We start from the raw sequence: 447526 nt of genomic DNA on the forward strand, positions 1-447526 counted from the left end.
GATCGCTGCGGGCGGCCCGGCCGGAAAGCGGGCCGCCCACGACCCGACAGAAGCGCCCGCGCCCCCGGCCCGGGCTGCGCATTCGGCGCTCGCCCCGCCCGCCAGCCCCGCCGGGCGGGCATCACCGCCAGGGAGACGACACCATGGCCCGAGGCCGCAGCCGCCCGCCCCAGAAGCCCCGCCGCCAGCCCGGCCCCGCCGCCACCGCCCGGCTGGCCCCCGCCGCGTCCCGCCCCGCCCCCGCCGAGACCGCCTCCGAGGCCGGCGTCTCCGCCCTGCGGGTCGAGCTGGACCGGCTGAAGCGCGAGCGCGACGAGGCGCGCGCCCTGCTGGCCGAGCTGCTGGCGAAGCAGGGCGGCGAGGGCGGCGCTGTGGTCGCCCGCCGCCTGGCCAGCCTGGAGGAGGAGCGCCAGGTGGCGCGCGGCCAGGCGGTGGAGGCGGCGCTGGCCCGCTCCCGCGCCGAGGCGGCGCTGAAGGCGCTGAACGACGCGCTGGACAAGGCGCCCGGGCTGCAGGGCTGGCTGCTGCGCCGCGCCCGCCGCCGCATCCTGCCGGGCTGACCCCGGGCGCGCCGCCGCGTGCAGCTATTGCGATGCATTCTCATTTGAGGTAGCTCCGCCAGACCACCGGCGGAGCCCCTGCCCCCATGTCCATGGCCGCGTCCTATCGCAGCGCCGCCGCCGCCCGGGCCGGCCGAGGCGCGGCCGCGCGGCCGGCAGCGCCGGGTCTTCGCCCGCCTTCCCGTGCTGCGCCTGCCGCCGGTGCCCTTCGACTTCCTGCAGGGCAGGCTGGCCAGCGCCGGCACCGGGCTGGTGCCCGCCGGCACGCGCGGCCCCAGCCTGGCCCTCTCCGACCTGCTGGCGCCCGGCGCCGTGGACCGCATCCTGGCGCCGCTGCTGCGCGAGAAGCCGGACCAGGACCGCCGCGCCCTGCTCTCGCTGTGGAGCCGCTACTACTTCTTCACCCTTATCCCGCCGGTGGCGCTGACGCTGATGCTGGCGCATCGCCGCCTGCCGCTGGCGCCGGCCGGCGCCTCGGTGCTGCTGAAGCCGGACGGGCTGCCCGCCGCCATCGCCCTGCCGCATGCGGGCGAGGAATGCGCCGCGCCGCAGGATCCCTTCGAGCGCTTCGCCCCGCTGCTGCAGGGCCATCTGGCGCCGCTGATCGCCCATTGGGCGGCCGAGGCGAAGCTGGCGCAACGCGTGCTCTGGGCCAATGCCGCAAGCTACTTCGCCTGGATCGTGCGCGAGACGGCCGCCGCCCCCGACGCCCCGCCCGGCGCGGCGGAATGCGGCCAGGCCATCGTCGCCGCCACCCACCTGCCCGATGGCAGCGCCAACCCGATGCATGAGCCGATGAAGCCGCTGGAGGGCAGCACCGACGGCAAGCGCTGGCGCAAGGTGTGCTGCCTGCTCTACCGCCTGCCGGACCGCTCGGAATGCTCCTACTGCCCGCTGCTGCTGGGCAAGGACCGCAAGGGCTGCGCCCACTGAGCCTGGCGGCCGGCCGCGCCGCCGCTTTCCGGCTTGGCAACATCCCGGCGCCGGGCTACCGGCTGAGCCCATGGAAACCTACCTGCCTGCCCTGATCCTGCTCTCCGGCGGCGCCTTCATCCATAGCCGCTCCAACGTGCCGGAGCTGCGCCCGGCCTCGGAAGCCTCCGACACCGCCTGGAAGCTGCTGGCCAAGCTGGCCTTCTATCTGTGGATCGGCCTGCTGGTCTGGGGCCTCTACAATTTGCCGCTGCTCAATCTCGGCATCGCCTTCGTGCTGTCGCTGGCCTTCAACGTGCTGCTGGCCATGCGCGGGCCGAAATCCATCTGGCCCGGCCTGTCCATGGTGATGTGCGCGGCGGGGGTGGCGCTCGGCGTCTATACCGTGCTGGTCTGACGCCTCCGAACGGAGGAAACGACAGCATGGTGTTCGAAGGATTCACGCTGGAGGAACGCAGCGTGGACGGCCAGAGCCTGCGCCTGCGCCGCGGCGGCGAGGGCCCGCCCCTGCTGCTGCTGCACGGCAACCCGCAGACGCATCTGATGTGGCACCGTGTCGCCCCGGTGCTGGCGCGGCGCTACAGCGTGGTCTGCCCCGACCTGCGCGGCTATGGCTTCTCCGGCAAGCCCGGCGTCAGCGAGCGCAGCGCCGCGCATTCCAAGCGCGCCATGGCGGCCGATCTGGCCGGGCTGATGCGCCAGCTCGGGCATGAGCGCTTCCAGCTGGTGGCGCATGACCGCGGCGCCCGCGTGGCGCACCGCCTGGCGCTGGATTTCCCGCAGGCGGTGCAGAAGCTCGCCGTGCTCGACATCGTGCCGACCATCGAGCATTTCGAGCGCACCGATATGAGCTTCGCGCTCGGCTACTACCACTGGTTCTTCCTGGCCCAGAAGCACGATCTGCCCGAGCGCATGATCCTGCGCGACGTCGAGGACTGGTTCGACCTGCAGACCTCGCGCGAGCCCAAGGATCGCGGCTTCTTCCACCCCGAGGCGCGGGCGGACTACCTGGCGGCGCTGAAGCTGCCGGGCACCGTGACCTCGATCTGCGAGGATTACCGCGCCGCCACAGGCATCGACCTGGAGCATGACCGCGCCAGCCGCGCGGCGGGCGAGAAGATCCGCTGCCCGCTGCTGGCGCTGTGGGGCGCCAGGGGCAGCATCGGCAAATGGTATGATCCGCTGGCGATCTGGTCGGCCTATGCCGAGCAGCCGGCCAAGGGCCATGCGGTGAACAGCGGCCATTACCTGGCCGAGGAAGCGCCCGAGGAGGTGCTGGCAGCCCTGGACGACTTCCTCGACTCTTAGAAACCGGAAGGACGCGGCCGTATCGCGACCCCGCCCCAGCCAGGCAGCGGCAGCCCGAAAAAAGAATCCGGGGGAATGAATTCCCCCGGACCCCCTTCTTCTTTCTGTCGGGGCCCGGCGCCGCTGGCGCCGGGCATCAGGCGGCGCGGCGGGCGCCGTGCGAGCCTTCCTTCACCTCCTCAACGATCTTGGCGACGAAGGCCTTCAGGTCGTCCGGCGAGCGGCTGGTGACGATGCCCTGGTCGGTCACCACCTCCTGGTCCAGCCAGGTGGCGCCGGCATTCTGCACATCGGTGCGGATCGAGTTGTAGGAGGTCATCTTGCGGCCCTTGGCGAGGCCGGCCTCCACCAGCAGCCAGGGCCCGTGGCAGATCGCCGCCACCACCTTGCCCTTGGCGGCGAAGTCGCGCACCAGCGCGATCGCCTGCGGCTCGACGCGCAGATTGTCCGGGTTGATGACTCCGCCCGGCAGCACCAGCGCGTCGTAATCCTCCGCCTTCACCTCGGCCAGCTTGCGGTCCACCGGCACGGCCTGGCCCCAATCGGTCTTGTCCCAGCCGGTGATCTGGCCGGGCTGGCGCGTCTTCTCGGGCGCCGCCACCTCGACCCTGGCGCCGGCCTGGCGCAGATCCTGCAGCGGCACCACCAGCTCCGACTGCTCGAAACCATCGGTCGCCAGGATCAGGATGCGGGCCTTCGTGATCTCGGTCATGCTTGTTCTCCCTGCGTTGTCTCGTCAGGAACAACGCGGGGCGGCAGGGGCGGTTCCCCGCGCGCCCTGCCCGGCTTTCGCGGGTCAGGCCAGCACGAGAGGCAGGTCGGTATCCCCGGTGCTGGCGCCGGCGGCGGTCAGCAGCGCATGCGCCTGGCCGCGATGATGCGTCTGGTGGTTGAAGAAATGCGTCACCACCAGGGCCATGGGGCGGTGGATGCTGCGGCCGGCCGCCTGGCTGTGCCAAGTGAGGTCGCTCTGCAGAGCCGCCTCGTCCAGCCCCTCCGCCCAGGCCTCGATCCGCGCATCCAGCGCGGCGCGCGCCGCCGGCATGGGGGCGAAATCGGCATGCAGAAGCGGGCTGTCGGCCAGGCTCGCGGCGGGCGGCGCGCCGCCATCCAGCCGTGCCATCCAGGTCGCATCCGCCCAGAGCAGGTGGCACAGCGTGCCATGCAGGGAGCCGAAGAAGGCGCCGCGCGGCTGCTGCCGCGCCGCCTCGTCCAGCGTCGCGGCCGCGGCGTAGAAGCGGCGGTTCATCTCGCTGTTATAGGCCGCCATCATGCGGCACCAGGCCGGGCTGATCATGCGCCCAGCCTAGCGCGGGCGCGGCGGCGGGCAAGCGCCGCCGCCACCCCTCTCACAGGCTGCGATACAGCAGCAGCTGGTCGGTGAGCTTGCCCGGCGGCGTCGCGGGAGAAGCCGGGGATGCGCCCCGCCTCCACCCAGCCCTGGCTGCGGCACAGCGCCTCGGCCGCGGCGCCGGCGCGGATGTCGAGCGTCAGCAGCGAACGGCCGATGCCGCGCGCCGCCTGCTCCGCCCGCTGCATCAGCGCGCGGCCGATGCCCTGGCGTCGGAAGCCCGGATGCACCAGCAGCTGCTCCAGCACGGCGCGGTGCGGCTGGTCCTGCGGCATGGCGAGGTTCAGCTGCACCGTGCCGGCGACCCGCCCCTCCTGCCAGGCGACCAGCAGCAGCCGGTGGCCCAGCGCCACATCGCCCGACACCCGGCGCCAGAACTGGCGCGAGGTCTCGAGCGGGAGCGGCGGCAGATGGCCGGTCGCCGCGCCATCGGCGACGCAGGCCACCAGCATCTCGGCCAGGCTGCGCTCGGCGCTGGCCGCCGCGGCGGCGTCCAGCGCCTCCACCGCCAGGCCGAGCAGCGGCTTGGCGTAGCGGAACTCCAGCGATTTCGAGATGTCGTCGAGGATGCGGATCGAGCCCGAGCGGACATAGCCGCGCTTCTCGTAGAAACGGTGCGCCGCCTCGAAGCGCGTGTCGGTCCACAGCACGATGCGCTGCGCGCCGGCCTCGCGCGCATGCGCCTCGGCGCCGCCGAGCAGGGCGTGGGCGAGGCCGCTGCCGCGCTGCGCCTTCTCGACATACATCTTGCAGATTTCCCACGCCCGGTCGGAGCCGAGCGGGCGCGTCGCCACCATGCCGACGACGCGGCCATCCGGCGCCTCGGCCGCCCAGAGCGCGCCGCCGGCCTCGGCGAAATAGCTCTGCAGGGCGCGCAGCTCCGGCACCTCGCCATCGACGTCGAGCACGCAGTTCGGATACTCGCCCCAGGCGTCACCGATGAGGCGGATGAAATCCGCCGCATCGGTGTCGCGCCCCTCGCGGATGGCGAAGGGCGGGGGGGAGTGGCTCGCCGCGCTCACGCCAGCTCCCGGCAGAACTCCTGGATGCGGGCGCAGGCCTCGCGCAGGCTTTCCGTGTCGGTGGCGTAGGAGATGCGGATATAGGGGCTCATGCCATAGGCCGTGCCCTGCACCGTCGCCACCAGCTTCTCCTCCAGCAGGGCGAGCGCGAAATCGGTGTCGTTCTCGATCCGCTTGCCGCCCTTGCTGGTCTTGCCGATGCAGCCGGCGATATTCGGATAGACGTAGAAGGCGCCTTCCGGCTTGTGGCAGCTGACGCCCGGCGCCTCGGCCAGCATGGCCACCACCATGTCGCGCCGCTCGCGATAGATCGCGGCGCGCTCGGCGATCAGCTCCTGCGGGCCTTCCAGGGCGGCGACGGCGGCGGCCTGGCTGATCGTGCTGATGCCGCTGGTCAGCTGGCCCTGCATGTTGGTCATCGCCTTGATCAGCGATTTCGGGCCGCCGGCGAAGCCGACGCGCCAGCCGGTCATGGCATAGGTCTTGGAGGCGCCATTGACCGTCAGCACCCGGTCCTTCAGCCGCGGCTCCACCTCGGCGATGGTGCAGAATTCGCCGTCATAGACCAGGTGCTCATACATGTCGTCCGTCAGGATCCAGACATGCGGATGCTTCAGCATCACCGTGGCGATGGCCTGCATCTCGGCGCGCGAGCAGGCGGCGCCGGTCGGGTTGTTCGGGAAGTTCAGGAACAGCCACTTGGTCTTCGGCGTGATGGCGGCGTCCAGATCCTCGGGCCGCAGCTTGAAGCCGTTGTTCTGCGGGCAGTTCACATAGGTGGGCGTCGCGGTGGCGAGCTTCGCCATGTCGGCGTAGCTGACCCAGAAGGGGGCGGGGATCAGCACCTCGTCGCCCGGGTCGCAGCTGGCCAGCAGCGCGTCCATGATGATCTGCTTGCCGCCATTGGCCACCAGGATCTCGTCCAGCGCGTAGTCGAGATTGTTGTCGCGCTTGAACTTCTTCTGCACGGCGAGCTTCAGCGCGCGGGTGCCGTCGGTCGGCGGATATTTGGTGTCGCCCGACAGCGCCGCCTGGTGCGCCGCCTCGATCGCGTGGGAAGGCGTGGCGAAATCCGGCTCGCCGGAGGCGAGGCTGATGACCTTCTTGCCCTCGGCGGCCAGCTCACGGGCGCGGGTGCCCATGATGACGGAAGCGGAAACGGCGATGTCTTTCAGGCGACCGGCAAGGGCGGGCATGAGCGGGGTCTTCTCCGGGAGAAACAGGCAAGGCAGCCTAGAAGCCTGTGCCGGCCGCGCCAAGGCCGCCAGGCCCACACAAGGCGCAGAACCGCCCCGCTTGCGCCGAGAGACGGCATGCACACGCGCTTGTTCCGCAAGCTTCGCCGCGGCCGCCCTTCCCTGCGCCGCGCCGACTGTCAGGATGCGGCGCATGAGCACCGCCCCCCTCTTCCAGGCCACCATCCCCGTGCTGCGCAGCTTCGACGCCGCGAAGGCACGCGAATTCTATCTGGATTTCCTGGGCTTCGCCCTGGATTGGGAACACCGCTTCGAGCCCGATCTGCCGCTCTACTGCCAGATCAGCCGCGGCGCGCTGCTGCTGCACCTGTCGGAGCATCATGGCGATGCCTGCCCCGGCGCCACGGTGTTCATCCGCATGCAGGGCATCGAGGCCTTCCACCAGGAGCTGATCGGCAAGCGATACCGTTTCGCCCGGCCCGGGCTGGAAAGCCTGCCCTGGGGCCGCATGGTCACGGTGGGGGATCCCTTCGGCAACCATCTGCGCTTCTGCGAGCCGCCCGCCGGCGGCTGAGGCGCGGCCGCCTCAACCCATCGTCATGCCCCCTGCCCGGCCCTGCTCCGCTACCAGAAGGGCAGGCAACAGGAGGCAGGCGGATGGTGGAGCGGAACTGGCGCGGGCTGCGGCGGCCCCTGGTGGCGATCGCCCTGGGGCTGCTGCCCTTCTGGCTGTTCCTCGGCGCCAGCAACGAGGTGCGGGTGAATGGCGAGCTGGTCGGCGGCAGCCGCTTCAATTTCGGCGGGCTGGTGCTGGCCGCGATCGGCCTGCCCATCGCCATCGGCGTGCTGCGGGAGACGCCGCGCTGGGCGCCGCGCCTGGCGCTGGCCGCGCTGGCGGTGCCGCTCTGCCTGCTGCAGCTGGCCGTCTCGGCCGAGCTGCTCTCGGTCGATCAGCTGCGGCGCGGCTGGGCCGGCGCGGCGCAGCCCGCCCCGGCCACGGCGCCGCCGCCGGGGGGCGCCGCCGCCAGCTGACCCGCGGCGCCAGGCCAGCGCGGGCGGAGGTCCGGCAGGCGCGCAGGCGCCAGGCCCGCCGGCCCGCGCTGCGCGACAATGAAAAAGCCGCGCCGCTCAGCGCCGTGGCGGCAGCTCCAGCAGCCAGTCGAAGGACTGCTCCGCCAGCACCACGAAGCCGAGGCGGCGGTAGAATTCCAGGGCGCGGCTGCCCTTCAGCACCTCGACCCGCACGGGCAGGTCGGGGCGTTCGTCCAGGATCGCCCGCATCACGGCGCGGCCAAGGCCGGCGCCCTGGCAATCCGGCTCCAGGTAGAAGCCGCTGATCTCGAGAACATCCCCGCCCGCGAAGACCGAGACGCAGCCGAGCAGCGTCCCGTCCGGCGCCTCGATGCGGCGGGTGGAGACGGGATCGAAGCCCTCGCGCATGCGGGCGCGGCGGCGCGCCGGGTCCCAGCGGCCCAGCGCCTCGAGCTGCGGGCGCATGGTGCGGATGGAGAGGTCCAGCAGCGTCTCGAAATCCGCCTCCGAGGCCGGCCGGAAGCGGAAGGGCGGGAACTCCCGCCCCTCCGGGCCCGTCACTTACTTCAGGCCGGCGCAGAAGCGCTGGATGCGCGTGCAGGCCTCGGTCAGCGAGGCGTCGTCGGTCGCGTAGCTGATGCGGAAATGGCCCGGGAACATGAAGGCCGAGCCATGCACGGCGGCGACCCCCTCATCCTCCAGCAGCGCGGTGACGAAATCCTCGTCGGTCGCGATCGTCTTGCCCGAGGCGGTGGTCTTGCCGAGGCAGCCATGCACCGAGGGGAAGACGTAGAAGGCACCATCCGGCGTCAGGCAGTGGATGCCGGGCGCCTTGTTCAGCAGGCCCACCACCAGGTCGCGGCGGCGCTCATAGACCACGCGCATCGCCTCGACCGAATCCTGCGGGCCGGTCAGCGCCTCGATGGCGGCGGCCTGGGAGATCGAGGAGGTGTTGGAGGTGGACTGGCCCTGCAGCTTGTCCATCGCCTTGATCAGCTTCTGCGGCGCGCCGGCGAAGCCGATGCGCCAGCCGGTCATGGCATAGGCCTTGGAGCAGCCATTCATCGTGACCGTGCGGTCCTTCAGGCGCGGCTCGACGGCGACCAGGGTGCGGGCCTTGAAGCCGCCATAGGTCAGCTTCTCGTAGATGTCGTCGGTGAACACCCAGACATCCGGGTGGCGCAGCAGCACCTCGGCCAGCGCCTTCAGCTCCTCCGCCGAATAGGCGGCGCCGGTCGGGTTGGAGGGGTTGTTCAGGATCAGCCACTTGGTCTTCGGCGTGATCGCCGCTTCCAGCTGCTCCGGCGTGATCTTGAAGCCCTGGTTCTGCCCGGCCGGCACGATCACCGGCGTGCCGTCGGCCAGCGCCACGATGTCGGGGTAGGAGACCCAGCAGGGCGCCGGGATGATCGCCTCGTCGCCCGCATTGATGGTGGCCAGCAGGGCGTTGAAGATCACCTGCTTGCCGCCGGTGGAGACGACGATCTCCTCCGGCTTGTACTCCACCCCGTGCTCGCGGCGGAAATAGGTGGCGCAGGCCTCGCGCAGTGCCTTGGTGCCGGCGACGTCGGTGTAGCGGGTCTCGCCGCGCTCGATCGCCGCGATGGCCGCGTCCTTGATGTTGCGCGGGGTGTCGAAATCCGGCTCGCCGGCGGAGAGGCCGATGACGTTCTTCCCCTCGGCCTTCAGCGCGCGCGCCTTGGCGGTGATGGCGATGGTCTGCGAGGGGGCGATGCGGTCCAGCCGCTCGGCGGTCAGGGTCATGGGAGTCCGGTCCAGCTCAGAAGAGGGCGGGACCCTAGCCCCCTCCCGCCCGCCCCGACAAGGCGGCACGGGCGCCCTGACCGCCGATTCGCACCCCGGCAGGGGCGGGAGCCGCGTTTCAGCCCCGCCGCAGCCCGCGCAGCGCCAGCGCCGCCAGCGCCCCGCCGAGCCCGGCCAGCGCCAGGATGATGACCGCCAGCGCGTTCACCTCCGGCGTCAGCCCCAGCCGCAGCATGGAGAAGACCACCATCGGCAGGGTGGTGCCGGCGGGGCCGGAGACGAAGCTCGCCACCACCACATCATCCAGCGACAGGGTGAAGGCCAGCAGCCAGCCCGCCACCAGCCCCGGCGCCAGCAGCGGCAGGGTGACGGTGAGGAAGGCGGTGGCGGGCCCGGCGCCGAGGTCGCGCGCCGCCTCCTCCAGCTCCGGCGCCAGCCCGGCCAGCCGCGCCTGCACCAGCACCGCCACATAGGCCGCGCCGATGGTGGCGTGGGCCAGCAGGATGGTCATGGCGCCGCGCTCGGCCGGCCAGCCGGTGATGCGCTGCAGGGTGACGAAGAACAGCAGCAGGGCCAGGCCCATCACCACATCCGGCAGCACCAGCGGCGCGCCGGAGAGCGCGCCGAAGATCGCCCGGCCGCGGAACGGCCCGTGCCGCGCCAGCACCCAGCCGATGGCACCCCCCAGCAGCACGGCGAGGCTGGCGGCACCGAGCGCCACGCGCAGCGACAGCAGCGCCGCCTCCACCAGCCGGTCATTCCCGGCGAGGGCCGCGAACCAGCGCAGCGAGAAACCGCCCCACTGGAAGGGGATGCGCGCATCGCTGAAGGCATAGCCCGCCAGCAGCAGCACCGGCAGCCAGAGGAACAGCAGACCCGCGCCGAGGCCGAGCAGCGCCAGCCGCCCGCGGCTCACTTCTGCTGCTCCAGCCGCTGGAACAGCCGGATCGGCACCAGCAGCACCAGCAGCAGCAGCACCGCCAGCGATGCCGCCACCGGCCAGTCGCGGTTCTGGAAGAATTCCTGGAACAGGACGCGGCCGGCCAGCTGCGCCTCCGGCGGGCCCAGCAGCTCGGGGATGACGTATTCGCCGGCCGCCGGGATGAAGACCAGCAGGAAGGCCGCCGCCAGGCCGGGGGCGGCCAGCGGCAGGGTGATGCTGCGGAAGGCGACCCAGGGCGTGGCGCCGAGATCCGCCGCCGCCTCCTGCACCGCGGGGTCGAGGCGCGAGAGGGTGACGTAGAGCGGCAGCACGGCGAAGGGCAGATAGGCATGCACCATGCCGAGGAACAGCGCCGGCCAGGAGTAGAGCAGCGGCAGCGGCGCCTCGATCACCCCCGCCGATTGCAGCAGGGTGTTGATCCAGCCCTCGTCGCGCAGCAGGCCGATCCAGGCGCCGATGCGCGGCAGGAAGCCGGTCCAGAAGGGCAGCAGCAGCAGCGCCAGCAGCGGCATGCGCCAGCGCGGCGGCGCCCGCACCAGGCCGAGCGCCATGGGCAGCGCCAGCGCCAGGCAGAGCCCCGCCGTGCCGCAGGCCACCAGCAGCGCATCCAGGAAGGCGCCGCGGTAATAGGGGTCGCCCAGGGCCAGGGCGTAGGTCTCGGTGTTCAGCCCCTCGCCCTCGCTCCAGGGCAGGGCGAAGGGCGGCACGCCCTCGGCCGGCCAGGAGAGGGAGAGCGCCAGCACCACCAGCAGCGGCGCCGCCACGAACAGCGCCAGCCAGAGGCCGGGCAGCGCGGGGACCAGGATTTGCAGCAAAGGACGGGGCATCAGCCGGCCAGCGGCACGAGGGACGCCGCCTCCCAGCCCAGGCGCAGCCTGGTGCCGCGCGGCGGCGGCGGGCCGTCCTCCTCGGCATGGCTGACGCGCAGTTGCGCGCCGCCCGGGGCGCGCACCAGCAGCAGGCTGTCATCGCCGCGGAAGGCCACTTCCTCGACCACGCCTTCCACCCCGTCCGGGGGTGCCGCGGCGCCGCTCAGGATGCGCTCCGGCCGCAGCGCCAGGGCGGTGCAGCCGGCCGGCAGCGCCACGGGGCGCAGCGTGGCGCCGAGGCCCGGGCAGGCGAAGCCGCCCTGCCCGTCCGCCGCGCCTTCCAGCACATTGGCCGCACCCAGGAAGGCGGCGACGAAACGCGTCGCCGGCCGGTCATAGACCTGGCGCGGCGGCCCGAGCTGCACCAGCCGCCCATGCTCCAGCACCGCGACGCGGTCGGACAGCGCCAGCGCCTCGTTCTGGTCATGCGTGACCATGATGAAGGCGGCCCCCGTCTCGCGCTGCAGGGCGCGCAGCTCGAGCCCCGTGCGCTCGCGCAGATTGGCGTCCAGCGCGCCCAGCGGCTCGTCCAGCAGCAGCAGGCGCGGGCGCTTGACCAGGGCACGCGCCAGCGCGACCCGCTGCCGCTGCCCGCCGGAGAGGCGGTGCACCGCCCGCGTCTCGAAGCCGGCCAGCCCCACCATGGCGAGCGCGGCGGCGACGCGCGTCTCGCGCTCCGCCGCCGGCACCCCATCGCGCTTCAGCCCATAGGCGACATTGCCCGCCACCGAGAGATGCGGGAACAGCGCATAGGATTGGAACATCATGTTCAGCGGCCGGCGATGCGGCGGCAGGCCGGCGAGATCCTGCCCATCCAGCCGCAGCGCGCCGGCATCCGCCGCCTCGAAGCCGGCGATGACGCGCAGCAGGGTGGATTTGCCGGAGCCCGAGCCGCCGAGCAGCGTCAGGAACTCGCCGGCCTCGATGTCGAGATCGAGCCCGTCCAGCGCCACGGTGGCACCGAAGCGCTTGGACAGGCCGCGCAGGGACAGCAGCGACAAGACGGCGCCCCGCTCAGCGGCCGGCCTTGAAGCGGCTCCAGCCGCGGCTGCGGGCGCGCTCGGCGGTGGGCGTCAGCCCGGTGACGGTGAAGGTGCGCGAGAGCGTCTCCGCCGTCGGGTAGACATTCGGATCGTCGCGCACCGCCGCATCGACCAGCGGGCGGGAGGCGGGGATGCCGTTCGGGTAGCGCACCTGGTTGGTGATGCCGGCCATGACGTCGGGCTGCAGCAGGAAGTTGATGAAGCGCTGCGCGGCCTCGGGGTTCGGCGCGTCGGCCGGGATGGCCAGCATGTCGAGCCAGAGCTGCGCGCCTTCCTTCGGCGCCACATAGCCGATCTGCACGCCGCGCCCGGCCTCCCGCGCGCGGGCCTGGGCCTGGATGACGTCGCCGGAATAGGTCAGCACGACGCAGTATTCGCCATTGGCCAGCGCGTCCATCAGATTGCCGCTGGCGGTGATGGCGCGCACCTGCGGGCGGATCGCCATCAGCGCGTCCTCGGCGGCGCGCAGCTCGCGCGGCTCGGTGGTGTTGGGGTCGCGCCCCAGCCAGCGCAGCACGGTGGGCAGCACGTCGGTCGCCGAATCCATGATGGCGATGCCGCAGCGCGCCAGCCGCCGCGCATGCTCGGGCTTCATCAGCAGGTCGAGGCTGTCGAGCGGCGCGTCGGGCGCCAGCTCGCGCACCCGGTCGGTGCGGATGCCGAGGCCGATCGTGCCGTAGAGATAGATGGCGCCGAAGCGGTTGCCGGGGTCGCTGCTCTCCACCTGGCGCAGCAGCGCCGGGTCCTGGTTGCCCCAGTTCGGGATCTGCGCGCGGTCCAGCGGCCGCAGCGCGCCGGCGCGCACCAGGCGGGAGAAGGTGGGCTCGTTGGTCGGCACGATGATGTCGTAGCCCGAGCGCCCGGCGGAGAGCTTGCCCTCCAGCGTCTCCAGGCTGTCGAAGACGTCGTAGCGGATGCGGATGCCCGTCTCGCGCTGGAAGCGGTCCACCGCATAGGGGTCGATATAGTCCGACCAGTTGTAGACGTTCAGCACCTGGCCGGCCGCGCCGGGCGGCTGCGGCGCCTGCGCCGGCGACTGGGCCTGGGCCTGGGCCTGGGCCGGGCCGGGCCGCGGCGCGGCGCCCGGCAATCCGGTGCCGAGCAGGGCGGTGGCGAGGAACGAGGTGGCGAGCAGGCGTCGAAGCATGCGGCGGATCCTGCGGCGGAGGGAGGGCGGGAAGCCGCCAGCGTAATGGCGCGCGCCGCCAGGGTCCATGCCATGTGCCGCGGGGCCAGGGTGGCGGCGTGGAGCGGCGCGCCGTTGACGGGGCCGTTACTAGGACTTTTTTCTTGACTTTATTCCTATAGGCCGGTATCTCCACTCCCGTCACCGGGCGAAGTGCGTCCGGTCCTCCCCGCCTCCCCTTTCCGACCCGCCCGGCCCTGCCCCGCAGCGCCGGGCGCTGCCGCATGGGCGCGCCCCGGCGGCGCCAGCCAGGAGACGCGCATGCCCTTCGATCCCCGCGGGCTGAGCTCGCTCGCCAGCACGGACAGCTTCACCCTCTGGCTCTACGTCACCACCGACACCCGCGCCGCGGTGCTGGCGCCGGGCTATTTCGCCGCCGCCGCCGGGCGGCTGCAGCCGGGCCATCTGATCGTGCTGCAATCGGCGGATTCGCTGACCTTCATGCCGGTGCTCAGCAACAATGGGGTGGGCAATGGCGTGGTGCTCAGCGCCAGCGCGCCGCCGCTGCGCCTGAACGCCTTCGCCGACCTGGCCTTCGACATGACGATCGCCCCGGTCACGGCGGTGACGCGCAGCGTGGCGCTCGATCCGGTGCCCTCCGGCCTCTACACCGGGCGCAACTTCACGGTGGCGGCGCGCACCAGCGGGCCGGTGGCGACGCTGGTCTTCTCCATGCTGAACGCCGCCGGGGCGGTGGTGGCCGGGCCGGTCTCGGTCCCCGTCGCTTCCGGCAGCGCCTCGACCAATTTCACCGCGCCCGATCCGGGCAGCGGCTACCGCATCCGCGTGGTCGACGCGGCCGAGCCGCTGGCGCTTCAGACCTCGCCCTCCTTCGTCGTCACCGAGCCCTACGCGCTGCTGACCGAGACCGGGAGCAGCCTGCTGGCCGCGGATGGGGGCGAATTGCTGCTCTGACCCGCCCGCGCCCCGCGCCCGCCTCCTCCCCCGGCTCTCCCTTCGGCACCAAGGATCTCCGCGCCGATGTCCGACAAGAAGATTTCCGAGCTGCCCAGCGCGACGACGCTCACCGACAGCGATCTGTCGCCGATGGTGCAGGGCGTCAGCAGCATCGCCGAGACGCGCAGCGTCAGCCTGGCCCAGCTGCGCACCGGGCTGCTGATCGAGCGCCCCATGCATGTGCGCGATTTCGGCGCCGTGGGCGATGGCACCACCGACGACACCCCCGCCATCCAGGCGGCGATCGACGCCGCCTCGGCCCAGGGCGGCGGCACGGTGCTGCTCGGCCCGCGGCGCTATGTCATCGCCTCGGCCGAGCTGCTGCTGCGCGAGAATGTCCAACTGGTCGGCCAGCAGCATCAGGGCGGCTGGCGCACCAATGGCAATTTCGCCACCGTGCGTTACGCGCTGCTGGTCGACGCGGCGCGCACCATCCGGCTGCAGCGCAATGCCGGGCTGCACGGCATCGCCGTGCTGCGCCGGGGCATGACCGCGCCCACCACGCTGCGCCAGGGGCTGGACGCGGCCAATGCCTTCGCCGGCACCGCCATCACCATCGGCAATGGCTCGGGCGGCAACAGCGCCGGCAATGGCGCCGACACCAGCCTGACGCGGCTGCTGATCCTCGGCTTCAACTGGGGCATCTACAGCGACGCCAATGCGCGGGTGCGCATCTGCGACATCCTGGGCGACTGCACCAACGGCCTCTATCTCGGCCGTTCCTTCGACGTCTCGCGCGTCAGCGAGGTGAACTGGCACCCGCTGGTCACCACCGCGCGCAGCTGGTCGAACACGCGGCTGCTGATCGCCGCGGTGGACAACAACGGCACCGGCCAGTTCCGCATCACCACGGCCACCGCCCATGGCCTGGCCACCGGCGACATCGTCAACATCGCCGAGGTGCGCCTGAGCGGCGCGCCCACGCTCTATGGCCGCTGGACGGTGACGGCGGTGGATGCGACGCGGCTCGACCTGCAGGGCAGCAGCTTCGCCGCCGGCTGGAGCTCCGGCGGCGCGGTCTATGTCAACGCCAATCGCCGCCTCGGCAGCGCCTTCGTGGTCAACAACTCCGACATGGCGAGCTTCGACAACTGCTTCGAATACGGCCATGAGATCGGCTTCGACGTGCAGGACGAGGCGCATTCCTGCCATTTCTCCAACATCGGCACCGATGGCTGGAACGACATGGCGGATCCGCAGACCATCGGCATCCGCATCGGCGGCACCTCGCTGCGCACCAAGGTGGTGGGCGGCTTCCTCTCCTCCAAGGGCTGCAGCGTGCAGGTCAGCACGACGGGGGCGGAGCAGCATGAGCTGATCGGCGTCAACGTCACCGGCGGCGCGCGCCGCATCGCCGAGGTGCTGAGCGGCCAGATCACCTTCTCCGGCTGCGACTTCACCGGCGCCACCGGCACCGGCAATGCGACGGTCAGCGCCATCCATCTGGGCAGCGGCGCCGGCAGCGTCGTCGTCACCGGCTGCGACACCAGCGCGGTCACCTTCACCGCCGACAGCGCGGCGGCGATGCAGCGGCTGCAGCTGGCGGCCAACCGGCCGGTGCCGGGCAGCGCCACCACGCAGCGCATCGCCGCCGGCCGGGTCGAGCTCGCCACCATCTCCTCGGCCGCGGCGCTGGAGACGCGGCTGTCGAGCGACACCGACGGCGCCGTCAACATCCACCGCCGCAGCACCACCGAGGGCGGGCAGCTGCGCTTCCACGGCCTCGGCACCACGCCGGTGGCCAGCCTGACCGCCAGCAACACCGAGCTGGTCTTCCAGGGCGAGGGCAGCAACACCAATGCCGCCCTGGTGCTGGGCGGCTCCGGCATGACCCAGCCGCAGACGCTGCGGCTGCGCCGCCTCTCCGCCACCCCGGCGGTGAATGACCGGCTGCTGGCGCTGGAGGCCAGCGGCAACAGCAGCACCGGCACCGAGCGGGTCTATGCCCGCATCGCCGCGCTGGCCGAGGCGGTGACCAACGCCGCCGAATCGGGCGCCGTCATCATCGAGACGCGCTCGGCCGGCGCGCTGGCGGAGCGTTTCCGCCTGGCCGCCAATGGCACGGTGACGCTGACCGGCCCGCTGGTGCTGCCGGCCGACCCGACGGCGGCGCTGCAGGCGGCGACGCGGCAATATGTCGACAACCAGTTCACCGAGCGGCGCTTCACCAGCGTGCTGCTCTCGGCCAGCACGGCGCTCAGCCATGCCAGCCACAATGCGCGCATGCTGGTGGCCAATCCCGGCACCACCGGCCTGTCGCTGAACTGGGCCAGCACCGGCGACGGCTTCTCCTGCAGCGTCATCAACCGCAGCGGCGCCGACCTGCCGCTGACGCTGGTGGGCTTCACCGCGACGACGCCGGCCAACAGCGACGGCTTCACCAAGATCCGCTCGGGCGGCGTCGCCACCCTGCTGGCCTATTCGCCGGATGGCGGCACCACCCGCATCTGCCATCTGACGGGGGCGGGGGCACCCTGATGTCGATCCCCGCCCTCATGCCGGGGGCGCTGACCCCCGACCGGCCGCTGCGGCTGGTCGGGCCGGACCACGCGCCCCGGCTGGCCACCACCCGCGCCGGTCCGGCCATGGCGCAGAGCGCCGCCGGGGCCTGGCAGGCCGTGGCGGCCAACACGCCCCGCTTTCACGGCAGCGCGCGGCGGCTGCTGGTGGAGGCGGCGCGCAGCAACCTGCTGCGCAACCCGCGCGGCGAGGGCGGCGCGGCCGGCACGCCCGGCACGCTCCCGACCTATTACGGCGTGGTTGGCACCTCGGTCGGGCTGAACCGCAGCATCCTCGGCACCGGCAGCGAGGATGGCGTGCCCTATGTCGAGATCCGCCTGTCCGGCACGCCCAGCAGCACCACCAGCTACCGCCTGGGCTTCGAGACCGGCACCGGTGGCGCGCCGGCCGCCCAGGGCCAGGCCTGGCTGCTCTCCGTCTTCCTGCGTCTCACGGGCGGGACCGTCCCGGCGGCCGGCGGCCCGCTGCTGGGGCTGCAGGAACGCGACGCCGGCGGCGGCTCGCTCGGCTCGCCGATCCTCTCCGCCTCCCTGCCGGTCGGGAGCGGGCCGCTGGCGTCGCAGCGCTTCGCGCTCGCGGCCTCGCTGACCCAGGCCAGCACCACCGCGCTCACGGCGGAGCTGCGCTTCCCGCTGCAGAGCGGGGTACCGGTGGATTTCACCTACCGCATCGGTGCGCCGCAGCTGGAGCTCGGGCGCAACGCCAGCAGCCTGATCCTGCCGGCCGCCGGCACGCCTGCCACTTCCAGCCGCGCGGCCGACCAGCTGGTCTGGGCGCCGCCCGGCGGCTTCGGCCCGCAGGGCACGCTGGTGGTGCAGGCGATGCTGCCGCAGACCGCGCTGTTCGGCGAGCATCAGGGGCTGTTCCAGCTGGATGACGGCAGCGACACCAACCGCATCCTGCTGCGCAACACCTCGGGCGGCGCCACGCTGTTCGGCGTGGTCGACAGCGGCGGCGCCACGCTGGCCGCGATCTCCGGCGGCAATGTCACCGCCGGCACCAGCTTCCGCGCCGCCCTGGCCTGGGCGCCCGGCGACCAGGCGCTGTGCCTGAATGGCGGCACGGTGCAGACCGCGGCGGTGGCGCTGCCCACGGGGCTGACGCGGCTGCTGGTGGGGCAGGGCTCCACCCTGCTGAACCGCGCCGCCAATGGCGAGATCGCGGTGCTCGACTACCGCCCGACGCGCCTCTCCAACGCCATGCTGCAGGCGCTGACGGTCTGACCGGGCGCGGCGCCCCCGCCCCGGCGGGCGCCGCCCCGCCCCCTTCCCCTCGGCCCAAGGAACCGACCGCATGCCGATCCTGACCGATTACTCCCGCAACATGCTGGCGCGCGCGCTCTGCGCCCGCGCCCCGGCGCTGCCCAGCAGCGTGTTCGTCGCCCTCGGCACCGGCGGCGGCAATGCGGGGCTGACCGGCGAGCCGGCGGGCAATGGCTATGCCCGCCAGCGCGTCACCTTCACCGGCACCGGGCAGCAGCGCAATGTCGAGGTGCTGCGCTTCGTCTTCAGCGCCGCCGCCGGCGCCTTCACCCATCTCGGCCTGTATGATTCGGCCACCGGCGGCAACCCGCTGGCCTATGGGCTGCTGGCGCAGACCGCCAATGTGAACGGCCCCGGCACGGTGACCATCGCCGCCGAGGCGCTGACCATCACCGGCAGCTGAAGGAGGCCCGGCCATGAACTGGATGCAGGACCAGCTGCGCCAGCCCAGCACCTGGCGCGGGGTGTTCCTTCTCATCGCCTCCGGCCTCGGCATCACCCTGTCGGAGGAGCTGCAGGGCGCGCTGCTGAACCTGGCGGTCGCCGGGCTCGGCCTGTGGGAGGCGCTGCGCAAGGGCGGGCAGTTCGGCAGCAAGGCCGATTGACCGCCGCCGCCGCGCGGCCGCCCTGCCCTGGCCCTCCCTGGCGGCCTCGCCAGGGGGGCCTCCCCGGCGCCGCGCGGCGCGGCCCCTGATTCCCGGCCTCGCGCCGAAAAACGCAGAAAAGGGGTTGCGCCCGCCCCGCCGCCCCCTTAGAGAGCGCCTCGCTTTCACGGCGGCACGCTGCTGTAGCTCAGTGGTAGAGCACTCCCTTGGTAAGGGAGAGGTCGACAGTTCAATCCTGTCCAGCAGCACCATCCTCGCCGCCCTGCCAGGGCATCCCGACATGACCGAGACCCCGCCGCCGGACCGCCCCGACCAGGACGCGCCCGCCCCCGGCCTGTCGCCCGCCCGCCCCGCCCTCTCCGAGCGCGATGCCCGCCGCGCCGCCGCGCTGCGCGAGAATCTGCGCCGCCGCAAGGCGCAGAGCCGCGGCCGCGCCGAGCCCCCCTCCCCCGCCGAGAACGCTCCGCCCCCGCCTGCCTTGCAGGACTGACCCCGCGCCGCCCTCGGTTGCCGCCGCGGCAGCGCTGGGCTATCCCCGCCGGCCAAACCCTGCCGCCCGAGGGATTCCCGAATGCCCATCATGCCCGACCACTGGATCCGCCGCATGGCGACGGAGCACGGCATGATCGACCCCTTCGTCGAGAGCCAGCGGCGCGAGGGGGTGATCTCCTTCGGCCTCTCCTCCTATGGCTACGACGCCCGGGTGGCGGATGAGTTCAAGGTCTTCACCAATGTCGACAACGCGCTGGTGGACCCGAAGAAATTCGCCGAGGACAGCTTCGTCACCCGGCGCGGCCCGACCTGCATCATCCCGCCCAATTCCTTCGCCCTCGCCCATACGGTCGAGTATTTCCGCATCCCGCGCGACGTGCTGGTGATCTGCCTCGGCAAGAGCACCTATGCCCGCTGCGGGCTGATCGTGAATGTCACGCCGCTCGAGCCCGAATGGGAGGGGCAGGTGACGATCGAGATCTCCAACACCACCCCGCTGCCGGCGCGCATCTACGCCAATGAGGGGATCTGCCAGTTCCTGTTCCTGCAGGGCGCCGGCGAGCCCGAAGTGTCCTATGCCGACCGCAAGGGCAAGTATATGGGCCAGCGCGGCGTCGCGCTGCCGCGTCTGTAAGGGGAGAGGCGTCATGGACCGCATCCGCATCCGCGGCGGCCGCCGGCTGGAAGGGCGCATCGCCATCGGCGGCGCCAAGAACGCGGCCCTGCCGCTGATGGCCACCGGCCTGCTCACCCATGAGGCGGTGGTGCTGACCAACGCCCCGGCGCTGGCCGATGTCGCCACCATGGGCCATCTGATCGCCCAGCACGGGCTGACGGTCGAGCATGACCAGTCGAGCCGCCGCATCCTGCTGGATGGCGCCGCCAGCCAGTTCGAGGCGCCCTACGACCTGGTGCGCAAGATGCGCGCCTCGATCCTGGTGCTCGGGCCGCTGCTGGCGCGCTTCGGCCAGGCCCGCGTCTCGCTGCCCGGCGGCTGCGCCATCGGCACCCGCCCCGTCGACCTCCACCTGAAGGGGCTGGAGCAGATGGGCGCGGTGATCGACCTCGATTCCGGCTACATCAACGCCAAGGTGGACGGCCGGCTGAAGGGCGCGCGCATCCTCTTCCCGCAGGTCTCGGTGGGCGCCACCGAGAACCTGCTGATGGCGGCGACGCTGGCCGAGGGCACCACCCAGCTGGTCAATGCGGCGCGCGAGCCGGAGATCACCGACCTCGCCAATTGCCTGATCTCGATGGGCGCGCGGATCGAGGGGGTGGGCAGCGATCGGCTGACGGTGCAGGGCGTCGACAGCCTGCACGGCACGACGCATGCCATCCTGCCCGACCGTATCGAGGCCGGCACCTTCGCCTGCGCCGGCGCCATCACCGGCGGCGAGCTGCTGCTGGAGGGCATGACGCTGGAGCTGTTCGGCGCCTGCACCCGCTCGCTGCGCGAGGCCGGGGTGGAGATGCTGCAGGAGGAGGGCGGCGTGCGCTGCCGCCGCCTGAACGGGCTGCATGGCGTCGATGTGATGACCGAGCCCTTCCCCGGCTTCGCCACCGACATGCAGGCCCAGTTCATGGCGCTGATGGCGGTGGCCGAGGGCGCCTCGATGATCACCGAGACGATCTTCGAGAACCGCTTCATGCATGTGCCGGAGCTGGCCCGCATGGGCGCGCGGATCAACGCGCATGGCTCCTCCGCCATCGTCCGCGGCGTGGGCAAGCTGTCCGGCGCGCCGGTGATGGCGACCGATCTGCGCGCCTCCGTCTCCCTCATCATCGCCGGGCTGGCGGCGGAGGGCGACACCATCGTCAACCGCGTCTACCACCTCGACCGTGGCTATGAGCGGATCGAGGAGAAGCTGGCGGGCGTCGGCGCCGACATCGAACGTATGCCAGGCTGACATGGCATTGCCGCTTTCCCGGTGATACAACCCGCCATGGACCAGCCCATCACAAGGCCCGAAACGGGCATCGTTCCCGCGGCCGAGGCCGGCCAGAGCCTCGTCCTGGCGCTCCCCAAGGGGCGCATCCTGAAGGAGCTGGGGCCGCTGCTGGCCCGCACCGGCATCGTCCCGGCCGCCGATTTCCACGCCGAATCCAGCCGCCGCCTGCGCTTCGAGACCAATCATCCCGGCCTCGACGTGATCCGCGTGCGCAGCTTCGACGTGGCCACCTTCGTCGCCTTCGGCGCCGCGCAGATCGGCATCTGCGGCGCCGATGTGCTGATGGAATTCGACTACCCCGAGATCTACGCCCCGCTCGATCTCGGCATCGGCCGCTGCCGCGTCTCGGTGGCCGAGCCCGAGGGCAGCGCCGGGCAGCAGGAGATGGTGCGCCGCTCCCGCCTCGCGGTCGCCACCAAATACCCCAACCTCGCCCGCCGGCACTTCGCCACCAAGGGCATCCAGGCCGAGGTGGTGCATCTGAACGGCGCCATGGAGCTGGCCCCCTCGCTCGGCCTCTCCCGCCTGATCGTCGACCTGGTGCAGACCGGCTCCACCCTGAAGGCCAATGGGCTGGTGGAGACCGAGGTGATCGCCCAGGTGACCTCCCGCCTGATCGTCAACCGCACCGCGCTGAAGACCAGGCCCGAGGCGATCGGCGAATGGCTCTCCCGCTTCCGCGCCGCACTCGCCGAGGTCGCCGCATGATCCGCCTCTCCACCGCCGATGCCGGTTTCGAGGCCGGCTTCCGCGCGCTGCTCGACACCGCGCGGGAGACCACCGCCAAGGTGGATGCCGCCGTCGCCGGCATCATCGCCGAGGTGCGGGAACAGGGCGATGCCGCGCTGCTGGCGATGACCGCGCGCTACGACCGCTGGCAGCCGGCCACCGCCGCCGCGCTGCGGGTGACCGAGGCCGAGATCGACGCCGCCCGCGCCGCCTGCGCGCCGGAGCTGCTGGACGCGCTGGACCTCGCCGCCACCCGCATCGAGCGCTTCCACGCCGCCCAGCTGCCGCGCGATGTCGAGCTGGACGACCCGCTCGGCCTGACGCTCGGCCTGCGCTGGGGGCCGGTGGACGCGGTCGGGCTCTATGTGCCGGGCGGCAAGGCGGCCTACCCCTCCTCCGTGCTGATGAACGCCATCCCGGCCCGCGTCGCCGGGGTGCCGCGCATCGCCATCTGCGTGCCCACCCCGGACGGGGCGCTGAACAATCTGGTGCTGGCCGCCGCGCACCGCGCCGGCGTCACCGAGATCTTCCGGGTGGGCGGCGCCCAGGCGATCGCCGCCCTGGCCTGGGGCACCGAGAGCATCGCCCCGGTGGACCGCGTCGCCGGCCCCGGCAATGCCTATGTGGCCGAGGCCAAGCGCCAGGTCTTCGGCCGCGTCGGCATCGATTCCATCGCCGGCCCCTCCGAGGTGGTGGTGCTGGCCGATGCCAGCCAGAACCCCCGGCTGATCGCCATGGACCTGCTGGCCCAGGCCGAGCATGACGAGAGCGCGCAATCCATCCTGATCACCACCAGCGCGCAGATGGCCAATGCCGTCGAGCATGCGGTGGAGGAGGCGCTGCTCACCCTGCCGCGCGCCGCCATCGCCGGCGAGAGCTGGCGCCGCCATGGCGCGGTGATCGTGGTGCGCGACTGGGAGGAGGGTGCGGCGCTGACCGACCGGCTGGCGCCCGAGCATCTGCAGGTGATGGTCTCCGACCCCGCCGCGCTGTTCGCCCGCATCCGCCATGCCGGCGCCGCCTTCCTGGGCGGCCATTGCCCGGAGGCCTTGGGCGACTACATCGCCGGGCCGAACCATGTGCTGCCCACCGGCCGCACGGCGCGCTTCGCCTCCGGCCTGTCGGTGTTCGACTTCCTGAAGCGCACCAGCTGGGTGGCGGCCGAGCCGCGCGGCCTGGACGCCATCGGCCCCGCCGCCGTGGCCCTGGCCGAGGCCGAGGGGCTCACCGCCCATGCCCGCAGCATCGCCATGCGGCTGGGCCAGAACGCCGCCCCGGCCGCGACCCCGGCGCCGCTGCCCGGCGCCGAGTAAGCGGGCGGGGGGACGGATGCGCCGCGCCGGCCCGGCCCTTCCCGGCTGGCCCGCGCCGCGCTCGGCCCTGCGCCTGGCCCCCTGGCCCGGCCTGTTCGCCGCGCTGGCCGCCTGGGCGGCGCTGGATGCGGTCCGGCTGCTGGCCTGGCCCGCCGGCCTTCTTCCCGAATTCGCGCCCCTGCTGCCGCTCGCCCCCGCCGCGCTGGCGGGGCTGGCCACGGCGCGGCGCTGGGGCCGCGCGGCGGCGGCGCCCTGGCCAGGGCGCCGGGCGGCCGGGCGGCGTGGCCCGCTGCTCGCCCTGCTGCTGTGGCTGGGGCTGCTGGCGCGGCTCCTGGTCGCGCTGTGGCAGGGCCACTTCGCCAGCCCGGCGCAGCAGCCGCTGGCCCAGACCGCGCTGGTGCTGCTTGTCCTGGCCCTGGTCATCTCGCTGCAACGGCTCCGGGCACGCGGCGCCGGCCATGGCCGCGGCAGCGGGTCCGATGGCGCCGAGAGCGGCGTGCCCCATGCCACAACCGGCCATGGCATGGCCGATTGCGGCGATGGCTGGGGCTCGGCGGCCTGCGACAGCGGCGGCAGCAGCGAGGGGGGCGTCAGCGATGGGGGTGGCGGCGGCGATGGCGGCGGCTCGGGCGGGGAGTGACGGCACGCTGACCGCCCCGTGGATCACGGCCTCGCCCGCGCCGCGGGCAGGGCTGCCCTGCCCCGGCGCCCGGCCCGGCCGCGTCGCCATCCTTGACCCTGAGCGGCGGCGCCATCATGTTCTGGCCGCGAATGCTCCGCCGCAGTCCTCTGCGGCGGCGTTTCTACGTATCCCAAGCCAAGCGGAGATGCCCGGCGCACCGCGCGTCGCCTGCCGCGATGAAGAGGTCTGATGTCGAAAGAAGATATGATCGAGTTCAGCGGCCAGGTCGTTGAACTGCTGCCCAACGCGATGTTCCGCGTGAAGCTCGACAACGAGCACATGGTCCTCGCCCACACCAGCGGCAAGATGCGCAAGAACCGCATCCGCGTGCTGGCCGGCGACCGGGTGAATGTCGAAATGACCCCCTACGACCTGACCAAGGGCCGCATCACCTTCCGGTTCAAGTAATGTCCGAGGCGGGCCCGATGGCCCCCGACAGCCTGGCCGATGCAGCGGCGCCGCCCCTGGGGCGCCAGACGCCCTCCCGCCCGCCGCTGGTGCTGGCCAGCGGCAGCCCGCGGCGCCTCGACCTGCTGAAGCGGATCGGCGTGGCGCCCGCCCGTGTGCTGCCGCCCGATATCGACGAAACGCCCCTGAAGCAGGAATTGCCGCGCCAGCTGGCCGGCCGCCTGTCCCAGGCCAAGGCGCGCGCCGTCATGCAGGCCGAGCCGGCGGCGCTGGTGCTGGCCGCCGACACGGTGGTGGGCGTCGGCCGCCGCATCCTGCCCAAGGCGGAGACCGAGGCCCAGGCGCGCGACTGCCTCGGCCTGATCTCCGGCCGCCGCCACCGCGTCTATACCGGCGTGGCGCTGGGCCTGCCGGATGGGCGGCTGCTGACCCGGGTGGTCGAGACCATCGTCACCTTCCAGCGGCTGACCGCGGCGCAGATCGAGGCCTACATCGCCTCCGACGAATGGCGCGGCAAGGCGGGCGGCTACACCATCCAGGACTCGGCGGAGGCCTTTGTGCGCTTCCTCTCCGGCAGCCATTCCAACGTGGTCGGCCTGCCGCTGCACGAGACCGCCCAGCTGCTGCGCGGCATCGGATGGCTGCGTCCCTGATCCATGTCTCCGTCTCGCCCGGCGAGCAGCGCACGGCGCTGACCCGGGACGGGGTGCTGGAGGCCGCCTTCATCGAGCGCCCGGCGCGGCCCGAGGGGGTGGGGGATGTCCATGTCGCCCGCCTCTCCGCCCGCGCCCCGGCCATGGGCGGCGCCTTCCTGGCCATGGCGGGCGGCGAGACCGGTTTTTTGCCGGATAGCGAGGGCGCCAAGGGACGGCATGAGGGGGAATGGCTGCGCGTGGCCGTCTCCCGCGCCGCCCAGGGCGGCAAGGGGCCGCGCCTCGCCCTGGCGCCCGCCACCCCGCAGGAACCGCTCCAGGGCCCTGTGCGGCTGCTGGCGCGGGGCCCCGACGCGCCGCTGCGCCTGGCGGGCCGGCACCCCGACGCCCGGCTGCTGACCGACCACGCCGCCACCGCCGCCCGGCTGCGCGGCGCGCTGGGTCCGGAGCGCGTTGCCCTGACCACCCGCCCGGCCTTCTCCGAGGAACTCGAAGAAGAATTCGAGCGGCTGTCCGGCATGGCGGTGCCGCTGCCGGGCGGCGGGCGGCTGACCCTGCACCCGACCCCGGCGCTGCTCGCCATCGACATCGATGCCGGCTCCCAGGCCGGTGGCCGCGACGCCGCCGCGCATCACGCGCTGAACGCCGCCGCCCTGGCCGAGGCGCTGCGCCAGATCCGCCTGCGCCACCTGGCCGGCGCCATCCTGGTCGACATGGCCGGCATGAAGGTGTCCGCGCGCCAGGCGCTGCTGCCGGGGCTGAAGCCGCTGCTGGCCGCCGACCCGCTGCTGCGGCTGATCGGGCTGACCGGACTCGGCCTGCTGGAGCTGCAGCGCCGCCGGGTCCACACCCCGCTGCATGAGGTGCTGGGCCACCCGCCCTCCCCCCTCACCCGCGGCCTGGCGGCGCTGCGGCGCGGGCTGCGCGACGCCGCCGCCCGGCCCGGCGCCGCCTGGGCGCTGACCGCCCACCCCGCCGTGCTGGCCGCGCTGCGCGACTGGCCCGGCGCGCTCGACGAATTCGCGGCCCGGGCGGGCCCCCTGGCGCTGCGCGCCGACCCGCTCTGCGCCGCCGGACAGGAGCACATCCATGCCGCCTGAGACCCCGCCCCGTCCCGCCCGCAAGCCGCCCGCCTGCCCGGTCTGCGGCAAGCCCGCCGAGGCGGCGCACCGCCCCTTCTGCTCCGATCGCTGCCGGCAGGTGGATCTCGGCCGCTGGCTGACCGGCGCCTATGCCATCCCGGCCGGCCCGGCCGAGCCGGAGGAGGAGGAGGGTGGCGACCCGCCCGGCCGCTTCTGAGACGGGCGCGGGGCGCGGCTTCGGCACAGCCACAAAACAATTCGCCGACCCCGCTGGACAGCCTCGCTGTCATCCAGTATTCACCCCGCCACCAACCGGTGGCGCCCCGCAAGGGTCGCCCAGAATGGGCCCAGATAGCTCAGTTGGTAGAGCATGCGACTGAAAATCGCAGTGTCGCTGGTTCGATTCCGGCTCTGGGCACCATCCTCCCTCCCTCGACCATCCAGCCGGCAAGGCCTCAGTGCGAGAGCAGCACGGGCACCGTCATCTCGCGCAGCAGGCGGCGGGTGACACCGCCCAGCACCAGCTCGCGCAGCCGGCTATGGCCATAGCCGCCCAGCACCAGCAGATCGGCGCCGAGTTCCGCGGCGCGGTTCAGCAGCGTGTCGGCCTCGGCGATCTCCGGCGTGACCAGCTGCTCGGCCGTCACGCTCAGCCCGTGCCGCGCCAAATGGCGGGCGATGTCGGCCCCCGGCTCCGCCCCATGCGCGTCCGGCCCGCGCTCCGGATTGACCGAGAGGATGCTGATCCGGGCCGCCGCCTGCAGCAGCGGCAGCGCGTCATGCAGCGCGCGGCTGGCCTGGGCGCTGGCATTCCAGCCCACCAGCACCTCGCGTCCGAGCGCCTCGAAGCGCCCGGCATAGGGCACCACCAGCAGCGGCCGGCCGGAGCCGAACAGCGCCTCGCCCAGCACCAGCCCGGCCATCGGCGCGGCGCCACCGGGCTGCGGCTGGCCCAGCACGACCAGATCGGCATAGCGCGCATGCAGCGCCACCACCGCGGCGGTGTCGCCCTCCGGCCGGCGCCATTCGCCCTGCAGCCCCTCGCGCCGCAGCGTCTCGCGGAAAGCGGCCTCGGCCTGCGCCGCCTGGACCTCGGCCGTCTCCCGCGCCCGGCGCATGGCGGCGGAGAGCGCGGCGGTGGCGGCGCCGTCGCCGGCGAAGACCGGCCAGGGCAAATCGATGACGAACAGGCCGGTCAGATGCGCCTCATGCCGGCGCGCCAGCATCGCCGCCAACCGCAGCCGCTCGGCCGAGGCCTCCGACGAATCCAGATGCAGCAGGATGTCCTTCAGCCCGGCCATGGTTCCATCTCCCCCGTCATGGGCGGAGAGCAGACTGCGCGCGGGGCGGCGGGGATACCTTGATCTGCCGCAACCGGAATGAACAGTCCTTGATCCGCGCCGCGCACCGGGACGCATGAAAAAGCCCCGGCCCTTGCGGGCCGGGGCGGGCAACCTCCGGTCAGGCGGTCGCCTGGTGCGGGATCAGGCGATCACCGGGTCGTAGGCGCCTTCGCGGCCCTCGGCATAGCCGAACTGGATCCAGTGCAGCGCCAGCGCGTCGGCGCTGGTGATGCCGGCGGCGCCGAGATCGGCATTGGCCGCAGCGTAGCTCTCCTCGTTGAAGAGATCCGCGGCGCGGTCCTCGCCGAAGCCGTCCTGGATGTAGTGCAGCGCACCACGATCGGCATAGGCGTCGTTGCTGCCCTGCTCACCGAAGGCGTCGATCAGGTCGGTGTAGCTGGCCAGGTACTGGATGCCGTCGAAGCTGGTCTGGCGACCTTCCTCGCGGCCGAACTCGATATAGTGGCCTGCGCCGGCCGCCTCGAGGTCGTAGGTGCTCTCGATATTGCCGAAGGCGCCCAGCAGATCCTCATTGGACGCGATGTATTCGAGCCCGTTGAAGGTGATGCCGCGGCCCTCGTTGAAGCCCTCCTGCACGAAGTGGTAGGTCGCCGCCTCCTTGTTCGTGCCGAAGCTGTCGATCAGGTCGTCATAGCTCGCCGTGTAGGACAGCGCGTCGAACTGCGTGCTGCGGCCTTCGGCGCGGCCATACTCCAGATAGTGCTTGGCGCCGGATTCATTGGCATTGGCGCCGAGCCCGGCCAGCACATCGACATTGGCGGCCAGATAGGCATTGCCGTCGAAGGTGATGTCACGGCCTTCCTTGGCGCCGAAATCGCGGAAATGCGCCCAGGCCGCGCCGGGATTCGCACCGATCGACTGCGTCAGGTCGTCATAGGACGCGACATAGGCGTAGGTGAAGAACTCGTTGACGTCGCTCATGTCGAGCGTGCCGCCGACGCCGGTGAACTGCACCGCCTCGACATCCAGCGTGGTGTCCACGCCATCGGGGCCGCGGATCACGCCCTCATCATCATAGCGGAAAACCTGGTACTGGGACTGGTCGCCCATCACGCGCACGGTGTCGCGCCCGTCGCCGCCCTCGACACGATCATTGCCGGTGCCGGGATCGATCAGGTCGTTGCCACCGCGCGCCTCGATGAAATCGTCGCCGGCCGCACCTGCGATGGTGTCGTCCTCACGCGAATCGGGCGCGATCAGACGGTCATTCCCAGAGGTGCCAATCAGTGTTGCCATTGGCGCTTTCTCCTTGCTTGCGGCAGGAAAAACCGGAAGCAACCGCGCCGGTTGCGTACACGGATTTTGGAGGGATTCGCATGCAGAACGAGGTCGTCACGCTGAGCAGCCGCGTGGCCTATGAAAACCGCTGGCTGCGCGTGCGTGAGGACCGCATCCGCCGCGCCGATGGCTCGGACGGGCTCTATGGCGTGGTGGAGCGCAGCGATTTCGTCGTGCTGCTGCCCTGGCAGGATGGTTGCCTCACCCTGGTCGAGCAGTACCGCTACCCGATCCGCGCCCGGCAATGGGAGCTGCCGATGGGCACCTGGGAACAGGCCCCCGGCACCGACCCCGCCTTGCTGGCCGCGGCCGAGCTGCGCGAGGAGACCGGTCTCATCGCCGCCCGGCTGCAGCCGATCGGCAGCATCCTGCAGGGGCCCGGCTATTGCAGCCAGCGCGGCCATGTCTTCCTGGCCACCGGCCTGACCCAGGGCCCGACCGAACGCGAGGCCAGCGAGCAGGACATGATCTGCCGCGCCCTGCCGCTCGCCGAGGTGGAGGCGATGGCGCGCGATGGCGTGCTGCAGGATGCCTGCAGCCTGGCGGCGCTGGCGCTGGCCCGGCTGAAGGGGGTGTTCGGGCCTTGAGGGGGCCCTGCCCCGTCAAACTCCCCCATTCCTTCCCTTGGGCAGGGGACGGGGTCCCCTGCACCCGCCTTCGGTTCAGGGCGCGCGACCGGATCGGGGGCGCAATGGCGGCATTGGGAGGGTTGCGAAAAGCCCTGCTGCGAGCGGCCGGAAACCGGCGCCGCCCCCAGCCTGTCCCCAAGCCCTCCCGATGCTTATCCCCAGCCTCATCCACCGGAACTGGGGATAAGCCCCGCGCTGGCCCTGGCAGGGCTTTCCGGCTAAGCCCCGCCCATGCAGCAGCAGGCATATGATGCGGTGGTGCTCGGCGCGGGCGCGGCCGGGCTGATGTTCGCCCTCCAGGCGGGGCAGCGCGGCCTGAAGGTGCTGGTGCTGGACCATGCGCCGCAGGCGGGCTCCAAGATCCTGATCTCCGGCGGCGGGCGCTGCAACTTCACCAATCGCGACACGGTGCCGGAACGCTTCTTCTCGGCCAATCCGCATTTCGCCAAATCCGCCCTCTCCCGCTACCGCCCGGCCGAATTCCTGGCGCTGGTCGAGAAGCACCGCATCGCCTGGCATGAGAAGACGCTGGGCCAGCTCTTCTGCGACGGCTCGGCACGGCAGATCGTCGCCATGCTGCTGGCCGAATGCGCCGCCGCCAGCGTCGACCTCCGCCTGTCGCACCGCATCACCGGGGTCTCCCGCGCGGAGGAATTCCGGGTGGAGACGGACAAGGGCGCCTTCACCGCGCCGCGCCTGGTACTGGCCACCGGCGGGCTGTCCATCCCGAAGATGGGGGCCACCGGCCTGTCCCTCGACCTCGCCCGCCGCTTCGGCCTGGCGCTGACCGAGACGCGCCCGGCCCTCGTGCCGCTGACCTTCGCCGGCGCCGAGCTGGAGCTGATGCGCGGCCTGTCCGGCGTGGCCCTGCCGGCGGTGGCGCGGCTCGGCCGCCACCGCTTCGAGGAGGCGGTACTGTTCACCCATCGCGGCCTGTCGGGCCCGGCCATCCTGCAGATCTCCTCCGCCTGGCGGGAGGGGCAGGCGCTGAGCCTGGACCTGCTGCCCGGCCAGGATGCCGCGGCGCTGCTGCTGGCCGCCAAGCAGGCGCGGCCGCGCGCCGCCGCCCGCACCGTGCTGGCCGAGCTGCTGCCGCAGCGCCTGGCCCATTCCCTGGCCGAGGCCTGGCTGCCCGACCGCATCATGGCCGAGCAGCCGGACAAGGCGCTGCGCCAGGCCGCCGCGCGCCTGTCGCAATGGAGCCTGACGCCAGCCGGCAGCGAGGGCTATGCCAAGGCCGAGGTGATGCTGGGCGGCGTCGACACCGCCCAGCTCTCCTCCCGCAGCCTGGAGGCGAAATCCGTGCCCGGCCTTTACGTGATCGGCGAGGCGGTGGACGTCACCGGCTGGCTCGGCGGCTACAATTTCCAATGGGCCTGGGCCAGCGGCACGGCGGCGGCGCTGGCCGCGGCGGAGCAGCGGGCCGGCCTGGGGGCCGGCTAGAACTCCACCTCCAGCTCCTCGATCGCCTCCGGCTCGGCCTCGGCCGCCTGCATCCATTCGGCGACCTCAGGCCAGGCCAGCAGCCGGTCCTGATAGACCCCGGCGAGGCCCGGCAGCCGCACATCATAGGTCAGGAAGCGGCTGGCCACGGGCGCGAACATGGCATCCGCCACGCTGGCCCGCTCGCCGAACAGCCACGGCCCGCCCCAGGCTTCCAGGCAATCCACCCAGATCGATTCGAGATGCTCGATATCGGCGCGCGGTCCCGACCACAGGCGGAAGCCCGGGCGGCGGGCGCGGATGTTCAGCGGCAGCGAGGCGCGCAGGGCGGCGAAGCCCGCATGCATCTCGCCCGAGACCGAGCGGCAGCGGGCGCGGGCCAGCGGCTCGGCCGGCAGCAGGCGGGCCTCGGGGTGCTGCTCGTTCAGGTGCTCGGCGATGGCCAGCGTGTCCCAGACCCGGACCTCGCCCTGCACCAGGCAGGGCAGGCGGATGGTGGCGCTGCGCGACAGCAGCTCGGCCCGCACCTGCGGGTCGTCGGGCGAGGCGGTCTCCACCCGCACCCGCAACCCGGCCATGCGGCAGAGCAGGAAGCCCCGCATCGACCAGGAGGAGTAGTTGTAGCTGCTGATGAGGAGGCGGGCTTCACTCATGGCGAACACTCCGGCGCGATCCGGATGAAACCATATTCCCGTCACCGGCTTGACGAAATGGTCATTTATGGCAGGCCAAGATGCCGCCTCGCAGCGAAGGAACGAATGCGTTACCGTTCGCTGGGGCGGCGGCAATAGGCTGGCCAAACTAAGCCACGACATTGCGCGGAGAGGCTCCAGCGGAATGATGTATCAGCTCTATCAGGCCCAGCAGGACCTGCTCACCCCGTTCCGGCAGATGGCCAAGGGAACGGGCGCTTGGCTGCGCCTGTTCGATACCGGCCGGCCCGAGACCTTCGGCCTTCGCCAGGTCACCGCGGCGCTGGAATTGTTCGGCAGCAGCGGCATCACCCATGAACGCCCCTCCTTCGGCTTCACCAGCGTGCGCGTGGGCAATGAGGAGGTCGCGGTCGAGGAGACCCCGATCCTCTCCACCCCCTTCGGCACGCTGCTGCATTTCCGCAAGGCGATCGACACGCCGCAGCCGCGCATCCTGGTGGTGGCGCCGATGTCGGGCCATTTCGCCACCCTGCTGCGCGGCACGGTGCAGGTGCTGCTGCCCGACAATGACGTCTACATCACCGACTGGACCAATGCGCGCGACGTGCCGCTCTCGGCCGGGCGCTTCGGCTTCGACGAATTCGTCGACCATGTGATCCGCTTCCAGGAGGAGATCGGCCCCGGCGGCCATGTGCTGGCCGTCTGCCAGCCCGCCGTGCCGGTGCTGGCCGCCGTCGCCCTGATGTCGGAGGACCGCAACCCGGCCACCCCGCGCAGCATGGTGCTGATGGCCGGCCCGATCGACACCCGCATCAGCCCGACCAAGGTGAACGCGCTGGCGCAGGAGCACCCGATCTCCTGGTTCGAGCAGCACCTGATCGACACCGTGCCCTGGCGGCTGAAGGGCGGCGGGCGGCGGGTCTATCCGGGCGCGCTGCAGCTGACCGCCTTCATGTCGATGAACCTGAACCGCCATGTGAACGCCCATCTGGAGCAGTTCCGCAACCTGGTGGGCGGGGATTCCGAGCTGGCCGACGCGCATCGCCGCTTCTACGACGAATATCTGGCGGTGATGGACCTGCCCGCCGAATTCTACCTGGAGACGGTGCAGAAGGTGTTCCAGGAGCACCACCTGCCGCTCGGCAAGCTGATGCATCGCGACCGGCTGGTGAAGCCGGAGGCGATCCGCCGCACCCATCTGCTGACCGTGGAAGGCGAGCGCGACGATATCTGCGCCGTCGGCCAGACCGCCGCCGCGCTGGATCTGTGCAGCAACCTGCCGCACACCATGAAGCGCAACCATCTGCAGATCGGCGCCGGGCATTACGGCGTGTTCAGCGGCCGCCGCTGGACCAATGAGGTCTATCCGCTGGTGCGCCAGCTGATCGCCGAGGCCGGCTGAGGGCCGCGACCGCCGGCCCGCCGCGGGGTGGGCCGGCCGCCGGCTGAAGCCGGCGCTCCCGGAAGGCCGGTTGCCGGCCGGCGCATCCATGGGGCGGCCTGCAGACCGGCTCCGTCCCGCAGACCGGGGCCGGGCCGGCACCATCGTCAGGCCGGCATTGAGGCCGGATACCTCGTCAGACCGGCTCTAGGCCGGCAGGGCCAGATGGTGGTAGTCGCGCTGCCACCAGATCAGCGCCGGGCCGGGCTCGCCCAGGCGGATGGCGCGGATGGCGGCGAAGAAGACGCTGTGCGTGCCCTTCTCCAGCACTTCCTCCACCACGCAATCCAGCGACACGGCGGCGCCATCCAGCGCCGGCGCGCCGGTCTCCAGCCTGCTCCAGGTGCCGCTGCGGAAGCGCTCCTCCCCCGTCGTGGCGCCGGTCAGGCCGGCGAAGACGTTGGAGATCTCGGTCTGCCCGGCCGAGAGCACATTGACGCAGAGCACGCCATTGGCCTTGAAGGCGGCGTTCTGGGTGCTGGAGCGGTTGATGCAGACCAGCAGCGTCGCCGGCTCGTCGGTGACGGAGCAGACGGCGCTGGCGGTCAGCCCCGCCAGCCCCGCCGGGCCGTCGCTGGTGACCACATTCACCGCCGCCCCCAGGCGCGCCATGGCTTCGCGGAAATCGGGGCGGGAGACGGGCATGGTCATCCTCTGCGGCAGGCTGTCCCGCAGATAGTGCCACGCGGCCCCGGCACAAGCCAGGGAGGAGGCCGGTGCCGCCGGATCAGCCCGGCGCGGCCAGGCGGAAGCCGCTGGCCTCCAGCGCGGCGGACCAGGCCTCCGGATCGCCACGCCAGCCGAAGCCGGGCTTCTCCTGCACCCGGATGGCGGGGATGCCCTCCGGCACCGTGCCGTCGTGATAGTTCACCGCCAGCAGGTGGAAGCCGCCCGGCTGCAGCGCCGCCAGCCTCTCGCGCAGCGCCAGCAGCTGCTCCGGCTTGTCGGCGCCATGCCGCTCCCGCACGAAGAGCGGCGGCGGCCCCGGGCGCTGCTCGCGCAGGCGCCCCGCCAGGCTGGCGAAGCGCGCGGCGGCGCGCGGGATCTGCTCGCGCCAATGCGGCACCACCACATCCTCGGCCTTGTCGAAATCATGCTCGTGGATGATGCCGTAGCGGCGGTGGCGGATATGGCGGACACGCCCCGCCTCGTCGCGCTGCTCCTCCAGCATGTCCTCGCGGTAGATGCAGGCGGGGTCGAGATCCTGGCGCAGGATCTCGAGCAGCCCCTTCAGCGGCAGGATGTACCAGTCGAAGGGATAGCCCGTGGTGAAGCCGTAATGGCGGCGCAGATTGTGCGTCAGCCGGCAGCGCTGGCCGAGCGGGACGATGCGGGACACGTCAACCATGGCGGCACGCTCTAGCATGGCGGGCGGGGTCGTGGCAGCGCCCCCCGCGCAAGGGTGATGGCGGGCGGCTTCCGCTGACCGCGCATCCGGCTATCCTGCCCGCCCTCCACTCCCGCATCCGAGGACACGCAATGCCCGAAATCACGATCCAGGCCAGCGACGGCACCGGCAGCTTCGCCGCCTATCTGGCGATGCCGAAGCAGGTGCCGGCCGGCGCCGTGGTGATGATCCAGGAGATCTTCGGCGTGAACCACGCCATGCGCGCGCTCTCCGACTGGGTGGCCGATATGGGCTTCATCGCCATCTGCCCGGACCTGTTCTGGCGGCAGGAGCCGGGGGTGCAGCTGACCGATGGCAGCAAGGAGGAATGGGACCGCGCCTTCGCCCTGATGAACGGTTTCGACCAGCAGAAGGGCGTCGAGGACCTGAAGGCGACGCTGGCCGCGGTGCGGGTGATGCCCGGCTGCAATGGCCGCGCCGGCACCATGGGCTTCTGCCTGGGCGGGCGGCTGGCCTTCATGATGGCCACCGAGTCGGATGCCGATTGCAACATCTCCTATTACGGCGTCGGCATCGATGGGCTGCTGGACGGGGTGCCGCGGGTCGGCAAGCCGCTGCTGATGCACATCGCCGAGCTGGACCGCTTCGTGCCGGAGCAGGCGCGCCAGGCGATCCTCTCCGGGGTGGAGGGCAACGGCCAGATCGCCGCCCATGTCTATCCGGGTGTCGACCATGCCTTCGCCCGCATGGGCGGGCATAGCTGGGATGGCCGCGCCGCCACCATCGCCAATGGCCGCACCGCCGAGCTGCTGGCGCGCTGCCTGGGCTGAGACGGATCCCGGCCGGCGGCGGCGCCCCGGCGCCCGCCCCCGGCTTTTTTTCGCCAGCACCGCACCGGACGGAGTGCGCGGCGCCGCGCGGCGCGGCACAAGCGGGCCATGAACCAGGCGCTGACACCCCGGCAATGGGGCCTGATGCTGCTGCTCTCCCTGGCCTGGGGCTGCAGCTTCTTCTTCATGGCCGTGGCGGTGGCGGCGCTGCCGCCGCTGACCATCGTGCTCTGCCGCGTGGCGCTGGCCGCCCTGATGCTGTGGCCGCTGCTGGCGCTGCGCGGCGCGATGCCGCGCTGGACGGGGCCGGTGCTGCTCGCCTGCCTCGGCATGGCGCTGCTCAACAACCTGATCCCCTTCAGCCTGATCGTCTGGGCGCAGCGGAGCATCCCGAGCGGCCTGGCCTCGGTGGTCAATGCCGCGACGCCGGTCTTCACCCTGCTGGTGGCGCATGCGCTGACGGCGGATGAGAGGCTGAGCGGCCACCGGCTGGCGGGGGTGCTGGCGGGGCTGGCGGGGGTCGCGGTGCTGGCCGGGCCGGCCGCCCTCGGCCTCGGCGCGCCCGGCGGCGCCGGCGCCAGCCGGGCGGAGCTGCCCGGGCTGCTGGCCGGGCTCGGCGCCTGCCTCTCCTATGCCCTGGCCGGCATCTGGGGCCGCCGCTTCGCCCGGCTGGGCGTGCCGCCGCTGGCCGCCGCCGCCGGCCAGACCAGCGCCAGCACCCTGCTGGCCCTGCCCCTGGTGCTGCTGCTGGACCGGCCCTGGACCCTGCCGCCGCCCGGGCCGGAGGTGCTGCTGGCCCTGCTGGCGCTGGGCCTTGTCTCCACCGGCCTCGCCTATGTGCTGTTCTTCCGCCTGCTGCAGGAGGTGGGCGCCACCAACACCGCCCTGGTGACGCAGCTGGTGCCGGTGACGGCCATCCTGCTGGGCGCCCTGCTGCTGGGGGAGAGCCTGCAGCCGCGCCATTTCGCCGGCATGGCGCTGATCGGCTGCGGCTTCCTGCTGATCGACGGCCGCCTCCTGCCCTGGCGCGGCCGCCGCTGACCCCCGGGGCGGCCGGCCTCAGGCCGCCTGGATGCCCTTCAGGAAGCGCTCCAGCTGCTGGCGCAGCCCATCGCTGGTGCCGCTGATCTCGCCGGAGACGGTGCGCACCTGCTCGGCGGCGCGGCCGCCGATCTCGGCCGCCTGCTTCACCACCCCGGTCTCGCGCGAGAGCGAGGCGGCGGCCTCCGCCGTGCCGGCGATGTTGCGGGCGATCTCCTGCGTCGCCGCCCCCTGCTCCTCCACCGCGGCGGCGATGGCGGCGGCGGTCTGGTCGATCTCGGCGACCACGGCGGCGATGCTGCGGATCGCCTCCACCGCCTGGCCGGTCACGCCCTGGATGGCGCCCACCTGCTGGCTGATCTCCTCCGTCGCCTTGGCGGTCTGGCTGGCCAGGTTCTTCACCTCGGAGGCCACCACGGCGAAGCCCTTGCCGGCCTCGCCGGCGCGCGCCGCCTCGATGGTGGCGTTCAGCGCCAGCAGATTGGTCTGGCCGGCGATGTCGGCGATCAGCCGCACCACATCGCCGATGCGGTTGGCGGTGTCGGCCAGCTCGCGCACCGTGCGGTCGGTGCGCTCGGTCTCGGCCACCGCGCGGCGCGACACCTCGGCCGAGCGGCCGACCTGGCGGGTGATCTCGCCGATCGAGGCGGTCAGCTCCTCGGTCGCCGCCGCCGCGGTCTGCGCATTGCTCGAGGCGCTGTCCGAGGCGCGCGACAGGGTGGTGGTCAGGCGCGAGGATTCCTCGGCCGCGCGGGTCATCTCGACCGAGGTACCGCCCAGCCGCTGCGCCGCGCTGCGCAGGATTTCCAGCGCCTGGTGCGATTCGGCGCCGAAGCTCTTCACCAGCGTCTCGACCCGCTGGCCGCGCTCCTGCGCCTTGCGGTCGGCGGCCGCCTGCTCGGCGGCCAGGCGCTCGCCCTCCCGCGTCTTGTCGCGGAACACCTCCAGCGCGCGGGCCATGGCGCCGATCTCGTCGGTGCGCTCCTTGTCGGCCACGGTGGCGGCCAGGTCGCCGCCGGTCATGCGCTGCATGGTTCCGGTCAGGCGCTGCACCGGCAGGCTGATGCGCGCCACCAGGCTGTAGCCCAGCAGCATCAGCAGCACGGCACCAAGGCCGAGCGACACCACCACCGCCAGGAAGGAGCTTTCATAGGCCGCCTCGGCCTCCTGCGCCACCTTGTTGGCGCCGTCGATGTTGAAGCGCTTCAGCGCCTCCATCGCCCCCGCATAGGCCTCGAAGGCCTGGAGGTTGACCGTCTCGACGCGCCGCACCGCCGCCTGCTGCTCGCCCCGGCGGCTGAGCTGCAGCGTCGGCGTCATCTCGCGCTGATAGGCGGCGAAGGCGCTGGCCACCGCCTCATACAGGCCGCGCTCGGTCGGGCCGGTGATCAGCGGCTGGTAGTCGCGCAGCCCGGTCTCGACGCGCTGCACCTCGCGCGCGATCGCCTCCTCGGTCCGCTGCATCGCCGCATCCTCGGTCTGCATCACATGCCGGACCACCATCTGGCGGAGGTGCAGCCCGCCATCCGACACCGTGCTGATGACGTTGAGGCTCGGGATCCAGTTGGAGATCAGATCCTGCGTCACCGCCTGCACGGCCCCCATGCGCTGCAGCGCGAAGCCACCCAGCGCGACGAAGCTGATCAGGATGACGGCGAAGGAAGCCAGCAGACGGGTTTTGATCGACATGGGCATGGACCAGGGCTTTGGAGAGCCTGATCCTGATGCGCCGGCCGTGAAGAAAGCGTTCCCGCGCCACCGGTCCCGCGGCGCGGCCCCATGCCTCAGCCGCGCCGCAGCCGCCGCAGCAGCGCATCCAGCTCGGCCTCGCTCTGATACAGGCCGAAGCCCAGCCGCAGCCGCTGGCCGCGATGGTCGGTGACGATGCCGAGCGCCGCCAGCCGCGCCTGCCAAGCCCCCGCCTCGGCCAGCTCGAAGGCCAGGAAATTGCCGCGCACCGGGCCCGGCACGGCGAGCTGCGCGCCGGCCAGCAGCGTCTCCTCCTGCCGCTCCAGGAAGCGCGCCTGCAGGGCGCGGGCATGGGCGTGGATGGTCTGCGGGTCCAGCCCCTGCGCCTGCGCCCAGCCCAGCGAGGCCTCCAGCCGGAACAGGCCGGACGGGTCGAAGGTCGCGCCCATGAAGCGCTGCCCGTCCCTGGCATAGGGGGTGCCGCCACCGGGGGCGGCAAGCGCCGCGAAGGCGGCGTACCACCCCGTCAGCCGCGGCCGGGGCAGCCAGCCGGGCGGGCAGTGCAGGAAGCAGCAGCCCTCACCCCCCATGGCGTATTTGTAGCCGCCGGCCAGGTAGAAGGCACGCCCGGCCAGGGCGGAAAGGTCCACCGGCCGGGCCATGAAGGCGTGGTAGCCATCGATCACCAGCGCCGCCTCGCCGGCGGCCCCGGCCAGCGCCTCCAGCCCCTCCAGCACGGCGCCGGTCTGGTACATCACCTGGCTGACCCAGATCAGGTCGTAGCCGCCGCCGCGCGCCGCCTCGACCAGCCGCGGCAGGCATTCCGCCGCGGGCTCGGCCGGGATGCGGGTGACCGCCAGCAGCCCCTCCTCCTCCAGCCGCGCCGCCTGGCGGGCGAAGGAATGGAACTCGCCATCCGTGGTCAGCACCCGCGGCACCCGCCCCGCCGGCAGGGCAGAGAGGATGCGGCCGACGAATTCATGCGTGTTGGGGGCGAAGACCAGCGTCGCCGGGTCGGGCAGGTTCAGCAGAACAGCGATGCGCCCCTGCAGACGCTGCCAGAGCGGGCCCAGCACCTCCGCCCATTTGCCGTCGATGCGGCTGGCGGCGAGGTCCCAGGCCGCCAGCTGGGCATCCCGCGTCACATCCGGCCAGGGATGGTGGCTGTGGGCGGCGAAATGCAGCCGATCCTTGTCGCTGCCGAGGAAACGAGAAAAATGCGGGCGCAGATCGAGCATGCCGCCATCCTGCGCCAGGGCCCGGCCCCGGTCCAGGCCCGGCACCGGTGCCATGGGGGGCTGGGGCGGGCCCGTCCGCCATGCCAGACTGCGACACGCTTGAGGAGGAGCCCCGCATGGCCAGCGACAGCCGAGACGGCATCGAGACGGATTTCCGCCGCCGCATGTCCTATGGCGACTATCTGGGGCTGGAGCGGCTGCTGGCCGCGCAATCGCCGCTCTCCGGCCAGCATGACGAGATGCTGTTCATCATCATCCACCAGGTGCAGGAGCTGTGGATGAAGCTGATGAACCACGAGCTGGACCTGGCGGTGGCCCGGCTGCGCGCCGATGATCCCGGCCCCGCCTTCAAGGCCATGGCCCGCGTCTCGCGCATCCAGCGCCAGATGGTCGAGGCCTGGGACGTGCTGACCACCATGACCCCGGCCGACTACCTGGCCTTCCGCGACAGCCTGGGCGCCGCCTCGGGCTTCCAGTCCTGGCAGTACCGGCTGCTGGAATTCCGCCTGGGCGCCAAGGACCCCTTCATGCTGCGCCCGCACGCCCACCGCCCCGAGGTGATGGCCATCCTGCAGCCCGCCTTCGACGCCCCCAGCCTGTATGACGAGGCGCTGCGCCTGCTCGCCCGGCGCGGCCTGCCGGTGCCGCGCGCCGTGCTGGAGCGCGACGTGACCCAGCCGCATGAGGAAAACGAGGGCGTCATCGCCGCCTGGCGGCAAATCTATCGCGACAGCGCCGGGCTGTTCGACCTCTACGAGCTGGCCGAGGAGCTGGTGGACCTCGAGGACGCCTTCCGCACCTGGCGCTTCAAGCACATGTCGACGGTGGAGCGCATCATCGGCCACCGCCCCGGCACCGGCGGCTCCGCCGGCGTCGGCTATCTGAAGGCGGCGCTGGAGCGGAAATTCTTCCCCGAACTCTGGTCCGTCCGCACTTCTCTTTAAGCTGCCGGTCAGGGCCTGGACGGCGGGCGCTGCACTTGGCCGGGCGTGCTTCGGCCCAGGGTGGCGGGCAGCGCGCATGAAAAAGGGAGGCGCGAAACCCGCGCCTCCCTTCCCGTGCAGCGCCCCGCCTCGGAACGAGGCGGCGGCAGCCCGAAAGAAAAACTATCTCTTCTTTTCGACCAGGATGCCGTCGGTCTTGAGCGCGGCGATCTCCTCGGCGGAGAAGCCGTGCTGCTGCAGCACCTCGTCGCCATGCTGGTTGAAGGCGGGCGGGCGGGCGCGGGTGCCGCCCGGGGTGCGGGACAGCTTGATCGGCGTGCCCAGCGCCCGGAACCCATCCAGCTCGGTGACCATCTCGCGATGCGCGGTGTGCGGCTGGGACAGCGCCTCGTCCACATTCAGCACCGGGCCGGCGGGCAGGCCGGCGGCCAGCAGCCGGTCGGACAGGTCGTGGCCATCCTCCTGCGCCAGGCGCTGCTCCAGGATGGCGGCCAGCGCGTCGCGGTTGGTGACGCGGTCGCCATTGGTCCGGAAGCGCGCATCGTCCGGCAGCCCCTCCAGCCCGAGGAAGGCGCAGAACTTCCGGAAGGCCGGGTCGTTGCCGCAGGCGACGAAGATCTCGCAGGTGGCGGTCCTGAACGCCGAATAGGGCGCGATGTTCGGATGCGGGTTGCCGGTCGCCTTCGGCCGCTTGTCATTGAGCAGGAAATTGGCGGCCTGCGGGTGCAGCAGCGCCATGCCGCAATCATGCAGCGTCATGTCGACATACTGGCCGCGGCCGGACTTTGCCCGCTCCTGCAGCGCCATCAGAATGCCGATGGTGGAGTAGAGGCCGGTCGCCAGGTCGACGATCGGCGTGCCCATGCGCACCGGCGCCGTCTCCGGCGTGCCGTTGATCGACATCAGCCCGACCATCGCCTGGATGATGGCGTCATAGCCCGGCAGCCCGCCGCGCGGCCCGGTGGCGCCGAAGCCGGAGACGCGGCAATGCACCAGCTTCGGGAAGCGCTGGCTGAGCACCTCCTCGTAGCCCAGGCCCCATTTCTCCATCGAGCCGGGCTTGAAGTTCTCGACCAGCACATCGGCGTCTTCCAGCAGGCGCAGCAGCACCTCCCGCCCCGCCGGCTTGCCGAGGTCGAGCGCGATCGACTTCTTGTTGCGGTTGACGCCGATGAAGTAGCTGGCGGCATCGCCCTGGAAGGGCGGGCCCCATTCGCGCACCTCGTCACCCTGCGGCGGCTCGATCTTGATGACCTCGGCGCCATGGTCGGAGAGGATCATGGTGCAGTAGGGGCCGCCCAGCACGCGGGTCAGGTCGATCACCTTCAGCCCGGCCAGCGCGCCGGCGGTGCGGGCCAGGCCCTTCCCCCCGGCGGTTTCCTCCATCTGCGGCAGGGCATCGGTCATGCGGCATCATCCTTGGTCACAGTCACGGGGGTGCGCCGCGCGAAGACGCGGGCGCAGAAATCCGGATAGGTCTCGAGCATCTCGTCGCAGACGGGCCCGCGCAGCAAGGCGAGCTCCTCCGGCGTCGGATCTTGGGTCACCGGCAGGGTGGCCGGTTCGTCATAGTCGAAGCCGGTGGCGGCGCGGACCGAGGCGGCATCCTCCCCCGGATGCGCGCTGGCGAGGCTGAAGCGGCCGCGCGCCGGGTCGAACAGGAACAGCGCCTTGCCGGTCAGCAGCGCCTGCGCCGTGCCGCGGCGGAACACGCCGGGCGCGGAGAGGCCGGGGGCGGAGATATGCTCCACCTTCTCCACCAGCACGCGGGGCGAATGCTCCTCGCGGAACAGGATGGTGCGCGGCGTCATGAAATACATGAAGGCGCTGCCGAAGCTGCCCGGGAAGCGCACCCCCTGCCCCGGCCAGTCGCCCGTGCCGATCAGATTGATATTGGCCTGGCCGTCGATCTGCCCGCCGCCCAGGAAGAACAAATCGATGCGGCCCTGGCCGGTCAGGTCGAACAGCTCGCGCGAGCCCTCGGTGAAGGGGTTGCCGCTGCGCTTGTGCAACAGCGACAGGCGCACCGGATGGCCCTGCTTCCTCACCAGCCAGCAGGCGGCGGCCGGGATGGGCGAGGCCGCGCCCACCGCGATATGCCGCGCCGGCGGGGCGGCGGGGTCCAGGATCAGCCGCGCCAGGGCGGCGGCCAGGCGTTCCTCGGGCTGGACGCTCATGCCGCTGCCTCCGCGCGCGTGCCAAACACATGCTGCTCCACCCAGGCATCGAAGCCCGCCTGGGTCTTGGCCGCGCGGGCATAGGCCGCGACATAGTCGGCATCGAAGCCGTATTCATCGAGCAGCGCCACCGGATGCGCGCCGCGCGCGGCCAGCGCCACCGCCTCGATATAGGTGCCGCTGATGGTGCCGGGGGCGGTGCGCTCATCCTCCAGCAGATTGCCATCGAAGAGCCGTTCCACCGTCACCACGGCGCGCTTCGCCGCATGCGCCAGCGTCGCGCATTCGCGCCGCCGCCCGACCCAGACATTGCCTTCGCGATCCGCCATGACCCCGTGGAACACCGCGACATCCGGCGACAGCGCGGGCAGCAGCACGATCGGGTCGCCGCCTTCGGCGAAGGGGTTGTCGATGACGCGCCAGTCGGGGCGGTTGGCCAGGATGTCGCTGCCGATCAGCCCGCGCAGCGGCATGAAGGGCACGCCCTTCTCCGCCGCCTGCAGCATGGTGTGGATGGCCGGGCAGGTGGCGTCGCGCAAGCTGATGCGGCCTTCCTTCAGCGCCGCGCTGAAGCGCGGGGCGAAGCCGGCCTCGCCCAGGCTGACGGCGCTGGTCTGGATCTCGGCGACGCAGCCGGCGCCGACCAGCAGATCCGTGGCGAAGCCCGAGACCGGGACGCCCAGCAGCCGCAGCCCGCGCGCGCCACGGCGGATCAGCGCCTTCGCGATGGCCAGGGATGGCAGCGAATTGTCCGGCGGCAGCGCCACCAGCGCCCCGTCGGGAATGCTGGCGGCCAGCGCCTCCACGGTCTGTGGGGTCATCTTTGGGTTCCTCCGTTGCGTCCACCATACCCCCTTCGGCGCGGGGGGGAAGTCGGGTTAGGCTGGCCGCGCCATGCCAGACCCCGTGACGCTGAACGGCCCCCGCCTGACGCTGCGCCCCTATACCGAGGCCGACCGCGACGATTTCGCCGCGATGAACGCCGATCCGCGCGTCATGCGATACTTCCCCGCCGCGTTGGACCGCGCGGAGTCGGATGCCTTCATGGACCGGATCACCGCGCATCTGGCGCAGCATGGCTATGGCTTCTGGGCGCTGCAGCGGCATGGGCAGCAGGGGCTGGTGGGCATGTGCGGCCTGGCCCGCATCCCCTGGGACATCCCCTGGGAGGCGCCCTCCGACCCGCCGGTCGAGATCGGCTGGCGGCTGCGCCCGGAATTCCAGGGCCAGGGCTATGCCGAGGAGGCGGCGCGCATCGCCCTCGCCCATGGTTTCGGCCCGCTGGAACTGCCCGAAATCGTCGCCTTCACCCTGCCGGACAATCTGCGCTCCTGGGGGCTGATGGAGCGCCTCGGCATGCGCCGCGCCGGCGGCTTCGCGCATCCGCGGCTGCCGCAGGGCCATCCGATGCGCCGCCAGCTGCTCTACCGGCTGACCCGGCGCGACTGGATCGACAGCCGCTTCGGCGAGTAGCGGCGCCGGGATCGCGGGGGCAGCCCCGGCGTCGCGCCCGGCACGCCGGGTCGCGCTCGGCGCGATGCGGCGCTTGATCTCGCGCAAGGCGGCGGCGCCGGCGCGGCGCTAGCATGCGGCCCATGCTCGCCAATTGCCTGCACGATCTCGCCGCCCTCGGCCCTGGCGGCCTCGCCACGCTGATGGGCGGGCTGTTCCTGGCCGGGCTGGCGGGGGGCGCCACGCATTGCGCCGCCATGTGCGCGCCCTTCGTGCTGGCCCAGGCCGCGGCCGGGGCCGAGCGCAGCGCCGGCGGGCCCTTCCTCACCCGCCTCGCCGGCGCGGCGCTGCTGCCCTACCACACCGGGCGGGTGCTGGGTTACGCGGCGCTCGGGGGCCTGGCCGGCGGCGCCGCCGGGCTGGTGGAGGGCGCGCTGGGCTGGCCGCGCCTGCTGCTGGCCGGGCTGCTGCTGCTGGCGGCGCTGCTGATGCTGGGCCAGGCGGCGGCGCGCTTCGGCGCCCTGCTGCCGGCGCGCTGGCAGCCCGCCCATTGGCGGCCCCGGCCCGGCCCGGCGCGGCGGCCGCTGCTGCCGGCGCGCTGGCTGGGCGCGCTGCTGGCCGCGCCCCAGGGCTGGCGCGGCCTGGGCCTCGGGCTGCTGCTCTCCGCCCTGCCCTGCGGCCTGCTCTATGGCGCGCTGGCCGGCGCCGCCGCCTCGGGCAGCGTGCTGGCGGGGGCGCTCGCCATGGCCGCCTTCTGCCTCGGCACCGTGCCGGCGCTGGTCGGCGTCGCGCTGCTCGGCCGCTTCTTCGGCCGCCGCGCCGGGCCGCAGCTGCGGCTGGCCGGCGCCGCCCTCTTCGCGCTGAACGCCGTCCTGCTCGGCGCCCTGGCCTGGCGGCTGCTCGCCCCCACCGCTTAGACCTTCCTTCACCAACCCGCCGCATCCTCCCCCGGCCGAAATGCCGACGGGAAGGAGGGGTGAGGCGTGCCGCTGCTGGTGACGGGCGAGGTCCCGTCGACGATCATCGAGAACAACCGCCCCGGCGACTGGGAGGCGGTGCTGAACGTCTCCGGCCTCAGCGGCATCCAGGATGTGCGGCTGACCGGCAATGCCGGCGCGATGTTCGATGCCAGCTACGACGCCGCCACCGGCACGGTGCGCGTCGTGCCCAGCATGCGCTTCGACCGCGAGGCCTACACCACCAGCAGCGTCACCCTGAATTTCGGCCTGCAGGCAAAGGTGAACGGCAATTGGGTCGATAGCGGCCGCAACTTCGCCACCTCCCTGCTCGGCGTCGACGACACCCCGCCGCACGACCTGATCTTCGCCACCGGCGGCTTCGTGCTGGAAAGCGATCTGGGCGGCGTCATCGGCACGCTGCAGGGCTATGACCGCGACACCTCCAAATCCGCCCTGACCTATCGCGTGCTCTGGCCGGACGAGGCCTATTTCGAGGTCGTCGACGGCAATGTCCTGAAGCTGCGCGACGGCGTCGACCTGCTGCGCGAGGGCGGCACGCTGCGCCCGGTGATGATCGAGGTGTCCGACGGCAAGCAGGAGGCGAATTTCCTGCTCAATGTGCAGGTGCTGAACACCACCGATATCGACAGCATCCCCGCCCCCCCGGCGATCGAGCTGCCCCCCGCGCCGCCCCCGCCCAGCCCGCCACCGCCCAGCCCGCCACCGCCCAGCCCGCCACCGCCGAGCCCGCCACCGCCGAGCCCGCCGCCTCCCAGCCCGCCACCGCCGAGCCCGCCGCCGCCCAGCCCGCCGCCGCCCAGCCCGCCACCGCCCAGCCCGCCACCGCCGAGCCCGCCGCCGCCGAGCCCGCCGCCGCCCAGCCCGCCGCCACCCGGCCCGCCACCGCCGGGTGCCGGCGGCGATCCGCCATCGCCCACCCATCCGCCGCCGCCCCCGCCGGCCGATGACGCGCATCTGGTGGCCGAGGCCGGCCCGGCCCTGACCAGCAGCCTCTCCCTGCACTGGCAGGCGGAGCGCCACGCGCTGGGCCTCGGCGGCGAGATCCATCTCTCGCTCAGCAGCGGCACCCTGCTCTGGCTGTCCGAGACCGACCAGCAGGGCCTGGCCAGCGGCAGGCTGACCCTGCCCGGCATGGCCGATGCGCAGGAGGTGCTGCGCCTCGACACCGCTCCCTCCGGCCATGCCGGCGGCCCGATGCTGCTGGCCTGGTCCGCCGGGGCGGAGGATGCGGTGGACCTCGCCGGCGCGCTGCGCGGCCTGCTCGGCGACGGCGCGGTGCAGACCGCGCTCGCCGGGCGCGATGGCGGGCTGCTGCTGGCCACCCTGCAGCATCTGGTCGGCAAGCCCCAGCCCGACGCCATGCCGGTGGAATTCCACATCGCCGGCAGCCTGGAGACCCCGGACCCGCTGCCCAAACTGCCCGGCGGCGAGGGCGACGGCATGGGCAAGCTGCTGGCGCTGGCCTGCGACACCCTGCTCGGCCGCGCCCCCGATGCCGGCGACATCGCCCGCTGGGGCAACGCCCTGGCCGAGGGCAGCCTGGATGCGCGCGGCCTGGTCCAGGCCATCATGGCCAGCCCGGAATTCCAGGTGCTGCATGCCGGCGAGTCCGACCACGACTTCGTCGCCAATCTCTACCGCCACGTCCATGCCGAGGAGATGGACGCCACCGCCCTCGGCCATTGGGTGGAGATGCTGGCCAGCCACGCCGTCGACCGCGCCGATGCCGTGCTGGCCATCGGCCTGGCCCCGCAGCACCATGACGAGGCCCTGCCCGGCCGCTGAACCGGCCGGTTGCCCGCCAGGCTGCACGGTATTACTTGCGAATGATTATCACATGCGTCAGCCTGGGCGACCCCACAGGGAGATATGCCCCATGGCAACGCATGGCCTGCCCGCCTGGCCCTGGACCGATTCCTGCCCCGATTCCCTGGCAGCCCCCGAGGCGCTGCTGCTCGAAGCCATGCGCCGCTGGGCCTGCGCCAGCCGTAGCGGCCGCCCCGCCCTGCCCGCCGCCCGCCTGCCCCTGATCGCCGAAAACGTGGGCGAGGCCGCGGCCGCTCTCGACGCCGTGCTGCGCGGCGGCGATTTCGCCATCGCCTGCCCGCTCGCCCCGCATTTCACCGCGGATGAGCCCGCCCTGCTGCTGGCCTTCGCCCTGGCCCAGCGCGGGCCGCGCCGCGAGGCGCTGGCCGCCTTCCTGCGCCTGCTGCCGCCGGCCGGCGCTTACGCCGCCATGGGGCCGGCGCTGGGGCTGGGGCTGGCCTTCCGGCGGGCCGGGCTGCTGTTTGGGAATCCGTTGAAGGTGGGCTGAGAAACAAAAAAGGCCGGGGGAAGGAATTCCCCCGGGCCCCCATCTTTTGTCTGTCAGGGCCGGGCGCCGCTGGCGCCCGGCGGCTTAGCCCCAGCTGATGCGGCCGGAAGTGCCGCAAGCGTCGCAGACCGGGTGCCAGCGCGCATGCGCCTTGCCGCATTGGGCACAGCGCCAGCGCGGCTCCGGCCGGGCCGAGGTCGCGGCGCGCAGCCATTTGGCCTCCGCCGCGCGCGCCAGGGCGGTGTCGCCCTGCTCGGCCTGCTCCAGCTCCACCAGCAGCAGATAGGCGCGCGCATCCGCCTCGCCCGAGGCCACCAGCGCCTCCAGCTCGCTGCGCGCCCGGCCGGTCAGCCCGGCCTCCAGCGCGCAGCGCGCCAGCAGCAGCCGGCTCTCGGCATGGGTCCGGTTGCGGTGCACCAGCGTCTCCGCCGCCTTCACCCGCGCCAGCTTCTCCACCTCATCGGCCAGATAGGCGGTGGCGATGTCCGGATGCGGCGCCGCCGCCCAGCCCTGCTCCAGCACCGATTTGGCGCGGCGGCCATTGCCGGAGGCGTTCAGCCGCGCCGCATGCGCCAGCACCGCCGGCGCGAAGCCCGGATCGGCCTGGAAGGCCTCGCGCTCCAGCTCGGCGGCGCGCGCCGCATCCGGCTCCTGCCCGGCCGCCGCCAGCGCCAGCGGCGCGCGCGGGGTCTGCGGCGCGGCCAGCGCCAGCGCCTCGCGCCAATCCTCGGTGCGCAGCGCCAGCACGGCGCGCTCCTCGCGCAGCCAGGCGGCGCCGGGATGCGCGGCCTCGGCCTCGCGCGCCAGCGCCTTCGCGGCCTCCCAGTCGCGCCGCTGGATCGCCTGGCGCAGCAGCCCGCGCAGCCCGATGAAACGGGCATCCTCGCGCTTGGCCAGCGCCTGGAACGCCTCGGCGGCCGCATCCTCGCGCCCGGCCATGCGCTCCGCCTCCGCGGTCAGCAGCAGCAGCTGCGGCGTGTCGCCCAGCAGGGCGCGCGCCCGCTTCACCTCGCTGCGCGCCGCGTCGGCCGAGCCGGCGGCCAGCGAGACCAGCGCGCGGGTCAGCACCGCCTCGCCCTGCACCCGGCGCTTCTCGGCGCGGCGGGCGCGGATGCGGGCGGGCCAGTGGATCAGGCTGCGCGTGCCCACGATCAGCAGGTGCAGCACCAGGAACAGCACCACCAGCGCGATCAGCAGCACCGGCAGCGAGACGCCGATGAACATGTCGCCGACGCGCAGCTCCACCACCCCGCCCAGCCGCATCAGCCCCCAGGCGATGCCGACGGTGAGGGCGCAGACCAGCAGCAGCCAAAGCGCGCGGCGCATCAGCCCTGGCCCCCGGCGCGCAGTTCCTCCAGCGCGGCGCGGGCGGCGAGCAGCCCGCGCGCCTGGTCCAGCCAGCCTTCCATGGCGCCGCGCGGCCCCTCGGGCAGCGCCTCGATGCGCCGCACCGCGGCGGCGAGATCCCCCGCCTCCAGCGAGCGGCGGGCATTCTCCACCTCGCCGCTGATGGCATCGCCCCAGACCACCTGCTCGCCGCGCCGCACCGTCACCAGGTTGGACAGGCGGGTGGCGGCCGATTCCCAGATGCCCTGGCCCTCGGTCGCCGGCTCGGCGCGGGCGCGGGCGGCGCGTGCCGCCTCGTCGAAGGACAGGCGCAGCGACGCCTCGGTGGGCGGCGCGGCCTCGGCATAGCGGCGCAGCGGCGCCGGCGCCTCGCCCGGCAGGCCGGCCAGCGCGCGGCCGAGCGGCCGCCCGGCCTCCAGCGCCGTGGTGGTGGCGGTGGTGGCGATCAGCTGCGCCAGCCGGCGCTCGGCGCTGGCCAGCCGGGTCTCGCGCTGCTCCAGCGCGGCGAAGCGCTGGTCCAGCGCCCGGTCGCGCTCGGCCATGCGCTGGCGCGCCGCCTCCTCGGTGGCGGCGATGCGCTGCTGCATCGTGGTCTCGACGGCGGCGAAGCGCGGGCCCAGCGCCGCCTCGGCGGCGGCGACGCGCTGCGCCAGCTGCGCCTCGGCGCCGGTGATGCGCTGGCTCATCGCCCGCTCGGCCTCCTCGATGCGGGCCTCGGCGGCGCGGCTCAGCGCCTCGCGGTCGCTGCGCTGCGATTCGACCTGGCCGCGCAGCCCCTGCACCGCCTGCTGCGCCTGCGCCAGCGCGGCGCGGTTGGCCTCGCCGGCCTGGGCCGCCTCGCCGGCGCGGGCGGCGGCCTGCTGCGCCGCCTCCTGCGCCGCGCGCGTGGCGCCGCCCTGCTCGCGCAGCGCCGTCTCCAGCGCGCCGAGCCGGCCATCCAGCGGCTGCAGCGCCGCCAGGCGCTGCTCCAGCGCCTCGATCCGGCCGGTGGGCAGGGCGGGCGGCTGGCGCGAGACGACAACGCCAAGCGCGATCAGCGAGAGCAGCGCGGCACCCCCGGCCAGCGGCAGGGCCAGATGGGCGTAGCGCTGTGCCCCGGCGGCAGGCGCGGTGGCGGCGGGCGGCGTCGGGCGCGCAGGCGGCGGCGGCGTGCCGGGCTTGCTGTCGGGCTTGGCGAGATCGGGCGAGACGGGTTTCGGCATCGGCGGAGGCGGCGTCCTGGTCGCGTCGGTGGGCGCGGCGGGGCGGGCCGCAGGCGGGGCGGCCGAGGCCGCCGGAGAGGGTGTGGGCGCACCGGCGACGCCCGGCCCCGGCTGCGCCGGCGGCGCGGCGGGGCTGGGGGCGGCCGGGCTGGGGGCGGCGGCGCCAGCCCCCGTGCCGGGGCTGGCCGGTGGCGTGCCGGCGGCGGGCGTGGCTGCGGCGGGCGCGGCGGGCGTGGCGACCCCGGGCCGCGAGGCCGGGGTGGCGCCGCCGGCCGGGCCGGGCGCCGCGCTGCCGGGCGGGGTGGTGCCGGGCGGGGTGGTGCCGGGCGCCGTGCCGCCGGAGGCCGTGGCGCCGGGCGCGCTGCCGGCGGGCGTCGCGGCGCCGGGCGGCGGCGTGGCCGGCTGGCCGGCGGCAGAGCCGGCGGACACCGACCCGGCGGCAGGGCCCGCGGCCCCCGGCGCGGCCGGCGCCTTGCCCTGCTGCGGCACGCCGGATTTCGGCCCCTCGGGCAGGGCGGCGCTCAGCGCGCGGGGCACCACGGGCGGGATCTCGCGGCCGCCCTTGCGGCCCGTCCCGGCCTGGCGGCCGCCCTGCGCCGGCTCACGCGCCGACCCACCCTGGGGGCTGTCCTTCGGCGTATCGCTCATGCTCTCTCCTGCCCCTCGCTCTGCGGTTCGGACCCGTCCCCCTCCGGAGCCGGGCGCGGCGCCGGGCCCAGCAGGGCCAGCAACGCCGCGAGATCGGGCACCGGGGTAGCACGGATCACCTGCCAAGGCATTCCCGCCAGCGCCCCGGCAATCCGGGACGACAGCGCCAATGCCGTGACCTGCCGCACGGTTTCGGCCAGACCGGAACCGCGCAGCAGGCGCTGCGTCACATGGGCCGAGCGGGGCGACAGGAACAGGGCCGCGCGGATCTCTCCCTGTTTCAGCGCCGCGATCGCCGCCTCCGGCAGGGCGGTGGCCGGGTGGGCGGCATAGACCACGCGCCGCCGCACCGCGAAGCCATGTCCGCGCAGCGCGCTGGCCAGCGCCATGCTGTAGCCCTGCCCGGCGGCCAGGCAGAGCGGCGCGCCCTTCGGATCCAGCCGCGCCGCGGCCAGCGCCGCCAGCGAGACGGCATCGCCCTCGGCCATCAGCACATCGGTGAAGCCGGCGCGGCGCGTCTCCTCCGCCGTGCCGGGGCCGACCGCCAGCACCGGCAGGGCGGCGGGCAGCAGGCCGCGCGCCAGCAGCGGCGCCAAAGCGCGGGCCGAGGCGCGGCTGGGCAGCAGCAGCGCCTGGGTCGGGCGGTCCCAGCCGGTCGCGGGAGCGCAAGGGCGCAGCACCAGCGCCGGCGCGGCCACCGGCCGCCAGCCCAGCGCGGCCACGGCCTGCATCGTCTCGGCGCAGCCCGGCTCCGGCCGGGTGACCAGGATGGCGGGCGGCTGCGACACGGCGCCGCCTTTAGCTGATAAAAATGTCGGCGGGGCTGTCGGCGCGCAGGCTCTCGCCCAGCTCGCGGCCGATCCGCTCGGCATCGCCGGCCGCGCCATGCAGGCTGCGCTTCAGCAGGAAGCTGCCATCGGGGCGCGCCACCAGCCCGGTCAGATGCAGCTCGCCGCCCGGCAGCAGCCGCGCATGGCCGCCGATCGGGGTGCGGCAGGAGCCGTCGAGCGCCGCCAGCAGCGCCCGCTCGGCGCGGGAGACGGCGCGCGCCGTGCGGTCCTCGATGCCGGAGAGCAGCTCATGCAGTTCGGTATCCGCCGCGCGCACGGTGACGCCGACAATGCCCTGGCCGGCCGCCGGCACCATCGCCTCGGCATCCAGCACCACCGAGGCATGGCTCTCCAGGCCCAGCCGCTTCAGCCCGGCCAGCGCCAGCAGCGTGCCGTCGCATTCGCCGCCCGCCAGCTTGGCCAGGCGGGAGCCGACATTGCCGCGGATCATCTCCACCTTCAGGTCGGGGCGGGCATGCAGCAGCTGCGCCTGGCGGCGCAGGCTGGCGGTGCCGATGCGCGCCCCGGCCGGGATGGCGGAGAAGGGGTCGGCCGGGTCGGCGCCGGCGGCACCCGGGCCCAGCACCAGCGTGTCGCGCGCATCCTCGCGCTTCAGCGTGCAGGCCAGCACGATGCCGGGCGGCAGCTCGGTTTCCAGATCCTTCAGGCTGTGGACCGCGAAATCGATGCGGCCATCCAGCAGCGCCTCATGGATCTCCTTGGCAAACAGCCCCTTGCCGCCGATATCCGCCAGCCGCTTGTCCTGGATGCGGTCGCCCGAGGTGGCGATGACATGCTCCTCGAAGGCCTTGGCATTGCGCAGGACGGGACAGAAATGCAGCACCAGCTCCAGGAAGGTGCGGGTCTGCCACAGCGCCAGCGGCGAGCCGCGGGTGCCGACGCGCAGCGGCAGGGAGCGCCGCGCATGCGGCTTCACCGGCCCGCCGGGCGTGGGCTTCGTCACCGCTGCGGGGTGTCCGCCCACACCGCCCCGCTGATCCGCAGGGGCCATGACACGGCCGGAAACGAGGTTTCCCGCCGGGGCAAGCGGCGGGACAGGGTGGGCAAACGACATGCCGCCGTCATAGAACCACGGCCCGGCATGGGGAAGGCAGGAACGGATGCGATCGGCGCCTATCGAGGGACCAGTTCTGGGTTTGGAGGCCAGCTGCGATGAGACCGCGGCGGCCCTGCTGGCGCCCGATGGCACCATCCTGGCCGAGGCGGTGCGCAGCCAGCTCGCCGAGCACACGCCCTTCGGCGGCGTGGTGCCGGAGATCGCGGCGCGCGCGCATCTGGCGCATCTGCCCTCCCTCGCCGCCCAGGTGATGGCGGAAGCCGGGGTGCGGCCGGCCGAGCTGGGCGGCATCGCGGCGACGGCCGGGCCGGGGCTGATCGGCGGGCTGATCGTCGGCGCCAGCTTCGGCAAGGGCATGGCCATCGCGCATGGCCTGCCCTTCGTCGCGGTGAACCATCTGGAAGGCCATGCGCTGACCGCCCGCCTGCCGCTGCTGCTGCAGAGCGGCGTGGTCGACCGGCCGGTGGAATTTCCCTACCTGTTGCTGCTGCTCTCCGGCGGGCATTGCCAATGCGTCGCCGTCGAGGGGCTGGGACGCTACCGGCGCCTGGGCTCCACCCTGGATGACGCGGTGGGCGAGGCCTTCGACAAATCCGCCAAGCTGATGGGCCTGCCCTGGCCCGGCGGCCCGGCGCTGGAGACGCTGGCGCGGAGCGGCGACCCGAAGCGCTTCCCCCTGCCCCGCCCGATGCTCGGCCGCCCCGGCTGCGATTTTTCGTTCAGTGGGCTGAAGACGGCGGTGGCGCAGAGCATCCCGAAGCTCGTCACGGAGCAGGACCGCGCCGACCTCGCCGCCGCCTTCCAATATGTGGTGGCCGCCGTGCTGGCCGACCGGGCGCGCAACGCGCTGGCCATGCTGCCCGGGGCGACGGCCATGGTGGTGGCGGGCGGGGTCGCCGCCAACCAGGCGGTGCGCGCATCCCTCTCGGCCGAAGCGGCGAAGGCCGGGCTGCCGCTGGTGGCCCCGCCGATCCGCCTCTGCACCGACAATGCGGTGATGATCGCCTGGGCGGGGATCGAGCGGCTGCGCGCGGGGCTGACCGACGGCCTCGACCACGCGCCGCGCCCGCGCTGGCCGCTGGACGAGCTGCGCGCGGGGGATGCCGCATGAACTACCGCCACGCCTTCCATGCCGGCAATTTCGCCGATTGCATGAAGCACGCGCTGGTGGTCGCGCTGGTGCGGCGGCTGGCGGTGAAGGACACGCCCTTCCGCGTGCTCGACACCCATGCCGGCATCGGCGCCTATGACCTGACCGGCTCGGAAGCCGAGCGCACCGGCGAGTGGAAACGCGGCGTCGGCCGGCTGCTGGCGATCGAGGACGGCCCGCTGGCCGAGTGGCTGGAGCTGGTGCGCCGCGCCGGCTTCCCGCCGCGCTACCCGGGCAGCCCGGCGCTGATCCGCGCATGCTGCTGCGCCCGCGCGACCGGCTGGTGCTGTGCGAGCTGCATGAGGAGGACAGCGCCACGCTGCGCACCCTGTTCCGCGGCGACCCGCAGACCGCCGTGCACAAGCGCGACGCCTGGGAGGCGCTCTCCGCCCTCACCCCCTTCGCCGAGAAGCGCGGCCTGGTGCTGGTCGACCCGCCCTTCGAGCAGGAGGGCGAGTTCGAGCGCATGGCCGAGGCGCTGGCCACCGTCGCGCACCGCTTCCGCGCCGGCGTGCAGGCGCATTGGTACCCGATCAAGCACCGTGCCCCGGTGCGCGCCTTCCACACCGCCATCGCCGAGAGCGGGGTGCGCGACATCCTGGCCTGCGAGCTGTGGCTGCGCGAGCCCACCGACCCGCAGCGGCTGAATGGCTGCGGCCTGGTGGTGGTGAACCCGCCCTGGAAGTTCGAGGAGGAGGCGCGCGCCATCCTGGCCGCGCTGCTGGAGCATCTGGGCGATGGCGAGCCCGGCCAGGGCTTCGCCGTCAGCCGCCTGGCCGAGGAATAGGGCGATGCAGCGGATCGCGGTGATCGGCGCCGGAGCCTGGGGCACGGCGCTGGCGCTCCAGGCCGCGCGGGCCGGGGGCGAGGTGATGCTCTGGGCGCGCGACCCCGCCCGCGCCGCCGAGATGCAGGCCAGCCGGGAGAATGCGGCGCATCTGCCCGGCCACCGGCTGCACCCGGCCATCCGCGTCACCGCCGACCCGGCCGAGGCGCTGGCGGGCGCGGGGCTGGCCCTGCTGGTGGTGCCGGCGCAGCATCTGGAAAGCGTGCTGGCGGGTTTTCCGGCCCTGCCGCCCTCCCTGGTCGCCGCCAAGGGGGTGACGGTGCGCGGCCACCGCCTGCCGCTTGAGACGCTGGCCCTGCTGAGGCCCGGCCTCTCCACCGGCGTGCTGTCCGGCCCGAATTTCGCCGCCGAGGTCGCCGCCGGTCTGCCCGCCGCCGCCGTGGTGGCGAGTGTGGATTCTGGCCTGCGCGAGGCCGCGGCGGCGCGGCTGGCCACCCCCGGCTTCCGCCTCTACGGCCAGGACGACCCGGTGGGCGTGCAGGTGGGGGGTGCGGCCAAGAACGTGGTCGCCATCGCCGCCGGGGCGGTGATGGGGGCCGGACTCGGCGAGAATGCCCGCGCCGCGCTGGTGACGCGGGGGCTGTCGGAGATCTCCCGCCTCGCCGTGGCGCTGGGCGGGCGGGCGGAGACGGTGGCGGGGCTGTCGGGCCTGGGCGATCTGCTGCTGACCTGCACCGGCCCCGGCAGCCGCAATTTTTCGCTCGGTTTCGCCCTCGGCCAGGGCCGCAGCCTGGAAGACATCCTGGCCGGGCGGAGCAGCGTGACCGAGGGGGTGGCGACCGCGCCCGCCCTGCTGGCCCGCGCCGCCGAGGCCGGGGTGGAGATGCCGATCACGGCGGCGGTGGCGGCGGTGCTGTCCGGCGCGCTGGACGTGCCGCGCGCCATGGAAGCGCTGTTGGCAAGGCCGCGCCGGCAGGAGGGGCTGCAGCCGGAGGGGCCGGGCGGTTCTTGAGAGGGGCTTTGCCCCTCTCACTCCCCACCAAAGGCCTGAGGCCTTTGGAAACCCATCTGTTTAGACTCTAAAAAACTGAAGGCGGGTGCAGGGGACCCTGTCCCCTGCTGGGGGAGTTTGAGGGGGCAAAGCCCCCTCAATCCTACTCCGCCCGCAGCGCCGCCCCGGCCGCCAGTGGCGCCAGCGGGAGCGCGGCGGCGACCAGCGCCCCCAGCAGCAGCAGGAAGGGCCGCACCGGGATGCCGCTGGCCGCGGCCTCGATCCCGGCGGCGCCGAAGATCATGGCGGGGATGGCGAGTGGCAGCACCAGCAGCGGCAGCAGCACGCCGCCGCGCCGCGCCCCCAGCGTCAGCGCGGCGCCGGCGGTGCCGAGCAGCGACAGGAACAGGGTGGCCAGCGCCAGCACCAGCAGGGTGACGCCCCAGGCGCGTTCCGGCAGGTTCAGCATGGCGGCGGCGACCGGGGTGGCCAGCAGCACCGGCAGGCCGGTGGTCAGCCAATGCGCCAGCGCCTTGGCCGCCGCGATCTGCGCGCCGGAGAGGCCGGAGAGCAGCAGCTGGTCGAGCGAGCCATCCTCCGCCTCCGCCCCGAACAGGCGGTCGAGCGGCAGCAGCGCCGCCAGCAAAGCGGCGGCCAGCAGGGCACCGGGGGCGAGTCGCGCCAGGATCTCCGGCGAAGGCCCGACGCCAAAGGGGAAGAGCGCGGTCACCAGCAGGAAGAACAGGCAGGCGGCGAGGGTGTCGGCCGGGTGGCGGGCGGCCAGCAGCAGCTCCCGTCGCAGCAGGGCGATCATGCCGGCTCCTCCTCCCAGGACTCGTCCGGCGGCAGGGGCGCGGCCAGGCGCAGCTCCCGCGCGCCGGGCAGCGGCAGCGGCACATGGGTGGCGGCCACAACCGCGCCGCCCTGCGCCCGGTGCGCCGCCAGCAGGGCGCCGAAGCGCTCGATCGAGGCGGCATCCAGCCCGACCGAGGGCTCGTCCAGCAGCCAGAGCGGCACCGGGGCGAGCGCCAGCCGGGCCAGCGCCAGGCGCCGCTTCTGCCCGGCTGAGAGCAGCCGCGCCGGCAGCTCGGCCAGCGGCGCCAGATCCAGCGCGGCCAGGGCCTGCCGCACATCGCCGCCCCAGAGCCGGGCCCAGAAACCCAGATTCTCGGCGGCGCTCAGCCCGGGCTTCAGCGCGTCGGCATGCGCCAGGTAGCGCAGCCTGGCGGCATGGGCGGCGCGGTCGGCCAGGGCGGGCTCGCCCTGCCAGAGCAGCGCGCCCTCGGCCAGCGGCACCAGCCCGGCCAGCACCCGGAGCAGGGTCGACTTGCCCGCGCCATTGGCGCCGGTCAGCAGCACGGCCTCGCCCGGCGCCACCCGGCAGGACAGGCCGGCGAAGACCAGCCGGTCCCCCCGCAACACCCCGATCTCTTTTGCTTCCAGCACGGCACCCCGGTCCCACGCCCGCCGATGGACCGTGGCATCGCTCCGTGTAATAAGCGGCAGCGTTCGCAGCAAATAGTGAGGGGACCCCGGACCATGCGGATGATCGGGCAGGACAGCCTGAAAGCGCGCCAGGCGCTGACGGTGGACGGCAAGGTTTACCATTATTTCAGCCTGCCCGAGGCGGCGAAGAGCATCGGCGACATCAGCCGCCTGCCCTTCAGCCTGAAGGTGCTGCTGGAAAACATCCTGCGCTTCGAGGATGGGCGCTCCTACACCACCAACGACGCCCGCGCCGTCGCCGAGTGGGTCAAGGAAGGCAAGTCCGACAAGGAGGTGCCGTTCCGCCCGGCGCGCATCCTCATGCAGGACTTCACCGGCGTTCCCGCCGTGGTCGACCTGGCCGCCATGCGTGACGGCATCACCAAGCTGGGCGGCGACCCGCGCCGGGTGAACCCGCTGGTGCCGGTGGACCTCGTCATCGACCACTCTGTCATGGTCGATGTCTCGGCCAGCCCGACCGCGCTCCAGAAGAACGTGGATATCGAGTTCGAGCGCAATGGCGAGCGCTATGAGTTCCTCCGCTGGGGCCAGGAGGCGTTCAACAATTTCCGCGTCGTGCCGCCCGGCACCGGCATCTGCCACCAGGTGAACCTGGAATACCTGGCGCAGGGCGTGTGGACCGCAACCGATGCGGGCGACACCTTCGCCTATCCGGACAGCTGCTACGGCACCGACAGCCACACCACCATGGTGAACGGCCTGGGCGTGCTGGGCTGGGGCGTCGGCGGCATCGAGGCCGAGGCGGCCATGCTGGGCCAGCCCATCGCCATGCTGATCCCCGACGTCATCGGCTTCAAGCTGCATGGCAAGCTGCGTGAGGGCGTGACCGCCACCGACCTGGTGCTGACGGTCACCCAGATGCTGCGCAAGAAGGGCGTGGTCGGCAAGTTCGTCGAGTTCTACGGCCCCGGCCTGGCCGATATGGCGCTGGCCGACCGCGCCACCATCGGCAACATGGCCCCGGAATATGGCGCGACCTGCGGCATCTTCCCGGTGGACGAGGTGACGCTGGACTATCTGCGCCTGTCCGGCCGCGACGAGCACCGCATCAAGCTGGTGCGCGAATACTACAAGGCCCAGGGCATGTTCCGCGAGGAAGGCCAGCCCGACCCGGTGTTCACCGACACGCTCGAGCTCGACATGTCGACGGTGGTGCCGTCCATGGCCGGCCCGAAGCGCCCGCAGGACCGCGTCGAGCTGACCAACGCCGCCCCGGCCTTCGCCAAGGAGCTGGCCTCGGGCAATCTGGGCGTGCCGGGCGACAAGGCCGATCTGCGCGTCCCCGTCGCCGGGTCCAATTTCGACCTCGGCCATGGCGATGTGGTGATCGCCGCCATCACCTCCTGCACCAACACCTCCAACCCCTATGTGCTGGTGGCCGCCGGCCTGGTGGCGAAGAAGGCCAATGAGCTGGGCCTGAAGCCGAAGCCCTGGGTGAAGACCTCGCTGGCCCCCGGGTCGCAGGTTGTGACCGACTATCTGGACAAGGCCGATCTGTCGAAGCACCTGGACGCGCTCGGCTTCCAGACGGTGGGCTATGGCTGCACCACCTGCATCGGCAATTCCGGCCCGCTGCCCGACCCGATCGTCGACGCGATCGAGGAGAACAAGCTGGTCGCCGTCTCGGTCCTCTCGGGCAACCGCAATTTCGAGGGCCGCGTCCACCAGAATGTCCGCGCCAATTACCTGGCCTCGCCGCCGCTGGTGGTGCTCTACGCCCTGGCCGGCTCGATCTCGATCGACGTCACCAAGGAGCCGATCGGCACCGGCAAGGACGGAAAGCCGGTCTATCTGAAGGATATCTGGCCGAGCACGAAGGAGGTGAACGACACCGTCGCCGCCGTCGTGACCCGCGAGATGTTCCAGGAGCGCTATTCGGACGTCTTCAAGGGCCCCGAGCAGTGGCAGGCGATCCGCGTCGATGCGGGCTCGGACACCTATCGCTGGAACTCCGGCTCCACCTATGTCCGAGAACCCGCCCTATTTCGAGGGCATGGACGCCGAGCCGAAGCCGATCGCCTCGGTCCAGGGCGCGCGGGTGCTGGCCAAGCTGGGTGACAGCATCACCACCGACCACATCAGCCCGGCCGGCAACATCAAGAAGACCTCGCCCGCCGGCGAGTACCTGCTGGAGCACCAGGTGCGGCAGGCCGACTTCAACAGCTACGGCGCCCGCCGCGGCAACCACGAAGTCATGATGCGCGGCACCTTCGCCAATATCCGCATCAAGAACGAGATGGTGCCGGGCATCGAGGGCGGCATCACCAAGCACCAGCCCTCGGGCGAGGTGATGCCGATCTACGACGCCGCCATGAAGTACAAGGCCGAGGGCACGCCCCTGGTCATCTTCGGCGGCAAGGAATACGGCACCGGCTCGTCCCGCGACTGGGCGGCCAAGGGCACCTTCCTGCTCGGCGTCAAGGCGGTGATCTGCGAGAGCTTCGAGCGCATCCACCGCTCCAACCTGGTCGGCATGGGCGTGCTGCCGCTGGTCTTCCAGCCGGGCGAGAACCGCGAATCGCTGAAGCTGACCGGCGAGGAGATCATCGACATCCAGGGGCTGGAGGAGCTGAAGCCCCGCATGCTGCTGGATCTCGTCATCCACCGCCCGGATGGCAGCACCACGACCACCAAGGTGCTGTGCCGCGTCGATACCGCCGACGAGGTCGAGTACTACAAGAATGGCGGCATCCTGCACTACGTGCTGCGCAACATGGCCAAGGCCGCCTGATCCGGGCGGCCCCGCCACCGCGCGGAGCCGAAAAACAGGGCCGGGGCAGCGATGCCCCGGCCCTTTCTGTTGGGGGTCCCGCGGGTGCGCCCCTGGGAACGCGGCGGCGGCCTGCGCCAGGCGGGCCGGGCAGCCATGGCCCCCTCAACCGCCACGCCCGGCGGCAAGCCCGCCCCGGCCGGATGGTCCGGCCGGGACGGGCCGCGCCGGATGGCCGGGGTGTGGACCTCCCCCGGCGTCCGGGCTTCAGCCGCCGCGGCGCGGCAGGCTGAACAGGGTGGCGCCCCAGGGCAGGTCGATCAGGCCCTGCAGGGTGGTGCTGGCGCTCAGGCGGGGGGCGGGCTGCGTCCGGGTGATCATCGGGAGATCCTCCTGTGCCGCGGCTGCATAAGCCGGGGCGAATGGAACACCCTGCATCTGGGCAGTGGCCGGGCCGGATACCTGAAGCCGGGGCGTCCGCCGGGTGAAAAGGAGGACAGGCGGCGCGGCCTGCCCTTCCCCCGCCCGGCCCCCATCCTCAGACGGCGCGCACCGCCGAGAGGAAACCATCCACCTGACGCTGCAGCCGGCCGCCGACGCCGCGCAGCTCCTCCACCGCGCCGAAGACGGTGGCGGCCGAGCTGCCGGTGGAGGCGCTGTCCTCCGCCACCCCGGCGATGGTCTGCGTCACCTCCTGTGTGCCATGCGCCGCCAGCTGCACGCTGCGGGCGATCTCCTGCGTCGCGACACTCTGCTCCTCCACCGCCGCGGCGATGGCGCTGGCCGAATGGTCGATGCCGGCCACACCATCGGCGATGGCGCGCATCGCCTCCACCGCCGCGCCGGTGGCGCCCTGGATCTCGGTCACCAGCTGGGCGATGCCATCGGTCGCCTTGGCCGTCTCATTGGCCAGATTCTTCACCTCGGAGGCGACGACGGCGAAGCCCTTGCCGGCCTCCCCGGCGCGGGCCGCCTCGATCGTCGCATTCAGCGCCAGCAGATTGGTCTGGCCGGCGATGCGGCGGATCAGCTCCACCACCTCGCCGATGCGCTCGGCGGCGCTCTTCAGCTCCAGCACCACGGCGCCGGTGCGCTCGGTCTGGGCCGAGACCTCGCGCGTCGCGGTGGCGGAGCTCTGCACCCGCTGGGCGATCTCGCGGATCGAGGCGCCGAGCTCCTCGGTCGCCGCCGCCACGGTGTTCACATTGCCCAGCGCCCCATCGGCGGATTGCGCCGCGGCGCGGGCCTGCTCCCCGGTGCGCCCGGCCTGCTCGCGCATGCCGCCGGCGATGCCGTGCAGGCCCTCCCCGGCGGCGCTCAGCTCGCCCAGCGCGGCGCGCACGCTGCCCTCGAAATCGGCGCAGAGGCCGGAGACCATCTCGGCCCGCTCCAGCTCGGCGCGCTGCTGCTCCATCTGCTTCGCGCGCAGCGCCTCGGCCTCCTGCGCGCCCAGGCGCAGCGCCTCCAGCGCCTCGGCCATGCGGCGGAACTCATCCTCGGCGCGGGGCCGCGGCACGGGGGTGGCGTAGTCCTGGCGGGCCAGGCGGCCCACCGCCTCGCGCAGCGCCAGCACCGGCCGCGCCAGGCGGCGCAGCAGCAGCAGCATGGCGACCGCGCCGACCGCCAGCGCGCCGCAGAGCAGCGCTGCCGCGATGGCCATGCGGCGCCAGCCTGCCTGCTCCAGCGCCTCGGCATGCGCCACGGCGGCGTCCAGCGCGGCATTGCCGATGCCGACGATCTGCGCGAAGGGCGCGTTGCAGCGCTGGGTCCATTCCTGCGCCGGCACCACGGCGCGGCCGCCATCATCCAGCCGGGCCAGGGCGCCATCCATCCAGCGCGTCGCCTGCTCCACCTCCGCCTTGGCCGCGGCGGTCGCGCGCTGCAGGGCGGGATCGGCGCCGGGCCGGCCCAGCAGATCCTCCAGCCCATCCAGCCCGACCGCGGCGCGGCTGCGCAGCCCCATCAGCTCGCCCTGCAGGGCCGGGGTCAGCCGCTGGCCGCTGGCGATGTTGGGCCGCAGCAGCGAGCATTGCCGCCCGAAGGCGGAACGCGCCGCCCAGGCCTGCTGGCGGATGCCCACCAGCTCGGCGAAGGTGCCGTCGACCAGCCGCATCCGCGTGCTGACGACGAAGGAAAGGTCGGAGAGCTTCTCCCCCGCATCGGCGACGGCGGCGGTCAGCGGCTGCATGGTCGCCAGGTTGCGCGCGGCGCGCGGCTGCGCCGCCAGCTGCTCGGCCAGGCCCAGATGGCGCTTCACCGTGTCGCCCGCGGCGCGCAGCGCGGCCAGCGGCTCGGCCAGCTCGGCCCAGCCGAGCGAGCCGGCGGCCTGCTGCGCGGCGCCCAGCCAGCGCTCCGCCTCCGCCCGGCTGTCGCGCACGGCGGGGGTGGCATCCTCCTGCGACAGCAGCGCGGTGCCGAGCGGCCCGGTCAGCAGCCGCACCTGCTGGCTGGCGCGGAACAGCACCCGGTCGACCTCGGACACCGCCACGGCGGTCTGTGCCTCTCCCAGCCGGGTGAAGGAATCCTGCAGCAGAACCCCGGCCAGGGCCAGGCATCCGATCAGCGGCACGGCGAAGACCGCCGCCAGCAGCGACACCACCGAACCACGCCAACGCGTCATGGGAACCTTCCGGGCCTACCTCACGCCAGTGTCATCCCGCCCCGGTAAACGGAGGCTGAAGCGTCGCAACCCCGCCCCGCCCGGGGCATTGGCCCGGCACAGAACGAGACCCTCCATGCGCGCCACCCTGCTGCTCAATCCCCGTTCCGGCACGCTGCTCGGCCGCCCGGAGCTGGCGGCGCGGATCGAGGCCGCGCTGCGCCAGGCCGGCTTCGCCCTGGAGGTGGTGGCCGAGGATGCGGCGCCCGACCTGCCCGGCCGCATCGAGCGGGCGCTGGGCAGCGGCGCGCCGGTGCTGATCGTGGGTGGCGGCGACGGCACGCTGCGCAGCGTGGCGGCGCGACTGGCCGGCACGGGCGTCGCGCTCGGCGTGCTGCCGCTCGGCACCATGAACCTGCTGGCGCGCGATCTCGGCCTGCCGCTGGAGCCGGAGGCGGCGGCCCTCGCCCTCGGCCAGGCGGAGATCCGCGCCATCGACCTGGCCGAGGTGAATGGCGAGCCCTTCCTCTGCCAATCGGTGATCGGCCTGCCCAACCGCATCGGCCAGCATCGCGAGCGGCTGCGCGGCGATCTGCGCCTGGCGGCGCGCTGGCGGCTCGGCATCGCGGCGCTGCGGCTGTTCTGGCGCCACCCGCCGCTGCGCCTGGCGCTGCGGCTGGAGGAGGGCCCGCGCCTGCACCGGGTCTGGACCCGGGCGCTGTCGGTGGTGAACAACGCCTATGAGGAGGCGCCGGGCCGGCTGTTCCACCGCCCCGTGCTGGATGCCGGCACGCTGACCCTGCATGTGGCGCGCGGCTTCAGCCTGGGCTGGATCCTGCGCATGCTGCTGGCCATGGCCGCCGGCCAGTGGCGGCGCAGCGAGGCGCTGCTCTCCTGGCGCGCCGCCACCCTTTCCATCCACAGCCGGCGTCGCCACCTGCGGGTGATGAATGATGGCGAGGCGCTGCTGCTGGCCACGCCCCTGCAATACCGCATCCATCCCGGCGCGCTGCGCGTGCTGGCGCCGCGCCGCGAGGCCGCGCCGGACATCGCCCGCCCGCCCGTCCCGGAGGAGCTCCCGGCATGAGTCTGCGTCGCATCGACCATATCTCCGACCTGCATTTCGGCCGGGTGGACGAGCGCGTCGCGGCGGCGCTGATCGACACGCTGAATGCCGAGCCGGCCGATCTCATCGTCATCAGCGGCGACCTGACGATGCGCGCCCGCTCGCGCGAATACCGCGCCGCCTGCGCCTTCATGTCGGCGCTGAAGGCGCCGCAGATCGTCGTGCCCGGCAATCACGACATCACCAATTACTGGCCCTGGGAGCGTTTCCTGGACCCGTTTGGCCGCTGGCACCGCTTCGTCGGCGGCGAGACCGAGCCCTTCTGGCGCGACGACCATCTGGCGGTGATCGGGCTGAACACGGTGGTGCGCGCCGCGCCCCATCTGGCCTGGGAGGAGGGCCGGGTGAAGCGCCACCGGCTGCAGCGCCTGCTGCGCCGGCTGGAGGAGCTGCCGCCCGGGCTGTTCCGCATCGTCGTCGCCCACCACCCCTTCCTGGCGCCGGAGGACGCGCCCGACACGCCGCTGGCGCACCGCGCCGCGCCGGCGCTGGAGGTGCTGCAGCGCGCGGGCGTGCGGCTGATCCTGTCGGGCCATCTGCACCGGGGCTATGTCCGGCTGCATCGCGGCACCGGCACGGCCGAGACCGCCTCCGGCCACACCCGGCCGGAGCTGCTGGTGGTGCAGGCGGGCTCGGCCATCTCGACCCGGCTGCGCGGCGAGCCCAACGCCTATAACCGCATCACCATCCAGAATGGGCAGGCGCGCATCGAGCCGCGCCGCTGGGACGGGAATGCCTGGGTCAGCGCCCCCGCCCCCGCCTGGCCGACCGAGGTGCTGGCGCCGCCCGCCCCCAGCCTGGCCTAGGCTCTCGGCCGCCCTCCCGCCCCGCCGCCGCTGGCCCGGGCATGCCGGCCGATGCCGTGGACCCGCCCCCCCCCCGGCCGGCGCCTCAGCCCGGCTGGCGGCGGAAGGACAGCGCCAGCGGCAGGGCCAGCGCGCAGAGCAGCGCCATGGCCAGGAACACGCCGCCGCCGAACCAGGCATAGAGCGGGCCCGAGGCCAGCGTCATCACCCCGGTCAGCAGCCCGACGCCGAGCGCCGCGTGCAGGGTCTGCGCGGTGCCGGCCTGGGCCGCGGGGACGAGCGCCAGCAGCAGATGCATCGCCGCCAGGTGCTGGGCGCCGAAGCTGAAGGCGTGCAGCCATTGGGTGGCGACCAGCGCCGGCAGCCAGCTGGTGGCGGCCAGCACCAGCCAGCGCAGCAGCCCGGCGCCGGCCGCCAGCAGCGCCAGCCCGCCCGGGCCGAGCCGCCCCAGCAGCCGCCGCCCCAGCAGGAACAGCGCGATCTCGCCCACCACCCCCTCGGCCCAGAGCAGGCCGATGGTCATGGCGGAATGCCCCGCCGCGCCCCAATGGATGGCGGCGAAGCCGTAATAGGCGGCGTGGCTGGCCTGGATCAGGCCGGAGAGCAGCAGCAGCCGCAACAGGCCCGGGCGGCGCAGCGTGGCGGCGAAACCGGCCGCGAAGCCCTCGGCCCGGCGCGGCGGCGGCGCCGCGCCGCGCGGCAGGGTCAGCGACGCCACCACCACCGCCAGCATGGCCAGGGCCAGCAGCAGCGGCACCACCCCGACCCCGGCTTGGCCGACCAGCAGCCCGGCCAGGGCGGCGGCGGCCATGAAGGCCATGGAGCCGCCGGCCCGCACCAGCCCGTAATCGAAGCGGCCCTGGCGCGAGGCCGCCAGGCTCAGCGTGTCGGAGAGCGGGATCAGCGGCGCGCTGGCGGCGCTGAAGGCGGCCTGCACCAGCAGCAAGGCCGCCAGCCCCGAGGCCAGCCCGTAGCCGAGGGCCGCCAGCGCGCCGCAGAAGGCGGCGATGGCCAGCAGCCGGCGCGGATCGGGCATGCCATCGGCCCAGCGCCCGGCCACCGGCCCGGCGACCAGCCGCACCGCCGAGCCGAGGGCGAGGGCCAGGGCGATCTCCCCCGGGCTCAGCCCGCGCGCCGCCAGGAAGGCCGGCAGGAAGGGCTGGCCGATGCCGATGGCGGCGAACAGGGCGCAGGACAGGGCCAGGTAAGGCAGGGCGGCGATGGCGGCACCGGTGCGGGCGGGACGGGGCGGGGTGGCCATCCTCCCCCCGCCGGCCGGGCCCGGCAAGCGGGCGCCTGGCCCGCCCGCCTCAGGCGATGCGCTTCAGGAAGCGCTCCACCCCCTCATGCAGCGTGGCATTGCGCGCCTGCAGCGTCTCGGCCGCGCCGGAGAGCAGGGCGACCTGCTGGCGCGCCTCGCCGGCCGCGCCGCGCACCTCCTCCGAGCGGCGGGCCACCTCATGGGTGCCGCGCGCGGCGGCGGCGGCGGCGCGGGCGATCTCGCGCGTCGCCGCCCCCTGCTGCTCGACCGAGGCGGCGATGCCGGCGCTGATGCGGTCCATCTCCGCGATGGTGCCGGCGATGCGGCTGATCGCCTCCACCGCCGCCCCCGTGGCCTGGCGCATGGCGGTGATCTGGCTGCCGATCTCCTCGGTCGCCTTGGCGGTCTGGTTGGCCAGGGTCTTCACCTCGCCCGCCACCACGGCGAAGCCCTTGCCGGCCTCGCCGGCGCGCGCCGCCTCGATCGTGGCGTTCAGCGCCAGCAGATTGGTCTGGCCGGCGATGGCGCCGATCAGCTGCACCACATCGCCGATGCGCGCGGCGGCGGCGGTCAGATCCTGCATGGTGCGGTCGCTGCGCTGCGCCGCATCCGCGGCGGCGGCGGCGATCTGCGTCGCCTGCCCGGTCTGGCGGGCGATCTCCTGCACGGCGGAGGCCATCTCCTCGGCCGCCGCGGCCACGGTGCGCACCTCGGCCGCGGTGCTGTCCGCCGCCTGGGAGGCGGCGCCGCCCGCAACCTCGGTCCGCTCGGTCACCTGGCGCAGCGCGCCGGCGCCGCCGCCCACCGCCTGCGCCGCCTGGGACAGGCCGGCCATGGCGGCCGCCACCTCCTCGCGGAAGCCGGCCATGGCGCCGGCCAGCGCCTCGGCCCGCTGCAGCCGCTCGGCATTCTGCGTCCGCGCCTGGCGCTCCAGCGCCTCGGCCCGGCGCAGATTCTCGCGCAGATCCTCCGCCGCCGCGGCCAGGGTGCCGATCTCGTCGCGCCGGCGGGCGCCGGGCACCGCCTGCTCCAGCCGCCCCGCCGCCATGCCGGCGATGCCCTGGGTCGCCGCCGCCAGCGGCCGCAGGATGCTGCGCCGCACGGTCAGCGCCAGCACCAGGCCGAGCAGCAGCAGCGACGCCGCCACCAGCCCGGCCAGCAGGCGGGAGAGCTGCCCGGCATAGGCGATGGCGCCCTCCGCCGCGGCGGCGCTGTCGCGCTCGGCGCTGCGCGCGGCGCGGTCCAGCGCGGCGTTCAGGGCGCGGCGATTGGCCCGGTTGGCCTCGTTGTTGCCCATGCGGTTGGCGGCGGGCGGCCCTTCCTCCACCCCGACCCGCGCGGTCTCCCGCCGGAAGCGCAGGAATTCGCCCACCACCCGCGACAGCTCGGCGAATGCGGCCTGCTCATCCGCCGGCACCAGGCCGCGCCAGGCGGCCATTTCCTGCTCCAGCCCGTCCAGCGCCGCGCGCAGCGAGGTGGCGGCGCGCAGGGCCGGCTCCCCGGGCTCGGAGAAATACAGCAGCCGGCTGTCGGAGACCGCCTCCATCACCCGCCCATTCACCCGCTCCGCCCGCCAGGCGGCGGCGCCGGCCCGCTGCGTCTCGCGCACCTCGGCCTGGTAGCTGGACAGCGCCCAGAGGGCGAAGCCGGCGGTGGCCAGCGCCACCAGCCCCGACAGCCCCAGCAGCAGGTAGAGCCGTGTCGCCAGAGAGCGCGACAGCCAAGCGATCATGCCATCCTCCGAGCCTGGACGCGGCCATTGCAGGCGCCCTGTCGCATTCTCCGAGAAGCCATGCTGCCGGCTGGTTAACCGGCCACGGTTGCAACGCCCCCCGCTTGGCGTCACACAGGGCGCGATGGCCCTTCGCCTCCCCCCCTCCGCCGCCCGCGCCGCCCCCCGGGACGCCGGCGGCATGTTCCCGGCGCGGGTCAAGGCCGTGCTCGGCCCGACCAACACCGGCAAGACGCATCTGGCGATCACCCGGATGCTGGCGCATGCCTCCGGCATCATCGGCTTCCCGCTGCGGCTGCTGGCGCGGGAGAATTACGACCGCATGGTCGCGGTGAAGGGCGCGGACCGGGTGGCGCTGATCACCGGCGAGGAGAAGATCCTGCCGCCCGGCGCCAAATGGTTCGCCTGCACGGTGGAGGCGATGCCGCTCGACCGCCGGGTGGAGTTCGTCGCGGTGGACGAGATCCAGCTCTGCGCCGACCCGGATCGCGGCCATGTCTTCACCGACCGGCTGCTGCATGCCCGCGGCCTGGTCGAGACCATGTTCCTCGGCGCCGAGACCATCCGCCCGCTGCTGCAGCGCCTGGTGCCGCAGGCCGAGGTGGAGACGCGGCCGCGCCTGTCGGAGCTGCGCTACACCGGCCCGGCCAAGCTGACGCGGCTGCCGGCGCGCTCGGCCGTGGTCGCCTTCTCGGCCGCCGAGGTCTATGCCATCGCCGAGGCCATCCGCCGCCGCCCGCGGCGGCTGCGCCGTGGTGATGGGCCGGCTCTCCCCCCGCACCCGCAACGCCCAGGTGGCGCTGTACCAGAATCGCGAGGTGGATTTCCTGGTGGCGACGGACGCCATCGGCATGGGGCTGAACATGGATGTCGACCATGTCGCCTTCGCCAGCCTGCAGAAATTCGACGGCCACCGGCCGCGCCCGCTGACCGCGCAGGAGGCGGCGCAGATCGCCGGCCGCGCCGGGCGCGGCATGCGCGATGGCAGCTTCGGCGTGACCGCGGAATGCCCGCCGCTGTCGGACGAGATGGTGGCCAAGATCGAGGGCCACCAGTTCGAATCCCTGCAGACCCTCGCCTGGCGCAACGCCGCGCTGGATTTCGACAGCATCGACGGGCTGCTCGACAGCCTGGCCGCGCCGCCGCCGGTGCCGGGCCTGGCCAAGGGCAATGACGCGACCGACCACATCACGCTGGAGGCGCTGTCGCGCGACCCGGAGATCCGCCGCCTGGCGCGCGGCCGCCGCCGCGTGGCCCTGCTGTGGGAGGCCTGCCAGATCCCGGATTTCCGCAAGCTGGCGGATGACAGCCACACCAAGCTCTGCGCCCGGGTGTTCGGCCATCTGGTCAATGACGGCCACCTGCCCGCCGACTGGGTGGCGGCGCAGATCGCCCAGCTCGGCGCCACCGAGGGCGATCTCGACACGCTGATGGCGCGGCTGTCGGCGATTCGCGTCTGGACCTATATCGCGGCGCGATCCGACTGGATGCGCGACGCGCAGCGCCACCAGGACGCCGCCCGCGCCGCCGAGGACGCGGTGAGCGACGCGCTGCATGAGCGCCTGACCGCCCGCTTTGTCGATCGCCGCGCCGCGCACCTGATCCGCCGGCTGGACGAATCGGCCGATGAGCTGCTCTCCGCCGTCACCCGACAGGGTGAGGTGGTGGTGGAAGGCCACCCGGTTGGCCAAGTGAAGGGTTTCGTGTTTGAACCCGATGCCGCTGCGGGTAATGGGGAGGAGCGCAAGCTTGTCCTGCGTGCCGCCCGCCGAGCCCTGCAGAGTGAGATGCCGAAGCGCGTGACTGAGATCGAAACCGCGTCCGACGACGCTTTCGCCCTGACCCCGTCCCACCGCATCACCTGGAATGGTGACGAGGTCGCCCGCCTGCGGCCCGGCCCCACCCCGGACAAGCCGCTGGTCGAACCGCTGCCCTCCGACCTGCTGGATGGCGCCCAGCGCGAGCGTATCCGCGCCCGCCTCGCCACCTGGATCGAGGCGCAGATCAAGAAGGAATTCGCCCCCCTCGACGCGGTCGAGGCCAAGGCGGCGGAGGATGGCGCGCTGCGCGGCCCGGCCTTCCGGCTGCGCGAATATCTCGGCCTGGTGCCCGGCGGCACCGAGGCGGAGATCAATCCCGAGCTGCGCCAGAAGCTGAAGGGCATCGGCATCCGCGCCGGCCGCTTCGCGCTCTACCTGCCCGAGATGCTGAAGCCGCGGCCGATGGCGCTGCGCGCGCAGCTCTGGGCGCTGAAGGCGGATTGCGACGTCCCCGCCGTGCCCGGCGGCGGGCTGGTCTCCGTGCCGCCGCCCGAGGGCTGGCCCGAGGGCTTCGCCGAGACCATGGGCTGGGTGAAGGCCGGCCCCGTGCTGCTGCGACTCGATGTCGCCGAGCGGGTGGCGGGCGAGCTCGGCCATCTGACGCGCCGGGCGCCGGCCATGCTGCCGCCGGATGTGGCCAGCCGGCTGGGCGTGAAGGCCGACATCCTGGCCGCCGTGCTGCAGACGCTGGGCTTCCGCCTGATCACCGCCGAGCCGCTGGCCGAGGAGGCCTTCGGCCCGCCCAGCCCGGCCATGGTCAGCGCCCGGCGCGAGGAGCACCGGCACGGCCCGCGCCGCCACGGCCCGGGCCATGGCCCGCGCCGCGAGGGCGGCAACCGCGGCGAAGGCAATCGGGGCGAGCGCGGCCCGCGCCCGCCGCGCCGTGACGCCGGCGCCCCGGCCGCTGCCGGCGAGACGGCGGAGGGCGCCGCCCCCGCCGGCGAGGCGCCGCGCCCGCCGCGCGAGGGCGGCCGCCCCGAGCGCGGACCGCGCCGCGACGGCAGGCCGCAAGGTGAGCGCCAGGGTGGCGATCGGGGTGGCGAGCGCCAGGGCGACCGCGGCGGCGATCGCGGTGGCGACCGGGGCCCGCGCGGCCCGCGCCCGGACCGCGGCGGCGAGCGGGGCGACCGGCGCGACCGCCGGCCCCCGCGCGACGACCGGCAGGAGCCGCGCTCCTTCTCCTTCGATGGCGGCGCGGCCAAGGGCAAGGGTCCGGATCCGGACAGCCCCTTCGCCGTGCTGGCCCGGCTGAAGCTGGGCAAGGAGTAAGGGGGCGCCGCCTTGCCGGAGACCGAGGACCGGGACTGGCAGCGACTCGACAAATGGCTGTGGTGCGCGCGCGTCGCCAAGACGCGGGGCGAATGCGCCAGGCTGGTCGAGCGCGGCCGCTTCCGCCTCAACCGGCAGCCGGTGGAGAAGCCGCATGCGAAGCTGCGGCCGGGCGATGTGCTGACCCTGGCGCTGGGCAGCGCCGAGCATGGCCGCATCCGCATCTGGCGCATCCTGGCCCTGGCCGGGCGGCGCGGCCCGGCGCCCGAGGCGCGCGCCCTGTATGAGGACCTGACCGAGGGCGCCGCCCCGGGGAGGCCCGAGGAGATGCCGGGGGCCGCGGAGCGGGACGAGGACTGAGCGGCGCCCTGCCGACCGCCCGGGCCGGCCGGCGCCGCGCCCGGGCTGGCCCGCCCGCCACGGTTCATCCCCGGGTCGCGCGGGCGGATCCGGCACAGGGGTCTCCCCTGCAACAAAGGCGGTTGCGCGGATCTGCCGCAGGCGCCATGTCTCGCGCGCGCGATCGACCGGCGCAGAGAGACCGGCGCAGAGAGACCGCCGCGCAGGGCGCCCCTCCCGGCGGCGCGGACACAGAGGAATCCGGACAGTGGCTTACGTCGTCACCGAGAACTGCATCCGCTGCAAATACATGGACTGCGTCGAGGTCTGTCCGGTCGACTGCTTCTATGTCGGCGAGAACATGCTGGTCATCCATCCGGATGAATGCATCGATTGCGGCGTCTGCGAGCCGGAATGCCCGGCCGAGGCGATCTTCCCGGACAGCGACGACAAATCCGCCGACTGGGCCGAGCTGAACCGCACCTATTCCCAGCAATGGCCGAACATCACCCGCAAGGGCGAGGCGCCGGAGGATGCCGAGGAATGGAACGGCAAGCCCGGCAAGAAGGAGATGTTCGACCCGAAGCCGGGCACGCCCTGAGCAAGACCGCGGCGCCGGCCTGACAGGGCCGGCGCCGCCCCCGCGGGCCCCCTCCGCAGGCCCCCGCAAGCCTGGGCCTTGCCGCCTGCCCATGGCCGCCCCCCGTCCCGCGCGGGGTGACGGCCGCACGTTTTTGTGCTATGCATGACCGATCGGCAGGGCTGCCCGCCACGCTTCGGTGTGAGGCCCCGCCCCCGGCCGCATGACGCGCCGCCACCGGCCCCCGACCCGCCAGCGACCCTGGCCGTGCAACGGCCCGCCGCGTGACGGGTTGTGATGCCGGCCCCCTCGGTCTGCAGGAGTTGAGAGCGGATGAAGCCACCCGCCGGCGCGAAATCCACCACGACGCAACCCGAGCCGGCCGCGGCCGAATCCAGGCCCTCCCCCCGCACCCTTCCCGGACGCCGCCCCGGCATGGCCGAGACCCAGGCCCCCTCCCCCACCGAGGGCGTCGCCGCCGGCCCCGCCCGGCCGGCCCCGCCGCCCAAGCCGCTCGGCAACCAGGGCAGCGAGTTCAAGGCCGGGGACCATGTGGTCTATCCGACCCATGGCGTCGGCCAGGTGCAGGGCATCGAGAGCATGTCGGTGGCCGGCACCGAGCTGAAGGTGATCATCGTCACCTTCGAGGAAAACCGCATGACGCTGCGGGTGCCGCTGAACAAGGCGGCCTCCTCCGGCCTTCGCAAGCTCGCCGGCGGCGACCGCATGGGCGAGGCGATGGAGACGCTGAAGGGCCGCGCCCGCATCAAGCGCACCATGTGGTCGCGCCGCGCCCAGGAATACGAGCAGAAGATCAACAGCGGCGACCCGGTGCAGATCGCCGAGGTGGTGCGCGACCTGCACCGCAATGCCGGCCAGCCGGACCAGTCCTTCTCCGAGCGGCAGATCTATGAGCTGGCCATGGACCGCCTCGCGGCCGAGGTCGCGGCGATCGACGGCACCGACAAGAATGGCGCCATGACCAAGCTGCTCGAGCATCTGAAGCAGGGCTGAGCGGCCAGCCGTAACGGCGAAGGGCCCGGGGAGCGATCCCCGGGCCTTTTTCTGTCCGGCCGGTTTCCTGCCGGCCGGCGCCGGGGTGCCGGCGGCGGCGCCTCAGCCAAGGCCGGCCGGCACCGCCACCCCGAGCTTCGCCGCCCAGTGGCGCAAAGCCGCGCCGGTCTTCTCCGGCAGGGCGAGCCCCTCCGCCTCCGCCCGGGCGATGCCGCGCGCCGCCTGGTCGCCGGGCAGGCGCACCGGGCGGTCGGGGTCGATCGGCGCATTGGCGCGGCAGGCCTCCGCCAGGAATTCCATCTGCGCGGCGAAGGCGTCGCGGCCGGCGAAGGCGTCCGGCTCGATCAGCTGCAGATAGACGCTCGCCCCCCAGCGGCCCGGCGCGTCGCGGCGGCCATGGCCGGACAGGCCCTGGGTCAGCGCCTCCACCATCAGCGCCAGGCCGAAGCCCTTATGGCCGGCCTCCGCCCCACCCAGCAGCATCAGGCTGCCGCGCTCGGTCGGGTGCTCCATCACCGCCGGGTCGGTGGTCGGGTGGCCGGCGGCATCCAGCAGCCAGGGATGCTCGAAACGCTCGCCCGCCGCCGCCTTCTGCCGCGTCATCGACACCGTGGTGATCGAGGCCGAGATGTCCACCAGAACCGGCGCCGCCCCGGCCGGGAAGCCGATGGCGAAGGGGTTCGGGCTGAACAGCGCCTGCCGCCCGCCAAAGGGCGCGACGATGCGGCTATGCGGGCCGGAGGAGGCCAGCATGACGAAGCAGCCGGCCTCGGTGGCCTGCCGGGCCAGCGCCGCCAGGCAGCCGATATGGTGGCTGCGGCGCAGTGCGACGGTGACGACGCCGTGCTGCTTCAGGCGGGCCAGCGCCTCGGTCATCGCCTGCTCGACCAGCCAGAGTCCGGGGCGGTAGCCGCCATCCCAGACCAGGGTGGCGCCGCTGTCGCGCAGCACCTCCGGCTCCCCCTCCCCCAGCATGCCGCCGGATTCGATCTCGGCCAGATAGGTGCCGGCCTGGGCCAGGCCATGGGTGTGGCGGCCCATCATGTCGGTCAGCACCAGCAGCCGGCCCATGCTCTCCGCCATGCCGGGCGCCAGGCCGGCGGCGGCGAAGAGCCGGGCGGCGAAGCCGGACAGGGCGGCGGGGGCCAGGCGGGGCGCGCCCGGCGCCGGGGCCGGGGCCGGGGCCGGGGCCGGGCGGGTGCCGGTCATGCTCATGCGGGCTTCCTCATGCAGCTTCTTCATTCGGGGCGGATATTGTGGGCACGCACGATGGCGCCGTAGCGGGCGCTGGCCTGGCTCAGCCAGTCGCGCATCGCCTCCGGCCCCTCGGCGCGGGCCTCGCCACCCAGCTCGGCCAGGCGGGCGGCGATGGCGGGCTGCGCCAGGGTCTCGCGGAACACTGCCTCCAGCCGCGCCACCAGCGGGCGCGGCGTGTTGCCCTGCACCAGCACGCCCTGCCAGGTGCCGGCCTCCGGCAGCGGCCAGCCCAGCTCGGCGAAGGTCGGCACCTGCGGCAGCGCGGCCATACGCTGCGCGCCGGAGACGGCGATGCCCCGCATCTGGCCATTGGCGACGAAAGGCAGGGTGGCGGTGGCGCCATTGACGATCAGATCGGCCTCGCCGGTGGTCACCGCCATCAGCGCGGGCGCGCCGCCGCGATAGGGCACATGGGTGGCCTCCCCGCCCAGCTTCGCGGTCAGCTCCACCGCGGTCAGGTGGGTCAGGCTGCCCACCCCGGCATTGGCGACGTTCAGCCCGCCGGCCGTGGCGCGGGCCCGGGCGGCCAGGGCCGCGGCGTCGCCGACGCCCAGGCTGTTGCGCACCGCCACCAGATAGGGCGCGTAGATCAGCATGGAGACCGGCGCCAGGTCGCGCTCCAGGTCGAAGGGCAGGCGCGGGAACAGCGCCGGGTTGATGGCCAGCGTCGCCACATCCATCAGCAGCAGGGTGTGGCCATCGGGCGGGCTCTTGGCCACCGCATCGGCGCCGATATTGCCGGCCGCACCCGCGCGGTTCTCCACCACCACGGGCTGGCCGATGCGCCGCGTCAGCTCCGGCGCCAGCAGCCGCGCGAGGATGTCGGAGGTGCCGCCCGGCGCGTTCGGCACGATGATGCGCAATGTGTGGTCGAAGGCCGGCTCGGCGGCCAGGGCCGCGCGCGGCATGGCGGGGATGGACAGCGTGGCCGCCAGCATGGCGGTGCAGGCGGCGCTGCGCAGCAGGGCACGGCGTTGCATCTCGGACTCTCCCTTGCACGGCCACGGCTTTCCCGCGCGGCCTTGCCCCCGCTGTACGCCGGTGCTGCGATACCCGTCCAAGGCCAAATCGGCATTGGCCGATACCGGAGCGGTATCCATGTTCGAGTTCAACCAGCTGCGCTGCTTCGTCGCCGTGGCCGAGGAGCGGCATTTCCACCGCGCCGCCGCCCGGCTGAACATGACCCAGCCGCCGCTGAGCCGGCAGATCCAGGCGCTGGAGCAGCGGCTGGGCGCCCGGCTGTTCTGGCGCGACAGCCGCGGCGTGCGGCCGACCCCGGCGGGCCTCGCCTTCCTCGATGAGGCGCGGCGCCTGCTGCGCCTGGCCGAGGGCGCCGCGCGCCGCACCCGCGCCCTGGCCGAGGGCCAGGCGGGGGAGCTGTCGATCGGCTTCACCGCGGCCTCCGGCTATGCGGTGCTGCCGCGGCTGGTGGCGCTGCTGCGCCAGCGCCTGCCGGGGATATCCTTGCGACTGCGCGAGGCGGTCTCGGCCGAGCAGCTGGCGGCGCTGCGGGCCGGGCAGCTCGATCTCGGCCTGGTGCGGCCGCTGCAGGCGCAGCCCGGACTGGCCTGGACAAGGCTGGAGCGCGAGGCGCTGCTGCTGGCCCTGCCGGCGGCGCATCCGCTCGCCGCCCTGCCGGCCATCCCGCCCGGGGCGCTGCAGGGCGAGCCGCTGGTCACCTACCCGCCGGTCGAGGGCCGCTATCTGCATGAGCTGGTCACCGGCTTCTACCGGCTTTCCGGCCTGGTGCCGGGGGCGGTGCAGCATGTCAGCCAGGCGCATTCCATCCTGGCGCTGGTCGGCGCCGGGCTGGGGCTGGCGCTGGTGCCGCGCGCGGTGGAGCGGCTGCGCCCCGAGGGCGTGGCGCTGCGCCCGCTGGCCATGCAGGCCCCCCCGGTGGCGGAGCTGATGCTGGCCTGGCCGGCGGAGACCGAGAACCCGGCCGGCGAGGCGGCGCTGGCGGCGCTGCGCGCGGCCTGGCCGCAGCTCGGCGACGGTCCGCCGCCGCCCGGACAACCGCCCGGCATGCCGGAGCCGGAGCGGGCATGAAAAAAGCCCCGGGGATCGCTCCCCGGGGCCGGTCCTCCGTCAGCCTTGCCGGATTCAGTCCTGCTGGCGGACGCCCATGAACTGCAGCATCAGCTGGAACAGGTTGATGAAGTTCAGGTACAGGCCCAGCGCGTCGAACACGCTGCGCTTGGCCGCCTCATCGGTGCCCTCGGCATAGGCGAACTCGACATAGTCGGCCTTGATGCGCTGGGTGTCGTAGGCGGTCAGGCCGACGAACACCACGACGCCGATCACGCTGATGATGAAGGCCAGCATGCCGGAGCCGACGAACATGTTCACCAGGCTGGCGATGATGATGCCGATCAGGCCCATCATCATGAAGGCGCCGAGCTTCGTCAGGTCACGCTTCGTCGTGTAGCCATAGAGGCTGATGGCCGCGAACATGCTGGCCGTCACGAAGAAGGTGCTGGCGACCGAGGCGCCGACATAGACCACGAAGATGTTCGCCATGCTGGCGCCCATCGCGGCACAGAACAGCCAGAACAGGCCCTGCGCCGTGGTCTTGCTCATCCGGTTGATGCCGAAGGACAGCACCAGCACGAAGGCCAGCGGCGCCAGCATCGCGGCGAAGCCCAGGATGGTCGGCTGCGTCACCACGAAGCCGCGCGGCGAGCGCCCCACGGTGAAGAACAGCTCGGACAGGCCGGTGTTGGCGATCACATAGGCGACGATCGCGGTCACCAGCAGGCCGGACGCCATCCAGTTGTAGACGCGCAGCATGTAGGACCGCAGCCCGGCATCGATGGCGGCTGCGTCGGCCGTCGCCACGCGGCCCCAGCCGGGCGCACCCGTCGTGAAACGATAGTCGGGACCAGAGGCCATAGGTGTCTCAACTCCTCCCAGCGCGGAGAATCCGCGGGTCACAAGATATATGGACTAACGGTAATCTCGTTCAACGGCAAAGCGCATAACGGACACGCCCAGGCCAGAAAGTGATCGCCACCGCCCTCCCTACTCGTTGCGCAGCATCGGCGCGGGCCTGGCCCGCAGCGCCAGCGCCGTGCCGGCATAGCCCAGCCCCAGCGTCAGCAGCATGCAGCCCAGGATGGTGGCGGTGAGCGTCATGGGCAGAAAAATCCACTCGGTGCGCATGACATAGCGCGCCACCGCCCAGGAGGCGGCGGTGCCGGCGCCGGCGGCCAGCAGCCCGGCGGTCAGCCCGACCAGGCCGAACTCCACCATCCAGGCGCGGCGGATCTGCGCCCTTGTGGCGCCGATCACCTTCAGCACCACCGCATCGCGCACCCGGCGCCGCTGCGTCGCCGCCATGGCGCCGGCCAGCACCAGGGCGCCGGCCAGCAGCGTCAGCCCGGCGACCGCCGAGAGCGCGACGCCGAGCCGCTCCAGGAGCCCCGCCACCGCCGCCAGCGCGTCGCGCACCCGGATGCCGGAGACATTGGGGAAGGCGTCAGTGATGGCGCGCAGCACCGCGGCGTCCTGCGCCGCGTCGCCGCGCACCGTCGCGATATGGGTGTGCGGCGCCGCCTCCAGCAGGCCGGGCGAGGCCACCAGCACGAAGTTCAGCCCCAGCCCCTGCCACTCGATCCGCCGCAGGCTGCTGATGCGGAAGGTCAGGTCGCGGCCGAGCACGTTCAGCGTGACCTCGTCGCCCAGGCCCACCCCCCAGCCCTCGGCGATGCGGGCATCGAGGGAGAGCAGCGGCGGGCCACGATAATCCTCGGGCCACCACTGCCCGGCCACCAGCCGCGTGCCCTCGGGCGGGCGGGCGGCATAGGTCAGGCCGCGATCGCCGCGCAGCGCCCATTCGCTGTCCTCGCCGACCCGCATCTGCTCGACCGGCACGCCCTTCACCGCGACCACGCGGGCGCGCAGCGAGGGCACGCGCGTCACCTCCACCACCCCCGGCTGGGCCAAAGCGGTGGCGTCGAAGCGCTGCGCCTGGTCGGACTGGATGTCGATGAAATAGAAATTCGGCGCCGCCCCCGGCAGCTGGTCGGAGAGCTGGCGGCGCAGATTGCCCTCGATCATGGCGACCGCCGAGAGGGTGGTCAGGCCGATGCCCAGCGCCACCAGCAGCAGCGGCGTCGGCGCCCCGGGGCGGTGGATATTGGCCAGGCCCAGCCGCAGCGCCGGGCGCCCGGCGCCGCGCAGGCGTTTGGCCAGCGCCATCAGCGCGGTGGCGCCCAGCCGGAACAGCAGCAGCGTGGCGCCGGCACCGACGCAGAAGCCCAGCGCGAAGATGGGCTGCGCCGCGGTCAGCACCACCAGCGCCACCAGCGCCGCCACCGCCAGGGCGTTCACCGCCAGCAGCCCCCAGGAGGCGCGGAAGCGCGTCTTCTGCACCGTGTCGCGGAACAGGGCGGCGCCCGGGATCTCCCGGGCGCGCGCCAGCGGCCAGAGCGCGAAGGCCAGCGCCGTCAGCGCGCCATAGGCGGCGGCGAGCAGCAGCGGCGTCGGGTAGAGGCCGAGCTGCGGCGGCACCGGCAGGGCGCCGGACAGCGCGCGGGCGGCCAGCAGCGTCAGCCCCTGCCCCGCCACCAGGCCGAGCAGGATGCCCAAACCGGCCAGCACGCCCACCTGGATCAGGTAGGTGACGAAGATCACCCGCGCCGGCGCGCCCAGGCAGCGCAAAGTGGCGATGGTGCGGGCGCGCTGGTCCAGCCAGGCGCGCACGCCGGTGGCGACCCCGATGCCGCCCACCAGCAGGGCGGTGAGCCCGGCCAGCGTCAGGAAGGAGGCGGCGCGGTCGAGGAAGCGGTTGACCCCCGGCGCAGCCTCGGCCGCCGAGCGGATGCGCCAGCTGCCATCATCCGGCCCCGCGCGCAGCGCGCGGATGAAGCCGCCGACATCGCTGCCCGGCGGCAGCGCCACGCGGTATTCGTAATGGATCAGGCTGCCGGGCTGGATCAGCGCGGTGCGCGGCAGGTCGGCCAGCGGGATCATGGCGCGCGGGCCGAGGATGGCGGGGCTCGCCACCTTGTCCGGCTCATTCGCCACCAGCCCCGCATAGCGGAAGCTGGCCTCGCCAAGGCGCAGCCGGTCGCCCACCGCAAGGCCGAGACGCTCGGCCACCAGCGGCTCCAGCGCCACCTCGCCCGGCTGCAGCCCGTCCGGCGCCGGCGGGTCCAGCACCAGCGCGCCCTGCAGCGGATAGGCGGCATCCACCGCCTTCAGCTCGACCAGCGTGCGCTCGCCATTGGGGGCGATCGCCATGGCGCGCATCTCGACCACTTCCGAGACCCGGCCGCCGCGCGCCTCGATCCATTCCCGCCCGCCCGGCGCCATGGGCTGGGTGGCGATGCGGATGGAGACGTCGCCGCCCAGGATGCGGCTTCCATCGCTGGCCAGCCCCGCCTCGGTGGCGGCGCGCAGCGTGCCGACGGCGGCGATGGCCGCGACGCCGAGCGCCAGGCAGGCCAGCACGATGCGCAAGCCCTTCAGCCCGCCACGCAGCTCGCGCCGGGCGAAGCGCAGGCCGAGCGCCAGCGTCGCCCAGGCGCCGGGCTCGCCACCGCGGGCCGCCGCCGTGGCGCGCGGCGCGGCGGCGGCCAGGCCGGCGGGAGCCGTCGTCGCGGCGCCACCGCCCTCGGGCGGGCTCATGCCGCCTCCAGCGCGGCCAGCTGGCCATCGGCCATGCGCAGGCGGCGGCCGCAGCGGGCCGCCAGCACCGGGTCATGGGTGATCAGCAGCAGGGTGGTGCCGAGCTCGTCGCGCAGGCCGAACAGCAGGTCCATCACCGCCTGGCCGGTGGCCTGGTCCAGATTGCCGGTCGGCTCATCGGCCAGCAGCAGGCTGGGCTCGCCCACCACGGCGCGGGCCAGCGCCACGCGCTGCTGCTCGCCGCCCGAGAGCTGGCCCGGATAATGGTCCAGCCGGTGGCCCAGCCCGACCCGGCCGAGGGCGGCGCGGGCGCGTTCGAAGGCGTCCGCCCGGCCGGCGAATTCCAGCGGCACGGCGACATTCTCCAGCGCCGTCATGGTCGGCACCAGGTGGAAGGCCTGGAAGACGATGCCTAAGTGCTCGCGCCGGAAGCGGGCGAGCCCGTCCTCGTCCAGCGTCGTCAGGTCCTGGCCGGCAACGCGCAGGCTGCCGCCCGAGGGGCGCTCCAGCCCCGCCAGCAGCATCAGCAGCGAGGTCTTGCCCGAGCCGGAGGGCCCGACCAGCCCCACCGCCTCCCCCCGTTGCAGCGTCAGATCGACGCCGCGGAGGATGTTGACCTGCCCCCCCGCCGCCTCCACCTTCAGGCTGAGACCACGGGCCTCGATCAGGCCCGGACCGCCTGGCGCCGCGTTCGGCGGCACCCCCGTCGGCGACGGGGTGGCGGGTGACAGGGCGGGAGAAGGGATGGCATTGGGTGCGTCCGGCATGACCCGCAGATATGGCCGCCATGCGGCACTGCGAAGAGCTTTCCTCGGTTTCGCAATGTTTCTTCCGGTGGCGATCGCCACATCGGGGGCGCAGGCGCAGGGCGCCCCCCCGCGCCAGGCGCCTTCGGCCGAGGCGGTGAAGATCGTCATGCTGGGGGATTCGATCACCGCCGGCTATGGCCTGGCCCAGGCGGAGGCGCTGCCGGCCCGGCTGCAGGCGCTGCTGCTGGCCGAGGGGCGCGATGTGCGCATCATCGCCGCCGGCGTCTCCGGCGACACCACGGCGGGCGGCAAGGCGCGGCTGGACTGGGTGCTGGCCGACCAGCCGCAGGCGGTGATCGTGGCGCTGGGCGGCAATGACGGGCTGCGCGGCATCCCGCCCAGCGACACACGGGCCAATCTGGACGACATCCTGACCCGGCTGAAGGCGCGCAATGTGCCGGCCCTGCTGGCCGGCATGCTGGCGCCGCCCAATCTGGGCGCGGATTACGGCCGCGACTTCGCCGGCACCTTCCGCGCGCTGGCCGAGGCGCATCCAGAGGTGGTGTTCTACCCCTTTCTGCTGGAGGGCGTGGCGGGCGAGGCGGCGCTGAACCAGCCCGACCGCATCCACCCCAATCCACGCGGAGCGGAGGAGGTGGCACGCCGCATGCTTCCCTCCGTGCGGGAGCTGCTGTCCAAGCTGCAGGGAGGTTGAGCCGCCATGCCACGCCTGTTCGTTGCCCTGCCGCTGCCGGACGGTTTGCGTGACCAGCTGGCCGATCTGGCCGGCGGCATCCCCGGCGCCCGCTGGGTGCCGCCCGAGAACTACCACCTGACGCTGCGCTTCATCGGTGAGATCGAGGGCTGGCAGGCCGATGAGGTGGATGAGGCGCTCGCCGGCATCCGCGCCCGGCCCTTCGAGCTGACGCTGTCCGGCCTCGACATCTTCGAGAAGGCCGGGCGCATCCATTCGCTGCATGTGAAGGCCGAGCGCGGCGAGCGGCTGCTGCACCTGCAATCCAAGGTGGAGACGGCGCTGCAGCGGGTCGGGCTGCCGGCCGAGCGGCGGCGCTTCGCCCCGCATGTGACGCTGGCGCGCACCGACCGCGCCGCGCCGGACAAGCTGATCAGCTTCGTCCAGGCGCACAACCTGTTCCGCCCGGCGCCGGTGGCGATCGGGCATTTCTGCCTGTTCTCCTCGCGCCTGGGCAAGGAACAGGCGCATTACGAGGCAGAGGTGGATTACGCCCTGACCGGCGGCACCACCGGCACGCCGGCGCCGATCCCGCGCGAGGCCGGGGTCTAGCCTCGGCCAGGGCCCAGGCTGGGGCGGGGGCGGCCCGCCGCCGCGCAGGCCCGCCATTGCACCGCGGCGCGGCACAGCCTAGGCAGTCGGCATGACGCGGCCCTGGCGGGCCCTGCTGCTGTGCCTGACCACCCTGCTGCTGCTCGGCCAGAGCGTGGCGGCGCCGGCGCATTGCCTGCGCCTGGCGCGGCCGGCGGCACAGGGCAGCGGCTTCGCCCTGCCGCTCTGCACCCCCGAGGGGCTGCGCTGGGTGGTGCATGCGGCGGACCGCCCGGAGGCCCCGTCCCCCGATGGCCTGACCGCGGATCTCCTGCCCGCCGATGCGCCGATCGCCGGCACGGCGCTGGCGGCCGCCGGCGGCGACGCCGCGCCCGACCATGCCGAGCCCGGCTTCTGCCCCGCCTGCCATGGCCTGCCGGATGGGCTGGCCCTGCCCGCCGGGCCGGCGCCGCCGGCCCCGCGCTGGGCGCTGCGGCAGGCCGCGCCGCCGCCCGCCCCGGCACCCTTCGCGCTGAGCCCGCCGCGCGGCCCGCCCGGCGGCCCGCGCGGCCCGCCCGCCCTGGCCTGACCGCACCGACCCTTGCCCTTCCCATCCTCCGCGGGCCGCGCCACGCGCCGGCCCCGACCCCGGATCGTCAGACCATGCTGAACCGTCGCTTCCTGCTTCATGCCCTGCCGGGCGCCCTGTCGCTGCTCGCCCTGCCGCCGCTGGCGCGCCGCGCCGCCGCGCACAGCTACAAGGCCGGCGATGTCGAGATCGGCCATCCCTGGAGCCGCGCCGCCCCGCCGCGCGGCACCGGCGCCGGCTTCATGACGCTGCGCAACACCGGCAGCCAGCCGGACCGCCTGGTCTCCGGCCGCGCCGCCATCGCCCGCAGCGTGGAGATCCACACCCATCTGCATGAGGGCGGCGTGATGCGCATGCGCCCGGTCGAGGGCGGGCTGGTGCTGCCCCCGGGCCAGGAGGTCGCCCTGGCCCCCGGCGGCTACCACCTGATGCTGATCGGCCTGTCCGAGGCGCTGGTGCAGGGCCAGCGCGTGCCCGTCACCCTGGTGTTCGAGCGCGGCGGCGAGGTCCAGGTGGAGCTGGTGGTGGAATCCGCCGGCTACCGCCCGGGCAACGCGCCGGCCGGCGGCCACCAGCACTGAGGCCATGGCGGCGGGGCCAGACCCCGCCGCCCGCCCTGCCCCGGCCGGATGCGCGAGCCGGGACTTTGCCATTCCGTTTTGTTTCGAATTCGATATAGTGCGGCTTTCAGCCCGGGGCACCCCCGATGAGCCACGCCGCCAGCGACGCCGCCGAGCCCGCCGACGCCGCGCCGCCCCCCGAACCTGCCCCGGCGCCCGAGCAGGCCCGGCCTGCCGTGCCGCAGGACCATGACCTGTTCTTCGCCCGGCTGCTGGATGAGATCTATCTGCTGCTGGATTTCATCGCCACCCGCAACGACCACGGGCTGGAATGCCTGGAGGCGAAGATCCCGATGGAGGGCGGCAGCGCGGCGGGCGGCACCGGCACGCGGCAGCAGGTGCTGCAGCGCATCGCCGAGCTGCAATTCCCGCCCCCCGCCCGGCCGGGCCGCGACGCCGCCGATGTCGCCTTCCTGATGCTGGTGAAGGACCGTCTGGCGCAGCAGGCCCGCCCGGCCAACGGCATGACCATCGCCTTCACCGAGATGGTGCTGATGGGCAGCCGCAGCAGCGTCATCGCCGGGCAGGCGCCGGGCCGGGCCGGGCTGCTGCCCTCCAGCCACCGCCCCGGCCTGGCCCGCAACGCCTATCCGGAGCTGCGCAGCTACGCCTGGTGGACCAAGTGGATCTGGCGCGTCTGCATCGGGCTGCTGATGGCGCTGGCGCTGTGGACCGCCTGGCTGACCATGCATGTCGAGGCCGGGCGGATCCTGCTCGACCGGCTGGCCACGGCGACCCGCAGCTACCAGACGGCGGCCCAGGCGGTGGCGGCGGCCGACCGCCCCGTCACCGCCACCATCGCCGGGGTGCCGCCCCCCGCCGTGCAACCGGTGGCGGACGGGCTGATCCAGCCGCTGCAGCCGCCCTATCACCTGGGCTTCTGCGACCGGGCGCTGCGGCTGCAGGCGCTGCCGCGCCAGGACGCGGCGTATTTCCCGAACTTGCCGGTGTTCGAGAACGCCATGCAGCGCAGCCTGTGCTCGCCGCTCTGGGATGCGGACAGGGAGATCAACTCGGCACGCGCGCGGCTGGTAACCTTCATCGCCCCCAGCCTGCCGCGCCTCGACTTCATCACCCTGCGGGACGAATCGAGCGCCAAGACCGACAGCCGCGAGCAGGAATGGCGCGCCGACGACATCGCCCGGCTGCTGAGCCGGCACATGCTGCCGCTGGCCTTCGCCGTGCTGGGCGCCGGCGTCTCGATCCTGCGCGACTTCACCCAGCGCATGCATGCCAGCGTGCTGGCGCCGCGCGACCTGCCCATGGCGTTCAGCCGGCTGGCGCTCGGCATCGCCGCCGGGCTGGCGATGGGGCTGTTCCAGTCCGATCTCGGCGTGGTGCCGGAGCTGGGCGGCATCACCGCCCCCGCCGCGGCGCGCGGCGGCTGGACGCAGCATGGCCTGGCCTTCCTGGCCGGCTACGGGCTGGATGCGGTGTTCAGCTTCCTCGACGACCAGCTGCGCCGGCTGCGCCGCAGCACCGACCCGGCCCAGGGCAGCGGGGTGGCGGCGGCCGGCGCGGGGCGGCCCGCCGGCGCCGCCTGAGGGAGCGTGGACCGGGCGACCCCCGCGGCCCCGCCCCCGCTTGACCTGGCCGTCCCGGCACGGGAAGGCTGGCGGCCATGTCCGCCCCCGCCCTGATCGTGCTGACCGGCGCCGGCATTTCCGCCGAATCCGGCCTGGCCACCTTTCGCGACCCGAACGGGCTCTGGGCCCGCCACCGCATCGAGGATGTGGCGACGCCCGAGGCCTTCGCCCGCGACCCGGCGCGGGTGCACGCCTTCTACAATGCCCGCCGCGCCCAGCTGCGCGACCCGGGCGTGCAGCCCAATGACGCGCATCGCGCGCTGGCCCGGCTGCTTGCCGAATGGCCCGGCGAGGCGCTGCTGGTGACGCAGAATGTCGACGACCTGCATGCCCGCGCCATGCCGGGCGAGGCCGCGGCCCGGCTGCTGCCGATGCATGGCGAGCTGCGCAAGGCGCGCTGCCTGCGCTGCGGCGCCGTGCTGCCCTGGGAGGCGGATCTCTCCACCGCCACCCCCTGCCCCGCCTGCGGCGCCACGGGCGGGCTGCGGCCGCATGTGGTCTGGTTCGGCGAGACGCCGCTCGGCCTCGACCGGATCGAGGCGGCGATGGCGCGCTGCGGGCTGTTCCTGTCGGTCGGCACCTCGGGCCAGGTCTATCCGGCGGCCGGTTTCGTCGCCGCGCTGCGCGGCCGGGCCGAGACGCTGGAGCTGAATCTGGAGCCGAGCCTCGGCAGCCACCTGTTCGACCATGCCGAGCACGGGCCGGCGACGGAGATCGTCCCGGCGGCGGTGGAGCGCCTGCTGGCGCGATGGCCTTGACGCGCCTTCCGGCCACGGTCTTGACGCGCCTGCCGGCCATGGTCTTGACGCGCCTGCCGGCGCGATGGCCTTGACGCGCCTGCCGGCGCGATGCCGCTGACACCCGATCTCGACGCGCTGGCGGCCGAGGCGCGGCGCTGCACGCTCTGCGCGCCGCATCTGCCGCTCGGGCCGAGGCCGATCTTCCGCGTCAGCCCGGCGGCGCGGCTGCTGATCATCAGCCAGGCGCCGGGCACCCAGGCCCACATCACCGGCATCCCTTGGAACGACAAGGCAGGGGACCGGCTGCGCGACTGGCTGGGGCTCGACCGCGCCGGCTTCTATGCCGGGGAAGTGGCGATCCTGCCGATGGGGCTGTGCTATCCGGGCCGGCTGCCGCGCGGCGGCGACGCGCCGCCACGGCCGGAATGCGCGCCGCTCTGGCAGCCGCGCCTGGGCCCGCCGATGACCGGCATTCGCCTCACCCTGCTGCTCGGCCGCTACGCCATCGCGGGCCGGCTGGGCGCGGCGGCGGCGCGCGATCTTGGCGCCACGGTGCAGGGCTTCCGGGCGCATCTGCCGGCAAAAATCTTCCCCCTGCCGCATCCCTCCTGGCGGACGAAGCTCTGGGCGGCGTCGCGCCCCTGGTTCGAGGCGGAGGTGCTGCCGGCGCTGCGGGCGGAGGTGGCGGTAGCGCTGCGCGGGGGCTAGCCCCGGCGGCGGGGTGGCGAGGCGGCGGAGGGCCTCAGCCCTCCCCCTCCAGCCGGGCGATGTCCTCGTCCGAGAAGCCGAAATGATGGCCGATCTCGTGGATCAGCACGTTGCGGACCAGGCGGAACAGATCCTCGCCGGTCTCGATCCACTCGACCAGGATCGGCTCGCGGTAGAGCAGGATCATGTCCGGCTCGGTCGGCACGCCGAGGCTGCTCTTCTCGGTCAGCGGCGTGCCGCGATACAGGCCGGTCAGCTCCCAGGGATGCTGCAGGTCGAGCGCCTCCAGCGTCTCCTCGTCCGGCACTTCCTCGACCAGGATGGCGGCGCCGCGCACGGCCTGGCGAAGCTCGGCCGGGATCGCCGCGAAGGCGGTCTCGGCCATGTCCTGCAGATCCTCGATCGAGGGGGGATGGTTGAAGCGCATGGGCACCCTTTAGCACCGGCCGGGGGCGGCGGCGACCGCCGAGGCTCCGCCGCCGCCCGCGGCTCAGCGCGGCGGCAGGGAGGGGCCGGGGCCGGGCCCCGGCTGCGGTCCGGCGGGCGGCACGACGGCGCCGGTCCCGGCGGCGGGGGTGGCGGTGGCCGGGCGCCCCTCGCGCAGCAGGTCGCGGATCTCGGCCAGCAGCTTCTCCTGCGGCGTCGGGCCGGCCGGCTTGGCCTCCTCCTTCTGGCGGATATGCAGCTTGGTCAGCACCCGCAGCAGCCAGAAGATCGCCATGGCGACGATCAGGAAGCGGATGATGGCGTTGATGAACTGGCCCAGCGCCAGCACCGCCGCGCCGGATTGCCGCGTCGCCTCCAGCGAGGGGCCGCGCTGGCCGCTCAGCACCACGAAGACGTTGGAGAAATCGACGCCGCCGATCAGCAGGCCGATGATCGGGTTGATCAGGTCCTGCACCAGCGAATTGACGATGCCGGTGAAGGCGGCGCCGATGACGATACCGACCGCCAGATCGACGACATTGCCGCGCATGATGAAGGATTTGAATTCCTTCACCCAGAGCGGCTGGCTGACGGGAAGGCGTGGCTTCATGCGGGGGCTCCTCGGGCTCGGCGGCGCTGGCCAGGCCCCGGGCGATGCGGCAGCATGGCGGCATGCCCGCACCCCTCCCCGGCCTCGGCCAGCAGATCACCTTCCTCTACGCCAGCGCGCCGGAGGCGAGTTGGCACTTCTACGAGACCGTGCTGGAGCTGCCCCTGGTGCAGGACCAGGGCAGCTGCCGCATCTATGACGTGGCCGGCGGCCGCGCCTTCCTGGGCGTCTGCCGCGCCCGCGCCGAACGCGCCACCGACAATCCGCGCGCCGAGGGCGGGGTGGTGGTCACCTTCGTCACCGAACAGGTCGCCGCCTGCCATGCCGCGCTGCGGGCGCGCGGCGTCGCGGTGGGCGAGGCGCCCGCCTGGTCGGAGGCCTATGGGGTGGAGCATTTCTTCTTCCGCGACCCGGCCGGCTACCTGCTGGAGGTGCAGCGCTTCGGCCGCGGCGACTGGCCCGCCCCGCCCGGCTGAGGTCCCGGCCGGGACAGCGGAGGGGATGGCAGCCAGGGCGCAGCCGCGGACAGCATGACGGGCCGGCCCCTGGGCCGGCCCTGTCCGCATTCCGGGCGGCGGCCCCGCCAGGCGGGTGCCGCCCGTGTCGCTCCGCCCGATCAGGGCGTGGTGCGCGGCGCCGGGTTGGTCGGCGTCGCCGGCACGCCGGTCGTGCTGCCGGTGCTGGTGTTGCCGACGCTGCCGGCGGGTGCCGGATTGGCCGGGGTGCCGCCCTGCTCGACCACCATGCCGCCGCCCATATAGGCGCCGTCGCTGTTGGCGCGGCTGGTGGTGGTGCGGCGGGTGCTGCTGCGGCGGTTGCGCTCATCCAGCGGCGTGCGGACCTCCGGGTCGCGCCACAGCGGGCGGCCCAGATTGACGTCCTGCGGCGAGGTGGTGGCGCCGGTCACCGCGCCGGCGCCGCCGCCGACCACCGCACCGACCGCCGCCCCCACCGGGCCGCCCAGGGCGCCGACACCGGCCCCCGTCGCGGCACCGGCGGCAGCGCCGCCCTGCACACGGTCACGCTCATTGGTTCCACAGGCCGCCAGGGCCAGAGCCAGGGTGGCGGCACCGATCACGTGCAGTTTCATGCTGCTCGCTCCTTGTCACTGCGGAACAGGGAACGCGGCATGCGGTGAAAGGTTGTGCTGGCGCTCAGCGCGCCAGCATGGTTTCCGGCAGCCAGGTGACGATGGCCGGGAAGGCCGTGACGATCACCACCGCCAGCAGCATCAACAGGAAGAAGGGCAGTGTTGCACGGGCGACGGAGAGGATGTTCTCCCCGGTCAGCCCCTGGATCACGAAAAGGTTGAAGCCGACCGGGGGCGTGATCTGCGCCATCTCGACCACCAGCACGATGAAGATGCCGAACCAGACCAGGTCGAAGCCGGCCGCCGCCACCACCGGCAGCACCACCGAGGCGGTCAGCACGATCATGCTGATGCCGTCGATGAAGCAGCCCAGCACCAGATAGATCAGCGTCAGCACCAGGATGATCATGGCCGGGCTGAAGCCCTGCTGGCCGACCCAGGCGGCCATCGCCGCCGGGATGCCGGAATAGGCCATGGCCTGGGTCAGGAAGGCGGCGCCGGCCAGGATCAGGTTGATCATGCAGGCCAGGCGCGTGGCGCCCATCAGGCTGTCGACGAAGGAGGACCAGGTGAGCGTCCGGCCCCAGGCCGACAGCGCCAGGGCGCCCACCACACCGAACACCGCCGCCTCGGTCGCCGTCGCCCAGCCGAAATAGATGCTGGCCATGACGAAGCCGATCAGCAGCATGACCGGGAAGAGCTGGGCGCCGGCGCGCAGCTTCTCGCGCAGCGGCATGGGCGGGTCGCGTGGCGGGGTCAGGCCGGGGTTCAGCATCGACCAGAGGGCGATATAGCCGCTGAACAGCGCCACCAGCATCAGCCCCGGCAGCACGCCGGCGATGAACAGCCGCACCACCGAGACCTCGGCGGCGACGCCATAGACGATCATGACGATGGAGGGCGGGATCAGCAGGCCGAGCGTGCCGGCCCCGGCCAGGCTGCCCATCGCCATCGGCCGGTGATAGCCGCGCTCCAGCAGCGCCGGCAGCGACATCTTGCCGATGGTGGCGGCCGTCGCGGCGGAGGAGCCGGAGACGGCGGCGAAGATGGCGCAGCCGATGACGTTCACATGCATCAGCCGCCCGGGCAGGCGCTGCACCCAGGGCGCCAGGCCGCGGAACATGTCCTCCGACAGCTTGGTGCGGAACAGGATCTCGCCCATCCAGATGAACAGCGGCAGGGCGGCCAGCGTCCAGGAGGCCATGGACTGCCAGATGGCGGTGCCCATCACCTTCTCGACCGGCATCGAGGCCATGGCCGGCATCAGCCAGGGCAGCACGACGATGCCGCAGAAGCCGACCGCGGCCAGCGCCAGGCCGATCCAGACGCCGAGGCCGAGGAACAGGAACAGCAGGGCCAGCAGCAGCATGCCGGCCTGGAAAAGCTGGGTCGGGTCCATCACAGCTCCTCCGCCGCGCGTTCCATGGCCGATTTCGCCTCGTGCCGGCGATAGGAGGGGGTGCCGCCCGAGAGATGCACCGCCAGGTCGTCGAGCAGCGCCAGGGTGAAGAGCGCGGCGCCGAAGCCGGCCATGGCCTGGGGCGGCCACAGCTTCCAGGCGATGCTGCCCTGCGCCACATCGTCGAAGGCGAAGGAATCCGCGGCGAGGTCGAGCAGCGACCAGGCGAAGCAGCCGGCGATGATGGCCGAGAGCACCAGGGCCATCGCCTCCATCACCAGGCGCGGCCGGCCGGAGAGGCGGCCGAGGATCAGGTCGACGCGGATATGCGCGCCATGCCGGAAGGCATAGGCCAGCGGCAGCAGGGCGGAGGCGGCGACGGCGAAGGCGGTCAGGTCATCCGCCCCCTCCACCGCGCGGCCGAGGAAGCGGCCACCCACCTGGGCGGCGATGACCAGGGCGATCAGGGCGAGCGCCAGCGCGCCCCCCACCCCACCCAGCAGATACAGAGCATCGAGCGCAGCCCGCAGCTTGCGCATGCGCGACACCTCCCGCAGCGATCAAAGGGAATGAGCGGGGGCGGCGGCGCCGCCCCCGGGGGCCGGGCAGCGCCTCAGGCGGCGCGATAGGCCTCGATCAGCTTGCGGCCATCCTCGCCCGCCTTGGCCAGCCATTCCTGCACCATGGTCTCGGAGACCTTGGCCATGCCCTCCTTCAGGGCCTCGCTGGGCTGGTTCACCGTCATGCCGCGATCGGCGAGGATCTTCTCGCGCGCCGCCTGCTCGGCCTCCGACATCTCCCAGCCGCGCGTCTCGGCGGTGCGGGCGGCGGCGAGGATGGATTCGCGCAGCTCGGCCGGCAGCGCCTCGAAGGCGCGGCTCTGCACGAAGACCGCGTTCTTGGTCCAGGTGAAGCCGATCGGCGTGAAGAACTTGGCGAAGTCCCAGGCCTGCACATCGACGCCGGTCGCCGCCGAGGTGACCATGGAATTGACCACGCCGGTGGCGAAGGCCTGCGCCACCTCGGCCGCCTGCACCAGGGTGGGCGTGGCGCCGACCAGCGTCGCGAAGCGGTTGGTGGCGGCGCTGAAGGTGCGCATCTTGTTGCCACGCAGCGCCTCGATCGTGTCGACCGGGAAGTTGGTGTAGAAGCCCGAGGGCGGCCAGGGCACCATGTAGAGCAGGGTGATGCCGGTGCGCTTCAGCCGCGCCTCGATATAGGGGCGCGACAGCTCGGCCAGCTTGCGCGCCTGGGCGTAGCTGGTGACCAGCTGCGGGATGCCGTCCAGCTCGAAGAACGGATCCTCATTGCCATAGGCGGAGATCAGGATCTCGCCCAGCTGCACCTGGCCGGTCTGCACGCCGCGCCGGATCTCCGGCATCTTCAGCAGGGCGGCATTGGTGTGCAGCTGGATCTGCAGCCGCCCGGCCGAGGCCTGCTGCGCCTCCTCGACGAATTGCCGGACATTGCGGGTGTGGAAATTGCCATCGGGATAGGGCGTGGCGAATTGCCAGCGGGTCTGCGCCTGGGCGGCGCGGCCATGGAGGCCGCTGGCCAGGGCGCCGGCGGCGCCGGCCGCCAGCAGGGTGCGGCGCGAGAGATGTTGCATGGAAGCCCCCGGATCTTGTGGCCCCGGGCCTTATGGCCCTGGTGACCCTGTCGCTGACGCATCATCGAACCGGGTCGGAAATGGGCGCAAGGGGGGTTCTGCCGGGGAAGCGGCCGGGGCGGCGCGGGAATGCCGCCAAAACAGGCAGGCCCGGCGCGGAACGCCGGATGCGGGGGCGGCCGGCCGCGCGACCGGGCCGCAACCGGTTCCGGCCGGGAGTCCGGCGCCGCCTGCCCTGCCCGCCCGCTCACCCGCCCCGCCCGCCGGGTGGCGGCGCGGCGGGTGCCCCCGGCCTCAGCCGGCCGAGGTGACGAATTCGCGCAGCTCCTGCGCCTCCTGCTCGGCCTCGGCGATGCGCTGCTTCACCAGATCGCCGATCGAGACCATGCCGGCCAGGCTGCCATCGCGCTCCAGCACCGGCAAATGGCGGACACGGCGATCGGTCATCAGCGCCAGCGCCTCGCAGACCGAGGTCTCGGGCGTCGCGGTGTGCAGCACGCGGGTCATCAGCTGCTCGGCGCGCAGCCGGGCGGTGGCCTCGTGATGCGCCGCCAGGGCGCGGGCGATGTCGCGCTCGGAGACGATGCCGAGCACGCTGCCGGTGGCGTCGCGCACCAGCACGGCGCCGATGCGGTGCTGCGCCAGGGTGCGGGCGATGGCGGTGGCGTCGTCCAGCGGCCCGACCGAGACGACCTGTCCGCCCTTGCCCTGCAGGATGCGCGCGATGGTCATGGCATTCCTCCTGTTCAGGCGGTCCGCCGGCCCGGCCCGCCACCCTGACGAGAAGGATGGCAGGGAGGGCATTCCCGCCCCGGTTGAATTGCCCCGAGCGTGCATGGCGGCGCTGTAATCTGTCCAGGAGAATCGGCCCCGGCCCAGGGCCTTCACGCGGCTGTGCGACCGAGCAGCCGCCCCGCCTCCGCCGCCGCGCGGTGGTAGGAGAGCACGAAGACCTGGCGGTCGCGCCGCAGCATGCCGTCCAGATCGGCGCCGGTCAGCAGCGCCAGGGCACCGGCCGCGCCGGAGGCCGGCAGCGCCGCGGTCAGCCCCAGCAGCCTTCCCTGGCCATCCACCACCGGCCCGCCGGAATAGCCCATCAGCGCCGGCATGCGGGCGGTGAAGCCGCGGCCGAAGCCCGGCATCTCGGCATCCGGGGCCTCGACATGGCCGCTGGCGATGGCGGCGCCGAGGCCGGGGGCGCCGGCGGCCCAGACCGCCTCGCCGCTCTGCGGCAGCCGCGCCAGCGCCGGCCGGGCGGGGTCGAGGAAGCCTTCCGGCGCGCGCAGCACGGCGAGGTCCATGCGCGGGCTGCGGCCGACCAGCTGGGCCGCCACCTCCACCCCGTCGGCGCGGCGCAGGGTGAGACCCTCGGCGCTGCCCAGCACATGGGCGCAGGTCAGCAGATGCGTGCCATCGAAGCCGATGGCCGAGCCGCGCGCCGCGCCCTGCAGCTGCACCGCGGCGAAGCCGGAGAGCGCGATGCGCTCGGCCGGCGTGCCCTGGGCCTGCCGTGCCGCCTCCCGCACCGTGCCGCAGGCGCCGAGCAGCCCGCCCGCCGCCATGACCAGAAAACCCCGCCTCGCCAGTTTGCTGCGCTGCATGCGCCACCCGTTCTCATCGCCGCATTCGGATCAACCTTTTGGTTAGAATCGATACGCAAAACGTTCGAATCCCTCGACTCACGACTGCGTGACCGGGACGATCTCAAGCTAGGGAAGAGGGGTGAAGAAAAGCTGAAGCGCGGGGCGCGGCCACATCCTGGCCGGCAGAGCCCGGCGACGCCGGGGGGCCTGGCCTCAGAAGCGCAGCCCGGCGGCCAGCAGCAGCAGCAGGATCAGCAGGAAGCCGAGCGCCCCGCGCAGCGCGCCGCGCACCGGGCGGAAGGGCGGGGGCAGGCCGCGATCATTGGCCGGGCGGGGCGGCGGCGACCAGCGGGGCCGCAGCCGGTGCATGCCCAGGGCCGGGGCCGGGCCGCGCAGCGGCCGCGTGGCGGGGGGCGCGGGACGCGGGCCGGCCGTCACGCCGAACCCTGTTGCTTGCTGTCCCCCCGCACGCCTGGCCCTGCCTCAGCCGGTGGTCGGGCCGGGGCCGTCGGAGGGCCCCTCGGCGGCGGCGGTCACCGGCTGGATCAGCTCCTCCGCCTCGCGCTTCAGCCGCAGATAGGAGCGGACGGAGAAGGGCAGCATGCCGACATAGATCAGCCCCGCCGCCGCCAGCGCCGCCCAGGGCTCGCTGACCAGCAGCGCGGCATAGGCGCCGATCGAGAGCAGCAGCGGCAGGATCGCCTGGCGCGGCACCTTGAAGTTCTTGAAGGACCAGGTCGGCAGGGTGGAGACCAGCATCAGCGCCGTCACGATCAGCACGCAGCCGACGAAGAGCGGGTGGCGCACCGCGGCGGCCAGCGTGTCCCAGCCCCAGCCGGCGAAGGCCAGCGAGGCGAAGACCGGGAACATGCCGAGCAGCGCGCCCGCCGGGGCCGGCACGCCGGTGAAGAAGCTCTGCGCATAGGCGGGCTTGGGCGGCGGGCCGGTCAGCGGCACCGGCCCGGCCTCCAGCGCCGCGTTGAAGCGGGCGAGCCGCAGCGACATGCAGACCGCGAACATCACGCAGGGCACGAAGCCCAGGCCGCGATAATCATGCATGGTCCACAGATAGAGGATCATCGCCGGGGCGACGCCGAAGGAGAGGAAATCGGCCAGGCTGTCGAATTCGGCGCCGAAGCGGCTGGTCGCCTTCAGCAGCCGGGCCAGCCTGCCATCCAGCCCGTCGATGGCGCCGGCCAGGATGATCAGCCCGGCGGCGGGTTCCCACCGCCCCTCCAGCGCGAACCGCATCGCCATCAGCCCCGAGCAGAGGCCGAGCAGCGTCAGGATGTTCGGGATCAGCCGGTTGAAGGACTGGCCCTGGAATCGCGGGCGCTGGCGCGGGGCGAAGCGGAAGCGCCGGGGGCGCGGCGGGCGGGGCGTCATGCGGGGGCGCCCGGAAGCGGGGCGACGGGCTCGGCGATGGCCGGGCCGGCCGGCGACAGATCGGCGATCACCGTCTCGCCGCCGATCATCAGCTGGCCTTCCTGCACCAGCGGCACCACGCCTTCCGGCAGGTACAGGTCGGTGCGGCTGCCGAAGCGGATGATGCCGAAGCGCTCGCCGGCGCGCAGCGCGTCGCCCTCGCGCACATCGCACAGGATGCGGCGGGCGATCAGCCCGGCGATCTGCACCACGGCGATGTCGCGGCCATCGGTCAGGCGGATGGCGAGCGCGTTGCGCTCATTGTCGTCGCTGGCCTTGTCGAGGTTGGCGCTGACGAACTTGCCGTGGCGATAGGCGATGCGGGTGACCGTGCCGGCGGCCGGGCTGCGGTTCACATGCACGTCCAGCACCGACAGGAAGATGGCGACGCGCCAGCGCGGCTGCGGGCCGAGGCCGAGCTCGGCCGGCGGCACCGCCTGGGCGACGCTGACCACCCGCCCATCGGCGGGGGCCACGAAGACCGGCCGGTCCGGCACCACCCGTTCCGGATCGCGGAAGAAGTAGAGGCAGAACAGGGTGAAGAGGAGGCCGGGCCAGAACAGCCAGGGGCCGGTGATCAACCCGCCGAGCACCGCCACGACGGCACCGCCGATGATGAAGGGCCGGCCCGCCGGATGCGGCGGGGCCAGGACCATGCGAAGGCTTTCCATGAGCGCCATGATGCCCCCGGTTATGGTCCGTCGCGGTCGCGCAAACAACCGCTGCTTCCTGGCAAAACCCTGTCGGCGCGCGGTTTTCCGCAGATTCGCCGGCCGCAAGCGGGCGCGCCGCCGCGCCGCGCGGCGCGGCTCAGCCCGGCGGCAGGGTGAAGATCTGCCCCGGATAGATGCGGTGCGGATCGCGGATCTGGTCGCGATTGGCGCGGTAGATCACGGTGTAGCGCGTGCCGCGGCCATAGGTGCCGCGGGCGATGCGCCACAGGCTGTGGCCGGGCTGCACCGTCATCTGCCCGGGCGCCGCGGCCTCCGGCGCCGCCTCGCGCTGGAAGGGCAGCTCCAGCCGGGCGGCGACCTGGCCGCGCGGCCCGATCTGCTCGACCCGCAGCGTGTGCAGGCCGGGGGCGGGCACCGCCTCGGGCGTCAGGGTCCAGCGGCCCTCGGCATCGGCGCGCGAATCGCCGGCATGGGCGCCGTCGACATAAAGCCGCACCGCCGCCCCGCCAGGGGCGCGGCCGGCGAAGCGCATGGCGCCGCCTTCCTCGTAATCCACCACGTCGAGGCCGAGCGCGCCGCTCGACACCCCGGCCGCCGGCGCGGCGGTGGCGCCCGATGTCGCCGCCGCCTGGCCCGGCGCGGCGCTGCCGGAGGGGGCGGCGGCCGGCGCGGCGGCGCCCGGCGCCGGCTCGCCCTGCAGCAGGCGCGGCGCGGCGTCGCTGCCCGGCGCCGGCAGCAGGATGGCGACCGGCCCCGGCGCGGCGGGCTGCGCCGCATCCGGCGCGGCGCTTCCGGCGGGGGCGGGATCGGCGGCGCGCGGGGCGGTGGCGCGGCTGTCGGCCAGGCGCGGGCGCGGCGCCTCGGGCTCGGGCACCAGCACCACCACCGTGTCGCGGCCCTGCTGGGTCACGCCCTCATTCTGCGCCTGCAGCGACAGCTCATGGCCGCCGGGGGCCAGCGGCTCGGCCGGCAGGATCACCCATTCGCCGCGCGCATCGGCGCGCGCCCGGCCCAGCTCGCGCCCATTGTCCTGCAGCGAGACCTCGGCCCCCGGCGCGGCGCGGCCGGCGACCACCGCATTGCCGCGGGCGCCGATGCGGGCGATGTCGAAGCTGGGGGCGGAGGGCGCGGCGGCGGCGGCCGGGGCGGCGGCGGCCGCGGGGGCCGTCGCGGCGGGGGCGGCCCCGGTGGCCGGCGCCGGCAGGGCGCGCGCCTCCCCGGCCGGGCGCGGCGCGCGGCCCAGCCACCAGGCGGTGCTGCCCAGCGCGGCGCAGCCCGCCACCGCCAGCAATGCCAGCAGACCGGCGCGTTTCTGATCCATCATGGTTCCGTAACTAGGCGCAGCCGGCCCCGCAGGACAAGGCGGTTTCGCAAGCCCGCGAAACCGCCTTGCGGGGCGTGGCGGCGCGGCCTCACATCGGGGCTCCCGCCGCCCCGCCAAGGAGACCGCCATGCCCGAGCCCGCGCCGATTCGCGTCAAGGTCTGGGATGGCTGGGTGCGGCTGGTGCACTGGGCGCTGATCGGGCTGATCGGCCTGTCCTGGTGGAGCGCCGAGACCGGCCGCATGGATCTGCACATGACCAGCGGCTACGCCATCCTGACGCTGCTGCTGTTCCGCCTGGCCTGGGGGGTGCTGGGCTCGGACACGGCGCGGTTCGGGCGCTTCCTGCGCTCGCCGCTGGCCGCCTTCGGCCATCTGCGCCACCTGTTCCGGCGCGAGCCGGACCGCGAGATCGGCCACAACGCCGCCGGCGGCTGGATGGTGCTGGCGCTGATCGCGGCGCTGCTGACCCAGGCGGTCAGCGGCCTCTTCGCCGACGACCAGATCTTCACCAGCGGTCCGCTGGCGCGCAGCGCGCCGCCTGCGGTCAGCGACTGGGCGACCTGGATCCATATCCGCGCCTTCAACCTGATCCTGGCGCTGGCGGCGCTGCATGTGCTGGCGGTCGGGCTCTATTTCCTGGCCAAGGGGCAGAATCTGGTGCGGCCGATGATCACCGGCTGGAAATGGCTGCCCGCCGGCAGCACGGCGCCAAGGCTGGCGCCCTTCTGGCTCGGCCTGCTGCTGCTGGTGCTGGCCGCCATTCCGGCGCTGCTGTTCCGCACCGGCCTGATCGGCGGCTGAGGCGTAGCGCAGCCGGGGCGCTCCCCCCTGCCCGCCTGGGCCGGAGCGGAGGGATGACCATGCCCTCCCTCCCGTCCCGGCCCTGACCGGCAGCAGACAGAAAACCGGCGGCTGACGGATCAGCGGGAGCGGTAGGCGCGGTGGCAGGCGCCGCAGGTGGCGCCGGCCTCGCGGAAGGCGGTGGCGGTGGCGCCGGCATCGCCGCTGGCCGCCGCCTGCTGCAGCCTGCCCAGCGCCGTGACCATGTTGGCGGCGGCGGTCTCGAAGCCGGCGCGCTCCGACCAGACGGTGGCGCGGGCGCGGGTGTCGCCCTGGTCGCTGCCGGGCGGGAAGAGGTTGGGCAGGGTCTGGAAGAAGGCGGCCATCGCCTCGGCGCGCGCCGCCACCGGCCCGACCGCCTCGCCGCGGTCGAGGATGCCCTTGATGGCCTCCATCTCGCCGCCCATGCGCTTCAGCCCTTCCTTGCGGGTGGCGATGACGTCGCCCTGGGCCCAGGCGGGCGGGGCGGCCGGCAGGGCAGCCAGCACGGGCAGGGACAGGGCGCAGGCGAACAGGAAACGCTTCATCCGCATTCTCCACGGGGCTTGGGCAGGGGCGGCCATCAGACCATGCCGGCCGGCCGCCGCGCAGCCGCTTTTCTTCCGGCAAACTGCAAAGGCACCCTTGCCGACCTCTCCGGGCGGGGTTATACGCCCCGCCCACCAGCCGATCGGGACACCGAGCGGCGCGCTGGCCGGGACGACGGAGCGTAGCTCAGCCTGGTAGAGCACTGTGTTCGGGACGCAGGGGCCGGAGGTTCGAATCCTCTCGCTCCGACCAACTGAACCGGCCAGCGGAAACCCCGCCTGCCCCTGGCAGGCGGGGTTTTTGTTTGTCCGGCCAGGACCGCGTCGGGCCCCGCCCCGGGCAGGCGAGGCGGGCCGCCGGCCGGCCGGGCCAACCCCCGAAGCGGCTTTTTTTCGTCGCCGCACCGATCCCCCCGAAAAGTTGCACAGATTTTGCTTCGGCATCGATACCACCGGCGGCACGAGGCCGCCGGCGGGAAGGAACCCTGCCGATGAAGCCGCATCTCGCGCTTGCCACTGCCTTGTCCTTGAGCATTCCGCTGCTGGCCTTGCCGGCCGCGGCGCAGACCGAGATCGAAAGCCTGGGGCTGACGGTCACCGCCACCCCCTCGGTGTCGAGCGACTATCTGTTCCGCGGCATCTCGCAGACGCGCAACCGCCCGGCCATCCAGCTGACCCTGGATGCGCAGCATGAGAGCGGGTTCTATGTCGGCGCCTTCGCCAGCAACGTCACCTTCCCCGGCAGCAATGCCCGGCAGGAGCTGGACGTGCTGGCCGGCTACCGCTTCGAGCTGGCGGGCGTCAGCCTCGACCTGGGCGGCGTCTACTACACCTATCCGGGCTATGACACGCCGACGGGCAGCTACGACTACAATTACTTCGAGGCGATCCTGAAGGGCAGCTACACGCTGGACCCGGTGAAGTTCGTCGGCACCGTCGCCTGGTCGCCCAATTTCTACTTCGAGACCGGCTCGGCCGTGTATGTCGAGGGCGGCGCCGATATCAGCCTGCCCTTCGACTTCACCCTGGCCGGCCGCGTCGGCTACCAGTGGATCGAGAAGAACACGCGCTATGGCGCGCCCGACTACACCAACTGGTCGATCGCGGTGACGCGCGAGATCGTCGGCGGCTTCATGCTGACCGTCGGCTATTACGACACCGACGTCTCGAAATCCGAGTGCTTCGCCGGCGCCAAGTTCTGCGACGCCCGCGCCATGGTGACGCTGAGCCGCGCCTTCTGACGCCACCCCCGCCCGGTGCCCCCGGCGGGGGCGCCGGCCGGCTGCCGGCCCCATGCCGCCGCATGGCCCGGGCGGCCCGGTGCCTGAGCGCCAAGGCCCGGCCCGGGCGGCTCAGCGCCGATACCCGCCCGGGCGGCTCAGCGCCGCCGGCGGCGCGGCGGCGGGGTGCGCCCGGCGCCCCAGTACATCAGCGCGCGCACCGGCCAGGCCCAGAGCGTGCCGGCCAGCACGAAGTACGGGATCTGCACGGCCCAGTGCTGGGCCAGCACCCAATCCCCCACCCGGAGCACCAGGGCGAGATAGGCGACGAGCCCGAGAATGCCGATGATCCAGGCGATGAGCGGACGTGACATGCCCCCGCTCCTGGCATGGCGGCGGCGCTTCGCCAAGCCCGCAGGGCCGAATCCGCCGCGCGGGACGCAGCCGCGCGCAGCCGCGCGTTGCAGCCGGCGCCCCGGGCGCCTAGTGTCCGCGCCGATCCCGGGGGTGCCTGCCGCCCCGCCTCCCTCCGCCTTCGCCTGACCGAAAGACCGCGATGACCGGCCTGTCCCCCGCCCCTGCCCCCGCCCCTGAAGCTGCCGGCGCCGATGCGTTGGACCTGAAGGCGCATATCCGCGGCATCCCGGATTTCCCGAAGCCCGGCATCCTGTTCTACGACATCTCCACCCTGCTGCGGCACGGGCCCGCCTGGAAGGCGGCGATGGGCCGGCTGGCCGCGATCGTGAAGCCGCACCGCCCGACCCTGCTGGCCGGCATCGAGAGCCGCGGCTTCCTGATCGCGGCGCCGCTGGCGCTCGAGCTCGGCCTCGGCTTCATCATGCTGCGCAAGCCGCGCAAGCTGCCGGGCGCCACCATCGGCTATGATTACGACCTCGAATACGGCAAGGACCGGATCGAGATCCAGGCGGATGCGGTGAAGCCGGGCGACCGCGTGGTGCTGCTGGACGATCTGCTGGCCACCGGCGGCACCATGGCCGCCGGCATCCACCTGCTGCGCAAGGCGGGCGCCGAGGTGCCGCTGGCCGCCGCCCTGATCGAGCTGACCTTCCTGAACGGCCGCGCGCGGCTCGACGTGCCGGTCGAGACGCTGGTCGCCTATGACGACTGAGAGCGGGCGGTGCGGCGTGCGGATTGCCATCTTCCCGCCGCGCCCGTCTGCGACAGCGGCGGCATGACCTCCTCCGGCCGCCGCGCCTGGCTGCGCCTCTCCGCCCTCGCCGCCCTGTCCGGGCTGGCGGGGCGCGCCCGGGCGCAGACCACCCCTCCCCCCGGCGCGCCGCTGCCGGACAGCGCCACCCTGCTGCTGCCCGGCCCCGAGGGGGGCGAGGCGGCGCAATGGGCGCGCAGCCTGGCCGCCGGCCTGGTGCGCGGCCTGCCCCAGGCCGTCGCGCTGCGCAGCACGGTGCTGGGCGGGCCGGACGGCGTCACCGCCGCCAACCGCTTCGCGACGCTGGAGGCCGGCGATGGCCGCACCCTGCTGGTGATGCCGGGGCTGGCCGCGCATGCCCGGCTGGTGGGCGAGAGCCGCGCGCAATACCAGCCGGATTCCTGGCTGCCGCTCTGCGTCTCCTGGCAGGGGGCGGTGCTGGCGGGGCGTGGCCCCGGCCTGCCGCCGCGCGGCGGCGCGCCGCTGCGCCTGGCCCTGCCCGGCCCCGAATCGCCCGAGGCCTCGGCGCTGATGGCGCTCGACCTGCTCGGCCATGCGGCGGTGCCGGTCTTCGGCCTGGCCGGCGCGGCGGCGGCGGCGGCGGTGCAGCGCGGCGAGGCCGATGCGATGCCGGTGGCCGACCCGCTGCCGCCGCTGCGGGCGCAGCAATGGGGGCTGACCCCCTGGCTGGAGCTGGACACCCCGGCGCGGCGCGACCATCCGGAACTGCCGGCCTTCGGCGCCGCGCCGGCGCGGCCCTCGCAGGTGGCGGCGGCGCAGGCCGGCTTCGCCGCGCTGCGGCTGCGCGCCGCGCTGATGCTGCCCGGGCTGACGGCGGCCGATGTCGTGGCGCTGTGGCGCCGCGCCGCGCTGCGCTGGCAGGAGGAGGAGGCGAAGCAGCCGCTGGAGATCACCGCGCCGGCGCTGGTGGGGGCCGAGGCGCGGGCGACCATGGCGGCGCTGACGCCGCCGCCCGATGCGGTGCTGGCCTATCGCGAATGGCTGCTGCGTCGGCTGGCCTGGCAGCCGGGCTGAGCCGCGCTGCGCGGCCCGTGCCGCCGCGCCGATCTGCAGGATGCCGCTGCTGCCGCGCCGCGGCGGAAGCCCGGCCCGGCGCCCTGGCGGGCCGGACCGCCCGCGCCGCTCAGTGCTGCGGGCCGAGGCCGGCGGCGATCTGCTCGTTGATGCCCAGGATGAAGTCGAGATCCGGCCGGTTGCGCCCCAGCTCGCGCAGCATGGCGGCGCCGAGGCTCAGCAGGCCCTGGCGCAGCGGCAGCGGCAGGGTGCTCTCCGGCGCGGCGATGGCGACCAGCACCGCCTGCCACAGCCGGCGCGCCTGAGCCTGCGCCGCCTCCCGCGCCAGCCGGTCCTCCCCCGCCGCGCGCAGCGCCGCGTTCACCTGGCGGAAGGCCGCCGCCTCCAGCGCGCGCGCGCCGCCGCTCTCCGGCGCGACGCAGCCGGTGGCGGGCATGGCGGGCTCGATCAGGGCCAGGGCGGAGGAATGGGACACGCGGGCATCCTTTCAGCGGCCGGCGGCGCCGGCGTGAAGCACGGGACGGTCCCGCCCGGCGGGCGGCACCCCGGAAGGCGGCGCCCCCCGGTTCGGGGCGGCGCTGCCTCTCGGCAACAGGACGGTGCTTCTGCGATGTCCGCCACGGCTTCGGCCCTGGCCCTCCGGCGGGGCGCCCGCCCCTGGGGGGCTTCGGCGTCCTGCTCGGTGTGACCTCACCATGCCGTGTGGAGTCCTAAGGTGCAGTTAAAATCCCGGGGATTTTTGCGCTTTTCCCGCTTTTTGTGGCGAGGGCGGCGCCCCGGCTCAGCCGCGCGCCGCCAGACCGGCCAGCACCTGGCCGTTCAGCAGCAGCAGCAGGTCGAGATCGGGGCGCGGCCCGGCGCATTCGCGCAGCACCGTGGCGGCCAGCCGGCCGAGGCCCTGGCGCAGCGCCTCGGGCAGGGTGTTGTCGGGGCGCGCCAGCGCCAGCAGCACGCCCTGCCACAGCCGGCGCAGCAGCAGCAGCGCCGCCCGCTGCCCCTCCGGCCCGGCGGCGCGGCTGTTGCGCAGCTGGCGCTGCACCAGGCGGAAGGCGGCCGCCTCCTGCGCCCGGCCGAGGCGCGGCGCGGGCGGCAGGGCGGGGGAAGCCGCGCTCATGCCGGGCCCGGCGCGACGCTGCCCGGGGCGAGGGTGGCGACGGGCACGGCGGCACCCGGCAGCGGCGCCGGCGCGGCGCCGGGCATGGCCGCCAGCACCGCATCCTCATGCTGCATGACCCGCCGCACCAGCTTCAGCGCCTGGTAGCATTCATCCTGCTCGGCCTGGGCCAGGGCGCTTTCCAGCAGCCCGCGCGCCAGGTTGGAGGTGGTGGCCTGCTGGAATTCGGCGATCAGGTCGCGCGCCAGCTCCAGCCCGCGCTCGCGCTCCTCCTCATTGCCGATATAGGCGGTCTGCAGCGCGAAATAGATGCGCCGCGCCGGGGTGGTGGCGGCGTCCGGGGTCATGATCTGCTTGCCGAAGAGGAAGCGCGCGCGGCTGGTCAGCTCGATCCGGGTGCGGTTGCGGAAACGCAGCGGGGCGCCGTTGACGACCAGCAGATCGCCCTGGCGCAGCTCGAGCACGAGAGTGGACATGGAGGGGCTATTTCCCTGGCAGGCGGAGGAGCGTGAGGGGGGGCGTGGCGCGGCGACGGGCCGCGTCCGGCGGCCAGGCCGGCCGCGCCGGGGGTCGGGACATGACCGCTCCTCGCACCGGGCCGCCGGCCATGCCGGCATGGCCCGCCATGCCCGGGGGGCGCCGGGCCGCCGCGCTGACGCGCCGCGCCGCCGGGCTGGCGGCGCGGTCTCACCCTGTGTTGAGAGAGGTGAAGCTGCGGTTAAACGAGGCGCCTCAGCAGCAGCAGGGCGCCGGCCACGTCCTGGCCGCGCTCCTGCCGCAGCACGCTCTCCTGCTCGGCCAGGATGCCGAGGCCGGCCCCTGCGCAGAGGCCGCGCAGATGCGGCAGGGCGTGGCGGTAGCGCAGCCCCTCCCCCAGCGCGTAGGGGCTGGCCGCGCCGGTCTCGACGCTGAAGAGGGCGAGGCCGCCCGGGCGCAGCGCGCCGGCGATGGCGGCGAGCGCGGGGGCCAGATCGCCCAGATAGTTCAGCACATCGGCGGCCGCGACCAGGTCATAGGCGGCGGGGCGCGTCGGCAGGAAATCCAGCAGATCGGCCTCGTGCAGCGCGGTGTAGCAGCCGGTGCGCGCCGCCTCCGCCAGCATGCGGGGCGCGAGGTCCAGCCCCTCCAGCCGCCGCGCGAAGGGCGCCAGCGCCAGGCCGGACAGCCCGGTGCCGCAGCCGAGGTCGAGGATGTCGAGCGTGCCCTCGGCCGGAACGCCCCCTTCGGCTCCACCATGGGCCGCCAGCAGCGCGGCCAGCGCCTGCGGCGTGCGATAGGCCAGGCGCTGGGTCAGCTCCTCGTCGAAGCGCGGCGCGTACTGGTCGAACAGGTCGCGCACATAGGCGGCCGGGGCGCGGTCCGGCGCCGCGGCGGCGCCGAGGGCGGCCAGCAGGAAACGCGCCTGCCCGGCCAGGCCGGCCGCCTCTCCGGCCAGGCGCAAAGCCGCCTCGGCCTCGCGCCGCGCCTCGGCCCCTGCCCCGGCCTCGCGCGCCGCATGGGCCAGCGCCAGCCGCGCCTCGGCCGAGCGGGGCTCGAGCTTCACCGCCTGGCGCAGCGGCGGCAGCGCCTCCCGCGCCCGGCCCAGCGCCGCGAGCGCCTGGCCCAGATGCCGCAGGCTCAGCCCGTCCTGCGGGCGGCGCCGCAGCGCGGCGCGCAGCGCGGCCACCGCCTCCTCCAGCCGCCCGGCCTCGGCCAGGGCCGCGCCGAGCGAGGCCAGATAGACCGGCGCCTCGGGCTGCCTTGCCACGGCGCGGCGGATCAGCGCGATGGCGCCGGGGAGGTCGCCCTGCTGGCGCAGCACGGTGCCGAGCAGGTTCAGCGCGTCCGGCTGCTCCGGCGCCAGCGCCAGCACCTGGCGGTAGAGCGCGGCGGCCTCCGCCAGCGCGCCCTGCCGGTGCAGCGCCGCGCCCTGGCGCAGCAGCGCCGCCGGATCCGCGGCGCCGCTCAGAACAGCCCCTCGATGCGGCCCTCTTCATCCAGGCCGATGCCCTCGGCGGCGGGGCGGCGCGGCAGGCCGGGCATGGTCATGATCTCGCCGGCGATGGCGACGATGAAGCCGGCACCGGCCGAGAGCCGCACATCGCGCAGCGGCAGCACATGCCCCTCCGGCGCGCCCATCAGCGAGGGGTCGGCGCTGAAGGAATACTGCGTCTTGGCGATGCAGACGGGCACATGGCCGAAGCCCGCCTCCTCGAACTTCTTCAACTTGGCCGCCACCGGCGGGGGAATGGCGACGCTGGCGGCGTGGTAGATCTCGCGCGCCACCGTCTCAATCTTGCCGGAGAGCGACATGTGGTCGTTGTAGAGCGGCTCGAATTTGGCGGTGCCGCCGGCGATCAGCCCCTGCACGGCGCGGGCGAGATCGGCGGCGCCCGCCGCGCCATCCGCCCAATGGGTGCAGAGGATGGCCTCGGTGCCGAGCTTCGCCATCGCCGCCTTCACCGCCGCCACCTCGGCCTCGGTGTCGCTGGTGAATTTGTTCAGCGCCACCACCACGGGCAGGCCGAATTTCTGCATGTTCTGCACATGGCGGGCCAAATTGGCGATGCCGCGATTGACCGCCGCCACATCCTCGGTGCCCAGCGCCGATTTGGCGACGCCGCCATGCAGCTTCAGCGCCCGCACGGTCGCGACCACGACGCAGGCCGAGGGGGCGAGGCCCGCCTGGCGGCATTTGATGTCGAGGAATTTCTCGGCGCCCAGATCGGCGCCGAAGCCGGCCTCGGTGACGACGACATCGGCCAGCTGCAGGGCGAGCCGCGTGGCGATGACGCTGTTGCAGCCATGCGCGATATTGGCGAACGGCCCGCCATGCACCAGCGCCGGCGAGCCAGCGAGCGTCTGCACCAGGTTCGGCGCCAGCGCGTCGCGCAGCAGCGCCGCCATGGCGCCATCCGCCTTCAGGTCGCGCGCGGTGATGCTGCGCCCGTCCCGCGTCTGGCCGATGATGATGCGGCCCAGCCGGGCCTGCAGGTCGGCCAGGTCCTTCGAGAGGCAGAACACCGCCATCACCTCGGAAGCGACGGTGATGTCGAAACCATCCTCCCTCGGAAAACCGTTCGGCACGCCGCCCAGGGCCGCGGTGATGCCGCGCAGCGCCCGGTCGTTCATGTCGATGGCGCGGCGCCAGGAGATGCGGCGCGCATCGAGGCCGAGCTCATTGCCCCAGTAGAGATGGTTGTCGATCATCGCCGCCAGCAGGTTGTTGGCGGCGGTGATGGCGTGGAAATCGCCGGTGAAGTGGAGGTTGATCTCCTCCATCGGCACCACCTGGGCATGGCCGCCGCCGGTGGCGCCGCCCTTGACCCCGAAGCAGGGGCCGAGCGAGGGCTCGCGCAGCGCGATCATGGTGCGGGTGCCGAGGCTGTTCAGCGCATCGCCCAGGCCGATGGTGGTGGTGGTCTTGCCCTCCCCCGCCGCGGTCGGGTTGATGCCGGTGACCAGCACCAGCGCGCCCGGCCTGTTGGCTTCCTGGGCGCGCAGGAAATCCAGCCCGATCTTCGCCTTGTAGCGGCCATAGGGCTCCAGCGCCGTGTCGGGGATGCCGGCGCGGGCGGCCACCTCCTGGATCGGAAGCAGCGTCGCCGCGCGGGCAATGTCGAGATCGGTCGCCATGAAGGAGCCTTGCGCGAGAGGAGCAGAGCGACCGGCTTAAACAAGGCGTTACCCCACGGCAAGCGGGGGGCGGCCAATGGCGGACAAGCGCGGCCCCGGCGCCGCCTCGTTGCCGCCCCGCAAGAGTGACAACATTTACAAGAGTGTGGCCGCGCCGTATCGGGACCGCTCCCGCCGTATCGCAGGGCGCGCGCCCGCCGCCGCCCTGCGCCCCCGCCACCGGCCGCCGGCCACCCCCGCGAGGGAGCTGCATGCTGACATTTCTCGCCTATCTCATGGTCGTGGTGTTCATGACCCTGATCATGACAGGCCGCCTGCCCGCCCTGCTCAGCCTGATCCTGGTGCCCACCGCCTTCGCCCTGCTGGCCGGCTTCGGCGGCAGCATGGGCCCGATGATGCTGGAGGGCATCCGCAGCCTGGCGCCGACCGGCGTGATGCTGCTCTTCGCCATCCTGTATTTCGGCATCATGATCGATGCCGGGCTGTTCGACCCGGTGGCGCGCACCGTGCTGCGCTTCGTCAAGGGCGACCCGGTGCGCATCGTCATCGGCACCGCGGTGCTGGCGATGATCGTCTCGCTGGATGGCGACAGCGCCACCTCCTACCTGATCACCACCACCGCGATGCTGCCGCTCTACCGGCGGCTCGGCATGAACCCGCTGATCGCCGCCTGCGTCATCATGCTGGCCGCCGGCAACACCAACCTCACCCCCTGGGGCGGGCCGACGGCGCGCGCCGCCAGCGCCCTGCATCTCGACCCCAACGCGCTGTTCGTGCCGCTGGTGCCCTCGATGATCGCCTGCGCGCTGACCACGATCGGCATCGCCTGGCTGCTCGGCCGGCGCGAGCGGGCGCGCATCGGCATCGCCTCGCTGGACCGGCTGGACGATGTGCCCGCCCCCGCCGGCGGGCTGGTCGACACGCATGATCCCGCGCCGCCGGAGCGCCGGCCGCATCTGCTCTGGGTGAATCTGGCGCTGACGCTCGCGCTGATGGCCAGCCTGCTGCTGGGGCTGCTGCCGCTGCCGGCGCTGTTCATGATCGCCTTCGCCATCGCCATGGTCATCAACTACCCGAAGATGGAGGACCAGAAGGCGCGCATCGCGGCCCATGCGCCGAATGTGCTGGCGGTGGTGTCGCTGATCTTCGCCGCCGGCATCTTCACCGGCATCCTCTCCGGCACCGGCATGGTGGAGGCGATGGCGCAGAGCGTGCTGGCCATCATCCCCGAGGGCGCCGGGCGCTACATCCCGCTGATCACCGCCATCGTCAGCGTGCCCTTCACCTTCTTCATCTCCAACGACGCCTTCTATTTCGGCATCCTGCCGGTGCTGGCGCAGGCGGCGGCGGCGCATGGCATCCCGCTGGAGGCGATCGGCCGCGCCTCGCTGGTCGGGCAGCAGGTGCATCTGCTGAGCCCGCTGGTCGCCTCGACCTATCTGCTGGTCGGGCTGTGCAATGTCGATTTCGGCGCGCATCAGCGCTTCACCCTGCCCTGGTCGCTGCTGCTGGCGGTGGTGATGCTGGGCGTCTCGGCGCTGCTCGGGGTGATCCCGGTCTTCTGAGGACAGCGCGGCGGCGGCCGGCCGGCCGCCGCCGCGGCCACGTCCCGGGGGTCGCCATGGCCCTTGGCGGGCCGCGCATCGTCATGTCATCGTACCGGCAGAAGCAGAAAAGCCTGCCGGAGAAACGTCCATGCGCCGTCGTACCCTGTCCGCCCTGCTGGGCGGGCTGCCCCTGCTGCCTGCCCTGCCGCGCGCCGCCGGCGCGCAAGGCGCGCCCGCCGCCCCCGCCGGCGGCGCCTGGCCCAACCGCCCGGTCACCATGCTGGTGCCCTTCGTGGCCGGCGGCCCCTCCGACATCGTCGCCCGCGCCATCTCCAACCGGATGAGCCAGACCATCGGCCAGACCGTGGTGGTGGAGAACCGCCCCGGCGCCAATGGCGAGATCGCCGGCCGCGCGCTGGCCCGCGCCGAGCCGGATGGCTACACGCTGATGACCGGCTCGATCGGCGTCTTCGCCATCAACGCCGCGCTGCGCCCCGATCTGGGCTACGACCCGGTGAAGGAATTCGCCCCCGTCACCCTGGCCGTCACCACGCCCAATGTGCTGGTGGTCAATCCGGAGCGCGTGCCGGTGCGCGACGTCGCCGGGCTGATCGCCTGGCTGAAGAGCACAGGGCGCAATGCCAGCTACTCCACCAGCGGCGTCGGCTCCTCCGACCAGATGACGGCGGAGCTGTTCAAGCAGCGCACCGGCACCGATGTGGCGCATGTGCCCTATCGCGGCGGCGCCGCGGCGGCGACCGACCTGATCGCCGGCAATGTGCAGATGTCCTTCCAGAATCTCGGCACCGTCGCCGGCCATATCCAGTCCGGCCGGCTGCGCGCGCTGATGGTGACCGATTCGCGGCGCCACCCGGTGCTGCCCGACGTGCCGACCTCGGCCGAGGCGGGCATCGAGGATTTTGTCGTCACCTCCTGGCAGGCGGTGATGGCGCCCTCCGGCATGCCGGCGGCGCTGCGCGGGCGGGTGCATGCGGCGGTGGCCGAGGCGCTGCGCCACCCGGAGGTGCAGCCGCGGCTGGAGCAGATCGGCCTGAGCGTGGTGGCCAACACGCCCGAGGATTACAGCCGCTTCCAGCAGGCCGAGATCGCGCGCTGGCGCGAGGTGATCCAGCGCGCCGGCATCAAGCCGGAATGAGACGACCCGCCGCGCCCGCCGCATGATCCGGATCCGGCGACTGATCCAGATCAAGGACGGCGCGGCGCGGCGCGCCTAATCCCTCCTGCATGGCGGCAATGGCCGCCTGCAGTTCCGGCGGCGACGCCGGTCCCATGGTGGCCCCGCCGCCTGGATGGAGAGGTTGGTCGTGATCAAGACAATGGGCGGCACCCTGGCCGCCGCCGCGATGGGTGTGGCGCTGCTGGCCGCCCCCGCACAGGCGCAATCCCCGGAGCCCGCCTTCCGCGGCAAGCAGGCCGGCGACCTGGTGCTCGGCTTCGGCCTGATCGGCGTGCTGCCGCAGAGCGGCGGCCGGGTGGATGCGATCGGCGGCAAGCCGGACGCTTCCGACACCCTGACCCCGCAGCTCGACCTGACCTACTTCCTGACGCCGCAGATCTCGCTGAACCTGATCGCCGCCACCACGCGGCATGATGTGAAGGTGCGCGGCTCGGCGCTGGGCGATGTCGATCTCGGCCGCGTCTGGGCGCTGCCGCCGACCCTGACGCTGCAGTTCCACCCGCTGCCGCAGGCGCGCTTCAGCCCCTATCTCGGCGCCGGCATCAACTACACCGTCTTCTATGGCGAGGGCGGCAGCCGCACCGCGCCGGTCAGCAAGGTCGATATCGAGAACAGCTGGGGCTGGGCGCTGAATGCCGGCTTCGACTACGCGCTGAACGACCATTGGGGCGTCAATTTCGACGTGAAGAAGCTGTTCCTGCGGCCGGATGTCTCGGTCAATGGCGGCGCCATCGGCGCGCGGGCGGATCTCGACCCGTGGATCGTCGGCGCCTCGCTGCGCTACCGCTTCTGAGCGACGGGCCGGCCGCAGGAGGCGGCCCGGCCGCGCATCGCGGCCGCGCGGGGAAAAGCCCCGCCGCCGGCCGCCGAGTTTCCCGGGGGGCGCCCTTGCGGCGCCCTCCGGCGTGCCGGCCCCCGGCCCGCTGCCGGCGGCTCAGCCCTGGCGCCCGGACGCCGCGCCGCTGCGGGCCAGCTGCGTGCCGGCGCTGCGCGCCGGGTGGCCCGGCGTGGCGGCGGCCAGGCCCAGCGAGACGGTGGTGACGCGCCAAGCGCCGTCCTGCCAGGCCAGCTCCAGGCCCAGCCCGGCCCCGGCCGGCTGCCCCGCCATGGCGGGCTGCGGCGCCAGCGCCAGGCGCAGGCTGGACCAGCCGGTCATCTGCCAGCCCTCCCAGCGCGCCACCGGGCGCAGCACCGCGTCGCTCAGGCCCGGCGCCGCCTGGCGGCGCACCGCCACCGCCTGGCGCAGCGCCGCCGCATCCTGCCAGCCGCGCTGCATCTCGCCCGAGAGCATCGCCAGATAGGCATCCGCCGTGCCGCCCAGGGCCGGCAGGGCCGGCGCCGCCTGCGGCGCGCGCGGCGCCGCCTGGTCCAGCTGCGCCAGCAGCGGCGCCACATCCTGCCGCAGCAGCATGCCGGCCAGCTGCACCGCCGCCGTCACCGGCGTCAGCGCGGCGGCGCAGAGCCCGGCGCCGGCCAGCACCGCCAGCAGGGCCAGCGCCAGCCGGGCGCGGCGCGGGCGGCGGGCGGTGGCGGGCGCCGCGGGGCGCGGCGCGGCCGGCGCCTGGCCCGCATCATAGTCTGCCCAGACCTGGTCCCAGCTGGCCTGATCCGGATCGGCCTGGTTCCGGCCGGGGCGGGCGATGTCGCGGGGCTGTTCCGCCGGGGCCGGCCGGGCCGGCGCGGGGCGCGGCAGCACGGCGTGGAGCGGCAGGAGAGCAGTGTCAGGGAGTCCCGCGTGTCGCATGAGAGTAGCAAAACCTCGTCCTTGTCTCGGTTTTGAGATTAGTGGGACGAGGGTAAGAGGAGGGTTAACGGCGCTCACTTTTGTGCGATAGGCCAGATCTCCGCGACGGAGGCGAAGCGGGCGCGCCAGGGCCGCCCCTCCCCCGGGCCTCAGGCCTGGGCGGCGATGCCACGCTCCAGCGCGCCCAGCGCGGCGGCGAAGGCCTCGGTCATGGCCGCCGCCAGCGCCTCGGGGCGCAGCGGCCGCCCGGGCGGCAATGGCGCCGTGCCGGTCACCGCCAGCTGGCTGACCACGCGCGTGCCCTCGCCGCCCTCGCGCAGCAGCACGGCGGACAGGCCGGCGCGCGCCTCGCCCCGGCCGAGATCGGCCAGCAGCGCGGTCAGCTCGGTCTCCAGCGTCAGGTCGGCGCTGGCCCGGCTGCCCGGCGCCACCACGGCGGAGAACAGGCCGGAGCCGGCGAGCCAGCGACGCAGCGCCTCCTCGGCCAGTTCGGAGGGCGGCGCGCTCCATTCGGCGTAGAAATCCACCTGCTCGGTGCCGTCCTCGCGCAGGCTGCGCAGGCCGCGCGCCTCCAGCCCCGGCGCCGCGCGCATCAGCCGCACCAGCAGCACCCGGCGCGCCCGCCCGCCCGGCACCGGGCCGGGATGCTGCGGCGTCAGCGGGAAGCGGCGCACCTCGACATAGGGCCGGTCCGGCAGCACCGAGCAGGCGGCGAGGCCGAGCGGCGCGAGGGCCAGCAGCGAACGGCGAGGCAGGCGGGACATGGGCACGGGCTCCTGGCGGGGTGCGGCGGGGGCGTCAGCGGTAGTTCGGCGCCGGCGGCGGCGCGCCGAAGATCGCCTGGCCGGGGGCGCGGCGCAGCGCCTCGGTGGTGTCGCGCAGATTGCCGGCTACCGCCCGCAGGTCGCGCAGCAAGGGGCCGAGATCGGCATTGGCGTCCTGCGTCGTGGTGCGGGCGCTGCGCGCCACCTGCTCCAGCGCGGCGATGGCCGCCGGCAGCCGGGCCAGCGCCTGGCGCAGCTCGGCCGCGGCGGCCGAGGCATTGGCCAGCGTCGCCCGCGCCTCCGGCCCGCCCACCAGCCCGCGCAGCTCGGCCACCGTCTGGCGCAGCTCGCGCACCAGCCCGGGCAGGTCGGTCTCGCTGGCCATGCCGCGCAGCGCCGTCATGGTCTGCGCCGCCTCGGCCAGGGTGCGCGACAGGTCGCCCTCCTGCAGCTGCTGCTTCACCAGCCCGACCACGGCGCTGACATCGCCCAGCAGCTGCTCGATCGGCGCCTGCTGGATGCGGGAGAGCAGCGCCTCGGCCGCGTTCTGCACCTGCGCGACGGTCGACGGCATAGCCGGGATCACCGGATAGGCCGGCTCCCAGGGCAGGTCCTCGCGCGCCGGGAAGCGCGCCGGGTTGACGAAGTCGAGCTCGATATAGGCCAGCCCCGTGATGCCCTGGCTGGACAGCCGCGCGCGCAGCCCGCGGCCCACCGCGCGCTCGGCATCCTCGGCGCTGTCGATGGTCGCCTTGGCGGGGTCGAGGGCGAGGCGCACCAGCACCAGCTGGAAGGCCTCCAGCGCCTGGTTGCGGCTGGAGGGCGGGTATTCGGCATTGACCAGGCCGATGGCGCTGACCTGCCCCACCTGCACGCCGCGATAGCGCACCGCCGCGCCGACCTCGAGGCCGGTGACGCTCTCCCCCACATAGGTCTCGAAGATCATCGCCTGGCGGCCGATGCCGCCGCCGGTGAGGAACAGCACGAAGCCGAGGCCGAGGGCCAGCCCGGCCAGGATCAGCGCGCCGACACGGACATAGAGGCGCGAGGTCTGGGGCATGTCAGGCCGCCTCCCGGCGGAAGAAGGCGCGCACCGTGGGGTGCGTCGCATGGTCGCGCAATTCGCGCGGGTCGCCCTCGGCGATCATGCCCTGGGCCTGCTTGTCCAGCATGATGCAGCGATCGCCGATGGCCAGGATGCTCTGCAGCTCATGCGTCACCACCACGAAGGTGGTGCCGAGGTCGCGCGCCAGGTCGCGGATCAGCTGGTCCAGCCCGGCGGAGGTGATGGGGTCGAGACCCGCCGAGGGCTCGTCGAGGAAGAGCAGCGGCGGGTCGAGCGCCATGGCCCGCGCAATGCCGGCGCGCTTGGCCATGCCGCCGGAGATCTCGGCCGGCAGCCGGTGCGCCGCGTCGCCGAGGCCCACCAGGCCGAGCTTGATGCGCGCCACCTCCTCGCGCGCCGCGCGCGGCAGGGCGGTGTGCGCCTCGAGCGGCAGCATGACATTCTCGAGCAGCGTCATCGAGCCGAACAGCGCGCCCGACTGCCACATGACGCCGAGCCGGGCCAGCAAAGCGCGCCTTGTGGCGCCGCCGGTCCTGGCCAGTTCCTGGCCGAGGATGCCGATGCGCCCGGCACTCGGGCGGTAGAGCCCGATCAGCAGCTTCAGCAGGGTCGATTTGCCGCAGCCCGAGCCGCCCAGGATGACAAAGACCTCGCCGCGCTCGACGCTGAAGGTGACGTCGCGGAACAGGGTGTTGGCGCCGAAGGCCATGGCGACGCCCTCGGCCGTCACCACCGGGTCGCGCGCGACATGGCGGTGGAGATCGGGGCTCTCCCCGGCGGGGCGGGGCTGGCCGGCGGGCGGGCGGGGGGCGCTGCCCATGCTCACCAGCCCAGCCGGTAGAACAGCACGGCGAACAGCCCGTCCAGCACCACGGTGGAGACGATGCCGCCCACCACCGCCGCCGTCGCCGCATCGCCCACCGCGCGCGGGCCGCGCCCGGCGGAGAGGCCGGCGCGGCAGCCGATGCCGGCCACCACCAGGCCGAAGATCACCGATTTGCCGAGCCCGCCCAGCAGCGTGCCCAGCGTCAGCCAGTAGCTGAGCTGGTTGATCACCAGCGCCGCGGGGAAACCCAGCGCGCCCATCACCGCCCCCATGCCGACCAGGCCGGAGAGGTTCATCAGCAGGGTCAGCACCGGCATCACCAGCATCGCCGCGATCAGCCGCGGCAGCACCAGCATCACCATGGGGTCGATGCCCATGATGCGCAGCGCATCCACCTCCTCATTCACCGTCATGGTGCCGAGCTCGGCGGCGAAGGCGGAGCCGGTGCGGCCGGCCAGGATGATGGCGGCGATCAGCGGCCCCAGCTCGCGCAGCAGGGAGATGCCGACCAGGGAGGGGATGTAGATCTCCGCCCCGTATTGCCGCATCGGGATGGAGGATTGGAAGGCCAGGATGACGCCGATCAGCAGGCCGAGCAGCAGGGTCAGCGGGAAGGCGCGCAGCCCGGCCTCGTCCAGGTGCCGCAGCAGGTCGCCGACGCGCAGCCGGCGCGGCCGCGGCAGCAGCGAGAGGGTCATCACCACCGTCTCGCCCAGGAAGCCGGTGGCGGCGCGCAGATCCTTCAGCCCACCCACCGCCCAGGCGCCGATGCCGGCGACGAAGGGCAGGCTGCGCGGCCGCGGCGCGGGGCGGGCGGCGGCCAGGGCCTGGCGGGCGCGCTCCAGCACCGCGGCGATGCGCGGCCCGGCGCCCTGCGGCGCGGCGCCGCCGGCGGCCTCCGCCCCCTGCAGCACCAGGGCGGCGCCGGTGGTGTCGAGCGCGGTGACGCCGGAGAGGTCGAGCCGCGCGGCGCCGCGCGCGGCGCGCAGCAGCCCCTGCCACACCGGCCCGACGCTTTGCGTCGTGTAGGCGCCGCGCAGCAGCAGCACCTCGCCCTGACGGTCGAAGCCCGCCTGTTCTGCCTGATCCGTCATGCCGTGCCGCAGATAAGCGAGGGCTGACGGAAGTTTAACCCCTTTTTCAAGCGGCCCTGCCGCGCCGCAGCTGCGCGCGTGCCGTCGCGGCGGCCGCTTCGCCGCTCTGCCAGGCGCCGCCCAGCGTCGCGGCCAGGCGCGGATGGCAGGCCTCGCCGGCGAAGCAGAGGCGCCCCTCCTGCAGCGGCGTGGCCAGGATGCGGCGCGCCTCCGCCCGGCCGGGCCTTGCATGCGAATAGGCACCCAGCGAGAAGGGGTCGCGCCCCCAATCGCTGGCGAGGTAGCCCTCGGCGCGGATCGCCCGGGCCGCGCGGGCGCCATAGGCGCGGGCCAGCTCGGACAGCGCATGGTCGCGCAGCGCCTCGGGCCCCTCGGCCGAGAGCGCCCAGGCCGCCTCGCCACCCAAAAACCCCATCAGATGGTCATGGCCGAAGGGCCAGGCGATGAAGCTCATCGCCGGCTCCGCCTCGTCCTCCACCCGGCGCTCCAGCCCGGTGAAGGGGGCGAGGTCCAGCCGGTCCGCCCCCGAGGCGCGCAGCCCGATCTTGGCCAGCAGGCCGAGCGGCAGGTCATGCGCGGCCTGCATCACCTCCGGCGGCAGCGGCGGGTCGAAGCGCACGCCGCCCGCCGCCAGCACGGCGGTGGGCAGGGTCAGGATGGCGGCCTCCGCCGCGATGCGGCCGAAATTTCCCTCGGCGACGATGCGGCGGCCGCCCCAGGAGAGGCGCTCCACCACCGCGCCATAGGCGATGGGCAGGCCGGCGGCGAGGCCTTCCAGCAGCGTGCCGATGCCCTGCGGCAGCAGCAGATTGGGCGGGTCGAGCTGGGTGTCGAGGAAATCGGCGAGATCCATGGCGGCGAGCGGGGCAGCGCAGATCACCGGCCCTTCCCAATGCGCCACCGTCGCATCCCAGGGCCCGCCGCGCGGCGCGGCCTCGCCGGCCGAGAGCGGGCGGCCGCCCGCCGCCGCGCGCGCCGCCTGCAGCGCCGGGTGGAAGCGGGCATAGGCGGCGTCATACTCCGCCTCCTCCGCCGCCGTGGCGGGCCGGTTGCCGATGAAGCAGCGATGCCGCCGCACGCTGTCATGGTCGAAGGGCGCGGCGCCCGCCGCCAGCGGCGTCAGCGGGTTCTCCCGCGCCTGGTGCAGCCAGGTGGCGCCGAGGTCGAAGGGCGCGCCCAGCGTCGCCCGGTCGGTCCAGGCGCGGCCGCCGGGGCGGTGGCGGGCCTCCAGCAGCTGGAAATCCTGCCCCGCCTCGCGCAGCGCCCGCGCCGCCGCCAGCCCCGCCGCGCCGGCGCCGATGACGAGGATGCCGGTCTCGGCCATGGCTCAGCGGCGATAGCGGCCGAGCGCGGCCTCGCCACGGCGCAGCGCCATGGCGTCGGCCAGCTCGGCGGGCACGATGCGCTTGCCCACGGGGAAGAGCGCCGCCGCCGCCAGCTTCAGATGCGCCCAGGCGAAGGGCAGGCCGATGATGGTGACCGCCGCGGCGGCGGCCAGCGTCAGATGCGACAGGCAGAGCCAGATGCCGGCCAGCAGGAACCAGAGCAGGTTGGCGATGGCGCCCAGCGGGCCGCTGCCCAGCGTCGGCCGGCCATGCAGATCCTCGGCCGAGACGATGGTGCGGCCGAAGGGGGCGAAGCTGTAGCTGGCGATCATCAGGCAGGCGCGCGCCCAGGGCAGGCCGATGATGGTCAGCGCCATCACCACCGCGGCCAGCAGCCAGAACAGCGCCGGGATGAAGCCGAGGCCGGGGACGTTCCAGAGGATGTTCAGCAGCAGGGCCAAGCGAGGATCTCCGAAGGGCGGCCGGACCGATCCGGCGCCCCCGCTTCAGATGGGGATGCGGCAGGCGGATTTCTTCCCGCTGCCGCGCGCTTGTCCAGAGGCCGCGCGATCCCGCCGGCCTGGCGCCCGGCGCCGGGGCGGCCGGCCCCGCTCAGCCGCGCCGCGCCCCGCCTTGCCGGCCCTCAGACCTTGTGGATGTCATGCACCTGGATGCCGCTGCCCGGCGGCGGCATGGCCAGCCACTGGCCGTGCTGCAGCGTGGCGCGGGTGTCGGCGAGGCCCGCCTGCCAGTGCTCGCGCATGGTCTGGGCGCTGAACTCGTAATCCTTGGCCTGGCCCTCATAGACCTGGTGGCGGTAGATCAGGTGCAGGATCACCACCTCCGGCAGCCGCTCCAGCCGGTGCTTCAGCGCCTTCTGCCGCTCGTCCAGCCGGTCCGCCGGGATCAGCTCCAGCGCCTGCTTCAGCGCCATCTCCAGGTCGCGGATGCGGCGATGGTAGTCGGTGACGGCGCGGGTGCGGCTGCTGTAGCGGATGTCCTTCTCGCGCGCCATGACGCCGGGCATGGAGCGCGGCACCGGCCCGCGCGCGCTGAACAGGTCGACCTGGAAGGCGAGCGTGTTGCGCCCCTCCAGATTGTCCAGCAACTGGCCGAGCGGGGTGTTGGAGACCAGCCCGCCATCCCAGTAATCGTCGGTGCCGACCCGCACCATGGGCAGGGCCGGCGGCAGCGCGCCGGAGGCCATGATATGCGCCGCGGTCAGGCGCATGGTGGCGGTGTCGAAATAGGCGAAATTGCCGCTGCTGACCTTCACCGCGCCGACCGAGAAGCGGATGCGGCCATCATTCAGCCGGTCGAAATCGATCAGCGCCTCCAGCGTCGCCTTCAGCGGCGAGGAATCGTAGAAGGCGGTCGCGGTGCGCGCCCCGGGGGCGGAGAGCCAGGGATTCGGCAGGTTCGGCGTGAAGAAGCCGGGCTGGCCCTGCAGCATGGTCAGCGCCGCCGAGGCCTCGTGCCGCCATTGCCGGAACACATCGCCATCCGGCAGCGGCGCCCAGATGCGGTTGTCGGTCACCTTCTCCCAGAAGGCGCGCAGCGCGGCGACGCGGCGCTCCGGCGGGTTGCCGGCGATCAGCGCGCCATTCACCGCGCCGATCGAGACGCCGGCGATCCAGTCCAGCGCCACCCCGGCCTCGTGCAGCGCCTCATACACCCCGGCCTGGTAGGCGCCGAGCGCGCCGCCGCCCTGCAGCACCAGGGCCACGCGGCGGCAGCCCTCGGGCCGCCAGGATTCCCGGTCGGGGCGCGGGTCTGCGGGGTGGATGTCCATCGCCTCACTCCTGGCCGGTGATACCGGTCAAGATGAGGCGCCGCCGGCCCCGCGCCAAGGCGGTCGGGCCCGGGGCGGCGGTTTTGCGCGCGCGGGCCGCATGCGGGCGCCCGCATGCGGCAGGCTGCCGCCGCGCCGGGGGCGCGGCCCGGCGCGGCGGCGGCGCGGCCTAGAGCTTCAGGCCGAGCCGCTGGATCATCGCCTTCTCCTCCGCATTGGTGCGGCGGGCGAAGGCGGCATACTCCTCGGGGCCGAGATACTGCACCGGCATGTCGTAGCGATCGAGCACGGCGACATGCTGCGGGTCGTTCACCGCCTCGCGGAAGGCGGCATCCAGCGCCCGCACCACCGCCGGGTCCATGCCCTTGGGTCCGGCCACGCCATAGGGCGAGGTGGAGACGATATCGATGCCGAGTTCCTTCAGCGTCGGCGTGTCCTGGAAGCGCTTGGCGCGCTCCGGCCCCCAGGTGACCAGCAGCTTCATCCGCCCGTCGCGCACCATCTCGGCCCAGCCGGAGCTGTCGGCCAGCGCGTCGATCTGGCCGCCGAGCAGGGCGGTGGCGTTCTCGGCATAGCCGCGGAAGGGCACATGCACCCATTCGATGCCCTGGCGACCGGCGATCTGCTCCATGGTGAGGTGCAGCGAGGTGCCGACCCCCGGCGTGCCATAGGTGATCTTGCTGGGCGTCGCCTTGGCCGCCGCCAGGAACTCGGTGAAGCTGTTCCAGGGCGCGTCGGCCCGCACCACCACGCCGAACAGGTAGCCGGTCAGGTGGCTGATCCAGGTGAAGTCGCGATCCGGGTCGAAGGGCGGGCGCTGCGCCATATGCGGGTAGCGGAACACGCTGATCGGCATCTGCGAGACGGTGTAGCCATCCGGCTTCTCGTTCAGCAGCGCCTGCGGGCCCAGGATGCCGCCCGCCCCGGCGCGGTTCTCCACCACCACCGGCTGGCCCAGCTTGCGCGAGGCGATCTCGGCGAAGGCGCGCATCTGCACATCGGTGGTGCCGCCGGCGCCCCAGGGGACCAGCATGCGGATCGGGCGCGAGGGGAAGGCCTGGGCCAGGGCCGGGCGGGCCAGGGGCGGCAGCAGCGGCGCGAGCAGCGCGCCGGCGCTGAGGGCAAGGGCGCCCCGGCGGGTGGTCTTGGTCGTCATGATTCCTCCGGCGGCCGGCCTTGGCGGCCGGCTTCGCCGGACAGCATAGCGTGAAAAGCCACGGCCGGCGCAACCACCCCCGCCACCGCGCCACGCGGCCGCGCCGCCGGCCCCAGGCTGGAACTTGGCCGCTGGCGACAGCGGCAAAGCGGGTTACGACTGCGAAATTAGAGCCGCCGGCGCGTCGCGGCCCTATCGTCTTTGCAGCCACGACCCTATATTGCGGACAATGACAGTCTCCGCCCGTGCGCCCCGCCCGGATGGCCTTCGCTGGCATTTGCGGGCGGCGACCGAGGCGCTGCACGCCGACGCCGACAGGCTGGCCGGGCGTTTCACCCTCACCAGGCGCCAGGACTACGCCGCCTTCCTGGCCTGGCACGCCCGCGCCATGCCCGGGCTGGAGCAGGGCTGCGCCGCCGCGCTGCAGACCGAATGGCCGGACTGGCCGGCGCGCAGCCGCGCCGCCGCCCTGGCCGCCGACCTGGCCGCGCTGGGCCTGGCCCCGCCGCCGCCCCTGCCCGCCCCCGCGCTGGACCGCGCCGCGGCGCTCGGCGCCGCCTATGTGCTGGAAGGCTCGCGCCTGGGCAATGCCATGCTGCTGCGCACGGTGCGCGACAGCGGCGACCCGGCGCTGGCGCGGGCCACCGCCTATCTCTCCCACCGCCCCGCCGGCGAGGAGGCGGGCTGGCCCGGCTTCGTCGCCCGGCTGGAGGCTGCCCTGCCCGATCCGGCCCTCTGGCCGGCGGCGGCGGGCGGCGCGTGCCTTGCCTTCAACCATGTCCTGGCCGCGCTGCGGCATGGGCAAGCCGCCGAGCCCGCCCATGTCTGATGCCTTCCGCCAGATCGCCCTGCCGACCGAGGTCGATCTGACCAATTAGCGACCGCGAGCCGATCCACATGCTGGGCAGCATCCAGCCGATCGGCTTCCTGCTGGCGCTCAGCTCGGAATGGACGGTGCGCCGGGCCTCGGCCAATGTGGCCGAGCATCTCGGCCAGCCGGTGGATGCGCTGCTCGGCGCCGCGCTGCGCGAGCTGTTCACCCGCGAGGCGATGCACCAGATCGGCGGCCGCATGCACATGCTGCGCGGCGCGACCGCGGTGGAGCGGCTGTTCGGCGTGGTGCTGCAGGAGGGCGGCCGGCCCTACGACCTGGCGCTGCATCTCTCGGGCGAGCAGATCGTGCTGGAGGGCGAGCCTTCCGACCTCGAGGATGCGCTGGAGGCCGGCACCACGGTGCGCGGCATGATCGCCCGGCTGCACCAGGCCGAGGGCTTCGAGGGCCTCTGCCGCGAGGCGGTGCGGCAGATCCGCGCGCTGACCGGCTTCGGCCGCGTCATGCTCTACCGCTTCGACCATGACGGGGCGGGCGAGGTGATCGCGGAATCGCTGGCCAGCTTCATGCCCTCCTTCATGGGGCTGCATTTCCCGGCCTCCGACATCCCGCGCCAGGCGCGGCTGCTGTACGAGAAGAACCTGCTGCGGCTGATCGCCGACACCGAGGTGCAGCCCTGCCCGGTGCTGCCGCTGCTCGACCAGCAGGGCCAGGCGCTGGACCTGTCGCTCAGCGTGCTGCGCTCGGTCTCGCCGATCCATATCGAGTATCTGCGCAACATGGGGGTGCGCGCCTCCATGTCGGTCTCGGTGCTGCGCAAGGGGCGGCTCTGGGGGCTGATCGCCTGCCACCATTCCGAGAGCCTGCGCGTGCCCTTCGAGCGGCGCACCGCGGCCGAGCTGTTCGGCCAGGTCTTCTCCCTGGTGCTGGAAAGCCGCGAGCGCGAGGCCGAGCTGGGCCGCGAGGCCGAGGCCAACCGCATGCATCACCGGCTGATGGCCTCGATCGGCGCGATGCAGCCGGGCAGCCATTCGCTGGCCGATTTCCTGGAGACGCTGGGCGAGGTCGTGGCCTGCGACGGCATCGGGCTGTGGAGCCGCGGCGCCACCTCGCTGCGCGGCCACACGCCGACGGCGGAGGAATTCGCCGGCATCGTGCGCTTCCTGCACCGCGCGGCCTCGGGCACCATCTACGCCACCCACCGGCTGGGCGAGATGCACGAGCCGGCCAATGACTATGCCGAGCGCGCCGCGGGGCTGCTGGCCATCCCGCTGTCGCGCGGCCCGCGCGACTATCTGGTGTTCTTCCGCCGCGCCATCACCCGCTCCGTCACCTGGGCGGGCGACCCGGCCAAGCCGGTGGCGGTCGGCCCGAACGGGCTGCGCCTGACCCCGCGCAAGAGCTTCGCCGCCTGGCAGGAGACGGTGGAGGGGCAGAGCCGCGCCTGGACCGAGGCCGATCTGATGATGGCCGAGCGGCTGCGGGTGACGCTGCTCGAGGTGGTGCTGCAGCTGACCGACATGGCCGAGCGCGAGCGCCGCGCCGCGGCCGAGCGGCAGGAGATCCTGATCGCCGAGCTGAACCACCGCGTGCGCAACATCCTGGGCCTGATCCGTGGCCTGGTGAACCAGAGCCGCGGCCAGGCGCAGACGGTCGAGGAATTCGCCGCCATGGTCGGCGGCCGGGTGCAGGCCCTGGCCCGCGCGCATGACCAGATCACCACCGATCGCTGGCAGCCGGCGCCGCTCGACGAGCTGATCGAGGCCGAGGCGGCCGCCTATGCCGAGGGCAGCGGCGCCGGCCAGGGCTGGCGCGAGCGGGTGCAGCTGTCGGGTCCGCCGGTGCTGCTGGAGCCCGGCGCCTACACCACCATGGCGCTGGTCATCCACGAGATGATGACCAACGCCGTCAAATATGGCGCGCTGTGCGACCGGCACGGCCATGTTAGCATCCGCTGGAGCATGACGCCGGAGGAGGCGCTGGAGATCCGCTGGCAGGAGGAGGGCGGCCCGCCGGTGCAGGCGCCGCAGCGCCAGGGCTTCGGCACCACCATCATCGAGCGCGCCCTGCCGCACGACCTGAAGGGCGAGGCCGAGCTGCATTACGAGCTGGGCGGCATCCGCGCCCGCTTCCTGCTGCCGGCCAGCTGCGTGAAGCGCGCCACCGCCGCCCGCCCCGGCATCGCCGCGCGGGCCGAGCCGCCGCCGCCGCCGGCGCCGGCGCCCGAGCTGACCCTCTCCGGCCGGGTGCTGCTGGTCGAGGACAATCTGCTGATCGCCATGGATGCCGAGGACCAGCTGCGCCGGCTGGGGGCGGAGGCGGTCGATGTTGCCTCCAGCGTGCAGGCGGCGCTGCGGCTGCTGGAGCAGGCGCGGCCCGACATTGCGCTGCTCGACGTCAATCTGGGCCGGGAGAACAGCTTCCCGGTGGCCGATGCGCTGCTGGCGCGCGGCGTGCCCTTCGTCTTCGCCACCGGCTATGGCGAGGCGAACATGTTCCCCGAGCGCTTCCGCCAGCTGCCGGTGCTGAGCAAGCCCTACGCCCCGGCGGAGATGCGCCTGGCCCTGCTGCGCCGGCTGGGCGAGAGCTGAGGCGCGGCGCCCCTGCCCCGCGGCGGCGGCGGCGGCCCGGCGACCCCGGACCGGCGCTGACGGCAAGGCACGCTGGCGGCAAGGCGCTGGCGCTCAGGCCATGACGCTCAGGCGACGGCGGCCTGCGGCGCCTGCGGACCCTGCGGGAACAGGCGCTGCGCCTGCTCGGCCGGCATGGCGGCGCCGAACAGATAGCCCTGGCCGTGCTGGCAGCCCAGGGCGCGCAGCGCCTCGGCCTGGGCCAGGTGCTCCACCCCCTCGGCGGTGATGTGGATGCCGAGGCCATGGCCGAGGCCGAGCACCGATTTGACGATCTTCATCTGCCGCTCATCGCCCAGGCAGTCGCGGATGAAGCTGCGGTCGATCTTGATGGCGTCGAAGCTGAAGCGGGCGAGCTGCGACAGGCTGGCATAGCCGGTGCCGAAATCATCCAGCGCGACGCGGATGCCCTGGGCGCGCAGCGTCTCCAGGATGCGCTGGGCCAACGCCGCCTCGCGGATCAGCGCGCTCTCGGTGATCTCGATCTCCAGGCGCTGCGGCGTCAGCCCGGCCAGCGCCACCGCCTCGGCGATGCGCTGCGGCAGGCGCGGATCGGTCAGCTGCAGGGCGGAGAGGTTGACCGCCAGCCGCACCGGCTCGGGCCAGGCGGCGGCGTCGCGGCAGGCGCGCTGCAGCAGCTGCTCGGTCAGCCGGTGGATCAGCCCGGTGCGCTCGGCGGCGGCGATGAAGATGTCGGGCGGCACCGAGGTGCCATCGGCCTGGCGCCAGCGCGCCAGCGCCTCGAAGCCGACGATGCGGCCGGTGGCGAGGTCGACCTGCGGCTGGTAATGCGGGCGGATCGCCCCCGCCTCCACTGCCTCGCGCAGCGCCTGCTCCAGCTGGGCGCGCGCCGTCTGCCGCTCGCGCATCGCGCTCTCATACAGGCGCAGCGCGTTGCGGCTCTCCTGCTTGGCCTCCTGCAGCGCGGTGCCGGCGCAGCCCAGCGCCTCGCGCAGCGTCGCGCCATGCTGCGGCAGGGCGGCCAGGCCGATGCTGACGCCGACCTCCACCCGCTGGCCCTGCAGCCGGGCCGGGCGGGTCAGCACCCGCATCGCCCGCGTCCCCTGCTGCTGCAGCACCGGCAGGCTGACCCCCTCGCTCAGCAGCACGAACTCGTCGGCGCCGGTACGGCCGATCCAGGCCTGCGGAAAGGCCTCGCGCAGCCGCGTCGCCAGCTCGGCCAGCAGCGCGTCGCCCACCTCATGCCCATACAGGTCGTTGACGCTGCGGAAGCCGTCCAGATCGACATGCAGCACCCCGGCGGTGATCGGGTCGGGCTGCGCCAGACGCTCCTCCAGCCCGGCGCGGTTGGGCAGGCGGGTCAGCGGGTCGTGGCGGCTCAGCCAGCTGGCGTCATCCTCGGCGCGCAGCCGCTTCTGCCGCTCGCGCAGCAGGTCCTGCAGCCGGCGCAGCGCGTAGAGGATGCCACACCAGCCGGTGATCATCAGCGCCACCAGCAGCTCGTCGAGCTGCCATGCCTCATGCTCGTCCATGAAGCGGTGCAGCGCCTCATGCGCATCCAGCCAGATGGCCAGGATGGTCGCCAGCAGGGCGAGGCCGGCCACCCAGATTGCGTCCCGCACCGCCCGATGGCGCGACCATTCCATCGGCATTGTCCCTCCCGCCGCTCTCCGCCGATCCAGGACGACCGGGCGGAGAGGCGCGGCCGATCATGTCATCCTGCGCACCGTTGGTGAAAGCATTGTTAAGGCCGTGCCGGGGATGATAAGGCCGGGCCAGCGGCGGGGCGACAGGAACGGGGTGCTGTCACACCGCCCGGCCCGCCGCGCCGGGGCGCGCCCGGCGGCCGGAGCGGCACCCGGCCCCGGGGGAGGTCAGCCCTGGCCGAGGGCGCGCCAGCCAATGTCGCGGCGGCAGAAGCCGCCTGGCCATTCCACCGCATCCACCGCCGCATAGGCCGCGTCGCGCGCCGCCTGCAGCGTGGCGCCGGTGGCCGCGACCCCCAGCACCCGGCCGCCGGTGGCGACCAGATGGCCATGCTCGTCCCGCGCCGTGCCGGCATGGAAGATCTGCGTGCCGGGGACCTGCGCCGCGCGCTCCAGCCCCTCGATCACGCTGCCCTTGGCATAGGCGCCGGGATAGCCCTTCGCCGCCATCACCACCACCATCGCGGCCTCCTTCGACCAGCGCAGCGTGAAGCGGTCCAGCTCCCCGTCGCAGGCGGCCAGCAGGGCCGCCAGCAGGTCGGATTGCAGGCGCAGCATCAGCACCTGGCATTCCGGGTCGCCGAAGCGGACATTGTACTCGATCAGCCGCGGGCCGCTTTCGGTCAGCATCAGCCCGGCGAAGAGCACGCCGCGGAAGGGCGTTCCTCTCCGTGCCATCTCCTTCAGCGTCGGGCGGATGATGCGGTCCATCACCTCGGCCTCCAGCGCCGGGGTGAAGGCGGGGGGCGGGGAATAGGCGCCCATGCCGCCGGTGTTGGGGCCGGTATCGCCATCGCCGACCCGCTTGTGGTCCTGGGCGGCGGCCATCGGCAGCGCCGTCTCCCCGTCGCACAGGGCGAAGAAGGAAATTTCCTGCCCGATCAGGCATTCCTCGATCAGGATGCTGGCGCCGGCAGCGCCATGCACGCGGTCCTCCATGATCTCGGTGATGGCCTGCTCGGCCTCCTCGACGGTGGCCGCGACGACCACGCCCTTGCCGGCGGCCAGCCCGTCGGCCTTGACCACGATCGGCGCGCCCTTCTGGCGCACATAGGCGCGGGCGGCGGCGGCCTCGGTGAACTGCGCCCATTCGGCGCCCGGCACGCCGGCGGCGGTGGTGACCTCGCGGGTGAAGGCCTTGCTGCCCTCGAGCTGCGCCGCGGCGGCGGAGGGGCCGAAGCAGCGCAGCCCGGCGGCCGCGCAGGCATCGGCCAGGCCCAGCGTCAGCGGCGCCTCGGGCCCCGCCACCACCAGGTCCACCGCCTGCTCCTTCGCGAAGGCGACGAGCGCAGAAACATCCTCGGCGCCGATGGCGACGCAATCGGCGATGTCGGAAATGCCGGCATTGCCCGGCGCGACCCAGAGCTTGCTCAGCAGGCCGGAGCCGGACAGCGCCCAGGCCAGGGCATGCTCGCGGCCGCCGCCGCCCACCAGAAGAACCTTCATCGCGCGATCCCCTCTCGGCGCCGGGGCAGCGCCCCCGGGGGCGGCCTCCTGGCGAATGCGGGGCGCGCTAGCATGGGAGGGGGGATGGCGGAAGGGCTCGAACCTCCGTCCAGCCGGTCCAAGAGCCGGCCGCTCTACCGCTGAGCTACGCCATCCATGGGAAAAGGCCCCGGGGGAAAAGGCTTTGGCTCCCGCCCGGAAAAGACGCCGCGCTTGCGCAGCAGCAGGGCCAGGCCCGGCGCGCCGACATCGATGCCATGCACCAGCTCCGGCGTGGGCGTGAAGGGCACCGGGCCCTGCGGCCGCCGGGCCGCCACCCAGCCCGAGGCCAGCGGGTCCAGCCCGGCCGCGCGGCAGGCCTGCTCCACCGCGGCGCGCGGGCAGGCGCGCTCGCCGCGCAGCACCGCCCAGGGCGGCGGCAGGGCGCGCCAGACCTCGCCATCGGCATGCAGCCCGCCGCCCTCGGCGCGGTGCCAGGCGGCGACATCGGCGGCCATCAGCTTCATCACCTTGCCGGGGCAACATTCCTCCAGCAGCCCCTGCTGGCCGGTCGCCTCCAGCAGCGCCATCCAGGCGGCGCGGGCGGTGTTCCAGGCCTGGGCCAGCAGGTTCCAGCTCGAGGAATCATCGCCGCGCTGCACCACCATGGCGTCGAGGTCGAAGCGGCTGACGCCCCAGCAGGCGCGCAGATCGGCCGACAGCCCGGCCAGCGCCGCGGTCCAGGCGCCCAGCAGCTCGCCGAGCTCCGCCGCGCCGAGCCGCGCCAGCACCTCCGGCGCCGGATGGATGCGCGCCACCAGCCCCCAATCGGTCGCCGGATGCAGCGAGACCTGCTCCAGCAGCGCCGCCGCCACATCGTCATAGGCGCGCGGCTGGGCGCCGCTGGTGAACAGGCTCCGCAGGGAGCGCCGCGCCGCGTAATAGGCGATGAAGGCGGCGGCCGGCGGGCTGGCCAGGAAACGCGCCGCCGGCATGTCGGCCACCAGCCCGGCGCGGCCGAGCAGCCGCCAGCCGGCCATGCGGCGGGCCCGCTCATACTGCGCCAGATGTGCCTCGAACCGGGCCAGGAAGCGGAAGCGCTTGGTGTAGGCATGGGCGCCGAGATCGAGCCCGCGGGCGCGGCGTGCCCCGCGATCCAGCCGGTCGGCGCGGAAATCCCCCTGCCCCGGCGCCTTGCCGATGCCGGCCGAGAGCCGCGCGATGAATTCGGCGATGCGCGCCGGGTCGCGCTCCTCCGGCGCCAGGCGCGCCTCCTCCGGCCAGTCGGCGATCCAGGCGGCGAACAGGTCATGGGCCTTGGCGATCTGCCGGGCGGGCGCCACCGGCTGGTCCCAGCGATCGGGCAGGAAGCTGTGGCGCGGCCGGCTGGCCGCCACCGCCTCCAGCTGCGCGCGGAGCGCCGGGTCGGCCTGCACGAAGCCGAGGCCGAGCAGCCGCCCCGCCACCGTCTCCGGCATCGGGCGTTCCAGCAATCCCTGGCGCAGGGCTTCGAGCCGCTCGGCATCCGACATGAGACAAAGCTAGAGGACAGTGCCCCGCCGCCCAACCCCGCCCGGGCTCACAGCCGCGCCAGACCGGGCCGCTGGCGATCACAGGAGGCGGCGCGGCGCCGGCGAGGGCCCGTCCCCGGCCTCGCCAGCCCCGCCGGGGCGGCGTAGGATGCGCCGCGATGGAATTCGACGCCGACGCCCCGCCGCGCAGCAACACGCCGGAATTCACCGTCTCCGAGATCAGCGGCGCCATCAAGCGCACGCTGGAGGGGGAGTTCGGCCGGGTCCGGGTGCGCGGCGAGATCACCGAGCTGAAGGCCTACCCCTCCGGCCATATCTACCTGGCGCTGAAGGATGAGGGCGCGAAGATCCGCGGCATCATCTGGCGCTTCGCCGTGCCGCGCCTGTCGCTGAAGCCCGAGAACGGCATGGAGGTGATCGCCACCGGCAAGGTCTCCTCCTATGGCGAGCGCTCCGACTACCAGCTGATCATCGACCGCATCGAATTCGCCGGCGAAGGCGCGCTGCTGGCCCGCATCGAGCAGCTGAGAAAGAAGCTCGGCGCCGAGGGGCTGTTCGACGAGGCGCGCAAGCGCCCGCTGCCGCTGCTGCCGCGCCTGGTCGGCGTGGTGACCAGCGAGAAGGGCGCGGTGATCCAGGATATCCGCACCACCATCGCCCGCCGCTTCCCGCGCCCCATCCTGCTCTGGCCGGTGCCGGTGCAGGGCCAGGGCGCGGCGCAGCAGATCGCCGCCGCCATCGAGGGCTTTTCCCGCCTGCCGCCGGGCATCGAACGGCCGGATGTGCTGATCGTGGCGCGCGGCGGCGGCAGCCTGGAAGACCTGATGGCCTTCAACGATGAGGCGGTGCTGCGCGCGGCGGCTTCCTGCCCGATCCCGCTGATCTCGGCGGTCGGGCATGAGACGGACACGACGCTGATCGATTTCGTCTCCGACCGCCGCGCGCCCACGCCGACCGCAGCGGCGGAACTCGCGGTGCCGGCGCGGGCCGAGCTGCTGGCGGGCCTGGCCCACAGCGCGGCGCGGCTGCTGCAATGCGGCCAGGGCGCGCTGGACCGGGCGCGCTTACGCCTGTCGCGGCTGGAGGCGCGCCTGCCCGATCTGCCCGGCCTGGTCGGCGCCGCCCGCCAGCGGCTGGACGACCGGGCGGAGCGGCTGGCCATGGCGCCGCGCGCCCTGCTGGCCGCCAAGCGGGCGGCGCTGGATGCCATTGCGCCGCGCCTGCCGCATCCGCGCGAGAGCCTGGCCGGCCACCGCCACAGCCTGGCCCTGCTGCAGCAGCGCGGGGCGGCGGCGCTGCAGCGCCAGCTGGACCGCAGCCAGACCGCCCTGCATCGCCTGCCCGACCCGCGCGGCCGCCTGGAATCCCGCCTGCGCGAGGCCCGCGCCCGGCTGGAGGGTCTTTCCGGCCGGCTGGAGGGCGCCTCCTACCAGGGGGTGCTGGCGCGCGGCTTTGCCCTGGTGCGCGCCGAATCGGGCGAGCCCGTCACCAGCGCCGCCGGCATCGCGGCCGGGGCGCGCCTTTCCCTCACCTTCCAGGATGGCGCCCGCATGGTCACCGCCGACGACACCGCGCCCGGCCCCGCCGCGCCCCCCGCTGCCCCCGCGGCGCCACGCCGTCCGCGCCGCGCGGCGAAGCCCGCCGCGCCGGAGGCCACGCCGCCCGCGCCCGAGCAGGGCTCGCTGCTGTGAGCGCCGCCCTCACCCGCCGGATCGCGCTGCTCGGCCTGGCCGGGCTGCTGCCGGCCTGCGCCAGCGCCGAGGCGCAGCGCGGCCCCGCCACCGCCGCCGGCGCGCCGCTGCTGGAGCTGCCGCCCACCCCGCCCGCCCAGGGCGGGCTGGTGCTGGGCCGCACCGCGCCGGGGGCGCGCGTCACGCTCGACGGACGCGCCGTCTCGGTGGCGCCCGATGGCCGCTTCGCCATCGGCTTCGGGCGCGAGGCGGGGCCGGGCGCCACCCTGAGCGCCACCGCCCCGGATGGGCGGCGGGAGAGCCGCGCGCTCAGCGTGACGAAGCGCGAATGGGACATCCAGCGCATCAACGGCCTGCCGCCGGCGATGGTCAGCCCGGACCAGCGGCAGCTCGCCCGCATCCAGGCCGAGCGCGCCCGCATCGCCGAGATCCGCAAGCTGGACAGCGACCTGACCTATTTCGCCGAGGGCTTCGACTGGCCGGCGCGCGGCCGCATCAGCGGCGTCTTCGGCAGCCAGCGCATCCTGAATGGCGAGGCGCGGGCGCCGCATCTCGGCCTCGACATCGCCGCCCCCACCGGCACGCCCTGCCACGCCATGGGCGGCGGGCGGGTGGTGCTGGCCGATGATCTCTATTTCACCGGCAACACCGTGCTGCTCGATCACGGGCATGGGGTGGTCAGCCTCTACGCGCATCTCTCGGCGATCGATGTGCGGCCGGGCGAGATGCTGGCAAAGGGCCAGCGCCTGGGGGCGATCGGCGCTACCGGGCGGGTGACGGGGCCGCATCTGCATCTGGGGCTGAACTGGCTGGCCACGGCGCTGGACCCGCAGCCCTTGCTGCCGGGTTGAGCGCGGCAAGTTTTCTTTCAACCTGACATCAAAAAAACGCGGCTCCTTCATCGTCGCGTAAGCATCGGGGCGGCATTGGGGCGCGCATGACGATGCTCCTTGCCCCCCGCCGCCGCCCCGCCCTGTCGCCCGAGACGCTGCGCGATGCGGGGGCCATCGAATCGCCGCTGGTCGCGCTGTTCGAAACCGCGCCCTCGGCCGAGGCGGCGCTGCGCAGCGCCGGCGCCGTGGCGCTGCGGCATGAGGGCGACGGGGTGGTGCTGCTGGCGCCGCTGCCCGGGCTGCGGGAGCGGCTCTACGCCGCCGGCGCCATGCTGGTGGTGGGCGGCTGAGGCCGGCCGCCGCCCGCGGGCGGCGGCATGCCGACGCGCCGCGCCGCGCTCAGCCGCCGCGCTGCGCCGCCGGGCCGCGCAGCAGCTCGCGCAGCGCCGGGATCACCAGGCCGAGCACCGAGACATGCTCGGTCTGCAGCTTCGCCTCCAGCAGCGTGCCGGCGGTGATCTGCGCATTGGGCCCGGCCGAGGTGGTCCAGCGGAAGCCCGAGGCGGTGGCCGCATCGCGCTCCAGCTCCACCATCATCAGGAAGGGCGGGCCCTCGGCGGTCAGCTTCCGCACCAGCTCGTCATTGCGCAGCATGTGGCGCAGCTGCTCCGGGCTCGCCGCCACGTCGGAGGTGCGCACCACCCGGCCGCGAATGGCGCCGAACACGTCGCGCCGTACCGAGCTGGGCTCGACCAGCGCCGTCATGCCGGGCTGGATCTTCTTGCCGTCGCGGGCGGGGACAAACACCGCCGCCACCAGCCGGGTGCCGCCGGGGCGGAACTCGGAAAAGCTCTCATCCACCGGCAGCAGGCTGACCAGCGGCGTGTCGAAGCGGATCAAATCGCCGGGGAAGACCTTCAGCTCGGAGACGATGCCGTGCTCGGTGCTGCGCACCCAGGTCTCGTTGGTGATGCGGTCGCGCAGCCGGTCGATCTGCCGCTCCGCCTGGGCCCTGCGGGTCTGCAGCGCCTGCAGCTCGCGCTCATGCTGGGCCTGCTTCTCATGGCTGTCGAAGGTGAAGCCGAGCAGCCGGCCCTGCTCGGTGGCGATGCGCTCCAGCACCTGGGCCAGCTCGGCGCGCACCTGCAGGTAGCGCTCGAAGGTGGTGTGGCCGCTGCGGCGCAGGCTCTCCATGCCGTCGGAGAGCTGGTTCAGCAGCGCGCGCCGGTCCTCCAGCAGGCGCAGGGTCTCGCGCGTCGTCGCCTCCTGCTGGCGGCGCAGGCTGTCGGACATCTCCAGCGTCTCGGCCTGCAGGGCGCGCACCCGCTCCTCCTCGCGGCGGATCAGCTCCAGCTCGCTCTCGGCCAGCTTCAGCTCGCTCTGCAGCGCCGGCTGCACCACGCGGGCCACCGGCTGGCCGGGCGCCACGCGCTGCCCGACATCGACCATCATCTCGACGATGCGGCCGTCATGATCGGCGGTGACGGTGAATTCCAGCACGCCCTTGGAGCTGAGCACGACGCCGGTGCCGCCCACCTGCAGCGGCACCTGCACGGCGATGGCGGCGACCACCGTCGCGGCCAGCGCCGCCAGCAGCAGCAGCAGCGCCGCCAGATGGCCGGGCCCCACCAGGCGCAGCCCGCTGGCCAGCTCCTCGGGCCGGCGCAGCCGGGCCTCGGCCTCGGGGCGGAACAGGGTCGGGCTGCTGCTGCTCATGGCGGGGCTGCCTGCGGCGGGGGGGAAAGGACATCGCGCGGCGGGCCATTGGCGACCAGCGCGCCGCCCTCCAGCATCAGCACACGATCGGTCTCGGCCCACAGGGCCGGGCGGTGGGCGACGATGATGCGGGTCAGCTTCAGCCCGTGCAGCGTCGCCATCACCCGCTTCTGCGCCGCGCCGTCCAGCGCGCTCATCGCCTCGTCCAGGATCAGCACGGCGGGCGATTGCGCCAGCGCGCGGGCGATCAGGATGCGCTGCACCTGGCTCTGCGAGAAGCCGGCCCCGGCCTCGGTCACGGGCGTGCGCAGCCCCATGGGCAGCGCCTTCAGCTCATCGGCGATGCCGGCCTGCGCGGCGACATGCCAGGCCTCCTCCTCGCCGATGGCGGCGGCGCCGCGGATATTCTCGAAAATGCTGCCCGGGAACAGCCGGCTGTTCTGCAGCACCAGGCCGAGCCGGCGGGTCAGCTGCCGCCGGCCGATGCCGGCCAGATCATGGCCATCCAGCAGCAGCCGCCCCGATTGCGGCGCCTGCAGCCCGGCCAGCAGGCTGAGCAGCGTCGACTTGCCGCTGCCCGAGGGGCCGGCCAGCGCCACGAACTCGCCATCGGCGATGGCGAAGCTGACCTGGTCCAGCGCGCGGCGGGTGCCGTAGAAGAAGCTGACGCCCGCGGCCTCGATGCGGCCCGAGAGCTTCGGCACCGGCGGGCCGGATTGCAGCGGCTCCACCGTGAAGTCGAGCAGCGGGCGGGCCAGCTTGGCCATGGGCAGCAGGCGGATCAGCCCGGCCGTCGCCTGGGCCAGGCCGCGCCCGGCGCGGATCAGCCGGCCCAGCGCCATGACGAAGGCCACCGCCGCGCCGGCGCTGAGGCCGGAGGCGGCGCCGGCATAGGCGAGGGCCGCGAAGCAGGCGGCCAGCAGCAGCGCCTCCCACAGCGGCTCCGCCACCGGCAGGGCGTTGCCGATGCGCGCCGAGCGCATCAGCCGCGACTGGAAGGCGAGGAAATTCTCGCTCCACTGGGTGAAGGCGCGCCGCTCCAGCCGGTTGCCGCGCAGCATCGGCATCAGCCGGATCAGGTCGTGCACGAAGGCGAGGACGATGACGTCCATCCGCTCGCCCTCATAGATCGCCTTGAACTGCAGCCAGCCGACCAAAGCGGTCAGCAGCACCAGCAGCGCCACCATGCCGATGGCGATCAGCCCGGCCTGGGGCGAGATGGCGGCGACCAGCGCGGCGGCGGCCAGACCCTGGAACAGCGCCAGCAGCCCGGCGCTGGCGCCGCTGATGACGGCGCGGCGCAGCTTCTCCACCGTCTCCATCTCGGTGGCCAGGATCAGGCTGGTGTTGCCGCGCAGATCGGCCGGCTGCAGCCGCAGCAGCCGGTCCACCATGGCGGCGTGCAGGGTGAGGCCGGCGCGGCCCTGGGCGCGCAGCTCGGCCAGCTTGCCGATGGCGTGGAAGCCGGTCTCGGCCAGCAGCGCCACCAGCAGCGCCACCAGCAGCTGCGCCAGGAAGGCGGTGTCGGCGGTGTGGACCGCGATATTGGTGATCTGCTGCGAGGCGAGCGGCGGCAGCATGGCCAGCAGCGCCGCCGCCAGGCCGCAGGCGGCGACCAGCAGCAGGTCGGCGGTGGCCGCCTGCAGCCCGAAGCCGAGCAGGTCGCGATAGCGCAGCCTGCCCTGCGGCAGGGTGCGGCAGAAGGCGAACAGCTCCGGCTGCAGCGCGCCCAGCAGGCCCGCATCCAGCCGGCGCGGGCGCTCCAGCCGGCTGCCCGGCACCACCAGATGCCCGCCGAGCGGGCGCGGCCGCAGCAGCAGCGGCGTGGCCTCCCCCTCCGCCGCGGCGGTGAAGGCCAGCAGCGGCCCCTCCCCGTCCAGCGTGGCGCCGGGCTCGCGCTGGAAGCGGCGCAGCCGCAGCCCATGCGCCGCGGCGAAGCGTTCCAGAAATTCGGCCACCGGCTCCTCCGGCAGGCGCGGCACCGGCACCGGCTTGGCGCCGGCCAGCCGGGCCAGCCCCGCCGCCGCCAGGGAGAGCGCATCGCCGGCCTCGGCGCCCGCGCGGTGGAAGCGCCCGCGCAGCAGCGCGCCATAGCCGGCCAGCGTGGCGCGGAAGCCCTCCTCCTGCGCCACCGGCGACGTGGCGGGCGGGGCGTCGAGCGCGCCGGCGATGGCGCGCAGCAGCTGGTCGCTGCGCTCGGCCATGCTGTCCTGGGGCGCGGCCGGCGGCAGGCCGAGGCCGGCGGCCAGCCGCGCCAGCCCCTCCAGCCAGGCCTGCGCCGCCGCGGGATCGAGCCCCGGCAGCAGGGTCAGGGCGCGGCGGGCGCGCAGATGCAGCTCGAGCCCGGGCGGCGCCGGCAGCAGCTGGCTGCCCGGCTCCAGCACCAGCACCAGGCGCAGCCTGCCATCCTCGCCGCGCAGCAGCAGATCGGCCGGGCCGCCCTGCAGACGCAGCGGGCCCAGCCCGGCCAGCGCCAGGCCCTGCCGCGCCGCCAGCGCCGGCGGGCCGGCGGGGCTCCCGGGCGGGGGGGCTATGCGCGCGCTCATGCCGGGGCGCGCGGCGGCGCGGCGGCCGCCTCCGCCGCCTGATAGGCGGCCTCGACATCGAAGGGCAGCAGCCCCTGCTTCTGCAGGAAGAACGCCCGGTCGAGATGGCGGATGGCGCTGGCCCGGTTGGTCAGCAGCACCAGGGTGATGCCGCGGCGGCGCAGATTCTGCAGCAGCCGCGCCTCCACCGCCTCGTCCAGCTGGCTGGTGGCATCGTCCAGCACCAGCAGGCGCGGCGCCTCGACCAGAGCGCGGGCGATGGCCAGGCGCTGCCGCTCGCCACCGCTGAGGCCGCTGCCACCCTCCCCCAGCAGCCCGTCCAGCCCGCCGGGCCGGCCCTCGACCACCGCGGCCAGCTCGGCATCGGCCAGCGCCCGGGCGATGGCGGCGGCGGGGGCGCCCGGATTCCAGCTGGTCAGCGCGTTGCGCAGCGAGCCGGCGGGGAAGAAGGGGCTCTGCTCGACATAGCCGATGCCATTCGCCCCGGCCTGCCAGGCCGGGCCGCCGGGGCCCGCCACCTCGAACAGCAGCCGGCCCTCGCGCGGCGGCAGCAGCCCGGCCAGCAGCGCGGCCAGGGTGGTCTTGCCGCTGGCGGCGCCGCCCATGATGCCGACCGCCTCGCCCGGCGCCAGCCGCAGCTGCAGCCCGGCGAAGAGCGGCGCGGCATTCGGATGCGCATAGCCCACCCCCTGCAGCCACAGCCCGCCGGTGGCGGGCGGCGGCTCGGCCTCGGGGGCCGGCGCGGCGGGCGCGTCCAGCACATCGCCCAGCCGGCCCAGCGCGGCATTGGCCTGGCCGAGCGCCGTGCCGATGCCGGTGAAGGCGCCGAGCGCCGCCGAGAACAGCCCGGCCAGCGCCAGGAACCCCACCAGCGTGCCCACCGTCAGCTCGGTCTCCATGACCAGCAGCGCGCCGGCGCCGAGCACCGCCAGCGTCATGACGCGGCTGCTGGCATAGGGCAGCATGGAGAGCAGCTGCAGCGTGCGGCCGCTGCGCTGCTCGGCATTCATCAGCCGGATCTCGGCCTCGACCATGCGGTTGAACAGCACCGTCTCGCCGCCGCCGGCGCGCGCCTGCTCCAGCAGCGCGGCCCCCTGCACCGCGGCCGCATGCGCCTGGCCGGAGATCATCTGCAGCTGCCCCGCCTCCTCCCGCACCCGGCGCGACAGGGCGCGCAGCAGCAGCAGCTCGGCCAGGGCCAGCGCCACCACCAGCGCGGTCAGCAGCGGCTCGTAGAGCAGCATGATGGCGGCATAGCCCAGCATGGCCAGGCCATTGACCAGCAGCTGCACCACCGGCCCCGACACCGCCTGGGCCAGCTGGGCTGCGAATTGCGTGCGGGTCGAGATCTCGACGGCGCTGCGGCGGGTGAAGAAATCCTGCGGCAGGGCGAAGAGCCGCCAGACGAAGCGGGCCGAGACCACGGCATTCACCTTGGTGCGCAGCAGCAGCAGGCTGCGCTGATAGGCGGCGCTCAGCAGCGCGTTGAAGGCGCCGAGCGCCACCAGCGCGCCGAGCAGCGGCAGCAGCCAATCGGCATGGCCCTGCACCAGGTAATCGTCGACGAAGATCTGGATCAGCCCGGGCAGCAGCGCGCCGAGGAAGACCAGCATCAGGCTGGTCAGCACGATGGCGGCGAAGGCGGCGGCGGACCCCTCCAGCTGCGGCAGCAGCCGGCGCAGCACCGGACGCGGCGCGGCGGTGCGGCGGAACCCGGGCCCGGGCGCGAAGCTCAGCGTGATGCCGGTGAAGGCGCTGCCGAATTCCTCCGCCCCCACCCGCCTGCGGCCATGCGCCGGGTCGTTGATGACGTAGCCGCCGCCGCGCACCGCCTCCAGCACGACGAAATGGTCGAAATTCCAGAACAGGATCTGCGGCAGGGGCAGGCTGGCCAGCGCCTCAGGGTCGCGGCGATAGGCCTCGGCGGTCAGGCCGCGGGCGCGGGCGGCGGCCAGCAGATCGGCGGCCGAGGTGCCATCGCGCGAGACGCCGCAGCTGTCGCGCAGGCTGTCCAGGCTCTCCCACCGGCCATGCGCGGCCAGCACCATGGCCAGGCAGGCGGCGCCGCATTCGGCGGCCTCCATCTGCAGGATGGTCGGCACGCGGCGGCGCCCGGCCAGGCGCCTCATCGGCGGGACCGGCCGGCCGGCCGCGCCGCCGCCTCAGCGTCGGTGGCCGCCATGGCCGTGGGCGAGGCCGGCGGCACGCGCCCTCAGTGCCGCGGCCCGGCGGGAGGCTCGGCGCCGCCGATGGCGAGCTGGCTGCGCAGCATGTCGAACCCCGCCGCCACCTGCTCCTCCGTGGCGCGGCCGGCCATCGCCGCCTGTTCCACCGCGCCGCAGGCGGCCATCAGCACCGTGTCCGGATAGGCGGGCGGCTTGTCGCCGCGGCGCTCGGCCAGCTGCTTCTCCAGGTCGATCACGGTGAGGAAGGCGGTGATGCGGTTCTTGCCCTCGTTCAGCGCATTCTCGAAATAGCTCACCGTCAGGCGGCGGCGCGCCTGCAGATAGGCGTCCTGGATGGCCTGCTCGGGCGGGGTGCCGTCCACCACGGCCTGCACCAGGGGCTCCTTGGCCAGCACGTTCAGCCAGCCGGCCTGGGATTCGGACCAGCCTTCCAGCCGGGCGCGCGCCAGGATCTGCTCGCGCGACAGCGCATCCAGCTTGCGCAGCGCCTCGGCCATGCGCGCTTCCTTCGCCGTGTCGCCCTGCGGTCCTTCGGTCGGGTCGGTCATCGCTCAGCTCTCTCGTTCTTGCGGCGGTGCGGGCGGATCAGCTGAAGAAGCCGGTGATGGCCGACCAGGCATAGATGCCGACGGCCGCGGGCAGCAGGACCGGGTTCTCCTCGAGAACGTGGTTCGCCTTCTCGATGTTCTGGGCGGCCTTCTCGTAGCTGCCCTTGATCTCGATGTCGTAGGTGCCGCCGATGCCGAGATAGCCGCCGATGCCGAGCTTGATGTCCACCTCGCCATCCTTGATCGTGACATCGGGCTCGAACTTCACGCCGATGGCGCCGGCCTTGAAATGCCCGGTGGCGCTGGCGCCGTGCCCGTCATCGGTGAAGCCGCCGGCCGAGACATCGGCGCCGACGCCGAGGCTGGCCTCCGCCCCGCCGCCGATCTTGGCCTTCACCACCCCCTTGGTCGGGTCGAAGGTGACCTCCGCCTCGGCATGGGCGGAGGCGCGGGCCTCGGCGAAGACGGTGGCGCTGACGGTGGTGGTGACATCGCCCACCTTCACATCCACCGCGCCGGTGGCCGAGACGCTGATCTCGGCCTTCGCCTCGACCTTGGCGACCAGCCCGTCATAGCCGAGATGGAAACCCGCCTCCGCCCCCACCGAGCCCTGCGCGGCGACGGTGACCGAGCCGGTCACCTCGGCATCGCCGATGCCGACCGAGGCGGAGGCCCCGGCCTCGGCATGCGCCTCCGCCTTGGCCGAGGCCTCGGCATAGATGCCGGCGGCATTGACGCTGAAGCTCGCCTCGCCGCCGGCGCTCGCCTCGGCATAGGTCTTGGTGGCGGTGCCGGAGATCAGCTTGCCATCGGCGTCGCGCGCCTCGGTGATGACGTGCTCGCCCGCCTCGGCCTTGACCGCGTGGATGATGCGGCCGCCGCTGCCGAGCTCCGAGCTCCAGCTCTCGCTGCCGCTGGTCTCGGTGGTCTGCGCCAGGCTGTGCTGGGTGCGCACCTTGCCATCCTCGAGCTTCACCGGGTCGGCATCGGTGACGCCGCCGGAGGTGACGCGCTCATGGATGGTGTTGCTGTAATTGTCATGCGCCTTGGCATCGGCGCGCGCCGCCTCGTTCAGCCCTTCCGAGACCGCCTTGTTCAGGAAGCTGGTGGTGCCGCGGCGCAGCTCATCCGCGCGTTCCTGGGCGTGCTCGGCCTCGGCCGCCTTCTGCGCGGCGGATTGCGCGGCGGCGTCGACCCGGTTGGCCAGCTCCGCCTCGGCATGCCCGAGCTTCTCCTGCGCGGCGTCGATGCGCTGCTGGCCCTGCTGCGCGACGCTGTCCTTGTGCTCGTCGACGCGGTCCTGGATCGCCTCCAGATGGCGGATGCTGGCGGCGTGGTTGGCCACCGCGTCGTCATGCGCCGCCTGGCGCGCCTTGATGGCGGCCTCGTCGCCCAGCCCCTTGGCCTGCTGCAGCAGCGCATGGGTGGTCGCCGCGGTCTCGGCGGTGGTGTTGTGCAGCGCCTGCGCCTCGCGCAGCAGATGGTCGGCCGGGGCGTTGGCCTCGGCGCGCTCCTTGATCACCGATTGCTGCACTTGGCCCAGATGCTCATGCGCGCCGCTGACCTCCTGGCCGGCGGCATGGATCCCCTGCACCGTGGCCGCGTCATGCGAGCCCTCGGGCCGGTATTCGCCGCCCTGGCCGAGCGCGGCGGGGTCGGGGCCGATGCGCGTGGCGCTCTCGGCCTTGCGCTCCCACTCCCAGAGATGGCGGCCGGCCTCCAGGCCATCGCCCTTGATGTCGCGGAATTCCTGGATGCGCGGATCGTCGCCGGGCTCGGGCTCCTTGGCGGCCGCGTCGGCGGCCGGGTGGCCGGCCGCGGCGTCATGCGCCGGCGCCTGCGGGATGGGCGCCTCGATCTTCACCACGCCATCGGCGGTGGAGCCGGCGGTGGGCACGGTGATGGCGATCTCGACCCGCGTCTCGGCGCCGGATTTGCCGAAGCCCTCCAGCGCCGGCTCGCGCGCCACCGGATGCTCGGTCGGCGTCGCGTCGATCTTCACCACGCCGGCGAGCGCCGCCGCGCGCAGCCCGGCGGCGTCGGGATCCTGCGCGGCCGGCAGCTTGCCCGGGTCCAGGGTGGCGGCGCTGCCCGCCTCGCCGCCCACGGTCAGGGCGATGGCGCGCTCGCCATCCAGCGGCGGCGCCTGCTCGGGGCGGGTGCCGCCGACGATGCGGCGCAGCACATCCTCGGGCAGCGGGGCATCCGGCTGGTCGTCGGTCCTGCTGGTCATCTGTCCGCCTCCCCCGCGGCCACCGAGCGCGGCCGGTCCCTTGCGAAGGGTCCGAATGTCACAGGCTTCTGGACAAATGGTTAACGCTACGGCGGGGGGCGGCGCTGCCCGGCCCGCTGCCCTGATCCGGCGCCCTGCCCGGCAGCCTGGGCGCCCTCCCCGCCTGGCGTCAAGGCGGGGTTGCAGGGCCGTGCCATGCCGCAGGGCCGCCGCACCGCCTGCCGCCCGTCTTGCGGGGCGCCATCTTCCTCCCGGAAATGCCGCGGCGCTTGCGGCCCGGTCCTGTGCCGCGCCTGCGGCAAGGCGGCGAAGGAGGACGCGTCGGACCTTCGAACCGAACAGGGGCGGCGCGCCGCGGCGATGGGCCAGGGTCACGCGGCCGGGCCGGGCAGCGCCGGCAGCACCTCCTGCGCGAACAGCGTCATGCCGGCCATCGTCTCGGCCGGGCCCAGCATCCCGTTGCCGTTGAAGACGCAGCGAAGCGCGCCGATGCCGCTGCGCGCCTCAAGCGCGAGAAGCGCGGCGTGGCATTGCTCCGGCGTGCCCGCGATGGCCTGTTCCGCCAGGAAACGGGCGCGGTCGGGCGGCGGCAGGCTGTCCGGATCGGCGCCGCGCCTTGCGGCGAAGTCGCACCGCCGCCGCTGCAGCGCTGCCAGCAGCCGCGTCACCTGCCGCTCCACATCCTCCGTGTCGCGGCCGATGCAGACATAGCGCGAGAGCGAGGAATGCCGCAGCCGGCAGGCGCCCCCTGTCGCCGCCAGGGCCTCGGCATAGGTGGCGAGCTGCCGGCCCTCCGGCGGCTCCAGGCTGAACAGCAGCGGCAGCCCCTCGCGCGCGGCGAAGCGCAGCGTCGCCGCGGAGGAGCCGGCGACATAGACCGGCGGATGCGGGCGCTGCGCGGGGGCGGGGTGGCAGGCGACGTCGTCGAACCGCCAGAGCGCGCTGCGCCAGGACAGGCGCGGCCCGGTCCAGAAGCCGCGCAGGATGGCGAAACCCTCCTCCAGCCGCGCCTGGCTCTCGGCCGGATCGATGCCGAGGGCGGCCAGGCTCTCCGGCTCCGTGCCGCGGCCGATGCCGAGATCGAGCCGCCCGCCGCTCTGCTGGTCCAGCTGCGCCACCTGCTCGGCCAGCAGCAGCGGATGGTGGAGCGGCAGCGGCAGGATCGAGGTGCCGATGCGCAGCCGCCCGGTGCGCGCGAACAGCCCCGCCGCCAGCAGCAGGATGGACGGGTAGGGCCAGGGCGCGAAATGGAACTCGTTGAACCAGACGCCGGCATAGCCCAGCCGGTCCGCCGCCTCGAAGAGGCGGCAGAATTCCTCATGCGGCCCGAGGGTCGCCTCGCGGCTCCAGCCCGCCAGGTCGATGCGCATCGCTTCTCCTTCTCCGCTGCGCGGGATCTGCGCCGCGGCGGGACAGGCGGCAAGCCGGCAGTTGACGTAACAGTATAACATCACATAGACCGGGCCCCATGGCCGGGACAAGCCCGGCCGCAGCAGCGTGCCGGGCTTGCCGGCGGCAGGAGGCGGCGGCATTGTGCGCGCGTATCGGTCCCGCGCGAGCGGGTGAGAAAGGGAACGCCGTGCGCCACGGCCATCGCTCGATGGCCCGGCAAGTCGGCGGCTGCCCCCGCAACTGTCAGCGGCGAGCCGAAACCCCAGGCCCTCGGCAGAGGGCGGCCACTGGATCGCGAGATCCGGGAAGGCGGGGCGGAGGCGGTGACCCGCGAGCCAGGAGACCTGCCGATGCGTCCGCAACGCAACGGGGCGGGATGGCCCCGAAGGAGTTCCGCCGCATGACCGCCGATCGCCTCCTCTGGCCCGCCGCGCCGCCCGTGATGGCCCGTCGCCGCACCGCCTAGCCCCGCGCCGTTCCGAGAGCGCCGCCGCCGCCCCGCCAGGCCCGACCGGCCTGGCGCCGGCCGCGCTGCGGCCCAGCCAGAGAGTTTGCCGATGTCCCGCCCCACGCCGCGCCCGCCGCGGCCCGCGCTGCTGCCTGCCCTGTTGCTGGCCGGCCTGGCCGCGCCCCTGCTCCCCGCCCCGCCCGCCCGGGCGCAACCCGCCGCCGGCGCCGATCCGGCGGCGGTCGCCCTGCCCGATCTGGTGGTCACCGCCACCGGCCGCGCCGAGCCGCGCAGCCGGCTCTCCGGCACCGTGCAGGTGATCGACGAGGCGACGATCGCCAACTCCACCGCGCGCAGCGTCACCGACCTGCTGGCCGAGAACGCTGTCGGCTTCTTCAGCGAATGGACGCCGGGGCAGACCAGCCTCAACCTGCGCGGCGGCGCCACCGACGGCCAGGGGCGCGATTTCCGCAGCCAGGTGCTGGTGCTGGTCAATGGGCGCCGCGCCGGCACCGCCAACCTCTCCAAGCTCTCGCCCGCCGATGTGGCGCGGATCGAGATCGTCCGCGGGCCGGCCAGCGTCATCTATGGCAGCCAGGCGATGGGCGGCGTGATCAACCTGATCCTGCGCGATGGCCGCAACTCGCCGGGCGGCTTCGCCGAGCTGGCCGGCGGCACCTGGGGGCTGGCGCGCGGCCATGCCCGCTACGGCGTCGATCTCGAAGGCTACAGCGCCTATCTCGGCCTCTCCGGCACGCGGCGCGACGATTACCGCGTCGGCGGCGGCGCGCGGGAGGCGAACACGGAGTACCGGCGCGGCGGCGTGACGGCGGCCTTCGGCCTGCCGGTCGGCGCGCTGGGCCGCGTCGACATCACCGCGCGCAGCGACGGCATCTATGATGCGGGCTTCCGCGGCTCGGCGGCGAACACCATCAGCGAGGATGACCGGGTCAATGAATCCCTCGACATCGCCCTGACCGGCGCGCGCGAGGATGGCCGCCTGTCCTGGAATCTGCAGGCCTATGCGGTGCGCGATGTCGACACCTTCCGCTGGGCCTCGCCGGTGATCCGCTCGGGCAACAGCCCGGCGCCGGGCACCGCGCTCGACTGGAACAAGCGGCGGCTGGAGATCATCGGCACGCGGCTGCAGCCGACGCTGCGGCTCTGGGCCGGCAATGACCTGCTGCTGGGCTTCGATGCCGAGCAATCGACGCTGCGCTCCGACCGCTTCCGGCTGGCCCTGCCCGGCGGCCCCGCGGGCCAGGTCGCGCCCTATGACAACAACGAGACCAACCACGCCTATGGCCTCTATGCCGAGGATGCGCAGCGCCTGTTCGACGACCGGCTGACGCTGCGCGCCGGGATCCGGCAGAGCTGGGGCACCACCCGCTTCGACCCGACGCCGAACCTTGCCGGCTATCGCGGGCGCGAGGCCGATTTCGACAGCACCACCTATTCGCTCGGCGCCAGCTTCCAGGCGCTGGAGCATGTGACGCTGCGCACCGGCTGGGCCACCGGCTTCCGCGCGCCGACCGCCACCGAGCTGGCGGCGGATTTCACCGCGGTGGGCGGCGGCCGCACCTTCGGCAACGCCAATCTGAAGCCGGAGAGCAATGACCAGGTGGAGATCGGCGCGACCTTCTCCGCCGGCGCCGCGCAGCTCGACCTGGCGCTGTTCCAGAACGCCATCCGCGACCGCATCACCACCCGCGCCCGCCCTGGCGTCCCCAACACCTCGGACTACGTCAACAATCCGGGCGAGATCATGCTGCGCGGGCTGGAGGCGCAGTTCAGCACCGATCTGGCGAATCTGCTGGCGCTGGCCCCGGGCTGGCGTTGGCGCGCCTTCGCCAACGGGTCGTGGAATTTCGACATGATCGACCGGGCGAAGACCGGCACCAACAGCCGCAATGCCGAGCGCGTCTATCGCTACCAGGCCAGCCTCGGCACGGTCTTCGGCGGGCGGGACTGGGATCTCGGCGCCACCGGCATCCTGCGCGGGCCGATGTATTACAACACCGAGGAGAATCTGCTGATCCCGCAGGCCGAACCGGGCCGCGAATACGTCCACCGCAAGGCGCCCTTCTGGGTGGTGAATCTGCGCGGCAATTACCGCATCCGCGACAACGTCACCCTGTTCGGCGCGGTCAACAACCTGTTCGACGTCAACCGCAGCCCGATCTTCATCGGCACCGATGCCGAGCCCTACCGGCTGGATCCGCGCTTCTCCAATGGCGGGCTCGGCACCTCCATGCCGGGGCGGGAGCTGGTCGCCGGGCTGCAGGTGACCTTCTGATGCGGCTTGCCCGCCGCGCTTTGCTGGCGCTGTCGCTGGCCGCCGCGGCGCGCCCCGCCGCGGCCGCTGGCTGGCCGCGCCGGCTGCGCGACGGGCTGGGGCGGGAGGTTCACCTCGCCGCGCCGCCGCAGCGCATCGTCGCCATCTTCGCCTCCAATGTGGAGCTGCTGGCGGCGCTCGGCCTGGTCTCCCGCATCGTCGGCATCGAGGCCTACACGCGCCACCCGCCCGAGGTGCTGGACCGGCCGCTGGTGGGCGGCCGGCTCGGCTTCTCGGCCGAGGCGATCGCGCGGCTCGGGGCCGACCTCGTGGTGATGACGCCGGCCCGGCAGGCCGCCGGCACGCTGATCGGCCCGCTGTCGCGCGCCGGCATCCCCTGCCTGGTGGTGGAGCATCGCGACATCGCCCAGCTCTTCGCCAATGTCGCGCTGCTCGGCGCGGCGACGGGGCGGGAGGATGCGGCGGCGTCCCTGCTCGGCGGGTTGCAGGGCCGGCTCGACGCGGTCACGGCGCGGCTGGCGGGCCGGCCCCGGCCGCGTGTCTATCTGGAGGTGTCCTCGACCGGGCGCGGCAGCTTCGGCACCGCCCGGCCGGAGAGCTACACGGCGGATGCCCTCCGCCAGGCCGGGGGCGCGCTGGCCTTCCCGCATCTGCCCGGCCCCGCGCAGATCTCGGGCGAGGCGGTGCTGCGCGCCGATCCCGACATCATCCTGCTGGCCGGCACGCCGGCCCAGGCCGCCGCCCTGCCCGCCCGGCCCGGCTGGGAGGGGCTGCGCGCCGTGCGCGCCGGCCGCGTCCATGCCGTGCCGCGCGCGCTGCTGCTGATCCCCGGGCCGCGCGTGGTGGACGGGGTGGAGCATCTCGCCCCCCTGCTGCATCCGGGCGCCTTCGCATGAGGGCCGCGCTGCTCACCGCCCTCGCCTTGCTGCTCTGCCTCGCCACCGGCCTGCTGCTGGGCGGCGAGATCCTGCGCCCGGCCGAGCTCTGGGCGCTGCTCACCGAGCCGGCGGCGCCGATGTCGCGCCTGATCCTCGGCTGGCGGCTGCCGCGGGTGCTGGCGGCGGGCTGCGTCGGCGCGCTGCTCGGCCTGGGCGGCGCGATCTTCCAGGGCGTGTTCCGCAACCCGCTGGCCGAGCCCTATCTGCTGGGCAGCGCCGGCGGTGCCGCGGTCGGCGCCACCATCGGGCTGCTGGCGCCGCTGCCGCTGCCCGCCCCCCTGGCCCTGCCGCTGCTGGCCTTCTGCGGCGCCTGGGGCGCCACCGCCCTGGTGCTGGGCGTGGCGCGCGCCGCCGGCCTGCTGGCCGTGCCCGGCCTGCTGCTGGCCGGCGTGGCGGTGGCCGCCATGCTGGGCGCGCTGCGCTCCTTCCTGATGCTGGCGCTGTCGGAGGAGACGGTCAGCCTGCAGGCGGTGCTGGCCTGGACGCTGGGCGGCATCCAGACCCCCTCCTGGCCCGAGCTGCTGCTGCTGGCCGGCCTGCTCGGCGCCGGGCTGGCGCTGGCCCTGCCGCTGGCGCGCGGGCTGGACCGGCTGGGGCTGGGCGAGGCCATGGCGGAGAGCCTCGGCCTGGCCGTGCAGCCCTTCATCCGCCGCGCCGTGCTGGTGGGCGCGCTGGTGGTGGCGGTGTCGGTGGTCTGGGGCGGGCTGGTGGGCTTTGTCGGGCTGATGGCGCCGCATCTGGCGCGCTGGTGGCAGGGCACGGCGCATCGCCGCCTGCTGCCGCTCTCCGCCGCCATCGGCGCCGGCATCGCCATGCTGGCGGACGGGCTGGCCCGCGCCGCCCTGCCGCCGGCGGAGATCCCGCTCGGCCTGGTGACCGCCCTGGTGGGCGGCCCCTTCTTCCTGCTGGTGCTGCTGCGCGAGGCACGGCGGTGAGCCCGCTGCTGCAGGCCCAGGGGCTGGGCTGGCACTGCCGCCGGCGGAGGCTGGTGCGGGATGTGTCCCTGGCGCTGCATCCGGGCGAGCTGGTGGGGCTGATCGGCCCGAACGGCGCCGGCAAGAGCAGCCTGGTGCGGCTGCTGGCCGGGCTGCAGGCGCCGAGCGAGGGCCGCGTGATGCTGCAGGGCCGGCCACTGGCGGCATGGCCGGCGGCGGCGCGGGCCCAGCGCATCGGCTACCTGCCGCAGAGCTTCGCGCCGCATTGGGACGTGACCCTGGCCGAGCTGCTGCGCCTGGGCGCCGGGCGCGGCGACGCCACGCCGCCGGCCGATCTGGAGGCGCTGGCGGCCGCTTTCGGCCTGGCGGGGCGGCTTGCGCAGCGCTGGTCCAGCCTGTCGGGCGGCGAGCGCGGCCGCGCCCTGCTGGCCGGCGTGCTGGCGGCCGAGCCGCCGGTCCTGCTGGCCGATGAGCCCGGCGCGGCGCTGGATGTGGCGCAGCAATGGCGGATGATGGCCCGGCTGCGCGCCCGCCCGCCCGGCTGCGCGGCGCTGGTGGTGCTGCACGACCTGAACCTGGCGGCGCGCTGGTGCGACCGGCTGCTGGTGATGCAGGAGGGCCGGCTGGCGCTGCAAGGCCAGGCCCTGGCGGTGCTGGCAGACCCCGCGCTGGACGCGCTCTATGGCATGGCGTTCGAGCGGCAGGCGGTGCCGGGCGGGCTGCGGCTGTGGCCGAGCGGAGCGTCAGGGGCGTAGCAGGCCAGGCACCGGCCCTTATCGCCCATGGCTGCGGGGGGATCGGCGTCACCGTAATGCGAGAACGCCCGCCGCGCCGGATCGGTCCGGAACCCGCAGAAAGGAAGGTGCGATGGCGGAGAGGGTGGGATTCGAACCCACGGTCCCCTTGCGAGGACTTCGGTTTTCGAGACCGACGCGATCGACCACTCTGCCACCTCTCCGCGGTGCGCTGGTCGTCAGGCGGGGCGGGGTATAAAGCGGCCGGGGCGGCAGCGCAACGGCGGGTTTCGCGGATTTTGCGCGCCGCCTGCGCCGCCGCAGCCCCGCCCGGCGCGGGGCGCAAGGGGCGAATCCGCCCTCCGACGTTGACTCTCCGGCCCCAGGGGGTCTATACGGCCGACCTCCCGGCGGGGTCTCGGTCCCGCCGATGGCCGTTCTCGGCCACATCCTTATCAGTCAGGCCAGTACGGCAGAGCTTTCAGGGCGTCCCATGACCTACGCAGTGATCCGCACGGGCGGCAAGCAGTACCGCGTCACCCCGAACGCCGTGCTCGTCGTCGAGAAGCTGGAGGCCGAACCCGGCCAGACCGTGACCTTCCAGGACGTCCTGGCCGTGGCCGGTGAGGCCGGGCTGACGATCGGCGCGCCCATCGTGGCCGGCGCCTCCGTCACCGCCACCGTGCTCGAGCACAAGAAGGGCGAGAAGGTCATCATCTTCAAGAAGCGCCGCCGGCAGAACAGCCGCCGCAAGAACGGCCATCGCCAGCCCCAGACGGTGCTGCGCATCTCCGGCATCGCCGCGGCCTGATCAGACAGTCTTAGGAGACACCAACCATGGCGCACAAAAAGGCCGGCGGCTCCTCCCGCAACGGGCGCGACTCCGCTGGCAAGCGGCTCGGTGTGAAGAAGTTCGGCGGTGAGCATGTGCTCGCCGGCAACATCATCGTCACCCAGCGCGGCACGAAGATGGTCCCGGGCCAGAACGTCCTGCTCGGCCGCACCCATTCGATCCACGCCGCGGTCGAGGGCAAGGTGAAGTTCACCCGCCGCGCCGAGGGCCGCGTCCACGTGTCGGTCGAGCCGCTGCCGCAGGCCGCCGAGTAAGACGCGCGCCTCCGCGAGCCGAAAATACCGCGAACGGGGGCCGCAAGGCCCCCGTTTTCGTTTGCCCGGCCCGTGCTGACAGGCCGCGCCCCTGCTGCCCCCGACCATCCCTCCCCTCCCCCCGGATTCCCGCCATGAAGTTCCTCGACGAAGCCAAGATCTGGGTGAAGGCCGGCGATGGCGGCGATGGCGTCATCGCCTTCCGCCGCGAGAAATACATCGAGTTCGGCGGCCCGGATGGCGGCAATGGCGGCAAGGGCGGCGACATCATCGTCACCGCCGTGCCTGGGCTGAACACGCTGATCGACTACCGCTACGCCCAGCATTTCAAGGCGCGCAAGGGCGGCAATGGCGCGGGCTCGGACCGCACCGGCGCGGGCTCGGAGGATGTCGTGCTGCAGGTGCCGGTGGGCACCGTCATCCTGGACGAGGACAAGGAGACGGTGCTGGCCGACCTGACCGAGGCCGGGCAGCGCGTCATCCTCTGCCATGGCGGCGATGGCGGGCATGGCAATGCGCATTTCAAGTCCAGCACCAACCGCGCCCCGCGCCGCGCCGACAAGGGCTATCCGGGCGAGGAACGCTGGATCTGGCTGCGGCTGAAGCTGATCGCCGATGCCGGGCTGGTCGGCCTGCCCAATGCCGGCAAGTCGACTTTTCTGTCCGTTGTCAGCGCGGCCAAGCCGAAGATCGCCGACTACCCCTTCACCACCCTGACGCCGCAGCTCGGCGTGGTGCGGCTGAACGCCACCGAGGAATTTGTCCTGGCCGACATCCCCGGGCTGATCGAGGGCGCGCATGAAGGTGCGGGCCTCGGCACCCGCTTCCTCGGCCATGTCGAGCGCTGCGCGGTGCTGCTGCACCTGATCGATGGCAGCCAGCCCGACCCGGTCGGCGCCTATGAGACGGTCCGCGCCGAGCTGGAAGGCTATGGCGGCGGCCTGTCCGACAAGCCCGAGATCGTCGCGCTGAACAAGCTCGACGCCATGACGCCGCAGGCCAGGGCCAGCCGCGTCAAGGCGCTGGAGCGGGCGCTGGGCCGCCCGGTGCACCTGATCAGCGGCGCCACCCAGGAGGGCGTGCCCACCGTGCTGCGGGCGCTCGCCGACACCATCCACCGCCACCGCGAAAGCGAATCCGCATGACCACCCCCTCCCTCGGCGCCGCGCGCCGGATCGTCGTCAAGATCGGCTCCGCCCTGGTCGTGGACGCCGAGACGGCCGCCCCGCGGGAGGGCTGGATCGCCTCGGTCGCCGCCGATGTCGCGGCGCTGCGGGCGCGCGGCATCGAGGTGGTGCTGGTCTCCTCCGGCGCCATCGCGCTGGCCCGCCGCGCTTTGGGCCTCACCCGCAAGAAGCTGCGGCTGGAGGAGAAGCAGGCCGCCGCCGCGGTCGGGCAGATCCGCCTGGCCGGCGCCTGGCAGGCGGCGCTGTCGCAGCACGGGCTGAACGCCGCCCAGCTGCTGCTGACGCTGGAGGACAGCGAGGACCGCCGCCGCTACCTCAATGCCCGCGCCACACTCGGCACGCTGCTCGACCTCGGCTGCATCCCGGTCATCAACGAGAACGACACGGTCGCCACCGCCGAGATCCGCTTCGGCGACAATGACCGCCTGGCCGCCCGCGTCGCCGAGATGATCCATGCCGATGCGCTGGTGCTGCTCTCCGACATCGATGGGCTCTACACCGCCGATCCGCGCAACGACCCGGAGGCGCGGCATTTGCCGGTGGTGGAGCGCGTCACCGACGAGATCATGGCCATGGGGGGCGAGCCGCCGCCGGGCTATTCCTCGGGCGGCATGCGCACCAAGCTGATCGCCGCCCGCATCGCCACCGGCGCCGGCTGCGCCATGGCCATCGCGCTGGGCCAGCGCGAGCACCCGCTGGCGGCGCTGGAGGAAGGCGCGCGCTGCTCCTGGTTCCTGGCCGCGCCGGAAGGGCGCCGCTCGCGCAAGCAGTGGATCGCCGGCAGCCTGGCGCCGCTCGGCGTGCTGCGGGTCGATGCCGGCGCGGCGCGGGCGCTGCGCGCCGGCTCCTCCCTGCTGCCGGCCGGGGTGCGCGGGGTGGAGGGCGAGTTCGGCCGCGGCGACCCGCTCTCGGTGCAGGACGAGGCGGGGGCCGAGCTGGCGCGCGGCCTCTCGGCCTATGATGCCGAAGCCGCGCGCGCCATCGCCGGCCGCCGCTCGGAGGAGATCGAGGCCATCCTGGGTTGGCGCGGGCGGGATGAGATCATCCACCGCGACGATCTGGTTCTGATTTAAGCAAGGCCGGGGGAAGGAATTCCCCCGGACCCCCATCTTTTTTCTGTCAGTTGGCGCAGCCTGGACGGGCGCCCCGAACTGACAGAAAAAAGAAGAGGGGGCGCGGGGGAGAATTCATTCTCCCCCGCTGTCCAACGCCAAAGGAAAAGCGCGCCATGGACGCCATGACGAACCCGATCCTCCCTGTTGCCCAGGCGGCCCGCGCGGCCTCTGCCCTGCTGGCGCGGGCGGACCGACCGTCGAAGGACGCGGCGCTGCGCGCGGCCGCCGCGGCGCTGCGCGCGCGCGAGGCCGAGATCCTGGCTGCCAATGCCGCCGATCTCGCCGCCGCCCCTGACCTGTCCGCCTCCTTCCGCGACCGGCTGACGCTGAATCCGGCCCGCATCGAGGCGATGGCGCGGGGCCTCGAGGAGATGGCCGAACTGCCCGACCCGGTCGGCCGGGTGCTGACCGAATGGACCCGGCCCAACGGGCTGCTGATCCGCCGCGTGGCGCAGCCGCTCGGCGTCATCGGCATGATCTTCGAGAGCCGGCCGAATGTCGCGGCCGATGCCGGCGGGCTCTGCCTGAAGGCGGGCTCGGCCGTCATCCTGCGCGGCGGCAGCGAGAGCGCGCGCTCGGTCGCCGCCATCCATGCCGCGCTGCTGGACGGGCTGCGCGCGGCCGGCCTGCCGGAGGCCGCGATCCAGATCGCCCCCACCCAGGACCGCGCCTTTGTCGGCGCCATGCTGGGGGCGGCGGGGCTGATCGACCTGATCATTCCGCGCGGCGGCAAGGGTCTGGTGAATCGGGTGATGCAGGAGGCGCGGGTGCCGGTGCTGGCCCATGCCGAGGGGCTCTGCCACACCTATATCCACGAAGCCGCCGAGCCGGAGATGGCGCGCGCCATCCTGGCCAATGCCAAGATGCGCCGCACCGGCATCTGCGGCGCGACCGAGACGCTGCTGATCGACGCGTCCATCGCCCCTTCCCTGCTGCCGCTGCTGGTGGAGGATCTGCGCGCGCTGGGCTGCGATTTCCGCGCCGATGCCCGCGCCCGGGCCCTGCTGCCCGAGTTGCCGGCGGCGAGCCCGGAGGATTTCTCCACCGAATGGCTGGATGCGGTGCTGTCCGTCGCGGTGGTGGATGGGGTGGCCTCGGCCCTCGAGCATATCCGCCGCCATGGCAGCGAGCACACCGAGGCGATCGTGACCCGGGATGAGGGCGCGGCGGCGGAATTCCTGGCCGGGCTGGATTCGGCGGTCGGGCTGTGGAACGCCTCCACCCAGTTCTGCGATGGCGGGGAGTTCGGCTTCGGCGCCGAGATCGGCATCGCCACGGGGCGGCTGCATGCGCGCGGCCCGGTCGGGCTGGAGCAGCTCTGCACCTATCGCTACCACATCCTCGGCAATGGGCAGACGCGGCCCTGACACGGACATCCGGATCGGGCCTGGCCGCGCCCAGATCAGGCCTGGCGGCGCCGGGGCCCTGGGGCGATGGCCGCAGGCGGCGCATCGGGCTGCTCGGCGGCAGCTTCAACCCGGCGCATGACGGGCATCTGCATGTCGCCCGCCAGGCGCGGCGGGCGCTGCGGCTGGACCAGGTCTGGCTGCTGGTCTCGCCCGGCAACCCGCTGAAGCCGGCCGCCGGCATGGCGCCGTTCCGGCAGCGCCTGGATTCGGCGCGCGGCATCGCCGATGGGGTGCACGTGCTGGCCAGCGGGCTGGAAGCGGCGATCGGCCAGCGCTACAGCGCGCGAACCCTGGCGCGGCTGCAGGCGTTGTTCCCGCGAATCCGCTTCGTGTGGATCATCGGGGCGGACAATCTGTGGCAGCTGCCACGCTGGCGCGACTGGCGCCGCCTGGCGGCCCGCACGCCGGTCGCCGTGCTGCCGCGGCCGGGCTGGACCCGCAGGGCGCTGCGCGGCGCCGCCGCCAGCCGGCTGCGCCACATGCGCCGCGCTCCGGCGGCGCTGCTGGCGGCACCGGGCCCGGGCTGGGCCCTGGTGCCGGCGCGAGAACACCCGGCCAGCGCCACGGCGCTGCGCCAGCGCGGCCAGGCCTGGCCGCACCCCCCTTCGCGGCGGCGCTGAGCCGTCGCGCGGTTTCGGCGCTGGTCCGCATCGCGCGGACCCGCCATGAGAGCACGAGAAGACCACAGGAGGCCGCCATAGCCCGCACCCCGAAGAGCCCGGACGAGACGCCCCGCCGCAAGCCTGCGGCCGCGCCCCGCGCCGGCAAGACCACCGCCCGCCCCGCCACCGGCCGGGCGACCGCCAAGCCCGCCGCCAAGGCGAGCCCTGCCAAGGCCCCCGCCGGCAAGGCTGCGTCCGGCAAGGCTGCGGCCAGCCGCGCGCCGGCCAGCAAGGCCGTGACCGGCAAGCCGGCGGCCAAGGCCAGCACGGCCCGCACCGGTACGACCAAGACCGGCACCACCAAGAGCGGCACGGCGAAGTCCGCCACCGGCCGCGCCACCGCCGCGAAGCCCGCCGTGCGGGCCAGCACGGCGCGCAGCGCCACGCCGAAGCCGGCCGCGCCGCGCGCCAGCGCCAAGCCGGCCACCGGCACCGCCCGCCCGGCCCGCGCCAGCGCCGGCACGGCGAAGCCGGCCACGCGCAGCAGCGCCGCCAAGCCGGCGGCGGCCAAGGCTCCGCGCGCCAGCGCCGCCCCGGCCGCGCGCAGCAGCGCCAAGGCCCCGGCCAAGACGGCCACGGCGCCGCGCGCCGCCAAGCCCGCCGCGCGCAAGCCGGCCGCCGCCAAGGCTGCCCCGCGCGCGGCGGCGAAGGCCGCGCCCGCCAAGCCGCGCGCCGTGCGCGGCGCCGCGGTGCCCAAGGCCGCCAGCCGCGTCGCCGCCGCCAAGAACAAGGCCAGCGTGACGCCGAAGCCCGCCGCGAAGCCCGCCGCGGCGCCGAAGCCCAAGAAGGAGGCGGCGCCGAAGCCGGCGGAGACCAGGAAGCTGAAGGCGCCGAAGCGCCAGAAGCTGACCCCGCCGCAGATCGACCAGATCGTCCAGGCCGCCGTGCGCAGCCTGGAGGATGACAAGGCCGAGGATGTGGTGGTGCTGGACGTCGCCAGCCGCGCCGCCTTCGCCGACCGCATGATCGTCGCCACGGGCCTGGCCGACCGGCAGATCCAGGCGATGGCCGGGCATCTGGAGAAGACGCTGGCCGAGCACGGCATCCGCCGCATCCGCACCGAGACCTCGCCCGACTGGGTGCTGCTCGATGCCGGCGACCTGATCGTGCATCTGTTCAAGCCGGAGGCGCGCGCCAATTACCGGCTGGAGAAGATGTGGGGCCCGGACAGCCCGCCCGCCGGCGACGAGGCGGCGCTGCCCCCCGGCCTCGACCGCGCCGAGGAGGAGCAGGACGAGGAGGAGGAGGATCTGGACGACGACCTGATCCTGTCCCCGGACGACATGGTCAATGGCGGCAGCCATGATTTCGACGAGGAGGACGAGGAGGAAGAGGACGAGGATACGGAGCGGCAGGGCTGAGCCGCGCGCCGCTCCTGGTCGCCATCGGCCGGCTGAAATCCGGGCCGGAGGCGGACCTCTTCGCCCAGCACAATGCCCGGCTGCGGCCGCCGCTCGCCCTGCGGGAACTCCCCGAGGCGCGCGGCTCCGCCGCCGAGGTGCGGCGGCGGGAGGGCGAGGCCATCCTCGCCGCCCTGCCGCCGGGCGCGCTGGTCATCGCCCTCGATCTCGGCGGCCATATGCCGGACAGCGAGGCGCTGGCCGGGCTGCTGGCGCGCTGGGAGGCGAGCGGCAAGACGCTGGCCTATGTCATCGGCGGCGCCGAGGGGCTGGACCCCGCGGTGCAGGCGCGCGCCGACCAGCGCCTGTCGCTGGGGCCGATGACCTGGCCGCATTTCCTGGTGCGCGGGCTGCTGGCGGAGCAGCTCTACCGCGCCCAGGCGATCCGCACCGGGCATCCCTATCACCGCGCCTGGCGGCCCTGAGGGGTGGGCCGGCAGGCGCCGCATTTCCGCTCCCGCCCCAGCCGTGCTAGGGCGCCTGCCGTGACCGTACCGATCGTTCCATGTTCCGCTCGCTGATCCGCCATCCCCGGACCCAGGCCGCGCTGGCCCGGCTGCTCAGCGCGTATCTGGGCTTCTGCTACCGGACCTCGCGCTGGTCGATGGTCGGCGCCGAGCACATCGAGACCCATGCCATGGCAGGCAGGCCGGTGATCATCACCTTCTGGCATGAGCGCCTGCCGATGATGCCGATGCTGTGGACCGCGACCCACAAGCTGTTCCCCGGCGCCGCGCATTGGCAGCCGCATGTGCTGGTCTCGCAGCATCGCGATGGCCGCTTCATCGGCGAGGTGGTCTCGCGCTTCCGGCTGGTGATGGTGCATGGCTCGACCTCGCGCGGCGGGGCGGCCGGCATGCGCAGCCTGCTCAAGGTGCTGAAGGGCGGCAGCCCGGTGGCCATCACCCCCGACGGGCCGCGCGGCCCGCGCCGCCAGGCGGCGGAGGGGGTCGCGGTGATCTCGGCGCTGGGCGACGCGCCGGTGCTGCCGACCGCGGCGGCGACCACCCGCCACAGGCTGCTGCCGAGCTGGGACCGCATGATGCTGCCGCTGCCCTTCGGCCGCGCCGTGCTGGTCTGCGGCCCCGCCATCACCGTGCCGCGCGACGACCCGGCCAGCGCCATCCCGGCCATCGAGGCCGCGCTGAACGCCGCCTGCGACACCGCCGATGCCTGGGCCGCCGGCCAGGAGATGGAGAGCCGCCGCCTGTGAGGGGGGCGCGATGAGCTTCGCCGCCGGCGCCGGGCGGGTCCTGGGCAGCGCGCTGGCGCCGCTGCTGCCGCTCTGGCTGCGCCGCCGCGCCCGGCGCGGCAAGGAAGTGCCCGAGCGCCTGGCCGAGCGCAGCGGCCATGGCGCCGAGCGGCCGGAGGGTCCGCTGCTCTGGCTGCATGGCGCCAGCGTGGGCGAGACGCTCTCCCTGCTGCCGCTGATGCAGACCCTGCTGGAGCGCTCCCCCCGCCTGACGCTGCTGGTCACCACCGGCACCGTCACCGCCGCCGGCATGCTGGCGCAGCGCCTGCCGCCCGCACTCGCCGGGCGGGTGATCCACCGCTTCGCCCCGCTCGACGTGCCGCGCTGGCTGGAGCGCTTCCTGCAGGGCTGGCGCCCGGATGGCGCGGTCTTCGTCGAGAGCGAGCTCTGGCCCAACCTCTCCGCAGCCCTCGCCCGGCACGGCATCCCGGCGGCGCTGGTCAATGCGCGGCTCTCCGCCCGCTCCGCCCGGATGTGGCGCTGGGCGCCGGGCCTGGCGCGGGAGATGCTCAGCCGCTTCCGCCTGGTGGTGGCGCAGAGCGAGGCGGATGCCGAGCGGCTGCGCGCCCTCGGCGCCACGGGGGCCGAGCATTGGGGCCACCTCAAGGCCGCGGCCGAGAAGCTGCCGGCCGACCCGGCCGAGCTCGACCGGCTGCGCCGCGCCATCGGCCGCCGCCCGGTGTTTCTCGCCGCCAGCACCCAGCCGGGCGAGGAGGCCTCGATCCTCGCCGCCCATGCCACGCTGCGCCGCCGCTTCCCCGAGCTGCTGACCATCCTGGCGCTGCGCCACCCGGTGCGGGCGGAGGAGGTGGCGGCGCTGGCCGCGCCCTTCGGCCGCACCGCCCGGCGCAGCCGGGGCCAGCTGCCGCAGCCGGGCTGCGACCTCTATCTGGTCGACACGCTGGGCGAGATGGGGCTGTTCTTCCGCCTGGCCGGGGTCTGCTTCATCGGCGCCTCGCTGGTGCCGAAAGGCGGGCACAACCCGCTGGAGCCGGCGCGCCTCGGCTGCCCGATCCTGTTCGGCCCCTATACCGACAATGTCCAGGCCGTGGCGGACCGGCTGGTGGCCACGGGCGGGGCCATCAGGGTGCGGGATTCCGCCACGCTGGCCGAGGCGGTGGCGGACGTGCTATCGGATGCGGGCCGCGCCCGGGCCATGGTCCGGGCGGCGGCGCTGATCGCCGATGACGCCGCCCTCCTGCCGGGGAAACTGGCTTCGGCGATCCTCGCCATCATGCCCCTCGGTGCCGGCGACCCGCCGGCGCAGGACGGGACCTAGGGCCGGCTTTGCGGCGACGCCGCGGTGCTGGCCCTGGAATTCGGTTCGGTCGCGTGAGCAGCGCTTTTCGGCGGTCCGCCACTAGCGAATCCACGCTCTAGGAGAGAGGACAGGTCTGAGCGGATGCGTGCCCCCGGCTTCTGGAGCGGGGGCAGCGGGGGAGTTGCGCCCCTGCTGCTATCCCCCATCGCCGCGATCTACGCGGCCGCCACCGCGCGCCGTGTGGCCCGACCGGGCTGGCAGGCGCCCGTGCCGGTCATCTGCTGCGGCAATGCCACGGCCGGCGGCGCCGGCAAGACCGTGGTCGCCCTCGATCTCGGCCAGCGCCTGTCCCATCGCGGCGTGGCCACGCATTTCCTGACGCGCGGCTATGGCGGCCGGCTGAAGGGCCCGGTCATGGTCGACCCGGCGCAGCATGACAGCCAGGCGGTGGGCGATGAATCGCTGCTGCTGGCGGCGCTGCGCCCCACCTGGGTGGCGGCTGACCGTGAGGCCGGTGGCCGCGCCGCCGTCGAATCCGGCGCCCAGGCCATCATCATGGATGACGGGCTGCAGAATCCGGGCCTCGCCAAGGATCTCTCCCTGCTGGTGGTGGATGGCAATTACGGCTTCGGCAATGGCCGCATCATCCCCTCCGGCCCCTTGCGGGAGCCGGTGGCCGCCGCCGCCGCGCGCTGCCGCGCCGCGGTGCTGATCGGCGAGGATGAGGCGGGCGCCGCCGCCATGCTGCCCCCCTCCCTGCCGGTGCTGCGCGCCCGCCAGGTGCCGGGGCCGGAGGCCGAGCTGCTGGCCGGCCAGCCGGTCTTCGCCTTCTGCGGCATCGCCAACCCGCAGAAATTCTTCAATTCGCTGACCCGCTGCGGCGCCGTGCTGGCCGGCCGCATGGCCTATGCCGACCACTACCCCTTCGATGCCGGCGATCTGCGCGAGCTGCTCGACCAGGCCGAGGCGCTGCGCGCCATCCCGGTGACCACCGCCAAGGATTATGTGCGCATCCCGCCGGCCTTCCGCAGCCGGGTCACCGTGCTCAGCGTCCGGCTGGAATGGGAGGACCCGACGGCGATCGAGGCGCTGCTGGACCCGCTGGCGCAGCGCGTGCCCGTGCCGGCCTGAGCCCGGGCCGGGGGGCCAGCCGCCCGGCCCGCCGCCTCAGCGGCGATAGACCGCGCGCGGGAAGCGCCGGTGCAGCCACAGCCATTCGCCGGGGCGGGCGCGGATCCAGGCGCTGATGCGGTCATTGATCGCCTGGGTCAGCGCCACCGCCGCGGCGGCGCGGCCGCCGGCCGGCTCGGTGCCCTCGGCCGCGGGCAGCGCCAGCGGCGGCTCGACCACGGCGCGGAAGCGGCAGGGCCCGATCCGCTCCACCCGCACCGGCACCAGCGGGCAGCCGAAGCGCAGCGCCAGCTCCGCCGCGCCGGTCGCGGTCATCGCCGGCTGGCCGAGGAAGGGCAGCTCCACCCCCTCATTCAGCTTCTGGTCGACCACCAGCCCGGCCGCCTTGCCCTCCGACAGGTGCTTCAGCAGCAGCCGCGCCCCGCGCGACCCCTTGGGGAACAGCGGCTGGTCGGCGCCGCCGCGCCGCATGCCGCGCAGCACCGCATCGACCAGCGGGTTGTCGGGGGCGCGGTAGAGGCTGGCCATCTGCAGCCCCATGGCCTGGGCCGCCAGCGGCAGCGTCTCCCAATTCGCCAGATGGGCGGAGACGAAGATCACCCTCCCCTCGCCCGCGGGCAGGTTCTCGGTGCCCTCCAGCTCCCAGCCGGGCCCGGCCTCGCCGGGCTGGCGGCGCGGCAGGCGCGGCAGATGCGGCAGCTCCATCACGGTGCGGCCCAGATTCTCCCAGGCATCGCGCAGCACCGCCTCGCGCCAGGAGGGATCGCTGTCCGGGAAGGCCAGTTCCAGATTGCGCCGGCCGATGCGCGAGACCGGCAGCCAGGGCCCCAGCGCGCGCAGCACATGCCCGCCCAGCGCCGAGGCGCCGAGCGGCCCGAGGCCGCGCGCCAGCGCCAGCGCCAGCCGCGCCCCCTGGGCCTCGACCCACCATCGCAGCCGCCGCCACCGCGACCGCCCCTTGCCCTCGGATTGCATGCCGCGCCTTCTGCGGCATCCGGCGGTGTTTGGCCAGGGAAGAAGCGCCACCGAAGAAGCGCCGCCGGAGATGCGCCCCCCTCCGGGAGGACGCCCCCGGACGGCGCGCCCCGGAGGAGGTGACGGGACGGGCGCGCCTCAGGCCGGCTGGGCGCCGGGCGGCAGGCGCGGGTCGGGCCGGGTCTCCGGCATGGCGATGGCGAAGATGGTGGCGCCGATGGCGGCGGCGGCGGCCAGCAGCAGGAAGGCGGCGTCGAAGCCGAAGCGCGCCGCCACCCAGCCGGCCAGCGCATTGGCCGCCGCCGCCCCCAGCCCCTGCACCACGGCGGTGATGCCGAGCGCCGCGCCGAAATGCCCGGTGCCGCGCGTCAGATCGGCCACCATCAGCGGCAGCAGCACGCCGAACATGCCGGCGCCGATGCCGTCCAGCAGCTGCACCGCCACCAGCCAGGCCGCGTTGTCGGAGAAGGTGTACAGCACGCCGCGCAGCGGCAGCACCAGGAAGCCGGCCAGGAACAGCGTCTTGCGCCCCCAGACCCCGGCCTTGCGCCCGGCCAGGATCGAGGTGCCGATCATCACAAGCTGCGCCGCCACGATGCAGGCGCTGACCAGCGCCGTGCCGCGCGCCGGGTCGGCCATGGCCAGCTTCTGCCCCACCAGCGGCAGCATCGGCGCATTGGCGAAATGGAACAGCGCGCAGCCCAGCGCCAGCACGCCCAGCCGCCGGTCGGCCAGCAGCGCGCGCCAATGCGCCGGCACCTGGCCCTCGGCCAGGCCGCGCGCCGCCTGGGGGTCCACCGCCGCGGCCGGCACCGCCAGGGCCGAGAGGATGGAGCCCAGCGCCATGCCGCCCAGCAGCCAGAACACCACCACGGGCCCGAAATATAGCGACAGCCCGCCCGCCGTGGCGGCGGCGAAGGCGTTGCCGGCATGGTTGAAGGCCTCGTTGCGGCCCATCCGCGCATCGAAGCCGGCCTGGCCGACCACGCCCAGCGTCAGCGCCGCCAGCGCCGGCAGGATCGCCGCCGCCGCCATGCCGGACAGCACCTGGGAGATCGCCACCGGCCAGAAGCCGGGCGCCACCAGGATGATCGCGCAGGCCAGGGTGACGGCGATCGCCGTGGCCACCACCAGCAGCCGCTTCTCCGGCAGCGCGTCCACCAGCACCCCGGCCGGGCCCTTGGCCAGCAGCCCGGCCAGACCGCCCAGCGCCAGCACCGCCCCGGCGCCGCCCTGGTCCCACCCCTGGACGCTGGTCAGCCAGATCGCCAGATAGGGGCCGAGGCCGTCGCGGACATCGGCCAGGAAGAAGTTCAGCGCGTCCAGCGCGCGGCGGGCGGTGCGGGTCTCGGCGGCCATGCGGCGGGGCATCCTGGCGGGGGCGTGTCGGGAAGCCGCCACGAAGCGGCACCTTGGCAACGCGGACCGGTCCCGGCCAGTTGTTTCACGCGGCTTGGGCATGGATTACAAAGCGTTCATGCCTATATGATGGTCCCCATGACGAATCAGCGGAGGAACTCCCCCATGCGCATCAAGGCCCGGCTGCTGGCCGGCTTCGCCGCGCTGGCCCTGGTGCTGGGCCCGGCGCTGGCGGAAGCCCGCCCGGGTGGCGGCTCCAGCTCCGGCAGCCGCGGCAGCCGCACCTTCTCGGCCCCGCCGGTGACGCGCACCGCGCCCGACGCGCCGCGCGCCTTCGACCGCACCGCGCCGCAGACCCAGGCGCCGCGCCCCGGCATGGCGACCCCCGCCCCCGCCGCCTCGCGCGGCGGCCTGTTCGGCGGCGGCTTCGGCGGCGCCCTGATGGGCGGCCTGATCGGCGTCGGCATTGGCGGGCTGCTGTTCGGCAACGGGCTGTTCGGCGGCATCAGCGGCCTGGGCGGGCTGCTCGGCCTGCTGATCCAGATCGCGCTGGTTGTGCTGCTGGTCCGCTTCGCGCTCCGCTTCTTCCGCAGCCGCCAGCCGGCCATGGCCGGCGGCCCGCGCGAGGGCCTCGGCATGGCGCGCGAGGCGCAGCCGGGCCCGCGCCCGATGATGGGCGGCGGCGCGGCCGCGACCCAGCCGATCCAGGTGACGCAGGCCGACTACCACGCCTTCGAGACGCTGCTGCGCGACATCAACGCCGCCTGGTCGCGCCGCGACGAGGCCGGCCTGACCCGCATGGCGACGCCGGAGATGGCCAGCTATTTCGCCCAGGATCTGCGCGATCTCGACGCCCGCGGCTGGCGCAACGAGACCAGCGATGTCCGGCTGGAGCAGGGCGACCTGTCCGAGGCCTGGCGCGAGGGCGATGTGGAATATGCGACGGTGGCCATGCGCTTCAGCCTGGTCGACGTCACCTATGACACCCAGGGCCGTGTGGTGGAGGGCGACCCCGCCACCCGCTCCACCGCCACCGAGCTGTGGACCTTCCGCCGCCGCCGGGGCGGGGCCTGGCAGCTCTCCGCCATCCAGCCGGCGGGCTGACCCCCGGGGCCACCGGCCCCGGCAACCGGAAGAAAGGGCGCGGCGCAGGCTGCGCCCCTTTTTCATGCCCGCCCTCCGGCGGGGCTGTCCGCGCGCGCCGCCGCGCTTTGCCCCTTCCCCGCCCGGCATGGCGGTTGCTACTCCCCGCCCGCCGGGAGGATCCGGCGCTCGACCGGGAGATTCCCCCATGCTCGCCACCCGCCGTGGCCTGATGCTCGGCACCGCCGGCACGCTGCTCGCCACCCCCCACCTCGCCCGTGGCCAGGCCGCGCTGACGCCGGTGAAATTCTGCCTGGACTGGGCCTTTCAGGGCCCGCAGGCGCCCTTCGTCCTGGCCGCCGAGCGCGGCTTCTTCCGCGACGAGGGCATCGCCATCACCATGGATCGCGGCTTCGGTTCGGGCGACACGCCGGTGAAGGTGGCCAGCGGTGCCTATGAGTTCGGCATCGCCGATTTGTCGCCGGCGATCCGGCTGCGCCTTTCCGGCCAGGCGCCGGACCTGGTGGCGCCGATGGTCATCCAGCAGGGCAGCCCGCTGGCGGTGATGACCCTGAAGAAGAGCGGCATCACCACCGCCAGGCAGCTCGAGGGCCGCAAGGTGGCGGCGCCGGAGACCGATTCGGCCCGCCAGCTCTTCCCCGCCTATGCCAGGGCCGCCGGCATCGACGCCTCGAAGATCAACTGGATGACCGTCACCCCGCAGCTGCGCGAGCCGATGCTGGTGCGCGGCGAGGTCGATGCCATCACCGGCTTCGAGGTCTCCGGCCTGTTCAGCCTGCGCAGCCTGAACGTGGCGGAGGGCGATGTGGTCTCGCTGCGCTACTCGGATGCCGGCGTCGCCCTGCTCTCCACCGCGCTCCTGGTGAAGCGCCCCTATGCCGAGGCCAATGCGCGCATCGTCACCGGCATGATCCGCGCCATCGCCCGCGGCCATGACGCCGCCTGGAAGGACCAGGACGCGGCCATCGAGGCGCTGGTGAAGCGCGACCCGACCGCGCCGCGGGCGCTGGAGAAGGCGCGCATGCTGGCCAATTTCGGCTTCATCCGCACGCCGGAGGCGCTCTCGGGCGGCTATGGCAATCTGCCCATGCCGCGCGTGCAGGCGGCGATCGAGACCATCCGCTCCTCCTTCGGCATCACCACCGAGCTGAAGGCGGAAGACATGTACCTGCCGCAATTCCTGCCGCCGGCCTCCGACCTCCAGCTGCCTGCGTAAAGCTCTCAGGTCTTTTTTTCTTTCGGGCTGCCGCCGTCCCGTTCAGAAGCGGGACGCGGCACTCCGGGGGCGCTCCGGTGGCGAGCATGACGCACGGGCCCGGCGACGGGCCCGTTTCGCGTTTCGCGGCCAGGCCCGCGCTGGTGCGCAACCCGCACCCCCCGATTCCCTTTGCAACCGGCGCGGTGGCTGACAGGACAGGCCCCAGGGTCTATCCCTGCCGCCGCGACGCAACCGACCGCCTGGGGGAGAGCCACGATGTCCCGTCCGAAGCCCGTGATGCTGGTGATCCTGGATGGCTGGGGCTGGCGCGAGGACCGGGCGGACAACGCCGTGCTGCAGGCCCGCACCCCCTGCTTCGACCGGCTCTGGGCCAGCTGCCCGCGCAACTTCCTGCACACCAGCGGCCATGATGTCGGCCTGCCGGACGGGCAGATGGGCAATTCCGAGGTCGGTCACCTCAATCTCGGCGCCGGGCGCGTCGTCATGCAGGACCTGCCGCGCATCGATGCCGCCGTGGCCGATGGCTCCATCGCCGGCCTGCCCGCCGTCACCGACCTCATCGCGAAGCTCAAGGCCAGCGGCGGCACGCTGCACCTGATGGGCCTGCTCTCCCCGGGCGGGGTGCACAGCCACCAGGACCATGCCCTGGCGCTCGCCCGCATCTTTGCCGGGGCCGGGATCCCGGTCGCCATCCATGCCTGGACCGACGGCCGCGACACGCCGCCTGAATCCAGCCCCGGTTTCCTGGCCCGCTTCGAGCCGAAGCTGCCGGCCGGCGCGCGCATCGCGACCGTCACCGGCCGCTATTTCGCGATGGACCGCGACAAGCGCTGGGAGCGGGTGCGCCAGGCCTATGACGCCATGGTCGAGGGCCAGGGTGCCCATGCTGCCAGCGCCGCCGAGGCCATCGCCGCCGCCCACAAGGCCGGCAAGACCGATGAGTTCATCCCCGCCAGCGTCATCGGCGACTATGCCGGCATGAAGGATGGCGACGGGCTGCTCTGCTTCAATTTCCGCGCCGACCGGGTGCGGCAGATCCTGGGCGCCCTGCTGCTGCCGGGCTTCGACGGCTTCCAGGCGCGCCGCCCCGCGCTTGCCGGCGCCGCCATGATGACCGAATACTCGACCGAGCTGGCGGCGCATCTCGCGACCCTCTTCGCCCCGCAATCCATGCAGGACATCCTGGGCGCCGTGGTCTCCAAGGCCGGGCTGGCCCAGCTGCGCATGGCCGAGACCGAGAAATACCCGCACGTCACCTACTTCCTGAATGGCGGCGAGGAGACCCCCTTCCCGGGCGAGGAGCGGATCATGGTTCCCTCCCCCAAGGTCGCGACCTACGACCTGCAGCCCGAGATGTCGGCCCCCGAGCTGGCGGAGAAGGCGGTGCAGGCGATCAACTCGAAGAAATTCGACCTGGTGGTGCTGAACTTCGCCAATGCCGACATGGTCGGCCACACCGGCAGCCTGGACGCCGCCATCCGCGCCTGCGAGGCCGTGGATGCGGGCCTGGCGCGCATCGAGGCGGCGGTCACCGCCCAGGGCGGCGCGCTGCTGGTCACCGCCGACCATGGCAATGCCGAGATGATGAAGGACCCGGTGACCGGCGGCCCCTACACCGCCCACACCACCAATGTCGTGCCCGTCCTGCTGGTGGGCGGCCCGGCCGGCGCCGCGCTGCATGAAGGCCGGCTGGCCGATGTGGCGCCGACCCTGCTGGCCCTGCTCGGCCTGCCTCAGCCGGCGGCGATGACCGGGCGGAGCCTGCTCGGCTGACCATGGCGCGTCCCGGGCGGCCGCGCCGCCCGCCCCGCGCCCCGGCGCCCGCCGCCGCCACCGGCGGGCCGGCCGCGCCCGCCCGGCGCCCTGCCCCGCCGGGACGGGCGGCGCTGGCGCTGCTGCTGGCGCTGGGCCTGGCCGGCGCCGCGGCGGCGCAGACCCGCAGCCCCACGCCCGAGGCGCTGCGCGACGCCGAGCGCACCGCGCAGGAGGCGCGCGACGCCGCCCGCGCCGCCACCGAGGCGGCACGCGCCGCCGCCGAGGCCGAGCAGGCCCTGGCCCGCCAGCGCGCCGAGGCCGGGCGCCGCGCCGTCGCCGCCGAACAGGCCGCCGACGCCGCCGAGGCCGAGGCGCGCGAGGCCGCCGCGGTGCGCGACGCCGCTTTGGTCGATCTGCGGCGCCGGGCCGAGGCCATCGCGCCGCTGCTGCCGTTGATGCGCCGGCTGACCCAATACCCCTCGGAGACGCTGCTGGCCGTGCCGGGCGACCCGGAGACGGCGCTGCGCGGCGCGCTGGTGCTGCGCAGCCTGACCCGCCATCTCTCGGCCGAGGCGGCGGCGCTGCGCCAGGCCCAGGCGGTCGCCGAGGAGGCCAGCCGCAAGGCCGAGGCCGAGGCCGCCCAGCTGGCCGAGGCACGGGCCGAGCGCCAGGCCGCGGCGGCGGCGGTGGAGGCGGCCCTGGCCCAGGCCCGCACCCATCGCAGCGCCCTGGCCGAGGAGGAGAAGCAGGCGGCGCGCGAGGCCGCGACCGCCGCCGCCCGCGCCGGCGATCTGCGCGAGATGCTGGAGCGGCTGGAGCGCGCCCGCGCCCGCGCCGAGGCCGAGGCCAGGGCGCGCGCCGAGCGGGAGCGCGAGGCGGCCGAGCGCGCCGCCAGGCTGCGCGCCGAGCGCGAGGCCGAGGCGCTGGCCGCCCGCCAGCGCGCCGCGCGCGACGCCGCCCAGCGCGAGGCCCTGGCACGCGAGCAGGCCGCCGCCGCTGAGCGCGAGCAGGAGCGGCGGCAGGAGGCCGCGCGCAGCCCCGCCACCCCGCCGCCCGCCGCCAGCGGCGGCCGCGCCGTGCCGGTGGCCGGCCGCGTCACCCGCGATTTCGGCGATAGCGGCGCCGGCGGCCCGGCCCGCGGCATGACCTACACCGCCCCCGGCCAGGCCCGCGTGGTCAGCCCCTGCGGCGGCAGCATCGCCTTTTCCGGGCCGTTCCGCTCCTATGGCCAGCTGTTGATCGTCGATTGCGGCGGGGGCTACCATTTTGTCCTGGCCGGGCTGGACCGGCTGGACGCCGACACCGGCGCCCGGGTGCTGGCCGGCGAGCCGGTCGGGCAGCTCGGCGCGGGGGAGGAGAATGGCCGGGCCACGCTGTATGTCGAGCTGCGCCGCAACGGCCAGCCGGTCGATCCCAAGGGCTGGTTCCGCAGCCGGAGCTAGGTGGCCCTCCCGCAAATTCCGCCACACGGCATTGTCGAAAAAGGTTTCAATTTGCCCCTTGCACAGGAAGCCGCTCTAAGGTGTCTCGCTAAGCCGTCGAATGCTCGCGGCAGAAGGATCGTTGACCGGCATGAGGGGTCACCGCATGAAGCCTAAGATGCGCATGGTCGGCGTGGTGGCGGCGGCCTTCGCCGCCGGTACCGTGCTGGGGCCGGTGGTGCTGCCGCCGGTCGTCTCCGCCTTCGCGCAGGAGACCGGCAACCGTGCCGAGACCTACCGGCTGCTCAACCTGTTCGGCGACATCTTCGAGCGCGTCCGGGCCGAGTATGTCGAGCCGGTCAATGACCGCGAGGTCATCGAATCCGCGATCAACGGCATGCTGCAGGGGCTCGACCCGCACAGCAGCTACATGAACGCCCGCTCCTTCCGCGACATGCAGGTGCAGACCCGCGGCGAGTTCGGCGGCCTCGGCATCGAGGTCAGCCAGGAGGGCGGCTACGTCAAGGTGATCTCGCCGATCGACGATACCCCGGCGGCCCGCGCCGGCGTCAAGCCGGGCGACCTGATCACCCATCTGAACGGCGCCTCGGTGCAGGGCCTGACCCTGCAGGAGGCGGTCGAGCAGATGCGCGGCGAGCGTGGCACGGCCATCAAGCTGACCATCCGCCGCCCGGGCACCGAGACGCCGATCGAGCTGTCGCTGACCCGCGACGTGATCCGGCCGCAGGTGGCGCGCTTCCGCATGGAGGGCAACGATGTCGGCTATGTCCGCCTCTCCTCCTTCAACGAGCAGACCGATGCGGCGCTGCGCCGCGCCGTCACCTCGCTGCGGCAGCAGGCCGGCGGCAACCTGAAGGGCCTGATCCTCGACCTGCGCAACAATCCGGGCGGGCTGCTGGACCAGGCGGTGCAGGTCTCGGACGATTTCCTGGAGCAGGGCGAGATCGTCTCCACCCGCGCCCGCCGCGCCGATGAGGGGCAGCGCTGGAACGCCAAGCCGGGCGACATCACCGACGGGCTGCGCGTGGTCGTGCTGGTCAATGGCGGCTCCGCCTCGGCCTCCGAGATCGTCGCCGGCGCGCTGCAGGACCATCGCCGCGCGATCGTGCTCGGCACGCGCTCCTTCGGCAAGGGCTCGGTGCAGACCGTCATGCCGATCCCGGGCAATGGCGCCATCCGGCTGACCACGGCGCGCTACTACACGCCGTCGGGGCGCTCCATCCAGGCCACCGGCATCAACCCGGATATCGAGGTGCTGGCGACGCGGGAGGAAGCGAACGCCCCGCTGCGCGACCGCGAGGCCGATCTGCGCCGCGCGCTGCGCAACGACAATGGCAGCGCCGAGGCGCCGCCGCTGCCGCCCACCAACCTGCCGGCCGGCGTGGCCGACAAGGTGAGCCGGATGCCGCCCGAGGGCGCCCCGGCCTTCGACCCGACCAAGCCGGAGACCGATTTCCAGGCCCAGCAGGCCGCTGCCCTGCTGCGCGCCTGGGCGGCCGCCGATCCGCAGCGCCGCGCCGGGCGCTGAACCGAGGGGACAGGCGCGCCATCATGAGCCGCTCGCCATGAGGCGTGCCTCCCCGGCCTGGAAGGCGCTCGGCGCCTTCTGGGTGCTGGTCCTGGCCGGTGCCGCCGGCACTGGCCTGGTGCTGCACCGCCTGGGCCCGCCCGAGGCGCCGGGCGCCGCCGCGCCGGACGGGCCTGGCGTGGCGCTGAGCTTCGGCGGCGCGACACCCCCCGCCAGCCCGACCGACCCCCGCCCCGAGCCGCCGCGCGCCGAGCCGCCCCGCCAGGCGGCCCGGCCGGCGGAGCGCGCGCCCGCGCCGCCTTCCGCTGCCCCTTCAGCGACGCTGGCCGGCCGCACGCCTGGGGCTGCGCCGGCACCGAACAGCGACACACCTCCGGCCGCCGAGGCGCCGCCCGCCGCCAGCGCGGCCCCTCCTCCTGCCCCGGCCACGCCGCCGGCGCCTCGCGCCCCTGCCCTCGCCGAGACGGCGCCGCGCGAGCCCACGGCCCCCCGCCCTGCCCCGCCGCTGGCGGAGCGCGCCGCGCCTTCCCCCGCTCTGCCCGCGCCGCCCGCCGCGCCGAAGCCGCCCGCCGGCGACAGCGCCACAGCGCCCGAGCCGCCCGAGCCCCCGGCCTCGGCCATCATCGCCGACGCCCTGCCCCCGGCCGCCGCGCCGGAGCCGCTGCTGGCCCCGCCCGAGGCCCCGGCCCCGCCGCCCCTGCCGCCCTCCGCCACGCCGCCCGCCGCCAGCGAGGTCACCATCCCGGCGCCCGACCCGGCGCTGCTGGAGACCTCCCCCTACGGCCCGCTGCCGCGCATCACCACCGATGGGCGGGAGGCGCGGCGCCTCTATGCCCGCCCCTTCCCGGCCGAGGAGGCGCGGCCGCGCATCGCCCTGGTGGTGGGCGGTTTCGGCCTCTCCCCCACCCGCTCGGAGGAGGCGCTGCGCCGCCTGCCCGCCGCCACCACCCTGGCCTTCACCCCGCAGGCGATGCGGCCGGATCTGCTGCTCTCCCAGGCGCGGGCGCGCGGCATGGAGGTGGCGCTAGGCCTGCCGCTGGAATCCGCTGGCGCCGAGCCGAATGAGCAGACGCTGCGCCCCGGGCTGATGCATTGGGAGAACCAGGACCGGCTGCACCGCGCGCTCGGCCGCATGGCCGGTTATGCCGGGGTGATCGGCGCCATCGGCGCGCAGCGCGGCGACCGCTTCGCCGCCGACCGCGCCCAGCTGGAAGCCGTGCAGGAGGAGGCGCAGGCGCGCGGCCTCTACTATCTGGAGCCGCGCCCCGGCGCGCCCGCCCCGGCCGAGGCCGCCGGTGCGGTGGCCGATCTGATCCTGGACGAGCCGCTGACCCGCGGCGAGGTGGAACGCCGCCTGGCCCGGCTGGAGGAGATCGCGCGGGAGCGCGGCTTCGCCCTCGGCCTCGCCGCCGAGCCGGCGCCGCTGCTGGTCGACCGCATCGCCGCCTGGGCCGCCGGGCTGGAGGCGCGCGGCCTGGTGCTGGCGCCCGCCAGCGCGCTGACACGGCCGCCCGGCCCCGCCCCTTCCGCCTCCCGCTGAGAGCCCGATGACCGCCGAGCTTCCCTATCGCCGCAATGTCGGCGCCGTGCTGTTCCACCGCGACGGGCGCGTGCTGATCGCCCGCCGCGCCGATGTGGCCGAGGCCGCCTGGCAATGGCCGCAGGGCGGGCTGGATGAGGGCGAGGACCCGGCCGAGGCCGTGCTGCGCGAGCTGCGCGAGGAAATCGGCACCGCCAGCGCCCGCATCCTGGGCGAGGTGCCCGAGTGGCTGAATTACGACCTGCCGCCGGAGCTGGTGGGCAAGGCGCTGCGCGGCCGCTATCGCGGGCAGAGCCAGAAATGGTTCGCCCTCGGCTTCACCGGGGATGAGTCGGAGATCCGGCTGGACCAGGACCCGCATCCGGAATTCAGCGCCTGGCGCTGGGCGGCGCTGGAAGAGGTGCCGGAGATCGTGGTGAGCTTCCGCCAGCCGATCTACCGGCGGGTGGCGGCGGCGTTCGCGCCCTTTAAAAATTGGGCAGCAGGGGGCTCCGCCCCCTGAACCCCCGCTGGGGGGACAGGGTCCCCCCAGACCCCGCCATCCGTTTGGCGCCAAACTGAAGGCGGGGTCCGGGGTGGCCCTGCCACCCCGGCGGGGTGCAGGGGCAGAGCCCCTGCTAGCTCCCCGCCACCGTCAGATCATCGATCCTGAGCGTCGGCGCATCCATGCCCCGGCGGAAGGTGAGATCCCCCGCCGCGCGCAGCCGCAGCAGCATGTCCTTCAGATTGCCGGCGATGGTGATGCCGGAGACCGGCTCGGCGATCTCGCCGCCCCGGATCATGAAGCCGGCGGCGCCGCGGCTGTAATCGCCGGTGACGCCATTCACCCCCATGCCGATCATCTCGGTGACATAGATGCCCTCGGCGATGTCGGCCATCAGCGCCTGGGGCGTGCCCTGGCCGCCCTCCAGCCACAGATTGGTGGTGGCCGGCGAGGGCGGGCCGGAGACGCCACGGCTGGCATGGCCGGTGGAGCGCAGGCCGAGCTGCCGGGCGCTGCGCGCATCCAGCACCCAGCTGGCCAGCACGCCATCCTCGACCAGCGCCAGCGGCGCGGTCGGCATGCCCTCCCCGTCGAAGGGGCGGGAGCGCAAGCCGCGACGGCGGCGCGGATCGTCGCGCACGGCCAGGCCCGGGGCCAGCACCGCCTGCCCCATGCGGTCGCGCAGGAAGGAGGTGCCGCGCGCCACGCTGGCGCCGTCCAGCGCGCCGACCAGATGGCCGAGCAGCGAGGCCGCCACACGCGGGTCATAGACCACGCTGCGCTTCGCGGTCGTGGGCCGGGCCGGGTTCAGCCGGCGCAGCGCGCGGCTGGCAGCGGCATGGCCAAGGCCGGCGGCCTCCTCCAGATCGGCCAGATGCACCGCGCTGCTGTAATCGTAGTCGCGCTCCATCCCCGTGCCCTGGCCGGCGACGGCGGTGACCGAGATGGAATGGCCGCTGCGGGCATATTCGCCGCGGAAGCCATGGCTGGTGGCCAGCGCGATCTCGCTGCGGGAGAAGCCGGCCTCGGCCTCCACGCTGGCGATGCCGGCATGGGAAAGCGCGGCCTCCTCGGCCAGCGCCGCACGGGCCAGCAGGGCGTCGGCATCCGGCTCGGCCAGGTCGTTCAGCTCGAGGTCGACCGGGGCATAGGCATGGTGCTCACCCAGGCCGCCGAACTCATCCTCCGGCACGGCGCGGGCCATGGCGACGGCGCGCTCGGCCAGCGCCTGGAAGCCGCGCGGATCGGCGTCGGTCGCCGAGACGATGGCCTGGCGGCGGCCCACGAAGACCCGCAGGCCGAGATCCAGCCCCTCGGAGCGTTCCAGATGCTCGACCTGGCCCAGCCGGCGCTGCACGGAGAGCGAGGCGCCGGTGGCCAGCAGCGCATCCGCCGCCTCCGCCCCCGCCGCGCGTGCGGCGGCGAGCAGGGCGTCGAGCCGGTCGAGCCGGTTCATGCGGCGAGCTTTTCCGCGATGCTGGGCAGGCCCGGCACCTTGCCGGCGGGGCCGAGCGCCGCCAGCGTCGGGCGGGAGCGGAAGATCTGCGCCGCCACCGCCTGCACCTGGTCGATCGTCACCGCGGCGATCTTCGCCTTGGTCTCCTCGACCGGGATGATGCGGCCATGCACCTGGATCTGCCGCGCCAGCTGCTCGCAGCGGCTGCCGGTGGATTCGAGGGACATCAGCACCGAGGCGCGCAGCTGCGCCTTGGCGCGGTCCAGCTCCTCCTGGGTGACGTCGTGCTGCACGCGGCGCAGCTCCTCCAGCGCCACCGGGACCAGCTCGGCCGCCTGCTCCTCGCCGGTGCCGGCGTAGAGGGCGAAGAGACCGCTGTCGCGGAACATCTGGGTGAAGGAATAGATCGAGTAGACGAGGCCGCGCTTCTCCCGGATCTCCTGGAACAGGCGGGAGGACATGCCGCCGCCGAGCAGGGTGGAGAGCAGCATGGCCGGGTAGTGGCCCGCCGTCGCGACCGCCGGCCCCTCGAAGCCCAGCACGACATGCACCTGGTCGAGGTCGCGCTCCTCGCGGAACTCGCCGCCGCCATAGCGGGCGGTCTCGGCCGGGCTCGGCGAGACCAGCGGCAGGTCGGCGAAATGCCGGCCGACCAGCTCGACCAGATTCTCATGCTCCAGCGCGCCGGCGGCGGCGACGACCATGCGGCTCGGCCCGTAATGCCGCCGCATATAGTCCATCAGCACCTCGCGCCCCATGCCGCCGACGGTGGCCTCGGTGCCCAGCGTCGGCCGGCCCATCGGCTGCTCGGGGAAGGCGGTGCCCTGGAAATGGTCGAAGACGATGTCGTCCGGCGTGTCGTTCGCCTGGCCGATCTCCTGCAGGATGACGCCGCGCTCGCGCTCCATCTCCTCGGGGATGAAGGTGGAATGCGTCAGGATGTCGCCGATGATGTCGGCGGCCAGCGGCATGTCCTCCTTCAGCACCTTGGCGTAGTAGGCGGTGTTCTCCCGCGCCGTGTAGGCGTTCAGGTGGCCGCCGACATTCTCGATCTCGCGGGCGATGGCGGCGGCGTCGCGCCGCGCCGTGCCCTTGAAGGCCATGTGCTCGAGGAAATGGGAGGCGCCGTTCTCGGCGGCGGATTCGTCGCGCGTGCCGGCATGGACATAGGCGCCGATCGACACCGTCTCGACCCGGGGCATGGTCTCGGAAACGATGGTCAGACCGTTCGGAAGGCGCGTCAGCCGCACCGCATCAGACATGTGTTCACTGTTCCCTGGTGGCCCGCCGGGCTGGCGCGCGGCGGACTCGCATGTGCCTTGAAGGTCCAATGTAGGCCGGAAACCCCGTCTCTGCGACCCTGCAGCCGGGGCAGGCCTGCTCCCCGAGTGTTGCACGCAAGTGCTGGTTTCCGATGAACACCAGCCTCCCCATTTAAAGGGGGCGTTTGTGTCATGGCCCGATGGGCCAAGGGGGATCGAAGGGGGGCCGGGGGCCATGCCGATGGGACGGGGAAGGCTGCTGCGCGCGGCCGGTCTGGCGCTGTTCTGCCTGGGGCTGGGGGGTGCCGCGCTGGCGCCGCCGGCCGAGGCCCGGCAGCCACGGCGCGAGGCGGAGGCGCGCGGCCAGCGTGGCACGGCCGCACCCGCCGCCGGGCCGCGCCGCCAGGCGGAGGCGCCGCGCGCCGGGCAGCGCCGGGTGATCCGCGGCCGCGCCTCCTACTACGCCAACCGCTTCCACGGGCGGCGCATGGCCAATGGCAGCCGCTTCAACCGCCACGCCCATACGGCGGCCAGCCGCACCCTGCCGCTGGGCAGCCGGGCGCGGGTGCGCAATCTGGAGAATGGCCGCAGCGCCACCGTGACCATCACCGATCGCGGGCCGCATCTGCGCAGCCGGGTGATCGACCTCAGCCCTGCGACCGCCGCCGAGCTCGGCATGCTGCGCCAGGGGCTGGCGCGGGTCGAGGTGACCCCGCTGCGCGGCGGCGAGGGCTGAGGCGGGGCAGTCCCCTGCCCCGCCCTCCCTGATCAGGCCGTGACGTTGCGCCGCACATGGGCGCGCACCGCCGCCTCGATCTCCTCCAGCCCGCCGGAGAGCACGCTGTAGCGCTCCTCCCGCTGGTAGAGATCGGCCAGCCGCGCCGGCAGCGGCGGGCGGAAGCCGGTCGCCTGCTCCACCGCATCCGGGAACTTGGCCGGATGCGCGGTGGCGGCGACGATCACCGGGATGCCGGCATCCTCCGGCGCATGGGCCCGGGCGGCGGCGGTGCCGATCGCCGTGTGCGGGTCGGCCAGATAGGCGCTCTCCCGGTACAGGCGGCGGATCTCCTCCAGGATGCCCGCATCCGACAGCGCGAAGCCGTGGAAGGTCTCGGTCGCCTTGCGCCAGGCGGCATCCGGCACCGGCATGCGGCCCTCGGCGCGGAAGCGCTGCATGATCTCGGCGGTGGCGCGGGCGTCGCGGCCCAGCAGCTCGAACAGCAGGCGCTCGAAATTGGAAGAGACCTGGATGTCCATGCTGGGGGAGAGCGAGGGCTCGACCTTCTGCATCGACATGTCGTTGCCGGAGAGGAAGCGGGCCAGGATGTCGTTGCGGTTGGCGCCGATGATCAGCCGCTCGATCGGCAGGCCCATGCGCCGCGCCACCCAGGCGGCCAGCACATTGCCGAAATTGCCGGTGGGCACGGAGACGGCCACCGGCCGGTCCGGCGCGCCCAGCGCCAGCGCGGCATAGACGTAATAGGGCACCTGCGCCGCGATGCGCGCCCAGTTGATGGAGTTGACGGCCGACAGCCGCATCTCCTGCCGGAAGGGCGCGTCGTTGAACATCGCCTTCACCAGGTCCTGGCAATCGTCGAAGCTGCCCTGGACGGCGATGTTGTGGATATTGGGCGACAGCACCGTGGTCATCTGCCGGCGCTGCACCTCGGAGGTGCGGCCCTCCGGGTGCAGGATCACCACATCGATGGCGGCGCGGTCGGCGCAGGCCTCGATGGCGGCCGAGCCGGTATCGCCCGAGGTGGCGCCGACGATCGTCACCCGCTCGCCGCGCCGGGTCAGCACATGGTCGAAGAGCTGGCCGAGCAGCTGCATCGCCATGTCCTTGAAGGCCAGGGTCGGCCCGTGGAACAGCTCCAGCGAGAAGGTCCGCGGGTCGAGCTGCACCAGCGGCGCCGTCGCCGCATGGCCGAAGCCGGCATAGGCGCGGGCCGTCAGCTGGCGCATCGTCTCGAGCGGGATGGTCTCTCCCGCGAACAGCGTCATCAGCCGTGCCGAGAGCTCGGCATAGGGCAGGCCGCGCAGGGCCCGCCATTCGGCGGCCGAGAGCAGCGGCCAGGTTTCGGGCAGGAAGAGGCCGCCATCCTCGGCCAGACCGGCCAGCAGGACGCCCTCGAAATCGCGTGCGGGGGCCTGGCCCCTGGTCGAGACATAGCGCATGGTGGCCGGAGATTAGGCGCAGCCGCGCCGCCGCGCCATGCCATGCGGCGCGGGGCAGCCCCTTCCTCCCCCTTGGCGGCCGCCGATTCCGGGTCCATCCCTTGCGCATGAGCCAGGACGACGCCGCCGCGCTGCTCGAGCGCCTGCTGACCACCCCCGCAACCTCCCTCCCCGCCTTTGCCGGGGATGGCAGGCTGTATGTGCTGCACGATGCCGGCGGCTCCGCCCAGGTCTGGGAGGTGCCGGCGGGCGGCGGGGCGCCGCGCCAGCGCACCCACCACGCCGATGCGGTGGCCTTCGTCGCCGGCCTGCCCGATGGCGGCGCCATTTTCGGCCGCGACGGCGCCGGCGATGAGCGCATCCAGCTCTACCACCTGCCGCCCGCGGGCGAGGCGCGGCCGCTGACCGAGGCGCCCCATGTCATCCATGGCTGGGGCGCGCTGTCGCCGGATGGCCGCCGCATCGCCTACACCGCCAATGCCCGCCACCCGGCGCACACCGATGCCTGGGTGATGGATCTCGCCACCGGCACTGCAAGCTGCGTGGCCGAGGTGGAAGGCCCGCATGAACTGCTGGCCTGGGCGCCGGATGGCGCTTCCCTGCTGCTGGCCACCGCGCCGCGCACCTTCGAATCGACCCTGCTGCGCGTGGCGCTCGACGGCGCCGCCCCGCCCGCCGATGTCACGCCGCATGACGGCGATGCCCGCCACCTGAACCCGCGCTGGAAGCGCGACGGCAGCGCCTTCTGGCTGCTGACCGACCGCGATGGCGATTTCCTGTCAGTGGCCATCCAGGCGCCGGGCGCGGCGCCGCGCCCGCTCTACGCGCCGCCCTTCGATGTCGAGAAGCTGGAACCCTCCCCCGACCACTCCCTGCTGGCCGTGGTGGTGAACGAGGGCGGCTATTCCCGCCTGCGCCTGCTGGATGCCGCGACCGGCGCCGTGCTGCAGGAGCCCATCCACCCCGAGGGTGTCATCACCAAGCTCAGCTGGTCGCCCGATGGCGCGACCCTGGCCTTCGACCTGATGGGCTTCCGCTTCCCCTCCTCCATCTGGCTGGCCCGGCCGGGTGTCGCCGCCGCCACGCCGCTGGACGCCGCGCCGCCGCCGCCCGGCCTGCACAGCTGGACCAGCATCGCCTTCCCCACCCATGACGGGCGGCAGATCCCGGGTTTCCTGGCCCTCCCCTCGGGCGAACAACCAGAGAAAGGCTGGCCCGTGCTGGTCTGGGTGCATGGCGGCCCGGCCATGCAGGCCCTGCCCAACTGGCGGCCCGACCTCCAGGCCTTCCTGGCCCTCGGCATCGCGGTCCTGGTGCCGAATGTGCGCGGCTCCACCGGCTATGGCCGCGCCTATGCCGCGCTGGACGACCGCGAGAAGCGCCTCGACAGCGTCGCCGACCTCGCCGCCGCCCATGCCTTTCTGGCCGCCCATCCATCACTGGATGGCAGCCGCATCGGCATCATGGGGCAGAGCTATGGCGGCTGGATGGTGCTGGCCGCCACCACCGAATACCCGGAGCTCTGGGCCTGCGGCGTCGATTTCTACGGCATCGCCAGCTGGAAGACCTTCTTCGAGAAGACCGGCCCCTGGCGCATCGGCCACCGCGCCGCCGAATATGGCGACCCGGTGCGCGATGCCGCGCTGCTCCAACGCCTCTCGCCGCTGAACCGGGCCGATCGCATCGCCTGCCCGCTGCTGGTGGCGCAAGGGCTGACCGACCCGCGCGTGCCGCCCTATGAGAGCGAGCAGATCGTCGACGCGCTCAAACAGCGGAGAATTCCGGTCGAGTACCTGACCTTCCCCGATGAAGGCCACGGCTTCACCAAGCGCGACAACCGGCGGCGCGTCTACAACGCGGTGCTGGGCTTCTTCAGCCGGCACCTCAAAAACTGACAAGAAAACCGGGAGGGCGCCGCCCTCCCGGACCCTCCCGCCGGGGTGGCAGGGCCACCCCGGACCCCGCCTTCAGTCCAGAATACGAATCACCGCCTCGATCTCGACCGGCACGTCGGACGGCAAGGACCCCATGCCGATGGCCGAGCGCGCATGCCGGCCGCGCTCGCCCAGCACCGCCACCAGCAGGTCGGAACAGGCATCGATCACCTTGGGCTGCTGGCCGAATTCCGGCACGGCATTGACCATGCCGAACAGCTTCAGGAACTCGACCTTCTCCAGCGAGCCCGCCGCCTCCCGCGCAATGGCCAGCAGATGCAGCCCGCACAGCTCGGCCGCCTTGCGGGCGTCCTCGACCGACAACGCGGCACCGACCTTGCCCACGGTCAGCGAGCCATCCGCATGCCGCGGCACCTGCCCGGACAGATAGGCGACATCGCCCGCGCGGCGGAACGGCACATAGTTGAACAGCGGCTTGCCCACCGCCGGCAGGCTCAGCCCCAGCGCCGCCAGGCGGCTCTCGGATTCGCTCATAGTCTCTCTCCCCTTACTGGCTGCGGCCGCGCGCGGCGACGTCCTGGAACCCCTGGAACCGCCCGCCCTTCACCAGGGCGACCCGGTCATGCAGATTGCTCACCGGGCAGACATGGTTCGGCACCACCCGCAGCACCTCGCCGATCTCGGGGCGGCGGGCGCAGGCGGAGAGATCCACCATGCCGTGCTCCTCGCTGAAGCGCTCCAGCTTCGCCTCGGGGTAGTCGGGGAAATAGCCATAGCCCTCCCCCATGCCGCCCGGCATGACATCGGCGGCGAAGGTCTTGGACCCGCCATCGATCACGGCGCGATGCGCCTCCGGCCGGCTGATCACCGTGACATGCAGATGCAGCGCGCAATCGGCCCAGGTCGCGTGGCCCGCGGCCACCGTCATGCGGTCATTGTAGATGTAGGTGCCGACGCGCAGCTCGGTGATCGGCGCCGCCGCATGCGCCTCGAAGGCCTTGGGCGTGCCGCCGCCGGAAATCACGGCGGGCTCCAGCCCCTCCGCCTTCAGCCGCGGCAGCGCCGCCTCGAGGAAGGCGCGCGCCTTGGGGCCCAGCGGATAGGTCATCACCCCATCGAAGCGCAGCCCGGGCGTGGCGCGGGCGGCGCGGGCCAGCTCCAGCAGCTCCTCGACGCTCATCACGCCGGTGCGGGCGGTGCCGCTGTCGAACTCCACCAGGATGCCGATCTCGGCGCCCGACAGCCGCGCGGCCTCGGCCACCGTCGCCAGCGATTGCGCGTTGTCGAGGCCGACGCGGAAGCGGGCGCGCGGCGCCAGCTTCGCCAGCCTTGCCGCCTTGGCCGCGCCCAGCAGCGGGTAGGACATCAGGATGTCGTCGATCCCGGCCTCGACCATCACCTCGGCCTCGCCCAGCTTCTGGCAGGTGATGCCGCGCGCGCCGAGCTCCACCTGCCGCCGGGCGAGCGCCGGCAGCTTGTGGGTCTTGATATGCGGCCGCAGCGCGATGCCATGGCTGTCGCAATAGGCCTGCATGCGCGCCAGATTGGCCTCGACCACGTCGAGATCGATCACCGGCACGGGGGTTTCGAGGGAGGCGAGGTCCATGGGGTCTCCGGCGCTGGACAGATGGCCGCCGAGCAAACACCCAAAGCCGCCCGGGCAAAAGCCCGGCCGCCCGAAAAACCTGAACCGAAAAACCCGGCTTAGCTGCCGCCGCGGAAGGCCCGGGCGAGGGCGTGCCACATCGGCTTGCGCTGCCAGTTCTCGTCCAGCGGCAGGCCGCGATGCGAACGGTCCGGCCCCAGCGCCACGGCGGGGTCGGAGACCAGCCAGGAATATTTGTCCGACAGCCCCCAGGTCAGGAAGCTGCGCACCCCGCCCTCCAGCGCCGTCGAGGTGAAGGCATAGGCGCGCTCGGCCACCAGCGCGTCGCGCGCGGCGGTCTCGGCCGGCGCGTCGCGTGTCTCGCGGATATCCATCTCGGTCACCAGCACGGCCAGGCCCATCTGCCGCAGCTCGGCCAGGAAGGCGGCGAAGGGGGCGGGGCTGAAGGGCCGGTGCAGCTGCAGATCGCGCCTGGATGCCCACCGCATCCAGCGGCGTGTTGCGCTCCAGCAGCCCGCGCAGCAAAGCGAGGAAGCGGCGCCGCTTCTCCGCGGCATCCGGCGTGTCCTCCTCGATGCCGTATTCATTGATGGTGAGCCGCAGCGTGCGGTCGCGCTGCCGCGCCAGGCGCAGCGCCATGTCGATATAGGAGGGGCCGAGGGCGCGCAGCCAGGGCGTGTCACGCAGCGCGCTGTCGCCGGCATGCGGCACGTCGCTGCCGGGCGGGTTGGCGATCACCTCGTTCACCACGTCCCAATCGCGGATCTGGCTGCGGGTGTGCGACAGGACGCGGTCGAAATGCGCCTCCATCAGCGCCTGGGCCCGGCCCGGCCCCTCGCCCAGGGCGGCGGTCAGCCAGTCCGGCATGGCGATGTGCCAGAGCAGCGCATGGCCGCGCACCACCCGGCCGCGCTGCCGCGCCCAGCCCAGGATGGCATCCAGCGGTTTGGTGTCGAACTTGCCTTCCTGGGGCTGCAGCGCCGCCCATTTGCCTTCCCATTCCGGCACCAGCAGCGCGGCCTCGGCATTGAAGGCGGCGCCATAGGCCGGGTCGGTGGCCAGCAGGTTGCTCTGCATGGCGGCGCCGAAGCTGATGCCGTGCTGCCGCGCCAGCTCGCCCAGGCCAGGGCCGGAGGGCGCCGCGCCCGCCGCCCCCTGGGCCACGCCGCGCTGCGGCCACAGCGCCGGCAGGGCGAGCCCGGCCCCGGCCAGGCCGATGCCCGCCGCGGCGCCGGCCAGCCAATGCCGGCGCGTCAGCGTTCCATCCCCGGGGAAGACCCGCCTGCCCATGCCCTGCCCTCTCTGCCCACCGCCTGGTAACCCGACAGCGTGGCCAGGGACGCGCGGTTGCATCGCAAATGGTCGATGTTGCGGTGCCGTAGCAGCCCGGGCAGCGGGACGCCACGAAAAACGCCGCCCGCGATCTCTCGCGGGCGGCGTCGTAACATGTGGCACCGCACCCGAAGGCGCGGCGGCCTTTTCAGGCGGCCTCGGCGGCCTGCGCCATCTCACGCGTGGCGAGCAGCCGGTCCATCGCCGCCTCGCGCTCTTCCGGCGTCGCATTGGTGGCCGCGTTGTAGGCGGCCTCGGCCTCCTGCACGCGGCTCGCCGCCTCGGCGCGGGACAGATCGGCGACCGGGGTCGCCTCATCCGCCAGCACGGTCACGCGGGTCGGCGTGATCTCCGCGAAGCCGCCCATGACGAACAGCTTCTCGGTGATCGCGCCCTTCTCCTGCACGCGGATGACGCCGCCCTTGAGGGCCACGATCATCGGCGCCATGCCGGGCAGCACGCCCATCTCGCCTTCCGCCGCCGGGATGATCGCCATCTCGACGGGGCGGGAGAGGAGCAGCTTCTCCGGGCTGACCAGTTCCAGATCGAAGGTCGCGCTCATGCTCCCCGGACTCCCTCTCTGCTGGTGATCAGGCCGCGGCCTTGAGGGTCTCGGCCTTCTTCACCGCGTCCTCGATGGTGCCGACCATGTAGAAGGCGGCCTCGGGCAGGTGGTCGTAATCGCCGCGGCAGATGGCGGCGAAGGAGCGCACCGTGTCCTCGATCTTCACGAACACGCCCGGCGTGCCAGTGAACACCTCGGCGACGTGGAAGGGCTGGGACAGGAAGCGCTGCAGCTTGCGCGCGCGCGCAACCACCAGCTTGTCCTCTTCCGACAGCTCGTCCATGCCCAGGATGGCGATGATGTCCTGCAGCGACTTGTAGGTCTGCAGGATGCGCTGCACCTCGCGGGCGGTCTTGTAGTGCTCCTCGCCGATGATCCGCGGGTCGAGCGCGCGGGAGGTCGAGTCCAGCGGGTCGACGGCCGGGAAGATCGCCTGCTCCGCGATGGAGCGCGACAGAACGGTCGTCGCGTCCAGGTGGGCGAAGGAGGTGGCGGGCGCCGGGTCGGTCAGATCGTCGGCGGGCACATAGATGGCCTGCACCGAGGTGATCGAACCCTTCTTGGTCGAGGTGATGCGCTCCTGAAGGGCGCCCATATCCGTCGCCAGCGTCGGCTGATAGCCCACCGCGGAGGGGATACGGCCCAGCAGCGCCGACACCTCGGCACCCGCCTGGGTGAAGCGGAAGATGTTGTCGATGAAGAACAGCACGTCCTGGCCCTGCTCATCGCGGAAGTACTCCGCCATGGACAGGCCCGAGAGGGCGACGCGGGCGCGGGCACCCGGCGGCTCGTTCATCTGGCCATAGACCAGCGCCACCTTGGAGCCCTCGGTGGAGCCGTTCTCGCCGAGCTTGATCACGCCGGCATCGACCATCTCGTGATAGAGGTCGTTGCCCTCGCGGGTGCGCTCGCCGACGCCGGCGAAGACGGACACGCCGCCATGGCCCTTGGCGATGTTGTTGATCAGCTCCTGGATGGTGACGGTCTTGCCGACGCCGGCGCCGCCGAACAGGCCGATCTTGCCGCCCTTCAGGTAGGGGGCCAGCAGGTCCACCACCTTGATGCCGGTGACCAGGATCTCGGCCGCGGTGGCCTGGTCCTCGAAGGCCGGCGCTTCGCGGTGGATGGTGTAGGTCTTGGCGTGCGGCACCGGGCCGCGCTCGTCGATCGGCTCGCCGATGACGTTCAGGATGCGGCCCAGCGTGCCCTCGCCCACCGGCACGGCGATGCCGGCGCCGGTGTCGACCACCTCGGCGCCGCGGACCAGACCATCGGTCGTGTCCATGGCGATGGTGCGGACGGTGCGCTCACCGAGGTGCTGCGCGACCTCGAGCACCAGGGTGCGCTCGCCGATCTTGACCTGCAGCGCGTTCTGGATGCCCGGCAGTTCGGAGGGGAACTGCACGTCCACGACGGCGCCCAGGACCTGGGTGACCTTGCCAACATTGTTCTTCATGGCGGTGCTCATTCCCCTCAGATGGCCTCGGCCCCGGAGATGATCTCGATCAGCTCCTTGGTGATGTTGGCCTGGCGGGTCCGGTTATAGGTCAGGGTCAGCTTGTTGATCATGTCGCCAGCGTTGCGCGTGGCGCTGTCCATCGCGTTCATCTGGCTGCCGAAGAAGCCGGCGGCGTTCTCCAGCAGGGCGCGATAGACCTGGATGGCGAGGTTCTTGGGCAGGATCTGGGCCAGGATGGTGGCCTCGTCCGGCTCATACTCGTACCAGGCCTGCGGCGCGCCGGACTCGGCCGGGGCCGTGGCGTCGACCGCCGGCAGCTCGGCCGGGATCAGCTGCTGCGCGCTCGGCACCTGGCTGATCACGCTGCGGAAGCGGTTGTAGATCAGCGTGCAGACGTCGAACTCGCCGGCTTCCAGCATGCCGGTGATGCGCGCGGCGATCTCGTTCGCATCCTCGAAGCCGATGCGCTTCTTGCCCTGGAAGCTGATCTCGCCGACGATCCGCGAGCCCAGCTCGCGCTTCAGATAGGTGGCGCCCTTGCGGCCGACGGTCAGGATCTTGACCGTCTTGCCCTGGGCCTCCAGCTCACGCACCCGGTTGCGGGCGAAGCGGCCCACATTGGTGTTGAACGGGCCGGCCAGGCCGCGGTCGCCGGTGACGACGACCAGCAGGTGCACCTGGTCCGCGCCGGTGCCGACCAGCAGCTTCGGCGCGTCCGGATTGCCGGCCACCGCCTGGCCGAGCGAGGCGAGCATCCGGGCCATGCGCTCCGCATAGGGGCGCGCGGCCTCGGCCTGCGACTGGGCGCGGCGGAGCTTCGCCGCCGCGACCATCTTCATCGCCTGGGTGATCTTCCGGGTGGATTTGACGCTGTTGATGCGCCCCCGGAGCTCCTTGAGGTTGGCCATGGGTGTCCGCCCCGGTCCCTACCTCAGGACGCGAAGGACTTGGCGAAGTTGTCCATGAAGGACACCAGCTTCGCCTCGTTCTCCTTGGTGATCTCCTTCTTGTCGCGGATGCTGTCCAGGATCTCCGGCGCATTGGCCTTGATCGAGGCGAGCAGCTGCGATTCGAAGGCGCCGACCTTGGAGACCTCGATCCGGTCCAGATAGCCGCGCACGCCGGCGAAGAGCGAGATCACCTGCTCCTCGACCGGAACCGGCTTGAACTGCGGCTGCTTCAGCAGCTCGGTCAGCCGGGCGCCACGGGCCAGCAGGGCCTGGGTGGAGGCGTCGAGGTCGGAGGCGAACTGGGCGAAGGCCGCCATCTCGCGGTACTGCGCCAGCTCCAGCTTGATCTTGCCGGCGACCTGCTTCATCGCCTTGATCTGGGCGGCGGAGCCGACGCGGGAGACCGAGAGGCCGACATTCACGGCGGGGCGGATGCCCTTGAAGAACAGCTCGGTCTCCAGGAAGATCTGGCCGTCCGTGATCGAGATGACGTTGGTCGGGATGTAGGCCGACACGTCGCCCGCCTGCGTCTCGATGACCGGCAGTGCGGTCAGCGAACCGGCGCCCTGCTCGTCATTCATCTTCGCCGCGCGCTCGAGCAGGCGGGAATGCAGGTAGAACACGTCGCCCGGATAGGCCTCGCGGCCCGGCGGACGGCGCAGCAGCAGCGACATCTGGCGGTAGGCGACGGCCTGCTTCGACAGGTCGTCATAGAAGATGACCGCGTGCTTGCCGCTGTCGCGGAAGTACTCGCCCATGGCGCAGCCGGTGTAGGGCGCCAGGTACTGCATCGGCGCCGGGTCGGACGCCGTGGCAGCCACGATGATCGAGTATTCCAGCGCGCCGTTCTCTTCCAGCGTGCGCACGAGCTGCGCGACGGTGGAGCGCTTCTGGCCGATGGCGACGTAGATGCAATAAAGCTTCTTGCTCTCGTCGGTGCCGGCGTTGATCGGCTTCTGGTTCAGGATGGTGTCGACGATGACAGCCGTCTTGCCCGTCTGGCGGTCGCCGATCACCAGCTCGCGCTGGCCGCGGCCGATCGGGATCAGGGCGTCGATCGCCTTGATGCCGGTCTGCATCGGCTCATGCACCGACTTGCGCGGGATGATGCCCGGGGCCTTCACCTCGACCAGCGCGGGCGAGACATTGACCAGCGGGCCCTTGCCGTCGATCGGGTTGCCGAGGCCGTCGACCACGCGGCCGAGCAGGCCGGGGCCAACCGGCACCGACACGATGTCGCCGGTGCGGGAGACGGTGTCACCCTCGCGGATGGACCGGTCATCACCGAAGATCACGACGCCGACATTGTCGGTCTCGAGGTTCAGCGCCATGCCCTTGAGGCCGGCGGAGGGGAACTCCACCAGCTCGCCGGCCATGACATTCTGCAGGCCGTAGACGCGGGCAATGCCGTCGCCCACGGTCAGCACGGTGCCGACCTCGGCAACATTCGCTTCGGCGTCAAAGCCGGCGATCTGCTGCTTCAGGATCTCCGAGATCTCGGCGGGACGGATCTCCATATCAGGCGGCCCCCTTCATGGCGTACTGCAGGCGCTGCAGCTTGGACTTGATCGAGCTGTCGTAGAGGCGGGACCCGAGGCGCACCACCAGGCCACCCAGCAGGGTGGGGTCGATGCGCTCGACCAGCTTCACGTTGGAATAACCGGCTTCCGTCAGCCGCGCGGCGAGCTGCGCGCGCTGCGTGTCGGAGAGCGGATGGGCGGACGCGACCTCGGCGGTCTGCTGGCCACGCTGCTCGGCGAGCAGCGCGCCGAAGGCGCCCACCACCTGCGGCAGCGCCGCCAGGCGGCGATTGGCGATCAGCACACCCACCAGGTTGCGCACATCGCCGGACACGCCGGCGCGCTCCAGCACGGCGAAGGCGCCGCGCTGCTGCGCGCTGCTGTCCAGCCGCGGGTCGTGGATGAAGGCGCGGAAGGCGGCGTCCTCGGCCAGCAGCGCGCCCAGCTTCTCCAGCTCGGCGGCAACGGCGTCGACCGTCTTCTTGTCCTTGGCCAGTTCCAGCAGCGCCAGCGCATAGCGCTGGGCCAGGCCGGAGGGGTGGGTCGCGTTCGGCGAGACGTTGGTCGCTTCGGAGGCCACGGAGGATCCCGTTCTCTTGCTATCCCGGCGTCCGGCCGCGCGGCCCGCGCCCCAGGGGCGGTTCCGGCGGTTGGACAGGTTTCGACGCGCGCGGAAAAGCCCCGCCGCGGCGGCCCGGCATTAACACAGTGTGTCGCAGCGCGGCAACGGGGGCTGCCACGGATTCCTTACCCCAACTTCATGGCGCGGGCATATTTCCCCGCGCCTCAGAGGAACCCGACCGGGTCCACATCCACCTGCACGCGCACCGCCGCCGGAATGGCGACCCGGGACAGCCATTCGCGCAGCAGCGGCTGCACGGCGATGTCGCGCCGCGCCTTCAGCAGCAGCCGCCGCCGGTGGCGCCCGCGCAGCAGCGCCAGCGGCGCCGGCGCCGGACCCAGCACCTCCACCCCATCGCCGCGCGGCGCGGCCAGGCCCAGGTCGCGGGCCACCCGCTCGGCCTCCCGCTCATCCTCGGCCGAGACGATCAGCGCGGCCAGCCGGCCGAAGGGCGGCCAATGGCCGGGGCGGCGGCCCTCGGCTTCCGCCTGCATGAAGGCATCCAGGTCGCCGGAAACAAGGGCCTCCAGCACCGGATGCTCCGGATTCCAGCTCTGCAGCAGCACCCGCCCCGGCGCCTCGGCGCGCCCGGCGCGGCCGGCCACCTGGTGCAGCAGCTGCACGGTGCGCTCCGCCGCCCGCAGATCGCCCCCCGCCAGGCCGAGATCGGCATCGACCACGCCGACCAGCGTCAGATGCGGGAAATGCCAGCCCTTGGCGACGATCTGGGTGCCGATGATCAGGTCGACCTCGCGCGCCGCGATGGCCCGCGCGGCCTCCGCCGCCGCCGCCGGGCCGGGGATGGTGTCGGAGGCCATGACCAGCCGCCTGGCCTCCGGAAACAGCTGCGCCGCCTCCTCCTGCACCCGCTCCACCCCGGGGCCGAGCGGCGTCAGGCTGCCCTCGGCGCCGCATTCGGGGCAATTCTCGGGAATCGCCTCGGTATGCCCGCAATGATGGCATTGCAGGGTGCGGCGCACCCGGTGCTCGACCAGCCAGGCGGTGCAGTTGGGGCAGCGCAGCCGGTGGCCGCAGCTGCGGCACAGCGTCAGCGGCGCATAGCCGCGGCGGTTGAGGAACAGCATCGCCTGCTGCCCGGCCGCCAGCGTCTCCTGCACCGCCGCGACCAGGGGAGGGCTGAGGAAGCGGCCGCGTTCGGGCGGGGTGCGGCGCTGGTCGATGATGGTGACGGAGGGCAGCGCCGCCCCGCCATGCCGCTCCGGCAGGTGCAGGCTGGCATAGCGGCCGGTCTCGGCATTGATCAGCGTCTCCAGGCTCGGCGTCGCCGAGACCAGCACGCAGGCCGCCTGGGACAGCCGCGCCCGCACCACCGCCATGTCGCGGGCGTGGTAGACGACGCCCTCCTCCTGCTTGAACGCCGTCTCATGCTCCTCATCGACGATGATCAGGCCGAGATCGGGATAGGGCAGGAACAGCGCCGAGCGGGCGCCGACGAGCGCCGCCACCCGCCCCTCCGCCACCGCGCGCCAGGTGTCGCGCCGGCGGCGGCTGCCGAGCTCGGAATGCCACAGCGCCGGCGGGCCGCCGAAGCGCCGCTCGAACCGCTCCAGCCATTGGGTCGACAGCGCGATCTCCGGCAGCAGCACCAGCGCCTGGCGGCCCTGCGCCACGCATTCCGCCACCGCCTCCAGATAGACCTCGGTCTTGCCCGAGCCGGTGACGCCGGTCAGCAGCGTCACGCCGAAGCTTTTGGCGGCCGTCGCCTGGCGCAGCGCCGTGGCCACCGCCTGCTGCTCCGCCCCCAGCACCGGGCCGGGGCGGCCGATATCGGGGCGGAAAAAACTCTCGCCGGCCGGCAGCAGGGCGGATTCCAGCAGCCCGGCCTCCGCCATGCCGCGCACCACGCCGGAAGACACCCCGGCCTCGGCGGCGATGGCGGCGGCGCTCTGCACATCGCCCGGCTCCAGCACGTCCAGCACCTGGCGGCGCGCGGGCGTCAGCTTGCCCTCGCCGCGCCTGGCGCGCTGCCCGGCGGCCGAGAGCCGCCAGCCCGCCTTGGCGCTGGGCGGCTCCAGCGCCGAGGGCGCGCTCATCGCCATGCGCAGCACCGCGCCCGGCGGGCTCAGCGTATAGGCCGCCACCCAGTCGACGAATTTGCGCAGGCTCGCCGTCATCGGCGGCACGTCGAACACGCCCAGCATGTCGCGCAGCCGCTTCTCCGGCAGGTTCGGGTCGGCCTCGCCATCCCAGACCACGCCGACCATGCTGCGCCCGGAGAGCGGCACCTCGACAAAGGCGCCCGCCGGCGGCGGCTCCGGCCAGGAGGCCGGCACCCGGTAGTCATAGGCCCCGGCCAGGGGCAAAGGCAGCAGCACGCGCAGACGAGCCATGCCCCCCTTCTCCGCCCGCGCGGCCTTTCGTTCAACACCCCCCTTCCGCTACAAGGCCGCAATCCCGGCGGGGGAACCGCCGCTTCCCCCCAACGCAGCAGGAAATGCCCGCATGAAGTTCTTCGTCGACACCGCCGAGGTGTCCGAGATCCGCGCCCTGGCCGAGCTCGGCATGGTCGATGGCGTCACCACCAACCCCTCGCTGATCGCCAAGTCCGGCCGCAACATGGCCGAGGTCATCGCCGAGATCTGCACCGTGACGCCCGGCCATGTCTCCGCCGAGGTCACCGCCACCGACTATGAGGGCATGCTGGCCGAGGGCCGCTTCCTGCGCGGCATCGCCGAGAATGTCTGCGTCAAGGTGCCGCTGACCGAGGCCGGGCTGCGCGTCTGCCGGACGCTGACCGATGAGGGCACGCCGGTGAACGTGACGCTCTGCTTCTCGCCGGTGCAGGCGCTGCTGGCCGCCAAGGCCGGCGCCACCTACATCTCGCCCTTCGTCGGCCGCCTCGACGATCTGGCGCAGGACGGCATGCAGCTGATCGCCGACATCGTGCAGATCTATGGCAACTACCCGAACCTGACGACCCAGGTGCTGGTCGCCTCCATCCGCCACCCGCTGCACATGGCCCAGGCGGCCAAGCTCGGCGCCGATGTGGCCACCCTGCCGCCGGCCGTCATCCGCCAGCTGATCAAGCATCCGCTGACCGATCGCGGCCTCGAGGCCTTCCTGGCGGATTGGAAGAAGACCGGGCAGTCCATTCTGTGATGCTATCCGAGGGGGGCGCCGCCCCCCTCGGGCTCCCCCCGCCAGGAACCTGAGGTTCCTGGACCTCCCATCTGGGGGAATTATGCAGCCGGAAGACGTTGCCAGCTGGCTCCGCCAGAACCCGGATTTCCTGGCCGAACGGCCGGAGCTCTACCGCAGCCTGACGCCGCCGCGCCGCATCCATGGCGAAGGCCTGGCCGACCACATGGCCGCCATGCTGGCCGCCGAACGCGCCGCCACCCGCGACGTGACCGAGGCCGCCCGCGAATCCGCCGGCTTCGCCGCCCGCACCCGCGCCGCCATCCTGGCCCTGATCCAGTCCCGCAACCCGGCCGAGACGGTGCACCAGGAATGGCCCGACCTGCTCGGCCTGGCGCATTGCGCCCTGGCCAGCGAAGGCCAGGCCGCGCCCCATCTGCTGCCGCTGCCCGCCGGCAGCGTCGCCCGCCTGCTGCCCGCCGGCCGCGACGCCCTGCTGCGCGAGACGCCGGACGAGCTGCCCCTGCTGCACGCCGAGGCCGCGCCGCTGATCTGCTGCGACGCCCTGGCCCGCCTGCCCCTGCCCGGCCCCCCCGCCCTGCTGGTGCTGGGCGCCCGCGCCCGCAGCGACCTGCCGCAACAGGGCGCCACCCCGCATCTGCTGTTCCTCGGCCGCGCCCTGGCCGCCGCCCTGCTGCGATGAGCGCCCCCCGCACCGCCCTCGAGGCCCGCGCCCTCTGGCTCGACTGGCTGGAGAAGGAGCGCCGCGCCAGCCGCCATACGCTCACCGCCTATGGCGCCGATCTGGCCGAGTTCCTGGGCTTCCTGACGCGCCACCTCGGCGCCGAGCCGGATTTCGCCGCGCTGCAGGCGCTGCGCCCGGCCGATCTGCGCGCCTTCCTGGCCGAGCGCGCCATGCGCGACGGCGTCGGCAACGCCACCCGCGCCCGGCAGCTGGCCGCCATCCGCGGTTTCCTGCGCTTCCTGGCCAAAAGGCACGGGCTGGTGCCGCAGGCCATCGCCGGGCTGCGCGGGCCGAAGGTGGTGCCCCCCGCCCCGCGCCCGCTGACCCCCGACCAGGCGCTGGACGTGACGCGGGACGCCGGCAGCGTCGAGAACTCCACTGTGCTGGCGCTGCGCGACAGTGCGCTGTTCACCCTGCTCTATGGCTGCGGCCTGCGCATCTCCGAGGCGCTGGCGCTGAATCTGGGCGACGCGCCGCGCGCCGGCGCCGGGCTGAAGGTGCGCGGCAAGGGCGACAAGGAGCGCGTGGTGCCGGTGTTGCCGGCGGTGGAACAGGCGATCGCCGCCTATCTGCGGCTGCGCGGCGGCGGGGAGCCGGATGCGCCGCTCTTCCTCGGCGCGCGCGGCGGGCGGCTGGATGCCGGCATGGCGCAGCGGGCGCTGCGCAACTACCGCCGCCTGGTGGGCCTGCCGGAATCGGCCACGCCGCACGCGCTGCGGCATTCCTTCGCCACCCATCTGCTGACGGCCGGGGCCGATCTGCGCTCGATCCAGGAGCTGCTGGGCCATGCCAGCCTCTCCACCACCCAGCGCTACACCAGCGTCGATTCGGCGCGGCTGCTGGAGACCTGGCAGAAGGCGCATCCGCGGGCGCGCTAGGCCCGCGGAAAGGGGAGGCCGCGGCCTCCCCTGCCCCGTTCAGCGAACCGGGATGGCCAGGCGCTTGGCTTCCAGCTCGGCCAGCTTGGTCTGCTGCACCGCCTGCGCCGCCTCACGCTGCTGGCGGCAGAGATCGGCCGAGGCCGCGCAGCTCTCGGCGATGCGCTTCTCGATCTCGGCCGCCTCGCGGTCCAGCTCGGCGCGGCGCCGGGCGAAGAAATCGTCGCGCGCCGCCTCGCTCGGGAAGCTGACGGGGAACAGCGCCAGGCGGATTTCCGACGGATACTTGTTCATGGCGCCCGAGGCGCTGTCGATGGCGACACCGATCAGCCCGCCGAACAGCACATTGCCGACGGCCATGCCGGCGAATTCGGAGACCAGCGTGCTGGCGCCGTCCTCATAGCCCTCATGCTTGCAGACCACGGCGATGTCCTGGCGGCTCTTGTCCAGGGTGACGCTCTGCGGCGTCCGGCTGATCGCGGCCACCGCCTGGGTGCCGCGCTGCAGGGTGCATTGCGCCCCGACAGGATCGGTGATCACCGTAACATTCTGCGTGCTGCCCTGCGTGATGCTGGCGCAGGCAGCCGTGGACAGCAGCCCTGCCAACGCGGCAAGGCGGAGAGCCAGATTCATCCGAACCTCTGTGTGTGAGCACCGCGCGGATCAGGCCGACCCGCGGCACCGGTACCCCCGGATTATGGTCCAGCTCCCGCTCAACCACCAGATGATTCGGTTACGGACCGAGATATGCCGTTACAAGAGGCCCTGCCGCTCAGGAGGCGCCGAAGCGCCGGCGCAGCCAGGCCGTGCCGTTGCGGCAGCGCTGGGCCAGGCGGTCCTCCAGCGCGCCCATGCGGTCCACCTGGGCGGGCCAGCGGGCATGGCACCAGGCCAGGCTGCGCTGGCTCCAGCCATGCTGCTCCCGCAGCACGAACAGGCCCAGCACCAGCGGGACGATGCCGTTCAGGAAGGGCAGGACCAGCCCGATCACGCCCAGCACCAGCAGCGACCAGCCGGCCAGCTTGCGTTTCCAGGAGGGACGATAGGTGAGCATGCCCGGCAGATGGCCCTGGCGGCGGGGCCCCTCAAGCCGGGCTTGCGCAGAGGTGAGGCCGGCGCCGCCCGGCATGGCGTCGGCCGCCGCGGGCCGCCAGGGGATACCGGCGCCTCGGGCGCGCGCCGCCGGCCCGAAACGGGGCGGCGCGCGACGACGCGGTGTTACTGGACGGGCACCGCCGCAACCTGGGCTTCGATCGCCGCCACGCGCGTCTGCTGCTCGGCCTCGGCCTTATCACGCTCCATGCGGCAGACATCCGAGGTCGGGCAGCTCTTGGCGATGCGGCGCTCCACCTCGGCGGCGCGGAGATCCAGCTCGGCCCGGCGGGCGGTCAGGTAGCTGTCGCGGGCAGCGGCATCGGGGAAGGCCATCGGCAGCAGGAAGACCGTGCTCTCATCCGGGTAGCGGTTGAAATTGCCGGCCGCGGTATGGGCGATGATGCCGGCCATGCCGAGGCCCAGCACATGCACCGGGGTGACCTCGATCGCGGTCGAGTCCACCGTGGCCGCAGTGTCCCGGTAGCCCGGATGGCGGCAGGTGACGGCGATGTCGCGGAGGCTCCGCGACACGGTCACCTGCTGCGGCGTGGTGACGGTGGCCAGCGTCTCGCCCCGGCGCTGCAGGCTGCATTCGGCCCCGGCCGGCTCGGATTTCAGGGCGAAGGTCTGCTGGTTGGGGTCGGCCCTGCCGGCGCAGGCGGACAGCAGGGTCAGCCCGGCCAGCAGGGCCAGGCGGGCGGCGGGGCGGGGAAGCATCGTCATGGGAACCTCGGTGGGACACACCGCCGCGCGCCTTGCCATTCTGGCCTTCTGGCGGAACGGTGCCTGTCCGGTATGACCGGGATTCACCTCACGCTAAAGAGAGAATCGTAACGCAGCGTGACAGGGCCTGTCTGGTGTCACCCGGCGATCACAACGGGCTTCGCCCCCAGCGCCGCCACCGCGGCGGCGGGGTTTTCCAGCCGCAGTTGCAGCCCGCGCTGGCCGCCATTGACGTAGAGATAGGGTTCGGCCAGCGCCGCCTGCTCGATGAAGAGCGGCACGCGCTTCTTCTGGCCGAAGGGGGAAATGCCGCCGACGCGGTAGCCGGTGATGCGCTCGGCATCCGGCACGCGCAGCATCTGGGCGGATTTGCCGCCGCCGGCCGCGGCCAGCTTCTTCATCGACACCTCCTTATCGGAGGGGAGGATGACGCAGACGGGCTTGCCGTCGATCTCGGCCATCAGGGTCTTGAGGACGCGTCCGGGCGGTTCGCCCAGCGCCGCGGCCGCCTGCAGCCCGATGCTGTCGGCATCCGGGTCGTAGGGATAGGTGACGGCCGTAAAGGCGACCCCCGCCTTCTGCGCCGCGAGGGTGGCCGGTGTCCCCTTGGACATGGGAGTTCCCCTGAAGGCGGGGTCCGGGGTGGCCCTGCCACCCCGGCGGAGGGGCCTGGGGAGGCGGAGCCTCCCCAGGGATCAGATGTGCAGCGCGCGCCCGTCCACCGCCAGCGCCGCTTCCTTGACGGCTTCCTGCAGCGTCGGGTGGGCGTGGCAGGTGCGGGCGATGTCCTCGGCCGAGGCGCCGAACTCCATGGCGATGGCGGCTTCGGCGATCAGCGTGCCGGCATCCGGGCCCAGGATGTGGACGCCGAGGACCTTGTCGGTCTCCTTGTCCGCCAGGATCTTCACGAAGCCGTCGGTGTCGCCCATGGCACGGGCGCGGCCATTGGCCATGAAGGGGAATTTGCCGGTCTTGTAGGCCTGGCCGCGCGCCTTCAGCTCCTCCTCGGTCTCGCCGACCGAGGCGATCTCCGGCCAGGTGTACACCACCGCCGGGATGACATTGTAGTTCACATGCCCCGCCTGGCCGGCCAGCATCTCGGCCAGGGCGACGCCTTCATCCTCGGCCTTGTGGGCCAGCATGGCGCCGGCGATGACGTCGCCGATGGCGTAGATGCCGGGCACATTGGTGGCGAAATGGCCATCGGTCTTGACCCGGCCGCGCTCATCCAGCTCGACGCCGATCTCGGCCAGGCCGAGGCCGTCCGTGTAGGCGCGGCGGCCGATGGCCAGCAGCACCACATCGGCCTTCAGCTCCTCGGCCGCGCCGCCGGCGGCGGGCTCGACCGTCAGGGTGACGCCCTCGGCCGATTTGGCGGCCGCGGTCACCTTGGACTTCAGCTTGAACTTGAAGCCCTGCTTGGTCAGCACGCGCTCGAACTGCTTGGCGGTCTCGGCGTCCATGCCGGGGGCCAGGCGGTCGAGATACTCGACCACCGTCACCTCGGCGCCCAGGCGGCGCCACACCGAGCCCAGCTCCAGCCCGATCACGCCGCCGCCGATGACGACCATGTGGCCGGGCACCTTCTCCAGCTCCAGCGCGCCGGTCGAGGTGACGATCTGCTTCTCATCCACCTCGACGCCGCGCAGCGGCGCGCTGTCGGAGCCGGTGGCGATGACGATGTGCTTGGCGTCGTAGCTCTGGCCGGCGACCTCGACCTTGCCCGGGGCGGTGATCTTCCCGGCGCCCTTCAGCCAGGTGATCTTGTTCTTCTTGAAGAGGAACTCGACGCCCTTGACGTTGGCCGAGACCACCTCGCCCTTGCGGGCCTGCATGCGGGCCAGGTCGAGCTTCACGCCGTCGACCAGGATGCCGTGGTCGGCGAATTTGTGCTTGGTCTCCTCGAAGGCTTCCGAGGATTGCAGCAGCGCCTTGGAGGGGATGCAGCCGATGTTCAGGCAGGTGCCGCCCAGCGTGTCGCGCTTCTCCACGCAGGCCACCTTCATGCCGAGCTGCGCGGCGCGGATGGCGCAGACATAGCCGCCGGGGCCGGCGCCGATGACAATGACGTCGAAGCTGTCGGACATGGTCGAAGGGTCCTGCCTGTCAATGGTGCCGGCAAACTGGCCCGTGGCGCGGCGCGGAGCAAGGGGTCAGCGGCGCCGCCCTGCCATTCGCAAGCGCGATCAATCGCATCCCGGGCAGGATGGCGGCGGATGGAGAGAGGGAGGATGCAGCGGATGCCCCGCAAGAGCCTGACGCTGCGCGACTATGCCCGGCGCATCGACCGCGTGGTGGCCTGGCTCGCCGCGCATCCGGGGCGCGAGCCGCGGCTGGAGGAGCTGGCGGCGATCGCCGCCTTCTCCCCCTGCCATTTCCACCGGATCTACCGGCTGCTGACCGGCGAGACCCCGGCGGAGACCATGGCGCGGCAGCGGCTGCAGCTGGCCGCGGCGTCGCTGCTGAAGACGCGGCAGGGCATCGCCGGCATCGCGGCGCAGGCCGGCTATGGCAGCGTCGCCGCCTTCACCCGCGCCTTCCGCGCCACCTACGGGCTGCCGCCGGCGGCCTACCGCCGGCGCGGCGGCCTGACCCCTTTCCTCCGCCCCATAACGACCCCCATGACGGAGACGATGATGTTCGAGGTGACCCAACGCGACCTGCCGCCCTTGCGCCTGGCCGCCCTGCCGCATCAGGGCCCCTATGACCGAATCGGCGAGCGCTTCGACGCGCTGACCGCCCTCGGCACCGGGCACGCGCTGCTGGGGCCGGAGACGGAGTGGTTCGGCCTGTATTACGACGACCCGCACAGCGTGAAGCCGGCCGAGCTGCGCAGCGCCGCCGGCTTCACCCTGCCGCCCGGGGCCGAGCCCCCTGCCCCCGCCACGCTGCTCACCCTGCCGGCGCAGCGCGTCGCCGTGCTGCGCTTCCAGGGCCCCTATGCCGAGCTGGAGGGCGCCTACACCTGGCTCTACCGCGACTGGCTGCCGCAGAGCGGCGAGGAGCCGGCCGATGCCCCCTGCCTGGAGCGGTATCTGAATGATTGCCGCAGCCTGCCGCCGGCCGAATGGCTGACGGAAATCCTGCTGCCGCTGCAGCGCTGACGGGCGGCCGGGCGGCGGCGGGACCGGCGCCACCGCCCGGCTTGTCAGCCGCCGCGCGCTTCTGTCACGCTCTCCGCAACGGGGCCGCAACAAGGCCCCGGCCAAACTGGGAGAAGCGACCATGACCGACGCCCGCGCGGTGCTGCCGCGCCGTGCTGCCCTGGCCCTTGCCACCGCCTTCGCCGCCCCTCTCCTCACCCCCCTGGCCCGGCCCGCCCTGGCGCAGAGCTTCCCCGCCCGCCCGATCCGCCTGCTGGTGCCCTGGCCGCCCGGCGGCTCGGCCGATGCGCAGCTGCGCTCGCTGGCCGACATCGCCACGCGCAGCCTGGGCCAGACCGTGCTGGTGGAGAACCGCTCCGGCGCGCGCGGCCTGCTGGCCGCCCAGGCGCTGCTGCAGGCCCAGCCGGATGGCTACACCCTGGCGCAGCACCATCTCTCGGTGCTGCGCCATCCCTTCATGACCAAGGCGCGCTCCTGGGATCCGGTGGAGGATTTCACCCCGATCATCGGCCTGACCGGCTGGCTGTTCGGCGTGGTGGTGCGCAGCGACAGCCCGATCCGCAGCTGGGCCGATTATGTCGAGGCGGCGAAGGCACGGCCCGGCATGCTGACCTATTCGACCAGCGGCATCGGCACCAGCAACCACATCGCCATGGAGGATCTGTGCGGCCGGCTTGGCATCCAGATGACCCATGTGCCCTTCCGCGGCACCACCGAGGGCGTCACCGCCCTGCTGGGCGGGCAGATCGACAGCATCGCCGACAGCTCCGCCTGGGTGCCGCAGGTTGAATCCGGGCAGTTCCGCCTGCTCAGCGTCTGGTCGCCGGAGCGCGCCAAGCGCTTTCCCGATGTGCCGACGCTGAAGGAGCTGGGCATCGATATGGCCGTCACCTCGCCCTATGGCATCGCCGGGCCCAGGGGCATGGACCCCGGCGTGGTGCGGGTGCTGCATGATTCGCTCAAGACGGCGCTGTTCAGCCCGGAGAACACGGCCATCCGCGAGAAATGGGACATGCCGCTGAACTATCTCGACACCGAATCCTACCGCACCTTCACGGTGCAGCGCGCGGCCTATGAGAAGGAGATGGTGGCGCGGCTCAATCTCAGCATCGACGGCTGAGCCGCTTCAGTGCCGGGAGGGCTCCGCCTTCCCGGGCTCTTCCTGCGGCAGGCGCCACAGCACCACGCCGCTGAGCAGGACCAGAAGCCAGCCGGCGCCCAGGACCAGCAGGACCGTTCCGGTGACGGAGATGGTGGTCTTCTCATCCACCCAGAACATCGGCGTATCACGCAGCGCGGCCAGCGCCAGCGCCTCGATACTGAACGCGGCCCAGAACGGCAGGCCCATCAGCAACGCCGACACGGATCGCCGCACAAAGGCCTGCCAGGCCAGGTAGAGCCCAAGCCCGGGAAAGGCAGCGACGGACAGCACCCCCATCAGCACCATGAAGACGTTCTGCCCGTGCCACAGCATGAACCCGCCAAAGAACAGGCACAGCGCCACCAAGCCGCCACCCACCAGGCCAAAATAAACCAGGGCCGCGCACAGCACGGCCCTGGTCCAGCTCATGGGGAGAAGCCCCTGCCCGTCAGATGTCGAGCATCAGGCGGCGCGGATCCTCCAGGCTCTCCTTCACGCGCACCAGGAAGGACACGGCCTCCTTCCCATCGACGATGCGGTGATCGTAGGAGAGCGCCAGATACATCATCGGGCGGATCTCGATCTTGCCGCCGACGACCATGGCCCGCTCCTTGATGGAGTGCATGCCCAGGATACCGGACTGCGGCGGGTTCAGGATCGGCGTCGACATCAACGAGCCATAGATGCCGCCATTGGTGATGGTGAAGCTGCCGCCCGCCATCTCCTCCAGCTTCAGCTGGCCGTCACGCACCCGCTTGCCGAAATCGGTGATCGACTTCTCGATCTGCGCGAAGGACATCTGGTCGGCATTCTTCAGCACCGGCACGACCAGGCCCGAGGGCCCGCCCACCGCGATGCCCATATGCACGAAGTTCTTGTAGACGATGTCGTCGCCGTCGATCTCGGCATTGACCGCCGGGAACTCCTTCAGCGCCGCGACGCAGGCCTTCACGAAGAAGGACATGAAGCCGAGCTTCACGCCCTGCTTCTTCTCGAACACGTCCTTGTACTCGTTCCGCAGCGCCATCACCGCGCCCATATCCACCTCGTTGAAGGTGGTCAGCATGGCGGCGGTGTTCTGCGCCTCCTTCAGCCGGGTCGCGATGGTCTTGCGCAGGCGGGTCATCTTCACCCGCTCCTCGCCGCCTTCCAGCGCGCGCGGCGCCTTGGGCGCGGCCTTGGCGGCCGGCGCGGCGGCCGCGGGGCTGGCCAGGAAGGACTGCACATCGCCCTTGCTGATGCGGCCATCCTTGGCGGTGCCGGCGCCGATCTGCGCGGCCGAGACATTGTTCTCGGCCATCATCTTGGCGGCGGCCGGCAGCGGCGCATGGCCGCTGCCCGGGCGCGACAGCGGGCCGGTCTCGGGCCGGTTCGGCTCGACCTTCGGCGCCGCCGGGGCACCGGCCGCGGGGGCCGGCTTCTCGGTGGCCTTGGGCGAGACCTTGCCCTCGCCGGCCGCGATCACGCCGAGCACAGCGCCCGGCTCGACCTCGGCCCCCTCATCGGCGGTGATGGATTCCAGCACGCCGGCCTGCGGCGCGTTGACCTCCACCGTCACCTTGTCGGTCTCCAGCTCCACCAGCGGCTCATCGGCGGCCACCGCGTCACCGGCCTTCTTCATCCACTTCGCCACGGTGGCGGTGGACACGCTCTCGCCCAGGGTGGGCACCACAATCTCGGTCATTCTGCCGTAGCCTCTTTGCCGGTGCGATGACTGCTCAGGATGGGATCAGGACAGGCCCAGCGCGTCGCGCACCAGGGCCTCCTGCTGCTGCTGGTGGATCTTGGCCAGGCCGGTGGCGGGGCTCGCCGCCTCCTCGCGGCCGACATAGGCCGGGCGCTTCGCCTTGACGTCCAGCTCGCCCAGCACCTTCTCGATGCGCCGGTCCACGAAGGTCCAGGCGCCCATATTCTCGGGCTCCTCCTGGCACCAGACCACCTCGGCGTTCTTGTACTCGGCCAGCACCTTGGCCAGGCTGATGCGCGGGAAGGGATAAATCTGCTCGACGCGCACGATGGCGACGTCCTGCACGCCCTTGTCGCGGCGCTCCTGCAGCAGGTCGTAATAGACCTTGCCGGTGCAGAGCACGACGCGCTTCACCTGCTCGGCCGGCACCAGCGCGTCGACCTCGGGCAGGACGGTGCGGAAGGTGCTGCCGGGGGCGAAATCGGCCAGGCTGCTGATCGCCAGCTTGTGGCGCAGCAGCGATTTCGGCGTCATCACCACCAGCGGCTTGCGGTAGTTGCGCTTCAGCTGGCGGCGCAGCGCGTGGAAGTAGTTGGCCGGGGTGGTGAAGTTGCACACCGCCATGTTGCGCTCGGCGCACATCTGCAGATAGCGCTCGAGGCGGGCCGAGGAATGCTCCGGCCCCTGGCCCTCATAGCCATGCGGCAGCAGCATCACCAGGCCGGACATGCGCAGCCACTTGGTCTCGGCCGAGGCGATGAACTGGTCGATCACCACCTGGGCGCCATTGGCGAAGTCGCCGAACTGCGCCTCCCACAGCACCAGGGTCTGCGGGTCGGCCAGGGTGTAGCCATAGTCGAAGCCCAGCACGCCCATCTCGGAGAGCAGCGAGTTGAACGCCTCCATCCGCGCCTGGCCCTCGCGGATGTTGTTCAGCGGCATGTACTCCGCCTGGTTCTGCTGGTCGATCAGCACGCAATGGCGGTGGGAGAAGGTGCCGCGCTGCACATCCTCGCCCGAGAGGCGGACGCGGTGCCCCTCCAGCAGCAGCGAGCCGAAGGCCAGCGCCTCGCCGGTCGCCCAGTCGATGCCCTCGCCGCTCTCGATCGCCTGCTTCTTGGCCTCGAGCTGGCGGATGATCTTGGAGTTGGCGGTGAAGCCCTCCGGCACCCGCGACAGGGCCGAGCCCACCTCGCGCAGCGTGTCGAGGCTGACCGCGGTGTTGTCGTCCTTCTCCTCATCGTCCGAGCCCGCGGCCTTCAGCCCGGCCCAGTGGCCCTCCAGCCAGTCGGCCTTGTTCGGCTTGAAGCTCTGCGCGGCCTGATAGGCCTCTTCGAGCTTGGCGTAGAAGGCGTCGAGCATCGCCTTGGACTCGTCGGCCGGCACGGCGCCGGCGGCCGCCAGGCGCTCCGCATATTTGGTGCGGGTGGTCTTCAGCTCCTTGATCACGCCATACATGATCGGCTGGGTGAAGGCCGGCTCGTCGGTCTCGTTATGGCCGTGGCGGCGATAGCAGACGATGTCGAGCACGATGTCGGCGCCGAACTGCATGCGGTACTCGGCCGCCATGCGGGCGCAGAACACCACCGCTTCCGGATCGTCGCCATTGACATGCAGGATCGGCGCCTGGACCGACTTCGCGACATCGGTGCAGTACAGGCCCGAATAGGCGTGCAGCGGCACGGTGGTGAAGCCGATCTGGTTGTTCACCACGACATGCACGGTGCCGCCGGTGCGGTAGCCGATGAGCTGGCTCATCGCCAGCGTCTCATACACCACGCCCTGGCCGGCGAAGGCGGCATCGCCATGCAGCAGGATGCCCATCACCGAGCGGCGGGTCTTGGTGTCGCCCGCCATGTCCTGGCGCGCGCGCACCTTGCCCACCACCACGGGGTCGACGACCTCGAGATGCGACGGGTTGGGCTGCAGCGACAGGTGGATGGTGCGGCCATTCACCTCGATATCGGTGGAGGTGCCGAGATGGTACTTCACATCGCCCGAGCCCTGGACGTCATCCGGCTTGGCGGCGACGCCCTTGAACTCGGCGAAGACCTGGGTGAAGGGCTTCTTCACCACATTGACCAGCGTGTTCAGCCGGCCGCGATGCGGCATGCCGATGGCGATCTCGCCCACGCCCTTGTCGGCCGCGGCCTCGATGATCGCCTGCAGCGCCGGGATGGTGACCTCGCCACCCTCCAGGCCGAAGCGCTTGGTGCCGACATATTTGCGGGCGCAGAAGGATTCGAAGCCCTCGGCCTCGGTCAGCTGCTGCAGGATGGTGCGGCGCGCGGCCGCGTCGAACTGGCGCGTCCAGGGCGCGCCCTCGACCTTCTGCTGGATCCAGGCCTTCTGCTCGGGGTCCTGGATATGCATGAACTCGACGCCGATCGGCCCGCAATAGGTGGCGCGCAGGATCGACAGGATCTCGCGCAGCGTCACCGTCTCCTTGCCGAGCACGCGGTCGATGAAGATCGGCCGGTCCAGATCGGCATCGGTGAAGCCGTAGGTCGCCGGGTCCAGCTCCGGATGCGGCTTGGCCTTCTGCAGGCCGAGCGGGTCGAGCTGCGCCTCCAGATGGCCGCGCACGCGATAGGCGCGGATCAGCATCAGGGCGCGGATCGAATCCAGCACCTGCTGGCGGGCGGCGGCCGGGTCGGCGGCAGCGGCGGCGGGCTTGCCGCCCTTCTTCGGATCGGCCTTCGGCGCCTCGGGCTCGGGGGCGAAGCCGCCCTTCGGCCGCGGCGCCCAGGAGGCACCGGCAGCGTCGTGCAGCACGGCCTTGGCATCGTCGTTCAGCGCCGCGAACAGCTCCTGGAAGGAGCCATCCACGCTGCCCGGATTTTGCACCCAGCGCGCATACATGTCGGCGAGGAAGGTGGCATTCGCCCCGTTCATCGCGCTTGCCAGGATGTCGATACCGGCCATCATCTCCTCCTCGCCCAGGCCCCTCGGGGCATGGCGGTCAGCTCGCTGCTCTTGGCGTCAGAAAGGCAACGCCGCCCCCGATATAGGGACGGCGCAGGGATAACACAGAAGTAACATCGCGACCTTGACCCAGAACAACCGGGGAATGGCGGGCCTGCATGGCAGACCCGCTTCCTTGGCCGTTCCCGTCTTGTCGCGACGCGCCCGGCATCAGCCGCGCAGCGCCTTCACCATGGTCGAACCCAGGGCGGCCGGGCTGTCGGCGACATGGATGCCGGCCTCGCGCATGGCAGCCATCTTCGCCTCGGCGGTGTCCTTGCCGCCGGAGATGACGGCGCCGGCATGGCCCATGCGGCGGCCCGGAGGGGCGGTCGCACCGGCGATGAAGCCGACCACCGGCTTGTAGTTCTTGGAGCCCGGCTTGTTCTCGCGGCCCAGGAACTCGGCGGCCTGGATCTCCGACTGGCCGCCGATCTCGCCGATCATGATGATCGACTGGGTCTCGGGGTCGGCCAGGAACATCTCCAGCACCTCGGTGAAGTCGGTGCCCTTGACCGGGTCGCCGCCGATGCCGACGCAGGTCGACTGGCCGAGGCCGGCCGCCGTCGTCTGGGCCACCGCCTCATAGGTCAGCGTGCCCGAGCGGGAGACGATGCCGACCGAGCCGCGCTTGTGGATATGGCCCGGCATGATGCCGATCTTGCAGGCATCCGGCGTGATCACGCCCGGGCAGTTCGGCCCGATCAGCCGCGACTTGGAGCCGGAGAGCGCGCGCTTGACCTTGATCATGTCGGTCACCGGGATGCCCTCGGTGATGCAGATGATCAGCGGGATCTCGGCGTCGATGGCCTCCAGGATGCTGTCACCGGCAAACGGCGGCGGCACATAGATGACCGAGGCGGTGGCGCCGGTGGCCTCGGCGCATTCGGCCACCGTGTTGAACACGGGCAGGCCGAGATGCGTCTGGCCGCCCTTGCCCGGGGTCACGCCGCCCACATACTTCGAGCCATAGGCGATGCCCTGCTCGGCGTGGAAGGTGCCCTGGCTCCCGGTGAAGCCCTGGGTCATCACCTTGGTGTTCGCGTCGACGAGGATGGCCATGTCAGTTGGCTCCCTTCACGGCGCGGACCACCTTCTCGGCGGCGTCGGCCAGGTTGTCGGCGGGGATGATCGCGAGGCCCGATTCGGCCAGGATCTTCTTGCCCAGATCGACGTTGGTGCCCTCCAGGCGCACGACCAGCGGCACCGACAGGGTCAGGTTCTTGGCGGCGACGACGATGCCGGTGGCGATCATGTCGCACTTGGCGATGCCGCCGAAGATGTTCACCAGGATCGCCTTGACGTTGCTGTCCGAGGTGATGATCCGGAAGGCTTCCGTCACACGCTCGGCGGTGGCGGTGCCACCCACATCCAGGAAGTTGGCCGGCGAGGAGCCGTACAGCTTGATGATGTCCATGGTGGCCATCGCCAGGCCCGCGCCGTTCACCATGCAGCCGATCTCGCCATCGAGCGCGACATAGTTCAGGTCGTGCTTGACCGCTTCCAGCTCCTTCGGGTCCATCTCCGAATCATCGCGGAGCGCCTCGAGGTCCTTGTGGCGGAACAGGGCGTTGTCGTCGAAGGACACCTTGGCATCCAGCGCCACGATCTCGCCCGCGCCGGTGACGACCAGCGGGTTGATCTCGACGATGGCGCAATCCAGCTCGACAAAGGCCTTGTACATGGCCGTGACGAACTTGGTGAAGGAGGCGACCTGCTTGCCCTCCAGGCCGAGCCCGAAGGCCAGCTTGCGGCAATGGAAGCCGGAGACGCCCGAGGCCGGGTCGACCACCGCCTTCAGGATCTTCTCCGGATTGTGCTCGGCGACCTCTTCGATCTCCATGCCGCCTTCGGTCGACGCCATGATGACGATGCGCGAGGTGTCGCGGTCGACCAGCAGCGAGAGATAGAGCTCGCGCTTGATGTCGCAGCCATCCTCGACATAGACGCGGCTGACGACCTTGCCGGCGGGGCCGGTCTGCTTGGTCACCAGGGTCTTGCCGATCATCGCCTCGGCGGCCGCCTTGACGTCCTCCACCGACTTGACGACGCGCACGCCGCCCTTGCCGTTGGGGTCTTCCTTGAAGCGGCCGGCGCCACGCCCACCGGCATGGATCTGGCTCTTCACCACATAGACGGGGCCGGGCAGCTTCTTGGCCGCCTCGGCCGCCTCCTCGGCGGTCCAGGCCACATGGCCGTCGAGCACCGCGACGCCGTAGCGACGCAGCAGCTCCTTGCCCTGATATTCGTGAATGTTCATCCGCTCACCCTTTTCATGGGCTGGATGGCCGGGGCTCGGCCAGGAGGCCGGGGCGGGCGCCCCGGCCGAAGGAGCTCAGACGGAAGCGGCCCGGTCTCAGACGCCGAGCTTCTTGAAATCCTCGATCAGCTTCTTGACCGCGTCGCAGGACTTGTCGAAGGCGGCCTTCTCGGCCTCGGTGAACTGCACCTCGACGATCTTCTCGACGCCCTTGTCGCCGATCACCACCGGCACGCCGACATAGAAGTCCTTCATGCCATACTCGCCATTCAGCAGCACGGCGCAGGGCAGGACGCGCTTCTTGTCCTTCAGGTAGCTCTCGGCCATGGCGATCGCCGAGGCGGCCGGGGCGTAGAAGGCGGAGCCCTTCTCCAGCAGCTTGACGATCTCGCCGCCGCCATTGGCGGTGCGCGCCACGATGGCGTCGATCTTCTCCTGCGTGGTCCAGCCCATCTTGATCAGGTCCGGCACCGGGATGCCGGCCACCGTCGAGTAGCGGGTCAGCGGCACCATGGTGTCGCCATGGCCGCCGAGCACGAAGGCGGTCACGTCCTCGACCGACACGCCGAACTCCTCGGCCAGGAACAGGCGGAAGCGCGAGCTGTCGAGCACGCCGGCCATGCCGACGACCTTCTCGGCCGGCAGGCCGGATTTCTGCTGCAGCACCCACACCATCACGTCGAGCGGGTTGGTGATGCAGATGACGAAGGCGTTCGGGGCGTAGGTCTTGATGCCCTCGGCGACCTTGGTGATGACCTCGGCATTCTTGGTCAGCAGGTCATCGCGGCTCATGCCCGGCAGGCGGGGGAAGCCGGCGGTGACGATCACCACATCGGCGCCCTCGATCGCGGCATAGTCGGCGGCGCCGACCATCTTGCTGTCGAAGCCGTCGACCGGGCCGGACTGCATGATGTCCAGCGCCTTGCCGGCGGCCACGCCGGCGAACACATCGAACAGGACGACGTCGCCCAGTTCCTTGAGGCCAATCAGGTGGGCAAGCGTGCCACCGATGTTGCCGGCGCCAACCAGCGCAATCTTTTTGCGGGCCATGAGGAGGATCCTTCCCGAAGGCTTCGAGCGAGGCCGAGTTCTGTATTGCGGTGCAGGCGCTACCTACTCCCGCGCCTCGGCCGCGACAAGGCGGCCGGGTGCCGGATTCGCCCGGCCCGGCCGCCAAACGTTACGCGAGCCGTCAGAGCGGCAGGCAGCGCACCACGTCGTCATGGCCGCGCGCCAGCGTCGACATGGTGCCGACCGGGCATTCCCGCTGCTCGCCGCTGGCCTGGGGCAGGCCGGACTGCCAGGAACGGGTCGGCGCGGCCCGGCGCTGCGGCGCGGCAACGCGGGCGGCGGCGCCGCGGCTCGCGGTGCGCTGCAGCACGGGAGCGTTGCGGCGCGCCTGCGGCACGGCGCGGCTGCTGGCCGGGCGGGTCGCCGGGGTGGCGCGACGCGCGGCGGCGCTGGCGCTGCGCTGGGCGGGGGCCGCCTGGCGCGCGGCGCTGCGCGGCGCGGCGGCGCCGGCCTTGCCCGTGTTGCCGGCCTTGGCCGAGGCCGCGACGCGTCCCTCCTGCCGGTTGGGCGCGGCCTCGGCGGCGGGAATCGTCGCGAAGGCCAGAAGGCCCAGCAGGCAGAGCGGGATCAGTCGCATGGCAGCTCCTTTCGGCCCGGTGCCGCCGCCCCTCAGGTGAGGTGCGGCAGGCCCAGATAGTCGTGGCTTTGCATTTCCATGAGGCGGGAGGCGGTGCGCTGGAACATCGCCGCATTCTCCCCCTGCTCGTAGAGTCGGTCGGGCTCCGCCGCGGCCGAGGCGACCAGCTTGCAGCGATGCTCGTAGAGGGTGTCGACCAGGGTGATGAAGCGGCGCGCCCGGTCGAAATTGTCGGGGCCGAGGCGCGGGATGCCGTCCAGCACCAGGGTGTGGAAATGGGTCGAGATGGCCAGGTAGTCGGCCGGTCCCAGCGGCAGGCCGCAGAGATCGTCGAAATCCGCCCGCGCCACGCCGCCCACCGCCTGCGGCACCCGCACCTTGCGGCCGAGCACCGAGATCTCCTCCGGCTCGCCATGCGGCTTGCCGGTCAGCTCCTTGAAGGCGGCGTTCAGCGCCCGCTCGGCGCGGCCATCGACCGGGCTGTGCCAGGTCGGCAGGCCCTGGATGCGGTCGCGCCGGTAATCCTGCTGCGACTTCAGGTGCAGCACCGAGACATGGCGGTTGATCAGCGCGATGAAGGGCAGGAAGGCGTCGCGCCCCGGCTTGCCCTTGAACAGATCGTCGGGCGCCGTGTTGGAGGTCGCCACGATCACCGTGCCGCGGGCGAAGAGCGCCTCGAACAGCCGGCCCAGGATCATCGCATCGGCGATGTCATGCACCTGGAACTCGTCGAAGCAGAGCAGCGAGGCCTCGGCGGTGATGGTGTCGGCCAGCGGCGGGATCGGGTCGCTGGTGTCGCCATGCTGCTTCTTCCAGGCATGGATGCGCTGGTGCGATTGCTGCATGAACTGGTGGAAATGGATGCGCTGCTTCCGCGGCACATCGGCGCAGAGGAAGAACAGGTCCATCAGCATGGACTTGCCGCGCCCGACCTCGCCGACCAGATACAGGCCCTGGGGGGCGTTGCCCGGCGCGTCCTCGACCGGCTTTTTGCGGAAGAAGCGGCTCATGAAGCCGCTGCCGGGCTCGGCGGTCGGGACCTCGCGCTTCGGCTCATAGCCGCGGGTGCGGCGCCAGAGATCCTGCAGGATCTCGGCGGCCTGGGCCTGGGCGGGATCGGAACGCAATTCGCCCGCCGCTACCTTGGCGCGGTAGGCGGGGAGCGGGCCTTCGGCGGTGGAAGGGGGGCGCGCGGCCTCCCCCGGCTTCAGGGTGCCATCCATCGCATTGCGGCATAGCCTGTCACGGCCAATGCGGCAACCGCGCCTTCACCGGAAACAACAACCCACGGAAAAGAAAATGGTTTCCGGCCAAGCTGAGGCCGGCGGCATCCTTCTACCGCGCGGGTGGTTAACAGATCATCCCACTCCCAGCGGAGACATCGCGATGATCGACAAGAGCCGCATCCAGCAGGGCGCCGAGCTGGCCTCGGCCGAGGGCAACCCGCTCGGCCGGGTGGAGGGGGTGGTCGAGGATTTCCTCAGCCTCACCCGCCCGGATGGCAGCCGCGCCTATCTGCCGCTCAGCGCCCTGGCCGAGAGCGAGGGCATGCGCCTGACGACGCTGATGCGCCAGGACGCCGCCGTCTCCCTGCTGCAGGACAGCCCGGAGCCGGGCGAGCCGGGCAGCAATGCGCTGACCTCCTCCTGAGGCCCGGCCGCAGCCCGGGGCCGTGAGCCCGGGGTGACGTGGCCAGCCTGTCCATCGCAATGCAGGGGCGGGCCGTGACAGCGGCCCGCCCCTTCTTGTTTGCCGGGATGTCTGGCCCCGCCGCTACCAAGGCGAGCGGCGCCGTGATGCGGGCGATGACCGCACAGCTCCAGCGGCCGCGGCCCGGCCGGCTGGCTGTCCCGCCTCCCCCTGCCCCGTCCGGCCTGGCTTCGCCGATTCGGCCCACCCGCCGCCATCGCGCTGCCGGCCGGGTTGAAGGGCGACCCTGATCCCGCCCCACAAATGCGAACGGGGCCGCCGAAGCGACCCCGTCCCCACCCGTCAGCGGCAGCCTGAAAGAAATCAGCCCTGACGCTCGACCATCATCTGCTTGATCTTGCCGATCGCCTGGGCCGGGTTCAGCCCCTTCGGGCAGGTCGCGGCGCAGTTCATGATGGTGTGGCAGCGATACAGGCGGAACGGGTCCTCGAGATTGTCGAGGCGGTCGCCGGTGTATTCATCGCGCGAATCGGCGATCCAGCGATAGGCCTGCAGCAGCACGGCCGGGCCCAGATAGCGGTCACCGTTCCACCAGTAGGAGGGGCAGGCGGTCGAGCAGCAGAAGCACAGGATGCACTCCCACAGGCCGTCGAGCTTGGCGCGCTCCTCCTTGGACTGGCGGCGCTCCTCATCCGGCGGCGGCGGGGTGTCCGACTTCAGCCAGGGCTCGATCGAACGCAGCTGGGCGTAGATGTGCGACAGGTCGGGCACCAGATCCTTCACCACCGGCATATGCGGCAGCGGGGTGATGCGGACGTCCTTCTTCACATCCTCGATCGGCTTGAGGCAGGCCAGCGTGTTCATGCCGTCGATGTTCATCGCGCAGGAACCGCAGATGCCCTCGCGGCAGGAGCGCCGGAAGGTCAGCGTCGTGTCCACCTCGTTCTTGATCTTGATCAGCGCGTCCAGGACCATGGGCCCGCACTTGTCGAGATCGATCTCATAGGTGTCGTAACGCGGGTTCTCCCCCGTATCGGGGTCGAACCGGTAGATCTTGAAGGTCTTGACGTTCTTCGCGCCGGGCTCGGCCTTGTGCGTCTGCCCGGTGCCGATCGTCGAGTTCTTCGGAAGCGTGAAGGTGGCCATCTGTACCCGCTCCTTCCTCAGTAGACGCGCGGCTTGGGCGGGAAGACCTGGACCTCGTTCGTCAGGGTCCGCATCTTCACGTCGCGATAGTCGAGCGTGACCTTGTAGTTCTCATCCACCCGGGCGAGGCTGTGCTTCATCCAGTTGACGTCGTCGCGCTCCGGATAATCCTCATGGGCATGCGCGCCGCGGCTCTCATGCCGGGCCTCGCCGCCGACCACCGTGGTCAGCGCGTTGCCGATCAGGTTGTCGAGCTCCATCGCCTCCATCAGGTCGCTGTTCCAGATCAGCGAGCGGTCGGCGATGCGGATGTCCTTATAGGAGGCGGCGACCTTCGCCATCTTCTCGCAGCCTTCCTTCAGCAACTCGGAGGTGCGGAAGACGGCGGCGTGGGTCTGCATGGTGCGCTGCATGTTCAGCCGCAGCTCGGAAACCGAGATGTCGCCCTTGGCGTGGCGGACGCGGTCGAGGCGGTCGAGCGCCATCTCGCCGGCCTTGGGCGGCAGCGGCGCCTGGGTGGCGCCCGGCTTGATGGTGGCGGCGGCGCGCAGCGCGGCGGCGCGGCCGAACACCACGAGGTCGAGCAGCGAGTTGGTGCCCAGGCGGTTGGCGCCATGCACCGAGACCGAGGCCGCCTCGCCCACCGCCATCAGGCCGGGGACCACGCGGTCCTGGTCGGTGCCGGTCGCGGCCAGCACCTCGCAATGAATGTTCGTGGGGATGCCGCCCATGTTGTAGTGGACGGTCGGCAGCATCGGGATCGGCTCCTTGGTCACGTCCACGCCCGCGAAGATCTTCGCGGTCTCGGAGATGCCGGGGAGGCGCTCATGCAGCAGCTCGGCGCCGAGATGCTCCAGATGCAGGTGGATGTGGTCCTTGTGCGGGCCGACGCCGCGGCCCTCGCGGATCTCCATCGACATGGCGCGGGAGACGACGTCGCGCGAGGCCAGGTCCTTCGCGGTCGGGGCATAGCGCTCCATGAAGCGCTCGCCCTCGGAATTGGTCAGGTAGCCGCCCTCGCCGCGCGCGCCCTCGGTCACCAGGCAGCCGGAGCCGTAGATGCCGGTCGGGTGGAACTGCACGAACTCATTGTCCTGCAGCGGCAGGCCAGCCCGGAGAACCATGCCGCCGCCATCGCCGGTGCAGGTATGGGCGGAGGTGCAGGAGAAATAGGCGCGGCCATAACCGCCAGTGGCCAGCACCACGGTCTGGGCGCGGAAGCGATGCATGGACCCGTCTTCCAGGTTCCAGGCCATCACGCCGCGGCAGGCGCCTTCCTCGTCCATGATCAGGTCGAGGGCGAAATACTCGACGAAGAACTCGCAATTATGCTTCAGCGACTGCTGGTACAGCGTGTGCAGGATGGCATGGCCCGTGCGGTCGGCCGCGGCGCAGGCGCGCATGGCCGGGGTCTTGCCGTAATTCTGCATGTGGCCGCCGAAGGGCCGCTGGTAGATCTTGCCATCCTCGGTGCGGCTGAACGGCACGCCGAAATGCTCGAGCTCGATGATCGCCGGCACGGCCTCGCGGCACATGTATTCGATGGCGTCCTGGTCGCCCAGCCAGTCCGACCCCTTGACGGTGTCGTACATGTGCCAGCGCCAGTCATCCTCGCCCATATTGCCCAGCGCGGCGCCGACGCCGCCCTGCGCCGCCACGGTGTGGCTGCGGGTCGGGAAGACCTTGGTGATGCAGGCGGTTTTGAGGCCGGCGGCACCCATGCCGAAGGTCGCGCGGAGGCCGGCGCCGCCGGCCCCCACCACGACGACGTCGTAGGTGTGGTCCACCACGCGGTAGGCGCCCGAGGAGGGCATGGTGATCGCGTTCATCGTCCCGATCTTCCGTCAGAGATGCGGCGGTCGCAGGGGGAAGCCGCCATTCCAGATACCGTTAAGCGTCAGATAGGCCGGCCCGGCATCTGGCAAGATGCGGAAGCCCGCACCCGCCGCATTCGGGCCGCCCGGATCAGAGCGCGATCTTCAGCACCGCGATGGCGGAGAGCAGACCGAACAGCCAGCAGGCGGCCTTGACCGCGAGGACCGAGAGCATGCGGGCGAACTCGCCCCGCACATAATCCTCGATCACCACCTGCAGGCCGGAGGCGGCGTGCTGGAAGGACAGGCCGATCGCGGCCAGCAGCAGCACGGCGTTCAGCGGATGGGCGATCCAGGCGATGGTCGCCTCGTAGCTCTTGCCGGCCAGGCCGGCCACCGAGATGACGAACCACAGGGTCAGCGGCAGCAGCGCCATGGAGCTGACGCGCTGCATCCACCAGTGATGCGTGCCCTGCTTGGCCGAGCCCAGGCCGCGCACGCGGCCCAGCGCCGATTCCATGCGCAGGGAGGTGGTCTGCTTCTCGCTCATATGCCGCTCCTCAGCCCCAGGCGATGATGACGATGAGCCAGGTCAGCACGGTCAGCACCGCGGTGCCGATCAGCACGGCGCGGCCGGTGCGGTAGGTGGTCGGCAGGTCGAAGCCGTAGCCGGCATCCCACATCAGGTGCCGCAGCCCGGCCAGCGTGTGGTACCAGGCCACCGCGGTCATGCCGAACAGCATCAGCATGCCGAGGAAGGAGGACAGGAACCACTGCACCGTGGCGAAGGGCCCGGGGCCGGCGGCGGCGGCCAGCAGCCACCAGGCCAGCACCAGCAGCCCGACCGACCAGGCGCAGCCGGTCACACGGTGGGCGATGGACAGGCCGCTGGTGATCTGCAGCATGTCATAGACCTGCAGATGCGGCGACAGAGGCCGGTTCACGCGCGTTCCGTCGGTGCGGCGACCCACCATGATCGCCTCGCGCGCGTCTTTCATACTCGACATGGACCGATCCCGCTCCGCCACGTTTTGAGACGCCCCGACGCCCCGGCCTGGGCAGAGACCGGACAGGAGCGATGCAGCCTTTTATGGTGCGGTGCCCTGTAGCGTCAACGCGCGGCCCCTGTCTTGGCCCCTTATGGCAAAGGCCAGGTTAAGCGGCACCGCCTCCGGGCCGGTCCCGGGCCGCCCCTCCGCCGCCCCTCATCCCGCCCGGATCGCCCCCGGATCGCCCCTTTGGCCGCCCCCTGGAGCGCCCGCCGCGGCCCGGCGACTCGCCCGGCGCGCCGCGGCGGCCCGGCAGCCCCGCGGCCGGCGCAGGGCAGGACATGCGAAAAAGCCGCGACGGCCCTGCGGCCATCGCGGCTGTTCCCGGGACGGGTCGCCCCTGCCCGAACCGGCCTGCCGCGCCGGGGGCGGGCGCATCCTGCCGGATCTCCTGGCCGGGCCCCGAAGGCCCCGGCCCTTCCCTCTCCGCCGGCCGGTCGGCCGGCGGCGCGGCTCAGTAGCCGCGGTAATAGCCCGGCGGCGGGCCGTAGGGCCGCTCCGGCGTCGTCGCCGCGCCACCCACGGCGCCCAGCGCGCCGCCGATCAGCGCGCCGGTGCCGGCATTGCCGCCGGTCAGGCCGGCGACACCGGCGCCGGCGCCGGCGCCCAGCAGGCCGCCGCCGATGGCGCGCTGGCCGGGATTGTAGGGGTCCGTGCAGGCGGCGAGGCCGAGGCCCATGCCGGCGACCAGACCCAGGCGAACGATGGTCTTGCGCATGTCAGCTCCTCCTTGCGTGCTTCAACGCCGTCAGGCTCGGCCGGATGCGGGACGAATTCAGGGCGGACAGATGGCCAAGCTGCCGCAATTCCACACAGTCGCGTGAGGCAGGCCGATTCCGCTGAAAAACCGCCCGGCCCGCGCGTCGGGCGCGCAAAAAAACGGGCGGCCCGCCGGCCGCCCGCTCGTCCTTCCAGGCCGGGCTGTCCGGCGTCAGGCCGACTGCTTCTCCAGCAGCCCCTGGCGCACCAGCTCCTCGGCGATCTGCACGGCGTTCAGCGCGGCGCCCTTGCGCAGATTGTCGGCCACGCACCAGAAGGCCAGGCCATGCGGCACGGTCGGGTCGGCGCGCAGGCGGGAGACGAAGACCGGGTCCTCGCCCGCCACATCCACCTGCGTCGCGTAGCCGCCATCCTCGCGCCGGTCGAGCACGGTGATGCCCGGCGCCTCGCGCAGCGCCGCCCAGGCCTGCTGCACGGTGATCGGCCCCTCGAACTCGACATGCACCGCCTCGCCATGACCGATGAAGGCCGGCACGCGCACGCAGGACGCCACCACCTGGATATCGGGGTCGAGGATCTTGCGGGTCTCGACCGCCATCTTCCACTCCTCCTTGGTGAAGCCGTCATCCAGGAACTTGTCGATATGCGGGATGCAGTTGAAGGCGATCGGCTTGGTGAACACCTCGGGCGTCGCCGCGTCGTTGACGTAGACGCCGCGGGTCTGGGTGAACAGCTCGTCCATCGCCTCCTTCCCCGCGCCGGAGACCGACTGATAGGTGGAGACCACCACCCGCCTGATGCGCGCCACCTCGTGCAGCGGCTTCAGCGCCACCACCATCTGGATGGTCGAGCAATTCGGGTTGGCGATGATGTTGCGCTTGCGGAAGCCGCGCAGCGCGCCCGGATTGACCTCCGGCACCACCAGCGGCACGTCATGGTCCATGCGGAACTGGCTGGTGTTGTCGATCACCACGCAGCCCGCCGCCGCCGCGCGCGGCGCATGCACCGCCGAGACCGAGGCGCCGGGCGAGAACAGGCCGATATCGACGCCCGTGAAATCATAGGTCTCGAGATTCTGCACCTTCAGCACGGCATCCTCGCCGAAGGACACCTCCCGCCCGGCCGAACGGCCGGAGGCCAGCGCGATCACCTCGCTGACCGGGAAGTTCCGCTCGGCCAGGGTCTTGAGCATCTCGCGCCCCACATTGCCGGTGGCGCCGACGACCGCGACACGATAGCCCATGATGGCAGCTTCCTTTCCAACTTGCCTGCTCCGCGCAGGCCCCGCGCGATACCCCCTCCCCCCGCCCCCCCGCAACTTTTCTTTCGGGCTGCCGCCGTCGGGTGGAAAAGCGGGACGTGGCACTCAGGGGATGCGGCGGTGGAGGGGGAGCGGCGCCGCGCTGTCCGCCCACGCCCGGCCAGGCCGGACCTCCTGCCCCCTCCCAACCCCGCGCCCCGTCCCCATGCCGCGTCCCACCTCCCCCCCGACGGCGGCAGCCCGAAAAAAAGACTTGGCGAGGGAGGGGGGTGGGGGCATCTCCCGGGGCGTGTTGCACATCCTGAAATTATGCGTGGGGCCGCGGGACGTGGCCTCGCTGCGGGCGGCGCAGGAGCGGCGCGTGGCGCTGGACCCGCCGCTGCGGCACCTGACGCGGCAGATGCCGAAGCGGGCCGAGGAGATCCTCGACGGCGGCTCGCTCTACTGGGTGGTGGCGGGGTTCTGCTGCGTGCGGCAGCGCATCCTCGACATCCGCGAGGAGGCGGGCCAGGACGGCACGCCGCATGCGGCGCTGGTGCTGGACCCGGCGCTGGTGGCGGTGGAGGCGCGGCCGGTGAAGCCCTTCCAGGGCTGGCGCTACCTGGCGGCCGAGGCCGCGCCGGCCGACATCGCCAGCGCGGCGGCGGATGCCAGCGGCGTCTCCGCCCTGCCCGAGGCGCTGCGGCGCGAATTGCAGCTGCTCTGCCTGCTCTGAGCCGGGCCGGCGGCGCTTCAGGCGGTCGCTGCAGAGCGGATCGCAAGCGCCTGAGCATAAACCCGTATCGTTACCGTTAATTCAGCGCCGGCCCATCCTGGCGAGAGGCCGGGCCCGCCATGCTTCCTGTCAGGGGCGAGGCCGCCCCGACACAGGAAATGCACCGATGCTTCGCCCGCTTCGCCTTCTGATCGCCGCCTTCGCCCTGGCCGCTCCGCTGGCCATGACCAGCTTCGCGGGCACCGCCGAGGCCCGCACCACCCGGGCCCAGGCCACGGAGCAGTCCGCCACGCAGCAGCAGCCGCGCCGCCACCACGCGCAGCGCAGCCAGCGGACCCGCCAGGCGCATGCGACCGCCGGCAAGCGGCATCGCCAGCACGCGGCCCGCACCCGCCGCGCCACCCAGCGCACCACGGGCTGACAGTTTCGAATCCGGCGGCGGATTTAATTCCCGGCAGTTCGCCGCCGATCGGCCGATCCTTCCCGGTGACGGCCGCTTGGGCCGGTCGGAGCAATCCGACCGGCCCTTTTTCTTTCAGGGCCGGCCGCCGCTGGCGGCCGGCGGCGTCGCGCCAACGGCGCGCGGCATCCCTTGCCAGCGGCGCGCGGCATCAGCGCCAGCGCGGCTCGGCGGTCAGCGGTGGCGGGGCCGCGTCCTCCGGCGCCTCCGGCCCGGCGACATCCGCCGGCGGCCCGGGCAGGGGCGGTTGCGGCGGCGCGGCGCCCGATTCGACCTCGACCAGCGTCAGCAGCCCTTCCAGCAGCAGCGCCGGGCTGGGCGGGCAGCCGGGGATGACCAGATCCACCGGCAGGGCGGCGCCGATGCCATCCTCCACCGCATAGGATCCGGCGAAGACCCCGCCGCCCAGGGCGCAATCGCCCACCGCCACCACCCAGGACGGATCGGCCATACAGGCATGGGCGCGCTGCGCCGCCTCGGTCATGGCCCGCGTCATCGGCCCGGTCACCAGCAGCACATCGGCATGCCGGGGGGAGGCGACGAAGCGCAGCCCGAAGCGCTCTAGGTCGTAGACCACGCCCTGCAGCGCGGCGATCTCCAGCTCGCAGCCATTGCAGGAGCCGGCATCGACGCTGCGGATCGCCAGGCTGCGGCCCAGCCGGCGGCGGGCCGCGCCCTGCAGCCGCTCGGCCAGCGCCGCCACCGTCTCGGGCTGCGGCGCGGGGGCGGGGCCGGTCAGCGGGCGGCGCAGCGCGCCGCGCAGCATGCGGGGCCAGAGCATCCTCGTCCCTCCTACAGATCCACGCCGGCGACGGAGGGGTTGAGGCTGGCCCGGCACAGCGCCGCATCGCCCACCTCCCTCCCCTCCATCGCCGCCTCCAGCAGCCGCCAATGCAGCCAGGACGGGTCGCGCGGGAAGGCCGCGCGGATCCGCCCCATGGCATCCAGCGACAGCCAGCACAGCACCTCGCCGCGGAACCCTTCGACCACGCCGAGCCCTTCCGCGCCGCCCTCCGCCGAGCCCTCCCCCAGGGGCGGCAGGGCCTGGCGCAGCGCGCCGGCGGGCAGCGCGCCCAGCAGCGCGGCGACCAGCGCCTGGCTCTGCGCGATCTCGTCGAAGCGCAGCGCCAGCCGCGCCGCCGCATCGCCCTCCGCCCGCAGCGCCGGCACCAGGCCAAGCTGGTCATAGGGCGCGTAAGGGTAGTCCGCCCGTGCATCCAGGGCGCGGCCGGCGGCGCGGCCGGGCAGGCCGGCGGCGCCCAGCGCGGCGGTCAGTTCCGGCCGCACCGTGCCGCAGCCCGACAGCCGCTCCTGCAGCCCGGCATGGCGCTCGACGATGCGGCGGATCGGCGGCAGCTCGCCGCGCAGCAGCGCCATGGCCTCGGCGATCCGCGCGGCGCCCTCGGGCGAGAGGTCGCGCGCCACGCCGCCCGGCACGATGCCATCCATCATCAGCCGGTGGCCGAAGCCGGCGCCGGCGGCGCGCAGCACCGCCTCGCGCAGCGCGCCGCAGCGCGATTGCGGCCAGGCGAAGCCGGCCTCGGCGCAGATCCCGCCAATGTCGTGCAGATGGTTGGCGATGCGCTCCAGCTCCGCCATCACGCCGCGCAGCGCGGCGGCGCGGGCGGGGGCGGCGATGCCGAGCGCCCGCTCCGCCGCCAGGGCGAAGGCCCAGGACTGGGCCACGGTGGAATCGCCGGCGAGGCGCGCCAGCAGCGGCGCCGCCTGCTCCAGCGCGCGGCCACGCAGCAGCGCCAGCACGCCGCGATGCGCATAGCCCAGCAGCGCCTCCATGCGCAGCACCGTCTCGCCGCGCACATGCAGGCGCAGATGCGCCGGCTCGCCGATGCCGCCCTGGATCGGGCCGAGCGGGATCTGGTGCACCCCCTCCCCGGCCACGACGCGGAATTCGGGCTGCGGCACCGCGCCGCTGCGCGGCGGCGGCGCGGCGGAGAGCGGCGCGCGCATCGCCCAGCGGCCATGGTCCAGGAAGGGCCGCGCATCGGTGGCGCCGAGCGCGCTCCAGCCGGTGAGGTCGGCGATCATGCGCTCGAACCACTCCGCCCCCGGCCGCGCCGGGGAGAGCGCGGCATAGGCGCCGCCCTCCACCGCCACGCCGGCCAGCAGCGGCGCGGCCGCGCCGGGGGCGCGGAAGGCGGCGTGGACCATGCCCTCCCCCGGCCAGAGGCCGAGCAGCTCCAGCTCCGGCTCCTGCCGCAGCGCCGCCGGCAGGGCGGCCCAGGCGGCGGCGTCCAGATGGTGGTGGAAGGCGGCGCGCGGGCGCCCGGCCAGGATCAGGCGGGTGGCGGGCCCGGTCATGGCAGCAGCCCCGCCGCCTCGGCCAGCAGCGCGCCGAGCGGCGCCGGCAGGGCGATGCCGAGCAGCAGCGCCGCCGCCAGCGCCAGGCCGAGCGGCAGCAGGGTCCGGCTCTCACCCCCTGCCCCCGGCGCCGCCGGGACCCGCAGCAGACGGTGCAGCGCCCGCAGCAGGGACAGGGCCAGCAGCAGCAGGCCGATCCCGAGCGGCAGGGAGAGCCAGGACAGCCGCGCCGCCATCTGCTGCACCAGCAGGAAATCGCTGGCGAACAGGGCAAAGGGCGGCAGCCCGGCCAGCCCCAGCAGCGCCAGCGCCAGGCCACGCCGCGCCCCGGGCCGCAGCGCCGGCCAGCCGGCCGCCCTGGCGGCGCCGAGGCCCGGCACCAGGAGCAGCCCGCCCAGCAGCAGCAGCGCGCCCATCAGATGCAGCAGCCCGGCGAGCGAGGCCGGCCCGCCCAGCCCGAAGCCGATGCCGGCCAGGCCGAGCTGCGCCACGCCGCACCAGCCCGGCAGGCGGCGCGGCCCGCCACGCCCGGCCAGCAGCGCCGCGGCCGCCAGCAGCAGCGCCAGCATCCCGGCGGCCAGCAGCAGCGCCCCGGGCGAGGGCAGGAAACCCGGCATCACCGCCAGCCCCGCCACCGCCCGGATGCGCGCCACGGCGTGCAGCGACGCGGCCCCCAGCAGCAGCGCCGCCAGCAGCGGCAGATGCGCCGGCCCGCCAGCCGGGCCCGGCCGGCCCACCCGGCCGGCCAGCGGCGGCAGCAGCAGCAGCATCAGGCTGGCCTGCGCCACCAGCAGGCAGGCGAAGCCGAGGCCGAGCAGCGCCGCATCGGCCTCCCGCGCCACCAGGCGCAGCGCGGTCCAGGACAGGGCGGCGTCGCCGGCATGCGGCGCGGCGGCGATGCCCAGCAGCAGCACGCCGAACAGCGCCAGGGCGACGGCGACGCCGCCGGCCAGCAGCACCCGCCCGGCCACGGCGCGGCCCAGCCTTCCGCCCTGCCCGGCCAGCAGCAGCGCCAGGGCCAGCACGCCAGCCTGCACCGCCAGCCCCATCAGGCCGAGATGGTCGGCCAGTAGCGCCAGGTGATGCGCGCCCAGCGCCAGCTGGTAGCCGGCCAGGCTGCCGCGGGACGGCCCGCCCCGCCCGGCCGGCGCCACCGCCCAGGCCAGGGCGCCGCACAGGCCGAGCAGCGCGCCCGGCAGCAGCAGCGCCAGGTTCAGCGCGTCCAGATGCAGCAGCCCCGCCGTCTCGCGCGGCAGGGCGAAAAGCGACAGCGCCAGGGCCAGCCCGCCGGCGCTGGCCAGCAGGTTCAGCCCCAGCAGCGGCAGCCGGGGCAGCGGCAGCAGCGCCAGCAGCAGCGCCGCGCCGGGCGGCAGCAGGATCAGGAGTTCCAGCATCAGCGGGGATCCCCGCCCGGAAAGCCACGGAACGCCGCGCCCGGATCGTCACGATGCGCCGCGCCGGGGCCATCGCGGCGCTCCGCGTTCAGGACTTCCTGGCGCTCCGCGCCAAATTCATCCCGGCGCTCCACGCCGGGAGGGTCGCCGGAGGCCGCCACCGGGCGGCGCCACAGCGCGGCGCGGCGGGCGGCACCGCCCGGCCCCAGAGCCAGCCAGAACGCGGCGGCGGCCAGCGCCAGCAGCAGCGCCGCCGCCGGCAGCCCCGCCGCCAGGCGCAGCCCGGGCAGGCCGGCGGCCAGCAGGGTCAGCCCGTTCTCCATGCCGAGCAGCCCCGCCACCAGCGAGGCCGGATGGCGGCGCAGCACCAGCAGCAGCAGGCCGAGCAGCAGCACCGACAGCGCGATGGCCAGATCCTCGCGCGAGGCGCGCGGCCAGGGCAGCGCCTCGCCCGCCGGCAGGACGGTGCCGACCGGCAGCACCGCCAGGCAGGCCAGCACCACCAGGGCCAGCCCGGCCAGCAGCGGCCAGGCGGCGCCGCGCGGCGCGGCCGGCATCGGCAGCGGCGGCGACAGGCGGCGCAGGGCGAAGGGCACCAGCAGCGCCTTGGCCAGCCCGGCCAGGGCGGCAAGGCCGAGCAGCCCGGCATCGCCCAGCAGCAGCGCCTGCCAGCCCAGCGCCAGCGAGGCCAGCCCGCCCTGCAGCGCGATCAGCCCGGCGAGCGCCGGCAGGCGGCGCGGCGGCAGCAGGGCGAAGCCGGCCAGCAGCACCAGCCCGCCCAGCAGATTGACCAGATCCTGCGACCAGGGGTTCATGGCAGGGGGCTCATCGGGCGCGCCTCACGCCAGCCCCGTGGCCAGCAGCAGGAAGACCAGGCCGAGCAGCGCCAGCAGCAGCGCCAGGCCCAGCAGCTCGGGCAGGCGGCGCGTCGGCAGCCTGGCCAGCAGCGCCTCGGCCAGCGCCAGGCCCAGCGCCAGCAGGCCGAGCTTGGCCAGCCAAGCCAGCAGGCCGAAGCCCCAGGCCAGCGGGCCGTCATCGGCCTCCACCGTGCCGAAGGGCAGGAACAGCGCGGCCAGCAGCGACAGCCAGAGCAGCAGGCGCAGCGCCGCCTGCATCTCCCACAGCGCCAGATGCCGGCCCGAGGCCTCCAGCCGCATGGCGCCCTGGCCGAGGGCGGGTTCCGACAGCCCGGCCGGGTCCTCGGCCGGCAGCCGGCCATTGGCGGCCAGCCCCACCGCCAGCAGCGCCGCCAGCGACAGGGCCAAAGGCAGCCGGGCGGCCCAGGCGCCCTCCTGCAGCGCGGCCCCGGCGGCGTCCAGATTGGTGCCGCCGGTCAGGATGGCGAAGGCCATGACGCAGAGCAGGAAGGCGGGCTCGGCGAAGCGGGCGAAGCCGGCCTCCCGCGCCGCGCCGAGGCCGCCCAGCGCGGTGCCCGAATCCATCGCCGCCAGCGCCAGGGCCAGCCGCGCGATCGCCAGCAGCCCGGCCAGCAGCACCAGATCGGCCATGCCGCCCAGCGCCATGCCGCGGGCGAAGCCGGGCACCAGGGCGGCGGCCAGCAGCGTCGCCGCCAGCGCCGCATGCGGGGCGACCGGCGTCACCGGCGAGGCGTGCTCGGCCAGCACCGGCTGCTTGCGCAGCAGCTTCATCAGGTCGCGCCAGGCCTGCCAGGGCGGCGGACCCTGCCGCCCTTCCAGCCGCGCGCGCAGCCAGCGCAGCAGCCCGACCAGCAGCGGCGCCAGCGCCAGCAGCAGCGCCAGGTGCAGCAGCTGCGCCAGCAGGCCGGCCAGCCCGTTCACCGCCCGCCCCCGAGGCCGAGCAGCGCCAGCAGGAGCAGCAGCAGGCCAAAGCCCGGCAGTAGCAGCCCGCCCAGCTTCAGGCGGCGCCAGGGCCGGCGCGGCCGGGACCGGCCACCCTGCCGGGCCAGGAGGGCCGACAGCATGGCGGGCCAGCCGGCATCCGGGGCGGCGGGCAGCAGCGCCTCCAGCCCGCGCCGCGCCGGCTGGGCGAAGCCCTCGGCGGTGGGCTGGGTGGTCGGGTCGCCGAAGGGCAGATGCGGCGGCGGCGCGACGAAGCCGCCATCCCAGACCGGGCCGCGCCGCGAGGGGCGCGGCGAGAGCAGCCGCAGCGCCGCCGCCAGCGCCAGGAAGACCAGGCCGAGCAGCAGGGCGAGCCCCAGCGGATGATAGGCCGAGGCGGCGTCCGAGGCGCGCACCGCCCAGATCGAGGCGGCCGACAGCCCGCCCGGATGGCCGGACAGCAGCGCCACCGCCGGCCCGCCCAGCGTCAGCAGCGGGCCCGGCAGCAGCCCGACCAGCAGCCCGGCCCCGGCCAGGGCGAAGAGCAGCGCCAGGGTGGCGGGCGGCGCCTCTTGCGCCCCCAGGGTGCGCGGCGCGCGCGGCCGGCCGAGAAAGGCCAGGCCCCAGAGCCGCAGCATGGCGAACCCGGCCAGCGCCGCCGCCATGCCGATCAGCCCGACCGAGGCCGCCAGCAGCAGCTGCAGCCCGAGCTCGCCCACCCGCCAGGCGGCCAGCAGCGCCTGCAGCAGCAGCCATTGCGCGGCGAAGCCGGCGAGCGGCGGCAGGGCGGCGGCGGTGGCGGCCCCGGCCAGCGCCGCCAGCGACAGGCGCGGCATCACATGGATCAGCCCGCCCAGCCGGTCCAGCCGCAGGCTGCCGGCGCCGTGGCGCACCTCGCCGGCGGCCAGCCAGAGCAGCACCTGGGCCAGGGTCAGGCCCAGCAGCTGCAGCAGCCCCGCCCCCGCCGCCAGCGCCGCCAGCGGCCCGAGATCGGCGGCGCGCAGGATGGCCGACAGGCCGAGGGCCAGCACCACCAGCCCGGCCTGGCCGAGCCCGCTCCAGGCCAGCACGGTGTTCAGCTCGGCCGCGCGGGCGGCGCGCAGCGCGCCGAACAGGGCGGCCACGGCGCCCAGCAGCAGCAGCGGCGCGCCCCAGGACAGGCCCTGCCCCAGCCCGCCGAGATCGAGCAGCAGCCGGGCCACCAGATAGAGCGGCAGCGGCCCCAGCGCCGCGGCCAGCAGCATGGCGAGCGGCGAGGGCGCGGTGACCGGCAGGGCCGGCAGCGCCGCCGGCAGGGTGGCGGCGCCCAGCAGCACCAGCGCCAGCACCGCCAGGGCCGTGCCGCCCTGCGGCGGCGCGGCGCGCAGCCCGGCGAAGGAGAGGTCGCCCGCCAGCCCGCCCATCAGCCCGATCGCCGGCGCCAGCGAGGCGGCCCCCAGCGCAGCGAGGCCGAGCGGCCAGCGCGGCGCGCCCTGGGCGGGGGGCGGCGGCGGCGGCGCCGAGGCCAGGGCGAAGCCCTGCACCAGCGGCGCGGCCCTGGCATGGCCGCCAGGCGCGACCCCGGCCAGCAGCGGCCAGGCGGCCAACGGCGCCGCCAGCGCGCCCAGCAGCAGGGTGAAGCCATCGCCGGCCAGCAGCGCCAGCGCGGCGGCGGCCAGCAGCAGCGGCCAGGCGCCGGGCGAGGTGCCGCCGAGCAGCGCCGGCCAGCCGATGGCGCCATCATGCCCCTGGCGCCCGGCCCCCTGCCCCAGCTGCAGCGCGGCCAGCGAGGCGGCCAGGCCGCACAGGCCGAAGGGCAGCAGGAACCAGGCGGAAAGCCCGTCGAGATCGAGCGCCAGCGGCGCCCAGGCGGGGCCCACCGGCAGCAGCAGCGGCGCCGCCGCAACCCCCAGCAGCGCGGCCAGGCCGGCCAGCGCCAGCCCGGCCGAGGCCAGGGCGCTGCCGGCCAGCACCAGCGGCGCCAGCCGCGCCATCGCGCCCCCCGCCAGGGCAAGCAGCAGCAGCAGGGCCAGCAGCAGCCCCGACATCTCGGTCAGCATGGAGGGTCGCGCCGGATCACCGCGGCAGGATAACCCCGGTCAGAGCATCGCCAAGGGCTGCTTGCGGCGTGGCGGCGGGAAGGCGGCGTCCAGCTCGGCCAGGTCCTCGGGCGTCAGCACGATCTTCCAGACCTCGGCATTCTCGCGCAGATGCGCCTCGGTCGAGGCCTTCGGGATGCTGATCACGCCCTCCTTGCGCAGCGTCCAGGCCAGCGCGATCTGCGCCGGGCTGGCGCCCTGGCGGGCGGCGATGCGGGCCAGCGTGCGGTGGCCGAGCAGCGCGCCGCCCTGGCCCACCGGGGAATAGGCCATCACCGGCATCTTCAGCCGCGCCGCATAGGGCAGCAGGTCGAACTCCACGCCGCGCGCCTCCAGATTGTACAGCACCTGGTCGGTGGCGCAGTCGGACAGGGCGGGGCCCAGCTCCTCCAGATCCTCGACATCGAGGTTGGAGACGCCCCAGCGGCGGATCTTGCCCTGCTCCACCGCGCGCTCCATCGCCTCCACCGTCTCGGCCAGCTTCACGCCGCCGCGCCAGTGCAGCAGGTAGAGGTCGAGCACATCGGTGCGCAGCCGCCGCAGGCTGGCCTCCAGCGCGCGCGGCAGCGCCTGGCGGGAGGCGTTGTGCGGATAGACCTTGCTGACCAGGAAGACCTCCTGGCGGCGGCCCTCGATGGCCTCGGCCACCACCTCCTCGGCGCCGCCCTCGGCATACATCTCGGCGGTGTCGATCAGCGTCAGGCCGAGATCGAGGCCGAGGCGCAGCACACGCGCCTCGGCGGCGCGGTCGGCGCCGCGCTCGCCCAGTTTCCAGCTGCCCTGGCCCAGGGCGGGAACGGTGCTGCCATCCGGCAGGGCGACTCTGTTCATGGCGGATTCCCCTCTGCGTTCCTATGTTGCGCGGCATGCGCGCTCTCGCCACCCTCGCCCTCGCTCTTGTCAGCTGCGGCGCCGTGCTGCCCGCCACGGCCCAGGCCCAGGACAGTTTCGGCCCCTGGATCCTGAGCTGCGCCGCCGACCCGATGACCGACCGGGCCAGCTGCCGGATGACCTACCAGACCCCGGTGGAGCCGGCCTCGGCCGGCAGCGGCGCGCTGGCGCTGGAGGTGGCGCCGCGGCGCGGCCGGCTGGTGCCGGTGGTGACGGCACGGGAGCTCGGCCTCGACAGCGCGGCGCGCGGGCTGCTGGCGCTGACCGGCACGGCGCAGCTGCGCTTCCCGCCCAACCGGATGTTCGAGATGCCCTGCAGCCTGGAGGGCCGCTCCGTCGTCTGCGCCCCGCGCCCCGAGGATGCGGCGCGCGCCGCCGAGGAGCTGCCGCGCGCCGAGCGGGTGCTGGTGCGGGTGATGGGCCTGGGCAGCGCCACCGCCGAGGCGCCGCCGCGCGAGCTGCCGCTGGCGCAGACCGAGGCGGCGCTGGCCGCCTTCCGCGCCCGGGCGCCTGCCGAGCAGGCGGCCGAGCCGCCGCCGCCCTTCGACCTGCGCGAGCTGGTGCAGCGGATGCAGCGTTTTTTCTTTCCCTCCAGCGAGCCGTGACGCGGCCACCACCCGGCTGAACACCGGGCGGCAGGCGCGGCTCAGCCCGCCTCGCCCAGGGTTGCGGCGCGGCGATAGCTCCAATCGATCTTCACCGGCTGGCCGGTCTGCGCCGCGCGGTACATCGCCAGGATCAGCCGCACATCCTGCAGGCCCTCCTCGCCCGGGCTGTGCACCGGGCGGCCCTCGCGGATCGCGCCCGCCATGTGGTCGAGCTGCCGGGCGAACTGGCTGGCCTCGGGGATCAGCAGCTGCTCGGTCGCCTGCTGGGTGCGGATCGACATGCCGTGGCGGTAGTAATGCGTCGCCGGCTCCATCAGCAGGCTGGCCTTGCTGCCCTGCACGGCGAAGCGGTTGGCCTGGTAGGAATAGCCGGTGGAGCCCAGCACGGTGATGCCGCCGGGGAAGCGCATGCGCCAGGTGGTGACATCCTCGACATCGCCGAAGCGCGGATCCTCCGGCGTGTGGCTCCAGGCCGAGATCTCCTCCGGCTCCGCCCCCAGCAGGTAGCGCGCGCCATTGACGCCATAGATGCCGACATCGAACAGCGCGCCACCACCGGCGAGAGCCTTGCGCACCCGCCACTGGTCGGCCGGCACGCTGTCCGGGTTCACGGGGCGGGCATTGTCGGTGTGGACCACGCGCACATCGCCAAGCTGGCCCTCGCGGATGCGGCGGATCGCCTCCAGGCTGTAGGGCTCGTAATGGCAGCGATAGCCGATCATCAGCTGGCGGTCGGCCTGCCTGGCCGCCTCGATCATGCGCTGGCAGGCCTCGACGCTCGGCGCCATCGGCTTCTCGCACAGCACATGCTTGCCGGCGCGCAAGGACCGCACGGTGAATTCCTCATGCAGCGAAGGCGGCGTGATGACATAGACCACGTCGATCTCGTCATTTTCGGCGATGCGCTCGAGATCGTCATAGCCATAGATCGCCTCGCGCCGGACGCCATAGCGGTCGGCGACGGTTTCGGCCTTCTGGCGGTTGCCGCTGATGAGGGCCACCAGCCGCGAATGCTGCGTCTCGCCGAAGGCCGGGATGATCTGGTTCAGCGCGTATTGCCCGAGGCCGAGCACGGCATAGCCCACGCGGCGGGCCGGCGCGTCGGGCTGCGCCACCTCCATCTTCGGCATCGGCCGGCCGGTGGCCTGGGTCGGCAGCGAACCGCCGCCGCCCTGGGCCAGGGCGGGAGAGGCCAGCGCCGAGGCCGCGACCACGCCGCCACCCGAATTGCGCAGGAAATGCCGGCGCGAGAGGAAACCGGGCAGGGATCGGGGGGCCATGGCGCAGTCCTTCCGAAGCGTCGCGTCGGCAGGATGAACAAATGGCCATGCGGACAGTTGCGTGGGCGGGGTGGCGGAGGGCCTGCCCCCCCGCCGGCCGCAGCTCAGCCGCGGCGCAGCCAGTCGCGCAGCCGGCCCGGCGCCTCGGCCATCGCCGCCTCCGCCCCGCAATAGGAAAAGCGGAGGAAGCGGTGGCCGCGCTCGCGGTCGAAATCGACGCCCGGGGTGGCGGCGATGCCGGCCTCGGCCAGCATGCGGGCGGCGAAGGCGACGCTGTCATTGCTGAGCGCGCCGATATCGGCCCAGAGGTAGAAGGCGCCATCCGCCTCGGCCAGCCGGTCGAAGCCCGCCGCCGGCAGCCCGGCCAGCAGCGCCGCGCGGTTGCGGCCATAGACCGCCTTGTTGGCCTCCAGCTCCGGGGTGCAGTCGAAGGCCGCCTCGGCGGCGACCTGCGCCACATGCGGCGCACTGATGAACATGTTCTGCGCCAGGCATTCGACCGGGCGCAGCAGATCCTCCGGCAGCACCATCCAGCCGATGCGCCAGCCGGTCATCGAGAAGTATTTGGAAAAACTGTTGATGACCACGGCGCTGTCGCTGAAGCCGGCGGCCGTGCTCTCTGCCATGCCATAGGACAGGCCGTGATAGATCTCGTCCGAGATCAGCCGCACGCCATTGGCGTGGCACCATTGCGCCACGTCCTGCAGCTCCTCCGGCGAGAGCATGGTGCCGGCCGGGTTGCAGGGGGAGGCGACGATCAGCCCGTCGGGCCGCGGGTCCAGCGCCTCCAGCATGGCGAGGCTGGGCTGGAAGCGGGTGCTGGCATCGCAGGGCAGCAGCACCGGCTGCATGCCGAGCGCGGTCAGGATGTTCGCATAGGGCGGGTAGAAGGGGGCGGCCATGGCGATGCGGTCGCCCGGATCGAAGGCCGCCAGGAAGGCCAGCGGAAAGGCGCCCGAAGCACCGACGGTGACCGCGATGCGCCCCGGCGCGATCGCCGCGCCATATTTGTCGGCATAGTGGCGGCTGATGCGCTCGCGCAGGCTCCGCAGGCCGAAGGCCTCCGTATAGCCCATCGGCGCGCCTTGCTGCAGGGCGCGGATGGCGGCCTCCGCCGCGCCGCGCGGCGCGCCGGTGGAGGGCTGGCCGACCTCCATGCGCAGGATGCCTGGCGCCCCGGGCGGCAGCGCGGCGGCGCGCGCATTGGCGGCGGCGATGACATCCATGACGAGGAAGGGCGGCGCTTCCGCCCCGCGGCCGGTCTTGAGCATGCGCGGTATCCGAGAGGGATCGGGCCCGGGGGGGCGGCAACGCCGCCCCCCCACCGAAAGAAATTACTGCTGGCCGGCGACGGCGAGGCCGGCGCCGCGCAGGTCGGTCGCGGCGGCGCAGGCGCGCGGGTCGCCCGGCATATAGGCCGCGCAGCCGATGGCGTTGGCGCGCCCCGGCTCAGGCGCCGCGGCGACGGCGCTTTCCACATCCGCCCGGCCCAGCAGATGCATCGCCGTCGGCACCGCCAGCGCCGCCGGGGCGCCGGCCTGGCCGGAGCTGGCGGCGGCGTAGCGGAAGGCCTTCATCGGCGCGTTGTGGGCGATGGCGGCGGCCAGCAGCGGCGGCTCCACCCTGCCCTGGCCCGGCGCGGCGGCGGCCAGGAAGCCCAGCTGCGGCAGCATCCGGCCGGTGCCGAACAGGTTGTTCATGGTGAAGGCGCAGCTCACCGCATTGCCGTCGCGGTCCAGCGTCACCAGGCTGGCGGAGGCCGGCAGCAGCGGCTCGGCCACCATGCCGGCCGGCGGGTTGGCCAGCAGCGCCTCCGGCGCCGCGCCGCCCTGGCGCCAGCGGGCGGAGACGGCGAGGCCCCGCTGCGCCGCCGCCTGCGGCGCCTGGCCGGCCTGCAGCGCCTGGTAGGCGGCGGCGGCGGCCAGGCCGCCATCGGCCGGCGGCGGCAGGAAGGAGAGCACGTCATTGCCGGCGCGCAGCTGCAGCGGCTTGGCCATCTGCGGCAGCGCCGCGCGCAGCGCCGCCACCGGCAGGGCGGCGCCGATGCGCGGCGCCGCGTCCTCGATGCGCCGCGCCATGGCGCCCTGGTGCATGTCGGCGACGCCGGCCGTGCGCAGCGCCGCCAGCGAGGTGGCGAGGTCCGGCTGGGTCAGCGTCTCGCCCTCGCGCAGCACGCCGCCCTGCGGGCCGGAGAAGACGGCGCGCGCCGCCGGGTCGGCCAGCAGCGGCCCGGCCACGGTGGCGAGGTCGGTGGCGAGCGCGCGCGAGGTGGAGGCGCCGAAGCGCGCCAGCTGCTCGGCCGGCGAGACCAGCTCCTCGAAGGGCCGGCCGGGGTTGCGGGTGTGCAGCGCGAACAGGCCGCGCGCCATCAGCGGCACCGCCGCCGGGCGCTCGCCGCCGCCGGCGGCCGGCTGCGGCAGGAACAGCACCGCCTCGGTCTCGTTGCGGCTATGGGTGTAGACCAGGCAGGCGCCGCCGCCGCCGAGCCCGGCGCGCGAGGGCAGCGTCACGCTCAGGGCGAAGCCGGCGGCGACGGCGGCGTCGGCCGCGGTGCCGCCGGCCGAGAGCACGTCGCGCGCCACCAGCGCGGCGCGCGGCTCATCGGCGACGGCCGCGCCCAGGAAGCCGCGCACATGGCCGGGCTGGCCGGCGGCCGGGCGGGAGGAGCCCGCCAGGCTGTCCAGCGCGCCGCCCAGCGTGCCGCAGCCGGTCAGGCCGAGCAGCGAGACCCCGGCCAGCGCCAGCAGGCGGCGCGAGGCCGGCCGGCGGCGCCGGAAGGGGGAGGAGGTCCCGGCCATGCCGGTGATGCTGGCCTCGTGGCGCGCGCTGCTGCTCATGCTGGCGATCTTCACTCCGCTGCTGCTCCCCGGTCGCTGGCGCGGGCCGGGCCGGGTGCGGTTCCGGGCCGCGCCGCGATACGGCCACGCAAAGCATGATCCGCGACCGGGCGCATCCCCTGTTCCGCGCCGCCGGGGTCAATCCGGCGCGGGCCGCCGGCGGGCGGCCCGGTTCCGGGCCTTAGACGCCTTCCGCACCCCCGGCAACCGCCTGTTGCCAGGCACCGGCTGATCGGCCCCGGCTGATCGGCGCCTGTTGATCGCCGCCCGGCGCCGGCGCGGCCGATCCGCCCTGGCGCGCGCGGCGCGGCTGCGCGATGACGGGGCGATGGCCGGCCGGCCGCCCGGGGACCGGGACCCCGCGCGGCGGGCCAGGATGAGGATCAGCGCGTGACGATGCTTTCGACGAGACTGGAACCGGGCGGCGCCGCCGCATACCGCCACCCTCTGGCACGGCGCGGGCAGCGCCGCCTGCGCCCCCTGGCCCTGGCGGCGCTGGCCGGGCTGCTGGCGCTCTCCCCCGCCGCCGCCCCGGCGCAGCCGGCCGGCCCCGCCAATGCCCCCGCCAATGCCGGTGCGCTGAGCCCGCAGCAGCGCGAGGAGGTGGTGCAGATCCTGCGCGATTCGCTCACCCGCGACCCCTCGATCCTGCGCGACGCCCTGGCGGCGCTGCAGCAGGCCGAGCAGCAGGGCCGGGCCGATGCGCAAACGGCCGCCATCCGCGCCAATCAGGCGGCGCTGCTGCGCGACGCCGCCGACCCGGCCAAGGGCAATCCGCGCGGCGAGCTGACCATCGTCGAATTCTTCGATCCGCGCTGCGGCTACTGCAAGGCGCTGCACCCGACCATGGCGGCGCTGCTGGCCGCCGACCGCAATCTGCGCGTGGTGCTGAAGGACCTGCCGATCCTGGGCCCGGCCAGCGTCACGGCGAGCCGCGCTTTGCTGGCGGCGCAGCGCCAGGGCAAATACGCCGAATACCAGGACGCGCTGATGCGGCTGCGCGGCGAGCCGACCGAGGCGGCGCTGCAGGCCGAGGCGCAGAAGCTCGGCCTCGACTGGGCGCGGCTGCGCCGCGACATGGAGGACCCGGCGATCACCGAGCGGCTGCAGCGCAACCTGGCGCTCGCCCGCGCCCTGTCGATCGAGGGCACGCCGGCGCTGGTGATCGGCGACACGCTGGTGCCCGGCGCGGTCGACCTGCCGACGCTGCAGCGCTTGGTGGCCGAGGCCCGGCAGCAGGCGCGCCAGGGCGGCTGAAGGCCAGGGGGCGGAGCCAGCGGGCGGGCGCCACCCCCGCCCGGAGAGACGGGGCCGCGACGGATCCCGCTTGCACCGCCCGCGCCGCGCCCCCAGGCTTGAGCCGAGCCGGGGCGGGCGGGAGGTGCGGGGATGCGACAGGCCTTGGATGCGGCGGCGCGGCGGCGCGAGCGCTCGATGCTGCTCTGCGCCCTGGCCGACATCGCCATCTTCCTCGTCTATGTCGCGGTCGGCCTCTCCTCCCAGTCGCTGACGGTGGTGGCCGAGGCGCTGCGCGGCGGGCTGATGATCGCGCTGGAGCTGCTGGTCTTCCTGTTGATGCGGCGCATCCATCGCGGCCGCATGGCGGCCTATGAATACGGCGCCGGCAAGCTGGAGCAATTCGCCAACCTGCTGATCGGCCTGGCCATGGCCGCCGGCGCCGTCTGGCTGGCGGCCGGGGCGCTGGGCAAGATCCACCTGCCGAGCAGCGCGCCGAACGAGGCGGTGCGGCTGGCCCTGCCGCTGTCGCTGGTCAATCTCGGCATGAACGCCGCCGCCTTCTGGGCGCTGTGGCGGGCCGGGCGCGACGGGCGCTCGGTGATCATGACCGGGCAGATCCGCACCCGCCTGTCCAAGCTGCTCTCCTCCGCCGTGGTGGTGCTGGCCATCGCCGCCGCCGCCTGGGCGCCGGGCAGCATGCTCAGCCTGGCGGCCGATGCCGGCGGCGCGCTGTTCGTCGCCGTGGTGATGCTGGGCGTCACCGCCCGGCTGTGGCGCGATTCGCTGCCCGACCTGCTGGACCGCAGCCTGGAGGAGGACCGCCAGGCGCTGATCAACCGCGCGCTCGCCGCCCGCTTCGAGGATTACGAGGCGCTGCTCGCCGTGCGCAGCCGCCGCTCCGGCACCCGGGTGCAGATCGAGATCGAGCTGGGCTTCGCGCCGGCCCAGAGCTTCGCCCAGGTCGCCGCGGTGATGCAGGCGGTGCAGGCCGAGCTGGAGGCGCTGATCCCCGGCGCCGAGGTGGTGGTGATCCCCCGCCCCTGCTGAGCCGCCCTCTCGCCCCCCGGTTGCCGCTGCCGCGCTGCCGTATAGAGTTGCGGGGCAGAGCATGGGGGAATGCGGATGGGGGCGCTGCCGATCGCGACATCCGGACGGGCCATCGGGACCGGCGGGGGGAACCGCGCCGCATGACCGGCACGGGGGCGCCCTCCCTGCTGCCGCATTTCCCGGTCGAGCTGCCGGTGCCCGATCTGCGCGACTTCCTGGCCGGCAACACCCTGCCGGGCGTGTGGAGCTTCGCCGCCGCCGAGCCCGGCCCGCATGTCGCGCTCAGCGCGCTGATCCATGGCAATGAGATCGCCGGCGCCCTGCTGCTGGCGCGCTGGCTGCGCGAGGGGCTGCGCCCGGCGCGCGGCCGGCTGAGCATCCTGTTCGGCAACCTGGCGGCCTTCGCCCGCTTCGACCCGGCCGACCCGACGCTCAGCCGCTTCGTCGACGAGGACCTGAACCGCGTCTGGTGCGACAAGCTGCTGGACGGGCCGCGCCGCAGCACCGAGCTGGACCGGGCGCGCGAGCTGCGGCCCTTCATCGCCGGCATCGACGTGCTGCTCGACCTGCATTCGATGCTCTGGCCCTCCGACCCGCTGATCCTGGCCGGCGCCGCCGCGCCGGCGCGCGCCCTGGCGCGGCGCCTGGGCCATCCGCCGCTGGTGGTGGCGGATGGCCAGGGCCATGCCTCCGGCCGCAGGCTGATCGACCATAGCAGCTTCACCGACCCCGCCCGGCCGCGCGCCGCCCTGCTGGTGGAAGCCGGGCAGCATTGGGAGCGGCGGACGCTGGAGGTGATGGAGGCCTCCGCCACCGCCCTGCTGGTGGAGACCGGGCTGCTGCCGCCGCCGCCCGGCTGGCGGCCCGCGCCGCCCGGCCGCCTGGCCGAGGTGACGCGCACCGTGGTCGCCGGCACGCATGGCTTCGCCTTCGTCCAGCCCTTTCGCGGCGGCGACATCATCCCCGCCCGCAACACCCTGCTGGCGCTGGATGGCGAGACGGAGATCCGCACCCCGCATGATGACTGCCTGCTGGTGATGCCGAGCCCGCGCACCCTGCGCGGCCACACCGCGGTGCGGCTGGCGCGGTTCCTCGACGGGCCGGAAGTGGCCCCGGGTGGCGCGGCGCAGCTGCCATCGGGCGCGGCCGCCGCGGCGTGCTGATCGGCGTCACCCCCGTCGAGCTCGTGCTGGTGACCATGGTCTTGAACTGGCCCTTGACCCTGTTGGTGGCGCTCGGCCTGGGCTGGGCGGCATGGCGGGAGCAGCGTCCGGCCTGGCGCTGGCGGCTGGGCCTGCTCGCCTTGGCGGTGGTCAGCCCGCTGCTATGGGTCCTCTGGGTCATCGCCATGGACTGAGCGCGCCAGGCCGGGGCAGCGCGCTTTGTGGATTGCATACAGTCGACAAATCGGGCCAGTCTGGCCGCAACAACCCGGAGGAAACCCCGCATGAGCATCGGCCTGCGCATCGCCGAACAGCAGCCCCGCATCGCGCCCGAGCTGGTGGCGCGCGCTGCCCGCCTGCCGGCGGCCAATATCGGCGATGTCATGCAGCGCCTGCAGGCCATGCGCGGCGGCTTCCTCGCCTATGGCGGGCGCCGCGCCGTCTGCGGCCCGGCGGTGACGGTGCGGGTGCGCCCCGGCGACAATCTCCTCCTCCATCGCGCCATCGACCTGGCGCAGCCCGGCGATGTCGTGGTCTGCGATGGCGGCGGCGACCTCTCCATCGCGCTCGCCGGCGACCTAATGTGCAGCCATGCCGAGCAGCGCCGCCTGGGCGCCCTGGTGATCGACGGGGCGGTGCGCGATGTGCGGGAGCTGGCGGCGCTCGACCTCGGCATCTGGGCGCGCGGCGCGACCCCGGCCGGCCCCTACAAGGAAGGCCCGGGCGAGATCGGCCAGCCGATCTCCTGCGGCGGCCAGGTGGTGTTCCCGGGCGACCTGATCGCCGCCGACGCCGATGGCATCGTGGTGGTCCCGCGCGAGGCGGCGGCCGCCGTGCTGGACGCGGCCGAGGCGCATGCCGCGAAGGAGGCCGCCACCACCGCCGCCATCCGCGGCGCCGGCTGGGAGCGCGGCTGGGTGGGCGAGAGCCTCGCCGCCAAGGGCTATGCCATCCAGCGCTGACACCGCCGCGCGACCCCGCCGGCAGAGCGGGGCGCGCCCTCCGGGAGGACACGCCGCCATGCTGATCCAGGCCGGGACCATCCGGCAGCAGATCGCCACCATCCTCGCCGCCTGGGGCATGCCCGGCGACCTGGTCGAGGTCACCGCCGAGGCGATGGTCGAGACCGACCTGATGGGCATCGATTCGCACGGCCTGTCGATGCTGATGATGTATGAGCAGATGCGCGCCGACGGGCAGGTCGACCTGGCCGCCCGCCCCCGCCTGCTGCGCCAGGGCCCGGCCACCGCGCTGGTCGATGGCGGCGCCGGCCTCGGCCACCCGGTCGCCGCCATGGCCATGGAGCTGGCCGCCGGGATGGCGCTGCGCAGCGGCATCGCCGCTGTCGGCGTGCGCAACTCGCACCATTTCGGCGCCGCCGGGCATTATGCGCGGCTCGCCGCCCGGCGCGGCCTGCTCGGCCTGGTGATGACCACGGCGCGCAGCGTGCTGGTGGTGCCGCCGCGCGGCGCCATGCCGCGCCTCGGCACCAATCCGCTGGCGCTGGCCACGCCCTCTCTGGCGGGCGAGCCGGGCTTCGTGCTCGACATGTCGAGCAGCACCGTCGCCGGCAACAAGGTCAAGGTCTACGAGCTGAACGGCAAGCCCATGCCGGAAGGCTGGGTGGTGGATGGCGCCGGCCGCCCCGTCACCGACGCCGCGGACGGCATGGAGTGGCTGTTCCGCCGCGCCGAGGGCGGGCTCACCGCGCTCGGCGGCGATGAGCTGGGCGGCGGGCACAAGGGCTATGGCCTGGGGCTGATGGTGCAGATCCTGGCCGGCACGCTGACCGGCGGCGCCCTCTCCGTGCTGCGCGACCGCAGGCAGCCTCCGGGCGCGCCGGACAATATCGGGCATTTCTTCCTGGCCATCGATCCCGCCGCCTTCCGCCCGCGCGAAGACTTCGACACCGATCTTGCCACCCTGCTCGACACCATGCGGGCCACACCGCCTAGCCATCCCGACCGGCCGGTGCTGGTGCCGGGAGACCCGGAAAGAACGGCACGGGCCGAAAGACTGGAACAGGGCATCCCGGTGCCGGACAGCCTGGCCGAGAAGATCGCCGCCATCTGCGCGCGCGCCAAGGTCGACTTCCTGCTGCGGCCGAGCACGCCCGGCCAAGACAGCAGCGAGAGGGGCGCCGCCCCTCTCGCGCTCTCCCGGCCAGGAAACTGAGTTTCCTGGACCTTCCATCCGAACAAAAAGACCCCGCGCAGCGGGGCCACAGGGAAGATCATCATGTCCAGGATGACGCGCCGCGCCGCGCTGGCCGGACTGCTCGCCACCCCCGCCCTCGCCCGCGCCAGCCCCGGCTGGGAACCCACCCGGCCGGTGCAGCTGATCGCCGGCTTCGCCCCCGGCGGCGGCAGCGACATCATCGCCCGCACCATCGCCGAGGCCTGCCAGCCCCTCTACCCCGTGCCGCTGGTCGTGGTGAACCGGCCCGGCGCCGGCGGCGCCCTGGCGGCCGAGGCCGTGGCCCGCGCCAGCCCCGACGGCCAGACCCTGCTGCTGGCCGGCGGCAGCGAAAGCACCTCCATCCCCGCCCATCGCGACGTGCCCTACGACCCCAAGAGCAGCTTCCGCTCGGTCATCCGCCTGACCCGGCACGGGCATTTCATCTGCGTGCGCGGCAAGACCGGCCGCTTCCGCGACATGCGCCAGGTGATGGCCGCCGCCCGCGAGGCACCGGGGCGCATCACCCATGGCTCGGCCGGGGCCGGCACCCTCTCCCACTCCCTGTTCCTGCTGCTAGAAAAGCGCGCCGGGGTGGAGTTCCTGCATGTGCCCTACACCGGCGGCGGGCCGGTGGCGCAGGCGCTGCTCAGCGGCGACATCGATCTCGGCGTGCAGGCCTCGGACGAGCTGGGCGGCCTCGCCGCCTCGGGCGACATCGTGCCGATCGCGCTCGCCTCGGCCGAGCGCGCCCCCGCCTGGCCCAACGTGCCGACCCTGCGCGAGCTGGGCTTCGAGGTGGTGGCCGACAACCAGAAGGGCTGGGTCGGCCCCGCCGGCATGACCGACGCCATGGTCGGCTACCACCATGACCGCTTCCGCCAGGGGCTGCAGAGTGCGACCTGGCGGCGCTTCCTGGAGCGCATCGGCGAGACCGATGGCTATGCCGATGGCCGCGCCTTCCAGGCCGCCATGGACCGGCTGCTGGACGATATCCGCGGCGCGCTGCGCAGCGCCTGACCCGCAAGGAGATTGCATGGACCCGATCCGCCCCCCTGCCCGCCTCGCCTTTCTCGGCCTCGGCGTGATGGGCGCCGCCATGGCGGCCAATCTGAACCGCGCCGGCTTCGCGCTCGCGGTCCACAGCCGCAGCCGCGGCAAGGCGGAGGCGCTGGAACAGGAAGGCGCCGCCTGGGCGGCGAGCCCCGCCGAGGCGGCGCGCGGTGCCGCCGCCATCGGCCTCTGCCTGCCCGACACGCCGGATGTGGAGGCGGTGCTGTTCGGCCCCGGCGGCGTGGCGGAAGGCGTCGCGCCCGGCGCGGTGGTGATCGATTTCTCGACCATCGCCGCCGGCGCCACCGCCGGCTTCGCCAAGCGCCTGCTGGCGGAGCGCGGCGCGCATCTGCTGGACAGCCCGGTCTCCGGCGGCCCGGCCGGCGCGCGCGACGCCACGCTGACCTGCATGGTGGGCGGCGACGCGGCGGCCTTCGCCGCGGCGGAGGCGGTGTTCGCCGCGGTGGGGCGCACGGTGACGCATCTCGGCCCCTCGGGCGCCGGGCAGGTCTGCAAATCGGCCAACCAGCTGATCATCACCGCCACCATGCAGGCGGTGTTCGAGGCGCTGTCGCTCGGCCGCAAGGCGGGGCTGGATCCGGAGGCGATGCGCCAGGCGCTGCTCGGCGGCTCGGCCCGCTCGGCGGTGCTGGAGGTGCATGCCAAGCGCTATCTGGACGGCGCCTTCGCCCCCGGCTTCCGCGCCGAGCTGATGCGCAAGGATATGCGCCTGGCGCAGCAGGCCGTGCGCGACCACGGCGTGCACGCCCCGGCCACGGCGCTCGCCGCCCAGATGATGGAGGCGGTCGTGAACACCGGCCGTGGCGGCCTGGATTCCACGGCTCTCGGCACGCTGGTCGCCGAGCTGTCCGGCCTTTCCTGACAGAAAGGAAGGGGGTCCAGGGGGAATACTTTTCCCCTGGCCTTGCTTTGCTTTGGTTAGCCGGGCTCCCCTGCCACCGGCGTGTATCCCAGTTCCCTGATCAGCGCCGTCATCTGTTCCAGCGCCGCGTCGAGCTGCGCCGGATCGGTGCCCTTGGCCACCAGCGAGACGCCGTTCCCGCTCGGCCGGTAATAGGGGTAGGAGCCGATATCGATTCCGGGGAAGCGCGCCTGGATCGCGCCCAGCCCCTCGGCCACGCGCCCTTCCAGCATGCCATTGGCGTGCACGGCGCGGGAGGCAACGGGGGTGCCGCCCTGCAGCGAGGGCGCGAGCCCGTCGAACATGGCCTGCATGATGCGCGGCACGCCGGCCATCACATGCACATTGCCGATGATGAAGCCGGGGGCGATGGAGACCGGGTTGTCGATCAGCGTCGCGCCGCGCGGCATGGTGGCCATGCGCTGGCGGGCGGGGTTGAACTCGGCCGGCGGGTCCTGGCGGGCGTAATGGGCCTCGAGCCGCGCCCAGGCCTCGGGGTGCGGTTCCCAGGGCACGCCGAAGGCGGCGGCGATGCATTCGGCGGTGATGTCGTCATGCGTCGGGCCGATGCCGCCGGTGGTGAAGACGTAGGTGAATTTCGCCCGCACCTCGTTGACGGTCGCGATGATGGTCTCCCGCACATCGGGGATCACCCGCACCTCGCGCAGCGGGATGCCGCGCTCGCCCAGCCGGGTCGCCAGGAATTTCAGGTTGGCGTCCTGGGTGCGGCCCGAAAGCACCTCATTGCCGATGATGAGGAGGCAGGCCGTTGGCTGGGTCATGGCGGGTTCCGCTGTGTGGGACGTCCGCCAATCTAGGCGCATCGCGGCAGGGCGGAAGGGGGGGCCGAGGCCCCCGCCGCCTAGAGAAAATCGCGCAGCAGGGCGACCAGCGGCTTGTCGGCCGGCGGCATGGCGTAATCGGCCAGCTTGTTCGGCCGCACCCAGGCCAGCGCCTGGCCTTCCTTCGCCACCACCGCGCCTTCCCAGCGGCGGCAGAGATAGAGCGGCATCAGCAGGTGGAAGCGCCCGGCATCGTGGCTGGCGAAGGTGAAGGGGGCGAGGCAGGCGGCCGAGACATCGATGCCCAGCTCCTCGCGCAGCTCGCGGATCAGCGCGTCCTCCGGCGTCTCGCCGGGCTCCAACTTGCCGCCGGGGAATTCCCACAGCCCGGCCATCGGCTTGCCCTCGGGCCGGCGGGCCAGCAGCACGCGGCCATCCGGGTCGACCAGGGCGCAGGCGGCGACCAGCAGCATCGGCTTGGCATCCGGCGCGGCGGCGGGGGGCTCGGCCAGCGCCGCGACCGGCTCGGGCGGGGCGGGGGCAACCAGATCCTCGCGCCCGCCCTCGAAGCAGACCACCGGCAGGCGGGTGTTGCGGGCCAGGAAATGCGCCTCGGTGCGGCCGGTCTCGGCCATGCCGATGCGCTTCAGCACGCCGGCGGAACGGCCATTCTCCTCCAGCACATGGGCGAAGATGCGGTCGAGGTCGAGATGGGCGAGACCCCAGCGCGCCAGCCGCCCGGCGGCCTCGGCGGCGACGCCATGGCCCCAGAAGCGGCGGCCGACCCAGTAGCCCAGCTCGGCGCGGCGGGTCCCGGCCTCCCGCGTCAGGCCGACGCAGCCGACCAGCACCTCATTGTCCCCATCCTGGCCGACGATGGCCAGGTGCCAGGCCGAGCCCTCTTCCAGCTGGCGATGGGTGGAGGCGATCCATTCATCCGCCAGTTCGCGCGGATAGGGGAAGGGCACGCGGGAGAGGAAGCGCACCACCTCCCAGTCATTGATCAGCCGGTGCAGCTCGGCCGCGTCCTCGGGGCGCAGCAGGCGCAGCGTCAGGCGCTCGGTGCGCAGCGGGGCGAAGGCGGGGGTGGCCCCGGTGTCGGCGGGCCGGTCCTGGGGGGTGGTGGTGCTCATGGGCGGGCCGAGGGGCCCCGCGGCGGTTCGCGCCGCGGGGCCATGCGGATCAGCGCTTCCACCAGCCGCGCTTCTTCGGCGCGTCCGGCGAGGCTTCGACGATCACCGGCTGCACCGGCGGCGCGGCCACCGGCTCGCCAGCGGCGGGCGCGGGGGCGGCGGGCTCGGGGGCAGCGGGCTCGGCAGCGGCCGGGGCGGCGGCCGCCACCGGAGCCGTCACCGGGGCTTCCACCACGGGGGCGGGCTGCTCGGCCGGCAGCTCGGCGGCGCTGGGGGCGGCCACCGGCTTGCGGCTGCGCGGCGCGCGGCGCGGCTTGGCCGGGGCCTCGGCCGCCGGCTCGGCGGCGGCTTCCGGCTGGGCCTCGGGCACGGCCTCGGCGGCCGGCTCGGCCACCGCCGCCTTGCGGCTGCGGCTGGCGCGGCGCGGCTTGGCCGGGGCTTCCGCCGCCGCCTCGGGCACCGCCTCGGGGGCGGCAACCGGCGCGGCCTCGGGCGCGGCCTCGGCGGCCGGCTCGGCCACCGCCGCCTTGCGGCTGCGGCTGGCGCGGCGCGGCTTGGCCGCGGGCGCCTCAGCCACCGGCTCCGGCGCCGGCTCGGCCTGCGCCGCCGCGGCGGGCTCCGGCGCGGCCGGGGGGGCCGCTTCCGGCACCGCGGCGGCCGGCTCGGGCGCGGCCGGGGCGGGCTCGACCACCACCGGGGCGGCGACCGGCTGCGGCGCCGGCCCCTGGGCCAGCGGCACCGGCTTCACCAGGCTGGCCTGCTGGGCCGCTTCCTCGGCCGCCGCCATGGCGTCGAAGATGTCGTCCAGCGTGCCGGCGAAGGGATCCGCCGGGGTCGGGCCGGCATAGCGCGCGGCGCGGTTCTCGCCCTGGCGCGGCTCCGGACGGCCCTCGGCGCGCGGCTCGTGGCGGGTCTCGGGGCGGCGGTCCTGGCGCGGCGGCTGGCCGGCCTCCGGACGCGGCGCCTCGCCCTCGCGGCGGCGGCCACCGCGGCGGCCGCGGCGGCGCGAGCGCGGCTCGGCCCCGTCGCGCGGCGAGAACTCGCCGCCGAAATCGGGCACCACATCCGGCTCTTCCTCGGCCAGCAGCGGCGCGGCCGGGATGGCCTCGGCCGTCGCCTCGGCGGCGTCGCCCTCTTCCTCCTCGCCCTCATCGGCCTCCGACTCGGATTCGGCGGCGCCGTTCAGGCTGGTGCCGTCCTCGCGGCGGCCCCCACGGCGGCGGCGGCGGCGACGGCGGCGGCGGCCATCGCCATTGCGGTCCTCCTCGCCATTGGCCGGGGCGGCCTCGCCGGCCACCTCCGGGCGGGCACCGGCAGCCGCCTCGGGCGTGGCCACGGCCTCGGCCCGGGCCGGCTCGGCGCGGCCATTCTCGGCACGGCCGGTCTCGGCGCGCTCCGGCTCCGCCTCGGGGGCGAAATCCATGCGCAGCGCGGCGGGGGCGCTCTGCGGCTCCGGCGCGGTCTGGGCGCGCAGCCGCTCGATGCGGATCTGCGGGCCGGACAGCTTCGCATCGCCCTCGAACAGCACCGCCATGTTGTAGCGGGCCTCGATCTCGCTCAGCCGGTCGCGGCGGCGGTTGAGGATGTGCAGCGCCAGATCCGGCGCGATCGACACCTGGATCTCGGCGGCGCGGCGCTTGGCGCCCTCCTCCTCGATCTGGCGCAGCACCTGCAGCGCGGCGCTTTCCGGGCTGCGGACGATGCCGAGGCCCTGGCAATGCGGGCAGGTGATGAAGGAATGCTCGGTCAGGCTGGGGCGCAGCCGCTGGCGGCTCATCTCCAGCAGGCCGAAATGGCTGATGCGGCCGACCTGGATGCGGGCGCGGTCGTTCTTCAGCGCCTCCTTCAGCCGGCGCTCCACCTGCGCGTCGTTGCGCGGCGACTCCATGTCGATGAAGTCGATGACGATGAGGCCGGCCAGGTCGCGCAGCCGCAGCTGGCGCGCGATCTCCTCGGCCGCCTCCATGTTGGTGCGCAGCGCCGTGTCCTCGATGTGCCGGTCGCGCGTGGCGCGGCCCGAATTCACGTCGATGGCGACCAGCGCCTCGGTCTGGTTGATGACGATGTAGCCGCCCGATTTCAGCTGCACCGTGGGCGACATCATCGCGTCGAGCTGCGCGTCGACGCCGTGGCGGGCGAAGAGCGGCACGGTGGCGTCGCGGTAGAGGCGGATCTTGCGCTCGTTCTGCGGCATCAGCATGCGCATGAAGTCGCGCGCCTGGCGGTAGGCGCCCTCGCCCTCCACCTGGATCTCCTCGATGTCGCGGCCGAACACGTCGCGGATCGAGCGCTTGATGAGGTCCGCCTCCTCATAGATCAGGGCGGGAGCGGTCGATTGCAGCGTGCGCTCGCGGATGTCGTCCCACAGCCGCAGCAGGTATTCGCAGTCGCGCCGGATCTCGGGCTTCGGCAGGCCGGCGCCGGCGGTGCGCACGATCATGCTCATGCCGCGGGGCATGTTCAGCTCGTCGATCGCCTCGCGCAGCCGCTTGCGGTCGGCGATCGAGGTGATCTTGCGCGAGATGCCGCCGCCCTTCGGCGAGTTCGGCATCAGCACGGAGAAGCGGCCGGCCAGGCTGATATAGGTGGTCAGCGCCGCGCCCTTGTTGCCGCGCTCCTCCTTGACGACCTGCACCAACATGATCTGCCGGCGGCGGATCACTTCCTGGATCTTGTAGTGGCGCAGGAAGCGCGGCGGGATGCGGCGCTCCTCCCGGCCATTCTCGTCGGATTCTTCCTTGCCGCGGCCGCCCAGCGTCTCGGGCGGGTTCTCCTCCGCCTCGGCGGTCTCGGCGGCGGACAGCTCGGCGGCGGGCAGTTCGGGGGCGGGGCCGTCGGCGGGCTCGCCGATCGCGACACCCTCATGCGGCACGGTGGCCTCGGCGGCGGCGGCCTCGGCGGCCAGCAGCGCCTCGGGGTCGGCGCTGCGGCTCTCGCCGCTCGACATCGCCTGGCTGCGGGGCTCGCCCGGCTCGGACGCCTCGCCCGCCTCATCGGCATCGGCCATGCGCTCGATGGCGGCGACCATCTCGTCGGCCTCGGCGTCCGAGACCTCGTCCTCCTCCTCGTCCTGCGCCTCTTCCGCCTGCAGGGCGAGGAGGCGCTCACGGTCGGCGACGGGGATCTGGTAGTAGTCGGGGTGGATTTCGCCGAAGGCCAGGAAGCCGTGGCGGTTGCCGCCATATTCGACGAAGGCGGCCTGCAGGCTGGGTTCGACGCGAACCACCTTGGCCAGGTAGATGTTGCCCTTCAGCGGGCGCTTGTTCTCGGTCTCGATGTCGAATTCTTCGAGCCGGTTGCCGTCCAGCACCACCACGCGTGTCTCTTCGGCGTGGGATGCATCGATCAGCATGCGCTTGGTCATGAACCGGGATGCTCCAGGCCGCCGGCGCGGTCGCGCTGCCGGCGGCGGCAATGGGTGGGCAGGCCCGAGGCAGCGGGATCGCACAGGCGGCGTGGCGAAGCGGTGGCCATGCGGCTCTGGTTCCGACCTCTCGTCTCGGCGGGCCGCGCCCCGGATGGGGGGGCCCTTGTGGAGCGCGCCGCGCGCAGGCCCCGGGACCGCGCCACGGCACCGCGCGAAGCGGCGCCATGCGGCGCGAACGGGCCAGCGGCAGGCACGTGGCAGGGGCTGGGCGATCGCCCTGGCCCCCTTCCGCGCCTTGCGCACACGCCGGCGAAGCGGGCCGCGGAACATCGGCACAACGGGGCAACCCTGCCCCCGCACATCATAGGGGCAACCCCTTGCCAGTTCCTGACGGCCGCACCGCATCCTGCCCGCCGCAACCGCGGCTGGACATCAGCCCGCCGCGAAGGCGGCTGGAGCCAGGATGGGACGGGCGGCCGGGCCCGGACCCTCCGCCGGCGGCGCGTGCCGCCGGGGCAAGGCACCATAGGCGGCGCCCTGCCCTTCCACAAGGCATTGCGATGCTGAGATGTTACATGAACTTTGCCCGTGATCCTGCGGCCCTGCCGTGATACAGCCAGCCCCAGCCATCCCGGAACCCGCAGGGGAACAGGGCCGTCGCGGCGTTTTTCCGCGGCAATACGGCCGGCGGGCCCGGCGATTCGCGGCCCGCGGGCGGGGCCTGGCCAGGCCATCCCGCCCGCCCGGGCCACCGCATGCGCGCGCCGGCCACCCGGCGCCGCCCTGGCCGATGGGAGGGGGACACCCGCCGGCCAGGCCACAGACCGAGAGGGGGAGAGCCGCGCGATGAGCGAGCAGCCCGGCATGGGCCATCCCGCAGAGCCAGGGGCGGAGGGGCGCCCGGACGATCCCGGCCAGCACCCCGCGCCCTCGCGACGCCATCTGCTGCTGGGCGGGCTCGGCCTGCTCGGCTTCGCCCTGCCCGCCGCCGCCGAGGCCGCCATCACCGCCGCCCGGCTGGACCGCCATGAGGGCGGCGCCCGCCTGTCGCTGGAGGCCGACAGCGCCACGCGCTGGCGCCTCTCCGCCACCACCCGCCCGGCCCGGCTGGTCCTGGCGCTGCCCGGCAGCGCCTGGCGCGGCCCGGCCCGGCTCGCTGGCGTCGGCCCGGTGCGCGCCGCGCGCTGGGACGCGCCGAATCGCCGCCTGCTGATCGACCTGGCCGGCCCCGTCTCGGTGCGCCGCGCGGCGGTGGAAGGCGGCCGGCTGCTGGTGGAGATCGGTCCCGGCACCCAGCCCGGCTTCGCCCGGCTGGCCCGCGGCGCCATCGGCGAGGGCCGCTTCGGCAGCGGCGCCGCCACCGCCGCCGCCCCCGCGCGCAACCTGCCGCTGATCGTCCTCGACCCCGGCCATGGCGGCAAGGATCCCGGCACCATCGGCGTCGCCGGCACCTATGAGAAGCGCATCACCCTGGCCGCGGCGCTGGAGCTGAAGCGCCAGCTGGAGGCCGGCGGCCGCTGCCGCGTGGCCCTCACCCGCTCGCGCGACGTCTTCATCCCGCTCGATGGCCGCGTCGACTTCGCCCGCCGGCGCGAGGCGGCGCTGTTCATCTCGCTGCACGCCGATTCCGCCCCCGGGGCGCGCGGCGCCAGCGTCTACACCCTGGGCGACCGCGCCTCCGACGCCCTGGCCGGCCGGCTGGCGCAGAGCCAGAACCGGGCGGATGCCGCCGGCGGCCTGCGCATCCCCGACGTCTCGCCCGAGGTGCAGCGCATCCTCTTCTCCCTGGTGCGGCAGGAAACCCGCGTCGGCTCGGCCCGCATGGCGCGCTTCGTGGTCGACTCCCTCGACCGCAACGTCACCCTGCTGCCCAACACCCACCGCCAGGCCTCCTTCGCCGTGCTGAAGGCGCCGGATGTGCCCAGCGTGCTGGTCGAGATGGGCTTCCTCTCCGACCGGCGCGACGAGGCGGCGCTGAACCGCCCCGCCCACCGCACGCTGATCGCCCGCTGCCTGACCCAGGCCATCCATGGCTGGGTGGCGCAGCACCACACCAGCGTGCTGGGACGGACCGGGTAAAGGCAAGGAAAGCAAGAAAGAGCCTGCGGCGCTTTTTTTCTGTCGGGCTGCCGCCGCCTGGTGGCCAGGCGGGGCGCGGCACTCGGCACGAAAGGCTCTGTCAGACGGGCATAAAAAAGGGCGCCGTCAGGCGCCCTTTTTCGTCGCGGGGCGCGGCGCCCTCAGGCGCTGCGGCCGTGGCAGTGCTTGTACTTCTTGCCCGAGCCGCAGGGGCAGGCCGCATTGCGCGGCGTGCGGTACCAGGTCGCCGGGTCCTGCGGGTCCACACCCTCGCTCTCGCGCGGCAGGGCGGGGGCGGCGAAGGCATCGCCCGCCGCATGCTCCCACGCCGCGGCCGCATCGGCCATCGCCGGGTCGGGGTGGCGCATATCGGTCACCATCACCGGCTCCGGCATCGGCGGCGGCGAGGCCGGGCTCAGCTCGATGCGCATCAGCAGCGAGGTCACCCGCTCGCGCAGATCCTCGAGCATCGCGGTGAACAGGTTGAAGGCTTCCGACTTGTACTCGTTCAGCGGGTCGCGCTGCGCATAGGCGCGCAGCCCGATGCCCTGGCGCAGATGGTCGAGCGCCAGCAGATGCTCCTTCCACGCCGCGTCGAACACCTGCAGCAGCACCGACTTCTCGACCTGGCGCATCAGCTCGGGGCCGATATTGGCGGCGCGGGTGGCGGCGGCCTGGTCGGCGGCGGCCTCGATGCGCTCGCGCACCGCCACCTCGTCGATCCCCTCCTCCTTGCCCCAGGCCTCCACCGGCAGGTCGAGGCCGAGCTGGTCGCGCACCTTCTCCTGCAGCCCGATCAGGTCCCACTGCTCGGGATAGGCATTCTCCGGGATGGCGCGGGCGACCATGGCGGCGATCGTCTCGTGCCGCATCTCCTCGACCGTCTCGGCCACATCGGCCGCCTGCATGAACGTCTTGCGCTGGGAATACACCTCCTTGCGCTGGTCGTTCATGACGTCGTCGTACTTCAGCAGGTTCTTGCGCGTGTCGAAATTGCGCGCCTCGACCTTCTTCTGCGCCTTCTCCAGCGCCCGGTTGATCCAAGGATGGACAATCGCCTCGCCCTCCTTGAGGCCGAGCTTCTGCAGCATCCCGCCCATGCGGTCGCTGCCGAAGATGCGCATCAGATCGTCTTCCAGCGACAGGAAGAAGCGGCTGGCGCCCGGATCGCCCTGGCGGCCCGAACGGCCGCGCAGCTGGTTGTCGATGCGGCGGCTCTCATGCCGCTCCGTGCCGATGACGAACAGGCCGCCGGCCTGCTTCACCACCGCCTCATCCGCCTTCACCTGCTCGCGGATGGCGGCGAGATGCGCCTCCCACTCGGGCCCCTCATGCGGGCCGTCGAAATTGGCCTCGGCCAGCATCTCGGCATTGCCGCCGAGTTTGATGTCGGTGCCGCGGCCGGCCATGTTGGTGGCGATCGTCACCGCGCCCGGCCGGCCGGCCTGGGCGATGATGCCGGCCTCCTGCTCATGGTAGCGGGCGTTCAGCACCTGGTGCGGCACGCCCTTGGCCTTCAGCAGCTCCGAGATCAGCTCCGACTTCTCGATGCTGGTGGTGCCGACCAGCACCGGCTGCTGGCGCGCCTGCGCCTCCTGCACCAGCACCGCCACCGCCTCGTATTTCTCCCGCGCCGAGCGGTAGACCTCGTCATCGCTGTCGATGCGCGAGACCGGGACGTTGGTCGGGATCTCGACCACTTCCAGCTTGTAGATCTCGGCGAACTCATCGGCCTCGGTCGACGCCGTGCCGGTCATGCCGGCCAGCTTCGGATAGAGGCGGAAATAGTTCTGGAAGGTGATCGAGGCGAGCGTCTGGTTCTCCGGCTGGACCTCGACGCCTTCCTTGGCCTCCAGCGCCTGGTGCAGGCCCTCCGAGTAGCGGCGGCCTTCCATCATGCGGCCGGTGAACTCGTCGATGATGACGAGCTTGCCCTCGCGGTTGACGATGTAGTCCACGTCGCGCGCGAAGAGCACATGGGCGCGCAGGCTCTGGTTGACGTGGTGCACCAGGGTGACGTTCTGGAAGTCGTAGAGATCGCCCTCGGTCAGCAGCCCGGCCTCGCGCAGCATGCCCTCGACGGTCGCCGTGCCATGCTCGGTCAGCGCCGCGGTGCGCAGCTTCTCGTCCTTCTCGAAGCTTTCCTTGTCCTGCACCAGCACGCGCACGACGGCGTCGACGGCGCGGTACAGCTCGGAGGAATCCTCGGCCGGGCCGGAGATGATCAGCGGCGTGCGCGCCTCATCCACCAGGATGCTGTCGACCTCGTCGACGATGGCGTAGTTGAAGTCGCGCTGGACCATCTCGTCCAGCCGGTACTTCATGTTGTCGCGCAGGTAGTCGAAGCCGAATTCGTTGTTGGTGCCGTAGGTGATGTCGCAGGCATAGGCCTCGCGCCGCTCGACATCGGTCAGCCCGTGCACGATCACGCCGCAGGACAGGCCCAGGAAATTGTACAGCCGGCCCATCTGCGCGCTGTCGCGGCTGGCGAGATAGTCGTTCACCGTGACGACATGCACGCCCTTGCCGGTCAGCCCGTTCAGATAGACCGGCAGGGTGGCGACCAGGGTCTTGCCCTCGCCGGTCTTCATCTCGGAGATGCGGCCCGAATGCAGCACCATGCCGCCGATCATCTGCACGTCGAAATGCCGCATGCCGAGCACGCGCTTCGACGCCTCGCGCACGGTGGCGAAGGCTTCCGGCAGGATGGCGTCCAGGCTCTCGCCCGCCGCCAGCCGGGCCTTCAGCTTCGGCGTCTGCGCCTGCAGCTCCTCATCCGACAGCGCGGCGAGCTTCGGCTCGAAGGCCGTGATGGCGGGCAGCCGGGCGCTGAACTGCTTCAGCACGCGGTCGTTCGAGGTGCCGAAGACGGCGCGGGCGAGGCGGGCGAACATGCTGTGTCGAAACTCTCCGAGGGCCGCCTGCGCCCTCCCCGTGCCCGGCCGGTGCGGTCGGGTCTCGGACCGGAAGGCGCCCTGCCCCTGGGGCCGGCCGGCCTCCGGGGCCGCCGGGGGCGGTCACAGGCTGCTTTGGTCGGAACAGATAGGCGCCACCCGTCCACGGGTCAACGAAAGGCGGAATGACAGCGTGGAAAGGCAGCGCTGCCGCTGGCGCGCATGACGCGCTGCAACCTTCAGCCGGGCCGCGCATCCCCCCACATTGTGAAGCGGATGGGCTTCCTTCATCTTGGCATGGTCCAGCCGCGAAGGCACATGCCCCGTATGCGTTTCCCGACCCTCACCCTCCCCGCCCTGCTCCTGGCCTCGGCCGCCACCCTGGCCCTGCCGGCGGCGGCCCAGGCGCCCGGCGCTGCCAACCCGGCCGCGCCCGCCTCCCCCGCCCCGGCCACGCCGCCGGCGGGCCAGGCGCCCGCCGGGCAGGCCCCCGCTGGCCAGGCCCCCGCTGGCCAGGCCCAGGGCGGCAATGCCCAGGGCGGCAATGCCCAGGGCAGCCAGGCCCAGCGCCCCAACCCGGTGGTCGCCCGCGTGGACGGGACCGAGCTGCGCCGCTCCGATATCGAGCAGGCGCTGTCCCAGCTGCCGGCCGAGCTGCGCGCCGCGCCGCAGCAGATGCTCTACCCGCTGGTGCTGGACCAGCTGATCGCCCAGCAGGCGCTGGTGAACGCCGCCCGCGCCCAGGGCCTCGACAAGGAGGCGGAGGTGCAGGCCGCCATCCGCCGCGCCGAGGAGGAGCAGCTGCAGCAGGCCCTGCTGCGCCGCGCCATCGCCCCGGCCCTGACGCCGGAGGCGCTGCGCGCCCGCTATGACCGCGAGATCGCCGGCAAGCCGGGCGAGGAGGAGGTGCATGCGCGCCACATCCTGACCGCCAGCGAGGCCGAGGCGCGCGCGGCGCTGGAGGAGGTGCGCCGCCCCGGCGCCGATTTCGCCGAGGTGGCGCGGCGCCGCTCCACCGGCCCCGGCACCCAGCAGGGCGGCGATCTGGGCTTCTTCAAGAAGAGCGACATGGTGCCGGAATTCGCCGAGGCCGCCTTCGCCCTGCAGCCGGGCCAGATCAGCCAGGCGCCGGTGCGCAGCCCCTTCGGCTGGCATGTCATCAAGGTGGAGGAGCGCCGCACCGCCCCGGTGCCGAGCTTCGAGGAAAGCGTCGAGGAGCTGCGCAAGGCCGCCTTCGAGGAGGCGGTGAACGCCGCCGTCGAGCGCACCGTGGCGGCCGCCAAGGTCGAGCGCTTCAACCTCGACGGCTCGCCCCAGGCGCCGGCGGCGCAGAATGGCGCGCCGGGCGGTGGCCAGGGCGGCAACCAGGCGCCCTCGCTGCTGGATGGCGCGGCGCCGCCGCGCCGCTGAGCCGGACACGATCGCGCGGCGCCCCACCGAATGCTCCCCCGGGGCGCTCCCTAGGGCGCCGCGCGGATGCTTGCGGGGCAGCGGCCCCGCCCGCGCGATTTGCGCATCTGGGCGATTTCGCCCTGTCCGATCCCGCTCTAGAAGAGGCGCAGCCCCGCGGCCGCCGGGCCGGCCTTGCGCCGGCACCGCCGCGGGGGCCGAGGGGGAGCGCTCCCCCGCTGTCTTGTGTCGACCCGTGAAGGACCCGCCCGCATGGCTGGCAAGCTCCCCGTCTCCCCTCTCGCGATGCCGCTTCCCGCGGTGCCGCCGATCGCCGGCGTCCGGCTCGGCGTCGCGGCGGCGGGCATCCGATACAAGGGCCGCAACGACCTCACCTTCATGGAATTCGCCCCCGGCACCACGGTGGCCGGCGTGTTCACCCGCAACAAATGCCCGGGCGCCCCGGTCGATTGGTGCCGCGCGGCGCTGAAGAGCGGCAAGGCCCGCGCCCTGGTGGTGAATGCCGGCAACGCCAATGTCTTCACCGGCAAGCCCGGCCGCGACGCGGTGCAGGCCACCGCCGATGCGGCGGCCGCCCTGGTCGGCTGCAAGCCGAAGGAGGTCTTCCTGGCCTCCACCGGCGTCATCGGCGAGACCCTGCCGCATGAGAAGCTGACCGCCGCCCTGCCCGCCCTGCATGGCCAGCTCTCCGAGGCCGGCTGGGAGGATGCCGCGCGCGGCATCATGACCACCGATACCTTCCCCAAGGCCTGTGTCCGCAAGGCGGAGATCGGCGGGGTCGAGGTGACCATCGCCGGCATCGCCAAGGGCTCGGGCATGGTGGCGCCGGACATGGCGACGATGCTCTGCTTCATCGCCACCGACGCCAAGATCCCGGCCGCGGCGCTGCAGGCGATGCTGAAGAAGGGCACGGATGCCAGCTTCAACCGCACCACGGTGGATAGCGACACCTCGACCAGCGACACGGTGCTGGTCTTCGCCACCGGCCAGGTGAAGCATCCGCGCGTACCCGCCGAGGGCGGCGCCATGCTGAAGGATTTCGCCCGCGCGCTGAACGAGCTGCTGCTCGACCTGGCGCTGCAGGTGGTGCGCGATGGCGAGGGCGCGCAGAAGCTGATCCGCATCGACGTGACCGGCGCCACCACCGGCCGCTCGGCGCAGAAGATCGCCATGGCGATCGCCAATTCCCCGCTGGTGAAGACCGCCATCGCCGGCGAGGACGCCAATTGGGGCCGCATCGTCATGGCCGTCGGCAAGGCGGGCGAGCCGGCCGATCGCGACCTGCTCTCGGTCGCCGTCGGCGGCACCTGGATGGCGAAGGAGGGCGGCGTCGTCCCCGGCTATGACGAGGCGCCGGTGGTGGCCCATATGAAGGGCCGCGAGATCGAGATCGCCGTCGATATCGGCCTGGGCAAGGGCAAGGCGACCGCCTGGACCTGCGACCTGACGCATGGCTATATCGACATCAATGGCAGCTACCGCAGCTGAGGGCTGAGCCGGCGGCCAGGTCCTTCCGCCTGGCCGCCCCTCCCGGCAGGGCGCGGCCGGCCGAGGCCGCTTGCGCCGCCCTCCCCCGCCTGCTTCATTCGGGCGTGCCCTTCCTGTCGTATCCGCCCCTTCGCCCTGTGCCGGCCGCCCGCCGGCCCGGCCCGCATCGCCGCCTGCCCCACCGCCCGGCCCCGACCCGGTGCTGAGCCTGCCGCAAAGGCTGCTCGAGCTCGGCATCCGCGACCGCTCGCCGCTCTGGCGCTGGGGCGTGGCCGGGCTGCTCTTCCTGGCGGCGCTGCTGGTGCGGCTGGTCTCCGACCCCTATCTGCCGCCGGGCTTTCCCTTCCTCACCTTCTTCCCCGCCGTCATCGTTACCGCCTTCCTCTGCGGCACGGTGCCGGGGCTGACGGTGGGCGCGGCCTCGGCCGTCGCCGCCTGGTATTTCTTCTTCGACCCGGCGCGGAGCTTCGTCTTCAACGTCCCGGTGGCGCTGGCGCTGGGCTTCTTCACCTCGGTCTTCTGCCTCGAGGTGCTGCTGATCCATGTGATGAACCGCTCGCTGCGCCAGCTGCGGGCGGAAAGCGCCCGGCAATCGCGCGAGGCGGAGCTGAGCCAGCAGCTGGCCCGCACGCGGGAGGTGATGTTCGAGGAGCTGCAGCACCGCGTCTCCAACAATCTGCAGGTGCTGGCGGCGCTGATGATGCTGCAGCGGAGCGAGGTGCGCGACCCCGCCGCCCGCCGCGTGCTGGACACCGCGGCGCAGCGGCTGGAGCTGATCGGCCGCATCCAGCGCAGCCTGCACCGGCCGGGCGAGGCCGGGCTGCCCTTCGACCGCTTCCTGCGCAGCCTGTGCCAGGACGTGCTGCAGGCCAGCGGCGCCCGGGCGGTGACGACGGAGATCGAGGCCGAGCCCGTGGCGCTGGCGCCGGAGCTGACCGTGCCGGTCGCGCTGATCACCGCCGAGCTGGTGGCCAATGCGGTGGAGCATGCCTTCCGCGACCGCCAGGGCCGGCTGCTGATCCGGCTGCGGCGCGGCGCGGATGGCGTGCTGGCGCTGTCGGTGCAGGATGATGGCGCGGGGCTGGCGCCGGGCTTCGTCGCCGCCGAGAGCGGCAGCCTCGGCCTGCGCATCGTGCACGCTCTGGCCGGGCAGATCGGCGGCCGTTTCGAGATGCTGCCCGCCCCCGGCGGCGGCACGCTGTGCCGCCTGGTCTTCGCCGCCGACTAGCATCCCGGCCGCCCCGCAACGCAAAACGCCGATGCCCTGGCCGGGCATCGGCGGCGCGTCTGGTCAGGCGGGTGCCGCGGCGCCCGGGCGGCGGGTCTCAGGCGACGCCGTGCCGGCCCATCTCCAGGAATTTCTCGCGGCGGCGGGCCTTCAGCGTGCCGGAATCCAGCGCCAGCAGCGGCTCCAGGCAGGCGGCAATCTGGTTGCCCACGGCCTGCACCGTCTTGACCGCGTCGCGATGCGCGCCGCCCAGCGGCTCCGGCACCACCTGGTCGATCAGCTGCAGGCGGCGCAGATCCTCGGCGGTCAGCTTCAGCGCGTCCGCCGCGGTGCTGGCCTGGGCGGCGTCGCGCCACAGGATGCTGGCGCAGCCCTCGGGGCTGATCACCGAATAGATCGAATGCTCCAGCATCAGCACGCGGTCGGCGGCAGCCAGCGCGATGGCGCCGCCCGAGCCGCCCTCGCCGATGATGGTGGAGATCACCGGCACCGGCGCGTCCAGGCAGGCCTCGATCGAGCGGGCGATGGCCTCGGCCTGGCCGCGCGCCTCGGCCTCGATGCCGGGGAAGGCGCCGGAGGTGTCGACGAAGGACAGGATGGGCAGGCCGAAGCGGCCGGCCAGTTCCATCAGCCGCCGCGCCTTGCGGTAGCCCTCGGGCTTGGCCATGCCGAAATTGTGCTTCACGCGGCTTTCGGTGTCGGTGCCCTTCTCGGTGCCCAGCACCATCACGGCGCGGCCGCGGAAGCGGCCCATGCCGCCGATCACCGCCGCGTCGTCGGCGAAGGCGCGGTCGCCGGCCAGCGGCGTGAAGCCCTCGATCAGCGTGCTGACATAGGCCAGGCATTTCGGCCGGTCCGGATGGCGGGCCACCTGGGTCTTCTGCCAGGGCGTCAGCTTGGCATAGGTCGCCTGCAGCAGCTTCTCCGCCTTGTCGGAGAGCCGGCCGACCTCCTCCGCCACGTCGATGCCGCCGGCATCGGTGGTGCGGCGCAGTTCCTCGATCTTGCCTTCGAGCTCGGCAAGCGGCTTCTCGAAATCCAGGAAGTGGCGCATCGCAATCCCGTTCCGTCACAGCGCCGCAATCAGGCGGCAGGCGCGGCGTCGCACTAGCGCAGAAGGCCCCGCAAGGCCAGTGGGCGTTGCAGCAAGGCAGGGAAAGCGTTCTTTTTTGGAAAAAAAGAACCAAAAAACTTTCATCAGTTTGGCGTCCCGCTTCAACGGGAGACGGCGGCAGCCTGACAGAAAGTCTTTTTGCTTCTTTTTCTTCAGAAAAAGAAGGTCTTATACTTCACTTCCTGCCAGCGGATGGTGCGTCTCGACAATCTGCCGCAGCCGCTCTTCCAGCACGCGCGTGTAGATCTGCGTGGTGGCGATGTCGGCATGCCCCAGCAGCATCTGCAGCGCGCGCAGATCGGCGCCGCCCTCCAGCAGATGGGTGGCGAAGGAATGCCGCAGCACATGCGGGCTGAGCTTCGCCGGGTCCAGCCCCGCCGCCAGCGCCGCCTGCTTGACCAGCAGCAGCAGGCTCTGCCGCGTCAGGTGGCCGGATGCCCCGCGCGAGGGGAACAGCCATTTGGAGGGCTTCTTCGGGTCCTGCAGCGACAGCGCCGCCAGCCGCGCGCGCTCCGAGATCGGCACCAGCCTTTCCTTGTTGCCCTTGCCGCGCACCAGCACCAGCGGGCTGTCCTGCGCGAGCGCCCGTGCGGGCAGCGAGACCAGCTCGCTGGCGCGCAGGCCGGAGCAGTAGAGCAGTTCCAGCAGCGCCGTCGCCAGCGGGCCGCGCTTGCCCGGCAGGCGCGTGGCAGCGTCCAGCAGCGCCTCCACCTCCTCCCGCCGCAGCGCCTTGGGCACGCGGGAGGGCTGGCGCGGGCTGTCCAGGATCTCGGTCGGGTCGTCGGCGCGCACGCCCTCCGCCGCCAGGAAGCGGTAGAATTGCCGCAGGGCGGAGAGCCGCCGCGCCGCGGTGCGCGGCGACAGCCCGGCATCGGTCAGCCCGGCGATGTAGCGGCGCAGCAGCTCGGTGTCGGCGCCGGCCAGCGTGCCGCCCTGGCGCCGCGCGAAACCCGCGACATCCTCCAGATCGGCCCGATAGGCGGCCAGCGTGTTGCGGGCGGCGCCACGCTCGGCCGCCAGCATTTCCAGGAAGGCCTCGCTGTGGCGGTCCATCCGCGGCCCGGCCTCAGCCCGGCTCAGCGCGTGCCGAAACGCTCATTGGGCAGCACACGCTCCACCGGCGCCTGATTGGCCGGCGGCGGGAAGGCGCCCAGCACCACCAGCCCGCCCAGGGCGGCCAGCAGCAGGATGACAAGAAGGAGCAGCAAAGGGCGGCGGAACATGGAGAAGCGGGTATCCTCGCGCGCAGGGAATGTTGTGCTACCTTCCGTCCCTGTGTCACGCAACCTCGGCCTTGCCATCGTTCCGCCCGCCGCACCGACGGCGCCCGACGCCGACCCCGCGCCCTTCGCCCCGGCGCCGGCGGCGAACCTGCTGCCGCGCGGCGGGATGACCCGCTCCATCGTGCTGATCGGCATGCCCGGCGCCGGCAAATCCTCGATCGGCAAGCGCCTGGCCCAGCGCCTCGGCCTGCCCTTCCGCGACGCGGACACCGAGATCGAGGCCGCAGCCGGCCAGCCCATCACCGAGATCTTCGCCCGCTATGGCGAGCCGCATTTCCGCGAGGGCGAGCGCCGCGTCATCGCCCGCCTGCTGGCCGGCCCGCCTTTGGTGCTGGCCACCGGCGGCGGCGCCTATGCCGATGCCGAGACGCGCCGCGCCATCCGCGACTCCGGCGCGCTGGCGGTCTGGCTGCGCTGCTCCATCCCGGTGCTGCTGCCGCGCGTCTCCGGCCGCGCCACGCGGCCGATGTTCCTGAACCAGGACCCGTCCGAGGTCCTGGCCCGCCTGATGGCCGCGCGCCATCCGCTCTATGCCGAGGCCGATATCATCGTGAACTGCCCCGACGAAAGCCCCGACGCCACCACCGACCGCGTGCAGGAGGCGATCGCCGGCCATGCCCCGCCGGCCCGCCTGCCGGTGCCGCTCTCCGGCGGCCGCGCCTATGACGTGCTGGTGGGCGAGGGCCTGCTGGACCGCGCCGGCGGGCTGATCGCCCCGGTGCTGCCGGCCCGCCGCGTCGCCATCGTCAGCGATGCCGCCGTCGCCGCCCTGCACCTGCCGCGGCTGCGCGCGGGGCTGCAGGAGGCGGGCTTCGAGATCCGCGCCAGCCTGACCGTGCCGCCCGGCGAGGCCTCCAAGAGTTTTTCGCAGTTTGCCGCGCTGATGGAGGACCTGCTGGCCGCCGGGGTCGACCGGCGCACCGCCATCGTGGCCCTCGGTGGCGGTGTGGTCGGCGATCTCGCCGGCTTCGCCGCTGCCGCCGCCCTGCGCGGCCTGCCCTTCGTGCAGATCCCGACCACCCTGCTGGCCCAGGTGGACAGCTCGGTCGGCGGCAAGACCGGCATCAACCTGCGCGCCGGCAAGAACCTGGCCGGCGCCTTCCACCAGCCGCGCATCGTGCTGGCCGATACCGGCGCCCTGGCCACCCTGCCCCCGCGCGAGCTGCGCGCCGGCTATGCCGAGGTCGCCAAGCACGGCCTGCTGCAGGGCCCGCTCTGGGAGTGGTGCGAGGCGAATGGCGCGAAGGCCGTCGCCGGCGACCCCGCTGCCCTGCGCCACGCCGTGCTGGAAAGCTGCCGCCTGAAGGGCGCCGTGGTCGCCGCCGACGAGCATGAGGAAAGCCCCGAAGGCGGCCGCGCCCTGCTCAACCTCGGCCACACCTTCGGCCACGCCATCGAGGCCGAATGCGGCTACGATGGCAGCCTGCTGCATGGCGAGGGCGTCGCCATCGGCCTCGGCCTCGCCGCCCGCCTCTCCGCCCTGCTCGGCCTCTGCGACGCCGGGCTGCCGGCGCGGGTGGAGGCGCATATCGCCTCGGTCGGCCTGCCCGCCCGCCTCTCGCATCTGCCGCGCCGCTTCACCCTGGCCGCGCTGATGAACCGCATGCGCAAGGACAAGAAGGTGCGCGACGGCGCCCTGCGCTTTGTCCTGCTGCGCGGGCCGGGCCAGGCCTTCACCAAGGATGATGTCGACCCGGCCATGGTCGAGGCGCTGCTGCGGGCCGAGGGCGCCGTCGGCTGACCCCTGGGGAGGCTCCGCCTCCCCAGACCCCTCCGCCGGGGGAACAGGGTTCCCCCGGACCCCGCCTTCAGTTGGGCCAGCTGAACAGGTGCAGCAACCCGCGCTGGACCGGAACCTCGTTGTCATCCGTCAGCATCGCCAGCCAGCGCTCGCCAGCATGGCGGAAGGCGGAGACGGCCTCCCAGTTCTCGCACGGCAAGGCCTCGGCCTCCAGCAGCGCCTCGCCCTGCAGCAGCGTGCCGGGGCCGGCCTCGGCCAGCATCTCGGGCGGCAGGCGCACCAGCCGGCCGCGGAACCATTGCCGGTAGCTGAAGGCCCGCTCCACCACCAGCGCCCCGCCATCCGGCAACCCGCAGGCATCCGACGGCACGAAGCCCGGCGCCGGGCGATAGCCCATCGCCACCCAGCGCCCCGGCCCGCCCAGCCAGGCGCGCAGCCAGCCATGCGGCCCGGTCCACAGCCCCTCGCTGATCGCCAGGCAGCGCCCGTCCGGCAGCACCGCCAGGCTCTCCAGCCCGGCATTCAGCGGCGCATCGGCCAGCTCCCGCGGCGTCGGCCAGATCTCGCCCGGGCCGTCCAGCCGGGCATGGCGGGTGACATGGTGCCAGCGCTCGAAGCCGATCAGCCAACTGCCATCCGGCAGCCGCGCCAGGCTCTCCGCATCGCTGGTCAGCCGCTCCGGCGGCTCCAGCCAGAAGCCGCTGTCGATCGGCCCGGTGCGCAGCCCCTCCAGCGACACAGGCGCCCCGGCGGCATCCAGCACCAGCCGCCCCTGCATCCAATAGCCCTGGTCGCTGACGGCGGAGAGGGTGAGGTCGTCGCCGACATGCAGCCCCGACCAGCCGCCATGGCCGATCGCGGCGCGGTCGAGCAGCAGCCCCCCGCGCGAGCGCAGCGCCGCGCCCGGTGGCAGGGGCAGCGGCGGCAGCTTCGCGATCTCGGCCAGCTGGCCGCGCAGCAGGCAGCCGCCGAGCCCGCCAAGGCCGAGCCCGGCCAGCAGCAGGCTGCGCCGGTTGCGGCGGATCACGCCAGCAGCGGCGCCCGCTCCGTCGCGGCGCGCTGGAAGGCGGCGGCCGCATCCTCGTCGAACAGCTCGGCCAGCTTCTTCATCATCGTGCCGCCCAGCTCCTCGGCATCGACGATGGTGACGGCGCGGCGGTAGTAGCGGGTGACGTCATGGCCGATGCCGATGGCGATCAGCTCCACCGCCTGCCGCCCCTCGATATCGCCGATCACCTTGCGCAGGTGGCGCTCCAGATAGTTGCCCGGGTTGACCGACAGCGTGCTGTCATCGACCGGCGCGCCATCCGAAATGACCATCAGGATGCGCCGCTTCTCGGGGCGGGTGAGCAGGCGGCGATACGCCCAGTCCAGCGCCTCGCCGTCGATATTCTCCTTCAGCAGCCCCTCGCGCAGCATCAGGCCGAGATTCTTGCGCGCGCGCCGCCAGGGCGCGTCCGCCGCCTTGTAGATGACGTGGCGCAGGTCGTTCAGCCGGCCCGGATTGCGCGGCTTGCCCTCCTGCACCCAGCGCTCGCGCGACTGCCCGCCCTTCCAGGCGCGCGTCGTGAAGCCCAGGATCTCCACCTTGACCGAGCAGCGCTCCAGCGTGCGGGCCAGGATGTCGCAGCACATGGCGGCGACCGAGATCGGCCGCCCGCGCATCGAGCCGGAATTGTCGATCAGCAGGGTGACGACGGTGTCGCGGAAATCCGCCTCGCGCTCGCGCTTGTAGGAGAGCGAGAGCAGCGGGTTCGCCACGATGCGCGCCAGGCGGGCCGCATCCAGCATGCCCTCCTCCAGGTCGAACTCCCAGGCGCGCTGCTGCTGCGCCAGCAGCCGCCGCTGCAGCCGGTTGGCAAGCTTGGAGACGACGCCCTGCAGATGGGAAAGCTGCTGGTCGAGCTGCTGGCGCAGCCGCGCCAGCTCCTCGGAATCGCAGAGATCCTCGGCCGAGACCTCCTCGTCGAACTTCTTGGTGAAGGCGCGGTAGACGCTGGAATCATCGGCCGGCGGCACCTCGCGGCGCTGCTGCGGGCCGCCAGGGCGGTCCTCGCCCTCGGCCGCGACGCCCTCTTCCTCCTGGGTCTCGCCCTCTTCCTCGGCGCCCTCGCCCTGCATGGATTCCGGCTGGGCGCCGAGTGTCGGGTCGCTCTCCTGGCTCTGCGCCTCGCCCTCGGAGGAATTGTCCTGCTGGCTGGTGGCCTCGGCGCCTTCCTCGGCCTGCTCGTCATCCTCGGCCTCGGCCTCCACCTCGGCCTCGGCGAGGTCGAGGGCGGAGAGCAGCTTGCGCGCGGCGCGGGCGAATTTGTCCTGGTCGTCGCTGGCGGCGGCCATCTCGTCGAGCGCCGTGTCGGCCTTCTCGCCCAGCGAATGGCGCCAGAGGTCCAGCACACGCTGCGCCGCCTCGGGCGCCGGCTGGCCGGAGAGGCGCTCGCGCGCCAGCAGGGACAGCGCCGCCGGCAGCGGCAGCTGGTCCTTGCGGGTCATCCGGTCATAGCCCTCGGCCTCGCAGGTCTCCGAGAGCCGGGCGGAGAGGTTGGCGGCAACGCCGGGCATCAGCCGGGAGCCCACCACCTCAACGCGCGCCTGTTCGAGGGCGTCGAAGACTTCCTTGGCCTCGCGGCGGGCCGGGGTGCGGGCGGCGTGCGCCGCCTCGTCATGGTGGCGCAGCCGCAGCGCGATGGCGTCCGCGGCGCCGCGCAGCCGCGCCATCTCGCCGGGCGGCAGGGCGCGGGTCGGCAGCGGCAGCCGGGCGCGCTTGCCGGCCAGGCCGGAGGGGCCGGGCTGGAAGGCCACCTGCACCTCGGCATTGCGCGCGATGGCGCGCAGCGTGCCGGCGGTCGCCCGCTTGAATTCTTCTTGCCGGGTCGGGTCCTTGCTGCCGCTCATCACTCGCCTCTGCTCGGAGGTCCAGGAGGCCACGCCTCCTGGCGGGGTGGTCCAGGAGGGGCGGCGCCCCTCCTGGCCATGACCATCAGTTCTTGCGGACCAGCAGCCCGGTCGGCACTTCCTCGTTGAAGCAGCGCTGATAGTACTCGGCGACGGTGGACCGCTCCGCCTCGTCGCACTTGTTCAGGAAGGACAGGCGGAAGGCGAAGCCGACATCGCCGAAGATGCGGGCATTCTCGGCCCAGGTGATGACGGTGCGCGGCGACATGACGGTGGAGATGTCGCCGGCGATGAAGCCGGCGCGCGTCAGGTCGGCCAGCGCCACCATGGCGTCGATCTGCTTCTTGGCGGCGGCGTCGTCGGCGCGGATGCCCATCTTGGCGGCGACGATCTGGCTCTCCTGCGCATGCGGCAGGTAGTTCAGCGTGGCCACGATGTTCCAGCGGTCCATCTGGCCCTGATTGATCTGCTGGGTGCCGTGATACAGGCCGGTGGTGTCGCCCAGGCCCACCGTGTTGGCGGTGGCGAAGATGCGGAAGGCGCCATGCGGGCGGATCACGCGGTTCTGGTCCAGCAGCGTCAGCTTGCCCTCGACCTCCAGCACGCGCTGGATGACGAACATCACGTCCGGGCGGCCGGCGTCATACTCGTCGAACACCATGGCGCAGGGGTGCTGCAGCGCCCAGGGCAGGATGCCCTCGCGGAATTCGGTGACCTGCTTGCCATCCTTCAGGACGATGGCGTCCTTGCCGATCAGGTCGATACGGCTGATATGGCTGTCGAGGTTGACGCGGATGCAGGGCCAGTTCAGCCGCGCCGCCACCTGCTCGATATGCGTCGACTTGCCGGTGCCGTGATAGCCCTGGACCATGACGCGCCGGTTGAAGGCGAAGCCGGCGAGGATGGCGAGCGTGGTGTCGCGGTCGAATTTGTAGGTGGGATCGACCTCCGGCACATGCTCGGTGCGGACCGAGAAGGCGGGCACCTCCAGGTCGCTGTCGATGCCGAACACCTCGCGCACCTTCACGGTCATGTCCGGAAGGTCGATGGCGGAGGTGGGGCGGACGTCGGAAAGGGTAGCGACCTTGGTCATCGGGCTCTCTTCGCTCTGCTCTCTTCGCTCTGGGCTTCGCCGCCGCGCGGCGCGCGGCCGGCCTGGTTCGTCTCGCCCGTGTCTCTCATGCGGCCCGGCTGGCGGCGGAGGGGTCGGGCTTGGCCGCGCCCTCCTGCGCCGCCGCCGCCAGCCGCTTGCGCAGCAGGCTGTAGGCGCGATTGATGTCCTTCAGACGATCCTCGGCGGTCTTGTCCCCGCCATTGGTGTCCGGATGGTAGCGCTTGGCCAGCTCCTTGTAGCGGGCGCGCAGCGTCTCCTCCTCGAGCGGCCAGCCAAGGCCCAGCATGTCGAGCGCGGCGCGCAGCTCCGGCGGCGCTTCCTTGGCGCTCTTGCGGGGCGTCGGCGGCGCCTCGCCGAACAGGCCCAGCGGATCGCGGAAGATCTCCGGGTTCAGCTTGCGCGTGCCGCCCAGCCGGCCGAGCGGCCAGGTCGGGCGCTGCCAGCCGCTGTCGTCGCGCAGCGCCGTCTCGATCTCATCCGGCGCCATGCCCTTGTAGTAGTCCCAGGCCTGGTTGTAGGCGCGGACATGCTCCAGGCAGAAATGGTAGTAGTCGCGCAGGCGTGACCGGTCACGCGGGGCACGGAACTCACCCGCAGCCTCGCAGCCCGGCGCGTCGCAGGGCCTGAAGGGGGTGGAGCTGTCGGATCGGGGACGTTCGCCGCGGCGGGCCATTTGGAGGTTTATGGTCCTGGATGAGTGGGGCCGCAAGGCGGCAGATTGCAAACCTTTCGCTTGGCAGAGCGGCCGGCGCGTGGAAAACCACCGGCCATGCTGACACGCGCCGAACGCATGCGGGAAGTCCTCCTGGAGGCCTTCGCCGCGGCCGAGATCCGGATCGAGGATGACAGCCACCGCCATGCCGGCCATGCCGGCGCCCGGCCGGGGGGCGAGACGCATTACAATCTGGTGGTGATCGCCCCGGATTTCCGGGGGATGAACCGCGTGGCACGGTCGCGCGCCGTGCATGCCGCGCTGGCCGCCGAATTCGGCAGCGGGCTGCATGCGCTGTCGCTGCGCCTGCTGACGCCCGAGGAAGCGGCGCCCGGCGGCCCCCGCTGAGCGCGGCCTTGGCCCGCCCAGCGATACCGCTTCGCGCCGTGAGGAGATGCGCATGACCGAGAGCAGCATCCTCTACGAGGACGAGCATCTGCTGGTGGTGCACCGCCCGGCCGCTGCGCCGGCGGCGGACGCGCCCACGCTGATCACCTTCGCCGACCTCACCTTCCGCCCGCGCGGCCACGCCATCTGGGGGCAGGAGCCGGCGGAGAAGCTCGGCATCGACGCCATCGGCTTCGTCGCCAAGGCGGAGAACTGGTACCCCGCCGCCTCGGTGGCCGCGGCCGCGCCGGCGGTGCAGGCGGCGCTGCGCGGCCCGGCCATCGCCTATGGCTACAGCATGGGCGGCCATGCCGCGCTGAAGCACGCGGCGCGGCTGGGGGCGGCGCATGCGCTGGCGGTCTGCCCGCAGGACAGCATCGACCCGGACGAGGTGCCCTGGGACAGCCGCTTCCACAATTTCCACCACCCCGCGCTGCACGCCCATATGGCGGTGCTGCCGGGCGAGGCCGGCGAGTTCGCGGTGATGCTGGCCGACCCCTACATGCCGGAGGATCGCGGCCAGGCGCTGCGCCTGGCGCGGCGCGGCGTGCACTGGCTGCGCACCCCCTTCATGGACCATGCCGCCATCTGGCTGCTGGTCGACAGCGCCTTCCTGGGCGAGGTGTTCCGGCTGATCCTGGCGCGCGACCTGGCGGGGCTGACGGCGGAGCTGCGCGCCCGCCGGCATGACAGCCCGCACTGGGCGCGGCATCTGGGCAATGCCGCTTTCCGCCGCGGCCATCTGCGGCTGGGCAACGCGCTGTGGCGGCGCGCCCGCAAGCAGGGACTGACGCGCAGCGTCATCAGCGGCGATGTGCAGCGCATGCTGGCGCTGCGGGTGCAGGAGCTGCGCGACCGCAAGCAGAACCGCCGCGCCCGCGACATCGCCATGCTGCAGCTGAAGGCCTGGCCGCAGGATGCCGCGCTGCATGCGCGGGTCGGCCACCTGATGCTCGGCATGAAGAATTTCGCCGAGGCCGAGCGCGCCTTCCGCTCCGCCCTGGCGCTGAACCCGCAGCAGGGCGGCGGCGCCTGGCAGGGGCTCAGCCTGTCGCTCGGCGCGCAGAAGCGGCTGGACGAGGCGGTGGAGCTCTGCCTCGGCGCGGTGGAGCAGGTGCCGAAGGATGTCGGGCTGCGCATGCATCTGGCGCAGATGCTGCTGAACACCGGCAAGGCGGATGGGGCGGAGCTGCAGTATCGCGCCGTGCTGGAGGTGGAGCCCACCCATCCCAAGGCGCTGCTCGGCCTCAGCCAGACGCTGGCGGCGCGCGGCGAGCGGGCCGAGGCGGTGCTGCTGGCGCGGCGCGTGATGGAGGCGCTGGGCAACGAGCCGGAGACCTGCCTCTGGCTCGGCCAGCTGCTGCTCTATATCGGCGAGCCGGCCGAGGCCGAGCCGGTCTACCGCAGCGCGGTGGAGCTGGATCCGGACAATGCGGCGGCGCAGATCGGGCTGGCGCGGGCGCTGGAGCGCAGCGGCAGGCTGAGCGCCGCGCAGCGCGTCGCCGCCCTGGCGGCCGAGCGGCTGCCGGAGGATACGCGGGTGAAGGCGCTGGCCCGCCGCCTCGGCCCGCCGGAGGAGGAGGTGGTGGAGGCCAGCGCCCCGTCGCCCTCACGCTTCCGCCGCTGGCTGAACGAGTTCTTCAGCGCCGACGCCTGAGAGGCCTGTCTCTGCCCGCCCGGCCTTGCCAGCGCGGCAGGGCCTGGCCGCGCGGCGGCGTGAAGACCCGCCCGAGGGCGGCCGCTGGCCGGGCGCCGCCGCGCTCGCCGGCGGCGCGGTATGGCTCATGCGGCGCCCCGCCTCCCCGCGCGACGGCGGCAGCCCGAAAAAGAGTCCCGCCTATGAGGAAGACGGCGGCAGCCTGGAAGAAAACTGGCGGGCGAGGACGGGGCTGTCCTCGGCATAGGCCAGGCAGGTGTTGATCAGCGCGGTCGGACGGGTGCTGCCGGAGTCGCGCTGGCGCCGGGCCAGGCGCACCGCATAGGTGGCCTGGAAGGCGACGGTGGCCAGCTGGGCCAGCATCTCGCGCAGATGTGTGCAGCCCACCACGCCGCCCACCCGCTCCTGCACCGCGCGGTTGAAGCCGCCGCCGATCTTCAGGCCCGCGAGCCGCGCGAAATTCGGCGCGGCGCCGGGGCAGATGGCGTAGGGGCTGTGGTCGGTCACCGCCTCGCAGGATTGGATGACCATCTCCTCATCGATGGTCAGGCGGATCCACATGCCGTGCAGCGGCTCGCCGGCGGGGACGCTGCGGTCCACCGTCTCGAAGCCCTCGGGCTTGGTGTCGATCAGATGGCCTTCGATGTCGAACAGGCCGTCCTCGCGCGCATAGCCCCGCATCTCCAGCTGGCGCCGGTGCAGGGGGGCGCGCGCGGCGGGCGGGGAGAGGGGCATGGCAGGCTCCCGGCATGATGCAGCGCAATAGCCTCCGGTATGGCATGGCCGCGATGGCGGCGGCAAACCGGCGCGGCGCGCGGCCGCCCCGCGCCGGGCGCGGGCCCCTCCCCCCCCCTGGGCACGGGCCGCTTCGCCCCCTAATCCGGTGCCATGCAGGATGATGCGGTGATCCGGGCCGAGGGCCTGACGAAGCGCTATGGCGGGGGCGCGGCGGCGGTGGAGGGGCTGAGCTTCGCCCTGCCGCGCGGCGCCACCTGGGGGCTGCTGGGCGGCAATGGCGCGGGCAAGAGCACCACCATCGCCATGCTGCTCGGCCTGCTGGTGCCGAGCGAGGGGCGCGCCTTGGTGCTGGGCCATGACATGGCGCGGGACCGTTTCGCGGCGCTGGCGCGGATGAACTTTTCTTCTCCCTATGTCGCCCTGCCGCACAAGCTGAGTGTGGCCGAGAATCTGCGCGTCTATGCGCATCTCTACGGCGTGCGCGGCGCCGACCGCCGCATCGCCGAGCTGGCCGCCGAGCTGCAACTGGAAGAGATCCTGGACCGGCCGGCGGGGCAGCTCTCGGCCGGGCAGAAGACGCGGGTGGCGCTGGCCAAGTCACTGATCAACCGGCCCGAGCTGCTGCTGCTGGACGAGCCGACGGCCAGCCTCGACCCCGACACCGCCGATTGGGTGCGCGGCTGGCTGGAGCGCTACCGGGCGGAGAGCGGCTGCGCCATCCTGCTGGCCAGCCACAACATGGCCGAGGTGGAGCGGCTCTGCGGCCATGTGCTGGTGATGAAGCGCGGCCGGCTGGTGGACCAGGGCGCGCCGGCCGCGCTGGTCGCCCGCTATGGCCGCGACAGCCTGGAGGATGTCTTCCTCGACATCGCGCGCGGCCAGGGTGCGGCCAGCGCGGCGGGGGCCGGCGCATGAGCGGCGGGGCGATGGGCGGCGCGGCGCAGCGCGTCTGGGGCCTGGTCTACCGGCATCTGGCGCTCTACCGGCGCTCCTGGCCGCGGCTGATCGAGCTGATGTACTGGCCGGTGCTGCAGATGCTGGTCTGGGGCTTCGTCACCGCCTATCTGGCCGGCGTGCAGCAGAACACCGGCAGCGTCGCCGCCGGCATCCTGCTGGGCGGTGTGCTGCTGTGGGAGGTGGCGCTGCGCAGCCAGATGGGCTTCGCGCTCTCCTTCCTGGAGGAGATCTGGAGCCGCAATCTCGGCCATCTCTTCGTCAGCCCGCTGCGCCCGCGTGAGCTGGTGGCGGGGCTGATCGTGATGAGCACGCTGCGCATGCTGGTGGGGGTGCTGCCGGCGGTGGGGCTGGCCTGGCTGCTCTACGGCTTCGGCCTGTTCGCGCTGGGGCCGGTGGTGGTGCTGTTCTTCGCCGCGCTGATGATGATGGGCTGGGCCGTGGCGCTCGGCGTCACCGCCATGATCCTGCGGCACGGGGCGGGGGCGGAGCCGCTGGCCTGGTCGGTGCTGTTCGGGCTGACGCCCTTTGCCTGCGTCTTCTACCCGATGGAGACGTTGCCGGTGGCGCTGCAATGGGTGGCCTCCGCCCTGCCGGCGGCGCATGTGTTCGAGGGCATGCGCGCGGCGCTGCTGCAGGGCGAGGTGGCGAGCGGCCATCTGCTAGCCGCCTTCGCGCTGGATGCGCTCTGGCTGCTGGTGCTGGGCCGGGTGTTCCTGGGCCAGTTCGAGGCGGCGCGGCGCAGCGGCGCGCTGAGCAATATTGGCGAGTAGCGCGCAGCCGCGCTGAACCGCCGGGCCATTCCGTGACCGAGGCGGGGCGTGCCCGGCGCCCCCTGCCCGCGGCCTTGCCTGGCGGCGCCCCAGGACCGGGCGCCCGGCCGGATGCGGCGGCTCAGCCGAACCAGAGGCGGTCGGCGGCCTCGGCCGGGCTGCGCAGCAGGCGGCCCAGCGCCTGGGCCAGCTCCTCCCGGCTCGGCTCCGGCGCATCCTCGGTGGGGTCCAGCACCGCGGCGGCGTCGAAGCCGATGCAGGCCTCGGGCTGCAGGCTCAGATGCAGGGCCAGGGCGGCGGCCAGCGAAGCCAGCTCGGCCTGGGGCGGGGTTTCGTCCCAGCCCGGCAGGGTGGCGTTGAAGGCCAGCTGCGCCGCCTGCTCGGCCAGGGCGGCCGGGGCGGCGGACCAGGCCGGCAGCGCGCCCTCGGCCAGGGAGGATGGCGCGGCGGGCGAGGCCGGCGCCGAGGCGGCAGCCGCGGCGGGGCCGGTCCAGGAAATGGCCATCGGCACGGTGGTGGGCCATTCGGCGGGCAGCGGCATGTCGTGCGGCGAAAGCGGCATCCTGCGCTCCTCCACCCCCCACGGGGGTGCGTCAGGCGGTGGCGGGACTGGCCCCACGGCACCGCGTCCTTCTGTCGGGGCGCAGCATCACTCCGTTTCGGTAAAGTTACGGTAAATCGAGGCGGACCCGCCGTGCCGCGCGGCGCGGCGGCGGGAGGGGCGGATTTCCTCGGCCGGGTTTCTGCTCTACAGCAGCCGCGTGACCCCGACCCGCTTCTTCCTGATCCGCCACGCCATCGTCGAACCCTCCGCCCGGGTGGTGATGTATGGCGACATGGACGTCTCCATCTGCGCCCTGGCCCTGGCGCAGGAGAGCGCCGCCTATCGCTGGCTGGCCCAGCGCCTGCCGGAAGGGGCGCGCTGGTTCCACACGCCGCTGTCGCGCACCCGCGCCACGGCCGAGGCGATCTTCGCCGCCGGCTACGCCGCGCCGGTGATGAGCGTCGAGCCGCGCTTCGCCGAGCAGCATCTCGGCCAGTGGCAGGGCATCACCCATGAGGCGCTGACCGAGCTGCTGAACGACCCGCCCCACCCCTTCTGGCCGCATGGCGCCTTCGAGCGCCCGCCCGGCGGCGAGAGCCTGCAGGACGTCATCGGCCGCGTCGGCCCCGCTTTGGAAGAGATGGCCGAGGCGCTCGAAGGGCAGGATGTGGTGATCGTGGCGCATGGCGGCTCGATCCGCGCCGCACTCGCCCATGCGCTGCGGCTCGACCCGCACCAGGCCTTCCAGCTCTCGGTGAAGAACCTGTCCCTGACCCGGCTGGAGAAGCATGGGGCGGATTGGCGCATCGTCTCGGTCAATGAGGAGCCGCCGGCCGGCGCCAGCGCCTGACACCGGCGGCCCGCCGCGCCCCCGGCCGCGCCAACGCCCGCAATTGTGTTGCCGCGCCCGGCCGCGCGCCACCGGCCGGCCGCAACTTGCCCTTGTCATGCCGCAGTCAGGAGTTCATGTCTCCCCAACAGCTTGGCGGAGGATGCTCATGCGGCGCTCGATCTGCGCATCGGTCTCGGCACGGTCGGTGATGGCCCCGCTCATGGCCCCCCTGGCCCTGGCGCTGGCCGGAATGCTCGCCCTCGCCCGCCCCGCCGCCGCCCAGGTGGAGGAGCAGGCGCTGGTCGACCGCTCGACGCTGGCCGTGCAGGAAATGCTCGGCGCCGGCGGCGGCGACAATGCGGCGCATTTCAACGACGCCATCGCCCTGCTGCGCCGGGCGCGCGCGGTGATGGTCTGCCCGCGCATCTTCCGCGCCGGCTTCATCCTGGGCGGCCAGGGCGGCTCCTGCGTGCTGCTGGCGCGCGACGGCGCCGGCTCCTGGTCCTCCCCCGCCTTCTACGGCATGGGCAGCGGCAGCATCGGCTTCCAGATCGGCGTGCAGGACGCCATGGTCATGATGATGGTGCTGACCGACAAGGGCCTCTCCGCCCTGATGGACAGCCAGTTCAAGATCGGCGCGGACGCCTCCATCGCGGTGGCGACGATCGGCGGCGGCATCGCCGGCTCCACCACCGCGGCCGTCGGCGCCGACATCGTCACCTTCGCCAAGAGCCGCGGCCTCTATGCCGGCATCGCGCTCGACGGCTCGCTGCTGTCGAGCCGCAGCGAGGCCAACCGCGCCTATTACGGCCAGGGCTACAGCGCGCGGCAGATCGTCATCGACATGGCGGCGCACAATCCGGGCGCCGACCCGCTGCGCGCCGTGCTGCTGCGCTTCGGCGGCCAGACCCCGCCCGCCGGCGCGGTGCCGCCCGCCCCGGCCGGCCAGGCGGCGATCCCGCCCACCACGCCCGGCTATGAGCCGCCGCCCTCCTACCAGCCGGGCGGCGGGGTGCAGTCCCAGCCGCTGCGCTGAGCGGAACCCGCCCGACACAAACCGGCCCGGGGGCCATCGCCCCCGGGCCTTTTTCATGCGCCCCTTCTCATTCGCCGGCGCGCAGGCCGAGCGCCAGGCTGCGCCCCTCGGCGCTGTCGGGATCGATCAGCCCCTCGCGCAGGAACAGGTCGATCAGCACCAGATTGACGTTGAACTTGAAGTCATCCGTGTCGCGCACCGCCTCCAGCACGCGGGTGGCCGGCCACAGCTCGAAATGCTCCACCTCGTCATCCTGCGGCACCGGCGTCACATCCTCGGGGATGTCGAGGTCATAGACATGCAGGATGTCGCGCCGCAGCCCCTCGCGCACCTGCATGATGTAGGAGAGGCGCGAGACCGGGCGCGCCCGCGCCACCAGCTCCGGCGCCAGGCCGGCCTCCTCGGCCGCCTCCTTCACCAGCGTCTCCTGCGGCGAGAGGCCGGCCGGCGTGCCGCCGGCGACGATATTGTCCCATTGCCCCGGCGCCACCGCCTTGTCGCGCGCCCGCTTGCCCAGCCACAGATGCAGCCCGTCCGGCCGGCGCACCAGCCCGTTCAGATGCACCCCCTGCGCCAGCACGCCGAAGGCCGGCACGGCGCCGCGGTCCAGCGTGGCCAGCACCGGCCCCTCGGGCTCGGCGCGCACGTCGAAACGCTCGCCGCGCAGCCGCAGATAGCCCGCCTTGGCCAGGCCCTGCGCCGCCTCGGCCAAAGCCTGGCCGCACGCCGCGGCGCCGCGCAGCCGCGCCGCCAGCGCCACGCCGCGCCCGTCGAAATGGAAATCGCGCGGGCGGAAGGCCAGCCAGCGCGCCAGGTCGGGGTCGAGCCAGCCCACCTGCTGCGGGCCGATATGGAAGGCCACCAGCCCGGCCGGCGAGGCCAGGTTGTTGCAGGCGGCGATGTGGCGGGCGAATCCGGTCGTCATGATGCGGGGGTTTTGCACCCGGAGCGCAGGCGGCAACAGGGCGGAAGGGGGTAGGCTTAACAGATTTTAAGGTATCTTCTTTTTCTGAAGAAAAAGAAGCAAAAAGACTTCTTTCCGTTTGATGTCCCGCCTCAGGCCTGAATCGGGACGCCAAACTGGTAAAAGTTTTTTGGTTCTTTTTTTCAAAAAAGAACATCTTTGTTGTCTTCTCCCGGCGTTGCCAGCCTCCCCCCGGCCGTCCATGTAACGGGCAACGTTCCGGAGACTTCCCCCCGTGATTGCCTCTTCCCGCCCACGCGGGCATTTCCACACCCTGCTGACCCTTGCCCCCTATCTCTGGCCGAAAGGCGAGACGGGGCTGCGCGCGCGGGTCGTCATCGCGCTGGTGCTGATGGTGCTGGCCAAGGGCGCCAATGTGCTGGTGCCGATCGTCTATGCCCGCGCGGTGGATGCGCTGGGCCCCAAGGGCGGCACCACCGCCGCCATCGCCACCGTGCCGGTGGCGCTGGTGCTGGGCTATGGCCTGCTGCGCATCACCTCCTCCTGGATGGCGGAGCTGCGCGACGCCGTCTTCACCCGGGTGCAGGCGCGCGCCGGGCGCGTCATCGCGCTGCAGGTGTTCCGCCACCTGCATGCGCTCTCCTTGCGCTTCCATCTGGACCGGCAGACCGGCGGCATGAGCCGGGTGATCGAGCGCGGCACGCGCGGCATCAACTTCGTGCTCGACTTCATGCTGTTCAACATCGTCCCCACTTTGATCGAGATCCTGCTGGTGGCGGCGATCCTGTGGGGCATGTTCGACGCGTCCTTCGCGCTGGTCACGCTGCTGACCATCGGGCTCTATATCGGCTTCACCCTGGTCTTCACCGATTGGCGCCTGCGCTTCCGCCGCGCCATGAACGAGATGGACCAGGAGGCCAACACCAAGGCCATCGACAGCCTGCTGAACTACGAGACGGTCAAGTATTTCGGCAATGAGAAGCATGAGGAGCGCCGCTACGACGCGACGCTGGCGCGCTACGAGCAGGCCTATACCCGCTCCGAGGTGACGCTGAACTACCTCAACATGGGCCAGGCGGCGATCATCGCCGTGGGGCTGACGGCGGTGATGCTGATGGCGGCGCAGGGCGTCGCCGCGGGCCGCATGTCGGTGGGCGATTTCGTGCTGGTGAACACCTACCTGATCCAGCTCTATCTGCCGCTGAACTTCCTGGGCTTCGTCTATCGCGAGCTGAAGCAGGGGCTCGTCGACATGGAAGCCATGTTCACCCTGATGCGGGAGAAGCAGGAGGTGGCGGATGCGCCCGGCGCGCAGCCTTTGGCCGCCGGCCCCGGCGAGCTGGTGTTCGAGGATGTGCGCTTCGGCTACCGCCCCGACCGTACCATCCTCAAGGGTGTCTCCTTCACCGTGCCGGCGGGGCGGACGCTGGCCATCGTCGGGCCGACGGGGGCGGGCAAATCCACCATCTCCCGCCTGCTGTTCCGCTTCTACGACCCGCAAGCGGGCCGCATCCTGCTGGATGGCCAGCCGATCGGCGCGGTGACGCAGGAGAGCCTGCGCCAGGCGATCGGCGTGGTGCCGCAGGACACGGTGCTGTTCAACGACACCATCCGCTACAACATCGCCTATGGCCGCCCCGATGCCGAGCCGGAGCTGATCGAGGCCGCCGCCCGGCTGGCCCAGGTGCATGATTTCGTCATGCGCCTGCCGGAGGGCTACGACACCCGGGTCGGCGAGCGCGGGCTGAAGCTCTCGGGCGGCGAGAAGCAGCGCGTCGCCATCGCGCGCACCATCCTGAAGGATCCGCGCGTGCTGATCCTGGACGAGGCGACCAGCGCCCTCGACACCCGCACCGAGCAGGAGATCCAGGCGGCGCTGAAGCGCGTCTCCACCGGCCGCACCACGCTGGTGATCGCGCACCGCCTCTCCACCGTGGTCGATGCGGATGAGATCATCGTGCTGCAGGACGGCCAGATCGCCGAGCGCGGCGGCCATGCCGAGCTGATGGCCCGGGACGGGCTCTACGCCCAGATGTGGCGCCGCCAATCCGAGGCGGTGGCCGCCGCCGAGGCCGCCGCGGCGGCGCAGGAGGCGGCGCGCGCCGCCGGCGTGGAACCGGGCGCCAAGCCCGCCAACCCGCCGAGCTGAGGCCAGGCGCCACCCGCACCGGCCCGGCGCCCTGGCGCGGCGGGACCGGTGCCATTTTACAACATGACAAAATGGAAAGTTTCCCGGGGGTTTTGCCGGACCCTCATCCTGACTATGTGACCGGACCGTATCAGGAGGGCACCAGATGCAACTCGATCCGCAGGGGGTGGCCCCGGAGGACCTCAGCCACGCCGGTTCCGTCGTGGACAAGGCCATCGAATACATGATCGAGCAGAAGATCGCGCCGATCTCCATCGCCTCCGCCCTGCTGGGCGGCGCGCTGGGGCTGATGGCGCGTTCGATGCGCGACGAGTCGATCGCCAATGTGCTGCGCAGCGCCCTCGCCTCGGTCGAGGCGGGCGAGCTGTCGGAGATGCGGCAATCCGCGCCGCAGCCGGGCTCCGGCAGCATGTGACGCGGCGGGCGGCCGCGCCCGGCCTGCCGGGCGGCCGCCCCAGGGGGGGGCAGCGCCCTGGGGGGCGGGTTTTGCGCCGCAGAATCCTTGACTCTCCCCCGGGGCCGCGCCATACGCCCCGTCTGTTTTTCATCTTGGGTGTGCGGTGCTTGCCGCGACCCTGATCGTCCTTTGAAGGGTAGCGCCATGGCTCGCCGTTGCGGCATCACCGGCAAGGGCGTGCTGACGGGCAACAACGTCAGCCACGCCAACAACAAGACGCGTCGCCGGTTCCTCCCGAACCTGCAGGAGACCTCGTTCTTCTCCGACGTGCTCGGCACCTCCGTGCAGATCCGCCTGTCGACCAACGGCATCCGCACCGTGGAGCACAATGGCGGGCTGGACTCGTTCCTGCTCGGCACCCCCGACCGCAAGCTGCCGGCCGAGGCGCTGGTGCTGAAGCGCCGCATCTCCAAGGCGCAGGAGAAGAAGGCCGCCGCCGCCGCGGCCGCCTGATCCTTCGGGACGCTGCCGGCGGCCCCGCCGCCGGATGAGACAACGCGCCATGCCCCGCATGGCGCGTTTTTTCATGCCCTGCCGCCAGCGCGGCCCGGGGCCCGCCACTCCGGCGGCGGTTTTTTCTCGATTTCGTGCGCTGGCTTTACCTTTGCTTAACCGGCATGGCCGAGCATCGGCACATGTCTCAATTTTTGTCCGTCTCCTTCGGCCTCCTGCCCTGCCTCGCCGGCGCTGCCTTCTGGCAGTGGCGCCGCCGCCGGCAGGCCGAGACGCGCGCCACCCGGGTGGAGGCGGCGCTGGCCGAGCGCGGCCGGCAGCTCGATCTCTTCGCGCAGGAGCTGCACGGGCTCGGCCTGACGCTGATGGGCGAGGCCGGGCGCGAGCAGCGGCTGGAGCGGCAGGCGCGGGCACTGCTCGGCCTCGCCGCCGATGTGCATGACACCGCCGGGGCCCAATCCGGCCCGCGCGTGCTGAAGGAGGAGCGCATCGCCCTCGGCCCGGTGCTGCAGGAGGCGATCGAGCAGGTCTCGCTGGCCCTCGCCCCCGGCCGGCGGCAATGGTGCGTGGCGCCGGAGCTGCGCCAGGCATCGCTGCTGGCCGATCCGCGGGCGCTGCGCGGCGCGCTGCGCCAGGTGCTGACCCGCGCCGTGCGCCACAGCCGCGATGGCGACCCGATCGCGCTGCAGCTGGTGCGCAGCGACGAGACCATCGCCATCGTGGTGGAGGATGAGGGCGCCGGCCTGCCGGCCGAGGATCTGTCGATGCTGGGCCGGCATTCCGGCACGCGCGGCCTCGGCCTCGGACTGCTGGTGGCGCGCCAGCTGCTGCACGCGCATGAGGGCGAGCTGACCATCGAGGCGGTGCAGGGCATCGGCGCGCGCACCTGGATGACCCTGCCGCGCCACCGGCTGCTGGCCGCCGAGCCGGCCTGAAGGCGGGTGCGGGGGACCCTGTCCCCTGCTGGGGGAGTCTGAGGGGGCAAAGCCCCCTCAGGTCACATGCCTAGTCGTCGAAGGGCAGCCCGACATAATTCTCCGCCAGCGCCGTGGCCGCGGCGCGGGAGGTGCGGACGAAGTCGAGATCGGCCAGGTGGATGCGCTGCTCGAAGGGCGTCTCCGCCGCGTTCCGGTGCAGCATGGTGGTCATGTACCAGGAGAAGCGCTCGCCCTTCCAGACGCGGCGCAGCGCGGTGGCGCTGTAGCGCGCCAGCGCCTCGCCATCATTGCGGCGATACTTCGCTTCCAGCGCGCGGGACAGCACCAGCACATCGGCCACCGCCAGGTTCAGCCCCTTGGCGCCGGTCGGCGGCACGATATGCGCGGCATCGCCCGCCAGGAACAGCCGGCCATGCTGCATCGGCTCGCAGACGAAGCTGCGCAGCGGGATGATGCCCTTCTGGAAGATCTCTCCCTGCCGCAGCTGCCAGCCATCCTCGGTGGCCAGCCGCGCCTGCAGCTGGTCCCAGATGCGGGCATCGGACCAGTTGGCGATGTCGTCCTGCGGGTCGCACTGGATGTACATGCGCTGGATCTCGGGCGAGCGCGTGGACAACAGGGCAAAACCCTCGCCCTGATTGGCGTAGATCAGCTCGTGCCAGGAGAGCGGCGCGCGCGCCAGGATGCCGAGCCAGCCGAAGGGGTAGACCTTCTGGTATTCGGTGCGGGCGGCGGCGGGAATGGCCTGCCGCCCCGGCCCGTGGAAGCCGTCGGCGCCGACGATGTAGTCGCAATCCAGCCGCTGCGCCTCGCCCCCTGGCCCGTCGCGCCAGGTCAGGTAGGGCCGGTCGGTGTCGACATCATGGATCGCGGTCCCGGCCACACCGAACAGGATCTCGCCGCCATCGGCCAGCCGCGCGGCGATCAGATCCTTCAGCACCTCGTGCTGGGCATAGACCGTCACCTTTTTGCCGCCGGTCAGCTCCTCCATGTCCAGATGCAGGCGCTGGCGGTTCCATTGCAGGGTGATGCCGGTGTGGAAATGCCCCTCGCGCCGCATCCGTTCGCCGAGCCCCATCTGGTGCATCAGCTCGGTCACCCAATGCTCCAGCACGCCGGCGCGGATGGTGCCCTCCACCTCCGCCCGGCTGCGGCTTTCCAGGATGACGCTGTCGATGCCGGCGCGGTGCAGCAGATGCGCCAGGAACAGCCCGGCCGGACCGCAGCCGACGATGCCCACCCGGGTGACGCGGCGCTGCGTGCTGCTCATGGACTTTTCCCTCCTCCAATCCGTCTTGGCCGCAGGATATCCAGGCGCCGCAACGCTCCGGAATGGACGGAAGGGCGGATTTCCGGCACTTTTCCGCCATGCAGCTGGTGCCCCGTTTCTTCCTGTATGGCGAGGCCGAGGATGCGGCGGAGAGCCGCTTCCTGCATATCGAGACCATTCCCGCGCGCAGCCGCCCGCATGGCTGGCGCATCGCGCCGCACCGGCATCCCGGCCTGCTGCAGCTGCTGCTGGCGACCCGCGGCGGCGGCCTGGTGCAGTTCGACGGCGCCGAGCATGGCTTCGCCGCCCCTGCCCTGCTGCTGCTGCCGCCCTCGGTGATCCATGGCTTCGCCTTCCGCCCCGGCACGGATGGCTGGGTGCTCAGCATCGCCCTGCCCTATGCGGCGGAGCTGCTGGCCGAGGACAGCCTGCCGGAGGAGGCGGCGCTGCTGCCGCTGGACCGCGCCGCGCTGCTGCGCCACCGCGTGCTGCGCCGCTTCGCCGAGCTGGCCGAGGAATTCCGCGGCAGCCGCCCCGGCCGCGCCGCGGCGCTGTCGGCGCAGCTGCGGCTGGTGCTGCTGGCCCTGGCCCGGCTGCGCGCCGAGCGGCCGGACGCCGCCATTCCCACCGCCCCGGATGTGCTGCTCTTCGCCCGCTTCCGCGCCCTGGTGGAGCAATGGTACCGCGAGGATCGCGCCCTGGCGGAGTATCGCCGCGCCCTCGGCCTGTCGGAGAAGAAGCTGGCGGCGCTGTGCCGCGAGCATGCCGGGCGCAGCCCGCTGCAGCTGATCCATGCGCGCAAGCTGGTGGAGGCGCGGCGCAGCCTGCGCTACGGCACCCAGTCGGTGGCGGAGATCGCCTATGGGCTGGGCTTCCGCGACCCGGCCTATTTTTCGCGGTTCTACCGCCGGCTGACCGGAGAGGCGCCGCGCCGGCCGCGCGGCGCCGCGCCCGGGACCGATTCCATGCGGGCCGCGCCGAGTCGCGCATAGTTCAACGGGCTGGCGCGCTGGTGAGACGACAGGGCGGGCCGGGCGCGAAACATTGGCCTCCCCCCGGGAGACGCCATCCATGACGCAGCCTGCCCCCCGCCCCCCTGCCCTCCGCCGGGCCCGCCTGGCCCTGCCAAGTCTGGTTCTGCCCGGCCTGGCCCTGCTCGGCCTGGCCTGCGGCAGCGCGCTGCCGGCGCAGGCGCAGCCAGGCATGGCGCCCGCCGAGGCGCCGGCCGGCCGGCCGGGCGAGGGCCTGGCGCCCAGCCCCTCCCAATCCCCCGCCCCGGGCGGCGGCACGCCGCTGCGCAAGGACGCGCCCGCGCCCAGCCCGGCGCCCGCCCCGGCGCCGCCGGCGCCGCCCTCCCCCGGCGGCCAGGCCGCGCGGCCGGCCCCGCCCGCCCTGCCGCCCAACGATGCCGATATCGACAAGGCCGCCGCCGTCGCCACCGCGGCGCAACGCGGCATCGAGGCGGCGCGCGCGCTGGAGCGGCTGCACCCCGAGGCGGGCAGCGCGCCGCCCAGCCTGGCGGACCCGCAGGCGGCGCCGCTGCTGCGCCGGCTCTTCGACAGCGAGGCGGTGGTGGCGCTGCGCCCGGTGGGCCAGGTCTCCGGCCCGGCGCTGGCCGCCTGGAGCGAGGCCGGGCAGAAGGTGCTGGCGCGCTACGCCGCGCAGCTGCGCGACCCGGCGACGCGCGGCGCCGCCGCCCTGGCGCTGCAGGAGGAGATCACCCTCGCCACCGTCTTCGTCTTCCGCATCAGCGCCACGCTCTTCGCCCCCGCCATGGCGCGCGCCGCCGCCAACCCGGCGCAGGGCGATGCGGTGCTGGCGCGGCTGTCACGCGCCTCGGCGCAGAGCATCGGCGGCATGCTGACCATCCTCAGCGATCGCGGGCTGGAGGTGGAGAATGCGCGGCCGATCGCCGCCGCCCTGGCCGCCGATGTCCCGCTGCTGCGCCCGGCCCTGTCGACCGAGGCGCGGCTGCCGCTGGTCGCCCGCACCGCCGCGCTGATGGTGCAGCTGCAGGACGAGGCTGTGCGGAGCGATCTGCGCAGGCTACAGGAGCAGCTGCGCGAAGGCGGGTGAGGCCGGACCCCGCCGACGCGCATCCGCTCTGCTGCTGACGAGGCCTTGCCGCATGCCGCTGTCCACCCGGCACCATGCTTCCCATGACATCTTCCTGCTGCGCGACGGGCTGTTCGAGGCTCCACCGGATGTAGTGCTGCACACGCGGGGCAGCGCCCCGGGCGGCGAGGAGAAGGCGGCGCCGGATGGGCTCGGCCGCACCGTGCTGCAGCTGCCGGTGAACTGCTTCCTGCTGCGCGGCCCGACCGGGCTGACCCTGGTCGATGCCGGCTGCGGCTCCGCCTGGGGCGAGGGCTTCGGCGGCGCCCGCACGGCGCTGGCGCGGCTCGGCGTGGCGCCGGAGGCGATCGAGCGGGTGCTGCTGACGCATCTGCACAGCGACCATGTGCTGGGGCTGTTCGAGGGCGAGGCGGCCTATTTCCCGCGCGCCGAGATCTGGCTGCCGCGCAGCGACCTGGCCTTCTTCACCGATGCGGCGGAGCGCGCCCGCCTGCCCAAGGCGCGCCAGGGCGGCTTCGAGCTGGCGGCGCGGCTGGAACGGCTCTGCCCCCGGAAGCTGCGCCCGGTCGGCCCCGGCCCCGTGCTGCCGGGGATCGAGGCGCTGCCGCTGCCCGGCCACACGCCCGGCCATACCGGCTATCTGCTGGGCGACCTGCTGCTCTGGGGCGATGCGCTGCACCTGGCCGAGCTGCAGCCGGCCGATCCGGATATCGGCATGGCCTTCGACCTCGACCCCCTGGGTGCGGCGGCGACGCGCCACGCCCTGCTGCGGCGCTGCGCGGCCGAGGGCTGGGTGGTGGCCGGGTCGCATATCGAGGGTTTCCGGCGCGTCGAGAGCGCCGGCTGCGCCTGGAAGCTCTGCCCGGCCTGAGCCGCCTCCCCGCCGCGGAGCGGTCGGCCGAAACCCCGCCGAGACGCTGCCGCGGGGCGGCCTCCCGAAAGCCCGGGCGCAGCGCGCCCGCCTGACAGAAAAACAGAAAAACGGCGGGGCCCGCACCCCGCCGCGCCGCGCCTCACATATCGAAAAAGACGGTCTCGCCCTCGCCCTGCAGGCGGATCTCGAAGCGGTAGGTGGGCAGGCCCTGCCCCTCGACCTTGCGGCCGATCAGCGTGGCGCGGCGCCCGACCTGCTCGACGCAGCGCAGCACCGGGTCCGCCTCCAGCGCCGCCGCATCCTCGGGGAAGTACATGCGGGTGTGCAGGTGGATGTTGATGCCGCGCGCGAAGACCAGCAGCGAGACATGCGGCGCCTGCTTGCGGCCGTCGCGCCAGGGCACGGCGCCGGGGCGGATGGTCTCGAAGAACCATTCTCCCGTGGCCGCATCGGCGGCCGCGCGGCCCCAGCCGGAGAAGCCCTGGGCGTTGTGGCGCCCCTCGGCATCGGCCTGCCACAGCTCCAGCAGCGCGTCGCGCACCATGTGGCCGGAGCCGTCGATCACCACCCCCTCGATGCGGATGCGCTCGCCCGGGCCGGTGATCAGATGCGGCTGTTCCTGGGTGCGGATCTCGAGCCCGGCGAAGGCCGGCAGCGTGCCGATATGCACATAGGGGCCGCCGGTCTGGCTCGGCGTTTCCTGCAGATGCTGCACGGGCATGGTCACATCCCCTCCGGCTGGGTCTCGAAGAAGGTCTGGCGGCGGCCGCGCAGCACGATGTCGAAGCGATAGGCCAGCGCGTCGAAGGGCACGCTGTGGTTCATGTCGAGCTTCGCCACCAGCCGCTCCCGCGCCGCTGCATCCGGCAGGGTGCCGAGGATCGGGCAGAGGCCGATCAGCGGGTCGCCCTCGAAATAGAGCTGGCTGACCAGGCGCTGGACGAAGGCATCGCCGAACAGCGAGAAATGGATATGCGCCGGCCGCCAGTCGCTGCCGTGGTTGCGCCAGGGATAGGGGCCGGGGCGCACGGTGCGGAAGAAGTAGTTGCCGTCGCCATCCGTCATGCAGCGCCCGGCGCCACCGAAATTCGGGTCGAGCGGCGCCAGATAGGCGTCGTTCTTGTGCCGGTAGCGGCCGCCGGCATTGGCCTGCCACACCTCGATCAGCGTGTTGCGCACGGGGCGCGCATTCTCGTCCAGCACCTTGCCGAAGACGATGATCCGCTCGCCGATCGCCTCGCCATCCTTGGCATAGTTGCGGATCAGGTCGTTCTCCAGCGGCGCCAGGATGTTCGCGCGGAACACCGGCCCGGTGTTCTCCCCCGGCCCCGGCTCGACCGAGACCAGGGCGCAGCGCGGGCTGCGCAGCACGCTGGTCTTGTATTGCGGCGTGTAGGCGGGCGGATGCAGGGCGCGGTTGCGCTTGATGATGTCACCCGGCTCGGGCATGGCGTTTCCTCCGCCGGGCGGCAGGGCCCGGTCCGCCGCAGCATGCCGTGCCCGCTTGCATGAAGGAACCGGGGAAGTAGCATGCGATGCATGAACGGCATCGATGCTTTGGCGCTGGATGGGCACGCGCTGCGCCTGTTCCTGGCGGTGCTGGAGGAAGGCTCGGTCACCGCGGCGGCCAGCCGGCTCGGCCTCAGCCAGTCGGCGGCCAGCCATGGGCTGATCCGGCTGCGCGCCCTGCTGGGCGACCCGCTTTTCGTCAAATCCGGCCGCGGCATCACCGCCACCCCGCAGGCCCGGGCGCTGGCCGGCCCGGCCCAGGCGCTGCTGGACGGGCTGCAGGCGCTGGCCCGGCCGCAGAGCTTCGCCCCCGCCACCGCCCGGCTGTCGCTGACCATCGCCGCCAATGACTTCCAGCGCGACCTGCTGCTGCCGCGTTTCCATGCGCGCATCGCGGCGCAGGTCGCCGATCTCAGCCTGAAGGTGGTGCCCTCCGGCGCGCCCGGCGCCGCTTTGCTGCGCGAGCGCGGCTGCGACCTGGTCATCACCCCGATCCCGCCCGCCGGCACCGACATCCTGCGGCGGCGGCTGCTCTCCGACCGCTTCGCCTGTTTCTACGACCCGGAATGCCGCGCCGCGCCGCGCACAGCGGAGGACTATCTCGCCGCTCGCCACATCACCGTGGTGCATCCCGAGGGCGAGGCGCTGGAATTCGACAAGCGGCTGGAGGCGGAGGGCATCCATCGCGACATCGCGCTGCGCCTGCCGGATTTCACCGGCATCGCCGCCTTCCTGCGCGGCAGCGCCATGCTCGCCACCCTGCCCGGGCTGCTGCGGCATGCGGCGCTGTCCGGCTTCGCCGGCGTGCCGGTGCCGCTGCCCCTGGCCGATGGGCGGCTGGACGCGCTGCCGCTGCACATGGCCTGGCACCGGCGCGACCAGCAGGATGCGCGCCATGCCTGGCTGCGCGCGCAGCTGCTGCAGGTGGCGGCCGAGACGCCGCGCGGGAGCGCAGCGTGAAGCGCGGCCCGGCGGCGCGCGACCTGCTGGGCGGCCTGTCGCGCGGCCTGGCGGTGATCGAGGCCTTCGACGCCACCCGGCCGCGCGCCAGCATCGCCGACATCGCCCGCGCCACCGGCCTGACCCGCGCCGCGGCGCGGCGCTGCCTGCTGACGCTGGCCGAGCTCGGCTATGCCGAGGGCGATGGCCGCCATTATTGGCTGACGCCGCGCGTGCTGCGGCTCGGCGGCGCCTGGCTGTCCAGCGCCACCCTGCCGGAGCTGCTGCAGCCGCAGCTGGACGCGGTGCGGGAGGCGACGGGGGAGAGCTGCTCCGCCGCCATCCTGGACGGGACGGAGGTGGTCTATGTGGCGCGCGCCGCGGCGCGGCGGATCATGTCGATCAGCCTCGGCGTCGGCAGCCGGCTGCCGGCGCATTGCACGGCGCTGGGGCGGGCCCTGCTCTCCGCCCTGCCGGAGGGGGCGCTGGAGCAGCATATCGCCGCCCTGACGCCGGAGGCGCTGACCAGCCACACCCGCACCAGCCGCGCCGGGATCCGCGCCGCCATCGCCGAGGCCCGCGCCCAGGGCTATGCGCTGGTGGATGAGGAGCTGGAGATCGGGCTGCGCTCGCTGGCCGTGCCGGTGCGCGACCAGCGCGGCCGCTGCGTCGCCGCCATCAATATCGGCGTGCAGACGGCCCGCGCGCCGGAGCCGGTGCTGCAGGAGCGGCTGCTGCCGGCGCTGCTGGCGGCGGCGGCCGAGCTGCGCCGGGTGATCCCGGGCTGAGCGATCGGCGCTTCTCCCCGGCTGCGGCGGGCCCTAAGCAGGCGGCATGACCGCGCCGCTGCAGATCCTCCTCGCCAGCTACAATGGCGCCGCCTGGCTGCCGGAGCAGCTGGCCAGCCTCGACGCGCAGGCGGCCGCGCCGGACTGGCGGCTGCTGTGGCGCGATGATGGCTCCAGCGATGCCAGCGCGGCGATCCTGGCCGCGCATCCGCGCGCGCGGCAGGTGCCGGGCGGGGCCCATGGGGAATCGGGGCGGCTCGGCCCCGGCCCGGGTTTCCTGGCGCTGCTGGCGGCGGCGCCGGAGGATGCGCCGGCCTATGCCTTCTGCGACCAGGACGATGTCTGGCTGCCGCACAAGCTGGCCAGCGCCTGGGGCTGGATCGCGGCGCAGCCGGCGGAGCGGCCGGCGCTGTACTGCGCCCGGCAGCAATTGGTGGATGCGGCGCTGAACCCGATCGGCCTGTCCCCCGACGCGCCGCGCCCGCCCGGCTTCGGCAATGCGCTGGTGCAGAACATCGCCACTGGCTGCACGGTGATGCTGAACCCGGCGGCGCGGCGGCTGATCCTGGCGGCGCCGCCGATGCCGGCGGCCTCGATGCATGATTGGTGGGCCTATCTGCTGGTCAGCGGCGCCGGCGGCGCGCTGCGCTTCGATCCGCGCCCGGCCCTGCTCTACCGCCAGCATGGGCGCAACAGCGTGGGCGCCAGCGGCGCCGACCTCGCCCGCGCGCGGGGCGCGCTGCGGCGCGGCGCCACGCGCTTCCTCGACACGCTGGAGGCGCATCGCGCGGCGCTGGCCGGGGCCGGGCCGCTGCTGGTGCCGCAGGCGCGCCAGGCGCTGGCGGCGCTGGCCCCGCTGCGCGGCGCCGGGCCGCTGCAGCGGCTGCGTCTCGCCCGCCGCGCCGGCCTCTACCGCCAGCGGGCGGTGGAGGATTGGGCGCTGCGGGGCATGCTGCTGCTGGGCTAGGGGGCGGCGCCGCGGCCCCCGGCGTGGCGCGCCTCGGCCGCCGCGTAGCAGTCGAGATAGGCGGCGGCGACCCGCTCCATGCCATAGGCCTCGCCCAGCGCCGCGGCGTCGCGGCCGAAGCCGGCGCGGGTGGGCTCGTCGGCCATGGCCAGCATCGCCTCGGCCAGCGCCTCGGCGAAGGCGCCATCCTCCGGCTCGGCCGGCAGCACCAGCCCGGCGCGGCGCCCCTCCTGCAGCAGCATGCCGCGGATCTCGCCGACATCGGTGGCGATCACCGGCCGGCCCACCTGCATCGCCTGGATCAGCCCCAGCGGATGCGATTCGCCGGCGAAGCGCGTCGGCAGGATGACGACATCGGCCAGCCGGTACAGGCCGTGGATGCGCTCCTGGAAGCCCAGCAGATGCACACCGGGCGGCAGCTCCGGCAAAGCGCGCAGCCGGTCGGCCTCCGGCCCCTCCCCCGCCAGCAGCAGCCGCAGCCGGCGCGGGCTGCGCGGCTGGGCGCGGCGCAGCGCCTCCACCGCGATGCCCCAGCCCTTGTCGGGAATGGCGCGCGAGGCGAGCGCGAAGACCAGCTCGTCCTCGCCGATGCCGAGCGCCGCGCGGTCCTGCGGGAAGGGCCGGTCGTCGAGGGCCATGCCGTTGGGGATGCGGCGCACCGGCACCTGCCGCTCCGCCCCCCCCAACTGCTGCAAATTGCGCGGCGTCAGATAGACGAAACAGTCGACACCGCGCGCCAGGCGCTGGCGGAAGCCCTCCTCCATCGCGGTGAATTCGTAGGAGCCGTGCAGGGTGACGACATAGGGCACCGGCGGCGGCGCCTCGCCGGCCAGGAACAGATGCTCGCCGCCGACGAAATGCGAATGGATCAGCGTCACCCCGGTCTCGGCCAGGAAACGCTCCGGCCCGGCCCGGCGGACATCCTCGGCGTGGTAGACGGCGACGCGGCGGTCGAGCTGGGCGCGCACCTGCGGGTTCCAGTCATGCGGCATCAGCGCCAGCATCGACACGACATGGCCCTGTTGCACCAGCGCATTGGCCAGGTGGATCGGCACCATCTCGCCGCCGCCGAGATAGAAGCCCAGCGTCACCATCAGCACATGCCGCGTCTCGCGCGGGGCGGCCAGCGCCGCATTGCTGTCGAACACGGCGGAGAGGCTGCCGAGCGCGGCGGCGGCGCCGGCATGGCCGAACTGCGCCTCCAGCTGGGTGTGGAACCGCTCCACCGTCGCCTCGGGGATGCCGAAGCGGCGGCGCAGCGCCAGCAGCAGCCTTGCATGCTCGCGGTAATAGCCCTCGGTGGTGAAGCTGCCGGCCGAGGTGTTCTGCCCGTGCTGGCGGAAATAGCTGACCGCCTGCGGCTCATAGGCGATGCGGCCGCCGCGCGAGAGGGTGGCGTAGAGGAACCAGTCGCCGAGGATGCGGTAGGTCGCGGCCTCCTGCCACACCGCCTCCTCCACCGGCTGGTTGCGGATCAGGCAGCCGCCGACATTGGCGATCAGGTTGGAGACGCCGAAGCCGCCATCGAACCAGGCCTTGGCCGGGCGGCTGACCGGGCGGCCGCACAGGCCGGGCTCGGCCCGCTCGCGATAGGCGTCGAGCCCGTCATAGGGCCGCCCTTCGGCATCGGCGAACTGGATGCGGCCGAAGCCCAGCAGCACGCTCTCATCGGTGAAGACCGGCACCAGCCGCTCGAGGAAGCGCGGATCGGCGAAATCATCGCTCTCGCAGATCCAGATCAGCTCGCCCTTCGCCTCGGCGACGCCGCGGCGCCACTGGCGGAAGACATTGCCGGAATTGGCCTCGTTCAGCACGGCGCGGATGCGGCCGGGATGCGCCTCCGCATAGCGCCGGATCACCGCGGCGCTGTCATCGGTCGAGGCGTCGTCGAGCAGGATCACCTCGATGTTGCGGTAGCGCTGGCCGAGGATGCTGTCGATGCGCTGCGGCAGGAAGCGCGCATGGTTGTAGTTGGGCACGATGACGCTTACCAGCGGCTGGTAGTCGCGGCTGAAGCGGCGGCGCGCCCGCAGATGCCGCAGCCGGTGGCTGGCATGGTAGAGGCTGCGCAGCATGGCGCGGCCCCGGCGGCGCAGCCCGGGGAAGCGCGACAGCGCCGCGCGCAGCGGCGCCGAGGCGCGCCAGAAGGTGCTGCTCTCGATCGCCAGGCCGCGCTGGCGCAGCTGCTCGGTGCGGCGGGTGGCGATCTCGGCCAAGCGGGTCTGCTCGGCCAGCTGCTGGCGCAGCTCGGCCTCGCGCCGCGGCCAGTCGGCCTCCTGCGATGGGGGCTGCCCCGCACCGGCCGGCCCTGGTGCCGGCTGGTTCTGGCTGGAAGGCGATGATGCCGGCTGGTTCTGGCTGGCCGGCGATGATGCCGGCTGGCACAGGCTGGCCGGCAGCGGCGGCAGCGGCGCGTCGGAGGCCAGCACCAGCCCCTGCCCGCGCTCCGGCGCCGCGGCGTCCGGCATGGCCTCCGCCGCCTGGCGCAGCCAGCGCAGCTCGGCGGGCGCCTCCGGCAGCAGCAGGCTGCCCGCCACCGCGTGCTGGCCGAGCACGGCGACCTGGGCGAAGAGCGGCCGCAGCGCCGCCTGCAGCGGCGCCACCGCGCCGCCCAGCAGCAGCAGCCCGCCCGGCGCCAAGGCGCGGCGCAGGGCGGCGAGCGCCTCGGCCCCCGCCGGCGCATCCTCCAGGCAGAGCAGCAGCTCGGCCTCGCCCTCGGGCAGGGCCTGGGCAGGAAGGGCGGCGCCGGCCGGCCAGGGCAGCGCGCGCAGGGCGGCGGCCTGGCCGTCCAGCAGCCGCGCCGCCGCCCCGGGGTCGGGGCCCAGCGCCAGCACGCGGCGGCCCGCCGCCAGCTCGCGCGCGAACCACCAGCGATGCAGCCGCTCCAGCGAAACCGTCCGTTCCCCCACCTCCGGCCCCGAAACCCCGCCGGAACTGCCTACCACCATGCACCACCTCAAATGCGCGGCGGCAGGGGCCGCCGCGCTGTCCGTCCTGAACCGGGTCCTGTAGCGCAGCCCGGCCATGCCGCCCATGGAGGGCGCCCTGCCTCTCCGCGAATGAGAGACACCGCGCAAGGAAACCGGAAATCGTGGCATAAACCGGGCCGGGCCGCGGAGTTGCACGGCCAAGCCCAGGTTTCTCGCCGCCCCGGGCCGGCGCGTTGTGCGCATAGCGCACGCGATTGCCGCCACCGCCCGGCGCGACCTAGTCTCGGCCACCGGCCGTCCAGGGCCGGGCGGGCCGCCCCGGGACCGCTCCGGCGACCGGCCCCAGGCAGCCCCAGGGCAGTGAGGAAGCGCATGATCAACAAGATCGTCCGAGACATGGCCGCGGCGATGGAGGGCGTCGCCGATGGCGCCACGGTGCTGGTGGGCGGCTTCGGCTCGGTCGGCCAGCCGGACGCGCTGATCGACGGGCTGATCGAGCACGGCGCCAAGGATCTGACCATCGTCGCCAACAATGCCGGCGCCGGGCGTGTCGGGCTGGCGCGGCTGATGGAGCTCGGGCGGGTGCGCAAGATCATCTGCTCCTTCCCGCGCAGCGCCGGCTCGGTGGTGTTCGAGGAGCTGTACAAGGCCGGGAAGATCGAGCTGGAGATCGTGCCGCAGGGCACGCTGGCCGAGCGCATGCGCGCCGCCGGCGCCGGGGTGCCGGCCTTCTACACGCCGACCGGCTACGGCACGCTGCTGACCGAGGGCAAGCCCTCGGCCGAGTTCGGCGGCACGATGTGCGTGCTGGAACACGCCCTGCCGGGCGATGTGGCGCTGGTGCAGGCCTACAAGGGCGATCGCTGGGGCAACCTCACCTATCGCCGCTCGGGCCGCAACTTCAACCCGGTGATGGCGATGGCGGCGAAGCTGACCATCGCCCAGGTCGACGAGATCGCGCCGCTCGGCACGCTGGATCCGGAGGAGGTGGTCACCCCCGGCATCTTCACCGACCGCGTCATCCACCTGCCGCACGCCGCCTGAGGAGGATCCGAGCATGAGCGAGACCGCTTTCACGCCGCTGGCCCGCAAGGACATGGCGCGCCGCGTGGCGCAGGACATTCCCGAGGGCTGGTATGTCAATCTCGGCATCGGCATCCCGACGCTGGTGGCCGATTTCGTGCCCGCCGGGCGCGAGGTGGTGTTCCATTCCGAGAATGGCGTGCTGGGCATGGGCCCGGCGCCGGCGCCGGAGGATGCCGATCCCTGGCTGATCAATGCCGGCAAGCAGCAGGTGACGCTGGTGCGCGGCGGCGCCTATGTGCACCACGCCGACAGCTTCGCGATGATCCGCGGCGGGCATCTCGATCTCTGCGTGCTCGGCGCCTTCGAGGTGGCGGAGAATGGCGATGTCGCCAATTGGGCGACCTCGGCCAATGACACCGCGCCGGCCGTGGGCGGCGCGATGGACCTCGCCGCCGGGGCCAAGCGGCTCTGGGTGGTGATGGAGCACACCACCAAGGAGGGCGCGCCGCGCCTGGTGCGCCGCTGCGGCTATCCGCTGACCGCCATGGGCGCGGTGCGGCGGGTCTACACCAACCTCGCCGTGCTCGATGTGACGCCCGAGGGCTTCGCGGTGGTCGAGATGGTGCCGGGGCTGACGCTGGAGGCGCTGCAGGCCCGCACCGACGCCCCGCTGCGCCTGGCCAAGCCTGGAGAGAGTGCCTGAGATGCGTGACGCTTTCATCTGCGACGCCGCCCGCACGCCGATCGGCCGCTATGCCGGGGCGCTGGCCCCGGTGCGGGCCGACGATCTCGGCGCCATTCCGATCAAGGCGCTGATGGCGCGCCATCCCGACCTGGACTGGGCGGCGCTGGACGATGTGGTGTTCGGCTGCGCCAACCAGGCGGGCGAGGACAATCGCAATGTCGCGCGCATGTCCAGCCTGCTGGCCGGGCTGCCGGACAGCGTGCCGGGCAGCACGGTGAACCGGCTCTGCGGCTCGGGCATGGACGCCACCGGCATCGCCGCGCGCGCCATCAAGTCGGGCGAGGCGGAGCTGATGCTGGCCGGCGGCGTCGAGAGCATGACGCGCGCGCCCTTCGTGCAGGGCAAGAGCGCCGAGGCCTTCGGCCGCGCCGCCGAGATCTACGACACCACCATCGGCTGGCGTTTCGTCAACCCGCTGATGAAGGCGCAGTATGGCGTCGATTCCATGCCGGAGACGGCGGAGAATGTCGCCGCCGACTTCCAGATCTCCCGCGCCGACCAGGATGCCTTCGCCTATCGCAGCCAGCAGCGGGCCAAGGCGGCGCAGGCGGCCGGGCGGTTCGCGCGCGAGATCGTCCCGGTCGAGATCAAGCGCCGCAAGGGCGAGCCCTTGATCGTGGCGCAGGACGAGCATCCGCGCCCGGAGACGACGCTGGAGGCGCTGGCGAAGCTGCCCACCCCGTTCCGCAAGGAAGGCGGCAGCGTGACGGCCGGCAATGCCTCGGGCGTCAATGACGGGGCCTGCGCCATCCTGCTGGCGAGCGCGGAGGCCGCGTCGCGGCATGGTCTGACGCCGCGCGCCCGGGTGGTGGCCAGCGCCACCGCCGGGGTGCCGCCGCGCATCATGGGCTTCGGCCCTGCGCCTGCGGTGCGCCGCGTGCTGGACAAGGCCGGGCTGTCGCTGTCGCAGATGGACGTCATCGAGCTGAACGAGGCGTTTGCCGCGCAGGCGCTGGCGGTGACGCGCGATCTCGGCCTGCCGGATGACGCAGAGCATGTGAACCCGAATGGCGGCGCGATCGCGCTCGGCCATCCGCTGGGCATGTCGGGGGCGCGGCTGGTGCAGACGGCGGTGGAGGAGCTGCATCTGCGCCAGGCGCGTTATGCGCTGGTGACGATGTGCATCGGCGTCGGCCAGGGCATCGCCATGATCCTCGAGCGCGCCTGATTTTTTTTCAGTTTGCGTCCCGCCTCAGGCCAGAGGCGGGACGCCAGACCGGAAGAAGTTTTTTGGTTCTTTTTTGCAAAAAAGAACGTCTGTGCTTTCGTCGAAAAAGGATGGCCGTTTCCGCCCCCCGATTGTACGAACCGGATAGTCCAAGGGGAGCGATCCGGCCGATGGGGGAGAGCAAGGCGCCGCGCGCGCGGGATGCCGAGCAGACGCGGCGCAACATCCTGGACGCCGCCATCGCCGAATTCGCCGCCAAGGGGCTGTCGGGCGCGCGGGTGGATGAGATCGCGGCGCGCACCCACACCACCAAGCGGATGATCTACTACTACTTCTCCAGCAAGGAGCAGCTTTTCGCCGCGGCGCTGGAGGAGATGTATGCCGGCATCCGCAGCGCCGAGCATGCGCTGCAGCTGGAGGGGCTGCCGGCCGAGGCGGCGATGCGCCGCCTGGTGGAGACGACCTTCGACTATCACGCCGACCATCCGGAATTCGTCCGGCTGGTCAGTGTCGAGAACATCCATGAGGCGGCGCATATCGGCCAGTCGGCGACGCTGCGCGGCCGCAATGACGCGGTGGTGGGGCTGATGCGCGGCCTGCTGTCGCGCGGCGAGGCGGAGGGGGTGTTCCGCGCCGGCGTCGATCCGCTCGACCTGCATATCCTGATCAACGGGCTGTGCTTCCACCGCGTCGCCAACCGGCACACGCTGGGGGCGATCTTCGGCGTGGACCTTTCGGCGCCGGAGCGGCGGGCGGCGCAGCGCGCCATGGTGGCCGAGGCGGTGCTGCGCTACCTGCGGCGGGAGGGCTGAGCCCTCCCCTCGCCCAGGATCAGGCGGCTGCCATCATGCGCTGGAAGTGGCGCAGCATGCGCTCCGCATCCGGCTCCGCCCCGGTGAACAGGCGGAAGGCGCCGACCGCCTGGAACACCGCCATGCCGCCGCCATCGACCACGCGGCAGCCACGGGCGCGGGCGGCGCGCAGCAGCGCGGTCTCCAGCGGCACATAGACCACTTCGGCCACCCAGAGGCCGGGATGCAGCAGCTCCTCCGGCAGCGGCAGGCCGGGATATTTCGCCATGCCGGTGGGGGTGGCGTGGATCAGCCCCTGGGCGTCCCGCATCGCCGCCGCGATGTCGGTGGCCGCCCGCGCCCGCCCGGCGCCGAAATGCGCGTTGAGCTGGGCGGCCAGCGCCTCGGCCCGCTCGGCATCGCGGTCCAGCAGCGTCAGCCGGCCGGTGCCGAGGCTCAGCGCGGCATGGGCCACCGCCGCCCCAGCCCCGCCGGCGCCGAGCTGCACCACCTCGCCCATCGCGGCATCCGGCAGGCCGCGGCGGAAGCCTTCGGCGAAGCCGGAATGGTCGGTGTTGTGGCCGATGCGGCGGCCGCCGCGCAGCACCACCGTGTTCACCGCGCCCAGCGCCCGGGCATCGGCCGAGACCTCATGCAGCAGCGGCAGCACCGCCTGCTTGCAGGGATGGGTGATGTTCAGCCCGGCGAAGCCCAGCGCCTCGGCCAGTTCCAGCAGGCGCGGCAGGGAATCGACGCCGCCGCCCAGCACATCCAGGTCGAACAGCCGGTAGAGGTAGCGGAAGCCCTGCGCCGCCCCTTCCGCCTCATGCAGCGCGGGGGAGCGCGAGGCCTGGATGCCGCTGCCGATCAGGCCGACCAGGAAGGCGGGCGGCAGCGTTTCGGCGGCGCTTTGGGGGCGGGGAAAGGCGGCGGTCATGGGCGGTCCTCAGGGGTCTTGGCCGGCCGGCGGCGGCGGCGATTCCGGCTTGTCGGCTTAATGTACTATCTGGTACGTACAGCACCAAGCAAGACAACGTCCAGCAGGGCCAGAGGCCCTCGGCCCCAGGAGGAAATCATGGAATTCACCCGCCGCCGCCTCACCGCCGGGCTCGGCCTGCTGGCCGCCGCCGGCGCGCTGCGCAGCGCCCCCGCCGGCGCCCAGTCGGGGGGGCAGGCCTTCCCCAGCCGCCCGATCACCCTGGTGGTCGCCTGGGCCCCCGGCGGCTCCACCGATTTCGTGGCGCGTGTCCTGGCGCAGCAGCTGACCAAGGAGCTCGGCCAGCAGGTGGTGGTGGAAAACCGCCCCGGCGCCAGCGGCACCATCGGCCATGCCTCGGTGGCCCGCGCCCGGCCGGATGGCTACACCCTGCTGCTCGGCGTCAACTCCACCTTCGCCATGGCGCGGCACCTGTTCCCGAACCGCGGCTATGATGATGAGCGCGGCTTCACCGGCATCGGCAAGGTGGCGACCACGCCGATCTTCCTCTGCGCCAACAACAATCTCGGCGTGCGCGATGTCGCGGGCTTCGTGGCGCTGGCCAAGCAGCGCCCGGGCAAGATGAGCTACGCCTCCTCCGGCGCCGGCTCCTCCGCCCATCTGGCGACCGAGCTGTTCCTGCGCGAGACCGGCATCGAGGTGCAGAATGTCAGCTACCGCGGCGGCGCCCCCGCCGTGCAGGCGCTGATCGCCGGCGAGGTCGAGATCGCCTTCGTCGACGCCGTCACCGCCCTGCCGCTGCTGGCGGCCAAGCAGGTGACGCCGCTCGGCGTCAGCAGCCGCGCCCGCAACCCGCTGGCGCCGGACGTGCCGACCATCGCCGAGGCCGGCCTGCCCGGCTATGAATGCGCCTCGGAATTCGCCATCCTGGCGCCGGCCGGCACGCCGGCGGATGTGGTCGCCCGCCTCTCCAGCGCCACCGCCGCCACCATGCAGGCGCAGGAAGTGCTCGACCGGCTGAAGCAGAATTCGATCTTCCCCGATTACGGCACCGCGGAGGCCTGGCCGGCCTACCTCACCGAGGAAAGCCGGAAATGGGGCGAGGTGATCCGCTCGCGCGGGATCACGCTCGAGTAAAAAAGAAAGCTGCGGGGGAAAAGTATTCCCCCGCGCCCCCTTCCTTTCTGTCAGGGCCAGCCTCCTCCGTCGGCTGGCGGCAGCACTGGCCCTGAGCGACCCCGTCACCACCAGACAGCGGCAGCCCGAAAAAAAGATGCGGACGATAGCGACGGTGTGCTTGAGCGGGGATCTGCCGGACAAGCTGGAGGCGGCGGCCTCGGTCGGCTTCGACGGCGTCGAGATCTTCGAGAACGACCTGCTCACCTTCAACGGCTCGCCCGCCGAGCTGCGCCGCATGGCCGCCGATCTCGGCCTGGCCATCCCGCTCTTCCAGCCCTTCCGCGATTTCGAGGCGATGCCGGAGCCGGCGCGCCGCCGCAACCTCGACCGCGCCGAACGCAAATTCGATGTCATGCAGGCGCTCGGCACCGATCTCGTGCTGGTCTGCAGCAACACCCAGCCCGCCTGCATCGACGACCCCGCCCGCGCCGCCGCCGATCTGCGCGAGATGGCGGAGCGCGCCGCCCGCCGGGGCCTGCGCGTCGGTTTCGAGGCGCTGGCCTGGGGGCGCAACACGAAGCTGTGGCGCCAGGCCTGGGACATCGTGAGCCGCGCCGACCACCCGGCGCTGGGGCTGATCGTCGATTCCTTCCACACCCTGTCGCTGAAGGATGATCCCGCCGGCATCGCCGGACTGCCCGGGGAAAAAATCTTCTTCGTGCAGCTGGCGGACGCGCCGCTCTACGACATGGATGTGCTGCAATGGAGCCGGCACTACCGCAACTTCCCCTTCCAGGGACAGCTGCCGGTCGCCGGCTTCCTGCGCGCCGTGCTGGAGTCCGGCTATGCCGGGCCGCTCTCGCTGGAGATCTTCAACGACGAGTTCCGCGCCGCCCCCGTGCGGCAGACGGCGCGCGACGGGCTGCGCTCGCTGATCCTGGTGGAGGATGCGGCGCGGCAGGACAGCGCCCCGCCGCCGGAGGCGCCGCGCAAGCTGGTGCCGGCCGCCGCCCTGCCCCCGGTGCCGCGCTGCCATGGCGTGGAGTTCCTGGAATTCGCGGTGGACGAGCCGACGCGGCAGGAGTTTGCCGGGTTCTTGGGAAGGCTGGGCTTCCGGCTGGCCGGGCGGCACCGCTCCAAGGCGGTGGAGCTGTACCGCCAGGGCGGTGTCAGCCTGGTGCTGAATGCCGAGCCGGACAGCGCCGCCTCCGGCCATTTCGAGATGCACGGCCCCTCGGTCTGCGCCATGGCGCTGGCGGTCGAGGATGCCGAGGCCGTGCTGGCCCGCGCCAATGCCCTGCTCTGCTCCAGCTGGCAGGAGCCGCGCGGCGAGGGCGAGCGCCCGCTGCCGCAGCTGCGCGCGCCCGATGGCTCGCTGCTCTGCCTGGTCGAGCACCGCCCGGGCGAGGCCGCCTCCTGGGAGGCGGATTTCCACCTGATCGAGGGGGTGGAGAGCGAATCCGGCCTGCTCTCGGTCGACCATGTGGCGCAGGCCCTGGCGCCGGGGCAGATGGACAGCTTCGTGCTGTTCTACCGCGCGCTCTTCGGCATGCAGCCCGAGGGGCTTTGGGAATTGCCGGACCCGCGCGGCCTGGTGCGCAGCCGCGCCATGGTGACGCCGGAGCGCGAGCTGCGCCTGGCGCTGAACGCCTCCGAGGCGCGGGAGACGGCGACCGGCCGCTTCGTCTCGGCGGTCGCCGGCGCCGGCGTGCACCATATCGCGCTGCTGACGCGCGACGCGGCGGCGACGGTGCGGAGCCTGCGCGCCCGCGGCGCGCCGCTGCTGCCGATCCCGGACAACTACTATGACGATCTGGAAGCGCGCTTCGGCCTGGAGCCTGCGCATCTGGAGAAGCTGCGCGAACTGCACCTGCTGCACGACCAGGATGCCGAGGGCGGCAGCTTCACCCATGCCTATACGGTGAGCTTCGCCGACCGCTTCTTCTTCGAGATCGTCGAGCGCCAGGGCGGCTACCGCCAGTTCGGCGCGCCCAATGCCGGGGTGCGCATGGCCGCCCAGGCGCGCCACGCCGCTGGGCTGCGGCGCGGCTAGACCCCGGCTAGACCGGATAGGGCGGCTGGCTGTGGCCGGCCGGGGAGAGGGTGAAGATCTCGCAGCCTTCCTCGGTCACGCCGATGCTGTGCTCGAACTGGGCGGAGAGGCTGCGGTCGCGCGTCACCGCCGTCCAGCCATCGGCCAGCACCTTCACCCCCGGCTTGCCGGCATTCAGCATCGGCTCGATGGTCAGGAACATGCCAGGGCGCAGCACCGCCCCCTCCCCCGGCCGGCCGTAATTCAGCACATCGGGCGGCGCGTGATAGCTCCGGCCGAGGCCATGGCCGCAGAAATCGCGCACCACGCTGAAGCGCTCGCCCTCGGCGTAGCTCTGCATGGCGTGGCCGATATCGCCCAGCGTCGCGCCGGGGCGCACCGCCGCGATGCCGCGCATCATCGCCTCATGCGTCGCCGCCACCAGCCGCGCCGCCAGCGTGCCGATGCGGCCCACCGCATACATGCGGCTGCTGTCGCCATGCCAGCCATCCAGGATCACCGCCAGGTCGATATTGACAATGTCGCCCTCGGCCAGGGCGCGCTCACCCGGGATGCCGTGGCAGACCACATGGTTGACCGAGATGCAGGTGGCATGGGTGTAGCCGCGATAGCCGAGCGAGGCCGGCACGCCGCCATGGTCGCGCATGAAATCATGGCAGAGCCGGTCCAGCGCCGCGCTGGTGATGCCGGGGCGCACCTCCGCCGCGATCATGTCGAGCGTCGCGGCGGCCAGCCTGCCGGCGGCGCGCATGCCGGCGAAGCCCTCCGGCCCGTGCAGCGGGATCTCGCGGGTCATGCGGTTCATCGGGACGCCCTCCTCAGGCGATTCGCAGGGTGGCGGCGCGTGGCGCCGCGGCCGGCACGGCGCCGGCCAGCAGGGCGACACCGCCATGCAGCTCATGGATCATGGCGCCGAGATGCGGCGGCAGCCCGCCGCCGGCCAGCAAGGCGGGGCGCAGCAGGGCGATCGGCCCGTCAAACACCAGGAAGCGGGCGCGGGCCAGGTCTTCCTCGGCCAGGCCTGCCTCAGCCAGGGCGTCCCCGCCGCGGCGCAGCGCCAGCCCCTGGCGGAAGGCGCCATCCAGCTCGGCCTCCAGCCGCTCCAGCGCCGCGCGCAGCGGCGCGGGGGGCGGCGTGTCCTCGAACAGCTCCACCGGCTCATGCAGCAGCAGGAAACGGGCGCGGCGCGGGTCCTCGGCGGCCCAGGGCAGGATGGCCAGCGCCGCCTCGCGCATCCGCCCCTGCCGCAGCAGCGGCGCGAGCCGCGCGACGAAGCCGCCATAGGCCTGGTTCCAGGCGGTGCCCAGGATCGCCGAGCGCGACTCGAAACGGTGATAGATGGAGCCGGTGGGCGCCCCCACCTTGCGGGCGATCGCCTGCAGCGAGGCGGCGGCGGGGCCGTGCTCGGCCACCAGGGTCATGGCGGCGTCGACGAACAGTTCGGCGGAGTAGCGGGCGGTGCGGACCATGCAATTGGAATAGTCGTTCTAGAACGCCCTGTCCAGAAACCGCCCCTCGCCTGCGGAAAATGGCCAACCCGCGGCGCATTGCGGCGTTGTCTCAGCCGGGAACGGCGCGCAGGATCGGGTGCGGGCCTGTCCCGCTTCCGGGGGCGTGTGTGCTGTGATGGCGAGAGAGGCGGAGAGGCCGGCGCCGGGCCGATTGCCGCAGGGCCTTCGGGTCTATGCGATCGGCGACGTGCATGGCTGCGCCGCCCGGCTGGCCACGCTGCACCGCCGCATCACCGAGGATTGGCAATCCCGCCCGGCCGAGCGCTGCGCCATCATCCATCTCGGCGATTATGTCGATCGCGGCCCGGACAGCGCCGCGGTGATCGAGGCGCTGCTGGGCCCCCTCCCGGTGGCGGGCGCCGAATCCGTGCTGCTGCGCGGCAATCACGAGGCGATGATGCTGGAGGGGCTGCAGGGCGGCCCCGGCTCGCTGGCCGAGGATCTCTGGCTGTGGAATGGCGGCGACGCGACGCTCGCCTCCTATGGGGCGCGCGATGCCGGCTTCGCCCCGCCAGCGGCGCATCTGGCGCTGCTGCAGGCCACCGCCCTGCAATGGCAGGCGGGCGATTATCTTTTTGTCCATGCCGGCATCGATCCGCGCCGCAGCCTGGAGGCGCAGCGCAGCCAGGACCTGCTCTGGATCCGCGAGCCCTTCCTGTCCTGGCCGCGGGCTTTTCCGATGGTTGTGGTGCATGGCCACACCCCCTGCCGGGCGCCGGAGCTGCGGCCGAACCGCATCGGCATCGACACCGGGGCGGTGGGCGGCGGCGCGCTGACCTGCCTGGTGCTGCAGGAGGCGGGGCTGCGCTTCCTCTCGGCGTGAGGGGGCGCCTTGCGCCCGCCCGCGCCACTGCGCTAGGCAGCGGGACGATGCAAGGCCACGAGCCCCCCTCCGCCACCCCTGCCGGCAGCGCCGCCGCGCCCGAGGGGGCACCGCCGGTTCCCGATCAGGCCGACCTCACCGAGGCGGTGCGCCAGCTCAAGCGCGCCTCCGTCCTGGTGGTGGGCGATGCCATGCTCGACCGCTACGTCTATGGCGCGGTGAAGCGCATCAGCCCCGAGGCGCCGGTGCCGGTGCTGGCGGTGGAGCGCGAGGTCGCCATGCCCGGCGGCGCCGGCAATGTGGTGCGCAACCTCACCGCCCTCGGCGCTGCCGTCGCCTTCCTGTCCGTGGTGGGCGATGACCAGGCGGGGTCGGACCTGACGGGCCTGGTCGGCGGCCAGCCGGGGGTCGAGCCCTGGCTGCTGGTGCAGGGCGGCCGCGCCACCACCACCAAGACCCGCTTCATCGCCAGCGGCCAGCAGATGCTGCGCGCCGACCATGAGATCGCCCGGCCGATCCATCAGCGCCTGGCCGACCGGCTGGTGCGCATCGCCACCGACACGGTCGCCGCCACCTCGGTGATGGTGCTGTCCGACTACTGCAAGGGCGTGCTCTCCGGCGACGTGCCGGCGCGGCTGATCGCCGCCGCCAAATCGGCCGGCCGCCGCGTCGTGGTCGACCCCAAGGGCGAGGATTTCTCCCGGTACGCCGGCGCCGACATCGTCACGCCGAACCGGGCGGAGCTGGCCCTGGCCAGCGGGCTGCCGATCGATTCGGAGGAGGACATCGTCGCTGCCGCCCGCGCCCTGCGGGACCGCCATGGCTTCGGCGCGGTGCTGGTCACCCGCTCCGAGGACGGCATGACGCTGCTCGAGGGCGACGAGGTCCATCATTTCCCGGCCGAGGCGCCGGAGGTGCATGATGTCTCCGGCGCCGGCGACACGGCCGTCGCCGTGCTGGCCGCCGGCATGGCGGCGGGGCTGGCCCTGCCGCTGGCCGCCCGCATCGCCAACATCGCGGGCGGGCTGGTGGTGGGCAAGGTCGGCACCGCGGTGGCCCGCGAATCCGACCTGCTGGAGGCGCTGACCCCCGAGCGCGGGGCACTGCGAAAGGTGCTGCGCCGGGCGGCGGCGGCGGAGCAGGTGGAGCGCTGGCGCCAGCGCGGCTGGCGCGTGGGCTTCACCAATGGCTGTTTCGACCTGCTGCATCCCGGCCATGTCCATCTGCTGGAGCAGGCGCGCAGCTGGTGCGACCGGCTGGTGGTCGGGCTGAACGCCGATAGCAGCGTCAAGCGCCTCAAGGGCCCGACCCGGCCGATCCAGCCCGAGGCGGCGCGCGCCGCCGTGCTGGCCTCGCTCGCCACCGTCGACCTGGTGACCATCTTCGAGGAGGACACGCCGGTCGAGCTGATCCACCTGCTGCGCCCCGATGTGCTGGTGAAGGGCGCCGACTACACGGTGGACCAGGTGGTGGGCGGCGAGCTGGTGCAGGAATGGGGCGGCGTGGTGAAGCTGGCCGAGCTGCTGCCGGGCAATTCCACCACCGCCACCGTCGCACGGATGCGGGGCTGAGCGCCGCGTGCGCTGGGAGAGGCTGTTCGAGAGCCGCCGCTTCCTGGACGCGGCCCGCAAGCCGGCGCTGAACCGCAACGCCTACCAGATCGACCAGGACCGCATCGTCTTCAGCCGCCCCTTCCGCCGGCTGCAGCAGAAGACCCAGGTCCACCCCCTGCCCTTCAACGCGCATGTGCGCAACCGCCTGCTGCACACGCTGGAGGTGGCGTCCGTCGGCCGCTCGCTGGGCTTCACCGTGGGCACCGAGCTGGCCGCCGAGCTGCGCGCGGCCGGCCACACGCCGGATGATCTCGGCTATCTGGTGCAGGCGGTGTGCCTGGCGCATGACATCGGCAACCCGCCCTTCGGCCATGCCGGGGAGGCGGTGATCGCCACCCATATGGCGCGCTGGCTGGACGGGCCGGGCGCCGCCAGCGGCCTGAAGCTCGACCACGACCTCCGCTTCTTCGACGGCAACGCCCAGGGCTTCCGCATCCTGACCCGCGCCGATGGCTATCGCGAGCGCGGCGGGCTGAAGCTGAGCCTGGCGAGCCTCGGCGCCTTCCTGAAATATCCCTGGGGGGGCGAGGATCCCCGCGCCGCCCGCGACGGCCGCCCCGGCGTGAAGTTCAACCATTTCGCCACCGAGGCCGCGGCCTTCCAGGCGGTGACCGAGGGCTGCGGCCTGTCGGGCCCGCATCCGCGCCACCCCGCCGTCTGGCTGATGGAGGCGGCGGACGACATCACCTATGGCCTGGCCGATCTCGAGGACGCGGTCGAGCTGGATATGGTGCCCTATCGCGACTACGAGGCGCTGGTGGCACCGCTGGGCGAGGTCAGCCAGGCGCGGCTGGCCGATGAGGATAGCCGCATCCAGAAGATCGCCCTGCTGCGCAGCAAGGCGATCGGCCGCATGATCAACGCCGTGGCGCGCGCCTATTGCGACCATGCGGCGGCGATCATGGCGGGCGAGCTGGAGGCCGGGCGCTCGCTGATCAAGCTCTGCGCCCCGGCGCTGCGCGAGCCCTTCCGCGCCATCGAGGCGAAGAACCGCGACACGCTGTATTTCCACCCGCGCAAGGCGGAGTTCGAGATCGGCGCCGGCGATGTGCTGGAGAAGACGCTCTCGGTCTTCCTGGAGGCCTCGCTCGCCTATGTGCGCGCCGGTGGCGAGGTGGAGAAGGTCGCCGCCCCCTCGCGCCAGGCGCTGTCGCTGATGCAGGACTACCATCCGCGCCCGGGTTTTTCGCCGTCGGAGACGATCCGCTGCGCGGTGGATTTCGTCGCCGGCATGACCGACAATTACGCCGCGCATCTGGCCGCCCGGCTGCGCGGCCTCTGAAGGCGGGTGCAGGGGACCCCGTCCCCTGCCCGAGGAAAAAGAAGGCGGGAGTTTGAGGGGGCAAAGCCCCCTCAATCGTCTTTCGGCGGCCGGCGGAAGGCCATCACCAGCGCCGCCACCGCCAGCAGCGTCAGCATCGCCCAGGGCATGCTGTCGAAGCCGTGGCTGTCATGCATGGCCAGCAGCGTCAGCGCCGCCAGCAGCACGCCCACCAGCGCCAGATAGCCGAGCACCGCCCCGCCCGCCGGCTCAGCCGCCGAGATGGCGGGCCAGGAAGCCCAGCGCCCGCTGCTCGGCCAGCACCGCATCGGCCGGGCTGTAGGCGCCGCGCTCCTCGCAGGCGAAGCCGTGCCCGGCGCCGGCATAGGTGAAGACCTCCACCCCCGGCTGGGCGTTCCGGATCGCCTCGACATCGGCCATGGGGATGCCGCTATCGGCCTCGCCGAAATGCAGCTGTACCGGGCAGCGCGGCGCTTCCTCCTTCGCCGCGGCGATGCCGCCGCCGTAATAGCCGACCGCGGCGGCGAAGGCCTCGCTGCGGGTCGCGCCGTGCCAGGCGACGGTGCCGCCCCAGCAATAGCCGATCAGGCCGATGCGGGCGCCGGAGGGCAGGGCGGCGGCCGCGGCCTCGACATCCAGCAGCGTGGCGGCGGGGTCGATGGCGCTGCGCAGCGCCAGGCCCTGCTTCACATCTTCCGGCGTATAGCCCAGCTCCACCCCCTTTTCCGCCCGGTCGAACAGGGCCGGGGCCAGCACGGCATAGCCCTGCTGGGCGAATCGGTCGCAGACGCGGCGCATATGCCGGTTCACGCCGAAGATCTCCTGCACCACCACCAGGGCCATCGGCGCCTGTTCCGGCCCGGCGCGCCAGGCGGAAAGCCTGTGGCCATCGGCGGCGACCAGTTCGACCTGCATGCCTCTCTCCTGCCCTGGGGCGCGGCGGGCCATTCCCGTCCCGGCCCTGCCCGCCTATCCTCGGAGCATGGCAGAGATCGTCAACCTCAACCGCCGGCGCAAACAGGCGGCGCGCGCGGCCGAGGCCCGCCAGGCCGCCGCCAACCGCGAGAAATTCGGTCGCAGCCGCGAGCAGCGGGCGCGCGATGCCGAGGCCGAGGCGCGCCGCAACGCGCTGCTGGACGGCGCCCGGCAGGAGGAAGGCGGGCCGGAGAAGGGCTGAACAGCCCCGCGGCGGGTCGCCGCCAGGGGGCCGAGCCGGCGCGCGGCCGGCCGCCGCTCAGGCGCCTGGCGCGGGCTGCTGCAGTTCCGGCCGCGGCGCGGCGGCGATCGCCGCCTGCAGCGCGGCGCGCTCCACCGGCTTGGCGACATGCCCATCCATACCGGCGGCCAGGCAGGCGCGGCGCTGCGCCTCGCCCACCTCGGCGGTCAGCGCCAGCACCGGCAGCCGCGCCGCGCCCGGGCGCAGCACCGGCTCCAGCGCCCGCAGGCGGCGGGCGGTCTCCAGCCCGTCCATGCCGGGCATCTGCACATCCAGCAGCATCAGGTCGATGCCGGCATCGGCCTCCAGCAGGGCCAGCGCCTCCTCGCCGCCGGCGGCCAGCAGCACGCTGTGGCCATCGGCCTGCAGCAGCGCCTCGGCCACCACGCGGTTCACCGCCACATCATCCACCACCAGCACGCGGCGCGGCGTGATGGCGGCGCCCGCGGCCGGGTGCGGCGCCGGCGGCAGAGCGGCGGGGGGCAGCGGCAGCTCCACCCAGAAGCGGCTGCCACGGCCATCCGGCCCGGCCTCGACGCCGATCCGGCCCTGCATGGCCAGCGCCAGTGCGGCGCAGATGGCGAGGCCGAGGCCGCTGCCCTCCTCCCGCGCCGCGCCATCGCCCAGGCGCTGGAAGTCGCGGAACAGCCGCGCCGCCTGGTCGGGGGCGATGCCGGGGCCGCTGTCCAGCACCTCCAGCCGCAGCCCCTGCCCCAGCAGCGGCGCCGCCGAGAGGGTGACCTGCCCGCCGGCGGGAGTGAACTTCACCGCATTGCCCAGCAGGTTCAGCAGGATCTGGCGCAGCCGCCTCGCATCGCCGCAGACCGCCGGCGGCAGGCCCGGCGCGGTGACCAGGCCGAGCGTCAGCCGCTTGCGCTCCGCCTCCGGCCGCACCAGCGCCAGCGCCTCCTCCAGCAGCGGCTGCAGCGCCAGCGGCGCGCGCTGCAGGCTGAGCCGCCCGGCCTCGACCTGCGCCAGATCCAGCACGTCATTGACGAGGGCCAGCAGATGCCGCCCGGCGCGCTCGATCACCGCCAGCTGCGCCTGCGCCGCCTCCGGCAGGTCGCGCCGCGCCGCCAGCAGCTGGGCCAGCCCCAGCACGCCGTTCAGCGGCGTGCGCAGCTCATGGCTCATCCGCGCCAGGAAGCGCGACTTCGCCTCGCTGGCCTGCTCGGCGCTGCGCGCGGCCGCGGCGGCGGCGGCGACCGCGCGGCGCTCGCCGCGCTCGCGGAACAGCGCCAGCAGCAGGAAGCTGACCCCCACCCCCTGCAGGATGGCCTGCAGCATCACCAGCTGGACCCAGAAATTGTCCGGCAGCGCCTCGCTGGGCTTCCAGCTGCCCATCCACACCACCACCGGGATGCGCAGCAGCATCATCACGCCCTGCAGGCCGAAGGTGGCGGCCAGGATGCCGCGCAGCATCGGGCTCTCCGCCCGGCCCTTGGCGAATTGCCAGGCGGTGCCGAGGATCAGCGGCGTGCTGAGCAGCGACATGATGATGACCCGCGTCTCCACCGCCGCGGTCAGCGCCGGCAGGGCGCGCAGGCCGAGCCAGATCAGCCCCGGCAGCAGCAGCGGCCAGAGCAGCGGGCGCTCCCCGTCGAAGCGGCGCGCGCCGTGCCAGGCCGAGGCCAGGGCCAGCAGCACCACGAGATTGGCGATGTCGATGGAGAGGAAGACCGGCGCCTTGCCGCGCAGCGCCAGCAGCAGCGAGGCGGTGCTGAGCCCGAGCAGCGACATGCCCCAGGCGCGGATGCCGGGCAGGCTGTGCCGACCGATCGACAGGCCGAGCCAGATGAGCCCCAGCAGCGCCCCGAGGGCGACGCTGACCGTGAGCAGGGTGTAGCTGTCGAGAGACACGAAAAAGGCCCGGTTCGCCGCGGGAAACGCCGGGGCGCGGCAGCGCCCCAGCCCTTCTTAGCGGTGGCGGCGCCCCGGCCCTAGACGGAAAACAACCCACAGCGGCGCGGCGCCGACGGAAAATGCCGCCAGGCGCCGGGCTGGCAGGCCTTTCATGGCGTGGGCAGGGCAGCGATGGCGGGCGGGCCGGCGGGCCCGCCCCCGCGGGTCAGACGTTGAAGCGGAACAGCATGATGTCGCCATCCTTGACGACGTATTCCTTGCCCTCGACGCGCATCTTGCCGGCTTCCTTGGCCGCCTGCTCGCCGCCCAGCGTGACATAGTCGTCATAGCCGATGGTCTCGGCGGCGATGAAGCCGCGCTCGAAATCGCCATGGATCACGCCGGCCGCCTGCGGCGCCTTCATCCCCTTCAGGATGGTCCAGGCGCGCGCCTCCTTCGGCCCCACGGTGAAATAGGTGATCAGGCCGAGCAGCCCGTAGCCGGCGGCGATGACGCGATCGAGCCCGGAATCCGACAGGCCGAGCCCTTCCAGGAACTCGCCCCGGTCGGCCGCGTCCATCTGGCTGATCTCCGCCTCGATGGCGGCGGAGACGACGACGGCCTTGGCGCCCTCGGCGGCGGCGCGCTCGAACACCCGTGCGCTCTGCGCATTGCCGGTGGCGGCCGCGCCCTCCTCGACATTGCAGACATAGAGCACGGGCTTGGAGGTCAGCAGCTGCAGGCGCTTCACCGCCTCCTCCTCCCCCTTGGGGATGGAGGCGCGGGCCGGCCTGCCGTCGCGCAGGCCCGCCAGGATCGGCTCGATCAGCGCCAGCTGGCCGGCGGCCTCCTTGTCGCCGCCGCGGGCGCGCTTCTGCAGCCCGGTGATGCGCTTCTCCAGGCTGTCCATGTCGGCCAGCATCAGCTCGGTCTCGATGGTGTCGGCGTCGCGGATCGGGTCGACGCTGCCCTCGACATGGGTGACGTCACCATCCTCGAAGCAGCGCAGGACGTGCACGATCGCATCCGTCTCACGGATGTTCGCCAGGAACTGGTTGCCCAGCCCCTCCCCGCGCGAGGCGCCGCGCACCAGCCCGGCGATGTCGACGAATTCCAGGCTGGTGGGCACGATCTTCTGGCTCTTGCCGATCTTGGCGATGGCGTCAAGGCGGCGGTCCGGCACGGCGACGCGGCCGACATTCGGCTCGATCGTGCAGAAGGGATAGTTGGCGGCCTGGGCCGCCGCGGTCTGCGTCAGCGCGTTGAACAGGGTGGACTTGCCGACATTCGGCAGCCCGACGATACCGCAATTGAAGCCCATGACCGGTCCTCGGAGGCAGAAGGCGCCACGCGGCGGAGGGCCGCGGCAGGCGGGGTCCGGGCCCGCGCCCTGTGGCAGGGGCGGCCCGGCGGGAAAAGGGCGGCGGGGCGCGCCCGCCGCGCGGGATCAGGCGGCGCCCGACAGGCTGCCGGCGATCTCGCTGCAGATCTGCGCCGCGGCGATGCGCGCCGCCGCGTCGTCGGTGGGCAGCGCCAGGGCGGCGGCGCGCAGCTGGATCACGGCGCCGCCCAGCGGCACCTCCAGCGAACGGGCGGCGGCGGCGATCATCTCGGCCCGCGCGGGGCCGGCGCATTCCGACACCACCTGCGCCATGGCCAGCGCCAGCGAGGCGCGCGCGGCGGCGGATTCGATGGCGGCCTTGTGCCCGGTGCGGCTGCGTTCCAGCGCGGCGGCGGTGCCCGCCAGGCTCTGCGCCTGGGCCAGCAGCCCGGCGGCCAGGGCGGCGGCGCCATTCGCCATGTCCTCGGGCCCGGGTCCGCCGAATTCGGCGGCGAGATCGGCCGCCGCGTCTTCCATCGCCATGTCTCAGCTCTCCTGGGTCAGCAGGGCCACGCGGGTCATGAACGCCTCGGTCTCGCCGCGGGCGAGCAGGGGCGCGGCCTCCGCCACCGCATCCAGCATGGGTTCGAGCCAGGTGTCCACCTTGGCAAAATTCCCCAGCACATGGCCGGTGACCTTCTCCTTCGACCCCGGATGGCCGATGCCGAGCCGCACCCGCCAGTAATCCGGCGCGCCCAGGCGGCGATCCATGTCGCGCAGCCCGTTATGGCCGGCCGCACCCCCGCCCTTCTTCACCCGGATCTTGCCGGGGGCGAGGTCGAGCTCGTCATGGAAGGCGGTGATGTCGGAAAGCGGGATCTTGTGGAAGGCCGCCGCCGGCTGCACCGATTCGCCGGAGAGGTTCATATAGGTCTGCGGCTTCAGCAGCAGGAGCTTGCGCCCGTCGATGCTGCCCTCGGCCACCAGGCCCTTGTAGCGTTGCCGCCACGGCGTGAAGCCGTGGCGGCGCGCGATGGCGTCGAGCGCCATGAAGCCGATATTGTGGCGGTGCCGCGCCTGACCCGGTTCGGGATTGCCGAGGCCGACCCAGAGCAGCACCGCGACGGCTCCGTCTTACTTCTTCTTGCCGGCGGCCTTGCCCTTGGCGGGCGCGGCGGCGGCGACCGGGGCCTGCACCACGACCTCTTCCTCGACCGTCGGCGGCGCGATGGTCGCCACCACGAAGTCGCGGCCGACGATCACCGGCTTGGTGCCCTTGTGGTCGAGCACGTTGGACCAGCGCAGGCTGTCGCCGATCGTGGCGTTGGCCAGGTCGACCTCGAACTGCTCCGGCACCTGGTCCGGGTCGGACAGCACCTCGAGCTCACGGCGGACGACGTTCAGCACGCCACCCTCCTTGACGCCCGGCGCGCTCTCCTCGTTCAGGAACACGACCGGCACCTTCACGCGGATCAGCTGACCCGGCGCCAGGCGCTGGAAGTCCACATGCAGCGGGCTGTCCTTGACGGGGTGGAACTGCACCTCGCGCATCAGGCAGCGCACCGGGGCCGCGCCCGCCACCGCCACCTCATACAGGTGCGACTGCCAGCCGCCCTTGTGCATCTCCTTCATCACGTCGCGCGGGTCGAGCGAGAGGAGCACCGCCTCCTGCTTCGCGCCGTAGATGACGGCGGGCACACGCCCGTCCTTCCGAGTCGCGCGCGCCGCCCCCTTACCGGCCCGCTCGCGCGCCTCGGCCTCGATCCGAATGGTCTGGACCATTGCTGAAAAGCTCCGCTTCTATGGGCGCCAATCCGGGGCGCCCGCCGCACGCCCAGGCCCATGCCCGAACGCGAGCACGCCGGCCTCCAGGGGTGCCGGCGTGCGGCGGGCGACATAGCCCATTCCAGGGGAGTCTTTCAAGCCAGGACTCATCCGGCAGAATCTTCTTTTTCTGAAGAAAAAGAAGTTTTCTTCCGGGCTGCCGCCGTCTCACGTCGAAGCGGGACTCTGAATTAACAGAAGTTTTTTGGTTCTTTTTTCCAAAAAAGAACGCTTCTTCTTATTCGTCAGGCTTACTCCGCCGGCGCCACCGCCCACATCTCCGGCTTCAGCTCCTCCTCCCGGTCCGGGAAGAACAGCGCGCAAAGCAGCGTCACCGAGCCGAAGCCCGCCAGCACCACGATGGTCGCACTCAGATTGCCGGTCGCCTGGTGCAGCAGCCCGATCAGCGGAGAGGCCGCGGCGGCGCCGAGGAAGCCCACGAAGAAGCGGATCGAATACAGCTTCACCCGCAGCGCCGGCGCGATGTAGCGCGCCGTCATCGTCTCGTTCACCGTCACCTGGCCGAAGATCGAGGCCGCCAGCAGCGCCGCCAGCGGCAGCACCATCCAGCCCTGCGCCCAGGCCAGCGCCAGCATCGCCGGCACCTGCACCAGCGCCATCGGCAGGAAGACGCGCTTCAGCGTCATGCGGTCGATCATCCGGCCGACGGTGAACTGCGTCAGCCCGCCGCACAGCGTCACCAGGAAGGCCAGCGTGCCGATCACCGGCAGCAAATCCGGGCTGCCGGCCAGCCGCTCTTCCATCAGCTTGGGCAGCAGCAGGGTGAAGGCGTTGAACACCAGCCCCGAGGCCGCGGCGATCGCCAGCAGCACGATCACCGCCCGCCGCACCACCGCGCGCGGGATCACCGGGAAGGGCCGCGCCCCCTTGGCCGCGGCGGCCAGGTCCACCGCCGGCTCCCGCGCATAGAGCAGGCCGAGCAGCACGCAGAGCACCCCCGGCACCAGGAAGGCCCAGCGCCAGCCCAGCGTGATCGCCAGGAAGGCCGTCGCCACCGGCGCCATCGCCACGCCGAGATTGCCGAACACCCCGTTGATGCCGACCGCGCGCCCGACCCGGTCGCCCGCCGCCTCCACCAGCATGGCGGTGCCGACCGGGTGGTAGATGGCGGCGAAGGCCCCCATGCCGGCCAGCGCCAGCGCCAGCGCCCAGGGCGAGGCCGTCAGCCCCGCCAGCGCCATGCAGCCGCCGGTGCCGAGGAAGAAGGCCAGCATCAAATTGCGCCGCCCATAGCGCGCGGCCAGCCAGCCCATCGGCAGCGCGCCCACGCCATAGACCACGAACATCGCGGTGCCGAGCGCCAGGATCGGCCCGTATTCCGTGCCGAACAGCGCCGCATCCTGCTGCACCATGCCGAGCACGGCGGTCGCCAGGATCAGCAGGCAGAAATGGGTGAAGCTGTGCGCCGCGTTGACGAAGGCGATCTGCCGTGTGGCCGGGGAGAAGGGCATGGCCGGTCTTTCGTGTTCTTGTCCTGTGTCCGGGCAGGATAGCCTGGCCAGGAACCGACATCCGGCCACATCATGTCGCCAATGCGCCAAAATCCCTTCGCCATCATCCCCGACAGCCAGCTGCCCCAGGATGCGGTGGACCGCCCGCTGGCCGGCTTCCGGCGCGACTATGCCGATCACAGCGCCACCCCCCGCCACGCGCATCGGCGGGTGCAGCTGATCTATGCCAGCCATGGGGTGATGCGCATCACCACCGACGCCGCCGCCTTCGTCGTGCCGCCGGGCCGCGCCCTCTGGGTGCCGGCCGGCCTGCCGCATGCGGTGGCGACCCAGGGCAGCGTCGCCATGCGCGCCCTGTTCCTGCGCGAGGATGCGGCGCGGCTGGGCCCGGGCGGCGTCGCGGTGCTGGCCGTCTCCCCCCTGCTGCGCGAGCTGATCCTGGCCGCCTGCGAGGAACCCCCGGAATGGGACCCGGAGGGCCGCGCCGGCCACCTGGCCGCGCTGATCCTGGACGAGATCGCCCGCGCCCCCACCCTGCCGCTCGGCGTGCCCTGGCCGCGCGACGCCCGGCTGCGGCGCCTGGCCGCCGCGCTGCAGGCCGACCCGGCCAGCCCGCTGACCCTCGAAGGCTGGGCCGAGGCGGTGGGCGCCAGCCCGCGCACCCTGGCCCGGCATTTCCGCGCCGAGACCGGCATGAGCTTCGGCACCTGGCGCCAGCATTGGCGCCTGGCCGAGGCCGCCGCCCTGCTGGCGCAAGGGCTGCCCCCGGCGCAGGTGGCGGCGCGCATCGGCTATGCCAGCGCCCCCGCCTTCGGCGCCGCCTATCGCGCCGCCTTCGGCGTGACGCCGGGGCAGGCGCGCGGGCCGCGCTGAGCCGCACCCCGCGCCCCCGCCGCCGATGCGGTGGCGGAAATTTCTGGCCCCGGCGGCTTTCGCCCCCCGCCTGCCCGGCCCATCTTGCCGCCATGCCGCTTCGCCCAGCCCTGCCCCCGCTGGCTTCCCTGCTGCTGGCCTCCCTGCTGCTGAGCTGGGCTGTCGCCGCCCCGGCCGCGGCGCAGACCCTGCCGCTGCACGGCGCCCCGGTGCGCGCCCTGGCCGTGGCGCCGGATGGCAGCGTCGCCTCGGGCGGCTTCGACCAGGCGGTGATCCTCTGGCCGCCCGACCTTTCCGCCCCGCGCGCGGTGACACGCTGGCACCAGGGCGCGGTGCAGGCGCTGGCCCCCCTGCCCGGCGGCGGCTTCGCCAGCGCCGGGGAGGATGGCCGCATCGCCCTCTGGCCCGCCCTGCCCGGCCCGGAGCCGGAGCGGGTGCTGGAGGGCCATGACGGCGCCATCGCCGCGCTGGCGGCACGGCCGGGCCTGCTGCTCTCCGCCGGCTGGGACGGCACGGCGCGGCTCTGGCCGCTCTCCGGCGATGCGGCGCCCCGCATCCTGGAGGGCCATCAGGGCCAGGTCACCGGCGCCGCCTTCCGCGCCGATGGGCTGCCCGTCACCGCCGGCGCCGATGGCACGCTGCGCGGCTGGCCGGCCGAGGGGCCGCCGCAGCTGCTCGGCCAGTTCGGCCTGCCGCAGACCGCCCTGCTGGCGTTGCCCGGCGGCACCCTGGCCAGCGCCGGGGTGGATGGCGTGGTGCGGCTGACCAGCTCCTCCGGCGCGCCGCGCCATCTGGAGGCCGGGCGCAGCCCGGTCACCGCGCTCGCCGCCAGCGCCGATGGCGCGCTGCTGGCCGCCACCGGCCCGGCGGGGGGCATCTTCCTCTGGTCGCTGCCCGAGGGGCGGCTGCGCCACAGCCTGGCCTCGGCCGGGCAGGCGCTCTGGGCGCTGGCCTTCAGCCCGGATGGCAGCCTGCTCTACGCCGCCGGCGCCGACCGCCGGCTGCGCGCCTATGACACGGCGCGCGGCATCGCCCTCGGCGCCGAGCCGCCGCCGCCCGCCACCCCGCGCCAGGCCGGGCTCGACATGGAAGGCGCTCGGGTGTTCCGCGCCTGCGGCGCCTGCCACAGCCTGACCGCGCCCCCCGCCGGCCAGCCGGACCTGAAGGCCGGGCCGCATCTGGGCAATCTGTTCGGCCGCCGCATGGGCGCGCTGCCCGGCTATGCCTATTCCGAGCGTCTGTCCCGCGGCGACATCGTCTGGACGAAGGAGAGCGTGGCCGATCTCTTCACCCGCGGCCCCGACATCGTCACCCCCGGCACCCGCATGCCGGTGCAGATCGTGGGCGACCCCGAGGACATGGCGGCGCTGCTGCGCTTCCTGGAACAGGCGACCCGGCAATGACCCGACCGCATGACGACATCACCGCCACGCTGCAGGCCGCGGGCTATCTGGCCCTGCCCGGCGCCGCGGCGCGCGCCCTGTTCGACACCACCGCCCCCGGCGCGGAGGGCGACACGCTCTCCGGCCAGCCTTGGGCGCATTTCGCCGCCAGCTGGGCCGCGCTGGAGCCGGATGCGCATATGGCCGATGGCGGCCGCTACCGGCTGCGCCGCCACGCCGCCTTCCGCGCCGCCCCCGGCCACGCCGCCACACGCCTGCCCGACCGCCCGCACTACCAGACCACCGAGCACAACCCGCTGAATGGCGGCATCCAGCGCTGGTTCGCCCCGGTGGCGGAAGACATCGCCACCAGCCCGGCCCTGGCCGCGCTGCTGGACGGCGCCCGCAGCGCCTTCGACTCGCTGCGCCCGGACACCACCTGGCTGGTCGAGATGCACCAGTTCCGCATCCAGGCCCGCGCCCAGGAGGCCGGCAAGCCCACCCCCGAGGGCATGCACCGCGACGGCGTGGATTTCGTGCTGGTCACGCTGATCGGCCGCCACAACGTCGCCGGCGGCACCACCGGCATCCGCGTCGACGGCCAGCCGGGCGAACAGAGCTTCACCCTGGAACAGCCCCTCGACAGCGTGCTGCTCGACGACCACCGCGTCTGGCACGGCGTGACGCCGATCGAACCGATCGACCCATCGCAGCCGGGCTATCGCGACGTGCTGGTGCTGACCTTCAAGGCGGAAGGCTGAAAGAAGATCGGGCGAAAGGCCGGGGGAATGAATTCCCCCGGACCCCCATCTTTTTTCTGTCAGGCTGCCGCCGTCCGGTGGAGAAGCGGGACGCTCCACTGGGCCGGAGCGACCCGGCGCAGTGCAGCGCCCGTCGTCTGAGCCATGACCGGCAGCGTCAAGAAAGTTCCTGTTCGACCAGGCGGGCGAAGTAGGCGGCGCCCACCGGCAGAAGGTCGTCGTTGAAGTCGTAGCCGGCATTGTGCACCGGCGTGCCGCCCTTGCCGTCGCGGCCGGCCTGGCCCACGAACAGGAAGGCACCGGGGCGCTGCTGCAGCATGAAGGCGAAATCCTCGCCGCCCATCACCGGCGGCGCGGCGCGCACCACCTTGTCCTCGCCCACCACGGCGCCGATGGCGCGGGCGGCGCGGTTCGTCTGCTCCTCGTGGTTCACGGCGGCGGGGTAGAGGCGGGTGTATTCCACCACCGCCTCGGCGCCATGCGCGCGGGCGGTCAGCGTGGCGATCTCCTCGATGGCCTTCTCCACCGCGTCGCGCGTCGCCGCGGTCAGGGTGCGCACCGTGCCGCGCAGCTCGGCCTCGCCGGGGATGACATTGTCGGCGCTGCCGGCATGGAACTGGGTGATGGAGACGACGGCGCTGTCCAGCGGATCGGTGCGGCGGCTGGCGATGGCCTGCAGCCCGGCCACCACCTGGGCGCCGACCAGCACCGGGTCCACCGTGCGGTGCGGCTGCGCGCCATGGCCGCCACGGCCCTTGATGCGGATCGCCAGGATGTCGGAATTGGCCATCACCACGCCGGCGACGGCGCGCGTGGTGCCGAGCGGCGCGGTCGGGTCGTTGTGGATGCCGTAGACGGCGTCGCAGGGGAAGCGCTCGAACAGCCCGTCCTTGATCATCTCGGCGGCGCCGGCATAGCCCTCCTCGCCGGGCTGGAAGATGAAGTTGACGGTGCCGGCGAAATTGCGCGTCTCGGCCAGGTACTTGGCCGCGCCCAGCAGCATCGCCGTGTGCCCGTCATGGCCGCAGGCATGCATCTTGCCGGGGATCTGGCTGCGATGCGCGAACTCGTTCACCTCGGTCATCGGCAGCGCGTCCATGTCGGCGCGCAGCCCGATGCTGCCCGAACCCTCGCGCGCGCCCTTCAGCACGCCCACCACGCCGGTTCGGCCGATGCCGCGATGCACCTCGATGCCCCAGCTCGCCAGCTTCTCGGCGACGATGGCGCTGGTGCGCACCTCCTCGAAGCCCAGCTCCGGATGGGTGTGGATGTCGCGGCGCCACTCCATCATCTCGGGCGCGAAATCGGCAATGCGGTTCGGAACAGGCATTTTCTTTCCTTTCTTTCGACTGCCGGCCATGGCCGAGACGACGGTCGCTGCACGGTGCCGGACTCACCTGAGCCCAGTGCAGCGCCCCGCTTCTCAACCCGACGGCGGCAGCCTGACAAAAAAAACAGTCATGGCTTTGACGGCGGTCGCTGCACTGCGCCGGGTCACGCCGGCCCAGTGAAGCGGCCCGCTTCCCCGTCAGGCAGCGGCAGCCCGAAAGAAAAGCGTCCCGCCTCTCCCCCAGACGGCGGCAGCCCGGAAAAACTAGCCGCCGCGGGCGGTGTCGGGGTCCACGGCGCGCAGGACGTATTCGTCCAGGTTCGGCTTGTAGGCGGCCCAGAGCCGGCGCAGCGCGGCGATCGGGGCGGGGTCGGAATCGATGCGCAGATCGGCGTAGGGGAAGCTCTCGCGGTGGACGATCAGCAGCACGGTGGAGACCAGGGGGCGGCCCTCGCCGCCGGCGGCTTCGCCGGCCTCGAGGGCGGCGAGCAGCCGGTCGCCGAGCTGTGCCTCGGGCTCGGCCAGGAAGGCGTCGACCATGGCCTGCGGCACCTGGTCGCTGGCCAGGATGTTGCCGATGGCGACGCAGTCGGTGCCGTGCGCGGCGTTGTGCGCGGGCTTCACCCGGGCGCCGTGGAAATGCGCGGTGCGGCCGGCGGCATCGATCGCCGCGTATTGCCGCCAGCCATGATGCGGGGTGCTGGCGGTCAGCGCCGCCACCGTCTCCTGCGCCGTGCAGCCGCTGCGCAGCAGGTCGAGGCCGCGCGGGCCGAGGCGGGGGTCGGTGCGGTGCTGCGTCAGCACGCCGCCCACCCCGGCCGCCAGGAAGGGCACGCGGGAGCCGATGCACAGGCCGGAGGTGGTGGCCACCGCGCCGAACTGGCCGGTGCGCGCGCAACGGCCGATCAGGGAAAAGGTCATGGCCCGGCATTCAAGGCGCGGTCGTGAGGCTTGTCCATTGGGCTTGTCCATCCGGCGGGGACGGTTTCCACTGGCCGTTGCGGGACCGACATGGCATGATTCTCACGGAACCGTGAGTTTAAGCGAAACCGGTCACGGATGGGTGGGGACGGCCTTCGGGCCTGGATGGGGCAGTGCCAGGCGGAATCGTGTCAGGCGGGGCGGTGTCGGCCGGGGGGAAGGCCGGGCGCCGGGGGGGACGCCGGGTGCGGCGCCTGCTGCTGGCGGGGCTGCTGCCGGCGGCTCTGCTGCTCGGCGGCACCCCCCTGGCGCGGGCGCAGGAGGTGCCGGCCACGGGGGGCGATTTCGGCGGTGTCGGGCTGATCGAAATGCGCAATGCGCGCTTCCGCCCGGATGGCACGCTGGAGGGCGGTACCGCTCTGCGCCACCAGCGCCGCTTCTGGTTCGTCAATTTCCAGGCCCTGCCCTTCCTGGAGACCACCTTCCGCCTGACCGAGCGGCTGGACGGCACCAGCGGCGCCGGCATGACCACCGACCGCGCCTTCGACCTGAAGCTGCGCCTGCTGCAGGAGAGCGAGTACCTGCCGGCCGTCGCCATCGGGCTGCAGGATTTCATCGGCACAGGGATCTATGCCGGGGAGTATGTCGTCGCCTCCAAGCGCTTCTGGGATTTCGATATCACCGCCGGGCTGGGCTGGGGGCGGCTGGCCTCGGGCGGGGATTGGACCAGCCCGCTGGCGCTGGGCTCCGACCGGTTCCGCGACCGGCCGCGCCGTGTCGGCCGCGGCGGCCAGGTGCAGAGCGGCTGGTTCCGCGGCGAGGACATGGCGCCCTTCGCCGGGGTGGAATGGTCGGCGCCGCCGCTGCCCACCCCCTGGGGCGCGGTGGAGGGGCTCCGGCTCAAGCTGGAATGGAGCGCCGACGCGCTGCGCGACGAGCGCGGCGGCTATCCCGCCCGCCGCACCGGGCTGCGGGGCGAGGCCGATTCGCGCGTCAATCTCGGCCTGCAATGGTCGAATGAGTGGCTGGATGCCGGGCTGCACTGGGTCCATGGCACCGATCTGCTGGTGCGGCTCTCGCTGCGGCTGAACCCGGACGATCCGCCGGCGCGCCCCCTGCCCCCTGCCCCGCCCTTGGCGCCGCGCCCGGACGCCGCCTGGCGCGGCGGCCCCTCCCTGCCGCCCCCGGAGGATCCCGAGCGCCAGGCGCTGACCGCCGAGACCCTGTTCGCCGCGCTGGAACAGGCCGGCTTCCGCCCGCTGGCCTATCGGCAGGACGGCGTGGTGGCGGAGATCGCCATCGCCGGCGGCCCCTACCGCACCCTGGCGCAGATCGCGGGCCGGGTGCTGCGGGCGGCGCAGCCGGTGCTGCCGGCGTCTGTCGCCATGCTGCGGCTGCGCTGGTGGCAGGCCGGGGCGGAGGTGGCGGTGCTGGAAATCCCCCGCGCCACCCTGGCCGCCGCCCTCACCGGCCGCGCCAGCCCCGAGGAGGCCTGGGCGGCCAGCGAATTGCTGCCGGCGACCGGCGCGCTGGCGCCCGGGGCGGTGCGCGGCCCGGGCCTGGCCTGGAGCTGGGAGCTGGGGCCACGCCTGGCGGTGGCGCTGGGCGACCCTTCGCGCACCCTGCGCTGGCAGGGCGGCGCCACGGCGGCGGCCCGGGTCGAGCTGGGCGGTGGCTGGGCGCTGGGGGGATCCGTCCAGCAGGCGCTGATCGGCAATCTCTCGGGCGGGCTGCCCTCGGACAGCGTGCTGCCGCATGTGCGCAGCGACTACGCCGAATACGCCCGGCAGGGGAAGACGGCGCTCGGCACCCTCTATGCCGAGCGGATCTGGAATGCCGGGCCGGATCTCTTCGCCCGCGCCAGCGCCGGCTATCTGGAGCCGATGTTCGGCGGCGTCTCCACCGAGCTGCTCTGGCGCCCGCGCCAGCGCGGCTTCGCCCTCGGCCTCGACCTGAACTGGGTGGCGCAGCGCGATTACGACCAGAAGCTGGGCTTCCTGGGCTATTCGGTGGCCACCGGCCATCTCTCCGCCTATGCCGATTTGCCGGTCTGGAACCTCTATGGCGTGCTGCGCGCCGGGCGGTATCTGGCGGGCGATTGGGGCACCACCATCGAGCTGGGGCGGCGCTTCGATTCCGGCATCGAGGTGGGCGGCTTCGCCACCTTCACCAATGTCTCCGCCGCCCGCTTCGGCGAGGGCTCCTTCGACAAGGGCATCTATGTGCGGGTGCCGCTGGAGCTGTTCGGGCTGCAGAGCCGCGGCCGCGGCACGGCGCTGATCCGTCCCGTCCAGCGCGATGGCGGGCAGATGCTGGCGGTCGACAACCCGCTCTGGGAGGTGACGCGCGACGGCCGGGCCGACGCGCTGCGGCGCGGCAGCACCGACTTCGCACGGTGACGGCCGGGCGGCGCGGGCGGGCCCCGGCGGCGAGTCGGGGCGGCGGTCCGGATCGCCCGGCCCCCCCGCCCCGGCGGGGTGGTCAGATCCGCCCCTCGGCCAGCAGCGCGCGGCTGCGCTGCAGCGTCGACAGCAGGGCGGCGCGGTAGCCGGTCTCGCCATCGAACTGCGCCTGCTCGGCCTGTTCCTCGGCCCCGCCCGGCGCCCGGTCCCGCAGGCCCAGATAGCAGTAGAAGCGGAGCTGCAGCGCCCCGGTGGCGTCCTCGAACAGCTCGTTGATGATGGCGCCCTCGCGCGGGCCGGTGGCCTGGAAGAAGGTGACCTTGCGGCCCGGCTCGAAGGTGATGATCTCGCGCAGCGCCTGGCCGCCGATCACCGCCTCGCGCACCAGATGCGTGGCACTCTCCTCCACCACCTCGCAGCCTGTGCACAGGCCGGGCGGCAGGAACAGCTGGGCGTCGCGGGCCTTCAGCACCAGCCCCTGCCAGATCTGGTCGCGGGTCAGCGGGGTCTCGCCCTCCGGGTTCACCGGAACGGTGGCGGTCGAATAGATCATGATGGAAATCCTTGTTGTCGGTTGCGGAGATGGGCGTCAGGCCGCGGCGGCGAGCTCGGCGGCGAAGCCGCGATAGGTGCGCAGCGGGCGGCCCAGCAGCGCGGTCAGGCGGTCCACATCGCCGGGCTCGGGCCGCATGCCGTCGGTGAGGAAGCGCTCGGCCATCAGGCGCATGTCGTAGGCCATCCAGCCCGGCATGGCCTGGCCGAGATTGCGCTCGAAGCCGGCGGTGTCGTCGCCGCCATAGGCGACCGGGCGGCCGAGCAGCGCCGACCAGATGGCCGCGACATCCGTGCCGGTCAGCGTCTCGGGGCCGACCAGGTTGATGCGCTCCGCCGGCAGCGGCGTGGCGGAGCGCTCGCGGCGGAGCAGCTCGAGCGCCGCGACCTCGGCGATGTCGCGCGCATCGACCATGGCGAGGCCCTTCTGGCCGATCGGCACCGGATAGACGCCATGGCCGAGCACCACGTCGCGGATCATGCCCTCGTTCTGCATGAAGTAGGCGGGGCGCAGGATGGTGGCGGACAGGCCCATGCGCTCGATCATCCGCTCGACCCCGAACTTGCCGGCGAAATGCGGCACATTGGCGTAGAGATCGCTGTGGAGGACGGAGAGATAGACGATCCGCCCGATGCCGGCCTCACGCGCCAGGTTGAGCGTGATCAGCGCCTGCGAGACTTCGTCGGGCACCACGGCGTTGAGCAGGAACAGGGAGGAGGCGCCCGACAGCGCGGCGCGCAGCGAGGCGATGTCGAGCAGGTCGCCCCGCGCCAGCTCGACGCCGGCGGGCAGCCGCGCCGCCGCGGGATCGCGCACCAGGGCGCGCACCGCCGCGCCGCGCTCGACAAGCTGCTGGACGAGGTGGCGGCCGACGGTGCCGGTGGCGCCGGTGACGAGGATGGTCATGGGGATCGCTCCTGAAGGGGTTCCGGTTGGCGTCCCGAAGATTGCCGATCCACCCATGGTCCAATAGACCATGGATCTGGACACACCGTCTCATGGGTGGAACAGATGGATCTGCTGGCCCTGGCCGATTTCACGCTTGTCGCCCGGCATGAGGGTTTCGGCCGCGCCGCCCGGGCGGCGGGCCGCCCGAAGGCGACCCTGTCCCGCCGGGTGGCGGAGCTGGAGGGGCGCCTCGAGCTGCGCCTGTTCGAGCGCGGCGGGCGCCGCCTGCGGCTGACCCAGGAGGGGCGCGCCCTCTATGAGCGCGCCGCGGCCCTGCTGGCCGAGCTGGACGAGGCGGCGGCTTCCATCGTGCCGGGCGCCGGCCGGCCGCGCGGCCGGCTGCGGATCAGCGCGCCGCTGCTCTTCTCGCAGACCGCGATGGGCAGGCTGGCGGCCGGCTTCGCCCTGAAGCACCCCGAGATCCGGCTGGAGGTGACGACGGAGGACCGGGCGGTGGACATGGTGGAGGAGGGCTATGACCTGGTCCTGCGCATCAACCCGCCCGCCACCCAGAGCCTGGTCGGCCGCATCATCCTGCGGGACCGGCTGCTGGTGGTGGCGAGCCCGGCGCTGGCCCTGCCGGTGGACGGCGCGCCCATCCCGGCGGTGGTGCGCGGCGCGGCCGAGCAGGATCTGTCCTGGCGGCTGGCGGCGCCGGAGGGGCCGGCCACCCTGGTGGCCCGGCCGGTGCTCGGCCTGTCCTCGCTGGCCATGGTGCGCGACGCGGTATGCGCCGGGGTGGGCGCCGCCCGCCTGCCGCTGTCGCTGGTGGGCCGCGACCTGGCCGCCGGCCGGCTGCGGCGCTGGGGCGAGCTGGAGGGGCCGGAGATCGCCCTCTGGGCGCTCTACCCCTCCCGCCGGCTGCTGAGCCCGCGGGTCTCCGCCTTCCTCGACCATCTGCGGGAGGCCTTCCCCGAGGGCCGGCCGGAGGAGCTGGCGGCCTATCTGCAGGCCTGAGCGGCCGAGTGCGGCGCCGCGGCCCGCCCGCGCCGGACGCGCCCCCGGCATGCTTCCGCTTGACCGCGCGGGCGCGGATCACGACCTTACGGCGGAACACGACACCCCGCCGCCCTTGGCGGGGACCAAGGAATCTGCCCCATGAGCGAATTCACCAAGGCCGTCAGCGACGACAGCTTCAAGGACGAGGTGCTGGGCGCCTCCGGCCCCGTCCTGGTCGATTTCTGGGCCGAGTGGTGCGGCCCCTGCCGCATGGTCGGGCCGATCCTGGACGAGATCGCCCAGGAATATGCCGGCCAGCTGACCGTGGCGAAGGTCAATATCGACGAGAATCCGATGACGCCGAACGACTACGCGGTGCGCGGCATCCCCACCATGATCCTGTTCAAGGATGGCAAGCCGGTGGAGACCAAGGTCGGCGCCATGCCGCGCAGCCAGATGAAGGAGTGGATCGCTGGCGCGCTCGCCCGCTGATCCGGTTCGGCGCGCCGGCCACCCCGGCGCGCCATGGCTGAAGGGCGCGCGCCGCCGCCTGCTGGGCGGCGCGCTGGCCTTCGCCCTCGGCGCCGCCGCCCTGCCGGCCCCGGCCATGGCCCAGGGCGGCCGGCTGTCGGAAAGCCAGGCGGCGCGCTTCCGCGTCACCACCTTCGCGCAAGGCCTCGAACATCCCTGGGGCGCCGCCTTCCTGCCGGATGGCCGGCTGCTGGTGACCGAGCGCCCCGGCCGGCTGCGGCTGGTGGAGCGCGATGGCCGCCTCTCCCCCCCGCTCTCCGGCGTGCCTTCGGTGGCGGCGGCCGGCCAGGGCGGGCTGCTGGACATCGAACTCGCCCCCGATTTCGCCGAGACGCGCGAGCTCTATCTCTGCCAGGCCGTCACCTTGCGCGGCGGCAATGCCACGCGGCTGCTGCGGGCGCGGCTGGCGGGCGATGCAGCCAGCCTGGACGCCGCCCAGCCCATCCTGGACGCGACGCCGGCGCAGCCCGGCAATGGCCATTATGGCTGCCGCATCGTCTTCGGCGGCGATGGCAAGCTGTATCTCTCCACCGGCGACCGGCAGAGCCGCCCCGAGCGCGCCCAGGCGCTGGACGATCTGGCCGGCAAGCTGCTGCGGCTGGAGCGCGACGGGCGCCCGGCCGCGGGCAACCCCTTCCTGGGGCGCGAGGGCGCGCGGCCGGAGATCTACGCCTATGGCCTGCGCAACCCGCAGGGCCTGGCGGTGCATCCCAGGACCGGCCGGGTCTTCGAGATCGAGATGGGCCCGCGCGGCGGCGACGAGGTGAACCTGCCCGAGCCCGGCGCCAATCTGGGCTGGCCGGTGGTGGGGCATGGCACCGCCTATAGCGGCGCGCAGATCCATGAGGCGCCCTCGCGCCCGGACATGCAGGACCCGCTGCGCTTTTGGACGCCCGCCATCAGCCCCTCCGGCGGCACCTTCTACACGGGCGACGCCTTCCCCGCCTGGCGCGGCAACCTGTTCCTGGCGACGCTGAGCAGCGCCGGCCTGCTGCGGCTGACCCTGGAGGGCGAGCGCATCACCGCCGAGGAGCAGTTGCTCTGGGGCCAGCAGCGGCTGCGCCAGGTGCTGCAGGGGCCGGAGGGTTTTCTCTACCTGCTGACCGACGAGGCGCGCGGCCGCATCCTGCGGATCGAGCCGGCGGAATAGCCGGCCGGCGCCTATTTCAGCTGGCTGTCCTTGCTGCCGCGCCGGTTGATGCCGAAGGCGGCGGGGCGCGCATCGCGCTCCGACTGGCAGGGCACGCAGGTGCGCGCATTCGGCAGCGCGCGGCGGCGGGCCTCGGGGATCTCCTCGCCGCATTCCTCGCAATGCAGGTTGCCACCACCCCCGGCCGAGAGCCGGGCGCGGGCGCGCAGCACCGCATCGGTCACCGTGTCGTCGATCTGGTCCTGCACCGCCCCGTCCGGGGCCCAGCCGCTGGCCATTTTTCCCGTTCTCCTCGGCCAGGGATATGGGGAGCGGCGCGGTGCGGACCAAGCATGGCCGCAGGTTGGCGGCGAGCGGAAAACATGGCAGAATCGCAATGATCAGCCCTGGCACCGCCCATCCCGGCGCAGCGCCGCAATCCTGCCGAAGGCCACGCCATGTCCTACGAGATCAGCCGCGAGAAGAATCTCGGCTATTTCTTCTACCATATCCAAAACGGGCAGTTCGTGGCGGATTCGGCGATCTCGGTCGGCTTCCACTATGGGGTGCTGACCTATTTCATCGGCCGCTCCGGCGTGCTGACCTTCGCGCCGGAGGCGGTCAGCATCGCCGGCCTGCCGGTCAACACCGGCACGCCGCTGATCCCCGAGCTGGCCTATTACCTGGCCAACACCGATGTGCTGGCCGCCGGCATGTCAGCCGAGACGCATTACGCGCAATTCGGCTGGAAGGAGGGTCGGACCACCGGCTCGCTCTTCGACGGCGCCTACTATCTGCGGGTGAACCAGGATGTGCGCGAGGCCGGCATCAACCCGGTCGAGCACTACCTGGCCTTCGGCTGGAAGGAGGGGCGCGATCCCAACCCGCTCTTCGACACCAGCTTCTACCTGGCGCAGAATGCCGATGTGGCGGAAGCCGGCATCAACCCGCTGGAGCACTATCTGCTCTGGGGCCGGCACGAGGCGCGCGACGCCAACGCCTTCTTCGATGCCGATTTCTACCTGCAGCAGCATCCGGCGCTGGTGGAGATCGGCGCCGACCCGCTGGCGCATTATTCGGAGCAGGGCTGGCGGGAGGGTGCGGCCGCCTCGCGCAGCTTCATCACCAAGGTCTATCTGGCGCAGAACCCGGATGTGGCGGCGGCCGGCATCGACCCGCTGCGCCACTACCTGGAATACGGCCAGGCCGAGGGCCGCGCGCTCAGCAGCGGCACCGCCGCCAGCATCTCCGGCCGCCTCACCGGCAGCACCGACGAGGACAGCGGCACCACGCTCATCGGCCGCATCACCGTGCAGGATGTGGATCCGCTGGAATCCGGCATGGATGCCACTTTCGGCGGCCGCACCGTCTATGTCCTGGCCGATGGGCGCGAGGCCTTGAACGCGCCGGTGATCGACACCGCCGGCGGCCCCTTCCGGCTGCGCCTGTCGCCGGATGGCAGCTGGAGCTACACCGTCGATCCCGAGCTGTACCAGTATCTGCGCGAGGGCGAGGTGGTGGAGGAGCGCTTCACCCTGCGCACGGTCGGCCAGGACGAGGTGGTGGTGAGCATCACCATCGAGGGCCGCAACGATCCGGCGGTGTTCACGGGCGAGACGCGCGGCGTGGTGGACGAGGCGGCGGGCCCCGGCGTGTCCGGCGAGGTCACCTATCATTACGACCCGGACCGCGGCGAGAGCACGCTGCAGGCCGGCCGCCATGACGGGCTCTATGGCTGGCTGGAGCTGACCGCGCAGGGCGATTGGGAGTACCGCTTCACCGGCAATGCCGAGCTCGGCGTCACCCCGGGCCAGGCGCATGACGACCTCACCGACGTCATCACCATCCGCAGCCTGGACGGCACGCCGCACATGGTCAGCATCGACATCCTGGCCTTCGCCGGCGCCGACGCGCTGTTCTGACAGCGGGCGGCGGGGTCGCGTCCCGCCGCCTTCCCTGCCTGCTCGCAGGCCTTGCAGCGTCTCTCGCCCCTGTTCCCGAACGGGCGGGCTCAGGGGCTGGCGAGGTCTTCCTGCCTCCGCGCCCCCAGCGCCGCCGGATCGACGCCCCGGGGCCAGCGGGTCACATCGTCATAGGTCGCGCCGTCGAACAGGCTGCGCTCGATCCGGGCCTCGGAGAGATCGGCGCCTTCGAGCCGGGCCTCGCGCAGATCGACATGCCGCAGCGATGCCTGGCCGAAGACCGCCCGGCGCAGATCGGCGCGGCGCAGATCGGCGTCCAGAAGCCGGGCGCCGGAGAGATCGACCTCGGTCATCACCGCGCCTTCCAGCCTGGCATCCTGGCCGCTGATGCCGCGCAGGCTGGCCCGGTGCAGCGTCACCCGGTTCAGCCGCACCCTGTCCAGCCGCGCATCGTCGAGCCGGGCGCGCAGCATGCTGCCGCGATTCACCGCCAATCCGGTCAGGTCGGCGCCACGCAGATCGACAATTCCGCCATGGAGCGGGCCCATCTCGAAGATGAGGTTGTCGATCTCGGCCTCCGCCAGCCTGGCCTGGCGCCAATCGCCGGAATACAGCATGAACTCGCCAAGCCGGGCCTGGCTGACATCGAGGCCGGGCAGGGCATGGTCCAGCCGGAGGCTGTCCACCGCCCAGCCGCGAAAATCGCGGCGCCCCCTCGCCACCCGGTACTCCCTGGCCACGAAACGGGCCCGCGCGATCTGCGACTCGACCGCGGCATCGCCGGGGGCCAGAGCCGCGATCCGCAACCGCAGCAGAGGGAACTCCTTGCTCGGGTTTTGCCACTGGGTCGCCGCCAGGGACTGCAGCAGCGCCAGCTGCGGGGCCAGGGCCCCGGGATCGCGCGCGATCAGCGCCCGGTACAGCACCGCGCCGGCCTCGGGGCCCTCCATACTCTCGACGATCCGCGCCCGCTCGAGCAGCAGCGCCGGTGAGTCCGGCGACTGACGGAGGGCCGCCTCGATCGCCCGCCGCCGGTCACGCCATTCCCGCAGCTGCCAGACGATGCCCGTCCTTGGGTAGGTCTGGGCCATCAAGCAGCCATTGGTGCTGAGCCTGTCCGGCGCAGGCAGCAGGCCGGCGCTCGCATCGTGTTCACCCGGCACCTCCGCATAGATCAGCCCTTGCCAGCCGATCTCGAAGGGAAAAGGAAAACCACATCCCACTCTGCGCCACACATCATGACTCGATTGCACCAGTTCGATGCTTGGCCCGATGTCACCCTTCAGGTCTTCCAGCACCCTGACCGTCGCGATGACGAAGGTCAGGGCGTCACGCCGCCCCTGTTGCAGCGCGACGATCTCACCCCTGAAGGCGAAGGGCGTCCGCGGGATCGATTCATGGGGGGGCCGGGGCGGAGCGCAGCTGCAGGCAGCCGCCATGCCCGGGGCAGCCAGCAGGCCGAGCAGCACCAGGGCCAGGCGGCGCAGCACCGGGCCGATCCAACGAAAAGCCTGGCGCACATCGCCTCCGCGCAACCTCGTCCGCCCCCAGCATGGCAGTGCGGCTATTTCCGCACCACCGCCATCACCGCCTCCAGCACCGCCCGCTGCGAGGCCTCCCGCGCCGCCGGATCGCCGCCGACCTGCGGGTTCAGCTGCACGCAGGCATCGGTGTAGGCGAAGGGCTGGCCGGTCGCGGTGTTGATCAGCTGGCCGGGGGCGCGCTCCTCGATGCTGCATTCCCGCACCGTCTGGGAATTGGTGGCCACCGCGGGGCTGTCGGAGAGCGGCGTGTCGAAGCCGTGATGCGCGCCGGGATAGGTGGTCAGCGTGACATCGGCGCCGGCCGCCTTCAGCCGCTCCACCTGCGCGGCGCAGCTGCGCAGCGGGTTATAGTCATCCGCCTCGCCATGGATCAGCCGCACCGGGCGGGCGACCAGCTTCGTGTCGTCGATGTAGCGGGTGGCGCAATCCGGGTAGAAGGGGATGTAGGCGGCGAAATCGGCGCCCGATCGGTTCCACAGCGTGTGGAAGCGCTGCATGGCGGCGTAGAAGGCCGCCTGCCCGCCGCGCGAGAAGCCGATCAGCACGATGCGCTGCGGATCGACGCGCGGATGCTTCGCCAGGATGCCGAGCGCGCCATAGATGTCGAGGATCAGGTTCAGCCGGCCGAGCCGCGCCTGGTCGGTGCTGGTGCTGACCAGGCCGCGCCCGGTGAAGCCGTCGATGGCGAAGGTCGAGATGCCCTGGGCGTTCAGCAGGCGCGACCACATCTCGATATTCGGCCCGATGCCGCCGGAGCCATGCATCAGCACCACGACCGGCAGCCGGCCCGTGCCCTGGGCGATGCGGAACTCGCCGGCGGTGGTGACGGGCTGCCCGGCCTCGGCGCGGCCGGCCAGGAAATCCGAATCGCTCATGGTGCGGGTCGGGATGGCGTGCAGCTCGACCCTCGCTGCGATGGCGCGGCGCTCGGCGGGGGCGGGCTGCGCCGGCTGGGCGGCAGCGGGGCCGGCGATGACCGCCAGGGTCAGGGCGAGCGGCGGCAGGAAGCGGGCGCGGCGGCGGGGATGCATGGGCGTCTCCTCGGGGCTTGCCGGGGTCTTGCGAACGCCCCGGTCAGGCTGCGAGCAAAGCGCTTTTTCCTCCGTCCTGCCAAGCAGGCCGGCCCGGTCAGGGCAGCAGGATGCCGCGCCCGGCGAAGAAGCGGCCGAACACCGCAGGCGGCAGTGCCACATCCGCCTGCGCGGCGGGCTCGTGGCCGGAGGGGTTGTGGAAGGTGATGGCCTCCGGCGTCGCCCGGGTGACCAGCACCAGATGCCCGCCGCGCTGCGGCGGCACGCGCTCCGGCCAGCGGATGTCCTTGTGCACCGAGGCCAGGAAGAAGCCGCCCGGCGGCAGCAGCGCCGGCAGATCCTCCGCCGCCAGATCCAGCCGGATTTCCGCCTGGAGCCGGAAGCGTTTTGCCACATAGGTGACGAAGGGCGCGTAGATCAGGCCGCGGATGTCGCCCTCCGGCGTCTCGACATAGCCCCCCTCGGCGGCGCAGCCGCGCGCCAGCTCCAGGATCGGATGCGCCACACCGCTGCGGGCTGCCAGCAGCATCTTCAGGCAGGCCATGCCGCAGAGATGCCCGGCCCAGCGCGCATATTCCTCGATGCTGGCGGCGCCGGAGCCGCGCCAGGCCGGGTCGCGCAGCAGCGCGCGCTCGGCGCCCTCGGCGAGCACGGCCAGCGTCATGCCGGGCGTTTCCCATTGGGAGAAGTAGGGGGTGGTCTGATCGGGCAAGGCGGGCCTGCGACGGGGCGGCTGAAGGCGGGTGCAGGGGACCCTGTCCCCTGCCGGGGGAGTTTGAGGGGGCAGAGCCCCCTCAATTCCTCAGGCCGCGGCGCGGCGCCGCGACAGCACCGCCCAGAGCCGCGGCCCGACCAGCGCCAGTATCGCCAGCAGCAGGATGGAGAGCGAGACGGGGCGGGTGACGAAGGTGGTCCAGTCGCCCTGGCTGATGGTCAGCGCCTGGCGCAGCGCCTGCTCGGCCATCGGCCCCAGGATCATGCCGATCACCACCGGCGCGGTCGGGAAGTCGAAGCGGCGCATGAACATGGCGATGATGCCGATGCCGTAGAGCAGCATCAGGTCGACCACCGAGTTGCTGATGCCATAGGTGCCGATGGTGGCGAAGACCAGGATGCCGGCATAGAGCTGCGGCACCGGGATCTTCAGGATGCGCGCCCAGAGGCCCACCAGCGGCAGGTTCAGCACCACCAGCATGATGTTGGCGATGTAGAGCGAGGCGATCAGCGTCCAGACCAGCTCGGCCTGGGTGGTGAACAGCATCGGCCCGGGCTGGATGCCGTAGGACTGGAAGGCCGAGAGCATGATGGCGGCGGTGGCCGAGGTCGGCAGGCCCAGGGTGAGCATCGGCACCAGCACGCCGGCGGCGGCGGCGTTGTTGGCCGCTTCCGGCCCGGCCACGCCCTCGATGGCGCCGGTCGTGCCGAATTCGTGCAGATGCTCCTTCCGCACCAGCTTCCGCTCGGCATAGTAGCTCAGCATGGTCGGCATCTCGGTGCCGCCGGCGGGCATGACGCCGAAGGGGAAGCCCAGCAGCGCGCCGCGCAGCCAGGGGCCGGTGGAGCGTTTCCAGTCCTCCTTCGTCATCATCAGCCGGCCGACCTCGCGCACCTCCTGCTTGCCCTCGACATGGCGCCAGGCGAGGTAGAGCGTCTCGCCCACCGCGAAGAGGGCGACGGCCACCAGCACCACATCGATGCCGTCGAGCAGCTCGGGGATGCCGAAGGTCAGGCGCGGCTGGCCGGTCTGCAGGTCGATGCCGACCAGGCCGATCAGCAGGCCGAGGCCGAGCGAGGTCAGCCCGCGCAGCGCCGAGCCGCCGAGCACCGCCGAGACGGTGACGAAGCACAGCACCATCAGCGCGAAATACTCGGCCGGGCCCAGCTTGAGGGCCAGCTCGACGACGATCGGGCCGAGGAAGGAAATCCCCAGCGTGCCGATGGTGCCGGCGACGAAGCTGCCGACGGCGGCGGTGACCAGCGCCGGGCCGGCGCGGCCGTTCCTGGCCATCTTCGCGCCTTCCAGCGCGGTGATGATCGAGCCCGATTCGCCCGGCGTGTTCAGCAGGATCGAGGTGGTCGAGCCGCCATACATGGCGCCGTAGAACACCCCGCAGAACAGGATGAAGGCGCCGGTGGCGGAGACCTGGAAGGTGATCGGCAGCAGGAGCGCGATGGTCAGCGCCGGGCCGATGCCCGGCAGCACGCCGATCGCCGTGCCGAGGAAGCAGCCGAGCAGCGCCCAGCCGAGATTGGTCAGCGTCAGCGCATTGCCGAAGCCGAAGGACAGGCCGGACCAGACATCCATGGTGTCAGAGGATCCCTTCCAGGATGCCGGCGCCGATATTCACGCCGAGCAGCTTGTCGAAGGCGAGATAGGCGCCGAGCGTCACCACCGCGCCGATCGCCAGGTCGCGCAAGGGGTGGCGGCTGCCGAAGGCGGCGGCGACCAGCACGAACTGCGCCGTGGCGGCGAAGACGAAGCCCAGGGAATCGATCAGCACCAGATTGGCCAGCAGCCCCGCGCCGAGCAGGCCGAGGGCGCGCCAATTGGTGGGCGGCGCCTCCTGCACCTCCTCGAGGTCGCGCGACCAGCCGCCGCGCAGGGCGGCGAGCGTCAGCCCGGCCCCCACCGCCAGCACCAGCGCCCCCACCAGGCTCGGCATGAATTTCGGCCCGACCTGGGCGTAGAGCGGGGTGACCGGGATCGCCCAGGCCTGCCACAGGCAGAGCAGGCCGAGGGCGAGGACGAACAGCCCGACCGCGAGATCCGGGCCGGCTCCGGGCAGGAGCCGGCCGCCGCCGCGCGGCGCCATCAGATGAGGCCGACCTCGCGCAGCACCTCGGCGGTGGCCGCCTCGTCGCGCTTGAGGAATTCGCCGAACTCGTCGCCGCCGAGGAACGCGTCCTCCCAGCCCTGGCGCTCCATCAGCTCCTTCCAGGCCGGCAGGGCGCGCAGATCGGTGACGAAGCGCAGCAGCTCGGCCCGCGTCTCCGGCCGGATGCCGGGCGGGCCGAACACGCCGCGCCAATTGCCCAGCGTGATGTCGATGCCGCTCTCCTTCAGCGTCGGCACATCGGGCAGGCTGCGCGTCTCGCCGGAAGTGGCGAGCGCCCGCATGCGGCCGGCCTTGATCTGCTCGGCGAATTCCGAGACGCCGGAGATGCCGGCCTTGACCTGGGCGCCAAGGATGGCGGCCTGGGCCGGCCCGCCGCCGGCGAAGGCGACATAGGAGGCGTCCTTGGCCGAGCGGCCCTGGCTCTTGAGCAGCAGGCCGAGCAGGATGTGGTCGATGCCGCCGGCGCTGCCGCCGGCGACCGAAGTGGCGCCCGGATTGGTCTTCAGCGCCTCCAGGAAGCCCTTCAGGTCGCGGATGTCGCTGCTGGCCGGCACCACGATGATGCCGGGTTCGGTGGTCATGCGCGCGATCGGCGTGACATCCTTCAGCCCGACCGGCGAGCGGTTGGCCAGCACCGAGCCCACCATGACGGCGCCGCCGATCATGATGCTGCCCTCGCGGCCGCGGCGCTGCTGGATGAAGCGCGGCAGGCCGACCGTGCCGCCGGCGCCGCCGACATTCTCGAACTGGAAATTGCCGACCATGCCGGCCTGGCGGCCGACCTGCTCGATGGCGCGGCCGAGCCCGTCCCAGCCGCCGCCGGGGCCGGCGGGGATGAAGACATGCAGGGTCGCGAAGCGCTGCTGCTGCTGCGCGCGGGCGGCGCCGGGCAGCCAGGGCAGGGCCAGGCCGGTGGCGGCGGCGCTCAGGAAGGTGCGGCGCAACATGGAAGTTCCTCCAGGCTTTCGTTAACTCTTTCTACGGTGTGCGATATCCGCGCCACGGCAAAGCGTAAAGTGAAGCCTCCGACATGCCGCGGCTTGCACCGCAGCATGGCCCCTCGCATGCTGCGCACGGCTTTGGGAGATGGGTCTGGATGCGGCTTCGCGTGGGGGTGATGCTGGCCCTGCTTCTGGCATCATTGCCGGTGACGCGGCCGCCCTCCGCCGGTCCCGGGATCGGGCCGGTGGCGGCGCCGGCCGTCCCGTTGGCGCTTCCCCTGGCCGAGGGCCTGGCGCGGCTGCTGCTGCCCGCCCCCGCCTGGGCGCAGCCGCGCAACCCGGCGCCGCAGCCGCCCCAGCAGCAGCGCCCGGCCGACCGCCCGCAGGAGCGCGAGGCGCTGGTGGTGAACGAGCTCGGCCTCGGCCTGCGCGAGCTCTACATCGCCCCCGCCGGCAGCGTGGAGCCGGGCCCCGACCGGCTGGGCCAGGACACGCTGCCCTCGGGTGCGACGCTGCGCGTGCCGCTCGGCCGCCAGCGGCTCTGCCTGTTCGATGTGCGCGCCGTGCTGTCGGATGGCAGCACGGAGGAGAAGCGCGGCCTCGATCTCTGCCGCACGCCGCGCGTCACCTTCGGCGACCCGACGGCGCCGCTGCGCGAGGCGGCGGTGGTCAACGACACCGACCTGATGCTGCGCGAGCTCTACGCCATGCCGAGCGGCGCCGGGCGCGGCCCGGACCGGCTGGGGGCGGAGATCGTGCCGCCCGAGGGCAGCTTCACCCTGCGGCTGGGGCGCACCCGCGAATGCGTCTTCGACCTGACCGCGGTGTTCGAGGATGACAGCACCGAGGAGCGCCGCCGCGTCGATCTCTGCCGCCGCAACCGCGTGGTGTTCGGCGACCCGGCGGTGCCCTGGCGCGAGGCCGAGGTGGTGAACGCCACCTCGCGCAGCCTGCGCAACCTGTTCGCCATGCCGGGCGGCGCCACCGGCAGCGGCGAGAATCGCTGGGGCCCGGACCGGCTGGGCGCCGTCATGGTCGATGGCGGCAACAGCTTCCGCCTGCGGCTGCGCAGCCGCGCCTGCCAGGTCGATCTGCGCGCCGTCTATGACGACGACACGGCGGAGGAGAAGCCGGGCGCCGATCTGTGCAGCGGCCAGCGCATCACCTTCGACGGCAGCGGCATCCCGCGCGCGCCGGAACGCGCCTTCACCCTGGTCAACCGGCATGGCGCGCCGGTGCAGGAGCTCTACGCCTCGGCCACCGACGATGCCGATTGGGGCGAGGACCGGCTGCCCTCCGGCCCGCTGGAGCGCGGCACCCGCGCCGAGCTGGTGCTGCGCGCCGGCTGCGAGATCGATCTGCGCATCGTCTTCGCCAATGGCGGGGCGGAGGAGCGGCGCGCCGTCAATATCTGCGACAGCGGGCTGATCGTGCTGCGCCCGGGCTGGACGCTGGCCGAGCGGCTGGACCAGGGCGCCGGCCCGATCGAGCAGGGCCCGCCGCGCGAGGGCAGCGTGCGCTTCCGCAACACCGGCCCGGCGCCGCTGGTCGAGCTCTATGTCGATGCCGCCGGCAGCCCGCGCGGGCCGGACCGGCTCGGCGCCACCGTGCTCGGCCGCGGCGAGACGCTGGATTTCCAGCCGCCCGAGGCGGTGGGCTGCCGCGGCCATCTGCGCGCCGTGTTCCGCAACGGGCTGGAGATCGACCGGCCGGATTTCGCGCTGTGCTCCGGCACCGAGGTGACCCTGCCATGATGCTGCCCGCCGCGCCGCGCCGCGCCTCCCGCTTCCGCCGCGCCCTGCTGGGCGGCCTGCTGGCGGCGCCGCTGCTGGCCCCACTGCTTCTGACAACGCCGGGCTGGGCCCAGGCGCCCGCCCCCACCCCGGCCCCGGCCCCGGCCGCATCGGCCGGCCCCGCGCTGCTGCCCCCCGCCCTGCTGCCGGTGCCGCCGGCGCTGCGCGGCGCCTGGTTCGCCGGCGAATGCGCCGCGCCGCGCGCCATGCTGCAGGTCACCGCCCGCGCCGTGGCGCGGCTGCCGGCCGACGGCCCGGCGCGGCTGATCCGCTTCGCCGAGACGCGGCGGCAGCAGGATTGGCATGTCGGCACCGGCCGTGGCGCCGAGGCGCCGCGCATCCTGCTGCGCGGCGATGCCAATGCGCTGGAGACGGCCGAGCCCGACGCCAAGCTGCGCGACGACCGGCTGCCGGGCGAGACGCCGCTGCAGGGCTGGCGCCGCTGCCCCAGCCCGCCGCTGCAATTCGCCGCCCTGCATGGCGAGGGGCTGGCCTTCCTCGGCGCGCTGGAGGGGCTGGAGGCCGCCTGCGGCGCGCCCGGCGCCGCCATCGGCCCCTGCGTCTCGGCCCTCGTCGCCGCCGGCGATGTCTCCGGCGACGGGCTGCTCTCGGTGGCCGAGATCGCCCGGCTGGTGCGCGGCCTGACCTGGGTGCTGGCGGCGGCCGAGGATGCGGCGCCGGAGAATGTGCTGGCCGCCGGCGGCGGCGGGCTGCTGGCCGGTGTCGCCATCGCCCGCTTCGCCCTGGAGAGCCTGGATTACGATGGCGACGGCAAGCTCTCCGCCGCCGAGCTGGGCCAGGACCGCGCCGGCTTCACCCGCGCGCTGGGCAGCGAGGCCGGCCGGCCGCTGCGGCTGGAAGGGGTGCAGGAGGGCGTGACGGTGCTGCGCAGCCTGCTGGACAATCTGCTGCTGGGCCAGTGAGGCCGGCTGGCTGAACCCGGCCGGGACCGCGGCACCGGCCCGCGGCGCCGCCGGCCCGGCGGCGCCACCGACTGAAAAAATCAGGCGCCGGGCAGCGCCGGGCCGCGATCCTGCATCAGGCTGCCGGTGACGGCGCCGAAGCCCATGGCGCGGCGGGCGAAGGCCGCCTTCAGCCGCGGCATGCGGTCCACCGCCGCCATGCCCAGCCGCCGCGCCAGGCGCAGCGGCGGCAGGCTGTTGCCAAACAGCCGCTCCAGCGCATGGGTGGCGCCCAGCATCAGCAGCGCATCCGGCCGCCGCGCCGCCTGGTAGCGCGCCAGCAGCGCCGCATCGCCCGGATCGCCGCCCTGCAGCAGCAGCTCGGCCAGCGCCGCGGCGTCGCGGAAGCCCAGATTCAGCCCCTGCCCGGCGATCGGGTGGATGCCATGCGCCGCATCCCCCACCAGGGCCAGGCGCGTATCGGTGTAGCGCAGCGCGTGCATCGCGCTCAGCGGATAGGACCAGCGGCGGCCGATCGGCGTCACCTTGCCCAGATGGTCGCCCATGCGGCGCTGGATCTCGCGCCCATATTCCGCGTCCGGCAGGGCCAGCACCCGCTCGCCGATCGCCCGCTTCTCCGACCAGACGATGGCCGAGGCATGGGGATGCTCCGGCGTCGGCGCCAGCGGCAGCTGGGCGAAGGGGCCATGCGGCAGGAACTGCTCCAGCGCCTCCTCGCCATGCGGGCGCTCATGCGCGATGGCGCCGACGATGCCGAGCTGGCGGTAATCATAGCCGGCAGTGCCGATGCCGGCCTGGCGGCGCAGCGGGCTGTGCCGCCCCTCGGCGGCGACCACCAGCCGGGCGCGGAGCGTCTCGCCGGTGGAAAGCCGCACCAGCGCGCCATCCGCCTGCCGCTCGACCCGCGCCTCGGCCGGGGCGCGCACCGTCAGATGCGCCAGCTCGCGCATGCGGGCATTCAGCGCCATGCGCAGCGCCCGCGCCTCGACCATCCAGCCAAAGGCCTCCGCGCCGCTGCCGGCGGCGTCGAAATGCAGCATCAGGGGGCTCGGCGCCTCGCCCGGCAGGCCGTCGGCGCAGCGGATGCGGTGGATCGGCCCCGGCGCCCAGGGCAGGTGCTGCCACACCCCCGCCGCCTCCAGCAGGTTGCGGCTGGTGCGGGCGATGGCATAGGCGCGGCCGTCGAATTCCGGCAGCTCCATGGGCGGCAGGGGCGCGCGGTCCACCACGGCGCAGGCCAGGCCCTGGCTGGCCAGGGCGGTGGCCAGCGTCGCCCCCACCGGGCCGGCACCGATGATGCACACCGCCACGTCGATCGTCTGGGTCATGCCGCCATTGTGGGGGCGCCCGCCGCGCGGCGGAAGGGGCGGCGCCGGCCGGCACCGCCTTTGCCCATTCCATAGGCAGATCTTCTGCGCAGACTCTGGGCAGACCGCTGTCCAATTTCCCGTCCGCAACGGTTTCCAGGCTTTTCGCGGATCGCACCCCGCTCTGGCACGCCGCTCGCATCAGGAAGCGACAGCTACGCGGAAGTACAGAGGGGACCGCAGCGCATGAAGCTGGTGATGGCCGTCATCAAGCCTTTCAAGCTGGACGAGGTGCGCGAGGCGCTCACCCCGCTCGGCGTGCAGGGGCTGACCGTGACCGAGGTGAAGGGGTTTGGCCGGCAGAAGGGCCAGACCGAGATCTACCGCGGCGCGGAATACCATGTCTCCTTCCTGCCCAAGCTGAAGATCGAGGTCGCGGTGCCCGCCGACCTGGTCGACGCGGTGGTGGAGGCGATCGCCTCGACCGCCCGCACCGGCAAGATCGGCGACGGCAAGATCTTCGTGCTGGATGTGGAGCGCGCCCTGCGCATCCGCACCGGCGAGACGGACGCCTCGGCGCTGTGACGCCGCTCCCCGCCACCCAGAAGACGATGGAACCGAGAATGCGAATCCTGGCGCGCGGCGCGGCTGCGCTGCTCCCCACCCTGCTGCTGGCGGCTCCCGCCCTTGCGCAGGAGGAAGCCACGGTCAATGCGGGCGATACCGCCTGGATGCTCACCAGCACCGCGCTGGTGCTGATGATGACCATCCCCGGCCTGGCGCTGTTCTATGCGGGCATGGTCCGCAAGAAGAACGTGCTGGCCACCATGATGCAGTCCTTCTTCCTGGCCGCGCTGTGCAGCGTGATCTGGATGGTGGCCGGCTACTCCCTGGCCTTTGGCGAGGGCGGCGCCTATATCGGCGACCTGTCGAAGCTGTTCCTCTCCGGCGTCGCCGAGAACTGGGACAAGCCCTTCACCCTTGGCAGCGGCGACGGCGCGGTGGCCTTCACCATCCCCGAGACCGTCTTCCTGATGTTCCAGATGACCTTCGCCATCATCACCCCGGCGCTGGCCACGGGTGCGGTGGCCGACCGCATGAAGTTCAGCGCCCTGGTGCTGTTCACCGTGCTGTGGTCGCTGCTGATCTACAGCCCGATCGCGCACTGGGTCTGGCATCCGAATGGCTGGATCTTCGCCCTCGGCGCGCTCGACTTCGCCGGCGGCACGGTGGTGCACATCAATGCCGGCGTGGCCGGCCTGGTCGCCGCCATCGTCATCGGCAAGCGCCACGGCCTCGGCACCGAGAACATGTCGCCCTTCAACCTGGCGCTCGCCGTGATCGGCGCCGCCCTGCTGTGGGTGGGCTGGTTCGGCTTCAATGCGGGCTCCGCCGGCGCCGCCGGCGGCCGTGCCGGCATGGCCATGCTGGTGACGCAGATCGCCGCCGGCGCCGGCGTGCTGGCCTGGGTGTTCGCCGAGTGGATCACCAAGGGCAAGCCCTCCGTGCTCGGCGCCATCTCCGGCGCGGTGGCGGGCCTGGTCGCCATCACCCCCGCCGCCGGCTTCGTGCTGCCGGTGCCGGCGCTGATCATCGGCATCGTGGCGGGCCTGGCCGGCTTCTGGGGCGCCACCGCCCTGAAGCACTGGTGCGGCTACGATGACAGCCTGGACGCCTTCGGCGTGCACGGCATCTGCGGCATCGTCGGCGCCCTGCTGACCGGCATCTTCGCCTATGGCCCGCTCTCGGCCACCCCGGCCCTGCCGGAGGGCATCGTCGGCTCCTTCGACCAGTTCCTGCTGCAGGTCTACGCCGTGGTCGCGACCTTCATCTTCACCGCCATCGGCAGCTGGATCCTGCTGAAGGTGGTGGACCTGACCGTCGGCCTGCGCGTGACCGAGGAAGAGGAGCGCGAAGGCCTCGACGTCTCGCTGCACGGCGAACGCCTGGGCTGACCGCCCATGCCTTCGGGACCGACAAGCCGGGGAGCCCTGCTCCCCGGTTTTTTTTCGGCTGCCGGTCAGGGCCGGGACGAGAGGGGCGGCACTCGGACGGGGCGCTCCGGCCCAGGGATGCGGCAGCCGGGACGACCGATCGGGCGGCGCCCGGCGGGGCCCGGATCGTCCCGCCGCCCCACCGGACGGCGGCAGCCTGACAGAAAACTGATCGGGCGGCGCCCGGCGGGGCCCGGATCGTCCCGCCGCCCCACCGGACGGCGGCAGCCTGACAGAAAACCGATCGGGCGGCGCCCGGCCGGGCCAGGATCGTCCCGCCGCCCCACCGGACGGCGGCAGCCCGACAAAAAAACGGCAGCCCGACAGAAAGAAACGAATGGTTGGGCTGGCGGTTCTGCGGACGGAAACGACCGGAACCGGGGGGCCGCATGGCCACGACACAACAACAGGACGCACCCAGCCTGCAGCGCGCCATCGGCCTGCCGCTGCTGATGCTCTATGGCCTCGGCAGCATGCTGGGCGCCGGCATCTACGGGCTGGTGGGGGAGGCGGCGCGGCTGATGGGCAGCGCCATCTGGATGGCCTTCCTGGTCAGCATGGTGGCGGCGCTGCTCACCGGCCTGTCCTATGCCAGCATCGCCAGCCGCTATCCGCGCGCCGGCGGCGCCGCCTATGTCACCCAGCGCGCCTATCGCAGCCCGATGATGGCCTATCTGGTGGGGCTGGCCGTCGCCTGCTCCGGCCTCACCTCGATCGCCACCCAGGCCAATGTGGTGGCGCGCAACCTGCAGGCCGCCTTCGGCTGGGAAGGGGTGCCGATCTCGCTGCTGGCGCTGGGCTTCCTGCTGATCCTGGCCGGCATCCTGCTGCGCGGCATCCGCGAATCGCTCTGGGCCAATGCCGCCTGCACGGTGGTCGAGGCCGGCGGCCTGCTGCTGGTGATCGCGGTGGGCATTCCCTATTGGGGCCAGGCCAGCCTGTTCGAACTGCCCGAGGGCGGCGGCGAGGCCAGCGCCACCGCGCTCCTGGTGTTCCAGGGCGCGGTGCTCACCTTCTTCTCCTTCATCGGCTTCGAGGACACGATGAACCTGGCCGAGGAGGTGAAGCAGCCCGAGCGCACCATGCCGATGGGGCTGATCCTGGCCATGCTGATCGCGACCGGCATCTACATGGCGATCTGCGTCACCGCCGTCTCCGTCCTGCCCTGGCGCGAGCTGGCCGAGGCGCGCGCGCCGCTGGCCGCGGTGGTGGAGCGCGCCGCGCCCTGGTTCCCGCCGGCCGGCTTCATCGGCATCACCATCTTCGCCGTCGCCAACACCGCGCTGGTGAACTACGTCATGGCGTCCCGCCTGCTCTACGGCATGGCGCGGCAGGGGCTGCTGCCGGCCTCGCTGGGCCGGGTGAACAGCGCCCGCCACACGCCGCATGTCGCCATCCTGGCGCTGCTCGGCGTCGTCATCCTGCTGGCGCTGGTGGGCGATGTGGCGGCGCTGGCGGCGTCGACCGTGCTGCTGCTGCTGTTCGTCTTCACCATCGTCAATGGCGCGCTGATCATCCTGATCCGCCGCAAGGACGAGAAGCGCGGCGGCTTCGAGGTGCCGGTCTTCGTGCCCGCCCTCGGCGCGCTGGTCTGCGTGGCGCTGATCGTGGTGCGGGTGGCCACCGGCGGCGGCACCGCGTCGCTGATCGCCATCGGCCTGCTCGCCGCCATCCTGGTGCTCTACCTGCTGACGGCGCGGCACCGGCAGGAGGAGGTGCGGAAATTCCTCGAAAGCGAGGAGCTGGGCTGAGCCTCAGCCCAGCCGCCGCCGGTTGCCCGCCAGCGTCCGGCTGACCGGGCGCAGGGCGGCGCCGGAGGCGGCGAGGCCGGCGCCGGCGCAGGCCTCGGCCAGCCGGGCGCCGCGCAGCGCCGCGCCCTGCCACCAGGACAGCCAGGCCAGCGCCGGGCCCGGCGGCACCGGCTGGCGTGCCGCCTGCAGCAGCAGCCGGTGCGCCGCCTCCAGCTCGGCCAGCCCATGCTCCAGCCCGACCCGGCCGAGCCGCGCCCAGCCCTCGGCCCAGGCGGCGCCGCCGGCGGCGAAGGCCAGCGCCTTCTCCGGCGCCATGCGGGCGAATTCGAGCCCGGTGGCATAGGCGCCGCGCCGCCGCGCCGCCTCCGGAGAGAGGCGGGCGGAGACCACCATCGGCGCCCCGGTCCAGGCGGCGCGCAGGGCGCGGGCCTGGCGGGCGGCACTCAGGACGTAGCGGCGTTGGCGCATGGCGGGGCTCCTCTGGATCGGCCGGCCATGCTGCAACGCGGCAAGGGTGGCAGCGGCTGCGCTATTCCGCGGCGCTGCCCGGCTGGGGGTCGAGCTGCGGATTGTCGAAGACCGGCTCGCGATAGGCGCGTAGCACCTCGCGCAGGGTCCGCGCCAGGTCCTGCTGCTCCTCCTCCGACAGGAAGCGCCCGATCGGCACGCGGCGGCGGCGCTGCACCAGGGCGAGGCCCGCGCGCTCCGACCATTCGACGCGGGTCCAGTAGGGGTCGAGGCTGGCCTCCTCGCGCCGGCCCAGCCCGTCGACGCGCCGCACCAGCAGCCGGTCGGGCCGCAGGGAGATCACCTCCCGCGCGCGGGAGGACCAGCGGTGATGCAGCAGCATCAGCGCCAGCGCGCCCAGGATCTCGACGCCGAGGAAGGGCAGGATCGGCCAGGCGCCGATCAGCGCGAAGAACAGCCCGCCCAGCACCGCCCAGCCGCCGGCCAGCGCCACCAGCACGAGATAGGGGCGCGGCCGTAGGCTGCGGTGGGGCGTGCTGACGGCCTCGAAGAGGATCGGTTCGGGGCTTGCTGACATCGCGCGCTAACATAGGCTCTGTCGCCGGGACGCGTAGAGCGGCTTCTGCGCCCCTGCCCTGCCCTTACCCGTCCGGCCGGCGGAACCCCGCCCCGCCGCCCGGACGGCCCAGCCTGACGAGTTCGCGATGAAGCGCCCCGCCCCCGACGCCGCGGCCGCCCCGGCCCCGAACCCCGCCGCCCGGCGCCGCAAGGCCGCGGCCATCGCGCCGGAGGCAGCCCCCGCCCCGCGCCAGGCCAGCCCGCGCCGCCCCGGCGCCCGGGCGGGCGCCGGCGCCGCGCCGCCCGGGGCGCCCCCCGCCCCGCCCCAGGCCGACCCGCTGGCGGCGCTGGAGGCGGCGGCGCAGCCCGCCCCGCCCGCCCGCGCCCGCCGGGCGAAGCGCCCGCTGCATGGCAGCGCCGAGGCGCCGCGCCGCGCCCGGCGCATGTCGGCGGCGCAGGCGGCCCTGTTCGTGCGCAGCCTGGCCCAGGCCAATCCGGCGCCGGAGACCGAGCTGCACTACACCTCCCCCTACACGCTGCTGGTGGCGGTGGCGCTGTCGGCCCAGGCCACCGATGTCTCGGTGAACAAGGCCACGGCCACGCTGTTTCCGCTGGCCGACACGCCGGAGAAGATGCTGGCCCTCGGCGAGGAAGGGGTGGGCGAGCAGATCCGCCGCATCGGGCTGTGGAAGTCGAAGGCGAAGAACGTCATCGCCCTGTCCCGCCTTTTGCTCGAGCGGCATGGCGGCGAGGTGCCGGCCGATCGGGCGGCGCTGGAGGCGCTGCCCGGCGTCGGCCGCAAGACCGCCAATGTCGTGCTGAACGTCGCCTTCGGCGAGGAGGCGATGGCGGTCGACACCCACATCTTCCGCCTGGGCAACCGCACCGGCCTGGCGCCGGGCAAGACGCCGCGCGCGGTGGAGGATGCGCTGATGCAGCGCGTGCCGCCCGAGCTGCTGCGCGACGCGCATCACTGGCTGATCCTGCACGGGCGATATGTCTGCAAGGCGCGCCTGCCGGAATGCTGGCATTGCGTGGCGCGCGAGCATTGCAACTACACCGACAAGGTGCTCTGGCCGCCCGCCTCGCGCCCGGGCTGAGGCCCGCGCCGCAGCGCGCCCTTCCCCGCCCCAACCCCTGGAGAAGGATCATGGCGGAGCTTTTCGCGGGGCCTGTCGCGGTGCAGTACGGGCAGGACTATCTGGCGCTGGAGGGCGGTTTCGACGGGGCGATGGAGGCCTGTTTCGCCGGCCAGAGCAACGGGCTGTGCGGCGCCCGCAACCCGGCGCTGCTGTTCCTGGTCACCGGCCTGCACACCGGGGTGGTCGGCCTCGGCATCCATCTCTTCGCCGCCGATCCCGGGCTGGATGAGAGCTGGGAGGAGATCGTCGAGCTGTCCTGCCGGGTGCCGCGGGGCGAGATCACGCTGATGGAATGGGCGGCCGATCGCGGCACCGGCATGGCGGTGCCGGCCGGGGCCTATCGGGTGCGCTACCAGGCGCGGGCGATGCAGGCGGCCAGCGAGCTGGACACGCTGGAGGGCGATACCCCCATCGACACCTACCGGCTGGATCTGTGGCCGGCCCCGCCTTCCCCGGACTGCATCATGAAGCAGAGCTCGGCCGTGGCCGCCTCTTGGCATGGCTGGGCGCAGCGGCTCGGCCCCGGCCGCTAGGCGAGCCTCGCCGCCTGCGGAACCGGTGCGCGATCGGCCCGCCTGCAGGAGAACCCTCCCTGCCCCACCCGCACCCCCCTGCCTGCCTCGCTGCCCGCTCCCCTGGGCCCCGGCGCCCCGCCGCCATGCAGCGCCCCCCGTCGCGGCCCTGACCGGCAGCTGCCAGAAAAACAGCCGACAGAAAAATGCAGGGCGGGTAAGGGGTTTGTGCGGTTGCGATGGGAAGGGCCAAGGCCTTATCTGACGGCCATGGCACGGCAACTCCCTCTCTTCCTGTCCCTCGCGGCGGCGCTCGGCCTTGTCTCGGGCGTGGCCATGGCGCAGCAGCAGCAGCGTCCGCAGGCGCTTGGCACCTTCCAGGACTGGACGGCGGCCACGCATATGGAGGGGGGGCGGAAGGTCTGCTACGCCTTCACCCGCGCCAGCCGCTCCGAGGGGGCGGGCAATCGGCAGAATGTCATCCTGACGGTGACGCACCGGCCGCAGGGGCGCGACCAGGTGGCGCTGCGCGCCGGCTACACCTATGCCCGCAATGCTGAGGTCAGCGTGACCGTGGGCGGCACGGAGCTGGATTTCTACACGGCGCAGGACAATGCCTTCGCCCGCGACGGGTCGCGCGCCGTCACCACCTTCCGCGGCGGCGCGCAGGCGGTGGCCAAGGGCCAGGGCCCGCAGGGCCGCGGCACGGCGACCGATACCTTCTCCCTGTCCGGCTTCACCGCGGCCTATGAGGCCATCAGCAAGGAGTGTCCGGCAGGCCGCCGGTAAACCGCATGACCGACACCGCCCCCCCGACTGCCGCGCCGGCCGCCGAGCTGCCCCCTGGGCTGAACGAGGCCGAGCGCGCCCGCATCCTGGCCAAGGCGGCGCTGTTCGCGCCGCCGCCGGCCACCCTGGCGGATGGAAGGCGCGACCTGGTCGGCCTGTCGCGGGAGGAGCTGGTGGCGGAGATGGTGGCGATCGGCGAGAAGCCGTTCCGCGCCAAGCAGCTCTGGCACTGGATCTACCACCAGGGCGTCACCGATTTCGCGCAGATGTCGACCATCGCCAAGGCGATGCAGGGCAAGCTGGCGGAGCGTTTCGTGGTCGGCCGCCCCGGCGTGACGACGGAGCAGACCAGCACCGACGGCACCCGCAAATGGCTGTTCGGCTTCCGCGACGGCCAGCAGGTGGAGACGGTCTACATCCCCGACCCGGAGGAGGATCGCGGCGCGGTCTGCGTCTCCACCCAGGTCGGCTGCACCCTGTCCTGCAAATTCTGCCACACCGGCACGCAGAAGCTGGTGCGCAACCTCGGCGCGGCCGAGATCGTCGGCCAGTTCATGGCGGCGCGCGATTCCTATGGCGAATGGCCGAGCCCGACAGATGGCACGCCGCGGCTGCTCTCCACCATCGTCATCATGGGCATGGGCGAGCCGCTCTATAACTACGAGAACGTCGCCAAGGCGATGCGCATCATCATGGATGGCGAGGGCATCGCGCTGTCGCGCCGGCGCATCACCCTCTCGACCAGCGGCGTGGTGCCGATGATGGATCGCTGCGGGGCGGAGCTCGGCGTCGGCCTCGCCGTCTCGCTGCATGCGGTGCGCAACGACATCCGCGACGAGATCGTGCCGCTGAACCGCAAATACCCGATCGAGGAGCTGATGGCCGCCTGCCGGCGCTATCCCGGCGCCTCCAACGCGCGGCGCATCACCTTCGAATACGTCATGCTGAAGGGCGTGAACGATTCCGAGGCCGATGCGCGCGAGCTGGTGCGGCTGCTCCAGGGCATCCCGGCCAAGGTCAACCTGATCCCGTTCAACCCCTGGCCGGGCAGCCCCTACGAGACCTCCTCCAACAACGCCATCCACCGCTTCGCGCGCATCGTGCAGGAGGCGGGCTATGCCTCGCCGATCCGCACGCCGCGCGGGCGCGACATCCTGGCCGCCTGCGGCCAGCTGAAGACCGAGAGCGAGCGGGCGAAGCGCCAGCGCCCCGCCGGCGCCGAAGCGGCCAAGGCCGACGCGGCGTGAGGGCCGCGTCCGGGGCGGCGGCGCGTCCCGAGGGGGGCGCCACCACCCCTGATGCCGCCCCCCCTGACGCCGCCCCCAGGGGGGGCCGGGAGGGCGGCCGCCCGCCGCTGGCCATGCTGCCGCTGCTGGCGGCGGCCGCCTTCGCCACCGGCTGCGGCATGCGGCTGCTGGACCCCGTCCTGCCGCTGATCGCCGCCGAGCTGCGCGTCACCGTGGCCGAGGTCGCGGTGCTGATCACCGCCTTCGCCCTGCCCTACGGCCTGTGCCAGGTGGTGCTGGGGCCGCTCGGCGACCGCTTCGGCAAGCTGCGGGTGCTGACGCTGGGGCTGGTGCTCTACGGCGTCATGATGGCCTGCTGCGCCCTGGCCGGCGCCCTGACGCCGCTGGTGGCGCTGCGCGCGGCCACCGGGGCGGCCGGCGGTGCCATCATTCCGCTGGCCATGGCCTGGATCGGCGACAATGTCCCCTATGCCGAGCGGCAGGCGACGCTCAGCCGCTTCATGACCGGCATGGTGATGGCGCAGCTGCTGACCGGCCCGGTCTCCGGCGCGGTCGGCCAGGCCTTTGGCTGGCGCGCCGTGTTCCTGCTGGTGGGCGGTGTCGCCATGGCCACGGCGCTCGCCATCATGCTGACGCTGGGGCGCGGGCTGTGGCGCAGCGGCGGCCCGGCCGGCCAGGGCTCGGGCTTCGCCAATTACGCCCTGCTGCTGCGCCGCCCGGCCGGGCGCAAGCTGCTGCTGGCCGCCTTCCTGGACGGGCTGCTGCTGTTCGGCGGCGCCTTCCCCTTCATCGGCTCCTACCTGATCCAGGGCTTCCATCTGGAGCCCTGGCATGCCGGGCTGGTGGTGGCGGGCTTCGGCCTCGGCTCGCTGCTCTACACCCGCATCGCCAAGCGGCTGGTCGGCAGGCTGGGCGAGGCGCGGCTGCTGCTCTCCGGCGGCATCCTGCTGGCCGGCGCGCTGGCGCTGCTGGCCATCGCCCCCTCCTGGCCGGTGGTGGCGGTGGCGCAGGCGCTGTGCGGGCTGTTCTTCTTCATGTTCCACGGCGTGTTGCAGGCCCGCAGCACCGAGGCCCTGCCGGAAGCCCGCGCCACCTCGGTCTCCGCCTTCGCCATGGCGCTGTTCCTGGGCCAGGGGCTGGGCTCGGTGGGCTTCGGCGCGCTGCTGGGCTTCGGCGGCTACAGCCTGGCCTTCCTGGCCGCCGCCACCGGCATGGTGGCGCTGAGCCTCTGGTGCCGCATCGCGGTGACCAACACCGCGCGCTGATCCTTTTTCGGTGCCGGGCCAGGGCCGCCCTGCCTCTGCGGGGCGGCCTTTTTCGTGCCCGCGGCACGGCCGGGGCTTTACAGCGGCGCAATTAAGGATATCGTTCATCCTTAAGGACAACAGATATCCTCAATAGGAATCCGCCATGACCCAGCGCCTGAACTACCCTCATCTCGCCCCCGCCCCCTTCCGCAGGATGAGCGAGCTTTCCGCCGCGGTGCGGGAGAGCAGCCTCGGCCACACGCTGATCGACCTGGTCGAGATCCGCGTCTCGCAGCTCAATGGCTGCGCCTTCTGCCTGGACATGCATGTGAAGCAGGCGAAGCTGCATGGGGAGCGCGAGCTGCGCCTGCACCATGTCGCCATCTGGCATGAATCGCCGCTCTTCTCGGCGCAGGAACGCGCCGCCCTGCTCTGGGCCGAGACGCTGACCCGCCTGCCCGCCGAAGGCGTCTCGGATGCCGTGTATGACAGCGTGCGCGCCGAATTCACCGAGACGGCGCTGGCCGAGCTGACCTTCGCGGTGATGGCCATCAATGCCTGGAACCGCGCCGGCATCGCCTTCCGCAGCGTGCCGGGCTCGGCCGACAAGCTCTACGGGCTGGACAAGGCGGGGCTGGCCTGAGAGCGAGATGAGGGGGCTTTGCCCCCTCAAACTCCCCCCCATTCTTTTCCCTGGGCAGGGGACAGGGTCCCCTGCACCGCCTTCAGTCGGCGAGTTGCCCCGCGCGGCCCAGCAGCCATTCCAGGCTGCGGCGGCGCTGCTCCTCCGGGATCTCGCTGCCCAGCATGGCCAGCAGGTCGGACAGCCGCACGCCGCGCAGATGCCGCCGCCAGGCCTCATCCGCCTCCCACATGATGCGGGCGATGGCGCAGGGCGCGGCATCGCAGAAACCCTGCGGCCGGCAGGGATTGTTGGCGCGGATATTCTGGCAGGCGAAGCTGCGTGCCTTGCCCTCCACCGCCTCGACAATGTCGAGGAAGCTCACCGCCTCGGGCGGCTGGCGCAGCCGGTAGCCGCCCGAAGGGCCCAGCGTGCCCTCCACCAGCCCCGCCTGCGACAGCGCCTGCAACGCCTTGGAGAGGTATTCCTTGGGCAGGCCATGGAACTCGGCCAGCGCCTTGGTGGACAGGGTGCGGCCCGGCGGCAGCCCGGCCAGCACGGCGCAGCAATGCAGCGCCCATTCGACCTGGCTCTTCAGGATCATCGGGCAGACCGCGCGCGCATCATGGACAGGAGATATCCATGATGCGCGGCGGATGCAAACCCCTCCGCCGAAACGCCTCAGGCGTAGCGGGAGAGGTCCGGCGCGGCCGGCTCGCGCGCGAAGAGCCGCACCGCCCGGTCGCGGATGGCGGGCCGGCTGGCGAGCGCCAGCGCGCCATGCAGCAGGCGGATGCCCAGGCGGCTCTGCGGATGCATCAGCCGCGGCGCCAGCTTCGGCACGCCCTGCCCCTCCCGCACCATCGGCCGCATGGCCGCCTCATAGGCGGCGAAGGCGGCGGCCGGATCCGCCTGGCGCCGCAACTCGCCGGCCAGCACATAGGCGCCGGTGATCGCCAGGGTGGTGCCGATGCCGGCCAGCGGCGTGGCGCACCAGGCGGCGTCGCCGGTCAGCACCACCCGGCCGGCCGACCAGCGCCGCAGGCGCACCTGGCGCAGCACGTCGAAATAGAAATCCTCGCTCCGCTCCATGCCGTCCAGGATGCGCGCCGCCTGCCAGCCGGCATCGGCGAAGCGTTCGCGCAGATAGGCCTTCTGGCGCACGCTGTCCCAATCCTGCTCGCCGCCCGGCTTCTGGTGCAGGGCGAGGTTGGCGCGGGTGGTGCCATGATTGTCGGGGCGCAGCGACAGGCTGCGGCCACCCGGCGCATTGTACCAGCGCCACAGCCGGTCATCATCCTGGCGGCGCGGGATGGTGAAATAGGCGATGGTCAGGCCCATCCAGCGCGGCTCGTTCCCGCCCGGAAACACCAGCTCGCGGGTGGAGGAGCCCACCCCCTCGGCGATGACCACCAGGTCATAGGTCGCACTCCCGCCGCCGGCGAACTGCACCCGGGCCCCTTCCGCGCCCTGGGCAATGCCGGTGATATGGTCGCCGAAGCGATAGGTCGCGGCTTCGCGGGCCGGCTCGTAGAGCAGCCGGGCCAGGTCGCCGCGCAGGATCTCCATCTCGGCGGTCGGGCCGTCCTGGGCCAGATCCCCGGCCAGGAAGCGCGCCACGGGGCGGCCCGCGGCATCGACCCAGGCCGTACCCTGCTCGCCGGTGCCGTGGTCGAGCGCCGCCTGCTCCAGCCCCATCCGGCGCAGCACCTCGCGCCCGACGCCGCGCACATCGACATTCTGGCCGCCATCGCGGAAGCCCGGCGCCCGCTCCACCACCGTGACGTCATGGCCCTGGCGGCCCAGCCACCAGGCGGCGGTGTTGCCGGCCACGCTGGCGCCGGAGATGAGGATGCGTCGCGGCAAGGCCGGGCTCCGTGCGGTGGGCGGATCACGCCCGATGTTGGGTGTCCCGGCGCGGCGTCCAGGGCGGCCCTCAGGCGGGCGCGCCCAGATGCCGCGCGTAGAACGGCACCAGCCGCTCCACCGCCTGATCGACGAATTCGGGCCTGTGATACAGGTCGTAATGCCCGGCGCCCTCGACCACGAAGAAATCCTTCTCCGCCGCCGGGGACAGGGCGAAGAGCTTTTCCCCGGCCTCGTATTGCCCGGTCGTGCCGCGCCGCCCGCCGACGATGATTTGCAGCGGCAGCGTCAGCAGCTCGGGCACCAGGCTGTAGGCGTCGAAGCCCAGGATGTGGCCATGGCTGCGGAAGGCCAGGCGGTTGGTCGAGTTCGGGTGCCGGTAGGGGGACTCCCGGTAGAAGGCGATGGCGTCCAGCAGGTCCCGGTCGGTCAGGCCCGCCGCCTGCGCCTCCGCCAGGCTGTCCGGGATCCAGGGCTCGCGCCGCGTCGCGGCGCCGCGCGCCTCGGCGGTGCGCTGCCGGCCGACCTCCTGCAGCATCTGGCGGAGATCCGGCAGCATGCGGCGGAAGGCCGCGCCGATATCGCTGGCCACCACGGTGCCGAGCGCCTTGGCCCGCGCCTCGGTCAGCGCCGCGTTCACGGCATAGCCGCCGCCGGCGCAGAGGCCGAGCAGCCCGACCCGCTCCTCATCCACCCAGGGCAGCGTCATCAGGTGGTCGACGGCGCAGCGTATGTCCTCGACCCGGAAGGCCGGGTCCTCGAGGTCGCGCGGCGCGCCGCCGCTCTCGCCCTGGAAGGCGGGGTCGAAGGTCAGCGCCACGAAGCCCCGCCGCGCCAGCCGCGCCGCATAGACCGCGCCGATCTGCTCCTTCACGCTGCTGCCGGGCGTCGACAGCACGATCGCCGCATGGCGCCGCGCCGGATCGAACCCCGCCGGCAGATGCAGCTGGCCGGCGATGTCGATGGTCTTGTTCCTGAAGGAGATCCGCTCCACGCCGCCTGTCCTCCTGCCGCCGCGCCCCCGCCCTAGCCGGGCGGCGGAGGGGTAACGCCGGACGCGGCGGATCGGACAGGCGCGGCGGCGAGCATCTGCCAGGCGGCCTCCCCGGCCATGGCGCAATGCCGCCCGGCCTGGTCGGGCTCGCGCAGCATGGCATCGATCGTCGCATCGGCGATGGCGCTGATCAGCCCGAGCACGAAGGGCAGCGGGGCGTCGCGCAGCGGCCCCTCGGTGCGGCTGCGCTCGACCAGCGCCTGCAGCCCGGCCATCGCCGCCAGCCCGGCCTCGCGGCTCTCCGGCGTGATGTCGCCGCAGACATTCAGATGCGCCAGCACCCGCCGCTTCTCCGGCCCCGACACCGCCCAGCCGATCCAGCGCGTCCACATCCGCAGCATCTGGTCGTGCAGCTCGCCCTCCTCGCCCAGCGCCTCGCGGATGACGCCGCCCATCTCCTGCTTCAGCGCGACATAGAGCTGGTTCAGCAGATCGGCCTTGGTCGGGAAATAGGTGAAGAGCGAGCCATTGGAGACGCCGGCCGCCCTGGCGATGGTCGCGGTGGGGGCACTCGGCCCCTCGGCGCCGATGACCTGCAGCGCCGCCGCCAGGATGGCCTGTCGCCGCGCATCGCTTCTCGGTCTGGCCACGCCCCGATCCTCACATTTGGTCACAGTTAAAAGAGTGTTCAGTCACTCAAAAATCCCTAGGTTTCTGCGGCCGGCTCCCCGCCGGACCTGGCCGGCCCGCCTCGCCCCTCGCCCCAGGACCGGGGGCGGGCCAAAGCGGTCCCAAGGCCCGGGGCAGGCTTCGCTTCCCATGGAGAAACCCTTGGATTTCCAGCGCATCATCACGGGCCAGGACAGCGCCGGCAAGGCGGTGTTCCTCGACCGGCTCGCCCGGCCGCAGCTCCTGGACTTCACCCATGTCCCGGGATTCGCCGTCTCGACCCTGTGGGCGACGGGCAGCCCGCCCCGCCTGCCCGAGGCGGTGACGGATCCGGTGCCGGCGGTCGCCTCCCTCGTCCCCGCGCCGGGCGAGACGCGCTGCGTCAAGGTCACCTTCCCCCCCGACAGCGTGCTGCAGGGCATCACCGACTGGGCGGCCGCCGGCGCCGAATACGCCGCCAAGCTGCCGGGCTTCGCCGAGACCTTCGAGGCCGACAGCCCCGGCATGCACACCACCCCCAGCATCGACTATGTCGTGCTGCTCTCCGGCGAGCTCTGGCTGGAGCTGGATGCGGGCGAAGAGCGCCGCCTGCGCGCCGGCGATGTGGTGGTGCAGAACGGCACGCGCCATGCCTGGCGCAACCGCAGCGACCAGCCGGCGACGATCCTCTCCGTCATGATCGGCGCCACCCGGTCCGGCGGCTGACGGCGCGCTTCCCGGACAGGCAGGAGGATGACCGATGCAGACCGTGCTGGTCACCGGCGGCAGCGGCTTCATCGCCGGCTGGACCATCGTCGCGCTGCTGCAGCGCGGCTACCGGGTGCGGACCACGCTGCGCGACCCGGGGCGGGAGGCCTGGCTGCGGGCGCGGATCGCGACGCAGGCCGATCCGGGCGGGCGGCTCGGCATCGCCATCGCCGATCTGGGCGCCGATGCGGGCTGGGATGCCGCCGTCGCGGGCTGCGACCATGTGCTGCATGTCGCGGCGCCGGTGGGGGTCGAGGCGCCGCGCGACCCGCAGCGCCTGATCGCGCCCAGCCGGGACGGCACGCTGCGCGTGCTGTCCGCCGCCTGCCGGGCGGGGGTGCGGCGGGTGGTGCTGACCTCCGCCATCGAGGCCTGCCGCCCGCCGCTGTCGAGCCCGGATGGCGTGTTCGACGAAACCGGCTGGACCGATGTCTCGGACCGGCGGCTCGGCCCCTACCGCCTGGCCAAGACCCTGGCGGAGCGCGCGGCCTGGGATTTCATGGCGCGCACGGCGGGGCCGACCAGCCTGACCACCATCCTGCCGGCCGCCGTGCTGGGGCCGGTGCTGGGCGAGGGCTATCCGCAGGCGCAGCGGCTGTCGCGGCGCCTGCTGGAGGGGCAGATGCCCGGGCTGCCGCGCATCGGCTTCTGCGTCGCCGATGTGCGCGACGTGGCCGATCTGCATCTGCGCGCCATGACGGCGCCCCAGGCGGCGGGGCAGCGCTACATCGCCGCCGGCGACTGGGTCTGGATGGCCGAGATCGCCGCCCTGCTGCGCGCCCATCTGGGCCCGCAGGCGGCGCGGGTGCCGACCCGCCGCCTGCCGGACTGGCTGGTGCGCATCGCCGCGCTGCGCGACCGCTCGGTGGGCTTCATCGTGCCGCTGCTCGGCCGCCAGCATGTGTTCAGCGCGGCCAAGGCGAGGCGGGATCTCGGATGGGTGCCGCGCCCGGCGGCGGAGACCATCCTCGACAGCGTGGCGGCGCCCGGGAGCGGGTGATCCGCCCGCCCCCGGCCCGCGCCAGGCCTCAGGGGATCAGCACCACCCGCCCCAAAAGGGAACCGCTTTCCGCATGGGCATGGGCCTCGGCCGCGGCGCTCAGCGGGAAGCGCCGGTCGATCACCACCTCGAGCTCGCCGGACGCCGCCCGCTGCAGCAGGCGCGACACGCTGCTGTAGACCTCGGGCTTCTCGAACTGCGTTCCCATGAAGACGCCATGCAGCGTCTGGTTCGCCTGCAGGGCGGGCCACAGGCTGACCTCCAGCCCGGCGCCGCCGGCATTGCCAACGAAGACGAGGCGCCCCTCCGGGCGGAGCGCGGCCAGCGAGGCCTGCAGGGTCGAGCCGACCGGGTCCAGGACCAGATCGACCCCGCGCCCGCCCGTGTGGCGCAGCACCGCCTCGACGGGATCCACGGCGCGGTGGTCGATGGCGTGGTCGAGGCCCAGCGCGGCCAGGCGCTCCGCCCGCGCGGCGCCGGAGACCGTGGCCAGCACGGTGGCGCCCGCCCGGTGCGCCAGCTGGATGGCGGCGAGCCCCACCCCGCCGGCGCCGGCCTGGACCAGCACGGTCTCGCCCGCGCCGAGCCCGGCGCGGGCGAACAGGCAGTGATCGGCGGTCCCGAAGGCGATCGGCAGCGCCGCGCCGGCGGCCATGTCGAGCCCCTCCGGCATCAGCCAGGTGCGGCTGGCGGCGACCGCGCGGAGCGCGGCATGGGAGCCCGCCATGTCGAAGCTGGTGACCTTCTGGCCGATGCGGCGGTCCCGCACCTGCGCGCCCACGGCCACGATCTCGCCGGCCGCCGCGAAGCCGGGGATGTGGTCGGGCCGCGGCGGCGGCGAGGCGGCGCGATGGATCAGGTCGCCGCCCTCGATGGCGATGGCCTCGACGCGGATGAGCACGCCATCCGGCGCGCAGACCGGGTCGGGCACCTCCTGGTAGCGCAGCACCTCCGGTGCGCCGGGTTGCGAGTACACAGCCGCCTTCATCACGTTCCTCCAGCCCTGTCCCACCCGCGCCGGCCCTGAGGCCCCGGCAGGGGCCGGCCCGGCCTGGCGTCCCTGAGGACCACCCGCCTGGCGCGCCTCCGCACCGGGGAAGCGGGCGGCGCAGGGTCACCGCAGCCGCCCGCTGCCTTGCCGCGGAAGATCCTGAAGATGGGGGCCGGGCCGGGGTTTGCCGTCGCGCGCGGCCGCTTCTCCCTCCCAGTTGATGAGGCGTGGACCGCCCTGGCGCGCGTGGCGGCGGGATCAGCCCCTTCCCGCGCTCTCGGCGGCCATGGCACGAAGGCCTCGGTATCCGGCGCCGATCCGCTCACCCTGAGCTCCTCGTGATCGAGGGGCGGGGCCGAAGCGGTTTCGATGGCCCCGCGCGGGGCAGCCGCCATGCTCAGGGCTGCGGGAGCCGCCCGGCGGCGAAATCGCGCGCGAGCGCGATGAAGGCCTGGAAGGCGGCGGAGGCGTTGCGCCGGTTGGAATAATAGAGGCACAGCGGCACAAGCGGCGGCGTCCAATCCTCCAGGATGCGCAGGAGCCGTCCCGCCGCGATGTCGTCGCGGATATCGGCTTCCATGAAATAGCCGATCCCCACGCCATTCGTGACCGCGATCCGGGCCAGGGAGGCTTCGTCGAGGGTGATCGGCCCCTCGACATCGAGCTGCAATTCTTCGCCGCCCTTCTCGAAGCGCCATCGGAACAAGGCGCCATTGGGCAGCCGCACGCGGATGCAGGGGTAAGCGAGCAGCTCCTGCGGCAGCCGCGGGACAGCCCGGCCCGCGAAGAAGGCGGGGGATGCGGCCACCGCCATGCGCCGCCCCTGGCCCAGCGGTATGGCGATCGCGTCGCTGGGCACCAGATCCGCGCTGCGCACGCCCAGATCGAAGCCCGCCGCAACGACGTCGACAAGCCGTCCCTCGGTGACGAGGTCGATATGGACCTGCGGATAGCGCTGCAGGTAGCGCAGCACCAGCGGCGCCATGATCTCGCGCGCCGCCGTCGCGAAGGCATTGATGCGCAGGGTGCCGGACGGCGTCTCCTGCTGGGAGCGCGCCGTGTTCATCGCCTTCTGGATGTCCTCGAGCGCCGGCTTGATCTGCGCGACGAAGATCCGCCCCGCATAGGTGAGCGAGACGCTGCGTGTGGTGCGATTGAACAGCCGCACGGCGAGCTCCCGCTCGAGCTTGCCCACCGCATTGCTGATGGCCGTGGTCGACAGGCCGAGATCGAGCGCCGCCGCCCGGAAGGAGCCGCAGCGGACGATGCTGAGAACCGCCTCGAGCTCGATCAGCGAGTGGCGGTTCATTGTCCCGATCTCCGTGACACCCTATGCCGATTTGTCTCGATTATCGGATGAAAAGTCCATCGCTAAACCGGCCTCGTCACCTTCGAGGAGATGGACATGTCCCTGCACCTGCCCAAGCCGATCGCCGATTTTGTCGAGGCCAATGCCCGGCTCGATCTCGACGGCATGCTGAAGCCCTTCCGGCGCGACGCCGTCTTCATCGACAACGGCAAGCCTTTCGAGGGACGGGCGGCGATCCGCCGGCTGTTCGAGGAGGAGGTGCTGCCGGTGAAGGCGATCTTCACGCCCGACACCCTCCGGGAGGAGGGCGGCGATGTCGTCGTCGAAGGCCCCGCCCATGGCGACTTCCCGGGCAGCCCGCTGCGCTTCACCTATCGCTTCACGCTGGTGCAGGGCGCCATCCGGACGCTGGAGGTCACGGTATGAGCATCCGGCCCGATCCCACCGAATTCGCCGGCCAGCGCGTGCTGGTCAGCGGTGGCACCAGGGGCCTGGGCCGCGCCACGGTGGAGCGCTTCCTGGCGGGCGGGGCCCGTGTCGTCACCGCCGCCCGCGCCCCGGTGGCGCCGGTCGCAGGCGTCGAATTCGTGCCGGCGGACCTGACGACGGCCGAGGGCGGCGAGGCGCTGGCCAGGGCGGCGCTCGAACGCCTGGGCGGGATCGACATCCTCGCCCATGTCATCGGCGGCTCCACGACGCCGGGCGGCGGCTTCGCCGCCCTGACGGATGAGCACTGGCTCTCCGAACTGAACCTCAACCTCCTGGCCACGGTCCGCCTCGACCGCCTGCTGGCGCCGCGGATGGCGGGCCAGGGCGGTGGCGCCATCGTGCATGTCACCTCCATCCAGTCGATCCTGCCGCTGCCGGACTCGACCACCGCCTATGCCGCCGCCAAGGCCGCGCTCAGGACCTACAGCAAGGCGCTCTCCAAGGAGCTGGGTCCAAAGGGCGTGCGGGTGAACTCGGTCTCCCCGGGCTGGATCAGGACCGAAGCCTCCGAGCATTTCCTGCAGCGCCTGCAGGCCGCCAATGGCGGGACCATCGAGCAGGCGCGGCAGGCGGTGCTGGACGGTCTCGGCGGGATCCCGATCGGGCGCGCGGCGGAGCCGCAGGAGGTCGCCGACCTGATCGCCTACCTGGCCTCGGCGCGCGCCGGCGCGATCCATGGCGCCGAATTCGTCATCGATGGCGGCACCGTCCGCACCGTCTGAGCCAACCGCCTGGCCGCCACATGCCATCGGCCAGGCAGGAAAGCGGCCCTGAAGGGCGGGGTGTCCGGCGGCCTTCCCGGCCGCCCGGCGGGGCGCCGGCCATAGCGGCTTTGCGGCCCGGGGCGGCCGCCATCCGGCGCGCCCCGGCCCGCTCCGTCAGCCCGCCGGCGGGCGGTACAAGGCGCAGAGCTTGTTGCCGTCCGGGTCGCGCACATAGGCCAGGTGGATCGCGCCCATGGCGCTGTCGCGCGGGCCCGGCGGATCCTCGATCGAGGTGCCGCCCTGCGCGACGGCCGTGTCATGGAAGGCCCGCAGCTGCTCCGGGCTGTCGCATCTGAAGCCGATGGTGCAGCCATTGCCGGGCGTCGCCGGCGCGTCGTCGATCGGCTGGCTGACCGCGAAGCTGCCGCCGGCATGGCGGTAGAACAGGCGCTGATGGCCGCTGGCGGCGGTGTTGCGCACCGGCTCGCCGACGCCGAGCGTGCCGAGCACGGCGTCGTAGAAACGCTTCGATCGCTCGATATCGTTCGAGCCGACCATGACATGGTTGAGCATGGCTTCCTCCCTGGCGCCGCACCGGGGACCTGCCATCAGGATCGAATCGGTGCGGGGCGACGGGGCATGCTATCAGGCGCGGCGGGCGGCGCGGAGGCCTCCCCCCCGCGCGGCGTCAGCGCGGGCGGGCGCGCCTCACTCCCACTCGATCGTCCCCGGCGGCTTCGAGGTGATGTCGTAGGTCACCCGGTTGATGCCGCGCACCTCGTTGACGATGCGCCCCGCCACACGGGTCAGGAACTCCATCGAGAAGGGATAGACATCGGCCGTCATGCCGTCGGTCGAGGTGACGGCGCGCAGCGCGCAGACGCTGTCATAGGTGCGGCCATCGCCCATCACGCCCACCGTCTTCACCGGCAGCAGCACGGCGAAGGCCTGCCAGATGGCATCGTAGAGGCCGGCCGCGCGGATCTCCTCCAGATAGATGGTGTCGGCCTTCTGCAGGATCTGCACCTTCTCGCGCGTCACCTCGCCGGGGATGCGGATGGCCAGGCCCGGCCCCGGGAAGGGGTGGCGGCCGACGATCTCCTCCGGCAGGCCGAGCTCGCGGCCCAGCGCCCGGACCTCGTCCTTGAACAGGTCGCGCAGCGGCTCGACGAGCTTCATGCGCATGTCCTCGGGCAGGCCGCCGACATTGTGGTGCGACTTGATGGTGACCGACGGCCCGCCGGTGGCCGAGACGCTCTCGATCACGTCCGGATACAGCGTGCCCTGGGCCAGGAAATCGGCGCCGCCGATCTTCTCCTGCTCCTCCTCGAACACCTCGATGAACAGGCGGCCGATGGTCTTGCGCTTCAGCTCGGGGTCGGTGACGCCGGCGAGCTGGCCGAGGAACAGCTCGGAGGCGTCGCGATGCACCAGCTTGATGTTGAAGCGGTCGCGGAAGGTGGCGACCACCTGCTCGGTCTCGCCGGCGCGCATCACGCCATGGTCGACATAGATGCAGGTCAGCTGATCGCCGATCGCCTCATGGATCAGCACCGCGGCGACCGAGGAATCGACGCCGCCGGACAGGCCGCAGATCACCTTGCCCTCGCCCACCTGGGCGCGGATGCGGGCGATGGCCTCGGCGCGGAAGGCGGCCATGGTCCAGTCGCCCTGGCAGCCGCAGACGGCATGGGTGAAGTTCTTCAGCAGCGCCGCGCCATGCGGGGTGTGCACCACCTCCGGATGGAACTGGATGCCGTAGAACTTGCGGTCATCATCGGCGACCATGGCATAGGGCGCACCCTCGGAGGTCGCGACGATGCGGAACCCCTCCGGCAGGGCGGCGACGCGGTCGCCATGGCTCATCCAGACCTGCTCGCGCGCGCCGGGGGCCCAGAGCTCCTGGGTCAGCGCGCAGGCCTCGCGCACCTCGACATAGGCGCGGCCATATTCCTGGTGGTCGCTCTTCTCCACGCGCCCGCCGAGCTGCATGCACATGGTCTGCTGGCCGTAGCAGATGCCGAGCACGGGGATGCCCATCTCGAACACCACCTGCGGCGCGCGCGGGCTGCCTTCATCCACCGTGCTGGCCGGGCCGCCGGAGAGGATGATGCCCTTGGGCGCGAAAAGCTGGATGCGGGCGGCATCGGCCGTGAACGGCCAGATCTCGCAATAGACCCCCGACTCCCGCAGGCGCCGCGCGATCAGCTGCGTCACCTGGCTGCCGAAATCGAGGATGAGGATGCGGTCGTGGGAGGAGAGGTCGGTCATGCGGGCTTCCACCACAGCGCGGCCCCCAAGGCAAGGCTTTCGCGCGGGCGCAACGGTTGCAGCGCTGGCATGGCGGCCCTGCCGCGCCGGGCCTTGCCGCGGCCGCTCCCCTTGCGGCCGCCGCCCGGCGCCGCCACCGTCAGGGGAACCGCACAAGGAAGCCCTGCTGCATGACCTGGTCGATCGTCGCCCATGATGCCAAGACCGGCGCCTTCGCCGTTGCCGTCACCACCTGCGCCTTCGCCGTCGGCGCCTCCTGCCCGCATGTGCGGGCCGGAATCGGCGCCGTCTCCACCCAGTCCTTCACCAACCGCTATCTGGGGCCGGCGGTGCTGGACGGCCTGGCGCGCGGCCTGGCGCCGGAGGACGCGATCCAGGGCGCGCTGGCCGGCGACCGCGGCGGCGATCTGCGGCAGGTGCATGCGGTGGACAGCCAGGGCCGCGCCGCGATCTGGACCGGGGAGAGCTGCGTCGCCTGGGCCGGCGGCGAGACCGGCCCGGGCTTCAGCGTCGCCGGCAACATGCTGGCCGGCGCCGCCGTGGTGGCCGAGACGGCGTCCTGCTACCGCTCCGCCGCCTCGCTATCCCTGCCGGAGCGGCTGATGCTGGCGCTCGATGCCGGCCAGGCGGCGGGCGGCGACCGGCGCGGCCGGCAATCGGCGGCGATGAAGCTGGTCACCACCGAGGATTTCCCCGATCTCGACCTGCGGGTGGACGACCACCCGACGCCGCTGGACGAGCTGCGCCGGCTGCTCGGGATCTGGCGGAAGGAGCGCGCGCCATCGCTGCCCTTCGCGCCGCGCAAGGCCGATCCCTCCGGGCTGATCGACAAGGCGATGATCGAGGCGGGCTGGCGCGCCCGCGGCCTCGACCTCGCCTTCCCGAAGCGGCGCTAGGCCTCAGCGGCCGGGCGGGCCGCCGCGGTCGCGGTCGGGGCCGCCCCGGCCCGGGCCTCCACCGGGACCGCCACCGGGACCCCGGCCATGCTCCCGGTCCGGCCCACGGCGCGGGCCGCCCTGATGGCCCGGCGGGCCGCCACGATGGCCCTCCCAGCCATGCCGCGCCGGGCCCGGCCGGTCCGGGCCGCGCCAATGGCCCGGAGGGCCGCCGCGCCCATGCTCCGGCCCGCGGCGCCAATGCCCCGGGGGCGGGCCCGGGCGGTGGCCCGGCGGCGGGCCGCGCCAATGCCCCGGCGGCGGGGCGAAGCGCGGCGGCGCATAGGCATAGGAGGGCGGCCTGCCGCCCCAGCCATGCGACCAGCGGTCGCGGTCGCGATACCAGGGCCGGTCGCGGTAATGCGAATCCCAGTAATTGCCGAGGGTGAAGGCGATGATCGGCAGGCCGATGGCGGCCGCCACCCCGGCCAGCGGCAGGCCGCCGCCGCCCTCGGGCACCGGCACGCCCTGCGGGATCGCGCCCTGGGGCACCGCCTGGGCCGGGGCCTGCAGATAGGCGCCGGAGAGCCAACCGCGCTGCTGCTCGATGACGACGTCGCACCAGCCATAGCCTTCCAGGCAGCCCTGCACATCGACCTCGGTGCCCGGGGCCAGCACGGCGACCACCGGGTATTCGGTGCCCGGCCCGGCGCGCATGTTCAGGCTGGTGGTGACCAGCGCCGGCGCGGCGCCGGCCGGCCCGGCCAGCATCGGCAGGGCAAACAGCGCGGCGCTGGCCGCCAGGACGAATCGTTTCATGCGCGGGACCTCCAGCGGGCAAACGGCCATGGCGCAGCCCGGTTGCCCGGACTGTCGCGGAACCGTCATGCCGCGCCGGGCGGGCAGGATCAGGGCAGACGCGCCGCATCGCCGCCATGAAGTGGCGGCGGCTGGCGCGCGGGCGATCCGGTTCGGAAGCAGGCGGGGGGGGGAAAAGCCTGGCCGGGGATGCTGCGCGGAAACCGCGCCCTGGCCCCGAGACCCGGTCGGCGGGAAGGCCCGCCCGGGTGGTCCCGCGCCCGGAGGGGGCGGGGCATGGCCTGGCCGAAAGCGGCGCCCGCCGGGCCTGAAGCCCGGCCGGCACGGCGAGACAGCGCTTATTTGGGCGCCAGCACCATGATCATCTGGCGGTTCTCCAGGCGGGGCATCTGCTCCACCTTGGCCAGCTCGGCGAGTTCGGTGCGGATGCGCTCCAGCACCTTCACGCCCAGATCCTGGTGCGCCATCTCACGACCGCGGAAGCGCAGGGTGACCTTCACCTTGTCGCCTTCCTCGATGAAGGACTTGGCCGCGCGCATCTTGACCTCGTAGTCATGGTCATCAATGTTCGGGCGAACCTTGATTTCCTTGATCTCGACGATCTTCTGCTTCTTGCGGGCCTCGTTGGCCTTCTTCTGCTGCTCGTACTTGTACTTGCCGTAGTCGAGGATCTTGCAGACCGGCGGCACGGCGTTGGGGCTGATCTCCAGGAGATCCATGCCCACCTCATAGGCGCGCAGCAAAGCCTCGCGCGCGCTCATCACGCCGATCATCTCGCCGTCCTGGTCGATCAGGCGCACCTGCGGGACGCGGATCTCCTCATTCACCCGCGGTCCGTCGCGGGGCGGCAATTGGTTCGGAATAGGGCCTCGGGCCAGAGTCGGCTCCTGTCGCTGTTGGAACGAAATCAGACTGTTTTATGGTGCAGGGGTCAGTCCGCTGCAACCTCTGCGTTGGCCATGGCGGGTGCCGCGGCCGACGACGCCTTGAGATCGGGTGGCGTGGCCTCCGCCGCAAGGGTGGCCACCGCCTCGGCCAGGCTCATCTCCACCTGCTCGCGGCCCGGCAGGCGGCGCAGCACCACCTTGCCCTGCTCCGCCTCGCGCCTTCCGATCACCGCCAGCACCGGCACGCGCTGCTCGATATGGTCGACCACCTTGCGGTTGATCTTCTCGTTGCGCAGGTCCAGCTCGACCGAGAGCCCGGCCTTGCGGAAGGCCGCCGCCGCCTCGCGGGCGAAGGGCGCGGCCTCGTCCACGATGGTGGCGATGGCGACCTGCACCGGGGCCAGCCAGAGCGGGAAGCGCCCGGCATGCTCCTCGATCAGGATGCCGAGGAAGCGCTCGAAGCTGCCCAGGATGGCGCGGTGCAGCATGACGGGGCGGTGGCGGTTGCCATCCTCGCCGACATATTCCGCGTCCAGCCGCTCGGGCAGCACGAAATCGACCTGCAGCGTGCCGCATTGCCAGTCGCGGCCGATCGCGTCGCGCAGGACGAATTCCAGCTTCGGGCCGTAGAAGGCGCCCTCCCCCGGGTTCAGCTCATATTCCACGCCGGCGATGCGGCAGGCTTCCTTCAGCGCGCCTTCCGACCGGTCCCAGGTCTCGTCCGAGCCGGCGCGCTTCTCCGGCCGGTCGGAGAACTTCACCCGGAAATCGGTGAAACCGAGATCGCGATAGACGGCCGAGAGCAGCGCCACGAACTCCACCGTCTCGGCGGCGATCTGGTCCTCGGCGCAGAAGATATGCGCGTCATCCTGCACGAAGCTGCGCACGCGCATGATGCCGTGCAGCGCGCCGGAGGGCTCGTAGCGGTGGCAGGCGCCAAACTCGGCCATGCGCAGCGGCAGTTCGCGATAGCTGCGCAGCCCGTGATTGAAGATCTGGACGTGGCAGGGGCAGTTCATCGGCTTCAGCGCCAGGACGCGGTCCTTCTCGGACTCATCGTCGATGGTCGCGATGAACATGTTTTCCCGGTACTTGTCCCAGTGGCCGGAGGCTTCCCACAGCTTGCGGTCCACCAGCTGGGGCGTGCGCACCTCCTGGTAGCCGCCCGCTTCCTGGCGCCGCCGCATATAGTCCTGCAGCGTGGTGTAGAGGCGCCAGCCCTTGGGGTGCCAGAAGATCGAGCCGACCGCCTCCTCCTGGAGGTGGAACAGCCCCATCTCCTTGCCGATCTTGCGGTGGTCGCGGCGCTCCGCCTCCTCCAGCTGGTGGAGATAGGCGTCGAGCTCCTTCTGGTCGCGCCAGGCGGTCGCGTAGATGCGGCTCAGCATGGCGTTGCGGTGATCGCCCCGCCAATAGGCGCCGGCCACCTTCATCAGCTTGAAGGCCGAGCCGATATCGCCCGTGCTGCGCATATGCGGGCCGCGGCAGAGATCCAGCCACTCGCCCTGGCGGTAGATGCTGATCGGCACATCGACCGGCAGGTCGCGGATCAGCTCCGCCTTGTAGCGCTCCCCCTTCGCCTCAAAGAAAGCAATGGCCTGCTCGCGCGGCCAGACCTCCCGCTGGAAGGCGGCGTTGCGCGCGATGATCTCGCGCATCTTCGCCTCGATCTTCGGGAAGTCTTCCGGGGTGAAGGGCTCGTTGCGGGCGAAATCGTAATAGAAGCCGTTCTCGATGGCCGGGCCGATCGTCACCTGGGTGCCGGGGAACAGCTCCTGCACGGCTTCCGCCAGCACATGGGCGGCGTCGTGGCGGATCAGCTCCAGCGCCTCGGGGTCCTTCCGCGTGATGAAGCGGATCGCGGCATCGCCCTCGATCACATGCGACAGGTCGCGCAGCTGGCCATCCACCTGCATGGCGATGGCCGCCTTGGCCAGGCCCGGGCCGATGGCGGCGGCCACGGTGGTGCCCGTCACCGCCTCGTCAAAGACGCGGACGGATTGGTCGGGCAGCGTGATCGCAGGCATCGGACAGGTGTTCCCAATGGGTTCCAGGGCGGCGGACCATGAGCGCCCAGGGCAGATGCGTCAACGCCTAAAGGGCCGCGCCTGGCCCATGGGTGGGGTGTGGCGCGGGAGAAGGGCGCGGCCCTGCCCGGCGGTGAACGGACAGGGCCGCGCCCATGACCCTGGCGGGCCGGCCGGGCCGGGACGGGAGGGAAGCCCGGGCGGCCGTCAGGGAATCACGGGCGGGCGGCTCAGTGCCGCGCCTCCTCCGCCTCGTCATAGGTCAGCTTCACCAAGAACAGGGCGAAGCCGACGCCGAAGGCGAAGAGGCAGAGGGAAAACAGGGTCAGCGGCCCGTCCTGCGACAGCCCAGCCTGCAGCAGGCCGAGCAGGGCGATGAGGCCGGAGAAGACCAGGAAGAAGATGCGGGTGGGGCTCATGGCGTGCCTCGGGGCGTGTCGTGGGGCGGGTGCGGGGCGGGCCCGCGGACAGGATCATCGTCGAACAGGATGCGGGCGGCGGCGCCGTCCAGATCGTCATATTGCCGGCTGCGCAGCGTCCAGAGGAACAGCAGCAGCGCCATGACGCCCAGGAACAGCGCCATCGGCACCAGCAGCAGCAGCGCGTTCATGGCTTCACCTTCCCCGCCCGCAGCGCATTGAGGATGACGATGATGGAGGAGGAGGCCATCACCAGCGCCGCGATCAGCGGCGTGGCGTAACCCAGCACGGCGCAGGGCACCGCGACTATGTTGTAGATCAAGCTGAAGGCGATATTGCCGCGCGCCAGGCGCTGCGCCCGCCGGGCCACGCGGATGGCATAGGGCAGCGCCGCCAGCCCCTCCCCCCGCAGCACGAAATCGGCCGCCGTCTGCGCCAGGTCGGTCGCCCCCTGGGGGGTGGCCGAGACATGCGCGAGCGCCAGCGCCGCGGCGTCGTTCAGGCCATCCCCCACCATCAGCGGCCGCCGCCCGGCGACCGAGAGGGCGGCGATGCGCTCCGCCTTGTCCTGGGGCGTGGCGCGGGCCTGCCAGGGGCCGATGCCGGCCTCCTGCGCCGCCGCCTCCACCGCCGGGGCGGCATCGCCCGAGAGCAGCTCCGCCTCCAGCCCCAGCGCTGCCAGCGCCGCGACCGAGGGCGCCGCATCCGGCCGCAGCCGGTCGGCGAAGCGGAAGGACACCGGCGAGCGGCCGGGGCGGGCCAGCCACAGGGTCAGCCCCTCATCCTCCTGCGCCAGCCCGATGAAGGGCGCGCTGCCGAGGCGGATCTCGCCCCCCGGCACGGAGAGCGCCAGGCCCTGGCCGGGGATCTCGCGCACCCCCTCGGGCGCGGCCGGCGCGTCGGGGCAGGCGGCGACGAGGGCGCGGGAGAGCGGGTGGCGCGAGGCGCGGGCGATGGCGGCGGCCTCGCGCAGGGCCGAGGCCGGGCGGCCCGGCTCCTCCAGCAGCACGGGGCGGCCCTCGGTCAGCGTGCCGGTCTTGTCGAAGACCACCGAGCCGGCGCTGGCCAGCCGCTCCAGCCCGGTGGCGGAGGCCACCAGCACGCCGCGCCGGAACAGCGCGCCGCTGGCCGCCACCTGCACCGCCGGCACGGCGATGGCGAGGCCGCAGGGGCAGGTGATGATCAGCGCGGCGACCGCCGGCACCAGCGCCGCCTGCCAGGAGACACCCATCCACAGCCACCAGCCGAGGAAGGTACCCAGCGCCACCGCATGGGCGATCGGCACATAGAAGCGCGCCGCCTTGTCGGCGATCGAGACGAAGCGGCCGCGCGCCTGCTCCGCCCGCTCCAGCAGCCGCGCCATGGCGGCGAGCGAGCCATCGGCGGCGGCGGCACTGACGCGCAGCGCGAAGGCATCGCCCAGATTGACCATGCCGGCGGCCAGCGCCTCGCCGCGGCGGAAGCGGCGCGGCAGGCTTTCGCCGGTGGTGGCGGCGGTGTCGAGCAGCGCCTCCGCCGCCTCCACCACGCCATCCAGCCGCAGCCGCTCGCCGCTGGCCACCAGCATCCGGTCGCCGGCGCGCAGGCTGGCGGCGGGGCAATGGGTGGTGCTGCCATCCGGCTCCAGCCGCTGCACCGTGCCATCCTGCAGCGCCAGCAGCTCGGCCACCGCCTGGCGGGCGCGGCGGCGCGCCGCGCGGTCCAGCACCCGGCCGGCCAGCAGCAGCGCCAGCAGCGCGGTCGCGCCATCGAACCAGGTATAGGGGCCGTTGCGCAGCGTCTCCGACACCGACATCAGCGTGCTGGCGATGATGCCGAGCGAGACGGCGAGATCCATGTTGGGCCGCCCGGCGCGCAGCCCGTTCCAGGCCGAGCGGTAGAAGGGCATGCCCGCCACCAGCACCACCGGCAGGCCGATCAGCGCCGCCAGCCAGTGCATCAGGTGGCGCGTCTGCTCGCCCATGTCGCCGCCGGCCCAGACCGCGACCGAGACCAGCATGACATTCATCATGCCGAAGGCGGCGATGCCGAGGGCGCGGACCAAGGCGCGGCCTTCCGCATCCTCGGTGGCGCGCAGGCAGGCGGGGGACCAGGGGGCGGCGCGGAAGCCGAGCCGCGCCAGCAGCGCGACCAGATCATTGGCGCGCGCGGCCGCGCCGCGCCAGGTGATGGAGAGCCGCCGGGCGGAGAGGCTGGCGCGCGCCCGCAGCACGTCCGGCTCGGCCGCCAGCGCCTGCTCCACCAGCCAGATGCAGGCGCCGCAGGACAGCCCCGCCAGCATTAGCTCCAGCGTCTGGGTGCCACCCTTGCCGGGGGCGGCGAGCACCGCGAAATCGCTCTCCGGCACCGCCTCGGGCGGGCGCAGCGTGCCTGAGGCGGTCTCCTGCCGGCGGTAGAAGGCATCGAGGCCGAGGCCGGAGACCAGCGCATGCGCCCCCTCGCAGCCGGTGCAGCAGAAGCGGCCGGCGCCATCCGGCAGCGCGGCGCCGCAATGGGCGCAGGCGCCGCGGCTGGCCTCCTCCTGGCGCGGCGCGAGGGGGGCGATCTGGTTCACCGCACCACGATCCTCTCACGGATGTCGAATTCGCGCCCCCCCGGGCCGGTCAGCACCAGCCGCGCCTCCCACTGCCCGGCGCGCGGCAGGTCGAGGGCGGCGCGGTAGCGGCCCGGCCCCTCGGCCTCCAGGGTGAGCGGCACGGCGCCGCCTTCCAGCGGGCGCTCGAGATCGCCGCGCAGGAGGCCGGGGACGGGGCGGCCCTCGCGGTCGTCGATGGCGATGCGCAGCGCATGGCCCTCGACGCGCAGCCTGGCCTGCCAGCCCAGCGCCTCCTGCCGCGCGCTCTCGGCCAGCACGTCATTGTAGGCGAGGCCGCGATCATAGGCATGGCCGGTGGTGACGCCGGTGAAGGTGGAGAGCGCCTGCCAGATCAGCACGCCATTGACGGCGATGACGACGCCCATGGCGAGCACGAAGATCCAGGGGATCCAGCGGCCACGGCGCGGATCGAAACCGGCCCCGGCGGAGATGGTGTTCGGCTTCATGACGATCGCTCCCTCATTTCGGCGCCAGGAAGACGCTGCGCTCGTCCAGCACGGTGCGGCCGGCGGCATCGAGCAGGCGGAAGCGCAGCGGGGTGCTCTCCGCCAGCCGCAGCCCGGCCGGCGCGGTGACGAGGGCGCGCCAGCTGGTGATGCCGTCGCGGTGCAGCGCCAGCACCGGGCGGCCCTGCGGGTCGGTCTCGGCCTCCTGCACCAGCAGGCGGAAGCCCTGCGGCGCGTCCAGCACCAGCGCCAGCGCCGCCTCGGGCCGGGTGCGGTTGCCGAGCTTCAGCGTGTAGGCGTTGCGGATGCCGCCATCGGAGAGGCGGACATAAAGCGGCGCGCGGTCGCGCAGCACGGCGAGCGTCGCCGTCTCGCGCAGCAGGAAGGCGCCCAGCATGACCAGCGCCACGGCGGCCAGCACCCCGGCATAGAGCCAGGAGCGCGGGCGGGAGAAGCGCACCGGCTGGCGCGCCTTCATGCCGCAGACATGCCGCACCGGGCCCGGCGCGACGCCGGCCGTGGCGGCGGTGCTGGCGGCGAGATTGGCCAGGGTCTCGAAGGCGACCAGCCCGGTCGGGCGGTGCAGCTTCGTCATCACGTCGTCGCAGGCATCGATGCAGAGGCCGCAGCCGATGCATTCCAGCTGCTGGCCGTCGCGGATGTCGATGCCGGTCGGGCAGACATGCACGCAGGCGCGGCAATCGACGCAATCGCCGACGCCTTCCGCCTTGGCCTTGCCGCGCGGCTCGCCGCGCCAGGCGCGGTAGGAGACGACGAGCGAGTTCTCGTCCAGCATCGCCGCCTGGAAGCGCGGCCAGGGGCACATATAGGTGCAGACCTGCTCGCGCGCCCAGCCGGCCAGCAGATAGGTGGTGCCGGTGAAGATGCCGAAGAAGACATAGGTCTCGAGGCTGGAGCGGCCGGTGAACAGCTCGCGCAGCAGGGTCGGCGCGTCCTGGAAATACATGATCCAGGCGCCGCCGGTCGCCGCCGCGATGGCCAGCCAGGCGGCGTGCTTGGCCGCCTTGCGCGCCAGCTTGCCGCGGCCCCAGGGCTGCGCGTCGAGCCGGATGCGGGCGTTGCGGTCACCCTCGATGCGGCGCTCGATCCACATGAACAGATCGGTCCAGACCGTCTGCGGGCAGGCGAAGCCGCACCAGACGCGGCCGAACAGGCTGGTCACCGCGAACAGGCCGATCGCCGCCAGCACCAGAAGCCCGGTGAGGAAATAGATCTCCTGCGGCCAGATCTCGATCCAGAACAGGAAGATGCGGGCATTGGTGATGTCGACCAGCACCGCCTGCCCCGGCATCCCCGGGCCACGATCCCAGCGCAGCCAGGGGACCAGGTAGTAGAGGGTGAGGCAGAGAGCCAGGATCGCCCATTTGGCGCGGCGCACCCGCCCCTGCACCGCCTTCGGATAGACCTTCTGGCGGCTGGCATAGAGCGAACCCGCTTCCGTCCCGGCCGGCTGCACGCCCCTGGGATCGATCCGGCTCATCCGTTCTTACTCCGCCTCGCCGCCGCCGAGCGAATGGACATAGACGGTGAGCATGTTGATCACCGCCGGGTCCAGGCGCTCGCCCCAGGCGGGCATCACGCCGGCGCGGGCATAGGAAATGCTCTGCACGATGGCGGCCTTGTCGCCGCCATAGAGCCAGACCTGGTCGGCGAGATTCGGCGCGCCGAACTCCCGGTTGCCCTGGCCGCGATCGCCATGGCAGCTGGCGCAGTTCTCGGCGAAGAGCGCGGCGCCGCGCTCGGCCGCGGCCGGGCTGGTGGCGCGGCCGGAGAGCGAGAGCACATGCTCGGCCACATCATTGACCTGCGCCGGCTTCAGCAGCCCGTCGGCCAGGAAGCGCGGCATCATCGAACTGCGCGACGCGTCCGATTCCGTGTTGCGGATGCCGTGCTGGATGGTCAGGCGGATCTCGTCCAGCTTGCCGCCCCAGATCCAGTCATCATCGGCCAGGCTCGGGAAGCCGCCCGGCGCGCCCTGCCCGCCCGCGCCATGGCAGCCGGCGCAGTTGTTGGCGAAGGCGACACGGCCGCCGGCGAGGGCGAAGCCGCGCATCTCGGGGTCGGCCATGATCTGCCGCGGCGTCGCCTGGCGCAGCCCGGCCAGCATCGGGCCCTGCTGGCGCGCATGCTCGGCCATCTCCGCCTCGATCGCGCCGCGCGCGGTCCAGCCGGTGACGCCGGTGGCGCCGCGGATCGGCAGCGCCGGGTAGAGCACCACCCAGACCGCCGCGAAGGCGATGGTCGCGTAGAACACGTAGAGCCACCATCTCGGCAGCGGCGTGTTCAGCTCCTTGATGCCGTCCCATTCATGGCCGGTGGTGTCGCGGCCGCTGACGGCATCCTTCTCGATCTTGGTCGGCATCGTCAGATGCTCCGTTCCGGCTGCCGCGGACGCGGCGCCTCGTCACGCAGGGGGATCGACGCCATCGCCTGGTAGCTCTGGCGCTTGCCCGGCCGCAGCACCCAGAACAGGATGAAGCCGAACAGCACGAAGAACCACACGACCCAGGCGGTCTTCAGCATCGGGTAGAGGGAGATCAGGTCCATCGCCCGGCCCTCACTGCTGCCGCACGCGGTCGGGCGTGACGTCGCTGAACTTCACCAGCGTGCCCAGCATCTGCAGATAGGCGACCAGCGCGTCCATCTCCGTCACCTCGCGCGCATTGCCGTCGAAGGCCCCCTGGCGGGCGCGGGCATAGCGCGTGGCGAAGCCGCCATTGTCCATCTCGGGCTTCGCCTGGGTCTCCAGGTCGAGCCGCGCATTGGCGATCATCTCCTCCGTGTAGGGCACGCCGACGGCGCGCAGCCCGCGCAGATGGTATTCGATGTCGCGATAGTCGAGCGGCCGGTCGAGGAAGGCATAGGGCGGCATCACGCTCTCCGGCACCACGGCGCGCGGATCGCGCAGATGCGCCGCGTGCCAATCATCGGAATAGCGGCCGCCGACGCGCGCCAGGTCGGGGCCCGTGCGCTTGCTGCCCCACTGAAACGGGTGGTCATACATGCTCTCGGCGGCGAGGCTGTAATGGCCGTAGCGCTCCAGCTCGTCGCGGAAGGGGCGCACCATCTGGCTGTGGCAGGTGTAGCAGCCCTCGCGCACATAGATGTTGCGGCCCATCACCTCGAGCGGGGTGTAGGGGCGCACGCCCTCCACCCGCTCGATCGTGGTCTCGACGGCGAAGAGCGGCACGATCTGCACGAGGCCGCCGATGGAGACCGTGATGAGGGTGAGCACCCCCATCAGGATCAGGTTCTTCTCGATCAGCGCGTGGCTGAAGCGGCGGAACATTTTTTTCAGTTCCTTATTCGGCGGGGGCGGGATGGGCGCGCAGGATGGCGACCTTCGGCGCCGTCTCGCCGCGCACCGTGCGCCAGAGGTTGTAGGCCATCAGCAGGGCGCCGGTGAGGTAGAGCACACCGCCCAGCATGCGGATGACGTAGTAGGGATGCATCGCCGCCACCGTCTCCACGAAGGAGTATTGGAGGAAGCCGAGCTCGTCATAGGAGCGCCACATCAGCCCCTGCATGATGCCCGACACCCACATGGCGGTGATGTAGAGAACGATGCCGAGCGTCGCGATCCAGAAATGCCATTCGGCCAGCTTCTTCGAGTACAGCTCGGTCTTCCCCCAGAGCCGCGGCACCAGCCAGTACAGCGCGCCAAAGGTGATGAAGCCGTTCCAGCCCAGCGCGCCGGAATGGACGTGGCCGATGGTCCAGTCGGTGTAGTGCGAGAGCGCGTTGACCGCCTTCACCGACATCACCGGCCCCTCGAAGGTGGCCATGGCGTAGAAGCCGACGGCGGCGACCGAGAAGCGCAGGCCCGGATCGGTGCGCAGCTTGTCCCAGGCGCCGGAGAGCGTCATCAGCCCGTTGATCATGCCGCCCCAGGAGGGCATCCACAGCATGACCGAGAACACCATGCCGAGCGTCTGCGCCCAGTCAGGCAGCGCGGTGTAGTGCAGGTGGTGCGGGCCGGCCCAGATGTAGAGGAAGATCAGCGACCAGAAATGGACGATCGACAGCCGGTAGGAATAGACCGGCCGGTCCGCCTGCTTCGGGATGAAGTAGTACATGATGCCGAGGAAGCCGGCGGTCAGGAAGAAGCCCACCGCGTTGTGGCCGTACCACCACTGGATCATCGCATCCTGCACGCCGGAGGCGGCGATGTAGGACTTGGCGTGGCCGAGCGACAGCGGCAGCGCGATGTTGTTGCCGATATGCAGCATGGCAACCGTGATGATGAAGGCGAGGAAGAACCAGTTCGCCACATAGATGTGGGGTTCCTCGCGCTTGATGATGGTGCCGCCGAAGGCGACCAGATAGGCCACCCACACCACCGTCAGCCACAGATCGACATACCATTCGGGCTCGGCATATTCCTTGCCCTGCGTCACGCCGAGCACATAGCCGAGCGCCGCCATGACGATGAAGAACTGGTAGCCGGCGAACAGGAACCAGCCCATCTCCTTGCCGCCGAACAGCCGGGCGCGGCAGGTGCGCTGCACGACATAGAGGCTGGTGCAGAGCAGCGCGTTGCCGCCGAAGGCGAAGATCACCGCGCTGGTGTGCACCGGCCGCAGCCGGCCGAAAGTGGTCCATTCCAGGTCGAGATTGAGCAGCGGGAAGGCCAGCTGCGCCGCCACCACCACGCCGACCAGGAAGCCGACGATGCCCCAGAACATGGTGGCGACGGCCATCGCGCGGATCGGCCCGTCCACATAGCTATCCTGCCGCAAACTGCCGATCTCGGCGGCGAGGCGCGCGGCGTGGCCTCCTTCTGGCATCGCTGAACTCTCCGTCTGCCGGGGAAACCGCCCCGCTGCGGGCGCCTCCGGTCGGACTCCGGGCGCGCGATCGGGTCCAGGGAAGCGGAAGCCCCCCGGACTGTCCTTGATGCGCGTCAAGTTTCCGCCGGCCCCGCCGCGCTATGCTCGGCGCGACACAGGCAGCAACAACGGCCCTTTCGGGGAGGCCCCGCCCATGACCACGCCGCCCATCCACAGCCCGGACGCGGCGCTGCACGCCACCGCGCCGCAGGCCGGCCTGCCGGCGCCGCGCAGCGTGGCGCATGACCGGCCCTGGGCCTGGCTCGCCGCCGGCTGGAACGATCTCTGGGCGGCGCCGGGGCTCGGCCTGTCCTATGGCGCGGCGCTGGCGGTCGCCGGCTGGGCGCTGGCGCTGCTGTCGCAGCAGGTCGGCACGCTCTGGGCCATCCTGCCCGCCACCGCCGGCTTCTTCCTGGTGGCGCCGCTGCTGGCCACCGGGCTGTACGAGGCGTCGCGCCGGCGCGAGCTCGGCCTCGATTGCGGCTGGGGCCAGGCGCTGGCCGCCTTCCGCCGCAACGCCTCGCAGCTCGCCCTGCTGGGCGGCGCGCTGCTGCTGATCCACCTGTTCTGGGTGCGGCTCGCGGGGCTGCTCTTCGCGCTCTGCTTCGGCCCCGGCTTCGCGCCGCCGCTGGAGGCGCTGCCGCTGGCCCTGCTGCGGGAGGAGCGGCTGCTGCCCTTCCTGATCGCCGGCACCGCCACCGGCTTCCTGCTGGCGGCGCTGACCTTCGGCATCGGCGCGCTGTCGATCCCGATGCTGCTGGAGCGCGACATCTCGGCGGTGGAGGCGATCATCGCCTCCTGGCAGGGGGTGATGGAGAATTGGCGGCCGATGGCGCTCTGGGCCGGGCTGATCGTGCTGTTCACCGGGCTGGCGCTGGTGCCGCTCTTCCTCGGCCTCGCCGTGGCGCTGCCGCTGATCGGCCACGCCACCTGGCACGCCTATCGCGACATCTACCCGGACCGGCCGGACATCCCGGGCGTCACAGCCGCAGGGTCATGAAGCGCAGGTCGAGCCAGCGGTCGAATTTCCGCCCGACCTCGCGCAGCAGCCCCGCCTCCTCGAACCCCGCCCTGGCGTGCAGGGCGATGGAGGCGGTGTTGCCGGCCTCGATGCCGGCGACCATGACATGCAGCCCGGCCGCCCGGGCCCGCTCGATCAGCGCCGCCAGCAAAGCGCGGCCCAGCCCCTGCCCCTGCGCCGCCGGGTCGACATAGACCGAATGCTCGACGGTGGCGGCGAAGCCGGCGAAGGGGCGGAAATCGCCATAGCTGGCGAAGCCCAGCACCTGGTCGCCCCGTACCGCCACCAGCACCGGCAGGCCGCGCCCCTGGCGCTGCGCCAGCCAGTCCCGCCTGGCCGCCAGATTCGTCTCCTCGGTGTGCCAGACCGCCAGGCTCTCGCGGATCGCCTGGTTGAAGATGGCCAGGATGCCGGGCAAATCGGCCTCGCGGGCGTCGCGGATCTCGGGGGCAATGGTCTCGGTCATGCTGGCGGCTCACGCTGCGGGTCGGGCGGGGAAAGGGCTCCCCGGGGGACATGCTTCCACTATGATGGACATAGGTCAAACCTGCTGACCGGTTGACCGGACCCCGGGCGCGGCTCAGTTTCGCGCCCCTTGCGGGCCAGCGGAGAGAGACGATGCGGCAGGACATCCTCGACGAGATCAGGGCATTCGAGCCGGAGCTGAAGGAGATCCGCCAGGATATCCACCGCCATCCGGAGACCCGCTTCGAGGAGCACCGCACCGCGGCGCTCGTCGCCGGCAAGCTGCGCGACTGGGGCATCGAGGTCACCGAGGGCATCGGCGGGACCGGTGTCGTTGGCACCCTGAAAGGAAGCCGCCCCGGCCAGCGCGCCATCGGGCTGCGCGCCGACATGGATGCGCTGTTCATCCAGGAGGAGACCGGCCTCGCCCATGCCTCCACCGTGCCCGGCAAGATGCATGCCTGCGGCCATGACGGCCACACCGCCATGCTGCTGGGCGCCGCGAAGTACCTGGCGGCGAAGCCGGATTTCGCCGGCACCGTGCAGTTCATCTTCCAGCCGGCCGAGGAAGCCGGGACCGGCGCCGCGGCGATGATCCGCGACCAGCTGTTCCAGCGCTTCCCCGTCGATTCCGTCTACGGCATGCACAATTCGCCGGGCCTGCCGGTCGGCACCTTCGCCACCCGCCCCGGCCCGGTGCTGGCGGGGGCCGATTTCTGGGGCGTCGAGTTCCACGGCACCGGCGGCCATGGCGGCGGCGCGCCGCATCTGGCGACCGACGCCACCGTGGCGCTCGGCCAGTTCCTGCTGGCCATCCACACCATCCTGCCGCGCAACCTGCACCCGACCGCCAGCGCCGCCCTCTCGGTCGGCCATGTCGCGGGCGGCAGCTTCGGCTCGCCCAACGTCATGCCGGCCAAGGTGGTGGTGCGCGGCACCGCCCGCTATTTCGAGAAGGGCGACCAGGCGATCATCCGCCGTCGCCTGCAGGAGCTGGCCGAGACGCTCGCCGCCGCCAATGGCTGCACCGCGACGCTGGCCTATGACGAGCTCTGCCCGCCCACGGTGAACGCCGCCGAGAAGGTGCCGGCGGCACTCGCCGCCGCCCGCGCCCTGGTCGGCGCCGAGAAGGTGGGCGAGGTCAAGCTCTCCACCGGCGGCGAGGATTTCGCCTTCATGCTGCAGGAGAAGCCGGGCGTGTTCATGCGCATCGGCAATGGCGTGAACCCGGATGGCAGCTTCCACAACGTCCACACGCCGCAATACGATTTCAACGACGAGATCCTGGGCCTCGGCGCCGCCTATTGGGTGAGCCTGGTGCAGGAGGAGCTGGGCTGGCCCGCCGATGGCCAGACCGAGGAGAACCGGGCATGAGCCGCCGCCACACCCCCACCCCCTTCCGCGCCAACCCCTTCCGTGCGGGCCTGCTGGGCGCGGCGCTCGCTGCCCTGCTGCCGCTCGCGGCGCAGCCGGCGGCGGCCCAATCGCTCAGCATGGGCATCTCGGCGCCGCCCGCCAGCATCGACCCGCATTACTACACGCTGACGCCCAGCATCATGCTGTCGCACCATTTCTTCGACACGCTGGTGAAGCGCGACGAGAATGCGCGGCTGATCCCGGGCCTGGCCGAGAGCTGGCGCCCGGTGGACGAGACCACCTGGGAATTCCGCCTGCGCGAGGGTGTCGCCTTCCACAATGGCGCGCCGCTGACCGCCGAGGATGTCGCCTACAGCCTGCGGCGCGTGCCGACGGTGCAGAGCCCCTCCAGCTTCGCCGTCTACACCCGCGCCATCACCGGCGTGGAGGTGGTCGATGCCCGCACCATCCGGCTGAAGACCGCCGCCCCCTACCCGCTGCTGCCGAGCGATGTCGCGGCCATCTTCATCCTGCCGCGCGGCCTCGGCGAGAATGTCGCCTCGGCCAGCTTCAACAGCGCGCAGACGACGATCGGCACCGGCCCCTTCCGCTTCGTCAGCTACGCGCCGAATGACCGCGTGGTGATGGAGCGCAATGACGGCTACTGGGGCAACAAGCCCGAATGGCAGCGCGTCGACTACCGCATCATCACCAATTCCGGCTCGCGCGTTGCCGCCCTGCTCTCCGGCGATGTCGCGATGATCGACAACGTGCCCACGCAGGACCTCAACCGCATCCGCAGCGACAACCGCGTCACCATCGCGGAAGGCACCAGCCTGCGGCTGATCTTCCTCGGCCTCGACGTGTTCCGCGATGCCGGCACGCCCGACATCACCGGCCCGAATGGCGAGCGGCTGGACAAGAACCCGCTGCAGGACCGCCGCGTGCGCGAGGCGCTGTCCATCGCCATCAACCGCGAGGCCATCGCCAGCCGCATCATGGAAGGCGCCTCGGTCCCGGCCGGGCAGTTCATGCCAGAAGGCGCCTTCGGCTACGACCCGTCCATCCCCGTGCCGCGCTTCGAGGCCGAGCGCGCCCGGCGCCTGCTGGCCGAGGCCGGCTATCCGAACGGCTTCACCGTGACGCTGCGCGGCCCGAATGACCGCTACGTCAACGACGCGCAGATCATCCAGGTGGTGGCGCAGATGTGGACCCGCATCGGCGTCAAGACCAGTGTCGACGCGCAGCCGCTCGCCACGCTGATCGGCCGGCTGAACCGCAACGAGGCCTCGGCCTATCTGCTGGGCTGGAGCAACTCGACCGGCGAGCCCTCGACCTCGCTGCGCGCCATTCTCGGCACCCGCACGCCGGAAAGCGGGCTCGGCCTGTCCAATTACGGCCGCTACTCCAACCCGCGCATGGACCAGATCACCGCCGCCGGCCTTGCCAACCTGAACGAGTCCGAGCGTGAGAAGGCCATGCAGGAGGCCATGCGCCTGGCCATGCAGGATGTGGCGGTGATCCCGCTGCACACCCAGAAGAGCGTCTGGGGCCTGCGCCGCGGCCTGACCTACACCGCCCGCGTCGACGAGATGACGCTGGCCACCGAAGTCCGCACCGCCCGTTGATTTTTGCCAGGCTGCCGCCGTCCGGCGGTGACGGGGTCGATCACGGCCCCGCCCTGCCAGGGTGGGGCGGTTCCGGCAGGTGGGTGACAGGGTGATATCGCGACGGGGCCTTCGGGCCCCGTTGTCGTTTTCGGGCGGCGGGCAAAAAGCCGCTTGCCTGGAACGGTCCGGATTCGGCACGACAGGAGACCGAATGAGACACGGGCCCATGAGACCCGTGCCGCCGGGAGGAGAAACATCATGAATGTCCTGCACCGCCGCGCCCTGCTCGGCGCCGCCGCCGCTGCCCTGCCGCTGGCCGCCGCGCCGCTGCGGGCCCAGACCGCCGCCCCCGCACCGGCCCCTGCACCGGCCGCCGGCGCCGGCAATGCCGCCGCTTGGCCCTCCCGCCCCGTGCGCATCATCGTGCCCTTCGTGCCCGCCGGCACCACCGACATCGCCGCGCGCATCCTGGCCGGCCGGCTGCAGCAGCGCCTGGGCCAGCCCTTCCCGGTGGAGAACCGCGCCGGCGCCGGCGGCAATGTCGGCTCCGACGTCGTCGCCAAGGCCGAGCCCGATGGCTACACCTTCCTGATGCAGACGGTCTCCTCGGGCGCCATCAACTACGCGCTCTATGCCGGGCAGATCCCCTACAGGCCCGAGGATCTGGCCAATGTCGGCCTGCTGATCCGCGTGCCCAACGTCATCTTCGTCACCAACAGCCTGCCGGTGCGGACGCTGGCCGAGCTGGTGGCGCTGGCCAAGCAGCGGCCGGGCCAGCTGAATATCGGCTCCTCCGGCGCCGGCACCTCGCTGCACATGACCGGCGAGCTGCTGAAGCTCGAGGCCGGCATCCAGCTCACCCACATCCCCTTCCGCGGCGCCGGGCCGATGCTGGCCGAGATCATGGCCGGCCGGGTCGAGGTCGGCGTCGACAACCTGCCCTCCGCCATCGGCCATATCCGCGACGGCAGGCTGCGGGCGCTGGCGGTGACCACCGCCACCCGCAGCGCCGCCCTGCCGGATGTGCCCACCACCGCCGAGGCCGGCTTCCCCGGCGTCGAGGCCACCGGCTGGGCTGGTTCGGCCTGCAGGCCCCGGCCCGCACCCCGCGCCCGATCGTCGAGAAGCTGGGCGCCGAGATCAACGCCATCGTCGGCGAGGAGGAGACCTGGGCCCGGCTCGCCGATCTCGGCGGCATGAAGCCCGATCTGATCCCGGGCGGCGGCACCAGCCCGGCCGCCTATGAGGCCTTCGTCGCCGCCGAGGTGCAGAAATGGGCCGAGGTGGTGCGCCGCTCCGGCGCCAAGGTGGAATAGGGCGCAGGCCCCCGGCCGGCGGGCAACCGCCGGTCGGAAACCCCGCGCCGCCTTCCACCGCAACGCGCAAGCCCCTGGGATTGCGAAGAAAACGTCACGCGCCCGGCGCTTGCCCCGGGCCGGCCGGGCGTCTATCCGATACTGGAAACGTTCTCGAAGGATAGCGCAATGACGCTCACCCGCCGCCTCGTGCTGGCCGGCGCCGGCCTGCTCGCCACCCCGGCCCTGCTGCGCAGCCAGGCCCAGGCCCAGGCCCAGGCCAACTACCCGAACCGCCCCGTGCGCATGGTCGTGCCCTTCCCGGGCGGCGGCGCCACCGATGTGACCGCCCGCGTCATCAGCGAGCGGCTGAGCCAGATGCTCGGCCAGCCGGTGGTGGTGGACAACCGGCCCGGCGCCGGCGGCATCCTGGGCTGCGACATGGTGGCCAAGGCCGAGCCCGATGGCCACACCCTGCTGATGTGCACCATCGGCACCGCCAGCATCAACCAGTACCTCTATTCCAAGATGCCCTATGACCCGAAGGAGCTGGCGCCGGTCGCGCTGGTCAATTCGCTGGCCAATGTCATCACCGTGCCGACCAACAGCCCGATCCGCGATTTCCGCCAGCTGCTGCAGATGGCGAAGGGCCAGGAGCTGATGTATGGCACGCCGGGCAATGGCACCTCGGGCCATATGTGCGGCGAGCTGCTGAAGTTCCGCACCGAGACCAAGCTGACCCATATCCCCTATCGCGGCAGCGCCACCGTCATTCCCGACCTGCTGGCCGGGCGCATCGACCTGGCCGTCGACAATCTGCCGCCCTACCTGCCGCATATCCAGGAAGGCCGGCTGCGCGCGCTGGCCGTGACCAGCCGCAACCGCTGGTTCGCCCTGCCCGAGGTGCCGACGGTCGCCGAGATGGGCGTCGCCGATTTCGAGGCGGAGGCCTGGTTCGGCGTGCAGGCGCATGCCCGCACCCCCAAGGCGATCACCGACCGCGTCAGCAAGCTGGTGCTGGACATCACCGGCGAGCCCGCCGCCACCGCCCGGCTGCGCGATGTCGGCTCCGAGCCGCGGCCGCTCGACGCCGCCGCCTTCGGCGCCTTCATCGAGCGCGAGAACACCAAATGGCGCGAAGTGGTGCGCGTCTCCGGCGCCCGCCTCGACTGAGGCTGCGCCGCACCGCGCCGGCACGGCAAGGGCGGGGCCAGCGCGGCCCCGCCTTTTTTGGGCCTTCAGGGCGCCGGCGGCAGCCAGTCGCGCGGCACCTGGCGGAAGGGCAGGCCGCGCAGGTCGAGCGCCGCCGGCCCCGGCGCGTCGCATTCCACCAGCGCCACGCAGAGCGGCGCGAAGGCGGCGCGGAAATGGTTCTTGCCCTTCACCGCCAGCAGGCGCTGCGCTGACGGATCAATGCCATGCAGCGCGAAGAAGGCAGGATCGATCGCCGCCTCCTTCCGGCTGGCGATGATGATGCCGAGCGCGCCCACCCGCAGCAGCGCGGTCGGGCCGAGATCGACCGGCGCGCCGCGCTCCATCGGGCCGGTATTGGTGAAGCGCCCCTCGGTCAGCCGCTCCACCACGGCGCGGGCGGCGACGGGCGGGCCGAAATCCGGCGTCACCCGGCCGCCGAGGTCGCACTCCAGCACCGCCCCCTGCCCGGCCGCCGCGGCGCGCGCCACCAGCGCCGCATCGTGCAGGAAGGCGAAGACGGCCGGCACCTCCAGCTTTGCGGCCAGCAGCGCGCGCAGCAGCCCCGGCGTGTCGCAGAGGCCGCCCGAGAGCGGATTGTCCGCCGGGTCCAGCAGCGCGACCGTGCCGGGCGGCGCGGCCAGCGCCTGGGCCAGCGCGTCCTGCGGCCCCGGCAGGGCAAGGTCGAAGCGGGCGCGCCGCGCGGCGATGGCATCCGCCAGGCGGTCGGCCGCGGCCGCCGCCGCCGCGCGGCTGGTGGCATAGACCAGCGCCCCCGGCCCGGCCCCCGGCGTGTCGCCCCAGGCAAAGCCGCCGATCGGCGAGGCGTCGAGGATCTCCGCCGCCGCCTCCTCCCGCCGCGCCAGCTCCCAGATCTCCGCCATCGGCCCGGCCTCGTGCCGCATATGGAAGCTGTGCAGCACCATGGGACGCTTGGCCATCACGCCATGGGCGCGCGGCGCGCCCCCGATACGCCGCTCCAGCTGCGCCAGGGCCCGCCGCGCCGCCGCATCCATGTCGATATGCGGATAGGTGCGGTAGATGCTGGCGCCATCCAGCAGCCCCGCCACCTCGGGCAGCAGATTGGCATGCGGGTCGAAGCTGGCGACCACGGGCAGATCGGGGCCGAGCAGGCCGCGCAGCGCGCGCAGGAAGGCCAGCTCCGGCTGCGCCTCGCCCTCCACCAGGCAGGCGCCGTGCAGGGAGAGATAGACCCCGTCCCAGGGCCCGCCCTGGCGCAGCCCCTCCAGCACCTCGTCCCGCCAGGCGGCGAAGAGATCGGCGCGCAAGGGCGGCCCGGGCTGGGCGCTGGCGCAGCGCAGCACCACCGCCTGCCAGCCCGGCCGCGCCGCCAGGAATTCTGCCAGTGCCCCCAGCTCGGTGGCGGTGCCGCGATAGGCCTCCAGCGCCGCCGCGCCGCGGGCCCATTCGCGGCTGCGGAAGGGTTCCTCCCCGGTCAGGCCGGGGGCGAAGCTGTTCGCCTCATACCAGAGCCGGGCGATGGCGATGCGCGGCATGGCCCCTCAGCCGGCGCCGAGCAGCCGGGCGAGCGCCGGGCTGACGCCGCTGACCTTGCGCCCCTGCGGCGGCGCCAGGCTGCCGGCGCTGGGGCGCGGCAAAGCGAGGCCCACCATCGCCTCGGCCAGCTTCACCGCGCAGGCGATGCCGTCCAGCAGCGGCACCGGGGCCGAAAGCCGCGCCGCCATGCCGGCCAGCGCCGCGCCGCCCAGGATGACGCTGTCCGCCCCCTGCGCCACCAGCCGGGCGATGCTCTCCTCCAGCATCGCCTCGACCCGCGCGGGATCGGCCACCGCCTCCTGCGGCGTGGCGGGCAGGCCCTCCAGCGCCGCCAGCCGGGTGGACAGCCCGTGCCGCGCCACCAGCTCGCGATAGGTCTCGGTGCCGCCCAGCGTCACCAGGCCGAAGCGCGCTCCCGCCATGCAGGCGACCAGGCAGGCGGCCTCGGTCATGCCGATCACCGGGCAGGGCATGATCTGCCGCGCCGCCTCCAGCGCCGTGTCGTGGCTGACCGCCAGCACCACCGCATCCACCTGCCCCGCCCGCTCGGCCAGCAGCTCCAGCAGCGCATGGCCGGCGACGATGTTCTCCGCCCGTGTCGAGATGGCGGCGGCGCCGAAGCGCGGCGTCGCCGGGATGATCTCGCTGCCGGGGCCGGCCGCCGCCCGCGCCGCCTCGGCGCAGCGGGCGGTGATCGCCTCGGTGGTGTTGGCGTTGGCGACCAGGATGCGCATGCGGGCTTGGCTCCGTCAGGGGCGGGGGGCGGCGGTCAGTCCTGCAGCCTCAGTCCGGCGGGGCCAGGGCGGCGAAGGGGCCTTCCGCCAGGCGTGAGGTCTCGCCGCGCAGCGGCAGGCTGGCCAGCCCGGCGGGGCGGCTGGCCCAGACCAGGAAGGGGTTCACCGCCAGCAGGTCGCCCGGCCGCAGGGTGAGCTTCAGCGCCAGGCCGGGGCGCTCCGCCACCTGCTCCAGCGCCGCCAGCGCGCCGCCGCAGGCGGCCTCGTCCAGCCCGGCACGGTCGCAGCGCGCGGCGAAGACGCCGCCGGTGACGGCGAAGACCGGCAGGGGAGAGGCCGGCTCGCCGGGCTCCGCCCCGTCCGCCGGCGGCGGCGGCGGCAGGGCGCGGTAGAGCACCTCCAGCGCGGCGCGGTCGGCCTTCAGCAGCTCATTGTGCAGGGCGGCGGCGGAGAGCAGGGTGATCTCGGCCGATTCGCGGCAGAGCAGCAGCAGGATGTCGCAGGCCTCGGTGTGGTAGGGGCCGGCGGGCTGCGGCACCGCCACCGGGCGGCCCATCCGGCTGCCCAGCAGGCCCAGCAGCGCCGCCGATTCCGCCGGCAGCGGCAGGCCGCGCAGCAGGGCGAAGCCCTGGCCATTGGCCAGCCGCTCCGCCAGCTGGCCCAGCAGCGGCGCCAGCCGCGCCAGCGGCGCGCCCGGGGTGGCCAGCGCCGTCTCGATCTCGGCCGCGATCTCGGCGCCCAGCGGCAGCATCCAGTCGGAGGGCGACAGCGCCGCGCCGGTCCAGAGATGCGGCCCGGCCTGCGGCGCGATCCGGCGGGGGGGAGTGTAATCGGTCATCGCCGCGCATGATGGCGCAGCGGCGGCGCCGATGCATCCCCCCAGCGCCGGGCCTTGCAGAGCCCGGCCCGAGGCCGCAGGCTGCCCGGCCCGGGCGAATGATCCCGCCACCGCCAATGCCAGGGCCGATTTCAGGGCCAATTTCCAGGGAAGGAAACCCGCATGGACGCCGAAACCGCGACGCGCGACCAGCCCGAGGCGCTGCGCGCCCTGGCCCTGCCCTTCGAGACCGAGGCGCTGCTCGCCGGGCTGCGCCCCTGGGTGGAGTGCGAAAGCCCCACCTTCGATGCCGAGGCGGTCAACCGCATGATGGCGCTGGCCAGCCGGGACCTGGCCATCCTGGGCGCGCGGATCGAGCGCATCCCCGGCCGCATGGGCTTCTCCGACTGCGTGCGCGCCCGCTTCCCGCATCCGGATGGGGAGATGGAGGGCGGCATCCTGGTGCTGGCGCATCTGGACACCGTCCACCCGGTCGGCACGCTGGCGCGCCTGCCCTTCCGGGTCGAGGAGAACCGCGCCTATGGCCCGGGCATCTGCGACATGAAGGGCGGCACCTATCTCGCGGTGCAGGCCATGGCCGCCATCATCCAGGCCGGCATCGCCACCCGCCGCCCCGTCACCTTCCTGCTGACCGGCGATGAGGAGGTGGGCAGCCCCTCCACCCGCGACCTGATCGAGGCCGAGGCGGCGCGGCATGAGGTGGTGCTGGTGCCCGAGCCCGCCCAGCGCGATGGCGGCGTGGTCACCGGCCGCTACGCCATCGCCCGCTTCAACCTGCGCGTCACCGGAAGGCCGAGCCATGCCGGCGCCGCGCTGTCGGACGGGCGCAGCGCCATCCGCGAAATGTGCCGCCAGGTGCTGGCGATCGAGGCGATGACCACCGAGGCCTGCACCTTCTCGGTCGGTGTCCTGCAGGGCGGGCAATGGGTGAACTGCGTCGCCACCCATTGCGACGCCGAGGCCCTGACCATGGCCAAGCGGCAGGAGGATCTGGACCGGGGCGGTGGAGAAGATGCTCGGCCTCTCCGCCCAGGGCGATGTGCTGCTGGAGGTGCGCCGCGGCGTCACCCGCCCGGTCTGGGAGCCGGATGCGGGTACGATGGGCCTGTACCGCACGGCGCAGACCCTGGCCGGGCGGCTCGGCCTGACCCTGCCGCATGCCAGCGCCGGCGGCGGCTCGGACGGCAATTTCACGGGTGCGATGGGCATTCCCACCCTGGACGGGCTCGGCGTGCAGGGCGCCGGCATCCACACGCTGCAGGAGCATCTGCTGGTCGACAGCCTGGTGCCGCGGGCGCGGCTCTTCGCCGGGCTGCTGGCCAGCGTCTGATGTTCGCCCAAGGGGTCTGGCTGAACGAGCCCGCGCGCTGGCGGGAGGACGGGGAGAGCCTCTCCGTCACCACCGACCAGGGCAGCGATTTCTGGCGCGAGACGCATTACGGCTTCACCCGCGACAGCGGCCATTTCCTCGGCGTCGAGGTGGCGGGCGGCTTCACCGCGCAGTTGCGCATCCGCGCCCGCTACGCGGCGCTCTACGACCAGGCCGGGCTGATGCTGCGGCTGGACGAGGCGCATTGGCTGAAGGCCGGCATCGAGCTGTCGGACGGCCAGGCCATGCTGGGCAGCGTGCTGACCATCGGCCGCTCCGACTGGGCGACCGCCGCCTATGCCGGCGACCCTGGGGATGTCTGGCTGCGGGCGACGGTGGAGAAGGGCGTGCTGCGGCTGCAGGTCTCGGGCGACGGGAAACGCTGGCCGCTGCTGCGCCTCTGCCCCTTCCCGGAAGCCGGGCGCTACCGGGTGGGCCCGATGTGCTGCACGCCGGAGCGCGCCGGGCTGGAGGTGCTGTTCTCCGACTTCACCGTCACCGCGCCGCTCGGGCGCGATCTGCACGATCTGCGCTGAGGCGGCGCGCGGCCCTCACTCCTCCGCGTCGCGCAGCAGCGCCAGCGTCGCCGCATCCGGCGCGGCGCCGTAGAAGCGCGCCAGCGCGTCGCGGAACAGCGCCTCGCCCGGCGCCAGGGCGGCGAACAGCGTCAGGCAGGAGCGGAACTTCACATCATCCGGGCTGCCGAAGATCTCCTTCGCCGAGCGCCCGGGCACCGCCAGCACCAGCGCCACCCAGTGGCGCAGCCGCGCCCCCAGCACGGGATGCGCCAGATAGGCCCGCGCCTCCTCGGCGCCGGCGATGCCGTAGCGCCGCGCCGTCTCGCTGCGGCCGAGGCCGCGCAGCTGCGGGAAGATGAACCACATCCAGTGGCTGCGCTTCTGCCCCTCGCCCAGCTCGCGCTCCACCTGCGGCAGCACGGCGTCCTGGGCGCGGAGAAAACGGTCGAGGTCGAAGGGATCGCTCATCCGCCGCAGATGGGGGCGCCGGGGGGCCGCGGGAACCGGCCTCGCGCGGTCGCGACAGGCAGGGCCGTGCTTTCGGCCCCCGCCCCCTTTTCAAATCCCGCCCCTCCGTCATCCTGGCCGCAGAATGACCCTGCCCGGCAATCTGCGCGGCGCGGCCCTGATGGCCGCGGCCGCGCTGCTCTTCGCGCTGGAGGCGCTGTTCATCCGCTGGATGACCGCCCGCGGCATCCCGATCACCACCCAGCTGCTGTTCCGCTGCCTGGGCCAGATCCTGTGGATCGCGCCGAGCCTGATCGCCGCCGGGCCGGCCGTGCTGCGCACCGCGCGGCCGCTGCTGCACGGGCTGCGCGGCGCCTGCTCGCTCGCCACCTGGGGGCTGTATTACTGGTCGCTGACGCTGCTCGACCTTGCCACCGCCACGGTGCTCTCCTTCACCAATGTCATGTTCACCACCCTGCTCGCGGCACCCCTGCTGGGCGAGCGGGTGGGGGCGGCGCGCTGGGCCGGCACGCTGGCCGGGCTGCTCGGCATCGCCGTGATGCTGCGGCCCTGGGAGGCGGCGCCGGCCTCGGCGCTGGGCGTCACCGTGGCGCTGGTGGCCGCCGTCACCTGGTGCGGCATCACCCTCTCCTCCCGCCTGCTGACCCGCAGCGAGGGCACGCTGACCATCATCGGCTGGGTCGGCCTGCTGACCACGGCCGGCATCCTGCCCTTCGCCCTCTGGCACTGGCAGCCGCTCGATTTCGGCGATCTGGCGCTGCTGGTGGGGCTCGCCGGCTTCACCCCCGGCATCCTGGTGCTGATGACCGAGGCCTTCCGCGCCGGCGAGGCCTCGGCCGTCGCGCCCTTCCAGTATCTGCGCCTGCCGGTGCTGGCCGCGACGGGCTGGCTTCTTTATGGCGAGGCGCCGGACGGCATGGCCTGGCTCGGCGCCGCGGTGATCCTGGCCGGCGCCCTGATGGTCAGCCTGGCCGAGCTGCGGGGGCGCCGGTGAACCCGCTGCTGCAGGCCGCCCTGCTGACCACCGCCGCCGCCTTCGTCTTCAACCTGGAGACGGTGCTGGTGAAATATCTGGACGGGGTGCCCGCCACCACCATCCTGCTGGCGCGCACCGCGGGGCAGATCCTCTGGGTGCTGCCGCTGCTGCCGCGCGAGGGGCTCGGCCTGCTGCGCACCCGGCAGCTCGGCATGCAGCTTTTGCGCGGGCTGCTCTCCTTCGTCTCCTGGGGGCTCTACTATGTGGGCTTCCTGCGGCTGCCGCTGGCCACCGCCACCACCCTCTCCTTCACCTCGGTGCTGTTCGTCACCGCGCTGGCCGGCCCGCTGCTGGGCGAGCGGGTCGGGCTGCGCCGCTGGGCGGCAACGCTGCTGGGCTTCGCCGGCGTGCTGCTGGTGGTGCGCCCCGGTGTGCTGCCGCTGGACTGGCCCCTGGCCGCCTCGCTCGGCTCGGCGCTGTTCGGCGCCGGCATCGTGCTGACCACCAAGGCCCTCGCCCGCACCGAGCGCACCGAGACCATCATGCTCTATATCGGCTTGGTCGCCACCGCCGGCAGCCTGCCGGTGGCGCTGCCCTATCTGACCTGGCCGGGCTGGGGCAATGCGGCGCTGCTGCTGGGCGCCGCCATCCTGGGGCCGGCCGGCATGCATCTCTGGATCAACGCGCTGCGGCTGGCCGATGCCTCCTCCGTCGCGCCGATCTCCTATGTGCGGCTGGTCTTCGCCGCCCTGGCCGGCGCGCTGCTCTTCGCCGAGCCGCTCGACCCCTACCTCGCCGCCGGCGCGTTGCTGATCGTGAGCAGCGCCATCTACATCACGCGGCAAGGGGCGCGTTGATCCGGGGATGCGCGGCGGCGCCGCGGCCCCAGATAGAGCCTGACCCCGATAGGAGACCCGCATGACCGCCCTGCCGTTGGACACGCTCTCGGCCCGCCGCTCCGACGGTACCGACACGCCGCTGGCGGAATTCCGCGGCCAGGTGCTGCTGGTGGTCAACACCGCCAGCGCCTGCGGCTTCACCCCGCAATATGCCGGGCTGGAGGCGCTGCAGCGCGACTATGGCCCGCGCGGCTTCAACGTGCTGGCCTTTCCCTGCAACCAGTTCGGCAAGCAGGAGCCGGGCGACGATGCCAGCATCGCCGCCTTCTGCGAGACCCGCTTCCAGACGAGCTTTCCGCTCTTCGCCAAGATCGAGGTGAACGGGCCGCAGGCGCACCCGCTGTTCCAGGCGCTGAAGGCAGCCCAGCCCGGGCTGCTCGGCAGCGAGGGCATCAAGTGGAACTTCACCAAGTTCCTGATCGACCGGCAGGGCGAGGTGGTCGGGCGCTATGCGCCGACGACAACGCCAGAGAAGATTCGCGGGGATATTGAGAAGCTTTTGTAAGAGTTCTTTTTTGAAAAAAAGAACCAAAAAACTTTTGTCAGTTGGCGTCCCGCCTATGGCCTGAGGCGGGACGCCAACTGAAAGAAATCTTTTTCTTCAGAAAAAGAAGGCCTTACTTCCCTTCCTGCTCGACGCCATGCTGCTCGCGCAGGCTCAGGAAGCGCAGCTGCGGCCATTCCTCCTCCGACCGGCGGCGGCCCCAGTCGGAGGTGAAGAAGGCCACCGGCTCATTGTCATGATCCTCGGCCATCTGGCTGGGCGCGGTGCGCAGGAAGCGCTCCAGCACCGAGCGGTCCTCGCCTTCCTTCAGCGCCACCCAGCGCATGGTGGACCAGGAGGTGCCGTCGAAGCCGACCTGCACGCCGTATTCCGCCTGGATGCGGCTGGACAGCACGTCGAGCTGCAGCTGCCCGACCACGCCCACCACCGGCTGGCTGCCATCCATCGGGCGGAACACCTGGACGACGCCCTCATCCGCCAGCTGGTCGAGCGCCTTGCGCAGCTTCTTGGCCAGCATCGGGTCGTCGAGCCGGACGCGGCGCAGGATCTCGGGCGCGAAGCTCGGCACGCCGCGGAAATTCAGCTCCTCGCCATCGGTCAGCGTGTCGCCGATGCGCAGCACGCCATGGTTGGCGATGCCGACCACATCGCCCGGCCAGGCCTCTTCCGCCACCTGCCGCTCCTTGGCGAAGAAGAACAGCGGCGCATTGACCGGGATCGACTTGCCGGTGCGCACCTGCTTCAGCCGCGCCCCCTTGCGCAGCCGCCCCGAGCAGATGCGCAGGAAGGCCACGCGGTCGCGGTGGTTGAGGTCGGTGTTCGCCTGGATCTTGAAGACGAAGCCGGTCAGCTTCTCCTCCTCCGGCTGCACCACGCGCGCATCGGCGCGGCGGGCGGAGGGGGGCGGCGCGAATTGCGCCAGCCCGTCCAGCAGATGCCGCACCCCGAAGCCGCGCAGCGCCGAGCCGAAATAGACCGGCGTCAGATGCCCCTCGCGGAAGGAATCCAGCTCGAATTCGGGATAGACCGAGGCCAGCTCCATGCCCTCGCGCAGCACATCGCCCTGGCCATGCGGCAGCAGGCTGTCGATGCGGCCATCCTCGGGGCCGGACAGCGCCTCCTGCCGCTCGCCGCCCTCGGCGATCAGGCGCAGGCTGTTGTCGTGGCGGTCATAGACGCCGGCGAAGGTGCCGCCCGAGCCGATCGGCCAGGTGGCGGGCGTCACGTCGAGGGCCAGCGTCTTCTCGATCTCGTCGAGCAGCTCCAGCGGCTCGCGCGCCTCGCGGTCCATCTTGTTGATGAAGGTGACGATGGGGATGTCGCGCAGGCGGCAGACCTCGAACAGCTTGCGGGTCTGCGCCTCGATGCCCTTGGCGGCGTCGATCACCATCACCGCGGCGTCGACGGCGGAGAGGGTGCGGTAGGTGTCCTCGGAGAAATCCTCGTGGCCCGGCGTATCCAGCAGGTTGAACACCTGGCCGGCATATTCGAAGGTCATCACCGAGGTCGCGACCGAGATGCCGCGATCCTGCTCGATCTTCATCCAGTCCGAGCGGGTGCGCCGCCGCTCGCCCTTGGCGCGCACGGCACCCGCGATCTGGATGGCGCCGCCCAGCAGCAGCAGCTGCTCGGTCAGGGTGGTCTTGCCGGCATCGGGGTGGGCGATGATGGCGAAGGTGCGCCGGCGCCCCGCCTCGGCCGCGGTCTCGCTGCTCGCGGTGTCCATCTGCTCCGACGCGCTCACTCGGTCCATCCCCGCAAAAAAGGCGCATATAGCGCGGGCTGTGAGCAAAACCTACCCGCGGGCGTGGCCCCGGGGCATGTCCCAGGGGCATGCCATCGGCGGTGCGGCGCGGCGGGCCGGCGGGGCAGCGCCGGAAACCCCGGCCCGCCCGGCCGGGTTGTCGGGGCATCTCCCCGCACCGGGGCCGGCTCGGCCCCCAGGACAGAAGGGCCCATGCCATGACCCCGCGCCCGACGCTTCCGCTGCTGGCCGCCCTGGCGCTGCTGGGCACTGGCCCGGCCTGGGCCCAGGCGCCGAACCCGGGCGCGGCCCCGGCTCCGGCCCCGGGCCAGAACGCCCCGAACCAGAATGGCCAGGCCCCGGCCACCGGCGGCCAGGACCAGCCGCTGGGCCAGAACCCGAACCAGCCGCAGGACCCGGCGCGCGGCCCGCAGCCGCCCGGGCCGCAGACCGAGGGCCCCGGCACCCGCGCCCATCCGGAGGCCAGCGTGGCGCCGTCCGACCTGCAGGGCCGCGCCCAGGGCGGCACCGGCGCGCCTTTGCCGCCCGGCGCCACGGTGTCGCTGGACGCCGATCGCTGGCGCGCCAGCCGGCTGCTGGGGGCGGAGGTCTTCAACTCGGAAAACCGCAGCCTGGGCAAGGTCGAGGACCTGCTCTTCACCCGCAAGGGCGGGCTGGCGGTGATCGTGGGCGTCGGCGGCTTCCTCGGCATGGGGCAGCGGCTGGTCTCCCTGCCCTATGACCGGCTGCAATACAGCGAGCGCTGGGTGCTGCCCGGCGCCACCGAGGCGACCCTGAAGGACATGCCGGAATTCCGCTTCGAGCAGGAGCAGCCCCCCGCCCCGCCGCGCTGAGCGGGGCTAGCCGCCCTCCCCGCCCTTGCGGCCGAACAGATCGAAATCGAACTCCGCCTGCAGCGCGGCGAAGGGGTCCTCCGCCGCGCGCGCCTCATCCCGGTTCAGGCCGAGCGCGTCGAGCTGCGGGCCGCTGATGGCGGTGAACTCCACCCCCGCCTCCTGCAGCATGGTGATCGACAGCAGCCCGACCTTGTCCCAGTAGGAGGCGGTGCCCTGCCGCGGCGCGGCCGCCACCACCCGCTTCACCCCGGCCTGGATCAGCAGCGTGGCGCAGGTGTTGCAGACCGGCTTGCCCACCACATAGGCGTCGCAGCCGCGCGCATTGTGCCCGGCATTCAGCAGCGCGTTCTGCTCGGCATGCACCATCATGCGCAGCTTGGTGGCCTTGTCCTGCAGCCGCTCGGCGCTGTCCTCGACATTGGAGGGGAAGCCGTTGAAGCCGGTGGCCACGATGCGCGCCTGGGGCTGGTTGACCAGCACGGCGCCCACCTTGGCACGCGGGTCCTTCGACCATTGGGCGATGTGGTGCGCCAGGCCGATATAGCGGGTGTCCCAGCGGGCCAGCTTCTCCGGCCTTCCCTCGAAGCTGTTCGGATTGCTCATGCGCGCGCCCCGCGGCCAGGCCGAAGCTCACGATTCCGGGCGTGACCGATCACAGGGACGTTGACGCGACCGGCCCCGCATGCAGCAATCGCGCCCGAGCTGCCGGCACAGGCGGCCACCCAGGGACCACGGCAGTCACATTTCTGATTTCGGAGACGTTCTATCATGCAGCGCACCGCCATCCGCGCACCCCTGAGCCGCCGCGCCATGCTGGCCCTGTCGGCCGCCACACTGGGCAGCGGATCGCTGGCCTTCGGTGGCGCGGCCCGGGCCCAGGCCTCGCAGAATCTGAGCCTGGCGGTGGCGGCGCCGCCGACCTCGCTCGACCCGCACTACCACACGCTCTCCCCCAACAACATGGTGGCGGAGCATTTCTTCGATAAGCTGGTGCACCGCGACGCCAATGCCAAGCTGGTGCCGGGCCTGGCCGAATCCTGGCGCATGGTCAGCGACGACACCTGGGAGTTCAAGCTGCGCCAGGGCGTCAAGTTCAGCAATGGCGACGCCTTCACGGCCGAGGACGTGGTCTTCACCATCAAGCGCGTGCCGAATGTGGTGAACAGCCCGGGTTCCTTCTCGATCTACACCCGCGGCATCGTCTCCAGCGAGATCGTCGATCCGCACACGATCCGCTTCAAGACCAACGGCGTCTACCCGCTGCTGCCCTACGACCTGAACAACGTCTTCATCATCTGCAAGAAGGTCGGCGACAATGTCGCCACCGGCGATTTCAACAATGGCCGCGCCGTCATCGGCACCGGCCCGTTCCGGCTGCAGAGCTTCACCCCCGACGACCGCGTGGTGATGACCCGCAACGAGGAATACTGGGGCGACAAGCCGGATTGGCGCCAGGTCACCTACCGCTTCATCACCAATGACGGCGTGCGCGTCGCCGCCCTGCTGTCGGGCGATGTGCAGATGATCGACGTGGTGCCGCCGGCCGACATGCCGCGGCTGCGCACCACCCAGGGCATCACCTTCTCCGAGATCCCGTCGCTGCGCTCGATCTATCTGAAGCTCGACACGGCGCATGACAGCTCGCCCTACATCACCGGGCCGAACGGGCAGCGCCTCGACCGCAACCCGCTGCGCGATGTGCGCGTGCGCCGGGCGCTGTCGATCGGCATCAACCGCCAGGGCATCGTCGACCGCATCCTGCAGGGCGCCGGCCTGCCGACCGGCCAGATGATGCCGCCCGGCGCCAATGGCTACATCGCCGACCTGCCGGCGCCGGCCTATGACGTGGAGCGCGCCAAGGCCCTGCTGGCCGAGGCCGGCTATCCGAACGGCTTCAACATCACGCTGATCGGGCCGAACAACCGCTATGTCAGCGACGCGCAGATCATCCAGGCCATCGGCCAGATGTGGCAGCGCATCGGCATCAAGACGACGGTGGACGCCATGCCCTTCGCCGTGATGGCGCAGCGCCAGGCGCGCAACGACATGTCGGCCATGCTGATCGGCTGGGCGACCTCGGGCGAGCCCTCGACCGCCATCCGCGGCAACCTGACCACCCGCATCCCGGAGAAGGGCTTCGGCACGGTCAATTTCAGCGGCTATTCCAACGCCGAGGTCGACCGCCTGACCGAGGAGGGCCTGCGCACCGCCGATGACGCGAAGCGCGAGGAGCTGTTCAAGCAGGCGATGCGGGTGGCGATGGAGGATGTCTCCCTCATCACCCTGCACATGCAGAAGAACATCTGGGCGATGCGCGGCGGCCTGACCTATGAGCCGCGTGCCGACGAATACACCGTCGCCATGAACGTCAACGCCCCCAAGTAATTTTTCTTTCGGTTGCCGCGCCCGGTGGGCGCGGCGTGTGGGGGCCGTTCGCGGTCCCCACCTCCGCGCCCCCGGTGGCGCCAGACGGAATCCCCATCATGCCCAAGCGTATCATCGCCTCCGACAAGATCGGCCGCAGCCGGCTGCCCTTCGCCCAGGCCACCGTCGCCGGCGGCTTCATGTTCGTCTGCTGCATGGGCAATGACCGCGAGGGCCGCTACGCCCTCGGCGATGCCCGCGCGCAGACGCAGCAGGCCATCGACAACATCCGCACTTTGCTGGAGGAGGCCGGCGGCTCGCTGCGCGACGTGGTGAAATGCACCGTCTACGTCACCGACCGCGCCTATTGGCAGCCGATGAACGAGGTCTATTTCTCGAATTTCGCCGAGGATCCGCCGCACCGGGTCTCCTGCATCGTGCAGGGGCTGGGCTCGCCCGACGCGGTGGTGGAGATCGATGCCACCGCGTATCTGGGCGAGGAGGACTGACAGGAGATCGGCGCCCTAGGGCCTGTCAACCAAAGTAGACCACGTTCAGGAGCCGGATGAGCGGGACTGATACAAAGCCGACGAAGATTCCAAACGCCGCGAGAGCACGCGACATTGGCGGCCATGGAGCCAGCCCTCGATAGAACCAGGAGAGCAGGTCGGCCCGACGTGGGAAGATCAAAGTCGCTGCCGGAAGCGCAACCAGCAATATCAGGAAGAAGGGAAGCCGCAGCGAGACCGATCCGGATACCGCTCCGACAGCCAATCCATTGAACAGCCCGCTCCACCATGGCGCTCCCGGGCGACTGGCGAGATGCAGCACCGCTGGAATCGAGACATAGGACAGCGCAATCAGCGCAAAAAGAAGCGGTCCTGCCCAAGGGTACTGCAGTGGCAGCGCGGGTGTGAGTTCGAGATGAGACAAGGGGGTCACGCGTTCATGGGAGATCTTCTGGCAAGCAAGATCCAGACGCTCACAGGCTCTAAACCCCGCCGAGCAGCCCGTGGAACCGCCCCAAGAAGCTCCGCAGCCGCTCGCTCTCCGGGTTCCCAAACACCTCCGCCGGCGGCCCGGCCTGCGCCACCCGTCCCTGGTCCATGAAGACCACATGGTGCGAGACGTCGCGCACGAACAGCATCTCGTGGCTGACCAGCAGCATGGTCTGGCCGCTTTCCGCCAGGCTCTGCATCACCGCCAGCACCTCGGCCACCAGCTCCGGGTCCAGCGCGCTGGTCACCTCGTCGAACAGCAGCAGGCGCGGCTGCATGGCGACCGCGCGGGCGATGGCCACACGCTGCTGCTGCCCGCCGGAGAGCTGGTAGGGGTAGTGGCCGCGCCGCGCCTCCAGCCCCACCCGGGCCAGCCAGTGCCCGGCGATCTCGCGCGCCTCCGCCTTCGGCTTGCCCAGCACCTTGGTCAGGCCGAGCATGACATTCTCCTCCGCCGTCAGATGCGGGAAGAGGTTGAACTGCTGGAACACCATGCCGATCCGCGCCCGCTGGGCGGAGATGGCGGCCTCGCTCATCCGGCGGCGCTTGCCGCCCTCCATGCGGTAGCCGACCGGCTCGCCATCCAGAAGAATCTCGCCGGCATCGTGTTCCTCCAGCAAATTCACGCAGCGCAGGAAGGTGGTCTTGCCGGAGCCGGAGGCGCCGATCAGCGCCACCACCTGGCCCTGCCGCACATCCAGATCGATGCCCTTCAGCACCTCGGTCTCGCCGAAGCTCTTGTGCACCTTGCGGGCCTGCAGCAGCACATCCTCGGCCATGCGGCCCTCCTCAGTAGCGCAGATAGGAGAAGCGCCGCTCCAGCGCCGCGCCGAGCTGCGCGATGGCGGCGTTGATCACCAGGTAGAACAGCCCGGCGGTCAGGTAGAAATCGATGATCAGGTAGTTGCGCGCCATCACCTGCTGGCTGGCCAGCAGCAGCTCCACCACGCCGATCACCGAGAGCAGGGTGGTGCCCTTCACCACCTCCAGGCCCGTGTTCACCCAGGGCGGCAGCATGCGGCGCAGCGCCTGCGGCAGCACCACATAGACCAGCCGCTGCGGGAAGCGCAGCCCGATCGCCTTCGCCGCCTCCATCTGCCCGGCAGGCACCGATTCCACCGCGCCGCGCAGCGTCTCCGCCACATGCGCTGTGGCGAAGGCGGAGAGCGCGATGACGCCCGCCCAGAAGGCCGGCACGTTGATGCCGAACAGCGCCAGCCCGTAATAGGTGAACAGGATCAGCACCAGCACCGGAATGCCGCGCAGGATGTCGACATAGAGCCGCGCCAGGAAGCGGGAAAAAGCGCCGCCATAGGCCAGCACCAGGCCGAGCAGCGTGCCCAGGATGGTCGCCGCCAGGATGGTCAGCGCCGAGCTCGACAGCGTGGTCCAGATGCCGGAGAGCAGCGAGTAGCGCGCCTGCCACAGCTCGAACAGATAGGTGCCGGGCTGCATCGAGAGATCGAACATCGCGCGCCCCTTCAGCGGATGCTGGCGTAGCGCCGCTCGACCCGGCGCAGCAGCGCGGCGAGCAGCCAGGCGGTGGCGAGGTAGAGGGCCGAGGCGGTCAGCCACACCTCCATCACCCGGAAGGTGTTGGCGTTGATCTGCCGCGCCACGAAGGTCAGCTCGGGGATGGCGATGGCGGCGGCCAGCGAGGTGTCCTTGAACAGCGAGATCAGGTTATTGCTGATGCTGGGGAGCGTGATGCGGAACATCACCGGCAGCACCACCCAGCGCTGCCGCTGCCAGGGCCGCATGCCGATCGCCTTCGCCGCCTCGACATACTGCTTCGGGATGGAGGCGAGGCCGGCGCGGAACACCTCGGACATGTAGGCGCCGGCATAGAGGGAGAGCGTCAGCACGAAGCTCTGGAACTTGTCCATGCCGTAGATGCCGAGCTCGGGCAGGCCGAAATAGATGAAGAAGATCAGCAGCAGCAGCGGCGTGCAGCGGATGACCTCGACATAGAAGCGCACCGGGGCGGAGAGCCAGATGCGCCCGGATTGCCGCGCATAGGCGCAGGCGAGGCCGAGCACGCAGCCGATCGCCAGCGACAGCACCGCGAGCCCGAGGCCGAGCGCCAAGGCCTCGGCGAAGCGGTCGGCGTTGCGGGTGATGACGCTCCAGTCGAAATGATAGTCGATCATGCCTGGCCCATCAGTGGCGGGGACCGCGCGGCCAAGCGCGCGCGGCAGAGGCGGCCGGGCGGAGGGATCCGCCGCCCGGCCGGGCGGTCAGGCGAACTCGTTCGGATAGCCGATCTTGGGCGTCGGCAGCTCGATGCCGAACCACTTCTTGTAGGAGGCGGCGAAGTAGTCGAAATCCACCCCCATCATGGCTTCCTTGTAGACGGTGTTGACCCAGTTCAGCCAGATCGGGTCGCCCGGCTTCACCGCCGAGGCGTAGGAATTCGGCATCCAGCCATAGCCGGCATCGATGAAGCGGCCCGGGGTCTGCTGCATCAGCCAGCGCGCCGCCGACTGGTCGGCCATATAGGCGTCGATGCGGCGGGCATTCAGCGCCTGCAGCACGGCGTCGGGGCTTTCGAAGGCGTCCACCTTGGCCTGGGGCAGCGCCTTGCGCACCCATTCCTCCATGAACACGTTCTGCATGCCGCCGACCGTCACCGCATTGCCGGCGGCCTTCATGGCGTCATAGTTCTGGTACTTGGCGCCGCGCGCCAGCAGCAGCAGCGTCACGCCCTCGCGGTAATAGGGGATGGTGAACTCGACCTGCTGGGCGCGGCCCGGCGTCACCGTCATCCACTGCACCACGATGTCCACCTTGTCGGTGATCAGCGAGGGGATGCGGGCATCCGAGCCCTGCAGCACGAATTCGACCTTGTTGGGGTCGTCGAAGAGCGACTTGGCCAGCAGCCGGGCCAGGTCGATATCCATGCCCTGCAGCTTGCCGTCGGCGCCCTCGAAATGCCAGGGCGGGTTGGTGCTGCCGGTGCCGACGATCAGCTTGCCGCGGTCCTTGATCATCTGCAGCCGGCTTCTGCTTACGGTCTGGGCCATGGCTGCCCGCGGCGCGAGCAGGGCGGCGGCACCGCCGAGCGCCGCGCCGGCAGCCCCCATGCCGAACAGCCCGCGCCGTTCCAGGCTGACGTTCTTCTCGTCCTGCTCACTCATCTCGGATCCCCTTCTGTCTCCCGGCATGCCTGGCCGGCATGTCTTGCCGGAAGGTCAGCAAGAAACCGGCCAGTTGTCACGCGGTCGCAGCGATGCGGCGCGGGTCATGCGGTTGCTTTTTCGTCACCCGCGATCAGCCCGGCCAGGCGGCGGCCGGAACCGGCGGCCATGGTCCAGCCGGTATGGCCATGGCCGGTGTTTAGATAGAGGTTGGGGATGCGGGTCGGGCCGATGCGCGGGCGCCCATCCGGCACCATCGGCCGCAGCCCGGCCCAGCGCACCGCGCCCGGCGCCGAATCGGCCACCGCCAATTGCGGGAACAGTTCGCCCACCCCGCGCATCAGGGCTGCGATGCGGCGCGGCGAGGGGGTGGTGTCGAAATCCGCCACCTCGGCCGAGCCCACGATGCGATAGCGATCGCCGAGCGGGGTGAGGGCGAATTTGCGGCTATCGTCGAGGATGGCGTGGCGCGGCCCCTCCGGCCAGACGCTGCGCGGCACGGTCACCGACAGGCCCTTCACCGGATAGACCGGCAGCTCGATGCCGATCGGGCGCAGCAGCGCCGGCGAATGGCTGCCCAGCGCCACCACCACCGCGTCGGAGGCGATGTCGCCCTGGCTGCTGGCCACCGCCGCGACACGGTCGCCCTGCAGCACCAGCCCGCGCACCTCGGTGTTGTAGTGGAAGGCCGCGCCGCGCGCGGCGCACCAGGCGGCCAGGCCCTGGCTGAACTTGTTGCAGTCGCCGACCTCATCCTGCGGGAAATACAGCCCGCCGGCGATGCGGTGCGCCACCGCGGCCAGCGCCGGCTCGCGCGCCACGCAGGCCTCGCGGTCCAGCAGCTCGGTCACCAGGCCATGCGGGGCCAGCGCCAGATGCGCGGCATGCGCCGCCCCCAGCGTTTCCTCATCGGCGAAGGTCTTCAGCACGCATTGCCCGGCATAGTCGTATTCGATTCCGGTCTCGGCGCGGATCTCGGCCATGGAGCGGGCGGAGAGCAGCGCCAGCTCCAGGTTGGAAATCGCCCCCTCATTGTGCCGCGCGGCGCGGGAGGCGGCGAGGAAGCCCAACCCCCAGCGCCACATGCGCGGCAGGGCGGAGGCGCGCAGCAGCATCGGCGCATCCTCCTTCCCCAGCCATTTCAGCACCTTCAGCGGCACGCCCGGCGCCGCCCAGGGCTGCACGGAGCTGACATGGATGATGGCGCCATTGCCCCAGCTGGTCTCGACGCCGGCGGCCTCGCGCCGCTCCAGCACGGTGACCTGGTGGCCCGCCTTCTGCAGCCAGTAGGCGCTGGCGACGCCGATGACCCCGGCGCCCAGGATGGTGATGCGCATCGTCTCAGTCCCTCTCCGCCGCCGCAGACTCCCAGAGCCGCGCCACCGCCGCAAGGTCGTCCGGATCGGCCACCGCATGGATGCGCGCCGGCAGGGATTGCCACAGCGCCGGGTCCTTGAAGCCATGGCCGGTGATCATCAGCACCAGCTCGGCCTCCGGCGCCACCAGGCCACGCGCCAGCAGCGGCGCCAGGGCGGCGACCGGGCTGGCCCCGGTCGGCTCGGCATAGATCCCTTCCAGCCGCGCGAGGTCGCGCATCGCCTGGCGCAGCGCGTCGTCGCTGACCGCGATGGCGCAGCCGCCGCTCTCGCGCAGCAGGCGCAGCGTCAGCGTGCCATCCGCCTCATAGCCGATCAGCGGGTCGCTGATGCCCGACGCGATGGTGCGCGGCGCGTCCCAGGCCGCGACCCGCGCCGCGCCGGCCGCCCAGGCGCGGGCGATCGGCGCGCAGCCCTCGGCCTGCACCGCCACCAGGCGGGTGGACAGCCCCGCCATGGCCAGCCCCCGCGCCACACCCTGCACCAGCGGGCCGCTGCCGGTCGGGATCAGCACATGGTCCGGCGCCCGCCCGCCCAGCTGCCGCGCGATCTCCAGCCCCGCCAGCTTGGCGCCATCCACCGCCCAGGGGTTGAGGAAGGTGGTGGTGAGATTGGCCAGGCCCTGCGTCGCGGCGAGTTTTTCGGCGAGCGCGTAGGAGCGGCTGTAATGCCCCTCCACCGTCAGCAGCACCGCGCCATGCGCGGCGATCTGCGTCACCTTGCCCTGCGGCGTGTGCGCCGGCACCACGATCACCGCGGGCATGCCCGCCCGCGCCGCATAGGCGGCGACTGAGGCGCCGGCATTGCCGGAGGAGGCGCAGACCACGCCCCGCGCCCCCAGCTCCCGCGCCTTGCTGATGCCGGCACTGACCAGCCGGTCCTTGAAGGAGCCGGTGGGGTTGCGGGTCTCGTCCTTCAGCCAGATCCGGCCGCGGAAGCCGGGCAAGGCCGCCTCCAGCCGCGGCGCACGCAAAAGCGGCGTCTCGCCCTCGCCCAGCGAGACGATGGCCTCCGGCTCCGTCACCGAGAGATGCGCCGCCTCCCGCCACATGCTGGCCAGCAGCGCCGGCGGCGGCGCCATGCCGCTCTCGCCCGCCACCTCCAGGATGCCGCCGCAGCGCCGGCAGGCATAGAGCAGGGCCGGCGCATGGGCCTCCCCGCAGGCGGTGCAGCGCAGTTCCATCCCCAATCCCCTCCCCTGGCGCCCCCCAGGAGAGGCCAGCGGGGCGGCGATGGGAAGCCCCCTAGGGTTCCGGGCCGCGCGCCCGGGCCCGGGCGGCCGGCCGCACCCCGAGCCGCGCCAGCGCCGCCGAGACGCGCGGCAGGAAGCGCCGCGCCAGCAGCGCCAGCGGCCGCCCCGGCGGCGCCAGCACATGGATGTGGAAGGCGGTGCCCGGCGCCAGCCGCAGCGCCGCGGCACGGCCGGCGAAGCCCTGGGCGGAGACCGGGTCGGTCACCGCGAAGCCGAGCCCCGCCGCCACCATGGCGCAGGCGGCCTGGGCGTTCTGCGTCTCCGCCACCATCACCCGGCGCACGCCATGCCGCTCGAACAGCTCATCGGCCAGATGGCGCAGCCGGTACTGGCCGCCGAGCGAGATGCAGGCCTCGCCCTCCAGCTCGCGCGGCGCCAGCTCGGCGCGGCCGGCGAGCCGGTGGCCCGGCGGCAGCAGCACCATGGCCGGCAGCCGGTAGGGCGGCGCCGCATGCAGCGAGGCAACCGCCGCCACCGGCAAGGCGAAGCCGAGATCGGCGCCGCCGCGCTGCACCATCTCCGCCACCTCATGCGAGCTGGCGACGGTCAGCGCCACGCGCGGCCGGCCCTCGCCCTTGGCGAATTCGGCCAGCAGAGCGGGCATGAAGGAAGCGCCGAACAGCGGCAGGCAGGCGACCCGCAGCTCGCCCATGCCGGTGCTGCGCATGTCGATGGCCAGCTGGTCCACCCGCCGGGCGGCGGCGAACAGCGCCTCCACCTCCGCCTCGAAGCGCCGCGCCTCGGGCGTCGGCGCCAGGCGGCGGCGGCTGCGGTCGAACAGGGCCAGCCCCGTCTCCTCCTCCAGCGCGCGCAGCAGCTTGGTCACCGCCGGCTGCGACAGGGTCAGCAGCTCGGCGGCGCCGCCCACCGAGCCGGCGCGCAGCACCGCCCGGAAGGCCTCGAGCTGGCGGAGACGGGTGGGCGTCATCGGTCCGGGTTTCGCTACTCCAGGGAATGGAACCGGGAGGATTATGTATTTGCCGCGCGGCCGCAACGGATGCCAGCCTTCCCGCTCAGGCCTGGGACGGCGCCTGAATGGCACGCCACACGGCCGCGCGTATCGACGCGCGGAGCAGATGCCACGCGCCCCCTTCTGGCCGGAGAGGCAAAGGAATGGGGACGATGAAGAGACTGCTTCTGGCGGCCACCTCGCTGCTCGCCCTCGGCGCCGGCATGCTCGGTGCCAAACCCGCGCAGGCGCAGCAGCGCCTGGTCGTCGCCGCCTATGGCGGCAGCTATGAGCGGGTGATGCGCGAGCATGTGATCCCGGCCTTCGAACGCGCCAACAATGTGCGCATCGACTATCTGGCCGGCAATTCCACCGACACCCTGGCCAAGGTGCAGGCGCAGCGCGGCAACCAGCAGATCGGCGTCATCGTCGTCGATGACGGGCCGATGTTCCAGGCGATCGGCCTCGGCTTCTGCCAGAAGGTCACCGACCGCGCCGCCATCGACGCGCTCTACCCGATCGCCGTGCTGGGCGATGGCGCGGCGCTCGGCACCGGCTTCGGCTATACCGGCCTCGCCTATAACGAGCAGGTCTTCCGCGAGCGCAATTTGCCGCTGCCGACCAGCTGGAACGATCTGACGCGCGCCGACCTTCGCGGGCGCATCGCCATCCCCGGCATCGACAACACCTATGGCGTGCACACCGTCGCCATGATGGCGCGCATCAATGGCGGCTCGGAGCGCGAGCCGGGCCCCGGCTTCCGCGCCATGCGCGAGCGGGTGAACCCCAATGTGCTCGCCTATGAAAGCAGCCCCGGCAAGATGAGCGACATGTTCACCGCCGGCGAGGTGTGGATGGCGGTCTGGGGTTCCTCCCGCGCGCGCGCCATGCAGGTGGCGGGTTTCCCGATGGGCTTCGTCGCGCCCAAGGAAGGCGGCGTCGCGCTGATGACCGCGACCTGCGCGGTAGAGGGCGGGCCGCTGCCCGAGCTGGCGCAGAAATTCGTCGCCCACCTGGTCTCGCCCGATGTGCAGGCCGCCTTCTCGCGCGACTACGGCTCCGGCCCCACCAACCGGCATACGCAATTGCCGCCCGAGGTGGCGCAGACGGTGATCTATGGCGAGGAGCAGGTGAAGACCCTGGTCGCCATGGACTGGACCGCCATCAACCCCGCCCGCCAGGAATGGACGCGCCGCTGGCAGCGCGAGGTCGAGCGCTGAGCATGGCGGGCGAGGCCTTCCTGGCGCTGGACGGGGTGGCGAAGAGCTACGGCCCCGTCCAGGCGGTGCAGGACATCTCCTTCGGTGTGGCGCAGGGGGAGTTCCTCGGGCTGCTCGGCCCCTCGGGCTGCGGCAAGACCACCACGCTGCAGATGATCGCGGGGTTCGAGACGCCGAGCCGGGGCAGCATCCGCCTGGCCGGACAGGACCTCACCGCCACACCGCCCAGCCGGCGCAATATCGGCCTGGTGTTCCAGTCCTACGCGCTGTTCCCGCATATGAGCGCGGCGGAGAATGTCGCCTTCGGGCTGGAGATGCGCCGCGTGCCGAAGCCCGAGCGGCGGGCGCGCGTCGCCCGCGCGCTGGATCTCGTGCATCTGGCGCATCTGGCCGACCGTTTCCCGCGCCAGATGTCGGGCGGCCAGCAGCAGCGCGTGGCGCTGGCCCGCGCCCTGGTGATCGAGCCGCGGCTGCTGCTGCTGGACGAGCCGCTCTCCAACCTCGACGCCAAGCTGCGCGAGGAGATGCAGGTGGAGCTGCGCGAGCTGCAGAAGCGGGTCGGCGTCACCACCATCCTGGTGACGCATGACCAGCAGGAGGCGATGGCGCTGTGCGACCGTGTCGCCGTCATGCAGGGCGGGCGCATCGTGCAGATCGACCAGCCCTGGCGCGCCTATGACGCCCCGGCGGACGGGTTCGTGGCCGATTTCCTCGGCCGCAGCAATTGCCTGCCGGCGCGGGCCGGCGGCGGCATGGCCGAGGCCGCCGGCCACCGCTTCCGCCTGCCCGAGCCGCTCGCCTCGCTGTCGGGTGAGGTGGCGCTGTCGATCCGGCCGGAGCGGCTGCAGCTGCAGCCGGAGGATGCGCCCGGCCTGCCCGGAACAGTGCATTCGCGCGTCTTCCTCGGCGGCTTCTGGCTGTACCGCGTGGCGACGCCGGCCGGCGACATGCTGGTGACCGCGCAGAACACCGGCGCGGCGCCTGCCGAGGAAGGCAGCCCCGTCACCCTGGCCTGGGAGCCGCACAGCCTGCGGCGCCACGCATGAGCACGGCGGAGGAGACCCTGAGCCCCGCCGCCGCGCCACGCCCCGACGCCCCGCCGGCCCGCTTCTGGCGGCCCTCGCCGGCGCTGCTGCTCTCGGCCCCGGCGGTGCTGGCGCTGGGCATCGCGCTGGTGCTGCCGCTGTTCGGCGTGGCGCTGCTCAGCCTGCAGGGCTTCGACTATGAGAAGGGCATCCTGCCCGGTGCCAGCCTCGCCAACTATGCCGAGCTGGCGCAGGATTCCCTGTTCCTGGAGACGCTGTCGCGCACCTTCCGCATCGCGCTGATCGTCACCCTGGCCTGCCTCGCCCTCGGCCTGCCGGAGGCCTGGATCATCCACCGCATGGCGCCGCGCTGGCGCGGGCTGATGCTGCTGGTGGTGGTCGGGCCGCTGCTGGTCTCGGTGGTGGTGCGCACCTTCGGCTGGATGGTGCTGCTCGGCAGCAATGGCTTGGTCAACCAGGCGCTGCTGGCGCTCGGCGTGCCCGGCGCGCCCTTCCGCCTGCTCTTCACCGAGCTCGCCATCATCATCGGCCTGGTGCATGTGATGGTGCCGCTGGTGGTGCTCTCGGTCTGGGCCAGCCTCGGCCGGCTCGACCCCGCTCTGCTGCGCGCCGCCGAGAGCCTCGGCGCCAGCCGCTTCGCCGCCTTCCGCCGGGTGGTGCTGCCCAGCATCATGCCGGGCCTGCTGGGCGGCGCGCTGATGGTGTTCTGCCTCTCGGCCTCGGCCTTCGCCACACCGGCCATGCTGGGCGGGCGGCGGCTGAAGGTGGTGGCCAGCATGACCTACACGGAATTCCTCAACACGCTGAACTGGCCGCTGGGTGCGGCCATCGCCATGCTGCTGCTGGCCGCCATCCTGGCCGCCACGCTGCTCTGGACACGCCTGGTCGAACGCCCGGCGCTGCGCCGGCTGGGGGCCGCGTGATGCCGCGCAACACCCCGCTCGCCCTGGCCTTCCACCTGCTGTTCTGCCTGTTCATCCTGGCGCCGCTGCTGGTGGTCATCCTCGTCTCCTTCACCGACAAGGGCTATCTGGCGATGCCCTGGGACGGCGCCTCGCTGCGCTGGTGGCGCGCCATCCCGGAGAATCCGCGCTTCCTGGAAAGCTTCTGGACCAGCGTGAAGCTGGCCTTCGCCGCCGCGACGCTGGCCGCCGCCATCGCCGTGCCGGCGGCGCTGGCTATCGTGCGGCTGCGCTTCGCGGGGCGCGACGCGCTGGTGGCGCTGCTGGCCTCGCCGCTGATGGTGCCGCATGTGGTGCTGGGTGTCGCGCTGCTGCGCTTCTTCTCCGGCCTCGGCCTGGTCGGCTCCTTCGCGGCGCTGACGGCGGCGCATCTGGTCATCGTCGTGCCCTATATGGCGCGGCTGGTGGTGGCGGCGCTGACCGGCCTCGACCCGCGCATCGAGCGCGCGGCGGAAAACCTCGGCGCCGGGCGGCTCACCGTGTTCCGCCGCATCACCCTGCCGCTGATCGCCCCCGGCATCGCCGGCGGCTGGACGCTGGCCTTCATCACCAGCTTCGACGAGCTGACGGTGAGCCTGTTCCTCGCCTCCCCCACCGAGACGCCGTTGCCCGTGCGCCTCTTCACCTATATCGACCAGATGACCGATCCGCTGGTGGCCTCCGTCTCCGCCGCGCTGATCGCGGTCACCGCACTGGTGCTGGTGGTGCTGGACCGCTTCTACCCGATCGACCGGCTGCTGACCGGAGAACGCCGCGCATGAGAACCGAAAGCTATGACGCCCTGGTGGTGGGGGGCGGCCTGGTCGGCGCCGCCATCGCCTATGGGCTGCAGCGCCAGGGCCTGGCCACGCTGCTGCTGGATGAGGGCGATGTCGCCTTCCGCGCCAGCCGCGGCAATTTCGGCCTGGTCTGGGTGCAGTCCAAGGGGCTCGGCGCGCCGCATTACCAGCGCTGGACACGCGGCTCGGCCGAGGAATGGCCGGCGCTGGCGGCCGATCTGCTGGCGCGCACCGGCATCGGCACCGGGCTGCACCAGCCGGGCGGCGTGCATCTCTGCCTGTCGGAGGAAGAGTTCGAGCAGCGCGACGCCTATATGGCGCGGCTGCAGCGCGAGGCCGGCAATCTCGGCATGGAATACCGCATGATCCGCGGCGCGGAAGCGCGCGACATGCTGCCCGGCCTCGGCCCCAAGGTGACGGGGGTGAGCTGGACACCCTATGACGGCCATGCCAGCCCGCTCTACCTGCTGCGCGCGCTGCATAGCGGCTTCACCGGCCTCGGCGGCCGCTACCTGCCGAATGCGCGGGTGGAGCGCAGCAGCGCGGCACCCAACGACTTCGCGGTGGAGGCCGCCGGCACCACCTATCGCGCGCCGCGCATCGTGCTGGCCGCCGGTCTCGGCAATGCCGATCTCGCCCCGCGCTTCGGCCTGCACGCCCCCGTCCGCCCCGAGCGCGGCCAGATCCTGGTGACCGAGCGCGCGCAACAGACCCTGCCCATGCCCTGCACCACCATCCGCCAGACCGAGGAGGGCGCGCTGCTGCTCGGCGACAGCAAGGAGGATGCGGGCTTCGACCTCGGCCAGAAGCCCGAGATCATGCGCGCCATCGCCCGCCGCGCCGTGCTGGCCTTCCCCTGGATCGCCGAGCTGAATCTGGTGCGCGCCTGGTCGGCGCTGCGCGTCATGGCCCCGGACGGGCTGCCGATCTACGACCAGTCGGAGCGCTTCCCCGGCGCCTTCACCGCCAATTGCCATTCCGGCGTGACGCTGGCCGGAACCCATGCCAACCGCCTGGCGCCGATGATCGCCGCCGGCGCCCTGGAGCCCGAGATGGCCCCCTTCTCTGCGAGACGCTTCGATGTTCGCCACGCGGCCTGAGCAACGCCCCGCCACCGTCGAGGTGCTGGTGGACGGCACCCCCATCGCCGTGCCCGAGGGCGCCTCGGCCGCCGCCGCGGTGCTGCTGGCGGGGCTGCCCGCCCTCCGCGAGACGCCGGTCACCGGCGCGCCGCGCCTGCCCTATTGCATGATGGGCATCTGCTTCGACTGCCTGGCCGAGATCGACGGCGTGCCGAACCGGCAGAGCTGCATGGTCACCGTCAGCCCCGGCATGCGCATCGCCCCGCAGCGCGGCGCCCGCCATGGCCACCGCCTGCCTGCCCCGGGGCTTGCCCCAGGATCTGACGAGCAAGGGACCGCGCCATGAACCGCGCGCAGCACGCCTACGATCTGGCGATCATCGGCGCCGGCCCGGCCGGCATGAGCGCGGCGCTGGAGGCGGCGGGCCTCGGCCTCTCCGTGCTGGTGCTGGACGAACAGCCGGCGCCCGGCGGCCAGATCTTTCGTGGCGTCGAGCGGGCCGCCGCCGACCCGGCCCTGCGCGGCGAATATGCCGAGGCGGGCGCGCGTCTGGCGCGGCGTTTCCGCGCCATGCCGAATGTCGATTACCGCCCGGGCACCCAGCTCTGGCACATCGACAGCGCGACCGGCCTGCTGTCGCTGCGCGGCCCGGATGGGCCGGGCGAGGCCGAGGCATCGCGCATCCTGCTCGCCACCGGCGCGCAGGAACGCCCCGTCCCGATCCCCGGCTGGACCCTGCCGGGGGTGATGAGCGCGGGGGCCGCGCAGATCCTGCTGAAGCAGGCCGGCGCCGTGCCGAAGGGCCAGCTGGTGCTGGCCGGCCAGGGGCCGCTGCTCTGGCTGCTGGCGGCGCAGCTGGCCCGTGCCGGCGCGCCCCCTGCCCTGCTGCTGGAGACGACGCCGCGCGGCGCGCTGCGCCGGGCATTGTCTGCCGGCGGGCTGTGGTCCGGCCGCGCCATGCTGGCCAAGGGGCTGGCCCTGGTCTGGGAGGCGCGGCGCGCCGGCATGCGCGTGGTCTCCGGCGTGCACGGCCTGCGCGCCGAGGGCGATGGACGCGTGCAGCGCGTGGTGTGGGACGGTGGCAGCGCCCCCTGCGACACGCTGCTGCTGCATGAGGGGGTGATCCCCTCGACCCATATCTCCCGCGCCATGGGCCTCGCGCATCGCTGGGACGCGGCCCAGCTCTGCTGGCGGCCGGAGCTGGATGAGTGGGGCGCCAGCAGCGACCCGCGCATCGCCATCGCCGGCGATGGCGCCGGCATCGGCGGCTGGCCGGCGGCGGTGGAGGCCGGCGCGCTCGCCGCGCTGGACGCCGCGCACCGCGCCGGCAGGCTGGACGCGGCCGCGCGCGACCGCCGCGCCGCGCCGCATCGGCATGCCCTGGCGCGGGCCCTGGCGCTGCGGCCCTTCCTCGACACCCTTTACGCCCCGGCGCCGGAGGTGCTGGCCCCGGCCGATGATGCGACCTTGGTCTGCCGCTGCGAGGAGATCACCGCGCGGCCAGGTGCGCCAGGCGGCGCGCATGGGCGCCACCGGGCCGAACCAGGCCAAGGCCTATCTGCGCACCGGCATGGGCCCCTGCCAGGGCCGCATGTGCGGCACCACCGTCGCGGCGCTGATCGCCGAGACGCGCGGCATCCCGATCGAGGCGGCCGGCGCGCTGCGCCCGCGCGCGCCCTACAAGCCGATCACCGTGGGCGAGCTGGCCGACCTGCCCGCCGAGGAACTGGCATGAGCCTGGTGGTGGTCGGCGGCGGCCCCGCCGGCCGGGCGGCGCTGGCGCTGCTGCCCGGCGCCACCCTGCTCGCCCGGCCCGAGGTCACGGTCTGGCATGCCGAGCCGGGCCTTCTCTGGGCCGAGACGTCCGCGGGGGTGCGCGCCGTGCCGTTCACCCGCCTGCTGCTCTGCGCCGATGAGCCGCTGCTGCTGCTGGCGCTGGGCTGCGCCTTCGCCACCGGCCGCCCGGTGGTGGATGCCACCGGCGCCACCAGCCTTCCCGGTATCTACGCCGCCGGCGCCATCCTGGGCGCCACGACGCCGGAAGCGGCCGCCGCCCAGGGCCGCATCGCCGCCCGGGCGCTCGCCGGCCTGCCGGCCCTGGCGGCCGAGGACGCCATCCCCCCACCCCCGCCCCGCCCCTTGCCCGAGGCGCCGCGCCGCGACCCGGTGGCCATGGCCGCCCTGCTGGCCCAGCCGCCCGGCCCCGAGCGCAACGCCGCCGCCCTGGCCGAGGCGCTGCGCCAATCGCCCCCCGCCCCCGCCCGGCCGGTGGGCTTCGCGGCCCTGGCCGCCCTGGCCGGGCCGCGCCCGGACCCGCTGCCCGTCCAGACCGATACGGAGCGCCTGGCATGAGCCACCCCGATGTGCTGGTGATCGGCGGCGGGCTGCACGGCCTCTCCGCCGCCTTCCAGATCGCCCGGCGCGGCCGGCGCGTGCGGGTGCTGGAGAAGGAGGTGGCCGGCGCGCATGCCTCCGGCTTCTCGGCCGGCGGGGTGCGCAGCCTGGGCCGCCACACCGCCGAAATCCCGCTGGCGCTGGCCGCGCTGGAGCTCTGGCACGACCTCGCCGCGCTGCTGGGCGAGGATGGCGGCTTCCAGCCCACCGGCCAGATCAAGGTGGCCGAGACGCCGGAGGAGCTGGCCATCCTGGAAGCGCGCGTGGCCAGCCTGCGCGCCCAGGGCTACACGCATGAGGAACTGATCGGGCCGGAGGCGCTGCGCCGCTGGCTGCCGGCCCTGGCGCCGCATTGCCTGGGCGGCATTCTCTGCGCGCGCGACGGCTTCGCCGAACCCTACCGCACCACCCTGGCCTTCCGCCGCGCCGCCCTGGCGCTGGGGGCGGAGATGGTGGAGGGCGCCCGCGTCACCCATCTCGAACGCCGCGACGGGCTGTGGCAGCTGCGCTGCGCCGATGGCGCGCGGCATGCAGCGCCGATCGTGGTGAACACCGCCGGCGCCTGGGCCGGCCGCGTGGCGCGCGCGGTGGGCGAGGACATCCCGCTCGGCTTCAACGCCTTCATGATGATGCTGACGGCGCCGATGGCGCCCTTCATCGCCCCGGTGGTGGGCGCCACCGGCCGGCCGATCTCCTTCAAGCAGACCGCCTCCGGCCAGGTGATGATCGGCGGCGGGCACAAGGGGGTGGGCGACCTGGCCACCGGCCGGGTGACGCTGGATGTGGCGCGCCTGGCCTTCTCCGCCCGCACCGCGCTCGATTTGTTCCCGATCCTGGCCGGGACCCGCATGGTGCATGCCTGGGCCGGGATCGAGGGCGTGCTGCCCGACGATATCCCGGTGATCGGCCGCTCCGCCACCGCGAAAGGCTTGGTGCACGCCTTCGGCTTCTGCGGCCATGGCTTCGCGCTGGCGCCCTGCATCGGCGGCATCGTCGCCGATCTGGCGCTGCAGGGCGGCACCGACCTGCCCATCGCCGCCTTCGCGCCGGGCCGCTTCGGGCGGGCGGCGCCAGCGATGGCGGCGGGGCAGGCTCTGGTGCAGCCGGCGGGGTAGGCCCTCAGGACAGCATCCGCGTATCGCCATCGATGCTGATCGCCTGGCCGGAAATCGTCCGCCCGCGCGGCGAGGCCAGGAACAGGATCTGGTCCGCCAGCTGCTGCGGCGTGACGTATTCCTTGATCGAGGTGTAGCCGAAGGCGATCTTCTCCATCTCGGCATAGGACACGCCGCGGCTCTGCGCCTTGGCCTCCAGCACGCGGCGCTGGCGGTCGCCGGCGACCAGCCCGGGCAGGATGGCGTTCACCCGGATGCCGTCATCGCCCAGCTCGATCGCCAGCGACTTGGTCAGCCCGATCACCCCCCATTTCGCCGCCGCATAGGGGCTGCGCAGCGCGAAGCCGTGCTTGCCCGCCGCCGAGGACAAATTGACGATGCTGGCATTGCCGCTCTCGCGCAGATGCGGGATGGCCAGCCGGGCGCAGTTGAACTGGCTGGTCAGGCAGACCTCCAGGCAGCGATCCCAATCCTCGGGATGGATCTCGTCCAGCCGGCCGGTGGGGCCCGCGATGCCGGCATTGTTCACCAGCACGTCCAGCCCGCCCAGCTCCAGCAGCGCCGCCTGGAACAGCGCCGCCACCTGGCCGCGATCGGCGACATCGGTGCGGCGCCAGCCGACACCCTCCGGCAGGGTGGCGAGCCCCGCCTCATCCACATCGCAGGTGAAGACGCGCGCGCCCTCCGCCAGGAAGGCCTCGACAATGGCGCGGCCAATGCCCGCCGCCCCCGCGGTGACCAGCACCCGCGCACCCGCCAGACCGAGATCCATGTCGTTTGCTCCCTTTATTTTTCTTCAGGACGTTCTTTTTTGGAAAAAAGAACCAAAAAACTTTTGTCAGTTTGGCGTCCCGCTTACGGCCTGAGGCGGGGCGCCAAACTGAAAGAAGTCTTTTTGCTTCTTTTTCTTCAGAAAAAGAAGGTTACTCTTCTGTCGGCAACCCGCCCTTGTCGATGATGAAATCCGCCGCGCGCGTGATGTCCTCGGCGATCGCGCGCCGCGCCGCTGGCCCATCCCCGGCGCGGATCGCCGCCAGCGCCGCCGCATGGCAGCGCAGCGCATGGCCGGAGGAGAGCCGGTCGCGCGAATGCCGCAAATCGAGATTGATCACCGGCCCCGCCTTCAGCCACAGCCCGCCGATCACATCCACCAGCGTCGGCAGCCCCGCCGCGTCATAGATGGCGAAATGGAAGTCGCGGTTCAGCTGCACCGCATGGCCGAGATCCGGCGCATGCTCGGCGCCGCGCATCGCCGCCTCCGCCGCCGTGATGGCGGCAAGCTGCGCGGCGCTGCGCGCCTGCGCGGCGAGCTCCGCCGCCCAGCCCTCGATGCCGGCGCGCACCGCCGCCAGCTCGCGGAACTGGGCCCCCGTCATCACCGGCACGCGCACGGCGCGGTTCGGCGCCACCTCCAGCGCGCCATCGGCGATCAGCCGGCTCACCGCCTCCCGCACAGGCATCACCGAGACGCCAAGCGCCTCGGACAGGTCACGCAGGGACAGCTTCTCCCCCGGCGCCACGCGGCCGGAGGCGAGCAGGTCGCGCAGATGCGCATAGGCCGATTCACCGAGGGTGCGGCGCTCGAGCAGCGGCAGGCTGGCCAGGGCCATGGGAAGGACGGGCGTCACACACTTCCCTCTGGACAATCCGGGGCGAATAGGCAAGCCTCATTGTGATCACAGATCACGACTGTGCATCGTCGCGGAGAGGGCCCCGGAAAACCGCCCCCCGCCAGAGGAGAGGATCCAGGAATGACCGAGCTCCCGCGCATCACGCGGCGGGGCGCGCTGCTTGGCGCCGCCACGCTGCTCGCCGCCCCCGCCATTTCCTACGCGCAATCCGATGTCATCCGCATCGGCCATCTGACGCCGCGCACCGGCTTCCTCGGCCCGCTCGGCGAGTTCGCCGTGCAGGCCGCGCAGCTCGCCGCCGATGAGGTGAACGCCGCCGGCGGCATCAATGGCCGCCGGCTGGAGATGCTGTTCGAGGACAGCGTCAACCCGCAGACCGCCAGCGCCAAGGCCGAGCGCTACATCCAGCGCGACCGCGTCAGCTGCATCGTGGGCGAGATCAACTCCGCCTCGGCGCTGGCGATCGGCCAGGTGGTGCAGCGCGAGCGCGCGCTGTTCATCAACACCGGCGCCAATTCGGATGCGCTGCGCGGCAGCGACTGCCGCAAGTTCATGTTCCACATCGAGGGCCAGAACTCGATGTATGTGAAGGCGGTGGGCCGCGTGCTGGTGCAGCAGGGGCTGATCCGCGGCAAGAAGACCTATGCGCTGACCGCCGACTACGCCTTCGGCCACGATTTGCTGCGGGTCGCCAAACGCTTCATGGCCGAGAATGGCGGCAGCGTCGCCAATGAGGATCTGATCCCGACCGACCTCACCGATTTCTCGCCCTTCCTGCTGAAGATCCGCCAGGCGCGGCCGGATGTCATCGTCGCCAACCTGGCCGGCGCGCAGATCACCAACTTCCTGAAGCAGTATTCGGAATTCGGCCTGCGCTTCCCGGTGGCCGGCTTCGGTTTCGACACGGCGCTCGCCTGGGGCGCCGGCCAGGGCAATTTCCTCGGCACCTGGCCCACCATGTGGCACCACCGGCTGGACAATCCGGCGGCGAAGAAATTCACCGCCGATTTCCGCGCCCGCTTCGGCCGCCCGCCGGAGAACCAGGCCTGGGGCGACTACAACGCGGTGAAGATCCTCGCCCGCTCGATGAACGAGACCAAGAGCACCGAGGGCCCGCGCATCGTGGAATATCTGGAGAGCGGCGCGAAGTTCGAGGTGCAGAAGAGCCGCGAGAGCTATTTCCGCGCCCGCGACCACCAGATCATGACGGAGATGTACGCCATCTCCGCCCTGCCGGCGGCCGAGCAGCGCGACCGCTACGACATCTTCACCTCCTCGCCGCCCGTGCCGGGGCCGGAGGAGAGCCTGGAAGCCATCGCCTCCACCCCGGACGAGGCGAGCTGCACCTTCCCGACCTGATCCGCTTGCCCCGCGCCCCGCGCCGCCATCTGGCGCGGGGCCACCGGAGGCGCAGGGAGCCCTGGCCTTGGAAATCGTCTTCCTCATCGAGCAGATCCTCAACGGTCTGCTGATCGGCGCCTATTACCTGCTGATCGCGCTCGGCCTGTCGCTGATCTTCAGCCTGGGCGGCATCGTCAACCTGGCGCATGGCGCCTTCTACGCCATCGGCGCCTATCTCACCGTGGCGCTGGCCCCGCATATCGGCTTCGGCGGCGCCTTCGTGGCCGCCCCCGTGCTGGTGGGCCTCCTCGGCCTGGTGATCGAGCGCTTCCTGCTGCGGCGCTTCTACCGCGCGGATCCGATCCTGTCGCTGCTGCTGACCTTCGGCCTCGCCATGGTGGCCGAGCAGAGCTTGCGCATGATCTTCGGCGCGCCGCCCTTGCCCTTCTCGATCCCCATCGAGCTGCGCGGGCAGGTCTTCATCGGCGAGTTCATCTATTCCCGCTACCGGCTGATGATCCTGGCGGTGGCCGCCCTCTGCGTGCTCGGCCTGTGGTTTCTGCTGCAGCGGACGCATTTCGGCCGCGTGGTGCGCGCCGGCGTGCAGAATCCGGACATGGTCGGCGCGCTGGGCATCTCGCTCAAGCCCTACATGTCGGCAGTCGTCATGATCGCGGTGGGCCTCGCCGCGCTCGCCGGTGTCATGCTCGCCCCCGTCATCGGCGTGCATCCGGCGATGGGCGCGGAAATCCTGACCTTCGCCTTCGTGGTCGTTGTCATCGGCGGGCTCGGCTCCTTCTGGGGTGTCGTGGTCGCGGCGCTGATCGTGGGCGTGGTGCGCGGCATCGCGGCTTACGCCTTCCCGCCGGCCACCGAGGCCTCGGTCTATCTCCTCATGCTGCTCGTCCTGCTGCTGCGCCCGCGCGGCCTGTTCGGCGAGCGCATCGCGAAATTCGAGTGAGCCCGATCATGAGCAAAGAGATCCGCCCGCTGCTCATCGCGCTCGCCGCGCTGCTGCTGCTGCCCATCCTGCTGCCCGCCCTCGGGCTCACCCTCAAATCGGCGACCGATGTCGTCATCTTCGCCATCGCGGCGATGGGGCTGAACATCCTGGTCGGCCATACCGGCCTGGTCTCCTTCGGCCATGGCGCCTGGTTCGGCATCGGCGCCTATGCCGCCGGCATCCTCCAGCGGCATTTCTTCCCCGGCGACATGCTGCTGCCCATGCTGTTCGGCATGGTCTTCGTGCTCGGCTTCGCGGGGCTGGTCGGCCTGCTGATCCTGCGCCGCCGCGGGGTCTATTTCTCGCTCCTCACGCTGGCCATGACGGCGATGCTCTTCACCATCGCCTTCCGCTGGACCGAGCTGACCGGCGGCGAGGATGGCTTCGGCGGCATCACCCGCTACGCCTTCCTCGATTCCTCTTCCGCTTACTACACCGCGGTCGCGGTGGTGGGTTTCGGCATGGTCTATGCCCTGTGGCGCTTCCACCACGCCCCCGTCGGCACCGTGCTGGTCGCCATCCGCGAGAATGAGCAGCGCGCGCGCTTCGTGGGCTACGACACCACGCGCTACAAGCTGCTGGCCTTCACCCTCTCGGCCGGCGTCACGGCGCTGGCCGGCATGCTCTCGGCCTACAATCACCGCTTCGCCTCGGCCGAGCCGATCGCCATAGCCTTCTCGGGCGAGCTGCTGGCGATGGTCGTCATCGGCGGCATGCGCGGCTTCCTGGGCCCGGCGCTCGGCGCGCTGTTCTACATCCTGTTCCGCGAATTCCTGTCGATCTACACGGCCAACTGGCTGCTGTTCTTCGGCCTGCTCTTCGTGGGCTTCATCGTCTTCTCGCCGGACGGGCTGGTGGGGGTCGGCAAGCGCCTGCTCGCCCCCTTCCGCAAGACGCCGGTGGAGGATGCGGCGATGTCCGCCCGCCGCACCACGGTGCCGGAGCCGGTGCCGCCGCGCTTCATCCGCCCGGGCCAGGGCGGCGCCACCAGCGTCCTCGAAGCGGACGCCCTGAAAAAAAGCTTTGGGCGCATCCAGGCGGTGAAGGGCGTCAGCTTCTCGGTCGGCGACCGCACGCTGCACGCGCTGATCGGCCCGAACGGCGCCGGCAAGACCAGCGCCTTCAACCTGCTCTCCGGCATGTTCCCGCCCGATGCCGGCCGTGTGCTGCTCGATGGCCGCGACGTGACGGGCATGGAGCCGCAGGCCATCACCCAAGCCGGCATCGGCCGCTCCTTCCAGATCACCAACCTCTTCCCCGGCCTGTCCATCGCGGAGAATCTGCGGCTGGCGGTGCAGGCGCGGCACGCCAAGCGCTTCGGCCTGTGGAAGAGCGCGGAATCCTATGGCGACATGGCCGAGGACACCGAGGTGCTGCTGCGCTGGATGGGGCTCGCCGGCATCGAGCGTGCCGAGGCCGGGGCGCTCTCCTATGGCGGGCAGCGGCTGGTGGACATGGCGGTGGCCGTCGCCACCCGCCCGCGCATCCTGCTGCTGGATGAACCGCTGGCCGGCCTGGCCACCGCCGAGCGCACCCGGGTGGGTGAGCTGATCAAGCGCGTCTCCACCGACATCCCCGTGCTGCTGGTGGAGCATGACATCGATCGTGTCTTCGCCCTCGCCGACCGCGTGACGGTGATGAATGATGGTGAGGTGCTGGTCGATGGCAGCGTCGAGGATGCGCGCGGCGATGCCCGTGTGCAGGCCGTCTATCTCGGCTCCGGCGCCGCCGCCATCGCGGCCAAGCCGCGCCCCTCGGCCGCCGCGCCGGAGGTGCTGCTGTCGCTCGACGACATCCACACCTATTACGGCAAGAGCCACATCCTGCAGGGTGTCTCTTTCAGCCTACGGCAGGGTGAGATCCTGGCGCTGCTGGGGCGCAACGGCGCCGGCAAGTCGACGCTGCTGAAAAGCGTCATGGGCATCACCCGCCCGGCGCGCGGGCAGATGGTGCTGGCGGGCGAGCAGGTGGCGGGCCTGCCCTCCGACCAGATCGCCCGCCGCGGCGTCGGCTTCGTGCCCCAGGGGCGCGGGCTGTTCGCCGGGATGAGTGTCGCCGAGAACCTCGCCCTCGGCCGGCTGAAGCGCCTGACCGGTGCCGGCAAGCACTGGGAGGAGGAGAAGGTGCTGGAATTCTTCCCGCGCCTGAAGCAGCGCTGGCGCACGCCGGCCGATGCGCTGTCCGGCGGCGAGCAGCAGATGGTCGCCGTCGCCCGCGCGCTGTCGGGCGACACCCGCCTGCTGCTGCTGGACGAGCCCTTCGAGGGCCTCTCCCCCGCGGTGACGGAGGAGCTGTTCGAGGCCTTCGACCGGCTGCGGCAGGAGATCTCGATCATCATCGTCGACCACAACCTGGATCTCGCCCTGGCGCTGTCGGACAGCACCGTGGCGCTGGAGCGTGGCGCGGTGACCTGGACGGGCGAAAGCCGCGCGCTGCGCGACGATCTCGAGCTGCGGCGGAAAGTGCTTTGGCTGTGACAGCGAAGTTCATGAATCCGAAGCTCCGGGGGAATGAATTCCCCCGGACCCCCATCTTTTTTCTGTCGGGCTGCCGCCGTCTCCCGGCCAGGCGGGACGCAACACTGATGGCGGGGTCCGGGGGGACCCTGTCCCCCCGGCCGAGGGGGTCTGGGGGAGGCGGAGCCTCCCCCAGGACAATGGCCGGTCTGGGGAGGCAAAGCCTCCCCAGCACAAGGAGGAACACTCAATGACACCGCACAGCGTCGCCATCATCGGCACCGGCCTGATCGGCCGGGCCTGGGCGATGATCTTCGCCCGCGCCGGCTGGCAGGTGGCGCTCTACGACCCCGCCCCCGGCGTGGCGGAGGCCGCGACCGGCCTCTGCGCGCAGGGGCTGACCGACCTTGCCGAGCAGGGGCTGTGCGAGGACCCTTCGGGTGCGGCGCGCCGCATCCGCGCAGTGGGCAGCCTGGGCGAGGCCGTCGCCACCGCCACCCTGGTGCAGGAGAACGGGCCGGAGACGCTGGAGGTCAAGCAGGCGCTGTTCGCCGAGCTCGACCTGCTGGCGCCGCCGGGCTGCATCCTGGCCTCCTCCTCCTCCGCCATCCGCACCTCGCTCTTCACCGAGGCGCTGCCGGGCCGCGCCCGCTGCCTGGTGGCGCATCCGGTGAACCCGCCGCATCTGGTGCCGCTGGTGGAGCTCTCCGGCGCGCCCTGGACCTCGCCCGAGGTGGTGGAGCGCGCCCGCGCCATCTACGCCGCCATCGGCCAGGTGCCGATCACGGTGAAGAAGGAGGTGGAGGGCTTCGTGCTGAACCGGCTGCAGGGCGCCCTGCTGGCCGAGGCCTTCCGCCTGGTCTCGGAAGGCTATGTCACGCCGCAGGATCTGGACCACACGGTGAAGGACGGGCTCGGCCTGCGCTGGTCCTTCATGGGGCCGTTCGAGACGATCGAGCTGAACGCGCCCGGCGGCATCCCCGATTACTGCGCCCGCTACACCGGCTTCTACAAAAGGCTGGCGGCGGAGCCCGCCGCGCCCGAGGTCTATGGCACGGCGGCGGTGGGCACCATCCTCGAACAATGGGGCGCGCCCGGCGATTTGCCGGAGAAGATGCGCTGGCGCGACCGGCGCCTCGCCGCGCTGCGCGCCCACAAGCAGAGCCAGGGAGAGATCTAATGGCCAAGCGGAAAGTCATCATCACCTGCGCCGTCACGGGTGCCATCCACACGCCGAGCATGTCGCCGCATCTGCCGATCACGGCGGAGCAGATCGCGGATGCGGCGGTGGGCGCCGCGGAGGCCGGCGCGGCCATCGTCCACCTGCATGCGCGCCATCCTGATGACGGTCGCCCGGACCAGTCGCCGGAGGGGTTCTCCCCGTTCCTGCAGGTGATCAAGCAGCGCTGCGACGCGGTGATCAACATCACCACCGGCGGCGCGCCGACCATGACGATCGAGCAGCGGGTGAAGCCGGCGGCGACCTTCCGGCCGGAGGTCGCCTCGCTGAACATGGGCAGCATGAATTTCGGCCTGTTCGGCATGCTGAACCGCTTCAAGGATTTCCAGCATCCGTGGGAGAAGGAATATCTCTCCGACAAGGGCATCATCTTCCGCAACAGCTTCGCCGATATCGAATACATCCTGACCACCTGCCGCGAGAACGGCACGCGCTTCGAGTTCGAGTGCTACGACACCGCGCATCTCTACAACCTGAAGTATTTCTACGATCAGGGCATCGTCACCGGCCCGCTCTTCATCCAGACGGTGTTCGGGCTGCAGGGCGGCATCGGCGCGCATCCCGAGGATGTGCTGCACATGAAGCGCACGGCCGACCGGCTGTTTGGCGACCAGTACCAGTGGTCGGTGCTGGGCGCCGGGCGCAACCAGCTGCCGATCGCGGCGATGTCGGCGGCGATGGGCGGCAATGTGCGCGTGGGGCTGGAGGACAGCCTCTGGGCCGGGCCCGGGCGGCTCGCCGCCTCGAATGCCGAGCAGGTGCGGCTGGCGCGGCAGATCATCGAGGGGCTTGGCCTGGAGATCGCGACGCCGGACGAGGCGCGCGAGATCCTGGCGCTGAAGGGCGCCGACAAGGTCGGCTTCTGACCCGCGCGGGCCCCGCGAAGGGGCCCGCACGAGGCTGTCAGCGTCCGGCGGCTTGTGGGGCGCCGGCGCTGGCGGCAACAGGAGGGGATGTTCGGCTCCATCACCTCCATCATCCTGCTGATCACCCTCGTCACCCTGGCCGGCCTGCTCTGGCAGCTCTGGACCGGCTGGCGCGCCGCCGCCTGGCTGAGCCGCCCGCCCGAGGGCATGGTGCTGGTCGAGGGCACCACGGCGCCCTGGGACGGGCTGCGCCAGGCGACCCTCTCCGGCGGCTCCTGCCTGTGGGAGGGCTGGGAGGTCGAGAGCTGGAGCCGCAGCGTCAGCGGCCCCGATCGCACCGGCCGCTGGAGCACCGAGGAATCGGGGGCCAGCCGCGACCCCTTCCTGCTGGTGACGCCGCAGGGCCACCGCATCCTGCTCTGCCCCGATGTCGTCGACATGCGCATGCTGCCGGTGCGGCAATGGCAGGGCAGCACGCCGCGCCCGGGCGGCGAGGCCGGGCTGCTGTCGGAGCTGACCGGCGGGCTGCTCGGCGAGCGCTTCCGCTACAGTGAGCGGCTGGTGCTGCCGGCGCAGCCGCTCTTCGCGCTCGGCCGGCCGGAGCTGCCGGGGCCCGGCGACCCGCCCGGCATCGATGGCCGGCTGCTGCCGGGGCCCGGCGGCATGCTGCTGGGGCTGGAACCGCCGGCCGAGGCCGCCGCCCGCGCGCGGCGCCGGGTGCTGTGGCAGGGGGCGCTCACCGGCTTGATGCTGCTGCTGATGCTGGCGGTGCTGCTGGGCGGCCCGGCCTTCCTGCCCAATCTGGCTGGGCTGCTCTCGGGAGGCGGGTTCGTGGGCCTCGGTCCTTTCGGCCGCTGAGGCGCGCGGCGCTGTGGCGCCGGCGCCACGGGCGGACCGGTTTCAGCGGCACCATTCTTTCTCCCCTACGCAACGGTTCGGCCATGGCGGTAGTGTGGGGTGACACCCTCGACGGCAAAGCCACATGACCAACCCGCCCGGATCCGCCTTCCTCTCGGCAGGGAGCGATCCCCTGTTGCCCGATGTCATCGCGGCGGCCCGCGGCATCGAATTCACCGGCAGCTCCGGCGATTCCAATGTCGATGCCATGCTTTTCGGCCGGCGCTGGGATGGCCCCATCACCTACAGCTTCCCGCGCAAGGCCAGCGACTACACCGGCTATAGCCCCTGGAATGGCGAGCAGACGGAGTTCTCCCCCGTCTCCGCCATGATGGTCGAGGCGGTGCGGGCGACGATGACGGGCGGCAGCAGCCATCCGAACGTGCTGGGCGCGATGTCGGTGACGGCGCTGACGCAGCTCTCCGTCACGCTGCGCAGCGGCGGCGAGGGCGATGTGCGCATCGGCCAGAGCGGCCTGATGAAGGATGCCGGCACCTACTATCCGAGCTCCACCCAGGTCGGCGGCGATGTGTGGTTCGACAACGCGCAATACGCCAATCCGCGCCTCGGCAACTATGCCTACCACACGGCGATCCATGAGCTCGGCCATTCGCTGGGGCTGAAGCACCCGCATGACCGCCTGCCGCTGCTCGACCCGACCTATGACAGCGTCGAGTACACGGTGATGAGCTACCGCAGCTATGCCGGCGGCCCCACGGGCAATTACCGCTATGGCGCGTGGGACGCGCCGCAGACCTTCATGATGCTCGACATCGCGGCGCTGCAGACGCTCTACGGTGCCGATTACGGCACCCGCTCCGGCGCCACGACCTATCGCTGGAATCCCGAGACCGGGCAGATGTCGATCGATGGCGTCGCCCAGGGCATGCCCGGCGGCAACCGCATCTTCATGACGGTCTGGGATGGCGGCGGGCGCGACGTCTACGACCTGTCGAACTATTCCACCGCCCTGTCGGTCGACCTGGCGCCGGGCGCGGCCTCCCGCTTCTCCGAGGCGCAGCTCGCCAATCTCGGCAATGGCCACCGCGCCAGCGGCAATGTCTACAACGCGATGCTGCATGAGGGCGACACGCGCTCATTGATCGAGGATGCGCGCGGCGGCAGCGGCCATGACACGATCCGCGGCAACCAGGCGGCCAACACTCTGTGGGGCAATGCCGGCAATGACGTGCTGGAGGGGCGCGAGGGCAACGACACGCTGATCGGCGGCGAGGGCTTCGACACCGCCCTGCTGCGCGGCCGTTTCCTGGCCGAGGGCGCCGAGGGGCGGCTGGAGAGCCGTGTCACCTCCTGGGATGCCGGCGGCCTGACCGTCACCACCTTCCGCCTCACCAGCGGCGGCGGGGAGGCGGTGGACAGCGACCGGCTGGTCGGCATCGAGACGCTGCGCTTCACCGATGGCGCCATCGTGCTGGACGGCACCGCGCTGCTCGACCCCTTCGACTATGCGCGCGGCAACCAGGATGTGTTCCGCGCCGGGCTGAACGCGCACAGCCATTACGACCAGTTCGGCTGGCGCGAGGGGCGCGACCCGTCCGAGCATTTCAGCACCCGCGGCTATCTCTCGGCCAATGCCGATGTGCGGGCGGCCGGCATCAACCCGCTCGACCACTACCAGGCGGATGGCTGGCGCGAGGGGCGCGACCCGCATGCCGGCTTCGACCTGCGGCTCTACCGCCTGTACAACCCCGACGTCGCGGCGGCCAATATCGACCCGCTGACGCATTACGCCCAGTTCGGCCAGGCCGAGGGCCGGCGCATCGGCGCCGCCATCGGCGACGACATCCGCAACGGCTTCGACGCAACCTACTATCTGCTGGCCAATCCGGATGTCGGCATGGCCGGCCTCTCGGCCGAGGCGCATTACCGGCAGTTCGGCTGGCGCGAGGGGCGCGATTCCAGCGCCTGGTTCGACACCAGCGCCTATCTGGCGGCCTATGCCGATGTGCGCGCCGCCGGCATCGACCCGCTGGCGCATTACATGGCCAATGGCTGGCGCGAGGGGCGCGACCCCTCGGCCGGCTTCGACAGCAGCGCCTATCTGACGGCCTATGCCGATGTCGCGGCGGCGGGCGTCAACCCGCTGCAGCATTTCCTGACCAGCGGCATCTATGAGGGCCGCTCCCCCTTCGGCGATGGCGTCATCGGCTGAGGCCGGAAGGGCGCCGCCATCCCGCCGGGCGCGGCGCCGCTGCCACAATGACAAGGCTGGCGCCACCGAGGCGGCCATTCGTCGCATTCGCGGCCGATGCTGCGCGGTCCCGGCGCCCTCTCGGCCTCCACCGCAGGCAGCTGCCCGGCCCGGGCGGCCTGCCGCCGGGCGCTGTGGCAGGGGGCGCTCTTGCCGCCCTGCTGCCGCTGGTGCCGGGACGATGCCGGCCGGGCGGGCCGGCAGCCCGGCGGCCACCGCCACACCGGTTTCACCCGCACCGCATTTCCCCCTACGCAGCTGCCCCATTTTCGCAGTAACCTAATCGTAACATCCTCCGACGGCGCAGCCTCATGACCGAACACACCGGATACGCTTCTCTCTCGGCGGGGAGCGACGCCGCCATCCCTGACATCTCTGCGGCGGCGCAGGCGGCCTGGTTCTTCGGCAGCAGCGGCCAGGCCGATGTCGACGCGCTGATCTATGGCACGCGCTGGACCGGCACCCTCACCTACAGCATCCCGCGCAGCATGGGCGACTATTCCGGCTATACCGGCTGGAACAATGAGACCTGGAGCTTCGTCGCGGTCTCGCCGATGATGGTCGAGGCGGTGCGCGCGACGCTGACCGGCGGCAGCGCCCACCAGAATGTGCTCGGTGCCATGTCGGTCGCCGCGCTGACCGGGCTGAACATCGTCCAGGTCGATGGCGGCGCCGGCGATCTGCGCTATGGCCAGACCAGCCGCACCCAGACCGCGATGGCGTATCTGCCCAGCAGCAGCCCGCTCGGCGGCGATGTCTGGTTCAATTCGAGCACCTATGCGAATCCGCGGCTCGGCAACTACGCCTACCACACCGTGCTGCACGAGACCGGCCATGCGCTGGGGCTGAAGCACCCGCATGAATACAGCCCCTATCTGGACTATGCGCGCGACAGCATCGAATTCACGGTGATGAGCTATCGCAGCTATGCCGGCTCCGCCCGCGACATGTACCGCTATGGCGAGTGGGACGGCCCGCAGAGCTACATGATGCTCGACATCGCCGCCCTGCAGACGCTCTACGGCGCGGACTACGTCACCCGCTCCGGCGCCACCAATTACAGCTGGGATCCGAACAGCGGGCAGATGTTCATCGATGGCATCGGCCAGGGCACGCCGGGCGGCAACCGTGTCTTCCTGACCCTCTGGGATGGCGGCGGGCACGATGTCTACGACCTGTCGAACTACGCCACTGATCTGCGCGTCGATCTGGCGCCCGGCGCCTCCTCGCTCATCTCGGGCAGCCAGCTGGCCAATCTGGGCGATGGCCACAGAGCCAGCGGCAATGTCTACAACGCGCTGCTCTACCAGGGCGACACGCGCTCGCTGATCGAGGATGCGCGCGGCGGCAGCGGCCATGACACGATCCAGGGCAACCAGGCGGCCAACACCCTCTGGGGCAATGCCGGCAACGACACGCTGGAAGGCCGCGAGGGCAACGACCTGCTGATCGGCGGCGAGGGCTTCGATGTCGCCGTGCTGCGCGGCCAGTTCCTCACCGGCGGCGCCGAAGGAAGGCTGGAAAGCCGCGTCATGGCCTGGGAGGCCAGCGGCGTCACCGTCACCACCTATCGCATCACCAGCGGTAACCGCGCCGGCGAGGCGGTGGACAGCGACCGGCTGGTCGGCATCGAGACGCTGCGCTTCACCGATGGCGCCATCGTGCTGGACGGCACCGCGCTGCTCGACCCCTTCGACTATGCGCGCGGCAACCAGGACGTGTTCCGCGCCGGGCTGAACGCGCACAGCCATTACGACCAGTTCGGCTGGCGCGAGGGGCGCGACCCGTCCGAGCATTTCAGCACGCGCGGCTATCTCTCGGCCAATGCCGATGTGCGGGCGGCGGGCATCAACCCGCTCGACCACTACCAGGCGGATGGCTGGCGCGAGGGGCGCGACCCCTCGGCCGGCTTCGACCTTCGGCTCTACCGCCTCTACAACCCCGACGTCGCGGCGGCCAATATCGACCCGCTGACGCATTACGCCCAGTTCGGCCAGGCCGAGGGCCGGCGCATCGGCGCCGCCATCGGCGACGACATCCGCGGCGGCTTCGACGCCACCTACTATCTGCTGGCCAATCCGGATGTCGGCATGGCCGGCCTCTCGGCCGAGGCGCATTACCGGCAGTTCGGCTGGCGCGAGGGGCGCGATTCCAGCGCCTGGTTCGACACCAGCGCCTATCTGGCGGCCTATGCCGATGTGCGCGCCGCCGGCATCGACCCGCTGGCGCATTACATGGCCAATGGCTGGCGCGAGGGGCGCGACCCCTCGGCCGGCTTCGACAGCAGCGCCTATCTGACGGCCTATGCCGATGTCGCGGCGGCGGGCGTCAACCCGCTGCAGCATTTCCTGACCAGCGGCATCTATGAGGGCCGCTCGCCCTTCAGCGACGGCGTCATCGGCTGAGGCCCACGCGGCGGCGCCGTCCCCTTCGGAAGGGCGGCGCCGCTATTCGACCCAGAGCCCGCGCTTGCGGTGCCATTCCTCGATCGATTCCTCGGGATATTCGTCGAAGCTGGCATCGCCATCCTGGATGTCCGGCTCGACCCAGGAGGCCTTGGAGCCCAGCATCAGATGCACCCGGCTGGGCGGCACCGGCAGTTCGGTGTCGATGGCCGAGGCGAAGGGGTGCACCAGCTCCGGCCAGTTCGGATCGGCCATCCACAGCGCGCTGGCGCAGCGGGCGCAGAAATGCCGCTGGCCGCTCGAGGTCTCGCATTTCCCCTCCGCATCGTACAGCTCGGCGCGGAAGACGCTGGTGCGGCCCTCGACCTTCAGCGTCTCCGCCACCCCCATGATGTTGATGGCATAGCCGCCGCCGCCGGCGGTCTTGCGGCAGATGCTGCAGTAGCAGCGCTGATAGGGGTGCGGCGTGTGGCTCGCCACCGAAAAGCGCACCGCGCCACAGCGGCAGGATCCCTCCAGGGTGATCGGCATGCTCAGGCCCTCCTCGGCCCAGCAACGCCAGCGGGCGGCGCGGGTTTGCCCGCGGGTTGGCCATGGCCCGACCCATGGCCCGACCCATGGCCGGCCTGGGGCCTGCCCGTGGCCCGCCGGCCGCGCCGCGGCGCAAACCGCCCCGGCCCGGCCCCAAACCCCCTGCCAAACCCCTTGCCCCCGGGCCGCCCCCTGCCTATTCCTGCGCCAGAGGCAGTCGCATCAGGCGGACGAGCAGAGGGAACCCATGGCCGAGGCGCATCAGCAGATCGACTTCGTGGAAGTGAAGTCCGAGGACATCCTGGCCGAGCGCACCCATGGCTGGGACTTTTTCGTCACCGCCACGAAATGGGGCATCGGCGCCGTCGTGGTGCTGCTGCTGGCGCTCTACCTGCTCTGGGGCTGAGCCGGCCGGGCCCTGAACCGGGCCCATGACATTCGCATGAAAAAAGGCGGCGCCCCCTCGGGGCGCCGCCTTTTCCGTCTCGGGTGGCGCGGGGCGGCGGGGCCGCCCCGCCCCGCCTCAGCCGACGATCTCGATGCCCGAGAAGAAGAAGGCGATCTCGTTGGCGGCGTTCTCGGCGCTGTCCGAGCCATGCACGCTGTTCGCCTCGATGCTCTCGGCGAATTCCTTGCGGATGGTGCCCGGGGCGGCATTGGCCGGGTTGGTGGCGCCCATGATCTCGCGGTTCTTGGCCACCGCGCCCTCACCCTCGAGCACCTGCACGACCACCGGGCCGGAGGTCATGAAGGAGACCAGGTCCTTGTAGAAGGGGCGCTCCTTGTGCACGGCGTAGAAGGCGCCGGCCTGGGCCTCGGACAGGTGCAGGCGCTTCTGCGCGACGATGCGCAGGCCCTGCTCCTCGAACTTGGCGTTGATCTTGCCCGTCAGGTTCCGGCGGGTGGCGTCCGGCTTCAGGATGGAGAGGGTGCGCTCGGTGGCCATGGTCGACTTCCTTCGAAGGGGTGCGTCTGCCGCCGCCGGATAGGCGGGGTCGCCGCCCGGCGCAAGGGGCAAGCGCGTGGCGCCCCCTGGCAACCCCGCGAGCACCCTGCGGGCAACCCTCCCTGGCAACCCTGCCTGGGCGCAGGCTTTACCCCGAAGCCCAAGCCCGGCGCTGCACCGCCCCGGGCACGGTGCCGGGGCCGGCCGCCGCGCCGCCCCGGCCGGGTCCGGCGGTGCCCGGGGCCCTGACCGGCCCCGGCGGAGGGGGCAGGTTGCATGACGCGCAGGCGGATCTCGCTGCTGGTGCTGGCGGTCGGGCTGGGGCTGCTGCTGTGGCAGGTGCCGCAGGTGCCGCTGCTGGTCTTTGCCGCCGCCCTGCTGGGCGTCTTCCTCTATGCCGGGGCCGACCGGCTGCGCCGCCTGGTGCCGCGCCTGCCGCATGGCGCGGCGGTCGGGCTGTTCATCCTGGCCCTCGCCCTGCTCTTCGCCGCCGCCGGCATGCTGGCCGCGGCGCCGATCGCCGAGCAGCTGAACACGCTGTGGCAGGAGGTGCCGCGCGCCGCCGCCGGGCTCACCGAGCGGCTGTCGCAGTATCAATGGGGGCAGGAGCTGCTGCGCCGGCTGGATGCCGGCGAGATGAGCCTGCCCCAGGGCGGCGGCAGCACCGCCATGACGGCGGTGAACACCACCTTCGGCGCGCTCGCCAACCTGGTGCTGGTGGGCTTCCTCGGCCTGTATTTCGCGCTCGACCCGGCGCTGTACCGGCGCGGCATCCAGGCGGTGCTGGCGCCCTCGCTGCGGCCGCGGGCCGAGGTGATCTGCCGCGAGGCGGCGGCGACGCTGCGCGGCTGGCTCGGCGCGCAGATGGTGTCGATGGCGGTGGTCGGCGTGCTGACCTGGCTCGGCCTCTGGGCCATCGGCGTGCCGCTGGCCCCGGTGCTCGGCATGATCGCGGCGCTGCTGACCTTCATCCCGACGCTCGGGCCGGTGCTGGCGGCGGTGCCGGCGGTGCTGCTCGGCCTGGCCGACGGGCTGTCCGGCGCGCTCTCGGTCATCGCCGTCTACCTGGCGGTGCAGACGGTGGAGAGCTACCTCGTCACCCCCTATGTGCAGAAGCGCAGCGTCGACCTGCCGGAGGCCGCGACCATCGTCGCCCTGGTGGCCTTCGGCCTGCTCTTCGGCTTCCTCGGCATGCTGCTGGCGACGCCCATGGCGGCGCTGCTGCTGATGCTGGTCCGCCGCCTCTATGTCGAGGACTACCTGAACCAGGAACCGCCGGAGGAGCGGCCCGTGCTGCTGCGCTGAGGGGCCGCGGGGCCGCCCGCCTGGCCGCTTGCGCGCCGCGCCATTCCATGGATGGCTGACGCGTCGCCACGCCGGAGCCCGCCATGCCGATCGAGAACTGGCTCGCCTTCACCGCCGCCGCCGCCATCCTGCTGGCGATCCCGGGGCCCACCATCCTGCTGGTCATCTCCTATGCGCTGGGGCATGGGCGCCGGCCGGCCGCCGCCATCGTGGCCGGGGTCGCGCTTGGCGACCTGACGGCGATGACCGCCTCCATGGCCGGGCTGGGCGCGCTGCTCGCCACCTCCGCCGAGCTGTTCACCCTGCTGCGCTGGGTCGGCGCGGCCTATCTGGTCTATCTCGGCCTCAAGCTGTGGCGGGCGCCGGTGCGGCTGCCGGGCGGCGAGGCGGTGCCGGCCCTCGGCCTCGGCCGCATCTTCGGCCATGCCTATGCGGTGACGGCGCTGAACCCGAAGAGCCTGGTCTTCTTCGTGGCCTTCGTGCCGCAATTCCTCTCCCCGGCCGCGCCCTTCCTGCCGCAGGTCGGCGTGATGGTGGCGACCTTCGTCACCATGGCGGCGGCGAATGCGGCGCTCTATGGCTGGCTGGCCGCCTCGGCCCGCGGCGCGCTGCGCCGGCCCGGCGTGCAGCGCGCGGTCAACCGCACCGGCGGCGGGCTGCTGGTCGGCGCCGGGCTGCTCTCCGCGCTGTGGCGCAAATCGCCCGCCTGAATTGGCGCCCGGCCGGGATGCCGGCCCGGCGGCCGGCCTGACGCCCCCTGGCCCTGGCCCGGCTCAGCGGCCGATGATGCGGTAATGGATGGTGAAGCGGATCACCGTCTCCTCGCCCGGCATGGTCATCGGGAAGGCCGGCCCGACCTGGTCGCGGAACAGCGACACCGCCGCCGCATCCAGCCAGCGCGAGCCGGTCGGGCTGATCATCTGCACCGCGGTGATCCGCCCGTCCCGCGCCACCGTCACCCGCAGCACCACCGAGCCATCCTCGCCACGCATCGCCGCCTGCTCGGGGTAGAAGCCGCGCGACTGCACCCAGCGCTGGAATTGCCGGCCCCAATCGGCGCCGGGCTGGGCGCCGCCGACATGCGCCATGGCGGTGGTGTTGTTGAAGCTCTGCCCCTCGCGCATGCGCAGCTCGGGCACCCGGCCCATCGACAGGTCGACGCCCCCGGCCGAGCCCGGGGCGCGGCGCGACGGCGCCGAGGGCACGGCCGGGCGCAGCGCCTGCTGCCCCATCAGCGGCATGCCGGCGAAGGGGTTCTGCGCCTGCGGGCGCGGCTGCGGCCGGGGCGGCGGCGGCGCCTCGCTGCGCGGGGGGGTCAGGCGCAGCGGCGTCGGCGGCGCCAGCTCGGCCGAGAGCTCGGGCAGCGGCGCCGGCGGCGGCGGGGGCGGCAGCGCCAGGGCGCCGGGCGGCGCCGGCTCCGGGAAGGGGGTCAGGGCAGCCGGCGGCGGCGGCGCCGTCTCCTGCGGGCGGGGCGGCGCCTCGGCCCGGGCGGGCGGCTGCGGCAGCGGCTCGGGCGCCGGCTGCGGCAGGGGCGGCGCCGGCGGCGGCGGCACCGGCGGGGCCGGCACCGGCAAAGGCGGGGGTGGCGCGGCCTCGGGCGTGGCCTCGGCCTGGGGCTGCGGCGGGGTGGGGTCGGGCGGCGCCTGCGGGTCGGGCGGCGCCAGCGGCGTCGGCGCGGCGCCGGCTTCCGGCGGCGGCGCCGTCTCGCCGGGCTCCGGCAGGGCCGGGCCGCTCGCCGTGCTCTCGAACACCACCGGCACGCCTTCCTCGCCCTGCGGGCTCATCAGCGGCTTGGGCTGCAGCCCGAACAGCAGCCAGGCGACCACCGCCGCGTGCAGCGCCAGCGAGGCCAGGGCGGCCGGGCCCAGCCGGCGGCGCGCCCGGCCCTCCCGCCCCAGCATCGGTGTGGCGGCGGAGAGCGACATCAGCGGGGCAGGGTCTCGGCGGGCGTGTGGGGCATCGGGCGGCGTCCGGTCGGACCCGCAACCTAGGGCGGGGGGGCGGGCGCCGCCAGGGCGGATCGCCGCACAAGCCCGGGGGGCCGCGTGACAGAGAGTGACAGCGGGCCGCCCCCGCCCCGCACAGCGCGCGGGCGGCCCCTGCCCCGCCCGCTCGGCGCTTCCCGCCGCCCCCGCTTCTGGCCTACATGCGGGGCATGACCGTGCTCGCCATCCGTGACCTGACCATCCGCATCGCCGGCCGCCCGCTGCTGGAAGGGGCCGATCTGGTCGTCGAGCCCGGCCGCAAGATCGGCCTGGTCGGGCGCAACGGCGCCGGCAAGTCGACCCTGTTCCGCGCCATCACCGGCGAGATCCAGGCCGATGGCGGGGAGATCCGCCTGGCCTCCCGCGCCCGCATGACGCATGTGGCGCAGGAGGCGCCGGGCGGCAGCGCCAATTTGCTCGACACCGTGCTGGCGGCCGATACCGAGCGCGCCACCCTGCTGGCGGCGCTGGAGGCCGAGCATGATGGCGCGCGGCTGGGCGAGATCCATGAGCGGCTGATCGCCATCCGCGCCGACAGCGCGCCCTCGCGCGCCGCCACCGTGCTGTCGGGCCTCGGCTTCGACGCCGCGGCGCAGGCCCGGCCGGTGGGCGAGTTCTCGGGCGGCTGGCGCATGCGCGTGGCGCTGGCCCAGGCGCTGTTCCTGGAGCCCGACCTGCTGCTGCTGGACGAGCCCACCAACCACCTCGACCTCGAGGCGACGCTGTGGCTGGAGGGCTGGCTGACCCGCTTCCCGGGTGCGGCCATCGTCATCAGCCATGATCGCGGCCTGCTGGAGCGCTGCGTCGACGCCATCGCGCATCTGGACCGGCTGAAGCTCGCCCTCTATCCGGGCGGCTACGACAATTTCGTCCGCATCCGCACCGAGCGCGCGGCGCAACAGCAGGCGCAGAACGAGAAGATCGCGGCGCAGCGGGCGCATATGCAATCCTTCGTCGACCGCTTCCGCGCCAAGGCCACCAAGGCGCGCCAGGCGCAGTCGCGGCTGAAGGCGCTGGAGAAGCTGCCCGCCATCGAGGCGGTGGTGGAGGACGCCCCCACCCGCTTCGCCTTCCCCGATCCGGGCGAGCTGCCGCCGCCGATCCTCTCCCTCTCCCGCGTCGATGTCGGCTATGACGGGCGGCCGATCCTGCGCGGGCTGGAGCTGCGGCCTGGACCAGGAGGACCGCATCGCCCTGCTGGGCGCCAATGGCAATGGCAAGTCGACGCTGGCCAAGCTGCTGGCCGGGCGGCTCGACCCGATGGGCGGCCACACCCATCGCGACCGGCGGCTGAAGGTCGGCTATTTTGCCCAGCACCAGGCGGAGGAGCTGGACATGGCCGGCACCCCGCTCTCCCACATGCAGGGCGCGCTGGGACCCAAGGCCACCGAGACGCAGTGCCGCGCCCAGCTGGCCCGCTTCGGCCTGGATGAGGAGCGCGCGACCACCACCCTCTCCGGCCTGTCGGGCGGCGAGAAGGCGCGGCTGCTGCTGGCGCTCTGCACCCGCGACGCGCCGCATCTGCTGATCCTCGACGAGCCCACCAACCATCTGGACATCGACGCGCGCGAGGCGCTGGTGAAGGCGCTGGCCGGCTTCGGCGGCGCCGTGGTGCTGATCACCCACGACCCGCATCTGGTGACGCTGGCGGCCGACCGGCTCTGGCTGGTGGGCGATGGCAAGGTGACGCCCTTCGAGGGCGATCTCGACGATTACCGCGCCTTGCTGGCCGAGCGCGCCCGCGCCGCCCGCGGCGGTGGCGCCGACACCAGCCCCACCCGCCGCGACGAGCGGCGCGAGCGGGCCGAGAACCGCCAGGCTCTGGCGCCCCTGCGCAGCCGGGTGACCAAGATCGAGGCGGAGATGGCGAAGCTGCAGAAGGAGGCCGCCCTGCTGCAGAAGAAGCTCGGCGACCCCGACACCTATGCCCGCTTCAAACCCGAGGACATTGCCTGGGCCAGCCAGCGCCAGGGCGCCATCGCCAAGCAGGTGGCGGCGCTGGAGGAGGAATGGCTGGAGCTGCAGGAGAAGCTGGAGACCGCCTGAGAGGGCGGCGGCCGCGGCCGGTGTGGCGAAGCCCCGCCCGGTCAGCCCGTTTGCACGCCGCCCGTCCCGGAGAAGTTGGGATCGAAGGCGAAGAAGTCCGGCCGCTCCTCCCCCGTGGCGCCGTCGAAGACCCTGACGAGAGGCGGGTTGCCGGTGCCGGCGGCCAGCGCCTGCAGCGCCGCCTCGTCCAGCTCGGTGTTCGGGGCGGGGGCCGGTTCGGGCCGGGGAGCATCGCCGGGGATGTCGTCGGACATGGCGGTTCCTTCGCCGGAGAGGCCCGGCTTCGGCCCAGCCTAGCAGCCCTGCCGGGCCCGGCCCAGCACGCGGTGCCTCCGCCGGCGGGCCGGCTCAGCCCAGCGTGGCGCCGGCGCCATTCTCCCCGGTCAGGGTGAAGGTCGCCGATGTGGGAGAGGTAACGCCGAAGGCGGTGGGGCCGAGGGTCATCATCCCGCCCGGGGCGATGCTGCCCGGCGCGGTGCCCCCCACCACCTGATCCAGCGCCGCATCATCGAGCGGCACGGCCGGGGCGGAGGGCGGCGCCATGTCCTGGGTTTCCGGGCTGTGGTCGGGCATGGGCGGATCCTCCGGCCAGGGAAGGGCAGGGTTCGATACGATGCCGACGATAGCGCGACCCCGCCGCTCCCGGGAAGTCACGACAGGCGGCGGCAGAAGCGGCCTCGACGCCGCGCCGCGCGCATGGGATGCAGCGGGCAACGCCACCGGGGAGAGAAACCACCCATGCAACGCCGCACCCTGCTGCAGGCCGGCCTGGCCGGCACCGTCGCCGCCGCGCTCGCGCGCCCCGCCCTGGCGCAATCGACCCCGCCGCTGCGCATCATCGTGCCGGCGCCGCCCGGCGGGCCCACCGACATCCTGGCCCGCAGCCTGGCCGACCGCACTCAGCACAGCCTGGGCCGCCCGGTGGTGGTGGACAACCGCGCCGGCGCCGGCGGCGTCATCGGCTCGGACGCCGCGGCGCGCAGCGCGCCGGATGGCAACACCATCCTGCTCGGCCACAACCAGACCCATGCCAGCAACCAGGCGATGATGCCGCGCCTGCCCTATCATGTGGTGGACAGCTTCACCCCCGTGGCCAAGCTGGCCACCGTGCACCACGCGCTGGTGGTGCCGGGCAATTCCGCCTCCACCACGCTGGCCGAGCTGATCGCCCGCGGCAAGCGCGGCCGGCTGACCTACGCCTCCTCCCAGGCGGGCTCGGCCAGCCATGTCATCGCCGAGACGCTGGTGCGGCGCGAAGGCCTGGACGCCACCCATGTCCCCTATCGCGGCGCCGCCCCGGCGGCGACCGACACCGTCGCCGGCATCGTCGATTTCTACGTCGCCACCTTCCCCTCCGTCGCGCCGCTGGTGCGCGAGGGGCAGCTCCGCGCGCTCGAGATCGGCGCGCCCGCGCGGCTGGCGGCCTTCCCGGCCATCCCGACCGCGGCCGAGGCCGGCGCGCCCTATCTGGCGGTGGATGCCTGGTTCGGCCTGTTCGCCCCGGCCGGCACGCCCGCGCCCCTGGTGCAGCAGATCGCCGACGCCATGCTCCAGGCCCTCGCCGAGCCCGAGATCGGCACCCGCCTGGCCGCCGCCGGCTTCACCCTGGACCCGCTCGCCCCGGCCGCCTTCGCGGAGTTCCAGCGCCAGGAAGTCGCGCGCTGGGCGGAGATGGTGCGCATCACCGGCGTGACCATCGACGGGTAAAGTAAAAGCGTCCTTTTTTGAAAAAAAGGACCAAAAAACTTCTGTCAGTTGGGCGTCCCGCCTCTGTCCTGAGGCGGGACGCCAACTGAGAGAAAGCCCGCGCACCCGCCATGCGCCCATGAGCGGTGGCGACGCTGGCCCCTGCCTGCTATACGCGCGCGGACGATGCCGCCCCCCTTTCCGGCGGCCAGAGGGATCAGTGGATCATGGCGCGACGCCGGCAGCTCTATGAAGGCAAGGCGAAGGTCCTGTTCGAGGGGCCGGAGCCCGGCACCCTCGTGCAGTATTTCAAGGACGACGCCACCGCCGGCAACGGTGCCAAGAAGGGCATCATCACCGGCAAGGGCGTGCTGAACAACCGCATCAGCGAATACCTGATGACCCGCCTGGGCGAGATCGGCGTCCCCACCCATTTCATCCGCCGCCTGAACATGCGCGAGCAGCTGATCCGCGAGGTGGAGATCATCCCGCTCGAGGTCGTGGTGCGCAATGTCGCGGCCGGCTCGCTCGCCGCGCGGCTCGGGCTGCAGGAAGGCACCCGCCTGCCGCGCTCGATCGTCGAATACTACTACAAGAACGACGCGCTGCAGGACCCCATGGTGTCCGAGGAGCACATCACCTGCTTCGGCTGGGCCTCCACCCAGGATCTGGACGACATGGTGGCGCTCGCGCTCCGCGTGAATGATTTCCTCTCCGGCCTGTTCCTCGGCGTCGGCATCGTGCTGGTCGATTTCAAGCTGGAATTCGGGCGTCTCTACGAGAATGACGAGATGCGCATCGTCCTCGCCGACGAGATCAGCCCGGACAATTGCCGCCTGTGGGACGTGAACACGGGCGAGAAGATGGACAAGGACCGCTTCCGCCGCGACCTGGGCAAGGTCGAGGAAGGCTATCAGGAAGTGGCCCGCCGCCTCGGCATCCTGCCGGAGGCCGGCATCCGTGACATGAAGGGCCCGGAGGTGATGCAGTGAAGGCGCGTGTGACCGTCATGCCGAAGAACGGCGTCCTCGACCCCCAGGGCAAGGCCATCGAGCATGCCCTCTCCACCCTCGGCTTCGCCGCGGTGGGCGAGGTGCGGACCGGCAAGATCATCGAGCTCGAACTCTCCGAGACCGACCCGGACAAGGCCCGCGCCCAGGCCGAGGAGATGGCCCGCAAGCTGCTGGCCAACACCGTGATCGAGAGCTTCCGCGTCGAACTGGCCTGAGGCCGGCCCGACCCCTCACCCCGCCGGAGCGCTGCCGCCATGGTCAAGGCCTCCCTGCTGCTGATGCTGGTGCTGACCCTGCTGATCGGCATGGGGCTGCGCTGGCGGCAGGAGCGCCTGCCCCAGGTGGCGGCCGCATCCCCGCGCGGCCGCGCCCGCAAGCCCGGGCTGCTGGCCCGCGGCAAGGCGCGGCTCGACCTCTGGATCACCGCCGCGGCGCTGGCCTCGGTCGCCACCATCCTGCTGATGGGCGGGCTGCACTGGATTCGTGTCTGGCTGCAGTGACCGCGCCGCTTTCCCCACCCCCTCCCCTCCAGCCTCCGGGGCCCGTTGCATGAACGCCGTCATCCTCCTCTTCCCCGGCACCAACCGCGAGCGCGACATGGCGATCGCGCTGCACAAGGCGACGGGGCGGAAACCCACCATCCTGTTCCACCAGGAGACCAGCCTGCCCGCCGGCACCGACCTGGTGGTGCTGCCCGGCGGCTTCTCCCATGGCGACTATCTGCGCTGCGGCGCCATGGCCGCCCGCTCCCCCATCATGCCGGCGGTCGCCGAGTTCGCGGCCAAGGGCGGGCATATCCTGGGCGTCTGCAACGGCTTCCAGATCCTGACCGAGGCCGGGCTGCTGCCGGGCGCGCTGCTGCGCAATGCCAGCCTGCGCTTCCTCTCCATGGATTGCCATTTGCGGGTGGAGACCAGCGACAGCCCCTTCACCAGCCGGTGGCAGCGCGGCGAGACCTATCGCGCGCCGATGGCGCATGGCGACGGCAACTACTTCTGCGATGACGAGACCCTGGCGCGGCTGCGGGGCGAGGCGCGCGTCGCCTTCCGCTATGTCGATGCCAGCGGCCAGGCGACGCCGGAGGCCAATCGCAACGGCGCGCGCGACAACATCGCCGGCATCCTGAGCGAGAACCGCCGCATCCTGGGCATGATGCCCCACCCGGAGGATCTGGTGGACCCGCTGATGGGCGGGACGGATGGGCTTCCTCTCTTTGAGAGCATTGCTGGGGTGTTTGAGGGGGTTTAAGGCAAGCCGGCTCTCATGCCATATTTGGCTTGATCGCTGATAGGAGCCTGCGCTTCTGTCTGTGCTTATTAGTGCTCTTTCGAGCAAACGCTTCATGGCGTATTCATAATCGCCATGAAGCGATTCATTTTTATGTCGAAAAATTAAAGTCAATATATTTTTCCAAGAAAAATTGATGATATAGAAGTCATCTCATTGCCAAGGGATGACCTCGATGTCCGACGCCTCATCAACGCTTCAACGACTCAAGGAAGCTTACGCTGAGCGTAGAAGACCCGTTGTGTTTTGGGTCGGTGCGGGACTGAGTGCTCCAGCAAGCTTGCCAACTTGGGGTACCTTAAGGGACAACCTAGTGGTTGAAGCTCTTGAAGGCATTGGCCCCAAGAACACTCCCGAGGCACAGGAAAAAGAAAATCTACTTGAAATCGCAAAAGCAAGTAATAATTATTGGGATTCTTTCGAAACAGTAAAAACTGTAATGGGGAAACCTAATTTTATAGCCAGCATAAGAAGGTCTTTAAAAACAAAAGATAATAATATACCTGATGTATACAAAGAGATTTGGTCGCTTCGCGGCGTAAATGCCGTACTTACTTTAAATATGGATAAATTTGTAGAAAGAGCCCATCGCCGGATGAGGCCCAAAGAAGATCCGGTGGTTTTTAGTGGTCGAGATGCTCCGTCTTATATGCACGTTCTTGGAGATCGAAAACCATTTATCGCAAATCTTCATGGAACCATAGATGATCAAAATTCTTGGATTTTCACCAAATCAGAAGTAGACCATCTTTATTCGATATCAGGATATCAAGAATTTATAACTACTATTTTTGCAAGTTCCATTGTTGTATTTATCGGAATTTCAGCAGATGACGCTGCTGCCGGAGGAAATTTATATAACCTCACACAAAAAAATATGGACCTTGGGGAACATTTCTGGATCACCCATCGAACCGGAATTTCCGATTGGGCTAGTCGCGCAGGCATTCAAGTAATTTCGTATGAGCCTGATTCAACTGGTCCTGAAATCCATAAACACACCAATCCTCTTTGCAGCATACTAAGGGAAATCAAATCTTTTAAATCAAGGGATAAACCGGCAGCCAGTGTTTTAGCTCAAGTAGAGCTAAGGGAGAGCCTAGATTCCCCCCGTGAGCTTCGCATGCTGGATGATGATGATTTGCGCCTAGCCTTGTCAGGGCACGCAAGATATTTGGTCGAAAAATTTGGCCCCTCTTCAAAAGAATACAATGAATTTCTTGTTAAATACGCCTCAAATATTCACCAATCTTGGCACATAAGCACTGATGGAGAGAATAATACTTTTTACGGATACAAAGTTCTTGAGCAGATACATGGATCTTCTTTTTCCACCGTTTGGAAAGTGGAAGATTCAGAAAGTCGCCGAATGGCTTTAAAGCTATTAAGAATAGACAATATTAAATCCGGCATTCAAATAGATAGTTTCAGACGCGGTGTTCAATCCCTACAATTCTTAACCAATTCACAAGTACCAGCAACTGCAAGACTATTTAATGCATTTGAAATACCGACATCTTATGTAATGGAGTACGTAGATGGTTCGAGTTTACAGAATATAATACCTTCTGGAATGGTTAATATATATCCAGACTGTCTGAATATCATGTCAAAAGTCTGCGCTCATTTATATTATAGTCATAATTTACCCCAAAGCGTCCTTCATCGTGATATTCGTCCTTCAAATATCATGTTGCCTTATATCATGCTCGAGGAAGCAGACGCAAAAACTCTAAATGTTTCTAGATATGACGTAGTTTTGCTAAATTATGACATGTCGTGGCATTCAAATGCAGCGGGTGAAACTATCGCAGGAAATATGGAGGAAGCTGGATACTATGCGCCCGAACAGCTAGTAACCGCTGGCGAGAAGGCTCGAAGCACGTATGTTGATTCTTACGGCGTGGGTATGACTTTATTCTATGCTTTTTCTGGAATTTCTCCACCAAACGGGGGCAGTAATTCTCGTGATTGGCTAAAAATATTGTCTGAAAAAATTAGAAACGACAATAGGCTGTCATGGCGCTCAGCCCCAGCGCGCCTACGCCGACTGATTCAGGGCGCAACAGAGCCAGAGGTTGAAGATCGTTTAAGTATAACTCGCATTAAAACCGATTTGGAGATTTTATCTCGCGCCATAAGTGGCAATTTAGATAGAATACCTGTCGATTTTTGGGCAGAGGAGATTATGTTTCGCTGCGAAGAAGCTGAATATCAGGCCACAAATAGCGGATATTCTTTTGTCAGAAATCCAAGGGCAGGAAGATCAATTGTCATTTCTGGAGATGAAAAAAGTAAATCGATATCCGTACAATTCAAAAATCAGGCGATAGCTTCAACAGACAGAAAAAATATTGATCGACTTTGGTTTGATAAATTATCAAGCGCGAAGCAGATATTGCAGTCTCATGGATGGGATATTTCCAACGAAAGCCGATACGGTCAGAGGGAGATCCTATTGTTTGCTTCGGTAAAAGTTGAAGATGCCAGAATTTCTCTTGCCAAATTGGTGACTGGCCTTCAGCGAGGATTGCAAGCCGTCAGACTCGACTGAGACAGGCAGGCAGGCAGGCATACGGGGAAAGGAAAATTTGCCTATTATCCAGTTTTTTGGCAATTACTCGGAATGAGCGCGACCTACCCTTCCCGCCTGCCGCCGCCCTCCCCCAACCGCCAGCGGATGACGGACCTCGAATGGGCCGCGCTCCTCCCCTACCTGCTGCACCGCTCGCCCCAGGGCCGCCCGCTGAAGGAACTCCGCCAGCGGATGGAGGGGATTTTCCTGATTGCCACCACCCACCGCCCCTGGCGTGACCTCCCGGCGGAGTATGGCAAAGCGGACACCGTCGCCCGCTATTTCCGCCGCCTCACCCATGCGGGCCTGTGGGAAAGGCTGTTGCAGGCGCTCGCCGATTCTGCGCCGTCCCATCCGCTCTGGGGCCTGGGCCAGCGCATCCTGCACGCCTGCCGCCGCGCCCACCGCATCCTGGGCCTCGCCTTCAACCGGCTGATCCGCAGCCTCGGCCTGCGCGCGGCGCTGCCCGGCCCGCCCTGGCTGCTGCCCGATCCGCTTTTGTCCGAAACCCTCGCTCGCATCGCAATTCCGGCCCCGCACACCGCCCCCTGGGGCCGGCGCGGCGCCCTGAAAGAAAGGCTGCGCAGCCTGCAATGGCTGCACCGCGCCGCCGCAGGCCGCGCGCGGATCAGCCGCGCAACCCGGTTGGGGTGGCCATGACGATGCTTCCTCTGGACAAGCGGCCCATCCCTGCCGAAAAGCCGCTCATGTCGGACCCCACGCCCGCCCTCCTCGCCCCCGCCCGCGCCCAGCAACTCGCCGCCGAGTTCGGCCTCAAGCCGGATGAGTTCGAGCGCGTCCTGGCCATCCTCGGCCGCACCCCCTCCCTCACCGAGCTCGGCATCTTCTCGGTGATGTGGTCGGAGCATTGCTCCTACAAATCCAGCCGGGTCTGGCTGCGGCAGCTGCCGACCAAGGCGCCCTGGGTGATCCACGGGCCGGGCGAGAATGCCGGCGTCATCGACATCGGCGAGGGGCTGGCCGCCATCTTCAAGATGGAAAGCCACAACCACCCGAGCTTCATCGAGCCCTATCAGGGCGCGGCCACCGGCGTGGGCGGCATTCTGCGCGACGTCTTCACCATGGGCGCGCGGCCCATCGCCAACCTGAACGCGCTGCGCTTCGGCGCGCCGGACCATCCGAAGACCCGCCGCATCCTCGACGGTGTGGTGCGCGGCATCGGCGGCTATGGCAATTGCGTGGGCGTGCCCACCGTGGGCGGCGAGGTCAATTTCCACCCCTCCTACAATGGCAACCCGCTGGTCAACGCCATGACCGTCGGCATCGCCCCGCGCGACCGTATTTTCCTCAGCGCGGCGGCGGGGGTGGGCAATCCGGTGGTCTATGTCGGTTCCAAGACCGGGCGCGACGGCATCCACGGCGCCACCATGTCCTCGGCCGAATTCAGCGCGGATTCGGAGGAGAAGCGCCCGACCGTGCAGGTCGGCGACCCCTATGCGGAAAAGCTGCTGATCGAGGCCTGCATGGAGCTGATGGCGACCGACGCCATCGTCGCCATCCAGGACATGGGCGCGGCCGGCCTCACCTCCTCCTCCGTCGAGATGGCGGGCAAGGGCGGTGTCGGCATCGAGCTGGACATGGAGAAGGTCCCCCAGCGCGAGGAGGGCATGTCCGCCTATGAGATGATGCTCTCCGAGAGCCAGGAGCGCATGCTGATGATCCTGAAGCCCGGCCAGGAGCATGTGGCCGAGGCGATCTTCCGCAAATGGGAGCTGGATTTCGCCGTCATCGGCCATCTGACCGATACCGGCCGCATCGTCATCCGCCACAACGGTGCGCTGGAGGCCGACATCCCGCTGGCGCCGCTGGAGAGCGAGGCCCCCCTCTACCACCGCCCGACGGCCGAGACGCCGAAGCAGCCGGTGCTGGACGCGGCGACGGTGGCCGACCCGGCCGGGCTGCAGGCGGCGCTGCTGACCCTGGTGGGCAGCCCCGACCTCTGCTCCCGCCGCTGGATCTGGGACCAGTATGACAGCACGGTGGGCGGCCAGACGGTCAAGCGCCCGGGTGCGGCGGACGCCGCCATCGTCCGGCTGGAGGACAGCCAGCGTGCGCTGGCCATGACCACCGACTGCACGCCACGCTACTGCGTGGCCGACCCCGAGGAAGGCGGCCGCCAGGCGGTGGCCGAGGCCTGGCGCAACATCACCGCCACCGGCGCCCTGCCGCTGGCGATCACCGACAACATGAATTTCGGCAACCCCGAGAAGCCGGAGATCATGGGCCAGTTCGCCGCCAGCGTGCGCGGCATGGCCAGCGCCTGCACCGCGCTCGACTTCCCCGTCGTCTCCGGCAATGTCTCCCTGTACAACGAGACCGAGGGTAAGGGCATCCTGCCCACCCCCGCCATCGGCGCGGTGGGCGTGATCGAGGATGCGGCGAAGGCCGTGGGCTATGGCCTGCGCGAGGGCCAGGAGCTGGTCCTGCTGGGCGAGACCGCCGGCTGGCTCGGCCAGTCCCTCTGGCTGCGCGAGATCGCCGGGCGTGAGGAGGGCGCGCCGCCGCCCGTCGACCTCGCCGCCGAGCGCCGCAATGGCGATTTCGTCCGCGCCCGCATCCAGGACGGCACCGTGCTGGCCTGCCATGATGTGGCCGATGGCGGGCTGCTGGTGGCGCTGGCCGAGATGGCGATGGAAGGCGGCGTGGGCGCGACGCTCGACCCGGCGCCGGCCGGCCTGCCCGCCCATGCCTTCTGGTATGGCGAGGATCAGGGCCGCTATGTGGTGGCCGTGCGCGACGGCGCGGCGCTGATCGAGGCCGCCCGCGCCGCCGGCGTGCCGGCCATGAAGCTTGGCCGTTCCGGCGGGGGGGACTTGGTGGTGCAGGGCGCCGTCACCATCTCCGTCGCTGATCTGCGGGCGGCGCATGAGCGCTTCCTGCCCGAGTTGATGGCGCAGTAAGGTCAGGACAGGAGAACCAAGCCATGGCGATGCCCGCGGCCGAAATCGAAGCCCTGATCAAGGCGGCCCTGCCCGACGCCCAGGTGACGATCGAGGATCTGGCGGGGGATGGCGACCACTACGCCGCCACCGTCGTGTCCGAGGCGTTCCGCGGCCGTTCCCGCGTGCAGCAGCACCAGCTGGTCTATGCGGCGCTGCAGGGGCGGATGGGCGGTGCGCTGCACGCCCTGGCCCTGCAGACCTCCGCCCCCTGAAGGATGACCCCGATGAGCAACCCCGTCTTCGAGCGTATCCAGGCCGAGATCACCGAGAACCCGGTGGTCCTCTACATGAAGGGCACGCCGGTCTTCCCGCAATGCGGCTTCTCCGCCCGCGTGGTGCAGGTGCTGTCCCATGTCGGCGTGCCCTTCAAGGGCGTGAACGTGCTGGAGGACATGGAGATCCGCGAGGGCATCAAGGCCTTCACCAACTGGCCGACCATCCCCCAGCTCTATGTGAAGGGCGAGTTCGTCGGCGGCTGCGACATCATCCTGGAGATGTTCCAGAATGGCGAGCTGACCGCCCTGCTGGACGAGAAGGGCATCCCGCACCAGGCCGCCGCCTGAAACGGGCCGGCCCATTGGCGCGAGACGACCAGGCCGGAGGCGGCGACGCCCCGGCTTTTTTCTTGCGCGCTGAAAGCGCCCGCCCACCTATGCCTCAGCCTGCGCTGGGCGGGCCGGGTGGACAACCCGGCGCCCCGCCGGCGGTTATGGGGCAGCCAGGGGGAAGAATTCCGCATGACCAGCGACAAGCTCCGCACCATCCTGAACCTCGTCCTGCCGCTGGCGCAGCCGCTGGTGGGGGCGATGGCGCCGCTCTTCGGCATCGGCCACACCCAGGCCGAGATGTCGGCGCGCAGCCAGACCCCCGTGGTGCCGCAGGGCTATGCCTTCTCCATCTGGGGGCTGCTCTTCGCGCTCAGCATCGCCTGGGGCATCTGGCAGGCGCTGCCCGCCGGGCGCGATTCGCTGGCGGCGCGGCGCCTCGGCTGGCCGCTGGCCGCCGCCTTCGGCTTCTCCATCCTGTGGATGGTGCTGAGCCAGCTCACCGAGAATGGCTGGCATCTGGTGCTGGTGATCCTCGGCGTGCTGGCGGCCGCCTTGGCCGCCTTCTTCATCGAGCTGCGGCTGCCGCAGGGCGGGCGGGTGCAGCGCTGGCTGATCCACCCGCTGGTGGGGATGCTGGCCGGCTGGGTCTCGGTCGCCACCTTCGCCAACATCGCCGGCGCCGCGCTGGTCAGCGGCGCCTTTCCGCCGAGCGGCGTCGGCCACACCGTGGCGGCGGTGCTGATCCTGCTGGCCGCCGGCGGGCTGACGCTCGGCGTGCTCTGGGCGGCGCGCGGCGCGCTCTGGTACGCCGCCGCCGTGGCCTGGGCGCTGATCGCCATCCTCTACGCCAACACCGCGGGGCGGGATTTCAACCTGGCCGTGGCGCTGGCCTCCGGCGCGCTGGTGGCGGTGGTGCTGGCCATGGCTTGGCAGCGCCGCCGGCTGCGCGCGCCCGTCTAGGGCACCAGGCCTGAGGCGTCGTTAGGCCGCCCGCTCCCGCCACACCCCCTGGCGGACCGAGGCGGCGGTGACCAGCCCATAGGCGGTGATACCCAGCGCCACACCCAAAAAGTGCCCCTCCATGCCCATCCCGCCGGCGCCTGCCAGCGCCGCGCCGCCCAGGGTCGCGATGCCGAAGCGGGACAGGGCGGCGGCCACCGGCCACTGCATCCGCCCCGCCCCCATGGAGGCGAAATACAGCGCCATGCCGAGGCCGAAGCCGCCAAAGGCCGGGCCGGTATAGGACAGCGCCAGCGCCGCCAGCGCCTGCACCGCAGGGTCGGCGGTGAACAGCCGGGCGAAGCCGCCCGGCATCAGCCCGACCGCCAGCCCTGCCACCCCCGCCAGCAGCAGCGCCATGAGGCCCCCCGCCCAGGCGGTGCGCCGCGCCAGCGCCCATTGCCCGGCCCCGGCGGCGCGCCCCACCAGCGCCGTCAGCGCCGAGCCGACCCCGAAGACCAGCGGCACGGTGAGGAATTCTAGCCGCGCCGAGATGCCATAGGCCGCCACCGCCACCGGGCCATAGGCGGCGAGCTGGCGCGTCACCACCAGCGTGGTGGCATTGGCGATGCAGGCCAGCGCGCAGGCCACCAGCCCGACCGAGAGGATGCGGCGGAACAGCAGCGCCTGCGGCCGGGCGCGCAGCCGCGGCAGGAAGCCGGCGCCACCCCCCAGCACCTGCCGCGCCAGCACCAGCGCGGCGCCCCAGAACACCGCGGCGAAGCCGATGCCCAGCCCGGCCAGGCCCAGCCCCACCGGCTCGGCCAGCAGCCAGGCCAGGACGGGATAGAGGATCCAGGCGATGGTCAGCACCCGCGCCGCCAGCGCGTGCTGCCCGCCGCCGCGCAGCACCGAGGCCAGGGTGTTGGCCAGCCAGACCGGCAGCGCGCCGGCGCCGAACAGCCAGGCGCAGTAGAGGGAAGCCGCACCCGCCGCCGCCTCCCCCCCAATGGCACCCAGGATGGCACGGGGAAAAAACGCCAGCGGCAGGGCGAAGAGCAGCGCGAAGGCGAGGGCGATCAGCAGCGCATGCAGCACCAGGCCAGAGGCCTCGTCGCGCCGGCCGCCGCCCAGCGCCCGGGCGATGGCCGCCGCCACGCCGCCGCCCATGGCGCCGGTCGAGGTCTGCTGCAGCAGCAGGGCGAAGGGCAGCACCACCGCCCAGCCGGCCAGCGCGGCGGTGCCCTGGCGGGCGGCCAGCACCGTCTCGGCCAGCTGGGCCAGCGCCTGCAGCAGCGCGATCAGCGTCGTCGGCGCCGCCAGCGCGCCGATTCGGCGCAGCACTTCCAGCCATCCCGGCACAGCTCGTTCCCTTCCCCAACCGGCCGAGGCTAGGCCGGCAGGCGGCGAGCGGCCAGAGGGGGCTCAGCCAGAGGGGATCAGCCGGGAGGCTCAGCCCCAGACCAGAACGATCAGCGGCGTGCCGATCAGCAGGCAGAGCAGCGCCAGCGGCGCGCCGAGGCGCGGATAATCGGCGAAGCGATAGCCGCCCGGCTCCATCACCAGCGTGTTGGACTGGTGGCCGATCGGGCTGAGGAAGGTGCAGGAGGTGCCGATGCACACCGCCATCAGCATGGCATCCGCCGACACCCCGGCGGCGGGGCCGAGGCCGAGGGCGATCGGCGCCATCAGCAGCACCGTGGCGTTGTTGGCCATGATCTCGGACAGCACCATGCAGGCCAGCATGATGGCGCCGATCAGCGCCCAGCCCGGCAGCGCGCCGGCGGGCCCCGAGAGGCTGTCGACCAGCAGGCGGATGGTGCCGCTGTTCTCCATCGCCTGGCCCAGCGGGAACAGCGCGCCCAGCAGCACGATCACCGGCCAGTCCACCGCCGCATAGGCCTCGTCCGGCTTCAGCACGCGGCAGAGCAGCATCGCCACCAGCACGCCGGCGAAGGCGATATGCGCCGGCGCCAGCTCGAACAGCACGGCCAGGATGCCGGCCAGGAAGAGCAGCCCGGCCAGCCAGGCATGCTGCGGCCGACCCAGCACCACACCCCGCTCGGCCAGCGGCAGCAGGGCGAGCGCCTGGAAGGCCTCGGCCCGCTTGTCGCGCTGCGCCTGCACCAGCACCACATCGCCGCCGCGCAGCACGATCTCCGCCATGCGGTCGGCCACCCGACGCCCCTGGCGCGACACCGCCAGCAGGTTCAGCCCGTGCTGGCTGCGCAGCCGGAGCTCGCCCGGCGAACGGCCGATCAGCGGCGAGCCAGGGCGGATGATCGCCTCCACCGCATCGACATCATCGGCGACCAGGGCGCGGATGCCGCTCGCCGCACCCTCCCCCTCCGCGGCTTCGGCGCCGGCCTCGCTCAGCGACAGGGAAGCGGCCTCGACCAGGTTGCGCAGCGCCTCGGCGCTGCCCTCCAGCAGCAGCGTGTCCTCCTCGCGCAGCCGCGCCTCGCCAGGCGGCGCCAGGGTGCGGTTGGGGCCGCGGAACAGGCCGACCACGGTGACATCGCCCTCGCCCAGCGCCTCCAGCCCGCGCACCGAAAGCCCGATGGCGCGGCTCTTCGCGCCCAGCCGCGCCTCGGCCACATAGGTGCCGGCATCGATCTCGGCGGTCTTGCCGCTCTTGTCCGGCAGCAGGCGGCGCGCCAGCAGGAGATAGACGATGCCCGCCAGCGCGATGGGCAGGCCGACCCAGGCGAAGTCGAACAGGGCATAGGGGCCGAGATCGGTCTGTTCCCGCCGGATCGCCGAGATGATCAGGTTGGGCGGCGTGCCGATCAGCGTCACCAGCCCGCCCAGCACCGAGGCGAAGGCCAGCGGCATCAGCGCGCGGGAGGGGGCGTAGCCCTCCCGGTAGGCGTTGCGCAGCGCGACGGGCATGAACAGCGCCAGCGCGCCGACATTGTTCATGAAGGCGGAGAAGGAGGCGCAGAGCCCGTTCTGCACCGTGACCTGCAGGCCGGGCCGGCCGCGCATGCCGCCCAGCCGGCGCAGCAGCAGATCCACCGTGCCGGCCGATTGCAGGCCCTTGGTGATGGCCAGCACGGCGGCCACGGTGGTGACGGCGGGCTCGGCGAAGCCCAGGAAGGCCTGCTCCGGCGCCACCTGGCCGCACAGCACCAGGGCCAGCAGCAGCAGCATCGCCACCACATCGTAGCGCACCGGCTGCAGCACGAAGCCCGCCAGCGCCAGAAGGGTGAGGCCGGAGACGAGCAGCTGATCGGTGGTCATGGAGGGATCCTGGTGGTCGGCCAGGAGCAACCGCCGGGGGGGCGCGGCGGTTGCGGCCGCTGCCCCGGCCCCTGCGCCTGCCAGACCGCAGGCACAAAAAAAGCCAGGCCTCTCGGCCTGGCTTCGTCGTGTCGGGCCAGGCGGGGAAACCCCCGCCCCCGGATCAGCGCGAGTAGAACTCGATGACCAGGTTCGGCTCCATCTGCACCGGGTAGGGCACGTCCGAGAGCTTCGGCGCGCGCAGGAAGCGGCCCTTCATCTGGCGGTGGTCGATCTCGAGATACTCGGGCACCTCGCGCTCGCCGGACTGGGCGGCGTCGAGCACGGCGACGAGCTGCTTCGACTTCTCCTTGACCTCGATGACGTCGTTGTCACGCACCAGGTAGGAGGGGATGTTCACGCGCTTGCCATTGACCGTGATGTGGCCATGGTTGACGAACTGGCGCGCGGCGAACGGGGTCACCGCCAGCTTCAGGCGGTAGACCACGGCGTCCAGGCGACGCTCCAGGATCTCGATCAGGTTCTCGGAGGTGTCGCCCTTGCGGCGCACGGCCTCCTCGTAATACTTGCGGAACTGCTTCTCGCCGATGTTGCCGTAGTAGCCCTTGAGCTTCTGCTTGGCCATCAGCTGCACGCCGAAGTCGGTCGGCTTCTGCTTGCGGCGCTGGCCGTGCTGGCCGGGGCCGTACTCGCGCTTGGCGACCGGGGACTTGGCGCGGCCCCACAGGTTCACGCCGAGGCGGCGATTGATCTTGTACTTGCTTTCCGCGCGCTTGGTCATGCCGCGGGCTCCTTCTTGTTAAGCGCCCCAGCCTTCAGGCCGGATGCTGCTGCGTTTGTCCCGGTAGTCCCAAGGCAGCCATGCCAAGGGCGGGGCGCAGGACGTGCCTGCACCCGCTTTCCCGGAAGGGAGGCCGCCTTTAGCGCCGCATGAGAGCGCTTGTCAAACCCGCGCGACCTGCCTAGTCGCATTCCTTATGGTGACGCGCTCGGAAATTCTGGTGCTGGGGCTGACGGCGGGGGTCATCGGCAGCCTCGTCGGCGGGCTGATGCTGGGCATCGGCCTCGGCCTCGTGGTCAATTCGGTGCATGCCGGCTGGGTGCTGGTGCTGCCGGCCGCCCCGGTCGGCGGGCTGATCGGGTACTGGCTGGCCAAAAGGCTGGCGAAGCAATTGCCGGATCGAATGTAAGAATCTTCTTTTTCTGAAGAAAAAGAAGCAAAAAGACTTTTTCAGCCTGGGTCCCGCCTTCGGCCTGAGGCGGGCCGCCAAACTGAAAGAAGTTTTTTGGTTCTTTTTTTCAAAAAAGAACCCTTTTCTTACGCTGCCTTGGCCACGCCCCGCGCCAGCCAGGCGCTTCCCCAGACCCTGAGCGCCACCACCACCGGCCGCAGGCTCTCCCCCGTCGGCGTCAGCGCGTAGTCGACACGCGGCGGCACGCTGGCCTGGACCGTGCGGGTCAGCAGTCCGGCCTCCTCCAGCTCGCGCAGCTGCTTGGTCAGCATGCGCTGGGACACGCCGGGCAGCCGCCGGCGCAGCGTGCTGAAGCGCTGCGGCCCTTCCAGCAGATGGTGCAGCACCAGGCCCTTCCACTTGCCGCCGATCAGCTCCAGCGTCGCCTCCACCGGGCAGCCGGGGGAGCAATCATAGGCGGCGTGGGTCATGGTCCATGGTTCCCTTTCGGTGCCTTGGCACCAGGCGCGTGCGTTCTTGCGGGCGCGGCCAGTATGGCAAACATGCCGGGCCGGATGCCATGCGCAGAAAGGACATTGCCATGAAGGCCTTCGGCCATCGCCAGAACCTGCCCCTCACCGCGCCCGAGGCGCTGCTGGCGCTCGACCTGCCCCGCCCCGAGCCGCGGGGGCGCGATTTGCTGGTCGAGATCCGCGCCGTCTCGGTCAACCCGGTCGATGTGAAGCTGCGCGGCGGCCGCCCGGCACCGGAGGGCCAGGCCCGCGTGCTGGGCTATGACGCCGCCGGGGTGGTGGTCGCCACCGGGCCGGAGGCAACGCTGTTCCGCCCGGGCGACGCCGTCTTCTATGCCGGCGACATCAACCGCCCCGGCAGCAATGCCGAGTTCCAGCTGGTCGATGAGCGCATCGTCGGGCCGAAGCCCGCCAGCCTGGATTTCGCCGCCGCCGCCGCCCTGCCGCTGACCACGCTGACCGCCTGGGAAATGCTGTTCGACCGCTTCGGCCTGGCCGAGGGCGGCGGCGAGGGCCAGCATCTGCTGCTGGTGGGCGCGGCCGGCGGCGTCGGCTCCATCGCGCTGCAGCTGGCGCGGCAGCGGACGAAGCTGCACATCACCGCCACCGCCTCCCGCCCTGAGACGGTGGAATGGGTGAAGGCCCAGGGCGCCCATGCGGTGGTGGACCATCGCCTTCCCCTGGACCAGGCGCTGCGCGATGCCGGGCTGCCCCAGCCGGAGCTGGTCTTCGCCATCAACGGGACGGAGGGGCATTTCCCGGCGCTCGCCGCGGCGCTCGCGCCGCAGGGGCGGATCGGCGTGATCGACGACCCGAAGAGCCTCGATATCGGCCTGCTGAAGAGCAAGAGCGCCAGCTTCCACTGGGAGTTCATGTTCACCCGCGCCGCCTACGCCACGCCGGACATGCAGCGCCAACACGCGATCCTGGCCGAGGCGGCGCGGCTGGTCGATGCCGGCACGCTGCGCAGCACGCTGAGCGAGGTGCTGGGCCCGATCGACCTGCCCACGCTGCGCGAGGCGCATCGCCGGCTGGAGGCCGGCACCGCCCGCGGCAAGCTGGTGCTGCAGGGCTTCGCATAAGAAAAGGGCCGGCGGATCGCTCCGCCGGCCCTTCACGTTCTGGGTTGCAGCCTCAGGCCGCGACCTGCAGCGCCTCCGACTGGCGGCGCACCATCTCCTGATACGGGCCCGGGCGGCGCATCAGCATGTCGGGCGAGCCATCCTGGATCACCTGGCCGCCTTCCATGACGACGATGCGGTCGAAATTGGTCAGCGTCGCCAGGCGGTGGGCCACCGCGATCACGGTGCGGCCCTGCATCAGCCCGTCCAGCGCCTTCTGCACCTCGGCCTCCGACTCCGAGTCGAGGGCGGAGGTCGCCTCGTCCAGCAGCAGGATCGGCGCGTTCTTCAGCAGGGCACGGGCGATCGCCAGGCGCTGGCGCTGGCCACCGGACAGCTTGGCGCCGCGGTCGCCGACGATGGTGTCGAAGCCCTCCGGCAGCGCCTCGATGAAGTCGCGGCAGCGGGCGGCCTCGGCGGCGGCCAGCACCTCCTCATCGGTGGCATCCGGGCGGGCGTAGCGGATATTCTCCAGCACCGTGCGGTGGAACAGCGCCACATCCTGCGGCACGACCGCGATCATGTCGGACAGGCTCTCGCGGGTCGCCTCGGCGATGTCCTGGCCGTCGATGGTCACCGCACCGCCCTGCGGCGCGGCATGGCGCTGCAGCAGGGTTAGCAGGGTGGACTTGCCGGCGCCGGAGCGGCCGACCACGCCGACCTTCTGGCCCGGCTGGATGTCGAGCTCCAGCCCGCGCAGCACCGGCGCCGCGCCCTCGGGCGCCGAGGGGTAGCGGAAGGTGACGTCGCGGAACACCACATGGCCGCCCTTGGCCGCCAGGGCGTGGGCGTCCTCGGCATCCGGCAGGTCATGCGGCACCAGGAGCGCCACCAGCGCCTCGCGCATGCGGGCGATGTACTGGGTCAGGTCCACCAGGGCCATCGCCAGGTCGCGGGAGGCGTGCAGGATGGTGAAGCCCAGGGTGCAGACGAGGACGATGTCGCCGGTGGTGGCGCGGCCCAGCTGCCACAGATGCACCACCCAGCCCAGCAGCATGGCGGTCAGGATGGCGGTGGCGACGCCATGCACCAGGCGCAGCTTCTCCAGGTAGCGCAGGCTGGTGCGGCGCGCGGCGCTCTCGGCGGCCAGCGCGGTGTCGAGGCGCTGCGCCTCCCGCCCGAAGGCGCCGAAGGCGCGCACCAGGGAGAAGTTCTGCACCACATCGACCAGCTGCCCATCCACCGCGGCGGCGCGGGAGGCGAAGCCGTCATGCAGCGACTCGCCCTTGCGGCCGAGCCAGGCGATGCCGACGGCCAGCGCACCGGCCACCACCACCAGGCAGCCCGCCATGATCGGGTCGACACTGGCCAGGAAGGCGATGGCGAGCGTCACCGCGACCGCCGGCGGCACGGTGTGCCAGGTGAAGTTCTGCAGCACGGTGAAGCCCGCCGTGCCGGTGGCGCTGATCCGCGCCGCCAGCGTGCCGGCGGAGCGGTTGGCGAAGAAGCCCGGCGAATGGCCGGAGAGGTGGCGGAACAGCTCGGCCCGCATCGAGGCGGTGACGCGCGGGAAGCGGTCCGCCGCGATCCAGCCGCCGACGCGCCAGAGCAGATTGTCGGCGGCGATGATGCCGGCCAGGATGGCGAAGGCGGTCCACACCGCCGCCGCGCTGGCCGAGGCCGGCCCGCCCGACAGCGTGTCGATCAGGTGCTTCACCGCGTAGTTGGAGCCGACCGAGCAGCCCACCGCGCCCAGCACCGCCAGCATCACCGCCGCATGGCTGCCGCCCCAGGGGCGGATATGGCGGAACAGGAAGCCGACCGGGCGGCGGGCCAGGCGCAGCAGCGCGGCCTCCTCCGCCTGGCGCTGCTGCCGGGCCGCGCTGGCCACGGGCATGGCCGCGCCGGCCGCGGGAATCCCGGCCTGGTCCTCGCTATGGGGGGTGACAGTCTGCGGGGCAGGCTGCATGGGGCGCATCGCCTCCTTCGTCTCCTGAGCACATGCGCGTGAGGGCACGCCGCATCTGCGTTGTTGGAGAGAGAACACCCGCATCAAGACGAAATCGTGGCGAAGTTTGCCCGAACGGCACCTCAATCCGCTGCGAGTGTTCCGCCATGGACAGCAACGGAGACACGAGCCCGATGCGTATCGCCCAGATCGCCCCCCTCACGGAGGCCGTCCCGCCGAAGCTGTATGGCGGCACCGAACGGATCGTCTCCTACATCACCGAGGAGCTGGTGGCGCTCGGCCATGAGGTGACGCTGTTCGCCAGCGGCGACTCCATCACCCAGGCGAAGCTGGTGCCGGGCTGCGCCAAGGCGCTTCGGCTCGACCCCTCGGTGCGCGACGCCAATGCGCCGCTGACGCTGATGCTGGAGCAGGTCTATCGCCGCCGGCATGAGTTCGACCTGCTGCATTTCCATCTGGACTACCTGCCCTTCCCGCTGTTCTCGCGGCAGAGCGTGCCCTTCGTCACCACGCTGCATGGCCGGCTGGACCTGCCGGAGCTGCAGCCGGTGTTCGACACCTTCAACCAGGCGCCGGTGGTCTCGATCTCGAACGACCAGCGCCGGCCGCTGCCGCAGGCGAACTGGGCGGGCACCGTCTATCACGGCCTCCCGGAGCGGCTGCTGACCCCGATCGAGGGCGCCGAGCCCGGCTACCTCGCCTTCCTCGGCCGCATCGCGCCGGAGAAGCGGGTGGACCGCGCCATCGAGATCGCCATCGCCACCAACACCCGGCTGAAGATCGCGGCCAAGGTGGACCGGGTCGATGTCGATTATTTCGAGACCAAGATCAAGCCGATGCTGGCGCATCCGCTGGTCGAGTTCATCGGCGAGATCGACGAGACCCAGAAGCGCGACTTCCTGGCCAATGCCATCGGCCTGCTGACCCCGATCGACTGGCCGGAGCCCTTCGGCCTGGTGATGATCGAGGCGATGGCCTGCGGCGCGCCCGTGATCGCCTTCCGCCACGGCTCGGTGCCGGAGGTGATCGATGAGGGCGTGACCGGCTTCGCGGTGAACAGCATGGCCGAGGCGATCGCCGCCGTGCCGCGGCTGAAGTCGCTGCCCCGCGCCGCGGTGCGCGCCCGCTTCGAGCAGCGCTTCACCGCCCGCCGCATGGCCGAGGATTATGTCGAGCTCTACCAGCGCCTGGCCAACCCGGTGCTGCGGGTGGCCGCCGAGTAAGACAGAAGAGGCCGGGTCCGCAGGGATCCGGCCTTTTTAAGTTCTTCTTTTTCTGAAGAAAAAGAAGCAAAAAGACTTCTTTCAGTTGGCGTCCCGCCTATGGCCATAAGCGGGACGCCAACGGACAAAAGTTTTTTGGTTCTTTTTTTCAAAAAAGAACCCTTCCCCTTCTGCTGCCCTTGCCCGTCGCCCTTCCGCTTTGATTCCGCCGCCGCTTGCCCTATGTGCTTGCGGCGCGGCGGGCTCGCCTCCCCCGCCCCTCTACGGCCGCCGGAAGCTCGATGACCAACACCCCCCTGTCCCGTATCCGCAACTTCTCCATCATCGCCCATATCGACCATGGCAAGTCGACGCTCGCCGACCGTCTGATCCAGGCGACGGGCGCCATCTCGGCGCGCGAGATGAAGGAGCAGATGCTCGACAGCATGGAGCTGGAGCAGGAGCGCGGCATCACCATCAAGGCGGCCTCTGTCCGGCTCGACTACAAGGCCAAGGACGGCCAGGACTATGTCCTGAACCTGATGGACACGCCGGGCCATGTCGACTTCGCCTATGAGGTGAGCCGCTCCCTCGCCGCCTGCGAGGGTTCTCTCCTCGTTGTCGACGCTTCCCAGGGGGTCGAGGCGCAGACGCTGGCCAATGTCTACCAGGCGATCGATGCCGGGCATGAGATCGTGCCCGTGCTGAACAAGATCGACCTGCCAGCGGCCGAGCCGGAGCGGGTGAAGCAGCAGATCGAGGACGTGATCGGCCTCGACGCCTCGGACGCGGTGGAGATCTCGGCCAAGTCCGGGCTGAACATCGAGGGCGTGCTGGAGGCCATCGTCACCCGCCTGCCGGCGCCCGAGGGCGACCCCAACGCGCCGCTGAAGGCGCTGCTGGTGGATAGCTGGTACGACCCGTATCTCGGCGTCATCATCCTGATCCGGGTGAAGGACGGCACCATCCGCAAGGGCCAGAAGATCCGCTTCATGGCCGAGGGCACCACCCAGACGGTGGACAGCGTCGGCGTCTTCCGGCCGAAGATGGTGGCGGTGGAGAGCCTGGGCCCGGGCGAGATGGGCTACCTGAACGCCGCCATCAAGACGGTGGCCGAGACCAATGTCGGCGACACCATCACCGATGACCGCAACCCGGCCAGCGAGCCGCTGCCGGGCTTCAAGCCCTCGATCCCGGTGGTCTGGTGCGGCCTCTACCCGGTCGACGCCGATGATTTCGAGAAGCTGCGCGAGAGCCTCGGCAAGCTGCGGCTGAACGACGCCTCCTTCCATTTCGAGGCGGAGAGCTCGGCGGCGCTGGGCTTCGGCTTCCGCTGCGGCTTCCTGGGCCTCTTGCATCTGGAGATCATCCAGGAGCGGCTCTCGCGCGAATTCGACCTCGACCTGATCGCGACCGCCCCCTCCGTCGTCTACAAGCTGACGAACAACAAGGGCGAGACCTTCGACCTGCACAACCCGGCCGACATGCCGGACCCGACCATGATCGAGAGCATCCAGGAGCCCTGGATCAAGGCGACGATCATGGTGCCGGACGAGCATCTGGGCTCGATCCTGACGCTCTGCTCGGAGCGCCGTGGCCAGCAGGTGGAGCTGACCTATGTCGGCAACCGCGCCATGGCGGTCTATCGCCTGCCGCTGAACGAGGTGGTGTTCGACTTCTACGACCGCCTGAAGTCGGTCAGCCGCGGCTACGCCTCCTTCGACTACCAGATGGATGGCTATGACGAGGGCGACCTGGTCAAGATTTCCATCCTGGTGAACAACGAGCCGGTCGATGCGCTGTCCTTCATGGCGCATCGCAGCCAGGCCGAGCGCCGTGGCCGCTCCATCTGCGAGAAGCTGAAGGAGCTGATCCCCCGCCAGCTGTTCAAGATCCCCATCCAGGCGGCGATCGGCGGGCGCGTCATCGCGCGCGAGACCATCTCGGCCATGTCGAAGGACGTCACCGCCAAATGCTATGGCGGCGACATCAGCCGCAAGCGCAAGCTCCTCGAGAAGCAGAAGGAGGGCAAGAAGCGCATGCGCCAGTTCGGCAAGGTGGAGATCCCGCAGAGCGCCTTCATCGCCGCCCTCAAGATGGACAGCTGAACCGGGCGGCGCGCCGGGCTTCCCGGCGCGCCCCACCGGAACGGGGCGCCGCCCTGGCCGGACCGGCGCCTGCCGGCCGGCCTTTTTCATGCCCGGCGCCGGCGCGGCCCGGCACCGCCCCGGCGGCCGGGCGCGCCCCCTCCCGCCGGCCCCCACCCGCCTTTCCTGTTGACGCCAGGGCGGGCGCGACGGACAGATGACCGGAACGACATTCAGAATCCGGGAGAACGATCCGCATGCTCCGACGCCGCGCCCTGGCCGTGCTGGCCGCGCCCGCCCTGGCCGCCGCCGCCGCCCTCGCTGTGCTCACGGCCGGGCCCGCCACCGCGCAGCAGGCCTTCCCGAACCGCACCATCAGCATCATCGTGCCCTTCGCCGCCGGCGGGCCCACCGACACCGTCACCCGCCTGGTGGCCGAGGTGATGGGCCGCGACCTGGGCCAGACCGTGGTGGTGGAGAATGTCGGCGGCGCTGGCGGCACGCTGGGCGCGGCCCGCGTCGCCCAGGCCCGCCCGGATGGCTACACCCTGCTGCTGCACCATATCGGCATGGGCACCACGCCGACGCTGTACCGCCGCCTCTCCTACGACCCGGTGGGCGGGTTCGAGACCATCGGCCTGGTCACCGCCGTGCCGATGACCATCATCGCCCGCAAGGACATCCAGGCGAACAACCTGGCCGAGCTGGTGGCGCTGGTGCGGCGCGACCAGACCCGGGTGAACTACGCCAATGCCGGCATCGGCGCCGCCAGCCATCTCTGCGGCCTGCTGCTGCAGAAGGCGATCGACGCGCCGATGACCACCGTGCCCTATCGCGGCACCGGCCCGGCCATGACCGACCTGATCGCCGGCACGGTCGACATCATGTGCGACCAGACCACCAACACCACCAGCCATATCCGCGCCGGCGCGGTGCGCGCCTTCGCCGTCACCACCGCCGAGCGCCTGCCCTCCCTGCCCGAGCTGCCGACCGCGGCCGAGGCCGGGCTGCCGGGCATGGAGGTGACGGTGTGGCACGGCCTCTACTCGCCCAAGGGCACGCCGGCCGAGATCAACACCCGCCTCTCCCGCGCGCTGCAGGTGGCGCTGCGCGACGAGCGGCTGGTGCAGCGCTTCGCCGATCTCGGCACCGCCCCGGTGCCGCAGGACCAGGCGACGCCGGAGGCGCATCGCGCCTTCTGGCAGGCCGATATCGCCAAGTGGCGCCCGGTGATCCAGGCGGCCGGCCAGTACGCCGACTGAGCGGGCCCGCCGGCCGTGCCCCCCGGGGCCGGCCCGGGCCTGACCGAAGGGGGGCCATGGCCCCCCTTTTCATCTCCGCCCCGCCGCGCGGCATGGCATGCTGCGGCCGCGCCCGGCACCGCCGCCCGCCCCTTGTGCGGCGGCCGGCAAGGGCGCATGGAGAGGCATGATGCTCCCCTTCCGCCAGCGAGCCGCCACGGCATGAGCCGACGGGCCCCGGAACGCGGTCCGACGGTCCGGCAGCACCTGCTGATCCTGGCCCTGGCGGCGCTGCTTCCCGTCTGGGGCCTGGCCGGCCATATCGCCGGCCGCATGGCGGAGGCCGAGCGCGGCCATCTGAGCGCCCAGGCGCGCGAGACGGCGCAGGAGCTGGCCTTCGCGGTGGAGCGCCAGGCGCTGGGCCTGCGCGCCGAGCTGGCGGCGCTGGCCGCGCATCCGGCGCTGCGCCAGGGCGACTACGCCACGCTGCACGCCCTGGCCGCCGGCCTGAGGCTGGAGCTCGGCACCAGGCTGCGGCTGAGCGATGCCGAGGGCCGGCTGATCTTCGACACCGCCCTGCCCTATCCGCCGCCCCCGGCGGAGGCCGACCAGGGGCCGCCCTCCCCCGCCGCGCCGCTGGCCGGCGCCGCGCTGCGCCCGCCCGCCAGCCCCGGCGGCGCCTGGCGCGTCGAGATCGTGCAGGAGCTGCGCCCCGGCCCCGGCGAGCCGGCGCTGCTGCTGACCGCCAGCACCGACCCGCAATCCTTCTGGGGCCGGCTGATGGACGAGGTGGAGATCCCCGCCGGCTGGGTGGCGCTGCTGACGGATGCCGCCGGCCGCCACATCGCCCGCCGCCCGGCGCGCACCGAGCAGATCGGCCAGCCCCGCCCGCCCGCCGGCACCCTGGCCGAGATCCTGGCCCAGCCCGGCACCCGCGGCTGGATGCGCGCCCGCTCGCTGGAGGGCGAGGCGCTGCACGCCGCCTGGCAGCGCATCGGCGGCACCGGCTGGCTGGTGGTGATCGGCCTGCCGGCCGAGGCGCTGGACGGCGCGCTGATGCGCGCTTTGACCCCGGTGCTGGTCGGCGGCGCCATCCTGCTGCTGGGCTTCAGCGCGGCGCTGGCCTGGTGGGCGGACCGGCGCATCGCCGCGCCGCTCGGCCGGCTTGGCCGCATGGCCCAGGCCTTCGGCCGCGGCGCGCCGCTGCCCGGCTATACCCCCTCCGGCCTGCGCGAGATCGACGCCGCCGCCGCGACCCTCACCGATGCGGCGGCCGAGCGCGACGCGCTCCGGGCCGAGCGGCTGGCACTGACCGCGCGGCTGCAGACGGTGCTGGAGAGCACCACCGACAGCGTGCTGGTGCTGGATGCGGCCGGCCGCGTCACCTATCTGAACGGCCGCGCCCGCGCCCAGGCCGGCGGCCGCGACGCCACCGGCCGCCGGCTGGAGGAGGTGCTGCCGGGCTGGGAGGACGGGCCCTTCGGCGCCGCCTGCCGGCAGGCGGCGCAGCAGGGCGGCGCCCAGGCCGTCACCGCCTTCCACCCGGCGCTCGGCCGCTGGATCTCGGCCGATATCTACCCCTCGGCCGAGGGGCTGACCCTGTTCTTCCGCGATGTCAGCGACGAGCGCGCGGCGCAGGCGGCGCTGCGGCAGAGCGAGGCGCGGCTGAAGGCGGTGCTGGAGAACGTGCCGGTGGGCCTGCTGCTGGCCGAGGCGCCGGCGGGCCGCGTGCTGCTCGGCAACCGTCGGCTGGAGGAGATGCTGCGCCGCCCGGTGCGGCTGAGCCGCGGCATCGAGGCCTATGACCAGGAATGGGAGGCCTACCATCCGGACGGGCAGCGCGTCGCCTCGGAGGAGTTCCCGCTGGCCCGCGCGCTGCAGAACGGCCTGCCGGATGGCGGCGAATACCGCTTCCGCTGCGGCGATGGCAGCATGGTCTGGCTGCGCCTGACCGCGGCGCCGGTGCGCGACGCGCAGGGCCAGGTGACCGGCGCCGTGCTGGCCGCCAGCGACATCGACGCCGAGCGCCGCGCCGCCGACGCGCTGCGCGAGAGCGAGCTGCGCTTCCGCATCCTGGCCGAGGCGATCCCGCAGGTGATCTGGTCCAGCCTGCCGGATGGCCGCATCGACTACGTCAATCCGCGGGTCGAGGATTTCACCGGCCTCTCCCCCGACCAGGCGGTGCAGTCGCTGGGCCGCATTGTCCACCCCCTCGACCAGGCGCGGGTCGAGCGCGCCTGGCAGCGCGCGCTGCGCCGCGGCCGCCCCTTCGCCGCCGAGCTGCGGCTGCGCCGCGCCGATGGCGGCTGGCGCTGGTGCATGGTGCGCGCCCTGCCGGCCGAGGGGCCCGATGGCGCCATCCGCCGCTGGATCGGCGCCGTCACCGACGTCTCCGAACTGGCCGAGACGCGCGAGGCGCTGTCGCGCCAGGTGGCGGCGCAGGCCGCCTCGCGCGCCGCCGCGGTGCAGGCCGCCGCCGCGCTGGCCGCCTCGGAAAGCCGCTTCCGCCGCTTCGCCGAGGCCAGCCCGGATGTGATGTGGATGACCGACCCCAGCGGCCGGCAGCTGGATTTCGTCAGCCCTGCCTTCGAGCGGATCTGGGGCATCGCGCGGGAGCGGCTGATGGAGCAGCCGCTGCTCTGGCTGGAGGCGGTGCACCCGGCCGACCATGCGCGCGTCGAGGCCGCCTGGCGCCAGGCCGAGCGCGATGGCAGCTTCGACGCCGAGTACCGCATCCTGCGCCCGGATGGCGGCATGCGCTGGATCCGCGACATCGGCTTCCCCATGCTGGACGCGCAGGGGATGATCGTGCGGCGCGGCGGGCTGGCGCGCGACATCACCGCCGCCAAGGCCGCCGAGTCGCGCCAGGCACTGCTGCTGGGCGAGCTGAACCACCGGGTGAAGAACACGCTCGCCACGGTGCATTCCCTGGCGCTGCAGACCGCGCGCACCGCCGGCAGCAGCGCCGACGCCATGCCGCGCTTCCTGGCCGATTTCCAGGCGCGGCTGCTGACCCTCTCGCGCGGGCATGATCTGCTGACGGCGCGCACCTGGCGCGGCGCCAGCCTGGACGACATCGCCCGCGCCGCCCTGGCCCCCTGGCAGTCCGGCGCGGGGGACGGGCCGGCGCGGCTCAGCCTGGAGGGGCCGGAATGCTGGCTGGCCCCCCGCCAGGCGCTGGGTCTGGCGCTGGCGATGCACGAACTGGCAACCAACGCCACGAAACATGGCGCCTTGTCGCAGCCGGAGGGCCTTGTCCTGGTGCGCTGGAAGGGCGAGGCGGATAGCATGGTCCGTCTGACCTGGCAGGAATGCGGCGGGCCGCCGGTGCGCGCCCCCTCGCGCCGCGGCTTCGGCAGCCGGATGCTGGAACGCGGCCTGCCGGCCGAGCTGGGCCCTGGCTCTTCGGTCGAGATGGAGTATGCGGAGGACGGGTTCCGGGCGGCGATCTGCTTCCGCCCGGCAAGTGGCCCGCAGGTGGAAGAGGAAACCGCATGAGCGGACTGAATGGGCGTCGCATCCTGGTGGTGGAGGATGAGGCGCTGATCGCGATGCTGGTCGAGGACGCGCTGCTGGAAGCCGGCGCCTCCGTGCTCGGCCCCGCCGCGACGGTGGAGGAGGCGCTGGAGCTGTTCGAGGCCGAGCAACCCGAGGCCGCCGTGCTCGACATCAACCTGGCCGGCCAGGCCTCCACCCCGGTCGCCGACCGGCTGGTGGAGCGCGACGTGCCCTTTGTCGTCGCCACCGGCTATGGCGCCGCCGGCCTGCCGGAGCGGCACCGCAACGTGCCGGTGCTGGCCAAGCCCTACGACCCGCGCGACCTGATCGCGGCGCTGGAGCGGGTGGTCCGCTGAGGCCGGCGGCGGGCGCCCACTCCGGGCCCCCGCCTCTCCCGGCCCCGCTCAGGCGGCGGGGGCGGGCTCCAGGATGGGCTCCGCCGGCCGGACCGGCGCGCCACCGGCCTCGATCGCGGCACCCGCCTGCAGCAGCAGATCCTCGCGATAGCGCCCGGCCACCAGCTGGATGCCGACCGGGCTGTCGCCCGCCATGCCGGTGGTCACCGTCAGCCCGGGCAGCCCCATCAGCGGCTGGCCGACCTGCACCAGCTGCGATTCCAGCACCCGGTCGAAGCCCTCCGGCGAGGAGATGTCGAGCTGGTCCGGGAAGGGCAGCTCGGCCGAGACCGGCAGCAGCAGCACCGGATAGTTCTTCAGGAAGACCTGCCATTGCCGCACGAAGCCGGCGCGCGCCTGCAGGATGTCCTGGAACTGGTCGAGATCCGGCGCCGTCACCACCCGCGCCATCTGCGCCATGACGAAGCTGGCATCCGGATCGGCCTCGCGCTCCACCGCCGCATTGGCGCTGCGGCGCGATTCGGCCATCCACAGCTGCAGCTGCAGCCGCGCCGGCTCGCGCAGCGGCGGGCAGGGCGTCTCGACGATGCTCCAGCCCTGCGATTGCAGCCGCAGCGCCGCGTCGCGCAGCGCCGCCTCGACCTCCGGCGCGGTGTCGAGCCCCTCGGGGCGGACGCAGAGCGCGGCGCGCTTTGGCGCGGCCGGGCCCTCCAGCGGCGCCGGCACATACCAGGGGTCGCGCAGATCCTCGGCCATCATGGCGATCAGCCCGAGGCGGATATCGGCGATGCTGCGCGCCAGCGGGCCGGAGACAGCCATGATCTGCGCGCCGATGGCGCGCTCCGGGCTGGAGGGGTTCCAGGCCGGCACCCGGCCCAGGCTGGGGCGCAGCCCGTGCACGCCGCAGGCATAGGCCGGGTAGCGGATCGAGCCCGCGATATCCGTGCCATGGCCGATGGCGCCGATGCCCGCCGCCACCGCCGCCCCCGCGCCGCCGGAGGAGCCGCCCGGCGTCAGCGCCGGATTGCGCGGGTTGCGCGTCGCGCCATGCAGCGTGTTGCGGGTGAACCAGCGCAGGCTGAAGGCCGGGGTGTTGGTGCGGCCAATGATCACGGCGCCGGCGCGGCGCAGATTGGCCACCACCGGATTGTCCTCGGCCGCCAGCAGCTCCTTCTGGATCTTCAGCCCGTTGGTGGTGGCATGGCCCTTCTGGTCCACATTCACCTTGATGGTGACGGGCACGCCGGCCAGCGGCGGGCCCCACCGCCTCGCCGCGCGCCAGGGCGGCGTCCACGGCGTCGGCGGCGGCGAGCGCCTCCTCCGGCATCTCCTGCACCACGGCGTTGATGGCGGGGTTCACCGCCGCCAGCCGCGCCAGCGCATCCTGCGCCACCTCCCGCGCCGAGACCTGCCGCGCCTTCACGCGATCGGCGATCTCGCTGGCCGTCAGGCGCCACAACTCGCTCATGCCACCATCCCTGTGCGTCTTGGTGGAGGGAGTGTCGCGCCGGTTGGGGCGGGGTGGAAAGCCCCTCTCGGACAGGCCTCCTGGGACAGGGAAGGGAAAGGGTTCTTTTTTGAAAAAAAGAACCAAAAAACTTTTGGTCGTTGGCGTCCCGCCCAGGGCCTGGGGCGGGACGCCAGGGTGAAACAAATTCTTCGGAAAAATAAGATCTTACGGGTAGGGAAAGTTGCGGATGACGCCGCCCGTCACCTGGTCCAGCGCCTCGTCCGTCAGGGCTTGGCGGGGCGGACGGTCCTCGGCGCTCACCGCATAGCCCAGGCTCCGCGCCAGGCTGAGGGCCTTCTCCCGGTTGCCGCATTGCACCAATGCCTCGCGCAAGGCGGGCTGCGCCTGCAGGTCACGCTCCAGGCGCTGCCATTCGGATGTGCTCATCATCTGCTCCTGCTCAGGGGCTTGGGCGATGCACCATCCTAGGACCGGGCCGCGCTCCAGCTCCATCGCCGGGCGTCTCAATCCCTGAGCGCCCTGTCAGGTGGCGCCCGTCTCCTCCCCGGCCAGGCCGCGCAGCGCCTGCAGGAAGGCCGGCTGGTCCCATTCGGCGGCACCCTCCAGCCGCGCCACCTCCTGGCCCTGGCGGTTGATCACCACGCTGGTCGGCAGGCCACGGGCGCCGAAGGCGCGGGCGGCGGCGCCGCGCGGGTCCAGCAGCACGGCCAGCTCCCGCACCCCGGTCCGCTCGTAGAAGCCGCGCACCTGCGCCGCGCCGCCGCGGTCGGAGGACAGCGCCAGCACCGCCCAGCCCTCCCGCGCCAGCGCCGCCTGGGTGCGGTCCAGCGCCGGCATCTCGGCCACGCAGGGCGGGCACCAGGTGGCCCAGAAATTGATCAGCAGCGGCCGGCCGCGAAAATCGGCCAGCGTCTTCGTGGCCCCCTCGGCATCGGTGAAGCTGAATTCCGGCGGCGGCCGGGGCGCCGAACGGTCCAGCTTGCCGAGCCCCTCCGCTGCAATCCCTTGCCGTGCCGGAAGCAGCGTGGTTAGGGTCGCCCCCGCCGCGAAGAGCGAGAGCAGGGAGCGGCGTCCGAGCAACACGAGGCAGATCCTTCCTTGTCCAGTTCCAGTGGGTCCAGTCAGCAACGCAGCCAGGGCAACCAGCAGTGGGGCGGGCGCTACAGCGCCGGACCCTCGGCGATCATGGAGGAGATCAATGCCTCCATCGGTTTCGACCGCAAGATGTGGCGCCAGGATATCCGTGGCAGCCTCGCCCATGCGGCCATGCTGCGGCATGTGGGGATCATCTCCGCCGATGACGAGGCCGCCATCCGCGAGGGGCTGAACGCCATCGCCGGCGAGATCGAGGCCGGCCAGTTCGCCTTCAGCACCGCGCTGGAGGACATCCACATGAACATCGAGGCGCGGCTGACCGAGCGCATCGGCGAGGCCGGCAAGCGCCTGCACACCGCGCGCAGCCGCAACGACCAGGTGGCGCTCGATGTCCGCCTCTGGGTGCGCGACGCGATCGACGGGCTGGACGGCCAGCTGGCCGACCTGATGCAGGCGCTCGTCGAGCGCGCCGATGAGCACGCGGCGACCGTCATGCCCGGCTTCACCCATCTGCAGCCGGCGCAGCCCACCACGCTGGGCCACCACCTGCTCGCCTATGTCGAGATGCTGGGGCGCGACCGCTCCCGCCTCGGCGATTGCCGCGCGCGGATGAACCAGAGCCCGCTCGGCGCCGCCGCGCTGTGCGGCACCGGCTTCAACATCGACCGGCACATGACGGCGGCGGCACTCGGCTTCGACCAGCCGATGCGCAACAGCCTGGACGCCGTGGCCAGCCGCGATTTCGCGCTGGAATTCCTCTCGGCGGCCTCGATCTGCGCCATGCATCTCTCCCGCTTCGCGGAGGAGATCGTGATCTGGACCAACCCGTATTTCGGCTTCGTCGCGCTGTCGGACGCCTACACCACCGGCTCCTCGATCATGCCGCAGAAGCGCAACCCGGACGCGGCCGAGCTGGTGCGCGCCAAGATCGGCCGCATCTCCGGCCATCTGGTCGGGCTGCTGACGGTGATGAAGGGCCTGCCGCTGACCTATGGCAAGGACATGCAGGAGGACAAGGAAGGCATCTTCGACGCCGCCGAGACCCTCGCCCTCTGCCTGGCCGCCACCGCCGGCATGGTGCGCGACCTGAAGCCCGACGTGACCCGGCTGCGCGAGGCCGCCGGCGCCGGCTTCTCCACCGCGACGGATCTCGCCGACTGGCTGGTGCGCGAGCTGCGCCTGCCCTTCCGCGACGCGCACCACGTCACCGGCCGGCTGGTGGCCAAGGCCGAGGCGCGCGGCGTCGACCTCTCCGGCCTGTCGTTGGACGAGATGCAGGCGGAGGAGCCGCGCATCCACAATGGCGTCTTCCAGGTGCTGAGCGTCGAGGCCTCGGTCGCCTCGCGCACCTCCTATGGCGGCACGGCGCCGGTGAATGTGCGCCGCATGGCGGCCGAGTGGCGGGAGCGCCTGGCATGAGCCGCGCCTGCCTCGCCACGATCCTGGCGCTGTCGGCGCTGGCGCTGGCCGGTTGCGGCCGGCCCGGGCCGATCCGCGCCCCCGGCCCGGCGGACCAGATCACCTATCCGCGCAGCTACCCGGCGCAGGAGCGCGCGCCCCAGCCGGCCCAGCCGCCCGCCACCCTGCCGCGCTGAGGCGGGGCGACGACCGACCCGCCCCGGGGCCACAAGGCCCCGGGGTTTTTCTGTCCATCGGGGCCGCAAGGCCCCGGGGTTTTTCTGTCCACCGGGGCCGCAAGGCCCCGGGGTTTTTTCCGTCCACCGGGGCCCGCGAGGCCCGGGGGTTTTTCCTGTTCGCCGGGGGCCACGAGGCCCCGGTTCCCGTGCCAATGCAGGGCCGCCAGGCGCCGGCTTTCCCCGCCTGCCCGGGACCCGCGAGGCGGCCGGGTTTCCGCGCCGGGACGGGGCGCGAAAAGCCCTGGCCGGCTCAGCCCTCGCGGTCGATCCAGCCGGTCTCCAGCGCCGCCGCCCATTCGGCGCGGCCGGCGGCGCGCGCCAGCCCCACCATGCGGGCGGTGTCATAGGGGATGTGGCGGAAGCTCGCCCGCCAGCCGCCCTGCCCCCGCTCCAGCACGGCGTAGCAGGCATCCGGCAGGCCGGACTGCATGACATGCGGCGGGTCGTCATCGACATAGCCGGGGCAGCCGACACTGCCCGGATTGACCAGCAGCCGCCCGCCCGACAGGCGCAGCGCGCGCGGCGTGTGGCTGTGCGCGCAGAGCAGCAGCGGCAGGTCGAGCCCCGCCGCCTCCGCCTCGATCCCGGCCAGGCGGCGGCGGCCGGTGCGGCCATCCGGCTGCACCTCCTCCATCCAGTAGGTCAGGTCGCTCTGCGGCGTGCCATGGCAGAGGAAGACCTCCTCGCCCAGCCGGGCGGTGGCCGGCAGGCCGCGCAGCCAGTCGCGCTGCGCCGGGGAGAGCTGCTCATGCGCCGCGCGGTCGGAACTGCCCATGGCCTCCGGCGCCAGCTCCGCCACCCAGCGGTCGTGATTGCCGCGCAGGCAGAGCATGCCGGGCCGCGCCATCAGCAGCGCGGCCGATTCGGCGGCCGCCAGCGGGCCGCTGACATGGTCGCCCAGGTTCAGGATGGTGGCGATGCCCAGGGCATCGATATCGGCCAGCACCGCGGCAAGCGCATCGGCATTGCCATGCACATCGGCGATCACGGCCAGGCGGTTCGGGACGGTCTGTGGCATGGCCCGAGCCTCGCAAGGCGGCGCGGGCCTGTCCATTGGCGATGCCGCCCGGCCCCGCCGCGCCCGGCGCGCTTGCGCCGCAATCGCAACGAAGCCGCGGCGTCGCCGGCGCCGCGCGGCTCAGTCCAGCGGGCGGCCCTGGGACTGGGCGGCGAGCGCCCGGGCCATCTGGCTCAGCGCCTCCTGGTGCCGCTCATTGTCGATCAGGGCGAAATTGCGCGCCAGTTCCAGGCACATGCGCTGCCGCACGCCGAGCGGCTGGGTGCTGCCATCCTCGTCCAGCCCCTCGAAGAACCAGGAGACGGGGACCGCCAGGACGGTGGCGATCTCGAACAGCCGGCCGGCCGAGATGCGGTTCAGCCCGCGCTCGTACTTATGCGCCTGCTGGTAGGTCACCCCGATCATGCTGGCCAGCTGCTGCTGCGACAGGCCGAGCATCAGCCTCCGCTCGCGGATGCGCATGCCGACATGCCGGTCCGCCTGACGCGCGCGTTGGGTGGAGGAGTCATCCGACTCGTCCCCGGAGGGAACGCGATCGACGTCGCTGTCAGCCATGCTCTGCCCTGCCAGTTGGTTGGTGGTTCAACCCTAAATAGTATTACAGACTTTGCAGTTTATCGCCATTCGCTATCGCAAACTTAACAACTCCGTGATCGACGGGCTGTTGCGCCTCGAATGCATCACGGTCGCGTCAAGACAGGGAGCCGGACGGGCCCGCGCCACCGGGCAGGGTGGCGGCGCGGGGCCCGCTCCGGCTCAGCCCTTCTGGCGCTGCAGCTCGGCCAGCTGCTGGCGCAGCTGGCGCAGCTCGGCCTTCAGCTCGGCCACCTCGGCGCTGTCCTCGGCCGAGGGCTGCGCCGTGCCGCCGGCCTTCGGGCCGAAGGGGCTGAACAGCGACATGGCGCGCTCCATCATCGCCATGTTCTGCTTGCCCACCTCCTCCAGCCCGGCCAGCGGGTTGAAGCCGCCCATCGCCTGCTCGACGGAGGCGCGCATCTGCTCCTGCTGGCGGGCGAAGCTGCCCATGGTGGCCTCCAGATAGCGCGGCACCAGGGACTGCAGGCTGTCGCCATAGAAGCCGATCAGCTGGCGCAGGAAGGGCGTGGGCAGCAGGTTGCGGCCCTTCGCCTCCTCCTCGACGATGATCTGGGTCAGCACGCCACGGGTGATGTCGTCGCCCGATTTGGCGTCATAGACGACGAAATCCCGCCCCTCGCGCACCATGCGCGCCAGATCCTCCAGCGTGACGTAGGAGGAGGCCTCGGTGTTGTAGAGCCGCCGGTTGGCGTATTTCTTGATGACGACCGTGGGCTTGCCCTGCTCTTCGGCCGGGGGCTGCTGTTTTGCCTGTTCTGCCACTGGTCCCTCCCATCCCGCGTTTCGTGGTCGCGACGACGCTAGCATGCGTCATGATGCAGTGCGAACAGCTTCGCGCGCCCTTCCTTGGCGCGCCCGGGGCGCTATGTTCCGGCCCTGCCGCGCCGCGGTGCAGCAGAAGGGACGCACACGGGACAGGGCATGGCAGGGCGCGAGAAGGAGCCGCCGCAGGGCGCCGGGCCGGGCGATGCGCCGGGCCAGGGCCCGCAGGGGCTGGACCAGCTGGCAGAGGATTGGATCACGCTGTGGCAGAGCGAGATCAGTGCATGGGCGGCCGATCGCGAGCTGGCCGAGGCATGGTCCAGCTGGGCCGCGCTGGGCGCCGCCTGGCTGCGCGCCGCCAGCACGCCGCCGCCGGGCCGCGGCTTCGCGCCGCCCTTCCCGCCGCCCGGCTTTCCCCCTGGCTTTCCCCCCGGCTTGCCTCCCACCGGCCTCGGCCCGGCGCCCTTCGCCGCCTGGCCGGGCTTCGCCGCGCCCCCCGCCTCCCCGCCTTCCCCCTCTCCGCCCTCTTCCTCTCCCGCGGGGGCGCCGCCGCATGACCCTGCCCCGCCGCCGCGGCCCGCGCCCGCTGCCGCTGCACCTGAACCTGGCGCTGCTGCGCGGTATGGGGGCGGCGCTGAGCCTGGGCCCGGCGGGCAGCGCGATGCCCTTCTCGCCCGGCTCGCCGAGCTGGAGCGACGCCTGGCCGATCTCGAATCCGGGCCGGGCGGAGCTGCAGCGGATCAGCCACGCCCTCGCGGAAGGCGGCCACGATCCTGAGCGCTTCCGCGCCGCCGTGCTGCGCCGCCTGGCGCGGCAGGACCGGGCGCTGATCGCCGGCCTCGCCGCCTATCGCCGCCACCCCTATCGCCGCGAGATGCCGCCTCCCCCGGTGCTGTGGCAGGAGGGCGACAGCCGCCTGCTGGATTACGGCGGCGAGGGCCCGCCGGTGCTGGTCGTGCCCTCCCTGGTCAACCGGGCCGAGGTGCTGGACCTGATGCCCGGCCATTCCCTGCTGCGCTGGCTGGCCGGCCAGGGCTGCCGCGTCCTGCTGCTGGACTGGGGCTGGCCGGAGGAGGCCGAGCGCGGCTTCACCCTGACCGACTACATCGCGGGGCGGCTGGAACGCGCCATCGCCGCGCCGGCGCTGGCCCCGCTGGGGAAGCTGGCGCTGGTCGGCTACTGCATGGGCGGGCTGCTGGCGCTGGCCGCGGCGCTGCGCCGGCCGGAGCGGCTGCGCGGCCTGGCCCTGCTGGCGACCCCCTGGGATTTCCATGCCGGCGATGCCGCCACGCGGGAGCGCGCCCTGGCGCTGTCGGCCCTGCTGCCCGGGCTGGAGCCGCTGCTGCAGGCCCAGGGCGCGCTGCCGGTCGATGTCATCCAGACGCTGTTCGCCGGCCTCGACCCCTGGGGCATCGCCGCCAAGTTCCGCGCCTTCGCCGCCATGGAGCCAGACAGCCCGCGCGCCTGCATGTTCGTGGCGCTGGAGGATTGGCTGAACGATGGCATCCCGCTCGCCGCGCCGGTGGCGCGGGAGGCGCTGGGCGGCTGGTACGGGCGGAACGAGACGGCGCGGCTGCGCTGGCGTGTCGCCGGCGCGGTGGTGGACCCGGCGGCGCTGCGGCTGCCCAGCTTCGTCGCCATCCCGCAGGCCGACCGCATCGTGCCGCCGGATTCGGCCGCGGCGCTGGCGGCGCTGCTGCCGGCTGCCCATATCCGCCGCGTGCCGGCCGGGCATATCGGCATGGCCGCCGGCAGCCGGGCCGAGACGGTGCTCTGGCAACCGCTGCGGGAATGGCTTGGCCCCTTGTAGCGGTCCCGTTTTGCGGCGCACATTACGCCCAGCCGCGGCCACGCCGCAGCGGCCCTGCCCCGCCCGGCGCCCGCCGCCCCCGGCAGGCCGACCCGGAGCCCGGATCGGCAGGGCCGCCAAACACCAGGAGGGAGTCACCCAGCCATGACCGACATCGTCATCGCCGCCGCCGCGCGCACCCCTGTCGGCGCCTTCA

The 447526-nt window shown here is 72.6% G+C and carries 418 protein-coding genes, 5 tRNA genes, 7 pseudogenes and 1 riboswitch (1 of these 431 only partly in view); of the genes and pseudogenes, 217 read left to right on the forward strand and 213 right to left on the reverse strand.

Translation table 11 applies throughout. The features are described from left to right. Positions 1–143 precede the first annotated feature (143 nt). The 4 genes from QE401_RS12495 to QE401_RS12510 all read left to right on the forward strand — a co-directional run bounded on the left by QE401_RS12495 (position 144) and on the right by QE401_RS12510 (position 2801). The gene (locus QE401_RS12495; protein WP_307138521.1) at positions 144–560 is read left to right on the forward strand and encodes a hypothetical protein; all 417 of its coding nucleotides are present in this window, start codon (positions 144–146) and stop codon (positions 558–560) included. Positions 561–743: 183 nt separating this feature from the next. After that, a complete protein-coding gene (gene fhuF, locus QE401_RS12500; protein WP_307138522.1) occupies positions 744–1493 on the forward strand; it encodes a siderophore-iron reductase FhuF in 750 nt (249 codons plus the stop codon). Positions 1494–1563: 70 nt separating this feature from the next. Continuing rightward, positions 1564–1890: a multidrug DMT transporter permease gene (locus QE401_RS12505; RefSeq protein WP_307138523.1), complete on the forward strand. Its 327-nt coding sequence runs from the start codon at positions 1564–1566 to the stop codon at positions 1888–1890. A gap of 26 nt (positions 1891–1916) precedes the next feature. Beyond that, the gene (locus QE401_RS12510) at positions 1917–2801 is read left to right on the forward strand and encodes an alpha/beta fold hydrolase (protein ID WP_307138524.1); all 885 of its coding nucleotides are present in this window, start codon (positions 1917–1919) and stop codon (positions 2799–2801) included. Positions 2802–2937: 136 nt separating this feature from the next. On the opposite strand, the gene QE401_RS12515 is transcribed toward QE401_RS12510, so the two are convergent. The 4 genes from QE401_RS12515 to QE401_RS12530 form a co-directional block, all read right to left on the reverse strand. Beyond that, complete coding sequence (locus tag QE401_RS12515; RefSeq protein WP_307138525.1) at positions 2938–3513, reverse strand: type 1 glutamine amidotransferase domain-containing protein; 576 nt, start codon at positions 3511–3513, stop codon at positions 2938–2940. An 84-nt stretch (positions 3514–3597) separates the two neighbouring features. Next, a complete protein-coding gene (locus tag QE401_RS12520; RefSeq protein WP_307138526.1) occupies positions 3598–4098 on the reverse strand; it encodes a DinB family protein in 501 nt (166 codons plus the stop codon). Beyond that, the gene (locus tag QE401_RS12525; RefSeq protein WP_307138527.1) at positions 4095–5174 is read right to left on the reverse strand and encodes a GNAT family N-acetyltransferase; all 1080 of its coding nucleotides are present in this window, start codon (positions 5172–5174) and stop codon (positions 4095–4097) included. The genes QE401_RS12520 and QE401_RS12525 overlap by 4 nt, the downstream gene beginning before the upstream one ends. Then, a complete protein-coding gene (locus tag QE401_RS12530; RefSeq protein ID WP_307138528.1) occupies positions 5171–6370 on the reverse strand; it encodes a pyridoxal phosphate-dependent aminotransferase in 1200 nt (399 codons plus the stop codon). The genes QE401_RS12525 and QE401_RS12530 overlap by 4 nt, the downstream gene beginning before the upstream one ends. Positions 6371–6563: 193 nt before the next feature. On the opposite strand from QE401_RS12530, the gene QE401_RS12535 reads away from it, so the two are divergent. Together QE401_RS12535 and QE401_RS12540 are read left to right on the forward strand one after the other, a co-directional pair. Next, a complete protein-coding gene (locus QE401_RS12535) occupies positions 6564–6944 on the forward strand; it encodes a glyoxalase superfamily protein (protein WP_307138529.1) in 381 nt (126 codons plus the stop codon). Between the two features lie 83 nt (positions 6945–7027). Continuing rightward, on the forward strand, positions 7028–7402 hold the full coding sequence (locus QE401_RS12540) for a hypothetical protein (RefSeq protein WP_307138530.1): 375 nt from the start codon (positions 7028–7030) through the stop codon (positions 7400–7402). A 96-nt stretch (positions 7403–7498) separates the two neighbouring features. Here QE401_RS12540 and QE401_RS12545 read toward each other — a convergent pair whose 3' ends face one another. The 6 genes from QE401_RS12545 to QE401_RS12570 all read right to left on the reverse strand — a co-directional run bounded on the left by QE401_RS12545 (position 7499) and on the right by QE401_RS12570 (position 13168). After that, positions 7499–7963 carry a GNAT family N-acetyltransferase gene (locus tag QE401_RS12545; protein WP_307138531.1) on the reverse strand — a complete coding sequence of 155 codons (465 nt, stop codon included), beginning with the start codon at positions 7961–7963 and terminating at the stop codon, positions 7499–7501. After that, positions 7964–9166 (reverse strand): pyridoxal phosphate-dependent aminotransferase, encoded by a 1203-nt coding sequence (locus tag QE401_RS12550; RefSeq protein WP_307138532.1) that lies wholly within the window; start codon positions 9164–9166, stop codon positions 7964–7966. It lies immediately after the preceding gene. Positions 9167–9284: 118 nt separating this feature from the next. After that, a complete protein-coding gene (locus QE401_RS12555) occupies positions 9285–10082 on the reverse strand; it encodes an ABC transporter permease subunit (protein ID WP_307138533.1) in 798 nt (265 codons plus the stop codon). Further along, positions 10079–10936: an ABC transporter permease gene (locus QE401_RS12560; RefSeq protein ID WP_307138534.1), complete on the reverse strand. Its 858-nt coding sequence runs from the start codon at positions 10934–10936 to the stop codon at positions 10079–10081. The genes QE401_RS12555 and QE401_RS12560 overlap by 4 nt, the downstream gene beginning before the upstream one ends. Further along, positions 10936–11979 (reverse strand): ABC transporter ATP-binding protein, encoded by a 1044-nt coding sequence (locus QE401_RS12565; RefSeq protein ID WP_307138535.1) that lies wholly within the window; start codon positions 11977–11979, stop codon positions 10936–10938. Before QE401_RS12565 ends, QE401_RS12560 begins: the two co-directional genes overlap by 1 nt. 13 nt (positions 11980–11992) lie before the next feature. Continuing rightward, entirely contained in the window at positions 11993–13168 is a 1176-nt protein-coding gene (locus QE401_RS12570) for a polyamine ABC transporter substrate-binding protein (RefSeq protein ID WP_307138536.1), read from the reverse strand. 300 nt (positions 13169–13468) lie between these two features. Here QE401_RS12570 and QE401_RS12575 point away from each other — a divergent pair, with 300 nt between their 5' ends. From QE401_RS12575 to QE401_RS12655, 17 genes are all read left to right on the forward strand, one after another. Then, positions 13469–14122 (forward strand): hypothetical protein, encoded by a 654-nt coding sequence (locus tag QE401_RS12575; protein WP_307138537.1) that lies wholly within the window; start codon positions 13469–13471, stop codon positions 14120–14122. Between the two features lie 66 nt (positions 14123–14188). Next, positions 14189–16642 carry a glycosyl hydrolase family 28-related protein gene (locus tag QE401_RS12580; RefSeq protein ID WP_307138538.1) on the forward strand — a complete coding sequence of 818 codons (2454 nt, stop codon included), beginning with the start codon at positions 14189–14191 and terminating at the stop codon, positions 16640–16642. After that, on the forward strand, positions 16642–17907 hold the full coding sequence (locus QE401_RS12585) for a hypothetical protein (protein WP_307138539.1): 1266 nt from the start codon (positions 16642–16644) through the stop codon (positions 17905–17907). The genes QE401_RS12580 and QE401_RS12585 overlap by 1 nt, the downstream gene beginning before the upstream one ends. Before the next feature lie 70 nt (positions 17908–17977). Continuing rightward, on the forward strand, positions 17978–18349 hold the full coding sequence (locus tag QE401_RS12590) for a phage tail fiber protein (protein ID WP_307138540.1): 372 nt from the start codon (positions 17978–17980) through the stop codon (positions 18347–18349). Positions 18350–18362: 13 nt separating this feature from the next. Next, entirely contained in the window at positions 18363–18551 is a 189-nt protein-coding gene (locus QE401_RS12595) for a hypothetical protein (protein ID WP_307138541.1), read from the forward strand. 176 nt (positions 18552–18727) lie between these two features. Continuing rightward, positions 18728–18802 (forward strand) — tRNA-Thr (locus QE401_RS12600). A 29-nt stretch (positions 18803–18831) separates the two neighbouring features. Next, positions 18832–19041 carry a hypothetical protein gene (locus QE401_RS12605; RefSeq protein ID WP_307138542.1) on the forward strand — a complete coding sequence of 70 codons (210 nt, stop codon included), beginning with the start codon at positions 18832–18834 and terminating at the stop codon, positions 19039–19041. Positions 19042–19122: 81 nt separating this feature from the next. Then, the gene (gene dcd / locus QE401_RS12610; protein ID WP_307138543.1) at positions 19123–19677 is read left to right on the forward strand and encodes a dCTP deaminase; all 555 of its coding nucleotides are present in this window, start codon (positions 19123–19125) and stop codon (positions 19675–19677) included. Positions 19678–19690: 13 nt separating this feature from the next. After that, on the forward strand, positions 19691–20950 hold the full coding sequence (gene murA / locus QE401_RS12615; protein ID WP_307138544.1) for a UDP-N-acetylglucosamine 1-carboxyvinyltransferase: 1260 nt from the start codon (positions 19691–19693) through the stop codon (positions 20948–20950). Positions 20951–20986: 36 nt separating this feature from the next. After that, the gene (gene hisG / locus QE401_RS12620) at positions 20987–21700 is read left to right on the forward strand and encodes an ATP phosphoribosyltransferase (protein WP_307138545.1); all 714 of its coding nucleotides are present in this window, start codon (positions 20987–20989) and stop codon (positions 21698–21700) included. Beyond that, the gene (hisD, locus tag QE401_RS12625) at positions 21697–23034 is read left to right on the forward strand and encodes a histidinol dehydrogenase (protein WP_307138546.1); all 1338 of its coding nucleotides are present in this window, start codon (positions 21697–21699) and stop codon (positions 23032–23034) included. The genes hisG and hisD overlap by 4 nt, the downstream gene beginning before the upstream one ends. 16 nt (positions 23035–23050) lie before the next feature. Then, the gene (locus QE401_RS12630; protein WP_307138547.1) at positions 23051–23674 is read left to right on the forward strand and encodes a hypothetical protein; all 624 of its coding nucleotides are present in this window, start codon (positions 23051–23053) and stop codon (positions 23672–23674) included. A gap of 231 nt (positions 23675–23905) precedes the next feature. Beyond that, positions 23906–24124, forward strand: a complete 219-nt coding sequence (infA, locus tag QE401_RS12635; protein ID WP_007003972.1) for a translation initiation factor IF-1 — start codon at positions 23906–23908, stop codon at positions 24122–24124. 17 nt (positions 24125–24141) lie between these two features. Next, the gene (locus QE401_RS12640) at positions 24142–24777 is read left to right on the forward strand and encodes a Maf family protein (protein ID WP_307138548.1); all 636 of its coding nucleotides are present in this window, start codon (positions 24142–24144) and stop codon (positions 24775–24777) included. Continuing rightward, a complete protein-coding gene (locus QE401_RS12645) occupies positions 24762–25877 on the forward strand; it encodes a ribonuclease E/G (protein WP_307138549.1) in 1116 nt (371 codons plus the stop codon). The genes QE401_RS12640 and QE401_RS12645 overlap by 16 nt, the downstream gene beginning before the upstream one ends. Beyond that, positions 25867–26076: a DNA gyrase inhibitor YacG gene (gene yacG / locus QE401_RS12650; protein WP_307138550.1), complete on the forward strand. Its 210-nt coding sequence runs from the start codon at positions 25867–25869 to the stop codon at positions 26074–26076. The genes QE401_RS12645 and yacG overlap by 11 nt, the downstream gene beginning before the upstream one ends. Before the next feature lie 128 nt (positions 26077–26204). Beyond that, positions 26205–26280: transfer RNA gene (locus QE401_RS12655), tRNA-Phe, on the forward strand. A 34-nt stretch (positions 26281–26314) separates the two neighbouring features. Here the strand turns inward: QE401_RS12655 and QE401_RS12660 are convergent. Together QE401_RS12660 and QE401_RS12665 are read right to left on the reverse strand one after the other, a co-directional pair. After that, positions 26315–27160 carry a universal stress protein gene (locus QE401_RS12660; RefSeq protein ID WP_307138551.1) on the reverse strand — a complete coding sequence of 282 codons (846 nt, stop codon included), beginning with the start codon at positions 27158–27160 and terminating at the stop codon, positions 26315–26317. 183 nt (positions 27161–27343) lie between these two features. Beyond that, a complete protein-coding gene (locus tag QE401_RS12665) occupies positions 27344–28459 on the reverse strand; it encodes a hypothetical protein (protein ID WP_307138552.1) in 1116 nt (371 codons plus the stop codon). Positions 28460–28539: 80 nt separating this feature from the next. On the opposite strand from QE401_RS12665, the gene QE401_RS12670 reads away from it, so the two are divergent. Together QE401_RS12670 and QE401_RS12675 are read left to right on the forward strand one after the other, a co-directional pair. Further along, positions 28540–29088, forward strand: coding sequence for an NUDIX domain-containing protein (locus QE401_RS12670; protein ID WP_307138553.1), 549 nt, complete (start codon positions 28540–28542; stop codon positions 29086–29088). A 273-nt stretch (positions 29089–29361) separates the two neighbouring features. After that, positions 29362–30573 carry a BaiN/RdsA family NAD(P)/FAD-dependent oxidoreductase gene (locus QE401_RS12675; RefSeq protein WP_307138554.1) on the forward strand — a complete coding sequence of 404 codons (1212 nt, stop codon included), beginning with the start codon at positions 29362–29364 and terminating at the stop codon, positions 30571–30573. Here QE401_RS12675 and QE401_RS12680 read toward each other — a convergent pair. Continuing rightward, entirely contained in the window at positions 30570–31226 is a 657-nt protein-coding gene (locus tag QE401_RS12680; RefSeq protein ID WP_307138555.1) for a glutathione S-transferase, read from the reverse strand. The genes QE401_RS12675 and QE401_RS12680 overlap by 4 nt on opposite strands. Before the next feature lie 184 nt (positions 31227–31410). Between QE401_RS12680 and QE401_RS12685 the strand changes: the two genes are divergently transcribed. Next, positions 31411–32628, forward strand: coding sequence for a polyhydroxyalkanoate depolymerase (locus QE401_RS12685; protein WP_307138556.1), 1218 nt, complete (start codon positions 31411–31413; stop codon positions 32626–32628). 186 nt (positions 32629–32814) lie between these two features. On the opposite strand, the gene QE401_RS12690 is transcribed toward QE401_RS12685, so the two are convergent. Beyond that, the gene (locus tag QE401_RS12690; protein WP_373461436.1) at positions 32815–33312 is read right to left on the reverse strand and encodes a flavin reductase; all 498 of its coding nucleotides are present in this window, start codon (positions 33310–33312) and stop codon (positions 32815–32817) included. 82 nt (positions 33313–33394) lie between these two features. Then, positions 33395–34015: a DUF1796 family putative cysteine peptidase gene (locus QE401_RS12695; RefSeq protein WP_307138558.1), complete on the reverse strand. Its 621-nt coding sequence runs from the start codon at positions 34013–34015 to the stop codon at positions 33395–33397. Between the two features lie 131 nt (positions 34016–34146). Between QE401_RS12695 and QE401_RS12700 the strand changes: the two genes are divergently transcribed. After that, on the forward strand, positions 34147–34845 hold the full coding sequence (locus QE401_RS12700) for a dienelactone hydrolase family protein (protein ID WP_307138559.1): 699 nt from the start codon (positions 34147–34149) through the stop codon (positions 34843–34845). 108 nt (positions 34846–34953) lie between these two features. Continuing rightward, positions 34954–35886 (forward strand): DMT family transporter, encoded by a 933-nt coding sequence (locus QE401_RS12705; protein WP_307138560.1) that lies wholly within the window; start codon positions 34954–34956, stop codon positions 35884–35886. Positions 35887–35904: 18 nt separating this feature from the next. Here QE401_RS12705 and QE401_RS12710 read toward each other — a convergent pair whose 3' ends face one another. Together QE401_RS12710 and QE401_RS12715 are read right to left on the reverse strand one after the other, a co-directional pair. Next, complete coding sequence (locus tag QE401_RS12710; RefSeq protein ID WP_307138561.1) at positions 35905–37575, reverse strand: methyl-accepting chemotaxis protein; 1671 nt, start codon at positions 37573–37575, stop codon at positions 35905–35907. A 95-nt stretch (positions 37576–37670) separates the two neighbouring features. Beyond that, on the reverse strand, positions 37671–38813 hold the full coding sequence (locus QE401_RS12715) for an aminotransferase class V-fold PLP-dependent enzyme (protein WP_307138562.1): 1143 nt from the start codon (positions 38811–38813) through the stop codon (positions 37671–37673). 116 nt (positions 38814–38929) lie between these two features. Between QE401_RS12715 and kynA the strand changes: the two genes are divergently transcribed. Then, the gene (kynA, locus tag QE401_RS12720; RefSeq protein ID WP_307138563.1) at positions 38930–39757 is read left to right on the forward strand and encodes a tryptophan 2,3-dioxygenase; all 828 of its coding nucleotides are present in this window, start codon (positions 38930–38932) and stop codon (positions 39755–39757) included. 162 nt (positions 39758–39919) lie between these two features. Here the strand turns inward: kynA and QE401_RS12725 are convergent, their stop codons facing one another. The 3 genes from QE401_RS12725 to QE401_RS12735 are packed head-to-tail and all read right to left on the reverse strand — an operon-like array spanning position 39920 to position 42755. After that, the gene (locus tag QE401_RS12725) at positions 39920–41164 is read right to left on the reverse strand and encodes a CaiB/BaiF CoA transferase family protein (RefSeq protein WP_307138564.1); all 1245 of its coding nucleotides are present in this window, start codon (positions 41162–41164) and stop codon (positions 39920–39922) included. Beyond that, positions 41161–41934: a CoA synthetase gene (locus QE401_RS12730; protein ID WP_307138565.1), complete on the reverse strand. Its 774-nt coding sequence runs from the start codon at positions 41932–41934 to the stop codon at positions 41161–41163. The genes QE401_RS12725 and QE401_RS12730 overlap by 4 nt, the downstream gene beginning before the upstream one ends. Continuing rightward, positions 41931–42755, reverse strand: a complete 825-nt coding sequence (locus QE401_RS12735; protein WP_307138566.1) for a CoA transferase subunit A — start codon at positions 42753–42755, stop codon at positions 41931–41933. Before QE401_RS12735 ends, QE401_RS12730 begins: the two co-directional genes overlap by 4 nt. 73 nt (positions 42756–42828) lie before the next feature. Here QE401_RS12735 and QE401_RS12740 point away from each other — a divergent pair, with 73 nt between their 5' ends. From QE401_RS12740 to QE401_RS12755, 4 genes are all read left to right on the forward strand, one after another. Then, positions 42829–43407, forward strand: a complete 579-nt coding sequence (locus QE401_RS12740) for a GNAT family N-acetyltransferase (RefSeq protein ID WP_307138567.1) — start codon at positions 42829–42831, stop codon at positions 43405–43407. 122 nt (positions 43408–43529) lie between these two features. After that, positions 43530–44303, forward strand: coding sequence for an urease accessory protein UreH domain-containing protein (locus QE401_RS12745; RefSeq protein ID WP_307138568.1), 774 nt, complete (start codon positions 43530–43532; stop codon positions 44301–44303). 66 nt (positions 44304–44369) lie between these two features. Further along, positions 44370–46151, forward strand: coding sequence for a DUF4214 domain-containing protein (locus QE401_RS12750; RefSeq protein WP_307138569.1), 1782 nt, complete (start codon positions 44370–44372; stop codon positions 46149–46151). Between the two features lie 91 nt (positions 46152–46242). Beyond that, a complete protein-coding gene (locus QE401_RS12755) occupies positions 46243–46680 on the forward strand; it encodes a hypothetical protein (protein ID WP_307138570.1) in 438 nt (145 codons plus the stop codon). Positions 46681–46764: 84 nt separating this feature from the next. Here the strand turns inward: QE401_RS12755 and QE401_RS12760 are convergent, their stop codons facing one another. Genes QE401_RS12760 through hemC form a run of 4 tightly spaced genes read right to left on the reverse strand, consistent with a single transcriptional unit; the run spans position 46765 to position 51782 of the window. Next, positions 46765–48006 carry a heme biosynthesis HemY N-terminal domain-containing protein gene (locus QE401_RS12760; RefSeq protein ID WP_307138571.1) on the reverse strand — a complete coding sequence of 414 codons (1242 nt, stop codon included), beginning with the start codon at positions 48004–48006 and terminating at the stop codon, positions 46765–46767. Then, positions 48006–49877, reverse strand: a complete 1872-nt coding sequence (locus QE401_RS12765; RefSeq protein ID WP_307138572.1) for a hypothetical protein — start codon at positions 49875–49877, stop codon at positions 48006–48008. The genes QE401_RS12760 and QE401_RS12765 overlap by 1 nt, the downstream gene beginning before the upstream one ends. Further along, complete coding sequence (locus QE401_RS12770; protein ID WP_307138573.1) at positions 49874–50665, reverse strand: uroporphyrinogen-III synthase; 792 nt, start codon at positions 50663–50665, stop codon at positions 49874–49876. Before QE401_RS12770 ends, QE401_RS12765 begins: the two co-directional genes overlap by 4 nt. A 10-nt stretch (positions 50666–50675) precedes the next feature. Then, positions 50676–51782: a hydroxymethylbilane synthase gene (hemC, locus tag QE401_RS12775; protein ID WP_307138574.1), complete on the reverse strand. Its 1107-nt coding sequence runs from the start codon at positions 51780–51782 to the stop codon at positions 50676–50678. Positions 51783–51828: 46 nt separating this feature from the next. Between hemC and tsaD the strand changes: the two genes are divergently transcribed. From tsaD to QE401_RS12790, 3 genes and pseudogenes are all read left to right on the forward strand, one after another. Next, entirely contained in the window at positions 51829–52896 is a 1068-nt protein-coding gene (gene tsaD / locus QE401_RS12780) for a tRNA (adenosine(37)-N6)-threonylcarbamoyltransferase complex transferase subunit TsaD (protein ID WP_307138575.1), read from the forward strand. Then, a pseudogene (locus tag QE401_RS12785) lies at positions 52893–53722 on the forward strand (23S rRNA (adenine(2030)-N(6))-methyltransferase RlmJ). Before tsaD ends, QE401_RS12785 begins: the two are co-directional and overlap by 4 nt. Before the next feature lie 4 nt (positions 53723–53726). Beyond that, positions 53727–54734, forward strand: a complete 1008-nt coding sequence (locus QE401_RS12790) for an NAD(P)H-dependent glycerol-3-phosphate dehydrogenase (RefSeq protein ID WP_307138576.1) — start codon at positions 53727–53729, stop codon at positions 54732–54734. 142 nt (positions 54735–54876) lie between these two features. On the opposite strand, the gene ccmB is transcribed toward QE401_RS12790, so the two are convergent. Beyond that, positions 54877–55527: a heme exporter protein CcmB gene (gene ccmB / locus QE401_RS12795; protein ID WP_307138577.1), complete on the reverse strand. Its 651-nt coding sequence runs from the start codon at positions 55525–55527 to the stop codon at positions 54877–54879. After that, complete coding sequence (ccmA, locus tag QE401_RS12800) at positions 55524–56159, reverse strand: heme ABC exporter ATP-binding protein CcmA (RefSeq protein ID WP_307138578.1); 636 nt, start codon at positions 56157–56159, stop codon at positions 55524–55526. Before ccmA ends, ccmB begins: the two co-directional genes overlap by 4 nt. Positions 56160–56252: 93 nt before the next feature. Here ccmA and acnA point away from each other — a divergent pair. Beyond that, positions 56253–58950, forward strand: a pseudogene (gene acnA, locus QE401_RS12805) (aconitate hydratase AcnA). A gap of 517 nt (positions 58951–59467) precedes the next feature. Here the strand turns inward: acnA and QE401_RS12810 are convergent. Next, positions 59468–61549, reverse strand: coding sequence for a methyl-accepting chemotaxis protein (locus QE401_RS12810; RefSeq protein ID WP_307138579.1), 2082 nt, complete (start codon positions 61547–61549; stop codon positions 59468–59470). Positions 61550–61664: 115 nt separating this feature from the next. Between QE401_RS12810 and QE401_RS12815 the strand changes: the two genes are divergently transcribed. Next, positions 61665–62615, forward strand: a complete 951-nt coding sequence (locus QE401_RS12815; protein ID WP_307138580.1) for a diacylglycerol/lipid kinase family protein — start codon at positions 61665–61667, stop codon at positions 62613–62615. Beyond that, a complete protein-coding gene (locus tag QE401_RS12820; RefSeq protein ID WP_307138581.1) occupies positions 62612–63460 on the forward strand; it encodes a metallophosphoesterase family protein in 849 nt (282 codons plus the stop codon). Before QE401_RS12815 ends, QE401_RS12820 begins: the two co-directional genes overlap by 4 nt. Before the next feature lie 85 nt (positions 63461–63545). Here the strand turns inward: QE401_RS12820 and QE401_RS12825 are convergent, their stop codons facing one another. Together QE401_RS12825 and QE401_RS23090 are read right to left on the reverse strand one after the other, a co-directional pair. Continuing rightward, complete coding sequence (locus tag QE401_RS12825) at positions 63546–64721, reverse strand: MFS transporter (protein WP_307138582.1); 1176 nt, start codon at positions 64719–64721, stop codon at positions 63546–63548. 49 nt (positions 64722–64770) lie between these two features. Continuing rightward, positions 64771–65811, reverse strand: a pseudogene (locus tag QE401_RS23090) (methyl-accepting chemotaxis protein); the annotation flags it as partial. An 895-nt stretch (positions 65812–66706) separates the two neighbouring features. On the opposite strand from QE401_RS23090, the pseudogene QE401_RS22985 reads away from it, so the two are divergent. From QE401_RS22985 to QE401_RS12850, 5 genes and pseudogenes are all read left to right on the forward strand, one after another. Continuing rightward, positions 66707–66991, forward strand: a pseudogene (locus QE401_RS22985) (DEAD/DEAH box helicase family protein); the annotation flags it as partial. Positions 66992–67211: 220 nt separating this feature from the next. After that, positions 67212–69542 carry a helicase-related protein gene (locus QE401_RS12835; RefSeq protein ID WP_307138584.1) on the forward strand — a complete coding sequence of 777 codons (2331 nt, stop codon included), beginning with the start codon at positions 67212–67214 and terminating at the stop codon, positions 69540–69542. A gap of 12 nt (positions 69543–69554) precedes the next feature. Beyond that, positions 69555–69902, forward strand: a complete 348-nt coding sequence (locus QE401_RS12840; protein ID WP_307138585.1) for an RNA-binding S4 domain-containing protein — start codon at positions 69555–69557, stop codon at positions 69900–69902. Between the two features lie 247 nt (positions 69903–70149). Beyond that, on the forward strand, positions 70150–70482 hold the full coding sequence (gene fdxA / locus QE401_RS12845) for a ferredoxin FdxA (RefSeq protein ID WP_307138586.1): 333 nt from the start codon (positions 70150–70152) through the stop codon (positions 70480–70482). A 312-nt stretch (positions 70483–70794) separates the two neighbouring features. Beyond that, on the forward strand, positions 70795–71475 hold the full coding sequence (locus tag QE401_RS12850; protein ID WP_307138587.1) for a CarD family transcriptional regulator: 681 nt from the start codon (positions 70795–70797) through the stop codon (positions 71473–71475). Between the two features lie 102 nt (positions 71476–71577). Here the strand turns inward: QE401_RS12850 and QE401_RS12855 are convergent, their stop codons facing one another. Both QE401_RS12855 and QE401_RS12860 read right to left on the reverse strand, forming a co-directional pair. Then, positions 71578–72690: an Ldh family oxidoreductase gene (locus QE401_RS12855; protein WP_307138588.1), complete on the reverse strand. Its 1113-nt coding sequence runs from the start codon at positions 72688–72690 to the stop codon at positions 71578–71580. 23 nt (positions 72691–72713) lie between these two features. Further along, positions 72714–73712: a Bug family tripartite tricarboxylate transporter substrate binding protein gene (locus QE401_RS12860; protein ID WP_307138589.1), complete on the reverse strand. Its 999-nt coding sequence runs from the start codon at positions 73710–73712 to the stop codon at positions 72714–72716. A 118-nt stretch (positions 73713–73830) separates the two neighbouring features. Here QE401_RS12860 and QE401_RS12865 point away from each other — a divergent pair, with 118 nt between their 5' ends. After that, positions 73831–74781 (forward strand): LysR substrate-binding domain-containing protein, encoded by a 951-nt coding sequence (locus QE401_RS12865; protein ID WP_307138590.1) that lies wholly within the window; start codon positions 73831–73833, stop codon positions 74779–74781. 54 nt (positions 74782–74835) lie between these two features. On the opposite strand, the gene QE401_RS12870 is transcribed toward QE401_RS12865, so the two are convergent. The 3 genes from QE401_RS12870 to QE401_RS12880 form a co-directional block, all read right to left on the reverse strand. After that, complete coding sequence (locus QE401_RS12870) at positions 74836–75624, reverse strand: Bax inhibitor-1/YccA family protein (protein WP_307138591.1); 789 nt, start codon at positions 75622–75624, stop codon at positions 74836–74838. 129 nt (positions 75625–75753) lie between these two features. Beyond that, positions 75754–78363 carry an ABC transporter permease gene (locus QE401_RS12875; protein ID WP_307138592.1) on the reverse strand — a complete coding sequence of 870 codons (2610 nt, stop codon included), beginning with the start codon at positions 78361–78363 and terminating at the stop codon, positions 75754–75756. After that, positions 78360–79130, reverse strand: a complete 771-nt coding sequence (locus QE401_RS12880) for an ABC transporter ATP-binding protein (RefSeq protein WP_307138593.1) — start codon at positions 79128–79130, stop codon at positions 78360–78362. Before QE401_RS12880 ends, QE401_RS12875 begins: the two co-directional genes overlap by 4 nt. 67 nt (positions 79131–79197) lie before the next feature. Between QE401_RS12880 and QE401_RS12885 the strand changes: the two genes are divergently transcribed. The 7 genes from QE401_RS12885 (at position 79198) to QE401_RS12915 (ending at position 84640) form a co-directional block, all read left to right on the forward strand. After that, on the forward strand, positions 79198–79827 hold the full coding sequence (locus tag QE401_RS12885) for an arylesterase (RefSeq protein ID WP_307138594.1): 630 nt from the start codon (positions 79198–79200) through the stop codon (positions 79825–79827). Between the two features lie 6 nt (positions 79828–79833). Then, on the forward strand, positions 79834–80418 hold the full coding sequence (thpR, locus tag QE401_RS12890) for an RNA 2',3'-cyclic phosphodiesterase (RefSeq protein WP_307138595.1): 585 nt from the start codon (positions 79834–79836) through the stop codon (positions 80416–80418). A gap of 91 nt (positions 80419–80509) precedes the next feature. Further along, entirely contained in the window at positions 80510–80986 is a 477-nt protein-coding gene (locus tag QE401_RS12895; RefSeq protein WP_307138596.1) for a hypothetical protein, read from the forward strand. A gap of 74 nt (positions 80987–81060) precedes the next feature. Continuing rightward, complete coding sequence (locus QE401_RS12900; RefSeq protein WP_307138597.1) at positions 81061–81567, forward strand: copper chaperone PCu(A)C; 507 nt, start codon at positions 81061–81063, stop codon at positions 81565–81567. 125 nt (positions 81568–81692) lie between these two features. Then, positions 81693–83150, forward strand: coding sequence for a hypothetical protein (locus QE401_RS12905; RefSeq protein WP_307138598.1), 1458 nt, complete (start codon positions 81693–81695; stop codon positions 83148–83150). 77 nt (positions 83151–83227) lie between these two features. Next, positions 83228–83950, forward strand: coding sequence for an NAD-dependent deacylase (locus QE401_RS12910; protein ID WP_307138599.1), 723 nt, complete (start codon positions 83228–83230; stop codon positions 83948–83950). 90 nt (positions 83951–84040) lie between these two features. After that, positions 84041–84640 carry a uracil-DNA glycosylase family protein gene (locus tag QE401_RS12915; RefSeq protein WP_307138600.1) on the forward strand — a complete coding sequence of 200 codons (600 nt, stop codon included), beginning with the start codon at positions 84041–84043 and terminating at the stop codon, positions 84638–84640. Between the two features lie 34 nt (positions 84641–84674). Here the strand turns inward: QE401_RS12915 and QE401_RS12920 are convergent, their stop codons facing one another. Beyond that, a complete protein-coding gene (locus QE401_RS12920) occupies positions 84675–85067 on the reverse strand; it encodes a metallopeptidase family protein (RefSeq protein ID WP_307138601.1) in 393 nt (130 codons plus the stop codon). Between the two features lie 63 nt (positions 85068–85130). Further along, positions 85131–85676, reverse strand: coding sequence for a large conductance mechanosensitive channel protein MscL (gene mscL / locus QE401_RS12925; RefSeq protein ID WP_307138602.1), 546 nt, complete (start codon positions 85674–85676; stop codon positions 85131–85133). A gap of 62 nt (positions 85677–85738) precedes the next feature. Between mscL and QE401_RS12930 the strand changes: the two genes are divergently transcribed. After that, a complete protein-coding gene (locus QE401_RS12930; protein ID WP_307138603.1) occupies positions 85739–86152 on the forward strand; it encodes a VOC family protein in 414 nt (137 codons plus the stop codon). Between the two features lie 140 nt (positions 86153–86292). On the opposite strand, the gene QE401_RS12935 is transcribed toward QE401_RS12930, so the two are convergent. The 10 genes from QE401_RS12935 to QE401_RS12980 all read right to left on the reverse strand — a co-directional run bounded on the left by QE401_RS12935 (position 86293) and on the right by QE401_RS12980 (position 94777). Continuing rightward, positions 86293–86766, reverse strand: a complete 474-nt coding sequence (locus tag QE401_RS12935; RefSeq protein WP_307138604.1) for a hypothetical protein — start codon at positions 86764–86766, stop codon at positions 86293–86295. Between the two features lie 64 nt (positions 86767–86830). Then, the gene (locus QE401_RS12940) at positions 86831–88165 is read right to left on the reverse strand and encodes a TRAP transporter large permease (RefSeq protein WP_307138605.1); all 1335 of its coding nucleotides are present in this window, start codon (positions 88163–88165) and stop codon (positions 86831–86833) included. Further along, positions 88165–88704: a TRAP transporter small permease gene (locus tag QE401_RS12945; RefSeq protein WP_307138606.1), complete on the reverse strand. Its 540-nt coding sequence runs from the start codon at positions 88702–88704 to the stop codon at positions 88165–88167. Before QE401_RS12945 ends, QE401_RS12940 begins: the two co-directional genes overlap by 1 nt. A gap of 74 nt (positions 88705–88778) precedes the next feature. Further along, complete coding sequence (locus QE401_RS12950) at positions 88779–89774, reverse strand: TRAP transporter substrate-binding protein (RefSeq protein WP_307138607.1); 996 nt, start codon at positions 89772–89774, stop codon at positions 88779–88781. A 294-nt stretch (positions 89775–90068) separates the two neighbouring features. Further along, positions 90069–90506, reverse strand: coding sequence for a CBS domain-containing protein (locus QE401_RS12955; protein WP_307138608.1), 438 nt, complete (start codon positions 90504–90506; stop codon positions 90069–90071). Positions 90507–90658: 152 nt separating this feature from the next. Beyond that, positions 90659–91375 carry a S1 family peptidase gene (locus QE401_RS12960; protein WP_307138609.1) on the reverse strand — a complete coding sequence of 239 codons (717 nt, stop codon included), beginning with the start codon at positions 91373–91375 and terminating at the stop codon, positions 90659–90661. Positions 91376–91570: 195 nt separating this feature from the next. After that, positions 91571–91795 (reverse strand): hypothetical protein, encoded by a 225-nt coding sequence (locus tag QE401_RS12965; RefSeq protein WP_307138610.1) that lies wholly within the window; start codon positions 91793–91795, stop codon positions 91571–91573. Between the two features lie 45 nt (positions 91796–91840). Then, entirely contained in the window at positions 91841–92743 is a 903-nt protein-coding gene (locus QE401_RS12970) for a CDP-alcohol phosphatidyltransferase family protein (RefSeq protein ID WP_307138611.1), read from the reverse strand. After that, positions 92740–93462, reverse strand: coding sequence for a phosphatidylserine decarboxylase (locus QE401_RS12975; RefSeq protein WP_307138612.1), 723 nt, complete (start codon positions 93460–93462; stop codon positions 92740–92742). Before QE401_RS12975 ends, QE401_RS12970 begins: the two co-directional genes overlap by 4 nt. 130 nt (positions 93463–93592) lie before the next feature. Then, positions 93593–94777 carry a LysM peptidoglycan-binding domain-containing protein gene (locus QE401_RS12980; protein WP_307138613.1) on the reverse strand — a complete coding sequence of 395 codons (1185 nt, stop codon included), beginning with the start codon at positions 94775–94777 and terminating at the stop codon, positions 93593–93595. 130 nt (positions 94778–94907) lie between these two features. Between QE401_RS12980 and QE401_RS12985 the strand changes: the two genes are divergently transcribed. After that, the gene (locus QE401_RS12985; protein WP_307138614.1) at positions 94908–95582 is read left to right on the forward strand and encodes a cytochrome b/b6 domain-containing protein; all 675 of its coding nucleotides are present in this window, start codon (positions 94908–94910) and stop codon (positions 95580–95582) included. A gap of 119 nt (positions 95583–95701) precedes the next feature. Here the strand turns inward: QE401_RS12985 and QE401_RS12990 are convergent, their stop codons facing one another. Further along, a complete protein-coding gene (locus QE401_RS12990; RefSeq protein ID WP_307138615.1) occupies positions 95702–96148 on the reverse strand; it encodes a c-type cytochrome in 447 nt (148 codons plus the stop codon). Positions 96149–96324: 176 nt separating this feature from the next. Between QE401_RS12990 and QE401_RS12995 the strand changes: the two genes are divergently transcribed. Both QE401_RS12995 and QE401_RS13000 read left to right on the forward strand, forming a co-directional pair. Then, a tRNA-Pro gene (locus tag QE401_RS12995) sits at positions 96325–96401 on the forward strand. 238 nt (positions 96402–96639) lie between these two features. Then, positions 96640–97389, forward strand: a complete 750-nt coding sequence (locus QE401_RS13000; protein ID WP_307138616.1) for a TorF family putative porin — start codon at positions 96640–96642, stop codon at positions 97387–97389. A gap of 137 nt (positions 97390–97526) precedes the next feature. On the opposite strand, the gene QE401_RS13005 is transcribed toward QE401_RS13000, so the two are convergent. Beyond that, the gene (locus QE401_RS13005; RefSeq protein WP_307138617.1) at positions 97527–97742 is read right to left on the reverse strand and encodes a DUF2842 domain-containing protein; all 216 of its coding nucleotides are present in this window, start codon (positions 97740–97742) and stop codon (positions 97527–97529) included. Between the two features lie 239 nt (positions 97743–97981). Here QE401_RS13005 and QE401_RS13010 point away from each other — a divergent pair, with 239 nt between their 5' ends. Both QE401_RS13010 and QE401_RS13015 read left to right on the forward strand, forming a co-directional pair. Next, on the forward strand, positions 97982–98497 hold the full coding sequence (locus tag QE401_RS13010) for an adenine phosphoribosyltransferase (RefSeq protein WP_307140236.1): 516 nt from the start codon (positions 97982–97984) through the stop codon (positions 98495–98497). Positions 98498–98560: 63 nt separating this feature from the next. Continuing rightward, positions 98561–99571, forward strand: coding sequence for a hypothetical protein (locus tag QE401_RS13015; protein WP_307138618.1), 1011 nt, complete (start codon positions 98561–98563; stop codon positions 99569–99571). A 109-nt stretch (positions 99572–99680) separates the two neighbouring features. On the opposite strand, the gene QE401_RS13020 is transcribed toward QE401_RS13015, so the two are convergent. The 5 genes from QE401_RS13020 to QE401_RS13040 all read right to left on the reverse strand — a co-directional run bounded on the left by QE401_RS13020 (position 99681) and on the right by QE401_RS13040 (position 104300). Continuing rightward, positions 99681–100046 (reverse strand): flagellar biosynthesis regulator FlaF, encoded by a 366-nt coding sequence (locus tag QE401_RS13020; RefSeq protein WP_307138619.1) that lies wholly within the window; start codon positions 100044–100046, stop codon positions 99681–99683. A 306-nt stretch (positions 100047–100352) separates the two neighbouring features. Further along, a complete protein-coding gene (locus tag QE401_RS13025) occupies positions 100353–100685 on the reverse strand; it encodes a flagellar biosynthesis regulator FlaF (RefSeq protein ID WP_307138620.1) in 333 nt (110 codons plus the stop codon). Further along, positions 100682–101161 (reverse strand): flagellar biosynthesis repressor FlbT, encoded by a 480-nt coding sequence (locus QE401_RS13030; protein ID WP_307138621.1) that lies wholly within the window; start codon positions 101159–101161, stop codon positions 100682–100684. Before QE401_RS13030 ends, QE401_RS13025 begins: the two co-directional genes overlap by 4 nt. A gap of 242 nt (positions 101162–101403) precedes the next feature. Next, complete coding sequence (locus QE401_RS13035) at positions 101404–102633, reverse strand: tetratricopeptide repeat protein (RefSeq protein WP_307140237.1); 1230 nt, start codon at positions 102631–102633, stop codon at positions 101404–101406. Next, on the reverse strand, positions 102630–104300 hold the full coding sequence (locus QE401_RS13040; protein WP_307138622.1) for a formate--tetrahydrofolate ligase: 1671 nt from the start codon (positions 104298–104300) through the stop codon (positions 102630–102632). The genes QE401_RS13035 and QE401_RS13040 overlap by 4 nt, the downstream gene beginning before the upstream one ends. Before the next feature lie 251 nt (positions 104301–104551). Here QE401_RS13040 and QE401_RS13045 point away from each other — a divergent pair, with 251 nt between their 5' ends. The 3 genes from QE401_RS13045 to QE401_RS13055 all read left to right on the forward strand — a co-directional run bounded on the left by QE401_RS13045 (position 104552) and on the right by QE401_RS13055 (position 107838). Then, entirely contained in the window at positions 104552–105865 is a 1314-nt protein-coding gene (locus tag QE401_RS13045) for a CitMHS family transporter (protein WP_307138623.1), read from the forward strand. Between the two features lie 130 nt (positions 105866–105995). Beyond that, the gene (locus tag QE401_RS13050; RefSeq protein WP_307138624.1) at positions 105996–107003 is read left to right on the forward strand and encodes a Bug family tripartite tricarboxylate transporter substrate binding protein; all 1008 of its coding nucleotides are present in this window, start codon (positions 105996–105998) and stop codon (positions 107001–107003) included. A 169-nt stretch (positions 107004–107172) separates the two neighbouring features. Next, complete coding sequence (locus QE401_RS13055; RefSeq protein WP_307138625.1) at positions 107173–107838, forward strand: OmpW/AlkL family protein; 666 nt, start codon at positions 107173–107175, stop codon at positions 107836–107838. A 141-nt stretch (positions 107839–107979) separates the two neighbouring features. Here the strand turns inward: QE401_RS13055 and QE401_RS13060 are convergent, their stop codons facing one another. From QE401_RS13060 to QE401_RS13100, 9 genes are all read right to left on the reverse strand, one after another. After that, a complete protein-coding gene (locus QE401_RS13060) occupies positions 107980–108741 on the reverse strand; it encodes a hypothetical protein (RefSeq protein ID WP_307138626.1) in 762 nt (253 codons plus the stop codon). A 197-nt stretch (positions 108742–108938) separates the two neighbouring features. Further along, positions 108939–109553, reverse strand: coding sequence for an ABC-type transport auxiliary lipoprotein family protein (locus QE401_RS13065; protein WP_307138627.1), 615 nt, complete (start codon positions 109551–109553; stop codon positions 108939–108941). Positions 109554–109587: 34 nt separating this feature from the next. Further along, the gene (locus tag QE401_RS13070; RefSeq protein WP_307138628.1) at positions 109588–110613 is read right to left on the reverse strand and encodes an MlaD family protein; all 1026 of its coding nucleotides are present in this window, start codon (positions 110611–110613) and stop codon (positions 109588–109590) included. Position 110614: 1 nt separating this feature from the next. Continuing rightward, the gene (locus QE401_RS13075) at positions 110615–111439 is read right to left on the reverse strand and encodes an ABC transporter ATP-binding protein (protein WP_373461439.1); all 825 of its coding nucleotides are present in this window, start codon (positions 111437–111439) and stop codon (positions 110615–110617) included. 2 nt (positions 111440–111441) lie between these two features. Beyond that, entirely contained in the window at positions 111442–112539 is a 1098-nt protein-coding gene (locus QE401_RS13080; protein ID WP_307138629.1) for an ABC transporter permease, read from the reverse strand. Between the two features lie 46 nt (positions 112540–112585). After that, entirely contained in the window at positions 112586–113863 is a 1278-nt protein-coding gene (locus QE401_RS13085) for a flavin monoamine oxidase family protein (RefSeq protein WP_307138630.1), read from the reverse strand. A 3-nt stretch (positions 113864–113866) separates the two neighbouring features. Then, positions 113867–114325: a YccF domain-containing protein gene (locus QE401_RS13090; protein WP_307138631.1), complete on the reverse strand. Its 459-nt coding sequence runs from the start codon at positions 114323–114325 to the stop codon at positions 113867–113869. Between the two features lie 182 nt (positions 114326–114507). After that, the gene (locus QE401_RS13095) at positions 114508–115656 is read right to left on the reverse strand and encodes a patatin-like phospholipase family protein (protein ID WP_307138632.1); all 1149 of its coding nucleotides are present in this window, start codon (positions 115654–115656) and stop codon (positions 114508–114510) included. Positions 115657–115825: 169 nt separating this feature from the next. Next, positions 115826–116812 (reverse strand): tripartite tricarboxylate transporter substrate binding protein, encoded by a 987-nt coding sequence (locus tag QE401_RS13100; protein WP_307138633.1) that lies wholly within the window; start codon positions 116810–116812, stop codon positions 115826–115828. Between the two features lie 277 nt (positions 116813–117089). Here QE401_RS13100 and QE401_RS13105 point away from each other — a divergent pair, with 277 nt between their 5' ends. Both QE401_RS13105 and QE401_RS13110 read left to right on the forward strand, forming a co-directional pair. Then, a complete protein-coding gene (locus QE401_RS13105; protein WP_307138634.1) occupies positions 117090–117641 on the forward strand; it encodes a biliverdin-producing heme oxygenase in 552 nt (183 codons plus the stop codon). Between the two features lie 68 nt (positions 117642–117709). Next, a complete protein-coding gene (locus QE401_RS13110; protein WP_307138635.1) occupies positions 117710–120235 on the forward strand; it encodes an HWE histidine kinase domain-containing protein in 2526 nt (841 codons plus the stop codon). Positions 120236–120342: 107 nt separating this feature from the next. Here the strand turns inward: QE401_RS13110 and QE401_RS13115 are convergent, their stop codons facing one another. From QE401_RS13115 to QE401_RS13130, 4 genes are all read right to left on the reverse strand, one after another. Then, positions 120343–121881 carry a putative bifunctional diguanylate cyclase/phosphodiesterase gene (locus QE401_RS13115; RefSeq protein WP_307138636.1) on the reverse strand — a complete coding sequence of 513 codons (1539 nt, stop codon included), beginning with the start codon at positions 121879–121881 and terminating at the stop codon, positions 120343–120345. A 228-nt stretch (positions 121882–122109) separates the two neighbouring features. Continuing rightward, on the reverse strand, positions 122110–123387 hold the full coding sequence (purD, locus tag QE401_RS13120; protein WP_307138637.1) for a phosphoribosylamine--glycine ligase: 1278 nt from the start codon (positions 123385–123387) through the stop codon (positions 122110–122112). Between the two features lie 82 nt (positions 123388–123469). After that, positions 123470–123542, reverse strand: a tRNA-Lys gene (locus QE401_RS13125). Then, the gene (locus QE401_RS13130) at positions 123522–124898 is read right to left on the reverse strand and encodes a hypothetical protein (protein WP_307138638.1); all 1377 of its coding nucleotides are present in this window, start codon (positions 124896–124898) and stop codon (positions 123522–123524) included. The genes QE401_RS13125 and QE401_RS13130 overlap by 21 nt, the downstream gene beginning before the upstream one ends. A 158-nt stretch (positions 124899–125056) precedes the next feature. Here QE401_RS13130 and xseA point away from each other — a divergent pair, with 158 nt between their 5' ends. From xseA to QE401_RS13145, 3 genes are all read left to right on the forward strand, one after another. Further along, positions 125057–126589 (forward strand): exodeoxyribonuclease VII large subunit, encoded by a 1533-nt coding sequence (gene xseA / locus QE401_RS13135; RefSeq protein ID WP_307138639.1) that lies wholly within the window; start codon positions 125057–125059, stop codon positions 126587–126589. Further along, positions 126586–127440, forward strand: a complete 855-nt coding sequence (locus QE401_RS13140) for a M23 family metallopeptidase (protein WP_307138640.1) — start codon at positions 126586–126588, stop codon at positions 127438–127440. Before xseA ends, QE401_RS13140 begins: the two co-directional genes overlap by 4 nt. An 86-nt stretch (positions 127441–127526) precedes the next feature. Next, positions 127527–127772 carry a hypothetical protein gene (locus tag QE401_RS13145; RefSeq protein ID WP_307138641.1) on the forward strand — a complete coding sequence of 82 codons (246 nt, stop codon included), beginning with the start codon at positions 127527–127529 and terminating at the stop codon, positions 127770–127772. Positions 127773–127821: 49 nt separating this feature from the next. On the opposite strand, the gene QE401_RS13150 is transcribed toward QE401_RS13145, so the two are convergent. The 6 genes from QE401_RS13150 to QE401_RS13175 form a co-directional block, all read right to left on the reverse strand. After that, entirely contained in the window at positions 127822–129138 is a 1317-nt protein-coding gene (locus QE401_RS13150) for an NHLP bacteriocin system secretion protein (RefSeq protein ID WP_307138642.1), read from the reverse strand. Further along, positions 129135–131684, reverse strand: a complete 2550-nt coding sequence (locus QE401_RS13155; protein WP_307138643.1) for an ATP-binding cassette domain-containing protein — start codon at positions 131682–131684, stop codon at positions 129135–129137. The genes QE401_RS13150 and QE401_RS13155 overlap by 4 nt, the downstream gene beginning before the upstream one ends. Beyond that, the gene (locus QE401_RS13160) at positions 131681–133813 is read right to left on the reverse strand and encodes a cysteine peptidase family C39 domain-containing protein (protein ID WP_307138644.1); all 2133 of its coding nucleotides are present in this window, start codon (positions 133811–133813) and stop codon (positions 131681–131683) included. The genes QE401_RS13155 and QE401_RS13160 overlap by 4 nt, the downstream gene beginning before the upstream one ends. A gap of 83 nt (positions 133814–133896) precedes the next feature. Beyond that, a complete protein-coding gene (locus QE401_RS13165; RefSeq protein WP_307138645.1) occupies positions 133897–134418 on the reverse strand; it encodes a hypothetical protein in 522 nt (173 codons plus the stop codon). A 37-nt stretch (positions 134419–134455) separates the two neighbouring features. Next, a complete protein-coding gene (locus QE401_RS13170; RefSeq protein ID WP_307138646.1) occupies positions 134456–136651 on the reverse strand; it encodes a hypothetical protein in 2196 nt (731 codons plus the stop codon). A 371-nt stretch (positions 136652–137022) separates the two neighbouring features. Next, positions 137023–138021, reverse strand: coding sequence for an LLM class flavin-dependent oxidoreductase (locus QE401_RS13175; RefSeq protein WP_307138647.1), 999 nt, complete (start codon positions 138019–138021; stop codon positions 137023–137025). A 158-nt stretch (positions 138022–138179) separates the two neighbouring features. Beyond that, a riboswitch (cobalamin riboswitch) is annotated at positions 138180–138409 on the forward strand. Between the two features lie 191 nt (positions 138410–138600). Here QE401_RS13175 and QE401_RS13180 point away from each other — a divergent pair. From QE401_RS13180 to QE401_RS13195, 4 genes are read left to right on the forward strand one after another with little or no spacing between them, the layout of a single operon-like run. Further along, positions 138601–140787 carry a TonB-dependent receptor gene (locus QE401_RS13180; protein ID WP_307138648.1) on the forward strand — a complete coding sequence of 729 codons (2187 nt, stop codon included), beginning with the start codon at positions 138601–138603 and terminating at the stop codon, positions 140785–140787. Then, entirely contained in the window at positions 140787–141683 is an 897-nt protein-coding gene (locus QE401_RS13185; protein ID WP_307138649.1) for an ABC transporter substrate-binding protein, read from the forward strand. The genes QE401_RS13180 and QE401_RS13185 overlap by 1 nt, the downstream gene beginning before the upstream one ends. Then, positions 141680–142660 (forward strand): FecCD family ABC transporter permease, encoded by a 981-nt coding sequence (locus tag QE401_RS13190; protein ID WP_307138650.1) that lies wholly within the window; start codon positions 141680–141682, stop codon positions 142658–142660. Before QE401_RS13185 ends, QE401_RS13190 begins: the two co-directional genes overlap by 4 nt. Continuing rightward, the gene (locus tag QE401_RS13195) at positions 142657–143415 is read left to right on the forward strand and encodes an ABC transporter ATP-binding protein (RefSeq protein WP_307138651.1); all 759 of its coding nucleotides are present in this window, start codon (positions 142657–142659) and stop codon (positions 143413–143415) included. The genes QE401_RS13190 and QE401_RS13195 overlap by 4 nt, the downstream gene beginning before the upstream one ends. Before the next feature lie 113 nt (positions 143416–143528). On the opposite strand, the gene QE401_RS13200 is transcribed toward QE401_RS13195, so the two are convergent. Continuing rightward, positions 143529–143618, reverse strand: a tRNA-Ser gene (locus QE401_RS13200). Between the two features lie 269 nt (positions 143619–143887). Here QE401_RS13200 and rplU point away from each other — a divergent pair. The 11 genes from rplU (at position 143888) to lpxK (ending at position 153918) form a co-directional block, all read left to right on the forward strand. Then, positions 143888–144205: a 50S ribosomal protein L21 gene (gene rplU / locus QE401_RS13205; RefSeq protein ID WP_307138652.1), complete on the forward strand. Its 318-nt coding sequence runs from the start codon at positions 143888–143890 to the stop codon at positions 144203–144205. 26 nt (positions 144206–144231) lie between these two features. After that, positions 144232–144501, forward strand: a complete 270-nt coding sequence (gene rpmA, locus QE401_RS13210; protein WP_007003866.1) for a 50S ribosomal protein L27 — start codon at positions 144232–144234, stop codon at positions 144499–144501. Between the two features lie 134 nt (positions 144502–144635). Continuing rightward, positions 144636–145646, forward strand: a complete 1011-nt coding sequence (gene obgE / locus QE401_RS13215) for a GTPase ObgE (protein WP_307138653.1) — start codon at positions 144636–144638, stop codon at positions 145644–145646. Next, positions 145643–146761, forward strand: a complete 1119-nt coding sequence (gene proB, locus QE401_RS13220; RefSeq protein WP_307138654.1) for a glutamate 5-kinase — start codon at positions 145643–145645, stop codon at positions 146759–146761. Before obgE ends, proB begins: the two co-directional genes overlap by 4 nt. Positions 146762–146916: 155 nt before the next feature. After that, positions 146917–148170, forward strand: a complete 1254-nt coding sequence (locus QE401_RS13225; RefSeq protein WP_307138655.1) for a glutamate-5-semialdehyde dehydrogenase — start codon at positions 146917–146919, stop codon at positions 148168–148170. 41 nt (positions 148171–148211) lie between these two features. Beyond that, positions 148212–148832: a nicotinate-nucleotide adenylyltransferase gene (locus QE401_RS13230; RefSeq protein ID WP_307140239.1), complete on the forward strand. Its 621-nt coding sequence runs from the start codon at positions 148212–148214 to the stop codon at positions 148830–148832. 278 nt (positions 148833–149110) lie between these two features. Continuing rightward, positions 149111–150235 (forward strand): ribosome silencing factor, encoded by a 1125-nt coding sequence (rsfS, locus tag QE401_RS22990; RefSeq protein ID WP_373461440.1) that lies wholly within the window; start codon positions 149111–149113, stop codon positions 150233–150235. A 14-nt stretch (positions 150236–150249) separates the two neighbouring features. After that, positions 150250–150699: a 23S rRNA (pseudouridine(1915)-N(3))-methyltransferase RlmH gene (locus QE401_RS13240; RefSeq protein WP_307140240.1), complete on the forward strand. Its 450-nt coding sequence runs from the start codon at positions 150250–150252 to the stop codon at positions 150697–150699. Positions 150700–150779: 80 nt separating this feature from the next. After that, positions 150780–151487: a lysophospholipid acyltransferase family protein gene (locus tag QE401_RS13245; RefSeq protein WP_307138656.1), complete on the forward strand. Its 708-nt coding sequence runs from the start codon at positions 150780–150782 to the stop codon at positions 151485–151487. A 10-nt stretch (positions 151488–151497) separates the two neighbouring features. Beyond that, positions 151498–152805, forward strand: coding sequence for a 3-deoxy-D-manno-octulosonic acid transferase (locus QE401_RS13250; RefSeq protein WP_307138657.1), 1308 nt, complete (start codon positions 151498–151500; stop codon positions 152803–152805). Positions 152806–152928: 123 nt separating this feature from the next. Continuing rightward, positions 152929–153918: a tetraacyldisaccharide 4'-kinase gene (lpxK, locus tag QE401_RS13255; protein WP_307138658.1), complete on the forward strand. Its 990-nt coding sequence runs from the start codon at positions 152929–152931 to the stop codon at positions 153916–153918. A gap of 36 nt (positions 153919–153954) precedes the next feature. Here lpxK and QE401_RS13260 read toward each other — a convergent pair whose 3' ends face one another. Next, positions 153955–154893, reverse strand: coding sequence for a lysophospholipid acyltransferase family protein (locus QE401_RS13260; RefSeq protein WP_307138659.1), 939 nt, complete (start codon positions 154891–154893; stop codon positions 153955–153957). Between the two features lie 138 nt (positions 154894–155031). After that, positions 155032–156252, reverse strand: coding sequence for an MFS transporter (locus QE401_RS13265; RefSeq protein WP_307138660.1), 1221 nt, complete (start codon positions 156250–156252; stop codon positions 155032–155034). A gap of 165 nt (positions 156253–156417) precedes the next feature. On the opposite strand from QE401_RS13265, the gene QE401_RS13270 reads away from it, so the two are divergent. The 7 genes from QE401_RS13270 to QE401_RS13300 all read left to right on the forward strand — a co-directional run bounded on the left by QE401_RS13270 (position 156418) and on the right by QE401_RS13300 (position 165342). After that, on the forward strand, positions 156418–157356 hold the full coding sequence (locus QE401_RS13270) for a TIM44-like domain-containing protein (protein ID WP_307138661.1): 939 nt from the start codon (positions 156418–156420) through the stop codon (positions 157354–157356). Positions 157357–157543: 187 nt separating this feature from the next. Beyond that, positions 157544–158572 carry an ABC transporter substrate-binding protein gene (locus QE401_RS13275; protein ID WP_307138662.1) on the forward strand — a complete coding sequence of 343 codons (1029 nt, stop codon included), beginning with the start codon at positions 157544–157546 and terminating at the stop codon, positions 158570–158572. Positions 158573–158830: 258 nt separating this feature from the next. Beyond that, entirely contained in the window at positions 158831–160348 is a 1518-nt protein-coding gene (gene gpmI, locus QE401_RS13280) for a 2,3-bisphosphoglycerate-independent phosphoglycerate mutase (protein ID WP_307138663.1), read from the forward strand. Between the two features lie 2 nt (positions 160349–160350). Further along, complete coding sequence (locus QE401_RS13285) at positions 160351–161772, forward strand: murein hydrolase activator EnvC family protein (protein ID WP_307138664.1); 1422 nt, start codon at positions 160351–160353, stop codon at positions 161770–161772. Positions 161773–161917: 145 nt separating this feature from the next. Continuing rightward, positions 161918–163300: a S41 family peptidase gene (locus tag QE401_RS13290; RefSeq protein WP_307138665.1), complete on the forward strand. Its 1383-nt coding sequence runs from the start codon at positions 161918–161920 to the stop codon at positions 163298–163300. Between the two features lie 37 nt (positions 163301–163337). Continuing rightward, a complete protein-coding gene (locus tag QE401_RS13295; protein WP_307138666.1) occupies positions 163338–164840 on the forward strand; it encodes a divergent polysaccharide deacetylase family protein in 1503 nt (500 codons plus the stop codon). A 7-nt stretch (positions 164841–164847) separates the two neighbouring features. Then, positions 164848–165342 (forward strand): RNA pyrophosphohydrolase, encoded by a 495-nt coding sequence (locus tag QE401_RS13300; protein ID WP_307138667.1) that lies wholly within the window; start codon positions 164848–164850, stop codon positions 165340–165342. Positions 165343–165457: 115 nt separating this feature from the next. Here the strand turns inward: QE401_RS13300 and QE401_RS13305 are convergent, their stop codons facing one another. Beyond that, positions 165458–166780 carry a TldD/PmbA family protein gene (locus QE401_RS13305; RefSeq protein ID WP_307138668.1) on the reverse strand — a complete coding sequence of 441 codons (1323 nt, stop codon included), beginning with the start codon at positions 166778–166780 and terminating at the stop codon, positions 165458–165460. Beyond that, positions 166777–168042 (reverse strand): M16 family metallopeptidase, encoded by a 1266-nt coding sequence (locus tag QE401_RS13310; protein ID WP_307138669.1) that lies wholly within the window; start codon positions 168040–168042, stop codon positions 166777–166779. Before QE401_RS13310 ends, QE401_RS13305 begins: the two co-directional genes overlap by 4 nt. Before the next feature lie 235 nt (positions 168043–168277). On the opposite strand from QE401_RS13310, the gene QE401_RS13315 reads away from it, so the two are divergent. Then, positions 168278–168778 (forward strand): septal ring lytic transglycosylase RlpA family protein, encoded by a 501-nt coding sequence (locus tag QE401_RS13315; protein WP_307138670.1) that lies wholly within the window; start codon positions 168278–168280, stop codon positions 168776–168778. A gap of 32 nt (positions 168779–168810) precedes the next feature. Here the strand turns inward: QE401_RS13315 and thrC (QE401_RS13320) are convergent, their stop codons facing one another. Continuing rightward, the gene (gene thrC, locus QE401_RS13320) at positions 168811–170220 is read right to left on the reverse strand and encodes a threonine synthase (RefSeq protein ID WP_307138671.1); all 1410 of its coding nucleotides are present in this window, start codon (positions 170218–170220) and stop codon (positions 168811–168813) included. Positions 170221–170327: 107 nt separating this feature from the next. Between thrC (QE401_RS13320) and QE401_RS13325 the strand changes: the two genes are divergently transcribed. After that, on the forward strand, positions 170328–172115 hold the full coding sequence (locus tag QE401_RS13325) for a S9 family peptidase (RefSeq protein ID WP_307138672.1): 1788 nt from the start codon (positions 170328–170330) through the stop codon (positions 172113–172115). A 72-nt stretch (positions 172116–172187) separates the two neighbouring features. On the opposite strand, the gene QE401_RS13330 is transcribed toward QE401_RS13325, so the two are convergent. The 10 genes and pseudogenes from QE401_RS13330 to QE401_RS13375 form a co-directional block, all read right to left on the reverse strand. After that, the gene (locus tag QE401_RS13330) at positions 172188–172649 is read right to left on the reverse strand and encodes a RidA family protein (protein WP_307138673.1); all 462 of its coding nucleotides are present in this window, start codon (positions 172647–172649) and stop codon (positions 172188–172190) included. Between the two features lie 13 nt (positions 172650–172662). After that, entirely contained in the window at positions 172663–173721 is a 1059-nt protein-coding gene (locus QE401_RS13335) for an alanine racemase (RefSeq protein WP_307140241.1), read from the reverse strand. A gap of 98 nt (positions 173722–173819) precedes the next feature. Further along, on the reverse strand, positions 173820–174209 hold the full coding sequence (locus tag QE401_RS13340) for an endo-1,4-beta-xylanase (RefSeq protein WP_307140242.1): 390 nt from the start codon (positions 174207–174209) through the stop codon (positions 173820–173822). Positions 174210–174246: 37 nt separating this feature from the next. After that, positions 174247–175284, reverse strand: a pseudogene (locus tag QE401_RS13345) (endo-1,4-beta-xylanase); the annotation flags it as partial. Continuing rightward, entirely contained in the window at positions 175202–175615 is a 414-nt protein-coding gene (atpC, locus tag QE401_RS13350) for an ATP synthase F1 subunit epsilon (protein WP_307138674.1), read from the reverse strand. The gene atpC and the pseudogene QE401_RS13345, both read right to left, overlap by 83 nt. Before the next feature lie 28 nt (positions 175616–175643). After that, positions 175644–177074: a F0F1 ATP synthase subunit beta gene (gene atpD / locus QE401_RS13355; RefSeq protein WP_211207916.1), complete on the reverse strand. Its 1431-nt coding sequence runs from the start codon at positions 177072–177074 to the stop codon at positions 175644–175646. Positions 177075–177091: 17 nt separating this feature from the next. Beyond that, a complete protein-coding gene (locus tag QE401_RS13360; RefSeq protein ID WP_307138675.1) occupies positions 177092–177985 on the reverse strand; it encodes a F0F1 ATP synthase subunit gamma in 894 nt (297 codons plus the stop codon). Between the two features lie 23 nt (positions 177986–178008). Next, positions 178009–179544, reverse strand: coding sequence for a F0F1 ATP synthase subunit alpha (atpA, locus tag QE401_RS13365; protein ID WP_307138676.1), 1536 nt, complete (start codon positions 179542–179544; stop codon positions 178009–178011). 1 nt (position 179545) lies between these two features. Next, positions 179546–180127: a F0F1 ATP synthase subunit delta gene (locus QE401_RS13370; protein WP_307138677.1), complete on the reverse strand. Its 582-nt coding sequence runs from the start codon at positions 180125–180127 to the stop codon at positions 179546–179548. Positions 180128–180333: 206 nt separating this feature from the next. After that, positions 180334–182520 carry a primosomal protein N' gene (locus tag QE401_RS13375; RefSeq protein ID WP_307138678.1) on the reverse strand — a complete coding sequence of 729 codons (2187 nt, stop codon included), beginning with the start codon at positions 182518–182520 and terminating at the stop codon, positions 180334–180336. A 112-nt stretch (positions 182521–182632) separates the two neighbouring features. Between QE401_RS13375 and fsa the strand changes: the two genes are divergently transcribed. The 3 genes from fsa (at position 182633) to QE401_RS13390 (ending at position 184891) form a co-directional block, all read left to right on the forward strand. After that, a complete protein-coding gene (gene fsa, locus QE401_RS13380) occupies positions 182633–183289 on the forward strand; it encodes a fructose-6-phosphate aldolase (RefSeq protein ID WP_007003836.1) in 657 nt (218 codons plus the stop codon). 82 nt (positions 183290–183371) lie between these two features. Beyond that, on the forward strand, positions 183372–183971 hold the full coding sequence (locus tag QE401_RS13385; protein ID WP_307138679.1) for a GAF domain-containing protein: 600 nt from the start codon (positions 183372–183374) through the stop codon (positions 183969–183971). Beyond that, positions 183968–184891: a tyrosine recombinase XerC gene (locus QE401_RS13390; RefSeq protein WP_307138680.1), complete on the forward strand. Its 924-nt coding sequence runs from the start codon at positions 183968–183970 to the stop codon at positions 184889–184891. The genes QE401_RS13385 and QE401_RS13390 overlap by 4 nt, the downstream gene beginning before the upstream one ends. A gap of 39 nt (positions 184892–184930) precedes the next feature. Here QE401_RS13390 and QE401_RS13395 read toward each other — a convergent pair whose 3' ends face one another. The 5 genes from QE401_RS13395 to lpdA all read right to left on the reverse strand — a co-directional run bounded on the left by QE401_RS13395 (position 184931) and on the right by lpdA (position 188796). Continuing rightward, the gene (locus QE401_RS13395) at positions 184931–185431 is read right to left on the reverse strand and encodes an SPFH domain-containing protein (protein WP_307138681.1); all 501 of its coding nucleotides are present in this window, start codon (positions 185429–185431) and stop codon (positions 184931–184933) included. Positions 185432–185663: 232 nt separating this feature from the next. Continuing rightward, positions 185664–185945 carry a PGPGW domain-containing protein gene (locus tag QE401_RS13400; RefSeq protein ID WP_307138682.1) on the reverse strand — a complete coding sequence of 94 codons (282 nt, stop codon included), beginning with the start codon at positions 185943–185945 and terminating at the stop codon, positions 185664–185666. A gap of 164 nt (positions 185946–186109) precedes the next feature. Then, positions 186110–186709: a hypothetical protein gene (locus tag QE401_RS13405; RefSeq protein ID WP_307138683.1), complete on the reverse strand. Its 600-nt coding sequence runs from the start codon at positions 186707–186709 to the stop codon at positions 186110–186112. A 137-nt stretch (positions 186710–186846) separates the two neighbouring features. Continuing rightward, the gene (locus QE401_RS13410) at positions 186847–187323 is read right to left on the reverse strand and encodes an aminoacyl-tRNA deacylase (protein ID WP_307138684.1); all 477 of its coding nucleotides are present in this window, start codon (positions 187321–187323) and stop codon (positions 186847–186849) included. An 81-nt stretch (positions 187324–187404) separates the two neighbouring features. Further along, complete coding sequence (gene lpdA / locus QE401_RS13415; RefSeq protein WP_307138685.1) at positions 187405–188796, reverse strand: dihydrolipoyl dehydrogenase; 1392 nt, start codon at positions 188794–188796, stop codon at positions 187405–187407. Between the two features lie 153 nt (positions 188797–188949). Between lpdA and QE401_RS13420 the strand changes: the two genes are divergently transcribed. Both QE401_RS13420 and QE401_RS13425 read left to right on the forward strand, forming a co-directional pair. Then, on the forward strand, positions 188950–189813 hold the full coding sequence (locus tag QE401_RS13420) for an AraC family transcriptional regulator (RefSeq protein ID WP_307138686.1): 864 nt from the start codon (positions 188950–188952) through the stop codon (positions 189811–189813). 121 nt (positions 189814–189934) lie between these two features. Next, positions 189935–190933: a tripartite tricarboxylate transporter substrate binding protein gene (locus QE401_RS13425; RefSeq protein WP_307138687.1), complete on the forward strand. Its 999-nt coding sequence runs from the start codon at positions 189935–189937 to the stop codon at positions 190931–190933. Between the two features lie 6 nt (positions 190934–190939). On the opposite strand, the gene QE401_RS13430 is transcribed toward QE401_RS13425, so the two are convergent. From QE401_RS13430 to zapE, 8 genes are all read right to left on the reverse strand, one after another. Next, positions 190940–191383, reverse strand: a complete 444-nt coding sequence (locus tag QE401_RS13430; protein WP_307138688.1) for a hypothetical protein — start codon at positions 191381–191383, stop codon at positions 190940–190942. Positions 191384–191402: 19 nt separating this feature from the next. Then, entirely contained in the window at positions 191403–192638 is a 1236-nt protein-coding gene (gene odhB, locus QE401_RS13435; protein WP_307138689.1) for a 2-oxoglutarate dehydrogenase complex dihydrolipoyllysine-residue succinyltransferase, read from the reverse strand. 45 nt (positions 192639–192683) lie between these two features. Beyond that, complete coding sequence (locus QE401_RS13440) at positions 192684–195566, reverse strand: 2-oxoglutarate dehydrogenase E1 component (RefSeq protein WP_307138690.1); 2883 nt, start codon at positions 195564–195566, stop codon at positions 192684–192686. A 210-nt stretch (positions 195567–195776) separates the two neighbouring features. Continuing rightward, entirely contained in the window at positions 195777–196667 is an 891-nt protein-coding gene (gene sucD / locus QE401_RS13445; protein ID WP_271137348.1) for a succinate--CoA ligase subunit alpha, read from the reverse strand. Between the two features lies 1 nt (position 196668). Beyond that, positions 196669–197865: an ADP-forming succinate--CoA ligase subunit beta gene (gene sucC, locus QE401_RS13450; protein ID WP_307138691.1), complete on the reverse strand. Its 1197-nt coding sequence runs from the start codon at positions 197863–197865 to the stop codon at positions 196669–196671. A 96-nt stretch (positions 197866–197961) separates the two neighbouring features. Then, positions 197962–198915, reverse strand: a complete 954-nt coding sequence (mdh, locus tag QE401_RS13455) for a malate dehydrogenase (protein ID WP_307138692.1) — start codon at positions 198913–198915, stop codon at positions 197962–197964. Between the two features lie 142 nt (positions 198916–199057). Beyond that, complete coding sequence (locus tag QE401_RS13460; protein WP_307138693.1) at positions 199058–199513, reverse strand: hypothetical protein; 456 nt, start codon at positions 199511–199513, stop codon at positions 199058–199060. Between the two features lie 32 nt (positions 199514–199545). Then, positions 199546–200736: a cell division protein ZapE gene (zapE, locus tag QE401_RS13465; RefSeq protein WP_307138694.1), complete on the reverse strand. Its 1191-nt coding sequence runs from the start codon at positions 200734–200736 to the stop codon at positions 199546–199548. Positions 200737–200899: 163 nt separating this feature from the next. On the opposite strand from zapE, the gene QE401_RS13470 reads away from it, so the two are divergent. Then, entirely contained in the window at positions 200900–201163 is a 264-nt protein-coding gene (locus QE401_RS13470; protein ID WP_307138695.1) for a hypothetical protein, read from the forward strand. Between the two features lie 363 nt (positions 201164–201526). Here the strand turns inward: QE401_RS13470 and QE401_RS13475 are convergent, their stop codons facing one another. The 6 genes from QE401_RS13475 to QE401_RS13500 form a co-directional block, all read right to left on the reverse strand. Beyond that, a complete protein-coding gene (locus QE401_RS13475) occupies positions 201527–202309 on the reverse strand; it encodes a succinate dehydrogenase iron-sulfur subunit (RefSeq protein WP_307138696.1) in 783 nt (260 codons plus the stop codon). A gap of 17 nt (positions 202310–202326) precedes the next feature. Beyond that, a complete protein-coding gene (gene sdhA, locus QE401_RS13480; protein ID WP_307138697.1) occupies positions 202327–204138 on the reverse strand; it encodes a succinate dehydrogenase flavoprotein subunit in 1812 nt (603 codons plus the stop codon). A 136-nt stretch (positions 204139–204274) separates the two neighbouring features. Next, a complete protein-coding gene (sdhD, locus tag QE401_RS13485; protein WP_307138698.1) occupies positions 204275–204673 on the reverse strand; it encodes a succinate dehydrogenase, hydrophobic membrane anchor protein in 399 nt (132 codons plus the stop codon). A gap of 10 nt (positions 204674–204683) precedes the next feature. After that, positions 204684–205130, reverse strand: a complete 447-nt coding sequence (sdhC, locus tag QE401_RS13490) for a succinate dehydrogenase, cytochrome b556 subunit (RefSeq protein WP_307138699.1) — start codon at positions 205128–205130, stop codon at positions 204684–204686. A 496-nt stretch (positions 205131–205626) separates the two neighbouring features. Next, positions 205627–205890, reverse strand: coding sequence for a hypothetical protein (locus tag QE401_RS13495; protein WP_271137340.1), 264 nt, complete (start codon positions 205888–205890; stop codon positions 205627–205629). Positions 205891–206103: 213 nt separating this feature from the next. Further along, positions 206104–207135, reverse strand: coding sequence for an aspartate-semialdehyde dehydrogenase (locus QE401_RS13500; protein ID WP_307138700.1), 1032 nt, complete (start codon positions 207133–207135; stop codon positions 206104–206106). Positions 207136–207358: 223 nt separating this feature from the next. Between QE401_RS13500 and QE401_RS13505 the strand changes: the two genes are divergently transcribed. Both QE401_RS13505 and QE401_RS13510 read left to right on the forward strand, forming a co-directional pair. Beyond that, positions 207359–207868 (forward strand): DUF1489 family protein, encoded by a 510-nt coding sequence (locus tag QE401_RS13505; protein ID WP_307138701.1) that lies wholly within the window; start codon positions 207359–207361, stop codon positions 207866–207868. Between the two features lie 166 nt (positions 207869–208034). Beyond that, entirely contained in the window at positions 208035–208289 is a 255-nt protein-coding gene (locus QE401_RS13510; RefSeq protein WP_307138702.1) for a hypothetical protein, read from the forward strand. A 190-nt stretch (positions 208290–208479) separates the two neighbouring features. Here QE401_RS13510 and QE401_RS13515 read toward each other — a convergent pair whose 3' ends face one another. The 7 genes from QE401_RS13515 to QE401_RS13545 are packed head-to-tail and all read right to left on the reverse strand — an operon-like array spanning position 208480 to position 216749. Next, entirely contained in the window at positions 208480–209109 is a 630-nt protein-coding gene (locus tag QE401_RS13515; protein ID WP_373461441.1) for an NADH-quinone oxidoreductase subunit B family protein, read from the reverse strand. An 11-nt stretch (positions 209110–209120) separates the two neighbouring features. After that, on the reverse strand, positions 209121–210647 hold the full coding sequence (locus QE401_RS13520; RefSeq protein WP_307138703.1) for a hydrogenase large subunit: 1527 nt from the start codon (positions 210645–210647) through the stop codon (positions 209121–209123). Further along, a complete protein-coding gene (locus QE401_RS13525; RefSeq protein WP_307138704.1) occupies positions 210644–212041 on the reverse strand; it encodes a hypothetical protein in 1398 nt (465 codons plus the stop codon). The genes QE401_RS13520 and QE401_RS13525 overlap by 4 nt, the downstream gene beginning before the upstream one ends. Then, the gene (locus tag QE401_RS13530; protein ID WP_307138705.1) at positions 212041–212856 is read right to left on the reverse strand and encodes a hypothetical protein; all 816 of its coding nucleotides are present in this window, start codon (positions 212854–212856) and stop codon (positions 212041–212043) included. Before QE401_RS13530 ends, QE401_RS13525 begins: the two co-directional genes overlap by 1 nt. A 24-nt stretch (positions 212857–212880) precedes the next feature. Then, a complete protein-coding gene (locus tag QE401_RS13535; RefSeq protein WP_307138706.1) occupies positions 212881–213840 on the reverse strand; it encodes an NADH-quinone oxidoreductase subunit H in 960 nt (319 codons plus the stop codon). Beyond that, positions 213837–215879: a proton-conducting transporter transmembrane domain-containing protein gene (locus QE401_RS13540; RefSeq protein WP_307138707.1), complete on the reverse strand. Its 2043-nt coding sequence runs from the start codon at positions 215877–215879 to the stop codon at positions 213837–213839. Before QE401_RS13540 ends, QE401_RS13535 begins: the two co-directional genes overlap by 4 nt. A 39-nt stretch (positions 215880–215918) precedes the next feature. Continuing rightward, complete coding sequence (locus QE401_RS13545; RefSeq protein ID WP_307138708.1) at positions 215919–216749, reverse strand: aldo/keto reductase; 831 nt, start codon at positions 216747–216749, stop codon at positions 215919–215921. 35 nt (positions 216750–216784) lie between these two features. Here QE401_RS13545 and QE401_RS13550 point away from each other — a divergent pair, with 35 nt between their 5' ends. Next, positions 216785–217414, forward strand: coding sequence for a hypothetical protein (locus QE401_RS13550; RefSeq protein ID WP_307138709.1), 630 nt, complete (start codon positions 216785–216787; stop codon positions 217412–217414). 41 nt (positions 217415–217455) lie between these two features. Here QE401_RS13550 and QE401_RS13555 read toward each other — a convergent pair whose 3' ends face one another. The 3 genes from QE401_RS13555 to QE401_RS13565 form a co-directional block, all read right to left on the reverse strand. Then, complete coding sequence (locus QE401_RS13555; protein WP_307138710.1) at positions 217456–218697, reverse strand: Gfo/Idh/MocA family protein; 1242 nt, start codon at positions 218695–218697, stop codon at positions 217456–217458. Positions 218698–218801: 104 nt separating this feature from the next. Further along, complete coding sequence (locus tag QE401_RS13560) at positions 218802–219968, reverse strand: pyridoxal phosphate-dependent aminotransferase (protein WP_307138711.1); 1167 nt, start codon at positions 219966–219968, stop codon at positions 218802–218804. Between the two features lie 63 nt (positions 219969–220031). After that, a complete protein-coding gene (locus QE401_RS13565; RefSeq protein WP_307138712.1) occupies positions 220032–221534 on the reverse strand; it encodes a gamma-glutamyltransferase in 1503 nt (500 codons plus the stop codon). A gap of 396 nt (positions 221535–221930) precedes the next feature. Here QE401_RS13565 and QE401_RS13570 point away from each other — a divergent pair, with 396 nt between their 5' ends. The 8 genes from QE401_RS13570 (at position 221931) to QE401_RS13605 (ending at position 229094) form a co-directional block, all read left to right on the forward strand. Next, the gene (locus tag QE401_RS13570; protein WP_307140244.1) at positions 221931–222791 is read left to right on the forward strand and encodes a DsbA family protein; all 861 of its coding nucleotides are present in this window, start codon (positions 221931–221933) and stop codon (positions 222789–222791) included. Between the two features lie 132 nt (positions 222792–222923). Then, positions 222924–223820 carry a cation diffusion facilitator family transporter gene (locus QE401_RS13575; protein ID WP_307138713.1) on the forward strand — a complete coding sequence of 299 codons (897 nt, stop codon included), beginning with the start codon at positions 222924–222926 and terminating at the stop codon, positions 223818–223820. Between the two features lie 140 nt (positions 223821–223960). Beyond that, entirely contained in the window at positions 223961–224983 is a 1023-nt protein-coding gene (locus QE401_RS13580; RefSeq protein WP_307138714.1) for a M14 family metallopeptidase, read from the forward strand. Beyond that, positions 224977–225177: a hypothetical protein gene (locus QE401_RS13585; RefSeq protein WP_307138715.1), complete on the forward strand. Its 201-nt coding sequence runs from the start codon at positions 224977–224979 to the stop codon at positions 225175–225177. The genes QE401_RS13580 and QE401_RS13585 overlap by 7 nt, the downstream gene beginning before the upstream one ends. Positions 225178–225267: 90 nt before the next feature. Further along, complete coding sequence (locus tag QE401_RS13590; RefSeq protein ID WP_307138716.1) at positions 225268–225945, forward strand: RraA family protein; 678 nt, start codon at positions 225268–225270, stop codon at positions 225943–225945. Between the two features lie 58 nt (positions 225946–226003). Further along, positions 226004–227158 (forward strand): Ldh family oxidoreductase, encoded by a 1155-nt coding sequence (locus QE401_RS13595; RefSeq protein WP_307138717.1) that lies wholly within the window; start codon positions 226004–226006, stop codon positions 227156–227158. 63 nt (positions 227159–227221) lie between these two features. Beyond that, positions 227222–228178: a Bug family tripartite tricarboxylate transporter substrate binding protein gene (locus QE401_RS13600; RefSeq protein WP_307138718.1), complete on the forward strand. Its 957-nt coding sequence runs from the start codon at positions 227222–227224 to the stop codon at positions 228176–228178. Positions 228179–228194: 16 nt separating this feature from the next. Beyond that, positions 228195–229094 (forward strand): NAD(P)-dependent oxidoreductase, encoded by a 900-nt coding sequence (locus tag QE401_RS13605; RefSeq protein ID WP_307138719.1) that lies wholly within the window; start codon positions 228195–228197, stop codon positions 229092–229094. A gap of 56 nt (positions 229095–229150) precedes the next feature. Here the strand turns inward: QE401_RS13605 and QE401_RS13610 are convergent, their stop codons facing one another. The 3 genes from QE401_RS13610 to QE401_RS23045 form a co-directional block, all read right to left on the reverse strand. Beyond that, positions 229151–229915, reverse strand: a complete 765-nt coding sequence (locus tag QE401_RS13610; RefSeq protein WP_307138720.1) for a competence/damage-inducible protein A — start codon at positions 229913–229915, stop codon at positions 229151–229153. 80 nt (positions 229916–229995) lie between these two features. Beyond that, a complete protein-coding gene (locus QE401_RS13615) occupies positions 229996–231048 on the reverse strand; it encodes a bifunctional GNAT family N-acetyltransferase/(deoxy)nucleoside triphosphate pyrophosphohydrolase (RefSeq protein ID WP_307138721.1) in 1053 nt (350 codons plus the stop codon). 49 nt (positions 231049–231097) lie between these two features. Beyond that, positions 231098–234412 (reverse strand): Rne/Rng family ribonuclease, encoded by a 3315-nt coding sequence (locus tag QE401_RS23045; RefSeq protein WP_307138722.1) that lies wholly within the window; start codon positions 234410–234412, stop codon positions 231098–231100. A gap of 849 nt (positions 234413–235261) precedes the next feature. On the opposite strand from QE401_RS23045, the gene QE401_RS13625 reads away from it, so the two are divergent. Further along, on the forward strand, positions 235262–236494 hold the full coding sequence (locus tag QE401_RS13625; protein WP_307138723.1) for an N-acetylmuramoyl-L-alanine amidase: 1233 nt from the start codon (positions 235262–235264) through the stop codon (positions 236492–236494). Between the two features lie 161 nt (positions 236495–236655). On the opposite strand, the gene secA is transcribed toward QE401_RS13625, so the two are convergent. After that, complete coding sequence (gene secA, locus QE401_RS13630; protein ID WP_307138724.1) at positions 236656–239388, reverse strand: preprotein translocase subunit SecA; 2733 nt, start codon at positions 239386–239388, stop codon at positions 236656–236658. A 318-nt stretch (positions 239389–239706) separates the two neighbouring features. On the opposite strand from secA, the gene QE401_RS13635 reads away from it, so the two are divergent. From QE401_RS13635 to QE401_RS13645, 3 genes are all read left to right on the forward strand, one after another. Beyond that, positions 239707–240798, forward strand: coding sequence for a peptidylprolyl isomerase (locus tag QE401_RS13635; protein WP_307138725.1), 1092 nt, complete (start codon positions 239707–239709; stop codon positions 240796–240798). Between the two features lie 252 nt (positions 240799–241050). Beyond that, the gene (gene argJ / locus QE401_RS13640) at positions 241051–242286 is read left to right on the forward strand and encodes a bifunctional glutamate N-acetyltransferase/amino-acid acetyltransferase ArgJ (RefSeq protein ID WP_307138726.1); all 1236 of its coding nucleotides are present in this window, start codon (positions 241051–241053) and stop codon (positions 242284–242286) included. 199 nt (positions 242287–242485) lie between these two features. Beyond that, positions 242486–243514, forward strand: a complete 1029-nt coding sequence (locus QE401_RS13645; RefSeq protein ID WP_307138727.1) for a sensor histidine kinase — start codon at positions 242486–242488, stop codon at positions 243512–243514. Between the two features lie 97 nt (positions 243515–243611). On the opposite strand, the gene QE401_RS13650 is transcribed toward QE401_RS13645, so the two are convergent. From QE401_RS13650 to QE401_RS13660, 3 genes are all read right to left on the reverse strand, one after another. Beyond that, the gene (locus tag QE401_RS13650; RefSeq protein ID WP_307138728.1) at positions 243612–244568 is read right to left on the reverse strand and encodes an acetyl-CoA carboxylase carboxyltransferase subunit alpha; all 957 of its coding nucleotides are present in this window, start codon (positions 244566–244568) and stop codon (positions 243612–243614) included. A gap of 228 nt (positions 244569–244796) precedes the next feature. Continuing rightward, the gene (locus tag QE401_RS13655) at positions 244797–245681 is read right to left on the reverse strand and encodes a site-specific tyrosine recombinase XerD (protein ID WP_307138729.1); all 885 of its coding nucleotides are present in this window, start codon (positions 245679–245681) and stop codon (positions 244797–244799) included. A gap of 23 nt (positions 245682–245704) precedes the next feature. After that, on the reverse strand, positions 245705–245851 hold the full coding sequence (locus QE401_RS13660) for a hypothetical protein (protein WP_007003794.1): 147 nt from the start codon (positions 245849–245851) through the stop codon (positions 245705–245707). Between the two features lie 52 nt (positions 245852–245903). Between QE401_RS13660 and aroB the strand changes: the two genes are divergently transcribed. Then, positions 245904–247652, forward strand: coding sequence for a 3-dehydroquinate synthase (gene aroB, locus QE401_RS13665; protein WP_307138730.1), 1749 nt, complete (start codon positions 245904–245906; stop codon positions 247650–247652). A gap of 67 nt (positions 247653–247719) precedes the next feature. Here the strand turns inward: aroB and QE401_RS13670 are convergent, their stop codons facing one another. The 4 genes from QE401_RS13670 to QE401_RS13685 form a co-directional block, all read right to left on the reverse strand. After that, positions 247720–248679, reverse strand: coding sequence for an esterase-like activity of phytase family protein (locus tag QE401_RS13670; protein WP_307138731.1), 960 nt, complete (start codon positions 248677–248679; stop codon positions 247720–247722). Next, positions 248676–250544 (reverse strand): cobaltochelatase subunit CobT, encoded by a 1869-nt coding sequence (gene cobT, locus QE401_RS13675; RefSeq protein ID WP_307138732.1) that lies wholly within the window; start codon positions 250542–250544, stop codon positions 248676–248678. Before cobT ends, QE401_RS13670 begins: the two co-directional genes overlap by 4 nt. Before the next feature lie 85 nt (positions 250545–250629). After that, complete coding sequence (gene cobS, locus QE401_RS13680) at positions 250630–251637, reverse strand: cobaltochelatase subunit CobS (protein ID WP_307138733.1); 1008 nt, start codon at positions 251635–251637, stop codon at positions 250630–250632. An 85-nt stretch (positions 251638–251722) separates the two neighbouring features. Then, the gene (locus tag QE401_RS13685; RefSeq protein WP_307138734.1) at positions 251723–252331 is read right to left on the reverse strand and encodes a J domain-containing protein; all 609 of its coding nucleotides are present in this window, start codon (positions 252329–252331) and stop codon (positions 251723–251725) included. 96 nt (positions 252332–252427) lie between these two features. Between QE401_RS13685 and QE401_RS13690 the strand changes: the two genes are divergently transcribed. Continuing rightward, positions 252428–252718: a BolA family protein gene (locus QE401_RS13690; protein ID WP_307138735.1), complete on the forward strand. Its 291-nt coding sequence runs from the start codon at positions 252428–252430 to the stop codon at positions 252716–252718. A 52-nt stretch (positions 252719–252770) separates the two neighbouring features. After that, the gene (locus QE401_RS13695; protein ID WP_307138736.1) at positions 252771–254414 is read left to right on the forward strand and encodes a tetratricopeptide repeat protein; all 1644 of its coding nucleotides are present in this window, start codon (positions 252771–252773) and stop codon (positions 254412–254414) included. A 180-nt stretch (positions 254415–254594) separates the two neighbouring features. On the opposite strand, the gene QE401_RS13700 is transcribed toward QE401_RS13695, so the two are convergent. Beyond that, a complete protein-coding gene (locus tag QE401_RS13700; protein WP_307138737.1) occupies positions 254595–255149 on the reverse strand; it encodes a DUF2889 domain-containing protein in 555 nt (184 codons plus the stop codon). A gap of 153 nt (positions 255150–255302) precedes the next feature. Here QE401_RS13700 and QE401_RS13705 point away from each other — a divergent pair, with 153 nt between their 5' ends. Both QE401_RS13705 and QE401_RS13710 read left to right on the forward strand, forming a co-directional pair. After that, positions 255303–256067 carry an ABC transporter ATP-binding protein gene (locus QE401_RS13705; RefSeq protein WP_307138738.1) on the forward strand — a complete coding sequence of 255 codons (765 nt, stop codon included), beginning with the start codon at positions 255303–255305 and terminating at the stop codon, positions 256065–256067. Then, positions 256064–256879, forward strand: a complete 816-nt coding sequence (locus QE401_RS13710; protein ID WP_373461442.1) for an ABC transporter permease — start codon at positions 256064–256066, stop codon at positions 256877–256879. Before QE401_RS13705 ends, QE401_RS13710 begins: the two co-directional genes overlap by 4 nt. A gap of 121 nt (positions 256880–257000) precedes the next feature. Here the strand turns inward: QE401_RS13710 and QE401_RS13715 are convergent, their stop codons facing one another. Beyond that, positions 257001–257441, reverse strand: coding sequence for a hypothetical protein (locus QE401_RS13715; RefSeq protein WP_307138739.1), 441 nt, complete (start codon positions 257439–257441; stop codon positions 257001–257003). 199 nt (positions 257442–257640) lie between these two features. On the opposite strand from QE401_RS13715, the gene QE401_RS13720 reads away from it, so the two are divergent. After that, complete coding sequence (locus QE401_RS13720; protein ID WP_307138740.1) at positions 257641–258273, forward strand: histidine phosphatase family protein; 633 nt, start codon at positions 257641–257643, stop codon at positions 258271–258273. A gap of 202 nt (positions 258274–258475) precedes the next feature. Then, positions 258476–259291, forward strand: a complete 816-nt coding sequence (locus QE401_RS13725; protein ID WP_307138741.1) for a lipid-binding SYLF domain-containing protein — start codon at positions 258476–258478, stop codon at positions 259289–259291. Positions 259292–259358: 67 nt separating this feature from the next. Here QE401_RS13725 and QE401_RS13730 read toward each other — a convergent pair whose 3' ends face one another. Beyond that, on the reverse strand, positions 259359–260216 hold the full coding sequence (locus tag QE401_RS13730; RefSeq protein ID WP_307138742.1) for an NUDIX hydrolase: 858 nt from the start codon (positions 260214–260216) through the stop codon (positions 259359–259361). A 274-nt stretch (positions 260217–260490) separates the two neighbouring features. Here QE401_RS13730 and QE401_RS13735 point away from each other — a divergent pair, with 274 nt between their 5' ends. From QE401_RS13735 to QE401_RS13750, 4 genes are all read left to right on the forward strand, one after another. Then, positions 260491–262365, forward strand: coding sequence for an ABCB family ABC transporter ATP-binding protein/permease (locus QE401_RS13735; protein WP_307138743.1), 1875 nt, complete (start codon positions 260491–260493; stop codon positions 262363–262365). A 145-nt stretch (positions 262366–262510) separates the two neighbouring features. Continuing rightward, positions 262511–262780 carry a hypothetical protein gene (locus QE401_RS13740; RefSeq protein ID WP_307138744.1) on the forward strand — a complete coding sequence of 90 codons (270 nt, stop codon included), beginning with the start codon at positions 262511–262513 and terminating at the stop codon, positions 262778–262780. Between the two features lie 186 nt (positions 262781–262966). Further along, positions 262967–263275, forward strand: a complete 309-nt coding sequence (rpmB, locus tag QE401_RS13745) for a 50S ribosomal protein L28 (protein WP_307138745.1) — start codon at positions 262967–262969, stop codon at positions 263273–263275. Positions 263276–263457: 182 nt separating this feature from the next. Continuing rightward, positions 263458–264210, forward strand: coding sequence for a sensor histidine kinase (locus tag QE401_RS13750; RefSeq protein ID WP_307138746.1), 753 nt, complete (start codon positions 263458–263460; stop codon positions 264208–264210). 70 nt (positions 264211–264280) lie between these two features. On the opposite strand, the gene QE401_RS13755 is transcribed toward QE401_RS13750, so the two are convergent. Beyond that, positions 264281–265483, reverse strand: a complete 1203-nt coding sequence (locus QE401_RS13755) for a 4-hydroxybenzoate 3-monooxygenase (protein ID WP_307138747.1) — start codon at positions 265481–265483, stop codon at positions 264281–264283. A 98-nt stretch (positions 265484–265581) separates the two neighbouring features. Here QE401_RS13755 and QE401_RS13760 point away from each other — a divergent pair, with 98 nt between their 5' ends. The 3 genes from QE401_RS13760 to aidB all read left to right on the forward strand — a co-directional run bounded on the left by QE401_RS13760 (position 265582) and on the right by aidB (position 268430). Further along, the gene (locus QE401_RS13760; RefSeq protein ID WP_307138748.1) at positions 265582–266475 is read left to right on the forward strand and encodes a helix-turn-helix domain-containing protein; all 894 of its coding nucleotides are present in this window, start codon (positions 265582–265584) and stop codon (positions 266473–266475) included. 79 nt (positions 266476–266554) lie between these two features. After that, the gene (locus tag QE401_RS13765; protein WP_307138749.1) at positions 266555–267559 is read left to right on the forward strand and encodes a hypothetical protein; all 1005 of its coding nucleotides are present in this window, start codon (positions 266555–266557) and stop codon (positions 267557–267559) included. A gap of 52 nt (positions 267560–267611) precedes the next feature. Next, positions 267612–268430, forward strand: a complete 819-nt coding sequence (aidB, locus tag QE401_RS13770) for an AidB family quorum-quenching N-acyl homoserine lactonase (RefSeq protein WP_307138750.1) — start codon at positions 267612–267614, stop codon at positions 268428–268430. A 142-nt stretch (positions 268431–268572) separates the two neighbouring features. Here aidB and pcaG read toward each other — a convergent pair whose 3' ends face one another. Further along, complete coding sequence (pcaG, locus tag QE401_RS13775; protein WP_307138751.1) at positions 268573–269154, reverse strand: protocatechuate 3,4-dioxygenase subunit alpha; 582 nt, start codon at positions 269152–269154, stop codon at positions 268573–268575. 2 nt (positions 269155–269156) lie between these two features. Then, positions 269157–269882 carry a protocatechuate 3,4-dioxygenase subunit beta gene (pcaH, locus tag QE401_RS13780; RefSeq protein WP_307138752.1) on the reverse strand — a complete coding sequence of 242 codons (726 nt, stop codon included), beginning with the start codon at positions 269880–269882 and terminating at the stop codon, positions 269157–269159. A 90-nt stretch (positions 269883–269972) separates the two neighbouring features. On the opposite strand from pcaH, the gene QE401_RS13785 reads away from it, so the two are divergent. From QE401_RS13785 to QE401_RS13795, 3 genes are read left to right on the forward strand one after another with little or no spacing between them, the layout of a single operon-like run. Further along, positions 269973–270902 carry a LysR family transcriptional regulator gene (locus QE401_RS13785; protein WP_307138753.1) on the forward strand — a complete coding sequence of 310 codons (930 nt, stop codon included), beginning with the start codon at positions 269973–269975 and terminating at the stop codon, positions 270900–270902. Beyond that, positions 270899–271669 (forward strand): IclR family transcriptional regulator domain-containing protein, encoded by a 771-nt coding sequence (locus QE401_RS13790; protein ID WP_307138754.1) that lies wholly within the window; start codon positions 270899–270901, stop codon positions 271667–271669. The genes QE401_RS13785 and QE401_RS13790 overlap by 4 nt, the downstream gene beginning before the upstream one ends. Positions 271670–271715: 46 nt before the next feature. Further along, the gene (locus tag QE401_RS13795; protein ID WP_307138755.1) at positions 271716–272636 is read left to right on the forward strand and encodes a glycosyltransferase family 2 protein; all 921 of its coding nucleotides are present in this window, start codon (positions 271716–271718) and stop codon (positions 272634–272636) included. Here QE401_RS13795 and QE401_RS13800 read toward each other — a convergent pair. Further along, positions 272633–275584 (reverse strand): glycosyltransferase, encoded by a 2952-nt coding sequence (locus QE401_RS13800; RefSeq protein WP_307138756.1) that lies wholly within the window; start codon positions 275582–275584, stop codon positions 272633–272635. The two genes, QE401_RS13795 and QE401_RS13800, sit on opposite strands and share 4 nt — an antisense overlap. A gap of 354 nt (positions 275585–275938) precedes the next feature. Between QE401_RS13800 and QE401_RS13805 the strand changes: the two genes are divergently transcribed. The 4 genes from QE401_RS13805 to QE401_RS13820 all read left to right on the forward strand — a co-directional run bounded on the left by QE401_RS13805 (position 275939) and on the right by QE401_RS13820 (position 279317). Further along, positions 275939–276610 (forward strand): 3-oxoacid CoA-transferase subunit A, encoded by a 672-nt coding sequence (locus tag QE401_RS13805; RefSeq protein ID WP_307138757.1) that lies wholly within the window; start codon positions 275939–275941, stop codon positions 276608–276610. A 13-nt stretch (positions 276611–276623) separates the two neighbouring features. After that, entirely contained in the window at positions 276624–277295 is a 672-nt protein-coding gene (locus QE401_RS13810; protein WP_307138758.1) for a 3-oxoacid CoA-transferase subunit B, read from the forward strand. Position 277296: 1 nt separating this feature from the next. Then, entirely contained in the window at positions 277297–278505 is a 1209-nt protein-coding gene (gene pcaF / locus QE401_RS13815; RefSeq protein WP_307138759.1) for a 3-oxoadipyl-CoA thiolase, read from the forward strand. A 170-nt stretch (positions 278506–278675) separates the two neighbouring features. Further along, positions 278676–279317, forward strand: a complete 642-nt coding sequence (locus tag QE401_RS13820) for a TetR/AcrR family transcriptional regulator (protein ID WP_307138760.1) — start codon at positions 278676–278678, stop codon at positions 279315–279317. A gap of 19 nt (positions 279318–279336) precedes the next feature. Here QE401_RS13820 and QE401_RS13825 read toward each other — a convergent pair whose 3' ends face one another. Continuing rightward, positions 279337–280233, reverse strand: coding sequence for a shikimate dehydrogenase (locus QE401_RS13825; RefSeq protein ID WP_307138761.1), 897 nt, complete (start codon positions 280231–280233; stop codon positions 279337–279339). Between the two features lie 138 nt (positions 280234–280371). Between QE401_RS13825 and QE401_RS13830 the strand changes: the two genes are divergently transcribed. Together QE401_RS13830 and QE401_RS13835 are read left to right on the forward strand one after the other, a co-directional pair. Next, a complete protein-coding gene (locus QE401_RS13830) occupies positions 280372–281370 on the forward strand; it encodes a Bug family tripartite tricarboxylate transporter substrate binding protein (RefSeq protein WP_307138762.1) in 999 nt (332 codons plus the stop codon). A gap of 154 nt (positions 281371–281524) precedes the next feature. After that, entirely contained in the window at positions 281525–283405 is a 1881-nt protein-coding gene (locus tag QE401_RS13835; RefSeq protein ID WP_307138763.1) for a bifunctional sugar phosphate isomerase/epimerase/4-hydroxyphenylpyruvate dioxygenase family protein, read from the forward strand. Between the two features lie 7 nt (positions 283406–283412). On the opposite strand, the gene map is transcribed toward QE401_RS13835, so the two are convergent. Next, the gene (map, locus tag QE401_RS13840; RefSeq protein ID WP_373461482.1) at positions 283413–284201 is read right to left on the reverse strand and encodes a type I methionyl aminopeptidase; all 789 of its coding nucleotides are present in this window, start codon (positions 284199–284201) and stop codon (positions 283413–283415) included. Positions 284202–284223: 22 nt separating this feature from the next. Further along, complete coding sequence (locus QE401_RS13845; protein WP_307138765.1) at positions 284224–284874, reverse strand: TetR/AcrR family transcriptional regulator; 651 nt, start codon at positions 284872–284874, stop codon at positions 284224–284226. A 193-nt stretch (positions 284875–285067) separates the two neighbouring features. On the opposite strand from QE401_RS13845, the gene QE401_RS13850 reads away from it, so the two are divergent. From QE401_RS13850 to dgt, 3 genes are read left to right on the forward strand one after another with little or no spacing between them, the layout of a single operon-like run. Further along, positions 285068–285739: a metallophosphoesterase family protein gene (locus QE401_RS13850; protein WP_307138766.1), complete on the forward strand. Its 672-nt coding sequence runs from the start codon at positions 285068–285070 to the stop codon at positions 285737–285739. A 47-nt stretch (positions 285740–285786) separates the two neighbouring features. Next, complete coding sequence (rfaE1, locus tag QE401_RS13855) at positions 285787–287310, forward strand: D-glycero-beta-D-manno-heptose-7-phosphate kinase (RefSeq protein ID WP_307138767.1); 1524 nt, start codon at positions 285787–285789, stop codon at positions 287308–287310. A gap of 7 nt (positions 287311–287317) precedes the next feature. Next, on the forward strand, positions 287318–288634 hold the full coding sequence (dgt, locus tag QE401_RS13860) for a dGTP triphosphohydrolase (RefSeq protein WP_307138768.1): 1317 nt from the start codon (positions 287318–287320) through the stop codon (positions 288632–288634). 71 nt (positions 288635–288705) lie between these two features. Here the strand turns inward: dgt and QE401_RS13865 are convergent, their stop codons facing one another. Further along, entirely contained in the window at positions 288706–288867 is a 162-nt protein-coding gene (locus QE401_RS13865; RefSeq protein ID WP_307138769.1) for a hypothetical protein, read from the reverse strand. Positions 288868–288883: 16 nt separating this feature from the next. Then, the gene (locus QE401_RS13870) at positions 288884–289549 is read right to left on the reverse strand and encodes a dienelactone hydrolase family protein (RefSeq protein WP_307138770.1); all 666 of its coding nucleotides are present in this window, start codon (positions 289547–289549) and stop codon (positions 288884–288886) included. Positions 289550–289616: 67 nt separating this feature from the next. On the opposite strand from QE401_RS13870, the gene QE401_RS13875 reads away from it, so the two are divergent. Continuing rightward, positions 289617–289811, forward strand: coding sequence for a DUF4169 family protein (locus QE401_RS13875; protein ID WP_307138771.1), 195 nt, complete (start codon positions 289617–289619; stop codon positions 289809–289811). Between the two features lie 57 nt (positions 289812–289868). Here the strand turns inward: QE401_RS13875 and QE401_RS13880 are convergent, their stop codons facing one another. From QE401_RS13880 to QE401_RS13905, 6 genes are all read right to left on the reverse strand, one after another. After that, positions 289869–291710, reverse strand: coding sequence for an ATP-binding protein (locus QE401_RS13880; protein WP_307138772.1), 1842 nt, complete (start codon positions 291708–291710; stop codon positions 289869–289871). Positions 291711–291918: 208 nt separating this feature from the next. Then, complete coding sequence (gene ychF / locus QE401_RS13885) at positions 291919–293013, reverse strand: redox-regulated ATPase YchF (protein ID WP_307138773.1); 1095 nt, start codon at positions 293011–293013, stop codon at positions 291919–291921. A 126-nt stretch (positions 293014–293139) separates the two neighbouring features. Further along, on the reverse strand, positions 293140–293556 hold the full coding sequence (locus QE401_RS13890; RefSeq protein ID WP_271137272.1) for a hypothetical protein: 417 nt from the start codon (positions 293554–293556) through the stop codon (positions 293140–293142). 3 nt (positions 293557–293559) lie between these two features. Next, positions 293560–294132, reverse strand: coding sequence for an aminoacyl-tRNA hydrolase (gene pth, locus QE401_RS13895; protein WP_007003753.1), 573 nt, complete (start codon positions 294130–294132; stop codon positions 293560–293562). 15 nt (positions 294133–294147) lie between these two features. Then, positions 294148–294795: a 50S ribosomal protein L25/general stress protein Ctc gene (locus QE401_RS13900; protein ID WP_307138774.1), complete on the reverse strand. Its 648-nt coding sequence runs from the start codon at positions 294793–294795 to the stop codon at positions 294148–294150. Positions 294796–295088: 293 nt separating this feature from the next. Further along, the gene (locus QE401_RS13905) at positions 295089–296309 is read right to left on the reverse strand and encodes an MFS transporter (protein WP_307138775.1); all 1221 of its coding nucleotides are present in this window, start codon (positions 296307–296309) and stop codon (positions 295089–295091) included. Positions 296310–296390: 81 nt separating this feature from the next. Between QE401_RS13905 and QE401_RS13910 the strand changes: the two genes are divergently transcribed. The 3 genes from QE401_RS13910 to QE401_RS13920 all read left to right on the forward strand — a co-directional run bounded on the left by QE401_RS13910 (position 296391) and on the right by QE401_RS13920 (position 299325). After that, positions 296391–297182, forward strand: a complete 792-nt coding sequence (locus QE401_RS13910) for an AraC family transcriptional regulator (protein ID WP_307138776.1) — start codon at positions 296391–296393, stop codon at positions 297180–297182. A 92-nt stretch (positions 297183–297274) separates the two neighbouring features. Then, positions 297275–298585 (forward strand): hypothetical protein, encoded by a 1311-nt coding sequence (locus QE401_RS13915; protein ID WP_307138777.1) that lies wholly within the window; start codon positions 297275–297277, stop codon positions 298583–298585. Continuing rightward, positions 298582–299325, forward strand: a complete 744-nt coding sequence (locus tag QE401_RS13920) for a 2OG-Fe dioxygenase family protein (protein WP_307138778.1) — start codon at positions 298582–298584, stop codon at positions 299323–299325. The genes QE401_RS13915 and QE401_RS13920 overlap by 4 nt, the downstream gene beginning before the upstream one ends. Positions 299326–299482: 157 nt before the next feature. On the opposite strand, the gene QE401_RS13925 is transcribed toward QE401_RS13920, so the two are convergent. Further along, positions 299483–300655 (reverse strand): M20 aminoacylase family protein, encoded by a 1173-nt coding sequence (locus tag QE401_RS13925; RefSeq protein ID WP_307138779.1) that lies wholly within the window; start codon positions 300653–300655, stop codon positions 299483–299485. A 264-nt stretch (positions 300656–300919) separates the two neighbouring features. After that, positions 300920–301576, reverse strand: coding sequence for a DUF1028 domain-containing protein (locus QE401_RS13930; protein ID WP_307138780.1), 657 nt, complete (start codon positions 301574–301576; stop codon positions 300920–300922). Between the two features lie 245 nt (positions 301577–301821). Here QE401_RS13930 and QE401_RS13935 point away from each other — a divergent pair, with 245 nt between their 5' ends. Continuing rightward, complete coding sequence (locus tag QE401_RS13935) at positions 301822–303975, forward strand: YjbH domain-containing protein (protein WP_307138781.1); 2154 nt, start codon at positions 301822–301824, stop codon at positions 303973–303975. A gap of 82 nt (positions 303976–304057) precedes the next feature. On the opposite strand, the gene QE401_RS13940 is transcribed toward QE401_RS13935, so the two are convergent. Together QE401_RS13940 and QE401_RS13945 are read right to left on the reverse strand one after the other, a co-directional pair. Then, positions 304058–304531: an SRPBCC family protein gene (locus tag QE401_RS13940; protein WP_307138782.1), complete on the reverse strand. Its 474-nt coding sequence runs from the start codon at positions 304529–304531 to the stop codon at positions 304058–304060. Positions 304532–304567: 36 nt separating this feature from the next. Next, complete coding sequence (locus tag QE401_RS13945) at positions 304568–305437, reverse strand: NmrA/HSCARG family protein (RefSeq protein WP_307138783.1); 870 nt, start codon at positions 305435–305437, stop codon at positions 304568–304570. Positions 305438–305542: 105 nt separating this feature from the next. On the opposite strand from QE401_RS13945, the gene QE401_RS13950 reads away from it, so the two are divergent. The 3 genes from QE401_RS13950 (at position 305543) to QE401_RS13960 (ending at position 308099) form a co-directional block, all read left to right on the forward strand. Continuing rightward, positions 305543–306436, forward strand: a complete 894-nt coding sequence (locus QE401_RS13950; RefSeq protein ID WP_307138784.1) for a LysR family transcriptional regulator — start codon at positions 305543–305545, stop codon at positions 306434–306436. A gap of 141 nt (positions 306437–306577) precedes the next feature. Then, positions 306578–306910, forward strand: a complete 333-nt coding sequence (trxA, locus tag QE401_RS13955; protein WP_307138785.1) for a thioredoxin TrxA — start codon at positions 306578–306580, stop codon at positions 306908–306910. Positions 306911–307025: 115 nt separating this feature from the next. Further along, positions 307026–308099 (forward strand): PQQ-dependent sugar dehydrogenase, encoded by a 1074-nt coding sequence (locus QE401_RS13960; protein WP_307138787.1) that lies wholly within the window; start codon positions 307026–307028, stop codon positions 308097–308099. Positions 308100–308110: 11 nt separating this feature from the next. Here QE401_RS13960 and QE401_RS13965 read toward each other — a convergent pair whose 3' ends face one another. Continuing rightward, a complete protein-coding gene (locus QE401_RS13965) occupies positions 308111–308377 on the reverse strand; it encodes a DksA/TraR family C4-type zinc finger protein (RefSeq protein WP_307138788.1) in 267 nt (88 codons plus the stop codon). A 159-nt stretch (positions 308378–308536) separates the two neighbouring features. Here QE401_RS13965 and QE401_RS13970 point away from each other — a divergent pair, with 159 nt between their 5' ends. Then, complete coding sequence (locus QE401_RS13970) at positions 308537–310000, forward strand: VCBS domain-containing protein (RefSeq protein WP_307138789.1); 1464 nt, start codon at positions 308537–308539, stop codon at positions 309998–310000. Between the two features lie 89 nt (positions 310001–310089). On the opposite strand, the gene QE401_RS13975 is transcribed toward QE401_RS13970, so the two are convergent. From QE401_RS13975 to QE401_RS14000, 6 genes are all read right to left on the reverse strand, one after another. Continuing rightward, positions 310090–311490: a pentapeptide repeat-containing protein gene (locus QE401_RS13975; protein WP_307138790.1), complete on the reverse strand. Its 1401-nt coding sequence runs from the start codon at positions 311488–311490 to the stop codon at positions 310090–310092. A 74-nt stretch (positions 311491–311564) separates the two neighbouring features. Beyond that, entirely contained in the window at positions 311565–312575 is a 1011-nt protein-coding gene (locus tag QE401_RS13980) for a dienelactone hydrolase family protein (RefSeq protein WP_307138791.1), read from the reverse strand. 97 nt (positions 312576–312672) lie between these two features. Further along, positions 312673–313287, reverse strand: coding sequence for a hypothetical protein (locus QE401_RS13985; protein WP_307138792.1), 615 nt, complete (start codon positions 313285–313287; stop codon positions 312673–312675). Between the two features lie 90 nt (positions 313288–313377). Next, positions 313378–314880, reverse strand: coding sequence for a tripartite tricarboxylate transporter permease (locus tag QE401_RS13990; protein ID WP_307138793.1), 1503 nt, complete (start codon positions 314878–314880; stop codon positions 313378–313380). Between the two features lie 4 nt (positions 314881–314884). After that, entirely contained in the window at positions 314885–315388 is a 504-nt protein-coding gene (locus QE401_RS13995) for a tripartite tricarboxylate transporter TctB family protein (RefSeq protein WP_307138794.1), read from the reverse strand. Further along, a complete protein-coding gene (locus tag QE401_RS14000) occupies positions 315388–316359 on the reverse strand; it encodes a Bug family tripartite tricarboxylate transporter substrate binding protein (protein ID WP_307138795.1) in 972 nt (323 codons plus the stop codon). Before QE401_RS14000 ends, QE401_RS13995 begins: the two co-directional genes overlap by 1 nt. 149 nt (positions 316360–316508) lie before the next feature. Between QE401_RS14000 and QE401_RS14005 the strand changes: the two genes are divergently transcribed. Then, entirely contained in the window at positions 316509–318107 is a 1599-nt protein-coding gene (locus tag QE401_RS14005) for a hypothetical protein (protein ID WP_307138796.1), read from the forward strand. Continuing rightward, a complete protein-coding gene (locus QE401_RS14010; protein ID WP_307138797.1) occupies positions 318104–319069 on the forward strand; it encodes an EF-hand domain-containing protein in 966 nt (321 codons plus the stop codon). The genes QE401_RS14005 and QE401_RS14010 overlap by 4 nt, the downstream gene beginning before the upstream one ends. Positions 319070–319149: 80 nt before the next feature. Here the strand turns inward: QE401_RS14010 and QE401_RS14015 are convergent, their stop codons facing one another. Continuing rightward, positions 319150–320397, reverse strand: coding sequence for a UbiH/UbiF/VisC/COQ6 family ubiquinone biosynthesis hydroxylase (locus QE401_RS14015; protein ID WP_307138798.1), 1248 nt, complete (start codon positions 320395–320397; stop codon positions 319150–319152). A gap of 225 nt (positions 320398–320622) precedes the next feature. Between QE401_RS14015 and QE401_RS14020 the strand changes: the two genes are divergently transcribed. The 3 genes from QE401_RS14020 to QE401_RS14030 all read left to right on the forward strand — a co-directional run bounded on the left by QE401_RS14020 (position 320623) and on the right by QE401_RS14030 (position 324121). Continuing rightward, positions 320623–320961, forward strand: a complete 339-nt coding sequence (locus QE401_RS14020) for a P-II family nitrogen regulator (protein WP_076959675.1) — start codon at positions 320623–320625, stop codon at positions 320959–320961. A 38-nt stretch (positions 320962–320999) separates the two neighbouring features. After that, a complete protein-coding gene (locus QE401_RS14025) occupies positions 321000–322331 on the forward strand; it encodes an ammonium transporter (RefSeq protein ID WP_307138799.1) in 1332 nt (443 codons plus the stop codon). 428 nt (positions 322332–322759) lie between these two features. After that, positions 322760–324121, forward strand: coding sequence for an APC family permease (locus tag QE401_RS14030; RefSeq protein WP_307138800.1), 1362 nt, complete (start codon positions 322760–322762; stop codon positions 324119–324121). A gap of 3 nt (positions 324122–324124) precedes the next feature. On the opposite strand, the gene QE401_RS14035 is transcribed toward QE401_RS14030, so the two are convergent. Together QE401_RS14035 and QE401_RS14040 are read right to left on the reverse strand one after the other, a co-directional pair. Continuing rightward, positions 324125–324589, reverse strand: a complete 465-nt coding sequence (locus QE401_RS14035; protein WP_307138801.1) for a hypothetical protein — start codon at positions 324587–324589, stop codon at positions 324125–324127. Positions 324590–324650: 61 nt separating this feature from the next. Beyond that, positions 324651–325166, reverse strand: coding sequence for a DUF2244 domain-containing protein (locus QE401_RS14040; protein WP_307138802.1), 516 nt, complete (start codon positions 325164–325166; stop codon positions 324651–324653). A 424-nt stretch (positions 325167–325590) separates the two neighbouring features. Between QE401_RS14040 and nth the strand changes: the two genes are divergently transcribed. The 6 genes from nth (at position 325591) to QE401_RS14070 (ending at position 330727) form a co-directional block, all read left to right on the forward strand. Next, positions 325591–326247, forward strand: coding sequence for an endonuclease III (gene nth / locus QE401_RS14045; protein ID WP_307140246.1), 657 nt, complete (start codon positions 325591–325593; stop codon positions 326245–326247). Positions 326248–326297: 50 nt separating this feature from the next. Next, positions 326298–326822: a hypothetical protein gene (locus QE401_RS14050; protein WP_307138803.1), complete on the forward strand. Its 525-nt coding sequence runs from the start codon at positions 326298–326300 to the stop codon at positions 326820–326822. A gap of 249 nt (positions 326823–327071) precedes the next feature. Continuing rightward, the gene (locus tag QE401_RS14055; RefSeq protein WP_307138804.1) at positions 327072–327590 is read left to right on the forward strand and encodes an invasion associated locus B family protein; all 519 of its coding nucleotides are present in this window, start codon (positions 327072–327074) and stop codon (positions 327588–327590) included. Positions 327591–327595: 5 nt separating this feature from the next. Then, a complete protein-coding gene (gene rlmN, locus QE401_RS14060) occupies positions 327596–328837 on the forward strand; it encodes a dual-specificity RNA methyltransferase RlmN (RefSeq protein ID WP_307138805.1) in 1242 nt (413 codons plus the stop codon). A 113-nt stretch (positions 328838–328950) separates the two neighbouring features. After that, on the forward strand, positions 328951–330102 hold the full coding sequence (locus QE401_RS14065; RefSeq protein WP_307138806.1) for an MFS transporter: 1152 nt from the start codon (positions 328951–328953) through the stop codon (positions 330100–330102). Positions 330103–330247: 145 nt separating this feature from the next. Then, positions 330248–330727: a carboxymuconolactone decarboxylase family protein gene (locus tag QE401_RS14070; protein ID WP_307138807.1), complete on the forward strand. Its 480-nt coding sequence runs from the start codon at positions 330248–330250 to the stop codon at positions 330725–330727. An 82-nt stretch (positions 330728–330809) separates the two neighbouring features. On the opposite strand, the gene QE401_RS14075 is transcribed toward QE401_RS14070, so the two are convergent. The 4 genes from QE401_RS14075 to QE401_RS14090 all read right to left on the reverse strand — a co-directional run bounded on the left by QE401_RS14075 (position 330810) and on the right by QE401_RS14090 (position 334216). Beyond that, on the reverse strand, positions 330810–331310 hold the full coding sequence (locus QE401_RS14075) for an RrF2 family transcriptional regulator (RefSeq protein WP_307138808.1): 501 nt from the start codon (positions 331308–331310) through the stop codon (positions 330810–330812). Positions 331311–331387: 77 nt separating this feature from the next. After that, the gene (locus QE401_RS14080) at positions 331388–332572 is read right to left on the reverse strand and encodes an FAD-dependent monooxygenase (protein ID WP_307138809.1); all 1185 of its coding nucleotides are present in this window, start codon (positions 332570–332572) and stop codon (positions 331388–331390) included. A gap of 70 nt (positions 332573–332642) precedes the next feature. After that, on the reverse strand, positions 332643–333566 hold the full coding sequence (locus QE401_RS14085) for an alpha/beta hydrolase (protein ID WP_307138810.1): 924 nt from the start codon (positions 333564–333566) through the stop codon (positions 332643–332645). A 32-nt stretch (positions 333567–333598) separates the two neighbouring features. After that, positions 333599–334216, reverse strand: coding sequence for a TetR/AcrR family transcriptional regulator (locus QE401_RS14090; protein ID WP_307138811.1), 618 nt, complete (start codon positions 334214–334216; stop codon positions 333599–333601). Positions 334217–334385: 169 nt separating this feature from the next. On the opposite strand from QE401_RS14090, the gene QE401_RS14095 reads away from it, so the two are divergent. Together QE401_RS14095 and QE401_RS14100 are read left to right on the forward strand one after the other, a co-directional pair. Beyond that, positions 334386–334940, forward strand: a complete 555-nt coding sequence (locus QE401_RS14095; RefSeq protein WP_307138812.1) for a cupin domain-containing protein — start codon at positions 334386–334388, stop codon at positions 334938–334940. 34 nt (positions 334941–334974) lie between these two features. Further along, on the forward strand, positions 334975–335982 hold the full coding sequence (locus QE401_RS14100; RefSeq protein ID WP_307138813.1) for an NAD-dependent epimerase/dehydratase family protein: 1008 nt from the start codon (positions 334975–334977) through the stop codon (positions 335980–335982). Between the two features lie 28 nt (positions 335983–336010). Here the strand turns inward: QE401_RS14100 and QE401_RS14105 are convergent, their stop codons facing one another. After that, positions 336011–336970 carry a quinone oxidoreductase family protein gene (locus QE401_RS14105; protein WP_307138814.1) on the reverse strand — a complete coding sequence of 320 codons (960 nt, stop codon included), beginning with the start codon at positions 336968–336970 and terminating at the stop codon, positions 336011–336013. A gap of 400 nt (positions 336971–337370) precedes the next feature. Beyond that, entirely contained in the window at positions 337371–338282 is a 912-nt protein-coding gene (locus tag QE401_RS14110; RefSeq protein WP_307138815.1) for a LysR family transcriptional regulator, read from the reverse strand. 96 nt (positions 338283–338378) lie between these two features. On the opposite strand from QE401_RS14110, the gene QE401_RS14115 reads away from it, so the two are divergent. Then, positions 338379–338708 carry a YybH family protein gene (locus QE401_RS14115; RefSeq protein WP_307138816.1) on the forward strand — a complete coding sequence of 110 codons (330 nt, stop codon included), beginning with the start codon at positions 338379–338381 and terminating at the stop codon, positions 338706–338708. Continuing rightward, positions 338705–339493 carry an SDR family oxidoreductase gene (locus QE401_RS14120; RefSeq protein WP_307138817.1) on the forward strand — a complete coding sequence of 263 codons (789 nt, stop codon included), beginning with the start codon at positions 338705–338707 and terminating at the stop codon, positions 339491–339493. Before QE401_RS14115 ends, QE401_RS14120 begins: the two co-directional genes overlap by 4 nt. A gap of 156 nt (positions 339494–339649) precedes the next feature. On the opposite strand, the gene QE401_RS14125 is transcribed toward QE401_RS14120, so the two are convergent. Both QE401_RS14125 and guaA read right to left on the reverse strand, forming a co-directional pair. Then, the gene (locus QE401_RS14125) at positions 339650–340048 is read right to left on the reverse strand and encodes a VOC family protein (RefSeq protein WP_307138818.1); all 399 of its coding nucleotides are present in this window, start codon (positions 340046–340048) and stop codon (positions 339650–339652) included. A 135-nt stretch (positions 340049–340183) separates the two neighbouring features. Beyond that, positions 340184–341746: a glutamine-hydrolyzing GMP synthase gene (guaA, locus tag QE401_RS14130; RefSeq protein WP_307138819.1), complete on the reverse strand. Its 1563-nt coding sequence runs from the start codon at positions 341744–341746 to the stop codon at positions 340184–340186. Positions 341747–341916: 170 nt separating this feature from the next. Here guaA and QE401_RS14135 point away from each other — a divergent pair, with 170 nt between their 5' ends. Continuing rightward, a complete protein-coding gene (locus QE401_RS14135) occupies positions 341917–342642 on the forward strand; it encodes a DUF1028 domain-containing protein (RefSeq protein ID WP_307138820.1) in 726 nt (241 codons plus the stop codon). A gap of 3 nt (positions 342643–342645) precedes the next feature. Here the strand turns inward: QE401_RS14135 and QE401_RS14140 are convergent, their stop codons facing one another. The 12 genes from QE401_RS14140 to ccoN all read right to left on the reverse strand — a co-directional run bounded on the left by QE401_RS14140 (position 342646) and on the right by ccoN (position 354623). Continuing rightward, the gene (locus QE401_RS14140) at positions 342646–343440 is read right to left on the reverse strand and encodes an SH3 domain-containing protein (protein ID WP_307138821.1); all 795 of its coding nucleotides are present in this window, start codon (positions 343438–343440) and stop codon (positions 342646–342648) included. Positions 343441–343778: 338 nt separating this feature from the next. After that, the gene (gene infC, locus QE401_RS14145; RefSeq protein WP_305123150.1) at positions 343779–344291 is read right to left on the reverse strand and encodes a translation initiation factor IF-3; all 513 of its coding nucleotides are present in this window, start codon (positions 344289–344291) and stop codon (positions 343779–343781) included. A gap of 80 nt (positions 344292–344371) precedes the next feature. Beyond that, positions 344372–346354 (reverse strand): threonine--tRNA ligase, encoded by a 1983-nt coding sequence (gene thrS / locus QE401_RS14150; RefSeq protein ID WP_307138822.1) that lies wholly within the window; start codon positions 346352–346354, stop codon positions 344372–344374. Positions 346355–346584: 230 nt separating this feature from the next. Beyond that, complete coding sequence (locus tag QE401_RS14155) at positions 346585–346773, reverse strand: hypothetical protein (protein ID WP_307138823.1); 189 nt, start codon at positions 346771–346773, stop codon at positions 346585–346587. After that, entirely contained in the window at positions 346770–346964 is a 195-nt protein-coding gene (gene ccoS / locus QE401_RS14160; RefSeq protein WP_307138824.1) for a cbb3-type cytochrome oxidase assembly protein CcoS, read from the reverse strand. The genes QE401_RS14155 and ccoS overlap by 4 nt, the downstream gene beginning before the upstream one ends. Then, positions 346961–349327: a heavy metal translocating P-type ATPase gene (locus tag QE401_RS14165; RefSeq protein WP_307138825.1), complete on the reverse strand. Its 2367-nt coding sequence runs from the start codon at positions 349325–349327 to the stop codon at positions 346961–346963. Before QE401_RS14165 ends, ccoS begins: the two co-directional genes overlap by 4 nt. Further along, on the reverse strand, positions 349324–349815 hold the full coding sequence (locus QE401_RS14170; protein WP_307138826.1) for a FixH family protein: 492 nt from the start codon (positions 349813–349815) through the stop codon (positions 349324–349326). Before QE401_RS14170 ends, QE401_RS14165 begins: the two co-directional genes overlap by 4 nt. Before the next feature lie 13 nt (positions 349816–349828). Next, positions 349829–351316, reverse strand: coding sequence for a cytochrome c oxidase accessory protein CcoG (ccoG, locus tag QE401_RS14175; RefSeq protein WP_307138827.1), 1488 nt, complete (start codon positions 351314–351316; stop codon positions 349829–349831). A 6-nt stretch (positions 351317–351322) separates the two neighbouring features. Next, entirely contained in the window at positions 351323–352198 is an 876-nt protein-coding gene (gene ccoP, locus QE401_RS14180) for a cytochrome-c oxidase, cbb3-type subunit III (protein WP_307138828.1), read from the reverse strand. Positions 352199–352200: 2 nt separating this feature from the next. Further along, a complete protein-coding gene (locus QE401_RS14185; protein WP_307138829.1) occupies positions 352201–352383 on the reverse strand; it encodes a cbb3-type cytochrome oxidase subunit 3 in 183 nt (60 codons plus the stop codon). A 10-nt stretch (positions 352384–352393) separates the two neighbouring features. Continuing rightward, complete coding sequence (gene ccoO / locus QE401_RS14190) at positions 352394–353125, reverse strand: cytochrome-c oxidase, cbb3-type subunit II (RefSeq protein ID WP_307138830.1); 732 nt, start codon at positions 353123–353125, stop codon at positions 352394–352396. Positions 353126–353138: 13 nt separating this feature from the next. Continuing rightward, positions 353139–354623, reverse strand: a complete 1485-nt coding sequence (gene ccoN / locus QE401_RS14195; protein WP_307138831.1) for a cytochrome-c oxidase, cbb3-type subunit I — start codon at positions 354621–354623, stop codon at positions 353139–353141. Positions 354624–354819: 196 nt separating this feature from the next. Between ccoN and QE401_RS14200 the strand changes: the two genes are divergently transcribed. After that, positions 354820–355665 carry a DUF2189 domain-containing protein gene (locus tag QE401_RS14200; RefSeq protein ID WP_307138832.1) on the forward strand — a complete coding sequence of 282 codons (846 nt, stop codon included), beginning with the start codon at positions 354820–354822 and terminating at the stop codon, positions 355663–355665. Here QE401_RS14200 and QE401_RS14205 read toward each other — a convergent pair. Next, positions 355646–356152, reverse strand: a complete 507-nt coding sequence (locus QE401_RS14205) for a GNAT family N-acetyltransferase (protein WP_307138833.1) — start codon at positions 356150–356152, stop codon at positions 355646–355648. The two genes, QE401_RS14200 and QE401_RS14205, sit on opposite strands and share 20 nt — an antisense overlap. 152 nt (positions 356153–356304) lie before the next feature. On the opposite strand from QE401_RS14205, the gene QE401_RS14210 reads away from it, so the two are divergent. The 4 genes from QE401_RS14210 (at position 356305) to QE401_RS14225 (ending at position 361585) form a co-directional block, all read left to right on the forward strand. After that, complete coding sequence (locus QE401_RS14210) at positions 356305–357525, forward strand: amidohydrolase (RefSeq protein WP_307138834.1); 1221 nt, start codon at positions 356305–356307, stop codon at positions 357523–357525. After that, positions 357522–359135 (forward strand): ABC transporter substrate-binding protein, encoded by a 1614-nt coding sequence (locus QE401_RS14215; RefSeq protein ID WP_307138835.1) that lies wholly within the window; start codon positions 357522–357524, stop codon positions 359133–359135. The genes QE401_RS14210 and QE401_RS14215 overlap by 4 nt, the downstream gene beginning before the upstream one ends. Before the next feature lie 240 nt (positions 359136–359375). Beyond that, complete coding sequence (locus QE401_RS14220) at positions 359376–360317, forward strand: Bug family tripartite tricarboxylate transporter substrate binding protein (RefSeq protein WP_307138836.1); 942 nt, start codon at positions 359376–359378, stop codon at positions 360315–360317. Between the two features lie 284 nt (positions 360318–360601). Further along, a complete protein-coding gene (locus QE401_RS14225; protein ID WP_307138837.1) occupies positions 360602–361585 on the forward strand; it encodes a Bug family tripartite tricarboxylate transporter substrate binding protein in 984 nt (327 codons plus the stop codon). A 65-nt stretch (positions 361586–361650) separates the two neighbouring features. Here the strand turns inward: QE401_RS14225 and QE401_RS14230 are convergent, their stop codons facing one another. Genes QE401_RS14230 through QE401_RS14240 form a run of 3 tightly spaced genes read right to left on the reverse strand, consistent with a single transcriptional unit; the run spans position 361651 to position 364693 of the window. Next, the gene (locus QE401_RS14230) at positions 361651–363120 is read right to left on the reverse strand and encodes a M81 family metallopeptidase (RefSeq protein ID WP_307138838.1); all 1470 of its coding nucleotides are present in this window, start codon (positions 363118–363120) and stop codon (positions 361651–361653) included. 6 nt (positions 363121–363126) lie between these two features. Next, positions 363127–363855: an aspartate/glutamate racemase family protein gene (locus QE401_RS14235; RefSeq protein ID WP_307138839.1), complete on the reverse strand. Its 729-nt coding sequence runs from the start codon at positions 363853–363855 to the stop codon at positions 363127–363129. Positions 363856–363904: 49 nt separating this feature from the next. Continuing rightward, positions 363905–364693, reverse strand: coding sequence for a Fe(II)-2OG oxygenase family protein (locus QE401_RS14240; protein ID WP_307138840.1), 789 nt, complete (start codon positions 364691–364693; stop codon positions 363905–363907). Between the two features lie 162 nt (positions 364694–364855). On the opposite strand from QE401_RS14240, the gene QE401_RS23095 reads away from it, so the two are divergent. Further along, positions 364856–366598, forward strand: a complete 1743-nt coding sequence (locus QE401_RS23095; RefSeq protein ID WP_475638087.1) for a M20/M25/M40 family metallo-hydrolase — start codon at positions 364856–364858, stop codon at positions 366596–366598. Between the two features lie 15 nt (positions 366599–366613). Here QE401_RS23095 and QE401_RS14260 read toward each other — a convergent pair whose 3' ends face one another. Beyond that, positions 366614–367048 carry a DUF1810 domain-containing protein gene (locus QE401_RS14260; RefSeq protein ID WP_373461443.1) on the reverse strand — a complete coding sequence of 145 codons (435 nt, stop codon included), beginning with the start codon at positions 367046–367048 and terminating at the stop codon, positions 366614–366616. 124 nt (positions 367049–367172) lie between these two features. On the opposite strand from QE401_RS14260, the gene QE401_RS14265 reads away from it, so the two are divergent. From QE401_RS14265 to QE401_RS14275, 3 genes are all read left to right on the forward strand, one after another. Then, positions 367173–368042: a DMT family transporter gene (locus tag QE401_RS14265; RefSeq protein WP_307138841.1), complete on the forward strand. Its 870-nt coding sequence runs from the start codon at positions 367173–367175 to the stop codon at positions 368040–368042. Further along, complete coding sequence (locus QE401_RS14270; protein ID WP_307138842.1) at positions 368039–368881, forward strand: DMT family transporter; 843 nt, start codon at positions 368039–368041, stop codon at positions 368879–368881. Before QE401_RS14265 ends, QE401_RS14270 begins: the two co-directional genes overlap by 4 nt. A gap of 61 nt (positions 368882–368942) precedes the next feature. Beyond that, positions 368943–369428 carry a glutathione peroxidase gene (locus QE401_RS14275; protein ID WP_307138843.1) on the forward strand — a complete coding sequence of 162 codons (486 nt, stop codon included), beginning with the start codon at positions 368943–368945 and terminating at the stop codon, positions 369426–369428. Between the two features lie 112 nt (positions 369429–369540). Here QE401_RS14275 and QE401_RS14280 read toward each other — a convergent pair whose 3' ends face one another. Continuing rightward, positions 369541–371181, reverse strand: coding sequence for a peptide chain release factor 3 (locus tag QE401_RS14280; protein WP_373461444.1), 1641 nt, complete (start codon positions 371179–371181; stop codon positions 369541–369543). 209 nt (positions 371182–371390) lie between these two features. Here QE401_RS14280 and QE401_RS14285 point away from each other — a divergent pair, with 209 nt between their 5' ends. Further along, on the forward strand, positions 371391–372026 hold the full coding sequence (locus tag QE401_RS14285; protein WP_307138844.1) for a PRC-barrel domain-containing protein: 636 nt from the start codon (positions 371391–371393) through the stop codon (positions 372024–372026). Between the two features lie 6 nt (positions 372027–372032). Here the strand turns inward: QE401_RS14285 and QE401_RS14290 are convergent, their stop codons facing one another. Beyond that, a complete protein-coding gene (locus tag QE401_RS14290; RefSeq protein WP_307138845.1) occupies positions 372033–372632 on the reverse strand; it encodes a deoxycytidylate deaminase in 600 nt (199 codons plus the stop codon). Between the two features lie 165 nt (positions 372633–372797). Between QE401_RS14290 and QE401_RS14295 the strand changes: the two genes are divergently transcribed. Together QE401_RS14295 and QE401_RS14300 are read left to right on the forward strand one after the other, a co-directional pair. Next, positions 372798–374414: an ABC transporter substrate-binding protein gene (locus QE401_RS14295; RefSeq protein ID WP_307138846.1), complete on the forward strand. Its 1617-nt coding sequence runs from the start codon at positions 372798–372800 to the stop codon at positions 374412–374414. Between the two features lie 98 nt (positions 374415–374512). Further along, a complete protein-coding gene (locus QE401_RS14300; protein ID WP_307138847.1) occupies positions 374513–374902 on the forward strand; it encodes a RidA family protein in 390 nt (129 codons plus the stop codon). Between the two features lie 25 nt (positions 374903–374927). On the opposite strand, the gene QE401_RS14305 is transcribed toward QE401_RS14300, so the two are convergent. The 8 genes from QE401_RS14305 to QE401_RS14340 all read right to left on the reverse strand — a co-directional run bounded on the left by QE401_RS14305 (position 374928) and on the right by QE401_RS14340 (position 382084). Beyond that, on the reverse strand, positions 374928–375326 hold the full coding sequence (locus tag QE401_RS14305; protein WP_307138848.1) for a hypothetical protein: 399 nt from the start codon (positions 375324–375326) through the stop codon (positions 374928–374930). A 58-nt stretch (positions 375327–375384) separates the two neighbouring features. Then, the gene (locus QE401_RS14310) at positions 375385–376170 is read right to left on the reverse strand and encodes an amino acid ABC transporter ATP-binding protein (protein WP_307138849.1); all 786 of its coding nucleotides are present in this window, start codon (positions 376168–376170) and stop codon (positions 375385–375387) included. Between the two features lie 10 nt (positions 376171–376180). Further along, on the reverse strand, positions 376181–376861 hold the full coding sequence (locus QE401_RS14315; RefSeq protein WP_307138850.1) for an amino acid ABC transporter permease: 681 nt from the start codon (positions 376859–376861) through the stop codon (positions 376181–376183). An 11-nt stretch (positions 376862–376872) separates the two neighbouring features. Beyond that, positions 376873–377541, reverse strand: coding sequence for an amino acid ABC transporter permease (locus tag QE401_RS14320; protein ID WP_307138851.1), 669 nt, complete (start codon positions 377539–377541; stop codon positions 376873–376875). An 87-nt stretch (positions 377542–377628) separates the two neighbouring features. Beyond that, positions 377629–378528, reverse strand: coding sequence for a transporter substrate-binding domain-containing protein (locus QE401_RS14325; RefSeq protein WP_307138852.1), 900 nt, complete (start codon positions 378526–378528; stop codon positions 377629–377631). 104 nt (positions 378529–378632) lie between these two features. Then, the gene (locus QE401_RS14330) at positions 378633–379865 is read right to left on the reverse strand and encodes a D-amino acid dehydrogenase (RefSeq protein WP_307138853.1); all 1233 of its coding nucleotides are present in this window, start codon (positions 379863–379865) and stop codon (positions 378633–378635) included. A gap of 4 nt (positions 379866–379869) precedes the next feature. Beyond that, complete coding sequence (thrC, locus tag QE401_RS14335; RefSeq protein ID WP_307138854.1) at positions 379870–381087, reverse strand: threonine synthase; 1218 nt, start codon at positions 381085–381087, stop codon at positions 379870–379872. Positions 381088–381148: 61 nt separating this feature from the next. Beyond that, positions 381149–382084, reverse strand: a complete 936-nt coding sequence (locus QE401_RS14340; RefSeq protein WP_307138855.1) for a LysR substrate-binding domain-containing protein — start codon at positions 382082–382084, stop codon at positions 381149–381151. 194 nt (positions 382085–382278) lie between these two features. On the opposite strand from QE401_RS14340, the gene QE401_RS14345 reads away from it, so the two are divergent. The 9 genes and pseudogenes from QE401_RS14345 (at position 382279) to QE401_RS14385 (ending at position 390703) form a co-directional block, all read left to right on the forward strand. Beyond that, the gene (locus QE401_RS14345) at positions 382279–383325 is read left to right on the forward strand and encodes an ABC transporter substrate-binding protein (protein ID WP_307138856.1); all 1047 of its coding nucleotides are present in this window, start codon (positions 382279–382281) and stop codon (positions 383323–383325) included. A 2-nt stretch (positions 383326–383327) separates the two neighbouring features. After that, on the forward strand, positions 383328–384371 hold the full coding sequence (locus QE401_RS14350; protein WP_307138857.1) for an ABC transporter ATP-binding protein: 1044 nt from the start codon (positions 383328–383330) through the stop codon (positions 384369–384371). Next, complete coding sequence (locus tag QE401_RS14355; RefSeq protein WP_307138858.1) at positions 384368–385294, forward strand: ABC transporter permease; 927 nt, start codon at positions 384368–384370, stop codon at positions 385292–385294. Before QE401_RS14350 ends, QE401_RS14355 begins: the two co-directional genes overlap by 4 nt. Further along, positions 385294–386094: an ABC transporter permease gene (locus tag QE401_RS14360; RefSeq protein WP_307138859.1), complete on the forward strand. Its 801-nt coding sequence runs from the start codon at positions 385294–385296 to the stop codon at positions 386092–386094. Before QE401_RS14355 ends, QE401_RS14360 begins: the two co-directional genes overlap by 1 nt. After that, positions 386091–387212, forward strand: coding sequence for an NAD(P)/FAD-dependent oxidoreductase (locus QE401_RS14365; protein WP_307138860.1), 1122 nt, complete (start codon positions 386091–386093; stop codon positions 387210–387212). The genes QE401_RS14360 and QE401_RS14365 overlap by 4 nt, the downstream gene beginning before the upstream one ends. Continuing rightward, the gene (locus tag QE401_RS14370) at positions 387193–387540 is read left to right on the forward strand and encodes a (2Fe-2S)-binding protein (protein WP_307138861.1); all 348 of its coding nucleotides are present in this window, start codon (positions 387193–387195) and stop codon (positions 387538–387540) included. Before QE401_RS14365 ends, QE401_RS14370 begins: the two co-directional genes overlap by 20 nt. Before the next feature lie 53 nt (positions 387541–387593). Beyond that, positions 387594–388427: pseudogene (locus tag QE401_RS14375) on the forward strand (FAD-dependent oxidoreductase); the annotation flags it as partial. A 289-nt stretch (positions 388428–388716) separates the two neighbouring features. Next, positions 388717–388929 carry a bacterioferritin-associated ferredoxin gene (locus QE401_RS14380; protein ID WP_307140251.1) on the forward strand — a complete coding sequence of 71 codons (213 nt, stop codon included), beginning with the start codon at positions 388717–388719 and terminating at the stop codon, positions 388927–388929. A gap of 613 nt (positions 388930–389542) precedes the next feature. Next, positions 389543–390703: an NAD(P)/FAD-dependent oxidoreductase gene (locus QE401_RS14385; RefSeq protein WP_307138862.1), complete on the forward strand. Its 1161-nt coding sequence runs from the start codon at positions 389543–389545 to the stop codon at positions 390701–390703. A 4-nt stretch (positions 390704–390707) separates the two neighbouring features. Here the strand turns inward: QE401_RS14385 and QE401_RS14390 are convergent, their stop codons facing one another. Further along, positions 390708–391475 carry an SDR family oxidoreductase gene (locus QE401_RS14390; RefSeq protein WP_307138863.1) on the reverse strand — a complete coding sequence of 256 codons (768 nt, stop codon included), beginning with the start codon at positions 391473–391475 and terminating at the stop codon, positions 390708–390710. Between the two features lie 151 nt (positions 391476–391626). Next, the gene (locus QE401_RS14395) at positions 391627–392331 is read right to left on the reverse strand and encodes a GntR family transcriptional regulator (protein ID WP_307138864.1); all 705 of its coding nucleotides are present in this window, start codon (positions 392329–392331) and stop codon (positions 391627–391629) included. Between the two features lie 123 nt (positions 392332–392454). On the opposite strand from QE401_RS14395, the gene QE401_RS14400 reads away from it, so the two are divergent. The 8 genes from QE401_RS14400 to QE401_RS14435 all read left to right on the forward strand — a co-directional run bounded on the left by QE401_RS14400 (position 392455) and on the right by QE401_RS14435 (position 404754). After that, positions 392455–393693 carry an ABC transporter substrate-binding protein gene (locus QE401_RS14400; RefSeq protein ID WP_307138865.1) on the forward strand — a complete coding sequence of 413 codons (1239 nt, stop codon included), beginning with the start codon at positions 392455–392457 and terminating at the stop codon, positions 393691–393693. A gap of 67 nt (positions 393694–393760) precedes the next feature. Beyond that, on the forward strand, positions 393761–394636 hold the full coding sequence (locus tag QE401_RS14405; protein ID WP_307138866.1) for a branched-chain amino acid ABC transporter permease: 876 nt from the start codon (positions 393761–393763) through the stop codon (positions 394634–394636). 8 nt (positions 394637–394644) lie between these two features. Then, positions 394645–397155 carry a branched-chain amino acid ABC transporter ATP-binding protein/permease gene (locus tag QE401_RS14410; protein WP_307138867.1) on the forward strand — a complete coding sequence of 837 codons (2511 nt, stop codon included), beginning with the start codon at positions 394645–394647 and terminating at the stop codon, positions 397153–397155. Positions 397156–397384: 229 nt separating this feature from the next. After that, positions 397385–398314: a 3-hydroxyacyl-CoA dehydrogenase gene (locus tag QE401_RS14415; protein ID WP_307138868.1), complete on the forward strand. Its 930-nt coding sequence runs from the start codon at positions 397385–397387 to the stop codon at positions 398312–398314. Next, on the forward strand, positions 398314–399240 hold the full coding sequence (kce, locus tag QE401_RS14420; protein WP_307138869.1) for a 3,5-dioxohexanoate:acetyl-CoA acetone transferase: 927 nt from the start codon (positions 398314–398316) through the stop codon (positions 399238–399240). The genes QE401_RS14415 and kce overlap by 1 nt, the downstream gene beginning before the upstream one ends. Before the next feature lie 87 nt (positions 399241–399327). Continuing rightward, entirely contained in the window at positions 399328–400098 is a 771-nt protein-coding gene (locus tag QE401_RS14425; RefSeq protein WP_307138870.1) for a hypothetical protein, read from the forward strand. Between the two features lie 124 nt (positions 400099–400222). Continuing rightward, the gene (locus QE401_RS14430; protein WP_307138871.1) at positions 400223–402310 is read left to right on the forward strand and encodes a M10 family metallopeptidase; all 2088 of its coding nucleotides are present in this window, start codon (positions 400223–400225) and stop codon (positions 402308–402310) included. Between the two features lie 350 nt (positions 402311–402660). After that, on the forward strand, positions 402661–404754 hold the full coding sequence (locus tag QE401_RS14435; protein WP_307138872.1) for a M10 family metallopeptidase: 2094 nt from the start codon (positions 402661–402663) through the stop codon (positions 404752–404754). Positions 404755–404796: 42 nt separating this feature from the next. Here the strand turns inward: QE401_RS14435 and QE401_RS14440 are convergent, their stop codons facing one another. Next, positions 404797–405285 carry a GFA family protein gene (locus QE401_RS14440; RefSeq protein WP_307138873.1) on the reverse strand — a complete coding sequence of 163 codons (489 nt, stop codon included), beginning with the start codon at positions 405283–405285 and terminating at the stop codon, positions 404797–404799. 247 nt (positions 405286–405532) lie between these two features. Here QE401_RS14440 and QE401_RS14445 point away from each other — a divergent pair, with 247 nt between their 5' ends. Next, positions 405533–405691 carry a preprotein translocase subunit SecE gene (locus tag QE401_RS14445; RefSeq protein ID WP_307138874.1) on the forward strand — a complete coding sequence of 53 codons (159 nt, stop codon included), beginning with the start codon at positions 405533–405535 and terminating at the stop codon, positions 405689–405691. Positions 405692–405808: 117 nt separating this feature from the next. Here the strand turns inward: QE401_RS14445 and ndk are convergent, their stop codons facing one another. Beyond that, positions 405809–406231, reverse strand: a complete 423-nt coding sequence (gene ndk / locus QE401_RS14450) for a nucleoside-diphosphate kinase (protein ID WP_307138875.1) — start codon at positions 406229–406231, stop codon at positions 405809–405811. A 276-nt stretch (positions 406232–406507) separates the two neighbouring features. Between ndk and QE401_RS14455 the strand changes: the two genes are divergently transcribed. Next, entirely contained in the window at positions 406508–407536 is a 1029-nt protein-coding gene (locus tag QE401_RS14455; RefSeq protein WP_307138876.1) for an AI-2E family transporter, read from the forward strand. 83 nt (positions 407537–407619) lie between these two features. Further along, positions 407620–408246, forward strand: coding sequence for a LysE family translocator (locus tag QE401_RS14460; protein ID WP_307138877.1), 627 nt, complete (start codon positions 407620–407622; stop codon positions 408244–408246). A 63-nt stretch (positions 408247–408309) separates the two neighbouring features. On the opposite strand, the gene QE401_RS14465 is transcribed toward QE401_RS14460, so the two are convergent. Then, positions 408310–409461 carry an energy transducer TonB gene (locus tag QE401_RS14465; protein ID WP_307138878.1) on the reverse strand — a complete coding sequence of 384 codons (1152 nt, stop codon included), beginning with the start codon at positions 409459–409461 and terminating at the stop codon, positions 408310–408312. A 230-nt stretch (positions 409462–409691) separates the two neighbouring features. On the opposite strand from QE401_RS14465, the pseudogene QE401_RS14470 reads away from it, so the two are divergent. Then, positions 409692–411567 (forward strand): annotated as a pseudogene (locus QE401_RS14470) (ABC-F family ATP-binding cassette domain-containing protein). A gap of 41 nt (positions 411568–411608) precedes the next feature. On the opposite strand, the gene QE401_RS14475 reads toward QE401_RS14470, so the two are convergent. Together QE401_RS14475 and QE401_RS14480 are read right to left on the reverse strand one after the other, a co-directional pair. Then, positions 411609–411821, reverse strand: a complete 213-nt coding sequence (locus QE401_RS14475; protein ID WP_307138879.1) for a hypothetical protein — start codon at positions 411819–411821, stop codon at positions 411609–411611. Between the two features lie 94 nt (positions 411822–411915). After that, positions 411916–412140: a hypothetical protein gene (locus QE401_RS14480; protein WP_307138880.1), complete on the reverse strand. Its 225-nt coding sequence runs from the start codon at positions 412138–412140 to the stop codon at positions 411916–411918. Between the two features lie 165 nt (positions 412141–412305). Between QE401_RS14480 and QE401_RS14485 the strand changes: the two genes are divergently transcribed. The 11 genes from QE401_RS14485 to QE401_RS14535 all read left to right on the forward strand — a co-directional run bounded on the left by QE401_RS14485 (position 412306) and on the right by QE401_RS14535 (position 422599). Next, positions 412306–413274 (forward strand): Bug family tripartite tricarboxylate transporter substrate binding protein, encoded by a 969-nt coding sequence (locus QE401_RS14485; RefSeq protein WP_307138881.1) that lies wholly within the window; start codon positions 412306–412308, stop codon positions 413272–413274. Between the two features lie 206 nt (positions 413275–413480). After that, on the forward strand, positions 413481–414245 hold the full coding sequence (gene purC, locus QE401_RS14490; protein ID WP_271137181.1) for a phosphoribosylaminoimidazolesuccinocarboxamide synthase: 765 nt from the start codon (positions 413481–413483) through the stop codon (positions 414243–414245). Continuing rightward, on the forward strand, positions 414242–414481 hold the full coding sequence (gene purS / locus QE401_RS14495; protein ID WP_307138882.1) for a phosphoribosylformylglycinamidine synthase subunit PurS: 240 nt from the start codon (positions 414242–414244) through the stop codon (positions 414479–414481). The genes purC and purS overlap by 4 nt, the downstream gene beginning before the upstream one ends. A 39-nt stretch (positions 414482–414520) precedes the next feature. Then, on the forward strand, positions 414521–414766 hold the full coding sequence (locus tag QE401_RS14500) for a hypothetical protein (protein WP_007003689.1): 246 nt from the start codon (positions 414521–414523) through the stop codon (positions 414764–414766). A gap of 49 nt (positions 414767–414815) precedes the next feature. Then, positions 414816–415514, forward strand: a complete 699-nt coding sequence (purQ, locus tag QE401_RS14505; protein WP_307138883.1) for a phosphoribosylformylglycinamidine synthase subunit PurQ — start codon at positions 414816–414818, stop codon at positions 415512–415514. Positions 415515–415728: 214 nt separating this feature from the next. After that, a complete protein-coding gene (locus tag QE401_RS14510; protein WP_307138884.1) occupies positions 415729–418107 on the forward strand; it encodes a protein kinase domain-containing protein in 2379 nt (792 codons plus the stop codon). Between the two features lie 126 nt (positions 418108–418233). Further along, positions 418234–418788, forward strand: coding sequence for a transposase (locus QE401_RS23000; protein WP_373461445.1), 555 nt, complete (start codon positions 418234–418236; stop codon positions 418786–418788). 47 nt (positions 418789–418835) lie between these two features. After that, on the forward strand, positions 418836–421049 hold the full coding sequence (purL, locus tag QE401_RS14520) for a phosphoribosylformylglycinamidine synthase subunit PurL (RefSeq protein ID WP_307138885.1): 2214 nt from the start codon (positions 418836–418838) through the stop codon (positions 421047–421049). A 23-nt stretch (positions 421050–421072) separates the two neighbouring features. Beyond that, positions 421073–421303: a BolA family protein gene (locus tag QE401_RS14525; RefSeq protein WP_099096022.1), complete on the forward strand. Its 231-nt coding sequence runs from the start codon at positions 421073–421075 to the stop codon at positions 421301–421303. 12 nt (positions 421304–421315) lie between these two features. Then, complete coding sequence (gene grxD / locus QE401_RS14530; RefSeq protein ID WP_040612575.1) at positions 421316–421654, forward strand: Grx4 family monothiol glutaredoxin; 339 nt, start codon at positions 421316–421318, stop codon at positions 421652–421654. A 174-nt stretch (positions 421655–421828) separates the two neighbouring features. Continuing rightward, the gene (locus QE401_RS14535) at positions 421829–422599 is read left to right on the forward strand and encodes a hypothetical protein (protein ID WP_307138886.1); all 771 of its coding nucleotides are present in this window, start codon (positions 421829–421831) and stop codon (positions 422597–422599) included. A 21-nt stretch (positions 422600–422620) separates the two neighbouring features. Here the strand turns inward: QE401_RS14535 and QE401_RS14540 are convergent, their stop codons facing one another. From QE401_RS14540 to rpsD, 3 genes are all read right to left on the reverse strand, one after another. Beyond that, positions 422621–423940, reverse strand: a complete 1320-nt coding sequence (locus QE401_RS14540; RefSeq protein WP_307138887.1) for an MATE family efflux transporter — start codon at positions 423938–423940, stop codon at positions 422621–422623. 90 nt (positions 423941–424030) lie between these two features. Further along, entirely contained in the window at positions 424031–425821 is a 1791-nt protein-coding gene (locus QE401_RS14545) for an SLC13 family permease (RefSeq protein WP_307138888.1), read from the reverse strand. A 163-nt stretch (positions 425822–425984) separates the two neighbouring features. After that, positions 425985–426602: a 30S ribosomal protein S4 gene (gene rpsD / locus QE401_RS14550; protein ID WP_271137173.1), complete on the reverse strand. Its 618-nt coding sequence runs from the start codon at positions 426600–426602 to the stop codon at positions 425985–425987. Between the two features lie 196 nt (positions 426603–426798). Between rpsD and QE401_RS14555 the strand changes: the two genes are divergently transcribed. Continuing rightward, positions 426799–427011, forward strand: coding sequence for a hypothetical protein (locus QE401_RS14555; protein WP_307138889.1), 213 nt, complete (start codon positions 426799–426801; stop codon positions 427009–427011). 128 nt (positions 427012–427139) lie between these two features. Here QE401_RS14555 and QE401_RS14560 read toward each other — a convergent pair whose 3' ends face one another. Beyond that, positions 427140–427484, reverse strand: coding sequence for a winged helix-turn-helix transcriptional regulator (locus tag QE401_RS14560; RefSeq protein ID WP_307138890.1), 345 nt, complete (start codon positions 427482–427484; stop codon positions 427140–427142). 110 nt (positions 427485–427594) lie between these two features. On the opposite strand from QE401_RS14560, the gene QE401_RS14565 reads away from it, so the two are divergent. After that, positions 427595–428608: a zinc-binding alcohol dehydrogenase family protein gene (locus tag QE401_RS14565; protein WP_307138891.1), complete on the forward strand. Its 1014-nt coding sequence runs from the start codon at positions 427595–427597 to the stop codon at positions 428606–428608. Between the two features lie 52 nt (positions 428609–428660). Here QE401_RS14565 and QE401_RS14570 read toward each other — a convergent pair whose 3' ends face one another. After that, positions 428661–430484: an ABC transporter ATP-binding protein gene (locus tag QE401_RS14570; protein ID WP_307138892.1), complete on the reverse strand. Its 1824-nt coding sequence runs from the start codon at positions 430482–430484 to the stop codon at positions 428661–428663. A 245-nt stretch (positions 430485–430729) separates the two neighbouring features. Here QE401_RS14570 and QE401_RS14575 point away from each other — a divergent pair, with 245 nt between their 5' ends. The 5 genes from QE401_RS14575 to QE401_RS14595 all read left to right on the forward strand — a co-directional run bounded on the left by QE401_RS14575 (position 430730) and on the right by QE401_RS14595 (position 438940). Continuing rightward, a complete protein-coding gene (locus QE401_RS14575; RefSeq protein ID WP_307138893.1) occupies positions 430730–431779 on the forward strand; it encodes a glycosyltransferase family 4 protein in 1050 nt (349 codons plus the stop codon). 281 nt (positions 431780–432060) lie between these two features. Continuing rightward, positions 432061–433866 (forward strand): translation elongation factor 4, encoded by a 1806-nt coding sequence (lepA, locus tag QE401_RS14580; protein ID WP_307138894.1) that lies wholly within the window; start codon positions 432061–432063, stop codon positions 433864–433866. 236 nt (positions 433867–434102) lie between these two features. After that, positions 434103–435107 carry a tripartite tricarboxylate transporter substrate-binding protein gene (locus QE401_RS14585; protein WP_307138895.1) on the forward strand — a complete coding sequence of 335 codons (1005 nt, stop codon included), beginning with the start codon at positions 434103–434105 and terminating at the stop codon, positions 435105–435107. Positions 435108–435308: 201 nt separating this feature from the next. Beyond that, positions 435309–438584: a PAS domain S-box protein gene (locus QE401_RS14590; RefSeq protein ID WP_307138896.1), complete on the forward strand. Its 3276-nt coding sequence runs from the start codon at positions 435309–435311 to the stop codon at positions 438582–438584. After that, positions 438581–438940: a response regulator gene (locus tag QE401_RS14595; RefSeq protein WP_307138897.1), complete on the forward strand. Its 360-nt coding sequence runs from the start codon at positions 438581–438583 to the stop codon at positions 438938–438940. Before QE401_RS14590 ends, QE401_RS14595 begins: the two co-directional genes overlap by 4 nt. Positions 438941–438988: 48 nt before the next feature. Here the strand turns inward: QE401_RS14595 and QE401_RS14600 are convergent, their stop codons facing one another. From QE401_RS14600 to QE401_RS14610, 3 genes are all read right to left on the reverse strand, one after another. Next, on the reverse strand, positions 438989–440182 hold the full coding sequence (locus QE401_RS14600) for an amidase (RefSeq protein WP_307138898.1): 1194 nt from the start codon (positions 440180–440182) through the stop codon (positions 438989–438991). Between the two features lie 433 nt (positions 440183–440615). Further along, positions 440616–440837 (reverse strand): Nif11 family protein, encoded by a 222-nt coding sequence (locus tag QE401_RS14605; protein ID WP_307138899.1) that lies wholly within the window; start codon positions 440835–440837, stop codon positions 440616–440618. A gap of 96 nt (positions 440838–440933) precedes the next feature. Beyond that, positions 440934–441494 carry a TlpA family protein disulfide reductase gene (locus tag QE401_RS14610; protein WP_307138900.1) on the reverse strand — a complete coding sequence of 187 codons (561 nt, stop codon included), beginning with the start codon at positions 441492–441494 and terminating at the stop codon, positions 440934–440936. Between the two features lie 102 nt (positions 441495–441596). Here QE401_RS14610 and argH point away from each other — a divergent pair, with 102 nt between their 5' ends. Together argH and QE401_RS14620 are read left to right on the forward strand one after the other, a co-directional pair. Beyond that, a complete protein-coding gene (argH, locus tag QE401_RS14615) occupies positions 441597–442925 on the forward strand; it encodes an argininosuccinate lyase (RefSeq protein WP_307140252.1) in 1329 nt (442 codons plus the stop codon). Continuing rightward, entirely contained in the window at positions 442922–443101 is a 180-nt protein-coding gene (locus QE401_RS14620) for a hypothetical protein (protein ID WP_307138901.1), read from the forward strand. Before argH ends, QE401_RS14620 begins: the two co-directional genes overlap by 4 nt. A gap of 292 nt (positions 443102–443393) precedes the next feature. On the opposite strand, the gene QE401_RS14625 is transcribed toward QE401_RS14620, so the two are convergent. The 3 genes from QE401_RS14625 to phaR form a co-directional block, all read right to left on the reverse strand. Next, positions 443394–444161 carry a metallophosphoesterase family protein gene (locus QE401_RS14625; protein ID WP_307138902.1) on the reverse strand — a complete coding sequence of 256 codons (768 nt, stop codon included), beginning with the start codon at positions 444159–444161 and terminating at the stop codon, positions 443394–443396. 120 nt (positions 444162–444281) lie between these two features. Then, the gene (locus tag QE401_RS14630; protein WP_373461446.1) at positions 444282–444716 is read right to left on the reverse strand and encodes a helix-turn-helix domain-containing protein; all 435 of its coding nucleotides are present in this window, start codon (positions 444714–444716) and stop codon (positions 444282–444284) included. 201 nt (positions 444717–444917) lie between these two features. Continuing rightward, positions 444918–445520 carry a polyhydroxyalkanoate synthesis repressor PhaR gene (gene phaR, locus QE401_RS14635; protein ID WP_307138903.1) on the reverse strand — a complete coding sequence of 201 codons (603 nt, stop codon included), beginning with the start codon at positions 445518–445520 and terminating at the stop codon, positions 444918–444920. 553 nt (positions 445521–446073) lie between these two features. Here phaR and QE401_RS14640 point away from each other — a divergent pair. Together QE401_RS14640 and QE401_RS14645 are read left to right on the forward strand one after the other, a co-directional pair. After that, on the forward strand, positions 446074–447330 hold the full coding sequence (locus tag QE401_RS14640; RefSeq protein ID WP_307138904.1) for an alpha/beta fold hydrolase: 1257 nt from the start codon (positions 446074–446076) through the stop codon (positions 447328–447330). 144 nt (positions 447331–447474) lie between these two features. Beyond that, positions 447475–447526: the 5' end (the start) of an acetyl-CoA C-acetyltransferase gene (locus QE401_RS14645; RefSeq protein WP_307138905.1), read on the forward strand. It continues 1124 nt past the right edge of the window; 52 of the gene's 1176 nt are visible here — the first part of the coding sequence; the start codon lies at positions 447475–447477; the stop codon falls past the right edge of the window.

Source organism: Pseudoroseomonas cervicalis (assembly GCF_030818485.1).
GTDB lineage: Bacteria > Pseudomonadota > Alphaproteobacteria > Acetobacterales > Acetobacteraceae > Pseudoroseomonas > Pseudoroseomonas cervicalis_A.

Coding starts and splice junctions, on each gene's coding strand:
- QE401_RS12495 (WP_307138521.1), top strand. CDS start 144: ATGGCCCGAGGCCGCAGCCGCCCGCCCCAGAAGCCCCGCCGCCAGCCC.
- QE401_RS12505 (WP_307138523.1), top strand. CDS start 1,564: ATGGAAACCTACCTGCCTGCCCTGATCCTGCTCTCCGGCGGCGCCTTC.
- QE401_RS12510 (WP_307138524.1), top strand. CDS start 1,917: ATGGTGTTCGAAGGATTCACGCTGGAGGAACGCAGCGTGGACGGCCAG.
- QE401_RS12515 (WP_307138525.1), bottom strand. CDS start 3,513: ATGACCGAGATCACGAAGGCCCGCATCCTGATCCTGGCGACCGATGGT.
- QE401_RS12520 (WP_307138526.1), bottom strand. CDS start 4,098: ATGATCAGCCCGGCCTGGTGCCGCATGATGGCGGCCTATAACAGCGAG.
- QE401_RS12530 (WP_307138528.1), bottom strand. CDS start 6,370: ATGCCCGCCCTTGCCGGTCGCCTGAAAGACATCGCCGTTTCCGCTTCC.
- QE401_RS12535 (WP_307138529.1), top strand. CDS start 6,564: ATGAGCACCGCCCCCCTCTTCCAGGCCACCATCCCCGTGCTGCGCAGC.
- QE401_RS12540 (WP_307138530.1), top strand. CDS start 7,028: ATGGTGGAGCGGAACTGGCGCGGGCTGCGGCGGCCCCTGGTGGCGATC.
- QE401_RS12550 (WP_307138532.1), bottom strand. CDS start 9,166: ATGACCCTGACCGCCGAGCGGCTGGACCGCATCGCCCCCTCGCAGACC.
- QE401_RS12560 (WP_307138534.1), bottom strand. CDS start 10,936: ATGCCCCGTCCTTTGCTGCAAATCCTGGTCCCCGCGCTGCCCGGCCTC.
- QE401_RS12570 (WP_307138536.1), bottom strand. CDS start 13,168: ATGCTTCGACGCCTGCTCGCCACCTCGTTCCTCGCCACCGCCCTGCTC.
- QE401_RS12575 (WP_307138537.1), top strand. CDS start 13,469: ATGCCCTTCGATCCCCGCGGGCTGAGCTCGCTCGCCAGCACGGACAGC.
- QE401_RS12580 (WP_307138538.1), top strand. CDS start 14,189: ATGTCCGACAAGAAGATTTCCGAGCTGCCCAGCGCGACGACGCTCACC.
- QE401_RS12585 (WP_307138539.1), top strand. CDS start 16,642: ATGTCGATCCCCGCCCTCATGCCGGGGGCGCTGACCCCCGACCGGCCG.
- QE401_RS12590 (WP_307138540.1), top strand. CDS start 17,978: ATGCCGATCCTGACCGATTACTCCCGCAACATGCTGGCGCGCGCGCTC.
- QE401_RS12595 (WP_307138541.1), top strand. CDS start 18,363: ATGAACTGGATGCAGGACCAGCTGCGCCAGCCCAGCACCTGGCGCGGG.
- QE401_RS12605 (WP_307138542.1), top strand. CDS start 18,832: ATGACCGAGACCCCGCCGCCGGACCGCCCCGACCAGGACGCGCCCGCC.
- dcd (WP_307138543.1), top strand. CDS start 19,123: ATGCCCATCATGCCCGACCACTGGATCCGCCGCATGGCGACGGAGCAC.
- murA (WP_307138544.1), top strand. CDS start 19,691: ATGGACCGCATCCGCATCCGCGGCGGCCGCCGGCTGGAAGGGCGCATC.
- hisG (WP_307138545.1), top strand. CDS start 20,987: ATGGACCAGCCCATCACAAGGCCCGAAACGGGCATCGTTCCCGCGGCC.
- hisD (WP_307138546.1), top strand. CDS start 21,697: ATGATCCGCCTCTCCACCGCCGATGCCGGTTTCGAGGCCGGCTTCCGC.
- QE401_RS12630 (WP_307138547.1), top strand. CDS start 23,051: ATGCGCCGCGCCGGCCCGGCCCTTCCCGGCTGGCCCGCGCCGCGCTCG.
- infA (WP_007003972.1), top strand. CDS start 23,906: ATGTCGAAAGAAGATATGATCGAGTTCAGCGGCCAGGTCGTTGAACTG.
- QE401_RS12640 (WP_307138548.1), top strand. CDS start 24,142: ATGGCCCCCGACAGCCTGGCCGATGCAGCGGCGCCGCCCCTGGGGCGC.
- QE401_RS12645 (WP_307138549.1), top strand. CDS start 24,762: ATGGCTGCGTCCCTGATCCATGTCTCCGTCTCGCCCGGCGAGCAGCGC.
- yacG (WP_307138550.1), top strand. CDS start 25,867: ATGCCGCCTGAGACCCCGCCCCGTCCCGCCCGCAAGCCGCCCGCCTGC.
- QE401_RS12660 (WP_307138551.1), bottom strand. CDS start 27,160: ATGGCCGGGCTGAAGGACATCCTGCTGCATCTGGATTCGTCGGAGGCC.
- QE401_RS12665 (WP_307138552.1), bottom strand. CDS start 28,459: ATGGCAACACTGATTGGCACCTCTGGGAATGACCGTCTGATCGCGCCC.
- QE401_RS12670 (WP_307138553.1), top strand. CDS start 28,540: ATGCAGAACGAGGTCGTCACGCTGAGCAGCCGCGTGGCCTATGAAAAC.
- QE401_RS12675 (WP_307138554.1), top strand. CDS start 29,362: ATGCAGCAGCAGGCATATGATGCGGTGGTGCTCGGCGCGGGCGCGGCC.
- QE401_RS12680 (WP_307138555.1), bottom strand. CDS start 31,226: ATGAGTGAAGCCCGCCTCCTCATCAGCAGCTACAACTACTCCTCCTGG.
- QE401_RS12685 (WP_307138556.1), top strand. CDS start 31,411: ATGATGTATCAGCTCTATCAGGCCCAGCAGGACCTGCTCACCCCGTTC.
- QE401_RS12690 (WP_373461436.1), bottom strand. CDS start 33,312: ATGCCCGTCTCCCGCCCCGATTTCCGCGAAGCCATGGCGCGCCTGGGG.
- QE401_RS12695 (WP_307138558.1), bottom strand. CDS start 34,015: ATGGTTGACGTGTCCCGCATCGTCCCGCTCGGCCAGCGCTGCCGGCTG.
- QE401_RS12700 (WP_307138559.1), top strand. CDS start 34,147: ATGCCCGAAATCACGATCCAGGCCAGCGACGGCACCGGCAGCTTCGCC.
- QE401_RS12705 (WP_307138560.1), top strand. CDS start 34,954: ATGAACCAGGCGCTGACACCCCGGCAATGGGGCCTGATGCTGCTGCTC.
- QE401_RS12710 (WP_307138561.1), bottom strand. CDS start 37,575: ATGTCGATCAAAACCCGTCTGCTGGCTTCCTTCGCCGTCATCCTGATC.
- QE401_RS12715 (WP_307138562.1), bottom strand. CDS start 38,813: ATGCTCGATCTGCGCCCGCATTTTTCTCGTTTCCTCGGCAGCGACAAG.
- kynA (WP_307138563.1), top strand. CDS start 38,930: ATGGCCAGCGACAGCCGAGACGGCATCGAGACGGATTTCCGCCGCCGC.
- QE401_RS12725 (WP_307138564.1), bottom strand. CDS start 41,164: ATGACCGATGCCCTGCCGCAGATGGAGGAAACCGCCGGGGGGAAGGGC.
- QE401_RS12730 (WP_307138565.1), bottom strand. CDS start 41,934: ATGAGCGTCCAGCCCGAGGAACGCCTGGCCGCCGCCCTGGCGCGGCTG.
- QE401_RS12735 (WP_307138566.1), bottom strand. CDS start 42,755: ATGACCCCACAGACCGTGGAGGCGCTGGCCGCCAGCATTCCCGACGGG.
- QE401_RS12740 (WP_307138567.1), top strand. CDS start 42,829: ATGCCAGACCCCGTGACGCTGAACGGCCCCCGCCTGACGCTGCGCCCC.
- QE401_RS12745 (WP_307138568.1), top strand. CDS start 43,530: ATGCTCGCCAATTGCCTGCACGATCTCGCCGCCCTCGGCCCTGGCGGC.
- QE401_RS12755 (WP_307138570.1), top strand. CDS start 46,243: ATGGCAACGCATGGCCTGCCCGCCTGGCCCTGGACCGATTCCTGCCCC.
- QE401_RS12760 (WP_307138571.1), bottom strand. CDS start 48,006: ATGCGCCGCGCGCTTTGGCTGCTGCTGGTCTGCGCCCTCACCGTCGGC.
- QE401_RS12765 (WP_307138572.1), bottom strand. CDS start 49,877: ATGAGCGATACGCCGAAGGACAGCCCCCAGGGTGGGTCGGCGCGTGAG.
- hemC (WP_307138574.1), bottom strand. CDS start 51,782: ATGTCGTTTGCCCACCCTGTCCCGCCGCTTGCCCCGGCGGGAAACCTC.
- tsaD (WP_307138575.1), top strand. CDS start 51,829: ATGCGATCGGCGCCTATCGAGGGACCAGTTCTGGGTTTGGAGGCCAGC.
- QE401_RS12790 (WP_307138576.1), top strand. CDS start 53,727: ATGCAGCGGATCGCGGTGATCGGCGCCGGAGCCTGGGGCACGGCGCTG.
- ccmB (WP_307138577.1), bottom strand. CDS start 55,527: ATGATCGCCCTGCTGCGACGGGAGCTGCTGCTGGCCGCCCGCCACCCG.
- QE401_RS12810 (WP_307138579.1), bottom strand. CDS start 61,549: ATGACGCGTTGGCGTGGTTCGGTGGTGTCGCTGCTGGCGGCGGTCTTC.
- QE401_RS12815 (WP_307138580.1), top strand. CDS start 61,665: ATGCGCGCCACCCTGCTGCTCAATCCCCGTTCCGGCACGCTGCTCGGC.
- QE401_RS12820 (WP_307138581.1), top strand. CDS start 62,612: ATGAGTCTGCGTCGCATCGACCATATCTCCGACCTGCATTTCGGCCGG.
- QE401_RS12825 (WP_307138582.1), bottom strand. CDS start 64,721: ATGGCCACCCCGCCCCGTCCCGCCCGCACCGGTGCCGCCATCGCCGCC.
- QE401_RS12835 (WP_307138584.1), top strand. CDS start 67,212: ATGGGCCGGCTCTCCCCCCGCACCCGCAACGCCCAGGTGGCGCTGTAC.
- QE401_RS12850 (WP_307138587.1), top strand. CDS start 70,795: ATGAAGCCACCCGCCGGCGCGAAATCCACCACGACGCAACCCGAGCCG.
- QE401_RS12855 (WP_307138588.1), bottom strand. CDS start 72,690: ATGAGCATGACCGGCACCCGCCCGGCCCCGGCCCCGGCCCCGGCCCCG.
- QE401_RS12860 (WP_307138589.1), bottom strand. CDS start 73,712: ATGCAACGCCGTGCCCTGCTGCGCAGCGCCGCCTGCACCGCCATGCTG.
- QE401_RS12865 (WP_307138590.1), top strand. CDS start 73,831: ATGTTCGAGTTCAACCAGCTGCGCTGCTTCGTCGCCGTGGCCGAGGAG.
- QE401_RS12870 (WP_307138591.1), bottom strand. CDS start 75,624: ATGGCCTCTGGTCCCGACTATCGTTTCACGACGGGTGCGCCCGGCTGG.
- QE401_RS12875 (WP_307138592.1), bottom strand. CDS start 78,363: ATGAGCCCGCCCGAGGGCGGTGGCGCCGCGACGACGGCTCCCGCCGGC.
- QE401_RS12880 (WP_307138593.1), bottom strand. CDS start 79,130: ATGCCGGACGCACCCAATGCCATCCCTTCTCCCGCCCTGTCACCCGCC.
- thpR (WP_307138595.1), top strand. CDS start 79,834: ATGCCACGCCTGTTCGTTGCCCTGCCGCTGCCGGACGGTTTGCGTGAC.
- QE401_RS12895 (WP_307138596.1), top strand. CDS start 80,510: ATGACGCGGCCCTGGCGGGCCCTGCTGCTGTGCCTGACCACCCTGCTG.
- QE401_RS12900 (WP_307138597.1), top strand. CDS start 81,061: ATGCTGAACCGTCGCTTCCTGCTTCATGCCCTGCCGGGCGCCCTGTCG.
- QE401_RS12905 (WP_307138598.1), top strand. CDS start 81,693: ATGAGCCACGCCGCCAGCGACGCCGCCGAGCCCGCCGACGCCGCGCCG.
- QE401_RS12910 (WP_307138599.1), top strand. CDS start 83,228: ATGTCCGCCCCCGCCCTGATCGTGCTGACCGGCGCCGGCATTTCCGCC.
- QE401_RS12915 (WP_307138600.1), top strand. CDS start 84,041: ATGCCGCTGACACCCGATCTCGACGCGCTGGCGGCCGAGGCGCGGCGC.
- QE401_RS12920 (WP_307138601.1), bottom strand. CDS start 85,067: ATGCGCTTCAACCATCCCCCCTCGATCGAGGATCTGCAGGACATGGCC.
- mscL (WP_307138602.1), bottom strand. CDS start 85,676: ATGAAGCCACGCCTTCCCGTCAGCCAGCCGCTCTGGGTGAAGGAATTC.
- QE401_RS12930 (WP_307138603.1), top strand. CDS start 85,739: ATGCCCGCACCCCTCCCCGGCCTCGGCCAGCAGATCACCTTCCTCTAC.
- QE401_RS12935 (WP_307138604.1), bottom strand. CDS start 86,766: ATGAAACTGCACGTGATCGGTGCCGCCACCCTGGCTCTGGCCCTGGCG.
- QE401_RS12940 (WP_307138605.1), bottom strand. CDS start 88,165: ATGGACCCGACCCAGCTTTTCCAGGCCGGCATGCTGCTGCTGGCCCTG.
- QE401_RS12945 (WP_307138606.1), bottom strand. CDS start 88,704: ATGCGCAAGCTGCGGGCTGCGCTCGATGCTCTGTATCTGCTGGGTGGG.
- QE401_RS12950 (WP_307138607.1), bottom strand. CDS start 89,774: ATGCAACATCTCTCGCGCCGCACCCTGCTGGCGGCCGGCGCCGCCGGC.
- QE401_RS12955 (WP_307138608.1), bottom strand. CDS start 90,506: ATGACCATCGCGCGCATCCTGCAGGGCAAGGGCGGACAGGTCGTCTCG.
- QE401_RS12960 (WP_307138609.1), bottom strand. CDS start 91,375: ATGCAGCGCAGCAAACTGGCGAGGCGGGGTTTTCTGGTCATGGCGGCG.
- QE401_RS12970 (WP_307138611.1), bottom strand. CDS start 92,743: ATGACGCCCCGCCCGCCGCGCCCCCGGCGCTTCCGCTTCGCCCCGCGC.
- QE401_RS12975 (WP_307138612.1), bottom strand. CDS start 93,462: ATGGCGCTCATGGAAAGCCTTCGCATGGTCCTGGCCCCGCCGCATCCG.
- QE401_RS12980 (WP_307138613.1), bottom strand. CDS start 94,777: ATGGATCAGAAACGCGCCGGTCTGCTGGCATTGCTGGCGGTGGCGGGC.
- QE401_RS12985 (WP_307138614.1), top strand. CDS start 94,908: ATGCCCGAGCCCGCGCCGATTCGCGTCAAGGTCTGGGATGGCTGGGTG.
- QE401_RS12990 (WP_307138615.1), bottom strand. CDS start 96,148: ATGAAGCGTTTCCTGTTCGCCTGCGCCCTGTCCCTGCCCGTGCTGGCT.
- QE401_RS13000 (WP_307138616.1), top strand. CDS start 96,640: ATGAAGCCGCATCTCGCGCTTGCCACTGCCTTGTCCTTGAGCATTCCG.
- QE401_RS13005 (WP_307138617.1), bottom strand. CDS start 97,742: ATGTCACGTCCGCTCATCGCCTGGATCATCGGCATTCTCGGGCTCGTC.
- QE401_RS13015 (WP_307138618.1), top strand. CDS start 98,561: ATGACCTCCTCCGGCCGCCGCGCCTGGCTGCGCCTCTCCGCCCTCGCC.
- QE401_RS13025 (WP_307138620.1), bottom strand. CDS start 100,685: ATGAGCGCGGCTTCCCCCGCCCTGCCGCCCGCGCCGCGCCTCGGCCGG.
- QE401_RS13030 (WP_307138621.1), bottom strand. CDS start 101,161: ATGTCCACTCTCGTGCTCGAGCTGCGCCAGGGCGATCTGCTGGTCGTC.
- QE401_RS13040 (WP_307138622.1), bottom strand. CDS start 104,300: ATGGCGACCGATCTCGACATTGCCCGCGCGGCGACGCTGCTTCCGATC.
- QE401_RS13045 (WP_307138623.1), top strand. CDS start 104,552: ATGCTGACATTTCTCGCCTATCTCATGGTCGTGGTGTTCATGACCCTG.
- QE401_RS13050 (WP_307138624.1), top strand. CDS start 105,996: ATGCGCCGTCGTACCCTGTCCGCCCTGCTGGGCGGGCTGCCCCTGCTG.
- QE401_RS13065 (WP_307138627.1), bottom strand. CDS start 109,553: ATGTCCCGCCTGCCTCGCCGTTCGCTGCTGGCCCTCGCGCCGCTCGGC.
- QE401_RS13070 (WP_307138628.1), bottom strand. CDS start 110,613: ATGCCCCAGACCTCGCGCCTCTATGTCCGTGTCGGCGCGCTGATCCTG.
- QE401_RS13075 (WP_373461439.1), bottom strand. CDS start 111,439: ATGGGCAGCGCCCCCCGCCCGCCCGCCGGCCAGCCCCGCCCCGCCGGG.
- QE401_RS13080 (WP_307138629.1), bottom strand. CDS start 112,539: ATGACGGATCAGGCAGAACAGGCGGGCTTCGACCGTCAGGGCGAGGTG.
- QE401_RS13085 (WP_307138630.1), bottom strand. CDS start 113,863: ATGGCCGAGACCGGCATCCTCGTCATCGGCGCCGGCGCGGCGGGGCTG.
- QE401_RS13095 (WP_307138632.1), bottom strand. CDS start 115,656: ATGGACATCCACCCCGCAGACCCGCGCCCCGACCGGGAATCCTGGCGG.
- QE401_RS13100 (WP_307138633.1), bottom strand. CDS start 116,812: ATGACGACCAAGACCACCCGCCGGGGCGCCCTTGCCCTCAGCGCCGGC.
- QE401_RS13110 (WP_307138635.1), top strand. CDS start 117,710: ATGCTGGGCAGCATCCAGCCGATCGGCTTCCTGCTGGCGCTCAGCTCG.
- QE401_RS13115 (WP_307138636.1), bottom strand. CDS start 121,881: ATGGAATGGTCGCGCCATCGGGCGGTGCGGGACGCAATCTGGGTGGCC.
- purD (WP_307138637.1), bottom strand. CDS start 123,387: ATGAAGGTTCTTCTGGTGGGCGGCGGCGGCCGCGAGCATGCCCTGGCC.
- QE401_RS13130 (WP_307138638.1), bottom strand. CDS start 124,898: ATGTCGGATGCCGAGCGGCTCGAAGCCCTGCGCCAGGGATTGCTGGAA.
- xseA (WP_307138639.1), top strand. CDS start 125,057: ATGGAATTCGACGCCGACGCCCCGCCGCGCAGCAACACGCCGGAATTC.
- QE401_RS13145 (WP_307138641.1), top strand. CDS start 127,527: ATGACGATGCTCCTTGCCCCCCGCCGCCGCCCCGCCCTGTCGCCCGAG.
- QE401_RS13150 (WP_307138642.1), bottom strand. CDS start 129,138: ATGAGCAGCAGCAGCCCGACCCTGTTCCGCCCCGAGGCCGAGGCCCGG.
- QE401_RS13155 (WP_307138643.1), bottom strand. CDS start 131,684: ATGAGCGCGCGCATAGCCCCCCCGCCCGGGAGCCCCGCCGGCCCGCCG.
- QE401_RS13160 (WP_307138644.1), bottom strand. CDS start 133,813: ATGAGGCGCCTGGCCGGGCGCCGCCGCGTGCCGACCATCCTGCAGATG.
- QE401_RS13165 (WP_307138645.1), bottom strand. CDS start 134,418: ATGACCGACCCGACCGAAGGACCGCAGGGCGACACGGCGAAGGAAGCG.
- QE401_RS13170 (WP_307138646.1), bottom strand. CDS start 136,651: ATGACCAGCAGGACCGACGACCAGCCGGATGCCCCGCTGCCCGAGGAT.
- QE401_RS13175 (WP_307138647.1), bottom strand. CDS start 138,021: ATGCGCATCGACCTGGCGGGCTGGAGCCGCGAGGCGACCCTCGGGCCG.
- QE401_RS13180 (WP_307138648.1), top strand. CDS start 138,601: ATGTCCCGCCCCACGCCGCGCCCGCCGCGGCCCGCGCTGCTGCCTGCC.
- QE401_RS13185 (WP_307138649.1), top strand. CDS start 140,787: ATGCGGCTTGCCCGCCGCGCTTTGCTGGCGCTGTCGCTGGCCGCCGCG.
- QE401_RS13190 (WP_307138650.1), top strand. CDS start 141,680: ATGAGGGCCGCGCTGCTCACCGCCCTCGCCTTGCTGCTCTGCCTCGCC.
- rplU (WP_307138652.1), top strand. CDS start 143,888: ATGACCTACGCAGTGATCCGCACGGGCGGCAAGCAGTACCGCGTCACC.
- rpmA (WP_007003866.1), top strand. CDS start 144,232: ATGGCGCACAAAAAGGCCGGCGGCTCCTCCCGCAACGGGCGCGACTCC.
- obgE (WP_307138653.1), top strand. CDS start 144,636: ATGAAGTTCCTCGACGAAGCCAAGATCTGGGTGAAGGCCGGCGATGGC.
- proB (WP_307138654.1), top strand. CDS start 145,643: ATGACCACCCCCTCCCTCGGCGCCGCGCGCCGGATCGTCGTCAAGATC.
- QE401_RS13225 (WP_307138655.1), top strand. CDS start 146,917: ATGGACGCCATGACGAACCCGATCCTCCCTGTTGCCCAGGCGGCCCGC.
- QE401_RS13245 (WP_307138656.1), top strand. CDS start 150,780: ATGTTCCGCTCGCTGATCCGCCATCCCCGGACCCAGGCCGCGCTGGCC.
- QE401_RS13250 (WP_307138657.1), top strand. CDS start 151,498: ATGAGCTTCGCCGCCGGCGCCGGGCGGGTCCTGGGCAGCGCGCTGGCG.
- lpxK (WP_307138658.1), top strand. CDS start 152,929: ATGCGTGCCCCCGGCTTCTGGAGCGGGGGCAGCGGGGGAGTTGCGCCC.
- QE401_RS13260 (WP_307138659.1), bottom strand. CDS start 154,893: ATGCAATCCGAGGGCAAGGGGCGGTCGCGGTGGCGGCGGCTGCGATGG.
- QE401_RS13265 (WP_307138660.1), bottom strand. CDS start 156,252: ATGGCCGCCGAGACCCGCACCGCCCGCCGCGCGCTGGACGCGCTGAAC.
- QE401_RS13270 (WP_307138661.1), top strand. CDS start 156,418: ATGCGCATCAAGGCCCGGCTGCTGGCCGGCTTCGCCGCGCTGGCCCTG.
- QE401_RS13275 (WP_307138662.1), top strand. CDS start 157,544: ATGCTCGCCACCCGCCGTGGCCTGATGCTCGGCACCGCCGGCACGCTG.
- gpmI (WP_307138663.1), top strand. CDS start 158,831: ATGTCCCGTCCGAAGCCCGTGATGCTGGTGATCCTGGATGGCTGGGGC.
- QE401_RS13285 (WP_307138664.1), top strand. CDS start 160,351: ATGGCGCGTCCCGGGCGGCCGCGCCGCCCGCCCCGCGCCCCGGCGCCC.
- QE401_RS13290 (WP_307138665.1), top strand. CDS start 161,918: ATGAAGCCTAAGATGCGCATGGTCGGCGTGGTGGCGGCGGCCTTCGCC.
- QE401_RS13295 (WP_307138666.1), top strand. CDS start 163,338: ATGAGGCGTGCCTCCCCGGCCTGGAAGGCGCTCGGCGCCTTCTGGGTG.
- QE401_RS13300 (WP_307138667.1), top strand. CDS start 164,848: ATGACCGCCGAGCTTCCCTATCGCCGCAATGTCGGCGCCGTGCTGTTC.
- QE401_RS13305 (WP_307138668.1), bottom strand. CDS start 166,780: ATGAACCGGCTCGACCGGCTCGACGCCCTGCTCGCCGCCGCACGCGCG.
- QE401_RS13310 (WP_307138669.1), bottom strand. CDS start 168,042: ATGTCTGATGCGGTGCGGCTGACGCGCCTTCCGAACGGTCTGACCATC.
- QE401_RS13315 (WP_307138670.1), top strand. CDS start 168,278: ATGCCGATGGGACGGGGAAGGCTGCTGCGCGCGGCCGGTCTGGCGCTG.
- thrC (WP_307138671.1), bottom strand. CDS start 170,220: ATGCGCTATGTCTCGACCAGGGGCCAGGCCCCCGCACGCGATTTCGAG.
- QE401_RS13325 (WP_307138672.1), top strand. CDS start 170,328: ATGAGCCAGGACGACGCCGCCGCGCTGCTCGAGCGCCTGCTGACCACC.
- QE401_RS13330 (WP_307138673.1), bottom strand. CDS start 172,649: ATGAGCGAATCCGAGAGCCGCCTGGCGGCGCTGGGGCTGAGCCTGCCG.
- QE401_RS13335 (WP_307140241.1), bottom strand. CDS start 173,721: ATGGACCTCGCCTCCCTCGAAACCCCCGTGCCGGTGATCGATCTCGAC.
- QE401_RS13340 (WP_307140242.1), bottom strand. CDS start 174,209: ATGCGGTGGGCATCCAGGCGCGATCTGCAGCTGCACCGGCCCTTCAGC.
- atpC (WP_307138674.1), bottom strand. CDS start 175,615: ATGAGCGCGACCTTCGATCTGGAACTGGTCAGCCCGGAGAAGCTGCTC.
- atpD (WP_211207916.1), bottom strand. CDS start 177,074: ATGAAGAACAATGTTGGCAAGGTCACCCAGGTCCTGGGCGCCGTCGTG.
- QE401_RS13360 (WP_307138675.1), bottom strand. CDS start 177,985: ATGGCCAACCTCAAGGAGCTCCGGGGGCGCATCAACAGCGTCAAATCC.
- atpA (WP_307138676.1), bottom strand. CDS start 179,544: ATGGAGATCCGTCCCGCCGAGATCTCGGAGATCCTGAAGCAGCAGATC.
- QE401_RS13375 (WP_307138678.1), bottom strand. CDS start 182,520: ATGGCTCGTCTGCGCGTGCTGCTGCCTTTGCCCCTGGCCGGGGCCTAT.
- fsa (WP_007003836.1), top strand. CDS start 182,633: ATGAAGTTCTTCGTCGACACCGCCGAGGTGTCCGAGATCCGCGCCCTG.
- QE401_RS13385 (WP_307138679.1), top strand. CDS start 183,372: ATGCAGCCGGAAGACGTTGCCAGCTGGCTCCGCCAGAACCCGGATTTC.
- QE401_RS13390 (WP_307138680.1), top strand. CDS start 183,968: ATGAGCGCCCCCCGCACCGCCCTCGAGGCCCGCGCCCTCTGGCTCGAC.
- QE401_RS13400 (WP_307138682.1), bottom strand. CDS start 185,945: ATGCTCACCTATCGTCCCTCCTGGAAACGCAAGCTGGCCGGCTGGTCG.
- QE401_RS13405 (WP_307138683.1), bottom strand. CDS start 186,709: ATGACGATGCTTCCCCGCCCCGCCGCCCGCCTGGCCCTGCTGGCCGGG.
- QE401_RS13410 (WP_307138684.1), bottom strand. CDS start 187,323: ATGTCCAAGGGGACACCGGCCACCCTCGCGGCGCAGAAGGCGGGGGTC.
- lpdA (WP_307138685.1), bottom strand. CDS start 188,796: ATGTCCGACAGCTTCGACGTCATTGTCATCGGCGCCGGCCCCGGCGGC.
- QE401_RS13420 (WP_307138686.1), top strand. CDS start 188,950: ATGCCCCGCAAGAGCCTGACGCTGCGCGACTATGCCCGGCGCATCGAC.
- QE401_RS13425 (WP_307138687.1), top strand. CDS start 189,935: ATGACCGACGCCCGCGCGGTGCTGCCGCGCCGTGCTGCCCTGGCCCTT.
- QE401_RS13430 (WP_307138688.1), bottom strand. CDS start 191,383: ATGAGCTGGACCAGGGCCGTGCTGTGCGCGGCCCTGGTTTATTTTGGC.
- odhB (WP_307138689.1), bottom strand. CDS start 192,638: ATGACCGAGATTGTGGTGCCCACCCTGGGCGAGAGCGTGTCCACCGCC.
- QE401_RS13440 (WP_307138690.1), bottom strand. CDS start 195,566: ATGGCCGGTATCGACATCCTGGCAAGCGCGATGAACGGGGCGAATGCC.
- sucD (WP_271137348.1), bottom strand. CDS start 196,667: ATGGCCATCCTCGTCGACGCGAACACCAAGGTGATGACCCAGGGCTTC.
- sucC (WP_307138691.1), bottom strand. CDS start 197,865: ATGAACATTCACGAATATCAGGGCAAGGAGCTGCTGCGTCGCTACGGC.
- mdh (WP_307138692.1), bottom strand. CDS start 198,915: ATGGCCCGCAAAAAGATTGCGCTGGTTGGCGCCGGCAACATCGGTGGC.
- QE401_RS13460 (WP_307138693.1), bottom strand. CDS start 199,513: ATGCGACTGATCCCGCTCTGCCTGCTGGGCCTTCTGGCCTTCGCGACG.
- zapE (WP_307138694.1), bottom strand. CDS start 200,736: ATGGATGGCACCCTGAAGCCGGGGGAGGCCGCGCGCCCCCCTTCCACC.
- QE401_RS13470 (WP_307138695.1), top strand. CDS start 200,900: ATGATCGACAAGAGCCGCATCCAGCAGGGCGCCGAGCTGGCCTCGGCC.
- QE401_RS13475 (WP_307138696.1), bottom strand. CDS start 202,309: ATGGCCACCTTCACGCTTCCGAAGAACTCGACGATCGGCACCGGGCAG.
- sdhA (WP_307138697.1), bottom strand. CDS start 204,138: ATGAACGCGATCACCATGCCCTCCTCGGGCGCCTACCGCGTGGTGGAC.
- sdhD (WP_307138698.1), bottom strand. CDS start 204,673: ATGAGCGAGAAGCAGACCACCTCCCTGCGCATGGAATCGGCGCTGGGC.
- sdhC (WP_307138699.1), bottom strand. CDS start 205,130: ATGTCGAGTATGAAAGACGCGCGCGAGGCGATCATGGTGGGTCGCCGC.
- QE401_RS13495 (WP_271137340.1), bottom strand. CDS start 205,890: ATGCGCAAGACCATCGTTCGCCTGGGTCTGGTCGCCGGCATGGGCCTC.
- QE401_RS13500 (WP_307138700.1), bottom strand. CDS start 207,135: ATGGGCTATCGTGTCGCGGTCGTCGGCGCCACCGGCAATGTGGGGCGC.
- QE401_RS13505 (WP_307138701.1), top strand. CDS start 207,359: ATGCCGCGTCCCACCTCCCCCCCGACGGCGGCAGCCCGAAAAAAAGAC.
- QE401_RS13510 (WP_307138702.1), top strand. CDS start 208,035: ATGCTTCGCCCGCTTCGCCTTCTGATCGCCGCCTTCGCCCTGGCCGCT.
- QE401_RS13515 (WP_373461441.1), bottom strand. CDS start 209,109: ATGCTCTGGCCCCGCATGCTGCGCGGCGCGCTGCGCCGCCCGCTGACC.
- QE401_RS13520 (WP_307138703.1), bottom strand. CDS start 210,647: ATGACCGGGCCCGCCACCCGCCTGATCCTGGCCGGGCGCCCGCGCGCC.
- QE401_RS13525 (WP_307138704.1), bottom strand. CDS start 212,041: ATGCTGGAACTCCTGATCCTGCTGCCGCCCGGCGCGGCGCTGCTGCTG.
- QE401_RS13530 (WP_307138705.1), bottom strand. CDS start 212,856: ATGAACCCCTGGTCGCAGGATCTGGTCAATCTGCTGGGCGGGCTGGTG.
- QE401_RS13540 (WP_307138707.1), bottom strand. CDS start 215,879: ATGCTGACCGAGATGTCGGGGCTGCTGCTGGCCCTGCTGCTGCTGCTT.
- QE401_RS13545 (WP_307138708.1), bottom strand. CDS start 216,749: ATGAACAGAGTCGCCCTGCCGGATGGCAGCACCGTTCCCGCCCTGGGC.
- QE401_RS13550 (WP_307138709.1), top strand. CDS start 216,785: ATGCGCGCTCTCGCCACCCTCGCCCTCGCTCTTGTCAGCTGCGGCGCC.
- QE401_RS13555 (WP_307138710.1), bottom strand. CDS start 218,697: ATGGCCCCCCGATCCCTGCCCGGTTTCCTCTCGCGCCGGCATTTCCTG.
- QE401_RS13560 (WP_307138711.1), bottom strand. CDS start 219,968: ATGCTCAAGACCGGCCGCGGGGCGGAAGCGCCGCCCTTCCTCGTCATG.
- QE401_RS13565 (WP_307138712.1), bottom strand. CDS start 221,534: ATGAGCAGCAGCGCGCGCCACGAGGCCAGCATCACCGGCATGGCCGGG.
- QE401_RS13570 (WP_307140244.1), top strand. CDS start 221,931: ATGCTTTCGACGAGACTGGAACCGGGCGGCGCCGCCGCATACCGCCAC.
- QE401_RS13575 (WP_307138713.1), top strand. CDS start 222,924: ATGCGACAGGCCTTGGATGCGGCGGCGCGGCGGCGCGAGCGCTCGATG.
- QE401_RS13580 (WP_307138714.1), top strand. CDS start 223,961: ATGACCGGCACGGGGGCGCCCTCCCTGCTGCCGCATTTCCCGGTCGAG.
- QE401_RS13590 (WP_307138716.1), top strand. CDS start 225,268: ATGAGCATCGGCCTGCGCATCGCCGAACAGCAGCCCCGCATCGCGCCC.
- QE401_RS13595 (WP_307138717.1), top strand. CDS start 226,004: ATGCTGATCCAGGCCGGGACCATCCGGCAGCAGATCGCCACCATCCTC.
- QE401_RS13600 (WP_307138718.1), top strand. CDS start 227,222: ATGTCCAGGATGACGCGCCGCGCCGCGCTGGCCGGACTGCTCGCCACC.
- QE401_RS13605 (WP_307138719.1), top strand. CDS start 228,195: ATGGACCCGATCCGCCCCCCTGCCCGCCTCGCCTTTCTCGGCCTCGGC.
- QE401_RS13610 (WP_307138720.1), bottom strand. CDS start 229,915: ATGACCCAGCCAACGGCCTGCCTCCTCATCATCGGCAATGAGGTGCTT.
- QE401_RS13615 (WP_307138721.1), bottom strand. CDS start 231,048: ATGAGCACCACCACCCCCCAGGACCGGCCCGCCGACACCGGGGCCACC.
- QE401_RS23045 (WP_307138722.1), bottom strand. CDS start 234,412: ATGACCAAGCGCATGCTGATCGATGCATCCCACGCCGAAGAGACACGC.
- QE401_RS13625 (WP_307138723.1), top strand. CDS start 235,262: ATGAGCGAGCAGCCCGGCATGGGCCATCCCGCAGAGCCAGGGGCGGAG.
- secA (WP_307138724.1), bottom strand. CDS start 239,388: ATGTTCGCCCGCCTCGCCCGCGCCGTCTTCGGCACCTCGAACGACCGC.
- QE401_RS13635 (WP_307138725.1), top strand. CDS start 239,707: ATGCCCCGTATGCGTTTCCCGACCCTCACCCTCCCCGCCCTGCTCCTG.
- argJ (WP_307138726.1), top strand. CDS start 241,051: ATGGCTGGCAAGCTCCCCGTCTCCCCTCTCGCGATGCCGCTTCCCGCG.
- QE401_RS13650 (WP_307138728.1), bottom strand. CDS start 244,568: ATGCGCCACTTCCTGGATTTCGAGAAGCCGCTTGCCGAGCTCGAAGGC.
- QE401_RS13655 (WP_307138729.1), bottom strand. CDS start 245,681: ATGGACCGCCACAGCGAGGCCTTCCTGGAAATGCTGGCGGCCGAGCGT.
- QE401_RS13660 (WP_007003794.1), bottom strand. CDS start 245,851: ATGTTCCGCCGCCCTTTGCTGCTCCTTCTTGTCATCCTGCTGCTGGCC.
- cobT (WP_307138732.1), bottom strand. CDS start 250,544: ATGAGCGGCAGCAAGGACCCGACCCGGCAAGAAGAATTCAAGCGGGCG.
- cobS (WP_307138733.1), bottom strand. CDS start 251,637: ATGACCAAGGTCGCTACCCTTTCCGACGTCCGCCCCACCTCCGCCATC.
- QE401_RS13685 (WP_307138734.1), bottom strand. CDS start 252,331: ATGGCCCGCCGCGGCGAACGTCCCCGATCCGACAGCTCCACCCCCTTC.
- QE401_RS13690 (WP_307138735.1), top strand. CDS start 252,428: ATGCTGACACGCGCCGAACGCATGCGGGAAGTCCTCCTGGAGGCCTTC.
- QE401_RS13695 (WP_307138736.1), top strand. CDS start 252,771: ATGACCGAGAGCAGCATCCTCTACGAGGACGAGCATCTGCTGGTGGTG.
- QE401_RS13700 (WP_307138737.1), bottom strand. CDS start 255,149: ATGCCCCTCTCCCCGCCCGCCGCGCGCGCCCCCCTGCACCGGCGCCAG.
- QE401_RS13705 (WP_307138738.1), top strand. CDS start 255,303: ATGCAGGATGATGCGGTGATCCGGGCCGAGGGCCTGACGAAGCGCTAT.
- QE401_RS13710 (WP_373461442.1), top strand. CDS start 256,064: ATGAGCGGCGGGGCGATGGGCGGCGCGGCGCAGCGCGTCTGGGGCCTG.
- QE401_RS13715 (WP_307138739.1), bottom strand. CDS start 257,441: ATGCCGCTTTCGCCGCACGACATGCCGCTGCCCGCCGAATGGCCCACC.
- QE401_RS13725 (WP_307138741.1), top strand. CDS start 258,476: ATGGCCCCCCTGGCCCTGGCGCTGGCCGGAATGCTCGCCCTCGCCCGC.
- QE401_RS13730 (WP_307138742.1), bottom strand. CDS start 260,216: ATGACGACCGGATTCGCCCGCCACATCGCCGCCTGCAACAACCTGGCC.
- QE401_RS13740 (WP_307138744.1), top strand. CDS start 262,511: ATGCAACTCGATCCGCAGGGGGTGGCCCCGGAGGACCTCAGCCACGCC.
- rpmB (WP_307138745.1), top strand. CDS start 262,967: ATGGCTCGCCGTTGCGGCATCACCGGCAAGGGCGTGCTGACGGGCAAC.
- QE401_RS13750 (WP_307138746.1), top strand. CDS start 263,458: ATGTCTCAATTTTTGTCCGTCTCCTTCGGCCTCCTGCCCTGCCTCGCC.
- QE401_RS13755 (WP_307138747.1), bottom strand. CDS start 265,483: ATGAGCAGCACGCAGCGCCGCGTCACCCGGGTGGGCATCGTCGGCTGC.
- QE401_RS13760 (WP_307138748.1), top strand. CDS start 265,582: ATGCAGCTGGTGCCCCGTTTCTTCCTGTATGGCGAGGCCGAGGATGCG.
- QE401_RS13765 (WP_307138749.1), top strand. CDS start 266,555: ATGACGCAGCCTGCCCCCCGCCCCCCTGCCCTCCGCCGGGCCCGCCTG.
- aidB (WP_307138750.1), top strand. CDS start 267,612: ATGCCGCTGTCCACCCGGCACCATGCTTCCCATGACATCTTCCTGCTG.
- pcaG (WP_307138751.1), bottom strand. CDS start 269,154: ATGCCCGTGCAGCATCTGCAGGAAACGCCGAGCCAGACCGGCGGCCCC.
- pcaH (WP_307138752.1), bottom strand. CDS start 269,882: ATGCCCGAGCCGGGTGACATCATCAAGCGCAACCGCGCCCTGCATCCG.
- QE401_RS13785 (WP_307138753.1), top strand. CDS start 269,973: ATGAACGGCATCGATGCTTTGGCGCTGGATGGGCACGCGCTGCGCCTG.
- QE401_RS13795 (WP_307138755.1), top strand. CDS start 271,716: ATGACCGCGCCGCTGCAGATCCTCCTCGCCAGCTACAATGGCGCCGCC.
- QE401_RS13800 (WP_307138756.1), bottom strand. CDS start 275,584: ATGGTGGTAGGCAGTTCCGGCGGGGTTTCGGGGCCGGAGGTGGGGGAA.
- QE401_RS13805 (WP_307138757.1), top strand. CDS start 275,939: ATGATCAACAAGATCGTCCGAGACATGGCCGCGGCGATGGAGGGCGTC.
- QE401_RS13810 (WP_307138758.1), top strand. CDS start 276,624: ATGAGCGAGACCGCTTTCACGCCGCTGGCCCGCAAGGACATGGCGCGC.
- pcaF (WP_307138759.1), top strand. CDS start 277,297: ATGCGTGACGCTTTCATCTGCGACGCCGCCCGCACGCCGATCGGCCGC.
- QE401_RS13820 (WP_307138760.1), top strand. CDS start 278,676: ATGGGGGAGAGCAAGGCGCCGCGCGCGCGGGATGCCGAGCAGACGCGG.
- QE401_RS13825 (WP_307138761.1), bottom strand. CDS start 280,233: ATGACCGCCGCCTTTCCCCGCCCCCAAAGCGCCGCCGAAACGCTGCCG.
- QE401_RS13830 (WP_307138762.1), top strand. CDS start 280,372: ATGGAATTCACCCGCCGCCGCCTCACCGCCGGGCTCGGCCTGCTGGCC.
- map (WP_373461482.1), bottom strand. CDS start 284,201: ATGACCCGCGAGATCCCGCTGCACGGGCCGGAGGGCTTCGCCGGCATG.
- QE401_RS13845 (WP_307138765.1), bottom strand. CDS start 284,874: ATGGTCCGCACCGCCCGCTACTCCGCCGAACTGTTCGTCGACGCCGCC.
- rfaE1 (WP_307138767.1), top strand. CDS start 285,787: ATGCAAGGCCACGAGCCCCCCTCCGCCACCCCTGCCGGCAGCGCCGCC.
- QE401_RS13870 (WP_307138770.1), bottom strand. CDS start 289,549: ATGCAGGTCGAACTGGTCGCCGCCGATGGCCACAGGCTTTCCGCCTGG.
- QE401_RS13875 (WP_307138771.1), top strand. CDS start 289,617: ATGGCAGAGATCGTCAACCTCAACCGCCGGCGCAAACAGGCGGCGCGC.
- ychF (WP_307138773.1), bottom strand. CDS start 293,013: ATGGGCTTCAATTGCGGTATCGTCGGGCTGCCGAATGTCGGCAAGTCC.
- QE401_RS13890 (WP_271137272.1), bottom strand. CDS start 293,556: ATGGCGATGGAAGACGCGGCGGCCGATCTCGCCGCCGAATTCGGCGGA.
- QE401_RS13900 (WP_307138774.1), bottom strand. CDS start 294,795: ATGGTCCAGACCATTCGGATCGAGGCCGAGGCGCGCGAGCGGGCCGGT.
- QE401_RS13905 (WP_307138775.1), bottom strand. CDS start 296,309: ATGCCCTTCTCCCCGGCCACACGGCAGATCGCCTTCGTCAACGCGGCG.
- QE401_RS13910 (WP_307138776.1), top strand. CDS start 296,391: ATGCGCCAAAATCCCTTCGCCATCATCCCCGACAGCCAGCTGCCCCAG.
- QE401_RS13915 (WP_307138777.1), top strand. CDS start 297,275: ATGCCGCTTCGCCCAGCCCTGCCCCCGCTGGCTTCCCTGCTGCTGGCC.
- QE401_RS13920 (WP_307138778.1), top strand. CDS start 298,582: ATGACCCGACCGCATGACGACATCACCGCCACGCTGCAGGCCGCGGGC.
- QE401_RS13925 (WP_307138779.1), bottom strand. CDS start 300,655: ATGCCTGTTCCGAACCGCATTGCCGATTTCGCGCCCGAGATGATGGAG.
- QE401_RS13930 (WP_307138780.1), bottom strand. CDS start 301,576: ATGACCTTTTCCCTGATCGGCCGTTGCGCGCGCACCGGCCAGTTCGGC.
- QE401_RS13940 (WP_307138782.1), bottom strand. CDS start 304,531: ATGATCTATTCGACCGCCACCGTTCCGGTGAACCCGGAGGGCGAGACC.
- QE401_RS13945 (WP_307138783.1), bottom strand. CDS start 305,437: ATGACCATCCTCGTCACCGGCGCCACCGGCACCGTCGGCCGCCACCTC.
- QE401_RS13950 (WP_307138784.1), top strand. CDS start 305,543: ATGGATCTGCTGGCCCTGGCCGATTTCACGCTTGTCGCCCGGCATGAG.
- trxA (WP_307138785.1), top strand. CDS start 306,578: ATGAGCGAATTCACCAAGGCCGTCAGCGACGACAGCTTCAAGGACGAG.
- QE401_RS13960 (WP_307138787.1), top strand. CDS start 307,026: ATGGCCCAGGGCGGCCGGCTGTCGGAAAGCCAGGCGGCGCGCTTCCGC.
- QE401_RS13965 (WP_307138788.1), bottom strand. CDS start 308,377: ATGGCCAGCGGCTGGGCCCCGGACGGGGCGGTGCAGGACCAGATCGAC.
- QE401_RS13970 (WP_307138789.1), top strand. CDS start 308,537: ATGTCCTACGAGATCAGCCGCGAGAAGAATCTCGGCTATTTCTTCTAC.
- QE401_RS13980 (WP_307138791.1), bottom strand. CDS start 312,575: ATGCATCCCCGCCGCCGCGCCCGCTTCCTGCCGCCGCTCGCCCTGACC.
- QE401_RS13990 (WP_307138793.1), bottom strand. CDS start 314,880: ATGGATGTCTGGTCCGGCCTGTCCTTCGGCTTCGGCAATGCGCTGACG.
- QE401_RS13995 (WP_307138794.1), bottom strand. CDS start 315,388: ATGGCGCCGCGCGGCGGCGGCCGGCTCCTGCCCGGAGCCGGCCCGGAT.
- QE401_RS14000 (WP_307138795.1), bottom strand. CDS start 316,359: ATGTTGCGCCGCACCTTCCTGAGCGCCGCCGCCACCGGCCTGGCCCTG.
- QE401_RS14005 (WP_307138796.1), top strand. CDS start 316,509: ATGCGGCTTCGCGTGGGGGTGATGCTGGCCCTGCTTCTGGCATCATTG.
- QE401_RS14010 (WP_307138797.1), top strand. CDS start 318,104: ATGATGCTGCCCGCCGCGCCGCGCCGCGCCTCCCGCTTCCGCCGCGCC.
- QE401_RS14015 (WP_307138798.1), bottom strand. CDS start 320,397: ATGACCCAGACGATCGACGTGGCGGTGTGCATCATCGGTGCCGGCCCG.
- QE401_RS14020 (WP_076959675.1), top strand. CDS start 320,623: ATGAAGCTGGTGATGGCCGTCATCAAGCCTTTCAAGCTGGACGAGGTG.
- QE401_RS14025 (WP_307138799.1), top strand. CDS start 321,000: ATGCGAATCCTGGCGCGCGGCGCGGCTGCGCTGCTCCCCACCCTGCTG.
- QE401_RS14030 (WP_307138800.1), top strand. CDS start 322,760: ATGGCCACGACACAACAACAGGACGCACCCAGCCTGCAGCGCGCCATC.
- QE401_RS14035 (WP_307138801.1), bottom strand. CDS start 324,589: ATGCGCCAACGCCGCTACGTCCTGAGTGCCGCCCGCCAGGCCCGCGCC.
- QE401_RS14040 (WP_307138802.1), bottom strand. CDS start 325,166: ATGTCAGCAAGCCCCGAACCGATCCTCTTCGAGGCCGTCAGCACGCCC.
- nth (WP_307140246.1), top strand. CDS start 325,591: ATGTCGGCGGCGCAGGCGGCCCTGTTCGTGCGCAGCCTGGCCCAGGCC.
- QE401_RS14050 (WP_307138803.1), top strand. CDS start 326,298: ATGGCGGAGCTTTTCGCGGGGCCTGTCGCGGTGCAGTACGGGCAGGAC.
- QE401_RS14055 (WP_307138804.1), top strand. CDS start 327,072: ATGGCACGGCAACTCCCTCTCTTCCTGTCCCTCGCGGCGGCGCTCGGC.
- rlmN (WP_307138805.1), top strand. CDS start 327,596: ATGACCGACACCGCCCCCCCGACTGCCGCGCCGGCCGCCGAGCTGCCC.
- QE401_RS14065 (WP_307138806.1), top strand. CDS start 328,951: ATGCTGCCGCTGCTGGCGGCGGCCGCCTTCGCCACCGGCTGCGGCATG.
- QE401_RS14070 (WP_307138807.1), top strand. CDS start 330,248: ATGACCCAGCGCCTGAACTACCCTCATCTCGCCCCCGCCCCCTTCCGC.
- QE401_RS14075 (WP_307138808.1), bottom strand. CDS start 331,310: ATGATCCTGAAGAGCCAGGTCGAATGGGCGCTGCATTGCTGCGCCGTG.
- QE401_RS14095 (WP_307138812.1), top strand. CDS start 334,386: ATGGAGAAACCCTTGGATTTCCAGCGCATCATCACGGGCCAGGACAGC.
- QE401_RS14100 (WP_307138813.1), top strand. CDS start 334,975: ATGCAGACCGTGCTGGTCACCGGCGGCAGCGGCTTCATCGCCGGCTGG.
- QE401_RS14105 (WP_307138814.1), bottom strand. CDS start 336,970: ATGAAGGCGGCTGTGTACTCGCAACCCGGCGCACCGGAGGTGCTGCGC.
- QE401_RS14110 (WP_307138815.1), bottom strand. CDS start 338,282: ATGAACCGCCACTCGCTGATCGAGCTCGAGGCGGTTCTCAGCATCGTC.
- QE401_RS14115 (WP_307138816.1), top strand. CDS start 338,379: ATGTCCCTGCACCTGCCCAAGCCGATCGCCGATTTTGTCGAGGCCAAT.
- QE401_RS14120 (WP_307138817.1), top strand. CDS start 338,705: ATGAGCATCCGGCCCGATCCCACCGAATTCGCCGGCCAGCGCGTGCTG.
- QE401_RS14125 (WP_307138818.1), bottom strand. CDS start 340,048: ATGCTCAACCATGTCATGGTCGGCTCGAACGATATCGAGCGATCGAAG.
- guaA (WP_307138819.1), bottom strand. CDS start 341,746: ATGACCGACCTCTCCTCCCACGACCGCATCCTCATCCTCGATTTCGGC.
- QE401_RS14135 (WP_307138820.1), top strand. CDS start 341,917: ATGACCTGGTCGATCGTCGCCCATGATGCCAAGACCGGCGCCTTCGCC.
- QE401_RS14140 (WP_307138821.1), bottom strand. CDS start 343,440: ATGAAACGATTCGTCCTGGCGGCCAGCGCCGCGCTGTTTGCCCTGCCG.
- thrS (WP_307138822.1), bottom strand. CDS start 346,354: ATGCCTGCGATCACGCTGCCCGACCAATCCGTCCGCGTCTTTGACGAG.
- QE401_RS14155 (WP_307138823.1), bottom strand. CDS start 346,773: ATGAGCCCCACCCGCATCTTCTTCCTGGTCTTCTCCGGCCTCATCGCC.
- ccoS (WP_307138824.1), bottom strand. CDS start 346,964: ATGAACGCGCTGCTGCTGCTGGTGCCGATGGCGCTGTTCCTGGGCGTC.
- QE401_RS14170 (WP_307138826.1), bottom strand. CDS start 349,815: ATGAAGCCGAACACCATCTCCGCCGGGGCCGGTTTCGATCCGCGCCGT.
- ccoG (WP_307138827.1), bottom strand. CDS start 351,316: ATGAGCCGGATCGATCCCAGGGGCGTGCAGCCGGCCGGGACGGAAGCG.
- ccoP (WP_307138828.1), bottom strand. CDS start 352,198: ATGCCGACCAAGATCGAGAAGGATGCCGTCAGCGGCCGCGACACCACC.
- QE401_RS14185 (WP_307138829.1), bottom strand. CDS start 352,383: ATGGACCTGATCTCCCTCTACCCGATGCTGAAGACCGCCTGGGTCGTG.
- ccoO (WP_307138830.1), bottom strand. CDS start 353,125: ATGTTCCGCCGCTTCAGCCACGCGCTGATCGAGAAGAACCTGATCCTG.
- ccoN (WP_307138831.1), bottom strand. CDS start 354,623: ATGCCAGAAGGAGGCCACGCCGCGCGCCTCGCCGCCGAGATCGGCAGT.
- QE401_RS14200 (WP_307138832.1), top strand. CDS start 354,820: ATGACCACGCCGCCCATCCACAGCCCGGACGCGGCGCTGCACGCCACC.
- QE401_RS14205 (WP_307138833.1), bottom strand. CDS start 356,152: ATGACCGAGACCATTGCCCCCGAGATCCGCGACGCCCGCGAGGCCGAT.
- QE401_RS14210 (WP_307138834.1), top strand. CDS start 356,305: ATGCGGCAGGACATCCTCGACGAGATCAGGGCATTCGAGCCGGAGCTG.
- QE401_RS14215 (WP_307138835.1), top strand. CDS start 357,522: ATGAGCCGCCGCCACACCCCCACCCCCTTCCGCGCCAACCCCTTCCGT.
- QE401_RS14220 (WP_307138836.1), top strand. CDS start 359,376: ATGAATGTCCTGCACCGCCGCGCCCTGCTCGGCGCCGCCGCCGCTGCC.
- QE401_RS14225 (WP_307138837.1), top strand. CDS start 360,602: ATGACGCTCACCCGCCGCCTCGTGCTGGCCGGCGCCGGCCTGCTCGCC.
- QE401_RS14230 (WP_307138838.1), bottom strand. CDS start 363,120: ATGCCGCGCATCGCCATCGCCCGGCTCTGGTATGAGGCGAACAGCTTC.
- QE401_RS14235 (WP_307138839.1), bottom strand. CDS start 363,855: ATGCGCATCCTGGTCGCCAACGCCAACACCACCGAGGCGATCACCGCC.
- QE401_RS14240 (WP_307138840.1), bottom strand. CDS start 364,693: ATGACCGATTACACTCCCCCCCGCCGGATCGCGCCGCAGGCCGGGCCG.
- QE401_RS23095 (WP_475638087.1), top strand. CDS start 364,856: ATGGACGCCGAAACCGCGACGCGCGACCAGCCCGAGGCGCTGCGCGCC.
- QE401_RS14260 (WP_373461443.1), bottom strand. CDS start 367,048: ATGAGCGATCCCTTCGACCTCGACCGTTTTCTCCGCGCCCAGGACGCC.
- QE401_RS14265 (WP_307138841.1), top strand. CDS start 367,173: ATGACCCTGCCCGGCAATCTGCGCGGCGCGGCCCTGATGGCCGCGGCC.
- QE401_RS14275 (WP_307138843.1), top strand. CDS start 368,943: ATGACCGCCCTGCCGTTGGACACGCTCTCGGCCCGCCGCTCCGACGGT.
- QE401_RS14280 (WP_373461444.1), bottom strand. CDS start 371,181: ATGGACCGAGTGAGCGCGTCGGAGCAGATGGACACCGCGAGCAGCGAG.
- QE401_RS14285 (WP_307138844.1), top strand. CDS start 371,391: ATGACCCCGCGCCCGACGCTTCCGCTGCTGGCCGCCCTGGCGCTGCTG.
- QE401_RS14290 (WP_307138845.1), bottom strand. CDS start 372,632: ATGAGCAATCCGAACAGCTTCGAGGGAAGGCCGGAGAAGCTGGCCCGC.
- QE401_RS14295 (WP_307138846.1), top strand. CDS start 372,798: ATGCAGCGCACCGCCATCCGCGCACCCCTGAGCCGCCGCGCCATGCTG.
- QE401_RS14300 (WP_307138847.1), top strand. CDS start 374,513: ATGCCCAAGCGTATCATCGCCTCCGACAAGATCGGCCGCAGCCGGCTG.
- QE401_RS14310 (WP_307138849.1), bottom strand. CDS start 376,170: ATGGCCGAGGATGTGCTGCTGCAGGCCCGCAAGGTGCACAAGAGCTTC.
- QE401_RS14315 (WP_307138850.1), bottom strand. CDS start 376,861: ATGTTCGATCTCTCGATGCAGCCCGGCACCTATCTGTTCGAGCTGTGG.
- QE401_RS14320 (WP_307138851.1), bottom strand. CDS start 377,541: ATGATCGACTATCATTTCGACTGGAGCGTCATCACCCGCAACGCCGAC.
- QE401_RS14325 (WP_307138852.1), bottom strand. CDS start 378,528: ATGAGTGAGCAGGACGAGAAGAACGTCAGCCTGGAACGGCGCGGGCTG.
- QE401_RS14330 (WP_307138853.1), bottom strand. CDS start 379,865: ATGCGCATCACCATCCTGGGCGCCGGGGTCATCGGCGTCGCCAGCGCC.
- thrC (WP_307138854.1), bottom strand. CDS start 381,087: ATGGAACTGCGCTGCACCGCCTGCGGGGAGGCCCATGCGCCGGCCCTG.
- QE401_RS14340 (WP_307138855.1), bottom strand. CDS start 382,084: ATGACGCCCACCCGTCTCCGCCAGCTCGAGGCCTTCCGGGCGGTGCTG.
- QE401_RS14345 (WP_307138856.1), top strand. CDS start 382,279: ATGAAGAGACTGCTTCTGGCGGCCACCTCGCTGCTCGCCCTCGGCGCC.
- QE401_RS14350 (WP_307138857.1), top strand. CDS start 383,328: ATGGCGGGCGAGGCCTTCCTGGCGCTGGACGGGGTGGCGAAGAGCTAC.
- QE401_RS14355 (WP_307138858.1), top strand. CDS start 384,368: ATGAGCACGGCGGAGGAGACCCTGAGCCCCGCCGCCGCGCCACGCCCC.
- QE401_RS14360 (WP_307138859.1), top strand. CDS start 385,294: ATGCCGCGCAACACCCCGCTCGCCCTGGCCTTCCACCTGCTGTTCTGC.
- QE401_RS14365 (WP_307138860.1), top strand. CDS start 386,091: ATGAGAACCGAAAGCTATGACGCCCTGGTGGTGGGGGGCGGCCTGGTC.
- QE401_RS14370 (WP_307138861.1), top strand. CDS start 387,193: ATGTTCGCCACGCGGCCTGAGCAACGCCCCGCCACCGTCGAGGTGCTG.
- QE401_RS14380 (WP_307140251.1), top strand. CDS start 388,717: ATGGGCGCCACCGGGCCGAACCAGGCCAAGGCCTATCTGCGCACCGGC.
- QE401_RS14385 (WP_307138862.1), top strand. CDS start 389,543: ATGAGCCACCCCGATGTGCTGGTGATCGGCGGCGGGCTGCACGGCCTC.
- QE401_RS14390 (WP_307138863.1), bottom strand. CDS start 391,475: ATGGATCTCGGTCTGGCGGGTGCGCGGGTGCTGGTCACCGCGGGGGCG.
- QE401_RS14400 (WP_307138865.1), top strand. CDS start 392,455: ATGACCGAGCTCCCGCGCATCACGCGGCGGGGCGCGCTGCTTGGCGCC.
- QE401_RS14410 (WP_307138867.1), top strand. CDS start 394,645: ATGAGCAAAGAGATCCGCCCGCTGCTCATCGCGCTCGCCGCGCTGCTG.
- QE401_RS14415 (WP_307138868.1), top strand. CDS start 397,385: ATGACACCGCACAGCGTCGCCATCATCGGCACCGGCCTGATCGGCCGG.
- kce (WP_307138869.1), top strand. CDS start 398,314: ATGGCCAAGCGGAAAGTCATCATCACCTGCGCCGTCACGGGTGCCATC.
- QE401_RS14425 (WP_307138870.1), top strand. CDS start 399,328: ATGTTCGGCTCCATCACCTCCATCATCCTGCTGATCACCCTCGTCACC.
- QE401_RS14430 (WP_307138871.1), top strand. CDS start 400,223: ATGACCAACCCGCCCGGATCCGCCTTCCTCTCGGCAGGGAGCGATCCC.
- QE401_RS14435 (WP_307138872.1), top strand. CDS start 402,661: ATGACCGAACACACCGGATACGCTTCTCTCTCGGCGGGGAGCGACGCC.
- QE401_RS14440 (WP_307138873.1), bottom strand. CDS start 405,285: ATGCCGATCACCCTGGAGGGATCCTGCCGCTGTGGCGCGGTGCGCTTT.
- QE401_RS14445 (WP_307138874.1), top strand. CDS start 405,533: ATGGCCGAGGCGCATCAGCAGATCGACTTCGTGGAAGTGAAGTCCGAG.
- ndk (WP_307138875.1), bottom strand. CDS start 406,231: ATGGCCACCGAGCGCACCCTCTCCATCCTGAAGCCGGACGCCACCCGC.
- QE401_RS14455 (WP_307138876.1), top strand. CDS start 406,508: ATGACGCGCAGGCGGATCTCGCTGCTGGTGCTGGCGGTCGGGCTGGGG.
- QE401_RS14460 (WP_307138877.1), top strand. CDS start 407,620: ATGCCGATCGAGAACTGGCTCGCCTTCACCGCCGCCGCCGCCATCCTG.
- QE401_RS14465 (WP_307138878.1), bottom strand. CDS start 409,461: ATGTCGCTCTCCGCCGCCACACCGATGCTGGGGCGGGAGGGCCGGGCG.
- QE401_RS14475 (WP_307138879.1), bottom strand. CDS start 411,821: ATGTCCGACGACATCCCCGGCGATGCTCCCCGGCCCGAACCGGCCCCC.
- QE401_RS14480 (WP_307138880.1), bottom strand. CDS start 412,140: ATGCCCGACCACAGCCCGGAAACCCAGGACATGGCGCCGCCCTCCGCC.
- QE401_RS14485 (WP_307138881.1), top strand. CDS start 412,306: ATGCAACGCCGCACCCTGCTGCAGGCCGGCCTGGCCGGCACCGTCGCC.
- purC (WP_271137181.1), top strand. CDS start 413,481: ATGGCGCGACGCCGGCAGCTCTATGAAGGCAAGGCGAAGGTCCTGTTC.
- QE401_RS14500 (WP_007003689.1), top strand. CDS start 414,521: ATGGTCAAGGCCTCCCTGCTGCTGATGCTGGTGCTGACCCTGCTGATC.
- purQ (WP_307138883.1), top strand. CDS start 414,816: ATGAACGCCGTCATCCTCCTCTTCCCCGGCACCAACCGCGAGCGCGAC.
- QE401_RS14510 (WP_307138884.1), top strand. CDS start 415,729: ATGTCCGACGCCTCATCAACGCTTCAACGACTCAAGGAAGCTTACGCT.
- QE401_RS23000 (WP_373461445.1), top strand. CDS start 418,234: ATGACGGACCTCGAATGGGCCGCGCTCCTCCCCTACCTGCTGCACCGC.
- purL (WP_307138885.1), top strand. CDS start 418,836: ATGTCGGACCCCACGCCCGCCCTCCTCGCCCCCGCCCGCGCCCAGCAA.
- QE401_RS14525 (WP_099096022.1), top strand. CDS start 421,073: ATGGCGATGCCCGCGGCCGAAATCGAAGCCCTGATCAAGGCGGCCCTG.
- grxD (WP_040612575.1), top strand. CDS start 421,316: ATGAGCAACCCCGTCTTCGAGCGTATCCAGGCCGAGATCACCGAGAAC.
- QE401_RS14535 (WP_307138886.1), top strand. CDS start 421,829: ATGACCAGCGACAAGCTCCGCACCATCCTGAACCTCGTCCTGCCGCTG.
- QE401_RS14545 (WP_307138888.1), bottom strand. CDS start 425,821: ATGACCACCGATCAGCTGCTCGTCTCCGGCCTCACCCTTCTGGCGCTG.
- rpsD (WP_271137173.1), bottom strand. CDS start 426,602: ATGACCAAGCGCGCGGAAAGCAAGTACAAGATCAATCGCCGCCTCGGC.
- QE401_RS14555 (WP_307138889.1), top strand. CDS start 426,799: ATGGTGACGCGCTCGGAAATTCTGGTGCTGGGGCTGACGGCGGGGGTC.
- QE401_RS14560 (WP_307138890.1), bottom strand. CDS start 427,484: ATGACCCACGCCGCCTATGATTGCTCCCCCGGCTGCCCGGTGGAGGCG.
- QE401_RS14565 (WP_307138891.1), top strand. CDS start 427,595: ATGAAGGCCTTCGGCCATCGCCAGAACCTGCCCCTCACCGCGCCCGAG.
- QE401_RS14570 (WP_307138892.1), bottom strand. CDS start 430,484: ATGCCCGTGGCCAGCGCGGCCCGGCAGCAGCGCCAGGCGGAGGAGGCC.
- QE401_RS14575 (WP_307138893.1), top strand. CDS start 430,730: ATGCGTATCGCCCAGATCGCCCCCCTCACGGAGGCCGTCCCGCCGAAG.
- lepA (WP_307138894.1), top strand. CDS start 432,061: ATGACCAACACCCCCCTGTCCCGTATCCGCAACTTCTCCATCATCGCC.
- QE401_RS14585 (WP_307138895.1), top strand. CDS start 434,103: ATGCTCCGACGCCGCGCCCTGGCCGTGCTGGCCGCGCCCGCCCTGGCC.
- QE401_RS14590 (WP_307138896.1), top strand. CDS start 435,309: ATGAGCCGACGGGCCCCGGAACGCGGTCCGACGGTCCGGCAGCACCTG.
- QE401_RS14595 (WP_307138897.1), top strand. CDS start 438,581: ATGAGCGGACTGAATGGGCGTCGCATCCTGGTGGTGGAGGATGAGGCG.
- QE401_RS14605 (WP_307138899.1), bottom strand. CDS start 440,837: ATGAGCACATCCGAATGGCAGCGCCTGGAGCGTGACCTGCAGGCGCAG.
- argH (WP_307140252.1), top strand. CDS start 441,597: ATGGAGGAGATCAATGCCTCCATCGGTTTCGACCGCAAGATGTGGCGC.
- QE401_RS14620 (WP_307138901.1), top strand. CDS start 442,922: ATGAGCCGCGCCTGCCTCGCCACGATCCTGGCGCTGTCGGCGCTGGCG.
- QE401_RS14625 (WP_307138902.1), bottom strand. CDS start 444,161: ATGCCACAGACCGTCCCGAACCGCCTGGCCGTGATCGCCGATGTGCAT.
- QE401_RS14630 (WP_373461446.1), bottom strand. CDS start 444,716: ATGGCTGACAGCGACGTCGATCGCGTTCCCTCCGGGGACGAGTCGGAT.
- QE401_RS14640 (WP_307138904.1), top strand. CDS start 446,074: ATGACCCTGCCCCGCCGCCGCGGCCCGCGCCCGCTGCCGCTGCACCTG.